Source organism: Alteromonas sp. ABD4_190, assembly GCF_056160105.1.
The window spans coordinates 2822855-3284227 of sequence record NZ_JBSWWN010000001.1 but is presented as its reverse complement, the minus strand read 5'-3'; the positions used below and the strand labels follow the sequence as shown (position 1 = coordinate 3284227).

Annotated in this window: 376 protein-coding genes, 4 tRNA genes and 3 rRNA genes (2 of these 383 only partly in view); 186 read left to right on the top strand and 197 right to left on the bottom strand. The window is 44.3% G+C overall.

Translation table 11 applies throughout. From position 1 onward, the window contains the following. From ACXAFM_RS14325 to ACXAFM_RS14220, 22 genes are all read right to left on the bottom strand, one after another. Positions 1 to 391, bottom strand: partial view of a MinD/ParA family protein gene (locus ACXAFM_RS14325; protein WP_118489983.1) — the start only. 476 nt of this gene lie to the left of the window's left edge; the window shows 391 of its 867 coding nt (coding positions 1-391); it begins with the start codon at positions 389 to 391; its stop codon lies beyond the left edge, outside the window. 5 nt (positions 392 to 396) lie between these two features. Continuing rightward, a complete protein-coding gene (gene flhF, locus ACXAFM_RS14320) occupies positions 397 to 1806 on the bottom strand; it encodes a flagellar biosynthesis protein FlhF (RefSeq protein WP_474831502.1) in 1410 nt (469 codons plus the stop codon). A 29-nt stretch (positions 1807 to 1835) separates the two neighbouring features. After that, positions 1836 to 3935 (bottom strand): flagellar biosynthesis protein FlhA, encoded by a 2100-nt coding sequence (flhA, locus tag ACXAFM_RS14315; protein WP_474831504.1) that lies wholly within the window; start codon positions 3933 to 3935, stop codon positions 1836 to 1838. A gap of 165 nt (positions 3936 to 4100) precedes the next feature. Continuing rightward, entirely contained in the window at positions 4101 to 5225 is a 1125-nt protein-coding gene (gene flhB / locus ACXAFM_RS14310) for a flagellar biosynthesis protein FlhB (protein ID WP_474831506.1), read from the bottom strand. A gap of 84 nt (positions 5226 to 5309) precedes the next feature. Next, a complete protein-coding gene (gene fliR / locus ACXAFM_RS14305; RefSeq protein WP_474835018.1) occupies positions 5310 to 6089 on the bottom strand; it encodes a flagellar biosynthetic protein FliR in 780 nt (259 codons plus the stop codon). Positions 6090 to 6101: 12 nt separating this feature from the next. After that, the gene (gene fliQ / locus ACXAFM_RS14300) at positions 6102 to 6371 is read right to left on the bottom strand and encodes a flagellar biosynthesis protein FliQ (protein ID WP_012517675.1); all 270 of its coding nucleotides are present in this window, start codon (positions 6369 to 6371) and stop codon (positions 6102 to 6104) included. Between the two features lie 8 nt (positions 6372 to 6379). Next, positions 6380 to 7135 carry a flagellar type III secretion system pore protein FliP gene (gene fliP, locus ACXAFM_RS14295; RefSeq protein WP_474835016.1) on the bottom strand — a complete coding sequence of 252 codons (756 nt, stop codon included), beginning with the start codon at positions 7133 to 7135 and terminating at the stop codon, positions 6380 to 6382. Beyond that, on the bottom strand, positions 7128 to 7580 hold the full coding sequence (gene fliO, locus ACXAFM_RS14290; RefSeq protein ID WP_474835014.1) for a flagellar biosynthetic protein FliO: 453 nt from the start codon (positions 7578 to 7580) through the stop codon (positions 7128 to 7130). The genes fliP and fliO overlap by 8 nt, the downstream gene beginning before the upstream one ends. 28 nt (positions 7581 to 7608) lie before the next feature. Then, the gene (fliN, locus tag ACXAFM_RS14285) at positions 7609 to 8016 is read right to left on the bottom strand and encodes a flagellar motor switch protein FliN (protein WP_474831515.1); all 408 of its coding nucleotides are present in this window, start codon (positions 8014 to 8016) and stop codon (positions 7609 to 7611) included. Positions 8017 to 8033: 17 nt separating this feature from the next. Next, the gene (fliM, locus tag ACXAFM_RS14280; RefSeq protein WP_118489991.1) at positions 8034 to 9092 is read right to left on the bottom strand and encodes a flagellar motor switch protein FliM; all 1059 of its coding nucleotides are present in this window, start codon (positions 9090 to 9092) and stop codon (positions 8034 to 8036) included. Between the two features lie 27 nt (positions 9093 to 9119). Next, a complete protein-coding gene (gene fliL / locus ACXAFM_RS14275; protein ID WP_474835012.1) occupies positions 9120 to 9656 on the bottom strand; it encodes a flagellar basal body-associated protein FliL in 537 nt (178 codons plus the stop codon). A 226-nt stretch (positions 9657 to 9882) separates the two neighbouring features. Next, the gene (locus ACXAFM_RS14270; RefSeq protein WP_474835010.1) at positions 9883 to 12159 is read right to left on the bottom strand and encodes a flagellar hook-length control protein FliK; all 2277 of its coding nucleotides are present in this window, start codon (positions 12157 to 12159) and stop codon (positions 9883 to 9885) included. Between the two features lie 349 nt (positions 12160 to 12508). Further along, the gene (gene fliJ / locus ACXAFM_RS14265; RefSeq protein WP_474835008.1) at positions 12509 to 12955 is read right to left on the bottom strand and encodes a flagellar export protein FliJ; all 447 of its coding nucleotides are present in this window, start codon (positions 12953 to 12955) and stop codon (positions 12509 to 12511) included. Positions 12956 to 13027: 72 nt separating this feature from the next. Further along, positions 13028 to 14362, bottom strand: a complete 1335-nt coding sequence (gene fliI, locus ACXAFM_RS14260) for a flagellar protein export ATPase FliI (RefSeq protein WP_474835006.1) — start codon at positions 14360 to 14362, stop codon at positions 13028 to 13030. Next, positions 14355 to 15137 (bottom strand): flagellar assembly protein FliH, encoded by a 783-nt coding sequence (gene fliH / locus ACXAFM_RS14255; RefSeq protein WP_474835004.1) that lies wholly within the window; start codon positions 15135 to 15137, stop codon positions 14355 to 14357. Before fliH ends, fliI begins: the two co-directional genes overlap by 8 nt. 87 nt (positions 15138 to 15224) lie before the next feature. Next, positions 15225 to 16265, bottom strand: coding sequence for a flagellar motor switch protein FliG (gene fliG / locus ACXAFM_RS14250; protein ID WP_025254367.1), 1041 nt, complete (start codon positions 16263 to 16265; stop codon positions 15225 to 15227). A 12-nt stretch (positions 16266 to 16277) separates the two neighbouring features. Continuing rightward, positions 16278 to 17972: a flagellar basal-body MS-ring/collar protein FliF gene (fliF, locus tag ACXAFM_RS14245; protein ID WP_474835002.1), complete on the bottom strand. Its 1695-nt coding sequence runs from the start codon at positions 17970 to 17972 to the stop codon at positions 16278 to 16280. Between the two features lie 12 nt (positions 17973 to 17984). After that, the gene (gene fliE / locus ACXAFM_RS14240) at positions 17985 to 18320 is read right to left on the bottom strand and encodes a flagellar hook-basal body complex protein FliE (RefSeq protein WP_014997639.1); all 336 of its coding nucleotides are present in this window, start codon (positions 18318 to 18320) and stop codon (positions 17985 to 17987) included. Positions 18321 to 18583: 263 nt separating this feature from the next. Beyond that, entirely contained in the window at positions 18584 to 19921 is a 1338-nt protein-coding gene (locus tag ACXAFM_RS14235; protein ID WP_474835000.1) for a sigma-54-dependent transcriptional regulator, read from the bottom strand. A gap of 16 nt (positions 19922 to 19937) precedes the next feature. Beyond that, the gene (locus ACXAFM_RS14230) at positions 19938 to 21080 is read right to left on the bottom strand and encodes a sensor histidine kinase (protein ID WP_474834998.1); all 1143 of its coding nucleotides are present in this window, start codon (positions 21078 to 21080) and stop codon (positions 19938 to 19940) included. 136 nt (positions 21081 to 21216) lie between these two features. Further along, a complete protein-coding gene (locus ACXAFM_RS14225) occupies positions 21217 to 22680 on the bottom strand; it encodes a sigma-54 dependent transcriptional regulator (RefSeq protein WP_474834996.1) in 1464 nt (487 codons plus the stop codon). A 163-nt stretch (positions 22681 to 22843) separates the two neighbouring features. Beyond that, the gene (locus ACXAFM_RS14220) at positions 22844 to 23638 is read right to left on the bottom strand and encodes a flagellin (RefSeq protein ID WP_474834994.1); all 795 of its coding nucleotides are present in this window, start codon (positions 23636 to 23638) and stop codon (positions 22844 to 22846) included. A 174-nt stretch (positions 23639 to 23812) separates the two neighbouring features. Here ACXAFM_RS14220 and ACXAFM_RS14215 point away from each other — a divergent pair, with 174 nt between their 5' ends. The 11 genes from ACXAFM_RS14215 (at position 23813) to ACXAFM_RS14165 (ending at position 34016) form a co-directional block, all read left to right on the top strand. Further along, the gene (locus ACXAFM_RS14215; RefSeq protein WP_474831543.1) at positions 23813 to 24268 is read left to right on the top strand and encodes an adenylyltransferase/cytidyltransferase family protein; all 456 of its coding nucleotides are present in this window, start codon (positions 23813 to 23815) and stop codon (positions 24266 to 24268) included. A 130-nt stretch (positions 24269 to 24398) separates the two neighbouring features. Then, entirely contained in the window at positions 24399 to 25400 is a 1002-nt protein-coding gene (gene pseB, locus ACXAFM_RS14210) for a UDP-N-acetylglucosamine 4,6-dehydratase (inverting) (protein WP_474834992.1), read from the top strand. Further along, a complete protein-coding gene (gene pseC, locus ACXAFM_RS14205; protein ID WP_474834990.1) occupies positions 25397 to 26575 on the top strand; it encodes a UDP-4-amino-4,6-dideoxy-N-acetyl-beta-L-altrosamine transaminase in 1179 nt (392 codons plus the stop codon). The genes pseB and pseC overlap by 4 nt, the downstream gene beginning before the upstream one ends. A gap of 52 nt (positions 26576 to 26627) precedes the next feature. After that, complete coding sequence (gene pseF, locus ACXAFM_RS14200) at positions 26628 to 27329, top strand: pseudaminic acid cytidylyltransferase (RefSeq protein ID WP_474834988.1); 702 nt, start codon at positions 26628 to 26630, stop codon at positions 27327 to 27329. Position 27330: 1 nt separating this feature from the next. Then, entirely contained in the window at positions 27331 to 28392 is a 1062-nt protein-coding gene (gene pseG, locus ACXAFM_RS14195) for a UDP-2,4-diacetamido-2,4,6-trideoxy-beta-L-altropyranose hydrolase (protein ID WP_474834986.1), read from the top strand. Next, positions 28379 to 29428 carry a pseudaminic acid synthase gene (pseI, locus tag ACXAFM_RS14190; protein WP_474834984.1) on the top strand — a complete coding sequence of 350 codons (1050 nt, stop codon included), beginning with the start codon at positions 28379 to 28381 and terminating at the stop codon, positions 29426 to 29428. Before pseG ends, pseI begins: the two co-directional genes overlap by 14 nt. Before the next feature lie 2 nt (positions 29429 to 29430). Beyond that, complete coding sequence (gene pseH, locus ACXAFM_RS14185) at positions 29431 to 30018, top strand: UDP-4-amino-4,6-dideoxy-N-acetyl-beta-L-altrosamine N-acetyltransferase (protein ID WP_474834982.1); 588 nt, start codon at positions 29431 to 29433, stop codon at positions 30016 to 30018. Between the two features lie 33 nt (positions 30019 to 30051). Continuing rightward, positions 30052 to 30303 (top strand): acyl carrier protein, encoded by a 252-nt coding sequence (locus ACXAFM_RS14180; protein ID WP_474834980.1) that lies wholly within the window; start codon positions 30052 to 30054, stop codon positions 30301 to 30303. A gap of 14 nt (positions 30304 to 30317) precedes the next feature. Continuing rightward, on the top strand, positions 30318 to 31679 hold the full coding sequence (locus ACXAFM_RS14175; RefSeq protein WP_474834978.1) for an AMP-binding protein: 1362 nt from the start codon (positions 30318 to 30320) through the stop codon (positions 31677 to 31679). Positions 31680 to 31708: 29 nt separating this feature from the next. Next, entirely contained in the window at positions 31709 to 32455 is a 747-nt protein-coding gene (locus ACXAFM_RS14170; protein ID WP_474834976.1) for an SDR family NAD(P)-dependent oxidoreductase, read from the top strand. 40 nt (positions 32456 to 32495) lie between these two features. Next, positions 32496 to 34016, top strand: coding sequence for a CDP-glycerol glycerophosphotransferase family protein (locus tag ACXAFM_RS14165; RefSeq protein WP_474834974.1), 1521 nt, complete (start codon positions 32496 to 32498; stop codon positions 34014 to 34016). Positions 34017 to 34058: 42 nt separating this feature from the next. Here ACXAFM_RS14165 and ACXAFM_RS14160 read toward each other — a convergent pair whose 3' ends face one another. Then, positions 34059 to 34937, bottom strand: coding sequence for a GSCFA domain-containing protein (locus tag ACXAFM_RS14160; protein WP_474831573.1), 879 nt, complete (start codon positions 34935 to 34937; stop codon positions 34059 to 34061). 155 nt (positions 34938 to 35092) lie between these two features. On the opposite strand from ACXAFM_RS14160, the gene ACXAFM_RS14155 reads away from it, so the two are divergent. After that, positions 35093 to 36373, top strand: coding sequence for a class I SAM-dependent methyltransferase (locus ACXAFM_RS14155; RefSeq protein ID WP_474834972.1), 1281 nt, complete (start codon positions 35093 to 35095; stop codon positions 36371 to 36373). 13 nt (positions 36374 to 36386) lie between these two features. On the opposite strand, the gene ACXAFM_RS14150 is transcribed toward ACXAFM_RS14155, so the two are convergent. The 16 genes from ACXAFM_RS14150 to ACXAFM_RS14075 all read right to left on the bottom strand — a co-directional run bounded on the left by ACXAFM_RS14150 (position 36387) and on the right by ACXAFM_RS14075 (position 54336). After that, entirely contained in the window at positions 36387 to 37085 is a 699-nt protein-coding gene (locus ACXAFM_RS14150) for an acylneuraminate cytidylyltransferase family protein (RefSeq protein WP_474834970.1), read from the bottom strand. An 18-nt stretch (positions 37086 to 37103) separates the two neighbouring features. Beyond that, positions 37104 to 37958: a sugar phosphate isomerase/epimerase family protein gene (locus tag ACXAFM_RS14145; protein WP_474834968.1), complete on the bottom strand. Its 855-nt coding sequence runs from the start codon at positions 37956 to 37958 to the stop codon at positions 37104 to 37106. Continuing rightward, positions 37955 to 38593, bottom strand: coding sequence for a NeuD/PglB/VioB family sugar acetyltransferase (locus ACXAFM_RS14140; RefSeq protein ID WP_474834966.1), 639 nt, complete (start codon positions 38591 to 38593; stop codon positions 37955 to 37957). Before ACXAFM_RS14140 ends, ACXAFM_RS14145 begins: the two co-directional genes overlap by 4 nt. Further along, entirely contained in the window at positions 38574 to 39623 is a 1050-nt protein-coding gene (locus ACXAFM_RS14135; protein WP_474834964.1) for an N-acetylneuraminate synthase family protein, read from the bottom strand. The genes ACXAFM_RS14140 and ACXAFM_RS14135 overlap by 20 nt, the downstream gene beginning before the upstream one ends. 2 nt (positions 39624 to 39625) lie before the next feature. Then, positions 39626 to 40747, bottom strand: coding sequence for a DegT/DnrJ/EryC1/StrS family aminotransferase (locus ACXAFM_RS14130; protein WP_474834962.1), 1122 nt, complete (start codon positions 40745 to 40747; stop codon positions 39626 to 39628). Next, complete coding sequence (gmd, locus tag ACXAFM_RS14125; protein WP_474834960.1) at positions 40740 to 41867, bottom strand: GDP-mannose 4,6-dehydratase; 1128 nt, start codon at positions 41865 to 41867, stop codon at positions 40740 to 40742. Before gmd ends, ACXAFM_RS14130 begins: the two co-directional genes overlap by 8 nt. Before the next feature lie 11 nt (positions 41868 to 41878). Beyond that, positions 41879 to 42952, bottom strand: coding sequence for a hypothetical protein (locus ACXAFM_RS14120; RefSeq protein WP_474834958.1), 1074 nt, complete (start codon positions 42950 to 42952; stop codon positions 41879 to 41881). 160 nt (positions 42953 to 43112) lie between these two features. After that, positions 43113 to 44066, bottom strand: coding sequence for a stealth family protein (locus tag ACXAFM_RS14115; protein WP_474834956.1), 954 nt, complete (start codon positions 44064 to 44066; stop codon positions 43113 to 43115). A 45-nt stretch (positions 44067 to 44111) separates the two neighbouring features. Next, a complete protein-coding gene (locus tag ACXAFM_RS14110) occupies positions 44112 to 47486 on the bottom strand; it encodes a motility associated factor glycosyltransferase family protein (protein WP_474834954.1) in 3375 nt (1124 codons plus the stop codon). Positions 47487 to 47488: 2 nt separating this feature from the next. After that, a complete protein-coding gene (locus ACXAFM_RS14105; protein ID WP_474831599.1) occupies positions 47489 to 47728 on the bottom strand; it encodes a hypothetical protein in 240 nt (79 codons plus the stop codon). Between the two features lie 71 nt (positions 47729 to 47799). Further along, on the bottom strand, positions 47800 to 48228 hold the full coding sequence (gene fliS / locus ACXAFM_RS14100; RefSeq protein WP_474831601.1) for a flagellar export chaperone FliS: 429 nt from the start codon (positions 48226 to 48228) through the stop codon (positions 47800 to 47802). Between the two features lie 22 nt (positions 48229 to 48250). Then, complete coding sequence (fliD, locus tag ACXAFM_RS14095) at positions 48251 to 49681, bottom strand: flagellar filament capping protein FliD (RefSeq protein WP_474834952.1); 1431 nt, start codon at positions 49679 to 49681, stop codon at positions 48251 to 48253. 13 nt (positions 49682 to 49694) lie between these two features. Next, on the bottom strand, positions 49695 to 50183 hold the full coding sequence (locus ACXAFM_RS14090) for a flagellar protein FlaG (RefSeq protein WP_474834950.1): 489 nt from the start codon (positions 50181 to 50183) through the stop codon (positions 49695 to 49697). 93 nt (positions 50184 to 50276) lie between these two features. After that, a complete protein-coding gene (locus ACXAFM_RS14085) occupies positions 50277 to 51116 on the bottom strand; it encodes a flagellin N-terminal helical domain-containing protein (protein WP_474834948.1) in 840 nt (279 codons plus the stop codon). Positions 51117 to 51858: 742 nt separating this feature from the next. After that, entirely contained in the window at positions 51859 to 52704 is an 846-nt protein-coding gene (locus ACXAFM_RS14080; protein WP_474834946.1) for a flagellin N-terminal helical domain-containing protein, read from the bottom strand. Positions 52705 to 53484: 780 nt separating this feature from the next. After that, positions 53485 to 54336, bottom strand: coding sequence for a flagellin N-terminal helical domain-containing protein (locus tag ACXAFM_RS14075; protein ID WP_474834944.1), 852 nt, complete (start codon positions 54334 to 54336; stop codon positions 53485 to 53487). A gap of 239 nt (positions 54337 to 54575) precedes the next feature. Between ACXAFM_RS14075 and ACXAFM_RS14070 the strand changes: the two genes are divergently transcribed. Continuing rightward, a complete protein-coding gene (locus ACXAFM_RS14070; protein ID WP_474834942.1) occupies positions 54576 to 55562 on the top strand; it encodes a hypothetical protein in 987 nt (328 codons plus the stop codon). On the opposite strand, the gene flgL is transcribed toward ACXAFM_RS14070, so the two are convergent. The 13 genes from flgL to ACXAFM_RS14005 form a co-directional block, all read right to left on the bottom strand. Beyond that, entirely contained in the window at positions 55559 to 56782 is a 1224-nt protein-coding gene (gene flgL / locus ACXAFM_RS14065; RefSeq protein ID WP_474834940.1) for a flagellar hook-associated protein FlgL, read from the bottom strand. The two genes, ACXAFM_RS14070 and flgL, sit on opposite strands and share 4 nt — an antisense overlap. A 7-nt stretch (positions 56783 to 56789) precedes the next feature. Beyond that, positions 56790 to 58832, bottom strand: coding sequence for a flagellar hook-associated protein FlgK (gene flgK, locus ACXAFM_RS14060; RefSeq protein ID WP_474834938.1), 2043 nt, complete (start codon positions 58830 to 58832; stop codon positions 56790 to 56792). Between the two features lie 28 nt (positions 58833 to 58860). Then, complete coding sequence (gene flgJ, locus ACXAFM_RS14055) at positions 58861 to 59811, bottom strand: flagellar assembly peptidoglycan hydrolase FlgJ (RefSeq protein WP_474831621.1); 951 nt, start codon at positions 59809 to 59811, stop codon at positions 58861 to 58863. 61 nt (positions 59812 to 59872) lie between these two features. Next, positions 59873 to 60985, bottom strand: coding sequence for a flagellar basal body P-ring protein FlgI (locus tag ACXAFM_RS14050; protein WP_474831623.1), 1113 nt, complete (start codon positions 60983 to 60985; stop codon positions 59873 to 59875). Between the two features lie 21 nt (positions 60986 to 61006). Beyond that, a complete protein-coding gene (gene flgH / locus ACXAFM_RS14045; protein ID WP_474831626.1) occupies positions 61007 to 61687 on the bottom strand; it encodes a flagellar basal body L-ring protein FlgH in 681 nt (226 codons plus the stop codon). An 11-nt stretch (positions 61688 to 61698) separates the two neighbouring features. Next, a complete protein-coding gene (gene flgG, locus ACXAFM_RS14040) occupies positions 61699 to 62487 on the bottom strand; it encodes a flagellar basal-body rod protein FlgG (protein WP_014948598.1) in 789 nt (262 codons plus the stop codon). Between the two features lie 46 nt (positions 62488 to 62533). After that, positions 62534 to 63277 (bottom strand): flagellar basal body rod protein FlgF, encoded by a 744-nt coding sequence (locus tag ACXAFM_RS14035; protein WP_474831628.1) that lies wholly within the window; start codon positions 63275 to 63277, stop codon positions 62534 to 62536. Between the two features lie 225 nt (positions 63278 to 63502). Next, positions 63503 to 64888, bottom strand: coding sequence for a flagellar hook protein FlgE (gene flgE / locus ACXAFM_RS14030; RefSeq protein ID WP_474831630.1), 1386 nt, complete (start codon positions 64886 to 64888; stop codon positions 63503 to 63505). Positions 64889 to 64902: 14 nt separating this feature from the next. After that, positions 64903 to 65589: a flagellar hook assembly protein FlgD gene (flgD, locus tag ACXAFM_RS14025; protein ID WP_474831633.1), complete on the bottom strand. Its 687-nt coding sequence runs from the start codon at positions 65587 to 65589 to the stop codon at positions 64903 to 64905. Positions 65590 to 65620: 31 nt separating this feature from the next. Continuing rightward, positions 65621 to 66043, bottom strand: coding sequence for a flagellar basal body rod protein FlgC (gene flgC, locus ACXAFM_RS14020; protein WP_118490030.1), 423 nt, complete (start codon positions 66041 to 66043; stop codon positions 65621 to 65623). Between the two features lie 2 nt (positions 66044 to 66045). Continuing rightward, complete coding sequence (flgB, locus tag ACXAFM_RS14015) at positions 66046 to 66480, bottom strand: flagellar basal body rod protein FlgB (RefSeq protein ID WP_474808281.1); 435 nt, start codon at positions 66478 to 66480, stop codon at positions 66046 to 66048. A 203-nt stretch (positions 66481 to 66683) separates the two neighbouring features. Further along, a complete protein-coding gene (locus ACXAFM_RS14010) occupies positions 66684 to 67514 on the bottom strand; it encodes a CheR family methyltransferase (RefSeq protein ID WP_474831637.1) in 831 nt (276 codons plus the stop codon). A 15-nt stretch (positions 67515 to 67529) separates the two neighbouring features. Further along, positions 67530 to 68459, bottom strand: coding sequence for a chemotaxis protein CheV (locus tag ACXAFM_RS14005; protein ID WP_474831640.1), 930 nt, complete (start codon positions 68457 to 68459; stop codon positions 67530 to 67532). 293 nt (positions 68460 to 68752) lie between these two features. Here ACXAFM_RS14005 and flgA point away from each other — a divergent pair, with 293 nt between their 5' ends. From flgA to flgN, 3 genes are all read left to right on the top strand, one after another. Continuing rightward, a complete protein-coding gene (flgA, locus tag ACXAFM_RS14000) occupies positions 68753 to 69448 on the top strand; it encodes a flagellar basal body P-ring formation chaperone FlgA (RefSeq protein WP_474831642.1) in 696 nt (231 codons plus the stop codon). 103 nt (positions 69449 to 69551) lie between these two features. Continuing rightward, positions 69552 to 69881 carry a flagellar biosynthesis anti-sigma factor FlgM gene (flgM, locus tag ACXAFM_RS13995; protein WP_474831645.1) on the top strand — a complete coding sequence of 110 codons (330 nt, stop codon included), beginning with the start codon at positions 69552 to 69554 and terminating at the stop codon, positions 69879 to 69881. Between the two features lie 71 nt (positions 69882 to 69952). Further along, positions 69953 to 70384 carry a flagellar export chaperone FlgN gene (gene flgN / locus ACXAFM_RS13990; protein WP_474831648.1) on the top strand — a complete coding sequence of 144 codons (432 nt, stop codon included), beginning with the start codon at positions 69953 to 69955 and terminating at the stop codon, positions 70382 to 70384. 126 nt (positions 70385 to 70510) lie between these two features. On the opposite strand, the gene ACXAFM_RS13985 is transcribed toward flgN, so the two are convergent. Then, positions 70511 to 70996, bottom strand: coding sequence for an LPP20 family lipoprotein (locus ACXAFM_RS13985; RefSeq protein ID WP_474831650.1), 486 nt, complete (start codon positions 70994 to 70996; stop codon positions 70511 to 70513). 295 nt (positions 70997 to 71291) lie between these two features. Here ACXAFM_RS13985 and ACXAFM_RS13980 point away from each other — a divergent pair, with 295 nt between their 5' ends. From ACXAFM_RS13980 to ACXAFM_RS13970, 3 genes are all read left to right on the top strand, one after another. Continuing rightward, complete coding sequence (locus ACXAFM_RS13980) at positions 71292 to 72473, top strand: flagellar assembly protein T N-terminal domain-containing protein (protein WP_474831654.1); 1182 nt, start codon at positions 71292 to 71294, stop codon at positions 72471 to 72473. Between the two features lie 167 nt (positions 72474 to 72640). Next, positions 72641 to 73321, top strand: a complete 681-nt coding sequence (locus ACXAFM_RS13975; protein ID WP_179982619.1) for a transglutaminase-like cysteine peptidase — start codon at positions 72641 to 72643, stop codon at positions 73319 to 73321. 6 nt (positions 73322 to 73327) lie between these two features. Then, on the top strand, positions 73328 to 75262 hold the full coding sequence (locus ACXAFM_RS13970) for a bifunctional diguanylate cyclase/phosphodiesterase (protein ID WP_474831658.1): 1935 nt from the start codon (positions 73328 to 73330) through the stop codon (positions 75260 to 75262). Here the strand turns inward: ACXAFM_RS13970 and ACXAFM_RS13965 are convergent. The 4 genes from ACXAFM_RS13965 to ACXAFM_RS13950 all read right to left on the bottom strand — a co-directional run bounded on the left by ACXAFM_RS13965 (position 75237) and on the right by ACXAFM_RS13950 (position 81319). Beyond that, positions 75237 to 75833 carry a response regulator transcription factor gene (locus ACXAFM_RS13965; RefSeq protein ID WP_474831660.1) on the bottom strand — a complete coding sequence of 199 codons (597 nt, stop codon included), beginning with the start codon at positions 75831 to 75833 and terminating at the stop codon, positions 75237 to 75239. The two genes, ACXAFM_RS13970 and ACXAFM_RS13965, sit on opposite strands and share 26 nt — an antisense overlap. Then, positions 75833 to 77200 carry an HlyD family type I secretion periplasmic adaptor subunit gene (locus tag ACXAFM_RS13960; protein WP_474831663.1) on the bottom strand — a complete coding sequence of 456 codons (1368 nt, stop codon included), beginning with the start codon at positions 77198 to 77200 and terminating at the stop codon, positions 75833 to 75835. Before ACXAFM_RS13960 ends, ACXAFM_RS13965 begins: the two co-directional genes overlap by 1 nt. Continuing rightward, positions 77197 to 79296 (bottom strand): type I secretion system permease/ATPase, encoded by a 2100-nt coding sequence (locus ACXAFM_RS13955; protein WP_474831665.1) that lies wholly within the window; start codon positions 79294 to 79296, stop codon positions 77197 to 77199. Before ACXAFM_RS13955 ends, ACXAFM_RS13960 begins: the two co-directional genes overlap by 4 nt. 76 nt (positions 79297 to 79372) lie before the next feature. Beyond that, positions 79373 to 81319, bottom strand: coding sequence for a TolC family outer membrane protein (locus ACXAFM_RS13950; RefSeq protein ID WP_474831667.1), 1947 nt, complete (start codon positions 81317 to 81319; stop codon positions 79373 to 79375). A gap of 248 nt (positions 81320 to 81567) precedes the next feature. Here ACXAFM_RS13950 and ACXAFM_RS13945 point away from each other — a divergent pair, with 248 nt between their 5' ends. From ACXAFM_RS13945 to smrA, 4 genes are all read left to right on the top strand, one after another. Beyond that, positions 81568 to 99672, top strand: coding sequence for a BapA/Bap/LapF family large adhesin (locus ACXAFM_RS13945; protein WP_474834936.1), 18105 nt, complete (start codon positions 81568 to 81570; stop codon positions 99670 to 99672). A 192-nt stretch (positions 99673 to 99864) separates the two neighbouring features. Further along, positions 99865 to 99939, top strand: a tRNA-Arg gene (locus ACXAFM_RS13940). A 132-nt stretch (positions 99940 to 100071) separates the two neighbouring features. Continuing rightward, positions 100072 to 100197 carry a hypothetical protein gene (locus ACXAFM_RS13935; RefSeq protein WP_461851407.1) on the top strand — a complete coding sequence of 42 codons (126 nt, stop codon included), beginning with the start codon at positions 100072 to 100074 and terminating at the stop codon, positions 100195 to 100197. A gap of 159 nt (positions 100198 to 100356) precedes the next feature. Next, on the top strand, positions 100357 to 100944 hold the full coding sequence (gene smrA / locus ACXAFM_RS13930; protein WP_474830456.1) for a DNA endonuclease SmrA: 588 nt from the start codon (positions 100357 to 100359) through the stop codon (positions 100942 to 100944). Between the two features lie 127 nt (positions 100945 to 101071). Here the strand turns inward: smrA and ACXAFM_RS13925 are convergent, their stop codons facing one another. Next, positions 101072 to 101212, bottom strand: a complete 141-nt coding sequence (locus tag ACXAFM_RS13925) for a hypothetical protein (protein WP_012517588.1) — start codon at positions 101210 to 101212, stop codon at positions 101072 to 101074. 257 nt (positions 101213 to 101469) lie between these two features. After that, the gene (purL, locus tag ACXAFM_RS13920; protein ID WP_474830454.1) at positions 101470 to 105357 is read right to left on the bottom strand and encodes a phosphoribosylformylglycinamidine synthase; all 3888 of its coding nucleotides are present in this window, start codon (positions 105355 to 105357) and stop codon (positions 101470 to 101472) included. 176 nt (positions 105358 to 105533) lie between these two features. Between purL and mltF the strand changes: the two genes are divergently transcribed. Both mltF and ACXAFM_RS13910 read left to right on the top strand, forming a co-directional pair. Beyond that, the gene (mltF, locus tag ACXAFM_RS13915; RefSeq protein WP_474830451.1) at positions 105534 to 106937 is read left to right on the top strand and encodes a membrane-bound lytic murein transglycosylase MltF; all 1404 of its coding nucleotides are present in this window, start codon (positions 105534 to 105536) and stop codon (positions 106935 to 106937) included. 250 nt (positions 106938 to 107187) lie between these two features. Then, positions 107188 to 107343 carry a hypothetical protein gene (locus ACXAFM_RS13910; RefSeq protein WP_474830449.1) on the top strand — a complete coding sequence of 52 codons (156 nt, stop codon included), beginning with the start codon at positions 107188 to 107190 and terminating at the stop codon, positions 107341 to 107343. A 117-nt stretch (positions 107344 to 107460) separates the two neighbouring features. Here the strand turns inward: ACXAFM_RS13910 and tadA are convergent, their stop codons facing one another. Next, on the bottom strand, positions 107461 to 108000 hold the full coding sequence (tadA, locus tag ACXAFM_RS13905) for a tRNA adenosine(34) deaminase TadA (RefSeq protein WP_474830597.1): 540 nt from the start codon (positions 107998 to 108000) through the stop codon (positions 107461 to 107463). Positions 108001 to 108565: 565 nt separating this feature from the next. Here tadA and ACXAFM_RS13900 point away from each other — a divergent pair. After that, a complete protein-coding gene (locus tag ACXAFM_RS13900; RefSeq protein ID WP_474830446.1) occupies positions 108566 to 108793 on the top strand; it encodes a hypothetical protein in 228 nt (75 codons plus the stop codon). A gap of 70 nt (positions 108794 to 108863) precedes the next feature. Here ACXAFM_RS13900 and ACXAFM_RS13895 read toward each other — a convergent pair whose 3' ends face one another. Further along, positions 108864 to 110831: a monovalent cation:proton antiporter family protein gene (locus ACXAFM_RS13895; RefSeq protein WP_474830444.1), complete on the bottom strand. Its 1968-nt coding sequence runs from the start codon at positions 110829 to 110831 to the stop codon at positions 108864 to 108866. A 267-nt stretch (positions 110832 to 111098) separates the two neighbouring features. On the opposite strand from ACXAFM_RS13895, the gene ACXAFM_RS13890 reads away from it, so the two are divergent. Then, positions 111099 to 111998, top strand: coding sequence for a GGDEF domain-containing protein (locus ACXAFM_RS13890; protein ID WP_474830442.1), 900 nt, complete (start codon positions 111099 to 111101; stop codon positions 111996 to 111998). A gap of 121 nt (positions 111999 to 112119) precedes the next feature. Here ACXAFM_RS13890 and tilS read toward each other — a convergent pair whose 3' ends face one another. The 17 genes from tilS to rpsB all read right to left on the bottom strand — a co-directional run bounded on the left by tilS (position 112120) and on the right by rpsB (position 131983). Further along, positions 112120 to 113445: a tRNA lysidine(34) synthetase TilS gene (gene tilS / locus ACXAFM_RS13885; protein ID WP_474830439.1), complete on the bottom strand. Its 1326-nt coding sequence runs from the start codon at positions 113443 to 113445 to the stop codon at positions 112120 to 112122. A gap of 273 nt (positions 113446 to 113718) precedes the next feature. Continuing rightward, the gene (accA, locus tag ACXAFM_RS13880; RefSeq protein WP_012517579.1) at positions 113719 to 114675 is read right to left on the bottom strand and encodes an acetyl-CoA carboxylase carboxyl transferase subunit alpha; all 957 of its coding nucleotides are present in this window, start codon (positions 114673 to 114675) and stop codon (positions 113719 to 113721) included. Between the two features lie 68 nt (positions 114676 to 114743). Beyond that, a complete protein-coding gene (gene dnaE / locus ACXAFM_RS13875) occupies positions 114744 to 118208 on the bottom strand; it encodes a DNA polymerase III subunit alpha (RefSeq protein ID WP_474830436.1) in 3465 nt (1154 codons plus the stop codon). 4 nt (positions 118209 to 118212) lie between these two features. Next, positions 118213 to 118785, bottom strand: coding sequence for a ribonuclease HII (gene rnhB / locus ACXAFM_RS13870; RefSeq protein WP_474830434.1), 573 nt, complete (start codon positions 118783 to 118785; stop codon positions 118213 to 118215). Further along, complete coding sequence (gene lpxB, locus ACXAFM_RS13865) at positions 118778 to 119926, bottom strand: lipid-A-disaccharide synthase (protein WP_474830432.1); 1149 nt, start codon at positions 119924 to 119926, stop codon at positions 118778 to 118780. Before lpxB ends, rnhB begins: the two co-directional genes overlap by 8 nt. Before the next feature lie 2 nt (positions 119927 to 119928). Beyond that, positions 119929 to 120699, bottom strand: coding sequence for an acyl-ACP--UDP-N-acetylglucosamine O-acyltransferase (lpxA, locus tag ACXAFM_RS13860; RefSeq protein ID WP_474830430.1), 771 nt, complete (start codon positions 120697 to 120699; stop codon positions 119929 to 119931). 1 nt (position 120700) lies between these two features. Beyond that, positions 120701 to 121150: a 3-hydroxyacyl-ACP dehydratase FabZ gene (gene fabZ / locus ACXAFM_RS13855; protein ID WP_118490056.1), complete on the bottom strand. Its 450-nt coding sequence runs from the start codon at positions 121148 to 121150 to the stop codon at positions 120701 to 120703. A 195-nt stretch (positions 121151 to 121345) separates the two neighbouring features. Continuing rightward, the gene (locus ACXAFM_RS13850) at positions 121346 to 121861 is read right to left on the bottom strand and encodes an OmpH family outer membrane protein (protein ID WP_012517573.1); all 516 of its coding nucleotides are present in this window, start codon (positions 121859 to 121861) and stop codon (positions 121346 to 121348) included. 60 nt (positions 121862 to 121921) lie between these two features. After that, on the bottom strand, positions 121922 to 124399 hold the full coding sequence (gene bamA, locus ACXAFM_RS13845; RefSeq protein WP_474830427.1) for an outer membrane protein assembly factor BamA: 2478 nt from the start codon (positions 124397 to 124399) through the stop codon (positions 121922 to 121924). Between the two features lie 58 nt (positions 124400 to 124457). Continuing rightward, positions 124458 to 125810 carry a sigma E protease regulator RseP gene (gene rseP / locus ACXAFM_RS13840; protein ID WP_474830425.1) on the bottom strand — a complete coding sequence of 451 codons (1353 nt, stop codon included), beginning with the start codon at positions 125808 to 125810 and terminating at the stop codon, positions 124458 to 124460. Then, positions 125804 to 126991, bottom strand: a complete 1188-nt coding sequence (ispC, locus tag ACXAFM_RS13835) for a 1-deoxy-D-xylulose-5-phosphate reductoisomerase (protein WP_474830424.1) — start codon at positions 126989 to 126991, stop codon at positions 125804 to 125806. The genes rseP and ispC overlap by 7 nt, the downstream gene beginning before the upstream one ends. Then, positions 126991 to 127854 (bottom strand): phosphatidate cytidylyltransferase, encoded by an 864-nt coding sequence (locus ACXAFM_RS13830; RefSeq protein ID WP_474830421.1) that lies wholly within the window; start codon positions 127852 to 127854, stop codon positions 126991 to 126993. The genes ispC and ACXAFM_RS13830 overlap by 1 nt, the downstream gene beginning before the upstream one ends. A 54-nt stretch (positions 127855 to 127908) precedes the next feature. After that, on the bottom strand, positions 127909 to 128691 hold the full coding sequence (uppS, locus tag ACXAFM_RS13825; protein WP_474830419.1) for a polyprenyl diphosphate synthase: 783 nt from the start codon (positions 128689 to 128691) through the stop codon (positions 127909 to 127911). A 9-nt stretch (positions 128692 to 128700) separates the two neighbouring features. Further along, positions 128701 to 129258, bottom strand: a complete 558-nt coding sequence (gene frr, locus ACXAFM_RS13820; protein WP_014948555.1) for a ribosome recycling factor — start codon at positions 129256 to 129258, stop codon at positions 128701 to 128703. Between the two features lie 23 nt (positions 129259 to 129281). Continuing rightward, positions 129282 to 130019, bottom strand: coding sequence for a UMP kinase (gene pyrH, locus ACXAFM_RS13815; protein WP_069943865.1), 738 nt, complete (start codon positions 130017 to 130019; stop codon positions 129282 to 129284). A 238-nt stretch (positions 130020 to 130257) separates the two neighbouring features. Next, positions 130258 to 131130 carry a translation elongation factor Ts gene (tsf, locus tag ACXAFM_RS13810; protein WP_012517564.1) on the bottom strand — a complete coding sequence of 291 codons (873 nt, stop codon included), beginning with the start codon at positions 131128 to 131130 and terminating at the stop codon, positions 130258 to 130260. A 121-nt stretch (positions 131131 to 131251) separates the two neighbouring features. Then, positions 131252 to 131983 (bottom strand): 30S ribosomal protein S2, encoded by a 732-nt coding sequence (rpsB, locus tag ACXAFM_RS13805; RefSeq protein WP_015066407.1) that lies wholly within the window; start codon positions 131981 to 131983, stop codon positions 131252 to 131254. Between the two features lie 411 nt (positions 131984 to 132394). Between rpsB and map the strand changes: the two genes are divergently transcribed. From map to dapD, 3 genes are all read left to right on the top strand, one after another. Further along, positions 132395 to 133189, top strand: a complete 795-nt coding sequence (gene map, locus ACXAFM_RS13800) for a type I methionyl aminopeptidase (protein WP_179982597.1) — start codon at positions 132395 to 132397, stop codon at positions 133187 to 133189. A gap of 249 nt (positions 133190 to 133438) precedes the next feature. Continuing rightward, positions 133439 to 136090, top strand: coding sequence for a [protein-PII] uridylyltransferase (gene glnD, locus ACXAFM_RS13795; RefSeq protein ID WP_474830416.1), 2652 nt, complete (start codon positions 133439 to 133441; stop codon positions 136088 to 136090). Next, positions 136087 to 136911, top strand: a complete 825-nt coding sequence (dapD, locus tag ACXAFM_RS13790; RefSeq protein ID WP_118490066.1) for a 2,3,4,5-tetrahydropyridine-2,6-dicarboxylate N-succinyltransferase — start codon at positions 136087 to 136089, stop codon at positions 136909 to 136911. Before glnD ends, dapD begins: the two co-directional genes overlap by 4 nt. Positions 136912 to 137007: 96 nt before the next feature. Here the strand turns inward: dapD and ACXAFM_RS13785 are convergent, their stop codons facing one another. The 3 genes from ACXAFM_RS13785 to ACXAFM_RS13775 are packed head-to-tail and all read right to left on the bottom strand — an operon-like array spanning position 137008 to position 138703. Beyond that, the gene (locus ACXAFM_RS13785) at positions 137008 to 137457 is read right to left on the bottom strand and encodes a flavodoxin domain-containing protein (protein ID WP_474830414.1); all 450 of its coding nucleotides are present in this window, start codon (positions 137455 to 137457) and stop codon (positions 137008 to 137010) included. Positions 137458 to 137510: 53 nt separating this feature from the next. Continuing rightward, on the bottom strand, positions 137511 to 138362 hold the full coding sequence (gene truC, locus ACXAFM_RS13780; protein WP_474830412.1) for a tRNA pseudouridine(65) synthase TruC: 852 nt from the start codon (positions 138360 to 138362) through the stop codon (positions 137511 to 137513). After that, the gene (locus ACXAFM_RS13775) at positions 138359 to 138703 is read right to left on the bottom strand and encodes a YqcC family protein (RefSeq protein ID WP_474834934.1); all 345 of its coding nucleotides are present in this window, start codon (positions 138701 to 138703) and stop codon (positions 138359 to 138361) included. Before ACXAFM_RS13775 ends, truC begins: the two co-directional genes overlap by 4 nt. 236 nt (positions 138704 to 138939) lie before the next feature. On the opposite strand from ACXAFM_RS13775, the gene ACXAFM_RS13770 reads away from it, so the two are divergent. Both ACXAFM_RS13770 and ACXAFM_RS13765 read left to right on the top strand, forming a co-directional pair. Then, complete coding sequence (locus tag ACXAFM_RS13770; RefSeq protein ID WP_474830408.1) at positions 138940 to 139989, top strand: DUF3549 family protein; 1050 nt, start codon at positions 138940 to 138942, stop codon at positions 139987 to 139989. Beyond that, positions 139990 to 140292, top strand: coding sequence for a DUF3301 domain-containing protein (locus ACXAFM_RS13765; protein ID WP_474830406.1), 303 nt, complete (start codon positions 139990 to 139992; stop codon positions 140290 to 140292). 4 nt (positions 140293 to 140296) lie between these two features. Here ACXAFM_RS13765 and ACXAFM_RS13760 read toward each other — a convergent pair whose 3' ends face one another. After that, positions 140297 to 140695: a response regulator gene (locus tag ACXAFM_RS13760; RefSeq protein WP_025256222.1), complete on the bottom strand. Its 399-nt coding sequence runs from the start codon at positions 140693 to 140695 to the stop codon at positions 140297 to 140299. Positions 140696 to 140874: 179 nt separating this feature from the next. Here ACXAFM_RS13760 and aceK point away from each other — a divergent pair, with 179 nt between their 5' ends. The 3 genes from aceK (at position 140875) to ACXAFM_RS13745 (ending at position 144949) form a co-directional block, all read left to right on the top strand. After that, positions 140875 to 142608 carry a bifunctional isocitrate dehydrogenase kinase/phosphatase gene (gene aceK, locus ACXAFM_RS13755; RefSeq protein ID WP_474830404.1) on the top strand — a complete coding sequence of 578 codons (1734 nt, stop codon included), beginning with the start codon at positions 140875 to 140877 and terminating at the stop codon, positions 142606 to 142608. A 263-nt stretch (positions 142609 to 142871) separates the two neighbouring features. Next, entirely contained in the window at positions 142872 to 143552 is a 681-nt protein-coding gene (locus ACXAFM_RS13750) for a response regulator transcription factor (RefSeq protein WP_474805288.1), read from the top strand. Beyond that, complete coding sequence (locus ACXAFM_RS13745) at positions 143549 to 144949, top strand: HAMP domain-containing sensor histidine kinase (protein WP_474830401.1); 1401 nt, start codon at positions 143549 to 143551, stop codon at positions 144947 to 144949. Before ACXAFM_RS13750 ends, ACXAFM_RS13745 begins: the two co-directional genes overlap by 4 nt. A gap of 158 nt (positions 144950 to 145107) precedes the next feature. Here ACXAFM_RS13745 and ACXAFM_RS13740 read toward each other — a convergent pair whose 3' ends face one another. Together ACXAFM_RS13740 and ACXAFM_RS13735 are read right to left on the bottom strand one after the other, a co-directional pair. Further along, positions 145108 to 145668 (bottom strand): DUF3833 domain-containing protein, encoded by a 561-nt coding sequence (locus ACXAFM_RS13740; protein ID WP_474830399.1) that lies wholly within the window; start codon positions 145666 to 145668, stop codon positions 145108 to 145110. Positions 145669 to 145725: 57 nt separating this feature from the next. Further along, positions 145726 to 146214 (bottom strand): chalcone isomerase family protein, encoded by a 489-nt coding sequence (locus tag ACXAFM_RS13735; RefSeq protein WP_474830397.1) that lies wholly within the window; start codon positions 146212 to 146214, stop codon positions 145726 to 145728. A 276-nt stretch (positions 146215 to 146490) separates the two neighbouring features. Between ACXAFM_RS13735 and ACXAFM_RS13730 the strand changes: the two genes are divergently transcribed. Beyond that, complete coding sequence (locus tag ACXAFM_RS13730; RefSeq protein WP_474830395.1) at positions 146491 to 147411, top strand: 1-aminocyclopropane-1-carboxylate deaminase/D-cysteine desulfhydrase; 921 nt, start codon at positions 146491 to 146493, stop codon at positions 147409 to 147411. A gap of 5 nt (positions 147412 to 147416) precedes the next feature. On the opposite strand, the gene ACXAFM_RS13725 is transcribed toward ACXAFM_RS13730, so the two are convergent. Continuing rightward, positions 147417 to 148229 carry a sterol desaturase family protein gene (locus ACXAFM_RS13725; protein WP_474830393.1) on the bottom strand — a complete coding sequence of 271 codons (813 nt, stop codon included), beginning with the start codon at positions 148227 to 148229 and terminating at the stop codon, positions 147417 to 147419. Further along, complete coding sequence (locus ACXAFM_RS13720; protein WP_474830391.1) at positions 148216 to 148644, bottom strand: SRPBCC family protein; 429 nt, start codon at positions 148642 to 148644, stop codon at positions 148216 to 148218. Before ACXAFM_RS13720 ends, ACXAFM_RS13725 begins: the two co-directional genes overlap by 14 nt. Before the next feature lie 99 nt (positions 148645 to 148743). On the opposite strand from ACXAFM_RS13720, the gene ACXAFM_RS13715 reads away from it, so the two are divergent. The 5 genes from ACXAFM_RS13715 to ACXAFM_RS13695 all read left to right on the top strand — a co-directional run bounded on the left by ACXAFM_RS13715 (position 148744) and on the right by ACXAFM_RS13695 (position 154731). Beyond that, the gene (locus tag ACXAFM_RS13715) at positions 148744 to 149781 is read left to right on the top strand and encodes an AraC family transcriptional regulator (RefSeq protein WP_474830389.1); all 1038 of its coding nucleotides are present in this window, start codon (positions 148744 to 148746) and stop codon (positions 149779 to 149781) included. A gap of 183 nt (positions 149782 to 149964) precedes the next feature. Beyond that, positions 149965 to 150375, top strand: coding sequence for a hypothetical protein (locus ACXAFM_RS13710; protein WP_474830387.1), 411 nt, complete (start codon positions 149965 to 149967; stop codon positions 150373 to 150375). A gap of 228 nt (positions 150376 to 150603) precedes the next feature. Next, positions 150604 to 151806: a saccharopine dehydrogenase family protein gene (locus ACXAFM_RS13705; protein ID WP_269916754.1), complete on the top strand. Its 1203-nt coding sequence runs from the start codon at positions 150604 to 150606 to the stop codon at positions 151804 to 151806. 187 nt (positions 151807 to 151993) lie between these two features. Then, positions 151994 to 153124, top strand: a complete 1131-nt coding sequence (nspC, locus tag ACXAFM_RS13700) for a carboxynorspermidine decarboxylase (protein WP_474830385.1) — start codon at positions 151994 to 151996, stop codon at positions 153122 to 153124. A gap of 251 nt (positions 153125 to 153375) precedes the next feature. Beyond that, positions 153376 to 154731, top strand: coding sequence for a CsgG/HfaB family protein (locus ACXAFM_RS13695; RefSeq protein ID WP_474805278.1), 1356 nt, complete (start codon positions 153376 to 153378; stop codon positions 154729 to 154731). A gap of 77 nt (positions 154732 to 154808) precedes the next feature. Here the strand turns inward: ACXAFM_RS13695 and ACXAFM_RS13690 are convergent, their stop codons facing one another. Both ACXAFM_RS13690 and rsmI read right to left on the bottom strand, forming a co-directional pair. Beyond that, complete coding sequence (locus tag ACXAFM_RS13690; protein ID WP_474834931.1) at positions 154809 to 154952, bottom strand: hypothetical protein; 144 nt, start codon at positions 154950 to 154952, stop codon at positions 154809 to 154811. A gap of 224 nt (positions 154953 to 155176) precedes the next feature. Then, on the bottom strand, positions 155177 to 156013 hold the full coding sequence (gene rsmI, locus ACXAFM_RS13685; protein WP_474830382.1) for a 16S rRNA (cytidine(1402)-2'-O)-methyltransferase: 837 nt from the start codon (positions 156011 to 156013) through the stop codon (positions 155177 to 155179). Between the two features lie 141 nt (positions 156014 to 156154). On the opposite strand from rsmI, the gene ACXAFM_RS13680 reads away from it, so the two are divergent. From ACXAFM_RS13680 to ACXAFM_RS13635, 10 genes are all read left to right on the top strand, one after another. Further along, positions 156155 to 158170: a penicillin-binding protein activator gene (locus ACXAFM_RS13680; RefSeq protein ID WP_474830380.1), complete on the top strand. Its 2016-nt coding sequence runs from the start codon at positions 156155 to 156157 to the stop codon at positions 158168 to 158170. A gap of 3 nt (positions 158171 to 158173) precedes the next feature. Further along, a complete protein-coding gene (locus ACXAFM_RS13675) occupies positions 158174 to 158515 on the top strand; it encodes a YraN family protein (protein ID WP_474830378.1) in 342 nt (113 codons plus the stop codon). 181 nt (positions 158516 to 158696) lie between these two features. After that, positions 158697 to 159785, top strand: a complete 1089-nt coding sequence (locus ACXAFM_RS13670) for a glycosyltransferase family 4 protein (protein WP_474830376.1) — start codon at positions 158697 to 158699, stop codon at positions 159783 to 159785. A gap of 173 nt (positions 159786 to 159958) precedes the next feature. After that, positions 159959 to 160555, top strand: a complete 597-nt coding sequence (locus tag ACXAFM_RS13665; protein WP_118492632.1) for a phosphoheptose isomerase — start codon at positions 159959 to 159961, stop codon at positions 160553 to 160555. Between the two features lie 23 nt (positions 160556 to 160578). After that, a complete protein-coding gene (locus tag ACXAFM_RS13660; RefSeq protein WP_474809221.1) occupies positions 160579 to 161154 on the top strand; it encodes a BON domain-containing protein in 576 nt (191 codons plus the stop codon). A gap of 19 nt (positions 161155 to 161173) precedes the next feature. Then, positions 161174 to 162556 (top strand): MFS transporter, encoded by a 1383-nt coding sequence (locus ACXAFM_RS13655; RefSeq protein ID WP_474830595.1) that lies wholly within the window; start codon positions 161174 to 161176, stop codon positions 162554 to 162556. A gap of 124 nt (positions 162557 to 162680) precedes the next feature. Continuing rightward, on the top strand, positions 162681 to 163277 hold the full coding sequence (locus ACXAFM_RS13650; RefSeq protein ID WP_474830373.1) for a DUF7010 family protein: 597 nt from the start codon (positions 162681 to 162683) through the stop codon (positions 163275 to 163277). Between the two features lie 27 nt (positions 163278 to 163304). Next, the gene (locus tag ACXAFM_RS13645) at positions 163305 to 163634 is read left to right on the top strand and encodes a DMT family transporter (protein ID WP_071815800.1); all 330 of its coding nucleotides are present in this window, start codon (positions 163305 to 163307) and stop codon (positions 163632 to 163634) included. 34 nt (positions 163635 to 163668) lie between these two features. Beyond that, entirely contained in the window at positions 163669 to 164886 is a 1218-nt protein-coding gene (locus ACXAFM_RS13640) for a sensor histidine kinase (protein ID WP_474834929.1), read from the top strand. Then, positions 164886 to 165506: a response regulator transcription factor gene (locus ACXAFM_RS13635; protein WP_474830369.1), complete on the top strand. Its 621-nt coding sequence runs from the start codon at positions 164886 to 164888 to the stop codon at positions 165504 to 165506. The genes ACXAFM_RS13640 and ACXAFM_RS13635 overlap by 1 nt, the downstream gene beginning before the upstream one ends. A 7-nt stretch (positions 165507 to 165513) precedes the next feature. On the opposite strand, the gene ACXAFM_RS13630 is transcribed toward ACXAFM_RS13635, so the two are convergent. From ACXAFM_RS13630 to ACXAFM_RS13620, 3 genes are all read right to left on the bottom strand, one after another. After that, positions 165514 to 165846: a hypothetical protein gene (locus ACXAFM_RS13630; RefSeq protein WP_474830367.1), complete on the bottom strand. Its 333-nt coding sequence runs from the start codon at positions 165844 to 165846 to the stop codon at positions 165514 to 165516. A gap of 48 nt (positions 165847 to 165894) precedes the next feature. After that, the gene (locus ACXAFM_RS13625; RefSeq protein ID WP_474830366.1) at positions 165895 to 166170 is read right to left on the bottom strand and encodes a hypothetical protein; all 276 of its coding nucleotides are present in this window, start codon (positions 166168 to 166170) and stop codon (positions 165895 to 165897) included. A gap of 126 nt (positions 166171 to 166296) precedes the next feature. Next, on the bottom strand, positions 166297 to 168561 hold the full coding sequence (locus ACXAFM_RS13620) for a TonB-dependent receptor (RefSeq protein WP_474834927.1): 2265 nt from the start codon (positions 168559 to 168561) through the stop codon (positions 166297 to 166299). A 788-nt stretch (positions 168562 to 169349) separates the two neighbouring features. Between ACXAFM_RS13620 and ACXAFM_RS13615 the strand changes: the two genes are divergently transcribed. The 6 genes from ACXAFM_RS13615 to ACXAFM_RS13590 all read left to right on the top strand — a co-directional run bounded on the left by ACXAFM_RS13615 (position 169350) and on the right by ACXAFM_RS13590 (position 177502). Next, a complete protein-coding gene (locus ACXAFM_RS13615) occupies positions 169350 to 170012 on the top strand; it encodes a GntR family transcriptional regulator (protein ID WP_474830362.1) in 663 nt (220 codons plus the stop codon). A 65-nt stretch (positions 170013 to 170077) separates the two neighbouring features. Next, entirely contained in the window at positions 170078 to 170953 is an 876-nt protein-coding gene (gene prpB, locus ACXAFM_RS13610; protein ID WP_474830360.1) for a methylisocitrate lyase, read from the top strand. Positions 170954 to 171190: 237 nt separating this feature from the next. Further along, the gene (gene prpC / locus ACXAFM_RS13605; RefSeq protein ID WP_474830358.1) at positions 171191 to 172315 is read left to right on the top strand and encodes a bifunctional 2-methylcitrate synthase/citrate synthase; all 1125 of its coding nucleotides are present in this window, start codon (positions 171191 to 171193) and stop codon (positions 172313 to 172315) included. A 17-nt stretch (positions 172316 to 172332) separates the two neighbouring features. Continuing rightward, positions 172333 to 174924 (top strand): Fe/S-dependent 2-methylisocitrate dehydratase AcnD, encoded by a 2592-nt coding sequence (gene acnD / locus ACXAFM_RS13600; protein WP_474830356.1) that lies wholly within the window; start codon positions 172333 to 172335, stop codon positions 174922 to 174924. 10 nt (positions 174925 to 174934) lie between these two features. Further along, entirely contained in the window at positions 174935 to 176116 is a 1182-nt protein-coding gene (prpF, locus tag ACXAFM_RS13595) for a 2-methylaconitate cis-trans isomerase PrpF (protein WP_474830354.1), read from the top strand. A gap of 129 nt (positions 176117 to 176245) precedes the next feature. Beyond that, a complete protein-coding gene (locus ACXAFM_RS13590) occupies positions 176246 to 177502 on the top strand; it encodes a response regulator (protein WP_474830352.1) in 1257 nt (418 codons plus the stop codon). A 10-nt stretch (positions 177503 to 177512) separates the two neighbouring features. Here the strand turns inward: ACXAFM_RS13590 and ACXAFM_RS13585 are convergent, their stop codons facing one another. The 5 genes from ACXAFM_RS13585 to ACXAFM_RS13565 all read right to left on the bottom strand — a co-directional run bounded on the left by ACXAFM_RS13585 (position 177513) and on the right by ACXAFM_RS13565 (position 185051). Continuing rightward, on the bottom strand, positions 177513 to 179090 hold the full coding sequence (locus ACXAFM_RS13585; RefSeq protein ID WP_474834925.1) for a sodium:solute symporter family transporter: 1578 nt from the start codon (positions 179088 to 179090) through the stop codon (positions 177513 to 177515). A gap of 128 nt (positions 179091 to 179218) precedes the next feature. Next, entirely contained in the window at positions 179219 to 180937 is a 1719-nt protein-coding gene (locus ACXAFM_RS13580) for a PH domain-containing protein (RefSeq protein WP_474834923.1), read from the bottom strand. Then, a complete protein-coding gene (locus tag ACXAFM_RS13575; RefSeq protein ID WP_474835560.1) occupies positions 180937 to 181491 on the bottom strand; it encodes a PH domain-containing protein in 555 nt (184 codons plus the stop codon). Before ACXAFM_RS13575 ends, ACXAFM_RS13580 begins: the two co-directional genes overlap by 1 nt. A 171-nt stretch (positions 181492 to 181662) precedes the next feature. Further along, entirely contained in the window at positions 181663 to 184017 is a 2355-nt protein-coding gene (gene arcB / locus ACXAFM_RS13570) for an aerobic respiration two-component sensor histidine kinase ArcB (protein ID WP_474830346.1), read from the bottom strand. Positions 184018 to 184115: 98 nt separating this feature from the next. Beyond that, positions 184116 to 185051, bottom strand: a complete 936-nt coding sequence (locus ACXAFM_RS13565) for an N-acetylmuramoyl-L-alanine amidase (protein ID WP_474830344.1) — start codon at positions 185049 to 185051, stop codon at positions 184116 to 184118. A 657-nt stretch (positions 185052 to 185708) separates the two neighbouring features. Between ACXAFM_RS13565 and gltB the strand changes: the two genes are divergently transcribed. From gltB to ACXAFM_RS13505, 12 genes are all read left to right on the top strand, one after another. Then, positions 185709 to 190175: a glutamate synthase large subunit gene (gene gltB, locus ACXAFM_RS13560; protein WP_474834921.1), complete on the top strand. Its 4467-nt coding sequence runs from the start codon at positions 185709 to 185711 to the stop codon at positions 190173 to 190175. 13 nt (positions 190176 to 190188) lie between these two features. Further along, positions 190189 to 191604 (top strand): FAD-dependent oxidoreductase, encoded by a 1416-nt coding sequence (locus tag ACXAFM_RS13555; RefSeq protein WP_474805255.1) that lies wholly within the window; start codon positions 190189 to 190191, stop codon positions 191602 to 191604. A 198-nt stretch (positions 191605 to 191802) separates the two neighbouring features. Continuing rightward, positions 191803 to 192198: a hypothetical protein gene (locus ACXAFM_RS13550; protein WP_474830340.1), complete on the top strand. Its 396-nt coding sequence runs from the start codon at positions 191803 to 191805 to the stop codon at positions 192196 to 192198. A gap of 208 nt (positions 192199 to 192406) precedes the next feature. Then, a complete protein-coding gene (locus tag ACXAFM_RS13545; RefSeq protein WP_474830338.1) occupies positions 192407 to 192994 on the top strand; it encodes a DUF2726 domain-containing protein in 588 nt (195 codons plus the stop codon). Positions 192995 to 193161: 167 nt separating this feature from the next. After that, positions 193162 to 193863, top strand: coding sequence for a 5'-methylthioadenosine/adenosylhomocysteine nucleosidase (locus tag ACXAFM_RS13540; protein ID WP_474830336.1), 702 nt, complete (start codon positions 193162 to 193164; stop codon positions 193861 to 193863). Position 193864: 1 nt separating this feature from the next. Continuing rightward, a complete protein-coding gene (locus tag ACXAFM_RS13535; RefSeq protein ID WP_474834919.1) occupies positions 193865 to 194812 on the top strand; it encodes a cobalamin biosynthesis protein CobD/CbiB in 948 nt (315 codons plus the stop codon). After that, positions 194809 to 195717 (top strand): cobalamin-binding protein, encoded by a 909-nt coding sequence (locus ACXAFM_RS13530; RefSeq protein ID WP_474834917.1) that lies wholly within the window; start codon positions 194809 to 194811, stop codon positions 195715 to 195717. The genes ACXAFM_RS13535 and ACXAFM_RS13530 overlap by 4 nt, the downstream gene beginning before the upstream one ends. Before the next feature lie 59 nt (positions 195718 to 195776). Beyond that, the gene (locus tag ACXAFM_RS13525) at positions 195777 to 196181 is read left to right on the top strand and encodes a rhodanese-like domain-containing protein (protein ID WP_474830330.1); all 405 of its coding nucleotides are present in this window, start codon (positions 195777 to 195779) and stop codon (positions 196179 to 196181) included. Positions 196182 to 196301: 120 nt separating this feature from the next. Further along, positions 196302 to 196703 carry a DUF2721 domain-containing protein gene (locus tag ACXAFM_RS13520; RefSeq protein ID WP_474830328.1) on the top strand — a complete coding sequence of 134 codons (402 nt, stop codon included), beginning with the start codon at positions 196302 to 196304 and terminating at the stop codon, positions 196701 to 196703. After that, the gene (locus ACXAFM_RS13515) at positions 196700 to 197296 is read left to right on the top strand and encodes a GNAT family N-acetyltransferase (protein WP_474834915.1); all 597 of its coding nucleotides are present in this window, start codon (positions 196700 to 196702) and stop codon (positions 197294 to 197296) included. Before ACXAFM_RS13520 ends, ACXAFM_RS13515 begins: the two co-directional genes overlap by 4 nt. Positions 197297 to 197335: 39 nt before the next feature. After that, positions 197336 to 198694: an NAD(P)/FAD-dependent oxidoreductase gene (locus ACXAFM_RS13510; protein ID WP_474834913.1), complete on the top strand. Its 1359-nt coding sequence runs from the start codon at positions 197336 to 197338 to the stop codon at positions 198692 to 198694. A 96-nt stretch (positions 198695 to 198790) separates the two neighbouring features. After that, positions 198791 to 199144, top strand: coding sequence for a DUF1428 domain-containing protein (locus ACXAFM_RS13505; RefSeq protein WP_474830322.1), 354 nt, complete (start codon positions 198791 to 198793; stop codon positions 199142 to 199144). Between the two features lie 15 nt (positions 199145 to 199159). Here ACXAFM_RS13505 and ACXAFM_RS13500 read toward each other — a convergent pair whose 3' ends face one another. The 4 genes from ACXAFM_RS13500 to tyrS form a co-directional block, all read right to left on the bottom strand. Further along, positions 199160 to 199786, bottom strand: a complete 627-nt coding sequence (locus ACXAFM_RS13500) for a hypothetical protein (RefSeq protein WP_474830320.1) — start codon at positions 199784 to 199786, stop codon at positions 199160 to 199162. Between the two features lie 76 nt (positions 199787 to 199862). Further along, positions 199863 to 200390 (bottom strand): RNA polymerase sigma factor, encoded by a 528-nt coding sequence (locus tag ACXAFM_RS13495; protein WP_474830318.1) that lies wholly within the window; start codon positions 200388 to 200390, stop codon positions 199863 to 199865. 69 nt (positions 200391 to 200459) lie between these two features. Then, positions 200460 to 201167 (bottom strand): hypothetical protein, encoded by a 708-nt coding sequence (locus ACXAFM_RS13490; RefSeq protein WP_474834911.1) that lies wholly within the window; start codon positions 201165 to 201167, stop codon positions 200460 to 200462. Between the two features lie 374 nt (positions 201168 to 201541). Beyond that, positions 201542 to 202741, bottom strand: a complete 1200-nt coding sequence (tyrS, locus tag ACXAFM_RS13485; RefSeq protein ID WP_458732009.1) for a tyrosine--tRNA ligase — start codon at positions 202739 to 202741, stop codon at positions 201542 to 201544. Between the two features lie 427 nt (positions 202742 to 203168). Between tyrS and ACXAFM_RS13480 the strand changes: the two genes are divergently transcribed. Together ACXAFM_RS13480 and ACXAFM_RS13475 are read left to right on the top strand one after the other, a co-directional pair. Further along, entirely contained in the window at positions 203169 to 204494 is a 1326-nt protein-coding gene (locus ACXAFM_RS13480; RefSeq protein ID WP_474834909.1) for an OapA family protein, read from the top strand. Between the two features lie 10 nt (positions 204495 to 204504). After that, the gene (locus ACXAFM_RS13475) at positions 204505 to 205707 is read left to right on the top strand and encodes an anhydro-N-acetylmuramic acid kinase (protein WP_474834907.1); all 1203 of its coding nucleotides are present in this window, start codon (positions 204505 to 204507) and stop codon (positions 205705 to 205707) included. A 51-nt stretch (positions 205708 to 205758) separates the two neighbouring features. On the opposite strand, the gene fucP is transcribed toward ACXAFM_RS13475, so the two are convergent. Continuing rightward, positions 205759 to 207096: an L-fucose:H+ symporter permease gene (gene fucP / locus ACXAFM_RS13470; RefSeq protein ID WP_474834905.1), complete on the bottom strand. Its 1338-nt coding sequence runs from the start codon at positions 207094 to 207096 to the stop codon at positions 205759 to 205761. 502 nt (positions 207097 to 207598) lie between these two features. On the opposite strand from fucP, the gene ACXAFM_RS13465 reads away from it, so the two are divergent. Beyond that, positions 207599 to 208912, top strand: a complete 1314-nt coding sequence (locus ACXAFM_RS13465; RefSeq protein ID WP_474834903.1) for a carbohydrate porin — start codon at positions 207599 to 207601, stop codon at positions 208910 to 208912. A 160-nt stretch (positions 208913 to 209072) separates the two neighbouring features. Continuing rightward, complete coding sequence (locus tag ACXAFM_RS13460; protein WP_474834901.1) at positions 209073 to 210194, top strand: alkene reductase; 1122 nt, start codon at positions 209073 to 209075, stop codon at positions 210192 to 210194. A 185-nt stretch (positions 210195 to 210379) separates the two neighbouring features. Here the strand turns inward: ACXAFM_RS13460 and ACXAFM_RS13455 are convergent, their stop codons facing one another. Beyond that, on the bottom strand, positions 210380 to 210826 hold the full coding sequence (locus ACXAFM_RS13455) for an SRPBCC family protein (RefSeq protein ID WP_474834899.1): 447 nt from the start codon (positions 210824 to 210826) through the stop codon (positions 210380 to 210382). A 201-nt stretch (positions 210827 to 211027) separates the two neighbouring features. Next, positions 211028 to 212839 (bottom strand): trans-sulfuration enzyme family protein, encoded by a 1812-nt coding sequence (locus ACXAFM_RS13450; protein WP_474834897.1) that lies wholly within the window; start codon positions 212837 to 212839, stop codon positions 211028 to 211030. A gap of 155 nt (positions 212840 to 212994) precedes the next feature. On the opposite strand from ACXAFM_RS13450, the gene ACXAFM_RS13445 reads away from it, so the two are divergent. Then, complete coding sequence (locus tag ACXAFM_RS13445) at positions 212995 to 213987, top strand: D-2-hydroxyacid dehydrogenase (RefSeq protein ID WP_474834895.1); 993 nt, start codon at positions 212995 to 212997, stop codon at positions 213985 to 213987. 153 nt (positions 213988 to 214140) lie between these two features. Here the strand turns inward: ACXAFM_RS13445 and ACXAFM_RS13440 are convergent, their stop codons facing one another. Together ACXAFM_RS13440 and erpA are read right to left on the bottom strand one after the other, a co-directional pair. Continuing rightward, on the bottom strand, positions 214141 to 214713 hold the full coding sequence (locus tag ACXAFM_RS13440; protein ID WP_474834894.1) for a glutathione S-transferase family protein: 573 nt from the start codon (positions 214711 to 214713) through the stop codon (positions 214141 to 214143). A 198-nt stretch (positions 214714 to 214911) separates the two neighbouring features. Then, the gene (gene erpA / locus ACXAFM_RS13435; protein ID WP_025256292.1) at positions 214912 to 215256 is read right to left on the bottom strand and encodes an iron-sulfur cluster insertion protein ErpA; all 345 of its coding nucleotides are present in this window, start codon (positions 215254 to 215256) and stop codon (positions 214912 to 214914) included. 323 nt (positions 215257 to 215579) lie between these two features. On the opposite strand from erpA, the gene ACXAFM_RS13430 reads away from it, so the two are divergent. After that, entirely contained in the window at positions 215580 to 216413 is an 834-nt protein-coding gene (locus ACXAFM_RS13430) for a polyphosphate kinase 2 family protein (RefSeq protein ID WP_474834891.1), read from the top strand. Between the two features lie 31 nt (positions 216414 to 216444). Here the strand turns inward: ACXAFM_RS13430 and minE are convergent, their stop codons facing one another. From minE to ACXAFM_RS13405, 5 genes are all read right to left on the bottom strand, one after another. Then, positions 216445 to 216699 (bottom strand): cell division topological specificity factor MinE, encoded by a 255-nt coding sequence (gene minE, locus ACXAFM_RS13425; protein ID WP_474834889.1) that lies wholly within the window; start codon positions 216697 to 216699, stop codon positions 216445 to 216447. Next, positions 216699 to 217508, bottom strand: a complete 810-nt coding sequence (minD, locus tag ACXAFM_RS13420; protein WP_269916709.1) for a septum site-determining protein MinD — start codon at positions 217506 to 217508, stop codon at positions 216699 to 216701. The genes minE and minD overlap by 1 nt, the downstream gene beginning before the upstream one ends. Positions 217509 to 217538: 30 nt before the next feature. Beyond that, positions 217539 to 218333: a septum site-determining protein MinC gene (gene minC / locus ACXAFM_RS13415; protein ID WP_474834887.1), complete on the bottom strand. Its 795-nt coding sequence runs from the start codon at positions 218331 to 218333 to the stop codon at positions 217539 to 217541. 352 nt (positions 218334 to 218685) lie between these two features. After that, on the bottom strand, positions 218686 to 220059 hold the full coding sequence (locus ACXAFM_RS13410; protein WP_474830287.1) for a class II fumarate hydratase: 1374 nt from the start codon (positions 220057 to 220059) through the stop codon (positions 218686 to 218688). Between the two features lie 124 nt (positions 220060 to 220183). Beyond that, positions 220184 to 220516 (bottom strand): hypothetical protein, encoded by a 333-nt coding sequence (locus ACXAFM_RS13405; protein ID WP_474830285.1) that lies wholly within the window; start codon positions 220514 to 220516, stop codon positions 220184 to 220186. A gap of 201 nt (positions 220517 to 220717) precedes the next feature. Here ACXAFM_RS13405 and azu point away from each other — a divergent pair, with 201 nt between their 5' ends. Then, positions 220718 to 221167, top strand: a complete 450-nt coding sequence (gene azu, locus ACXAFM_RS13400; RefSeq protein WP_474830283.1) for an azurin — start codon at positions 220718 to 220720, stop codon at positions 221165 to 221167. A 91-nt stretch (positions 221168 to 221258) separates the two neighbouring features. After that, positions 221259 to 222509, top strand: coding sequence for a putative manganese transporter (locus tag ACXAFM_RS13395; protein ID WP_474830281.1), 1251 nt, complete (start codon positions 221259 to 221261; stop codon positions 222507 to 222509). Between the two features lie 125 nt (positions 222510 to 222634). On the opposite strand, the gene ACXAFM_RS13390 is transcribed toward ACXAFM_RS13395, so the two are convergent. Further along, on the bottom strand, positions 222635 to 223342 hold the full coding sequence (locus tag ACXAFM_RS13390; protein ID WP_474830279.1) for a DUF6776 family protein: 708 nt from the start codon (positions 223340 to 223342) through the stop codon (positions 222635 to 222637). Between the two features lie 105 nt (positions 223343 to 223447). Between ACXAFM_RS13390 and ACXAFM_RS13385 the strand changes: the two genes are divergently transcribed. From ACXAFM_RS13385 to ACXAFM_RS13375, 3 genes are all read left to right on the top strand, one after another. Next, entirely contained in the window at positions 223448 to 225124 is a 1677-nt protein-coding gene (locus ACXAFM_RS13385) for a chloride channel protein (protein WP_474830277.1), read from the top strand. Position 225125: 1 nt separating this feature from the next. Next, complete coding sequence (locus ACXAFM_RS13380) at positions 225126 to 225554, top strand: CopD family protein (protein WP_474830275.1); 429 nt, start codon at positions 225126 to 225128, stop codon at positions 225552 to 225554. A 183-nt stretch (positions 225555 to 225737) separates the two neighbouring features. Then, positions 225738 to 225929 carry a hypothetical protein gene (locus ACXAFM_RS13375; protein ID WP_474830274.1) on the top strand — a complete coding sequence of 64 codons (192 nt, stop codon included), beginning with the start codon at positions 225738 to 225740 and terminating at the stop codon, positions 225927 to 225929. A 31-nt stretch (positions 225930 to 225960) separates the two neighbouring features. On the opposite strand, the gene ACXAFM_RS13370 is transcribed toward ACXAFM_RS13375, so the two are convergent. Further along, the gene (locus ACXAFM_RS13370; protein ID WP_474830591.1) at positions 225961 to 226659 is read right to left on the bottom strand and encodes a UPF0149 family protein; all 699 of its coding nucleotides are present in this window, start codon (positions 226657 to 226659) and stop codon (positions 225961 to 225963) included. A gap of 251 nt (positions 226660 to 226910) precedes the next feature. Here ACXAFM_RS13370 and ACXAFM_RS13365 point away from each other — a divergent pair, with 251 nt between their 5' ends. Continuing rightward, positions 226911 to 228107, top strand: coding sequence for an Nramp family divalent metal transporter (locus ACXAFM_RS13365; RefSeq protein ID WP_474830272.1), 1197 nt, complete (start codon positions 226911 to 226913; stop codon positions 228105 to 228107). Positions 228108 to 228279: 172 nt separating this feature from the next. On the opposite strand, the gene ACXAFM_RS13360 is transcribed toward ACXAFM_RS13365, so the two are convergent. From ACXAFM_RS13360 to typA, 3 genes are all read right to left on the bottom strand, one after another. Then, positions 228280 to 229455, bottom strand: coding sequence for a MalY/PatB family protein (locus tag ACXAFM_RS13360; RefSeq protein WP_474830270.1), 1176 nt, complete (start codon positions 229453 to 229455; stop codon positions 228280 to 228282). Positions 229456 to 229721: 266 nt separating this feature from the next. Next, entirely contained in the window at positions 229722 to 230099 is a 378-nt protein-coding gene (locus ACXAFM_RS13355; RefSeq protein WP_474805186.1) for a response regulator, read from the bottom strand. Positions 230100 to 230395: 296 nt separating this feature from the next. Next, the gene (gene typA, locus ACXAFM_RS13350; RefSeq protein WP_474830268.1) at positions 230396 to 232228 is read right to left on the bottom strand and encodes a translational GTPase TypA; all 1833 of its coding nucleotides are present in this window, start codon (positions 232226 to 232228) and stop codon (positions 230396 to 230398) included. 458 nt (positions 232229 to 232686) lie between these two features. Here typA and glnA point away from each other — a divergent pair, with 458 nt between their 5' ends. From glnA to glnG, 4 genes are all read left to right on the top strand, one after another. Then, positions 232687 to 234096, top strand: a complete 1410-nt coding sequence (gene glnA, locus ACXAFM_RS13345) for a glutamate--ammonia ligase (protein ID WP_474830266.1) — start codon at positions 232687 to 232689, stop codon at positions 234094 to 234096. 222 nt (positions 234097 to 234318) lie between these two features. Continuing rightward, a complete protein-coding gene (locus ACXAFM_RS13340) occupies positions 234319 to 234948 on the top strand; it encodes a DUF4124 domain-containing protein (RefSeq protein ID WP_474830589.1) in 630 nt (209 codons plus the stop codon). Positions 234949 to 235078: 130 nt separating this feature from the next. Further along, positions 235079 to 236164, top strand: coding sequence for a nitrogen regulation protein NR(II) (gene glnL, locus ACXAFM_RS13335; protein ID WP_474830264.1), 1086 nt, complete (start codon positions 235079 to 235081; stop codon positions 236162 to 236164). Next, the gene (gene glnG / locus ACXAFM_RS13330) at positions 236154 to 237563 is read left to right on the top strand and encodes a nitrogen regulation protein NR(I) (RefSeq protein WP_474830263.1); all 1410 of its coding nucleotides are present in this window, start codon (positions 236154 to 236156) and stop codon (positions 237561 to 237563) included. Before glnL ends, glnG begins: the two co-directional genes overlap by 11 nt. Before the next feature lie 99 nt (positions 237564 to 237662). Here the strand turns inward: glnG and ACXAFM_RS13325 are convergent, their stop codons facing one another. Then, entirely contained in the window at positions 237663 to 238802 is a 1140-nt protein-coding gene (locus ACXAFM_RS13325) for an HD-GYP domain-containing protein (RefSeq protein WP_474830261.1), read from the bottom strand. 203 nt (positions 238803 to 239005) lie between these two features. Here ACXAFM_RS13325 and ACXAFM_RS13320 point away from each other — a divergent pair, with 203 nt between their 5' ends. From ACXAFM_RS13320 to ACXAFM_RS13305, 4 genes are all read left to right on the top strand, one after another. Then, entirely contained in the window at positions 239006 to 239731 is a 726-nt protein-coding gene (locus ACXAFM_RS13320; protein WP_474830202.1) for a 1-acylglycerol-3-phosphate O-acyltransferase, read from the top strand. 32 nt (positions 239732 to 239763) lie between these two features. Then, a complete protein-coding gene (gene rraB / locus ACXAFM_RS13315; protein WP_474830200.1) occupies positions 239764 to 240162 on the top strand; it encodes a ribonuclease E inhibitor RraB in 399 nt (132 codons plus the stop codon). Positions 240163 to 240274: 112 nt separating this feature from the next. Then, positions 240275 to 241090, top strand: a complete 816-nt coding sequence (locus ACXAFM_RS13310) for a choice-of-anchor H family protein (RefSeq protein WP_474830198.1) — start codon at positions 240275 to 240277, stop codon at positions 241088 to 241090. Positions 241091 to 241258: 168 nt separating this feature from the next. After that, positions 241259 to 242695, top strand: a complete 1437-nt coding sequence (locus ACXAFM_RS13305; RefSeq protein ID WP_474830196.1) for a sensor domain-containing diguanylate cyclase — start codon at positions 241259 to 241261, stop codon at positions 242693 to 242695. Positions 242696 to 242788: 93 nt separating this feature from the next. Here the strand turns inward: ACXAFM_RS13305 and ACXAFM_RS13300 are convergent, their stop codons facing one another. Then, complete coding sequence (locus tag ACXAFM_RS13300) at positions 242789 to 242998, bottom strand: type II toxin-antitoxin system antitoxin (RefSeq protein WP_474830194.1); 210 nt, start codon at positions 242996 to 242998, stop codon at positions 242789 to 242791. A 63-nt stretch (positions 242999 to 243061) separates the two neighbouring features. Beyond that, a complete protein-coding gene (locus ACXAFM_RS13295; RefSeq protein WP_039219019.1) occupies positions 243062 to 243910 on the bottom strand; it encodes an SPFH domain-containing protein in 849 nt (282 codons plus the stop codon). Positions 243911 to 244097: 187 nt separating this feature from the next. Between ACXAFM_RS13295 and ACXAFM_RS13290 the strand changes: the two genes are divergently transcribed. The 3 genes from ACXAFM_RS13290 (at position 244098) to ACXAFM_RS13280 (ending at position 249469) form a co-directional block, all read left to right on the top strand. Continuing rightward, positions 244098 to 245381 (top strand): ABC transporter substrate-binding protein, encoded by a 1284-nt coding sequence (locus ACXAFM_RS13290; protein WP_474834884.1) that lies wholly within the window; start codon positions 244098 to 244100, stop codon positions 245379 to 245381. A gap of 48 nt (positions 245382 to 245429) precedes the next feature. Continuing rightward, entirely contained in the window at positions 245430 to 248096 is a 2667-nt protein-coding gene (locus ACXAFM_RS13285) for an ATP-binding protein (protein WP_474830189.1), read from the top strand. Positions 248097 to 248296: 200 nt separating this feature from the next. Further along, complete coding sequence (locus tag ACXAFM_RS13280; RefSeq protein WP_474830187.1) at positions 248297 to 249469, top strand: GGDEF domain-containing protein; 1173 nt, start codon at positions 248297 to 248299, stop codon at positions 249467 to 249469. A 77-nt stretch (positions 249470 to 249546) separates the two neighbouring features. Here the strand turns inward: ACXAFM_RS13280 and ACXAFM_RS13275 are convergent, their stop codons facing one another. From ACXAFM_RS13275 to pepA, 3 genes are read right to left on the bottom strand one after another with little or no spacing between them, the layout of a single operon-like run. Continuing rightward, positions 249547 to 252321 (bottom strand): valine--tRNA ligase, encoded by a 2775-nt coding sequence (locus ACXAFM_RS13275; RefSeq protein ID WP_474830185.1) that lies wholly within the window; start codon positions 252319 to 252321, stop codon positions 249547 to 249549. 35 nt (positions 252322 to 252356) lie between these two features. After that, a complete protein-coding gene (locus ACXAFM_RS13270; protein WP_474830183.1) occupies positions 252357 to 252779 on the bottom strand; it encodes a DNA polymerase III subunit chi in 423 nt (140 codons plus the stop codon). A 6-nt stretch (positions 252780 to 252785) separates the two neighbouring features. Next, entirely contained in the window at positions 252786 to 254291 is a 1506-nt protein-coding gene (gene pepA, locus ACXAFM_RS13265; RefSeq protein ID WP_474830181.1) for a leucyl aminopeptidase, read from the bottom strand. A gap of 263 nt (positions 254292 to 254554) precedes the next feature. Here pepA and lptF point away from each other — a divergent pair, with 263 nt between their 5' ends. Continuing rightward, positions 254555 to 255655 carry an LPS export ABC transporter permease LptF gene (lptF, locus tag ACXAFM_RS13260; protein ID WP_474830179.1) on the top strand — a complete coding sequence of 367 codons (1101 nt, stop codon included), beginning with the start codon at positions 254555 to 254557 and terminating at the stop codon, positions 255653 to 255655. Next, positions 255656 to 256717, top strand: coding sequence for an LPS export ABC transporter permease LptG (lptG, locus tag ACXAFM_RS13255; protein ID WP_474830177.1), 1062 nt, complete (start codon positions 255656 to 255658; stop codon positions 256715 to 256717). Between the two features lie 104 nt (positions 256718 to 256821). Here lptG and ACXAFM_RS13250 read toward each other — a convergent pair whose 3' ends face one another. Beyond that, positions 256822 to 257265 carry an RDD family protein gene (locus tag ACXAFM_RS13250; RefSeq protein ID WP_474830587.1) on the bottom strand — a complete coding sequence of 148 codons (444 nt, stop codon included), beginning with the start codon at positions 257263 to 257265 and terminating at the stop codon, positions 256822 to 256824. A 555-nt stretch (positions 257266 to 257820) separates the two neighbouring features. Between ACXAFM_RS13250 and ACXAFM_RS13245 the strand changes: the two genes are divergently transcribed. The 8 genes from ACXAFM_RS13245 to ACXAFM_RS13210 all read left to right on the top strand — a co-directional run bounded on the left by ACXAFM_RS13245 (position 257821) and on the right by ACXAFM_RS13210 (position 266208). Continuing rightward, complete coding sequence (locus ACXAFM_RS13245) at positions 257821 to 259863, top strand: TonB-dependent receptor (RefSeq protein ID WP_474830585.1); 2043 nt, start codon at positions 257821 to 257823, stop codon at positions 259861 to 259863. Between the two features lie 167 nt (positions 259864 to 260030). Continuing rightward, entirely contained in the window at positions 260031 to 260564 is a 534-nt protein-coding gene (locus ACXAFM_RS13240; protein WP_014980195.1) for a sigma-70 family RNA polymerase sigma factor, read from the top strand. Further along, positions 260561 to 261295: an anti-sigma factor gene (locus ACXAFM_RS13235; RefSeq protein WP_474830174.1), complete on the top strand. Its 735-nt coding sequence runs from the start codon at positions 260561 to 260563 to the stop codon at positions 261293 to 261295. Before ACXAFM_RS13240 ends, ACXAFM_RS13235 begins: the two co-directional genes overlap by 4 nt. Before the next feature lie 164 nt (positions 261296 to 261459). Then, complete coding sequence (locus tag ACXAFM_RS13230) at positions 261460 to 263052, top strand: DUF4331 domain-containing protein (protein WP_474830172.1); 1593 nt, start codon at positions 261460 to 261462, stop codon at positions 263050 to 263052. An 11-nt stretch (positions 263053 to 263063) separates the two neighbouring features. After that, the gene (locus tag ACXAFM_RS13225; protein WP_474830170.1) at positions 263064 to 263642 is read left to right on the top strand and encodes an Ig-like domain-containing protein; all 579 of its coding nucleotides are present in this window, start codon (positions 263064 to 263066) and stop codon (positions 263640 to 263642) included. A gap of 83 nt (positions 263643 to 263725) precedes the next feature. Next, entirely contained in the window at positions 263726 to 264796 is a 1071-nt protein-coding gene (locus ACXAFM_RS13220; protein ID WP_474834882.1) for a hypothetical protein, read from the top strand. A 28-nt stretch (positions 264797 to 264824) separates the two neighbouring features. Then, positions 264825 to 265922 (top strand): HupE/UreJ family protein, encoded by a 1098-nt coding sequence (locus tag ACXAFM_RS13215; protein ID WP_474830166.1) that lies wholly within the window; start codon positions 264825 to 264827, stop codon positions 265920 to 265922. 199 nt (positions 265923 to 266121) lie between these two features. Then, positions 266122 to 266208: transfer RNA gene (locus tag ACXAFM_RS13210), tRNA-Leu, on the top strand. A gap of 149 nt (positions 266209 to 266357) precedes the next feature. Here ACXAFM_RS13210 and ACXAFM_RS13205 read toward each other — a convergent pair. Then, positions 266358 to 267653 (bottom strand): PDDEXK-like family protein, encoded by a 1296-nt coding sequence (locus ACXAFM_RS13205; protein WP_197040348.1) that lies wholly within the window; start codon positions 267651 to 267653, stop codon positions 266358 to 266360. Positions 267654 to 267961: 308 nt separating this feature from the next. Between ACXAFM_RS13205 and ACXAFM_RS13200 the strand changes: the two genes are divergently transcribed. The 10 genes from ACXAFM_RS13200 (at position 267962) to ACXAFM_RS13155 (ending at position 277109) form a co-directional block, all read left to right on the top strand. Then, positions 267962 to 268330: a hypothetical protein gene (locus tag ACXAFM_RS13200; RefSeq protein ID WP_156078784.1), complete on the top strand. Its 369-nt coding sequence runs from the start codon at positions 267962 to 267964 to the stop codon at positions 268328 to 268330. A 374-nt stretch (positions 268331 to 268704) separates the two neighbouring features. Beyond that, positions 268705 to 270057, top strand: a complete 1353-nt coding sequence (gene drt3a / locus ACXAFM_RS13195) for an antiviral reverse transcriptase Drt3a (RefSeq protein WP_474830163.1) — start codon at positions 268705 to 268707, stop codon at positions 270055 to 270057. Continuing rightward, positions 270054 to 272114: an antiviral reverse transcriptase Drt3b gene (gene drt3b / locus ACXAFM_RS13190; RefSeq protein WP_474830161.1), complete on the top strand. Its 2061-nt coding sequence runs from the start codon at positions 270054 to 270056 to the stop codon at positions 272112 to 272114. Before drt3a ends, drt3b begins: the two co-directional genes overlap by 4 nt. 153 nt (positions 272115 to 272267) lie before the next feature. Further along, positions 272268 to 272441: a hypothetical protein gene (locus ACXAFM_RS13185; RefSeq protein WP_474830159.1), complete on the top strand. Its 174-nt coding sequence runs from the start codon at positions 272268 to 272270 to the stop codon at positions 272439 to 272441. Between the two features lie 313 nt (positions 272442 to 272754). Further along, positions 272755 to 273351, top strand: coding sequence for an NAD(P)H-dependent oxidoreductase (locus ACXAFM_RS13180; RefSeq protein WP_474834880.1), 597 nt, complete (start codon positions 272755 to 272757; stop codon positions 273349 to 273351). Positions 273352 to 273360: 9 nt separating this feature from the next. Next, positions 273361 to 273903: a redoxin domain-containing protein gene (locus ACXAFM_RS13175; protein WP_474834878.1), complete on the top strand. Its 543-nt coding sequence runs from the start codon at positions 273361 to 273363 to the stop codon at positions 273901 to 273903. Positions 273904 to 273911: 8 nt separating this feature from the next. Further along, positions 273912 to 274286, top strand: coding sequence for a cupin domain-containing protein (locus ACXAFM_RS13170; RefSeq protein ID WP_474834876.1), 375 nt, complete (start codon positions 273912 to 273914; stop codon positions 274284 to 274286). A gap of 327 nt (positions 274287 to 274613) precedes the next feature. Beyond that, positions 274614 to 274970: a RidA family protein gene (locus ACXAFM_RS13165; RefSeq protein ID WP_474830150.1), complete on the top strand. Its 357-nt coding sequence runs from the start codon at positions 274614 to 274616 to the stop codon at positions 274968 to 274970. 184 nt (positions 274971 to 275154) lie between these two features. Beyond that, a complete protein-coding gene (locus ACXAFM_RS13160) occupies positions 275155 to 275943 on the top strand; it encodes a lipase family protein (RefSeq protein ID WP_474830148.1) in 789 nt (262 codons plus the stop codon). Between the two features lie 92 nt (positions 275944 to 276035). After that, positions 276036 to 277109: an ADP-ribosylglycohydrolase family protein gene (locus ACXAFM_RS13155; protein ID WP_474830146.1), complete on the top strand. Its 1074-nt coding sequence runs from the start codon at positions 276036 to 276038 to the stop codon at positions 277107 to 277109. 127 nt (positions 277110 to 277236) lie between these two features. Here ACXAFM_RS13155 and ACXAFM_RS13150 read toward each other — a convergent pair whose 3' ends face one another. After that, on the bottom strand, positions 277237 to 278325 hold the full coding sequence (locus tag ACXAFM_RS13150) for a Gfo/Idh/MocA family protein (RefSeq protein ID WP_474830144.1): 1089 nt from the start codon (positions 278323 to 278325) through the stop codon (positions 277237 to 277239). 175 nt (positions 278326 to 278500) lie between these two features. On the opposite strand from ACXAFM_RS13150, the gene ACXAFM_RS13145 reads away from it, so the two are divergent. Beyond that, entirely contained in the window at positions 278501 to 279664 is a 1164-nt protein-coding gene (locus ACXAFM_RS13145) for an AI-2E family transporter (RefSeq protein WP_474834874.1), read from the top strand. A gap of 61 nt (positions 279665 to 279725) precedes the next feature. Here ACXAFM_RS13145 and ACXAFM_RS13140 read toward each other — a convergent pair whose 3' ends face one another. After that, a complete protein-coding gene (locus ACXAFM_RS13140) occupies positions 279726 to 280472 on the bottom strand; it encodes a hypothetical protein (RefSeq protein WP_474834872.1) in 747 nt (248 codons plus the stop codon). Positions 280473 to 280580: 108 nt separating this feature from the next. Between ACXAFM_RS13140 and ACXAFM_RS13135 the strand changes: the two genes are divergently transcribed. From ACXAFM_RS13135 to ACXAFM_RS13125, 3 genes are all read left to right on the top strand, one after another. Beyond that, positions 280581 to 281444, top strand: a complete 864-nt coding sequence (locus tag ACXAFM_RS13135) for a LysR family transcriptional regulator (protein ID WP_474834870.1) — start codon at positions 280581 to 280583, stop codon at positions 281442 to 281444. Positions 281445 to 281613: 169 nt separating this feature from the next. Next, on the top strand, positions 281614 to 281817 hold the full coding sequence (locus tag ACXAFM_RS13130) for a hypothetical protein (RefSeq protein WP_474805073.1): 204 nt from the start codon (positions 281614 to 281616) through the stop codon (positions 281815 to 281817). Between the two features lie 93 nt (positions 281818 to 281910). Continuing rightward, entirely contained in the window at positions 281911 to 282774 is an 864-nt protein-coding gene (locus ACXAFM_RS13125; RefSeq protein WP_474834868.1) for a DMT family transporter, read from the top strand. A gap of 18 nt (positions 282775 to 282792) precedes the next feature. Here ACXAFM_RS13125 and ACXAFM_RS13120 read toward each other — a convergent pair whose 3' ends face one another. Together ACXAFM_RS13120 and ACXAFM_RS13115 are read right to left on the bottom strand one after the other, a co-directional pair. Beyond that, positions 282793 to 283332: a DUF6314 family protein gene (locus tag ACXAFM_RS13120; RefSeq protein ID WP_474834866.1), complete on the bottom strand. Its 540-nt coding sequence runs from the start codon at positions 283330 to 283332 to the stop codon at positions 282793 to 282795. Positions 283333 to 283341: 9 nt separating this feature from the next. After that, complete coding sequence (locus tag ACXAFM_RS13115; protein ID WP_474834864.1) at positions 283342 to 285228, bottom strand: TonB-dependent receptor plug domain-containing protein; 1887 nt, start codon at positions 285226 to 285228, stop codon at positions 283342 to 283344. 310 nt (positions 285229 to 285538) lie between these two features. Between ACXAFM_RS13115 and ACXAFM_RS13110 the strand changes: the two genes are divergently transcribed. Continuing rightward, positions 285539 to 287662 (top strand): TonB-dependent siderophore receptor, encoded by a 2124-nt coding sequence (locus ACXAFM_RS13110; RefSeq protein WP_474834862.1) that lies wholly within the window; start codon positions 285539 to 285541, stop codon positions 287660 to 287662. A gap of 148 nt (positions 287663 to 287810) precedes the next feature. Here the strand turns inward: ACXAFM_RS13110 and ACXAFM_RS13105 are convergent, their stop codons facing one another. Further along, the gene (locus ACXAFM_RS13105) at positions 287811 to 290966 is read right to left on the bottom strand and encodes a WD40/YVTN/BNR-like repeat-containing protein (RefSeq protein WP_474830128.1); all 3156 of its coding nucleotides are present in this window, start codon (positions 290964 to 290966) and stop codon (positions 287811 to 287813) included. A gap of 242 nt (positions 290967 to 291208) precedes the next feature. Between ACXAFM_RS13105 and ACXAFM_RS13100 the strand changes: the two genes are divergently transcribed. After that, positions 291209 to 291766, top strand: a complete 558-nt coding sequence (locus ACXAFM_RS13100) for a YceB family lipoprotein (RefSeq protein WP_474830126.1) — start codon at positions 291209 to 291211, stop codon at positions 291764 to 291766. A gap of 113 nt (positions 291767 to 291879) precedes the next feature. After that, a complete protein-coding gene (locus ACXAFM_RS13095; protein ID WP_474834860.1) occupies positions 291880 to 293583 on the top strand; it encodes a protein adenylyltransferase SelO family protein in 1704 nt (567 codons plus the stop codon). 21 nt (positions 293584 to 293604) lie between these two features. On the opposite strand, the gene ACXAFM_RS13090 is transcribed toward ACXAFM_RS13095, so the two are convergent. Both ACXAFM_RS13090 and ACXAFM_RS13085 read right to left on the bottom strand, forming a co-directional pair. Next, positions 293605 to 294723 (bottom strand): adenosylhomocysteinase, encoded by a 1119-nt coding sequence (locus ACXAFM_RS13090; protein ID WP_474834858.1) that lies wholly within the window; start codon positions 294721 to 294723, stop codon positions 293605 to 293607. 60 nt (positions 294724 to 294783) lie between these two features. Next, on the bottom strand, positions 294784 to 296538 hold the full coding sequence (locus ACXAFM_RS13085) for a sensor domain-containing diguanylate cyclase (protein WP_474834856.1): 1755 nt from the start codon (positions 296536 to 296538) through the stop codon (positions 294784 to 294786). A 288-nt stretch (positions 296539 to 296826) separates the two neighbouring features. Here ACXAFM_RS13085 and ACXAFM_RS13080 point away from each other — a divergent pair, with 288 nt between their 5' ends. Both ACXAFM_RS13080 and ACXAFM_RS13075 read left to right on the top strand, forming a co-directional pair. Further along, positions 296827 to 297759, top strand: coding sequence for an AEC family transporter (locus tag ACXAFM_RS13080; protein ID WP_474834854.1), 933 nt, complete (start codon positions 296827 to 296829; stop codon positions 297757 to 297759). 287 nt (positions 297760 to 298046) lie between these two features. Continuing rightward, complete coding sequence (locus ACXAFM_RS13075) at positions 298047 to 300287, top strand: alginate lyase family protein (protein WP_474834852.1); 2241 nt, start codon at positions 298047 to 298049, stop codon at positions 300285 to 300287. A gap of 275 nt (positions 300288 to 300562) precedes the next feature. Here the strand turns inward: ACXAFM_RS13075 and ACXAFM_RS13070 are convergent, their stop codons facing one another. The 6 genes from ACXAFM_RS13070 to ACXAFM_RS13045 all read right to left on the bottom strand — a co-directional run bounded on the left by ACXAFM_RS13070 (position 300563) and on the right by ACXAFM_RS13045 (position 307057). Next, a complete protein-coding gene (locus tag ACXAFM_RS13070; RefSeq protein ID WP_474830113.1) occupies positions 300563 to 301258 on the bottom strand; it encodes an HAD family hydrolase in 696 nt (231 codons plus the stop codon). A gap of 227 nt (positions 301259 to 301485) precedes the next feature. Further along, positions 301486 to 302526, bottom strand: coding sequence for an ABC transporter ATP-binding protein (locus ACXAFM_RS13065; protein WP_474830111.1), 1041 nt, complete (start codon positions 302524 to 302526; stop codon positions 301486 to 301488). 12 nt (positions 302527 to 302538) lie between these two features. Further along, complete coding sequence (locus ACXAFM_RS13060) at positions 302539 to 303369, bottom strand: carbohydrate ABC transporter permease (RefSeq protein WP_474834850.1); 831 nt, start codon at positions 303367 to 303369, stop codon at positions 302539 to 302541. 3 nt (positions 303370 to 303372) lie between these two features. Further along, complete coding sequence (locus ACXAFM_RS13055) at positions 303373 to 304245, bottom strand: carbohydrate ABC transporter permease (RefSeq protein WP_071952603.1); 873 nt, start codon at positions 304243 to 304245, stop codon at positions 303373 to 303375. 67 nt (positions 304246 to 304312) lie between these two features. Next, the gene (locus tag ACXAFM_RS13050; RefSeq protein WP_474834848.1) at positions 304313 to 305620 is read right to left on the bottom strand and encodes an ABC transporter substrate-binding protein; all 1308 of its coding nucleotides are present in this window, start codon (positions 305618 to 305620) and stop codon (positions 304313 to 304315) included. A 162-nt stretch (positions 305621 to 305782) separates the two neighbouring features. Next, positions 305783 to 307057, bottom strand: a complete 1275-nt coding sequence (locus ACXAFM_RS13045; RefSeq protein ID WP_474835559.1) for a hypothetical protein — start codon at positions 307055 to 307057, stop codon at positions 305783 to 305785. Between the two features lie 667 nt (positions 307058 to 307724). Between ACXAFM_RS13045 and ACXAFM_RS13040 the strand changes: the two genes are divergently transcribed. After that, positions 307725 to 308753 (top strand): alpha/beta fold hydrolase, encoded by a 1029-nt coding sequence (locus tag ACXAFM_RS13040; RefSeq protein ID WP_474834846.1) that lies wholly within the window; start codon positions 307725 to 307727, stop codon positions 308751 to 308753. A gap of 119 nt (positions 308754 to 308872) precedes the next feature. On the opposite strand, the gene ACXAFM_RS13035 is transcribed toward ACXAFM_RS13040, so the two are convergent. The 4 genes from ACXAFM_RS13035 to ACXAFM_RS13020 all read right to left on the bottom strand — a co-directional run bounded on the left by ACXAFM_RS13035 (position 308873) and on the right by ACXAFM_RS13020 (position 314119). Next, positions 308873 to 310144, bottom strand: a complete 1272-nt coding sequence (locus ACXAFM_RS13035) for a beta-propeller fold lactonase family protein (RefSeq protein WP_474834845.1) — start codon at positions 310142 to 310144, stop codon at positions 308873 to 308875. A 167-nt stretch (positions 310145 to 310311) separates the two neighbouring features. Continuing rightward, positions 310312 to 310809, bottom strand: a complete 498-nt coding sequence (pedF, locus tag ACXAFM_RS13030) for a cytochrome c-550 PedF (RefSeq protein WP_014950662.1) — start codon at positions 310807 to 310809, stop codon at positions 310312 to 310314. 313 nt (positions 310810 to 311122) lie between these two features. After that, positions 311123 to 312910 (bottom strand): PQQ-dependent methanol/ethanol family dehydrogenase, encoded by a 1788-nt coding sequence (locus ACXAFM_RS13025; RefSeq protein WP_014977357.1) that lies wholly within the window; start codon positions 312908 to 312910, stop codon positions 311123 to 311125. Between the two features lie 300 nt (positions 312911 to 313210). Further along, positions 313211 to 314119: a substrate-binding periplasmic protein gene (locus ACXAFM_RS13020; RefSeq protein WP_474834843.1), complete on the bottom strand. Its 909-nt coding sequence runs from the start codon at positions 314117 to 314119 to the stop codon at positions 313211 to 313213. 184 nt (positions 314120 to 314303) lie between these two features. Between ACXAFM_RS13020 and ACXAFM_RS13015 the strand changes: the two genes are divergently transcribed. The 15 genes from ACXAFM_RS13015 (at position 314304) to ACXAFM_RS12945 (ending at position 331452) form a co-directional block, all read left to right on the top strand. Next, positions 314304 to 315653, top strand: coding sequence for a type 1 periplasmic-binding domain-containing protein (locus ACXAFM_RS13015; RefSeq protein WP_474834841.1), 1350 nt, complete (start codon positions 314304 to 314306; stop codon positions 315651 to 315653). Then, on the top strand, positions 315650 to 316633 hold the full coding sequence (locus ACXAFM_RS13010; RefSeq protein WP_474834839.1) for a PQQ-dependent catabolism-associated beta-propeller protein: 984 nt from the start codon (positions 315650 to 315652) through the stop codon (positions 316631 to 316633). The genes ACXAFM_RS13015 and ACXAFM_RS13010 overlap by 4 nt, the downstream gene beginning before the upstream one ends. Then, positions 316624 to 317346 (top strand): ATP-binding cassette domain-containing protein, encoded by a 723-nt coding sequence (locus ACXAFM_RS13005; protein ID WP_474834837.1) that lies wholly within the window; start codon positions 316624 to 316626, stop codon positions 317344 to 317346. Before ACXAFM_RS13010 ends, ACXAFM_RS13005 begins: the two co-directional genes overlap by 10 nt. Beyond that, entirely contained in the window at positions 317346 to 318128 is a 783-nt protein-coding gene (locus ACXAFM_RS13000) for an ABC transporter permease (protein WP_474834835.1), read from the top strand. The genes ACXAFM_RS13005 and ACXAFM_RS13000 overlap by 1 nt, the downstream gene beginning before the upstream one ends. Continuing rightward, positions 318125 to 319960 (top strand): leucyl aminopeptidase, encoded by a 1836-nt coding sequence (locus ACXAFM_RS12995; RefSeq protein ID WP_474834833.1) that lies wholly within the window; start codon positions 318125 to 318127, stop codon positions 319958 to 319960. The genes ACXAFM_RS13000 and ACXAFM_RS12995 overlap by 4 nt, the downstream gene beginning before the upstream one ends. Positions 319961 to 320064: 104 nt before the next feature. Continuing rightward, a complete protein-coding gene (pqqA, locus tag ACXAFM_RS12990) occupies positions 320065 to 320136 on the top strand; it encodes a pyrroloquinoline quinone precursor peptide PqqA (RefSeq protein WP_071953288.1) in 72 nt (23 codons plus the stop codon). A 72-nt stretch (positions 320137 to 320208) separates the two neighbouring features. Beyond that, positions 320209 to 321129, top strand: a complete 921-nt coding sequence (gene pqqB / locus ACXAFM_RS12985; RefSeq protein WP_474834831.1) for a pyrroloquinoline quinone biosynthesis protein PqqB — start codon at positions 320209 to 320211, stop codon at positions 321127 to 321129. Positions 321130 to 321131: 2 nt separating this feature from the next. Then, positions 321132 to 321887: a pyrroloquinoline-quinone synthase PqqC gene (gene pqqC, locus ACXAFM_RS12980; RefSeq protein WP_014950673.1), complete on the top strand. Its 756-nt coding sequence runs from the start codon at positions 321132 to 321134 to the stop codon at positions 321885 to 321887. After that, positions 321887 to 322276, top strand: a complete 390-nt coding sequence (gene pqqD / locus ACXAFM_RS12975; protein WP_014999502.1) for a pyrroloquinoline quinone biosynthesis peptide chaperone PqqD — start codon at positions 321887 to 321889, stop codon at positions 322274 to 322276. The genes pqqC and pqqD overlap by 1 nt, the downstream gene beginning before the upstream one ends. After that, positions 322266 to 323426, top strand: coding sequence for a pyrroloquinoline quinone biosynthesis protein PqqE (gene pqqE / locus ACXAFM_RS12970; protein WP_474834828.1), 1161 nt, complete (start codon positions 322266 to 322268; stop codon positions 323424 to 323426). Before pqqD ends, pqqE begins: the two co-directional genes overlap by 11 nt. Before the next feature lie 88 nt (positions 323427 to 323514). Further along, positions 323515 to 325335 carry an insulinase family protein gene (locus ACXAFM_RS12965; protein WP_474834826.1) on the top strand — a complete coding sequence of 607 codons (1821 nt, stop codon included), beginning with the start codon at positions 323515 to 323517 and terminating at the stop codon, positions 325333 to 325335. Between the two features lie 120 nt (positions 325336 to 325455). Beyond that, on the top strand, positions 325456 to 327948 hold the full coding sequence (locus ACXAFM_RS12960) for a TonB-dependent receptor (protein WP_474834824.1): 2493 nt from the start codon (positions 325456 to 325458) through the stop codon (positions 327946 to 327948). Positions 327949 to 328229: 281 nt separating this feature from the next. Next, on the top strand, positions 328230 to 329459 hold the full coding sequence (locus tag ACXAFM_RS12955) for a porin family protein (RefSeq protein WP_474834822.1): 1230 nt from the start codon (positions 328230 to 328232) through the stop codon (positions 329457 to 329459). A 200-nt stretch (positions 329460 to 329659) separates the two neighbouring features. Then, complete coding sequence (locus ACXAFM_RS12950) at positions 329660 to 330520, top strand: hypothetical protein (RefSeq protein WP_474834820.1); 861 nt, start codon at positions 329660 to 329662, stop codon at positions 330518 to 330520. 272 nt (positions 330521 to 330792) lie between these two features. Next, positions 330793 to 331452 carry a response regulator gene (locus ACXAFM_RS12945; RefSeq protein ID WP_474834818.1) on the top strand — a complete coding sequence of 220 codons (660 nt, stop codon included), beginning with the start codon at positions 330793 to 330795 and terminating at the stop codon, positions 331450 to 331452. Between the two features lie 56 nt (positions 331453 to 331508). Here the strand turns inward: ACXAFM_RS12945 and ACXAFM_RS12940 are convergent, their stop codons facing one another. From ACXAFM_RS12940 to ACXAFM_RS12905, 8 genes are all read right to left on the bottom strand, one after another. Then, positions 331509 to 334022, bottom strand: a complete 2514-nt coding sequence (locus ACXAFM_RS12940) for a hybrid sensor histidine kinase/response regulator (RefSeq protein WP_156086929.1) — start codon at positions 334020 to 334022, stop codon at positions 331509 to 331511. Then, complete coding sequence (gene nosP, locus ACXAFM_RS12935; protein WP_474834815.1) at positions 334009 to 335199, bottom strand: nitric oxide-sensing protein NosP; 1191 nt, start codon at positions 335197 to 335199, stop codon at positions 334009 to 334011. The genes ACXAFM_RS12940 and nosP overlap by 14 nt, the downstream gene beginning before the upstream one ends. Further along, positions 335168 to 337264: a 4Fe-4S binding protein gene (locus tag ACXAFM_RS12930; protein ID WP_474834813.1), complete on the bottom strand. Its 2097-nt coding sequence runs from the start codon at positions 337262 to 337264 to the stop codon at positions 335168 to 335170. The genes nosP and ACXAFM_RS12930 overlap by 32 nt, the downstream gene beginning before the upstream one ends. Before the next feature lie 40 nt (positions 337265 to 337304). Next, a complete protein-coding gene (gene exaC, locus ACXAFM_RS12925) occupies positions 337305 to 338822 on the bottom strand; it encodes an acetaldehyde dehydrogenase ExaC (RefSeq protein ID WP_474834811.1) in 1518 nt (505 codons plus the stop codon). Between the two features lie 142 nt (positions 338823 to 338964). Next, a complete protein-coding gene (locus ACXAFM_RS12920; protein ID WP_474834809.1) occupies positions 338965 to 339642 on the bottom strand; it encodes a response regulator in 678 nt (225 codons plus the stop codon). Next, a complete protein-coding gene (locus ACXAFM_RS12915) occupies positions 339639 to 340898 on the bottom strand; it encodes a sensor histidine kinase (RefSeq protein WP_474834807.1) in 1260 nt (419 codons plus the stop codon). Before ACXAFM_RS12915 ends, ACXAFM_RS12920 begins: the two co-directional genes overlap by 4 nt. Positions 340899 to 341094: 196 nt before the next feature. Then, entirely contained in the window at positions 341095 to 342411 is a 1317-nt protein-coding gene (locus tag ACXAFM_RS12910; RefSeq protein ID WP_474834805.1) for a methyl-accepting chemotaxis protein, read from the bottom strand. Between the two features lie 273 nt (positions 342412 to 342684). Next, complete coding sequence (locus ACXAFM_RS12905) at positions 342685 to 343572, bottom strand: LysR family transcriptional regulator (RefSeq protein ID WP_474834803.1); 888 nt, start codon at positions 343570 to 343572, stop codon at positions 342685 to 342687. A 98-nt stretch (positions 343573 to 343670) separates the two neighbouring features. Between ACXAFM_RS12905 and ACXAFM_RS12900 the strand changes: the two genes are divergently transcribed. From ACXAFM_RS12900 to ACXAFM_RS12885, 4 genes are all read left to right on the top strand, one after another. Continuing rightward, entirely contained in the window at positions 343671 to 345170 is a 1500-nt protein-coding gene (locus ACXAFM_RS12900) for a CoA-acylating methylmalonate-semialdehyde dehydrogenase (RefSeq protein ID WP_474834801.1), read from the top strand. A 14-nt stretch (positions 345171 to 345184) separates the two neighbouring features. Next, positions 345185 to 346060, top strand: coding sequence for a 3-hydroxyisobutyrate dehydrogenase (gene mmsB / locus ACXAFM_RS12895; RefSeq protein ID WP_474834799.1), 876 nt, complete (start codon positions 345185 to 345187; stop codon positions 346058 to 346060). 531 nt (positions 346061 to 346591) lie between these two features. Continuing rightward, on the top strand, positions 346592 to 347308 hold the full coding sequence (locus ACXAFM_RS12890) for a lipocalin/fatty-acid binding family protein (protein WP_474834797.1): 717 nt from the start codon (positions 346592 to 346594) through the stop codon (positions 347306 to 347308). A 70-nt stretch (positions 347309 to 347378) separates the two neighbouring features. Beyond that, positions 347379 to 348143: a M12 family metallo-peptidase gene (locus ACXAFM_RS12885; RefSeq protein WP_474834795.1), complete on the top strand. Its 765-nt coding sequence runs from the start codon at positions 347379 to 347381 to the stop codon at positions 348141 to 348143. Positions 348144 to 348217: 74 nt separating this feature from the next. On the opposite strand, the gene ACXAFM_RS12880 is transcribed toward ACXAFM_RS12885, so the two are convergent. After that, the gene (locus tag ACXAFM_RS12880; protein WP_474834793.1) at positions 348218 to 350248 is read right to left on the bottom strand and encodes a BCCT family transporter; all 2031 of its coding nucleotides are present in this window, start codon (positions 350246 to 350248) and stop codon (positions 348218 to 348220) included. A 243-nt stretch (positions 350249 to 350491) separates the two neighbouring features. Continuing rightward, positions 350492 to 352225 (bottom strand): D-lactate dehydrogenase, encoded by a 1734-nt coding sequence (dld, locus tag ACXAFM_RS12875; RefSeq protein WP_474830056.1) that lies wholly within the window; start codon positions 352223 to 352225, stop codon positions 350492 to 350494. Between the two features lie 272 nt (positions 352226 to 352497). Between dld and ACXAFM_RS12870 the strand changes: the two genes are divergently transcribed. Continuing rightward, the gene (locus ACXAFM_RS12870) at positions 352498 to 353175 is read left to right on the top strand and encodes a helix-turn-helix transcriptional regulator (protein ID WP_474834791.1); all 678 of its coding nucleotides are present in this window, start codon (positions 352498 to 352500) and stop codon (positions 353173 to 353175) included. A 37-nt stretch (positions 353176 to 353212) separates the two neighbouring features. On the opposite strand, the gene ACXAFM_RS12865 is transcribed toward ACXAFM_RS12870, so the two are convergent. The 5 genes from ACXAFM_RS12865 to ACXAFM_RS12845 all read right to left on the bottom strand — a co-directional run bounded on the left by ACXAFM_RS12865 (position 353213) and on the right by ACXAFM_RS12845 (position 356868). Continuing rightward, positions 353213 to 353974 carry a CsgG/HfaB family protein gene (locus ACXAFM_RS12865; protein WP_474830052.1) on the bottom strand — a complete coding sequence of 254 codons (762 nt, stop codon included), beginning with the start codon at positions 353972 to 353974 and terminating at the stop codon, positions 353213 to 353215. 8 nt (positions 353975 to 353982) lie between these two features. Further along, a complete protein-coding gene (locus tag ACXAFM_RS12860) occupies positions 353983 to 354432 on the bottom strand; it encodes a curli assembly protein CsgF (RefSeq protein WP_474830050.1) in 450 nt (149 codons plus the stop codon). Beyond that, positions 354432 to 354779 (bottom strand): CsgE family curli-type amyloid fiber assembly protein, encoded by a 348-nt coding sequence (locus tag ACXAFM_RS12855; RefSeq protein WP_474804935.1) that lies wholly within the window; start codon positions 354777 to 354779, stop codon positions 354432 to 354434. Before ACXAFM_RS12855 ends, ACXAFM_RS12860 begins: the two co-directional genes overlap by 1 nt. A 100-nt stretch (positions 354780 to 354879) precedes the next feature. Next, the gene (locus ACXAFM_RS12850) at positions 354880 to 356325 is read right to left on the bottom strand and encodes an autotransporter outer membrane beta-barrel domain-containing protein (RefSeq protein WP_474830047.1); all 1446 of its coding nucleotides are present in this window, start codon (positions 356323 to 356325) and stop codon (positions 354880 to 354882) included. Positions 356326 to 356355: 30 nt separating this feature from the next. Further along, the gene (locus ACXAFM_RS12845) at positions 356356 to 356868 is read right to left on the bottom strand and encodes a curlin subunit CsgB (RefSeq protein WP_474830045.1); all 513 of its coding nucleotides are present in this window, start codon (positions 356866 to 356868) and stop codon (positions 356356 to 356358) included. A gap of 439 nt (positions 356869 to 357307) precedes the next feature. Here ACXAFM_RS12845 and ACXAFM_RS12840 point away from each other — a divergent pair, with 439 nt between their 5' ends. The 4 genes from ACXAFM_RS12840 to ACXAFM_RS12825 all read left to right on the top strand — a co-directional run bounded on the left by ACXAFM_RS12840 (position 357308) and on the right by ACXAFM_RS12825 (position 363145). Continuing rightward, positions 357308 to 359830: a S8 family serine peptidase gene (locus tag ACXAFM_RS12840; protein WP_474834789.1), complete on the top strand. Its 2523-nt coding sequence runs from the start codon at positions 357308 to 357310 to the stop codon at positions 359828 to 359830. A gap of 205 nt (positions 359831 to 360035) precedes the next feature. Further along, positions 360036 to 360692, top strand: coding sequence for a response regulator (locus ACXAFM_RS12835; RefSeq protein ID WP_474804927.1), 657 nt, complete (start codon positions 360036 to 360038; stop codon positions 360690 to 360692). Then, positions 360692 to 362263, top strand: coding sequence for a sensor histidine kinase (locus tag ACXAFM_RS12830; RefSeq protein ID WP_474830041.1), 1572 nt, complete (start codon positions 360692 to 360694; stop codon positions 362261 to 362263). The genes ACXAFM_RS12835 and ACXAFM_RS12830 overlap by 1 nt, the downstream gene beginning before the upstream one ends. Before the next feature lie 63 nt (positions 362264 to 362326). Continuing rightward, positions 362327 to 363145: a thioredoxin family protein gene (locus tag ACXAFM_RS12825; protein ID WP_474834787.1), complete on the top strand. Its 819-nt coding sequence runs from the start codon at positions 362327 to 362329 to the stop codon at positions 363143 to 363145. Positions 363146 to 363323: 178 nt separating this feature from the next. Here ACXAFM_RS12825 and ACXAFM_RS12820 read toward each other — a convergent pair whose 3' ends face one another. Further along, entirely contained in the window at positions 363324 to 364757 is a 1434-nt protein-coding gene (locus tag ACXAFM_RS12820) for a DEAD/DEAH box helicase (protein ID WP_474830037.1), read from the bottom strand. A gap of 341 nt (positions 364758 to 365098) precedes the next feature. Between ACXAFM_RS12820 and ACXAFM_RS12815 the strand changes: the two genes are divergently transcribed. Beyond that, complete coding sequence (locus ACXAFM_RS12815) at positions 365099 to 367243, top strand: EAL domain-containing protein (protein WP_474834785.1); 2145 nt, start codon at positions 365099 to 365101, stop codon at positions 367241 to 367243. A 34-nt stretch (positions 367244 to 367277) separates the two neighbouring features. Here the strand turns inward: ACXAFM_RS12815 and ACXAFM_RS12810 are convergent, their stop codons facing one another. Together ACXAFM_RS12810 and ACXAFM_RS12805 are read right to left on the bottom strand one after the other, a co-directional pair. Next, positions 367278 to 367694, bottom strand: a complete 417-nt coding sequence (locus ACXAFM_RS12810) for a hypothetical protein (protein ID WP_474830033.1) — start codon at positions 367692 to 367694, stop codon at positions 367278 to 367280. Further along, positions 367694 to 368884 carry a hypothetical protein gene (locus ACXAFM_RS12805; RefSeq protein ID WP_474834783.1) on the bottom strand — a complete coding sequence of 397 codons (1191 nt, stop codon included), beginning with the start codon at positions 368882 to 368884 and terminating at the stop codon, positions 367694 to 367696. Before ACXAFM_RS12805 ends, ACXAFM_RS12810 begins: the two co-directional genes overlap by 1 nt. A gap of 748 nt (positions 368885 to 369632) precedes the next feature. On the opposite strand from ACXAFM_RS12805, the gene ACXAFM_RS12800 reads away from it, so the two are divergent. After that, the gene (locus ACXAFM_RS12800) at positions 369633 to 370958 is read left to right on the top strand and encodes a mechanosensitive ion channel family protein (RefSeq protein WP_474834781.1); all 1326 of its coding nucleotides are present in this window, start codon (positions 369633 to 369635) and stop codon (positions 370956 to 370958) included. 48 nt (positions 370959 to 371006) lie between these two features. Here the strand turns inward: ACXAFM_RS12800 and ACXAFM_RS12795 are convergent, their stop codons facing one another. Further along, the gene (locus tag ACXAFM_RS12795) at positions 371007 to 371492 is read right to left on the bottom strand and encodes a hypothetical protein (RefSeq protein ID WP_474834779.1); all 486 of its coding nucleotides are present in this window, start codon (positions 371490 to 371492) and stop codon (positions 371007 to 371009) included. Positions 371493 to 371704: 212 nt separating this feature from the next. Continuing rightward, a complete protein-coding gene (katG, locus tag ACXAFM_RS12790) occupies positions 371705 to 374005 on the bottom strand; it encodes a catalase/peroxidase HPI (protein ID WP_474835558.1) in 2301 nt (766 codons plus the stop codon). Positions 374006 to 374514: 509 nt separating this feature from the next. Between katG and ACXAFM_RS12785 the strand changes: the two genes are divergently transcribed. Continuing rightward, positions 374515 to 375111: a porin family protein gene (locus ACXAFM_RS12785; protein ID WP_474830025.1), complete on the top strand. Its 597-nt coding sequence runs from the start codon at positions 374515 to 374517 to the stop codon at positions 375109 to 375111. A gap of 79 nt (positions 375112 to 375190) precedes the next feature. On the opposite strand, the gene ACXAFM_RS12780 is transcribed toward ACXAFM_RS12785, so the two are convergent. Beyond that, positions 375191 to 376933, bottom strand: a complete 1743-nt coding sequence (locus ACXAFM_RS12780) for a PAS domain S-box protein (RefSeq protein WP_474830023.1) — start codon at positions 376931 to 376933, stop codon at positions 375191 to 375193. 261 nt (positions 376934 to 377194) lie between these two features. On the opposite strand from ACXAFM_RS12780, the gene ACXAFM_RS12775 reads away from it, so the two are divergent. Then, positions 377195 to 379420, top strand: a complete 2226-nt coding sequence (locus ACXAFM_RS12775; RefSeq protein WP_474834777.1) for a VTT domain-containing protein — start codon at positions 377195 to 377197, stop codon at positions 379418 to 379420. After that, positions 379408 to 380115 carry an endonuclease/exonuclease/phosphatase family protein gene (locus ACXAFM_RS12770; protein WP_474834775.1) on the top strand — a complete coding sequence of 236 codons (708 nt, stop codon included), beginning with the start codon at positions 379408 to 379410 and terminating at the stop codon, positions 380113 to 380115. The genes ACXAFM_RS12775 and ACXAFM_RS12770 overlap by 13 nt, the downstream gene beginning before the upstream one ends. A 44-nt stretch (positions 380116 to 380159) precedes the next feature. Here the strand turns inward: ACXAFM_RS12770 and ACXAFM_RS12765 are convergent, their stop codons facing one another. Next, entirely contained in the window at positions 380160 to 381140 is a 981-nt protein-coding gene (locus tag ACXAFM_RS12765; RefSeq protein WP_474834773.1) for a LysR family transcriptional regulator, read from the bottom strand. Positions 381141 to 381538: 398 nt separating this feature from the next. On the opposite strand from ACXAFM_RS12765, the gene ACXAFM_RS12760 reads away from it, so the two are divergent. From ACXAFM_RS12760 to ACXAFM_RS12735, 6 genes are all read left to right on the top strand, one after another. Continuing rightward, positions 381539 to 384133, top strand: coding sequence for a TonB-dependent receptor plug domain-containing protein (locus tag ACXAFM_RS12760; protein ID WP_474834771.1), 2595 nt, complete (start codon positions 381539 to 381541; stop codon positions 384131 to 384133). 115 nt (positions 384134 to 384248) lie between these two features. Next, positions 384249 to 385070: a sulfite exporter TauE/SafE family protein gene (locus ACXAFM_RS12755; protein WP_179984541.1), complete on the top strand. Its 822-nt coding sequence runs from the start codon at positions 384249 to 384251 to the stop codon at positions 385068 to 385070. Between the two features lie 19 nt (positions 385071 to 385089). Further along, positions 385090 to 386268, top strand: a complete 1179-nt coding sequence (locus ACXAFM_RS12750) for a pyridoxal phosphate-dependent aminotransferase (RefSeq protein ID WP_474834769.1) — start codon at positions 385090 to 385092, stop codon at positions 386266 to 386268. Positions 386269 to 386521: 253 nt separating this feature from the next. Next, positions 386522 to 386887, top strand: a complete 366-nt coding sequence (locus ACXAFM_RS12745; RefSeq protein ID WP_474804881.1) for a response regulator — start codon at positions 386522 to 386524, stop codon at positions 386885 to 386887. Next, entirely contained in the window at positions 386884 to 387468 is a 585-nt protein-coding gene (locus ACXAFM_RS12740; protein WP_014999547.1) for a chemotaxis protein CheX, read from the top strand. Before ACXAFM_RS12745 ends, ACXAFM_RS12740 begins: the two co-directional genes overlap by 4 nt. Continuing rightward, positions 387468 to 388778, top strand: coding sequence for a sensor histidine kinase (locus ACXAFM_RS12735; RefSeq protein ID WP_474834767.1), 1311 nt, complete (start codon positions 387468 to 387470; stop codon positions 388776 to 388778). The genes ACXAFM_RS12740 and ACXAFM_RS12735 overlap by 1 nt, the downstream gene beginning before the upstream one ends. 67 nt (positions 388779 to 388845) lie before the next feature. On the opposite strand, the gene ACXAFM_RS12730 is transcribed toward ACXAFM_RS12735, so the two are convergent. Beyond that, complete coding sequence (locus tag ACXAFM_RS12730) at positions 388846 to 389877, bottom strand: MBL fold metallo-hydrolase (RefSeq protein ID WP_474834765.1); 1032 nt, start codon at positions 389875 to 389877, stop codon at positions 388846 to 388848. Positions 389878 to 390313: 436 nt separating this feature from the next. On the opposite strand from ACXAFM_RS12730, the gene ACXAFM_RS12725 reads away from it, so the two are divergent. From ACXAFM_RS12725 to ACXAFM_RS12715, 3 genes are all read left to right on the top strand, one after another. Further along, positions 390314 to 392683, top strand: coding sequence for a DNA polymerase II (locus tag ACXAFM_RS12725; protein WP_474830005.1), 2370 nt, complete (start codon positions 390314 to 390316; stop codon positions 392681 to 392683). 256 nt (positions 392684 to 392939) lie between these two features. Continuing rightward, positions 392940 to 393518, top strand: a complete 579-nt coding sequence (locus ACXAFM_RS12720) for an EF-hand domain-containing protein (RefSeq protein ID WP_474830003.1) — start codon at positions 392940 to 392942, stop codon at positions 393516 to 393518. Between the two features lie 358 nt (positions 393519 to 393876). Beyond that, positions 393877 to 395613 carry an AMP-binding protein gene (locus ACXAFM_RS12715; protein WP_474830001.1) on the top strand — a complete coding sequence of 579 codons (1737 nt, stop codon included), beginning with the start codon at positions 393877 to 393879 and terminating at the stop codon, positions 395611 to 395613. Between the two features lie 402 nt (positions 395614 to 396015). On the opposite strand, the gene rrf is transcribed toward ACXAFM_RS12715, so the two are convergent. From rrf to ACXAFM_RS12690, 5 genes are all read right to left on the bottom strand, one after another. Continuing rightward, a 5S ribosomal RNA gene (gene rrf / locus ACXAFM_RS12710) occupies positions 396016 to 396131 on the bottom strand. A 215-nt stretch (positions 396132 to 396346) separates the two neighbouring features. Then, positions 396347 to 399222: ribosomal RNA gene (locus ACXAFM_RS12705) — 23S ribosomal RNA — on the bottom strand. 349 nt (positions 399223 to 399571) lie between these two features. Continuing rightward, positions 399572 to 399648 (bottom strand) — tRNA-Ile (locus ACXAFM_RS12700). 43 nt (positions 399649 to 399691) lie between these two features. Continuing rightward, a tRNA-Ala gene (locus ACXAFM_RS12695) sits at positions 399692 to 399767 on the bottom strand. A 77-nt stretch (positions 399768 to 399844) separates the two neighbouring features. Next, a 16S ribosomal RNA gene (locus tag ACXAFM_RS12690) occupies positions 399845 to 401377 on the bottom strand. Together the 16S, 23S and 5S rRNA genes with 2 tRNA genes alongside form the textbook arrangement of a ribosomal RNA operon. A gap of 472 nt (positions 401378 to 401849) precedes the next feature. On the opposite strand from ACXAFM_RS12690, the gene ACXAFM_RS12685 reads away from it, so the two are divergent. Then, positions 401850 to 402314, top strand: coding sequence for an RNA recognition motif domain-containing protein (locus ACXAFM_RS12685; RefSeq protein ID WP_474834763.1), 465 nt, complete (start codon positions 401850 to 401852; stop codon positions 402312 to 402314). A gap of 75 nt (positions 402315 to 402389) precedes the next feature. Here ACXAFM_RS12685 and ACXAFM_RS12680 read toward each other — a convergent pair whose 3' ends face one another. Continuing rightward, entirely contained in the window at positions 402390 to 403706 is a 1317-nt protein-coding gene (locus ACXAFM_RS12680) for a DUF5610 domain-containing protein (RefSeq protein ID WP_474834761.1), read from the bottom strand. 190 nt (positions 403707 to 403896) lie between these two features. Here ACXAFM_RS12680 and trmA point away from each other — a divergent pair, with 190 nt between their 5' ends. Next, entirely contained in the window at positions 403897 to 404994 is a 1098-nt protein-coding gene (gene trmA / locus ACXAFM_RS12675) for a tRNA (uridine(54)-C5)-methyltransferase TrmA (protein ID WP_474834759.1), read from the top strand. A gap of 78 nt (positions 404995 to 405072) precedes the next feature. Here the strand turns inward: trmA and fabR are convergent, their stop codons facing one another. After that, positions 405073 to 405666: an HTH-type transcriptional repressor FabR gene (gene fabR / locus ACXAFM_RS12670; protein WP_423078933.1), complete on the bottom strand. Its 594-nt coding sequence runs from the start codon at positions 405664 to 405666 to the stop codon at positions 405073 to 405075. Between the two features lie 340 nt (positions 405667 to 406006). Between fabR and ACXAFM_RS12665 the strand changes: the two genes are divergently transcribed. Beyond that, positions 406007 to 407134 (top strand): acyl-CoA desaturase, encoded by a 1128-nt coding sequence (locus ACXAFM_RS12665; RefSeq protein WP_474834757.1) that lies wholly within the window; start codon positions 406007 to 406009, stop codon positions 407132 to 407134. Between the two features lie 239 nt (positions 407135 to 407373). Then, positions 407374 to 408795, top strand: coding sequence for a Si-specific NAD(P)(+) transhydrogenase (gene sthA, locus ACXAFM_RS12660; RefSeq protein ID WP_474834756.1), 1422 nt, complete (start codon positions 407374 to 407376; stop codon positions 408793 to 408795). Positions 408796 to 408849: 54 nt separating this feature from the next. Here sthA and ACXAFM_RS12655 read toward each other — a convergent pair whose 3' ends face one another. Further along, positions 408850 to 409155: a hypothetical protein gene (locus ACXAFM_RS12655; protein ID WP_025254039.1), complete on the bottom strand. Its 306-nt coding sequence runs from the start codon at positions 409153 to 409155 to the stop codon at positions 408850 to 408852. A 114-nt stretch (positions 409156 to 409269) separates the two neighbouring features. Here ACXAFM_RS12655 and ACXAFM_RS12650 point away from each other — a divergent pair, with 114 nt between their 5' ends. Further along, positions 409270 to 409848 carry a uracil-DNA glycosylase family protein gene (locus tag ACXAFM_RS12650; RefSeq protein WP_474834754.1) on the top strand — a complete coding sequence of 193 codons (579 nt, stop codon included), beginning with the start codon at positions 409270 to 409272 and terminating at the stop codon, positions 409846 to 409848. Here the strand turns inward: ACXAFM_RS12650 and ACXAFM_RS12645 are convergent. Then, positions 409845 to 412070 carry a bifunctional diguanylate cyclase/phosphodiesterase gene (locus ACXAFM_RS12645; RefSeq protein ID WP_474829987.1) on the bottom strand — a complete coding sequence of 742 codons (2226 nt, stop codon included), beginning with the start codon at positions 412068 to 412070 and terminating at the stop codon, positions 409845 to 409847. The genes ACXAFM_RS12650 and ACXAFM_RS12645 overlap by 4 nt on opposite strands. Before the next feature lie 244 nt (positions 412071 to 412314). On the opposite strand from ACXAFM_RS12645, the gene ACXAFM_RS12640 reads away from it, so the two are divergent. Next, positions 412315 to 413118, top strand: coding sequence for a TIGR03899 family protein (locus ACXAFM_RS12640; protein WP_474834752.1), 804 nt, complete (start codon positions 412315 to 412317; stop codon positions 413116 to 413118). Here the strand turns inward: ACXAFM_RS12640 and ACXAFM_RS12635 are convergent. The 10 genes from ACXAFM_RS12635 to dusA all read right to left on the bottom strand — a co-directional run bounded on the left by ACXAFM_RS12635 (position 413115) and on the right by dusA (position 422592). Then, complete coding sequence (locus tag ACXAFM_RS12635; RefSeq protein ID WP_474834750.1) at positions 413115 to 413861, bottom strand: phosphoadenylyl-sulfate reductase; 747 nt, start codon at positions 413859 to 413861, stop codon at positions 413115 to 413117. The two genes, ACXAFM_RS12640 and ACXAFM_RS12635, sit on opposite strands and share 4 nt — an antisense overlap. Next, positions 413851 to 415572, bottom strand: coding sequence for an assimilatory sulfite reductase (NADPH) hemoprotein subunit (gene cysI / locus ACXAFM_RS12630; protein ID WP_474829981.1), 1722 nt, complete (start codon positions 415570 to 415572; stop codon positions 413851 to 413853). The genes ACXAFM_RS12635 and cysI overlap by 11 nt, the downstream gene beginning before the upstream one ends. Next, a complete protein-coding gene (locus ACXAFM_RS12625) occupies positions 415572 to 417395 on the bottom strand; it encodes an assimilatory sulfite reductase (NADPH) flavoprotein subunit (RefSeq protein ID WP_474834749.1) in 1824 nt (607 codons plus the stop codon). The genes cysI and ACXAFM_RS12625 overlap by 1 nt, the downstream gene beginning before the upstream one ends. 199 nt (positions 417396 to 417594) lie before the next feature. Next, the gene (locus tag ACXAFM_RS12620) at positions 417595 to 418350 is read right to left on the bottom strand and encodes a TIGR04219 family outer membrane beta-barrel protein (RefSeq protein WP_474834747.1); all 756 of its coding nucleotides are present in this window, start codon (positions 418348 to 418350) and stop codon (positions 417595 to 417597) included. A gap of 3 nt (positions 418351 to 418353) precedes the next feature. Continuing rightward, a complete protein-coding gene (locus tag ACXAFM_RS12615; RefSeq protein WP_474834745.1) occupies positions 418354 to 419346 on the bottom strand; it encodes a DUF2333 family protein in 993 nt (330 codons plus the stop codon). Between the two features lie 156 nt (positions 419347 to 419502). Continuing rightward, complete coding sequence (locus tag ACXAFM_RS12610) at positions 419503 to 419865, bottom strand: hypothetical protein (protein WP_474804843.1); 363 nt, start codon at positions 419863 to 419865, stop codon at positions 419503 to 419505. Next, the gene (locus ACXAFM_RS12605) at positions 419865 to 420065 is read right to left on the bottom strand and encodes a PspC domain-containing protein (protein WP_025254029.1); all 201 of its coding nucleotides are present in this window, start codon (positions 420063 to 420065) and stop codon (positions 419865 to 419867) included. The genes ACXAFM_RS12610 and ACXAFM_RS12605 overlap by 1 nt, the downstream gene beginning before the upstream one ends. A gap of 62 nt (positions 420066 to 420127) precedes the next feature. Continuing rightward, positions 420128 to 420796 (bottom strand): phage shock protein PspA, encoded by a 669-nt coding sequence (gene pspA, locus ACXAFM_RS12600; protein ID WP_474834743.1) that lies wholly within the window; start codon positions 420794 to 420796, stop codon positions 420128 to 420130. A 344-nt stretch (positions 420797 to 421140) separates the two neighbouring features. Next, entirely contained in the window at positions 421141 to 421425 is a 285-nt protein-coding gene (locus ACXAFM_RS12595; RefSeq protein WP_474834741.1) for a hypothetical protein, read from the bottom strand. Between the two features lie 192 nt (positions 421426 to 421617). Continuing rightward, positions 421618 to 422592, bottom strand: a complete 975-nt coding sequence (dusA, locus tag ACXAFM_RS12590) for a tRNA dihydrouridine(20/20a) synthase DusA (RefSeq protein ID WP_474835557.1) — start codon at positions 422590 to 422592, stop codon at positions 421618 to 421620. Between the two features lie 415 nt (positions 422593 to 423007). Here dusA and ACXAFM_RS12585 point away from each other — a divergent pair, with 415 nt between their 5' ends. Genes ACXAFM_RS12585 through ACXAFM_RS12570 form a run of 4 tightly spaced genes read left to right on the top strand, consistent with a single transcriptional unit; the run spans position 423008 to position 427957 of the window. Then, positions 423008 to 423559, top strand: coding sequence for a hypothetical protein (locus ACXAFM_RS12585; RefSeq protein WP_474829918.1), 552 nt, complete (start codon positions 423008 to 423010; stop codon positions 423557 to 423559). A gap of 3 nt (positions 423560 to 423562) precedes the next feature. Beyond that, positions 423563 to 425326: an OmpA family protein gene (locus ACXAFM_RS12580; protein ID WP_474834739.1), complete on the top strand. Its 1764-nt coding sequence runs from the start codon at positions 423563 to 423565 to the stop codon at positions 425324 to 425326. Between the two features lie 15 nt (positions 425327 to 425341). Next, a complete protein-coding gene (locus ACXAFM_RS12575; protein WP_474829914.1) occupies positions 425342 to 425827 on the top strand; it encodes a Rab family GTPase in 486 nt (161 codons plus the stop codon). A 9-nt stretch (positions 425828 to 425836) separates the two neighbouring features. Continuing rightward, positions 425837 to 427957, top strand: coding sequence for a putative bifunctional diguanylate cyclase/phosphodiesterase (locus ACXAFM_RS12570; RefSeq protein ID WP_474834737.1), 2121 nt, complete (start codon positions 425837 to 425839; stop codon positions 427955 to 427957). An 84-nt stretch (positions 427958 to 428041) separates the two neighbouring features. On the opposite strand, the gene fghA is transcribed toward ACXAFM_RS12570, so the two are convergent. Beyond that, the gene (fghA, locus tag ACXAFM_RS12565) at positions 428042 to 428884 is read right to left on the bottom strand and encodes an S-formylglutathione hydrolase (RefSeq protein WP_474834735.1); all 843 of its coding nucleotides are present in this window, start codon (positions 428882 to 428884) and stop codon (positions 428042 to 428044) included. Between the two features lie 113 nt (positions 428885 to 428997). On the opposite strand from fghA, the gene ACXAFM_RS12560 reads away from it, so the two are divergent. From ACXAFM_RS12560 to ACXAFM_RS12550, 3 genes are read left to right on the top strand one after another with little or no spacing between them, the layout of a single operon-like run. Further along, positions 428998 to 429912, top strand: a complete 915-nt coding sequence (locus ACXAFM_RS12560) for an acyltransferase (RefSeq protein WP_474834733.1) — start codon at positions 428998 to 429000, stop codon at positions 429910 to 429912. Continuing rightward, positions 429909 to 430802: an acyltransferase gene (locus tag ACXAFM_RS12555; protein WP_474834731.1), complete on the top strand. Its 894-nt coding sequence runs from the start codon at positions 429909 to 429911 to the stop codon at positions 430800 to 430802. Before ACXAFM_RS12560 ends, ACXAFM_RS12555 begins: the two co-directional genes overlap by 4 nt. A 3-nt stretch (positions 430803 to 430805) precedes the next feature. After that, positions 430806 to 432137 (top strand): mechanosensitive ion channel family protein, encoded by a 1332-nt coding sequence (locus ACXAFM_RS12550; RefSeq protein WP_474834729.1) that lies wholly within the window; start codon positions 430806 to 430808, stop codon positions 432135 to 432137. Positions 432138 to 432284: 147 nt separating this feature from the next. On the opposite strand, the gene ACXAFM_RS12545 is transcribed toward ACXAFM_RS12550, so the two are convergent. Then, the gene (locus ACXAFM_RS12545) at positions 432285 to 432476 is read right to left on the bottom strand and encodes a hypothetical protein (RefSeq protein ID WP_014950735.1); all 192 of its coding nucleotides are present in this window, start codon (positions 432474 to 432476) and stop codon (positions 432285 to 432287) included. Between the two features lie 341 nt (positions 432477 to 432817). Here ACXAFM_RS12545 and ACXAFM_RS12540 point away from each other — a divergent pair, with 341 nt between their 5' ends. Further along, positions 432818 to 433657, top strand: coding sequence for a DUF2884 family protein (locus ACXAFM_RS12540; protein ID WP_474834727.1), 840 nt, complete (start codon positions 432818 to 432820; stop codon positions 433655 to 433657). 230 nt (positions 433658 to 433887) lie between these two features. Beyond that, entirely contained in the window at positions 433888 to 434700 is an 813-nt protein-coding gene (locus ACXAFM_RS12535) for an NAD-dependent epimerase/dehydratase family protein (protein ID WP_474834725.1), read from the top strand. Positions 434701 to 434901: 201 nt separating this feature from the next. Here the strand turns inward: ACXAFM_RS12535 and ACXAFM_RS12530 are convergent, their stop codons facing one another. From ACXAFM_RS12530 to ACXAFM_RS12520, 3 genes are all read right to left on the bottom strand, one after another. After that, entirely contained in the window at positions 434902 to 436323 is a 1422-nt protein-coding gene (locus ACXAFM_RS12530) for a sodium-dependent transporter (RefSeq protein WP_474834723.1), read from the bottom strand. A 329-nt stretch (positions 436324 to 436652) separates the two neighbouring features. Next, positions 436653 to 437378, bottom strand: a complete 726-nt coding sequence (locus ACXAFM_RS12525; RefSeq protein WP_474834721.1) for an SDR family NAD(P)-dependent oxidoreductase — start codon at positions 437376 to 437378, stop codon at positions 436653 to 436655. Further along, positions 437368 to 437763: a thiol-disulfide oxidoreductase DCC family protein gene (locus tag ACXAFM_RS12520; RefSeq protein WP_474829894.1), complete on the bottom strand. Its 396-nt coding sequence runs from the start codon at positions 437761 to 437763 to the stop codon at positions 437368 to 437370. Before ACXAFM_RS12520 ends, ACXAFM_RS12525 begins: the two co-directional genes overlap by 11 nt. Before the next feature lie 258 nt (positions 437764 to 438021). Between ACXAFM_RS12520 and msrA the strand changes: the two genes are divergently transcribed. Then, the gene (gene msrA, locus ACXAFM_RS12515; protein WP_474829892.1) at positions 438022 to 438567 is read left to right on the top strand and encodes a peptide-methionine (S)-S-oxide reductase MsrA; all 546 of its coding nucleotides are present in this window, start codon (positions 438022 to 438024) and stop codon (positions 438565 to 438567) included. Positions 438568 to 438671: 104 nt separating this feature from the next. On the opposite strand, the gene ACXAFM_RS12510 is transcribed toward msrA, so the two are convergent. Then, on the bottom strand, positions 438672 to 439793 hold the full coding sequence (locus tag ACXAFM_RS12510; protein WP_474829890.1) for a hypothetical protein: 1122 nt from the start codon (positions 439791 to 439793) through the stop codon (positions 438672 to 438674). 248 nt (positions 439794 to 440041) lie between these two features. Here ACXAFM_RS12510 and ACXAFM_RS12505 point away from each other — a divergent pair, with 248 nt between their 5' ends. The 4 genes from ACXAFM_RS12505 (at position 440042) to ACXAFM_RS12490 (ending at position 443829) form a co-directional block, all read left to right on the top strand. After that, on the top strand, positions 440042 to 441907 hold the full coding sequence (locus ACXAFM_RS12505) for a metallophosphoesterase family protein (RefSeq protein ID WP_474829888.1): 1866 nt from the start codon (positions 440042 to 440044) through the stop codon (positions 441905 to 441907). Between the two features lie 17 nt (positions 441908 to 441924). Next, a complete protein-coding gene (gene fldB, locus ACXAFM_RS12500) occupies positions 441925 to 442461 on the top strand; it encodes a flavodoxin FldB (RefSeq protein WP_474829886.1) in 537 nt (178 codons plus the stop codon). A 26-nt stretch (positions 442462 to 442487) separates the two neighbouring features. After that, positions 442488 to 443276, top strand: coding sequence for a CLCA_X family protein (locus tag ACXAFM_RS12495; RefSeq protein ID WP_474829883.1), 789 nt, complete (start codon positions 442488 to 442490; stop codon positions 443274 to 443276). A gap of 142 nt (positions 443277 to 443418) precedes the next feature. Further along, positions 443419 to 443829 (top strand): ExbD/TolR family protein, encoded by a 411-nt coding sequence (locus ACXAFM_RS12490; RefSeq protein WP_014950746.1) that lies wholly within the window; start codon positions 443419 to 443421, stop codon positions 443827 to 443829. Between the two features lie 128 nt (positions 443830 to 443957). On the opposite strand, the gene ACXAFM_RS12485 is transcribed toward ACXAFM_RS12490, so the two are convergent. The 4 genes from ACXAFM_RS12485 to ACXAFM_RS12470 all read right to left on the bottom strand — a co-directional run bounded on the left by ACXAFM_RS12485 (position 443958) and on the right by ACXAFM_RS12470 (position 446478). After that, complete coding sequence (locus tag ACXAFM_RS12485; protein WP_474829880.1) at positions 443958 to 444134, bottom strand: hypothetical protein; 177 nt, start codon at positions 444132 to 444134, stop codon at positions 443958 to 443960. Positions 444135 to 444284: 150 nt separating this feature from the next. Then, positions 444285 to 444791: a YgjV family protein gene (locus tag ACXAFM_RS12480; RefSeq protein WP_474829878.1), complete on the bottom strand. Its 507-nt coding sequence runs from the start codon at positions 444789 to 444791 to the stop codon at positions 444285 to 444287. A gap of 13 nt (positions 444792 to 444804) precedes the next feature. Beyond that, positions 444805 to 445701, bottom strand: coding sequence for a tRNA1(Val) (adenine(37)-N6)-methyltransferase (locus tag ACXAFM_RS12475; RefSeq protein WP_474830577.1), 897 nt, complete (start codon positions 445699 to 445701; stop codon positions 444805 to 444807). Between the two features lie 153 nt (positions 445702 to 445854). Further along, positions 445855 to 446478 (bottom strand): NAD(P)H-binding protein, encoded by a 624-nt coding sequence (locus ACXAFM_RS12470; protein WP_474829876.1) that lies wholly within the window; start codon positions 446476 to 446478, stop codon positions 445855 to 445857. A 70-nt stretch (positions 446479 to 446548) separates the two neighbouring features. Here ACXAFM_RS12470 and ACXAFM_RS12465 point away from each other — a divergent pair, with 70 nt between their 5' ends. After that, a complete protein-coding gene (locus tag ACXAFM_RS12465; RefSeq protein WP_474829874.1) occupies positions 446549 to 448762 on the top strand; it encodes a S9 family peptidase in 2214 nt (737 codons plus the stop codon). An 86-nt stretch (positions 448763 to 448848) separates the two neighbouring features. On the opposite strand, the gene ACXAFM_RS12460 is transcribed toward ACXAFM_RS12465, so the two are convergent. Further along, entirely contained in the window at positions 448849 to 449223 is a 375-nt protein-coding gene (locus ACXAFM_RS12460) for a PH domain-containing protein (protein WP_474829872.1), read from the bottom strand. Positions 449224 to 449234: 11 nt separating this feature from the next. Beyond that, positions 449235 to 452213, bottom strand: coding sequence for a putative bifunctional diguanylate cyclase/phosphodiesterase (locus tag ACXAFM_RS12455; RefSeq protein ID WP_474829870.1), 2979 nt, complete (start codon positions 452211 to 452213; stop codon positions 449235 to 449237). Positions 452214 to 452408: 195 nt separating this feature from the next. On the opposite strand from ACXAFM_RS12455, the gene ACXAFM_RS12450 reads away from it, so the two are divergent. The 4 genes from ACXAFM_RS12450 to ACXAFM_RS12435 all read left to right on the top strand — a co-directional run bounded on the left by ACXAFM_RS12450 (position 452409) and on the right by ACXAFM_RS12435 (position 457223). Next, positions 452409 to 453449 (top strand): serine/threonine dehydratase, encoded by a 1041-nt coding sequence (locus tag ACXAFM_RS12450; protein ID WP_474829868.1) that lies wholly within the window; start codon positions 452409 to 452411, stop codon positions 453447 to 453449. A gap of 97 nt (positions 453450 to 453546) precedes the next feature. Then, positions 453547 to 455247 carry an amidohydrolase gene (locus tag ACXAFM_RS12445; RefSeq protein WP_474829866.1) on the top strand — a complete coding sequence of 567 codons (1701 nt, stop codon included), beginning with the start codon at positions 453547 to 453549 and terminating at the stop codon, positions 455245 to 455247. Continuing rightward, the gene (locus ACXAFM_RS12440) at positions 455244 to 456578 is read left to right on the top strand and encodes an APC family permease (RefSeq protein WP_474834719.1); all 1335 of its coding nucleotides are present in this window, start codon (positions 455244 to 455246) and stop codon (positions 456576 to 456578) included. Before ACXAFM_RS12445 ends, ACXAFM_RS12440 begins: the two co-directional genes overlap by 4 nt. A gap of 3 nt (positions 456579 to 456581) precedes the next feature. Further along, positions 456582 to 457223, top strand: coding sequence for an MBL fold metallo-hydrolase (locus ACXAFM_RS12435; protein ID WP_474829862.1), 642 nt, complete (start codon positions 456582 to 456584; stop codon positions 457221 to 457223). A gap of 147 nt (positions 457224 to 457370) precedes the next feature. Here ACXAFM_RS12435 and ACXAFM_RS12430 read toward each other — a convergent pair whose 3' ends face one another. Further along, positions 457371 to 457886, bottom strand: a complete 516-nt coding sequence (locus ACXAFM_RS12430; protein ID WP_474804738.1) for a lactoylglutathione lyase family protein — start codon at positions 457884 to 457886, stop codon at positions 457371 to 457373. A 227-nt stretch (positions 457887 to 458113) separates the two neighbouring features. Between ACXAFM_RS12430 and ACXAFM_RS12425 the strand changes: the two genes are divergently transcribed. Then, positions 458114 to 459136: a LysR family transcriptional regulator gene (locus ACXAFM_RS12425; protein ID WP_474829860.1), complete on the top strand. Its 1023-nt coding sequence runs from the start codon at positions 458114 to 458116 to the stop codon at positions 459134 to 459136. Positions 459137 to 459308: 172 nt separating this feature from the next. Here the strand turns inward: ACXAFM_RS12425 and ACXAFM_RS12420 are convergent, their stop codons facing one another. Both ACXAFM_RS12420 and ACXAFM_RS12415 read right to left on the bottom strand, forming a co-directional pair. Beyond that, positions 459309 to 460142 carry a class II glutamine amidotransferase gene (locus tag ACXAFM_RS12420; RefSeq protein ID WP_474829858.1) on the bottom strand — a complete coding sequence of 278 codons (834 nt, stop codon included), beginning with the start codon at positions 460140 to 460142 and terminating at the stop codon, positions 459309 to 459311. A 332-nt stretch (positions 460143 to 460474) separates the two neighbouring features. Continuing rightward, positions 460475 to 461373 carry the 3' portion of a hypothetical protein gene (locus tag ACXAFM_RS12415; protein WP_474829856.1) on the bottom strand. 154 nt of this gene lie beyond the right edge of the window, so 899 of the gene's 1053 nt are visible here — the last part of the coding sequence; its start codon lies off the right edge, out of view; the stop codon is at positions 460475 to 460477.

Genomic DNA, 461373 nt, shown 5'->3' with positions numbered 1-461373 from the left:
CGTCTATTTGAGAACGCAGCTCGCTAAACGCTCTTATCAAGCCAGCGTGCTGTGTGGGTGAGAGTTCCGCCATTGACTGGGTTCCAGATGTGGCGGGAGCAATCTTAATACCGTGGGGGCCGGTTACTAAAACCTCGTCTAACGTGCACTCGCCAGAGAGTACGTGAGATAGGTTTTTCTCAACTCGCAGGCCTAACATCACATCTACGTTTGCAAGACCAAGGTCCGCGTCAAGAACCATTACACGCTTGCCCTGCTTCGCCATGGCGATAGCAGTGTTAAGCGTAATATTTGTTTTACCGACGCCACCTTTACCACCGGTGACGGCGATTACTTTGATTAACCGTGATTGCTTCATTTTTCTTAAGCTACTCGCTTGATCGTCAATCATACTGCTTATGCTGTTTTAATTGCGTTGTTACCACTAGTATGATTCAAACCGTACTTTTTATAAAGCTTTGCAGCAGCGGAAACTAAAGATTTCGCTTCTGCAATCTTAATGTCTTCAGGCACTTTTTGACCATCGGTGACATAACTAACCGGTAGTTGGTATTCAACCGCTGCACTAAGTACCTCTCCTAAAGAGTAGCACTCATCTAACTTTGTGAAAATACAGCCACTTAGTTCAATATCGTCATACGCTTGAATGATTCTCTGCAAAGCCGGATATTGCGTATTGGCTTGCGCTACCAAATATTTTTTAACTTTTGGCATTTGGCCATTATCGAACTGCTTAATTTGCTTAATTAATCGACTATCACGCTGACTAAAACCTGCTGTATCAATCAATACTAGTCGCTTATGACGAAGTTGGAACAATAAATCTGCAAGTTCTTCACTAGTTTGCGCTTTTCGCACAGTACAGCCAATAATTTTTCCGTATGTCGCTAGTTGCTCATAGGCTGCAATTCTATACGTATCAATAGTAATCATAGCCACCGATTCTGCACCATATTTCTGTGCGTAGCGGGCGGCTAACTTTGCAACCGTGGTTGTTTTACCTGTACCAGTAGGCCCGACTAATGCAACCGCACCCTGTGAGCTAAGTATATCGTTTCCGGTAACATTTATGCGATTAGCCAATAGGTTAAGAAGATATACCCACGCGTCACGTTCGTTGTAATGAGCCGGTGTATAGCTAATCAACTGAGTTGCAAGTGCACTACTCAAACCCATATCGGTTAATCGCGTGACCAAGTATTGATGAACAGGTTTTTGACGCTTGTTCTTCGCTTCCATTAGGTCAGCAACTTGATACTGCAATACGTCGCGAAGTGAAGCTAACTCTTCTTTGATTTGAGCTAGTTCAGCAGACTGGGATACAGAAGTTTCACCCATACTTGACGCTTGATGCTCAGGAAAAGTCTGTTGCTCGATAGCATCTTGTACTGGTGACTGTGTTTCAAGGTCGTCGATAAACGCTTCTGAAAAATCTAAGTGAGATGCAATTTCGTTGGCGTGCTTAGCGTTCGTTGACATTGGCTGTGCTGGTTGTGCAGAACTGCCTGCAACTGTGTTTCCACCATGCTGCTTTTCCAACAAGGCTTTTAAGCTATCAGGACCATCGTCGCCAATAATTTCACTTAAGCTAGGCACAGCCTTTTGGCCAGGCGTTTTAGCAGCGGTCTGTGGTGCCGCCTTAGGCGTGAAAAGCTTAGCTTCAGGCTCTTTGTCGTAGGCTGCAACAAGCTCAATACCGTCGGCAACTTTGCGATTTGACATGATCACGGCGTCACTGCCCAACTCAGCTTTAACCTGGCTTAACGCCTCACGCATATCTTTGCCGAAGAAACGTCTAATTTTCATTGCAACCTCTCCAATCACCCAGTGTCAGATTATTGACCGACCGAACTGACTATTTTTATTTGTTTGTCATCAGGCACTTCCTGGTAAGAAAGAACATGAAGCCCAACAACCGAATACTTTAAGAAGCGAGACAGTACGGGTCGTAGCATTCCAGAGGTAAGGAGTACCGCAGGCTCTCCCTCTAACTCTTGCTGCTGACTGGCTTGCTGCAATGATTTCTGCAGCTTGTCTGCCAGACCTGGCTCTATGCCAGCACCGTCTTCGCCACCTGCTTGAAGTGACTGGTGCAACATCTGTTCCAACTCTGGCGCCAAGGTTATGACAGGTATCTCTTTTGCCCCCTGAGTAATTTCCTGAACGATTAAACGCTTAAGGGCAATACGCACTGCAGACACCAGTACATCTGGGTCTTGGCTACGTGTACCGTACTCACTAAGCGTTTGTACAATGGTACGCATATCGCGAATAGGCACGCCCTCAAACAATAAGGTTTGCAGTACTTTCACTACCGTACTTAACGGGAGAATATCTGGTACTAGTCCTTCCACCAATTTAGGGTGCTGTTTGGCCAGCATATCTAGAAGCTGTTGCGCTTCTTCATGCCCAAGTAACTGATAGGCGTTATTTGAAAGTAACTGACTTAGATGAGTCGCCACAACCGTAGCGGCATCAACAACCGTGTATCCAAGCGTTTGCGCGTGCTCGCGCTTATTAGGCTTAATCCACACCGCATCTAGCCCGAAAGCAGGGTCTTTAGTAGCGCGTCCTTCTAATTTTCCGAACACTTGCCCTGGGTTAATGGCAAGCTCTTCGTCATGACTTATAACGGAATCGCCAATAGTGACGCCGAGCATAGCGATGGTATAAGTGTTAGGCTCTAAGTCTAAGTTGTCGCGTATATGAACAGGTGGAATAAGGAAGCCCAACTCTTGCGATAGTTTCTTACGTACGCCTTTAATTCGTGTCAACAACTCACCACCTTGAGATTTATCAACAAGCGGAATTAAGCGATAGCCCACTTCTAAACCAATGGTATCCACCTGCTGAACGTCGTCCCATCCCAGCTCTTTAACTTCAGGTGCAACAGTTTCATCTTTTGATATATTCTCTGGCAATTGAGGTTCTTCAGCTTTCTTCTTAGCTTGAACTGTCTGCCAATATGCGAAGCCCGCAATCAAAAATGAAAAACCCAAGAATGCGATATGAGGCATACCCGGAATGATACCCATGACGAAAAGCACGCCTGATGCTATATAGAGCGCTTGATTATTTCCTAGCTGACCACGGATCTCTTTACCCATTTCTTGGGTTTCGTTTTCTCGAGTAACGATAATCGCTGTTGCTACCGAAAGTAGCAATGAAGGTATCTGCGCCACCAAACCATCACCAATGGTCAAAATGGTGTAGATCTCTATGGCATTTCCAAATGAAAGACCGTGCTGAATCATGCCTATGAATAAGCCGCCAACAATATTGATAAGCATGATAAAAAGGCCGGCAACCGCATCGCCTTTTACAAACTTTGATGCACCGTCCATCGACCCGTAAAAGTCAGCCTCTGCGGTTATTTCTTCGCGACGCTGACGCGCCTGGTCTTGGTCGATATAGCCTGCATTAAGGTCGGCATCGATTGCCATCTGCTTACCTGGCATAGCATCCAAGGTAAAGCGAGCACTCACTTCTGAAATACGTCCCGCACCAGCAGTTACTACCTTGAAGTTGATAATAAGAAGGATAGCGAAGACAACAATACCTACAGCATAGTTACCACCGATAACCACAGCACCGAAGGCTTCAATCACTTTACCTGCCGCATCTCCCCCTTCGTGGCCGTACAGTAATACAACCCGCGTAGACGCAACGTTAAGCGCCAAACGCAGAACTGTCGCTATTAGGAGTACAAGTGGGAAAATACCAAAATCCACAGGGCGTTGGGTGAGTACCGCTACCAAAATAATGACGAGAGAGAGCGCAATATTAAAGCTAAACAATACGTCGAGTAAAAACGGCGGCATGGGTAGTATTACCATTCCCATGATTGCCAAAAGGACAATAGGCGCGCCTAAACCACTGGTAAAATTTTGCAGCTGATTTTTATCGAATCGCTGAAGATAACCGGATAACTGCATGGCTGGGTGTCTCTCTATCAGAAAATTGACGCTTTATGTAAATCTTCAATAGAGTTTTCAACTAACGTGCCAGCTTTATACAAAGCGGCATATACATACACCAATAGAGCCCAAAAGTATGCGACAAGTATAAAAAGGCAAAAAAAACCGCAGTAAAATAGTCACTTAGCGACGGTATTCTGGAGGGATAGGCAAATCTCGTTTAAGTGGTTTAGGACGCTTACCCTTTCCTGCCCTATGTGCTTTAAGCTGATAGACGTGTGCTAGCACCTGCGCTACCGCCATAAATAAGGCGTTCGGAATTTCATCGTCGACTTCTGTCGAATAAAAGATGGCACGAGCGAGCATAGGAGAAGGTATTAAAGGTACGTCATTGGCGGTAGCAATTTTTCTGATATGCATAGCCAATTCATCAGCCCCTTTTGCTACCACAACTGGGGCTCTGATTCCCTGTTCGTCGTACTTAATGGCTACAGAAAAGTGGGTGGGGTTAGTCACAACAACGTCTGCCTGTGGGACTTCCTGCATCATGCGTTTAGTTGCCGCCTGATATTGCAAGCGACGAATACGCCCTTTTACCATAGGGTCGCCTTCTGCATTTTTTCGCTCGTCTTTAACCTCTTGCTTGGTCATTTTCATTTCTTTATTGTGCTTATACATTTGATAAGGCACATCGATGAGTGCAATGGGGATCATGCCGCACACCAGGATAAGAAACGCCCACTTGAGCATGTCGAGTGCGTGAAAGATGTTTCCCGGATAAAGCTCCATATCAAGGTGGAGCGCTTCATCTTCAAAGAACAGTAACGCCCCAATAGCCATGCCAATTATGACCACCACTTTTGCTATGGATTTTAGCAACTCAACCAAGCCGTTCGTGCCGAACATTCGCTTGAACCCTTGAATTGGGCTCATCTTAGAGCCTTTGGGCTTCGCGCCTTCCCAAGTAAAGTTGAAACCACCAAGGGCGATAGAGCCATAAATGCCCGCTATCATAGCAACCACCATATAAAGCAATACCGCTGGACCTACCGCAGAAAAAGCTTCACCCCACGCGCCAAACATGTGGGTGATATCATAGGTTTCGTCACGAGAAAGGATGAACATTCGCTGAGTAAGTTTAAAAACAGATTCAGCAATCCAGCCGCCTACAAATAAAAACATAAAGGCACTGACGATAAGCACCAACGTAGTGGATAGTTCACGGGAACGGGCTAGCTGCCCTTTTTTTCGGGCATCTTCGAGTTTTTTCCCCGTGGGGTCTTCTGTTTTTTCGCTTGAATCTGCCATGCTCGATTATGCTCTCTCGCCTAGTTTATCCAACCAATCTGTTCACAGTCTCGCCATACTCTGCAAACGACTAGCATTGCTTGTCTAACGACAAATATTCAATAATTCACACATAAACTGTTCGGCTCTAAACCATTGGGTTTCAAAGTGCGCAGTAAAGTTATCTAGCGTTATCCAGATAATCAGTAATCCCATTACCTGAGCAATGGAAAAACCAATACTAAAAATATTCAGCTGTGGCGCAGCTTTTGTCATTACACCAAACGCCAAGTTTACGATAAGCAGCGATACGATTGGCGCAAGAGACAGGGTCACTGCCGATATAAACATCCAGCCTCCCCAGTGGGCAATGTCGCGGAACTGTTCACCGGTCCACCATGCTTCACCTATAGGAAACGCCTCAAAGCTCATGACTATCATTTGGATCATGGACAAATGCCCATCTAATGTCCAAAACAATAAGGTGGCTAGTATCAAATAAAACTGGCCTACTGCAGGCACGTTAATACCGTTTACGGGGTCAACGATTGACGCAAACCCCAAGCCGGTTTGCATTGCTATAATTTGGCCTGCAAGCACGAAGGTATTGAGCACCATCATTGATATAAAACCAATAGCAATGCCTATTAGCAATTGCTGAATAACAATTAAAAATGTGCCCACATCCACTAAATTTTCTATGGGTGACGGAGGCACTACCGGCATGATAATGAGAGTAAGCATTATACCCAACAAGGCTCTTACCTGCGGGGGAATTGATTTAGCACTCAAGCCAATCATGGCCACGAATAAGCCGCTAATGCGCATAAATGGTAGCAGCATGTCCGCAAGAAATTGATTGATGGTGGCGAGTTCGACTTCCAAAGTATCAGCCTTCTATCCCACAACCTGCGGGATCATATCAACCATTCTGAATGTAAAGTCCATAAGCTGCTGCACTAACCAGTTTCCTCCCCAACTCAGCGCAAGAAGCGTAACAAGTAAGCGCGGTAAGAAGCTCATGGTCTGTTCGTTAATACTGGTAGCAGCCTGAAATACTGCCACTACTAAGCCCACGATGAGGCTTGGGACAATCACCGCAGATACCAATACGATAACCATAAACATGGCTTCTCGCAGTATTTCTACAAAGACTTCTGGTGACATAAGCCCTCCTAGACGCCCATACCGAAGCTGGTCGCCAACGTACCGAAAATCAGGTTCCAACCATCAACCAACACGAACAACATGAGTTTAAACGGCAAAGATACAATCATAGGTGAAAGCATCATCATACCCATGGCCATCAATATAGATGCGACCACTAAGTCAATTATGAGAAAAGGAATAAACAGCATAAAACCAATTTGAAACGCGGTTTTAAGCTCACTGGTTACAAATGCTGGAATGAGGATAGTTAGCGGTACTTCATTGGTATCGGCGTATTTTCCTTCATCTCCGGCTATTCGTACAAATGTTTCTAGGTCTTTTACCCGTGTTTGGGAAAGCATAAATGCGCGCATAGGACCTTTGGCTTGCTCTAACGCATCTAAGCTGGTGAGTTGCTCGTTAAGGTATGGCTGCAAGGCTCGCTCATTCACCTCTTCAAACACTGGCGCCATAATAAACATGGATAGAAACAAACTTACGCCAATTAAAATCTGGTTTGATGGTGATTGCTGAAGGCCAATAGCCTGGCGCAAAATAGAAAGCACCACGATGATACGCGTGAACGAGGTCATCATCATGATAAACGCAGGAATAAGGCTTAGCGCTGTCATGATAAACAGCGCTTGAAGCGTCATACTGTAATCTTGAGAACCATCTTGATTAGTCGTTACCGTTACTGCTGAAATCCCCTGCTGAGCATAAGCAGGCTCCACAACAAGCAATAGCGGTAGGGTTAAAAGTAGCCAGGCAAACTTACGCATCTCTCGACTCTTCCTGTGTTTGATTTTTTTCTATGTTGGGGTTGAGCTTTCCTGCCATGGCTGCAACAAGCTTTTGTTTAAACGCCTCAGCCCCATTTTGCTGCTCTCCTGTGGCTTTATTTAGTCCTTTCACCGGCACATCGAGGTTTTTATCTAACTTACTTAGATGTGAGATATTGTGACTAGTAACACCAATAAGGTGCTGTTCGTCGCCCACTTGGATCACCATGATTTTCTCTTTTGTGCCAACAACCATGCTGGCTGCCACTTTCATTTGGTTTGTGCCCATCGCAGTGACATTAAATCGACGCATTACATACGCTAAGGCGAAAATAACGCCTACGACCACCAGTAAGGAAAGGAAAATTGACAGTATCGATGTGGGATTGGTGATTGATTGAGTCGACTGTGCAAACGCAAGCTGACTAAATAAAAGGGGCAGCATTGCGCAACCCCTTAGTTTATAAGAAGTTTTATCTGAGCTTCTTGATTCTCTCAATTTGACTAATAACATCCGTTAATCGAATACCGAATTTGTCGTTGACCACTACTACTTCTCCATGAGCAATCAACGTGCCATTAACTAATACATCTAGTGGCTCACCGGCAACACGATCCAGCTCCACCACAGACCCCTGGTTCAACTGTAGCAGATTTCGGATACTAATTTGACTACGACCGACTTCCATCGAAATAGTCACTGGAATATCTAGAATGGTATCTAGCTTTTTCTTCTCTTCTTGCGTAATTGGCGCATCATCTGTTAATTCGTCAAGTTCGGCAACTTGCACGTCTTCGTTATCGCCATTTTCTTGTTCCGCCTCAGATTCGGCTTGCTCGGCCATTGCCGCTGCCCAATCGTCCATACCGTCTTCACTCATGGGAACTCCCCTCTACCTTACAGGTCTTCTTCGAGTACTTGCAGCTCTGCGTCATTATCAATAATGCGCCCACCGCGGGTTAATAACTGTAGCTCAGACTTCACTGAAGTCGGTCTTGCAATTTTCTCTACTATTTTCAGCGCCAAATTATCGCGACTACGACCTAGTTTGGCTCTAAACGTAGGTAAATCCTCAATTAATACTGTGATGGTTTCCGGCATTTCCACAGGTATGATATCCCCGGGCTTAAACTCCATCACATCGCGAAGCGGTACATCCACATCTAGCATGTGCGTGGTTAAACCTACTTTCACATCCATAATTTCATCGCGAAGCGCCTTACTCCAACGTAAATCTGTATCTTCTTTATCGCTTTGAACACCCGCATCGAGCAATTCGCGAATAGGCTCTAGCATTGAGTATGGCAAGGACACGTGGAAGTCGCCACCGCCACCATCAAGCTCTATATGGAACGAACTAATGACCACCACTTCAGTCGGACTCACAATGTTCGCCATGGCTGGGTTTACTTCTGAGTCTAAATATTCAAAAGACACGTCCATGACAGGCGCCCAGGCTTCTTTATAATCTTCAAAGATTATTTTAAGCAGCATCTGGATAATGCGGCGTTCTGTTGGCGTGAACTCCCGGCCTTCAATTTTCGCATGGTATCGGCCATCGCCGCCGAAAAAGTTATCTACCAAAATGAATACTAAGCGGGCTTCCATGGTAATAAGCCCCGTGCCTTTGAGTGGACGGAAACGCACCATGTTCAAACTCGTTGGAACGAATAACGTATGAATGTACTCGCCAAACTTGATCATCTGAATACCGTTAATCGATACCTCAGCTGAACGTCGCATCATGTTGAACAAACTTACACGCATGTGACGGGCAAAACGTTCATTCACAATTTCGAGCGTAGGCATACGCCCACGCACAATTCTATCTTGCGAGGAGAAGTCGTACTCGAGCGTAGAAGCATCAGAGTCGCTACTGCCGACCTCTTCCTCTTCTACATCATCTACCCCGTGTAATAGGGCATCGATTTCATCTTGAGATAATAAATCACTCACCGTCTTCTACCTTACTTAGCCAATGCATTACTGCATGACAAAACCAGTGAACAATACGCGCTCTACAACGTCGCTGCCCGTAATGTCCTTCAATGCTTTTTGCACTTCAGTTACCGCTTGTTCACGAAGCTCAATTTTACCCGCTTCTGTAACCAAGTCGTCTGCATTTGACGTACTGAAAGCTTGCAACAGCGTACCCTCAATAAGCGGTATATGCGTTTTTGCTAACTCTTCGTTGTCAGAGCCACGTACTAATAGCTGTACTTTAATTTGAACAAGCCTGTCTCGGCCCGACCCCGGCACGTTGAAAACGAAAGGTCTTGGCATAGCAACGTAGAGCGCCGTGCCTATCTCAGCATTACCTGAAGCCGCCGGTGCACTCTCAGCTGCGGCCGCAGCATCAGCTTCAGCCAATTCTTCGGCTGCAGGCTCATCGCCACCCGCGAAAAGCAAGAAATAAGCGGCAGCACCCCCACCGACCAGAACCACGGCAATAATGATAATCAACATCATTTTGCCTTTCTTTTTACCGCCTTCTTCTACCTGTAACTCTTCATCAGCCATGTGTAACTCATCAGTAATATTAAAAAAAACGTATTATCAATTTTCCACTGCAAATGGCAATGCCATAATTAGTATCTACAGCTTGTTGATACTGTAGCAGTAACCATTCACTCGCATTAAGCAGCGTTTCATTGAACCGTTCCCTCGGAATTAAACGAATACTCCAAACATAGCAGTCTTAAAATAATCTCACCATGCTACCTATTGATAATAGTTTTGCTTAATTTTAAGCATAGAAATCAATTCCACCCTTGGCTGCCCGCGTCACTGATTGCTCAATAATCCGCGTTTCACCCATGTCGTCTAAACCGTCATTTTCTCCACGGTTTCCGGTGCCATTTCCTCTGCTATTATCGTTTGCAAGTTGCTGGCCATTTTCGTTACCTGACGAATTATCTTTTCTTACTTCAGCATCACCTAACTCAATGCCTTGCTCAGAAAGCATATCTCGTAATTTAGGCATGGCATCGGCTAGCGCTTCCTTTGCTTGTTGAGATTGCACAACAAAGCTTACGCTTGCTGCGTCACCTGCAACGTTCACCCGAACCTGCATACTGCCCATTTCCGGCGGATCAAGTCGAATTTCAGCCATGGTATTGCGCGCGTTAACCATCCAGCGAATTTTTTCATTTAGCTGCTGCTGGCCTTCTGGCTTATGAATGTTGACCGCTTTATCAAAGCCTTCAAACTGCTGCTGAGATTTTGACGCTTCAGCGCGAAGCTGTGAGTTTTCCTGTATTACCGTATCGGTTTGTCCTACCATACTTGCGAAAGCTTGTTGGGCGCTGGCCTGTGTTTGCGTCATCAAGTTAAGAAACTGACTCGCCTGGCTATCGACCCTAGCAGTCATCGATGCAATAACGTCAGTATTCACTGCCGCTTCTTTGGCGGCATCAGTCACAATAGCCGACAAATCAATGCCAGGCTCTCTACCTTGCTGAACTTGTTGCTGAAATTCATTAATACCGGCAATGATATTTGCCTTCACAGCTTGTTGTTGTGCACCACTTGGCATTACTGTAACTACACGTTCAGCAAATGCCTCGGTAGCTTTTTGTGCAGTTTGTGGGGAAAGTTCACTTAATGCAGTTAATAAGTCGCTTTGTGGATCACCGGTCATTTCAAAGCCATTGTTTGGAGGTATAGCACTTTGGTTATTCATCACTGACGCTGTGTCAGTTACCGCTACCTTACTTTTGTCTGCCACGCTACTATTTACAGCACCACTTTCTAGAACAGCTCCGTCAGTGATTGCGTCAGAATACAAGGCTTCTAATTGAGAGCTGGCTTCATCTGAAGATGATTGCTGCATCGTTTTAAGCTCATCAGATAACAGACTTAATACAAGCGATTCTTCTGCAGCATTTTTACTATTTGCCTGCGCTTCCTCAGTCCCATTGCTTACACTTTGTTCTGCACTGCTATCGCTTTCTTTTTGCTGTAAGAGTTGCGCTATTAGCGTTGAAAGTTCATTGGCATTTGAATCTAACTTATCGTTGACAAGAATTTCTGGTTGTTCAGCGTTCGCTTCGCCGTTAGCACTATTTTGTTCGCTGCCGGCGCTATCTTGTTCGCTTTTGCCGCCAACTAATAGTTCGGTTAAAGCACTCAGCGTTTGTTGTGCGTCATTCGAAAGAGATTCGAAAGCGATTTGCCCCTCACTTCTGCCACTATTTAACTGAGAAAGTAAATGTGCCATTACCGAGGGAACGTCGCTTGCATCTACACCGTCAGGGATCTTCCAAAGCTTTCCGTTTTCTTCAACAGAAAGAACATTAACCGTCTCGTCTGAAGCTTCAGAAATACCATTGGTTGTTCTGTTTCCAGATGGCACTTGAGCTTGTTCTGTTTCATCAGCTTTAGCAAAGCGATCCGCTAGGCTTGCAACATAGGCAACCCAGTCTGGTTCTTCATCAACCTTATCCGGCTTTCCATCAGGCGTACCTGGCGTGGTAATGATGCCTGCCTCAGCATCTTTTTTGCCGCCTTTTCCAATAACAAAATCGACTTCGGTTACGCCTTTTTGTTCAACCCCACCTTCAGTGTCATCTACCGTCAAACTGGCCTTTTCTTTATCGCCCGAGTTGAGCTGTGCTTCTGTCTTTTCTTCTATCTCTTTTCGAGCAAAGGCAGCATTTTCCTCTTTTGTAACTGGCGCTGACTCTGCAGGATTGTCTGTTACTTTCTCGTCACTAGGAAGATTGGTATGGCCCGCATCCCGGTCTTTTCCCTTTTTTACCGTTTCATTAGAAACTGAAGTATTAGCAGATGAGCTGGTCGAACGGCTTCTATCCCGAGACTGAGAGTTAAATGTCTCTTTGTCATTTAAAACAAAATCTGATTTGCTTGACTTTGCTTCCTGATAAAGTCGATTAAATGCTTGGTTGTTTTCGCTATTCGCTTGCTGTTGCGTACCAATACCTGTTTCAACCGCTTTAGCTGTGCTAGAAGCAGAAAAAGGTAATGCGGCAATGTCTGTTTTATGTGCGGCAACTTGTTGCATATTGTCCTACCGTCCTACATTTATCTCGTCTTTCACCAAAAAGACGTTATGTGATGCGAATCAATCACTGGGCGTTATTTTTATACAGACCGAGAGAAGTAAATCGCAAACCCACCAACGCTTATCTAAATTTCAATCACTTAGCTCTACGCAGATAACCTTTATGGCTATCGTTTGGCATTAGGTTTTATGCTCGCTTTCGTTGAATTTCATACTTTGTAATAAGTGTAGAACTTCAAAAAACACTGTTAGAGCGTAATAACCATTGCATTAAAACTAAGGCGCGCTGTTACATTTCATATTGATTTAGCAAGGGTTGAGCCAAAGTGGCTTGAGAACATACTATTTATTAGAAAGGAGAGCGCTTAGCTCTGAAAAATCGTTGTGTGGCAAATTCATCCATCATGGCCTGCTCGGCTTTGGCTTCTTTTTTCTGTTCAGCCAATTTTTTCTTATCAAGCAACAAGGTAACGGTTTTGACTTTCTGCTGCTGCTTTAGCCATATTTGCTTGCGCTGGTCCGCTGCCATTTGTGCGCGAGCAATCACTTGCATTTGCTGTTCACACGCTTTATCTAATTTTCCAACAAAGGATAAGTGTTGTTGATAATAGGTAGCCGTAACGCCGGCTTGACCGGTTTGTTGAATACCTTTGATATAATCAATGCGATACTGCTCAAGGCTAGTTAGTTTTTGCTTTTGCTGATTAACGTTCTGCTGAGCCTGCTGGTAATACTGGGCTTCTCGCTGCTCTTTTTCTCGCTCAAACTCGGCTAGACGCTCTAGTTGTTTAGACATTTTTAGCGCCCTTACTCAAAAATTCTGACTTCTTCTTCAAGAGCGTTCTATTACTTTTTGCTAAAAAAGCCATCATCCCTGCCCTAACCCTTTGGCGAGGGCTGCCATACCTTCTAGGCATTCGTCATAAGGAATGACTTGCTTCATTCCTTGCTGCAACAAAGCATTGATAGCGGGCTCTGCACGAATGGCTAAATCTATACGTGGGTCTGACCCTTTAGCATAAGCGCCAATAGAAATAAGATCTTGGTTTTGTTTGTAGTTTGAGTAAACCTGGCGAATACGACGAGCCATAAGTTGATGCTCTTCACTAACAACCATAGGCATTACACGGCTTATCGACGCTTCAATATCAATTGCGGGGTAATGACCGCTATCAGCAAGAGTTCGAGATAAGACCACGTGACCGTCTAAAATGGCACGAGCAGCATCTGCTATGGGGTCTTGCAAATCGTCGCCTTCAGTTAATACCGTATAAAAAGCCGTAATAGAGCCCTGTCGCTCGCTACCGTTGCCAGCACGCTCTACCAATGCAGGAAGCCGAGCAAAAACCGAAGGCGGATAGCCTTTGGTTGCTGGAGGCTCACCCACAGCCAGCGCAATCTCGCGCTGAGCCATGGCATAACGGGTTAAAGAATCTATGAGCAACAGCACTTTCATGCCTTTGTCACGAAAATATTCAGCAATGGTGACCGCTGTTTCACAGCCCTTTAAACGCATAAGCGGTGAAGTATCAGCAGGTGCAGCCACTACAACTGCACGTTTGCGCTCTTCTTCTGTTAGGATTTCATGAATAAATTCTTTTACTTCTCGGCCACGCTCTCCGACAAGCCCTACAACAACCACATCGGCTTCACAGCCCCGGGTCATCATGCCCAATAACACACTTTTACCTACCCCACTTCCTGCGAAAAGCCCCATACGCTGACCTACACCAACCGTATTGAGTGCGTTAATGGCGCGTACGCCGACATCCATAGGTGCGTTTATTGGCCGGCGAATAAGCGGGTTCATTGGCGGTCTAGTTGTTGGCGCCCGGGCTTCGGCATTTATCTCACCTAAACCGTCAAGGGGCTGACCATTGCCATCTACCACACGCCCTAAAAGCCCCATACCTACTGGCAAACCACTTTGTCGGTTTAACGGCATCACGCGGCTTCCAGGCACAATACCGCGCACCGCTTCGGTGGGCATTAAATAGGTTATATCATCGCCAAAACCAACCACTTCAGCTTCTATTTCACCTTCTATAGTTTGCACTAAACACTGACTACCAACGGGTAGCTGACACCCCACCGCTTCGAGAGTTAAACCGATACCACGAACTAACTTGCCGGCAGCAACAACCGGCGGAGAAGAAACCTGTTTTGTGAGGGATTCAAAATGCGAATGCCAAGGGCTAGTCATCTGACAAACCTTGGTTTAGTAAAAATTTATCTATAACGTTACGACACCGGCGCTCAACAGACACATCTACAGCATTTTGTGCAGTGGTAATATCGCAACCGCCACGTTCCATTGCTGGGGCTTCAACCAAACTCCACCCTTTTTTGGCAATTTCTTCATCGCCGAAATGCGCTTTTACCAATTCAATATCGTCTGGGTTCATGTGAATTTGATAGTCTGCTTGATTAATGGGTAACGCCTTAATGCCTTCGCTTAACGCTTGAAGTATCACCTGTTGGTTAGTGCTAACTTCTGTTTTAATCACAGCTTTTGCGAGTGTTACGGCAAGTTTAACCAACTGGTCACGGGTTTCATCGTTAGCTTGCGAAAGTGGGTCGTGGAATTTTTCAGCAAGCATTTGCCACACTTCGGCTTGGGTTGCCATTTGCTGGCGACCTTCTTCTAAACCTTGTTCCAAACCTTCGTTATGACCTTGCTCTTTACCTTCGGCCAAGCCTGTTTCAAGACCTTCAGCTTTACCTTCTTCAAAACCTTTTTCTTTGCCTTCCTGAAAACCTTCATCATAGGCAGCCTGGCGAATAGCTTCTATCTCTTCAGCAGTAGGAGGCTTGATTTCTTCTTCAACTTCAGGGGGCTCATACTTCCAATCTGACCGTTTGTTCAGTGCATTGGTTGTCTCGTCTTTTTTAGATGCCCTTGGATCATCAACAAATGGCAGATCCCACGCTTTAGCTTCGTTTATCTCGTTTTCACTGAAATTTTTATTACCAGACATGTTTTTTACCAGAGACATTTTATTTCGAGGCTATTTATTACAAGGCCTAGTTCTACTTCGGCTGCAGCCGTAAGGGCATAAGAGCGCTTACAAGAACTCTTCACCGCCACCGCCGCCAAGCATAATTTCACCTGAGTCAGAAAGTCGACGGGCAACAGATAGAATTTCTTTTTGTGCAGTTTCGACTTCACTGATACGAACAGGACCAAGCGCTTCCAAGTCATCGCCAAGCATTTCAGCAGCACGCTTGGACATGTTGCGCATAATTTTATCTTTAAGCTCTTCGTCAGCGCCTTTAATGGCTTTAAGCAGCGCGTCTTGCTGTACTTCGCGCAGTATTGCCTGAATGCCCTTGTCGTCTACATCGACTAAGTTGTCGAATACAAACATCAGGTCCTGAATTTGCTGGCTCATCTCTTCGTCTTGCTCGCGGATAGCGTCCATTAGCTGACCTTCTATCGCGGTATCCAAGTAGTTCATGATGTTCGCTGCAGACTTCAAGCCGCCCATTTTCGCCGCTTGCGTTCCCGCTTGACCTGCGAACTGTTTCTCCATGATTTCGTTTAGTTCTTGCAGTGCTGCTGGCTGAACTTCTTCTAGATTCGCAATACGCATCAACAAATCAAGACGTACTTTTTCTGGGAATTGCGCCAAAATTTCAGCGCTTTGCTCAGGCTCTAGATAAGACAGTACAATGGTTTGGATCTGCGGGTGTTCGTTACGAATAATGCTCGCCACCTGCTTAGAGTCCATCCATTTCAGTGAATCTAGACCTTTTGCGCCACTGCCCATTAGGATCTGATCGATAAGGTTTGCCGCCTTGTCTTCACCTAAGGCCGCAGTTAGCGCTCGTTTAACAAAGTCTTGGCTCTGGAAGCCAATAGTGCTGTAGTTCTGAATCTCTTCAATGAAGTGTTTGTGAACTGACGTAATTTTGGTTTGCGTCATATCGTCCACTTTCGCCATTTCAGAACCCAGCTTCTGCACTTGTTTTGGTTCAAGATGCTTTAATATCTGCGCCGCATCCTCCTCAGATAAGCTAAGTAGTAAGATGGCCGCTTTTTCTACGCCTTCTAATTTACTGACGTCGTATGACGGTTCTTCAACATTGGCAAGTTCTTCAGCCATAATCTTATCTCACTACTCGTCTTGCATTAACCAGCCCTTCACTACCTGGGCTGATAATTCTGGTTCATTGGCCACTAGGGCACGTACGGCTTTAAGTACATCTTCGTCTTTGTGTAGATCAGGTAGCATCAGTGAGCCATCTGGCGCAAAGCCTACCTGCCCTTCGTCAAAGTCAGACGTTAACATGCTAATGGTGTCATCGCCTAAGTCTAAGCCTTCATCAGCGTCAAATTCATCTGCTTCGTTAGACTCATCAGGGTTGATAAGACGACGCAGCATAGGTCGAATTACAAAGATGATAAGTACTATTATAACCAAGCCACCAACAACTAGCTTAAGAATTGGCAGAAATCCTGGCTGTTCCCACAAAGGCGCATCTTCAATTTCACCTGCATCCATACGAGTAAAGGGTACGCTAACCACTTCTAGCGAGTCGCCGCGGGTTACATCAAAGCCGATTCCGCCCTGTAAAAGCCTACGAATGTTAAGAATTTCTTCTTGTTTGCGTGGGGTTGGCGTTATAGCGCCGTCTTCGCCTGAAACCTGGGCATAGTCCACTGCCACCGACACACTTAGTCTGCGGATCACACCTGTCTGCTTTTTGGTATGACTAATGGTGGTATCAAGCTCGTAGTTACGAGTCGATTCTTTCGCTGTGCGCCCTGGCATAGTTTGCTGATTACCGCCCACAGCATTTTCTGGAATATTAGAATCTAACGGAGGCTGATTTGACAATGCACCAGGAATACCACCAACACCGCCACCCACGCTGTTCTCTTCCATGATCATTTCACTGCGAATCGCAGGTAAATCAGGATTGTAGCTGCGCTGGGTTTGCTCCATAGCAGTAAAGTCCATCGTAACGTCAGCTTGCGCCGTGTAGTTACCTATGCCCAAAACTGGAATGAGTATGGCGTCGATTTTTTCTAAGTACTCTTGCTCGCGCTGACGTTCAATTTCGTATTCTTTTCTGGCACGGGCACTCATTGAATCTTGTGAACCCGAATTAAGCAGGCGGCCATTGCTGTCTGTTACTGTTACTTTAGACGGCTCCATGTTTTGAACTGCAGATGCCACGATATCGACAACCGCATCAACCTCTTCACCGGCAATAACGGCACCGCGCTTAGCCGTTAGCACAACGGTTGCAGACGCTTTCTTCTCTCTACGTGCAAACACGTTCTCTTTTGGCATAGCTAAAAGAACACGGGCTTTTTGAATACTGGCGATATCTTCAATGGTTGCAGCAATTTGTTGCTCGCGGGCGTGTTTTAAACGTTCCATTTCAACACGCTGGCTAACACCAAACCCCATATCCTGCATAATGATATCGGTACCAGCATCAGAGGCCTTGGTTAACCCTTGGCGGGTCATGCCCAAACGGATATTTTGAAATTCGTCACTTCTTACATAAACAATATTGCCCTCAAGCTTATAGTCGATTTGGTTTGCGTCCATATAATCGAGAGTTTCAATAAGCTCTTGGGTTTCCATTTTCGCAAGGGGGCGATAATCAGGTTCTTGCGACCAGATAAGAATAAAGATTGCGATGGCAACGCAGATGACCAAAACAACCACAAGAGCCATTTGGCGCATCATATCTGCACTGCCTAACGTATCCATAAAACCAGATTTGTTTTCTGGCTCATTGTCCACTGCTTGATTTTGATCAGGAACCGTAAGGTTTGTACCTGTAGCTTCAGCCATAACCTACTCCACCTACACCGGCATATTCATTATTGTTTTATAGGCTTCAAGTACTTTGTTACGTACTTGAACAGTGGCTTCAAAAGCAATACCCGCCTTTTCTTTCGTCAGCATAACTTGCGCTAAACTTAAACTTGGGTCGCCCATTTCAAACCGTTGCTGTGCATCTTTTGATTCGAGCTGCATGCCATTTACACCATCAACCGCATTCTTAAGCATGGTCGAGAAATCACTTGCCGAGCTATTAACTTCACTAAGCGGCTGCTGTTGAGGCTCATTAACTTGAAGACGAGTTTGCCCAATCATGTTCTGCATTTCTTGATACAAACTATTGGCTTTAACGTCCATAACCACTCCTAGCGTTTCTTTAAAAACCGTCTGAATATCGGCGTATAACTTATGTATAGAAGGGATTTAGCAAAGGGCTTGCCAACTTTAAAAACCATTTAATATCAGACAGATACAGGGAAAATGAGAGGGTAAGCCAAATTTATGGCGTTTGCTTTAATGTGAGTAACAAAAAACCGCCGCCTTTTTCACTACAGAGGCGACGGATAATGAGGATACACTTTATTAAGGTTTAGGTAGATAATATTGAGGTCATCGATACCTTAGGCTGGCACTTCAATACCATCTTCACGCATACGCGCTAGTTTATAACGTAGGGTACGAGGGCTTATACCTAGCTTTTCTGCTACGTCTTTGCGCTTACCATTACAAGATACCAAGGTATCAAGAATAATTTGGTGCTCTTGATAACGAAGCTCCGAGCCCAATTTGTTGTCTTCAACCTGCTCTTGTGCAACTTCAAGCGGGGCCGACATGTCTTCGTCAATCATTAGATCGCTAGCATCTATTTCATTGTTTTCACAAAGAATAAGCGCGCGTTGAACCACGTTCTCCAATTCTCGAACGTTTCCTGGCCAGCTATATTGCGACAATTTATTGCGTGCAGCAGCACTTAATCTGATGGTACCCAAACCCTGTGAACTGGCGTGACGCTGCACGAGATGCTCTGCGAGAGGTACAATGTCGCCTGGACGTTGAGCTAGGGGCCGCCACTCGATTGGGAAAACATTTAAGCGGTAGTATAAGTCTTCTCTGAATTCGCCTGCATCTACCGCTTTTCTTAAATCTCGGTTACTCGTAGCAATAACTCGCACATTAAGTTTAACGTTTTTTCGGCCGCCAAGGCGTTCTACTTCACGCTCTTGTAACACGCGCAGTAATTTAGCCTGCAGTGCCAAATCCATCTCAGTTATTTCATCAAGTAGCAGGGTGCCGTCTTGAGCTTGTTCGAACTTACCCGGACAAGCCTGAATAGCGCCGGTAAAGGCCCCTTTTTCGTAACCAAACAAAGTGGCTTCCAACATATTTTCTGGAATAGCAGCACAATTGATGGCGACAAAAGGCGCATCGCTTCGCGGTGACTGATCATGAATATATCGAGACAGTACCTCTTTACCCGATCCACTTGGGCCCATAACCATAACGGTAGCTTCAGACTTCGCAACTTTCCGCGAAAGCTCAAGTAGCTTCAAACTTGAAGGGTCAGCTACGATTGGAGTACGTGATTCAATTTTTTGTGCAGGCGCGTAGCGCCCCACTAAGTTAAGTAATACTTCTGGCGCAAAAGGCTTTGAAAGGTAGTCAGTTGCACCATCTCGCATTGCCTGAACCGCATCATCAATAGTGGCGTAGGCCGTCATTAACAGCACAGGCATATTAGGGTATTTAGCTTTAATGCTTTTTAGCAGCGTTAAGCCACTCATTTCTCCCATTTGAATATCACTAACCACCAGATCCACATTCTGTGACGATAGCATCATCAATGCTTGTTCCGCGCAATCGGCAGCAACCACGTTATAGTTACCTAGCAAAAGGGTGTCTAGGAGCGCTTCGCGTAAACCTGCGTCATCTTCAACAATTAAAATGGTAGTTTTAGACATTATTCTCTCCTATGACTTACGCAACATGAGTCAATGTTTGTGAGGATTTAGCATTTGCCGAGCAAGGTAGCGACACGCTAAAGCAAGCGCCACCATCTGGAACGTCAGTGATGTTAAGTGAACCGCTGTGCGCATTTACCACTGACTTCACTACGGCAAGGCCTAAACCTGTGCCGTGAGTTTTGGTTGTAAAAAACGGTTCAAATATTTTATTTTTAAGACTATCTGGAACCCCTGGTCCTTTATCGACCACAGATACATGTAAACGCTGATCACTTACTGTTGCCTGAACGTGCACACATTCGCCTTTGGATGTAACTTGGCTTGCATTGTGGATAAGGTTTAACACCGCACCTTGAAGCGCTGTAAGATTGCCCGTGATAGAAACATCTTGCTCAAACCCTGAAAACGTTAACGTCTGCTGCGCTTGAGTTGTCATGCTATGGGCACTCCCCTCTATCGATGTGAACAACTCTCCCAAACTGATTTGGCTGACCACCTGTTCTTCTCCAGATTTAGCGAAAAGCAGCATGTCGTTAACTTGGCTTTCCAATTCTTTAAGTCTGTCAGTTAGTTTGTTGGCAAACTGGGTTTGCGCTTCTTCGCCTAAACCTTTGCGCGTTAAATTCGACGCATAAAGCATAGCGGCTGAAAGTGGGGTACGAATTTGGTGAGCAAGTGATGCCACCATTTTTCCAAGGGAAGATAAACGCTGCATGTGGCTTACTCGAGCCTGCAGCTGACGAGTTTCAGTCAAATCAGTAATAACAATTAGCTGACCTGGCTCGTTTTCCAGTGGTGTAATAGAAAGTTTTACTCTTCTACCATCAACCAGCGAGACTTCATGGCCGTCATCAGCGCGAGGCTTGAACGAGCGTGTAATAATGCTTCGCCACACTTCTTCTTCAAGCGGTTCGCCTAATAGCGCTTTCGCCTGTTCGTTGGCTTGGCGAACGATGCCTTTTCCGTCGATAACAATGACGCCTGCTGGCATCACTTGAAGTAAATGTTCTAATCGACTTGCTTGCAGTCTCAGCGACTCGACATCTTCACTAGGCGAGGTTTTATAATCACTATGAGGAATTGCCGAGCCGCCACCATTAATTGCATAGGCAGATGCGAAATACTCTGGAGATTGTGGTGTGCTGTCAAAAGCCATATTGCCCTCGTCAAATTGCAGACGCTGTTTAACTATGGCTTAGATAAAGCAGAAGATATGCCAACTTGATATTAGCTTATTTATCAGTAGGATAGATGGTATTTTTAAGGAAAAGCGCAACGTCAATTAGCTGACATTACGCTTCTTCAGTACGCTGGATATCGTATTTCCGCATTTTTTCAACGAGCGTGGTTCTGCGCATTCCAAGCTTGTCGGCGGCACGTGCTACTACCCAATCTTGGTTTTCCAGGGCTTGCTTGATGAGATTCACTTCGAGCTCAGAAAGGTACTCTTTAAGGTTAACACCTTCTGCAGGTAACGAAGACGACACCATACCGTTTAGGCCGTCGTGACTCTGCTGGCTAACGTCTTCTTCTGGCTCTTGCGCTGCAGCCTCAGCAAATAGTTCATTAAAGGCTTCACGCTCAAGCATTTCTTCGGGGTAGTCTGGCTCGTAAGCCTGAACATCACCGTACTGATACTTTTCCGGTAAATCAGCAATATCAACAATCTGTCCTGGATAAAGGATTGTTAATCGCTCAACTAAATTTGAGAGTTCACGAACGTTCCCCGCCCACTCATGCTCCATAAGCGACGCAATAGCTTGCTCGGTAAAGCGTACGCTTTCAACGCCATCTCCTTGAATTCGACTATTCAATTCCTGAAGTAGTAAGGGGATATCATCTTTTCTTTGTCGAAGCGCAGGGCTGTCGATTGGGAAAACGTTGAGTCGGTAGTACAAGTCTTCTCGAAACTTATCTTCGCTGATCATAGTTTCCAAGTTGCGGTGCGTTGCAGCAATAATGCGTACGTTGCACTGGAGTGGCTTATTACCACCTACGCGCTCATAAGTTCGTTCCTGAAGAACACGGAGCAATTTAACCTGCATTTGCAATGGCATGTCGCCGATTTCGTCAAGAAAAAGTGTACCGCCTTCGGCTAGTTCGAAGCGTCCTTTACGTGCACTGATAGCCCCGGTAAACGCGCCTTTCTCATGGCCAAACAGTTCGCTTTCTAGCAGCTCGCCAGGAATAGCACCGCAGTTTACGGGAATAAAGGGCCCGTCTTTACGTTCAGATAAGAAGTGAACATTGCGCGCAACCACTTCTTTACCCGTACCAGACTCACCTAAAATCAACACGGTAGCATCAGTAGGTGCAACTTGCTCTACTAAACGCCTAACAATTTGAATTTGTTCACTTTTACCAATTAGGCTTCTGAATAAACGCGTTTTGGTCCCCGAAGCACGAGATAATCCGGGTTTACGTCTCGAATATTCTTGGCAACGGTGTATCGCCTGCGTTAATACAGGATAGGTTAAAGGTGTTGCAATAACACTAACCAGGTTGCAACTCGCCGTCGCTTGTGTATTACTTTCAACCAATGCGACAAACGGTATGTGCGGAAACTTTTCTACCAGATTACTTACCACTGTGGGCGAGCGGTACTCGATAAGCACGGCATCAGCACCACTTTCATGGAGGTATCGCTCGCATCCACCGAAGCCTCGTGACTGACACGACTCTCCCATGAAGGTAACGATAGTTTCCAAGTTTTGAATAAGTTCCTGATTATCACTAATCAGCAAAATGTTCTTCATCAATTCCCCGAGAACGCTTTGTTATTATTTACAGTTTAGCGCATTTCTAAATTGTAACGACAAAAGATCGGAGCGCAACCGCTGTTTTGGGAAATATATCAATAAAAAAAGCAGGTTACCCTGCTTTTTTCGATTAAATTTAGCCTACCCGACACCATGTAGCCTAGCTTAATAACGATAATACTTGACTTTGCTGCTGATTCGCTTGCGCTTGAACGGTAAGGGCCGCTTGGCCTAATACGTCGTTTGAAGCTTGTTGCGAAGCAGCTTGCGCAAAATCTAAATCTTGAATACGACTGCGTGCTTCCGCAGTATTTACATTAGCTTGAGTGAGTGAGCGCGCAGCACTTTCGAAACGATTTTGTGTGGCGCCCAAATCGCCCCGTGCACTGCCGAGAGTTTCTATCGCCGCATCTGCTGCGCCCAATGCATCATCAATACTGGTGCCTGACGTAATATCGATAGACAGCACATCGTTTAATTGAGCAGCAACATCTTGTGTGTTGACGCTGATGGACTGGCCCGCACTTGAACCTGATTGGAATTCAAGTGAACCATTTTCAGACAATAATGGCTTTCCAGCAAAATTCGTCTGCTCTATGGTAAACGAGATATTTTCTTGTAGCTGGGTTATTTCAGATTGGATAGCACGGCGATCGCCACTGCTCAAAACACCACTACCAGACTGTAAGGTAAGCTCACGAATGCGGTTTACATCGTCATTGATACTACCTAAACCACCTTCAGCTACTTGTGCGAGTGAAATACCATCATATACATTGTTTAATGATTGACGGTTTCCCTCAACTTCGGAAGTCAGCCTATCGATAATTTGTTGGGCTGCTGCGCCGTCAGATGCATTGTTAATTTTCTTACCGCTGGCAAGCTTCTCCATTAAGGATTCTTGCTTCTCTTGTACTTGACTGAGAAGTGAGGACGTTGAACTATTAACTTGCATGATGCTTTCCTAAAGTCTGTAACACTTTAAGTTTAGCAGAAATCTAAGCAATATGTAGCCAACCATTGGTATAATAGTCGATACTTTTACTAACAAATCTATACACTCATGGAATAGTTTGACTTGCCGATAAATAGTGAGTGTGCAGTTTGTTTATTTTCAGAGATTAATGCTATGACTACTGTGGTGACGTACGGCACCTTCGACTTATTCCATATAGGGCATGTAAGGCTTTTAAAGCGATTACACAGCTTAGGCGATAGGCTAGTGGTTGGCTTGTCCTCTGATGAATTCAATACAGTGAAAGGTAAAAACGTTGTCATACCTTATGAAGATAGAAAGGAAATTTTGCTCTCCTGCCGTTATGTCGACAGCGTCTTTCAAGAAAATTGTTGGGAACAAAAGCGAGAAGACCTTAAGCGAGAAGGCGCTGACATATTCGCGATGGGTGATGACTGGATTGGAAAGTTCGATGATCTGCAAGATATCGTTAAAGTAGTGTACCTACCACGCACACAAGATGTCTCTACTACTGAGCTCAAAACCGTTATCAGCGAAATTCAAAATGAGAAAATTCGCCAATTGCAAAGTCTAACTGAGCATTTAAATGCGTTGGTACAGCGGCTGTAATTCCGCAGACGGGCGATGCGCCCTTTTCTAACAGTATTTGACGAAATAATCGTTATGGCCTAATGGTTTATGGCAATACTGCCGACACATGGTATATTTAAATTTAAATCATAAAAATAGCGGGCAAAATATGTTCGACGGTAAGTCAATATTGATAACAGGTGGAACAGGTTCATTTGGTCACAAATATACTGAAACACTATTATCACGCTATAAGCCAAAGCGTTTGATTATCTACTCTCGCGACGAATTAAAGCAATTCGAAATGCAACAAATATTTAATGCTCCTTGCATGCGATATTTCATTGGTGATGTTAGGGATCAAGACAGGCTAACCCGTGCGATGCAGGGGGTTGACTATGTTATCCATGCTGCAGCAATGAAGCAGGTTCCCGCTGCTGAGTACAATCCCACAGAGTGTATTAGAACCAACATTGATGGCGCGGAAAATGTCATTAATGCTGCTATCGATAACGGTGTAAGTAAAGTGATTGCACTTAGCACTGACAAAGCCGCGAACCCAGTTAACCTATACGGTGCAACAAAACTTGCGTCTGACAAACTGTTTGTAGCAGCTAACAATATGGTAGGGGCTAGAAAACCGCGTTTTTCAGTTGTTAGATACGGTAATGTGGTGGGCTCTCGCGGCTCAGTGGTTCCGTTTTTTAATAAATTGATTCAAGAAGGTACTGACCATATCCCTGTTACGCACCAAGACATGACAAGGTTTTGGATAACGCTACAGCAGGGCGTAGACTTTGTACTTAAAAATTTCGAGCGCATGCTAGGAGGGGAGATTTTTGTTCCCAAAATACCCTCTATACGAATTACTGATTTAGCTAAAGCTATGGCGCCTGACTTACCAATAAAAATTGTTGGCGTTAGGCCTGGTGAAAAACTGCACGAAATGATGTGTCCTGGCGACATGGCGTTTCACACCTTTGAGTTCGACGATCACTTTGTTATTGCTCCTGCTATTAAATTCTTCCACCGCAGCAATAATTTCACAAGCAATGCATTAGAAGAGAAAGGTAAGCCAGTAGATGAAGCATTTGAGTATGTTTCAGATACTAACCCTCACTTTCTTTCTATTGATGAAATTGCGGAATTTAATGAGGAAGCGAAAAAGTGATCCCCTATGGTCGTCAGGACATAGACGATGTGGATGTTGACGCTGTTGTTAAAACACTCACATCAGATTGGCTTACTCAGGGACCGCGCGTTCCGGCATTCGAAAGCTCGTTGGCATCTTACTGTGATGCCCAATTCGGCATCGCTGTGAACAGCGCAACATCGGCGCTACATATTGCGTGTTTAGCGCTAGATGTCGGTGCAGGCGATAGAGTTTGGACATCACCAAACTCTTTCGTTGCCTCCGCTAATTGCGCTCTCTACTGTGGTGCGTCTGTAGATTTTGTCGATATAAACATCAATACGGGAAATATGTGTATTGATGCATTGACCGATAAATTAGTAGAAGCGGAAAAAAAGAACTGTCTACCCAAGGTCATTATTCCTGTGCACTTCGCAGGCCAACCGTGCGATATGGCACAAATTGCTAATCTTGCTGAGCAGTACCAGTTCAAAGTCATTGAAGATGCTTCTCACGCCGTGGGTGCAAAGTATGCTGGTAGCACCGTCGGCAGCTGCAAATACTCTGATATATGTGTATTTAGTTTTCACCCCGTGAAAATTATAACCACTATGGAAGGTGGAATGGCAATGACAAATCAACAGGATTTAGCAGACAAGATGCGTCTATTGAGGAGTCATGGCGTATCAAACGACCCAAGTGTAATGCGAAGTAAGGCTCACGGGCCTTGGTACTATGAACAGGTTGGATTGGGCTTTAACTACAGAATGAACGATATTGAAGCCGCACTTGGCACAAGCCAATTAACTAAATTAGACGACTTTATTGCTAAACGGAATTCTGTAGCAGCGCGGTACAGCGAGAGGTTTGCAGAGAATGAGGACATCACACCGTTAGTTGTCAATGAAGCGGCTTACAGCAGCTTTCACTTGTATATCGTTCGCATACCAGAGCTAACTCAACAACAGCAAAGTAAGCTTGTTGAAACACTCAGAGAAAAAGGCATATTTGCGCACCTTCACTACATTCCCATTCATACTCAACCCTACTATACCGACTTAGGTTTTAAGGTGGGAGACTTCCCTAATGCTGAGCGCTATTACAGCCAAGCGATAACTCTTCCCATCTTTCCCAAGCTAACGACTTCACAAATAGATTTTATTGCCGATACCTTTATATCGTCGGTCAATTCTTTAAAAAGGTTAAAAGCTTAATGTAAGTCAACACGCGAATGCGTTTCCCACTTACACGACAGCCATGAGTGTTATGAATATAGCCATCATACCCGCGAGGGGCGGAAGTAAGCGCATTCCTCGAAAAAACATTAGATCATTTTGTGGTAAACCAGTTATTGCTTATTCGATAGAAGCGGTGAAAGAAAGCCGACATATTGATCGCGTTTTCGTATCCACCGATGATCGTGAAATAGCTGAAATAGCACAAACATATGGTGCGGAAGTGCCGTTTTTGAGAGAAGCATCTCTTGCAGATGACAAAACAGGCACCACACCGGTAATAAGACAAACTTTAAAACAGTTAATTGACCAAGGTCTTTCGATTGACATTTGTGCTTGTGTTTATGCCACTGCTCCCTTTCTAACAAGTCAGATAATTGATAAGGCGGTTGAAAAGCTTCAAAAAGAAAATGCTGGCTTTGTATTCACCGCTAATCAATTTTCGTTTCCTATTCAGCGAGCGCTGCTAGAGGGTCCGCACGGTGAAGTGACAGCTTTCTCAAAAGAAAACATTGGTAAACGTTCGCAAGATTTAGTCGACACATTTCACGATGCAGGCCAGCTGTATATTGCACAGAATAAGACTTGGATGAATCCTACTGCTCGTGTTTTTTCAAAGAGTTCGCGCATGATAAAGTTACCCAGTCATTTGGTGCAGGACATAGACACGGAACAAGACTGGAAACGCGCCGAAGTTATGTTCAAAGTACTTAAAGAAATGGGAGAATATTAGTGTGCGCTTGGCTATACGCGTAGACGCATCAACGAAAATAGGTGGCGGCCACGCAATGCGTTGCATTACCTTGGCAAAAGCGCTTAGACATGCCTTCAAGGTCGACAATATTCAGCTGGACGTCATCGCTGTTAGTACACAAGGCGCTAACATGCTTGAAGCCACTTTTGAGGCTGCCGGCATTAGTATTACGTACGTTCCTAAAGTAGAGAGCGACGTTGGTCACATCAATGCAGAAATTTGGGTTGTCGATCACTATAAACTCGACGCTAAATTTGAAAGTGAATTGGTTGATGATGGCGCTATCGTTGTCGTGATTGACGACCTTGCTAACAGAAAACACAACTGCCACTTACTTATCGATGTAAACTTGTCAGAGAATTCCGAACAGCGTTATACCTCGCTGATACCAAAGGATTGTTCGCAGCTAATTGGGCCTAAATATGCGCTGTTAAGGGAAGAGTTTTATCAGGTACGTCAAAAGAACATCATAAGAAAACCCAAGCATGTACTTATTTGTTTCGGGGGTAGCGACCCAACGAATACGACCTCTACTGCTTTACAGGCACTGGCAAAAGTTAAAGAATTAAGTTTAACCGCCGATGTGGTGATAGGTGCAGGTAACATGTATAAACAAGCTGTGATCGAACAAGCTCGATTAATTGATGGGATAACAATTCACATTAATAGCGACAACATGGCTGAATTAATGTGTAAAGCTAGTTTGATGATTAGCGCCGGTGGCAGTATGCATTGGGAACGCTGTGCCTGTGACTTGCCCGGCGTCATTATTACCATTGCAGATAACCAACGCGAGGCAACCGAATATTTAGCCTCACTAGGTGGCTGTGATTATTTAGGTCATGTTAACTCTGTTTCAAGTGACGATATAGCTACTTCGCTAAGAAATCACTTTTCAACCACTGCTAAAGAGCTTGATGCTCAAACAGATTTAAACAAAATTGTACCACTGGGTGGCGGAGCGTCTTTGATAAGCAAAGAGATGATATCGTTAATGAGAAATAGAGATAGTCAACGGGGTTTAAGCATTGAAGAACATTAAAATTGACAGTTTCAATGTGGGAGAAGGGCTCCCCCCTTTTATTATTGCCGAACTTTCTGGCAACCATAATCACGACCTGAATCTTGCACTTCAGATGGTGGATGCTGCCGCTGACGCGGGCGTTCATGCTTTAAAACTGCAAACATACACTGCAGATACAATGACTATCGATGTAGCAAAAGGTGAGTTTTTTATTGATGATGAAAGCAGCCTTTGGCACGGTAGTTCTTTATATGAGCTTTACAAAAAAGCATATACCCCATGGGAATGGCACCGCACTATTTTCGAGCGAGCTAAGGCCCGTGGCATGACTGCTTTCAGTACGCCATTCGACTCAACAGCGGTTGACTTCTTAGAATCCTTAGACGTCCCATGTTATAAAATTGCATCCTTTGAGAACACTGACCATAGCCTACTCGCCAAAGTTGCTAAAACAGGTAAGCCTGTCATCGTTTCTACCGGGATGGCAAGTCTTGTTGAGATTGCCGAGACTGTGGAAGTACTAGAGAACAATGGATGCTCAGAGTATATATTACTAAAGTGTACTAGTCAGTATCCCGCCGACCCAGTTAATGCAAACCTTGCAACCATTGAACACATGAAGCAAATGTTTAACTGTCAGGTTGGACTATCAGACCATACGACAGGCATTGGCGTTGCTGTAGCAGCAACGGCATTAGGCGCTACAGTTATAGAAAAGCATTTCGTCATTGACCGAAAAGCGGGAGGAGTCGACGCAGCATTTTCGCTTGAACCAGCTGAGTTTACAGCGCTGGTTGACGAAACTAAGCGCGCTGCTATCGCGGTTGGCAAGGTAAATTACGGTTGCACGCCCTCTGAATTAAACTCGCGCACTCATCGACGTTCACTTTACGTTTGCGAAGACTTAGTTGCAGGAGACGTGTTAACCGAATCAAATTTACGGGCTATTCGCCCTGGCCTTGGTTTGGCAGTGAAGCATTTGCCCACGCTTCTGGGTAAGCCAGTTACAAAGGCGGTGAACAAAGGCACACCTATGTCATGGGACTTAGTGTAAACATGGCTACACGTTCGCCCAGCAGCCGTTTTTCGCCTCTCACTTCAAATGAACTTGAACTTGTATTGCAATGGCGCAACCAGCCCCACATACGCCAAAACATGCACAACCAAGATGAAATTACTTGGTCACAGCATGAAGCGTGGTTTGACGCGTTAAAAAATGACGAAAGCCGCTGTTTTTTCGTCTTCTATCAAAATGATAGACCTATTGGTGTGTTAAATTTCTCAGAACATCAATCTACACCTTACACGCTTGAATGGGGGTGTTATATCGGTGAAGGTGATGTATGGCCTGGTTCTGGACTTCTATTAGAAATCGCCGCCCTACAATATGCACTTGAATTGAAAGATGCGGCGGTACTCTACGCAGAAGTTCTATCGTTCAATAAAAGCGTCATTAAACTTCATACCCTTTTTCAATACACGGCCTTAGAGGATGGGCGTACTTTCACGCAAAATGAAGAGAGACATTCGGTGAAGCGTTTTGAATACAAACGGGAACAATGGCAACGCAATAAAACCAAAATATTGAGTCGGTTGCCTAAACAAGTTAGTGCGGCAGCGAACTTTATTCAATTTGATTTATAATCCTTCCACAACAATTTAAGAGAAAAAACAAACATGTCTGAATTAAAACAGACCATATTAACGAGTATGGAACAAGTTGCACTGATAGCAGATTGCACCCTGATTGAAAATATTTCAGACGACACCGTTTTATTGCAAAGTGGTTTAGATTCTTTGGGCTTTGCTATGCTGGTTGCGCAACTTGAAGAGGAATTAGGCGTAGATCCCTTTAGCGAAATGGAGTTAGCCGTCTATCCAAGAACGTTGGGCGAATTTGTTAATGTTTATAGCAACACATTGAAATAGAAAAATACATTTCCGTGAAACCCTTAATCGAGCAACTCAAGGCATTTACTGGCACCGCAATCATCACATCTAGTGGCGAAAAAATCTCGTTCACTTCTCTTATTTCTAATGCTGAGGCCCTCCGAGAGGAGTTAAAAGCCTTTAGCGCAAAAGAGAGTATGCTTAGCGAAGAAAAGAGCCTCAGTAGCACAGGCCTGAATATTCAAGACCCAGATCCATCCGATATCAAGGTTGGTCAACAGCGCGCGGCCGACCCAAAGGTTCAAGAGCGTGAGCTTTTCTACTCATCAGTATCAGAGTTCATCGCTATATTACTCGCTCTTGAGGGGCTTAAAGAGCAATTCTCTATTCTATCAGATCGATTTTGTTATTCGCCCATTTCCACCAAGGAAAACAAAGGAGCTATTCACTCAACGTGGCTGCTTTACACGTCAGGCACCACAGGAAGACCCAAGAAGATAGCGCATAATACTGAAAGCCTATGTGCCTCTATTAGGCTTAGCGAAACAACATCTCATTGTTGGGGACTCACCTATAAGCCTAATAAGTTTGCAGGCCTTCAGGTTCTACTTCAAAGTCTGTTAAACGGCGACTGTCTAGTTGACTGCACCTTGGGCACGTTAGATGAGAAAGTAGCGTTAATGGTTGAGAGCAAAGTTGGCGCAATATCAGCCACACCGTCTTGGTGGCGACAACTCTTAATGACACAAAGTTTAGAAGCGCTTTCACTATCTCGCATTACGCTTGGGGGAGAAATAGCGGATCAGCAATTGCTCAATGCCCTTTCATCTCATTATCCCTCAGCCAAAATTTTTCATATTTATGCGTCTACTGAAGCCGGTGTGGGTTTTGCTGTTAGTGACAAAAAAGCAGGTTTTCCCCTTTCATGGGTAAAAGACGGTGTAAACGAAACTCAATTAAAGATAAAAAACAATCTATTATGGGTGAAACCTATTTGTGACAATATCCGACTCAATACGACAGTGAACACCATAGAAATAGACGAATTGGGGTATATCAATACGCAAGATGTTGTATTTATCGAAGACGAGAGGGTTTACTTCAAAGGGCGTGTGAATGGGGCCATTAATGTGGGTGGTCACAAAGTTTTTCCTGAGACGGTGGAAAACGTGCTATTAACCTCGCCTCTCGTCGCACAAGCTAGAGTATATGGTAAAGAAAATAAGATTTTAGGTAGTATTGTCGTGGCCGATATAGTGTTGAAAACGACACCTGAGAGCGTTAAGCACAAAGACATACAGCTCGCTTTATTGCTCCATTGTAAAGCGCACTTGGGCAGAAATGATATGCCCACGAAAATCAATGTCGTCGATGAACTAGCCCTATCCGATACTGGTAAGCTAGTTAGACAATGAACTAATCAGTACTGCAAGGAATAACTCCGTTGAACTCGTCTTTGAAAAGCCAAAAGAATACTGTTGTTGTTACCGGAGCGAGTCGTGGGCTCGGGCTTGCCATATGCACGCTGTTACTTCAAGAAAACTACTTTGTCGTGGCTATTTCACGCAGCCTGAGTGAAAATTTATCGCGCCTTTGTGAGGCTCATAAACAGTCAATTGCTCACATCCCATATGACTTGGCAGATCTTAATGGCATCCACGCACTGTGTAAATCAATCACAGAATTATACGGCCGCCCTTACGGATTGGTGAACAACGCTGCAGTTGGGTTGGACGGTGTGTTGGCCACCATGCACAACAGTGAGATCAGCACATTACTCGATATCAATGTACAAGCTCCTATTTTGTTAAGTAAGTATCTATCCCGTAGCATGATGCTAAATCGCACCGGTCGCATTATTAACATATCTTCGATTATAGCCAGTACAGGATTTAACGGCTTAAGCGTGTATGCAGCGAGTAAAGCCGCATTAGAAGGGTTTACCCGCTCGCTTTCTCGTGAAGTGGGTAAAGCGGGCATAACGGTAAACTGTGTTGCACCAGGCTATATGCAAACTGAAATGACGTCCTCACTGCAAGGTGACAAATTGGAAAGCGTGAAACGTCGCAGTCCTTTAGGCAGATTAGCTTCGCCTGCCGACGCGGCCTCTGCCGTGCTTTATTTAATGGGTGAAACGGCCAAATCTATGACCGGCACAATTATAACGGTTGACGCTGGCTCAACCGCTTAATACTTTCATTGATTAGAGCACGAAGCCTGACGGGAACAACATGCGCACCGGTATTAACAAAAACACCCCGCTTTATATTGCACCTGCCAACCCCGCTGGCAGAAAGTTAGCTAAACGCCTTAAAAGCGCAGGCTATTGTGTAAATGGCTTTGTAGATAACCTCAAACAGGGTGATGATATCGTTAACGATATTGCTCATTTCCCTGCCGCCGCACAGGTTGTGTTGCACAAGAGTACTTATACTGACGATGTTGCGGCTGGTTTGGTAAAGCGACATTTCCCACGAAAGTCTTTGTGGTTATGCAATGAAATGGATATTTTTCCTAAGTCAGAAAACAACGTATTGCCATCTGAAACACAGCAGACCACGCTATCTTTTTCTCGCTATCGTGCCCCAGTAAGTTATTGTATAAGCCGATTTTGGTTCACTATGTGTGCACTTGTCTTAAAAACAGTGCGAATGGCTGCACCGAAGCGCTCTTATCTCTACTACGCTGAAGGGTTCTTCGATACCAATGTACTGCTTGCGTATCGTGAGCATAAGCAACAACACCATAAAGAATCTTTTTTGCTAGGCCTAAACTTAAAACAACATATTTCTGAACTGGATAATGACGAAACAAAGTTTGAAAAATTATCTTTCAAAGTATTGTGGAAAATCTGTTGTGCCAAGCGAATTATTGTCGACCATGAGTATACTGGAAACACATTCACAATATTGCGCAAGTTTATTCCAGTCGTTCAGTTGTGGCATGGCTTGCCCTATAAAGCTTTAAGTGGCAACAAACACTATCCAGATATTTGCGACGACATTTTTATTTCGAGTTCGGCGTGGTTCAACCAAGAAATTTTCCCGAAGATTTTCAGAGCGAATACTTACTTGGCGTTGGGCTACCCAAGAAATGATGCATTTTTTCAAAGTCCTTCTGAACGTGACTGGATCAATGCAGAGCCTTTTGAGCTTATTGAGAAAGTAAAGCAAGAATCAGGCGACTTTATTGTTTATGCTCCAACATACCGAGACTGGGGTAATAATGAGTACCCTCTTGATTTAGATACACTCAATGCCTGGTGCTGTGAAAATAAACGGGCGTTCGTTCTTAAGTTTCATCCTTTTATCTCACGTTTGTTTGGCGAAGCCATGGGTCTTGAAGAAAGTGATAGATTACAACGACTTCCTAATCACCCGGCTATTTACCTCTATCCGAGCGGTAAAAATGTCTACCCTTGGCTTGCAGAGGCATCGGTCCTTGTTACTGATTATTCTTCAATCGCGTATGATTTCTTACTTGCCAATAAACCGATCATCTACTTTCAATACGATAAAGAAGAGTACTTGAAACTGCGAGGTGAGACATTGGTCAGCGACGACGACTTTATTGCCGGTGACGTGGTTTCTAGTATTGAGGAAATGCTCAACTGCTTATCAGTTAAGTCAGAACTCGATGCTCCGATAGTGAATTTCGCTGTGAATAAAAGGCAACCAGAACTGCTAGATAAATTTCAAATGAACAATCGTCCATCATCTCGCTTGATAGTCGCCCGTTTACGTCAAGACTAAACTTTTGATGTAAAAACCAAACAACGCGTTGGTAGTGCGAATTTACTCTAAATAGTACTGCCCGAAGATTGACATTATTGTCTCAACAGACTCGGGCGTTATATGTCTGTAATCATCTTTCCAAGGCGAATCTACATAATTATTCACAAGCTCATATGAAGGGAAGTAAAACAGATTCTCATCGTTTTTGCTGGATATAAATTCATGAATTACCGCGCGCAAAGTCGCCTTTGAAGCAGTATTAGCACAAACAACAGATTTTCCGTGATATGACCCTAGAAGAGGTATGGGTGAAAGCGTAAACAGAATTTTGGAATCAGGTTTATTGTGTTTTATAAGCGTGTAAATTTTTTCAAGGTTATTTAAATTTTCACTAAAAGAAACAAAACGGCTTTCAAAACGCTCAGGATCAAGTTTTCTATTGGGCACGAACTTCCACAGATATTGCTCATTCTCTTTGTCATACCATGCTTCGGTGAGACCCAATGTGATAATAAAGAAGTCTGTATTTTTGATGATCGACTTACATGCATCCATGCTGTGATAAGTCTGAGCTTTCTCTTCCGCACTCCCTATAAAAACTGAGCCAAGAGGCTTGTCGCTGAAGGCCCATTCAAATTGGGCTAACAATGCTGGAGTGTGAACCATTATCTCATCAATTCTAATTACGTCTGAAAGATTGTGATCCCAACTGTGGGCATTCACTTTGTATCCTTTCTTAAGTAAAAAGCGAGATACGTTACCTGCGAAGCAAGACCCGAATGCCGTAATATTCGTTTCTTTGGATATGATAGGTGCGCTGGGCGAGTAGCCGTGCATAAAGTAATCAGCTACTGCGTCTGCACTAGCAAGCTGCTCATTCCCCGGCCATCGATTGAGCCCGGCAAAGCCATGTTTTTCAAGTACGCTCATCTTTTTCATGAAAATCCCCACTGTTCCAAAGCGCTTTCTTAAGTATCGGCCACAATGCCACTCGCTTTAGATTTTTAGCGTATCGTACTTTTAATAACGATTTTAGTTAAGTAAATCTAAGTGTTGCCGCTACTATATAAACCCGTCTAAGGAGAGAATTAGCAATGCTGTCAAAGCGATTTAGAAGTGATGATATTTCGTTAATGCCCTTAAATAAGGCGCAGACTGAAGCGCTTAATACATTTCGTCAGAAGCTAGCAAACAACAGCTTACGATACGAAGCCGTGCAGTGCTTGTGTGGTGAAGATGATTCCTACACACTTGCTCAGAAAGATAGATACGGGATACCGCTTAACACAGTAATTTGTAAAAAGTGCGGACAAGTTTACTCTAAAGAACGGCTAGACCCTGAAAGCTCCGAATTATTTTATGCCTCACTTTATCGAGAGTTATACGTTGGCAAAGAAGTAGCTGATGAACGATTCTTCAATAAACAGCATAGGAGAGGCAATAGAATTTTTTCGTTTCTTGAACCTTACAGAGAGAAAAAGCATCAACACGTTTTAGAAATAGGATGTGGAGCTGGCGGTATCCTCTACCCTTTCCTTCGTAACGGTGATTCTGTATTGGGGATTGATCTAGGGGAGCGATACCTTGAGTTTGGCAGGTCCTTAGGTCTTGAGCTAGCTTGCATTTCATCTCATACGTTAAAAGAAGAACGGCCGAAACACTTCGACGTAGTTATCTTGAGTCACGTGCTAGAACATTTTTCTAGCATAGAAAGCGAGCTTGCTAGCATAAAAACGCTTCTTAAAGATGATGGTTTACTTTATATCGAGGTGCCTGGTCTTTTTAATCTGAAAGAGTCTTACGACTGCGATTTTTTAAAATATCTTCAAAATGCACACAACTATCACTTTAATCTTGCAACATTGAAGAACACACTAAAACGCGCTGGCTTTTCTTTGATAAGTGGCGATGAGTCAATCAGGGCCGTTTTTAAGCAAAGTGATCATGCTACAAAAAGTGTCGCAAACGAATATGGGTCTATTAATACTTTTCTAACTCATTTAGAACGTGAACGAGACTCTTTAGCTAAGACGTTACATCATAAAAAATTAGAAAAATGGTCAAAGCTGATATTAACTTTAGAAGAATATATTAGCCGAAAAAGCACTGAAGTTATCGCGCTTTATGGTACAGGGCAACATACATCAACGCTTCTAAGTAGCTTAAATGAAAACATCAAAGCATTCATTGATTGCGTATTAACCCCTGACTCATCTTTTCAAGACAAAACCATAGAAGGGATAAAGGTCACAACACTAGAACGCGTACAACCAGACGTCATTATAATTAGTTCCGACAGCTTTCAAGAATCGATTGCTAGACGATTAGAGTACTTAGAAAAGCGAGGTACTGAAATCCTCTCTCTTTATAAGTAGTGTTAGCTTTGCATTACTTAACACTGAGCGAGAGTGCTTTGTCGAAATCTTCTTGAGTGTCAACATCTATAGAGCTCTCATTAGACATAAGGTACGGTAATGTAGTTTGTTGATACTGGCTACCTAGGTGCTGACTTTCATAAATAAAAATCGCACCATTGGGCATGAAAACATCTGCATTTTCTTGTCTAGCAAAACCAACGCCTCGGTTGAGTTTATCATCGAGGAAACGTAGACATCCCCTTTCATCTTTGTGAAGCAGCCAACGGTATTTCGACTCCACTTGATAAACCGATGCCATTGATTTAGGAGAATAATCTAAAGATAAAAACGTCTTTAGCGCTTCAGAGATATGCGAGGTCGTTCTTAACGGAGAAGTAGGCTGTAATACAACAACAATATCGTAGCTTTCCCCTCTTTTTTTTAGTTCGTCTACTGTACTTTCAACTACTGACATCAGTGAAGCGTTATCATTTGACAGTTCAGGGCTTCTAAGGAACGGAACTGACGCCCCATAACTTTTACCTATTTTAGCGTATTGCTCACTGTCAGTAGACAAAAGCACTTCATCAATCTCATCTACTTTCCGTGCAGCTTCGATAGTCCATGCTAATAGAGGCTTGCCGTTAAAAACGAGAATATTTTTATTTTTAAGCCCTTTAGAACCAGAACGAGCCGGTACTATTGCTAAAACGCGTTTTTTCGCTATCACCTATCGACTCCTGGACGATTAGAATGTCTTAACTGCATCAAAGGTTTGTTTTAACTTATCATCATAGACTTCAAGCGTGATAGTTTTTTCCGAGTAATCATACTTTTTCAGTAAGTGGTAGATTTCTGATGAATTAGTGAAACCTTGATTAGTATCAGCTAGTCCATTGTTGTCACTAAAGTGAAGGTAGTCAGTTTTTGGCATGAGATGTTTTAACTCATCTTCAAACGACTTAGATAAGCTTTCACAACTCACTTTTAGATGAGCAATATCCAGTAATAGGTTAATCTCGCAGGCATCATTTAACTTAGCTATTGAATGGGCGTCTGTTGCTAGAAACGGATTTATATTGCCAAATGCTCTTTTATTGGCACTAGAAAATACGTTATTTTCCACATAGAGCTTTACCCCTTTTTCCTCGGCAACAAGCTTAAGCTCTTTCCATGCAACGGCAAACCTTTCTATTGCTTCATTTTCTTCCTGCAAATCAACAGCATCGAACTGCTGCCCTAGCTTTTTGTAATCCGGCTGGAAGCGAAAACCTGCATGAATTCCATATTCCTTTGCTCCCAACTCCTGTGACAATGATATTGCCTCTAGAACATGGGAGATAGATCGCTCTCTAACTTCGTCATCGCTTGCAGACAAATTTAAAACAAAGTGGTTCTCTGGGGGGGGGAAATAATTGTGACATCTATAAGTAAGTCTATATTGCCCCTTCAGCTGAATTAGCTCATCTTTCCAATTAGGGTAAAGATTGGTTCCTCCAGATAACTCAATATGCGAAAAACCTGCTTTCGCTAACTCCTCGACGCTTTCAGAAATTTTTCGGTTATTTACGCAACTGCTTGAAACAAAAATATTACTATTCATTTTAACCTCTTCACTGGCGTGCCAACATAGATACCTGGTTCATGAATCGATTTGTTTACAAAGCTATTAGCACCTACAGTTACATCGTCACAGACTGAAACATTATCTTTTATCACTGCTCCGGCACCAATAAAGCAGCCTTTCCCCACCCGTGCCCGCCCCAATATTTTTGCTCCGACCGCTATATGGGAGTCATTACCCACCTTAGCTTCGTGCTCAACTATAGAGTAAGTGTTTAAAATGACATTCTCGCCTACTTGAGCTAACGGGCCGACATAGGAACCTGCAAAAACTTGGCTGTATCTGCCAATTTTTGAAGAGGGTTCTATCAAAGCAGACGGATGTAGTAATGGTAAAGGGTATATTCCCTCACCAATCTCTAATAGAACTTTGCGTCTTGCTGTGTTGTCTCCGATGGCGACTACACTGCTATGTTCGGAGAGGTTGAGATCTTCACTGTAAATGTCACTCACTGGGATACCGAGTATTTGCTCTCCCGGTACCACCCTTCGGTCAACCACTCTTTCTACAGAAATATTACACGCCGACAAAAGTGCTAGCAGGGAACGAGAGTGCCCCCCCGCTCCAACTACATTGACTTTTATAACTCGATTCTCAGTGCTCAATGATGTCACCCGGCGCGTAATCTAGCGTAGCAAGTTCTCCCACTAACTCACTAAGAAAGTTAGCAGGAACGCCTTTTCCACCAGTCCTTCTCGCTATCATGTTTTCTGAGGTTAACGCTTCACCTGCAGAAATATATGTCGCGGCCACTAAGCATTTTTGAAGCGCAAGCCTATTTTCTTTTTCACATAACTCTACACGCTTAATTTCTCTGCCCATCATAGTTTCAACTTTACGTATTTCATCAATAAATAAAGAAAGCTCTGAAGGTGATAAAGATGCTTGATGATCAGGCCCAGGCAATGATTTATCTATAGTAAAATGTTTTTCAATAATTGAGGCGCCTGCTGCAACTGCATAGGGAGAAGCACCAATACCGCTTGTATGATCAGAATATCCAACAACCACTTGGTAATCTTCCGCATATTTTTTCATTACCCTGAGGTTTAGTTGAGATAGCGGCGCAGGATAACTCGACGTACATTGCAATAAGACCAGATCTTTACAATTGCCTTTAAGTGCTTCTATCGCTTCGTCTACTTCAGACTGCTCACTCATTCCAGTGGAAAGAATGAGTGGGATATTTGCGTGCGAGGCTCGCTCTATAAATGCTAGATTAGTAAGGTCTGTTGAGGATATTTTTAATGCAGCAATCGGTAAAGTTAGTAAGAAAGTGAGGCTGGGTTCATCAAAAGGCGTAACAATAAAATCTATTCCGTGCTCCGCTGCATATTTAGCTAGATTTTCACAGTCACTCGGCGAAATCTCCAGTGCTTTTAACATCTCATATTGGCTTTGGCTCTCGCTGTCAGTCTCAATTTGATAAGTCGCTTTTTTCACATTAGTTTTGATAAGTGACTCAGTATTAAACAGTTGGAACTTTACTGCATCTGCACCTGATTTGATCGCTATATCTATCAACTGATAAGCAAGTCGAATATCGCCATTGTGATTGACCCCTGCCTCAGCAATTACATACACAGGTTTTTGGGCGCCAATAACATGATTAGCAATTTTTATTTCTTTAGAGAAACTCGGCATGATTAACCTCTGATATTCATAAACTGAGTAATTAGCTTGCAGATATGCGTAATTTGGTCATCTTTTAGTCCAATAAAAGTAGGCAAAGACAAACCTGACTGTGACAGAGCGCTCGTTGATTCCAACGCCTCTCTCTCATCACGGTATGGTGGTTGTTGATGAAGAGGAAAAAAGAAGGGCCTAGAGTCAACAAAATTGTCGTGTAACCACTTATGCAGCGCAGAAGCGTTTTGCTTTTTATCAACGGAGGTAACTCGTATCGACATAAGCCAGTTTACCGGAGTCGCATCATCAATTACTTTCTTAAATGTAATTGCAGGCACATGTGACAACATTTCTTTGTAGATACTTTCTTGCTTCGTTCTTGAAGCGGTGAATTCGTCTAATAAAGCAAGTTGCGCCACGCCTATGGCAGCTTGAATATTAGTCATTCGATAATTAAGGCCAGCAACGTCATGCCAGTAACGCCTTTCTGGAGACATTCCATGATCACGCAAAACGCGTATTTTGCTGGCTAACTCTGGGTTGTTTGTTGTTAGCATACCTCCCTCACCTGTAGAGAGCAGCTTATTGGCAAAAAAGCTATAGCAGCCTATCGTTCCAATTGTTCCTGTATACTTTTGATGTATGCTTGCTCCCAATGATTCTGCACAATCTTCTATCACTTCGATATTGTGTATTCTCGCCAACGAAAGTAGGGCGGTCATATCCGCTGGGTTACCATACAAATGAACAGGAATGATCGCCTTAGTGTTTGGGCTGATGAGGGTTTTGCAATCATCAATGTCTATCGTCCACGTCGCCTGATTTACACAGCACAAAATTGGCTTCGCGCCGCAAAGTAAAACAGCATTGGCGGTCGCTGCGAACGTCAAATCGGGCACAATAACTTCATCACCCGGACCAATATTTAGGGCCATCAACGCAAGGTGGAGCGCTGCCGTGCCGCTTGTTACACTTATCGCGAATTTCGCCCCGACGTAGCTAGCAAATTCGTGCTCAAAGCGCCCAACATACTCTCCTTGAGACGAAATCCAACCTGTATCTAGGCAATCTAAGACAAGCTCTTTCGCTTTGTCATCGACGAAGGGCTGAGATACCGGAATAAATGTTGACTTAGTCATTTCTGTACTTATTCAAAATTGCCTCATCCCTGGCTAGTGTGAGGTCATGCAATACCATTTCTTCAACCATTTCTTTTAGGCTAATAGACGGTTCCCATCCAAGCTTATCTTTTGCTTTGCTCGCATCGCCCCAGAGCACATCTACTTCGTTTGGACGAAAATAATAAGGGTCTATTCGAACAACCACATCACCAGTTTTCAGTGACGACGAGAAACCTTGTGTTCTTTCACCAAGTTTTTCCAAGTTAATACTTTCTACAATACCAACTTCATCGACCCCTTTCCCCTGCCACCTTAGGGTTACTCCCAGCAGATTAAAGCTCATTTCGACGAATTCTCTGACGGATGTTTTTCTGCCTGACGCAATAACAAAATCTTCGGGTACTTCTTGCTGCAACATTAACCATTGCGCTTCAACGTAATCCTTTGCATGCCCCCAATCTCTTTGTGCATCAATATTTCCAAGAAACAAACAGTCTTGAAGGGCAAAGGCAATTCGAGCTATCGTCGATGTGATTTTTCTCGTGACAAACGTTTTACCTCGATATTTTGATTCATGATTAAACAAAATACCGTTGCAGGCATACATTCCATAAGATTCTCGATAATTAACCACTGACCAATACGCATAAAGTTTTGCTGTTGCGTAAGGAGAACGGGGGTAAAAAGGGGTACTTTCACTCTGGCGAGGTGCCTGAATTTTACCGTATAGTTCACTAGTTGAAGCTTGATAAAACCTAACTGATGATTCCAATTTCAAAGTTCTAATAGCATCAAGTAAGCGAAGTGTCCCCATTGCATTAACATCAGCAGTATTCTCTGGCGTGTTGAAAGATACATGGACGTGGCTTTGAGCAGCAAGATTATAAATTTCGGTTGGGCGCACTTCATTAAGTAACCTGACTAAAGATAGTGAGTCACTCATATCGCCATAGTGCAGATAAAAATTGTTTTTAACTTGCTGAGGAGGGTCGACTAAATCGTGGACCCTGTCTAAATTAGGTAACGACGCTCTGCGCCGGACTCCATGAACTTCGTAGCCCTTGTCTAAAAGCAAGCGAGATAAATAAGCTCCGTCTTGCCCCGTCACCCCAGTTATAAATGCTACTTTTCTTGCCATGTTATCCTCACTTAACTTGGGTAGCGTACTGCAATATTGAACTCATCAAGTCGATTGTAAATAGACTCTATATGATCTTTTAAGGAGAATTTATCACTTCCCCAATTAATGTTGTCCAAATTTTGCAATTTGGTTTCTTTGATTTTATAGCAAATCGCATCTATCTCTGCGTCAAACAATACCTTCATATTGAATAAGCTAGTTGAGTGCATACCGATGATTTGCATAGGTATTCTATTTTGTTTAGCGCACACTAACTCGTAGGGTTCATCATGCACTTCTATGCTAAAACCAAGGCTTTCTAACAATGGTCTTTTTACAGCTATATTTTCTGCCCGGTGCGCAAAATAGATTAACGACTTAGTCGGATCAGCTAACATTGCTGCATCTCGAAGGATTTCCTCGTAATCTTTCTCGTCAACTATTTTCTTTTCGGATACTGGAGAACCGATAAAGTGGTTTTCTACTTTGCGTTCTGCCGTGTTGTTTTGAAAGATTGTTTTCAATGAAGACAAACGATTCAGCTGGGCGTCCTTATGCTGAGAAAAAGAAAAGACAGAATACAGAACGAAGCGCTTTTTCTCTATTTTTAGTCCTAACTCCTGCTTTATAGACGAAGCTTGCTCTTTTCTAGCCGAACTTTGTTCGTGCATAGATATAGGCAATAAAAATCTAGCAGGCGCCATTAATTTCTCGACGAAAACATTGGTAGCAGCCCCATCATCGACTAAAACAACTTGTTTACACTTAAGGCTACACGCAATATCTTGCATCCAAATCTGTCTAAGGTCACCTAAGAGAATGATATCAAATAGATTTTTTGAAAGTAAACAGGCTAAGTCAGCATAGGGCAATATGCGACTCTTTAATTCACCTTGTTTAGGAATAGTCAACGTGTGCTCTACAATGTTATTCAGATTTCCATGCAGTTTCTCAATTTGTTCCATTGAATTTGCACAAAAAGTGGCGGCATTTACAACTGTTATCGATTCATTAACTAAACCAAATTGAAAAAGATATTCCTGCGCGCACCAATATTGAAATGGTGACGAAACCAGTATAAGGATCGATTTATTCTGTCGCATAATTGTTTTTTTAATTAGATCTAGTGTAAGTGATCGCAGTAATATTAGTTGCTATACAGTATATCGGCCGAACCTTTGAAAGCATAAACGTTAGAACTCGAAATCCTAACTAAGCCAATTCAAACCGCAGTGTTGAAGCAAAAATTGTCACAATAACGATTCAGACTTCGCTAATCAGTTTCGGGCCGCAAAGACTATCAAGGTAGGTTTCTACAAGCGGTATGCGAGAAACCAATGAGTGGTATTCATTAAGACAAAACATTGTTCTTTCAGCATTTTTTAGTAATTCAAATAAAAACGCTATTTTATTTCTATCTCCGTACCTACAAAGCTCGAAACTAAAATGTACCATCGGTAACGTACCTAATACGTTCGCTTTCATCACATAATGACAATAATGGTTTACGAGCGACTCTATTATAAACTGCGATCTATGACGAAAACGGTAGGTTAAATTATTTTCAAACTCTGTTGAAAAATGAGACTTTAACGTTCCAACAATGCTTTTTGTCATAGGCTGAAAACCGTGACTCACATGAATATAGTGGCCATCGTCCTGCCCAAATAGCTTCCATGCGTTTATCATGCCTTGCTGAAAAAGCGTACTGGCACCATTTATGCCTTCACTCGTCCAATCTCCCCATATTTTAGGGATATGGCCGTCAAAAAAGAAAGAAGCAGATGTATCGGCACCTAATATAAAGTCATCATTCCCATAGACAAACTTTTCACTCAGGCCCGGGATCCTATCGATTTGACTAGCAATGGCTCGCGTATTGAATGTGGGAAGGTATTTCTCTTTCCCAACGAAAATATCCTTGTGATCAACAATATATATTCTATCTTGCTCGAGTAATGTTTCAGTGAGAAAAGATGGGGTTTGCCCGTCTGTTACCAACCAAATTTTGCGAAACCAAGGCGCATATCGCTTAATTGATCTAAGGCAGAAACGAAGTTCATCGTGCTGAAGAAACCTATTATCTCCAGTGGATTGTTCAGCATCACTTGCACTGCGCGTTATCTCATTAGACAGATATTTTTTCCTACGCCGTTTGTGTGTTTCATCGTTACCATCAACCCAGAGTATGACGAAATCAATATCATCTTTACACATACACGACGATGTCACTTTGAGGCGAGAAAAGTAAAATATTGTTCATTAGCTTGTTCCGCGAGAGACAAGTTCTTGCTTAGATCGAAGGTACGCTGAAGCATTAAGTTTTCTACCGAGTAAATCTAATTTTTTTAATTGCGGTATAAAGGTCAATCGATCACCGGTGCCAAGGTGCAATTCGTTCGAGGTTAACTTACGCTCACTTATCACTATGAAGTCCACCGCACCATAGCAAAAATATCCCTTGAAGCTGGCAAGAATAGTTTCTAATCCAAATGGCTCACTATCTTCAAGATATATTTGCTTAGGTACAATAACAACAGACTTTAGACCGCTTATAATTGAAAGCACTAAGAAATTAACTCGAGTTTCATCATTACAAGATAATGAATATTTATCGTCCGAAAGGCTCCCAGGTAAATAAACAGTATTACCACTTGTGTGAAATAAGGATGAAACTGACGTAACGTAGTTGCGTTGGAGCCTGCAACCAAATGCGCTGTTTAAAACCACTTCGCGATCGCTATCAACGTAAACATCAATCTGTAACGCCTTTTCAGACTCATATTCACGTAACATTTCTAGATATGAGCTTGATGCCGCTCGCAGTGACTGACCTGCGAAGTGTAGTCTAAATGGTTTGCTCTCTAGATAATGTCGGATGAGTAATTCACGTCTTTTCCCCATAAAGCTAGTTATATTGTCGAACTCAAATTTCTGAAACTCAAAACTTTTGAGCATATATAAGGTATATCTGGACCAAATATTTGCTAGCTCTTGACTTAGTTCAATCACACGTTGTTTGTTTTGCAGATTCGTTATTTTAGTAAAAGAGCTATTAATATAATTAAGCGTTCCATTAAGGTAGAAAAAAAGTATCGATTTCTTTTTAAGCAGTGAATTAACAAGAATACTTCGCTGTTTTTCTATAAGTTCAACCACTTGGCTTTCATTTTCAAACGAGAGGGGAATGATTTCATGAAGCTGCCGCAACTCGCTCAGCAACTCATCGTGATGAAACCGCCTTTCAAATCGCTCAATAAAATCCTTCTTGCCCAATGTCTCGAACCCTATTCTTCTAACGTTCTCGAGCGCAGTTTGTTTATTATCTTCTTTACTGATAATAATTGCGTTATCAATATTTAGAGGCCTTGCACCTAGAATCCTAGCCCCGTCATTCAAGTTGTACACATCTACCTGTTTACTTAACAACGTGTTTTCTAATACAGATTTAGAAACCTTGAACTCGTACTTTGTGTTTACGTAAGGCCGGAAATTACCGGGAACAATCAGCGATGTGTTGTTCTCAGCGTTATAATCGTAAAGATCTTGGCCTGTTTCACTGTAGTAGCCTGACGCTTTACTGTGGTGATGTTTTGCATCTACAAAACCAAGGTCTGTTCCAAGCATGTAAAATTGCTGAAATCCTATCTCTGTAAAAAAGTTAACCGCGAAATTTGTCACTGTTGGATAAGCATTATTGAGTGCTGCAAACCCATTTTTGTCATACAGCTCAAAGATTGAGACGGTAGAAGCCTCACCTTGTTTAAAAGCAAGCAGTACGTCTTTATATAATTCGCACGTATCTGGATGTACACCATTACAGCTTATTAAGGTTATCTTTTTTAAATATTCAGAATCGTTTATTCGTACAGCCCAGTCGAATGTTGAACGGTTTGCCTCAATTTCTGCATGAAAATCGGGAACGATTCCGTTGGCGTGAAGCGTTTGAAGAACTGTTCCACAAGAAACGATGATTCCTCTTTGCCCTTCTTCCTTTAACAAAGGGATTAAATTATCCAGAGAGGGACCATTTCCGACAATGAAAACTGGCACATCTTTGTCTTCGACTGACAGTTGGGACGATACGTTTTTCTTCAAAAAAGGTATCTTATTTTGAATAGCCCAAAGTGTGTGAGCCGTTCCATATCTTGCGTTATCAAAATAATCTCCCATTGCAATCATAACTTGTAATTGCTCTCTTAATTGAGAAATTGCTTTAACAAGGTGTTCATTGTAATAGGATTGGTAAAAATAGGTATTCGCTAGTACGTAAGGGCCAATAGACTGAAATTGTACAAGGAGATCGTTGGTTAAATTGGTTCCATCATCTCCGATGTTTAGGTAAAGTCTGCGCTCTTTTTTAGAGAAGTAGTCTAAGATTGTGACCCAGTCTAAAGCGTGCAATGATGCATAAAAGAAGTCTTTGTTCGGCTCACAAATAAATAATTTTTCAACATCATGATGCTCTATAAGATGAGATAAATCATAACCTGCTGCCAGTCCAAAAAAAATGACTGACTTTACGGCTTGGGGTAATGAACCGGTTTCGTCTTTCACACCTTTTAGGACTGACTCGCATTCTATTACCATCTGATAATGCAGATAGTTTCTTAATTTTTTGCCTTTATAACCAAGAATAATTCCATCTTTATGAGGACGCTGGGCAAAACAATGAAAACTATCTTCGCATGCTTTAACTGCATCATACTGATAAAACAACGAGCGGGTATTTTTATGCAATATATTGATATGAGATGAGTCTTCGCGATAGGGAACCCAGACAGACGGTGAGTAGTTTTTAAACTCTTCATAAACTGACGGAAAAAAAGACATAAATGCTTTCAGATTATCTCTGAACCTTTGGCTCTCCAACCGGTTGCTTGCATCTCTTGAGAATACTCTTTTCGTCCATGGTGGCAAATAATTAACTATAGAATTGCTTTTATTATCTCCCCCCTTCCAATTGCGCAACTCAGTCCAAGACACCGTTCTCAGTTTTAATTCTAAGTCGTCAAAAACATCGTTATTAAGATGTTTATAGTAGTAAAAACCACTACTACCGAGATGCTGCTGCAACTCAGTCATATTTTCAAAAATTTGCTTTCCACTGTCTCCAATCTGAAGAAATAGCCCAACGCCATTCTGCTTCGCGGATTCGAGTATATGCCTCCAGTTGATAACGGAGAGAGAACAGATAAACAACTCTTCATCTGGTTCATAAATAACAATATTTCGAAATTTACTGTGCTCTAGGAGCATAGGAATGTGATAGCCAAGTCCTAGCCCAAATATAACTAGCACATTAGGTTCTTGCTTGATATCCAAATCGAAGTAGACAGGGGACATATCTTGCAGAGCTTGAGTTACTTCTTCTGAAACATCTTGTGATGGATACAGACCATACAATACTTGCCCCGTGGTGACGTTAACTACATTTAGCTCACCGTATTTATTACACAACAATGTAGAGTTACTGGTCTTGTCAGTTTTTACGAGAGAAACTAAAGAAGGAATATGTCGACGAAACGCCTCTACATTTTCGTGATAACGCAACCTCAAAGAATGGGCAGCCTGCTTCTCTACCTCAAGTTGCTTTTCTTCATCGTCATGAATATGTAGCTGAATTTGATTTAGCATAATTATTTATATTTCTTAACGGCTGCGCGGCCTCTTGAAAATTTAACCGCTTCCTTTTTTGCGTTATCTAGCAAGCCTTGCGCCAGCTCTTCAAGCTTTTGATTTATTTCAATTTCTTTTTTTGCAAACGATTTTTTTTCATCGTGTTCAAGACGTGATAGCGCTCGAACAACAACTTTATGGCGTATTTGGGAAAGGTACCGAAATCGTTCGGTAGAAAAAGTGTCACTGGACGAAGACAAACAAGCAGCTAACTCTGCGTTAACTGCTTGAAGAAATAATGGAGTGCTGCTGTGATTTAATATCGAGTTTTTCAAATAGCTTGTCGGTTCTGACGCTGGGCCTCATAGGCTTCCTGTTTAGCCTCTTCAGGAATCTGTACCCAAGCATCTCGAATTGGTGTTAATAGGCTAGACACTTCATCTAACATATTCAAGTCGTTATTAAAATGTGCATCATTTAAGCGTTCAATCATATAATTATATAGCGCGAACATATTTTCGGCGACTTCACCGCCTACCTCAAGGTCAAGGGTGTCCCGCAGATGCATAATTATCGCATTCGCTTTTGAGATATAATCAGCTTTGATTACCAATTCTTTACGCTCCATCGCACCTTTTGCGTATGCGATTCGATCAAGTGCTCCTTGCAACAGCATCAGCGTAAGCTTATGCGGATCTGCATTTGCCACATCTTGTTTCAGATTACCTTTACGGTAGGCATTTATACCTTTGAGTGACATAAAAACTCCAACTCTAAATTAATTACAACGACGCTAGCAGCGCTGATCCAGTCTGGTTCAACTGTGCAACGGTTTGGTCGAGGTTCAAATATTTGTCTCGAAGAATCTCTTCGTAATTCAGCATGCGTAGCTCTAAGGTCTCCCGCTCGTCGAACAAATCTTCGCGGTCGTCTTTCGCTGCACGTTCTCTTAAGCTAATCAATCCACTGAAAGAAGTGTATTCTTTTGAAAATTCATAAAGCCGTGTAGCAATACCCTCGTCTGGGTCGGTAAACAACTTGGCGATTTCATCAAAGCTATCTTCAAGTGCATCTTCTAATCTATCTTCCCCAGAACCAAGCCCAAAATCTGTCGTGCCAATTTCCAGCTTACCGTCGTCATCAAATTCAATACCAATCTGGAACAACCCGCCTAAGGCAGAGGAACTTACACTATCGCCAACAATGGACGCTAACCCACTTTGGATACCGCGCAATAAAGAATCTCCGGCTAATGCGCCGTCTTCTTCTAATTCAGACTCTCCATAACGAGTGAGCGTTTTAATTTCATCAACCAGTGCATTGTAGTTATCGACAAAGTCTCTGATTTTTTTATCTAAACCTTCTTTGTCATAACCGATACTTAGTTTGGTTGCTAAAAAGTCCCCTGCGGCATCTTTGGGAGAAACTTCGTTTACTTCAAACGATACGTTCTGAATAGTATTTTCAAACTCATTGGAACTACTTTGAACTTCGATACCATCAATATATGCGATAGCGTTGCGCGCGCTTTCAATGTTCGCGGCACTAATGTTGTTGGTACCGCCAGTCGTTGATAAACGATCTAACTCAGCAGCCCCGGTGTCATTAGTGATTACCAAGTCATTGCCATCGCCTGTTTCGCTGGACGAGAAAACTAAACGTGGTCCTGCACCGGTTCCTGTATCAATTATATTTGCGGTTACCCCGAAGTTATCATCAGCGCTGTTTATTTTTTCACGTAACGCGGTTAGTGACATGCCAGCAGTAACATCTACGGTAAAGCTCTCGCTTCCACCCACGTCAAATGTCAATGAACCTGTACCTGATGAAAGCACAGGGTCGCTACTTGATGTAAACGCACCGGCGTCTGTAGTTATACGGCTTCCAGCAGCAAGTTGTTCGACAACAACTTCGTAACTGCCTCGCAATGCTGAATTTGATGCTTCTGCGGACAGTACATCATTGTCTTCTGAAGGATTTGTGATGGTAGGCTCTCGCCCATTGATACCATTGTCGCTTCGCAACTCGTCGACGGCATCTTTGAAGTCAGAGAGCTTCGATTTTATTTGACCAAGGCCAGAAATTTCAGCCTCAATACGCTCTTCTTTCGCATTCAAACGCTCCTCTTTAGGTTGGCGCTCTGCGGTCAGAAGTTGTTGTACAAGATCATCAAGGGCTAAACCCGATCCTACACCTAGAGACTGAATTGTCATAATTTACCTCATGTTAAACTTGGTTGTTGATAAACACTCCTACGCTGTTACCAACATCCTGCTGTAACTCTTGGATGCGATCAGCAAGCTTTAAAACCTCTTCTGAAGGTATTTGCCTTATCACATCACCAGACGTTGAATCTTTAACCGTCACTACTGAGCGATTCGTCTTTTCATCGATAGTGAAAGCTAAGTCTCGATTCTGAACTTTTAAAAATGACTCAACTTTGGCAATAGCATCGTCTAACTCAACACCGTTACTCTCTTCTTCTCTTATATCGGCCTGCGACGGAGAAGCTTGAGAAAGAATTTGCTGACTTCCTGTTTTGTCTAACACATCCTGCGCTGCACTGACGTTAGCATTCTGCCCGTTATTAAGAAAAGACCGCTCTTTAGTCTCAGAGCCTTCTATTTCACGTTTAACGTCACTTTCAACTACACCAGCATTCTTAGGCCCTGGTGATGCAAACGACTGGCCAACTTGGGTATTTTGAATTTCCACCTAATACCTCCCTACTGAAACCACAAAACGGGCCCTTGCTTAAAAAGCAAGCACCCGTTACATCTCAACTAAGGTAACTATTTTAAGTATAGCTTATCCAAGCAATGACAGCGCTGTTTGAGGACGCTGATTTGCCTGACTTAGTACAGAAACAGATGCCTGCTGGATAATCTGGTTTCTCGTTAGCTCAGCAGTTTCAGCTGCAAAATCAGTGTCACGAATCTGAGAACGCGCCGATGATAAGTTTTCGCTGATGTTGCTTAGATTACGAATGGTTGACTGAAAACGGTTTTGAAGCGCACCTAAGTCTGCACGAACCGCCCCGATACCAGAGATAGCAGCATCAACATCGCCAAGTAAAGCAGACGCCCCATCAGCTGTAGCAACACTGTTTGTAGTGATACCAAGACCAGTTGCACTGAATCCACTAATTGATCCAAGGTTTGTAGACGACAGATTTACTGAAATTGTTTGGCCAGCATTTGCACCTACAAGGAATTTTGCAGAAAAGTTACCGTCTAATATGTTCACGTTACCAAACTGTGTATCGGTAGCGATACGCGATATTTCAGTACGTAAAGCAGACACTTCTTTTTGTAGTGCCAAACGATCAGCAGAGCTGTTGATACCGTTCTGTGATTGTACAGCAAGAGTACGAATACGCTGTAGGCTTGTGGTAACTTCGCTAAGTGCACCTTCTGCTGTTTGCGACAAAGATATAGCGTCGTTAGCATTTCGTACTGCTTGGTTAAGGCCCTGTACTTGTGAAGTAAGACGGTCAGAAATTTGAAGACCTGCAGCGTCATCCGATGCACTATTAATGCGGAATCCCGATGAAAGTCTTTCAAACGACGTATTCAAACGATCATTAACGTCAAAAAGCTGACGTTGAGCATTGATCGATGAAACATTGGTATTTACAAATAAAGACATTAGATTACCTCCTAGGGATTCGACGGCAAATCTGCTATCATCAAATCCTTCCAGTTCATATCAGCTGGGTCACTACTCCCGCCAACACCTCAATATAAAAGTAAATTAAATTACCCCTCAACAATAGGTATCGGCCAATGCTTTAGGTTCTTTAGCCTTTTTTGTTATTTTTTTAAAAAAACTTACCAGAAAATAAATAAGCCACTGATTATAAAGACTATTAATCAATTTATTTTTTAAAATTCATTGTAATTCTTTGGAATCTAAGTGGGTAATGAGTTATACGGATTGGTATAAGACACACTGATTCTAGAAATAATCGTTGCCTTGATGCTCTATTAATTGCTTACAATAAATCCAAACTTATTGGAACCTAATACGTTGAAGAATATTAAGATGATAGAGTTACAGAAATTGGCACTTAATATGCATTGTGTTGGGTGAGCTACGGCGTTGCTCTACCGTAGTTTGATATTGGTGAGATGTTTCGGTAAAAAATAAAAAAAAGGCCGAGACAACGATATCTCGGCCAATTTGCTCACGTTAGGAGATAGAGCAAATTCAGTTTCTGTCGGCTGGCAGGGTTTAGTAGGATAAACTGGCCTCTCAACCAACACTTCTACACTCTCAGTCCTGTTAGTCGGCGCTTTCTCAAAGGGGCGGCCTTAATGGCCGCATTCCTTTCTTCAGGGGATGGCCTCTCAACTCCTTCCCAAATAGCGCTTAATACTAACTAAAACTATTAGCCTAGCAGTGATAATGCAGCCTGAGGGCGCTGGTTCGCCTGGGCTAAAATAGTGGTACTTGCCTGCTGTAATATCTGGTTACGGCTTAATTCTGCCGTTTCAGTGGCAAAGTCAGCGTCTTTGATACGCGATCTTGCCGCAGACACGTTTTCAGAAATGTTACTCAAGTTACGGATTGTCGACTGGAATCGATTTTGCAGTGCACCTAAATCAGCGCGAAGGCCACCGATTGCCGATACCGCTTTATCTACCGCGGTTAACAAACGTGATGCTCCTGCTTCGGTTAACACATCATCAGAAATAATGCCTAAACCGGTTGCACTGAACCCATTAACACCTGCACGACCCAGTGCCTGTGCGGACAAGTTTACAGAAATTGTCTGACCTGCATTTGCACCAACAAGGAACTTGGCAGAAAAATCACCTGTTAATATGTCTACACCTGCGAATTGCGTTGTAGTTGAAATACGTGATATTTCTGTACGAAGTGCAGATACTTCTTTTTGTAGCGCAACACGGTCAGCTGAGCTGTTGATGCCATTTTGCGACTGAATGGCTAGTGTACGAATACGTTGAAGGGCGGTTGTCGTTTCAGCCATAGCGCCTTCAGCAGTTTGCGCAAGTGATATACCATCGTTCGCATTTCGTACCGCTTGGTTCAGACCTTGAATCTGAGATGTCATTCGGTCGGTAATTTGAAGGCCAGCAGCATCATCAGCAGCACTATTGATGCGGAAGCCAGATGATAGACGCTCAAAGGCGGTACTTAAGTTATTGCCAGTTGTGAATAGTTGGCGTTGTGCATTTAACGATGACACATTGGTATTTACAAATAGACTCATGGGTCTCTCCTAACAGTTTCGAGTGTTGCGCTATTGGTTTTATTATGTGCGCAGTGGTTAAAAATTTTGGCATAGCCTGTGCTTTGTTAAGGTGTCAGTCTAATCTGACATTTTATCGGCACACTAACCGGTAAAATTGCTACATAGAGAAGTTACTTCTCTTTGCTGACTGGTGGGTTTGATGTTCCAGACCTCAAACCTCTCACTACCTCCTGGCTTCATTCTCGCCGGTCAGCAGCTCCACTCTTAGCAAACCTTTCTATTTATCGTCACTCAAACAAATTTTCTTTAGAACTTTTTAAAAATTTATTTCAGACTATATAAAGCATTGTTTTTACAAAATTTTAAGAAAAATAAAATAAAACAAAGTACATATCAGGATTCAATAAACCTTGATATAAACCATCCTTTTCTGGACTTAGGAAACATAAAACGAGTTATATCGCCCTTTGTAATAGTTATCGTCACTTTGGGAAAATTTCTTTAGTCTTTTTTACAATTATTTTGTGGTAAGTGAAAAATAATTAAAAATCTCGGCATTGGCACTCTCGTGCTTTTCAGTATGCGATGAAGTGGTAGATTTAGTTGGGGAGAAATAAAGTGATTAATACCAATCCGTACAGTTAATTGCTCACTCAAAAGGCGCTGTATCATGTTTAGCGTGAACGACGGTTTTACATGACGTTGAAATAAAAAAGCCGATACTCCAAAGAGTATCGGCTTTTTTCCATCGACTCGTGGACTAGAGCACTACCTCCTGACTCCACTCTCGCTAAACAATTAACCCAATAGAGACAATGCAGCCTGAGGGCGCTGATTTGCCTGCGACAACACAGTTGTGCTTGCCTGCTGGATAATCTGGTTACGTGTTAGGTTAGCTGTCTCAGTGGCAAAGTCAGTATCTTTAATTTGAGAACGTGCAGCTGATACGTTTTCTGAAATATTGCTTAAGTTACGAATTGTAGACTGAAAGCGGTTTTGAAGCGCACCTAAGTCAGCACGTAGACCACCGATTGCAGAAATCGCGCTATCTATTTTACCTAGTAGACCAGAAGCGTTTTCGCTAGAAAGTACGTCTACGTTGGTACCTGTAATATTTAATCCAGTCGCACTGAAGCCATTAACACCTGCACGTGTCAGTGTTGGGCTTGAAAGGTTTACAGAAATTGTCTGACCTGCGTTTGCACCTACAAGGAATTTCGCAGAGAAATCACCTGATAGGATATTTACGCCCGCAAACTGAGTAGTCGTAGAGATACGCGAAATCTCAGTACGCAAAGCAGATACTTCTTTTTGAAGTGCTACACGGTCAGCAGAGCTGTTGATACCGTTTTGCGATTGGATGGCTAGCGTACGAATACGCTGTAGTGCCGTCGTGGTTTCAGAAAGCGCACCTTCAGCAGTTTGCGACAGTGAAATCGCATCGTTTGCATTACGTACTGCTTGGTTAAGGCCTTGAATTTGTGATGTCATTCGATCGGTAATCTGTAGACCTGCAGCATCATCAGCAGCGCTGTTGATACGGAAGCCTGAAGAAAGGCGCTCAAAAGACGTACTCAAAGAATTACTAACATCAAAAAGCTGACGCTGGGCATTCAATGAGGATACATTGGTATTAACGAACATAGACATAAAGTCTCTCCTACACTCTCAGTCCAGCGTGCGCTGGCTGTCGACATTGTCGACGTTTTGTTTTAGTAGTCATCAAGACCTGAGGGGTAATTGATGAACTGGCTCTCTCAGAAACTGTATCGACATCATTTAGAATCCCTTTAGAAAAAATTACGATTTTTGCCGATAGGCGGTAAGATATTGCCGTAGATTGACGATAAGACACGACATAACTGATGGATTTTTAAGGGAGATTTGGCGTGAAAAATAGTTTGATGCTGTTCGACATAAAGCGCATATCCAAGCCTGCAGCCCATTGCGCTTTCACTGATTTAATTGAAAATCCGTTCGACAAAAATCGTAAAACCTTGATGTGCTGTTACCGACAAGCTACTAACCATGTCAGCACTGACGGAGTGGTTATTGTATTAACTCTTGATAAAGCTTCGTTTCAAGTTCGAAACAGAGTAATTATTAAAGAGGATAATGCCGATTTACGAGACCCGAAGTTCTCATACAATGGCTCTCGTCTCATGCTTACTACCTATGCAAAATCCTTCCTTGATAATAGAAAAGTGGTCACAAAAATGGTGACTTATTTCTCAACCACCGGCTATTCTTGGTCTGCAGGGAATAATCACGGTAGAAGCGGTTGGTGGCTGTGGAACAATACTTTCTATAACTCAGAAGCTTATGGCTTTGCGTACAATCGACGAGCGAACTCAGTTTCACTCTATAAAGGCGATCCGACGCGTTCAATGCACGTCCATAAGGAAAAGGCTTTTTGTTTGGACAAACAAGGTAAAGGTTACCCCAATGAAAGCACAATCTTGTTTGATAATGACGGAAATGCCTCGGTATTTTTAAGAAGAGATGCCGATACTTTCAGTGCACAATTTGGCACTTCGAAACCGCCTTATACCAAATGGAGCTGGCATGATTTAGAGATCTATATTGGTGGTCCCGCAGCTGTGGCGTTAAGTGAAAGCTTATATATCGTTGCAGGAAGACATGTTGATTGGGGCTCACATCAATTTACAACCAGGGTATGGTTATTTGATAGCGTAACTAAAATACTTACTGAGCTAAAAACGCTGCCAAGCGGAGGAGATACAAGTTATCCTGGCTTGGTGATTGAAGGCGACAACCTTTACATCTCTTACTACTCTTGCCATATAGACAATCAAGCCAGAGTTTACTTGGCGCACTTGAGCGGCATTAATGACTTGATAAATTATGACCGCTAGACAAAATCAAATAGCGACAAGTTAGCTACTTTAGGAAAAGTGGCTAATGCAGCACTCAACGCTGTCTCTTGCTTCGCAAATTCAGTAGATGCTTCGGCATAATCCACATCCTGAATAGACGAGCGCTGTGCTTTCGCGGCAATTTCCATATCTAGGTTACTTTCGTAAGTACTCTCGGCTATATTTAACCGGCTACCAATCGAGGCACGCTCTAAAGAAAGCTTTTCAAGCCCGTTATCTAAACCTACTAATGCGTCTGCTATCGATTCCTGAAGCGCTGAGTTATCAATAGTAGAGTCCATCAAAATGGTTTGAATTTCGTGAATAGACTGGGCCATGCTTTTTTTCTCAGGCGCATCAAACGATAAATCGATACTATCACCAGGAGCCGCTGTGGCGTCGAATTCCATCCCTTTAATGGTAAAAGGCTGACCAGAGGTATAGGAAACAGAATCAACTACGACACCGGTTCCTTGGTTAACTAATTCAGCTTGCCCGGTAGCCAGAAAATTAATGCGGTAATCGTTGTTCGCCGCATTGACTGGGTCGTAGTTTTTATCAAAAAAGGTATCAAATGTGCCTTGCTGTTTGACCACAGCTGTATTAACCGTTGCCCCAGTAGTGCCATCAACTGAAAATTTAAAACGCGAAAGTACGTTTTCGAAGACTTCATACCCGTTACTGGTTGATTGTATCTTAGAGCTATTTGATAGCTGAACAAAACTCACACCTGGGTCGCCTGCAAACGTAATGGCATTGCCACCCGCTGCTGGGTTGTATTCAAACGCTTGGTTGCCCGACTGGAAGCCCGCATACAAATAATTGCCATCTGCATCTTGGGTGTTCATCAGGTCAAATACTTCTAGTTTGATTTGCTCTAATTCAGCGCCAACTGCGCGCTTATCGGGGTCAGACAATATGCCATTGCCAGACTGAACGATAAGCGTTCGCGCACGATTAATTGACTCGGTAATGTTGGTAAGCACAGCCTCTTGCTGTTCAAGGGACCCCGTTACCAAATCATTATTGCGTTGAAACTGGTTAAGCTCATCAATTTCTTCGGTTAAACGAAGTACTTTCGCCGCGCCAACAGGGTCGTCACTGGGCGTGATAATGCGCTTTCCAGAAGCCAACTGCTCTTGGGTTTTCGCCAAGTCGCCCTGATTTTGCATAATCGAGCGCATGTTTTGATCATATATTTGATTCGTTGATATACGCATAAATCACCTACCTTGCTGACTGCAAAATGGTATTAAACAATTCTTGAGCCGTAGATAAGATACGCGCTGCTGCTGCATAACTTTGCTGATACTTTATCAAGTTCGCAGCTTCTTCATCTAAACTTACGCCCGACACAGACTCAAACCAATTCTGCGACTGCACTTTCATTGCTTCAGCCGATGCCAATGAGACACTAGCCATTGATGCATCTTCACCTATACGCCCTACCATAGACGCGTATGCATCTTGGAAGGTTCTTGGCGTATTGGTTGCCTCACTACTCACTTGAACTTTGTTTTCATTTTGAAGAGCAGCTAAATTAAGCGCATTGCTGTTATCATTAAAGCCATCTGTATTATAGCTAATCGAAAAGCTATCCCCAGCTTTTGGTACACCGTCTAAGCTTAGGTCAAATCCAGGATCTGGGCTTATTCCAGCCTGACTGATAAGGTTATTTAAATTTGTTGTTCCTGTAACGGTAGCTAATACTGTACCGCTTCCATCTAACACCTCATAGGTATCTGCAGCGGTAAAGCTAATTTGAGCCGGTGCTGAATTTAAAAGGCCACCCGCCCCGTCAAAGGCAGAAGTACCCAATTCCGTATTTGACACAGTTACATCTACTACGTTGGCACTGCCTAAATTGGTACTATCAGCCCCGGCTCTTACTGGATTAGCAAAGGCCAGATCTTCGGGACGGTTAGAGGCTAAACTTATATTTGAAGCCACGTCTTTAGTGGGTTGAATTAGAAACTCATTGCCAACGGTGTAAGGATCGCTGCCTGAAAAGTCTATTTCAATGCCACCAGGTAGTTCGTTAAAGCCAGGGGTTACGGCAAAGTTTGAAAAAATGATGTCATTACCTGAACCATCTTTTTTCGGTGTGCCATCTGGATTTAAAAACGTAATTTCAATTTCACTGGGTACACCAGCGGCAACGGCGGTGACTTCAATTTTATAATCGGCGTCAGTTAATTCAGCGCCTTTGCCTTCAGTTACCTGCGCTGTAACTACGTAGTCACCACTGGTATCCTCGTAGGCTAAGCCTCTGAACGAAGGAATATCAAAAATGTTACCGCCAATTTGACCGTCTAAATCCATACCCAATTTATTTTGCGTATTCATCGCATCGGCGAACGCAACCGACAGTTGACCGACGTCACGCATTGTCGGCCCAAGCACTTCGTTGCGATATTCGAACAATCCACCCAGTGCGCCGCCAAGGTCACTTTCCAAAATTCGTAACGATGCATTGTTCTTTGTTTGTGAACCAAAGTCAGTTTCTAACTTTATTTCTTTTGTCGTTAAATCGGCACTAGAGCTTAACTCAAAGAGATTAAAGGCACCGTTCTCTAGTACGAGAGACTCGCCCGATGTGAGATTAATAGTAACTGCGCCGTTTTGGGTGGTGCTTTCTTTTACCGTGATCCCCATTATTGAGGCAAGCTCGTCTATGGCCTGATCTCGCTCGTTTAGCAACGCACTGGGTTGGTCGCTCGTATTGTTGCCGTTGGCAATCACAATATTGCGGTTTAAATCACCAATGTTGCCTATTAAGGTATTCGCTCTGTTAACCATTGAAGTGAACTCCAAATTGAGTTCCTCTTCTTTTTCTAACATATAGTCAGAAAGCGTTCTCATACGGTTGTAAAGTGATTCAGATTTACTTAGTACCTGTTCGCGAGATGCAAGATTTGTTGGGTCATCAGCGGCAGTTTGTAACGCAGAAAAATATTCGCTTAGTCCCTTTGAAATCGAGTTAGCTTCACTGGCTAGAAGATTGTCTATTGCCGTAGTTTTACTAGAAAACGCTTCGAGCTCACCCACTGCAGTAATATCGCGACGTAACTGGTTCTGTGCAAATACGTTGATTACCCGCTCAGTGTTGCCAATCTCAACACCAAATACTTGGCTGTTTTGAAGCTCGGTGCGCTCGCGAACATAGCCAGGCGTATTCACATTAGCAATATTGTTACTTGTAGTTTGAAGTAACTTGTTGCTAGCGTTTACGCCACTTGTGGCTAATGAATATAAATCAACAGAACTCACTGTATTCTCCTCACCTATAGCACTTAAACTATGGCATCAGCGCACTGAGACGTTCGCTGTTGTAAACAGCCATTATCTTGCTGGCATATTCAGGATCAGTAGCGTAACCGGCGTCTTGGAGCGCACTTGTATAACGCGCAGCATCTGAAGCATTTTCCACAGCTTGGCTGTAGCGAGGCTGCGAGGTAATAAAACGGCCATAGTCATCCATTGCTTCTTCAACCGAACCGTAAGACCTAAAGGTAGCCTTTTGTTTCTGTGGCAGCCCATTGTTGAATTCCAATGTATCCACCACCGCCTGTTCTCCTTGCCAGCCTTTATTCGCCTTTATGCCAAACAGATTATGCGAACTAGTGCCATCAGATTTGTGAATGACAAATTTTCCCCAGCCTGTTTCAACCGCAGCCTGAGAAATGATTGCTCTTGGATCCATGCCGTATTTCTCCGCCACTTTCTCGGCGATAGGCATAAGGCTCTCAACAAATTGTTCTGGGCTCTCGAACATGGCGTCTTTTTGTGCCGCCTGGCTTTTTATCGAATTAGAGGAAAGCGCTATGCCTTGTGCCTCAGCGACCTTGTATTCACGACTTCTATTTAGCGATGAAATATCACCGTCACTTCTTATAACGCTAGCAGGCGTATAACTATTTTCGGTTTGGCCTAACTGTTTCACAATAACATCAGCTAACCCCAAGCCACCGCCTGATGTTAAATCTGTAGCCAGCTGCTGGTCGTGCATATCGCGGTAAAACTTCACTTGTTGAGAATTGAACGGGCTATTCTCATCGGCAAGCGCATCTTGCGCTTTACGCATAGATTTCAACATCATCTGCACAAATATCGCTTCAAACTGCTGGGCAGCTTCTTGCAATACTGTTTCATCACCCGACGCAATGGCTTCGCGCATTTTGTTAATGCTACCCATATCATGGACATTACGAGCCATATCAAGCTGATTTTTTGTGCTTAGTGATTCCATCGTATTTATTCCGCTGTAACCCTTTATTATTCCTATCGGATGCTTGTATAGACTGTTTGATTTAGATGATCACAAGCTCGCCGCGTAGAGCGCCCGCTTGGCGTAAAGCTTCTAAAATTGCCATTAAATCCCCCGGTGCCGCGCCCACTTCATTAACTGCGCGAACTAGTTGGTCAAGAGTGACGCCTGGCTCGAACTTGAACATTCTGCTATCAGCTAAATCGACATCTACAATTGACTGTGTGGTCACCACTGTCTCACCGTCAGCAAATGCATTGGGTTGAGCAACCTGCTGATTTTCAGAAATCGTTACTGTTAAACCGCCATGTGTAATGGCCGCAGGCAATAAGCGTACGTCGCTGCCTATTACGATTGTGCCGGTACGGCTGTTTATCACAACGCGTGCTGGTGCATCTGCCGGCGTAAATTCAAAGTTTTCCAGAGTAGCCAAGAAGCCAACTCGCTGGCCAACATCCCGGGGAGCAGTTACTCGGACAGATGCGGCGTCGATGGGTTTTGCAATTATGTAGCCATTTTCAGGTTGTGCGCCTAAGCGCTCGTTAATAGTGTCTGCAAGTGCTTTTGCCGTTGAAAAGTCTGGGTAATGAAGATTAAGGGTCAGCGTATCGCCATTCGCAAAACCGCTAGGAACCGATTGTTCAACCATAGCTCCATTTGGAATTCTGCCTACGGTAGGCGTATTGACGACAATACGCGACCCATCGCCTCCCTGCGCACCAAACCCACTAACCACTAAGCTACCTTGTGCTACCGCATAGACTTTGCCATCAACACCACGAAGAAACGTTTGAAGAAGTGTTCCGCCTTGAAGGCTTGATGCTTCACCAACGGAAGAAACCGTGATATCAATGGTTTGACCCGGTTTTGCGAAAGCAGGCAATTCGGCATGAACAGCAACCGCCGCCACATTTTTAATTTTTGGTTTGGTATTAGCATCAAGGCTGATACCAAAATTGCTTAGCATGGTTCTAAAACTTTGCTCGGTGAATGGGCTTTGCTCGCCGGTACCAGGTAAACCAACGACAAGACCATACCCTACTAATTGGTTGCTACGCACGCCCTGTATGCTTGCTAAATCTTTAATACGCTGCGCCGCTGCTTGTGAAGATAAAAGCAGTGTTAATACGGCTAATACGACTGAAAATAAACGCATGTCCACTCTCCTACCAAAAACCTAAAGAGGCCACCAAGTTGAATCGAAAAACTTAGTTAACCAACCCTTTTCTTGCGCTCTCGCAAATGTACCCGTACCCGAATATTGAATGCGAGCATTGGCTACCTTCGTGGACACTATCTCATTCTCAGGGCTAATATCTGCAGGGCGAATAATGCCTGTTAAACGGATGTACTCATCACCATGGTTCAGCGTTAACCACTTCTCGCCGCGAATAACCAAATTATTGTTTGGCAATACATCTACAACCGTTACAGAAATGGCACCATCTAAACTGTTGCTTTGGTTAGCTGCAGCATCACCGCTAAAGTCGCGAGAAGATCCGATCCCTAATTGAATAGATTGGCCACCAATATTTACCGCCTGACCACCTAGGCCGGTTATCGTATCTAGGTTTACATTAGTATCTTTAGCTGTAGTGGTGTCAGCAGACTTACTGGCTGACGTACTTTCGTTCAAAGTAACCGTAATAATGTCGCCCACTCGTCTGGCGGTAACATCAGAGTACAAACTGTTTGCCATGTACGAACGAAATAGCGAACCGTCTTCAACCACCGTTTCACGCGGGTAATCTGGCACTACTGGCGCAAACGAGGGATCATTTGCCTGAACAGGAGGTTCGTTTGTACTGGCGCAACCGCCAAGTAAAAATAGTGCAACAGATAAACCTAAAATACGCATGACGCTACCTACTAAAGTTGCTGAATAACCTGACCAAGCATTTGGTCAACTGACGAGATAACTTTTGAGTTCATCTCATACAAACGCTGGCTTTCGATCAGGTTTACCAACTCTTCGGTCACGTTTACATTTGACGTTTCAAGGGTTCCTTGAGAGATATAACCTAAACCTTGAAGCCCAGGGATACCTTGAATAGGTGCACCGCTCGATGCCGTCTCTACATAAAGGTTTTGTCCGGTAGGCTGAAGCCCCGTCGGATTCACAAAATCAGAAATATTTAACTGCCCCAATACCTGAGGTTCAGCTTGACCGCGGATGCTCACGCTGATTTCACCATCTTGCGAGATAGTGATTTGCTGCGCATCTTCAGGAATAGCTACTTCAGGCTGAAGTAAGAAACCAGCGCCAGAGGTAACAATTTGCCCTTGGTCGTTTAAGGAAAATTGACCATTTCTTGAGTAAGCAATCGTGCCGTCGGGCTGCAAAATTTCAAAATAACCACGACCTTGAATTGACATATCCAACGCATTTTCAGTGGTGAGCAAGTTGCCCTGCGTATGTGCTTTTTGCGTAGCGACCACTTTTGAACCTGAACCAAGCATTAGTCCAGATGGTAGTTCGGTGTCAGCAGAAGAACGACCGCCTGGCTGATTGATATTCTGATAAAGCAAATCTTCAAATACTGCGCGGTCTTTTTTAAAGCCTACAGTTGATGCGTTTGCTAAGTTGTTAGACACCACTGCCACATCGGTTTGTGCGGCGTCTAGTCCGGTTTTACTAATCCATAGTGCTGGATGCATGTTAACCTCCGACGTTGCTCAAAGGGCAACGGTGTTTAAAATTCATTTACAGTATGCGCAGCAACTGGTTACCGCGAGTATCAAGCTCTTCTGCCTGCTTCATCATTTTGACTTGTAACTCGTAGTGACGTTGAAGACTTATCATGTCTACCATCTCTTCAACAGCATTAACGTTTGAGCCTTCAAGCATGCCAGACATTACTTTGACGTTGGCATTGGCCGGCGCAATGGAGCCATCTTCCATTCTAAATAAGCCGTCGGTGCCGCGCTCCATATCCGCGTAATTAGGCGAGACTAACTTAAGGCGACCCACTTCTTCGATAACATTTGCCGGGGCGCCTAACTGTCTCATTGACAAGGTGCCGTCAGCAGCAATGTTTAGGTTATCAAGAGGCACAGGTAAAAAAATCGGCCCGTTGTCACCTAGCACCACACGGTCGTGAATGTCTGTCAAAATTCCGTCATCGCCTAGTTTGAAGTTGCCATCACGGGAATAAGCTTCTTGACCATTTTGATCTTGTACCGCAAACCAACCATCCCCTTGAATGGCCACATCTAAATCTCGGTCCGTTTTAATCATAGGGCCCGACTCATAATTGTTAGACGGGCTTTCAGTCATAGAAAATACGCGGGTTGGCAAACCTTCACCGTAAGCCGGCATCGATCTCGCTTGCTCTAATTGAGCTCTAAACCCGGTTGTCTGCGCGTTGGCTAAGTTATTGGCTCTAATCCCCGTACCTAATAGGTCTTGAGATGCGCCACTCGCTGAAATATAGAGAAGTTTGTCCATGACTGACTTTTGACTCTGATTAAACCTTAAACAAGATTTTGCAAAGGCGATGCCAATCTGTGGGTTTTTAACTCAGATAGAAAATATGAAAGGTATTAAATTGATATTTAAAGGAAAATAAAAGAGCCGCGGTTGTGCGGCTCTTGTAAATATCGGCAATAATGGAGGGCTTATACGCCAATGTATTGCCGCTTTTATATTCAAATAAACGGCGCTTTACCTTAACTATCGGATGTTCAGGATAGTCTGGTTCAGTGAATTATTTACCTCAAGCGCTCGTGAGTTAGCCTGGAAGTTACGCTGAGCGATAATCATATCGATAAGCTCGGTTGTCAGGTTAACGTTAGCTTGTTCAAGGGCTGATGAATTAATCTCACCGAAGGTACCGGTTGTTGCTTCACCCGCGAGTGCCTCACCTGAAAGAATACTCTCTTTCCACTGAGTACTGCTTTCTTGCGTTAGGCCTTGCTCGTTAGAGAAGCGAACAAGCGCCACACGAACAATCGGCTCAGAGGTTCCGTTAGAGAAAGTGGCACGTACCAAGCCGTCTGGGCCAATATCAATACCCGTGAGTCGTCCTACTGGCAGACCATCTTGTTCTAATGACGTTACTTCAAAAGCAGATGCAAACTGCGTTGGCTCATTAGGCGTGGCGTTATTTACATCGAGGTTGAAGTCAATGCTAATCTGCTGCGTAGGGTCTGAGCCATTTGCAAGAATACCAGCGCCCAATGCTTCAGTTTGCATCTTGAAATCTAACGTTGGTAAGCCATCTGGCGTTTCCATACCAGAAAAATCACCGCCTTGAGAGAAGATAAGTTTAGATGCAGTTACTGCATTACCTGTATTACCGCCAACCGAGTTAACTGCTGTGGCTGGGTCAGTATCGGCACCCGTAGAGTCTGTCATATCAACGAGGGTATCGTCGACTGCTGTGGCCACATACCATTCATTATCAACGCCAGGTGAACCGTCTTTGATAAAATAATAGGTCATAACATGACTATCACCCAAAGAATCATAAACGGTAACCGATGTTGCTGCGTTATACGTCAACGGATCTTCAGGGTTGAAGTCTTGAGGGTCTAGTCCAAGATCACCGGCAGGAAGATTCATACGAATATCAACTTCAGAGGTTTGCTGCGGTGAGCCTGAAGAATCCGGAATACGAACAGGTTCTGTAGTACTCAGCGCAACTGATGCACTGGTTCCATCAGCGTTTACTGGGAAACCCAGAAGATTATCGCCATTACTATTCACCACGAAATTGTCACTATCGAGCTTGAATTGACCAGCACGAGTAAACGAAAAGTCACGAGACGTAATTTCAGGTACCGTTGCAAAGAAACCATTACCTGTAATCGCGAGATCAAGCGACGTGTTAGTAAACTGCAGGCTACCTTGAGAAAATTGCTGCGCAACCTCTTGGGTAAGTACACCATCACCCACTTTTGTTTTGCCACCTGCCAACAATGATGCAGCATAAACATCACCAAATTCAGCACGAGATTCTTTAAAGCCAACTGTATTTACGTTTGCGATGTTGTTGGCGGTTACATCCAAATCTTTTTGTGCGGCCGATACGCCACTCAGTGCAATATTAAAAGACATTATTGATTCTCCTACTAACTGCCGATTTGAATGACGTCATCAAGATTGATACTGACATCACCATCCAAATTCAAAATTACGCCCTGACCACTACCGGCCAAGCTGACACTTCCAACATGACGATTAACGGCAGTGTTAAGCTGAACGCCTTCGCCGTTTAGTTCGCCAGTGGCACTGATAACATATTCACCGGGTGCCATCTGGTTTCCATGTTTATCTTTGCCATCCCACTCAAACTCAATGTTGCCGGCACTTTGTGTTCCTGCATCAATGGTTTTAATAACCTCACCGAACTGGTTCTCAATGCTAATCGTCATGTTTTGAACAGTTTTCTCGTTTACGATGACGCCAGAGAGCCCTTCACCTTCGTTCGCCATATAACCGACATTACCTTGAACTAGCACGTTCTGTCCGATGAGACTCGATGCCTGCAGTGCTTGATTAGATGTCATTGAAGCCGCAAACGATTCGAATTTCTCGTTAAGCTGGGAGATGCCGTCAGCCATCGTAAATGACGTCATCTGGGCCACCATCTGATCGTTATCAACCGGTGCCGTAGGATCCTGATTGGCAAGCTGTTCCGTCAACATCGAAAAGAAATCTTCTTGGGTTAGCTGCTGCTCGGTACCATCGGCAACTTTTACAGTTTCTTCCTGCCAGTACAGGTCCGTATTTAAGCCGGTGTTATTTATGGTGTTCACTGATTAATCCTCACATTATTCAAGCGGCAAATTACTGCCCTTGACCTAACTGAAGTACGCGGCGGAAGATTCGTTTGGTGGTATCCGCTACCTGTACGTTTGTTTCATACGCTTTAGACGCAGACATCATATTCGCCATTTCTTCTACAATATTGACGTTAGGTTTGTAGATATAGCCCTCTTCGTCTGCCATTGGGTTATTAGGCGCATATTCCACCTGAAGTGGAGCATCACTTTCCACTATGCCCTTAACCTGAACACCTGCGCCCTTCGACTGATCTCGCATAGCGTCTTGTAATGCCGTGGCAAAAACAGGGTGGCGAGCTCGGTAGGTTTCGTCATAGCTGCTGCTTACCGAGTTTGCATTAGCAATATTACTCGCCGTGGTATTAAGGCGAACATTTTCCGCCTCCATACCCGTACTCGAAATTTGCATTACGTTAAATAAACTCATGACTATTGACCTCCTGAGCTAAGTGCTTTTTTCATGCCTTTAATTTTTCCATTTAAAAATTCAAGGCTTGCTTGGTAGCGCAATCCATTGTCTAAAAACCGGTTTCTTTCCGCTTGGACTTCTACCGTATTACCGTCGCCGGTATCCGGTTGGGTGGGTACGCGGTACTGCATGTCAAAATTTGCCGCAACAGACGAAGAGTTGCCGCCTAGGTGGCGTTCATTTGTCCTTACCAATCCGGAAGAAGCATGTTGTTTGGTTCCACTAGATGCTTCGCTCATTGCCGACTGCATGGCTTTGTTAAAATCAATATCTCTGGCTTTGTAACCAGGGGTATTTGCGTTAGCTAGATTCCCCGAAATAACCTCCATACGCTCTGTGCGTATCTTCAGTGCTGACTCGTGAAAGCCCACCAGCTTATCTAGGTTAATAGCCATAACATGACCTCTGACATACTTTAAAAACGTTTCGTGTTGACAAGCTAAACGGAACTATAAGGGTTTAACTTTTGCCGTTTTACTGTCGTTTGTTTGAATAGTTAGCAAGGCAGATGCCACAATGGGTTTTTGACGGAAGGTATAAAGGTCAGTAAGTCGGCTTGAGTTACAAAAAAGTTTATTTATCAAGCCGATAAGTTAGATCATTTTTTTTGGTAGTAAAGGCCAGGGTGGCACTTCACCATGCTATAGATATCACTGGCAGCACTTATAGACTCTGATGCGCCAAGAAATAGAACGCCGTTAGGCTGCAGTTGTCCGGCAATTTGTTGCAGGATCCGTTGCTTTACTTCTGCTGAAAAGTAAATCAACACGTTGCGGCAAAACACAATATCAAACCGACCGAGCGCGGCATAACTTGTAAGCAGGTTTAAACTCCTAAAGCTTACCATACGGCGAACCTCAGGCTTCACCTGCATAAGTCCCTTTTCGTTTTGTTGGAAAAAAGCTTGTCTTCGCTGTGGAGATAACCCTCTGGCAAGAGACAACTCGTCGTAAATGCCAGCTTCGCACTTTTGCAACATCTCAGATGACAAATCAGTAGCGACAATTTCAACGCCCGCTCTAAGAGCCCCCGGGCGTTGACGCTGAAATTCAAGCACGGACATAGCAATGGAATAAGGTTCCTGTCCAGATGAACACGCAGCACTCCAAATACGGATCTTCTGATGTTTCGTTGATAGGGACGGCAATAATTCTTTTATTAGAAGATCAAAGGGATAATTATCGCGAAACCATAATGTTTCGTTAGTTGTCATCGCGTCTATAACGCTTTGTAACAAAGCTCTATCAAAACCGCGTACAACAACATCAATGAGTTCGTCTGCAGACTCGTATTTATGCTTAAAAAGCAACGAAGCCAAACGACTACGGACGAGATATTGTTTATTCTCTCCCAACACTATGCCGCATTGCTTTTCTAGAAACTCTCTGAACTTGAAGTAGCTCGCAGGCGAAACGTCTTTATTAGCCAATCCTTTTTTGCTCCGTTACTCGCACTCAGCCATGAGCCATTTTTGTACAGCAACAGCAAGCTCATCGGGGTGAAACTTAGCTATAAAATCATCCGCCCCAACTTTCTGTACCATAGCTTGGTTGAATACACCACTTAACGAAGTATGCAACACAACATGTAACTTTTGTAACTCAGGCGTATTTCTTATCTCCGCAGTGAGGGTATAACCGTCCATTTCCGGCATTTCAATATCCGAGACTAATACACCAACGCGGTTGGTCACATCACCGTACTCTTCGGCAATTTCTTTAAGTCGGTTGAGTGCTTCAAGGCCATTTTTAGCCAGTTCAATTTCAAGACCAAGCGATGTAAGCGCTTTTTTAACCTGATTTCTCGCTACTGCCGAGTCATCAGCAATAAAGATGATTTTGTTCTCTTGCCCTTCAGTAGTTAGTCCTTCAGCGACATCCGAGCTGACCTCAGCATTTAGCGGAGAAATCTCGTTTAGAATTTTCTCTACGTCGAGTATTTCAATGAGTTCGTTTTCTACCTCAGTGACTGCAGTCAAATAACTGGCCCGCCCTGTACCCTGCGGCGGCGGCATGATGGCATCCCAGTTAGTGTTAATGATGCGTTCAACAGCGCCTACCAAAAAGCCTTGGACAGAACGGTTGTACTCAGCAATTACGATAAACGCGTTAGAGAGGTCTTCAATTTTACGACCACGTGTAGCCATGCTCAGGTCGATAACCGAAATCGTCTGGCCTCGAATGTGTGCTACACCGCGAACCAACGGGTTTAATTTTGGCATTGCAGTAAGCGGCGGACATTGAAGCACCTCACGTACTTTAAACACGTTAATACCAAACCGTTGACGACCGTTCAGTCTAAACAGCAACAACTCTAAGCGATTCTGCCCAACAAGCTGTGTTCGCTGGTTTACCGAATCTAAAATCCCCGACATAGGTCACCTCTAAGTAATACTGGGCATGATCATTGCCTCTCATAGTAAAGATAGACAATATCATTAAATTTTTGCAGGTCAAACGACAGAAAAATGACGCCTATGGTTAATTTAAGCTTCACACGCATTTCAGCGTAACCCGCTAGATGAGCCGCTGTTGAAGCTTTCTAAGCAAACCTTTGAAGTTTATTTTGCCGCCAAACCTGATATTCACAAACATGTATTTTATTAAGCATAGTCAATAACTCGCAAACTGAACACGAAAAGTCATGATGGAAAAGATAAACAACAAAATGCGGATTACATTCTATCGCTCGTTCACCAGCTTAGTGCTCGGTTTACTTAGCGCACAATGTTATGGGGCAACGACTAACCATCAGCGAGTTGAAGAAGGTGCCAAGCAGTATTTGATAAATCAACTCACTGATACTTCGCAGGATACTAACATTGATGTCGACATTGTGAAGATAGACGATAGGATAAATATTCCTGACTGCCCAACGGGCTTTCAATACAACGCATCGCAGGAAGCACTTAGCCAATCTTACATATCAGTGAGAGTAAGCTGTAAGAACAATGAATGGTATTTGTTTACTAGCGGACAGGTAACGCGCACCAAGGAAATTGTAGTCACTCAAGGCGCAATAAGTCCGGGAACTGTTTTAACGTCATCTAATTTAACCCTGGCAAAAGTTGACGTACGACGGTTACGGCATACTGCATTTACCGATGTAGCTTCATTGATTGGAGCTAGAATGAAGCGTCGTATTACCGGTGGTCAAGCTATACAGTCAAATATGCTATGCTTTGTATGTAAAGGCGATAGAATAACGATTACCGCAGAGGTTGCAGGAATGGAAGTTAAGACGGCAGGAATAGCGCAGCAAGATGGCGTAGTTGGCGATAACATAAAGGTGATTAATGCCAGTAGCCAGAAGGCCGTAATTGCCAGAGTCGCAAGCCCTGAAGAAGTCGTGATACACTTATAAAAGTGAGCGTAAAATATCTACTGTTTTGTTTCCAATTTAGCTAAAGATATTAGCCTAGAGGCCGATATATATCACAGAGGCAAAATAGTAGTGAGGACTAAATATGGCAATTAACAATATAAACAATGGGTTACCTAAAACACCCGTTGATAACGGGAAAGTTGCGCAGCAAAATCAGACGCAACAATCTCAACAACAAGCTTCAGCGCAGTCGGCACAAACAGCTCCAGCTCCAAGACAGGACTCGGTTTCATTGACGCAATCTGCTCAGCAGTTGAATCAAGTTCAAAAGAAAGGGTCTGAAGCACCTGTGAACCAAGAGAAAGTGGACCGTCTTAAAAAAGCGATTCAAAGTGGTGAGTACAAGGTTAATCCTGAAGTGCTTGCTAATAAAATCTCGAAGCTAGAATCCGAGATTTTTGGTACTAAATAATTCGGCACTAAATAATCTGGTGTCAAATAACTAGTTAGAATTTATCAGACACGTTCAATGAGACAAGTATAGTGACAGAACAAGTAAGCCAGTTAACACAAGCATTATCACGTCAAGTGGAACAAATGACTTCACTTGCGTCGCTGCTTGAAAAAGAACTGCAGCTTATTAGCTCGCGTGACGCTGAATCTTTGATGAACTTGTTAGACGAAAAAACAGCCCTTCTGGGTTCTATTCAATCGCTGGATGCAACGATTGAAGACGCTATCGACAACGAAAATGCGATGTCGGAAGACGATGAAGCATTAATGGTTGAGGCAAAGAAGCTTCTTGAAGATTGCAAATATCGAACACAGGTTAATCAAAAAGCCGTAGAGCAAGGACAGCTACGCCTCACACACTTGCGGAATTTGATGATGGAAGTTCGAGCAAAAGAATCACTTACTTACGACAAAAAAGGGAAGCCAAAAGGCGGAACTTTAGGTGCCGGAGTGAGTGCTTAAGCGTTTACGCCGCATTTTAACGTCGCGGAGTACTAATCGCTTCGGCAGGCAATCTCACTTCCTTATTACGCACCTTTATATACTTTCTTTCGATGTTGTTGGTGCGACCCTCCTTTGGGTTTTCTTCTAGTAATACTTTACATCTTTCACTCGGCGCGGCTTAGCAGTCGACAAATAAATATCGTAGACTTGCTGCATATCTAAAGAAAGCTCAGTTACGTAAGTATCTTTCCCAACGGGATAGGTTTTAACGACCTCGGCGCCTCTTATTACTCCTTCCACAGACGCGCGTAACGTTTCACTGTCAACAACAAGGCGTGATACAGACTGACTACCTTCTATTTTTTGACCGTATACCTGCTCGGTCAACTCTCGGTATGCATCTAATTTTGACGCTTTCATCGCCATTATTAGCTTCATACTGTCAGACTCGCCTTTTTGCGATGAAATCGGTGCGTAACCAACCGCCTTTAAAACAGGGTAAGTTTCAGGCTCAACGGTTTCCCATTCGACGTGCTTATCGATAATGCCACATCCACTCAAAGAAACTGCCAGGCCAAACATAGAAGACCGCAAAAGTAGCTTTGAATTTTTTAGTCTATTCAACCACATAATTTAAAACCTCTGTGTGCATTAATAACGACTTAGTGACGTCTGATTGTTTACTTTCATTACCTATGTAGGCTAATAACCTTTGAGCAAAGCGTTATGAGGCGACTAAACTTTCATAACACATTTTGCAGTTTTAGACCTTGGTTAGAAGGAAATAAGCAATATATGCGCCCGTTTGCTTTTAAAGATAGCTTCCCACTTTAATTGGCACTTTTTTCGCATAGAACTCGCGTAGGTCTCGCATTGATTACGACATTATTTAATCGCAATAACTAAACAACCACAGAGGTGTCACGTGCGACAAGCAAGCAAAACAACGCTAATGGCATGTTTAAGCAGAGCAATGGCCGCTGTTTGCCTACTTAGCCTAATCGCTGGGCAAGCCCATGCCGTTTGGTATGAAGCCACTGGACAGGCTGTGGTAATGAACGGTAACAAGGAAGCAGCAAAACGCGCAGCAACACAGGATGCGCTCAAACAAGCTATGTTATTTGCTGGGGCGTCAGTGCAAAGTGTAGCCAAACTAACTAATGGGCTTCTGAAAAACGAAGAGATGACAATTAGTTCAACGGGCGAAGTCGAACAGTTAGAGCTCGTCAGCGAAACTTATAACGGTGATGTAGTCACAGTTAGTGTACGTGCAGACATCTTTCCTAGAGGGGAAGTATGCTCAGCACAGCAGGACCAAAAGCACTTTGCCACTACTCACTTTAGAATAAGAAACAGAACACAACTGACTGAAGGAAATATTCCACACTTTGATAAGGCGTTTACGCAGCGTTTAGCTAAGGCAATGCAAGAACAGACAGACAATCTCAGTATTACTTACGTTGCTCCCCATACTGCAAAGTTTGATAGCCGTTATACCGACAAAAACGTACGTACACTATCAGATCAAAGTAACACGCAATTCGTTATTGTCGGGGTTATTGATGATTTAAGCGTTACACAAAAAGAAGCATCCATGTTTACACCATGGCGAAGCAACACTTCACACCGTGCTTTTGCAATGTCTGTACAAGTTTATGACGGAATAAACGGCGGCCTATTGTTCAGTTCCTCTTACAATGCTAATGAAGAGTGGACGTTTGACAGATTTGAAGACATTGATGAATTTTCGTCATCCTTTTGGCAATCACGCTACGGTCGGGCGATTGATGGCTCAATCAGCCAATTAATAGAGGATATTAAAGAAGCGACAGCCTGCCAACCTGTTACGGGTCGCGTTATCAACATTGCGAACAACAAAATTTCGATATCTCTTGGGCGAGATAATGGCATATCTGAAAAAGATGAACTATACCTTTATCAGGCCAAAGAGGTGGTCGATAATCGCGGTAGAAAATATCTTCAATATACACTCTACCCCGGTACATTTATTGTTGATAGTGCATATGGCAATTCGTCTGTGGTAGTCAACGCTACATCGGGAATTACTGCGAATATTCAGGAAAACGATTTTGTAGTTAAGAAGTAAATTAGCTTTCACTTTATCAAATGTAAGTCACTGGCGTTGGGGAAACAGGGTTGGAATATCAACAAACCCGTGTTATACCTATAACTACGTATAGTATCTAATACTTAAACTTCAGATAGAGATAAGTACTCTCTCTTATACTTTAGTATGACCTACATAATAAAAATATGACCCTTTCTCTGTTTGCGTCGCACTGCTTAGCATTAGTAGCCTTGCTACTGGCTGGACAACAACTGAGGGATCACTATGTCATCGAGTTTCCAAAGCTCGAACAGGAAGTTAAAAATAATTTTGGAGCTGACAAAGCCTTACATGTCAGTGCGCTAGAAACTAAACTTCACGACCTTGAAAATAAGGCTGTTAAAGAGCAGCTAATCGGTGTAAACGCTTTCTTTGACGAGCATATCCAGTACGCTACCGACGATATCGTATTCAAACAAAAAGACTATTGGGCCACGCCTTCGGAACTTTTTGGTCATTCTCGCGGAGATTGTGAGGATTATGCCATTGCAAAATACGTAGCTCTGCTACACTTAGGTATCGATAGTTCTAAACTTCGCCTAATTTATGTAAAAGCGAAAATTGGTAGAAGCCGAGTAACGCAAGCACATATGGTACTAGGATACTATGATTCCCCTTCATCGGATCCTTTGGTGCTAGATAGCTTAGTGTCTAATGTGTTGCCAGGTTCTCAACGGACGGACTTAATTCCTGTATTCAGTTTTAATGATTCGGGTATTTGGCAGCCGGGTAAAACTGCACAAGTTTCTTCGTCTACCAGCAGACTATCAAGGTGGCGTGATGTTATTGAGCGCATGAAGCAGGAGGGGATTAGCAGAAGGTCTTAGGAGTTTATGTCAATAACAAGAGAATTATGGCTAGCCATTGTAGTCGTCGTCCTTGTTGCAATTGTAGGTAGTGTCACAATTCATGGAATAACTACCAAGCAATACGTAGAAGAACAGCTATATTCAAAAAACTTAGACAACGCGAGTATGCTTGCTCTTACCCTAAGTGGGCTTGATAAAGACCCTGTTTCGCTCGATCTCTTCATAATGTCACAATTTGACATTGGTCACTACGCTTCCATTGTACTTCAAAAATCTGACGGTGAAATCGTTTCTGAATACACTCATGAAGTGCAGTTGGACGAAAATACGCCAAAGTGGTTTTCAGATAACTTTTCTCCCATAGTCAAACCCGGTATCGCCCAAGTAAGCGAAGGTTGGGGTCAATACGGTACGGTTTATGTCGAAACAGATACCAGCTTTGCCGTTGCATCAATGTGGCGCGCCACTAAACGACTTATTTTTGGTTTATCACTGGTCGGCATATTTTCAGGCTTTTTAGGGGGCTGGGCACTGCGCTATATTATCAGGCCTTTAGACGGTGTTGTGCGCCAAGCTGAATCATTTCAGCAAATGCAATTTATCCAGCTAAAAGAGCCTCGTACATTAGAACTTAAGCGTGTAGTGCGCGCTATGAACTTTCTTGCTACTAACTCTAGAAAGATCATGGATGAAGAGAATACGCGCCTTGATCTTATGCGCTACAAAACACAATTTGATGACGAATCTGGTGTAGCAAATAGGGATTATTTCATCTCAATTCTAAAAGGGCAGCTAGCTTTTAGAGACACTGAAGGTGTGAACTGCCTTTTCTTCGTCAGATTTACCGAAGGCAAAGGCTTTTTGCGCTCACCGGCAAATATCAGAAAAAAGCGTATTCAAGATTTTGTTGAAGAAATTAACGATTGCCTTGCGTTACATCATCATCAATTTACTGACAGCCGAATTGCTAGAATGCAAAAAAACGAGTTTGCTATTTTGCTTACTGAAACCCATGATGCCGTAGCTATATCTGAAGCGGTTCATGGCGCCTGCCTAAGTGCATTCAGCGAAGTTGGCGATCCCAAGGTATTTCAGTCTGTTGTTAAACTTCGCCCAGATGATAGTTTCTCTGCTTTACTAATGCGTGCAGATGCGATGATTGATGAAGCAGAACTACTAGATATGGATGAACCCTTTATCGAGTCGACCCTTAAAGAATTTATTAGCTTGGTAGAGCAAAAACGCTGGGAAAAAGAGTTACAAAATACTATTGACGAATGTGGTGTAGAAACCTTTAACTTCCCGGTTTTAGATATTGACCGCAATTTGGTTCACTATCAGAGTTGGGCGGGCGTTACAATAGATGGTGAACTAAGAAAAAGTGGTTATTATACCCATTGGGCTCGCTATCTCGGGCTTCTACCCCAATTAGAGCTAACAACGATTACTAGCCTGATCAACTATATTAATAACACTAAAACAAACTCAAAATTTGCGTTTCTCTGTTCTGAGCAGTTCATGCTCAACCCAGAGGTTCTTGCTCAACTTTATTATCAAATCGGTACCAACGAAAAGGCAGCGAAACAGTTGTGTTTTGAGGTGCGAGAATCTACCGCGACTCGCTTCCCTGATGAGTTTAGAGATTTTTGTACAACCCTAAAAGCCAAAGGTTGCGAAGTGGGCTTGAAGCGAGTTGGAGAATCTTTCTCGCAACTGTTGAACGTGCAGGAAATGGGTTTAGATTATGTAAAAATCGATTCAGCGTTTATGGCAGATATCGATTTCAACCCTGCCAATCACGCCTTCATACGTGGCTTCTGCTCCCTTGCACATACTTTTGGCATAAAGGTCTATGCAGACGGCGTAAAGCGTTCAGATTACCAAGAACTGTTTATTGAATTAGGGATAGACGGTGTGGTCTCGCATATTGAAGTTATAGAGCATCTTTTAGATGACTAAACTCACCTATACGAAGCAATAAACTTATCCGGTCTTTCGCTTCAAACTTGTGAAGGAGCGTACCCACATATTCTTTAACGGTACGCTCAGTAATACCATGCTCTCTTGCTATCTCTTTGTTACTTAACCCTTCCAAAATACCATTCAATACATCTTTTTCTCGGTTTGTGAGCCCTTGCAATGAGGGTAGAACCCGCTTCGTTTGCATATTAGCGGCTATATTTGATGTGGTCTGTGTTAATAATTCATTGGGCAACCACATTCCTCCCGCTTCTATAACACGGGCTACAGAAGATAGTAGAGATTGGGTTCCTAATGCATGACAATATGCTCTAGCGCCTAACATCAACGCCGTTTGCATTTCTGTCCGGTCATATTTGTAAGTTAGCAGTACAAGGTTGTTAACTTTTTGTTTGGCCTCTATTAGCTGTTGACGCCAGCTATCATCAGTTGTCAAAACCCAAACGCAATCGCTCTCATCACACTCCAACTGAGTGACACTACTATAACTGGACCAAGTGTAGTGAGTCAGTGCACCTTGTAGGTCTTTTTCAGCAATGAAATGTCTCATTAACGCTCCCTCAGCGCAGAGGCTGTCACATTAAACAAGGGCGATAAAATATAGTTAAGTACAGTTTTCTTACCTGTCAAAATGTCGACTTGCACAATCATACCTGGCAAAATATCTAGAGACTCATCGGCAATACTGCGCTTTGTTTCTAGCCTTACAAGGTAGTAGGTTTCATCTTTTTCATTGGTGATAGCATCTGCGCTAATGTGCTGAACTTCAGCCGTCATTCCGCCATAAATGGTAAAGTCGTATGCACTAAATTTCAGAATGGCCGGCTGCCCTTCTCTTATAAATGCGATATCCTTTGGTGAAACTTTTGCCTCGACAATGAGCTGATCATCTTGAGGTACTAGCTCGACTACGGCGCTACCAGGTGTAATAACGCCGCCAACCGTGTTGATGAGTAGCCGTTGAACCGTTCCATTGATAGGCGAACGCAAATCTGCTTGCGATACTACATCTTCCAGACTGGTTTGAGACTGCTGTAGCATAGCCATTTCACCAGTCGCATCGGTCAATTCTTGATTCCATCGATTAACTAGCTTGAGGCGAGCTTCTTCCTTCTTAATAATTTCTTCTTCAATAGCATTTAACCCACGCTCTATTGCCACTTTAGATTTGCTAATGTTGCCTTCAAGCTCAACAATTTGTCTTTCTAATCGAAGAATTTCGATTTCAGACACTGCCCCTGATGCTAACAATGGCTTAGTCACCGCCAGCTCTTTTTTAGAAAGCGTCAGCACATTTTGATATTGGGATAGATTAGCTCGCTCTTCTTCAACATCTTGTCGGCGTTGTAAAATGCGAGAGTCAGAACCTGCCGCGATTTCATCAAGCTCAGCTAAATTCGAGTTATAGAGTTTTCTCTCATTATCAACGATGGTAGGCGCTTCTTCTTGAAGCTCTCGGTTAAACCGCAACACCTCGCCCTGGGTGAGCGCAGATAAGCGCTGCACCTTTGCCGCAAGAGCTGCAAATTGCGTGGTATTTTCTTCTAAACTGGATAGGAAACGCGTGGGGTCAACTTTCAACAGCACCTGCCCCGCTTCAACGGTTTGTCCTTCACGTACTAAGATTTCCTGTACTATCCCGCCATCGTATGACTGAAGCACCTGCAGCTGCTGTGACGGAATCACCTTCCCATCACCTTTAGCCACTTCGTCAATCTCAGCGAAATAAGACCACACCACTAACAAAAACAGTACTATTAGCACGACATAGAGCAGGCCACGGGCTTTTACCGGCGTTTGCATAATGCGCGACCATTCCGCTTCTAACACCCAATCTTGACCTGGGGGCGGCGCGAGCCAGCCTCGCATTAGCCGCTGTAACCAGTCCTTTTTTTCACCATCACTTTTCAAAATCATGGTGCCCTCTTCAATACTTGACTGGGTTGTCTAAACTGCACTAGTACCTCTTCCTTTTTACCATCGGCAATCACTTTTCCGTTTTCTACAACAATGACCCGTTCTACCAAATCGAGTAATGTGGTTCTGTGTGTATTAATAATAAGAGTTTTACTAGCCGTCGCCGCCTTAATCGTTTCCTTCATCTGTGCTTCATTAGTTGAGTCCATGGCTGAAGTTGGTTCATCCATAATATAGATTGCTGGGTCTCGCACTATGGCCCTTGCCATCGCCACAGCCTGACGCTGCCCACCCGACAGCAAGCAGCCACGCTCCCCCACATTTTGCTCTATGCCACTCGCACTTCCATTAACTAGCTTTGCCAAGCCGCATTGGGTAATGACTTCCCAAAACTCAGCCTCGTCAATATGTGTATCCTCTGGCAAAATATTGTCTTTTAATGAGCCGTGAAAAAGGCTCACATCTTGCGGTACATAGCCTATTTGTTTACGTAACAGCGTTGGGTCATACTGCTGAAGGTCTATCCCATCCAACAAAAGTTGTCCCGATTCGGGGCGATAAAAAGCCATAAGAAGCTTGTTTAACGTTGACTTTCCGCACCCGTTTTTACCCAAAATAGCAACGTGTTCCCCTTGTTTAATAGAGAAGTTAATGTCTTTTAACGCGAGTACGGTTTCATCTGGGTACTTGAAGCAAAGCTGGCTAGCGTCAATATTCCCTTTTAGCACGACATTGTTTTTAATCTGTTTATTGCTACCTGTTTCACTTGGTAAAGACATAATGTCATCAAGGGCATTCTTTGCGGTTTCAGCGTGATGGAATTGCGCAAGCAATGCGGCAGCCTGAGAAACCGGCCCCATAGCTCGGCTTGATAATAAATAAGCGGCTATTAGCCCACCTTGTGTTATCACGCCCTCAATAATGAGGTAAACACCAGTGAGGATAATAACCACACCCACAGATTGCTGGATCCAGAGCGCAGCGTTATTAACCGACATTGATACTAAACGTAGTTTGGCGTTGACTTTGGCAAGAAATATCGTCTGCTTTTCCCACGCACTTTGATTTCTACTTTGATAACCAAACGCTTTAACGTCCTCTAATGACGTTACGCTTTCAGTCACAAGCGAGCTTTTACGAGAGCTGATTTCCATCGATTCTTCAGAAAGAGAACGCATTACCCGCTGCGCCTTCATCGCATAAAGAAAAAGCGCAGTAGCACCAATGAGTATTGGAATGATCAGATAAAAATCAATCATGGCGATAATGACTACGAAAAGTAGCCCAAAGGGTAAATCAACCAGCGCCACTAAAGTGACTGAACCGAAGAACTGCCGAATACTTTCAAAAGACTGTAGGCTATTTATAAATGAACCACTTTTAGCAGGCTTGCTCGCTAAATTTATAGACAGCACTTTTTCCATTATTTTCGCCGATAGCGTGACATCTAATCGACTCGCCGCCAACTCTACAAAATACTGTCTAAGCATGCGCAATAAAAAATCTGCGGCTAGCACAAGTAAAACGCCAATAGCGAGTGCCCACATGGTTTCTAGCGCAGCATTTGGCACTACCCTATCGTAAACATTCATTACGAACAGGGGTAATGCGATAGAAAGCAAACTGATAAAAACGGACGCTAAAAGAACGTCGCGATACAAACCTTTTGCCGTTCTCATGGATGACCATAACCAATGCCCTACTGATGACTTATCAATTTGAGCATTGGTTTCTTGTGCATTCATCTCGGGGCGAGCAAAAATAACATACCCTGTATAGCTAGCACTTAGCTCATCTCTTGGTACTTCGACTACAGCATCATCGAGTTCCGGGTATGAAACTCTGGCATGGGTTTTATCAAGCCCATGTAGAACGCAGGCTTGCTTATCACTTAGCACTAAAACGGCGGGTAAAATTGCAGTGTTGATATGGTCTAGCTCGCGTTTTACTGTTCTACTGGCGAGCCCCGCTCGTTTTGCTGCGCGCTCAAATCCGGTAGGCGATAGTTCACCGCGGTCTAAAGGCAGTCCGCTAAGCAAGCTAACTCGAGATACATCTAAATGATGGGCGTGACAGATTGTTATTAAACAATCCATCAACACTCCCCCTTGTCTCTCCAAATAAGATATGTCGTCTACGACCTTCTTTTCCTTCATATAGGCCTACACATCACTATTCGTTAGTAGGAAGCTGGATAATAGCCGCTTCAATTCTGCGATTTCGAGCATTCGCTTCATCTGATTCTTCATCAATCAGTGGACGACTCTCTCCATAACCAACCGCAGTAATTCTTCTTGCTTCTATATTGGCTTTGGCCATCAGCAACGACGCAACTGCCTTTGCTCTGCGTTCAGACAAGCGCTGGTTGTATGCCGCATCGCCATCTAAAGAAGCATGGCCGTGAATGATGACACCAGAATTAGCGTCACTATTAAGCGCATCGATAACCTCTTGAAGGGAGTTCTCATATTCAGGTAAAACCTCGGTAGAATTAGAGGCAAACTCAATGTTTACATTAAACGACTCTATTATATTTGCGTTGTCCAAAGTGAAGTCTGCAGCACTTGGTTCTGGTGCCAATTCAGGCTCTTTCGCTTCACAGCCAAAGTCATCGACCATAGCGCCAGGTGTTGAATCTATGCAGTCATCCCATAAATCAACAATGCCGTCTCCATCAGAATCGCGCTTTAATATATTCAGTTCATCTTCAAAGTTCGTGCGAATTACAGGGCATACATAATTAGGGTCGTAGCTAATTTTTTCTTCAGCTTTACTTAGTACATCAGGCACGCCCTCTTTAGTAATGCCTAGTGTTTGCGCTAAGCTTCCCGATGCTGCAAGCAGTCTTACACGCGCTTTTTCTAGCGTATACTGGGCTTCTAAGTACGCACGACTCGATTCGTAGTACTCATTTTCTGAATCGAGTAAATCCAGTAGTGATCGTTCTCCTATAGTAAATTGGTCCATATAGGCAGATTTCACACGGTCTGAAGATAAGCGGTGAGCATTCAGTGAAGGTAGCTGCTCGGATATATTGATAATGTCGTTGTAAGCAATTTGTACCGTTTGTCTCATATCGATACAGGCTTTATCCCGTAAATCTTTTGCTAAGTCTACTTGCGACAATGCTTGTCGAATCGCCGCGCTATCCGACCCACCGTTATACAAGTTATAAGAAAAATTTACGCCGACACTCGCCTCGGTAATGGTGTTATTCAATGCAGCTTGGTCTCGTGTTTGCGCACCATAACTTGCGGTCAAATTAACCTGAGGATGGTAGAGACTCTTTGCACTATCGACCGCATAACGCTGCGCATCTATGTTATAAATAGCAGCATTAAATTGTGGATTAGTACCATACGCGCTAGTAAGTAAAGATTGTATATCTGTGACGTTTGCATCAACGAAAGCAGAGTTTATTGATACTGACTGTAGGTTTTGAGCAGGCTTTTCACCCACCAACCGCAAAAAGCGTGCGGTAACATCGTGCAAATTCGATAGCTCAGTAAGCACGTTAGACTCGGCAAGGGAAAGACGACCGCTAATTTGCTCTAAGTCAGCTCTACGACCTACTCCAGCCTCAACGCTTTCTTCAATTTGTTTGAACACATCAACATGAGTAATCAGGTTTTCTTCAGCAAGCTTCAAAAGCTCTCGAAACAACTGAACATCCATATAAGCAAGGGCGGTATCTAATGACTTCTGCTCAATTTCGCCCATTAGTTCAAAAAACCGTACAACTTGTGCTTGCTTAAAACGCTTCACCTCACTGCTTGTTAAAAAACCGTCATATAACATCTGGGTGAGGGTGATTTGAGCAGTATGGCCCATGTATTCTCGTTCTAAGCCATAATTTCTATCGGTGTACGCGCTCGACGCCAATACATCGACCTGTGGGCGAAAACCGCCTCTCGCGATGTCGACATCTGACATAGCCACTTGAAGTTGACGCCAACTGGCTTGTACTTCCGGATTTTCGTTTACTACCTTGCGTACATAGTCTTCCAAATTAACCGACAAATCGTTACTTCCATTGCTCTGCGCTGCGGCAATATCAGCAAGCAAAGCGACCGACAACCCAAGCATAGCCTTGGACAGCACTGTTTTCATCGACATCATATTTACATCTCATAATTTTAAGAATCTAAACGACATTTGTTTCGTCTCTTATCCCTAAAACATAGTCGCCATATGTATTTCTGCAAATCTAGCAACTTACAAATAGACTAATTATTAATAAATTAGGGGTAACTACCTAGTCTTATACCAAAGAACAAAGACTCTCCGTACCACGGTCCGGTAACCGAATGTAAATCCTCTGCTACGCTTTTTGTATAGCGTGAAAATTTATTGATTGAGAGGGAAACATGGCTGAAGTAATCATTGCGGGAGTAAACGGCGAGGCTTCTTTGATTCGCGGAGAAACCGGTGAGCAGGTCAATGTTACTGTCGGTATGACGGTGGCAGAGGGCGACGTATTGAACATATCACCTGATGGATTTGTTACCGTAAGTGTAGATGGAGAACTTCGCACACTTCCAGCCGGACAAAGTGTTACTTTCCCGCTGCAATTAGACTTTACCGAAAACAATTCTGACGATGAATTTGCTGTTTTTGATGAAAGTGTCGATGAGCTAACAGCATTACTTGACGGTGTTGACGGCGTTGATGGCAACAACCAAGAAGGTGACGCTGACTTTCTTGATGTGCTTGCTGGTGACGGAGACATTTTAGAATCGTTAGAAGCAACCGCAGCGGGCCTAGATGGCGGTGCTGGTACTGACGGCGGTAGTAATTTTGTGCGCGTTGATCGCATAAATGAAGAAGTCGATCCAGTGGGTTTCCAGTTCGATCAAAGTGCAAATGGCAACGACGATGTTACGCCAGTTGAGTTTTCTGGAACAGGCGAGCAAGCACAAGACATTTCACTTACCCTAGATGCGATTGGCTTAACAAGCGACACCACGCCAACACTATCAGGCATTACTTCAGCAATTCCAGGCAGTACAGTTACACTAACCGTTACCGATAGTGAGGGAAACACTCAGGTTGTTACCGCCATAGTACAAGACGACGGTACGTTCAGTGTAGACGTACCAAATGCACTGGCTGATGGTGAGTTCACGGTAGATGCTACCGTGTTAGAACCAACAGGTAATACTGCTGATAGTTCTACCACCGGTGAAATTGACGCTACCGCTCCAACCATTACCATTAATGCGCCGGGTTCTGATAACGACACCACGCCTACCCTTTCAGGTACAACCGATGCCACTCCTGGCAGCACAGTTACGCTAACCATTACCGACAGTGCAGGCAATACTCAAACCGTGACTGCCATTGTGCAAGCCGATGGCACCTACAGCGTTGATGTACCTGCTGAATTAGCTGAAGGTGAATTTACCGTTAACGCCAGCGTGACCGATGAAGCAGGCAATACAGCAACCGCTGATACTACAGGGGAAATTGATACTACCGCCCCAACCATTACCATTAATGCGCCAGGTTCTGATAACGACACCACACCCACCCTGTCAGGTACCACTGATGCCACTCCTGGCAGCACAGTTACGCTGACCATTACCGATAGCGCTGGCGTTACTCAAACTGTGACAACCATTGTGCAAGCAGACGGCACTTATAGCGTTGATGTACCTGCTGAATTAGCTGAAGGTGAATTTACCGTTAACGCCAGCGTGACCGATGAAGCAGGCAATACAGCAACCGCTGATACTACAGGGGAAATTGATACTACCGCCCCAACCATTACCATTAATGCGCCAGGTTCTGATAACGACACCACACCCACCCTGTCAGGTACCACTGATGCCACTCCTGGCAGCACAGTTACGCTGACCATTACCGATAGCGCAGGCGTTACTCAAACTGTGACAACCATTGTGCAAGCAGACGGCACTTATAGCGTTGATGTGCCTGCCGAATTGGCGGAAGGCGAGTTTACCGTTAACGCCAGCGTGACCGATGAAGCAGGCAATACAGCAACCGCTGATACTACAGGGGAAATTGATACTACCGCCCCAACCATTACCATTAATGCGCCAGGTTCTGATAACGACACCACACCCACCCTGTCAGGTACCACTGATGCCACTCCTGGCAGCACAGTTACGCTGACCATTACCGATAGCGCAGGCGTTACTCAAACTGTGACAACCATTGTGCAAGCAGACGGCACTTATAGCGTTGATGTGCCTGCCGAATTGGCGGAAGGCGAGTTTACCGTTAACGCCAGCGTTACTGATGAAGCTGGCAATACAGCAACCGCTGATACCACAGGTGAAATTGATACCACCGCCCCAACAATCACCATTAATGCGCCAGGTTCTGATAACGACACCACGCCTACTCTTTCAGGTACCACTGATGCCGCACCGGGCAGTACAGTTACGTTAACCGTTACCGATAGCGCGGGCAACACGCAAACAGTAACTGCCATTGTGCAGGCTGACGGCACCTATAGCGTTGATGTGCCCGCTGAATTGGCCGAAGGTGAATTTACCGTTAACGCCAGCGTGACTGATGAGGCTGGCAATACAGCAACCGCTGATACCACAGGGGAAATTGATACTACAGCGCCATCAATTACAATCGACGCTATAGCTACTGACAATGACACCACACCTACCCTTACAGGTACCACTGATGCCGCCCCTGGCAGCACAGTAACATTAACCATCACCGACAGCGCGGGCGTTACGCAAACCGTGACTGCCATTGTGCAGGCTGACGGCACTTACAGCGCTGACGTACCGGCTGAATTGGCGGAAGGTGAATTTACGGTCAATGCTAGCGTGACTGATGAGGCTGGCAATACAGCAACCGCTGATACCACAGGGGAAATTGATACTACTGCGCCATCAATTACTATTGACGCGATAGCGACTGACAACGACACCACGCCTACCCTTACAGGTACCACTGATGCCGCTCCTGGCAGCACGGTTACGTTAACCATTACCGATAGCGCAGGTAACACACAAACTGTAACCGCCATTGTGCAGGCTGACGGCACATACACTGCAGACGTACTGGCTGAACTAGCTGAAGGTGAATTTACGGTTAACGCAAGCGTTACCGACGAAGCGGGCAATACGGCAAGTGCTGACGCTCAGGGTGCTATCGACGTGACGGCCCCAACCATCGCATTAAACGACCCAGGAATAAATGGCGATGCTACACCCACACTTTCGGGATTAACAGATGCCGTGCCCGGAAGCACGATAACCCTTACCGTTACCGATAGTGCTGGCGTTACTCAAACCTTTACCACTACTGTGCTTGCCGATGGTACCTTTACCGTTGAAGTTCCAAATGCGGTGGCTGAGGGTACATACAGCGTAACTGCCGAGGTGACAGATGGTGCGGGCAACACCGCACAAGCAACAGCAAGCGGCGATTACGATTCTACGAGTCCTTCGACGACCGTAAATCAACCTGCGCCAACGAACGATACTACGCCAAACGTTTCTGGTGAAACCGATGCCCCTCCAGGCAGTGAAGTCGTCATTGTTGTTACAGATAGCGAGGGTAACGAGCAAACAATCGTTACTACAGTGGGCGCTGACGGCACATTCAACGAAGATGTGCCAGCGGAGCTTAGCGAAGGTGAGTACACGGTAGATGTTACTGTAACAACACCAGCAGGCAACAGTTCTACCACAACAGTGACTGGCGAAATTGACACCACGGCGCCGATAATCAATCTTGATCCTCTTGGCTCAACCAATGATGACACGCCGGTGATAAATGGCGACACCGACGCAGAACCGGGTGCGATAGTCACGTTAGAAATTGTGCATTCAGACGGCACTACGCAAACCATAACTGCAACAGTGCAAGAAGACGGTAGCTTCAGCGCTGAAGTCCCGCAAGCGCTCGCAAATGGCGACTTCACGGTAACCGCTACTGTGTCTGATGTGGCGGGCAATACCGCTTCAACCTCCATCGATGCGGTTATTAATACCCAAGGCCCTAATGTTGTTATTGAAACCGGCTCTCCTACCAACGGTAGTGAAGGCATAGGGGGTTCATCAGACGCCCCTAATTCAGAGGTTGTGGTTGTTATCACCGATAGCGACGGCAACAGCCAGACAATAACGGGGACAACCGATGAGAATGGCAACTTCAATGTAGCATTCCCTCCTGGCTCTGAAGAGGGCGAATACGAGATTGAAGTGACGGTGACAGACGAAAATGGCAATAGCTCTACCGCCACGGCCACTACTGTACTTGATACCACCCCACCAATTGTGAATATCGACCCGCAAACGGATACTAACGACACAACACCGACTATCTCAGGTAATACAGATTTACCCGCAGGTAGCGAGGTCGTTATTACTGTCACTGATAGTCAGGGTAATACGCAGACCTTTACCGCCGTTGTTGATGAAAATGGTAATTTCAGCGCCGATGTCGAAGACGCGCTAGCAGAGGGCAACTATGAGGTTTCTGTCGAAGCAACTGATGCAGCGGGTAATACAACTACAGCTGTCGACAACAGTGGCAACATAGACACTACCGCACCAGCGCTTTCTTTAGACCCACAAACTGACGGCAGCGACACCACGCCAACAATTTCTGGCTCTACCGATTTACCACCTGGTTCAACAGTAACCATTGCGGTGACCGACAGCGCGGGCAACACACAAACTATCGATGCCATCGTTGATGAGAACGGTGATTTTAGCGTCGACGTGCAAACGCCGCTGACTGAGGGTGAATATACTGTAGAGGCCAGTGCTACAGACGAGGCAGGCAACACAACGACAGTCATTGAAAATGGCGGTAACATTGATACGCAAGCCCCCACCATTTCACTAGAGCCACTTGGCACAGGTAACGACACGACACCGTCAATTAGCGGTTCTACAAACTTGGAAGCGGGCAGCACGGTCACACTTACCGTTACCGATAGTGCTGGAAACAGCCAAACCTTTACTGCCACAGTAGACGCGAACGGCGAATTTAACGCAGACGTGCCTGCTGAACTCGCTGACGGCAACTACACTGTTGAAGCAACAGCCACCGATGCTGCGGGAAATAGTGCTTCAACGTCACAGACTGGCACAGTGGACAGCAATGCGCCAAGCTTAACCCTTGACCCACTGGGTGATGACAACGACACCACGCCTACTATCTCAGGTACTACCGATTTACCCGCTGGCAGCACTGTTACACTCTCTGTTACCGATGCGCTTGGCAATACGCAAACATTTACGGCAACGGTAGATGGTTCTGGTAATTTCAGTGCCGATGTGCCCAATCCATTAGCTGAAGGTGAATATAGCGTAACGGCTACAGCGACCGACGCCAACGGCAATACTGCAACGGCAACGGAAACTGGCGGTAATATCGATATTACATCGCCGCTGGTTAATCTAGATGCTCAAGGCAGTACTAATGATAATACGCCAACCATCTCAGGTAACACAGACCAGGCACCGGGTAGCAGTGTATCAATCACGGTTACAGACAGTGCAGGCAATACGCAAACCTTTGATGCTATCGTCGAAAATGACGGTACTTTCTCTGTTGACGTGCCGGCAGAGCTTGCCGACGGCAACTTTACCGTTACCGCGACGGTCACTGACGATGCGGGCAACCAAGACTCTGCATCGACACAGGGCAATATTGATACCGCGGCACCAACGCTATCGCTTGACCCACAAGACATTGGCAACGACACCACGCCACTTATTAGTGGCACGACAGATTTGCCACAAGGTAGCACGGTAACACTCGTCGTCACTGATAGCCTAGGTAATCAGCAAACCATTGAAGCCGTTGTAGATGAAAACGGAAACTTTAGCGCTGAAGTACCTAGCGCATTAGCAGAAGGTAACTACTCCGTTACAGCAACCGCTGTCGATGAAAATGGTAATACCGCTAGCGTGACAGAAAACGGCGGTATTGTAGATACAACCGCACCATCGCTTTCCCTCGACGCTGTGGGTTCTGGCAACGATTCCACACCCACTTTATCGGGCAGTACTGATCTGCCTGAAGGAAGTGTTGTTTCGCTAACAGTCGTAGATAGCGCAGGTAACACGCAAACCATCAACACCTTAGTCGATGCTAACGGTAATTTCTCTGTTGACGTACCTCAAGAACTGGCTGATGGAGACTATACGGTTACTGCCACGGCAGAAGACGAAGCAGGCAATGACGTTACAGACAACGCAACGGGTAACATTAATACTAATGCACCCACGTTAGTGCTAGATGGGCAAGGCGAGACGAATGACAGCACGCCCGTTATTTCAGGTACCACCAGCTTACCTGAAGGAAGTACGGTTACCTTAACCGTAACGGATAGCGCAGGGATCACGCAAACGATTACCGCGACAGTAGGCACTGACGGAACATTTAGTGCAGAAGTAACCACTCCACTCGCTGATGGCGCTTACACCGTTACCGCCAGCGCAACTGACGGCGATGGCAATACGACAACAGTAACCGACAATGGCGGCGTTGTAGATACCACCGCGCCTACGCTTACCCTAGAAAATCCTGGCAGCACGGGTGACACCACACCTACACTTTCAGGCACCACTGACCTTCCTGAAGGAAGCACGGTTACGCTTGTCATTACAGATAGCGCTGGAAACACGCAAACTATCAATGCCTTGGTCGATGCAAATGGTAGCTTCAGTGTAGATGTGCCAAACGCACTAGCTGACGGCGACTTTACTGTGACTGCGACTGCAACCGACAGTGCAGGCAATACCGCGAATGCCAATACAACAGGTAGTGTAGATAGCGAAGCGCCGCTGTTAACCCTTGATACACAAGTCGCTACCAGCGATGTTACCCCAACTATCACAGGTACTACCGACGTGGCACCTGGCACACTGGTTACCATTACTGTGGTAGATGCCAATGGTAACTCGCAAAGTTTCCAAGCAGCCGTGCAAGCAGACGGCACATTCAGTGCCGATGTGCCTAGCGCCTTGGCTGAAGGCGACTTTACCGTTACGGCAACAGTAAGCGATGCACAAGGCAACACCGCGACGGCAAACGAAACAAACGGAAGTATTGATACACAAGCGCCTATTGTTACCGTTAACCCGTTAGATTCAGGTAATGACACTACGCCGGTTATTTCAGGTAATACAGATTTACCTGAAGGTGCTGTCGTTGTGATCAACGTAACTGACAGCAATGGCGACACGCAAACCATTAACGCATTGGTTGATGCTGACGGCAACTTTGCAACAGAGGTATTGTCTCCACTACCTGAAGGAGACTACAGCGTCGAAGTTACTGCAACAGATGATGCAGGTAATTCAACAACCGCAACTGAGGACGGTGGCAATATTGACACCACCGCCCCTGTACTTACGCTAAATCCGCAGGGCACAGGCAACGATGAAACGCCTAACATATCGGGCAGCACTGATTTAGCGCCGGGAAGCACAGTCACGTTAACCGTCACAGATAGCGCGGGCAATACACAAACCTTTGACGCCATTGTGGACGCGAATGGTGACTTCAGCGCGGATGTTCCAAACGCTATACCGGATGGTAGCTACACGGTAACAGCAAGTGCCTCAGACGATGCAGGTAATACAACCACCACTTCTGATACCGGTACGTTAGATACCAGCGCCCCTGCGTTGACATTAGATGCGCAAGTTACGGTTAGCGATACTACACCAACCATTTCAGGTACGACTGACCTACCCGCGGGTTCAACCGTGACACTTTCCGTCACTGACAGTGCAGGCAACACCCAAACCTTTACTGCACTTGTTGATGCAAGCGGTAACTTTAGTGCTGATGTCCCCGCGCCTCTTGCCGAAGGTGATTACTCAGTAACCGCTACCGCTACAGACAGCAACGGAAATAGTGCCTCTGTCACCGACAATAACGGTATCGTCGATACCGTCCCCCCCGTTATTTCACTAGATGCGCTGGGTTCAAATAACGATACTACGCCTACCATTTCAGGCTCTACGGACTTAGCAGCAGGTGAGAGCGTAACGCTGTCGATCACCGACAGCGCTGGCAATACACAAACTGTGACCGCAACGGTTGATGCAAACGGCAACTTTACTGTGGATGTACCAGCTGCACTGGCCGAAGGTGACTATACGGTTACTGCAACGGCCACCGACGATGCTGGTAACAGTGCGTCAGCCAATGCAACAGGCACCATAGACACCACTGCGCCTACCCTAACCTTAGACGCCCAAGGTTTAGGCAATGATACAACGCCAACCATTTCGGGAAGTACAGATCTAGCAGAAGGTAGCGTGGTCTCCTTAGTTATCACAGATAGCGCGGGCAACATTCAAACAATTACAGCAACAGTTGATGCTGCAGGAAACTTTACGGTTGATGTGCCCGAGGACCTTGCTGAAGGCTCATACAGTGTTGAAGCTACCGCCACTGATGACGCAGGCAACAGCACGTCGGTTCTTGATAATTCAGGTGTTATCGACATCACGCCACCTGAGCTAACCCTTGACGAATTAACGCCAGAGAATAACCTTACGCCAACTATTTCCGGCACCACAAACCTTCCAGCTGGCGCCATTGTCACACTAACGGTGGTCGACAGTGCGGGTAACACGCAAACCTTTGCCGCAACGGTACAAACCGACGGCAGTTTTGCCGCCAACGTACCTTCACCACTAGCTGAAGGTGACTATACGGTTACCGCAACCGCTCAAGACGCGGCAGGTAACCAAGGTTCTGATTCTGAAACGGGTGGCAGCGTAGATACCACAGCGCCTATTATCACTCTGGATCCGCTTGGCACAGGAAACGATAACACACCAACTATTAGCGGTAGCACAGATTTGGATGCAGGCAGCACGGTGACTATTACAGTGACTGATAGCGCTGGCACTGTGCAGACGTTTACTGCAACGGTTGATGGTAACGGCGACTTCAGTGCAGATGTGCCTAATCCTATGGCAGACGGAAACTTCGACGTTACTGCAACGGCGACTGATGCTGCAGGCAATACTGCTACAGATACAGTGAGCGGCGACATAAACTCTGCCGCGCCTACCCTATCCCTTGATCCTCTTGGTTCGGGCAACGACACGACGCCGACCATTTCAGGTAATACCGACTTAGCGCCAGGTAGCACTGTAACGCTAACTGTGACTGACAGTGCTGGAAACACACAAACATTCAGTGCCGTAGTGCAAGGTGATGGAAGCTTTACGGCTGATGTTCCTGCAAGCTTACCTGAAGGTGACTATTCGGTTACTGCCACCGCCACAGACGGCGCTGGCAACAGTGCATCGGTAACCGAAAATGGCGGTAACATCGATACAACAGCCCCATCGATAACCATCGATACACAAGGGCTTGGCAATGATGCAACGCCGTCTATCTCTGGCACCACAGACCTCAATGCTGGCGACACAGTTAGCATAAGCGTGACAGACAACGCTGGAAATACCCAAACATTCACTGCAACCGTTCAAAACGATGGTACTTACAGTGCTGATGTTCCTGCCGATTTAGCTGAAGGCAGTTTCAGTGTGACTGTCACTGCGACTGACGATGCGGGTAATTCAGCAACGGCAATAGATAACAACGGAGTCATAGATACAGCAGCCCCCACCATAACGTTAGACGCACAAGGCCTAACCAACGACGCTACACCGACTATATCGGGAACCACCGACTTGGCTGCGGGCAACACTGTAAGCATTAGCGTGACTGACAGCCAAGGCAATACGCAAACTTTCGCTGCCACCGTTCAAGCGAACGGCAGCTTTAGCGCTGATGTGCCCCTTGACCTTGCAGAAGGCGATTACACCGTAGAAGTGACGGCGACTGATGATGCAGGTAATCAAAACACAGCGGTTGATAACAACGGTACAGTTGACACCACTCCACCTGTTATCAACATAGATCCAGTGGCCAGCGGCAATGACGCAACGCCAATTTTGAGCGGTACTACCGACTTGCCAGAGGGAGCAACAATTACACTGGTTGTCACCGATGCAGGCGGTAATGTACAGAACCTTACCGCTACGGTAAACGCGGATGGCACTTTCTCAGTTGAAGTACCCAGCGCGCTTGTTGATGGCGATTACGATGTAACAGCCAGTGCGAGCGACGCTGCGGGCAATAGCACGACTGTGTCGGATAGCGGCAATATTAATGCCAGCGCTCCGGAAATTACCCTAGATGCCCTTGGCCAGACAAACGACGCTACGCCTCTTATTTCAGGTACAACTAACGCGCCAGTTGGTGCCACCGTCACTTTAACAGTGACAGATAGTGCTGGAGCAGTTCAAACCTTTACCGCACCAGTACAAGGAGATGGCACCTTCAGCGCAAGCGTACCGTCAGACCTGGCCGAAGGTAGCTACACAGTTGTCGCAGAAGTGACTGACGGAGCCGGAAATACAGGCTCTGACTCTGAAACTGGCGGTGTGGTAGATACCACATCACCGGCTATTGATGTGGCAGATCCGGGTGTAGGCAATGATGCAACACCGACCATTAGCGGAACGACAGACCAGCCAGCCGGAAGCACGGTTTCAATTACCGTCACCGATAACGCTGGCAATATACAAACCTTATCAGCAACCGTGCAAAGCGACGGCTCTTTTAGCGTAGACGTTCCCACCACTTTGGCTGAGGGTAACTACACAGTTCAGGCTACCGTTGTTGATGAAGCTGGCAATACAGCGTCCGACGCTGAAACCGGCTTAATCGACACAATTTCACCTGTTATTACGCTGGACGAGCCAGGCACAGTTAGTGACTCAACCCCAACCATAAGCGGTACTGTAGATTTACCGCAAGGTTCTACAGTGCAAATAACTGTTGTTGATAGTGCGGGTAATACACAGGTGTTCTCTGCATTGGTTGGCGCGGGCGGCGTATTCTCTGCCGATGTACCAGCGGCGATGGCTGAAGGAAACTTCACTGTTTCAGCAACCGCCACCGATGAAGCAAACAACAGTACAACCGATAACGAAGCAGGCGTAGTTGATACTCTAGTACCTACACTTACTATAGATGTTGCCGATACCACTAACGACGCGACGCCACTCATTACCGGTACAACCGATGAACCTGCGGGCGCTGTGGTCACTATTTTGGTAACGGATAGCGCTGGTGCGACCCAGACCTTAAGCGCAGTGGTACAGGCTGATGGTTCTTTCTCTATCTCCCCAGGTACGGATTTAGCTGAAGGCGACTTCACGGTAAGCGCTACCATCAGTGATGAGGCAGGTAATACAGCAACAGCGAGTGATGCTGGAAACATAGACATTACAGCACCATCACTAACATTAACGCCACTTGAGGAAGGCAATGACACAACGCCTACCCTATCTGGTAGCACAAACCTTGCGCAGGGTAGTGAAGTTACGCTTGTGGTAACTGACAGCGCAGGAAATGTTCAAACCCTCACAGCTACAGTTGATGTAAATGGAAACTTTACAGTGGATGTGCCTGCGCCTTTAGCGGAAGGTGCATACAGTGTTGAAGCCACGGCGAGTGATGATGCGGGTAATAGCACTACCGTCGTAGACAACACAGGTGTTATTGATACGACAGCCCCTACTCTATCGTTAGATACACTAGCCCCAGACAGTGACACAACACCTACAATATCAGGGAATACTGACCTGCCTGCAGGCGCGACAGTAACGATTACTGTGACGGATAACTCAGGTGTAAGCCAAACCTTCGATGCAACCGTTCAGGGAGACGGCAGTTTCTCGGCCGATGTGCCAAGCCCCATGGCTGAAGGAGGGTATACCGTTACCGCCGTTGCCCAAGACCCAGCAGGCAATGAGACTACCGCCACTGAAACAAACGGTAGCGTAGACACTACCGCGCCGACGATCAACTTAGATGCACAAGGCACAGGTAATGATACTACGCCAACGATCACCGGTAGCACCGATTTAAGCCCAGGTAGTTCAGTGACCATAACCGTCACCGACAGCACAGGAGCAGAACAGACATTTACGGCTATTGTCGATAGCCTTGGTAATTTCAGCGCCGACGTGCCCAATGCAATGGCAGACGGAAACTTCGATGTTACTGCTACCGCCACTGATGCTGCTGGAAACTCGGCGTCTGATACTACCAGCGGCAATATCAATACAGCCGTGCCAAACCTAACCTTGGACTCGCTTGGTACAGGAAACGACACAACACCGACCATTTCCGGTACTACAGATATTGCACCAGGCAGCACCGTATCCATCAGCGTTACCGATAGTGCAGGAAACACCCAAACATTTGACGCCATTGTTCAAGCTAATGGCACCTTCTCTGTAGATGTGCCAGCAGCCTTATCTGAAGGTAATTATTCAGTCACCGCAAGTGCAACAGATGGCGCGGGTAATACGGCAACCGCAAACGAAAATGGCGGTGTTATCGATACTACTGCGCCAGCTGCGCCTTCTGTTGATGCAGGCAATGGTACCGAAATTACCGGCACAGCCGAAGCAGGCGCTGTCGTAAACGTAGACGTTGACGGTGATGGCACACCTGATTTCACAGTGATTGCTGATGGCGATGGTAACTGGTCAGTAACACCCACTACACCGCTAGCGGATGGCGTGGTTGTCACGGCAACAGCAACCGATGAAGCTGGCAATACGAGTAGTCCAGCGTCTGATACGGTAGACGCTGTTGCGCCAATCGTTGCCTTTAACGACCTAACGACTAACGATACCACGCCTGCACTTACCGGTTCGGTGGACGACCCAACCGCCATCGTGGTCGTTACCATTAACGGTACAGACTATACCGCGACAAACAATGGTGATGGCAGCTGGATACTGGCTAACGATATCGTTGCCGTGCTGGCTGAAGGTAGCTATACCGCTACGGTTACTGCTACTGATGCCGATGGTAACACCGGAACTAACTCTGGTACTGTGGTGATTGATACCACTGCTCCAGCAGCGCCTACCGTCGATGCAGGTAACGGCACTGAAATTACGGGTACTGCGGAAGCAGGGGCAACTATAAATGTGGACGTGGATGGCGACGGCACGCCAGACTTTACCGTCATCGCAGATGGCGATGGAAATTGGTCAGTAACACCCACTACACCACTGGCCGATGGCGTGGTTGTTACGGCAACGGCGGTTGATGAAGCTGGCAATGGCAGCGCACCAGCGTCAGATACAGTAGATGCTGTTGCGCCAGTCGTTGCAATCAATGACTTAACCACTAATGACGCTACACCAGAGCTAACCGGTACGGTTGACGATCCAAACGCTATCGTAGTAGTGACCATTGATGGTGTGGACTACACCGCAACTAACAATGGTGATGGAAGCTGGACCCTGGCTGACGATGCAGTGGCTGCACTTGCAGATGGTAGCTATACCGCTACCGTTACTGCCACGGATGCCGACGGCAATGTGGGCTCAAATTCAGGAACGGTAGTGATTGATACTACACCACCTGCCATACCTACTGTGGATGCGGGCAACGGCACAGAAATTACCGGTACCGCTGAAGCAGGCGCAACCGTAAATGTGGACGTGGATGGCGACGGCACGCCTGATTTCACCGTCATCGCTGATGGCGACGGTAATTGGAGCATTACGCCTGATACACCGCTTGCCGATGGCGTAATTGTGACCGTAACGGCAACTGACGCAGCGGGTAACATTAGCAACCCAGCCTCAGACACGGTTGACGCGGCTGCGCCAGTGGTTGCCTTTAACGATTTAACAACGAACGATACAACGCCGGCACTTACTGGTTCGGTTGACGACCCAACAGCCACGGTGGTTGTTACCATCAATGGAGCCGACTATACCGCCACCAATAACGGTGATGGCACGTGGACACTGGCTGACGATGCGGTGGCGGCACTTGCTGAAGGTAGCTATACCGCAACGGTTACTGCAACCGACCCAGAAGGTAATGTGGGTACGAATACTGGTACAGTGGTTATTGATACCACAGCACCAGCTGCGCCTACCGTTGAAGCGGGCAACGGCACTGAAATTACCGGCACAGCCGAAGCGGGCGCAACGGTAAATGTGGATGTAGACGGAGACGGCACGCCAGATTTCACCGTGATCGCTGATGGCGACGGCAATTGGAGCGTAACGCCAGATACACCATTAGCAGATGGAGTTGTAGTAACGGCAACGGCTACTGATGAAGCGGGCAACACCAGTGGGCCGGCATCTGACACGGTAGACGCCGTGGCACCTGTCGTAACCATCAATGATGTAACGACCAACGACACTACGCCTGCACTAACGGGTACGGTTGATGACCCAACGGCTACTGTAGTAGTCACCATTGACGGCAATGATTACACCGCTACCAACAATGGTGACGGCACATGGACGCTGGCCGATAATATCGTTGCCCTGCTTGCTGAAGGCAATTACACGGCTGTGGTTACCGCCACAGATGCGGTAAGCAATGTTGCAACTGACACTGGTACAGTCGTTATCGATACCACTATTGATGAAAACAATAATGGTCAAACAGTAACGTTCGACAGTATCTCAAACGACTCTGGCGTGTCTGACGACTTTATTACTAGCGATAGCACACTTATCTTTAATGGTACGGTGGATCTTGGTGATAATACTACCCTAACCGTTACCGTTGACGGTACGTCCTATGCTTTTGGCACCGATCCTGAACTTACCATTGATGGCAGCGGCAACTGGAGCCTGGATTTAACAGGCACACCGCTACCAGCAGGTACCTACGCGGTGGTGGCAACAGTCACCGACGACGCCGGCAACTCGGCAAGCACAGCAAGTCAGAATGTTATCGTACAGGCTCTCGATGCTATAAACGACGGTAACACCGTTGATATGGGCGAACCTGTGGTTACTGTAAATCCACCGGAAACCACCAGCGACGTGCAGGTGATAGGCTTAGCAGAGTCTACAGGAGGCGTTGATGCAAGCGCTTCCTTTACTGTTTCCCCTAACCATGTAGGTGAAGTGCTAGTAGAGGTTGACCAAATAGCACTGGTGGCTGTTGCCGATGCCTACATAGTCGAGGTGTATGACGAGAGCGGTCAGCTTGTTTACCAAGGAGTAAGCGCAGATTCACAACTTGCCGATGTCGGTGGATTAGACATTTTTGATGTTACCGGAGACGAGACCATTTCGTTCACGTTAGCAGGCCTTGATGCTGGCAACTACAGTGTGGTGGTCCGCAATGATGAGAACTTACTTGAAGACTTGTTAGACAACGACAACAGTAACGATGTTGACCTTGATGAGCTTGGTACAGCTGGCGTTGTACTTGGGCCAGACAATCAGGCGGTAGTTCTTGATACTATTGAAGCAACGTTAAATACCGGCGTTTTAGGTATTCCACTTGGTACGGTTGGCACCCAGGTAAGGGGAGTACTAGAGACACTTCTGGATACGACTACAGTCATCGGCGCAGGACAGCTTGTTAATTTACTTACCGCGCCTCTTGATTCAATTGGTTTAACTGGCTTCCTTGATGACATTCTAAGTGTCATTGCCGATGCATTGCTCAGCAATACATTAACCCTATTGCAAGACACCGATATCACCACCACATTAACCGAATACACCTATACAGGTGATTTGGTAGCCCAAGGCAACCTAATCGACGGTGATATTAGCGGCGTGGGTGCTGACACCATTTTAGACGGTGCGCAAGTGACGCTTGTTACCAACGCCTCTGGTGATAGCGTTGCTGTGCCTGCTACCGGTACCGTTACTATTCAAGGTAATTATGGCGTACTAGAAATTGCTGCAGACGGTACGTACACCTATACCGCCGATGTCGACCGCAGCGCAATTGGGCAAGATGAAGTGTTTAACTATACCTTATCAGATGGCGAAACCTCTGATATTGCGGCGCTTACCATCACTATATCTGGCAGCGACTTCCCGCCAGTAGTAGCCCAAACCGATAACAATGACATGGAGTTGGGCGCACAAACGGCCATTGTGAATGCGCCCGTTAGCGACAGTGACTTCCAAGTGCTTGGCTTAACCGAAGGCTCACCAGCAGCAGGCTCGCCAGAGGCTAGCACAACACTTACCGTTGGTGCTGGTTTCTTCGGCGAAGTGGTTGTAGAAGTTAGCCAAACCGCCTTAGTCGCCGTCGCTGATGCGTATCGTGTTGATATTATAGATGCCGATGGCAACGTGGTCGCCTCAGCTATGACGCCGGACAATCCGTTAATAGGTGATGTAGCTGGCGTAAACCTGATTGGAGTAACCGGTGACGATACACTAGTTGCGAAATTCTCTGGGCTACCTGCCGGAGATTACACCGTGGTTGTGCGCAATGATGAAAGTGCACTTGAGACACTATTCGATCAGAATAGCGATGGCTCGATTACGCTAACGGAGTTAGGTGATGGCGGAGTAGTTCTGGGTGAAGAGAACCAAGAGGTGGTGCTAACTGCTGTTGAGGACACACTAAATGGCACTAACGCGAGTATATTAAACGGGCTAGGTTTAGGTACGGTTGTGCGAAACCTTGTGCTTGAGCCAGCCTTAAGCACCGCAGACGCTATTGGCGCCGGCGATTTAGTGAGTACCATTACCACGGGACTTAATCTATTAGGGTTAGGTGCACTGGTAGATACCGTATTAGATGCTGTTGCAGCGGCACTGCTAAGCAATACACTTACCTTGCTTCAGTCTACCGATATAACTTCAACACTAACGGAGTATCAGTTTGAAGGTAGCACGACAACATCAGGTAATGTTATTGATGCCGCTAATACAGGCGATGTAGCCGATAGCATTGCCGAGGGCGGGGTAGTGACGCAAGTTAGCCATACCAATGGTGAGTCGGTGACTGTATTGGGCACTGGGCTATCGGGCATTACTATTGAAGGTGACTATGGCGACCTCACCATATTTGAAGACGGTAGCTACACCTATGTAGCCAACGGCGTGCGCGACGGCTTAGGCAGTACGGATAGTTTCAGCTATACCATTTCAGATGGCACCAATACGTCTACTGCAAACTTGAACTTCAATCTATCAGGGCAAGGCGTATCCGCAGACTCGGCACGTGCTGAATTGACCTATGATTTTGTTACAGACGCTGGTCTTGATGAACCTGGGGCACTATCTCACACTTATTTAGCAAGTATTTTTGGTGGCAGCTTTAGTGATACCAGCAGTACATTTGCTGTCGCTACAAATACAACTCAAGATATTACGTTAAACGTTGATAATGGCAGTTTGCTGTCACTGGTTTCAAGCCTTACTGTTACCGTAGAGAAGTTTGAAAACGGTGCATGGGAAGCGTACAGAGTGTTCCCTAATGGCGAGCTAGTTAGCTTATTAGGCATTGATGGCGATACCGTGCTTACCGTCAACGGATTAACTGAAGGTTTGTACCGTCTGTCGATGAGCGGTACAACTGGCGTTGGCGTAGCCGGAAGTATTAGTGTAGACCTGTCTTCTACCATCAACTATCTTGACCAGTTTGAAGTTAGCGGCGTACAAACCGCCACGGGCAACCTATTCGAAAACGATGTACTGTTTGGCCCAACATACGACGTAACGGTATCTACCGATGGAACTAACTTCCAAGACGCTTCAGGCGGCATTACGTTAGTGGGAGATTTCGGCACGCTACAAATTGACGAAACTGGCGCATACACTTATACCCCGGATAACACGCAAGCCGTGTTTGGTGGGACCTTAACGGATACCTTTACTTATCGTATCGAATATCCAGACGGTACTGTCGAACAGGCAGAGTTCAACGTGTTTGTAACAGCATCGGGTGAAGGTGTGCCTGAAGTCGTGACGACCACTTCATCTGAGTCTGTAAGTGCGTCAGATAGCAGCGGCACCGTTGTTACTGACGAGCCTACAGCACCTGATGTCATTGATCTAACAGGGCAAACGCTTCAAACAGTCGACCTGAATGCTGAAACTCGATTGGTAACGCCAGAAAACGAGGCGACTGCGCCGCTTATGAGCTCTGAGCCTGTCGAGAACATTGAACCTATAGAGACTACGCCAGACGTCATAACGCTTCCTGAAGAAGAGGTGAGCTCACTTGGAACAAATGTAGGCGATAGCTTTGGTGGAGGAGACACTATTGACTTGTCTGGCACTAAGATTGATACGGTTGATATTGGCGGCCCTATACCCACCGCGCCGGACCAGGGTACAAGCCCGCTTTCACCTGAGGCTTCGACGCCTGAAAGCACTCTGCCTGTCGACACCATCGCGCTACCAGAAGAAGGCGATATAGTCTCTGGGGGTCCGGTGACAGAGGTAACTGTTGACGTCGTCGATATTGATCTTCCGCCAGAAGAGTTGATTCTACCGTCAACAGAGCCTACTTCAGTCGATTCAAATAGTGAGGGCGCATCTCCTGATGCTAGTGGCGAACTCGTAGGCGATACGTCTAAAGAAGGTAGCGCTGATGTGACAACAGCTTCTCCGACAGAGTCTGAAGTACTGAAGACAGCGATAGATAAACTTCCACCAACGGATATCTAGTTAACTCATGAAGTCAGTCTTAAGCCCTCGTATTTAACGGGGGCTTTTTTATTGTGTGCCTAGTATCACAAGATATTTAACAAGACATTTTAGCCGCATAAGCGCAGCGTGATAAAACACTACACCTTGTTGATTAATCAAAGGGTTTCGTATTTTCTGGAACTACGTATAATAAAGTTTCCTATGCATTAGGTCCCCATAGTTTAATGGATAAAACAAGGCCCTCCTAAGGCTTAGATGTTGGTTCGATTCCAGCTGGGGACGCCATTTTAGCTGGCTTAAGCCCAAAATAGAGTAAACCTTCCTATACATTTCACTCCCCTATCATTATGTTTATTTCTTCTACTTTGGTTGTAATTTAATCGAATTGCGCAATACTCTTCTAAACAGGAGAGCACAATGACTTTCGATTCATCCCCCCAAGAAGAAACTGGCGATGATGTTGAAACACCGAGTGATTCAACATTTACCGAAGAGGAATGGTTTGCCATAGAGGCATTATCTGAGCCCGGTGCCATCTACTAACCGATGAAATTTCAAAATTAATCCCCACTTTTGTAGCCGTTGCCTGTTTTAAGCGTCGTCTTCCTGCGCGTTTAGCTTTCCAATAAGTACACTTCGCATAGACCATCAGGCAAAAAATAACGTATAAATAATGATGTAGTAGTTAATACGGGGAATAGTATGAGCCATTTTGAAAACGACGATATCGATTCGTTTTTTGCTGAAATGCAAGATGTAAAACCAATCGCTTCAGATGATAAGGCTGTATTACACGACCCTGAAAAGGCACTCGCCGAAAAGCAAAAAAGAGCAGCTTTGAAGGTAAGTGTTCGCGACAAGCTTGCTAACCCGTTAAGCATGGAAGGTGTGAAGCCGGTACCGCCTGATGATTTTATACATTTCCAGCAGCCAGGCATACAAGACGGTGTGTTTAAAAAACTGCGTCTTGGCAAATATCCGTTGGAAACCAATGTCACATTATCAGGAAAAAGCTTAGAACAAAGCCGCGACCTAATTTATAGCACCATTAAATCAAGCCACGAACGTGGGGTTCGCGCCCTGCTCATAAAACACGGAACGGGTGAAAAAAGTAAGCCATTTCCTGCGCTGAAAAAAAGCTACGTAAATCATTGGCTACGTGAACTTGATGAGGTGATTGCCTATCATACAGCACAGCCTATGCATGGCGGGTTTGGCGCCACCTATGTGTTGCTGAAAAAGCACCCTCAGCAAAAACTAATAAACAGAGAAAAAAATAAGAAAGGATAAAGTGAGAGACAAGTTTTGCGGACCACGGTAGAGCATTGGGTTCGTCTCGTTTTAAGCATTTTAATAGCCCCAATGATTAACGCCCGTAGCAGATACCTGCTACGGGCGTTAGAATTTTTCTTTCAGACTACTTAACTGAAGACAGCACACTTAGCGTTGTTGGAGCTTCGGCAGACTTCGCAGATGTGCTAAAAACAGCAGTTACGAACATCAGCACTACAGCTACAGCCACTCCGGTTAAGCCAAACCCTTTTGAAGAACGATTCATTGGTCGTCTCTTATTATTAAAACCAGTAAGCAATTGCTAAACACTGGTACAACCCTAACTCAACTCCTGTAACCTAATAGCATTCCTTGCTTGCACTACAATAGATCAGTGACAAACTGATGACAAGAGCAAAAACCAGATTTTTGACACTTTGACAAAGGTTTGACACCTATTTAAGGTATGCGCATTTATTAAACAGTATTTTTATAGAAAATAAACAGGGGTTTCCCCCTGTTTATCAAGGTCACACTGTAATATTAACCAACATACTTACGGGCGTTTCTAAAGATACGCATCCACGCACCGTCTTCTTGCCAATCGTCTGGGCACCATGAGTTTGCAACGGCTCTAAATACACGCTCAGGGTGAGGCATCATAATAGTGCTGCGCCCATCTACAGACGTTAAACCAGTAATACCTTGCGGTGAACCGTTCGGGTTTGCCGGGTACTGCATAGTTGGCTTGCCATAGTTGTCTACATAACGCATGGCGACCTGACCGCTAACCTGCGATAGCGCGTTTTCATTTGCGAACTCAGCCTGACCTTCCCCGTGCGACACAGCAATCGGCATACGCGAGCCTGCCATACCATCTAGCAGCACAGATTTAGATTCCATCACTTCAACCATTGCGACGCGAGCTTCAAAACGCGCTGACTGGTTAGAAACAAAGTGCGGCCAGTGTTCAGTGCCAGGAATTAATGATTTTAGGTTCGATAGCATCTGACAACCGTTACATACACCTAAACTGAAGGTGTCGTTGCGGTTAAAGAAGCCTTCGAACTGATCCCGCGCCATGCTATTAAACAATATAGATTTCGCCCAACCTTCACCTGCGCCTAATACGTCGCCGTAAGAGAAACCGCCACAAGCAGCAAGACCCGCAAACTGTTCAAGGGTAATGCGCCCCGCTAGAACGTCGCTCATGTGTACGTCGATAGCATCAAATCCTGCACGGGTAAATGCTGCCGCCATTTCTAGATGTGAATTAACGCCCTGCTCTCTTAATATCGCTACCTTTGGCTTAACGCCTTTGGCAATATATGGCGCTGCAACGTCTTCGTTTACATCATATGACAACGCAACGTGCAAACCAGGATCGGCAGCATCTTGCTTCGCAGCGTGTTCTTGTTCAGCACACTCTGGGTTATCACGAAGCTTTTGCATTTCAAACGTAGTTTGCGCCCAAGTCGTACGCATTGATACACGGCTATCCGCAAGTACAGCTACACCGTCTCGGTTAAACTCAATCATATCTGTGCTATTTAATGTACCGATATCGTGAGTCAACTCAGTTAAATCGAACTTAGCCAGTACAGCGTTAACTGCGTCTAGGTCGCTTTCAAGCACTTGAATAACACCGCCCAATTCTTCATTGAACAAGACAGCGATATCGTTGCCTTTAAGGCTATCAAGGTTAATGCTTACACCTGTTTTACCGGCAAAGGCCATTTCTGCCACTGTCGTAAATAGGCCGCCGTCTGAACGGTCATGGTAAGCGTGCACCAAACCTTTTTCGATAAGCGTTTGCATAGCGTCAAAAAAGCCTTTAAGGCGGGTAGCAGAAACCACATCTGCTGGGCTATCACCAAGCTGTGTATAAACTTGCGCTAAACAGCTAGCGCCCAAGCGATTTTTACCTTCACCCAAATCGAGTAGCAACAAGCGACTTGCACCTTTATCAGTGCGTAGCTGAGGCGTTAGGGTTTTGCGAATATCTTTTACTGCACCAAAAGCAGAAATAACCAGTGATAGCGGAGAAGTCACCGCTTTATCTTCACCGTTTTCATTCCATGCGGTTTTCATCGACATAGAGTCTTTACCTACAGGAATGGTTAAACCTAGCTCTGGGCACAGCTCCTCACCCACGGCTTTCACAGCTTCATAAAGGCCTGCGTCTTCACCTGGGTGTCCAGCAGCTGCCATCCAGTTCGCAGACAGTTTAATACGTTTAATATCACCAATGTTTGCTGCGGCAATGTTGGTTAGTGCTTCCCCCACTGCAAGACGGGCAGACGCACCGTGTGATAACAATGCAACTGGTGTACGCTCACCCATTGTCATTGCTTCACCATGGTAGGTATCAAACGCTGTTGCGGTTACTGCTACGTCGGCCACTGGTACTTGCCATGGGCCTACCATTTGATCGCGACTTACAAGGCCGGTAACCGAGCGATCGCCTATAGTGATAAGAAATGTTTTCTCTGCCACAGTAGGTAATGACAGAATACGCGTCGCTGCATCACTTAGAGTAATGCCTGCGTCGTTTAATGCTGGTGAGCTTACCTTGGTTGAGCTCACGTCGCGATGCATTTTAGGCGGCTTGCCTAAAAGTACATCTAGCGGCATATCAATAGGTTTGTTCTCAAACTGACTGTCATTTAGATTTAGATGCTGCTCAGCAGTCGCTTCACCCACTACCGCAAATGGCGCGCGTTCGCGGGCGCAAATCGCTTCGAATACCGGCATATTTTCCGGTGCCACAGACATAACATAACGTTCTTGCGATTCGTTACACCAAAGCTCCAGCGGTGTCATACCAGGCTCATCAGACAGCACTTTTCTAAGCTCAAAGTTACCACCACGACCACCGTCGTTAACTAGCTCAGGCAACGCGTTTGAGAGACCACCAGCGCCCACGTCGTGGATAAACTGAATAGGGTTGTCGTCCCCTAACTGCCAACATGCATCAATCACTTCCTGACAGCGACGCTCCATTTCAGGGTTGTCACGCTGCACTGAAGCAAAATCTAAATCTTCGTTTGACTGACCAGATGCCATTGACGATGCGGCACCGCCGCCAAGACCAATATTCATTGCTGGGCCACCAAGAACAATAAGCTTAGCGCCTACCGTGATTTCGCCTTTTTCAATATGGTCACGGCGGATATTGCCTAAACCACCGGCTAGCATGATAGGTTTGTGATAGCCTCTCACCTCTACGCCGTTAAAACTATTAACTTCTTGCTCGTACGTACGGAAGTAACCAAGTAGCGCTGGACGACCAAATTCGTTGTTAAACGCAGCACCACCTAGTGGGCCTTCAAGCATAATATCGAGAGCGCTCACGATGCGCTGTGGCTTGCCGTATTCGGCTTCCCATGGCTGCTCGGCACCAGGAATACGTAAATTAGATACGGTAAAACCAACCAAACCCGCTTTAGGTTTTGAGCCACGACCTGTAGCACCTTCATCACGAATTTCACCGCCAGAGCCTGTTGCAGCTCCTGGGAACGGTGAAATTGCCGTTGGGTGGTTATGGGTTTCTACCTTCATCAAAATATCGATGTTCTCATGATGGTATTCGTATTGATGTGACTGAGGGTTCGGGAAGAAACGGCCAGCTTGCCATCCTTCCATTACCGCTGCGTTGTCTTTGTAAGCTGAGTAAACGTGATCAGGTAATAACTCGTAAGTGTTTTTGATCATTTTGAACAGAGACTTTTCTTGTTCTTCGCCGTCAATGGTCCAGCTTGCGTTAAAAATCTTATGGCGACAGTGTTCAGAGTTTGCTTGCGCAAACATATAAAGTTCAACGTCAGTCGGGTTTCTGCCTAGCTTGGTAAAGCTATCAAACAGGTAATCAATCTCATCATCAGCTAATGCCAGGCCTAACGACACATTTGCATTAACTAGCGCGTCTTTGCCTTCGCCTAATACATCTACACTGGTAAAAGTATTGGCTTCGGTCTGTGCAAACAGTACCGCCGCGTCGTCAGTGTTAGTGAAAACCGATTCGGTCATTCTGTCGTGTAAGAAGCTAGCAATAAGCGCAAAATCATCATCGCTCAACGCATTTTCTATTTCTATATAAAACGCACAACCACGTTCTATGCGGTTGATATTTTTTAGACTACAGTTGTGAGCGATGTCGGTGGCTTTAGAAGACCAAGGAGAGATAGTGCCAGGGCGAGGAGTAATAAGGAAGAGGGTTCCAGAAGGTGTTTGTGCTTGCCTCGCGGGGCCGTAAGTGAGCAGCTTCTCGAGTATTTCTATTTGCTGCTTAGACAAGTCACCTTGGGAATCGACTAGGTGAACATATTCGCTATATAGGTTTTTAACCCTAACGCCGGATTGACCCAGCTTTGCAATCAGTTTAGTTTGGTTAAACTCTGATAGTGCAGGAGCGCCTCGAAGGACCAACATATTGATTTACCTGGTTTGTTAGAAACAACGACCACCAATGCGACGCGTTGCCTCTTGGATTGATGAGTATTTCGGCGCGGATTATAGAGCAATTATGCACAGTAAGTAACCTCATAACGCGCTTACATGAACTTTTTTTTAAACTTAGACGGTTTAATAACAACAAGTAAAGGTCTATGCAGTCACAAGGCTATAAAAAACGATTAAAACTCCAGCTAATAATCATTTTATCTATTGCTGTCATGAGCTGTGGCGTTCCTTCCGTTCCCACTGCCCTTTCCTCATTATTAGAACGGGAAACCATCCGCGTAGGAACCGTGTACGGTGCAGGAACTTTTTATAATGGCGCTGAAGGACCCCAAGGGTTTGAGTATGAGCTGCTGGCAGGGTTCGCTGATTACCTTGGCGTGACCCTCGATTTGTACCCTTTTTACAGCTATGAAGTCATGCTCGAACAATTAGAAGAAGGTAACCTAGACATTGTCGCCACGGGCGATGCGGTGACACCTTCACTAAAAAACCGCTTTACGTATGGCCCTGCTTATCAACATGTCAAACAGCAGCTTGTATTTCAAGCAGGCACATCTAGACCTAGAGACCTTTTAGACCTCGATTCCCCTATAATTGCAGTAGCAGAAAGCAGCCAAGCTCACTTACTTTCTGATCTTTTAAACGATTTAGGTGACGCAGCAACTGATACTGAAAAAGTAGCGATAAAAACCGAGTTAGTTACCACCGAAGATTCAGATTCTGAAGAACTGTTGCAACAGGTTGCTAATGGTGACATTGCTTATACGGTGGCCGACAGCAATCGCCTAGCGTTACAACGTAGACGCTACCCTAACCTCGCCGTAGCCAAAACGCTTAACGAAGATATGCCGATGGCATGGGCCCTTCCTTTAGATCAAGACGATTCAGTCAAAGCAGCGCTCATTGAGTATTTTGGTACAGTGCATCAGTCAGGCTGGTTTACGGTGTTAGAAGACAAGTACTTTGGACATATTCGCCAGTTCGATTACGTAGACAGTCGCGCATTTAACTACGCAGCTGAAAGTGCATTAGCTCAATATAAACCGTTATTCCAACAATATGCCGGTGATTTAGACTGGCGACTACTTGCCGCAATGAGCTACCAAGAAAGCCACTGGGACAGTAATGCTATTTCAAGAACCGGGGTTCGCGGCCTAATGATGTTGACACTTGATACAGCAAGTGATTGGGATGTGGATGACAGAACCAATCCAGAGCAAAGTATTCGCGGGGGCTCACGTTATTTTGCCAGTTTGCTAAGCCGCATACCTGCACGAATCAGCGAGCCAGATAGAACCTGGATGGCTATGGCATCGTATAATATTGGTATGGGGCACTTGGAAGATGCAAGGGTGCTTACCGAGCAACAAGGGGGGAACCCTGATTTGTGGGTAGATGTTAAACGACGCTTGCCACAGCTTAGGCAAAAAAAGTATTACCGTACCACCCGCTATGGCTACGCGAGAGGTGATGAGGCTTTGCAATACGTAGAAAATATTCGCCGCTACTACGACAGCCTAGTCTGGTTAGATGAACAAGGAAAAATTTAATCTCGTTCGTTTTGCTTCTCTCTTGAAAACTGTCATTTCGGTGTCATCTTTACTCTGTACTCTTTCGACGAGTTAGTGATTAACTAACTCGCTTTCTCAGAACCTTAATTTTTCTAAAAGATTATTAACTCTAAAAGAACAGTGACTCTCGGAAAATGAGCGCTTAGTTCAAACAACAGAGCATTTTTCTTAATGGGAAGAATGGTCATAACGAGGGGAAAAATAGCCTCGCTGTGAGAAAGGAGAATAAATGAAAAAAAATCGCTTTATTAAAAAAGGAATAAAATTGAAAAACAACAACAGACGCAGACTTATGCTTAAACGTTGTCACCAGAAAGTACTTCAACGTCGTAAGCTATTTGTAACGAGCGACATGTTTACTCAGTTGACTCGCAAGCCTAGCTAGAATACTTCTAAGCTGGTCGCTTTTATTGATAGGCATCAATATATTGAGAACTCTCTTTGCAACCCAGCAAACCAAATAGGCGAATAAACCCCCCCCTTCAAGCCAGCAAAATAAACACTAGCTTGAAGCATCCCCCTCTAGATGTTTTTTCGCCTTTTTGGCTGCCTTAATCTCTTTTCTACGCTTGCGAAAAAAATCTGACAATTTGTTAGCACACTCGTCTGCTAGCACATTAGAAACAATCTCAACCTGATGATTTAGCGCAGGATGTTGTAATAGATTCATAACCGAACCCGCAGCACCTGTTTTCGCATCTTTAGCACCAAACACCACCCGCTTTACTCGTGCATGCACAAGCATACCTGCACACATAGAGCAGGGCTCTAAAGTAACATACAAGGTAGCGTCAATAAGCCGGTAGTTTCGCACTTTAGAAGCGGCATCTTTAACGGCGCGCAACTCTGCATGGGCAGACGGGTCGTTATCCGATATTGGCGTATTGTAGCCTTCTCCGATAAGCTCACCGTTTAATACTACGCAGGCACCTACCGGCACTTCCCCTATGGATTCTGCTTTGTCCGCCAGGGTTAATGCATGCTTCATCCACTTCACGTCTTCTTGAGTAACTGTTTCATTAATAAGACTTTGCTGGCTAATGCTCTCTTTAAGTGGGTCCTCTTTGCCTCGGTTCTCTTTAATTGCGTTCTCGTTGGGGATGCTTTCTTTTGAAAGGCGTACTTTCGCAAGCTCGTCTGCAGCGGTTAGCACTTTAGGCTCTAACGTTTGTGCTGCGACATGTTCGGTGTTTTGCTCCAGAGCCTGTGTTTTTTCAGTGTCGATCTTTGATGCCGGATGGTCGCTATTTTGGTCACTCATTAGTCAATTTAGCTACTTTATTTAGTGAAATTAGTTAACAACAATTCTGCATAAACCTAGGTAAACATTCTAACTTACTAGAAAGTAATGACTTTTGTCACTTGGCAACCTACTTGCAATATTTCATTATAACACTGCTGGTGTGAAGAACTTAACTGGTTACACTTTTTGAAGAAAACTTAGTGTAATAACCGTTACAGTACTCCAAGCGCAGCAGTAATTTTACTAAAAAGTATTTAGCCTCTGTTTATTAAAGATGAAAACTAAATACTGGGTGAATTAGGCAACTGACCACATTTTCACCTAAACTCTTTTAAAGCCATTTGTGAGGGATACCACCGTGAACATGACAGCGATTGCAATAGTAGCCATTTGTGCTTGGGCGTTAGTTACCATTGTCGAAAGTGCGAAAGACAAAAGCAAAAAGAAACTTAGTAACAAAGAAACTGAAGCGTATAAACAAGAAATTGCAGATTTGAAAGAGCGCGTATCTGTACTCGAAAAAATTGTTACTGATGAGCGCTACGACCTAAAAAAGCAGTTTGCCGATTTAGAGAAAGACTGCGTCGCTTAAGTTTAGTGAAATAATATTCTCTGCCAGTGCAACCTATGTCAATAGCGTATCCTGCGCTGGCAGTAAAACATCAACTCCCTTCTAAGAGTTTGCGTTCAGCTCGCTCTACTCGTCGGGGTTTACCTGCGATGACTAGTACATCATGGGCCTGTAAAATAGCGTCTTGGTCTGGATCTTTAACTTCATTACCGTTACGTCTTAAGCCTTTAATGGCCACACGCATTCGTGTGAAGTCGATATCTTTTATTGCTTTTCCAATGCAAGAGGCATGTTCAGACAATACTACTGCATGAATAAACTCTAGTTTATCTTCCGTCCCGTAAGTGATTTCTGTAGTTTCTCCAGGATAAAAGCCGTGCATATGATCATAGCGACCTTTTCGCTCGGCCCGCACCCGCTTTAAGATACGTGACATAGGTACGCCAGCATAATGCAACACCTGCGACACTAGCATTAGGCTGCCTTCTTGTAACTCAGGCACCACTTGGTTGGCTCCTGCACTGTACAAACTCTCTAGTTGGTAGTCTCGTTTAGTACGAACCATAACATCTGTAGTGCTTGTTATGCTTCGGGTCTGCGTAATCACCTGTTTCGCCTTATCGACCTGATCAAACGTCACAAGCACAAGCTTTGCATTTTCTACATTAGCATTGCTTAAAATATCTTTTTGACTGGCATCGCCGAAAATCACCGGTTCACCCGCATTTCGGCTTTCGTGCACTCTGACAGGGTCCATATCTATAGCGACAAAATGAATGCCTTCCATTTTTAACATGCGCGCTACCGACTGTCCCACCCGTCCAAACCCACAAATAATGACATGATTTGTCAGCGGGCCGGCATTACCAAAGCTAGCGTTATCATCAAAGGAGATATCATTATTAACAATGCGTTTAGCGATAGTCACACTGTTGTTCATAAGCCATGGCGTTAACGCCATACTTATCACCCCCATACATACTATTAGCGATGATTGCTCGGTGGTTAATACGCCATGCGTTGTGGCAAGCGCTGCGATAACGAAACTAAACTCCCCTATTTGGCAAAGTTTTACGCCTGCGGACCAGCCGTCAATGGCGTCAGTTTTGACCAACATGGATGCGGCTCTTACCAAGATAACTTTAACTATCATTAACGCAAAAACGCCAAATACGATTTCAAACAAGCTGTTCCAGAGCACGGTAAGTTCTAACTGCATACCTACGGTTACAAAGAACAAGCCCATTAAAATATCGCGAAACGGGCGGATGTCAGCTTCAAGTTGATATTTGTATTGGCTTTCTCCTAACATCATCCCAGCTAAGAAGGCACCTAGCGCCATGGACAGCCCGAAGTAATAAGTTAACCCTCCGGCCAATAGGGCTATTAAAATAGTGGTCAGAACGAACAGCTCATCAGTTCTAGTTCTCGCAACTTCTCGAAATACCCATGGAAGTAACCACTTACCTACTGACATTAGAAAAGCAATAACGAACACGCCTTTAAGAAGCGCTTTCCCTAGAGCAAGGGCAATACTCACCTCGCCTGTTTGGGCTAAAAGAGGGATAGCGATAAGAAACGGGACCACGGCTAAGTCTTGAAAGAGCAAAATGCTGACGGCGAGTTGTGTTCGCCTGTTATTGAGAATACCCATTTCGGTTGCTTGCTTTATAACAATAGCGGTAGAGCTTAGCGCCAGCGTACCACCAATAATGATTGATGCACTAATCGGGACCCCCAAAAAAAGCGGTACGCAGGTAAATATCGCTGTAGTAAACAACATTTGCCCCAATCCCACACCAAACACCAAAGAGCGCATAGCCAACAATTTAGGAAGGGAGAATTCTAAACCGAGTGAAAAGAGTAGAAAAACAATACCTACTTCCGCCAATAAATGCATTTCTTCGGGGTGAGCAAATACAGATAGCAGCTGTGGGCCAGCGAGTACACCGGCAAAGAGATAAGCAAGGATAGGTGGGAGATGAATCCGTTTAAATAATGCGACCGCGCAAACCGATATAAACATCAGTATTACTATATTTAAAAAACTCGTCCCCACTTTACCTCCTCGAGTAACACCAACTTTCTTTATTAAATAAGCGCAATAATTAACTCGATTTTACGCATAAAACTAAAGATTAGCGCAACAACCATGTTGTTGGCATCTAGTTTGCAACTCCCCTTTATAAATGCAGATCCGGCAAGTTTTGCCGCTGTGATCGTCATAAATTTAGCGAAAATGCGATTATGACCACAGAAAAGTCAGAGCTTTGACACTGGTTTCATTTCTGCGGCATATCAACGCATTTTGTATAGGGGCACTACTGTGGATTTTTCAACGTCAGTCTACGATAGCACACAACACAACAATTTTTATCCTGCTGAGAGCACAGGTAAATCACTTTCTTTTAGTGAATTATCGGGCTTTGTAACACAGCTCCTGACTACGCTTGAACTTCAAGAGTTAGGAGGCGTGTATTTCCAGCAGCTTAATATGCTATTGCCTGTTGTCGGATTCAGTTTATCTGACTTCGACTCTCGTTGGGTCTACGGTAACGCAAAGGTATCGTCAACGCTGATTGATTTACCACTACAAGGGGCGCGCTCTGTTAATGGCGAGCAAGCCCATGTCTATTATTACATTAGTTCACCCTTGTCGTTATCGCAAAGAGAAAGCTTATTCCAACTACATGATTTATTTGGAAAACAGGTAAAGCATGCTCTATCGTTAATGCGTGTTCAGCAAATGGCAACTAAAGACGTGTTGACGAGTTTAGGCAATCGTGCGGGATTTGAGCAATCTATGACCAGACAGCTAGGGTGGGCGCAACGCCACGATGAGCCATTTGCACTTCTAGTTATCGACCTAGATAACTTCAAATATGTAAACGACAACTTTGGACATGGCGAAGGCGACAAGGTGCTCGCGCATGTGGCAACACATTTAGAAAATGTGCTACGCGATGAAGATGAAGCCTTTCGCTATGGCGGCGATGAATTCTGCTGTTTACTTGACTGTCAAACACAGCAGCAATTGGCATGTGCCGCCCAGCGAATTCAGATGAGTATAAATAGTTCGAGCTACTTATCTCGCTTGGGTGTATCAACTAGTCTTGGTGGCGCAATTTACCGAGATGGCGACTCAATGAACAGCCTTTTCGACCGTGCTGACAATGCGCTCTATCGCGTAAAAAACTCTGGTAAGAATAGCTATCACGCGGCATAACCTAATAATTTATTATTCAATAGATGCGGCAAAAGCATGCCGCATCTGCGCTTTGTTGCCGTCATCACATCACAAACAGATTTGCTAATCATTTTCTAGAAAAGCGGCAGCAGATAAAGGCCTAATCAGGCTTAAAATCTATTGCTATACCAGGCGCTTTCGGCTGCAGGTAAACACAACGCCCTTCAACAATAAGTGCGACAGGCTGCTTGTTTAGAAAAATGATCGGCACACTATTTCGCTCCCATCGCGGTACACGCCAAACTTTAAACCACTCTTTCAACAGCTTAGACACGCTCGCATTTTCGGGCTTTACTTTTAGGTTGCGAGCATTGGTTTGCAAAGAAACCTTATCGCCATTTTTCTGGTCTGATAATGTGACCCTAATGTTACCGTGTAACCAAGAAAGAGGGATATCTTGACCTAACGCCAATTCAAAGTTTTGCGGGATCTCGTGGTTATCGTTTACCACCCAATAAAGATCTTGGTCAAACCGCATCACCCGGCCCCACTTAAAGTTTACTTCAGGGGTAGCATCATGTTTCGCCCCCAGCATAGCAAGTACTTGGTCTGTCTGCGCTTTTGAAGGTGCAAGCTGCCCCTGCGTTTTAAACCAAGCACGAATTACCATAGCCTGCCAAGGGATAGATAATGCAGCAAGCTTTTGTCCATCCAGCCTAAAATCAGTAAGCTTACAGTTTTTAAAGTGTTGCTGTGCTGATTCGTTGACTAGCCCACTTTGCTCCGCACAAAGTTCTGCGCTTCGCCCCACTGTCTTAGTTAACTGGGGCCACCGCTCAAGCAAATGAGGTATTATCTCGTTTCTTAAGAAATTCCTGTCAAAGCTGTTTTGCTGATTAGATTCATCCTCAATCCACTGCAACATTTCCTCTTCGGCATAAGCGATGATGTCGCTTTTCTCAAGAGCTAGCATAGGTCGCATTATTAGCGTATCACCCCGGTACTGCACTTCGCCCATTCCTGCTAAGCCCTGTGGGCCAGCACCACGTTTAAGCTGAAGCAATACGGTTTCAAGCTGATCTTCGGCATGTTGCCCCAAAAGCAGTACACCGCCAATTTGTTCACATACTTCTAATAGTGCGTTGTATCGAACTTTACGCGCCTCAGCTTCTAAGCTCTTTCTAGAGCTGGTATCAACGGCAACACGATATTGATGAAACTCAATATCTTCAAGACGGCACTGCAGTTCACAGTGGCGGGCCCAGTCATCCGCATTTTCGCTTAAACCGTGATGTACATGTACAGCATGTATCGGGCTATCAAACTGCTCCCTATACGCGACGACGGCTTGAAGCAGTACGGTGGAGTCCACACCACCGCTGTAGGCAACGACGAGTGGCGTTTGAAGTGGTCGCTTTACATTAGTCAGTGACGTGGCTATGCGGTTGACGATATGTTCAATAGTGGGGGATTGTAGAGGGGTCACAGACCAGTAATACCTTATTGTTTCAACTTTATGTTTTATTAGGGTTCAGCTTTGTATCTGCTGATTACTCGTTTTCTAATAACGCAAAAGGGTTGGTTACCAATGGTAAACAACCCTCTCGAACTAATCTCAATCGACATGAACTAAGCAAAGGCTTAATAGACGTTTACAACAAGCATTTTTGCTAATCGTACACCGCTTCGCCTAATCGTAAACCGCTTCGCATCAAAACGTGACTATTCGCAGTTTTCGAACTCGTAGCCCTAACAAGAATTAGCAATACCCGAACGACATTAAACGCTCGTAGCGTTCTTCCATTAGCTTTGTTTTATCAAGCTCTTTAAGTTGATTAAGCTGCTGCTTAATCACGGCTTTCAAATTAGCCGCCATGCCGTTGTGATCGCGATGCGCACCGCCTAATGGCTCTTCAACAATGCTGTTAATTAGACCCAGTTCTTTAATTTGTGGCGCACTTACCCCCATGGCTTCAGCAGCGAGTGGTGCTTTTTCTGCACTTTTCCACAAAATAGACGCACAACCTTCCGGTGAAATAACAGAGTAGGTAGAATATTGAAGCATATTAACGCGGTCGCCAACACCAATAGCTAATGCACCACCTGAACCACCTTCACCAATTACGGTACACACGATTGGAACAGTAAGCTCAGCCATCTCGAATAAATTTTTCGCGATTGCTTCACTTTGGCCGCGCTCTTCAGCGCCCACACCTGGGTATGCCCCTGGCGTGTCGATGAAGGTAATAATAGGCATGTTAAAGCGCTCAGCCATCTTCATAAGACGTAATGCTTTACGATAACCTTCTGGTTTAGGCATACCGAAGTTACGCTTAATTTTTTCGTTGGTGTCACGCCCTTTCTGATGACCAATAATCATCACCGGCTGATCATCTAGCATTGCTGGGCCACCAACAATCGCTTTATCGTCAGCAAACGCGCGGTCGCCAGCAAGCTCGTCGAATTCTGTAAAAATACGAGGAATGTAATCTAGCGTGTATGGACGCATTGGGTGACGTGCAAGTTGAGAAACTTGCCATGCGCCAAGATCAGAAAAGATCTTTTTAGTCAGCTCTGCGCTTTTACCGCGAAGCTTATTGATTTCTTCTTCAATACCAACGTCAAACTCGCCACCTTGATTCACCAACCTAAGCTCTTCAATTTTTGCTTCTAGTTCGGCTATTGGCTGTTCAAAGTCCAAAAACTGTATACTCATTTCATGTCCTATTCGTACTACGCTCGTCTATGCAAACGCGAGATGTCCAATCTATCGAACTCTAGCCCTTAATGGTAGAGAATTGAAACGGCTTTGTCTCCCAAACATTGTTTGAGATCGTGCAAAAGTTGGTCTTCAGGGGTAACGTACCATCTTGCCCCACACGCCAAGGTTACTTCAGCGTCTGGATGGGTTACCGCTAACTGAACAGGACAACTTCCACCGTTAAATGCCTGCAGGATAGATTGCATCTGACTCATTTTCTTCGGTTCAAGCAACTGGGTATCAATATTAAGTGCCAGCGCTCTCGCGTTTTTCTCTCGTGCCTGAACAATGTCCATTACATCACGGGCGGTGATTGTATTGCCCCCAGAGAAATCATCAAAGCTGACCTGTCCCTTTATAAGCAATATTCTGTCAGTTTCTAACACACTTTCGAACTGTTCGTACATATCGGGGAAAAAACGTACGTCTATTCTGGCACTCTTATCATCCAGTGTCACTATAGCCCAGCGGCGCCCACGTTTATTCGTCATAACACGCACGCCAAGCACCAATCCTACTGCACTGGCCATTTGATCTTTGTTCGTTGGTTTTAAATCAACTAAACGCCCGTCAGTATAGTAACGTAGTTCTTCAGCGTACTGATTGATGGGGTGACCTGTTAAATACAAGCCTAGGGTATCTTTTTCACCTTCTAGCCACACTTTCTCAGGCCATTCAGGCACGTCAGCAAATGCTTGCTTCACGTCTTCTGGCTCGGTAGTCAGTAGGCCAAACATATCTGACTGACCAAATGACTCAGCTTTTGCGTGCTGCCCAGCGGCGGCAAGGGCTTCGGGTAAGCTCGCCATAAGACTAGCGCGATGCGGACCTAAGTTATCCATTGCACCCGCTAACACTAGCTTTTCAAGTACCCGTTTGTTTACGCGCTTAATATCTATCTTGGCGCAGAAATCAAAAAGATCTTTAAATGCCCCTTGGGTTTCCCGCGCTTCAATAATCGCTTCAATTGGGCCTTCACCTACCCCTTTAATCGCACCGATACCGTAAACAATGCGACCTTCGCTATCCACGGTAAATTTGTATTTGCCCGCGTTTAAATCTGGCGGCAGTATTTCGATACCCATGCGCTCACATTCATCGACAAGCGTCACGATTTTATCGGTGTTATCCATATCCGCCGACATTACCGCAGCCATGAATTCCGCTGGATAATGTACTTTCAGCCAAAGGGTTTGGTAAGACACCAAGGCATAGGCTGCCGAGTGAGATTTGTTAAAGCCGTAGCCTGCGAACTTTTCCACCAAGTCGAAGATTTTCATTGCTAGGTCTGGGTCAATATTATTGCCCTTCGCACCCTCAGCAAAGGTACCGCGCTGCTTCGCCATTTCTTCAGGCTTTTTCTTACCCATCGCACGACGTAGTAAGTCAGCGCCGCCCAGCGAGTAGCCCGCCATTTCCTGAGCTATCTGCATTACCTGTTCCTGATACAAGATAATGCCATAGGTGGGCTCTAATATTTCTTGCAAACACTCATGCTGGTATTCAGCGTCTGGGTAGGAAATTTCTTCACGTCCGTGCTTACGGTCGATAAAGTTATCTACCATGCCTGACTGCAATGGACCTGGGCGGAATAGGGCCACAAGTGCGATGATATCTTCAAAACAGTCTGGTTTAAGGCGTTTAATCAGCTCTTTCATGCCGCGAGATTCCAGCTGGAATACGGCTGTGGTCTCTGCGTTTTGTAACGTTCTAAAGCTCTTTGGATCTTCAAGCGGAATAGCGCTGATATCAACGTCAACGTTCTTCCCTTCCTTGATCATATCTATCGCCCACTGAATGATCGTCAGCGTACGAAGACCTAGGAAGTCAAATTTTACAAGCCCAGCGGTTTCAACGTCGTTTTTGTCAAACTGTGTTACCGGGTTATTACCTTCGTCATCACAATACAGCGGCGAGAAATCAGTAATAGTGGTTGGCGCAATAACAACACCACCGGCGTGTTTACCCGCGTTTCGGGTGACCCCTTCAAGAATACGCGCCATATCGATAAGGTCTTTCACTTCCTCATCGCTTTCATAAACTTCTGGCAGCTGAGGTTCGGCTTTAAACGCCTTTTCTAACGTCATGCCAGGGTCAGGTGGTATTAGCTTTGAAATTCTGTCTACAAAACCGTAGGGGTGACCAAGTACTCGACCCACGTCACGTACTACCGCTTTTGCCGCCATAGTTCCGAAGGTAATGATCTGAGATACCGCTTGTCGCCCGTAGAGCTCTGCAACGTGATCAATTACCTCATCTCGCCTATCCATACAGAAGTCGACGTCGAAATCAGGCATTGATACACGTTCTGGGTTCAGGAAACGTTCGAATAGCAAGTCGAATTCAAGCGGATCTAGGTCGGTAATTTTTAAGGCATAGGCCACGAGCGAGCCCGCACCTGAACCACGCCCTGGCCCTACCGGAATTCCGTTATCTTTACTCCACTGGATAAACTCCATAACGATAAGGAAATAGCCCGGGAACCCCATTTGGTTGATAACTTCAAGCTCAATGCGAAGTCGGTCATCGTACTCTGGGCGTTTTGCCTTGCGCACTTCTTCATCGGGGAATAGAAATTCTAGACGTTCTTCTAAGCCTTCCTCAGACACCTTAACCAAGAAGTCTTCGGTGGTCATACCGCCGGTTGGAAACTGTGGCAAGAAATATTCATTTAGCCGGACAGTAACGTTACAGCGCTTGGCAATTTCAACCGTATTTTCTATGGCTTCTGGAATATCGCTAAATAGCTCAACCATTTCCTCGGCAGTGCGCAAATATTGCTGGTCGCTGTAGCGCTTAGGGCGACGGTTATCATCTAACGTATAGCCATCGTGAATACACACACGAATTTCGTGCGCGTCGAAACCCTCTTGGTCAATAAAGCATACTTCATTAGTGGCAACCACGGGTAAACCGCGCTGCTCAGCAAGCTCTACGGCATGGTGTAAATAATCTTCTTCGCCTTGTCTACCGGTTCTAATCAGCTCTAAATAAAAACGGTCGGGAAAATGGGTTTGATAAAACTCAAGCGCATCTTCAAGAAGCTTGGCGTTATTTTTCATTAAACCTACGCCGATATCGCCGTGCTGTGCGCCCGATAAAACAATAACGCCTTCGCTATGCTCTGCTAACCATGCTTGATCAATGACTGCGCGGTGCGCCAAGTGTCCGCGAAGGTAAGCCTTGGAGATAAGAATAGTAATATTCTTATACCCTTCGTTGTTCATCGCAATGAGGGTAAGTCTGAACGGTTCATCGCCAAAAGCTTCATTAGTCACCCAAAAATCGGTGCCAATTATGGGCTTGATACCTAAATTATGTGCCTCCGAATAGAATTTTACCAAGCCACACATATTCATTTGGTCTGTGATTGCCACGGCAGGCATGCCAAGCGCGGCCACTTTCCCTAAAATAGGCTTAACCTTATTCAGGCCGTCCATCATCGAAAAGTCGCTGTGAACACGTAAATGAATAAATGGCGATGACATGATGTTATTTCTCTTCGAGTAGCGCTTTTACGGGTTTAAAACTTTTGCGATAGCAATCTAAGATGCCATATTCAGCGATGGCTTCAAAATGTGCTTTTGTGGGGTAACCTTTGTGCCCTGCAAAGTTATATTGTGGGTAGGCCTCATGCAACGAAATCATATCGTTATCTCGCTCTACTTTGGCAATGATTGATGCTGCTGAAATTTCAGCGTGTAGGCTGTCACCTTTCACTACCGCTTCAGAGTCAAAGTTCCAAGCTGGGACGCGGTTGCCGTCTACACGCACAAAGTCAGGTTTTACAGGCAAACCTTCCACTGCGCGGATCATAGCGAGCATGGTAGCGTGCAGTATATTTAGCTTGTCTATTTCTTCAGGGCTTGCTCTACCGATATTCCAGTAAAGCGCCTTCTCACGAATCTCTTGAGCAAGGGCTACACGTTTCTTTTCACTCAACTTTTTAGAGTCGGTTAGCCCTTCAATGGGGTTTTCTGGGTCTAGTATAACCGCAGCAGTGACCACATCACCTACCAATGGGCCACGCCCTACTTCATCAACACCGGCAATTAACTTATGCAAACAATTCCTCCACGACAGCTTTTGCTGCTGTTTTATCAGCATTGCATTTTAGCGTATGGTGGAGATCGGTGAAACGGGAAATAAGCGCAGAATTATCACTTTCGAAGAAGTTAAGTAACTGATTGCTCATATTCTCTGCGTTTACCTCGTCTTGAAGTAATTCAGGAATAATTGCCTCGTCAGCTAAGAGGTTTGGCAACGTAAAGTACGGCGCTTTGTACAAGCGCTGCATGATTTTGTAGGTAAGCGGCGCGAGTAAATAAGCGGCTACCATTGGGCGCTTACACAACATGGCTTCTAACGTCGCTGTACCTGATGCGAGCAAGATAACATCGCTTGCTATCATAGCATCACGAGAAGTGCCTTGGGTTACCTGAATGGGTAAGCGTGCTTCAGCATTATCAGCTTCAAGCAAGAGTGCTTTAATTTGCGAAAGACGATGCTCATTTGCCGCAGGGATAAGAAATTGAATGTCGCTGCGTTTAGCATGAATAGCTACGATAGTTTTCAGAAACACGGGAAGTAATGTATCCACTTCGCCTCTTCGTGAGCCGGGTAGTACAGCCAATACATGAGCTTGACTATCTACACCTAAAGCCTGCCTTGCCGCATTTTGGTCGGGCTCAATTGCTATAGCGTCAGCCATGGTATGCCCCACAAAGGTGTAGGGAACGTTATATTTATCGTAAACCTGCTGTTCGAAAGGAAATAAACCCAATACGCGATTAGCCGCTTTCGCTATTTTGTGAATACGTTTCTCACGCCATGCCCACACCGTAGGGCTTACATAGTGCATGGTTTTGATGCCGCGGGCTTTGAGGGCTTTCTCTACTCTCAAATTAAAATCAGGCGCGTCAATACCTACGAAAATATCTGGCGGATTTTGCTCAAAATGAGCAAGAAGCTGCTTTTTAACTTTTAAGATGGCTGGAAGGTGGGATAGGACTTCCACAAGCCCCATAACCGACAAGGTTTCCATATCAAAGAGACTGTGGAAACCTGCGTTTATCATGTTTGGACCGCCAATACCTTCGATAATTGCATCAGGATATTGGCGCTTTAACTCTGCGACCATTCCGGCGGCAAGGATGTCACCAGAGGGCTCTCCGGCAACCATGCCGATACGAATTGGTTTAGACATAATTAGCGAATAATGCCTCGCTTGGAGTTCTGTAGGAACTTCACCATAAGTGCTACACCATTGAATTCATCCGCTGGTTTCACTAACTTTTCTAACGCTTCATCGATGGTATTGCCTTCGCGATAAATTGCTTTATATGCACGTTTTATCTCTAGCACTTCCTCTTTTGAGAAACCACGGCGCTTTAAGCCTTCAGAGTTTATTCCCTGAGGAATATTCTTCTGGCCACTTACCATAACAAATGGAGGCACATCTCTTAGAATAATACCACCAGCGCCTAAAAAGGCATGCGCCCCAATTTTGCAAAACTGATGAATACCTGTAGCGCCACCAACAATAACGAAATCGTCAATATGAACGTGACCTGCAACCGCAACGTTATTTGCAATAATTATATCGTCACCGAGTACACAGTCATGGGCAATGTGTGCATTAGCCATAAATAAACCACGAGAGCCAATAATCGTGATGCTGTTGTCTTGGATAGTGCCTCGGTGGACGGTTACCCCTTCTCTGAATTCGTTGTCATCGCCGATAACAAGTTCAGTAGGTTCGCCAGCATATTTTTTATCTTGGCAGTCTTCACCGATAGAAGAAAACTGATAAAACTTATTGTTTTTACCGATACGCGTTGGGCCGCGTACCACCACATGTGATTTCAGAATACAGCCATCGCCGATGGTGACGTTGTCGTCTACCACACAAAATGGACCTATAGTGACATTTTCACCAATTTTTGCACTTTCTGAAATTACCGCAGTAGGATGGATCACGTTACGCTATCTCTCTCATCGCACACATAAACTCTGCACTACAAGCAATATCGCCATCGACACTTGCAGTACCTTTAAATTTCCAAATCCCTCTGCGCTCTTTTACCAGAGCAACATCAAACTCAAGCTTATCACCCGGAACAACTGGACGTTTAAAGCGTGCGTTATCAATTCCTGCATACAAGTATAACTTATCATTGTTGCCCATGGTCTTAAAACCTAGAACACCGGCAGCTTGCGCCATAGCTTCTAGAATTAAAACACCCGGAAAAATTGGCTGTCCAGGGAAATGCCCCATGAAACATGGCTCATTGATCGTAATATTTTTGTAAGCCTTTACAGACTCACCCAGAACATAATCAGTAACACGATCAACAAGTAGGAAAGGATATCTGTGTGGTAGCAGTTCCAATATTTCCTGGATTTCGATGGTATTAAGTGAATTGGCCAAAAACTTTCTCCTGTATACAAGCATGACCTTATACTATTTCATACCAATACAGATGATACATTGGTACTTGGGTCAAACTCGCCGTAAAAACTAAAAAACGGCGGCAACCATACGCTGTTAAGTGCGAAAAACAAATCAGACCAACACCTTTGACGGGGTTGGTCTGACAAATTTTATAACTGACGAGGTCAGTTATTAGTTAGTTTTACTTACTTGCTGAAGTACTTGTTCAGACAAGTCGTGCTCTTCTTTAGCAAATGCTACTGCACCAGCATTGAGCACTAGGTCGTAACCTTGCTTCGCTGCAACAGAATCGATAGCTTGCTTGATAAGGCCAAGCAACTTGTTACGCTCTTCATTGCTGCGACGTTGAATGTTCTGTTGTAAAGGCTGACCTTTCTTAGATAGCTCTTCACGTACTGACAAGATCTTTTGTTCTAGTTCTTTCTTCTCTGTGTCGCTCATTGTTGCTGCGTCACGCTGAAGACGCTCTGCGTAGAACTGACCGTCGCGCTGTAGTTGATTCACTTCTTCTAGCTGGTCTTTAAACTCAGCTTGAATAGCATTTTGAATCTCAGCCGCTTGAGGCATCGCTTGAAAAATACCTTGCACATCAACAACAGCCACTTTCTGTTCTGCCATTACAGATGTACTTACTAAAGCGCTACCCAACATTGCTCCTGCAACGATATGTTTAACCAACTGTTTCAAAGGGAACTCCTTTTTGAATCTTATTATAGAGCGCGGTTCAAACGCGCTCGCTTTAATGTCTTAGAAAGTTTGACCAATATTGAAAGTGAAGAATCTCGCATCGTCACCATCACGCTGCTGTATCGCTTTCGAGAAGCTGAATACCATCGGGCCCATCGGTGATATCCACTGAACCGATATACCCGCCGAGCTACGATACAGACTCCAGTCAGAATAGTCCAATAGCTCACCACGTTGAGTAGTCGCTATGTCAAACTGACGGTAATAGTCATAATCGAACTCAGTATCCCACACGTTACCCACATCCACAAACAAACTTGTGCGAACAGAGTTATCCATATCTTCTTCAACAAATGGCGTAGGAACAATTAGCTCAACGCCACCCAGAGCCATAGCGTTACCACCTAGGCTTCGCGTCGACCATGAAAGTGCTGCATCAGCTGGGTCTGCTGGGAATACTTCACCATCTGGGCCTGTTATGGTGCCAGTGTTACCAAGGAAGATACCACGAGGACCAACCGTATTATTCTCAAACCCGCGCAGTGAGTCTGCACCACCTGCGGTGAAGTTTTCAGTAAACGGTAGAATTTGTTCATTGCCGTTTATATCGCCATAACCATTACCATAGCCAAGACGAATACGGGTTAAGAATGACCAGCGTTGATCACGTGATAACGGGAAATACCATTTACCATCGAATACAGTTTTAAAGTAGTTAACGTCTGAGTTTGGCGTAGTAATACTAACTGACGCACGTTGAGAAGAACCTGCTGTTGGGAATAGACCACGGTTAAGCGTGCTTCTGCTCCAGCTTACACTGGCTAGGTAGCTATCGTACTTAATTGCAGCATCAGGGTCTTCACCGTTTGTAAACTGGTTGTAGAATTGCTCAGTTTGCTCGTAATAGCCACGGTTAAATAGCTCGACGTTACTGTAGGTCAAACCAAAATTAATACGGTTAAACTCGTTAATTGGATAACCAATATTAGCACCGATTGACCAACGCTTAGAGTTGTACTGAATTACATTAAAGTCAGAGCCGTCGAACTCGCTATAACCAATGCTTCCACCCAAGCTGATACCATCAATAGTAAAGTAAGGGTCGTTATAGGTGATTTGCGCACTGCGCTGATACGAAACCGTACTTAGGTTAAGACCAACGCGTTTACCTGTACCCAAGAAATTATCTTGTTGGATACCCGCCTGTAAGCTTAACTTGGTTCTGTCACCGTAACCGATACCTGCGTTAAACGAGCCCGAAGGCTGCTCTTTAACATTATAGTTAACATCAACCTTATCTTCAGAGCCTGGAATACGTACAGTTTCAAACTCTACTTCTTCCATGTAGGTAAGACGAGAAAGTTGGTTCTTAGAAGACTCCAGTAAGTTATTCGAAAGCCAGGTGCCTTCCATTTGACTCACGTTTTGACGCAGAACGCTATCGGCGGTTACCACGTTACCGTTAAACTTAATACGGTTAACGTAAATGCGCTTACCTGGGTCTACAGATAGTGTCAACTTAACCGTTTTATCTTCGTCATTAATTTCAGGTACGGTGGTTACCGTTGGATAAGCATAACCAAAGCGCCCAAGATATTTACTGATAAACTCTTCTGTATAGGTAACTTCCGCTTGGTTGTATAGCTCACCTACTGTCAGCGGCAGTACGCGCTCGATGTATTCTTCATGGCCAAGTACATCACCCACCAGCTCCACTTCAGAAATGGTGTATTGCTCACCTTCTGATACGTTCATAGCAATGTAGATACCCGACTTTTCAGGGGTCATCGACACTTGTGTAGAGTCAACGTTAAATCGTAGGTAACCACGGTTTAAGTAATGGTTACGCAGCGTTTCCATGTCCCCTTGCAACGTTTGCTGCTGGTAGCGAGTTTCCGACAGGAAATCCCACCAAGGCGTGTCGTATTGTAGCTCAAAAGCATCCATCAGCTCTTCGTCTGAGAAGATTTCGTTACCTACAATATTGATTTGTTCAATTTCAGCCGCGTCGCCTTCTTCGAAAAGTAATTTCAAGTCAACACGGTTACGCGGTAACGGCGTTATAATAGCCGTCACGTCAGCATTATATTTACCTATGCTGTAAAAGAAGTCTTTCAGGCCATTCTCGATAGAGGTTAGTACGGTCTTATCGAGCGGCTCACCAATACGAACGCCGTTTCCGTCTAAGCTTTCCTGAAGTTGCTCATCTTTAATATCATCGTTGCCTTCAAAGATGATATTACTAATGGTAGGACGCTCAGCGACACGCACGACAAGCGTATTGCCATCACGAAGAATTTCAACATTTTCAAAGTGTGTTGAAGAGTACAACGAGCGAATAAGCTGCGTTACCCTGAATGTATTAAGCTCGTCGCCAACTTGAACGGGCAAGTAGGTTAAAGCTGCACCAAGTGCAACTCGTTGCAAACCTTCTACGCGAATGTCTTCAACGACAAATTCACTGTCTTGCGCCGCAGCATTGGCAAAGCTAGCACTGGAAAGAATGGCTCCGGCTGCTACTAACTGTTTTAACTTCATCTATTTTTCTTTTCCTGGCCGCGTTTTGTATTAGCTGTTTTGTACTTCCTGATTTGTATCAGGTTATGCGAGCGATATCGTTAAAAATTGCGATACCCATGATCATAAACAGAAGCACGCCACCTATTCTGTAACCCCATTCCTGTACCGCTTCAGGCACAGGTTTGCCTGTGATCCACTCCACGATAAAAAACATGAGGTGACCACCGTCAAGCATGGGCAAGGGTAATAAATTTATTATGCCTAAATTTACGCTTATTAAGGCAAGAAAACTCAAAAAGTACGCAAGTCCATACCCAGCACTTGTTCCCGCACCTTGAGCAATTGAGATAGGACCACTCAAATTCTTCACCGACACGTCGCCTGTGATGAGCTTTCCTATCATTTCGACACTGAGTGTCATCAGGCGCCACGTTTTATCAAGCGCCTTCCCAATGGCCTCTATAATGCCATATTGATGAGTAAACACATACCCTTCAGGCCAAGGCTCGAATGTCGGGCTCACACCTAAATACCCACTTTGCCCTTGTGGTGTATCACGGCGCGCTATCGTGGCATCTAATGTAAGAGGCTGTCCATCCCTTTCTATATCGAGCGAGATTCGCTCACCAGGACTTTCAACAATAACGTCAACTAGACGTTCCCACGATGACAACTTAGTGCCATTTAACGCAATTAGTTTATCACCGGGTTTTAACCCCGCTTCCTGCGCTGCACTTTCCTCTCCAACAAATCCAACGGTTAGCGTTGCATCTGGTCGATAAGGGGTTAACCCTAAGCTGCTTAAAGGAGACTCGCTATCTGGGTCAAAGTTCCAAGAACCTAATGTAAAAGTCAGTTCTTTTTCGACATTTGATGAATTTTTAACCGTAACAGCCGCTTTTTCAGCACCAATATTAGAGACGATTTCTAAATTAACGGCTTCCCAATCAGGCGTAACCCTGTTGCCTACTTTAATGATTTCATCACCCGCTTGCACGCCAGCAAGTGCAGCGATGCTCTCTGGTTCAACGCTTTTCACCACAGGTTTCACAGTTTCTAAGCCGACCAAGTACATCAACCACAATGCGAAAAACGCAAAAATAAAGTTAACGCCAGGACCTGCCGCAATAACCGCCATGCGCTGCAATACGGGTTTATTGTTGAAGGCTTTATCTTCTAACTCCGGCGGTACGTCATCAATACGTCCATCGAGCATGCGCACGTAGCCACCGAGCGGAATCATAGCGATAACATATTCGGTGCCAGACTTGCTTAGCTTGCGCCAAATCGGTTTGCCAAATCCAATTGAGAAACGCTCTACCTGTACACCGCATTTGCGAGCAACGTAAAAGTGCCCCCATTCGTGTACGGCAACTAAAATACCTAAAGCAACAATGAATGCACCAAGGCTCCATAAAAATGCTAGCACTGGAATTTACCTCGAATAATCTCGTTAGCTTTTGCTCTAGCTAAGCTGTCTTGCTCTAGTATTTGCTGAATAGAATTCACCGACACATAGGGCATAGCATTAAGCGTGGCGTCATTCACTTTGGCAATATCGCAAAACTGAATTTTGCCCTCTAAAAAAGCATCTACAGCCACTTCATTTGACGCATTGACTCTTGTCGTTGCACATTGCCCTTCCTTACATGCATCAATAGCCAATTTCAAATTAGGGTAACGCTCAAAACAAGGGGTCTGAAAACTGAAATTGGCAATGTCAGAAAAATCGAGGGGCGTCACACCCGCTTCAATGCGCTCAGGATGCGCCAAACCATAAGCAATAGGGGTACGCATGTCAGGATTGCCCATTTGTGCGATCACCGAGCCATCAACATATTGCACCATAGAATGAATAATACTTTGCGGGTGAATAACCACATCAATATCATCTGCACCAGCACCGAACAACCAACAAGCTTCAATGAACTCCAGCCCCTTGTTCATCATAGTTGCAGAGTCGATTGTAATTTTTCTGCCCATCGACCAGTTAGGGTGTGTACTGGCTTCATCGATTGTAATTGACGAGAAGCTATCAAGCGGCCTTTCTCTAAACGGACCACCTGAACCCGTTAACAGAATTTTACGAATGCCAGATGCTGCAAAGTTACCATATTCATAATCGTGCGGGAGACACTGGAATATGGCGTTGTGTTCGCTGTCGATAGGAAGGATTTCAGCACCGCTTTGGTTCGCCGCCTCAATAAATAAGGCACCAGACATGACTAACGCTTCTTTATTGGCAAGCAAAACCCGTTTACCCGCTTTTACTGCTGCCAGTGTGGGCAAAAGCCCTGCTGCACCAACGATGGCTGCCATTACAGCATCAACTTCAGGCGCGCTTGACACTTCTTCCAGCGCATTTGCACCAGCAAGAATTTCTGCATCCACACCATATTGGGACGCCAACTCGCAGGCTAGTTTGTAATTAGCTTCATCAGCAATTACCACGTAGCGCGGCGCGCATTTCTGGGCCTGCTCCATAAGCAATTCAAGCTGCGAGTTGCCGGTGATAGCAAATACGCGGTATTTATCTGGGTGGCGATTTATTACGTCGAGTGTATTACAACCAATGGAGCCTGTGGCCCCTAACACTGTTACTGTTTGCATTACGCCATCCAAGTTACATAGCAGAACGCAAAAACAGGGAATGCCGCAGTTAAACTGTCGATTCTATCGAGCACACCACCGTGTCCAGGAAGGATTTTGCCGCTATCTTTAATTCCGGCACAACGCTTCAGCATGCTTTCGTTCAAATCACCAAGAGCAGAAACAGCCACAGTTATGCCGCCAATAGCAAGGTGAAGCCAAATACGTGAAGGTTCTACCTGATAGTGAAGAGCCGCAAAAGCGATAATAGCAAACGAGGCTGCAATACCACCTAATAAGCCTTCTAAACTTTTACCTGGCGATACGTTAGGCCGCAGCTTGTGGCGTCCGAATTTCACGCCCACGAAAAATGCGCCTATATCTGCAGCCCAAACGATCCCCAGCACATAGAATATGAGTGAAGCACCGTAAAACGAGTCAACATCGTGCAAGCTCGTACGAAGTGCAACAACTGCTACCCATGTTGGAATAAGCGTAAGTGCTCCAAATAGGGTTCTAACGCTGCGACTGTCTTTCCAAAACTTAGAATATTTAGGATAAGCAAGCACCATAAATAAAGAGGCTATCCACCATAGAACAGCAACCGTTAGTATAGCGCGGTATAAACCGTGTAATTGCCCTTGATACCAAATGGTACTGGCATCGACGGTAAATGATAAGGCGATACATATGGCAAATGCTCCCGCCATATAGATAAGCTTTTTAGGGCGTTCACACACGCCTGACATATTCGCCCACTCGTAGGCACCAATGCCGACAACACCGGCTATGGCAATTTCAAACCAGAAAATAGGAAGAAAAAGAATGGCGTAGAGCGCCAGCGGCGCGAGAATTAATGCAGTTATTATTCGTTGTTTTAGCATAATTTGCCCTTGGCGTTGGTTACCAGGGCTAGCCTGATAATTGCCTGTATGGTATTAACCATCGGCCGTGACTACCTGTTCACCGGTTAAACCGAATCTACGTTGACGAACATTGAAATCGTCTACGGCCAATTGAAACACGTCTTCATTGAAGTCGGGCCATAGTACATCGGTGAAATACAATTCGGCATAAGCACACTGCCATAGTAAGAAATTACTAATTCGGTGCTCGCCACCAGTGCGAATAAGAAGATCTAACTCTGGAAGGTTAGCTGTAGAAATGTGCGAACCAAGAGCTTCTTCACTGATGTTATCTACATCAAGCTCGCCGCTTTTCACCTGCGATGCGAGTTGCTTGGCCGCATTTACGATGTCCCATCTACCGCCATAGTTTGCTGCGATATTTAAGACCAAATCTTTGTTGTCTTTAGTCATGTCTTCGGCTTTGCGAATTTTTTCGACTAGCTTGGCGTCGAAAGCCTCAACATCACCAATAACCTGCAAGCGTACACCATTTTTGTGTAAGCGTTTTGCTTCACTATTGAGGACGAGATTAAACAACTCCATAAGGACGCTGACTTCTTCCTCAGGACGTTTCCAGTTTTCACTTGAAAACGCGAATAGCGTTAGTGATTCGATACCGTTTTGACGTGCAAAGCGCACAACAGAACGTACAGACTCTACCCCGGCTTTGTGACCGAAGGTACGAATTTTCCCTTTCTTTTGCGCCCATCGACCATTGCCATCCATAATGATTGCAACATGCTTCGGGCCAGCAGACTCTGCTGGCACCTCGGCTTTTTTCGATTTGGCTGCGCTTAAACGCTTTCCAATCATAATACTTACTTATACTTCCATTAGTTCTTTTTCTTTGTCAGCAAGCATGCTGTCAACTTTCTTAATGAAATCGTTAGTAATAGATTGAATGTTCTCTTCCGCTGCACGGCTCTCATCTTCACTGATTTCTTTTTCTTTTAGAAGATCTTTGATGTCACCGTTAGCGTCGCGACGAATATTGCGGATAGCAACACGACCACCTTCCGCTTCGTTGCGTACAACGCGGATAAGGTCTTTACGACGCTCTTCTGTAAGCGGCGGAAGAGGAATGCGAATTGAACCGCCCGCACTCATTGGGTTCAACCCTAGGTCAGACTGCATAATCGCTTTTTCAACTGCTTGGATAGCGCTTTTATCAAATACAGTTAACGCTAGAGTACGGCTGTCTTCCGCAACGACGTTAGCGACTTGCTTTAGCGGCGTGTCTACACCGTAATAAGGTACCATGATGCCATCTAGAAGGCTTGGATGCGCACGACCAGTGCGGATTTTGCTGAATTGGCCTTTTAGAGAAACTAGGCTTTTTTCCATGCGCTCTTGCGCATCTAATTCAATTTCATCAATCACGTTTTGTATCCTATTGTTCTTAATTAATCGTTGTCAGCGTGGCAAATGACGGTACCTTCTTTTTCACCCATCACAACACGCTTAAGGCAACCCGGCTTATTCATGTTGAATACGCGAATTGGTAAGCTGTGATCTCGTGCTAGAGTGAAAGCTGACAAGTCCATTACTTTTAATTCTTTTTCTAGTACTTCCTGGTAAGACAATTGATCATACAATGTCGCTTCAGGATTTTTTACTGGGTCATCACTGTATACGCCGTCTACTTTAGTGGCTTTAAGCACAGCATCGGCTTCAATTTCGATACCGCGTAAGCACGCCGCAGAGTCGGTAGTGAAGAAAGGGTTGCCAGTACCGGCAGAAAAGATAACAACGCGGCCCGACTTAAGAAGGCTAATAGCTTCTGCCCAGTTGTAAGCATCGCACACGCCGTTTAGTGGGATAGCAGACATCATACGCGCGTTTACAAATGCACGATGAAGCGCGTCGCGCATAGCTAGGCCGTTCATTACCGTAGCCAGCATGCCCATGTGGTCGCCAACAACACGGTTCATTCCCGCTTTTGCTAGGCCTTCGCCACGGAACAAGTTACCACCACCGATAACAAGTCCAACTTGAACACCAAGTTCAACCAGCTCTTTAATTTCTTGTGCCATTCTATCTAACACTTTAGGGTCTATGCCAAAGCCTTCTTCGCCCATTAGGGCTTCACCACTAAGCTTTAACAGAATGCGTCGATATGCTGATTTTGGTGTGATACTCATAGTTTGAATTGTCCTCGTAAACCCGTTTTGTCCTATGTCTTTCAATAAAGCATTACCGTAAAAAACATAGGACAAAGCGCTTTCGTTTGTTTGGCAGGCGCACGCTTGTTACTCGCCTAGCTTCACACTTGCGCACTGCATTAGCAATACTAAAGATATGCAGCTATAAAAAAGCACCTCCTAAGAGGTGCTTTGTAGTTTATCTAACTATTGCGTAATGCAAAAGATAAACGCTCAATTATTTCTTAGCAGCTTCCATTTGAGCAGCTACTTCAGCAGCGAAGTCTTCAGTCTTCTTCTCGATACCTTCACCAACTTCGAAACGTACGAAGTTGATTACGTCTGCGCTGTTGTTCTTAAGAAGCTCAGCAACAGAAATTGAAGGATCTTTAACGAAAGGCTGACCAGTCAAGCTCACTTCGCCAGTGAACTTCTTCATGCGGCCTGCAACCATTTTCTCAGCAATTTCAGCTGGCTTACCAGACTGAATAGCGATTTCGATTTGGATTTCTTTCTCTTTCTCTACAACTTCAGCCGGAACATTCTCTGGCTTAACAAACTGCGGGCTAGCAGCTGCAACGTGCATTGCTACGTCTTTTGCTAGCTCTTCGTCGCCGCCAGTAAGGATAGAGATAACACCAATACGGCCGCCGTGTACGTATGCACCTAGCGTGTCGCCTTCAACGTTGATAACGCGACGAGGAGAGATGTTTTCACCGATTTTAGCAACAAGTGCGTCACGAACTTCGCTTACTTTAGAACCATTAAGTTCTGCATCGTTAAGTGCGTCGATGTCGTTGATGTTGTTAGCCGCTGCTACTTCTAGAAGCTCGTTACCGAACTTAAGGAATCCTTCGTCACGTGCTACGAAGTCAGTTTCACAGTTTAGTTCAAGCATGGTCGCGCGACCACCTTCAACTTTAGTAAGGATAACACCTTCAGCTGCGATACGACCTGCTTTTTTAGCCGCTTTCGCTTGGCCTGATTTACGCATATTTTCAATGGCTAACTCAATGTCACCATCCGTTTCAACCAGGGCTTTTTTACAATCCAGCATACCTGCGCCAGTACGTTCGCGCAGTTCTTTAACTAGTGCTGCAGTCACTGCCATTTTTCAATTCCTCAGCATTAAATATAAATTCGTTAGGTAAAAGGGGCGATATCGCCCCTCTCAATACATTTCGTATTGTAGTACCGCCATATTATCTAGATATGACAGTAAGCAATCAGAATTACTCTGCCGCTTCTACGAAGTCGTCTTGCTCAGCTTGTACTTCAAGGTTGCTTTCGCGACCTGAGTTGATAGCGTTTGCAGCAGCATCCAAGTAAAGTTGGATAGCGCGGATAGCATCGTCGTTACCAGGGATGATGTAATCAACACCGTCTGGGTTAGAGTTAGTATCGACAACACCAACAACAGGAATACCTAGGTTACGAGCTTCTGTTACAGCAATGTGCTCGTGATCTGCGTCGATAACAAAGATTGCGTCTGGAAGACCGCCCATGTCTTTGATACCGCCAAGGCTGTTTTCAAGCTTGTCCATTTCGCGCTGAAGCATAAGTGCTTCTTTCTTAGTTAGCTTCTCAAACGTACCGTCTTGAGCTTGTTGCTCTAGATCTTTAAGACGCTTGATTGACTGACGTACTGTTTTCCAGTTAGTCAGCATACCACCTAACCAACGCTTGTTTACGTAGTACTGGTCGCACTTAAGAGCAGCATCTTTTACTGCTTCGCCAGCGGCGCGCTTAGTACCAACGAAAAGGATTTTACCTTTCTTAGACGCAACACCTGAAAGGTAGTTAAGTGCGTTGTTGAAAAGTGGAACCGTTTTTTCAAGGTTGATGATATGAACTTTATTACGAGCACCGAAGATGAAAGGCTTCATCTTTGGGTTCCAGTAACGAGTTTGGTGACCGAAATGCACACCTGCTTTCAGCATGTCACGCATAGAAACATTAGCCATTTTATTTTCCTCTTGGGGTTAGGCCTCCATATACCCCTTGTATCGATTCAGGCCAACCTACGTTGAACTGAACACCCCGATACGAAGTGTCGGTATATGTGTGTTTTAATAAAATAAATTTACCCTCTAAAACGGTGCTTGTTGCACATAGCAAAATGAGCTTTCCGTCAGGGCGCGCGCTTTATATCACAATACCACCACAGCCTCAAGTTTTAGCGTTAAAAAGCCAGGCTTTTAAGTATTTTTGCCAACCTTTATTAAAACGACCCACCCCATTGCTATCAGCCTTGGAAATCACCATTTAAAAACCATGAATATCAGCACCTTACTAAGAATGACCTGAATAGTGTTATACTGCGTAAGTAATTTAAATTCTTCACCAAACTAGTTTCAAACGATTTGAGAGGCGCTGTGACAGCTATTATCAAAACCCCAGAAGAAATCGAAAAAATGCGCGTAGCCGGTAAACTGGCTGCTGAAGTACTTACTATGATCGGGCCTTATGTGAAAAAAGGCGTAACTACCGATGAACTTAATACCATTTGTCACGACTATATAGTAAACGAGCAAAAGGCAGTGCCCGCCCCGCTAAACTATGGTCACCCACCATTTCCAAAGTCTATTTGTACGTCGGTGAACCATTGTATATGTCACGGCATTCCTTCTGACAAGAAGCTAAAAGACGGTGACATCATCAACATTGATGTAACTGTTATAAAAGACGGTTATCACGGTGATACTTCGAAGATGTTCGTTGTAGGTAAGCCATCTATTCTTGCCGAGCGCCTTATTCGCGTTACTCAAGAGTGCCTATATAAAGCGATTGAACAAGTGAAGCCGGGCATGCGTCTTGGCGATATTGGCCATATTTGTCAAACCCATGCTGAAGCGCATAACTATTCAATAGTGCGTGAATACTGCGGTCACGGTATTGGTGCAAGCTTCCACGAAGAACCGCAAATTGTTCACTATGGAAAGCCTGGTACAGGTGACGTTTTAGAGCCTGGGATGTGCTTTACCATCGAACCTATGGTTAACGCAGGCAAACGTTACTCAAAAGTTTTGCCAGATCAATGGACTGTTGTGACCAAAGACAGAAGTTTAAGTGCCCAATGGGAGCACACTCTTTTAGTTACAGAGACCGGTGTTGAAATTCTTACGCTTCGTGAGGAAGAAAGCTTAGAGCGTGTTATTTCACACGGATAATTTTCATATTGCGGCTGTTAAGCTTACAGCCGCTTTGATTGCCCCTTTGCCTCATTCAAAACGGCATACTAAATCTTTATTTTTAATTCTCATACGATGCGCCTATTAAACGGGCTACACACCTATAACAAAAAACCATAAATATTCACAATTCAACCTAACTTATGCATAAATTTGCTACTGCGAACTACTATCAATTCATGCTATTGTTCTTAGCGTTTTAATAGAAGTCTATTTCAAAGGTGCATTTTGACGCTGCAATCACTGATAAAGAATATCGACACAATTAACTCTGTTGATGAAATTCCCGTCATTAAATCGTGCGTGGAAGCCAGTTATACTTGGATAACAGAGTCTTTCGACGCTACGCCAGTTAATCAGCTCGTTACCGGTCGTGCGCAGTTTGTCGACGCATTGCTTTGTCACCTTTGGCAACTTTACGGCTTAGATACCGTGGACGAGCTTTCCCTTTGCGCGGTGGGTGGATACGGTCGCGGCCATTTACAACCCCACTCAGACATCGATTTACTCATTGTCAGCAAGAAGAAGCTAAAGCCTGAAGTGCAAGAAAAAATTGGCATGTTCATCACCCTTTTATGGGATATCAAGCTAGATGTTGGACAGTCGGTACGCACCATTAAAGAAACGGTTAAACTGGCGAAAGACGATATTACTATTGCGACGAATCTCGTTGAAAGCCGTCTGCTTTGTGGAAGTGAAACTACATTCGACAAACTGTGGGATGAGGTAAACGGTCGCAATTCATGGTCGAGTAAATCTTTCTTCTCGGCTAAATATGACGAGCAAAAGAGGCGCCACGCCAAGTTCAACGGCACCGCTTACAACCTTGAACCAAACATTAAAGAAAACCCGGGATGTTTGCGAGACATTCAATCTATCGGTTGGGTAGCGAAAAAGCACTTTAAAGAGTATGACGGATGGAACTTGGTGGGTCACGGTTACTTCACCGAACAAGAACACAGTGAGTTAATCGCCTGTCGTATGCACCTGTGGAAAATGCGTTGTGCGCTGCACTTAGTTGCTGGCAGAAGCGAAAACCGACTGCTTTTCGACTATCAACCCGATGTCGCACAAATGATGGGATACGGTGAAGAAGGTAAGGCATCTGTGGAAAAAATGATGCGTGACTTTTTCCGCACCGTAGCGCGCGTGTCTGAACTGAACCAAATGCTGCTTCAGCGCTTCAAGTACGACATGCTTAACCAAAGCGTGCAAAAAAGCGTAATCATAAACGAAGATTTTGAACTGCTCGACAATATGATTTCGCCGCGTCACGAAACCGTATTTTCATCACCTGAGGCAATTTTAGACTTCTTACATTTGGTGGCAAACACGCCAGAAGTAAAAGGCTTAAGTACCATTTGTATTCGACAATTGCGTAACGCTCACCGGGCCTTCGAAGCAGAATATTACGTTGAACGCCCTCTGTGCCGCGATAAATTTATGCGATTAATGAAGCAACCCGAATTTTTTGATTTCGGTTGGGACATTATGCACCAGTACGGTATTTTACAAGCCTACCTTCCAGAGTGGGATACCATTGTGGGTATGATGCAGTTTGACTTGTTTCACGCCTACACGGTGGACGAACACACTCACCGATTAGTAAAGCATGTAAACTATTTTTTCTCGAAAGAGAACAAAGATTTTCCACGCTGCGGCAGAATTTGTCGAAACCTAGACAAACCTGAAATACTTTACATTGCTGCAATTTTCCATGACATCGCAAAAGGTCGTAATGGCGACCACTCAACCCTAGGCGCGCAAGATGTCGCTAAGTTCTGTGCACAGCACGATGTACCCAGTAAAGATGCAGAATTGATTGCATGGCTTGTAGAAAACCATCTGCTTATGTCAGTGGTTGCCCAACGCCGCGACATATACGATCCTGATGTCATTAGTGAGTTTGCTGGTGCGGTAAGAAGCCATAACCACCTTAATTTACTTTATACACTGACCCTTGCCGATATTCGCGCTACCAACGATAACCTTTGGAATGACTGGAAAGCGTCTTTGCTTCGTGAGCTGTATCTAATGACACAAAAAGCGTTAGACAATGGGCTACAGTGTCAGGTTACACTCAACGAGCGAGTAACCACTCACAAACATCAGGCAAGACAGATTCTGCAAGAGCGTGCTATAGACCCTATTGCCATAGATGCGCTGTGGGCAAGGCTTGATGATGACTACTTTGTTCGCTTTAAGCCTACGCAAATTGCATGGCATACCGATGAAATTATTAAAGCTCAGAATGAATGGCTTACACCAGAACACGATGGTCTATTAGTAAAGGCTAACGACAACAGCGCTAAAGGCGGCACTGAAGTATTTGTTTATGGGAAAGATAGAAAAGCCCTGTTTGCTCAAGTCGCATCTGTACTAGATAGCCGTAATTGTTCAATTCACGACGCCCACGTTACTGTCACTAAAGATAGTTATGTGTTTGACAGTATGCTTATTCTTGAAAATGACGGCAGTCGTATTAGCTCAGAGTCGCGCATTGCTTCTATTGAGAATGCCATTTCTGCCCAATTAGAAAAGCCGGGACGCTCTCACGAAAACAAACGAAAGTTACCGCGCCAAATGAAACAGTTAGACGTGCCCACCAAGGTTCGTTTTTTCAATATCAACGATGAAGCCACGCTTATCGAGTTAGAAGCCCTAGACGCACCGGGCATTTTAGCTAAAATTGGTCATGCATTCGTTGATACTAATATGACACTAAAGCTTGCAAAAATTGCCACCATTGGCGAGCGAGCCGAAGATATTTTTATCGTCAGCAATGAGGCTGGCATCGCATTAACCCAAGAACAACAGGTAAACCTTAAAAAGCGTATCCTGTTTAAACTCGACCAACTTGAAGATATCACAATACCATGAATGAATTGAAAGCCATTATTGAAGACGCCTTCGAAAATCGCGACAGCATTAGCCCGTCATCAGCACCTGATGAAGTAAGAGATGCGGTAGCGCAAGCTATCGACCTACTTAATAGCGGAAAAGGCCGCGTTGCAGAAAAAATTGCTGGCGAATGGGTAGTACACCAGTGGCTGAAAAAAGCTGTTCTACTTTTCTTCCGTCTTCACAACAACGATGTGATTGAAGGCGCTGAAAGCAAGTTTTATGACAAAGTACCACTTAAGTACACTAACTACACAGCTGAACAATTTGCGGCTGACGGCGCACGTATTGTTCCGCCAGCGGCAGTACGTACAGGTACTTTCGTAGGTAAGAACGCGGTTGTTATGCCCTCTTACGTAAACATTGGTGCATTTGTTGATGAAGGCACAATGGTTGATACGTGGGCTACGGTAGGCTCGTGTGCACAGATTGGTAAGAATGTTCACCTTTCTGGTGGCGTTGGCATCGGCGGCGTATTAGAGCCACTTCAGGCAAACCCTACCATTATCGAAGATAACTGTTTTATCGGTGCGCGTTCTGAAATTGTAGAAGGTGTTATCGTTGAAGAAGGGTCAGTAATTTCAATGGGCGTTTACATCGGTCAGAGCACGCGTATCTATGACCGTGAGACCGGCGAAGTTCACTACGGCCGTGTTCCAGCGGGCTCTGTAGTTGTTGCGGGTAACCTGCCTAGCGCAGATGGTAAGTACAGCCTATACGCAGCAATCATCGTGAAAAAAGTTGATGCAAAAACCCGCGCTAAAGTAGGTATTAACGCTCTACTTCGCGGCGTTGAGTAATAACTTATGCGTCGTTAAGTAATTAACGACGTTCGCATATAAAAAAAGAGGCGCCTTAGCGCCTCTTTTCATTTTTAACCCATAAGCCATCAACGCTTAAGACAAAAGCTTGTCCTTGATGGTGTTAACCCACTCCACCACGTCTTTTTCGGGCTCTAGGGTTTCAATAGCATCAACTTCTAACATATCAGCAACCGCGTTACCTTGCAGTTCAGCAAGTAATTCTTGGAATTGTTTACCTGCTCCACAAAAGCTTTCGCCATAGCTGCTGTCACCCAGCGCTGCAACAGCGAACGGCTTGCCCGTTAGTATAGGTGATTCGTCTTTTAAATCTGAAAACACAAACTCTAGGTTAGGTGGAACATCGCCCTGACCTGTCGTTGAGGTAATAATTAACAGTGCGTCAGCATCAGTAAAATCGGCTACTGAAGGGTCGCTTTCCAGTGAGCAATCAACTCCCTGCTCAGCTAAATTTTCTTCCACCTGCTCAGCTACGTGTTGTGCGTTACCGTATACTGTACCCGCAATAATTTTCAATGTTGCCATTTTTACCTCTTAAACCAATGATCGTCGCCCATGTCGACAGGCGGAAAGTATTTCTATCTTATCAAGCTAAACGGTTTTAACCTGTTTACGAATTGTTGCATTTCATTGTGCATCTCACCATTAATCGTTATCCATTTACCGCTAACAGGATGAGAAAAGCCCATATGAGTACAACTTAAGGCCAAATTATTAAAATTAAAGTGCTGTTTAGCGAATTTGTTTTGCTTCCCATCGCCGTGAGTTGTATCGCCAATAATGGGGTGACGAATGTGTACCATGTGTCTTCGAAGCTGGTGCTTACGCCCAGTGCTCGGAGAAAGTTTTACTAACGAATATCTAGCACTTTGGTACCTACCTACAGGCTCGGGCACTTCAAACTTTTCGAGTGACTCATACATGGTGGACGCTGGCTGAGGTGCTTGCTGTGGCCTTTTGTGTTTATCTGCAATTTTGTCATAACGATACTTAAGAGCATAATCAATAAAGCCCGTGTGGTTGACGAAGCCTCTAACCACAGCGTGATAACCCTTTACCACCTGCTTGTCCATCATTTGCTGGCCTAGCTTTGCCGCAATTTCTGAGTTAAAACTAAACACCAACACGCCTGATGTAGGCCTATCTAAGCGGTGAGCTGGAAACACGTGCTTGCCGATTTGATCTCTAAGCGTCTGCACCGCAAATACGGTTTCATGCCTATCTATAGGACTTCTGTGGACTAGCAGACCTGGGGGCTTATTTATCGCAATGATATGCTCATCCAGGTATAAAACAGGCAAGTGTAGAGAGTTCGCACTACCTTGTTCTTCAACACTGTTTTTTTCGCCAGTCTGCTTTTCCGTCAGCTCGACTTCATCATTTAGTGACACTTTCTCAACGGCTCTTGGCGATTGCTCTAGCTTACTCATCCAATGTCTCCACTGGCAATATCGTCAATATACTTTAGCGCAGACAGGGTACTTTGATTCTCGGGTGATAAGCACACTTCTGCTGCGGGTGTAATTTGCATCGCCGGTATAGGGTGCGATTGCGCCAACAAAATGCGCATTTTGGGAATAAAAATAAAAGCCAGCCAAGCTTCAAAAGAAAAACAGTCTGCTGCGAAAGGTACTTCACTTCCTATAGCATTTTTAAGCGCTTGGTCATTGGGTACTTCATCTGGCCAAACACCATCTTGCTGCATTACCGTTTCTAATTGCTCCAGTGCGTTGATGAAAGCTAAATGACTGCTACTATTCGCTTGATTCACTACTCCTCCCCTATCCTAATACGCTTCAATTTATAGCGCGCAGTATATCAGGGGCTTAAGGTCAACATAAGTCAGTGTGTTGTATCGTTGAAATTCTTCTGCTGTGATACCATTAATGAGGTTTGCTGATGGCCCTAGCGAATATAAGCATGTCCTAGAGGCGGTTGTTCTTTGCTGAACATCAAAGGGTTACGGGCCTAGCAACATTTATTTAAAGCAGTATTTTGGAACGAGTTATGAGCGCTAACAGTATCAATTCTATCAGTGAGTTTTTGTTACACGCAGGCACTGAATATCATGTTTTTGATTTAGGTCGACGTATTGAACCCACAGATAATCAAACGTTTCTAGAAATAGAAAATGGCAGTGCTTACGCGCCCTACCCTCGTCAACAACATGCGTGGTTCGGTATTGTTTTTTGGAACAAAAATGCATCTTCGCAACACTATATTTGGTTTATAAAGCTGCCACTTGATGAGCAAGGCTTGGTCGTTGCCGCTGCTAGAAATCATTTTCTAGAGATTATTGTGGATGCTCTAGGGAAGTCGATTGCAGAAGATACCGAAAATGCAAAGCAATTGCCCGACAACCCTTATTCCTTCGTTCCGAACCAATCGCAACTTGCTCAGTTTAATGCTCTAGTCAAAAGCACGTTAAACCATCCCCTAAGTGAAGAGGCGCAGAAAGTTGAAGCTTATATTCAAGCCCCGCAGCTTGTGGATTGGCAAAAAATATCAATGCAAAGCGTGGCAGATTTTGTACATGGTTTCAGCATGCACGCAAAGCGAGATGTGTTAGAAGAGGCAATTAAAGCCAATGTAGCAATTTACTCAGATGTGTTTGTTAATACGCTTATGGAGACAAGCGAGAGCGTTTCTTTGTCAGATAACTTATTGGCTATGTATTTGAGCAAAATTGATGATGGCGACGACATCAATCTAGCGGCTTTGAGGGGCACCTCTGAAGGAAACTTCAACCCAACGATAAATAGTAAGCTTCTAGACTTATTGAACGATGAAAAAACGCAGCGCCTCGATATTTTAAGTGTTATTGCGGCACGGCATTTTGAGCAAATGGAACCGCTCCTACTTAGTACCTTTTTAGAACAAGCTGCAAAAGTTGACGAAAAAGAAGGTCACCAAGGTGCCTTATTTGCTGGTTTCTTTTCTGATTTAGTCCAAATTCCGAAATTACGCAGACAAGTACTTACGCTGCTACACTCAGACGCCAACTCGGATATTCTAAGCAAAGCATTTGAGCGATTGTTTGCACAGGCGAGAAAATAAATGACGTTACTTGAATTGGTCATATGGTTAGTAATTGTATTTACCGGCTATCAGTTTTGGCGCATTCGGGCCATTTCTGAGCAAACAAACGCTTATCTAAAACAATACTGTGATAAACATGGTTTGCAGCTGTTAAGTGTGGCCAGGGCCAAAACTCGGTTCTCATTTAAGTTTGGTAAACCGGACTGGCACAGCTTATTCAATTTTGAGTTTTCAAGCAATGGCGAGGATAGATATACAGGAGAAGTTGAATTAATAGGTACGAGGGTTGCGAGAACCGAAGTGCCACCGCATAGGGTGTAAGTGGTCAAACCGCAATCGGCGCTTTATAAGTATCGGGAAGAATGAAACCAAAGCGTTGTAAAACCGACGTAAGTTCATCGCGCTTAATCGGCTTTTCAATAAAACCTAATGCGCCTAGTGACATCACTTTCTCTTGCATCAATGGCTGTATATCGCCTGAAATAACAATAACAAAAGTCTCAAGTTTACGGCGTTTAATTTCACTTAATACACTAAGACCGCCCAGCACAGGCATTGTTAAATCTAGTAATACAAGGTCAATAGTATGATGTGCTAATACTTCTAGAGCGTCCATACCATTTGACACTTCATAAATAGCTTCAGCGAACCCACTAGGCAAGTTACTTCTAGCCATTTTCCGTGCAAGTGCTGAATCGTCACAAATTAGAATATTAAAACCCATCAACTACAATCTTATAATTGGTTACTAATCCATCTTTAGAATACATTAAACGAAAGTATAAGAAAATAACAAAAACATTGAATTATTGGCTACTTACTTGATAACGACACCAAACTCCCCTCTCCTATTAGCATGTTTTGTGGTAGATATAAGGCGTAACAAAAAAGGAAAACATCCCTATGCAAGAGTTAGCTGCAAGCCAAGACAAAAACTTGGTGAGAAAAGTTGCCTATCAGATTCTGTCTCATTTCGATAAGAGTTACCGGTGGTTCACCCGAATTACACGGGGCGCTCAAGAAAGATTTGAAAAGGGTAATTGGAAAGAAACCCAGCTAGCCTCTAAAGAGCGTATTACCATTTATGAACAAAGCCTGTCAGATGCGGTTGCCGAGATTTATCAGCTTACTCAGGTCCACCAAAAAGACGATGCTTTTTGGCAAGAGCTTAAAAAGGTGTTTGCGCTACAGCTTGAAGGCCACCCGCAGTTTGAGTTAGCTGAAACCTTTTACAATTCAGTGATTGGCCGCTTGTTTAAGCACAGAAAAATAGACAACGACATGATGTTTGTGTTGCCTAGCCGCTGTTTTTTGCCTGGGCAAGACAGAGACAAAGTAGTCAACAGCTTTGACACCACCACTACCGTACGTGAGATGTACGAGTCGATATTTAAAATTTATCGATACAATATTCCGTTTGAAAACTTTGAACGGGACTTACAGAACCTTGAGAAGGCCTTACGCTCACGTTTAAATAAAGAACAGCTAGCTAGCGTACAGGCCGTTGAGATCCTAAAGCCTACTTTTTTTCGAGGTAAAGCGGCTTATTTGATTGGTCGCATCTGTATGCCCGGCGAAACCCTGCCGTTTGTCATCGCCATGCGAAGATACAATGAGCCACATATGTTCGTCGATGCCCTACTGACCGACCGTAAAGATCTGAGCGTAATTTTTGGCTTTGCCCGCAGCTATTTTATGGCCGACACCCAAAATCCGGCCGAGGTTGCCGCTTTCCTACAAGAATTATTGCCAAATAAAAAACACTTTGAATTGTATATGTCGATGGGGCACTACAAACACGGCAAAACGGTATTTTATCGTAACTTCTTAGCACACATGGACGAGTCTGATGACAAATTCGAGGCTGCGCCGGGAATTCGAGGGTTAGTGATGATGGTTTTCCATCTGCCCTCATATGGCGTTGTTTTCAAAATTATTAAAGATGAATTTGCAGAAAGTAAGAAAATCACCCGTGAACACGTAAAAGAGTGCTACAAGTTAGTCAAAATGTCAGATCGTGTTGGCCGAATGGCTGACACTCACGAATACGTTAATTTTAGGTTCCCTTTAGAGAGAATTGAGCCTGAGCTTATTGAAGAACTAAAAGAAACTTGCGCATCGAGTTTAGAATTCACCGAGACAGAACTTATCATCAAACACATGTATATTGAGCGGAAAATGACGCCGCTAAATATTTATCTTCAAGAAGAAACCGACGAGAAAAAGATAAAGCGTGCGCTCGATGAGCTTGGCCTTTGCATTAAGCAAATCGCCATGGCAAATATCTTTCCCGGAGATATGCTGCACAAAAACTTTGGTATAACCCGTCACGGTCGCGTGATCTTCTATGATTATGATGAAATTTGTTTAATGAACGAGCGTAACTTCAGAGAGTTGCCAAAATCTGATGACCCCTATGCTATTGATACACTTTCAGTAGCGCCTAACGACGTATTTCCTGAACAGTTCGAGCACTTTATTGTAGGTAAGCGAAAGTTCAAAGACATACTTAAGTCGTTGCACGGCGACTTGATGACACCTGAATATTGGCATGAAGTTCAGAAGAAGTGCGCACGTGGGGACGTACAACATTTTACCCCCTATAACCCGAGCATGCGCTTTGACAAAGGTGGATAGGCTGAGTGCGAGAATAATAGCATCACCCCTATCACCTTAACCCAACGTTTAAAGTGAGCAAGAGCTCTACATATGAGGTCAAATTTTAGCTACATGCGAAAAAGCTTAAAAGTGATCGTTTTAAGTCGTATAGCTCGTAAAAGAGGCAAAGCGATATTGCTTTTCGACTGCTTGTTCTCGCTTGCTGCTTGTTAAATACCGCAAACCGGTACCAGCAATGCCAAACAAGTGCGTGAATGTAGATAAACAAAAGAGTCGTAATAATGAAAGTGCTACTTGTAGAAGATGATCCAAAGGTTGCCTCGCACATTGCAAATGGACTATTGGGTGAAGGGCATGAATGTATTACGGTAGGCGATGGAACATCAGGCTACCAACAAGCCGCTAGTAACGAACTAGACGCGGTAATTTTAGACGTAATGTTACCCGAACTCGACGGTTTCACTGTGCTTGAGAAGCTTCGCGAAGAAGGTAACACGACCCCTGTTCTATTACTTAGCGCCAAGAGCCAAGTTGAAGATAAGGTTAAAGGCCTTCGTACCGGCGCTAACGACTATCTAACTAAACCCTTCGCCTTTGAAGAGCTGCTTGCTCGCGTTGAAGGTTTGGCTGGTCGCAATAAAGACGGCGATGACAAGACCTTGATAAAAGTTGGAGACCTCACGCTAGACTTAGTTAACCGTAAAGTATTGCGTGGCGATCAAGAAATTGACCTTCAATCAAAAGAATTTCAACTACTTGAATGCCTACTTCGTCACAAAGGTAAAGTTGTGACGCGAAGTATGTTGCTTGAACAGGTTTGGAATTATCATTTTGACCCCCAGACTAACGTGATTGATGTTCACATTAGCCGTCTACGTCAGAAAGTGGATAAAGCGTTTAATGTTCCGCTTATTGAAACCGTAAGAGGCACTGGCTACCGCATAGCGGACGAGCTTGCATGATAGCAATACGCGACTTTACGCGTAGTTCTAGTTTTCGCGTAGGCGTATTGCTCACCACCCTAGCTTGTATTGCCATTGTTTTAATTGTTTACTTTTGGCGATTAACGAGCAGTGACTTGTTCATTTCCGAGTCTAATGCTGCCGTTAACGCCAAAGCGAATGCGCTCGTAACGCTTTATGAAAATCTTGGTATTGATGCGGTTAAGTCGGCCATTATAAGCGACAATAACCAACTTTCTTCTAGCACGAAAACACCCTCTCATTCATTCGAACATTTGCGATCATTTGTCGTTCTGAGCAAAGATGAGCAAGTAGTTGCGGGGAACTTAGCATCTATCCCTCTGGTATTAGAGCGGCACAAAGGGGCCAACTTTGATACTGCAGAAATTGTCATTACCCGGCCTAACAGCTCATCAAGGAAAACCTTACGCCAAGCATTGATGAGGGAAGATGTACTAGGGGACTATACCCTCTATGTCGGGCGTGGTATCGATGACTTATATAGCGCACAGTGGTTTGGCAAAACCTTTAGCTGGATTATCGTTGTGTTGCTTTGTGCCTTAAGTATTCTAAGCTTCGCCATTGCCGTTTATGTGGTCAATCGAATTAACCGCATGTCTCAAACCGCTGATAAGATTATAAAGACTGGTAACCTTGAAGAGCGGCTAGAGATTGATAGCAATTGGGACGATCTCAGCAGTCTTTCCTTCGTTTTTAATCAAATGCTGGATACCATTGAAAGCTCGGTTAATAACATCAAGTCAGTCACAGACAGTATTGCTCATGACCTACGCACACCGCTTTCCAGACTTCGTAATACCTTAGAAAGAATTGAAGACGACCAGCTACGAGAAGACACGACTCAAGAAGCAGATAACCTACTGAATATGTTCAACAGTTTATTGCGCATAAGCGGACTTGAAACCACAAACAAGAAAGAAGGCTTTTGCAATACAGACGCGCGGGCAATTGTAGAAGACGTGGTCGACCTTTATCACCCCCTCGCCGAGGAGCGCAACATTCAGCTGTCCAGTCAGCTTGAAAGCGTGACTATGCTTGCTGACCCTAACTTACTTTTCCAAGCCGTAGCCAACGTATTAGACAATGCTATCAAGTACTCGAATGAGAATAGTATGGTTACGGTGCAACTGACGACTACACCTTGCCATATTGTTATTGCCGTCAATGATGCAGGGATAGGTGTTGGCGAGCATGAGATTATAAATTTAGAGCGTCGTTTTTATCGCGCTGATGGCAGCAGAACGAGCAAAGGGAACGGATTAGGCTTATCTCTCGTTTCAGCAATAGTTAAGCTGCACGATGGTCAAACTTGGTTTGTGCACGACCCGTTAATGCAAGGACATGGGCTGGGCGTTGTTTTTTGTTTTCCTCGTTAGTGTGAGTCAAAGTCAGCTAATCAGAATCAGCAAATAATAGACACTATCTATAGGTAAGCTACTTTAAATTGTACTAGCTAAATCTACTCACTTTTTTCGAATGCTGACCTATAGATGATATAGGTCAGTGGACTTTCCAAGTCTATATCTGCAAATTATTAATCTGTTTGCTTCTGCATAAAAATAGTGACTTCTGCCATCACAATGCCGAACTTGCGAATGTAAGAACGGTTCATCATAGTGCTGTCGTCAAATGCCCAGAACCAGTCATCAAAGGTTACTGAATAGGTCGTATTGTCTACCGGTAAATCCATCTCGTAGTGAAAATTGAATGCATTGCCATAGCTGGTGCCCTTAGCAGGGCCTTCAATGTCACTCGCTCGTCCTACAAAGCTATTATCGCTCTGTTTTACAATAGTCCAAGTGCGTGAGGTTGGGCCTTCGCCCACGCCATACTCAAAAGTTTCATCAAGGGTTAATGTATCATTATCTATTGACCCATCGATGTTCACCACAAACCTTTGTACCACCTCGCCCGAGCGGTTTTGAACAATGCCCCAGGCTTTAACGTTACCATCAAAAAATTGCTCAATATCGAAAGTTGGAGACACCGTCTGATAGTCTTCACCATCGACCGACACAGAACATCCTGACAGTCCTGCCATGGTCAATGCTGCAAACCCTACCCCTAAACATAACTTCATCATATTTTTTATCATTTTACTTATCCTGCTCAACTAACCCTACTTGGGCTTTATATCTATAAAATCACTAAACTAATCTTTTCCGAGTAGCTTTCTTCTAAACTTAGGTTCCGATGTTTCATCACTTAACCAGATATCAAAAAAACGCTGCGTAAACGTTCTGTCGCTTATCACATCCGCTTTTTCGCCATTTACGTAAAACACGCTTGTGCCTTCTTTCGTCGCAATCCCTGTAATTACATCGCCTTCGCTAACGTCAGGAAAGATAAGCTCCATTAGCGACAGCCATTTTTCTGCATCATCGGCAGCGATATCTCCCTGTTTTTTCATTTCATCAATAGAGCGCTCGGCAATCTTTTTCCCTTCAAGATCCCGTTGGTAGGTCAAACGAAGGGCAAAAGGAGGCTGCTTTGCGTACTTGCCTTCAGAAGCAAAAAGTTCACCGGTATATACGTCCCAAAAGTAGTAAGAAAACATGCCTTTCCCCACCAGTTTCGCATTGGGAACATACTCATTGATGTGTTCTAAATCAGACTCTTGCGCATAGGCGTTGTTTGACATGGTTAGTCCGCTCACAGATATGGAAAAAAATATAATTAAGGCAGATGCAGCGGCTATTTTATTGGCGCAAGACATACAAATAGCCCAAGCGTTTTTTACATAATGAAAAAACCATAATGGGGTATAAATCACAGGTTTTCGTAAAATACAGTTTTTATTAGTAACCATAAAAATGCTCTTATAAAGCGTAATAAAAATTACAGGTCTTTTATTGAATTTCTATCTGGTTATACTCTTGCCAATGTCCAATTGATCAACTGTCCCTAGGCTCTCATCGTGCTTTCCCTTGATGAATTTAAAACGTCACTCACTCTTCCTTCGCCTCTTATCCCTTTCAAACCGAACTGGGAGGGTGCAAGCAAGGTATCGCTTTATGTTAAGCGTGACGATGCAATTCACCCTGTGATGTCAGGAAACAAATGGCGAAAGCTAAGCCATGCACTAACGGGCCCTTTACCAAAAGCTATAATCAGTTTCGGTGGCGGCTTTTCTAATCACCTCCATGCATTGGGGTTTGCTTGTTATAAACTTGGAGTTCCTTTTACTGCCATTATTCGGGGCGACTACAGTGCTGCACCATCGCCAATGATTAAGGATTTGATGCGGTGGGATGTTCGCATTGAATATGTAAATAGAGTTACCTACAAAAAGCGTAACGATAGCGCCTATTTAGATGAACTAAAGCTGCAGTTCCCCAATGCGATCATCATTCCTGAAGGTGGAAGCCAGGCCCTGGCGCTTCAGGGGATAAAAGATATGGTCGATGAAATCGAGGTAGACTTTGATTTTATCGTTACGCCCGTCGCAAGCGGCGCGACATTGGCGGGAATTGTAAATGCATTAAATAAACGTAATAGTACAACGGCTACTGACTTTCGTTCTCGCAACAAAGCCATTGGCATAGGTGTACTAAAAGGTGAAGGCTATCTAGAGGGGTTGGTTGAGCCATTTCTTCCAACAGCTAACCAGACACATTGGCATATTGATCATAGCTACCATTTTGGTGGCTACGCCAAAGCGCCAAGTGAACTTCAAACCTTTTGCAACGAATTCAATAACACCATGGAATTTGAAATAGAGCCAGTTTACTCAGGCAAAGCCTTCTGGGCCGTTAAAGATATGCTGGCTAAAGGCAAGTTTGAGGAAGGTTCACGCATTGTTGTATTGCATACAGGAGGTTTGCAAGGTGCTAGATGATTTCATCAATCTGCAACAGGATAGCCAACCAGTCTCTTTAACTTTGCCCTTATTCCTTTTGCCTGCTGAAGCTGTTCACGCAGCACACCTATTTGACTGAAGTTGGCGCTTAGAGGATTATCCTCAGGCATCTTTCCAACGATGCCGTACTTTATACTGATTGTTTTATCTTCTTCAGCGAAAGTGCCGAATAACTTATCCCATATAATAAGTACGCCACCATAGTTCTTATCAATATAAGGCTTATTGGTTGCGTGGTGAATGCGGTGATGAGTAGGGGTGTTGAAGATACGCTCTGCCCAGCCTAAATGACCAATCGTTTGCGTATGTACAAAAAACTGATAAGCCAGATTTATCGCGACTATGGCAAATACCAAACTGGGTGAAAAACCAATGAGTATCATTGGCACCCAAAAAAGCCACATGCCCACAAATGGGTACAAAATACTTTGTCTAAACGCTGTGGTGAAATTCATTTTTGTTGAGCTGTGATGCACCACATGGGCCAACCAAAACCAGTGTATGTTGTGTGAAGCTCGGTGAAACCAGTAGTACAAAAAGTCTTGCAGGATAAAACCTGCAAAGAGCGACAATGCCGTTAGCTCTATATTAAATAACGAAAACTGGTGTAACCAATGAAAAAAAGGCATCAACAGTAGCAACACCAAAGCATCAGAGCCCTGGTGAAGCAGTGCAAGCAATGCATTGTTCACACTGTCTTTTACATTATAAAACTGCCGTGCCTTCTTGAACTCCACAAAAACACACAGTAAAAAAACCGGGCTTAAGCCAAGTAAAATAAGTTCAACGGGGATCAAAACGCGCTCCTAACTTATTCAAACATTGCTCGATGTCGTTTTGTAAAAGGCGCGTTAGTAACCAACTCGGCATATACCAAGGCGCCCGACAGGTTATACGATAGGAAACGTTTGTTGCGTTTTCTTGTCGCGTGAACGCGATAACGCCCCTATGCGCCTTCACTGGGAAGTCATCAACGACTCTGTACTCAATGCCGTTCGTATCTGCGTGAACGATCTCTTCTTTAAAGCGAACACCTAAAATATTAACCTCTCTAACGCAGCCCACTCCGCCGCTTACTTCACCATCATTTTCTACTTTTAATACCTTAAATGTTGCATTAAAGAAGTCACTTAAACTCTGGTGGTTAAGCAGCGTATCGCGAAGCACCTGTGGCTTTGCATTGATATTTTTTTGGTAATGAACGTTAACCATTTACGACATGTCCTTTTCTTATGGTTATTAGCATAAATTGACATTCGTATTTGATCTTGCGTTAATACGTCAGAATTTTTGTTATATTACGACATGCACATGCCATCGGTTTCTTTTGCCTATATTCAAAGTATCGAAAGCTATTTAACTAGCTTAGAGGTTAGTACAGATAAACTGTTGCGAATCACGCAAAAGCATAGCTCACTTTCAGGCTCTTCCCGTGTTTCCATGGAAGACTATGTCGAGCTGTTAAACCAAGGCGTATCGCTTACTAATAATTCATTATTTGGGTTTGAGTTAGGCAAACATATTCAGGCAAAAGATTACGGGGTGTTGGGTTACCTCGTTGAAAGTTGCGAAAATTTAGCTCAAGCCATAGGGGCGCTCACCCGGTTTGATGCGTTAGTCGCTGATATCGGTACAACAAGCGTATTTGTTGAGTCTGATAAGGCCCGAGTTGAGTGGGTACCTAAAAGCCCAGATAACAAACAAATGGTGTTGCGCAATACCACTGCTTGGGTAGCAACCGTTTATAAAATATTGGGTTCAGCCTGCCAATTAAACGCTATTTCTTTTACGTTTCCCTTGAGCACGCTGGAAAAAGATACGTTAGCCCAGTGGTTTAACTGCAAGGTAGTTGATTGTGCACGCGCCAACGCAATTACCTTCCCCTTACACTTACTGCATGTGCCGTTTACAAGTGAAAATAAGGCTATGTTCAGCGCGCTTATAGAAGTGACAGAAAGAGAGATGAACGAATGCAAAGAGGAACGGCTTGCTCAAACAAACAAGCGCCTTTTTTACCCTAATCCACACGAAGATATTGCCCACAAAGTCGTTTCGCTTTTAAACGCTAACCCTACGCTAAAGGGCTGTAATCAAAAGCGTGTGGCCGAAGCGCTATTCATAAGCCCGCGCACACTGCAGCGAAAGTTGAAGCAAAGTAAAACCAGCTTTCAGCAAATTCTTGATAGTGAGCGCAAATCTCGTTTAGACGACCTTCTTAAACAATACTCTATTGCCGACACCGCAGATTTATTAGGGTTTCAAGAACAATCTTCATTTACCCATGCGTTTAAAAAGTGGTTTTCCACCACACCGCTTAAATATCAAAAACAGCTACTATCAAAAGAGTAGCCATGTCTCGTTATTAACCTTGCCGCATGCGCTATTGCGGTTCGAGAAAGGTGATGTGACTTATAATCTTTAGTCTGAATAGGCAATTTTTTACTATCTAAATTATGATTATTAAACTAATGTGACCAGGAACACGTAGGTATTATCAGGTGTACAGCAACGCTAACTCACAGGAGATACGCTATGATCGACCGTCCAGTTACATTGCCAACGCAGTTAAATGCACTCGTGTCAAAGTCACTAAATCTATGTGAGCTTATGTTACCCGTGTGTGATGTGTTTTATCCTTTTGCCGCTATATACGAAAATGGTCGCATCGGTTGTATTTTTGCTGACGAGACTGGAACTAAAAAACACGAGTCACAGCTTATTGAACAGCTTCAGTGGCGAATAATCGATACCACTACAGATACAAACAGTTACAGTGTTTTAGTGTATGCAGCTGCAGTTAACACTCAAGACAGTAAAACGGTTGATGCTATTGCCATTGCGACTGCAACACCGAATCATGAAGAACGACTTATTCTTTACCCTTACTATAAAGTAGGTAACAAAGTAGTAATTTCCCCCCCTATTGATACGGTAACCCGCTAGTGCAACAGCGATAGGGAAATGTTGTTTTTCAAATGAGCTAGTAGAGACCTATATCAGTTATTACAGTAGTCTTTTGAGGTAGTGCCGCCCAATGTGTGCACTACCTTTTACATGAGTTGTTACGATTAAAATTTTTTGTCCTTTCATAGGCTGTCTTTGCTTGCCAAATCCCATTGGTCTGCTAGCATTCAGCCCAAAATTCATTAGCAAAATTAGGGATTAGTTATTATGTCTCGCGTTTTAATTATTGGTGCTGGCGGTGTTGCGTCGGTAACTGTGAAAAAATGTGCACGTTTACCGCAACATTTCGACGAAATTTACTTAGCAAGCCGCACGGTTTCTAAATGTGAAGCACTACAACAAGAAGTAGGTGCAGATCGCGTTAAGGGTGTTTTCGCTGTTGATGCCGACAATGCAAAAGAAGTTGAAGCACTTATTAATGAAGTAAAACCAGACCTAGTAATCAACCTAGCGTTGCCATACCAAGACCTGCCTATTATGGATGCGTGTCTTGCCACTAACACGGATTACCTAGACACCGCCAACTATGAGCCTAAAGACGAAGCGAAATTCGAATACTCTTGGCAGTGGGCTTACCAAGACAAGTTTAAAGACGCGGGCATTATGGCGCTTCTTGGCAGTGGGTTCGATCCAGGTGTAACAAACGTTTACACGGCTTACGCGGCAAAGCATTATTTCGACGAAATTCACTATCTTGATATCGTGGATTGTAACGGCGGCGATCACGGTCAAGCTTTCGCCACTAACTTCAACCCTGAAATCAATATACGTGAAATTACTCAACGCGGTCGTTTTTGGGAAAACGGCGAGTGGAAAGAAACCGATCCGCTAAGCGTACGTGAAGACCTAGATTACCAAAACATTGGGGTTCGTGCGTCTTATCTGATGTTCCACGAAGAGCTAGAGTCTATTGTTAAGCACTTCCCTACTCTGAAGCGTGCACGCTTCTGGATGACCTTTGGTGATGCTTACCTTAACCACCTGCGCGTACTTGAAGGCATTGGTATGACTAGCATTGAGCCAGTTGAGTTCCAAGGCCAAAAGATTGTGCCTTTGGAGTTCTTAAAAGCAGTTCTGCCTAACCCAGGTTCACTTGCTGAAGGCTACAGCGGCATGACCTGTATTGGCACCTACATCACAGGTATTAAAGATGGTAAAGAAAAGACTATCTTTATCTACAATAACTGTGACCATGCAAAATGTAATGAAGAAGTAGGCGCGCAAGCCGTATCTTACACCACAGGTGTTCCGGCGATGATTGGCGCGGCACTTATGCTTAATGGTACATGGAAAGAGTCGGGCGTTTGGAACATGGAACAATTCGACCCAGACCCATTCATGGATATGCTTAACGAGCACGGCCTACCATGGCACGTTCTTGAATGTGAAAGCAGCCCTTTCACCAAATAGTAGATACCCGGGCGCTTAATTCAAGCGCCCTTTTTTGTTACCGCAATAACTGCAATTGAAATAATTCAAACCATCCCAGGTTGTTAAACTGTACCAGTCAGCCGTTTTTTGAGCTAAGACTGGTTATGTAATACATTAGACACCTCATTAATGCTGTAAGCAGTTTTATTTTTTGGAGCTTTACCCATTGACCGATTTAACTCAACGCACTGATATTCCTTCTCCTTGCTATGTGCTGGAAGAAGAAAAGTTAATTAAAAACCTTGAGCTCATGAAACGGGTTCAAGACGAATCAGGTGCCCGCATCATTTTGGCGCTGAAAGGCTTTTCAATGTGGTCATGCTTCGACATTATTAAACAGTATTTACACGGCGCAACAGCAAGCTCGGTTTGGGAAGCTAAACTCGCGGCAGAGATGGGTAAAGAAGTACATGCTTATTCTCCAGCGTACAAAGTTAATGACGCTAAGGAACTAGCGAGCCTTGTTAACCATCTGTCTTTCAATAGTTTGTCTCAGTGGAATACGCATAAAGAAACCTTATCGAACGTTTCGTTAGGCCTTCGCATAAACCCTGAGCATCAAGAGGCGGATACGCCACTGTACGATCCAGCAGCACCGGGTTCGCGCTTAGGCATACGCGCCAGTGAACTAGAAGGCGTGGATCTGGCGGGTATCGAGGGTTTTCACTGCCACAACCTTTGTGAGTGTGATTCTTTTGCTACTGCACGCACCCTTGAAGCTATCGAAAAGCGCTTTGGTAAATGGCTTGGTCAATTGAAATGGTTGAACCTAGGCGGCGGTCATCTTATGACTCGAGACGGTTATGATGTAGAGCACCTAATAAAAACACTAAAAGACTTTAAAGCGCGTTACCCGCACTTAGACGTTATCTTAGAGCCAGGCTCTGCGGTTGCGTGGCAAACAGGCCCACTAATTTGTGAAGTGGTTGATATGGTGGAAAATGACGGGGATATCGCTATTTTAGATATTTCAGCCACTGCTCACATGCCGGACGTTTTGGAAATGCCTTACCGCCCTGCCATTTTAGGTGCAGGTATGCCAGATGAAAAAGCATATAACGTGAAGCTAGGCGGAAATTCATGTCTTGCTGGCGATGTTATTGATGTCTATTCATTTGACGCACCATTAAAAGCTGGCGATCGTTTACAGTTCGAAGATATGATGCATTACACCATGGTAAAAACCACATTCTTTAACGGTGTAGAGCACCCTGCTATTGGTATTTTACGAACTAATGGCGACTTCGAATTAGTTCGTGAGTTCAGTTACGAAGACTTTAAAGGCCGTTTGTCTTAAACTTAACCCTTCATTAAAAAGTATACCAAATGCTAATTGATCATTATTTGATCAACTAGCTTGTTCCCAATCTGCTCTAGTGCTATTTTGTGGGTGTTGAGTCGTCAAAAGGGAATTTCGACCTACCGCCCTATTCAAGGTGAGTCTCTAATCTCCGTCGTCTTTTGTTCAACACCGAATTCAGGTGTTGTATCAAACCATCAATAATTGCCTGTCTCGGTTATATCTTATCTTTATCAGAGGAATTGATCGTGAGAAGGAATAATCTAGGCTCAAACTGTGCAACTCAAGTACACACATTTGCCAAACCTATTGTATCTGCGCTTAGTGCGCTACTTTTAACTACGGCCTGTATGTCGACAACTCCTTCTATGGGAGGTGGAAGTTCAGGCGCAGTAAGTGGTGGCGCCGGCGGCGCTACGGCTTCAAACAATAATGCGCAATTAGAGAATTGTGACGAAACACTCGGTACATTAAGTGTTTTTGAAGATACAAGTTTGCCCTGGTGGTCAGAGTACCGCAGAACTTACCCAAAACTCGGCAGCACCATTCCTGTTATCAGGTTAATGATTCAACAGTCTAACTGTTTTGTCATTGTTGAGCGTGGCCGCGCTATGAATGCAATGAACACCGAGCGTCAGCTAATGCAGTCTGGGCAACTTCGCTCTGGTTCAAATATTGGGGGCGGCCAAATGGTAGCAGCTGATTACACGCTCAGCCCATCTGTACTTTTTGCCGAAAAAACCCAGGGTGGTAAAGCCATAGCCGGTGCACTGTTTGGCACATTAGGCTCTATCGTTGGCGGAGGTTTTAGCAAGAATGAAGCGGCTACCTCGTTACTGCTTATAGATAACCGCTCCGGTGTTCAGGTTTCTGCTGCAACAGGTAGTGCTGCGAATCACGACTTTAGCTTGTTTGGCGGCATGTTTGCTGGCGCAGCAGCAGGTGGCGCTGGCGGCTTCTCAAAAACACCTGAAGGTAAAATGCTGGTCACTGCTTTTGCCGATTCTTTTAACCAGATGGTGGTCGCACTTCGCTCTTACAAAGCGCAAGAAGTTGAAGGGGGGCTAGGAAAAGGAGGAAGGTTAACAGTGGGGGGCGCTGATGATGCCATGCCAGATGCTACCGATGCGCCAGCGATAACTACCTCAACAACAACCACTGCCGTCTATGTCGACAACACGCCTTCTAGGGTCACCGTTTCAGACCGCAGGTCTTACAATTTTGACGTCGATGAATACGATGAAAAAGCCTTTAATAGGTACTATGACTGGCTGAAAAACTATGGCCCATTAATGACTGCGTTCGTCTCCTTCGACCCCGAAAATAACAATCCTAACTGGCCAGGCGGAATGTCTATGGCGGCAGCCGCGACCATGCTTCTAACTCAGTTAGATTCTCACCGTATTGAACTTGAAGCATGGCCATATGAAGCTAGGGTGCAAGCATGGAGAAAAATGGGAAGAAGGTTGGAAAGCCACACCGAACTGTTTGAGCGAAACCGGACATTAGCGCTTCGAAATGAAAAACTCGACGACGAAGTGCGTCAAGTTATTGAAAGCATACAGGTAGTAACAAAAGAAAGCTTGTTCCCAGAGGGTATTTAGCTATTAGAACATTGAACCCGAAGCCGCAAATTGCGGCTTCGGCTCTCAATACTTTTGATAGTAGTAACACGTTATAGCTATACCACACCACTACCCGAAGCAGCTTCAGATTTGTCAATCTCTCCTTCAGCAAGGACATCATTACCTAATTCTATTTTAAAGGTTGTGCCAGGCTTCCCCTGCAAACTGTAGCGAAAGCCGTACATCTCACCTTCGTTCAATGAGACTTCTGTCACATCATTTGGATGTGATTAAATCGTAAACGCCAGAGTCATTCGTTTGAGAGAATATATCTACCAGCCATTTGCCATCAGACATGGTGATTTTAAGAGTCTTTGTCATCTGCGCCTCCTTTAATAATCAGCCCATTCATCTTGGACTGTCATACAATGTACTACTTTGTATTTCGCCTATGACGCTTAAGATCAATCTTTCTTAGAGCAAATTACGCTTTTGCATCTAGCCCTGCTTGATACAGCGCATTCTTTTTCAAGTCATAATGACTTGCTACCACAGCCGCTGCTTTTTTCAAGGGCATGTGCTCGCACAAGGTATTTAGGAGTGACATTGCTTCACTGGGTATTGCTTGGTCACTTACCTTAGCGGGACCAATCATCACAACGAACTCACCTTTTTGGTGTGAAGCATCGGCATTAAGATAATCAATCACATCTTGTGCGTTACCACTTACATAGGTTTCAAAGGTTTTAGTCAACTCTTTAGCCACAACAATGTGGCGTTCGCCTAATACACGCTGAATGTCGGTAACCGTATCTAGAATTCGACGAGGCGCTTCATAGTAAACCGTGGTGAAAGTTCGATCTAATAGCGCTGATAATACACCTTCACGCGCTTGGGTTTTAACTGGCAAAAAGCCTTCAAATGTAAATTTATCTGTAGGCAGTCCTGACGCGCTTAATGCAGTAATTGCGGCGCATGGTCCGGGCAAAGCACTAACTGGAATGCCTTGCTCACGGCATTTACGCACTAAAACAAAACCAGGGTCGCTGATAAGTGGCGTGCCCGCATCACTTATCAAAGCAACAGATTCACCACCTTTCAAACGTTCACAAAGCATAGCTGTACGCTTATCTTCATTATGCTCGTGAAGTGAAAGGGTCTTAGTTCCAATACTAAAGTGCTGTAGAAGTCGCGCGCTATGACGGGTGTCCTCGGCAGCAATCCAGTTAACTTCACTTAATACGCGAATTGCTCTAGCACTGATGTCATCTAAGTTGCCAATAGGCGTAGGAACAATATAAAGAGTGGCGGTGTCTGTCATAACAGTGGTTAAGTCTTACGTTAAATTGAAAGGTTATGCGATAAGTGTATCACGCCATTAGTCCAGATTATGCTGGCAAGCGTAGATTTTCACACTGGTTAAGATAAACTTGACCTATAACGATGTAAAAGGAATGAAACTGTGCGTCATATCGGACAATCTGGAAAAATTTTTACGCTGTCAGCCATTGCTACGGTATTGGTACTATCGGGTTGTGGGAGTACTCCACAAACTCAGTCGAAACCTGTGGTAGTGGAACCGACTCCAATTGAAACCACCCAGGTTGAAGAGAACGTCACACCTTCGCACAAACTCCTAGAAGCTAAGAAGGTATGGGAACGTACCCGCGATAAAGAACGGCGCGATGCACTTTTGCTGCAAGCCGCTGATTTATACCTTCAAAACCAACAACCTGTATTGGCGCAGCAGGTGTTGTATGAAGTTAAAGAAGATGGTGTGTCAGAACGTAACTACTCGTACTATTCTCTTTTAGTTACCAAAGCCTATGCGGGAATGCCTGATGCGTCAGCAGACGAATTGCTGGCAATGCTCGATGGTGTAATGGGTACAGGTGAAACTGCATTTCAAAAAGCAGAACTTCAAACTCAGTTGTACTCACAGCAAGGTAATTTTGCAGCAGCAGCCAATAGCGTGCTAAACACCAACTTGCCAGACGAAGATAAAGTAAAGCAGGTATGGCAGTGGCTCACTTCCATACCGACAGAAACGCTTTCAAAAGTAGGAAAGGCGTATCCCGCTCTATCACCTTTCATCACGCTTCGCGAGTTGACTGAAGCCAATGCTTCATCGCCCGCAACATTGGCAAGAGAGCTTCAAAATTTTCAGCAAGTTTATCGCGGCCATATTTTAGAAACGACTTTGCCTGACAATATACTTAAAGCAACGCAACTTACCGACGCTGGCGCCAATGATATTGTAGTACTACTTCCACTTTCCGGCCGTTTTGCACGTACGGGGCAAACAGTAAAAAATGGTATAATGTCGGCCTATTACACCGATGTTGAAAAACGCCAAGATGAGCACCTTCTGCCACGCCTACGTTTTATTGATACAAACGGCGTTGATGCGCAGCACCTACTTAATGAAATCGGCGACACTAAATTTATTGTCGGACCGCTACTTAAAGATACTGTAGAAAATTTAATCCCCAATTTGCCTGTTGGGGTGAACGTACTGGCATTGAATCGTCCAGAAGAACTAATAAACCAAGCAAATGCAAACGGAACGCCGGCCAAGAGTAGATTAACGACATCATCAAATTCTGCGTTAAATAATGTCACTGATTCGGCAGGAAGCATGCTGACAGATACAGAAACCCAAGGAGAGCTAGATAAACTGGATTTAGCAACCTCTTTGAATTTTTTCGGCCTTGCCCCGGAAGATGAAGCCAAGCAACTTGCCGAATTTATTTTTAATAAAGGCTATCGTGCACCTATCGTTATTGCGGCTCAAAGCAGTCTGTATCAGCGAATGGACACCACATTTAAAGTGCATTGGAAGGCACTTAATAATAAAGAGAACAAACGCCGCACTAACATAACCTCGGTTACGTTTAACGACAGCAACTCGCTTCGCGAGGGTATAACTCAAGCGCTCGACGTTGCCCAAAGCAATGATCGCATTAATCAAATTGAGTACATGACCAATAATGAAGTGTACAACATGCCTCGCAGCAGACGCGATATTGACGCTATAGTTGCGTTTGCGTCTCCGCAAGACACAGAGCTGCTAAACCCAATAATTGAAGCAAGCTTAAACCCTTACGACGGAAAGCAAGTTCCTGTATATGCCACATCTCGTTCAATGGATTACGATAGCGGAAAAAACCAATGGCGTGATTTACAAAATGTGCACTTTATCGATATGCCTTGGTTAATGCCTTCACACAGTTGGCAACCTCTTCAGCAAGAGGTCGAGCAGGCTTGGCAAAATCAAAATACCATGCAAAAACGTTTGTTTGCGTTTGGCTTCGATGCCTACCAGCTGCTTCCCCAGCTAGGCATGCTAAACACGCTTAAATACCTTTCACATGAAGGCTTGACCGGAACCCTTTCGCTTAATGAGAAAGGCGAAGTCATTCGCCAGCAGCCTCAAGCTATGATCCGTAACGAAAAAGTACAGATGCTGTCGGAGTAAAATATGTCAAAACTGCAAGGGAATGCAGCAGAAGACAAAGCCTGTCATTATCTTGAGGAACAAGGGCTTACCCTTCTGTGTCGAAACTACCGTACGCGACGTGGTGAGTTAGATATTGTAATGCAAGACGGCAATACTATTGTGTGTATTGAAGTCAAATATCGGAAACGGAATCATTTTGGCAGTGCAATAGAATTTGTAACGGCTAAAAAGCTAAATCGAATTCATGCTGCGTTTGGTTTCTATTTGTTAGATAATAACCTGAATCCAACATCTACGCCCTTACGGATAGACGTTATTGCCATAGACGGAAGCAACCTTCAGTGGCTGAAGAACGTCGGATAGAGGCTCACAACATATAGCTATATGGTTTATGCTCCCTGAAAAAGGAAGAATATAAGTGTTGGATGTAAACGCGTTTAAGAATAAATGGCAAGGTCTTAAAGTAAAAGGTATTCCATTTGTTTTATCTTAGTTTTACAAGCTTTCTTCCATTTGACGAAAGTGCCTTAGGTTCCTACAAATAATGAGTCCCCCCAACAACAAGATGTCGAACTGTAACCTTGAGAACCAAGAAATAGAATTAATAGTTGGTAACTCTAGTGCCAGCTTTTCTGGCGTAACGTCTACTATGCTGCAAGTGACATCGATACAACAGCGCATGATCAACTTGCGGATAATGGGTAAACATTTTGTCCCGGATCCCTCGATGACGATAACATTCTGGGAAGTCGTTAAAATGTGTCGAAGACCGCTTAGCAATGGTAAGTGGCGTATTTTTCACGCACGTCGCGTTGATGAAATGATTCAGGGAATAATCCTCAAATACGTGTTTCGCGGAAAAATAAAACTTGTATTTAGCTCGGCCGCCCAGCGAAAGCGTTCAGCATCAACGGTGTGGTTAAGCGATAAGATGGATGCGGTTATTGCGATGAGTAACCGTTCCGCAAAGCACTTAGACAAACCACCTGCCAAAATCAATCTACACGGTGTGCAGATTGACAAGTATACGCCAGCAGAAAACAAACAAGAAGCTTGGCAGTCACTAGGTTACGGTGGAAAATACGGTATAGGTATTTTAGGTAGAGTAAGAGAGCAAAAAGGCGTTCATCTTTTTGTGGAGGCTTGCATCAAAGTATTTCCCAAATACCCTGATGTGAATGCTGTGGTGGTGGGCGCTATTTCCTCAAGCAACCAAACGTTTGTGAATCAGCTTAAAGATAAAGTGACCGAAGCAGGTCTAGCTGATCGCATTATTTTCACAGGTGAGTTGCCGTTTGAACAGATTCCAAAAATCTTCAGTGCATTGTCTCTAGTAAGTGCACTGAGCGACAACGAAGGCTTTGGTTTAACGGTACCTGAAGCGATGAGTGCTGGCGCTGCTGTACTAGCAACACAGGCGGGTGCATGGGAAGATATCGTGAGGCCAGGAGTTGACGGGTATATAGTACCTACTAAAGACCAGCAATCTGTAACTGAACATATGGATTTACTTCTTTCGGATATGAATAAACTTGCAGAAATGGGCAAAGCCGGTCGTGAGCACGTTGTAAAAAACTTTAAGGTTGAAGATGAAGCAAAGAACTTAGTTGAGTTTTTTCGCTCACTTCAGTAAACAACGCCTTGGCAATGAAATAAAAGCCATGCCGCGTGTTATTTGATATTAATAATGCAAAGCATAAGCAAATTTTTTTCAGATACTGATCATTATGTTTAGCCGTGCGTTGTAACTTAGTGCTACAACCACTTAAAAAGATCAGTAGGCTGTTGAGAACAAAGAGATAACAGATGATTGAACAAATAAAAGCGAACTTTACCGAGAGCATTCAGACAAAAATTGCAGCATCGGAAATATTGCCAGAATATATTGAAAAAGCGGCGTACATGATGGTTGAAGCCTTGATAAGAGGCAATAAAGTACTGAGCTGTGGTAATGGTGGTTCTGCTGGCGACGCACAGCACTTTTCATCAGAAATGTTAAACCGCTATGAACGTGACCGTCCTAGCCTACCTGCTATTGCGTTAAGCACAGACACCTCGACCATCACGTCTATCGCTAATGACTACAGTTACGACGAAATATTTGCCAAGCAGGTACGTGCGTTAGGCCAGCCTGGAGATATTCTTTTGGCTATCTCCACTAGCGGTAATTCTCGTAATGTTATCGCAGCAATGGAAGCGGCATTGTCTCGCGATATGACTATTGTGGCCCTTACCGGCAAAGACGGCGGCGAAATGGCTGGTTTTTTGAGTGAGCATGACGTAGAAATTCGCGTTCCTTCTAACCGTACCGCACGTATTCAAGAAGTGCACCTTCTAGTTATTCACAACCTATGTGAATGCATTGACGACAGCTTATTTCCTGCTGATCATGGCGACGACTGATCAAACTAACTATGAGTAGACAAATAAAAAACTTAAGCCTGCTTGGCACTGTATTAGCCCTAATTTTAACATTACAAGGTTGCGTGGTGGCAGTCGGTGCTGCCGGCGCCATGGCAGCAAAAGTGGCTAACGATAGACGTACGGTAGGTACACAACTTGACGATCAAAATGCCGATGCGGCGGTGTCTTACCAATGGTCGAAAAGTGACGCGCTTAAAGAGCAGACTAACCTTCAGGTTGATGTTTATAACGGTGTTGCCTTACTTACCGGTCAAGCCCCTAATCAAGGGCTTATAGACGAGGCAGTTAGCCGTGCTCAGGAAGTCAGCTACATTAAGAAAATTCACAACCAAATACGCATTGGCGAACCAATAGGTGCAGGTACACAAGCCAACGACCTGTGGCTCGCGTCAAAAGTACGCACCAAGATAGTCGCAGATGAGCGCGTACCGGCTCTTCAGATTAAAGTGGTAGTGCAAGACTCAGAGGTATTTTTAATGGGTCGATTAACTAACCTTGAAGCTACAGCTGCGGTCGATATTGCGCGTAATATTACGGGTGTAGCTCGCGTCGTTAGAGCCTTTGAAATTGTTCAATAGAGAGTTCGCCACTGCCCTTTTGGTAGCAGGGGCACTCTTTATGGAAATTTTGGACGCCACGGTAATTACCACGGCGCTCCCTGTTATTGCTGCCGACTTCAATGTGCCGGCAGCCCACCTTTCTATCGGCGTGTCGGCTTATTTGGTAGCCGTTACGCTCTTTATCCCTTTAAGCGGCTACGCTGCTGACAAATTTGGGGCTCGCACAATATTTATAGCGGCGATTGCCGTTTTTACTTTTGCTTCGGTTCTTTGTGGCTTAAGTACCAGCCTATTTGAATTTACGTTATCTCGCATTCTTCAAGGGTTAGGCGGTGCTATGATGGTGCCGGTTGGAAGATTAGTAGTATTGCGGGATTTGCCCAAAGAAAAACTAGTAAAAACCGTAGCTATTATTACATGGCCCGCTTTGAGTGCACCGCTGTTAGGCCCAGTGCTTGGCGGCTACATAGCTACACATTTTAGCTGGCAGTGGATATTTTATATGAATATCCCGCTGGGTATCATCGCAATAGTCGCCTCTCTTTACCTTTTGCGAAACACCAAAGGTGATGTAGGAAAATTTGATATTAAAGGCTTTTTGCTTACCGGCGTAGGCTTTGCGCTTTTTATGGCTGGTATCGAGTTTCTTGCCAGTACCAGCGACAAACTTCTTCAGTCTCTTGGCGTCATTGCCGTTGGTTTAACACTCATGATTCTCGCAATAAGGCATGTTAAAAACGCCAAGAATCCCCTATTTTCATTTGATGCCATGCAGCATAAAACCTTCAGACTTTCTGTTTACGGTGGTTCTGTGGTACGAGTTGCGCTTGGTAGTGCACCGTTTCTTGTACCGCTTATGCTGCAGCTTGGTCTAGGCTATTCTCCTGTCGAGGCTGGTTCACTATTGCTGTGGCTTTTTGTAGGAAACTTGGCGATAAAGCCCGCAACAACGTGGATCATGAACACGTTTGGTTTCAAACGTGTGCTTGTAGTGAACGGAGTGCTAATCGCTCTTGGTTTTGTCGCGCTAGCTATGATAAATCACGCTACGTCGTCCTTTACCATTGCCGCTATCTTGTTTGCTAACGGCGTGACTCGCTCAATGCACTTAACGTTAATAAATACTATTGCTTTTGCCGACGTACCACCCAATAAAATGCGAGATGCGAATACCTTAGGCGCTATTCTAATGCAAATGAATCGCGGCCTTGGAATTACCTTATCAGCGCTTGCAATCGCTGCTGCAGCCTTCATTCTTGGACAAAGCCCCGACACGCCAAACCTACAGACCTTCACCCTATCTATGATGTTTATGGGCGCTGTGGCGCTAGTGAGTATTTACGACAGCTTAATGCTTTCGAAAGAAGATGGTGACTCTGTGTTAAACAAGCGCAAGGCAAAAAGAGCGCGACAAAGCTAGACCAAGCCCATGCTTGTAAATCTTGTGACAAATGTCACATGCGATTGGTGACGTTTGTGACTAACGCTATCTAAGACACTTTTGCATACTTTACCTATCGACATTACAACACTAGGTAAAGCAAATGGAAGATATATTAGACCACGCTTCTACAACCAGTATTCAGAACTCCCCTCTTTCATTGGAAGAACAGCGTGAAGACTTCAAAAACAATAGATTCATTGCTATGCCGCTTGCTGGCACAATTGTTTGGGCGTTCCTTGGTATAAGTGCTCCCTTTGTATCTGAGTTCACCATAACCTGGATGCTTTATATCGGCACAGGGGCAATTTTCTATCTAGGCGCAGGCTTGTCTTACCTTACCGGTGAAAGATTCTTTGCGAAAAGCGCAGTAAAGAACAGCTTCGACCGCCTTTTCTTTGTTGGTATGCTTATGAGCCTACTGGTTTTTGCCATCGCCCTTCCGGTTGCCGCTATTGACCACACAACCGTGCCGCTGAGTATCGGTATTCTCGCAGGACTAATGTGGATGCCTTTATCCTGGGCGATAGAGCATTGGGTTGGCTATTTTCACACTATCGCAAGAACCTTCGGCATTGTTGTAGCTTGGTACCTGTTTCCGGAAGCACGAGTAGAAGTAATTTCGGCGGTAATTGTCGCTGTCTACATTGTGTCGCTCATCACTCTTGAACGCCGTTTTCAAGCAATCAAATCTAACTAATTTCACTTTAACAAGAAGGAATATACGATGACTTACTTACTTTTAGCGGTTGCAATTATCACTGAGGTTACGGCTACCATGTTGCTTAAAATGTCGAACGGATGGGAGAAATGGGCCTTTGGCTACGGCGCTATATTTTTCTATACCGTGTCAGGTATGTTGTTTGCCATGGTCTTAAAAAACATGGGAATTGGCGTCGCCTATGCCATTTGGTCAGGCATGGGTATTGCGCTTATCACCGCTGCTTCGGTGGTATTTTGGAAACAAACTTTCGACATTTATGCCGTGCTGGGTATTATGTTAATTATCTCTGGCACTTTGCTTATCACCAGCAAGTCAGCCGTTGTATTTCAATAGGGACGAAGTACTCACAATGCGCAGCCATAACAGCATGCAAAATAACGACGACGCAGTGCCTACAGCTCATTTAAATGAAGGCACTGCGACAATAGGTGGCTCAATAAATCATGTAGACAAAAGCGACGTGGCGCCTGAACTACCGCTTTTGGGAAGTGGACGGAAGAGGCGCTGGTCTCACGGAAGCTTGTTTTTTTCGCTGTTCTTCTTTGTCCCCCTCATTATTTCCCGGCCTCTTCCCATGGAAATGTGGGCGTTCCAAACCCTCGGATACCTTAGCTTTGTCATTCTTTACATCAAATCCATAAAACAGCCTATCAGCACACTGCCCACTTATCTGCTACTCATGTTTATGCTTTCAGTAGCATGTAGTTTTCAAAATCCTGGTGGCGCAACCATTATCGGTTTTATCGCTTTTATCATCGGTTATTACAACTCGTTGAAAACAGGGTTAATGAGCATAAGCGTAATGATGACCGTGCTTATCACGCTTCACATTTCCATGTTTGAAGATGCCCATTTTCTTTTAGTCGCATCTTTAATCAACAGCTTAGTGCTGTTCGGTTTTGGTGTTATGGAGCGCAAGGAAACCCTTCATGGCCTAAAAGAAAGCCAGCAAGCTGAAGCATTACGCGTATTGTCTGCGATTGCTGAACGTGAACGAATTGGCAGGGATTTACACGATGTTGCAGGTCACGCGCTAAGCTCTATTTCATTAAAAGCACAGCTGGCCGATAAACTTTTAAGTAAAGACAAGGTTGCAGATGCGCATCGAGAGGTAAAAGCGCTGGCGCAGCTTTCGCAAGCGCTGCTAAGCGATATTCGCCAGGCGGTGTCTGATATTAAGCAGCTCTCACTTAGCGATGAAATAGCAAAAGACAAATCACTGTTAGAAGAAAACGGTTTTAACGTTGCAACCACTATTGATGACAGCGCTTTGATGCAGCTGACTTCAAAACAAGAAAGCCAGCTTGCGCTCATAGTGAAAGAACTAACCACTAATACATTGCGCTATTCAAAAGGAAACGCAGTATCGCTTGGCCTTGAAGTTATCGGACATGTGATAAAAATGACCTATAAGGACAACGGCGTTATTGAGAACTCTGCACCATTAAGAGAAGGAAACGGGTTAATGGGAATTAGAGAGCGTGCCGCGTCATTACGTGCAGACGTGGACATCTCCTTCAGCCCCACCCCTGTTTTTACTGTACAGCTTAATATTGAGCATACGTCGTCGATAGGAACTGATTAATGAATCTAGAATCTACCACTACCATTTTAATTGTAGAAGATCAGTCTTTGGTCCGCGATGCCATCGCCATGCTGCTGTCGTTGGAAGACGACCTAACTATTGTCGCCAAATGCAACAACGGACAGGAAGCAATTAATTATTTGAATGATAACCCTACGCCACACATTATTCTTAGTGATATAGAAATGCCTCTGGTTTCAGGGCTAGATTTAGCTGCTTACGCAACCAATCAAAGCCTCAGTACCAAGGTGATATTGATGACTACGTTTTCAAAACCAGGCTATATTAAGCGCGCTTTGAGTGTCGGGGTCACAGGATTTATTTTAAAAGAGTCTGACAGTGATTATTTAATTGATGCTATTCACAAAGTTTCTGCAGGAGACAAGGTAATTTCACCTGAACTAGCGATTATGGCACTTGATGATAATAATCCATTGTCGCAGAAAGAAATGTCGGCACTGAAGCTTGCCTCTGACGGCCTAAAAACACAGGCTATTGCACAGCAGCTATTTCTTTCAGAAGGAACGGTACGGAATTATTTATCGGAAGCTATTTCAAAACTAGACGCGACCAACCGCGTAGATGCTGCACGTATTGCAAAGCAAAAGGGGTGGCTTTGATAGAGGCTTAAAACCACGTGGTAGCGATTGTTGTAGACATGGGTATTGTCAACTTTTCAGACAAACCAGTCAGCACGCGTTCTGGCCCGTAAATAATACCCTGATGTTTTTCAGTCCATACACAAGTTACTATACTTGTACCTTTGCGCAATTCACACTGCCACTTCGCGGTTGTTTCCGCTAACCGTTCGTAATCCTCTTCAATTTCCCAACCTGCTTCAACATGCTCTACGATGACTTGTTCGAATTGAGCAAACGGAACAGGCTGAATGATTACCCATTCGTTTTTCTTAAACTTTTTTTCTAACCGCGATTTTTTAAAATTAGTAAACAATCCCACGTTCCATCTCCGTATGATTGAAAAGCTTTGCGTTCAGCGAAAGCGTTTCTAATATTTCGACACCGTTCCCATAACTTGCCCCGAAGGGGTTGGGCAAGAACAAGACGTCCCAACCATTTCACCGTTTGACGTGGGGCATATGCCATACTCGCCATTACCGCCGTAGCGGCACAGATTACCGAACTCAGGTTTATTAACAGCAACTTTACCGTTTTGATTTTGGTTACCGCCTTCTTCATCGGGTAAATAGACGGTATAAGTACACCCTAATAGTAGCGTGGAAACTAAAAGCAGACTGATACCACAGAGTGTTTTTACTTTCATAAAGAATTACTGCGCATGTTTAGAGTAACTCTAAAGCTATGCCAATAATGAACATAAAACAAGAAGAAATGAGCAAAAAAAAGCCAGTCTGAAGACTGGCTTTTCAATTATAACTTGTTGTAGCTATTAGAATTCAGTCGAGAATCTAACGCCAAACTCGCTTGCATCGTTGCTTAGAATTTGAAGGATGTAGTCACCCGTGTTCAGGCGCGCATTGTCGTAACGCTCATCGAAAATATTGCGACCATAAAGGGCTACGGTGTACGCATCATTCGCTGGCGTGTAAGCAATGTCGAAGTTTACTAGCTCACGGCTATCTAGCTCAGTCATACGCTCAGGTGCAGACGTCGGCTCGCCATACATTTCAGCGCGGTATGAGTAATCAGCACGCACGCGAATTGAATCGCCACCATCAAGCTCGAAGGTATATTGCGGGCCAATTGCTAACGTTAGGTCAGGCGTAAGCGGTGCAACAGGGTTGAAACCGTCTTGCTCTTCAACATCAACGTCCATATAACCAATGCTGGTCATCATGCTAAAGTTGCCGTAACTAAATGTTGCGTCTGCTTCAACGCCACGAGAAGTTTGTTCAACAACAAGGTTTGCTGTATCAAAACCACCTTCGCTTACACGGCTAACTTGGTAAGGAAGATCTTCAAACTCGGTGTTAAATACGGCAACACTGATATCGAAGTAGTCATTCACACGACCTTTGATACCCACTTCGTAGTTAGTAGCGGTAATATTGTCTGAAGCTGTGAAACAGTTGTTTGCACGAACTGCTGCTTGTGCACCTTCGATATCATCGAAGCCACCAGCACCGAAGAACTGGCCGATTAGGCAGTAAGGGCGCGCTGGGAATTGACCAGACTGATAACCAGACTGAATAGTCGCATAACCTGTCATGCCATTTTCAAACGTATAGTTTGTAGCAAGTTCCCAGGTTACTTCGTCCCAATCATTTGAATCATAAATAGTACCAAGTGCAGAGAATACGTTCGCAGACGCTTCTTTTTCGTCTTTGGTGTAACGAAGACCACCAGACACATTCAGCTCGTCTGTTAAGTCATGACGCACGTTTACGTAAGCGGCTTTTGATGTTGTTTCTTGGTCAAGCGCGAGTAGGTTTGGACCACCATCGAAGTTAGAGTCGTCACCTTGGCGGTTGCTACCTTCTTCGTTGAAGTAGTAAAGACCGGCTACGAAGTCAGTATATTCGTTGATATAGCCGTTAAGCTGAAGTTCAATCGATGTTTGATCTGCTTCACCGCGCTCAGGGAATTGGTCTAGCGAGAAAACAGTACCATCGTCGTCAAGACCAGCCTTGTACTTTGATGTACGTTGGCTTGCTACCACTTTAGCTGTGTAGTCGTCGTTGATGTCCCATTCTGTAGTCAATGAAATACCGCGCGCTTCGTTCGATACGCCAGTTACCGCTTCAGTACCCGTTGCGTTGTCGTAGATATCAGCACCTTCAGGCGTAACATCTGTATTACGAAGCTCTACACCAAGGCCATTACCGCCACCGAAGTAACGTGCAGAGCCCACTTCATCAATTAAAACAGTGTAAGGACGAAGGCCGCCGTCGCCGTTGTTCGCGTCTGCGGTTAACACCATACGGAAGTCATTTGAAGGCTCCCACTTAAGTGAAACACGACCTGAAATATCTTCAGTTTCACCTACGTCGTATTCAGCATTTGGCACGTTGATGAATTCGCCAAGCCCGTCGCGTTTGTTGAAAGCTAAATTCATATTGAACGCAACAGTTTCTGATAGAGCGTGGTTAACAAAAAGGTCTGCTTTTACGCGACCGCGAGTACCAAACTCAGTATTGATTTTAGTCACATCGCCTTGGTCTGGCTCTTTAGTGATGATGTTAATCGCACCACCAATAGAGTTACGACCATATAGAGTACCTTGAGGGCCGCGAAGTACCTCGATACGCTCAATGTTGTTAAGGCTCCAGTTTTGACCAACTTGGCGGCCTAGGTAAACACCATCAACATAAACACTAACACCTGGGTCGGTGGTGATAAGGTGATCTTGAAGACCAATACCGCGAATAAACGGGTTCACTGAAGACGTGTGACCAGCAGAAAAACCAGTAACATTTAGGTTTGGTACAAACTTACCAACGTCGGTCAGGTCAGTAATACCTTGAGAAGCTAACTTATCGCCGTCAAAAGCACTAATAGCAATTGGCACTTCGTAAATAACTTGAGGGCGTTTTGTCGCGGTAACGGTAATGGCTTCAAACTGTTGTTCTTCGGTTGCTTCAGCCTCTTGAGCAACGGCAATGTTTGAAAGAGCTGGAACGGTCATCGCTACTGCTAGTGCGACAGGTGAAAGCTTACTGGCGAGTGTCTTAGACACGTCAGTATTGGTTTTCATGGTGTAACCCCTTTTTGCGTGAGTGTTAGGTATAATTTTGTTGTTATAGGCTGCTTCAAGTTCTTCTTTGGAACTTTGAAAGGCTAAACTCACTGAATTAAGAGGCGCACATAACCTTGTGCTAATACTGGATTACAGGCATTAAAAAAGTAAGTCGTAATAAAACATTACAAACTTACTTTCAATAAAACTCTGCTTTAAAAGTAGTGAATACTTTCCCAGTCCCCTAAAACTCAGTAGAAGAATTTAGGCTTGAAGACTGGAACGATATGTTACCGTTAGATTGTGATCTTGCAAAGTAAAATATTACACTTTTACTAAAATAAAACTTTAAAATTAGACTAATTGGTTAGGTTAAACAGCAAGCTTACAACTTCTTAAAAATTTACAAAAAAGCTTAAATATCAAAAAAATAAATAAACTCATGGCCTGATAAAGCCCGTTTAAAATGAGCAATCAACGCCTAGACCAAACGGACAAATTTTAATCAACTTACTCACTGTAGATATTTCTGTTGTGACGCTGGTTACCATACATAATTCCAATCAAAACCCGCCCCCAACTTTCAACCCTGCTCCGATAGCGTGCAAATGCGAGTTTTGACAACTAGTTTGTCGTTTATATTCGGATAGAATCCAAACTTACTACACCTGTTTAAGCAATATTTTTAAACACCGCTATAAGACCAACAGCTTACGCTTGTTGTCGACAATTTAGGCTCATAAAGGTTGAAAACCCCCTCTAAAATACATATATTGTCGACATTGGTTAATTAAAGACGATGTAAAGTGTTAGTAAAAAGCGAACAAGCCATCACCAATGCCGACCGCACTTTCTTTCAATTGAGGAAAGATATTGTTGAGGGCATCATTCCAGCAGGCAGTAAGCTGAGTGAAATGGAATTGTCGACAAAGTATGAAGTCAGTCGAGCCGTTATTCGTGAAGCCATAAACCGCCTTTCCACATGTCATTTGGTGGAACGTAAAGCTAACGTAGGTGCCCGCGTGGTTGCATTGTCACCCGAAGGCCTTATTCAGCTATACCAAGTACGCGAAGCGCTAGAGGGTATGGCAGCACGCTTGGCCGCACGCTATATGAGCGATGAAGAGATTGCTGATATGCAGGCATTGCTAGATAGCCACTTTGATAAAGTAAAAGGCGGTCAAAGCTATTATCAAGAAGCGGGTGATGTAGACTTTCACTACCGAATTGTAACTGGCAGTAAAAATGATCATTTAATCAGTGTGCTTGTAGACGGGCTTTACCATCTTGTTCGTATGTATCGCGTACAGCTCGGTATGGCTGGCCCTCGCGTAAGCACTGCGTTTGATGAACACAGACACATCGTTAACGCTATTGCCAATCGCGACGAGGAACTGGCTGAAATGCTAATGCGTCGCCATATTCTTTATTCAAAAAATAATATTGAGAAGAAGCTTAATCATGGTTAACACCACTCAGTCTTCTTCATACCTAATTCACCTCTACCCTACTTTCAAATAAGCGAGTGATTATCATGAGTGCAGGAAAGAAATTCAGAACCGCATTAGAGAACAACAAACCGCTACAAATTGTCGGCACTATTAACGCCTATACTGCCATGATGGCAAAGGCCATTGGGCACCAAGCAATTTATCTTTCAGGTGGCGGCGTAGCGAATGCGTCTTACGGCCTACCGGACTTAGGCATGACGTCACTTAATGATGTGATTGCAGACGTTCAGCGCATTACCAGCGCGTGCGATCTTCCGCTAATGGTAGACATCGACACCGGTTGGGGTGGAGCATTTAACATTGCCAAAACTATTCGCGACATGGAAAAAGCAGGCGCGGCGGCAGTTCATATGGAAGACCAGGTTGCGCAAAAGCGCTGTGGTCACCGCCCTAACAAAGAAATTGTTAGCACAGAAGAAATGGTAGACCGCATAAAAGCTGCAGCTGACGCCAGAACTGACCCAGACTTTTTTATTATGGCGCGCACCGACGCGTTCGCACAAGAAGGTTTAGACAAAGCCATTGAACGTGCAAAAGCCTATGTTGCAGCGGGTGCTGACGGCATATTCGCCGAAGCAGTGCAAACCGAAGAACATTACCGTGCATTTGCTGAAGCGCTAGACGTTCCGATCCTTGCCAATATCACTGAGTTCGGCAAAACCGAACTATGGAATAAAGAAGAGCTTGGCGAATGGGGAGCAGCAATGGTGCTTTACCCATTAAGTGCATTCCGTGCCATGAATAAAGCAGCAGAAATGGTGTACAAATCTATACTTGAAAACGGCGACCAAAAAGCCGTTGTCGACAGTATGCAGACACGCATGGAACTGTACGATTATCTTGGCTACCACGAGTACGAGCAAAAACTAGATGCGCTATTCGCAGAAGGCAAAAATTAGTAAATAGATAAATTCAGATTGAAGTTGGCGGGCGCGAAGATGTAGGGGGGAAGTACAGTTCCCTGCCCCTCCGAGGCATGGATGCCGAGGCGGAGCCCCCATGGATGGGTTCACGGCGTGGCAGGGGGCTGTGCTTTGCCCCTGCAGCCAATGTGCCCGCCAACTTCAAGCGTCCAAATTACTTACTATTTTCAATTAAAAGTACCTTACAAATAATACAAGACCGGAGACAACAAGATGGCTAAACAGTTAAGTGGCGCGGGTTTACGCGGCCAAGTTGCAGGCAAAACAGCATTATCAACCGTAGGTAAATCAGGTTCTGGTTTAACGTATCGTGGTTACGACGTAAAAGACTTAGCGCAAAACTGTCAATTTGAAGAAGTAGCGTACCTTATTCTCAAGGGCAAGCTACCTAACCAGTCTGAGCTAGACGCTTATAAAACTAAGCTTCGCGGCATGCGCGGCCTTCCAACAGCAATTAAAGAAGTGCTAGAGCGCATCCCCAAAAATGCTCACCCAATGGATGTACTTCGCACGGGTTGTTCAATGCTAGGTAACCTTGAAATGGAAACGAGCTTTGACCAGCAGCAAGACGTGACAGACCGTATGTTGGCATGTTTCCCAAGTATTATCTGCTACTGGTACCGCTTCTCGCACGATGGTGTGCGCGTAGATGTTGAAACCGATGACGATTCAATTGGTGGGCACTTCCTTCACATGCTTCACGGTGAAAAGCCACGTGAACTTCATGAACAAGTCATGCATGTATCACTCATTCTTTATGCAGAGCATGAATTTAACGCGTCTACCTTCACTGCACGTGTTTGTGCTTCAACCTTATCTGATATGCATTCTTGTGTAACGGGTGCTATCGGTTCTCTGCGTGGTCCACTTCACGGTGGTGCTAACGAAGCCGCTATGGAAATGATTGAAGGCTTTACGTCTGCCGATGATGCTGAAGAAAAAATGATGGGCATGCTTGAGCGCAAAGAGAAGATCATGGGCTTTGGTCACGCGATTTACTCAGAGTCTGACCCTCGTAACGAAATTATCAAGCAATGGTCTGAAAAGCTAGCTGCCGATGTGGGCGACGACGTGCTTTATCCTGTGTCAGTTCGCTGTGAAGAAGTGATGTGGCGCGAGAAGAAGCTTTTCTGTAACGCTGATTTCTTCCATGCCTCTGCGTACAACTTCATGGGTATTCCTACGCCGCTATTTACGCCAATCTTTGTAATGTCTCGCCTAACAGGCTGGGCAGCACATGTTATGGAACAGCGCGCTGACAACCGCATTATCCGTCCGTCAGCAGAATACACAGGCGAAGAACTTCGCCCAGTGCCAGCTATTAGCGAACGTGCGTAACGCTGAGGTTTAGTTTTATGAATATTGATTACCGTAAACCGCTTCCAAACGCGGGTATCGATTTTTTCGATACCCGTGAAGCGGTAGATGCCATTGAACCAGGCGCCTATGCCAAGCTGCCTTATACGTCGCGTGTACTGGCTGAAAACTTAGTGCGCAAATGCGCACCTGAGATGCTAACCGACTCACTCAAACAGCTTATTTATCGCAAGCGCGACTTGGACTTTCCGTGGTTTCCTGCTCGCGTAGTGTGCCACGATATCTTGGGCCAAACGGCACTGGTAGACTTAGCTGGGCTTCGTGATGCTATTGCAGCAAAAGGCGGCGATCCGGCTAAAGTAAACCCAGTTGTGCCAACGCAGCTGATAGTTGATCACTCACTAGCTGTAGAGCACGCTGGTTTTGAAAAAGACGCGTTTGAGAAAAACCGTGCTATCGAAGACAGACGCAACGACGACCGTTTCCACTTTATTAACTGGACAAAAACCGCATTTAAAAACGTGGATGTTATCCCTCCGGGTAACGGCATTATGCACCAAATCAACTTGGAGCGTATGTCACCCGTTATACAGGCTCGCGATGGTGTGGCCTTCCCTGACACGCTAGTAGGTACCGACAGCCACACGCCGCACGTTGATGCACTTGGCGTTATCGCAGTTGGCGTTGGCGGCCTTGAAGCGGAAAGCGTAATGCTAGGCCGTGCGTCTTACATGCGTTTGCCTGACATTGTAGGTGTTGAACTTACCGGCAAACCACAGCCTGGCATTACAGCAACCGACATTGTATTAGCGTTAACTGAATTCTTGCGCAAAGAGCGCGTGGTATCTGCGTATTTGGAATTTTACGGCGAAGGTGCATCGCATCTTACGCTGGGCGACCGTGCTACCATTTCGAACATGACACCGGAATACGGCGCCACAGCCGCCATGTTCTATATTGACCAGCAAACTATTGATTACTTGCGCCTAACAGGACGTGAGGAAAAGCAAATTGCATTGGTTGAGCAGTACGCTAAACACACAGGTTTATGGGCAGATGACTTAGAAACTGCGGAATATGAGCGGGTACTTACGTTCGACCTTTCTTCAGTAGGCCGCAATATGGCTGGCCCATCTAATCCTCACGCACGCTTACCTACTAGCGACTTAGAAAGTCGTGGTATCGCGGCTAAATGGACTGAAGAAGAAGGCAAAATGCCTGATGGCGCAGTTATTATCGCAGCTATCACCAGCTGTACTAATACCTCAAACCCGCGCAATGTTATTGCCGCAGGTCTACTGGCAAGAAATGCTAACCAGCGCGGTTTAACCCGTAAGCCGTGGGTAAAAAGCTCACTAGCACCCGGCTCTAAAGCCGTTAAGCTTTACCTTGAAGAAGCTAACTTAATGAGCGAGTTGGAAGATTTAGGCTTTGGCGTTGTAGCATTTGCCTGTACTACCTGTAACGGTATGAGCGGCGCGCTAGACCCAAAAATTCAGCAAGAGATCATCGACCGTGATCTTTACTCAACAGCAGTATTGTCGGGTAACCGTAACTTCGACGGCCGTATTCACCCTTACGCAAAGCAAGCGTTCTTGGCATCACCGCCATTAGTTGTGGCCTACGCCATTGCCGGTACAATTCGCTTTGATATTGAAAAAGACGTATTGGGCACCGACAAAGAAGGCAACCCAGTAACGCTTAAAGACATTTGGCCAAGCGACGAAGAAATTGACGCTATTGTAGCGAAATCGGTGAAGCCAGAGCACTTCAGAAAAGTGTACGAGCCAATGTTCGACCTTAGCGTTGACTACGGAAAAGACATTAACCCGCTTTATGACTGGCGTGAAATGAGCACCTACATTCGTCGCCCGCCTTACTGGGAAGGCGCGATGGATGCTGAGCGCACCATGAAAGGTATGCGTCCACTGGCTATTTTGGGAGATAACATCACCACCGATCACTTGTCGCCTTCAAACGCTATTTTAGCCAGCAGCGCGGCAGGTGAATACCTCCACAAAATGGGCTTACCGGAAGAAGACTTTAACTCGTACGCCACGCACCGTGGTGACCACTTAACCGCACAGCGCGCTACCCTAGCGAACCCCAAAGTGTTCAACGAGATGGTGCTGGAAAATGGTGAAGTGAAGCAAGGTTCACTGGCGCGCGTTGAGCCAGAAGGACAAGTTATGCGCATGTGGGAAGCTATTGAAACCTACATGAACCGCAGGCAGCCACTGATCATTGTTGCAGGTGCTGATTATGGTCAGGGTTCATCGCGTGACTGGGCAGCTAAAGGTGTACGTCTAGCAGGCGTTGAAGTAATTGTGGCAGAAGGCTTTGAGCGTATTCACCGTACCAACCTAATTGGAATGGGCGTGTTACCGCTTGAGTTTAAACCGGGCACAACCCGTAAAACGTTAGAACTAGATGGTACAGAAACTTACGATGTAAGCGGCGAACCGTCACCAGGTGCAACGCTAACACTGGTAGTGAACCGTCAAAACGGCGAGCAGCTAGAAGTGCCCGTAACCTGTCGCTTAGATACAGGTGAAGAAGTCTCTATTTACAGCGCAGGCGGTGTATTGCAGCGCTTCGCAAAAGACTTCTTGGAAGCTGAAGCTAGCTGAGGGAAAAAACATGACAAAGTATGCGCCACAACTTCGAGTACCGGCTACCTATATGCGTGGCGGTACCAGTAAAGGTGTGTTTTTTAATTTATCTGACTTGCCAGAGGCAGCACAAAAGCCGGGTCCGGCGCGCGATGCCCTGCTTCTTCGTATCATCGGAAGCCCAGATCCATACGGTAAACAAACCGATGGTATGGGCGGTGCTACTTCAAGCACCAGTAAAACCGTGATTTTGAGTAAAAGTGAGCGTGAAGGTTACGATGTCGACTACCTGTTTGGACAAGTGGCTATCGACAAACCTTTTGTAGACTGGAGCGGAAACTGCGGAAATCTTACCGCAGCGGTTGGTGCTTTTGCTATTAGCAATGGTTTAGTTGATGAAAGTAAGATTCCGGAAAACGGCATTGCCACCGTCAACATTTGGCAGGCGAATATCAACAAAGCCATTATTGCAAAAGTACCAATGACTAATGGTGAAGTACAAGAAACCGGTGATTTTGAGCTAGACGGCGTTACTTTCCCAGCCGCAGAAGTAGAAGTGGCCTTTGTTGACCCAGCCGACGGTGAAGGCGCTATTTTCCCTACTGGACGCTTAGTCGACACACTGGAAGTCCCAGGCGTAGGTTCACTTCAGGCGACTATGATAAACGCGGGTATTCCGACTATTTTTATTAATGCGGAAGATCTTGGCTACACAGGCACTGAGCTGCAAGACGACATTAACAGTGATGCAGAGGCGCTTTCGAAGTTCGAAGCCATTCGTGCATACGGCGCGGTTCAAATGGGGCTAATCAAAGATGTCGGTGAAGCTGCAAACAGGCAGCATACACCTAAGGTTGCGTTTGTCGCCTCTCCGAGAGGTTATAAAGCGTCAAGCGGCAAAGATATATTAGGTTCCGACATAGACGCACTAGTACGCGCGCTTTCTATGGGGAAACTTCACCACGCCATGATGGGCACAGCAGCAGTAGCTATTGCCGCCGCTGCTGCCATTCCAGGAACCTTGGTGAATATTGCCGCAGGTGGCGAAGACAGAGAATCGGTGACTTTTGGGCATCCATCAGGAACACTTCGAGTAGGCGCGAAAGCCACTTTTGAAAATGACAAATGGCAAATTGAGCAAGCTGTAATGAGCAGAAGCGCCCGTGTTTTGATGGAAGGTGCAGTGCGCGTGCCCGTCGAGCAAAGTTAGTAGCGCCTGTCTAAACAATAAAACATTAGATAATCCTTATTTAGACATAAGTATGAAACGCCCTCTCATTGAGGGCTTTTTTACGTTTTATTGGTTATTATCAAGAGTCAAATGCCTTGAGTAAATCACATGTATAAAGTTCTTGTAGTAGAAGACAGCTTAACTGTCCGTAAGATCGTTAATAAGCTTATTGAGGATAACCCTCATTTTACTTGTGATCTATGTGAAGACCTCGCTGAGGCCAAAAGCGCACTTGAAAGCGAAACAGAATACCTTGCTGCCATTGTCGATCTAAATCTTCCTGACGCCCCCAATGGTGAAAGTGTTGAGCTTGCGCTCTCCCATAACGTTCCAACCATAGTGCTAACCGGCAATTTTGACGAATTCACTCGTGCCCAATTACTCGACCAAGGTGTACTCGATTACATTACGAAAGAGTCTCGTTACTCCTACCTACAAGTTTCTAAATTAGTCGACCGCTTAAGAAAAAACCTAACCACAAAAGTACTTGTTGTAGAAGACTCTAAAACCAGTCGAAATCATATTTGCTCGTTACTTCGCAAGTTTCAGTTTCAAGTACATGAGGCCACCGACGGTTTAGAAGCACTTGATTTACTTGAAAAGCATCGCGATATAAAAATGGTGATAGCAGATCATAGAATGCCCAATATGGATGGCTATGAGCTCGTTAAAACGATTCGCCACGAAAGGCGGATGCAAGATTTAGTCTTTATTGGGCTTTCTGCCACTGGTGACAGCGTGCTTACCTCTAAATTTATTAAAAGCGGCGCTAATGACTTTTTGTCTAAGCCGTTTTATCACGAGGAATTTTACTGCCGCGTAATGCAAAACCTTGAGTCACAGGAAATGATTCAAACCATTCGAGATTCGGCGAACTTAGACGCGTTGACGAAAGTGTATAATCGACGTTTTCTACATGAAAAAGCCGAAGAGTTATTTGCCAACAGTACGTCTAGAAAAGACGTGATTGTATCTATGATTGATGCTGACAACTTCAAAAGCGTGAACGATACGTATGGCCACAAAACCGGTGACATGTTATTGCAGGAGTTCGCCGCGTTACTGAAAGATTACTTTCCTGACGACCTAATTGTGCGCTACGGCGGCGAAGAATTTACCGTAGTATCGGTAAGGCCGCCCAAAGTGTATCTATCAGCGCTTTCTGCATTTATGGATGCAGTTCGCACTACGCTGTTTACCGGCCACAAATTTAACATTACGTGCAGTATCGGCGTAAGTACCGAAGAGCACAAATGTTTAGAGTCGCAGCTAGAAAAAGCCGACGCGCGCTTATATGAAGCTAAACATGCTGGCAAAGATCAGATTATTCTGAGGGACTCAGTTTTACGCAAGGGAGAAGCTTAAAACTCTGATGCTATTGCAGCCAACCAGGTAACAAATAGCAAAATACCACTAACATGCAAAAGTAACTTACCAACAGCACGGCAATAGTCCTGCCTGTAAGTACACTAACAGCACCTTCTCGGTTGGAGGCAATAGTATTTGCCTCGCCGCTTGGAACAAGTATCGAAAGAATAATCGCAGGTAACACTGTTCCAATAAAACCTGTTACGTTCCACCAAAACCAAAATACGTCATCGACAAAAAATGCGAAGGTTAGGTTGGTTGAAACGCCACACAAAAGGCCAAGGTTGACGTGCTTAGCGCCTACATTTTTCGTTAAAATTCCAAGTAAAAAAACAGCTAAAACAGGGCCAAAAAAGACAGAGCCCACCTTGTTCACCGCTTCTATTACGGTAGGCGCAATATCGCCAGCATTGAGTGAAAGCAGCAAAATAATCACCCCCCATATCAGCCCCGCTAGTTTGGCGTTGCGAAGATAGCGTTCAGATTTGGCTTGTTTTCCCTTCAACTTGAAATAATCTTCCAGTGACACAGCTGCAAGGGAGTTGATAGCAGAACTCAGTGATGACATAGCTGCAGCAAGAATAGCGACCACAAGCAAGCCGATAAGCCCATGAGGTAAATAGTTAAGAATAAATACCGGCATAAGCCAGTCTGGATTATCTTTAGGAATTTGAGATAGCAAGTTAGCGTCGTTGAACGCTAACGTGCCTATCACCAAGCCCGCTAAACAATATAGAAGTGTTATTGGAAACCTGAAAATGCCGTTGGCTAGCATTATCTTTTTTAGATCGCTTTCTGATCTAGCTGACAGTGCTCGTTGCGCTTCAGATTGATCGCACCCATAGTAAGAGGCATAAAGGATAACGCCTCCTAATACCATAGGTAAAAAGCCGAAGCCGTCTCCATTAAAACCTAGAGAAGAGAGATTAAGGGTAGAAACTCGTTCGCTAGGAAGTAATTGTAGAAAGGATGCCCAACCGCCCAATGCGTTAAGACCAAACGCAATACAAATTGCAGTGCCCATTACAATAATCACCATTTGAACAGCGTCACCGTATACAACGGCTCTCATGCCGCCCTGCAAGGAATACAAAATGGTAATAACACCAATGAGTAAGATTGCCTGCGTGGATGAAACCTGCATGGTTCCTTGCAATATAATGGATAGCGCGTAAACCATTATGCCGGTAGCAAAGGCTCTACTGAATTGAAATACAACACTGATACAAATACGGGTAGAGATAGAGAAACGACGTTCAAGGTAGTCGTATATACTCACTACACCACTTCGGTACAGGGTTGGTAATACAAGGGTAGCGAGTAACAACATGGCCAAAGGCACAGCAAGTTCGTAAGAAAGCCAAATTAGCCCGCCACCCTCGCGAAACCCAACAAACGCCGGAGCCGAAATAAAACTAACCGCCGAAAGTTGAGTCGCCATGATGGATAGCAATAGCGGCTTCCAACTTAAGCTTCTGCCAGCTAAAAAGTAGTCTTTCTTCGACTGCTGTCCTCGCAGACTAAAACCAATGATAAGTAAAGTAATGAGGTAGATCGCAATAACACTGTAATCAAGAATATCCATATAAACGCAGGGTTGTGTAACTTAATACCTACCTTTACACAAACTCGCGCTGTTTGCATAAAAAAACAGTGTATAAAAACAGTACTTAAAACAGTGAATAGAAAATAGCGCTATAAAAGTGCCTTACATTACATCCAAGACTTTCTCGTCGACTCCACCTCAAATAACACGCTGTCTGCTAGTTTATCGACGTATTCCTCTGGTAAAAACGGTACTGTCACCGCGCCTGAGGCCAGCACAAATTTTATCGTGGCAAGCTGATTACGCTTCATAAACACGCTTTGCTTAATAATTACTTGCTGTACTTTATAAGGTTCGAAACACTGATAGTCGACGCCTATTCGACCTTTTCTTATGTAAACGTACTTATTATCGTAGGCTATCCCCCATCGCCACCACCTGAGTGTAAGTATAAGTGCTATTGCACTAAAAGCGGCGAATGCACCAACCATAATGTCTAGGTGGGACGAGACGGCGCCAATGGTGAATAAGATGGCAAATGGCACTGCCCATGCTGCAAGCAACCAAAAGCTTATAAAGCGTTTGCTGATAACCTGATAAGGCTGACCACGCAAATCGCAACCAGGCATAACCTCTTGGCTAAGTTCAAAGGCTTCGTTTTCGGTTACCGATGGCACAATAAGCTTATTTGGCGACATCAGTTCTTGCATTTGCTGCCCAGCCGTAGAGTTTTGCTCAAAATACAAATTGACCCGCTTTAGTATTTTATCGAGCCAATCTTGCTTCGCCGTAATCATTTGGATTCGTGAAGCACGCATGCTTACTTCCAGCTTATTGAGCAAGCCGCTGCGACGGATATATCTGTCTCCCGATCGTGAAAGCGTATAGCCATAGAACGTGAAAAGAGCGCCGCCTACGCTAAGTAGCGCCACTAACGCCATAAGCATCATTAGGATAACGAAGGCATACAGTCCAAATTGCCACCAAGCTACCGTTTGTTCACCGACCAGCTGATTAAGCTGCAAGCCCTTGTCGGCTAACCACTCTGACACTACCCCAAACACATCGTCATAAAAAGGCGCGGCGGCCCCTAATATGATCCACACGCGATTATTGGTGATACCATGAATAATGATGTCTTTCACAGATCGGCGATTTAATACTTCTTCATTTGAATGGGAGGAATCTACCGCTTTATCGCGCGTTCGTGGCGTGGAAAAAGACGAACTCTGCTCGTCGGATAAATCTTCGTCTGGCAAACAATCCAGGTCACCTTCATCGTGATGCGCTTTTTCATACAACACCTGCTTTTTCAGCGCTTCAGCATAGTCTTCTGGCACCGCCACTATTTTCGCTTCTTCTTTACCGCTGCCCGCGGTATCAAGCACCACTAACGCGTACCCAAAAGGACGATAATAAAAAGGGCGCTCTATCTTAACGTTTTGAATACGCCACAGAGGCAAGTTGGTATAGCGGCGCTGAAACACACCATGGTGAATCTCAACGTGCTGGTTGTGCACGCGAAACTTGTACATTAAAAAGCTTATTACGCCGCTACTACTGGTAGTTAAAAATAAGATCCCGGCACCGATTAACACTTCAGGCGACAGCAGATTATCCCAAATATTAAACGATATGGCTAAGGCGGGAATGGTGTAGATAAGTACTTGTGCCGAGGCGGAAAAGTTGCGAATGGTAAAGTACAAAATAGAAATAAGAGAGAGACGCTGCCACGCATCACCCGTTTCTACTTTAAGCTGTGGTTCTGCAATCCCCGTGCCCTGAGTTTGAGGGTGAGGCGACACATCGACATCTTCATTGACCTCGAAGTCACCTGCCCTGGCGACTTCAGGCGTCTGATTTGAAAACGATTCAGGCGCAGTCATTAGCGAGCACCAATATCTTTGTGAGCAAGAATAAACTCACGTAACTGCTCAGCTCTTTCAATACTTAGCCCAGGTATTTCAAAGGTATGCATTTCACCACCAGCCGAAAATACTTGAAGGGAAGCAAGACCCGCCCATCTATCGAACGGCCCGCGGTTAACTTCAACGTGCTGAACACGCAAAATAGGTTGGCACGAAAGTTTTCTAAAAATTAGCCCAGACTGCTTACTAATGTCTTGCTCTCGTATTGCATAGAATATACGGACATCAGCAAAGAAGTGGTACATCGCCCATACGGAGCCTAAAGCGACGATACCTGCAACCACATACGGGTAAGCTTGCAGCAGTCCTTCAGGCAGTGACCAGAAACTTTGTAATCGTAATGCGGTGGCAATACCTATTAGTACTAAAGCTATCAATCCAATTGAGAAAATATTTAGCGCTCGGTACTTTTTAGAAATAGGCAGTAATGTAAGTGTTTGAAGTGAGGGAATTTCCTGAATACTAAGTTGGTTATTTGAAAATACGGTCTCTTGTTGTGCGCTTTTTGTCATCACATTAATTCCTTTTACCACTGTAAAAATAAGATAAGCCTGCCGCTTTTTAAGCGCAATTTGACTACTTGGCAATACCGCACCTAATGTTTACTCTACCGCAGTTTTTATAACAAAAAAGAGGGCAAGCCCTCTTTTTAACACTACAAATCAAAGAGCGCGTTGGCCTGACTAGTCGTCAACCTGTTGTTCGTTTAACCAATCATGCAGTGCCTTCATGTCGTGTTGAACCGCCATTTGAAGCTCTTCAACCCAATCGTGCACGTTCTCCCACCATGTAGGATGATCACCTTGTTGGATTTGATTAGCGATACGTTGTACGCGAGCTAAACCAACAGAGCCAGCTGCACCTTTAATTTTGTGAGCCTGTGAACACACTTCGGACTTTTCATCAGCACTTAAGCTAAGCTGCAGTATTTCCATGTATTCAGGCATTTTTTCTTGGAATACTTTAACGCTAGCACGTACCATTTCATCCCCTATGGTATCTACCAACATCTGCAATAAGTCCATATCTAAAATGTTACTTAATGTTTTAGTTGGTTCAGGGCGCTCTACTTCACCGTCTACTTCTAGCGGAGCTGGAGGTGCGTGGAACAGCTCGTTGAACACTTCAATAACCCGAGACTTCTTGATTGGCTTTGCAATCACATCGTCCATACCGTTTTCTAAGTATTCATCGCGCTTTTTAATGACGTTTGCCGTTAGCGCTACAATGGGCGTTTGCATGACTAGGTCTTCTTCGATAATCGTGCTTGCTACATCGAATCCGGTCATATCAGGCAACTGAATATCTAACAAAATTAGGTCGTATTGGTTTTCCCTAACTTTATCTATGGCTTCTTGCCCTGTCATCGCCACATCGACTTTCTGTCCAAGCTTTTCAAGCAAGGCTTTGGCAACCATAACGTTTAGCTCAATATCTTCTACTAACAAAATATTAAGCCCCGTCACTTGAAGCTGTGCGACCTTCATTGGGCTGTTAGAGATTTGCACTGGCAGTACAATCTCAAAACGGGTGCCTTTACCCACGCTACTAGAAACGTGAATTTCACCTTTCATTAAATCGACCATTTGCTTACAAATAGCCAGACCGATACCTGTGCCTGTTGCCGACTGGTGATCGGGATGATCGACCTGGTAATACATAGCAAAAATTTTATCGATTTCGCTTTCAGGAATACCCACACCGGTGTCTTCAATAATAAAGGTGACGTAAGCTTTATCACCATCAGGTTTAGTTGATGACACTGATAAACTCACGTGCCCCTTTTGTGTGAACTTCACTGCGTTAAACAAAATATTCCACAAAATTTGGCGAAGACGAGTACCGTCAATTTCCACTAAACGCGGTAATGGCTCGTTAATCGTCGTTTTTAGTTCAAGCTGTTTATCTGCTGCAAGCAGTCGGATAATACTGCTTAATTCTTCTGTGAAATCTTTTAACGAGATCGTTTTAAGACTTAGCTCAAGCTTGTCTCTATCCAATTTATCTAGGTCAATAATGTCGTTAAAGATATTACCTAGCGTAATGGCACTTGCGTAAATTGTACTAACCCAGCTAAATTGCTCGTCGCTTAACTCGGTATCGCGCAACATGCGGCTTAAGCCTACAATGCCGTTTAATGGTGTACGAAGCTCATGACTGATGGTCGCGATAAATCGCGTCTTATCGGTACTTGCTTTCGCCGCAGCATTTTCCGCTTGTTTACGCTCTGTCATATCACGACCGAATGACAACAGACCTAAACGATTACCTTCTTTGTCGAAGAAAGGTACGCGCTTCATTTCAAAGTAGCGACGTCGGCCGTCAGCAAAGCGAAGCCACAGTTCCTCTGTAATACTTGCGTTGGTTTCCAATACTTCGTGGTCGCTTGCCACGATTTGGCGGGCTAGTTCTTCTTCGTATACATCTTCTGGCGTTAACCCTAGCAACTCTTGCTCGGTTTTTCCGGTCATTAACTCCGCAATGCGGTTACAGCCTGCAAATCTGCCTTCTTCATTACGGTAATAAATCAAGTCTGGGGAGGCATCGATAATGGAGCGCAAGAGTGTGGACAGACGTCGCGCTTGGGCTTCTTGCTCAGATTTATCCTGAATTTCCTTCTCTAAATCTTTAAACAGCGCTTCTCGCTCTTCTTGCGCTTGCTTACGCTGCTCTATTTCATGGTTTAGCTGCCTTATGTTGCTTTGAAGCTCTCGATTAAGAAAAACATCTTCTTCTCTTAAGCTTTCAAGTTGGCTAACTACCTCTTTCAAGTTGGTACGTGAATTCTCTAGCTGCTTTATTAGTTCACTGAAAAAGTAGAGTACCCAAGGCGCAGATAGCATAGTGAGAATGACTGCACTAATGAAATCGTCGGGTTGGACTTGGCTTCCCATACTTACGCGTATCACGTAGGAACCGCCTAGCGTGAACACCAGCGAAAGAACAACAAACAAAATGCTGAGCTTTAGAGTGCCAAAACGCTGAACAAATTGAGCAAAGCGGATTGCCCAAGAATCGTTTGGTGAATCTGAATGCATGTACGTCTTATTTAATCTTATCTTGCCTGTATCCTATCAGGCTTTAACCACTTCGTGAATGCGGTTTGTGGGAGCGAGGCGATGACACAACTACACGGTTACGATTTAAACGGTAACTTTTCCGTAATTTCGTGGATATGAGCGGTATTAACCCATCCAACTTTTGTAAACGATACTTTCGCCCACTCCCCCTCTTTCTCTAGTACTTTTAATATTTCTCCTTTATTTAAACCATTGTCGATAGTGGCAAATGAAGTACCAGGCCCTTTTCTAACATTAAGTACATTAGCACTTACATTAGCCACTCTCTTTGCGGGTCTAGCCAAATTATGCTGAACCCCATCGTATACATCTCGCTGTAGACCTGTTCCTTTCGATTCGGTTAGCCCCGCCCTACTTTCGAGATGCAATGGGAGTTCTTTAAACTTTTGTAATGGAAAGGCAGGACCAGGATCTACTTTGCGCGAGGGCGCGATCTCCTCATGTCCAACAACCGTAGAGATCTGGTAGCGCTCGCATAGTGTTATACATAGGTCGAGAGTTCGTGAGATTTGAATGTCCGTGTACTTGTGCCAATAGCCAACGGCACGCTGGCTACTGTTCCTAGCCTCGAATACTTCGCTCTGTTCATACACTTTGCCGAACCAACTCTCATAGGTGCCATCACTTTTTTCCTTTAGCTGGCCTGCATTATCTAGTTCAATGCCTATAGAGTATTTGTTTAAACCACTGCGCCCCTCAAAGTGACTTGCGCCTGCATGCCATGCAATCTTATTCGTTGGCAGCATTTGTACGATGTTACCGTTACGTCCCACGACGAAGTGAGCGGACACACCGCTATTTGGGTTGGTCAACACGTTTACTGATGACGCTAGGCTACTACCAGCGGTGAAATGGATAACGATAGTATCAGGACAACCCTCTTCAAAGAGCCCTGAGGTATTGGGAGATGGCTTAAAACTTACGTCTTCACCTGTTACTAAATGCTCTTTAATAACAAAGGTGCCGTTGGGGCTAGCCTGTAATGCTGACATTCGATAATCCTCTCCGGCTTGGCAACATGTGCTTTCCGTGAATTTTTATTCTCATACATGTGCATACGCACTCGTGAAAATTACATGAATGTACTATCAAGTATCACAGCTTTAAGCTCCAACCTTACATCCGGGTGATTTTTAACCAATATAGCAAACTACTTATATGAGTGGAACCGTAGCTTTACATTTTCATAAAAATACAAACAAACAGCCATTGACAACATAAATCCGCAAACTTAAAGCATAATTATTCACCTTTGAAATATAAATGAGAACCAATATCATTTAATGATAGAAAATTATTCATTTTTATTAACTGATAACATTTTTGTTACAAACTTAAAATACGCCATTCAAATCAATGATTTTAAAAGATTTAATTAATATTATACTAATTCTCTATAAACCTGACATTTTTAGCGTTTGATTTTATTTTTCAATGTGGGTATTTTGTACGGCCCGCACAGCAATAATGCATAAAAATGCGGAAACGACTGGAATCCTCTAATAATAAATAACGACAAGAAAGGCGCATACCGCAAGCAATACCGCTTGCAGGTTAAAAGACGTCTAATAATGTTGTGATACGCAAACCTAGGCGCATCTACACGCAACGCATACCTTGCCCAGTCAAAAGGTTGAAGGAGTTAAGAGATGAGTTTATATAATCCCAATGATTCCCGGGACAACTGTGGGTTTGGCTTAATTGCTCACACTCATGGGGAAGCCAGTCACGAATTGGTAACTACTGCTATACACGGTCTTGACCGTATGCAGCATCGTGGCGGTATCGCCGCCGACGGGAAAACCGGTGACGGCTGTGGTTTATTACTGCAAAAACCGGATGCGTTCTTCCATGCAATCGCCGAAGAAAATGGCTGGAAACTCAGCAAAAAATACGGCGTGGGCATGATTTTCTTAAGTCAGGACCCGGTACTTGCGCAAGCCGCGCGTGAAGTACTAAATGAAGAACTAGAAAAAGAAACACTTTCAGTAGTGGGTTGGCGCGAAGTGCCTGTCGACCACTCAGTACTGGGTGAATTAGCGCTAACGGGTGTTCCGCAAATTGAACAGGTATTTGTGAACGCGCCAGCAGGTTGGAGAAAACGCGACCTTGAACGTCGTTTGTATATGATCCGCCGCCGCGCTGAAAAACGTCTTGAAAAAGATCCCGATTTTTACGTTGCTTGTTTGTCCGGCTTAGTAACGATTTATAAAGGCTTGGTAATGCCAAAAGATTTACCCGCCTTTTATCACGATCTTGCCGATGAGCGTATGCAAAGCGCGATCTGCGTTTTCCACCAACGCTTTTCAACGAATACACTACCACGCTGGCCGCTAGCCCAACCTTTCCGTTTCCTTGCGCATAATGGTGAAATTAACACTATTAAAGGTAACCGCGACTGGGCGATGGCTCGTGCTGCTAAGTTTTCAACGCCGCTTATCCCCGACCTTAAAGATGCCGCACCTTTTGTAAATACTGAAGGTTCAGACTCATCGTCACTGGATAACATGCTGGAGCTATTCTTAGCCGGCGGTATGGATTTATTCCGTGCTATGCGGTTACTTGTTCCACCCGCCTATCAAAACAACAAGACCATGGACGATGATCTTCGTGCATTTTACGAGTTCAACTCTATGCACATGGAACCATGGGACGGCCCAGCGGGTATCGTTTTAACAAATGGTCGCCACGTAGCCTGTAACCTTGATAGAAACGGTCTACGTCCTGCTCGCTATGTCATCACCAAAAACGGGTTTATTACTCTTGCCTCAGAAGTGGGTATTTGGGACTACGAGCAGGCTGACGTTATTGAAAAAGGCCGTGTAGGCCCAGGTGAAATGCTTGCTGTAGACACATACACAGGCAAAATCTGGCGCTCTACTGAAATTGATGAAGACTTAAAAGCACGTCACCCTTATAAAGAGTGGCTAGAGAAGCATATTCGTCGACTTACACCAATTGAAAAGCTTGATGCGTCATTAATTGGTAAACGCGTGTTTGACGACGATGCCATGGCGGTGTACCACAAGCTACACGCCTACAGCTATGAAGAAATTCAACAAGTTGTAAAAGTACTCGCGAAAGACGGTCAAGAAGCCGTTGGTTCAATGGGTGATGACACGCCAATGGCGGTTATGTCCTCGCGTCAACGTACGGTTTACGACTATTTCCGTCAGCAATTCGCACAGGTTACTAACCCGCCTATCGACCCGCTACGTGAAAACCACGTTATGTCGTTGGCAACCTGTATTGGCCGCGAGCAAAACGTATTTAGCGAAACCTCAGGTTACGCTGACCGCGTATTGTTTGACTCGCCAGTGCTAATGTATACCGACCTTAAGCAACTACGCGAATTTAACCCTGACAACTACTATTCAGAGGTTGTAGAGCTTCAATACGCACCGCAAGAAGGTTTAAAGAAAGCTATCGAGCGCGTGTGTAACGAAGTAGAAATGCTGGTTAAGAATAAACGAGCTGCGTTTGTTATTCTGTCTGACAGAAACATTAAGCAAAACCGTTTGGTTATTCCAGCAGCAATGGCGGTAGGTGCGGTACAGCGCCGACTCGTTGAAAAGTCATTGCGCTGTGACGCGAACGTTGTTGTTGAAACAGCAAGTGCCCGCGACCCGCATCACTTTGCCGTGTTGATTGGTTTAGGTGCTACTGCGGTTTATCCATTCCTAGCATACGAAACCATTGAGCAGCTTTGTGAAAAAGGTGAGCTGGATATTTCTCCTATGCAGGCCACGTTGAACTACCGCAAGGGTATCAACAAAGGCTTGTACAAGATTATGTCCAAGATGGGTATTAGCACCGTTGCTAGCTACCGTAGCTCTAAGCTATTTGAAGCGGTGGGTGTAAACAACGAAGTAATGAACCTTTGTTTTAAAGGGGTAACTTCACGCATTCAAGGTGCGGGCTTTGATGATTTCCATCAAGACCTTGTTAACCTTAACCGTATTGCATGGCTTAAGCGTAAGTCTGTCGATCACGGCGGACTGCTTAAATACGTTCACGGTGGCGAATATCACGCTTATAACCCAGACGTAGTTAGTACGCTTCAAAAGGCTGTGGTGTCGGGTAACTACGACGACTATCAGCAGTATGCCAAGCTTGTTAACGAACGTGCTCCAGCACACATTCGCGACTTGCTAGCTATTAACCCTGATTGCGACCCTATTGATGTTAGCGAAGTAGAAGCAGCAGAGAACTTATTCCCGCGCTTTGATACCGCTGCCATGTCAATTGGTGCACTAAGCCCTGAAGCGCACGAAGCGCTAGCGATTGCCATGAACCGCTTGGGCGGTCAGTCTAACTCAGGTGAAGGTGGCGAACACCCTTCTCGTTTTGGTACTGAAAAGAACTCCAAAATTAAGCAGGTTGCGTCTGGTCGCTTCGGTGTAACACCTCACTACTTGGTAAACGCTAACGTTATTCAAATTAAAGTGGCGCAGGGTGCAAAACCGGGTGAAGGTGGTCAGCTTCCAGGCGATAAAGTAAATAAATACATCGCACAGCTACGTTTCTCTGTGCCGGGTGTAACCCTTATTTCACCACCTCCGCACCACGATATTTACTCAATTGAAGATTTGGCTCAGCTAATTTTCGATTTGAAACAGGTTAATCCAACGGCGCTTATCTCGGTTAAGCTAGTATCTGAGCCGGGTGTTGGCACCATTGCAACGGGTGTGGCGAAAGCCTATGCCGACCTTATCACTGTTTCAGGTTACGACGGTGGCACAGGGGCAAGCCCATTAACGTCTGTTAAGTACGCCGGTAGTCCGTTCGAACTAGGCTTATCTGAAACGCAACAAGCCCTAATTGAAAACGGCTTGCGTCATAAAGTACGGGTTCAAACCGACGGTGGTTTGAAGACCGGTCTTGACGTAGTTAAGGCAGGTATTTTAGGTGCTGAGAGCTTTGGTTTCGGTACAGGCCCGATGGTAGCGCTTGGTTGTAAATACCTGCGTATTTGCCACTTGAACAACTGTGCAACCGGCGTTGCTACGCAGGATCAAAAACTGCGTGACGACCACTTCATTGGCTTACCTGATATGGTAATGAACTACTTTAAGTTTATTGCCCAAGAAGTGCGTGAAATCATGGCATCTATGGGTATTGCTAAGTTCGACGACCTTGTTGGTCGCACAGAGCTACTAAAAGTGTTAGATGGCATTACCGCTAAGCAAAACCGCTTAGATTTGTCTCCGTTACTAGCACAGCCTAAAGCTGGCGACCATACGCGCTTATTCTGCTCACAAACGACCAACGCGCCTATCGATAAAGGCGAGTTGAACGCGCAGATGCTTAAAGACGGCCAGCAAGCGGTTGTTGAAGGTAAATCTATTCCCCTTAAGTACCCTATTCGCAATACGGACCGTTCTGTCGGTGCATTGCTATCAGGTGAAATTGCCAAGCATCACGGTAATCACGACTTTGAAGATACACCAATTAAAGTAGAGCTTACCGGTACTGCAGGTCAGAGCTTCGGCGTGTGGAACGCTGGCGGTCTGCATATGCACCTTGAAGGCGATGCAAACGATTACGTGGGTAAAGGTATGACTGGCGGTAAGCTTGTTATTCACCCGCCGCGTGATATTTCGTATGACGCCCACGACAGCGCCATTATGGGCAACACCTGCCTTTACGGTGCGACAGGCGGTAAGCTGTTTGCAGCTGGTCGTGCTGGTGAGCGCTTTGGCGTACGTAATTCAGGTGCTATTGCAGTAGTGGAAGGTATTGGCGATAACGGCTGTGAATATATGACAGGCGGTATCGTGGCAGTTCTTGGTCCGGTAGGTGTGAATTTCGGTGCCGGTATGACAGGTGGTTTCGCTTATCTTATGGATGATGGCGACGACCTTGATAACCGTGTTAATGCCGAGCTTGTTGATGTTATGCCTATTGAAGACAAAGCGATTCTTGCTGAGCACTTACGTGGCTTAATCAATCAGCATTACGAAGAAACAGGAAGTGAGCACTCGTTGTCGCTGCTTACTGATTTCGCCGCAACGCTGAAACGCTTTAAGCTTATTAAGCCAAAAACCAGTGATGTGAAAAACTTGCTTGGTCACATCAGTCGTTCAAGTGCTGAATTACGCATTCAGGCTCAGTAGGAGGATTTAGTTTATGGCAAAGAACGTATATCAATTTGTCGATGTTGAACGTATCGATCCGCCTAAAAAGCCGATCATGGTACGTAAACAAGAGTTTGCGGAAATTTATCAGCCGCTAAGCCAATCTCAAACCGAAGGCCAAGCAGATCGCTGCTTGGACTGCGGTAACCCGTATTGTGAATGGAAGTGCCCCGTGCACAACTACATTCCTCAGTGGTTAAGCTTGGCAAATGAGGGCCGTATTCTAGAAGCAGCGGAACTTTCTCATAAAACCAACAGCTTGCCGGAGGTATGTGGTCGCGTATGTCCACAGGACAGACTGTGTGAAGGTGCGTGTACACTGAATGACGATTTTGGCGCTGTTACTATTGGTAGTATTGAAAAATACATTACAGATACCGCATTCAAAATGGGCTGGCGCCCAGATATGTCTGACGTGGTATGGACCGACAAGAAAGTGGCAATCGTAGGTGCAGGCCCTGCTGGTCTTGCATGTGCTGATATTCTGGTTCGTAACGGCGTCAAACCTGTTGTTTACGACAAATACGAAGAAATTGGTGGCCTACTTACATTCGGTATTCCGTCTTTTAAATTAGAGAAAGATGTAATCAAGCTACGCCGCCAAATCTTTACCGAGATGGGTGTTGAGTTCGTACTTAACACTGAAATTGGTAAAGACATCCAGTTCCAGGATTTGCTTGATAAATACGATGCAGTATTTCTGGGCATGGGTACGTACAAGTCGATGCAAGGTGGTTTCGATAACGAACACGTTGAAGGCGTATATGATGCACTTCCTTTCCTTATAGCCAACACCAACCGCGTAATGGGCCTTGAAAAAGATCCTGCTGATTTTGTTGATATGAAAGGCAAGCGTGTGGTTGTGCTAGGTGGTGGTGATACCACCATGGACTGTGTACGCACCTCAATTCGTCAAGACGCTGCGCAAGTAACCTGTGCATATCGTCGTGACGAAGAAAGTATGCCTGGTTCACGCCGCGAAGTTGTTAATGCGAAAGAAGAAGGCGTTGAGTTTAAATTCAACCTACAGCCTCTTGATATAGCCGTTGATGAAAACGGAAAAGCCTGTGGCGTTAAGTTCGTGAAAACTGAAATGGGGCCGCCAGATGTAAATGGTCGTCGCCGCCCTGTTGAAGTAGAGGGTTCAGAGCACGTACTAGAAGCTGACGCGGTAATTATCGCTTTCGGCTTCCAGCCAAGCCCTGCGCCATGGTTCGCTGACTTCGGCATTATGCTTGATGAAAAAGGTCGCGTACGCGCACCTTCTGCAGGTAAGTTTGCTTTCCAGACCTCTCACCCGCAAGTATTTGCCGGTGGTGATATGGTACGTGGTAGTGACTTGGTAGTTACTGCTATCGACGAAGGCCGCAAAGCCGCCGAAGGTATCATGGATTATATTGGCGTTTAACCTTAGCTAACTAAGGCCTGTTGTCCTTTTAAGAAAAGCTCGATGGTACTGCTATCGAGCTTTTTTTGATTGTTAACGCCAAGAAATTAGCGAAGACACCGCTAATACCCCAAGGTTTAGTTGAAGCTAAAAGATTACGCCTATATGATTATCAAAATAATTTAAAATAAGATCGCACATCGGATAAAGGATCTACCTATGAAGCAATTAAACACCAAAAAACTTGTATTTTGTTTAGCGTTAGCCTCGGCGGCAAGCAATACTTGCTTTGCCGACACCATTGCAGTAGATACTTCGAGCAAACAGCGTATTGTGTCTTGCCCTGCAGAGTTTCAACAGGTAAAAATTTCCGATGATGCAAGGCAATGCCAAGCCTTTGAGAAAAATGTTACATCGGTAATGGTCTATCACTCTCCAAGTGCCCCCAGTGAAATGCTTACCGTATATCAAACTGCACACCCATCGTTAAAGACTCATTCTCCTATCAAAGGTCGCACACTTCTCTCTTCTGAAGATAAGGCAGTTAGGGTTGTTATAAGTCCTGATAATTCTGGCTCTCAGGTTGATATTCTGGTCACCTCAAAAAACCAATAAATACTTCGTAAAAATTTGCCAGCAATATCCATTGTTGGCACCCGCTTTGCAATTTCATCAATAACTACTTCATGACAGCAATAAGCGTCATTTTTATGACGCCTATGCCGTAAACAAAGGTCACGCTGCTAAGTCATATTTATTAGACGCAGCTGGCTTTGGGCTACTTCTGTTATGACTTTTTCTATTGATATTTGTGAGGGTTACGATGGAATTGGCAATTATTTTAATGATGTTACTTATTGTCGTTGCACTAGGTGCCATAAAGTTGTCAGACGGTGGAGTCGCTTTTCCATTTAGGCGGAAAGCACAATTATTCACTCCGGTAGAGCATACTTTTTTAAACCTTATTGAACAGGCCATGGGTCGAGAGTTTAGGATAGTGTGCCGCGTACGTCTTAATGATCTGGTTTCAGTACGTCAAACAGCCAACAAGAAGACAGCAAGCCAAGCGCTTAGCAGAGCATCCAGCAGACAACTCGACTTTGTACTGGTCGACAAACAAGATATGAGCCCTGTAATGGCTATCGATTTGGTTCATAGCCAAGGGAAAGAAGGTTACAAAGCGCAAAAGGATTGGTTTGTAACCGGTGCATTAGATGCAGCCGGCGTTCCTCACGCGCGAATTAAAGTAAAATCTGGCTACACCGTCGATGACATTAGGGAATGTTTGGAAAACAAACTTATTCCGTATCGCCGCTTACAGAACAAGATGGCTCAATTGCCAACGCATAACCCGGAGCCACCTAAGCGTCCTACTCGCCCGGTTCGCTCAAGCAGACCAGCGGCTGCCTAATACGATTAATTCGAACTTCCCCTAGCCTTTGTTACTTTCCTGTTTTCTTACTCTCAAATAGCGGTAACAAAGGCATTTTTCTGTCAGTTTCTCTATTTTCCTTATACAATTAGTGCATTCAATAGCGTGTTCACGCTTTTAACTCTCTTAACACCCTCGGTAATGTTATGAAAAAAATTGGTATTTTAGGTGCAATGGATGAAGAAGTTGCGCTACTTAAAGCATCGCTTTGGAACGTAAAAGAAACACAGTGGAAACACCTTACATTCTATGAAGGCACACTCAACGACATTGAAGTGGTGTTGGTTAAATGCGGCATTGGTAAAGTAGCAGCGGCTATCGCTACCACTGTATTGATTGAGCAGTACGCTCCTGATGCAGTGGTTAATACAGGTTCTGCCGGTGGTTTCGATAAAGACCTGAATATTGGTGATTTAGTGATAGCAAGTCACGTTATTCACCACGACGCCGATTTAACTCATTTTGGTTACAAGCTTGGCCAATGTGCGGGGATGCCTGAAGATTTTCGCTGTGATACCGCATTGATGGAAACAGCACGTAGCGCAGCTGCAGAGATTACCTCATTGCAATCGACGACAGGCTTGATTTGCACCGGTGACGCATTTATCGGTAGCGATGAAGCGGTAGCAGAGTTGCGTGAAAACTTCCCTGATATGAAGGCAGTAGAAATGGAAGGTGCGGCTATTGGTCAAACCTGCCATATGCTCGACACACCGTTTCTTGTGATTCGCTCATTATCAGATATAGCTGGTAAAACATCATCAGTGAGCTTTAAAGAATATTTAGATACTGCTGCTAAGCATTCTGCACAGCTCGTTATGGCAATGATCCAGGCCCTCGCAAAATAAGATGTTAGAGGTAATTAGCGACCCGCAATATCAGTCGCTATTAGTACTTTGGCTGGCTATTGCCGTAGATGCCTTGTGGTGCTGGCCCCAAAGTACTCACCCCCTAACACTTATGCGCTACCTTGTTTTGCAAATGGGGCGTAAAGTAGTGCCATCTCGCGATTTCGGTCCATCACAGCACTACATTTCGGGTTCGTTAGCTGCGTTGGTCCTACTTGCGCCTTTGGTAATTTGTGTCGCTATCTTCGTTTATATGGCGCAATACCCCGTTTTCTTTGAAGCAATTGTTCTTGTCGCACTGCTCGATTTTGGCTATCAGCGTCAGCAGTATAAAAAAGTGCTAGCAAGTGTAGGTAGAAACAAAAAATCGCTTGCCCGAGAAATGGTCCAAACCATTACCGCAAGACAATGTAACTCTTTAACAGATATCGGTATTGCTAAAGCAGCGATTGAGTCGCTTTGGCTTAAATTTCTTTACCTGTATTGCGGCGTTATTTTTTACTTTGTGGTTGCAGGGCCAATAGGCGCATTGATCTATAGATTACTTCTGCTTACGTCGTGGCAATGGCACTACCGCACGCCTGGTATGGAACTCTTTGCCAAACCAGTGCGCAAACTGGTTTATTTACTTACCCTTCCACCCGCTGCTGTTGGCGGCCTCATAACTTTGCTAATTAGCCATCCTATAAAAGCGCTTCGTGCAATGAAACGTTCACCTGAAAAAGATAAAACGTCTCTACTTTTGGCGCTTATAGGTGGTGTGTTAGATGTAAAATTGGGTGGCCCAGCAATTTATGCCAATAAGAAAATCCGATATGCCCGCGTAGGAGGCACAAATGACGTTAAGTATTCTCACATGTTAAAAGCTAAAAACATGGTTACTTTGGCAATGATAGTAATTAGTGCATTTGCTTCTTTAACCCTGTTCGCCATGACCGTTGCGCTATGAAAATGTTGCGTGCACTAGGTGCTTTTTCTTTTTTTCTGCTGTGCTCAATGCCTATTTGCGCGCATGCTAACAAAGCAACAGAGCCTACCGTTGGGACAAGAAAAATTACCAACGAAGAGCAGCTTCCTTTCGGCGGTTTGACTAAACAATTGGATGCGGAACCTTCCGACTTAAAAATAATTAGCCTTGCACCACATCTTACAGAATGGGTATTTAGTTTAGGTTTAGGTTCAAACCTTGTAGGTGTAAGCGACTACAGTGACTATCCAGAAGCAGCAAAAAAAATTCAACGGGTAGCCGATTTTCAAGGCGCTGATATTGCCGCCATAGTGGCATTAGAACCGGATTTAATACTGGCTTGGGATGGAGGAAACAAGCCTCAAGATATCCATAAACTCTCTTCAATGGGGCTTGATGTATTTACCAGCAAGGTTGGAAAAATCACAGATATTGCTGGTGAAATAAAAAGGCTTGGCGCACTTACTAACACGCAAAAAAAAGCCACCCAGCTCACCAATGACTTTCTCAGCGAGTTAAAAAACCTACGACAAAAATACGATATCGAGCCACGTACACCGGTGTTTTACTATTCGTGGACAGCGCCACTTATGACTATTGGCCCCAATGCATGGGGAAATAAACTATTAAATGTTTGTGGGGCGCAAACGCTATTTCACGATAGCCCGATAGATTACCCTCAAGTAGCGGTTAAAGACGTGCTAGTTCGCCAACCCCATGCACTCATTGCCGCCTCAAAGAGTTCACACGAAGACCTAGAAGTATTCTGGCGCGCTCATCGCGGGTTTCTTGATGCACCGCTTATTGTGGTCGACCCGGATGTCACTAGCCGCTTTTCACTACGATTAATAAGTGAACTAAAATCATTATGCGAAGGTATTAAATAAAACGCATAAGCGTTATACTTAAGTCTAAAATATCAGTAAGAAGGTAAGAGCATCATTTCATGCGGATTGTCGTTGCGGGTTTTCTAGTTGTTGTTTGCGTTTCATTATTTGTGTCGCTTCAGTGCACCGCGAAAGCGACGGCACAAGCTTCTGTTGCCGCTTCTCCTTATCTTATTGAACGGGTCGCTAACAACGACTGGCTGCTTATTGATGTTCGCTCACCTAAAGAGTTTGCCGATGGTCACATTCCTGGCGCGGTAAATATGCCCCACGAGAATATCAATGAATATCTTAGTGAGTTGGAAGACCACAAAAACAAACCTATCATTATCTATTGCCGTTCTGGCAGAAGAGCTAAACTCGCCATGAAAGTGCTGGAAGAACTCGATTTTTCTGAAGTTATGCATTTAGAAGGCGACATGTTAGGCTGGAGCGCGGCAGGCATGACAGTGGACAGGATGTAGTCTAGTTGCTTTTCCCTGAAAACCACGCAATGCTCTATAAACCAAGCTCTTAGCTGATGACTGTGTGTAACGCATCCCCTGTGATACACTCGTTTTATTCGACGATTGCATGAAACACCTATGAAAATAGATATTGCTACTCCGGCTATGTTATTTCCGGCGATTTCTTTATTGCTTCTAGCCTATACCAATCGCTTTTTAACCCTCGCGACCATCATCCGAAACTTTTCAAAAGAAGAGAAAGATGACAACACTCAAGCGCAAATAAAAAACCTTCGGTTGCGCATTCAACTTATTAAGCGTATGCAAATAGCGGGGGTGGGCAGCTTTTTTCTTTGTGTGGTCTCAATGTTGGCCATTTATCTCACCTATCAACAAGTGGGAAACTGGGTTTTCGCGGCAAGTTTAGTGTCACTACTATATTCATTGTGGATGTCGGTAAGAGAAATTTTGATTTCTGTAGAAGCGTTAGATGTTCACCTTGATGGGATGAAAAACGCCCCTTATAAAGAAAAAACATGACGCCAGCCACTCAAACGGATCATTTAGTTCAAAGCGATATAACTTACGAGCAGTTAGCGCCTGAGTTTTTTGCAGGCGTGATTTCTCTTGGTAATTACGTACATGGTGACAACTACCTCACTAGCGAGTTACTAGCTGACTACTATGCTAAAAGCTTTGTTGGCGACATTAATGCTAGTTGGGTAGCGCTATACAAAAATAAGGTAGTGGGTTTCAGACTGACCTTCGCACATACTCAATGGAAAATAGATGAATGGTGCAGCTCTTCCCTTTGGCCGGTAGATTCAAATACGGTGTGCTATTTCAAATGCAATACTGTAGACCCCGCTATGCAGGGCTGTGGAATTGGCAGTATGCTATTAAGCAAGTCTATAGAATGTGCGAAAGCGCAAGGTGCAGAAGCGGGTTTAGCGCATATTTGGTTGGCAAGCCCGGGCAATAGTGCATTTAAATACTTCACCAAAAATGGCGGCCAATTGATAAAAAAACACGCCAACAAATGGCGCTACGCATCTATTCACGAGGGCTATGATTGCCCAGTCTGTGAGGGCTACTGTGAATGTGAAGGTGCGGAAATGCTACTACAATTCTAATGCCCAACATGACGTAAACGCTCACAGCCATCTTATTTTATGACCTACGACCCTCTTATTTCCCGCGGCGTTTCATCAATGCTTCCCGCGCCCAAAAGCTACTGGCATGCCACGCATAAGGTGCCAGCACTGCCGCCTTTAAACAAGAAGGTAAATACAGAATACCTTGTTATTGGAGGTGGCTATACCGGCTTGTCTGCTGCAATTACGCTTGCTCAAGCTAAGCAGGACGTTACGCTACTTGATGCAAACTCACTTGGATTTGGCTGTGCAGGCCGCAATGGCGGTTTTATCCTTTCTGGAAGCGGTAGACTGTCATTAAGCGCTATAGAAGATAAATGGGATCATACAGTCGCCATGGGCATGAAGGACGAGTTTAACGGTGCCGTAGATTTGCTTAAAAAGCGTATTGCAGACTTTGATATGCAGGTCAATTTAGTAGAAGGGCCTTATTTAAAATTGGCCCATAACGTTAAGCAAGCAGAGCAACTATGCGCCAGTGCTAATCATCTTGCATCTAACTTCAATGTACCAAGCACTACCCTCTCTTCAAAAGACCTTACAGCCCGTTTTGGTATAGAAGGGGCTTACAGTGGCGTCGAACTTGAAGGCGCGTGTTTACACCCTTTAAAACTAGCAAGTGAATATGCAAGAGTCGCTAAAGAACTTGGTGCCACGCTTTTCTACGACTCACCTGCCATTCGTATTGAAAAGCAAAAAACAGGGTTCCTTGCCACTACGCCAAGCGGCTCAGTATCAGCTAAGCATATACTCATTGCTACTAACGCCTATACTCCAAAACGCTTTCACGAGAGCGTAGACAATAAGCAATTCCCCGTACAGTCGAGTATCTTTGTTACCGCTCCTTTGAGCAATGAGCAACGTGCTTCGACAGGGTTGACCACCCCCATGAGTTTTATGGATACGCGGATGATGAAATACTACTATCGCGTATTACCAGATGGTCGATTGTTATTTGGCGGTCGTGGTGCCGTAAAAGGTAAAGATGCGAATAACGCTAGAGAGAAGCAGCGACTCTATAACGCCATGGTAAAAAGCTTTCCAGCACTTAAAGGTATCGCCATGGACTATTTTTGGAGTGGTTGGGTGAGCGTGTCAATAGATAGCATGCCACGTATTTTCGTAGACAGTGAAGCGAGCAGTAATAACGCAAACCGTTCTGCTTATTCTATCGGTTATGCTATGGGATATTGTGGTTCAGGGGTTTCCTTTGCCGCTTTTGCCGGACAGCGCCTCGCTCAACGAATGATGGGCACAAGCGACGTCGATTTATCTCTTCCTATTTATCAATCGCCGCTTAAAACATACCCGTTTCCCAAGGCAAGAAGACTAGCGCTGCACGGTTTATATCAGTGGGCTAAAATTGCAGAGCGTTAGTCTTAGAGAGTTTTACGGAAGTCTGCCGTTTTGACCATTGCACACTGTTTATTATTTAGGCTATGTTAGTATTCTAATCACTGACGGAGCCACCTCATGTCATACATCGATGCCTTTGCTGTAGCCGTTCCCACTGAAAATAGAGCGTTATACATTGAACACGCCAAACTCGCTGGTGATATTTTTAAAGAGTATGGTGCCATTAAAATTCTTGAAGCTTGGGGTGACGATGTACCCGATGGTGAAATAACGTCTTTTCCTTTAGCGGTAAAAGCCAAAGAAAATGAAACCGTGGTGTTTTCCATTGCGTTTTGGCCATCAAAAGAAGTGCGTGACACCGCATGGCAAAAAGTGATGGAAGATCCCAGAATGCAGGAAACCGAAAACCCCATGCCTTTTGACGGTAAACGCCTTATTTATGGGGGCTTCGCTCCTATTCTTGAATTATAAAGGTACAGCTCTTAGCTATTTCATATCGTCTATTTTCGCCAACGCCGACGGCAAATCGGCGTTTAACTTTTTGTACCTGCGGTATACGATAAAAACGACCACGCTGTTTATCAAAAGCTGTGTTCCCCACAGCGTGAAGGCATTAAACATCAGTACATTAAAGACGGCGAGTGCCAGCAATCCACACCAGAGTATCGTGCATCCATACAAACTGACTTTCCAATAGTGTAATTGCTGTTTCAATTGAGTTTGTTTAAAAGACAGCATCGACTGCACATCTAATGTTTCGGTTTTCCACTGCTTTTGTCTTACCCAATATCCCCATATTCCAAAAGCAGCAGGAATAGGAGTAAGTACTGAAAAAAGTACAAATTGATAGGTAGTCAATGGCTCAAACAGCACTAATGTTAAGCACCACACTGACACCGCTAGTCCGAGAACTAGGTCGAGAATCCCTTTGGCTTTAAGTTTAAACCTAGCCTTCTTGGTTTCTTTTATCAGTGCATTTGTATCCACTGATGGCGTTGCCTCTTTATACGCACTTTGCCACTGTGCGAGCTGCTTATCTAATTCACTCATGCTCGAACGGTTAATACTCACATTTGATCCTTCTTCACTCATAGCTTTTGCATGATCGCTCATGGCTTTTTATCCTCGCTCATGGCTTTTTATCCTCGCTCATGGCTTTTTATCCTCGCTCATGGCTTTTTATCCTCGCTCATGGCTGTTGTCCCATAATCTGTGTTAACTGTTGACGGGCGCGACTGACACGTTTAGCGACGGCACTCTCTTTAATACCTAACATATTGGCTATTTCCAGCTGACTGAAACCTTCTAAAAGCAAAGCCAATACCTGTCTGTATTTAATTTCTAGCTGACGTAAGCTTGTCATGAGGTCCATCGCATTTTCTTGTAACGTCGCATCACGAGATGAAATAGCGCTGGTTGTGTAAGAAGAATCAAATTCTCCCTCGTGAGTGAATTCTTGACGCCGCTGCTCTTTAATCACGTGGTCAACTGCCTTGTTATGCGCTACTTTGGCCACAAACGTTTTCACACTTGCCTCTCCACGAAAGCCACTAGCCTCCTCTTTTGAAGTTCCTTCAAAAGCACGCCAAACCGCCAGTGACATTTCTTGTATCAGTTCGTCTTGAAGGGATTTATTGGCTTCAAACGTTGCTGCAATACGCGCCATGAGCGGCGCATATTCACTAAGCAGTTTTTCTATTTGAATGGTTTCTTTCACTGCATTTCCATTTTTATTATTTTTAATTCCGCGCTTTAAGTGAGCAGTTGAATTACTCTTCGTAGCTGATTAGCGAAATAAGCGCTGGTAAGCAACAAAGCACATACATGAAACAATAGGGCCAAACACTAATCCCGACAATGCGAAAGTATAGGGCGCAAGTGCTACTGTTAAGAAAATCATGACACCTATTATCAACATCGGCTTATAAGCGCCTACTACTGCAACAATACTATTTGTAAAAGATGCTGGGATTGAGCGATGTTTTAAAATAAGCAACATAGGTACAAATAAAAGCAATACATTTATTGGAGTTGCCGAACCCATCATTAGCCCAACTTTCCAAGCGGGTACATCTACTACCACACCATTTGCTAACGCCTCCACGGAATCTGCACCCATTAACATAGCGCCAATTTGAAATTGGATCCACGCGATCAATGGCCCAGTCAAACTCCACAAAGCGACATTTTTCCATGAACGCAGGGTACCTCCCGACAATCTCAGCTTGTTATTTTCTGCTAAGTTGGCAATGGCCAGCCACATCAAGGTAGCCAGAAGCGGACCTACCCATTTAGATATGACTAAGCCAATTGGCCCTGCTAGTGCTTGAATGAGCCCCGCGGCAAATAAGGTAACAAAAGAAAGCCCCAATAATTTAAAAGGCGCTTTTACAAAAAGCTGCCACCCCTCTTTCAGCCATGTGAACGCTTCCTTCGCAGGAAGACTCTTGTTAGCTTGGTGGTATGTTGCACGAGTCGAAGTTACCGTTGTCATGTTTTTGTCCTTTGCATTGCGTAAGCGTTAGTATTTAGTTTCACTGTTGTTTCATCCCAGCCTGCTACGCGTTAACTGCTTATCGTACAGTTGGGTTCATTGATTGATTTTTCCCCTATAGACGATAGCGATTGCAAAAACCTGACAAACTTTTTCAAAAAAAAGTAAGAAAAATAAAAAAACTCAAAGCGACAATGACTTATAAACGTTAAAGCCAATATCCCCACTTTTAAATTTGGCTTGCAGCTTAACTTTGTATGAGTATTTAGGGCCTTCTAAAAAAATAACCGCTCTACTTTCCTCTAGTACTTATATTTCAAGCAAAAAAAAGCCCGCTTAACTAAGCGGGCTTTCAAAAACATTTCAAAAAAACATTAGGCTAATGTAATGCGCGCAAACTTGCGTTTACCTACCTGATAAACGTTTTCACCTTTTTCAGTAATTACTAAACGGGTGTCTTCTACTTTGTCGCCGTTAATTTTAACTGCGCCCTGCTTAATCATGCGCATAGCGTCTGACGTTGACCCAACAAGCTTCGCTTCTTTTAGCAAATTACCAATGGCAATGCCTTCATCGCTTAGCGCTATTTCAAGCTCTGGCATGTCATCAGGAATAGCATTTTTCTGAAAGCGTTGAATAAAGTCTTGATGCGCGCCTTCTGCCGCTGCGTCGTCATGGAAGCGTGCAATAATTTCTTTCGCTAGCATGATTTTGATATCACGTGGGTTTTCGCCGTTAGCAACACGAGATTTAAGCTCGGCTATCTCTTCTAACGGACGGAAGCTGATAAGATCATAGTAACGCCACATCAAATCGTCAGAAATAGACATCACTTTACCAAACATGTCGTTTGGCGCGTCTGTGATACCAATGTAGTTGTTCAATGACTTCGACATCTTTTGAACACCGTCTAGACCTTCAAGTAGCGGAACCATCACAATTGACTGCTGCTTTTGGCCTTGCTCTTTTTGAAGCTCACGACCCATCAGCAAGTTGAAACGCTGGTCAGTACCGCCCAATTCAACGTCTGATTCAAGGGCTACCGAGTCCCAACCTTGCACCAATGGGTATAAGAATTCGTGGATAGCAATAGGCTGGCCGTTGTTGTAGCGCTTCTTAAAATCATCGCGCTCTAGCATACGCGCCACGGTTTGGCTTGCCGCAAGTTTGATCATACCTGCCGCACCAAGACCGTCCATCCATTCTGAGTTAAAACGAATTTCTGTTTTATCTTCATCTAGGATCTTGAACACTTGTTCTTGATACGTTTTAGCGTTTTCTAATACCTGTTCTTTACTTAAAGGCTTGCGTGTGACATTTTTACCTGTAGGATCGCCAATTAGGCCAGTAAAATCACCAATAAGAAAAACAACTTTATGGCCTAGTTGCTGGAATGTACGCAACTTGTTGATCAACACAGTATGACCAAGATGTAGATCAGGCGCAGTTGGATCAAAACCCGCTTTAATGGTTAGGGTTTTGCCGGATTTTAGTTTTTCAATTAAATCCTCTTCGGGGAGTATTTCATCGACGCCCCGTTTAATCTCAGCTAGCGCTGTTTGCCAATCTTTCATTTGTTAATCACACTCTACATAACTGTACATTCAATATTGGCGGGCATTTTACGCGTACAACGGAACCATTAAAAGCTTTGCGCGTCAAAAAACGGATTACAAACAGTCATGTTGTTAAACCCAACAGCTTTGAACGCGAAATTAGTGTATTGAATAAAGCTGAACTGAATGTGAGGGGAGAGGGCTTTCGCAAACACGCGGTAAACCCATCCATGAGCGCTCCGCCACCGCTTCCCTGCGGTGGAGGGTTTGCTCCAGCCCTCCTCCTCACATTCAGAGATATTTAGATAGCGCATTATGTAATTGCGAGTTTAAGAGCTATTGGGTGTAACAATTTGCGCTAACAAAAAAATGAGAAAAGTTGCATTTTTAAGCAACGTATGTGAAATAGTGTTGTGCACATAACATTTCTCAGGTGGGCTGTAGTATGAGAAAGAAATTAGACGCTTCTAAAGCGCTACATTTATATAAAAATTTACCTAAGCAACATAGAACCGGCATTGCTATTGCAAGCTTATTTCTTGGCGGGCTTATCCTTTTGCCGTCGGAGTCTGTAGAGGCTAGCCGTCATCAAGAGGCACATATTTTAGACGCAGGTGTCCGCTACCCTGTAGATCTTAACATTACACCGTCAACCGACGTTTTTTCGAATGAAGAAGAGTCTACTTGGCAAACGTATAAAGTGCGAAGTGGCGATACCCTAGCAAAGCTGTTTAAGCGTGCAGGGTTCACATCCCGCGATGTTTACAATGTGACTCAGGCTGGTGAACTAACAAAAACACTTGTTACTTTATTGCCTGGTGACGAATTATCGTTTAAAGCGAACAAAGACGGTAGCTTTGGCGAGTTAAAGTACAAGCTATCTTCAACGGAAACTCTTTTCGTTCGTCCGGATTCGACTGACGAGAACAGCAGTCTTGTCGCTGAATTAGAAAAACGCGATGTAGATATTCGCTATAACTTTGCGCAAGGTGAAATTCACTCAAGCTTTTGGAATGCCGCGAGAGATGCTGGGCTTACCAGCAACCAAATTATGAATTTGGCAGGTATTTTCGGCTGGGACATAGATTTCGCAATGGAAATACGCTCTGGCGATACGTTCAACGTTGTTTTTGAAGAGCAATACATTGATGGGGAGTTCGTGGGCTACGGCGATATAGTAGCAGCGGAGTTTACTAACCAAGGCGAACAGTTTAGTGCGATCCTTCACGAGGACGGTACTTACTACACCCCGGAAGGGCGTAGCATGCGTAAAAGCTTTTTACGTGCGCCAGTTAATTTCAGATACGTCAGCTCTAATTTTACTAAAGCACGCTTTCACCCCGTACAAAAACGCTGGAAAGCGCACCGAGGTACCGACTACGTAGCAGCCGTTGGTACACCGATTATGGCCGCCGGCGATGGAAAAGTTATCAAAGCAGGCTATGATAAATATAACGGTCATCATGTATTCATTCAGCATGGCGAGAAATACACAACCAAATATCTTCACTTTAAAAAGCGTGCAGTGAAGGTAGGAGATACGGTTAAGCAAGGCCAAACCGTGGGCTATTTAGGTAGCTCGGGTATGGTAACCGGCGCCCATCTACACTATGAATTCTTAGTGGATGGCGTTCACCGAAACCCTCGTACTGTAGAGCTGCCAAAGGCGCTTCCTATTGCTAAGGAAGAGAAAGAAAGGTTTATGGAAATTGCCGCAATACGCCAAGAGCAGCTAGATAATAACAAGCGCATTATGCTTGCCATGAAATAGCGACAATTAGATGGCAAAATATATTGGCCTGATGTCAGGTACTAGCATGGACGGCGTTGACGCCGTCCTATGCGACATTTCGCAAACGTCTTGCACCACCCTCGCCGCCCATTCAATCCCTTATTCTGCCGAATTACTTACTGCACTCAATGCACTTTGTAGTGAAGGTCCTGATGAACTTAATAGTTTGGCCATCGCTGATAGACTGGTTGCTGAAACCTTTGCAAAGGTCACCTTAGCGCTGCTTGAGAAAAACAACCTACATCCTTCGGATATCACGGCTATTGGCTCCCACGGCCAAACCATACGTCACCACCCAAATTCCGATGTATTGTCAGCACACTTTGCAGAATCATCCATACGCGGCTTCACCTGTCAGATAGGCGATCCTAATACCATCGCTGTTCTTACCGGCATTGATGTTATTGCCGACTTTAGGCGCAAAGATATAGCCCTTGGTGGTCAGGGAGCTCCCTTAGTGCCCGCTTTTCACAATGCAGTATTTGCCAGTGATGATAAACACCGAGCACTCGTTAACATTGGCGGCATAGCAAACGTTTCACTGCTTGCGCCAATACAAGATGCTTCGCCACCTAAAGGGTTTGATACCGGACCCGGTAACACCTTGATGGATCAGTGGATAAGCCTTCATTTAAATAAAAGCTTTGATGAAGACGGAGCATGGGCTGCGTCAGGGCATTGTCACTCAGGCCTGTTAAACAGGCTCTTATTGGATGATTACTTCGCTTTGCCTGCGCCTAAAAGTACTGGCAGAGAGTATTTCAATATTAATTGGTTAAGCAATGCGCTTGCCGATTACTTCCCTTCTAGTGCAGAGCTACAAAGCGAAGAAAAGAACAATAATTTAGCCCCTAAAGACGTGCAAGCAACCCTACTTTCGCTAACAGGTACTACTATCGCTCAGGAAATTGTAAAGCATTTACCTAAAACCAATCATGAAGGTGCAAAAAGCGAAGTTGTAGTAAGCGGCGGTGGCGCATTTAATAAGACGCTCATGGACTATCTAAGCGATGCGTTATGCGATTATGTAGTAACAGACAGTCATGCTCTGGGCATTCATCCACAGCACGTTGAAGGTGCGGCTTTTGCCTGGTTTGCATATGCATATATGAATGATATTCCAGGAAACGTACCTGCAGTTACGGGGGCTTCTAAAGCCACGGTACTTGGAGCCTTGTATAAAAAAGCGTAAAAAAGGGCCAGCGATAAAATCACTAGCCCCGAATACGTTACTTCAAAAATACTATTTAGCTATTCCCATTTTCATCTTTTTAAGGGCATCTGCGTCTATATCGGACTGAGGCTTAGCGCAGCTCTTTTTAGCGCGCATATCGAAGTAGCCATAGCCACCTACAAGCAAAAAGCATATAGCTGGAACAATATATGACACAACAACACCCGCGCTATCAATAATGGCGGCTTGGAAGAGCGGCATGATAGCGCCGCCGAGAATTGCCATTACAAGGCCAGCTGCGCCTAGTTTGGTGTCTTCACCAAGACCTTCAAGTGCAATCCCGTAAATCGTTGGAAACATGAGTGACAAACAGGCAGAGATAGATACCAATGCAATTACTCCAGCTAAATTGGGAGACTGTGTCATGAAGATACATAGCGCCATGGCAATCAGTGACATGATCATTAATAGTCTAGCTGGGTAGAGGTACTGCATAACCCACGTCATAACGAAGCGAGAAATTAGAAATACAATCATGCTGTACTGTAAAATTTCACCACCGCTCACTTCGTTGCCACCCGTCGCTTTCATTGCATACTGGATAGTGAAGGTCCACACGCAAGTTTGCGCTCCGACATTGAAAAACTGAGCCAATACACCAAAACGGTAATGCCTGTTGGCTACTAACCGCTTGAGCGAGGCGCCCAACTTAACGTCTTCCACACTAGACTCAACCGACTCTTGAATTGGCGCTTTAATTAGGAAGATAGCAACCCAAACTAAAACTAGCACACATGCCATACCTACGTATGGAAGCATTACTGCATCAAGCTCCGCCCCTATCACGTTTTTAAGCTCGCTTGCCGACATGGCGGCACGCTCTTGTGCAGATGCCTGATTCAGGTTTGGCAATATAAGCGTTGCAGCCAAAAACACACCTAAATTAGTGCCAACGGGATTAAACGCTTGAGCTAAATTTAAACGGCGTGTCGCGCTTTTTTGATTTCCCATCGCCATAACGTAAGGGTTGGCTGACGTTTCAAGAATAGATAAACCACCAGCCAATACAAAAAGCGCAGCAAGGAAAAAGCCGTAAGTCATAGTTTGACTGGCTGGATAGAACAGAAATGCCCCCGCGGCCGCGCAGCCCAGCCCGGTCAATACACCTGTTTTATAAGAAAAGCGCTTGTTGATAAAAGCAGCAGGAATGGCTAAACAAAAATACGCGCCATAATAAGCAAATTGAACCAATGCCGATTGCAAAGACGACATGGTAAATATTTTACTAAATACCTTTACCAAAGGGTCTGTCATGTTCGCAGCCACACCCCATGCAGCAAAGCAAATCGTTAACAATACAAAGGGAATCAATGTGTCTTTGGAAACCAAAGGGGCGTTGTTCTTCATAATAACGGCCTTTCGCTTGTAAAAAATTAGTTAATCAATTTAAGCATCACCCTTTACCTCTGTCAATAAATCAATTTAATTTATTTATATCAAATTTCGTCAAAAATTAGACTTTATATGTAGAAGATCATTAACAACCACTGCAAGACTTTTTTTAAACCGATCAAACAAAAGATAAAAAACAACTAAAAATCATAAACTTAATGATATAGAAATGCCATAAAGAAATATTTATGCACACTATAAAATACTGCAATTCTCCTCCCCCCTCATTTACAAAAAACACACAAATTTTGAAAAACCCATAAATAAACATGGTTGATTTAATTGAGTAAGTTAGTTAAATTTCGTTCAAAAGAAATATATGTTAACGCGGTGTAACGCCAATCACGTCCGATTTATCTAACGTCAACAAAGAGTTAGCAAAGAATGTGTAGATGCCATCAGTCACACGCTCGCAACAAGCTACGGCTGATAAACATTTTTAATTGAGAGAATAACGATGAAAACAACTATAGCTACACGTCGCCTTTCTAGATATAAGAGAGGGTCATACACCACAATACTCGCTGCTACCGTTCTTTTTGCTGCCACCGCGTCAGCATCACAAAGTAAGTTTCAAGAAGCGTTTGACTTTCAAGCAAGTTACACAGGCGAGTCAGCAACCAACATTGACGGTGGTGAGCGCAGAGGTAGTGCCTATGCTGGTCAGCTTTTTGTAGGTGGAGAACTCGACTTAAATACGTTAGCAGGTTGGGATGACACTAAAATTCATATTGCCATGACAAATCGACACGGTAAAAACTTAGCCGAGCACTACATCGGAAACAGCACATCTGTACAAGAGATCTTTGGCGGTCAAAATACCCGTCTTGCACGGTTTACGATTTCTTCCACATTTCTAGATGGCGATTTAGAACTAGAAGGTGGCCGTACTGTAGCGAATATCAGCTTTTTAGGCTCTGAACTTTGCCAGTACTTTCAAACCAATGCTGCCTGTGGGAACCCAACTTTTGTATTTAGAACCAGTAATTTTACTTGGTGGCCGGTTTCGAGTTGGGGTGGCCATGCTAAATACTGGCTTTCACCAAAAACATACTTTCATACCGGCGTGTACGAAGATAATACCAGTCATCAGGACTTAGGCGATCACGGCTTCGATTGGGCGACTAATGAAGCTACTGGCGTTGTTGTTCCGTTCACTCTAGGGTATCAAACTACTTGGGATAATGACGAACTACCAAGAAGATATGAAATTGGCGGTTGGTATGATGGCGCAGACTACACCGATCCTGTCTTTGATGATGAAGGCAACTATGCGGCGCAAACAGGTAATGATTACGCTGTTAGAAACGGTCGCTCGGGTATATTTGCTCGATTTGAACAAACTGTTACTCGCCCTAACCCACTCACGAAAGAAGGGTTAACGCTTTTCGGCGCCGTGCTAACCGGTACATCTGGCGAATTGATTGAAGACTATTATGTCAAAGCAGGCTTTGTACTAAGAGGTACCATGGCGTCACGTCCTGACGATACTCTGGGCTTCGTGTTTACCCGTCAGCAATACAGTGATGAAGCGCTAGAGGATCAGCGTATATTAAGAGCCATAAACGGCGGGGTTGGTACTCCAGCAAGTAGCCAAACCATGTTAGAACTGAGTTATGGCTATCAACTCAACGACCACGTAAGAATTCAACCAAACGTTCACTACATCATCAATCCCGACCAATTCGCAGAGCGCGACAGAGTAATGGCACTTGATGATGCTATTGTTCTAGGCCTAAGGTTCGACGTCAACCTAGCAGCTTTACTGTAAAGTTTTCTTCCTGCAATACACTCAATAGCGCCTTCGGGCGCTTTTTTACAAATCCAACTCCCCGCTATTCCTGTATTCAATACTTATCTTACGGCGTTTATAGCGCTAACAAGCGTAACGCTTCATCAACAAACTCTTCTTCGTTGAATAAGGAATACGAATGACAGACTCAGTACTTTTCAGCTCGTTCGATTGGGCAGGTAACACATTGCAAAACCGCATGGTATTGGCACCAATGACAAGAGGTAGAGCTGGCGCCGACCGCATACCCAATAAAATTATGGGCGACCACTATGTAGAGCGTGCAGATGCGGGGCTTATTATCACTGAAGCGACGACCATATCAGAAGAAGGCATTGGTTGGGTTGATACCCCTGGAATTTATACTGACGAGATGGTTGAAGGCTGGCGTTCTATTGTAAACCGCGTTCATGAAGCGGGTGGAAAAATCGTACTTCAACTCTGGCACACCGGACGCGCATCTCACAGCGACTTTCACAACGGTAATTTACCTCTTTCAGCATCTGCTATCAAAATTGAAGGCGATGAGATTCACACGCCTAAAGGCAAAAAACCCTACGAAGTGCCTAAAGCCATGACGTTTGATGATATAAAGCGCACTGTAGGAGACTTCAAGAAAGCAGCTATTAACGCTAAAGCTGCAGGGTTTGATGGCGTGGAAGTCCATGCGGCAAATGGCTACCTTATAAACCAATTCTTAGATAGCCGTAGCAACCAACGTAACGATAATTACGGTGGTGGTGTAGACAACCGATATCGATTCTTAAGCGAGGTGATGGACGCAGTATTGAGCGTATGGGAAAAAGAGCATGTCGGTGTAAGGTTGTCGCCAAACGGCGCGTTTAACGATATGGGTGCCGATGATTTTCGTGAAACTTTTACTTATGTAGCCCAACAGCTAAATAAATTAAAAATAGGCTATTTACATGTAATGGATGGCTTAGCATTCGGGTTTCATGAGCGTGGTGAAGCCATGACGTTAGCAGAATTCAGGGCCCTTTTTGACGGTATGTTGATGGGGAATTGTGGCTATACAAAAGAAGAAGCGGAAAAGCGATTATCTGACGGTGATGGAGACATGATTGCTTTTGGAAGACCTTGGATCACAAACCCGGATCTACCTACTCGCTTTAAACACGGCTACCCGTTAGCGTCGTTTGACGATCCGTCTGCATGGTACGGGGGAGGTGAAGAAGGCTATAACGACTTTGACACTTACCGAGAAAAAAGCGGAAAAGACGCAATGACGTCGCTAACCTAAATTAGCTAAGGGCAGAGCAAGCCGCTCTGCCCTTGTCTCGCGCCCACTGAATTTTAATCAAACATTGTGTATCAAACACTGTGCCCCATGTATACGCGTCGCTCTTAATACTATACCTGATCTATGCCTAAACTAGGCTTAAACTATGCCTAACTTGCAGAAAGCTGGTGACTGCAGAAGAATGGTTAATTAAACGATTTTTTCCTAGCTGCTAACACAGCAAGTTTTTCCAAGCACGACATCCACGCGAAGTTGTGCTGATCGCACTCTTGCTTGTTTAAAAAGCCCTGTTGAATAAGAACTAGCCTTACGTTGTCTTCTTCGGTGTTTTCGAAGTGAATGTCCACCGATGTCATTACCGACTCTTCCATGTCATCTTCCCACGCCCAAGAGAACGATAACTGTTCGTTGGCTAAAATTTTCACGTATTCACCGGTCAATGACATTTCTATACCGCTGGGATCAATCATTTTGATGCGATAACGTCCGCCCTCTTTGAAGTCACTCATAATTTGTGTAACTGAACAATCGCCTGGTGCAAACCACTCTGAAAGATACTCAGGTTCGTGAAATGCTGCAAAAATAAAGGGCAATGATGCATCTAGCGTTACATCAATTTTAAACTCGTGCATATAGCCGCCTTAGTTATTTTGTGAAGGTAAGGGCTTTAGTGTATTTTTACTTTATAGCAAAGAGAATCACTCATCATCACTAATAAGCTTTGCCAAAAATAAAAAATCCCGAGCCCGCGTAAGGAAAGGCCCGGGAGAAGGAGAACATCCTCAATTTGTTTTATCGACAGTTCAAGACAATTTCTTGAACTAAAAGTGCACCTAAGCCCCTTTCATCAGTGAATCCATACTGGCCTTGCTGCCAAAATGCTGTGAGCTTACTCTCTCACTTATTGATAAATACAAGTTATCAATGTCGGCGTTTGCCATAAACTTCTCACAAAAACCAGGCGCATGAGGTTCGATAAAATGCTTGGCGGCCAGCATGAAATGAGCAATAAGCTGCTTAACATTGTCTGTACCCATTGCAATACGCATAGTCGTCAATTCTATTCCGGCTTTTTTCTGTTCGTCGCCACTGAGTTCTGAATGAGACGTTAACGCGGGGCACAAAACAATCGTATTGTTTTGACCTATGCTTACTTGGTGGCTAAAGGCCGGCTCTAGGGCATCGAAAAAGCGTACAAACACGTCGCGAGGTAAATTCGCGGGCGCCAGGTCTACGGTGAATAAGGTACAAGGCCAGCCGTGGGTATGCTGTTTCTCGCGCAAACCTGCATTGCTGTGTTCAGGCAACGCATGACAGTTAACGCGAATTTGGTCGTGGGCATTTAGGAATGAGGTAAAGACTTGAGTATTGATAACCTTAGTCATCATGCGCTGTTCCAAGGTCTTCATACCGTTTAATACATCAAACGCCTTTTCAGAATCTAGGAATGCACCTTTGATGTAGTACACATCCCAGAACATGGTTTCGGACCAGTCTACCCCGTTTACTGAGCTGCCTTTTGGCTGGAACATGCGATGTCCCTCGCCTATCACAACGCCCGCTGTGGTTGCGCCACTACCACACAAGTCTTTGGTGTAGCTGTGGATGACATAATCGGGACGTGAGGCTTTGTTTTTATGCTGTAGCGGTTGGTGCAACACAGGCGTAGCAAGCGTAGAGTCCAACATAACTAACGCATTTTGTGCGTGTGCTAACTCACATATTCCGGGTACGTCCAGTACGTAACCATGTGGGTTGCATGGCGACTCTAGATACACATGCATTTTTGCGCCATTGTCTAAACGTGAGGCATGCTCGGCCTTTGTTTGCTGCATAAATGACGCAAAGCTTTGTGCGTCATAGCCATCAAACCATGCAATTTGAATATCCATACGGTTGCTGCGAGCGAAGTAATCATGAAGCAGCTGATACACCCCACCATATACGTTTCTAGAAACAATGAGCACATCGCCATGACTCAGCACGTTCGATAAACAAGCGTCAATTGCCGCCATGCCCGAATTGAAATTCCACGCCAAGTATTCAGCGGCGTAAGGGCCCGCTTCCATATCTACAATTGCGTTAGCAAGGGAGATGTTGGTAGGGTTTAATAATCGCGAATAAATTTGATGGGTGAACTCTTTTCCTTGAAACGCATCGTCTACCCATTCAGTACAGGCATATACATAGGTTGCAGTTCTTACGACCACGGGCGTTGCTGAAAAAAGTGCAGTGACATTGTCGAATAGCGGATAGTGCCCTTGTGAGCCGTTGCCGCTCGACAAGCTTTGGTATGTGGCTCGAAACGGGTTTTGCAGCGTATCTAATATTTTAGCTATTTGAAAAGACAAAAACTTTTTAGCATTGAAATAGGCAAGCCTGTCTTCTTTATCAAGTTCTTGCAACGTGTTGCTGGTAATATCCCAAAGCTGCATAACGCTGGCCTGAGCACCGTACAAGTGATGAGCTGTATTGGCGAGTGCCTTGCCATAGTCGCTTTCGGCGCTTATGCCGAAATGTGAAAGTTGCTCCTCAACTAAAGCCTGCGATGTAGAGGCTTGGGTCGTGTTACGCTTAGGTGATAGCACTTTCGCGTGCGTTACATCAACATCTATTGAATTTTGGAATTTGTTTTCTGACTGCATAGCGATTCCGTTGCAATTTAACTTCAGGTGCAAACACATAACACCAATACTGTTTACAAAAATGTAAAACTTAAATCACATTTTTAGAACAACAAGCTTGACGATAATGCATTCAGGCAGAGGAAAGAAAAGTTTACTTTAGGAGTGTTAGGCCAATGACAGCAAGGAGTTCGAAGGTGATTGAACTTACTATTTTAAGCAATGAAGCTAACGATATTGCAGATGCACTTCGAGAAAAAATAGCAGATAACGATAGCTTCATCGGAGCCGATGGCTGCCCACTTATAACGCTTAAACAAATCACTACGCGTTCAGAAGATGTAGATACCAAAGACGTCAGAGTGATGCTCGCAGACCCTGATCTCGCTTCTAGTATCATCAATAACTGTGCTGCGATTACTTGGTGTCAATCAACGTGGGCGGGCAATGCCCCACTGTTAAACGCTAATAAATCAGACTACATACTTACCGGCTTAAAAGGAATTTTCGGTAAGTTAATGCGGGAATACGTTTTTGCCTACTTACTTGCGCATGCTAGAAATACTAAAACATTCGAGCAAAATCAGCGTGCCGCCCAGCCGAAGTGGGAGGCATCAAAACGGGTAGCGTTAAATGGCCAAACGCTGGGTATAGTTGGACTTGGCAGTATAGGGCAAGCACTTATTCCGGTTGCTCACGCCTTCGGTATGCAAGTTGTAGGTCTAACGAGAAGTGGGAAAGAAGTGGAAGGCGCTAATGCTGTTTACACTCCTGACGACATCGAAGGGTTTGCCAGTGCGTGTGACCACGTAGTAAATTTAATGCCAGACACCCCCACAACACAAAACTTGCTATCTCACGGCTTTTTTAATGCACTTAAACCTCATAGTGTCTTCATTAACGCGGGTAGAGGCAGTGCAGTTGACGACGATGCGCTTTTGCAAGCTTTAGACAAAGGCGCTTTGGCGCATGCAGTATTGGACGTATTTCGCAGCGAGCCCCTCGACCCCGTTCACCCGTTTTGGCAGCACCCTAATATTTCAGTGACTGCTCACACGGCCGCAGAATCTCAACCTAGCGATGTGGCAGATGTGTTTTTAGACAATGCGCTGCGCTATATCAAAGGCGAACCGCTTAAATACCAGTTTGATTTTGATAAGGGCTATTAATTGTTTAGTAGCCCTTATTTTAGCCCCCCTTTCTAAAGCACATTCGAAAACTTGGTTAAGCGTAACTATAGAGTGGTGATTGTAAGTTAGGACAACCTTACCTATTTATACCTAATTTACCTACATTTACCTGGCCATGATATCTGACTAAATTTAACTACGCGGGTCAGTTGCGGTTACTTCAATTCTGTCATGGTGCTTTTCGTGAAACGCTAACAATTGTGGGTAGTCTTTCATGCTGTGTAATTCGCGGAAAAGCACCCAGTCGATCATGCTATACAAACAGATTTCTGGGTAAGTCCATCCACTAAAGCCACCCGCATCAAGCTGCTCTGACAACGTCCCCAATACAGCTTCAATCCGCTCATTTTGAAGTCGGTAATACATTTTATCTTCGCTGATATCAAAATCTGAACGCTTTAGAAGCATAAGCTGAACAAATGAATCATTGGCTGCGTCAATTAACGTTAGCTGGTTCTCTTCTTCCCAGCTTAAGCCATCGTGATCAAGCTTGTCGGCAAGGTAGTTATAGATAATGCGAGAATCGAAAACCATTTGTCCCTCGTCTTCAAGGCAAGGTACTTTTAATGTTGGGTTACGAGAAGCAAGCAGTTCGCGATCTTCACCTGAAAAGATCTGAAGATTTAAAAACTCGTGTTCTGTAGACGCTAATACGATGCGAATACGGCGTACATAGGGTGAAGTGGTTGAGCCATATAATTTCATAAACGCTGTCCTTAACTATGGTCGTTTAGTGAAATCAGTGTAGCCAGAATTTGAAACGAAAAGGAGGTGTTGTGAAAAAACAACCGACAGGCATACAAAAGAATGCGATGTATGCCTATCGCTTTAACTATAAATAATTACAGATGAAGGGTTTCGCGTTTAAAGCGCACAGCGTGTGCTGCCCCTAAAAGAATTCACTTAAACGCTAAAGCTTGCGCCACAGCCACAGGTAGTAGTGGCATTTGGGTTTTGAACTAAAAAGCGTGACCCTTCAAGGCCATCCACGTAATCAACAATACCACCTACTAGATATTGTAGGCTCATTGGGTCGACAACCATAGTTACTGTGTCTTTCTCAATAGTCATATCGCCTTCGTTCACCTTCTCATCGAATGTGAAGCCATATTGAAAGCCCGAACAACCACCACCTGTTACGTATACACGTAATTTCAAATCAGGATTTTCTTCTTCTGAAACAAGGGCTTTCACTTTCGCTGCTGCAGCGTCTGAAAACTCAATTGGCAACGCCGTTTCTACAGACATACCCACCTCTACAATAATCTCGTGCTAGCGCACTTTCTGCTTGAACGCAATTATCTAATACTTGCGGATAGTTAGCAATTATTGGGGCAAAACTTAACGAATCAACCACAAATGTGAAGACCGTTTTCACTCCACGTTACACAACGGGTATTAAAAGGAAGGTTGCCCTCATGGCCACGAATGAATAAACGTTGAACTGCAAGCTCATATCCTGTTAGCGTAATTCGATAGTTAAGTGTTGACGCTTTTTAATGCTGCATGTGATTTATTTAAAATTCATAATTTTAGATAACACTCTGATATATGAAATATAGGTTATTTTTATGAGCTCTTCGCATCAAAGAACTAACGTTGCCTTGTTTGACGATTTCGGTCTTTCTCGATTTGACAACAAGGAGGAATACAAAAAGCAGATGAGCGCATGCCAAGAATCTCTTTTTCATGTTCAGCAGTCCTACTATCACCAAAAAAGACGCGCGCTTATCGTTTTTGAAGGTTGGGACGCATCAGGCAAAGGTGGAGCCATACGACGTATCACAGAGAAGTTAGATCCCCGCTCTGTGAACGTGTTTCCGGTAGCTGCGCCGACAAAAGAAGAACGTGAAAAACACTTTCTTTATCGCTTTTGGAAACAGATCCCTTCACCTGGTAAGCTCACAATTTTTGACCGTTCCCACTATGGACGAGTGCTGGTTGAGCGGGTTGACGGGCTAACCCCGGCCACAGACTGGCAGCGTAGTTATAAAGAGATAAACGAATTTGAAAAAACGCTTAGCGATAATGGCGTTCGCATCATAAAGTTGTTTATGCATATCTCTGCCGACGAGCAGCGCGAAAGGTTTGAAGAGCGCTTACACAACCCTTTTAAGCGTTGGAAGCTCACTGAAGAGGACTTACACAATCGTCGCATGCGCGAACATTACGTTGAAGCTATCAACGATATGTTCGAGAAGACTCATACCGATTATGCCCCATGGCATATTATAAATGGAGAGTACAAGTGGCAGGCGAGAGTTGACGTACTTGAGACCCTCGTTCAAGCATTAAGTGAAGGGGTAGATATTGCCCCTCCCCCTTTAGATGAGAAGCTTATTGCTATGGCTTCAAAACAACTAGACGTTAATGAGGAAAAGCTAAGAAGCACCGATAAAAAATAATCTATCACTATTTTCTATCGGTTATTACCAACTAGTTTTCCGGAAGCGTTACATTTAGTTCTAACACGCTGCAGTCGTCATTGTTATCAAGCTGAACTGACACCTGATCATCCGCGATAGCAACGTATTTTCTAATCACTTGAATGATTTCCTGCTGCATCATGGGCAAGTAATCAGGTTCGGTACGCTTTTTACGTTCATGTGCGACGATAATTTGTAACCGCTCTTTAGCTACAGCGGCAGTGCTCGGCTTTTGCTTCTTTTTGAGCAGGTCGAAAATTCCCATTACTTCCCTCCTAGAAGACGCTTAAAGAACCCTTTCTTTTCTGCTTCAAGGAAACGATGTGGAACAGTTTCGCCTAGCAGACGTTTGACAGCATCAGCATAAGCTTGTCCTGCATTCGCCTCTTCGTCAAGAATAACCGGCTGCCCTTGGTTTGACGCTTTAAGCACTGATTCTGATTCTGGAATTACACCTAAAAGTGGAATCGCCAAAATTTCTTCCACATCGGCAACGCTTAACATTTCCGCACTTTCTACACGCATTGGGTTGTAGCGAGTAAGAAGCAGATGCTCTTTAACCGGTTCGCCCTTTTCTGCGCGCATCGATTTGCTTTGTAAAATACCTAAAATACGATCTGAGTCACGTACCGACGACACTTCCGGATTGGTTACTACAATGGCTTCATCAGCAAAATAAAGCGCCATTTGAGCACCTTGTTCGATACCTGCTGGCGAATCACAAATGATGTACTCGAAGTCTTTCTTAAGCTCATCCAATACTGCTTGCACGCCCTCTACAGTGAGTGCATCTTTATCGCGGGTTTGAGAAGCTGGAAGAATGAAAAGATTCTCCGTTCTCTTATCTTTAATTAGCGCTTGTTTTAGTGACGCTTCCTTGTTGATAACGTTAACAAAATCGTAAACAACGCGGCGCTCACAACCCATGATAAGGTCAAGGTTTCGCAAGCCAACATCGAAATCTATTACTACCGTTTTATGGCCTGCTAACGCAAGCCCCGTACTTATTGCTGCACTCGATGTAGTTTTACCTACACCACCTTTTCCTGAGGTTACTACGATAATCTTTGCCATCTGTTCTTTCCTATTAGTGCGTACAAAGCATTAAGCTAACGGCTCTATACGTAATGTTTCTTCTTCTAAATACACTTGTGCAGGCTTCTTCCAGCACTCGCCTTTTACGGTGTCATGCATAATGAATTGCCCAGCAATTGAAATGAGTTCTGCGTCTAATGACTGACAAAATACACGGGCCCCCGTGTTGCCTTTAACGCCAGCTAACGCGCGTCCGCGCAACGTACCGTAAACATGAATGTTGCCATCAGCCAAAAGCTCAGCACCTTCACTCACTGACGCAGTTACTACTAAGTCACAGCCTTCAGCGTAAACTTGCTGGCCAGAACGTACAGGACGATTGACAACTTTAGCTGGCTTAAGTGCGGGGGCTGCTGTAGGCGCAGGCTCGCTTTTGGAAGGCTCTGCAGACGCTTGCTGTTGTGCTTGCGGAGCGCGCTCGTTGCTATGAGTTTTGTTGCTGCCGCTTTCAGTGCCGTTATTAGCGCTCTCTTTTTGTGAACGAAGCGCACTGTCTGTAAATTTACTTTGGCTTACATCAGCTAATCCCAAATCATTAATGGTCGGTTTCAGCTCTGCCACTTCACCTTTCACCGCCATAGGCTGCAATTGCAAACGACGGCAAATGGCCACCAGCAGTTCAAACTCGGTAGCAGACAAAGGCTTTATCAAATGCAAAATCAATGAGGAACGGGTAAAGAACTGCGGCGCGCTCGCGACCTTTTGAGATAACTGAGCTTCGAAGTTATCTGGCTCAAAATCTATTACTTCTAACACAATACTGGTGAGCGTAGTGCCCTTCATGCGAAAGCAAGTTTCTGTCATTTTTTCTTCCCGAAAAGGCGTCACTTTCCCCACAGCAATTAACTATGGAAATAAGCAAAACCTATTAGCGCTAGTGTTTGTTGCTGTCTTACGCAGCTATACAAATTATTTATAGTGTTACTGTATCAAAAATCCCGTTCGCATACAGCAACTGTATACCGTTTAAAACACGTTTTAAACCTGATAACGTCCTTTGAATAAGCCAAGAACGTGCCAATCACTGAGCAGTTTTTGATCAAGCGTAACTTATGCAAGTTGTTAGTACGCCCTGTTTGTATACAAACGCCTCTTTCACCACAAAAAAATGCGATCGTAGATCGCACTTTCTATCGTCTTCGTTTTCTCACAGCGCTCAAGGTGTGGTAAGTTTTTTCGGGTCTAGTAGTGATTCCAGCTCGTCTCTGGGGATATCTGTCATTGCTTCAGCTACATCAATAACAGGCTTGTTTTCTTTATAGGCTGTTTTTGCTATTTCCGCAGCTTTAGCATAGCCAATCACTGGATTGAGCGCCGTGACGAGCACAGGGTTTCTGTAAAGCGCAGCTTCAATGTTCTCTTGATTTACAGTAAAGCCCTCGATCGCTTGCTCGCCGATTAGCTTTGCACTGTTGGTCATTAGCGACAGACTTGAAAGCAAGTTGCAGGCAATCATGGGTAGCATTACATTTAACTCAAAATTCCCAGACTGCCCGCCTACAGTAATTGCAGCGTCGTTGCCTATTACCTGTGCTGAAGCCATTGCCACGGCTTCTGGAATAACCGGGTTTACCTTGCCTGGCATTATCGATGAGCCTGGCTGCAATGCAGGCAATGCTATTTCGCCCAAACCAGCTAGCGGGCCGGAATTCATCCAACGTAGGTCGTTAGCAATTTTCATAAGGGTGACAGCCAAACTTTTTGTCGCACCAGAAAGCGTCACTGCCGTGTCTTGAGAGCCAATAAGCGCAAAGAAATTATCTGCTGGTTTAAACGCGATATCGGTCAGTTCCCCTAGCGCATCTGAAAATGTCGTAGCAAAATCCGCATGGGCGTTTACACCTGTTCCCACGGCAGTGCCTCCTTGGGCAAGGGTTTGAATAGCTGGCTGCACAGCGCGCAGAGTTTTCACCTGCTGCTTAAGCTGAGATGCCCAAGCCAGTAAGCTTTGGTCCATGCCCACAGGCATCGCATCCATGAGGTGTGTGCGTCCGGTCTTGCAGTATTGCGCTACCGACTTTGCTTTGACTTCGATAGTACGAACTAAACTTTCAACGGCCGGTATAAGCTCGTTTGACAAGGCAATAGACGCGCTTACGTGAATGGTTGTTGGTATCACATCATTTGAACTTTGACCGAAATTTACATGGTCGTTCGGGTGAACCTCTTCACTTGAATAACCAGATGCCAAACGGGCTACTACTTCGTTGGCATTCATGTTAGTGCTGGTACCGGATCCCGTCTGAAAGACGTCTACCGGAAAGTGTTGCATAACATCGTCAAGGGCTAGCAGTTCATCGCAGGCTTTAACTATCGCCAAACCGCGATCGCTATCGAGTGCTTTGAGCTTCATATTTGCTTGTGCTGCGGCTTTTTTCACAGTGAGCAACGCCCGTATAAAAGCTTCAGGCATGCGTTGTCCACTGACCGGAAAGTTTTGAATAGCACGTTGAGTTTGTGCGCCGTAAAGTGCATCTTCAGGCACTTGTAGCTCGCCCATGCTGTCGCGTTCTGTGCGTGTTGCTGTCATAACTCGTATCCTTGTGTTGATGTAACTGAATTTTTGGCGTGTTTATCACGCTGTCATCAAAGGTCTACTCGGGCTACTAAGTGCAAACTAAGAGTACTCAGTAGGTATCTCCCTCGTTAGCCGCTCATAAAAAATGTGGGACTAGCACATGCATATCTATTTTTAATCTTGCAAGCGTAATTCGATCACTCTCGGTACAGGCGTAACGCTCAGCGTTAAGTAAAGGCCTGTATAAGTTGTCTAAACAGGCATAGCGCCATTGTTTACAAACTAGCGGGTCACAAATGACTTCATACAGCAATTCGACTGCATTTTTATAAATCGTAAATTTGTCGCTTTTCTGTGGTAATAAATTTGCGATGCAGGCCACACTGTCTAGATAGTTAACCAATACATTCAGTTCACCACCGTTGTGTCCAAAACGAATTTGTTTACGTGCATTTCGTATCGATGACATTAGCTTTATCGTTTATCAAGAGTGCATCAAAAAATAACGCGATGAATAGGCAAGAACTATTGATAGCAAACTCACCACAAAAACTCAAATGATAATTATTAGCATTTAACATGATCCAGTGCTATGCTTTTTCGTATTGAAAATGGAATCTTCTAATTCCACCGAAAGGTGCGGTTAATCTATATTCAAAGGATATTATTCATGATGAAGAAACTACTTGGCGGCACAGCCCTTTTCCTTTTAGCTTCCAGTGCATTTGCTAACGAATGTGAGACTACTGTGGAATCAAATGACGCGATGCAGTTCAATACAAAAAACGTAACGATCCCTGCAAGCTGCAGCGAATTTACCGTAACGCTTAAGCATACTGGTCAACTCCCGAAGCAATCTATGGGTCATAACTGGGTAATGACCACCAAGGCCAATGGGCAAGCGGTAGCAACAGATGGCATGAGTGCTGGACTCGATAATGACTACATTAAGCCTGGTGACGAACGTGTAATTGGCGCTACAGAGATTATTGGTGGTGGTGAACAAACTTCTACTACGTTTTCTGTTGAAGGTCTAAGTAAAGACGAAGAATACATGTTCTTCTGCTCATTCCCCGGTCATATCGGAATTATGCAAGGCACGGTTACCCTTTCTAGCTAAGCGTATGCGATTTGTCGATAGGCAAACGGAAGGCGCACTTTCAATTGTGCGCCTTCAAAATAGTGTTCAGTAATTTAAGAGTGAAGTGGTAATGGATACAGCGCCCCAAACATCGAAAAGTTCAAGAGCGTTGGAGCGCGATAAGTCTCGACCACATCTTCTAAGTGTCTTTACTCAAGCTTTCATTAAAAGCACTCTTTACCCGCTGTTATCTAATAAGCGACTGTTGATGCCGCTTTTAGTTTTAATCCTACTTACTCAAAGCAGTACCCATTCTGTAACGCTTTCAGTTTTATCAGACGCATACTTCCAAGTAGCAGCATTTGTTTATGCATCGCTTGCACTTTATTACTTGGCCACATTGCGGATCTCAGCTGACGCTATTGGCAATTACATGAAAACCCACCCAGTCCACGAGGTAGGCCTTTCGGCACTGCTTGGTGCATTACCCGGCTGCGGTGGTGCAATTATTGTGGTGACTCAGTACACACGAGGTGTTACCAGCTTTGGCGCGGTGGTAGCGGTATTAACCAGCACCATGGGAGATGCGGCGTTTTTGTTACTCGCTCAAGCACCATTAGATGCGTTAACGGTAATGGCAGTAAGTGTCACCGTAGGCGCTGCAACGGGATTAGTGGTTAATAAATTCCATAATTATCGAGCACCTGAAACTGTTGATTCCAACCAAGAGCCCCTGAACACAGATAAACCGAAAGCACTAAGCCATAAAGCCGCTTCACTATCTACAGCATTCTGGATGATTGTGAGCTTACCGTCGCTAGTAGTCGCCTTGGCTCTGGCGTTTCAACTCCCCGTTCACAGTTACTTGGCTATCAGTGAGAATACGCTAACACTAATTGGCGCTTCTTTATGTATAGCAAGTTTGGTGCTTTGGTCATTATGTGGTTCTGGAAGCGGATACGCCTCTATTGCCAAAGAAGACGTCATTCCGCCCCCTCCTAAGTGGCAGGAAAAAGCCGCGTTAGATACGCAATTTGTATTGGCATGGGTGATACTCGCATTTTTGATTTTCGAGCTTTCTGTTGTCTGGTTTGGACTAGACATAGCGGGAATGCTTGAAACTATGGGATCTGGCTTGGTCGGCTTGGCTATTGTTATCGGTTTTCTACCCGGCTGCGGCCCTCAAATATTGGTCACCAGTTTGTATTTAAATGGTGCAGTCCCTTTTTCAGCTCAGTTAGGCAACGCGATTAGTAACGATGGCGATGCCTTGTTTCCCGCTATCGCACTTTCACCAAAAGCAGCCCTTATCGCTACTGTGTATTCTGCCATTCCAGCTTTTCTTGTGGGCTATGGCTATTGGTATCTCTTTGAATATTAACAAGATCATGCCCTAGAAATTACTAAGCTTTTACTTACCAAAACCATGAGCGTGAATAAATCATATGTGTGGAAAACCTAAGTATACCTAGCTATGTGCTTAGCTAAACTATGGTTGTTAGAGACTTACTCTAGGTCAACTGAAAGTGCTTCGCTCCACGGCACACTTACCTCATAGTTGCCTTTGCGAGTTTTATACTGATAAACCCGAGTAGTGAAAACAATAGATTCTACGTTTATAGCTTCTTCGATATTAAGCGTTACGTTAACCGCTTGGAAAAAACGAAAACGATACTTAACGTCTTCAGCAAGTAGGCTTGAACTGCCAGATTCTAGCCTAACAGGCTTTCCATCTCTTTTGCCCACAATAGCAATGTCTAAGTTGCCATTTATCACTGCCTTTCTTTGTTTAGATTGCAGTAAAACTAACCTGAGTTGATATGATGTATCACTTAATTTAAAGACCTCTACCCCTTCAATAGCAAAGCCGTCATCGGTTTTCTCGGGCGCCATAACACGCTCGTAGAAGCTTAACAGCTCTTGTTGTGCTTCTAGCTCTTTCTTCTGTTCACTTAACGTTTTTGCGATATTTTCTGACTCGAGTGAGGCAAGTTCCACGGCTACTTCAAGCTGGTTTACTTTCGTCGTTAGCGCATTATTCTCTTCAGACAAAATAGCAATAGTTTCCTTTTGAGCCTGCACTTTCTTGCTGTCGCCTTCGTCAATAATTCGCGCCAGCTTGTAACCGAATCCAATCATGACGAACATGATAAGCGCGACCATCAAGGTCCATTTATAGTTGCCTAATAATTCTTTTAGTTGGTCTGTCGTCATAATTTCTTCAATAAAAAACTACAAAAACGCTAACGCGTTCTAAATATTATGAATTTTAAGTGTTTATGGTAAGCTGCTAGCTACGTTAATCTACTGTACCACAACATGCGCTTGCAGGCTTTAAGAGAGGAGTTAGCTCATCCACGCACTACTATTCAGTTGTGCATGCTGGGCATTGTAGGGGGAACCTGCGCGGCGCTTATTATCATACTGTTTCGACTATGCGTTGAATGGCTTCAAGAAACAGGGGTATCGTCGCTTAAGTCAGTTCTTGCTTACGACTGGTTAGTTTGGCTTATCATGCCGCTTATTAGTGTTGGCTTAATACTATTCATTGCTTTTCTCACTGGCTTCAAACACTACCGCTTGGGGATTCCTTTCGTTATTCACCGGGTAAAATACTATTACGGTCATATTCCGTTTCGAACGACCATCAATCAGTTCTTTGGCGGTATGCTAGCGCTTGCTGGAGGCTTCGTCGTAGGAAGAGAAGGTCCTTCTGTTCATATGGGAGCATCGGGCAGTAGTTTTCTTGGGCAATGGCTTCGTCTGCCCTATAACAGTATTAGAATTCTTGCAGGCTGTGGCATTGCTGCGGGCATTTCTGCATCGTTTAATACCCCTTTCGCTGCCGTTATCTTTGTAATGGAAGTCGTGCTTCGAGAATACAAAATCCACATATTTGTACCTATCATGCTGGCCGCAGCCTGTGGCTCTGTGCTTACCCGTATTGTATTTGGAGAGGTCAACGAACTTTCGTTCTTATCTTTCAATGCCTTTAGCCAGTGGATGTATTTCTATTTAGTACTGTTAGGCATTTTACTGGGTATGTTGGCTGTGCTTTTTAATAGCCAACTTATGCGTGTTATGACCTGGTTCCGACCGGTTTCTATGGTGTGGCGTTTAATACTTGCAGCGCTAATTACCGGTACTATAGGTATGTTTATACCTGAGGCACTTGGGGCGAATTTTATTGACGTTGAGCACTTATTCGATAGCTCCCCTGGTGCGCTATTGTTGGTATCTACCCTTGTATTTAAGGTAATCTTAGCGGTATTTGCTATCGGCCTTGGTATCCCTGGGGGGATCATAGGCCCGGTAATGGTTATCGGTATGCTTGCCGGTGCTGTGCTTTTATTGCCGCTATCCTACTTTGTCAACGTGCCTGAATTCACTAACAGCTTTGCATTGCTGGGTATTGCGGGTATGCTGACGGCGGTATTACACGCGCCTCTTGCTGCACTTTCTGCGGTTATGGAGCTTTCCTATAGCCCTCAAATAATTCTGCCAGCCATGCTGGTGATAGTACCTGCTTACGTAACTTCAACGCAGTTTTTCGGCAACCGCTCTATTTTTATACGTCAGCTTGACTATCAGAATCTACCATACGCCATTTCATCTATCCGAGAGGCCCTTGAAAAGACGGGGGTACTAGCGGCAATGAATAGAGATTATAAGCTTTTTCACGATGCCCCAGAACAAGCGCTAATTAACTATTTAGAAGGCGATCCGACAAAAATTGTCATTCAGAAATCAAAATTTGAAATAGATGTGCAGTATAAACTGGTCCAATACAATGTAAGTTTGGAACACGATGCAGCAGCATTAAACTATTACGAAATGGAAGGCATCAGCGCGCAGTCTACGCTGCACGAAGTATACGAACATCTTAAAAATTCGCGCTCTGGCGCAGTTTATATTTACGATCAGGAGCTTAACGATATCATTGGCGTAGTAACCTGGAATATCTTGCAAAGCTTCTTACAAAAGGCACATTACTAATATGTACATTTTATGGTTTAAGGCACTGCACATCTTTTTCATGCTGGCGTGGATGGCAGGGCTTTTCTATTTACCACGACTTTTCGTTTATCACGCCACGACTAAGTCTCAAATAGTTAAAGATGAATTTAAAGTCATGGAGCGCCGATTGTGGTTGTTCGTTACTCCATTCGCCTTATTAACTCTGGCATTCGGCGTTGCGCTTATTGTCAGCTATGGTGGCACCTGGTTTAAAATGTCCGGGTGGCTCCATATAAAATTATTGTTGCTGCTTGCTATTTATGGCTATCACTTCTATTTGTTTAAGTTGATGAAGCAGTTCGCACGCGATGAAAATAGACACTCCCCCCGCTTCTATCGCTTTTTGAATGAAGCGCCTGTGTTAATTATTCTCGCAATTGTTTGCTTAGCTGTAGTTAAACCCTTTTAGGTTTAACTACACGCGTAGGCCTTTATAGACAGTAAGGAAGTCAGTACTCAAGGAACCAGTACTACAGTGTGATGTAAGAAGTTTTTTAAACTTAAAGTAGAGCGTGTTGTAGACATCACACATAGCCGCCCGACACTCACCATGTATCGGGTTTATTGAATTGTTTTTATCGGAATGTTTACCATGGATGACAGTAATCAACACCTCAAATACCTACTAAAGCAGACGGATATTGCGTTTAAGGCGCTGATGAGGGAACCTGCTTCAAGGCTTCTAAATGAGCAGTATGAGAAAGCGAAGCTCGAGTTAGATAGCTACACAGCTTCGCTTAAACACACGTTAAACCAACGTCACCAACAGCAGCGGCAGCGTTAACCAAATACAGTGAAGTCAATTAAATAAACCCCTAAGTAACTTTGTTAAAGGTTTCGAATTGATTGGGTAATGCTTGCGCCAGCTCTCCGGATAACTTTGTGTAATCTGCAAGTACCGATGGCAACTGCTTAACAAGCATGTGTATATTACTTTCCAGCTGGGCAACTTGCGTTTCGTTTCTGTAGGACAAAGCCAATTCTATGTTGGCAAGCGTTGAAAAAAGTTTTAAACAACGGGACAACCTCGCCTCCGCAGGTTCAGCTATTTTATCCTCCGCTAGTTTATCCTTGTCGTCACTTGTATCCTCTGTAGAGTGCTTATCAAGATTATTCCAAGCATTTTGCCACACTGGCTCTAATTGCTTATGTACTTGCAAAAGCCCGTTCAGCCAGCTTTCTAATTCCTTTGAAGGCCTCATCACTCCTTTCACTTCTATCGCTTCGGTGAGTTCACTAGATAAAGGTGATTTACTCTGGCGCATTAAATCTAAATGGGCGCGCAAGCCGTTCATCAAGGTATCTGCAAGCTTATCGACATCTTTATCTACTAGCTTGCTATCACTAGATTGAATGAGCCAAGGCATCCATTGCTCGGGCATGGGGATTTCTGGTGCGGCGGCAACCGCAAAGATCATCCCATCAACCTGATAAGCATTCGGAAGTACATTTTTGAAATTGGGATGCGAAACAATTTCGCTGATGATGTGTACTGGAAACCCGCCTTTCATCATTACCTTCCTTTTTAATTTGCGTTCTCTTTCTCGAAACGGTAGTCTGCGCGGCCACTTTGCAGAGGGCATGTTTTCTGACCTTATACTTCTCCCACATAGTTGGGGTTAGGCACGCAGAAAAAATAAGTCCTTTGCACTGGGTACGCGACAATAGGTTTAAAACCAATCTGTTACTGTATTGGTTTAGCGGTACTGTTGCGTGCTCGCCCACCTATTGTCATGATAGCAAAACTTAACTAAGAGTCGTTGCAATGGCAAAAGATAAATCAGGATATATCATCGCGGCCGCCTTCATTGGCCCGGGAACAGTAACTACAGCAAGCTTGGCGGGTGCAAACTTTGGTTTTCACTTGGTATGGGCGCTACTTTTTTCCGTATTTGCAACCATAGTATTGCAAGACATGGCGGCACGTCTTGGTGTAGCAAGTGGCCAAGGCCTGGCAAGCGCAATGAAAAATATGGCTTATAAGCCATGGCTTAAAAACGCATTTATTGTACTCATTGTTAGCGCTATAGGGATTGGTAACGCAGCCTATGAATCGGGCAACTTAACCGGTGCTGCGATTGGCCTAGACGCGTTCATCAATATAGGCATTGGCCCGTGGGCCAGCATACTAGGCACTATCGCAATTGTGTTGCTATGGTCAGGGAGCTACAAGTGGATAGAGACAGTATTGGTTTACCTTGTCTTTATCATGGCCGGGGTATTTTTAGTGACGCTGCTTGTAGCCAAGCCTGATATTGCTGCTATGTTTAGCCAGCTTACTTCACCGCGACTAGACGCAGATGCTATTACCACCGTGCTAGCCCTTATAGGTACAACCATTGTGCCATACAATTTATTCCTTCACGCAAGCCTAGTTGCCAAATCGTCAAAAGGACAGGATAAACATAACGCTGTAATAGCCTGTCGAAACCAGTCGGCTAAAGCAATCAGTATGGGGGGGCTTATTACGCTAATTGTTATGGCTACAGCTATGATGGCGTTTTTCAACCAAGCAGCCACCATGGACGCGTCTAATATGGGCGAGCAGCTTAAACCGGTGTTAGGTGATAAGGCGCAGTGGTTCTTTGCATTAGGGTTGTTCGCAGCCGGTTTGACCAGTGCCATTACCGCCCCGCTAGCCGCTGCTTATGCTGTAACCGGCGCCCTTGGACTATCTGATGAGATGCAAAGTAAAAGCTTTAAAGCTGTTTGGTTCATTATCATTGTTGTAGGTGTAAGTGTTGCAGCACTTGGCTTTAAGCCCCTACCTGCTATTTTGTTTGCCCAGGCAACAAATGCCTTGCTGCTACCTATTATCGCAATATTTTTGCTGGTCGTTATGAATAAAAGCACAGCGCTGGGTGAGTTTAGAAATACGTGGAAAAGTAACCTGGCAGGCTTTCTAGTAGTAGGTACTGTAATTGGACTGGGTTTGTATAAACTAATCGGCGTATTTAGCTAACTGCAAAAACAGAGGCAGAGTAAATTGTTCTTTTTGTATGCCGTTGTAGGTGTACTCGCAGATAGCAAAGAAATTACGTAACCAAAAAACTATATGATAAGGGCCAAAGTAATACTTTGGCCCTTTTTTATAGAGAGCGTAGTTACAAAAAGTACTCTGACCCCACAGTTTTTTAGCTGGCGAGGCGTTGTAGAATGTCTTGGAGCATTGCTTTGCTGCAGCCAAAGTTGATTCTGAAATGATCCGCTTTATGGAAATCAATACCCGGAGATGGGCCAACGCCCTTCTCTTCCGCCCACTGTTGAACGTTTTCTACGCCTAGCCCACTGGCATCTACCCACGCAAGAAACGTCGCATCGGCTTTTAGCATTTTAAGCCCGTCAATACTGTTGATGGTGTTAAACACCATGTCTCTGTTTTCACGTAAGTAGCTAAGCTGCTGCTGGTGCCAATCGTCACACTGAGTAAATGCCGCTTCTGTTGCCGCTAAGCCTAATACGGTTACCCACGGCACTATGCCTGCTGCGGCATTAGTAAACGCCTGACGCAGTTGGCGATTGGGAATAATGGCAAAAGACGTACCTAAACCCGCAATATTAAATGTTTTGCTGGCAGCCATAAGCGTTACGCTATTTTCAGCAAGATTAGCCTCGCGGCCTGCCGGGATATGCTGCTTCCCGTCTTCTAAAATAAGGTCACAGTGTATTTCATCAGAGCAAAGCTTAACATTGTTCGCACTACAGATTTCGGCAATGCGGTCTAGCTCCGCTTTTGAAAGTACCGAACCTACAGGGTTCATTGGGTTACAAAGAATAAACAGCTTGCACTTAGGATCCGCAGCTTCTTTTTCTAACGCGTCAAAATCAAGTGTATAGCGCGCTCCTTCGACTTCACTGATACTATCTAAACGTTCACCGTTAACGCTTTCTACAACCGTACCTATATCTACTCGCTCTAGGCCGTTTAGCTTTGGCGCTGCCAGTAATGGCGGGTAATTAGGCGTTTGAATAAGCACTTTATCGCCGGGTTCACAATACGCTTTGCACGCTACGTTGAACGCAGGTACAACACCTGGTGTCCACACCAGCCACTCGGGCTGGATTTCCCAATTGTGCTTATCTTTAAGCCATCTCACTACAGCCTGAATGGCGCCTTCGTGATGTGCTGGCAGTATGTAACCCATGTTGCCATGCTCAACTTGACCAGAGATGGCATCTAAGATTGGCTGAGCACAACGAAACTCGGTATCAGCCACCCAGGCAGGAATGATGTCTTTTCCTTTGTACTTTTGCCATTTGAACGAAAACGTATCTTTTCTAGAAGGGGTATTATCGAATAAAGCGCTCACATTACATCCTGTTGCTCAAAAACTTATAGCATCAGTGTAGAATTTTAGCGCCTCATAAACTAGGGGCTTAAGATGAATTAACTCAGTTTTGCTATATCGAAATATACTTTTATAGAGGTAAAGTTAAGGCGTTAAACAAACATGGCAAAGTGAACTTTTCCATTTTGTACCTTAGTGCGGTGAAAGCCTGCTTACTTTCGTTATTAGGTTTTCATTTTTAAGTGACGGCGTCAGAGAAATCGTAACATGTAAGACAAGCTTTAAGGCTAACTTGCTTGTGTGACTGCTTCTTTCGACTTTTGAACCAGCTCTTCCATATTCAGGGGTTTAGCTAAAAAGCCTGATACTTGAAGCTTACGCGCTTCAATAACGAGCTCTTTGTTAGGGTCGGCAGTAATAAGTAAAAAAGGGACGTCTAAACCAGATGACTGACAAGTTTTTAAAAGGCTAAGCCCGTCATAATCCGGCATTACTTGGTCACTTATGATCAAGCTTATGGTGTCGGAAGTTTGTTGTAGCAAGAAATCTCTCGCAAATTTACTACGCGTAAACGGAAAAACAGTAGCGTCTAACTGCGTTTCTAACGCGTCAGTAATTAGGTCTAACGTGATGGGATCATCTTCAACTACGGCTACAGAAAACACTACCCTTCCCCTTTCATAAGTTCATTAGCCGCTGTTATTACAACGACTTAGCTTACGAATTAAAGCGTAAGCCCACTTGTCTACAAGCATAGAATCTCAAAACCCATTTGACCACTAACCTTTGGTCGATATTTACGCTTTTTTCAACATAATACTGTTTGTATGAAACAACTAATTTTTCACACAAGAACGTAAGTGTGAGTTGGTGAAAAAAGGAGGCTTGAAAATATCAATTGAGAAAATAAAAAATGCCAGCAAAAGCTGGCATTTTTAAACTGATGTAGTCTTAGAAGCTATTAAGACTTAGGTGCGCGAGATGCGCGCTTACGTTCGTTTTCTGTAAGAAGCTTCTTACGAATACGGATAGATTCAGGTGTTACTTCTACTAGTTCGTCGTCATCGATGAACTCAAGCGCTTGCTCTAGTGACATCTTGATTGGTGGAACTAGCGTTTGCGCTTCGTCGGTACCAGAGGCACGAACGTTAGTAAGCTGCTTACCTTTAAGTGCGTTTACAGTTAGGTCATTGTCACGGCTGTGAATACCAATAACCATACCTTCGTACACTTCAACACCGTGACCGATAAATAGGCGACCACGCTCTTGCAAGTTAAACAGGGCGTTAGTTAATGCTTTACCGTTAGCGTTAGCGATCAGCACACCGTTTTTACGCTTACCGATAATGCCGCCCTTATATGGACCGTAGTGATCGAACGTGTGGTAAAGCAAACCCGAACCAGATGTCATTGTCATAAAGTCTGTTTGGAAACCAATTAGGCCACGACTTGGAATAATAAAGTCGATACGAACACGGCCTTTGCCATCTGGAGACATATCGGTCATTTCGGCTTTACGAAGACCAAGCTGTTCCATGATTGAGCCTTGGTGCTCTTCTTGACAGTCAATCGTTAGTGTTTCGTAAGGTTCTTGTGTTTCGCCGTCAACTTCTTTAAGAATTACTTCTGGACGAGATACAGCAAGCTCGTAACCTTCACGACGCATGTTTTCAATAAGAATACCCAAGTGAAGTTCACCACGACCTGATACGCGGAACTTATCAGGGTCTTGAGTTTCTTCAACGCGAAGCGCAACGTTGTGTACTAGTTCGTCGTTAAGACGCTCAAGAATGTTGCGTGACGTTACATATTTACCTTCTTTACCCGCAAACGGAGACGTGTTTACCTGGAAGGTCATGGTTACAGTAGGCTCATCAACCGTAAGCGGAGGAAGCGCTTCAACTGTATTTTGGTCACAAATTGTGTCAGAGATCTTAAGTTCGCCAAGACCTGTGATAGCAATGATGTCGCCAGCATGCGCTGATTCAACTTCGTGACGTGCAAGACCAAGATAGCCGTAAACTAAGCCAACTTTACCGTTGCGCTTTTCGCCATCAGCTGTAACAACAGTTACTTGTTGATTTGGCTTAACTGAACCGCGCTTAACGCGACCTACACCGATTACACCCACGTATGAGTTGTAATCAAGCTGAGAAATCTGCATTTGGAAAGGACCGTCGATGTCAGCATCTGGCGCAGATACTTGCTCAACGATAGTTTCAAATAGCGCAGTCATGTCTTCTTGAGGCGCGTCTGCATCGTGTGATGCCCAGCCATTTAGTGCAGAAGCGTAAACTACTTGGAAGTCAAGCTGCTCGTCAGTTGCGCCTAAGTTATCGAAAAGGTCGAATACTTGATCCATTACCCAATCAGGGCGTGCGCCAGGCTTGTCGATTTTATTGATAACAACAATTGGCTTAAGGCCTTGGGCAAATGCTTTTTGCGTAACGAAACGCGTTTGTGGCATTGGGCCTTCTTGTGCATCTACAAGTAGAAGTACAGAGTCAGCCATTGACATTACACGTTCTACTTCACCACCGAAGTCAGCGTGTCCAGGAGTATCTACGATGTTGATTCGGTAGTCGTTCCAGTTAATCGCTGTGTTCTTAGCTAGGATGGTAATGCCACGTTCTTTCTCGATGTCGTTCGAGTCCATTACGCGCTCTTCTTGCTCGCCTCGAGATTCAAGGGTGCCAGACTGCTGTAACAGTTTGTCTACCAGGGTGGTTTTACCGTGGTCAACGTGGGCGATGATTGCGATGTTACGCAATTTACTAATATCAGTGGTATTCATGCTTATATAGAGCCTGTGTAAATCGATGCCAACTTAATTCGGGAATCGAATAAGTCTGCATTAGATTTGTTGCAAAAAAATGCAGATAGAGAAATTTGCGCGGATTGTACAGAAAAACCTCGACGTTTGCGCACCTTTTTTTGATCCTATGTCACTTTTATTGGAATTAACTCTTCAGTTTAAAAAATAAACATATTAATTGCACCGAATTGAGCAGAGACGGTGGTGGTGTGATAGAAAGTGATCTAGGCTAAATGACATAAAAGTAACAATTAAGCACCACTATGGAGCGCCAGTGCACTTTATTAGTGCAATGCTATTCAAATGGAAGTGATAGATGCCTGTCCATGCCGCAAAATTCGGCTTGCTTGTAAATGGCATGATAATCGCTTTCACTTTTGCCACTGTTGGAGTGAAGCTGATCATTCCGCATTTTTACATTAAACCTGGAGGACACGATGTCAGTAGATAAGGCATTAGAACTGATTAAAGAAAGTGAAGCGAAGTTTGTAGATTTACGTTTTACCGACACTAAAGGTAAAGAACAACACGTATCAATTCCTGCAAGTGTTGTTGATGAAGAATTCTTCGAAGAAGGTAAAATGTTCGACGGTTCTTCAATTGCTGGTTGGAAAGGCATCAACGAATCAGATATGGTTCTTCTTCCAGACGCAGACAGCTGCGTTGTAGACCCTTTCGCAGAAGAAACACAAGTAAACATCCGCTGTGACATTGTTGAGCCTTCAACAATGGAAGGTTACGAGCGTGACCCACGTTCTGTTGCACGTCGCGCAGAAGAGTACTTGAAATCTACAGGTATCGGCGACACATGCTTCTTCGGTCCAGAACCAGAGTTCTTCCTTTTTGACGATGTGCGTTTCCACACAGATATGGCAGGCTCGTTCTACAAGATCGACTCTTCAGAAGCAAAGTGGAACTCAGGTGAAGAATTTGAAGGTGGCAACATGGGTCACCGCCCAGGCGTTAAAGGCGGCTACTTCCCAGTACCTCCGGTAGATTCTGCTCACGACATTCGTGCTGCTATGTGTATGGTTATGGAAGAAATGGGTCTTGTCATTGAGGCTCACCACCACGAAGTAGCGACAGCGGGTCAAAACGAGATCGCTTGTGAATTCAACACATTAGTTAAGAAAGCTGACGAAATTCAAGTTTACAAGTATGTGGTACACAACGTTGCACACGCATACGGCCAAACTGCTACCTTTATGCCTAAGCCACTTGTTGGCGATAACGGTTCTGGTATGCATTGTCACCAGTCTATCTCTAAAGACGGCGTGAACATCTTCGCAGGTGACAAATACGCTGGTCTTTCTGAAGAAGCACTTTACTACATCGGTGGTATCATTAAGCACGCGCGTGCAATCAACGCCTTCGCCAACGCTTCTACAAACTCTTACAAGCGTCTAGTTCCTGGCTTCGAAGCGCCGGTAATGCTTGCATACTCTGCGCGTAACCGTTCTGCATCAATTCGTATTCCACACGTAACTAGCGATAAAGCGCGTCGTATTGAAGTACGTTTCCCTGACCCAACAGCTAACCCTTACCTTGCATTCTCTGCAATGCTAATGGCTGGCCTTGACGGTATCAAAAACAAGATCCACCCTGGCGATGCTATGGATAAAGACTTGTACGATCTACCTGCAGAAGAAGCGGCTGAAATTCCAACTGTTGCAAGCTCGCTTGAAATGGCACTTGAAGCACTTGATAACGACCGTGATTTCCTTAAAGCCGGTGGCGTAATGACTGACGACATGATTGATGCTTACATCGACCTTAAGTCTGAAGAAGTGACTAAGCTTAACATGACAACTCACCCAGTTGAGTTCGACATGTACTACAGCGTGTAATAACACACTGTATAGCAATTTTCACAAAAGCCCGCTATGCGGGCTTTTTTTATGCGTATAAATTATCTACTATGTTCTTGTAAATAGAGTGATAAAGAATACGTTCTCGGAGCAATTTGCTCTTTACTCTGTGTATAAGCTGCCAATTGAATTTAGTACTAGATCGATCTTAATAATTAGCAATCAAATAATACATTGATTAGGTGACAACACGTGCAAAACATGACGCGAAACATCTGCTTAATTTCACTGCTGTCTATAGGTAGCTATGGAATTCTACCTTTAGAAGCCGCTGCGCTTAGTCAAGATAATGAGCCACAAAATACGCAGCAGAAAACACAGGTGAATGAAGCAGCACAAGACTCCAGCACACCTAACGCGGCCAATTCTTCCCCAATGACAATCTATAAAGTAATTGGAAAGGATGGTGCTGTTACTTACACTGATAAGCCTCAGCAAAATGCAGAACCACTAGCGTTCGATGGTAAAACCCAAAACGTAGTTACTGCAGCTAAGGTAACACCTCCTTCACCGCCTAAACCTAAGGCTTCAAAACCTAATTATCGCGTAGTAATTAAATCTCCAGCTCCAGAAGCGACAATTCGTAATAACTTGGGTGAGTTTACTATTGCAGCGTCACAAACTGGTGCGCCTAAAGCGCCAATGTATCGATTAATATTTGATGACGCCCCACTAGCTAGCAATACTTCAGGCGTTTTTAAGCTATCAGGCATTCATCGTGGAGCCCATACTTATAAAGTTGAACTAACTAACAATACGGGCAAGACTCTTGCATCCTCTCCAGTACAAACCCTTTACCTTCATCAGGCATCGGCGTTAATTAATAACTAATAGCGTGCAACTATTGTTAAGTAAGCGCACCAGAGAGGTTCAGTAGACATTTTATCCTGAGCCCTTTATTCGCGCATCGCATCATTGCAAGCTACAATGCACAATAATAGTGCAAAGGAGACGGGCTCGGATGCATTCCACCGAGTTAGAGACACTACAGCTTATCAATAGCCTCAATACTGCATTGGTGATGGTAGACAATAAACTTTCTATTGTTTATGCCAACCATGCAGGCGAGGCTTTATTTGAAACCGGATTAAAACAACTTGTCGGACACTCACTTCAAGACTTTTTCTTGCCAGGCACAATAGAAACCACCCGCCTAAAAGCCGCCATTAGAAAAGGGGAGGATTTTACCGAAAACGAAATTAAGTTAGCATTTAGAGATAACCGCTATGTATCAGCCGACTTAACCGTTACAAATTTGCATTTTGAAGATGGCCCACGGCTATTGTTCGAAGTTAAAAAAATTGACCAGCAAAAGCGTATTTCCCGAGAGAATTTACAAAACGCTCAGCACTATGCGGCACGAGAGTTAGTAAGAGGTCTAGCTCACGAGATAAAAAACCCGCTAGGCGGTATTAGGGGCGCAGCACAGCTATTGGAAAAAGAGCTGACGGAAGAGCATAAAGAGTTTACACGCATGATCATTGAGCAATCTGATCGCCTGCGAAACCTAGTTGACCGCTTGCTAGGTCCAAATTCACTGCCTAGATTCGAAGAAAGTAACGTGCATCAGGCACTTGAAAAGATACGCAGTTTAATGCGCTTTGATTCGGATAACCCCATAACTATTATTCGCGACTATGACCCCAGTATTCCTCCGCTTATGTTGGATCCTGACATGATCCAGCAAGCGGTACTCAATATTGTGCGCAATAGCGTTCAGGCACTAACCGAAAGTCAGACACCTAACCCCGAAATTAGGCTGGTAACGCGAATTGAGCGTCAAATGACAATTCAGACAAAGCGTCATGCCCTGGTAGCAAAAATTAAAATTATCGATAACGGCCCAGGCATTCCACCTGAGATTAAAGACACACTTTTCTATCCCATGGTCACGAGTAAGCAAAATGGCTCTGGGCTGGGTTTGTCTATATCACAAACCCTAATAAACCACCACGGCGGCAAAATAGATGTAGACAGCTACCCTGGTCACACTGAGTTCGTAATTTACATACCAATAGATCGTAAGGAGACAGACGATGACGAATGAGTCTGTGTGGATTGTCGATGATGACAGTTCTATTCGTTGGGTGCTGCAAAAGGCCTTACAAGCAGCCGATATCAGCTGTTTGAGTTTTGAAAACCCTGAAGATTTATTGCTTCAACTTCAAAGCGGTCAAGCCCCTGAAGTCATCATTTCAGATATCAGAATGCCACAAATGGACGGCATGACATTACTGAACGAAGTACATGCATCGCACCCACTGCTTCCCGTCATAATTATGACAGCGCATTCGGATTTGGACAGTGCAGTTAATGCTTATCAAAAAGGGGCATTTGAATACTTGCCAAAACCTTTTGATATTGACGAAGCGGTTACCTTAACCCAGCGTGCGCTTGCTCACGCCAGGGAGCAATCAACCGTGTCAAAATCGCAGGTTGAAGACGTAGTAACAGAAATTATTGGTGAAGCGCCTGCTATGCAGGAAGTTTTCCGTGCCATAGGTAGACTTTCACGTTCTTCAATTAGCGTGCTTATTAACGGGCAATCGGGTACGGGTAAAGAACTGGTGGCGCACGCGCTTCACAGACACAGCCCCAGAGCGAGCAAACCTTTCATCGCGCTTAACATGGCGGCTATCCCGGCGGATCTTGTAGAATCTGAACTGTTTGGTCATGAAAAAGGCGCCTTTACCGGTGCACAAGCAGCACGCCAAGGGCGTTTTGAACAAGCTGACGGCGGTACACTTTTCTTAGATGAAATAGGCGATATGCCGTTAGATGTGCAAACCCGCCTTCTACGCGTGCTGGCCGATGGCCAGTTTTATCGAGTAGGTGGACATCAGTCGGTAAGCGTTGATGTACGCATTATTGCAGCAACCCACCAAAACCTAGAACAGCGCGTTGCTGAAGGTAAATTTAGGGAAGATTTATTTCATCGACTGAACGTTATTCGCGTGCATCTTCCATCGCTGAACGAGCGTCGTGAAGATATTCCATTGTTAACGCGTCACTTCCTTCGCCGAGCTGCCAAAGAGCTTGATGTAGAAGCTAAAAGCATTTCTAAAGAAGCTGAGCGCGTTATGTCTCAACTGTCCTGGCCTGGTAACGTTAGACAACTTGAAAACGTATGCAGATGGTTAACCGTTATGGCAAGTGGGCAAGAAGTCTTACCCAGCGATCTGCCACCGGAAATTCATAGCGATAGTAGTATTGAAAAACCCAGTGCCGAATCGGGTGATTGGCCAGATCTACTCGCGAGCTGGACTGACAAACAACTACGCGATGGCCATCATAATATACTCAACGACGCTATGCTGACTTTCGAACGTGTTATGCTCGAGCGTGCGCTTCAACACACGCATGGTCATAAGCAAGATGCGGCTAAGCGTTTAGGCTGGGGGCGAAATACGCTTACTCGCAAGCTGAAAGAACTAGGGGTTAACTAGACCTTAACGCTTTTCAGATAGCAGAGGGAACCTTCTGCTATCTCATAGCCCCCTGTAATTTCAAGCCCGCAGCCATGATGTGATAGTTCCAGTGATTAATTACTGCCCTTTAGTTAAAAGCGCTGTCATAGCCTGATTAAACAGTCGTACCCATTTCATACTGAACTGCCCTTTGGCACTGCGATTAATCTCAATTACTGCTTCTTTTTTGGAAAGCACATTATCTTCATTGTGCGCTCTAGGATGCGTCATCGCATCGTATGTATCGACTATGGCTAAAAGCTTTGCCCCTTCACAAATATCCTCTTCTTTAATCCCTAAAGGATATCCAGTTCCATCGGTGCGTTCGTGATGCTGCATCACTATTTTACGGGCCATATCCCATTGGTCCAGGTGCTCTAACAAACGAGCACTTTTATAAACATGAGAACGCATTAGGTTGAACTCAATATCACTTAATTCATCGCCTTTATGCAGCAGCTTTAACGGCATAAACGCCATGCCAAAATCATGAACGTAACTGGCTACCGCCAGCTGGTCTTCGTCAATTGGATTTTCAGCAACATCGTTAATATACATAGCCAATTTAGCAATGCGATCACCTCTTCCAACCCAATAGTTAGAACGCCGCTCAATGGTTTGCATAAGATCGCGGAAAAACAAAATGTCTTGTTTCTTCTCACTGCTAATGTCTTTAGGTATACCTGTCGCGGCTAATGTGGGCGGCTTTATTTGCACGTTTTCGGGGTCGTCGCCGTCAGCGACAATGTCTAACGCAGGATTAAGTAACAACACCGCTTCGGTAAGACGCTTTTCATGTTCAGCAGAATTGTCAGGCGTAACACGACCAATAGCCAATACTAGCTGGTTGTGAAGGTTGTCATCGTACTCGGCCTTACCGTCAGCCATAACAGCTTCGACAAAGGCTTTTACCCTGTCCATGGTAAGAAGCACCAAATCACTCATAGTGCTGGTATATGCCACCTGCCCTTTGCGCAAATAATCGAGTAAATCTTCAACATGCTGCAAAAGGGGGATCATAGGAGAGAAATTAACTAAACCTAAATCGCCCTTAATGGTGTGGATTGAACGAAACAGGGCCCGTTGCAACTCGTTATCTTCCGGCCGAAGCTCTAATTCAATCAAAGTTTGCTCACTTGATTCATAGAGTTCGTTAATTTCCTCCATAAGGTCAGCAAGAATATCTTCTTCTAGGTCGTCTGGAGTAAATGTCTGCATGTAATGAATACCGAGTTAGGTTCTATTAAGCTTTCTATTATTGTAATTCGGTATCGGCAAAATTTCCTCATACTAAAGGTGATAAAAGAGGAACTTTCACGAGTAATGCACTGTGTAAGTCTTAGTGCTGTAAAAACTCATCGGACAAGTGTACGCTGAAACTTCATCTATACTGCGCGCGTCAATTGTTTCTAGGAGTTGTTTTGATCGCTTTATTTCGCATACCGGCACTGTTTATCGCCTTTTTATTAATCAATATTATTTTGCTGATCATTTGTATCGTGCGCCCTTTTCACAAGGATAACGTGCATGCTGCCGGTAGTTTGTATTCTCTTATGGCTAAAATAGTGGGCCTCAAAATTGTCATACAAAGAGACCCCGCTGTAAAAACGAACGAGCCCTATGTTTTCATTGCAAATCACCAAAACAGCTTTGACGTCATTACAATTTGTAAAGCTGCCCTTCCTGGCGTGGTTACTATTGGTAAAAAGAGTTTGAAGTGGATCCCTATTTTTGGCCAAATTTATTGGCTATCTGGGAATATCATGATTGATAGAAAAAATTCAGGAAAAGCGCGAAACACCTTGGATATCGCCGCCAACCGTATCGCTAAGAAAAAAACATCTGTTTGGCTATTTCCTGAAGGCACCAGAAGTTACGGCAGAGGAATACTACCTTTTAAGCAAGGCGCATTTCGGTTAGCCAAAACCACCAATGAGCCGATTGTTATGGTAACGGCCAGTAACCTACACAACAAAGTAAAGTGGAATCGTTGGGACAACGGGATTGTGCTTATTGATATTTCTGCGCCTGAGCCGTTAACAGAGGAGCAGTCAATCAAAGAGTGGATGGCGCATTTTAACGATGAAATGAAACAAAAGTTTGATGCGCTTAATACACAGGTCGATGAACTGGAAAAAAGCAGGTAAACTTGCGCCTAAATTGCTAATGAGTGTTTATTATGACCCAGTTCGATGAAAGAGAAGAGTGGTACGAGTTTAACCAAGAAACTATTGATGCCCTTCTAGAAGATGGCAGTCAAGCCGATGCCGACTACACCATTGAGCACCACTTCGCCAGCACTGACTTCGACGTGCTAGAAAAGGCGGCTGTTGATGCATTTAAAGCTGGTTTTGAAGTGACTGACGCCGAAGAGTTAATCCTTGACGACGGCGAAACCATTTTTTGCTTCGACGCCGTGGTAGAAAGAAAGTTAGATATTGAAAAGCTTAATGCTGATTCAGACACTTTGCTGAAAATTGCCGACAAACACGATGTAACCTACGATGGATGGGGTACGTACTTCGAACCGCGCGAGGAAGGTGAATACGAAGAAGAGGACTATCACTTCGACGACTAAGCCTTATTGTCTATTTCACAAGCTGAGGAGCCATTAAGTTACTCTTCAGCTTTTGTTCATCTTTTTTGATTAACAATGACCCTGTCATTATCGATTGGAAAAGGATGGACAGATGAAAAACTTAGTACTAGCACTTACTGCATACTCTGCTATCGCCACATTACAGCTTGCTCTTTTATCACCTGCACATGCAAATTCTGATAGTAAATCAGAAGATAAACAGGTTACCTCAAACGAATTCCGTTACGACAAACCCTTCGTAGCTTCTGAATCACTTTTATCTAAAACAACAGGCGAGTTGCCAAGTGACAGCCTGGTTGAACAGTCTGCCGATAGCACTGTCGCACAACAAAATACAGTTAGTGAAACGAACAAACATCAGCAACATCTTGGTGTAAACAAATCATCAAGCGATATTGTGGTAAGCAGCGTTAACGAATTTTGGATTTATGAAAGTTGGGTAACGCTTGAGCAAGATATCGACTACGACGGTTATCACTCTACATTTTCAATCGAGTTTGACGCCGACACAATTTTTACTCGGGCACCGGTATACGCTGTTTTGTATTTAGGTAAAGAGGGTGTTTACGATGCCATTCACGTATCGTCTGAATTTTATATTTATTCAGAAGATTCAACAGATACCTTTACCATCGAAAGTTCATTGGTATCGGGTTTTCCCCCTGGCGAATACGACATTTTGTTGGAGCTTTACGATGCCGACACTGAAGAACTAGTGGCTTTTACCGATGCTTATGACGACAGCGCACTTGCCTATCTTCCTCTTGAAAGTGAAAACAACGAGTACGTTGTGGAAGATACGGTGGTAATAGTAGAAGAACACGGCGGAGCCTGGTCGCTACTTCCATTGTTTTTACTAGGTGGCATTGTAATTACAAGACGCCTCAACAGTAGCTCTCGCCTTTAATTTCCCCAGCCACATTTTTTCTTGCCAAAAGCTGTTTTAAACACAGCTTTTGGCTATTTTTTAAACTAAAGTCTAATATATAGGTTAACTCTTCTTTCTAATTAACGTTGATTCGCCAATGTACAAGGAAAAACAGTACATACTGACGCTTTCAAGTGGTGTAGTGCAATGAGCTTCAACAATGTTAACTTGTTCAATCTATTAGAAAACACGCAAATTGGTGTCGTCATTCACAACGCGTCTGGCGCTGTGGAGTATGCCAACCCTGCTGCGTCGATAATGCTTAACTTAAGTCTTGAGGCGCTAAAAAACAAAAGTATGGATGCTGAGACGTGGGAGTTCATTGATAGGCAAAACCGAAGGATTTCCTATGATGAATTACCTGTCGTTCGTGTACTATCGACGGGCAAACCTGTAGACAATCAAATATTAGGCATTATTGACAAAACAACAGAAAAAAACGCTTGGTTTAGTGTCAATGCCTACCCAGAGAAACATAGCGGGAATGGAATTACACCGCCCTTTGTAGTCGTTTACTTTACGAACATCACCAAGAAAATAAATGACTTTTCCTATAAAGATATTGTGCAAAATTCGCAAGACATGATCTTGGTGACAGAAGCGAAAATCATCAATGCCCCACTCTCACCTAAAATAATTTACGCCAACGAAGCCCTCTGTAAACATACTGAGTATGACCTCGAAGAGCTAATTGGCGAAACACCCAGAATTTTTCAAGGAACCCTAACAGACAAAGCCTCCACTGATCGCATTCGCCAAGCCCTTGTTAAACAAATTCCCTGTACTGAGACACTGCTGAACTATACGAAAACCGGTAAACCGTTCTGGGTACAAATGAATATATTCCCTCTAACCAACGATTTTGGTGAAGTTACGCATTTTGCTGCGGTGCAGCGCAATGTAAGCGAGATGAAGTTTCAGTCTGAACAGCTGGATAAAAGAAATTCAGAGCTAAAAAGAATAAAACAAGATTTAGAAAACTTGGTTCACGAACGAACAAGTGAGCTGCGAGATGCAAACCTGAAATTAGAAAAGCTGGCATATTTTGACGCCTTAACCAATATTCCCAACAGGCGAGCCTTTATGGATGCGTTCTCTAAATCTTTAATGTTTGCCAAGCGCAACAATCATGAAGTACTGGTAGGAATTGCAGATGTTGATCACTTTAAATCAATAAACGACAACCTTGGCCATGGGTTTGGTGATGAAGTCCTAACTATCGTTGCCCAAACAATGCAGAGATTCTTTCGCGCCGAAGACGCAATAGGCAGAATTGGAGGTGAAGAATTTGCATTTTGTATTGTGCTTCTAAGCCAAGTTTCACCCCACCAAATATTAGATAGACTAAGACAGAAAATAAGTAAATTACACGAAACACAGCCGCTTTTAAAAGGCCATAAAATCACGGTGAGCATTGGTGCAGTGCAAACAAGAGAACTCCAGCACAAAAGCCCCAAACAACTTCTCGCCTATGCCGATAAGGCGCTCTATAAAGCCAAAAACAATGGCCGAAATACGGTGGAGTGCATTCAGGAGGGAGCGAAAATTTCACCAATTTCAGCGCCAGAGCCTTTAGACGATTAGTCACGGTAGGCGCTTTAAACTACATCAAAAAAAGCGCATTCCGCTCACTTTAAAAATGCTCGCGCTGCTAAATACTAGGCGTTTTAGTGCCCCTTATAAACCACCACCCTTCGACGGCTGAATTTCTTCAACTTCCACCACTACCTTTTCTACAAGCTTGACTCTGCCTTGCTTCACAAGCGCTTGTCTTAATACATACTCAATTTGTGCATTAACACTACGCAAATCATCAGCGGCCCACCTTTCCATAGCGGCAAGTACATTTTCATTAATCCGAAGTGGATACGCTTTTTTCTTTGCCAAAATATAAACCTTATGTGCCACAGAGCGCCTCTGCGGCACCAAAATTAGAAACTCAAAACTTTACTAATAAATTGTACCTGTATTAATAACAGGCTGCGTTGATTTATCACCGCACAGCACGACTAGTAGGTTACTGATCATGGTCGCTTTGCGCTCTTCATCTAGCTCAACAACCCCTTTTTCGTTTAGTCGTTGAAGGGCCATTTCAACGGTTCCTACAGCACCATCAACAATTTGCTTACGCGCCGCAACAATAGCTGAGGCTTGTTGACGCTGTAGCATCGCACTGGCAATTTCTTGGGCGTAAGCAAGGTGGCTAATACGAGACTCTAATATGGTGATCCCTGCTTTTGCTAAACGGGCTTGTATTTCTTCTTGTAACCGCTCTGATATCTCTATTGGGTGGCTACGAAGGGCCACTTCAGCTTGTTCGTCATCGCGAGGGTCGTAAGGAAAACTACTTGCCATATTACGAATAGCAGATTCACTTTGAATGCGAACAAAGCTTTCATAATCGTCTACGTCAAATACGGCTTCTGCAGTATCTGTGACTTTCCACACCACAATTGACGCAATTTCAATCGGGTTCCCTTGGTTGTCATTCACTTTAATTTTGGCGCTTTCAAAATTTCTTATGCGAAGTGATATATTGGTTCGGCGAAACAATGGAATGGTCCAGCGCAAACCTACATTAGAAACGGTACCAACATAGCTACCAAAAAAAGTCATCACCTTAGCTTGATTCGGCTGCACCATAAAATATCCCATCCAGAGTGCACCAACCAGAAGACTTAAAATGATTCCGCCTTCGGGGCTCCCCCCAACGGCATAGAAGAATGCCGCAGCCTGTGCAACCAATAAAACACAGATCATCAAATATCCGTTGACTGAGAAACCCTTCTTTTCTTGCATTTCGATCACCTTTGATATCATTTTGATATCTTAATAATAAAAGCAAAGCCATTTTTTGCCACCGATGAAGTGTTACCAGATATGTCAAAACCACTGTTGCATTAAACAATTTTAAAACATTTCTTGGTAAGTCTATGAAATAGGTGCCAGAATGTTATCAAGGAAATTTCTTATACGGACTTTCATAATGCCTACTAAACCTTGTAAGACCAAAAATTCTTCTGAGGCACGTCGCACCTTACTCAAAGGCGGGCTAGCATTTGGGTTGACAGCAGGCATTACTCCTTTCGCTATCGGTAAAGCAAAGCCCACGCTGCGTGTTATGGGTACTCACGTAACATTGCAGGAAGCTATCCGACAGCGCGCTATCGAAGACTTAGGTATCAACATAGCGTTTGAACCTGGCGGCAGTGCCACTGTGCTGCAAAAAGCATCCATGAACCCTCAGTCGTTCGATTTATACGAGCAGTGGTCAAACAGCATAAACGTACTGTGGCGCGCAAAGGCTATTCAGCCTATACAGAAAAAGCGTCTTCACTATTGGGAAGAGATAAATAACTTAAGCAAAACCGGTAAGCTTACTGAAAGTGCGCGTATGGGTGCCGGCGACGCGCCACACAAAATTCTTAATGTGCAAGAAGACGCCTCTTTAGGTGAAAAGCACACTGATGCCATCAGCTTTTTACCCTACGTACATAACGTGGATTCATTTGGTTATGACAGGTCTAAGCTACCGACTGAACTGCAGGGACAAGAAGAAAGTTGGGGCTGGCTGCTAGATCGTCACTTTTCTGGAAAAGTCGGCATCGTAAATGACCCTACCATCGGATTATTCGATTTAGCGTTAGCCGCGCAAGCGAAAGGTTTCATCACTTTCAAAGATATTGGTGCTATCACCGAATACGAGCTAGACGACCTGTTTAACCTGCTTATAGAGTTAAATCAGTTGAATCACTTTAGCGGTTTTTGGACATCGGTTCCTGAATCCGTTGAATTTATGAAAAGTGGTCGTGTGGCTGTTGAAAGCATGTTCTCGCCAGCGGTCTCCGCACTCAATGGTCAAAATATACCCGTCACTTTCGCTGCTCCAAAAGAAGGATACCGAGGATGGCACGGGGTAATGTGCCTTTCTTCTGCTACCCAAGGCAGAATGAAAGATGTAGCCTATGAATATATGAACTGGTGGCTGTCGGGTTGGCCGGGTGCATTCATAGCAAGACAGGGGTATTACATTTCGACCCCCCAACGTTCTGCCGAATATTTATCGAAGGCTGAATGGGACTACTGGTATAAGGGTAAAGTTGCTTCTGAACCACTAAAAGGCACTGATGGCAAAGTGAGTGTACAAAAAGGCGCACAACGGACTGGTGGCAGTTACGAAGAACGATTTAGTAATGTTGCAGTTTGGAACACAGTTATGCCAAGCTATGAATATAGCTTACAAAAATGGTACGAATTTATCACTGCATGACACAGTGTAGTACCGCTTCTTAAATGGAATAAGGTTCCTTCAGCTTATATGTTATCGTCAATCCGAGTACAGCTTATAACAGTTTTAGTTGCGTTAATTGCACTAATACTTGCTCAAGGCTTTGTGGCGCGAAAAAACCAAGAGGTTTTAAATAAAGGCGTGGCATCTGCTGCTAAAGCCGTCATTGATGTAGGCATTGTAAAAGAGCTTGAACGGGACGTTGTCGACCTTCAGCGCAATGTTTTAATTTTTAAAGAAAATGCAAGTAAGTCGGCCATTACGCGTTTTAGCCGCCTGATGGTTACCATTAACAGTAAGCTCGATAAACTTGCAGAGGTTAACGAGCATTCCAGTCAAAAAGGCGACAGCAATCAAATTCTCAGTAGAATGAGAGAGCACCTAAACGCTTATCAAGAGAACTTCTCTCAGGTTGTTGAAGCACGCTCAGAAAGAGACAACCTCGTCGATCAAGGGACTATGTCTGATATCACCTTACTTGAAAGTGAACTCGACAAGGCACTAGCGAAAGGAGATGTTTCAGCGACTTTTGTAGAAGACGCGAAGGTCATTCTAATTCAAACAGAAAATGCGATGTTAAAATACTTGATGAAGCCTGATATGAAATTCATCAAGACATTCAATGACTCTGTTGACACTTTAACGCGCATGCCCTTCTCAGCCAATCCTGAGTTGCAGCAGCGTGTGAAACGAATTATAGACAGAATAAAAAACGACTTTTTTAAGCTTACTCAAATAACGCAAGGCAATCTTTTTCTGGTTAATGTAGTAATGGCAGGCTCTGCTAATGAGTTTCTCTATTTAAGTGGTGAATTAGCAAAAAAAGTTAGTACTCACTCAGAGGTTATTACACAGCGCACTTACCAAATAGCTGAGAATACACAGCGTAATGGAGAGCTTTTTTCTTTATTTGCGATTTTGCTTGCTTTAGCAGCTGCGCTGTTTTCAATATTTCGTATCCTTGGCCCAATCCGCTCTATTACCGAAGTTTTCAATAAGCTCGCTGAAGGCGTACAAATCTCCAATATTCCGGGCAGCAGTCGAAAAGACGAAATTGGAAAGCTAGCAAGAGCCGCTCTTGTATTTAGTGATAAAAACCGTGAAACGGAAAAGCTATTAAATGAAGCAAGATCGATGAACTCTCAGCTAGAAAGCTTGAACAAGGTCATCACCGAATCTAAAGTAAAAGCCGAGCAGGCTACCGCATCTAAAAGCATGTTTTTAGCGAACATGAGCCATGAAATTCGTACCCCCATGAATGGTATCATTGGCCTGATAGAACTAGCACAACAGCAAGAACTATCACCAATAGTACGAGGCTATCTTGATAAAGCTTCATACTCTGGGCAAATATTACTGAGCGTAATTAACGACATTCTGGACTTTTCCAAGATTGAAGCAGGTGAATTAAAGATAGAAGAGGTTAGCTTTTCACTGCACTCGCTATTTGACAACCTCATCGCCGTAATAGCGCTGCGAGCAAAAGAGAAGAATCTATCTGTTCATTTTACGGTTAACCCTAGAATACCACCTCAGGTTATAGGCGACCCGTTGCGTATTGCTCAAATTATTATGAACATTGGCAACAACGCCGTGAAATTTACCGAACAAGGGCGTATAGATATAGAGTTTGACGGTAACTTGAATGAAAAAGGTAACCTACTAAACCTCATCATGCGAATTGCCGACTCAGGTATAGGCATGAGCCCAGCACAGCTCGATAAAATATTTAAGCCTTTTACACAGGCTGATGGCTCAACTAACCGCAAATACGGCGGTACTGGACTGGGCCTTGCCATTGTCAGCCAGCTTACTGAACTTATGAATGGACGCCTTGATGCAACCTCGACTATGGGGAAAGGCAGTAGATTCGAGGTTGAACTTCCTCTTAAAGCATTTAAGAATCAGCCAGGGGTATTACAAAACTCTCCACAGTTGCCTACTAATAGCCTTTACGTAACTGAATCGCCGTTACTCCCAAAAGCCTATTGCTCTCAAATTCAGCTGTCGACAGCATCAAGCATGTCAATTGAAAATGCTAAAAATGCTGCTACTCTCCCTGATCATATTGTTGTCGACGTTCATGAATTTAGCTCGTTTAGGAAAAATATTAGCTGGCTGAACAGTCTTTTAGAAAGCGGAAAGTCTGTAGGCTTAGTGATGGAGAGCGCTGGTAGTGCCCTGCAGTCTAAATATGATTCGCTGTGGAAAGGCCCTTTAATTATGCATCCTTTCACCCCCGCCCAATTTGAACGTTTTGTACACCAAATAATCTCAAAAGATGCTAATTATCAAAGTAAAGAATATAACGAGGAACCCGATAGCTTAAAACTTGAAGGGCACATATTGCTTGTAGAGGACAATAATATAAACCAACTCGTTACCGGTGAAATTCTAACAAACCTGGGACTTACGTTTGATATCGCTGAAGATGGTAAGCAAGCAGTACAAAAAGTAGAAAACGCCCCTCAATACGACCTTATCTTAATGGACGTACAAATGCCCGTTATGGATGGATATGAAGCCACTAAACTGCTTCGCGAAAAAGGCTTTACAGCCGTACCTATCATTGGCCTGTCAGCCAATGCGATGAAAGAAGATAAACAAAACGCGCTTCAATCGGGAATGAATGATTATTTAACCAAGCCTATAAAGCAGAAGTCGCTTATTGCAGTGGTAAAAAACTTTTTAAGTTGACGTTCACAAACAGCGAGCCCTAAATAAATTAACAAATTCTTATATTGCATAAGCTTAGCACCTCTTTTTCAAAAAGACTTTTGCCTCAAAGGTATATAAAAAAATACTTATTTATCCACCACCATACCTTTACCGTTACGTAAATTTTTAATTCAACGCCATTATTAATAATACTTTTGTCTAATTTTGTCGGCGAAAAAATGACAAGTTCCGTTTTAATTGTGTTGCTCCTGTCGCTCGCTATAAATGCTGCGGTAGGTGGATATTTTCGCATCTTGGCGAAAAACCAATACGAACCTGTCGCATTCAACTTTTGGGCCGCATCGTGCTTGGTGTATTGCTTAGGGCTAGTCGGCAGCGCGCTCACTATGTTCGCGCCAAGTATAAACGTGCTCAGCACACTCACTGGGCTTCTTTATTTAACGGCCAGCTATTTGCTACTTCATGGCTTTTTAAGTTTCAACATTCAATGTGTGCACTCTACCGTCAAACGCACAGGTAACCGTGTTTTTGTAATAGCTATTCTCTCTTTGATTGGAGCGTCTTGGTACCCTGAATTAGTCGAGCCAACAACGTCCTTTTTTATTGCTTTAATGTTTCTATTTTGTTTTCAGAGCTTTCAATCACAGCAATGGAAAACCATTGAAGGTATTTCTGTTCTGATACGAAGCATACTGTTCATTCACTTTATCATAATGGTGATACGGGCGGGGCTTACCACTGGTGTTACCTATTATGGCTTAGTATCTAACTTGCAAGTTTTTATAACGGTTACTGTAGGGCTCCACGTACTACTTTGCCTTGCCACCTCAGCACTTCTCCCATTTATTATTCTGTCAAAAGAAAAAGGCGAATGGGAAGCAATGGCAAACTTCGACGAGTTAACCGGCGTGTTAGGACGTCGCGCGTTTATTCGCACGGTATTGAAAAAGTTGAAGTCCAAAAGCAAAAGGCCTTTCACTTTACTAGTAATTGACATCGATTTTTTTAAAACCATTAACGACAGCTATGGTCATCCTGAAGGCGATAGAGTGCTAAAAAATGTGGCACAGTGTCTACAAGCACAGTTACGCAAAGGTGACATAGTGGGTCGCTTAGGCGGAGAAGAGTTCGGCGTTATTATCTCTCATCGACATTCTGAGCCCCCTTTTACCGTTGCCGATAGATTGAGAGAATCGGTGTCTTCGCTTGTTATATTCAGTGGCTCTGAAGAAATTAAAGTAACCATTAGCGTAGGTATGTCTTCTTCAAGCAACGTCGAAGATACGTGGAATACACTGTTTAATCGGGCAGATAAAGAACTGTATAACGCAAAAAAAACAGGGCGAAACAGGGTGTCGCCAGAGGTCATAGCAGAAACAACGTTGGTATAGCGACTAAAATATTCATAAAAAAACGCTGCCAAATGGCAGCGTTTTAGTTTTTAGTCATTATGATGAAGCCTATCTAGCTATAGTGCTTTGATAGTCTCGAACTGCTCTTTAAGTTTGGCTAGGGCTTTTTCACCCTCTTCCAACTTAGCACGTTCTTTTTCAATTACCGCTTCTGGCGCATTGCTTACGAACTTCTCATTACCCAACTTGCCACGTGTACGAGATACATCTTTCTCGATTTTCTCCATGGCTTTAGTAATACGCGCAAGCTCTGCATCTTTGTCGATAAGCCCTGCCATTGGGATAAGAATTTCCATCTCGCCCACAAGCGCTGTGGCGCTGGCTGGTGCTTCTTCACCGTCTTTTAATATAGTTACGGTTTCAAGCTTAGAAAGCTTATCTAGGAATGCCTTAGCCGCATCAAGACGACGCGCGTCTTCATCGCTTACGTTTTTAAGTAGCGCATTAAGCGGTTTGTTTGGCGAGATATCCATTTCACCACGGATATTACGAATACCCACGATAAACTTCTTCACCCACTCGATATCAGCAAGTACTTTGTCGTCTTGTTTCGCCGCATCAACTTCAGGGAATGCCTGAACCATAATGCTAGCGCCCTCTTCCACCTTAAGCGCACTTAGTGGCACCACACGCTGCCAAATAGTGTCGGTGATAAATGGCATTAGCGGGTGCAATAAGCGCAGCAGGCTTTCAAGTACATTGATAAGCGTGTGACGCGTACCGCGCTTTTCAGCTTCGGTGCTGGCGTCATTGTTAAGCACTGGCTTAGTAAGCTCTAGATACCAGTCACAGAACTGGTTCCAGGTAAACTCGTAAACGGTTTGCGCTGCAATGTCGAAACGGTAGTCTTCAAGCGCTTTTTCAAACTCAACTAGCGTTTGTTGGAACTTAGCCCAAATCCAGCGATCGGCCATACTAAGCACCATTTCGCCACCGTCACGACCTGTATCGTGCTCTTCTGTGTTCATCAATACGAAACGCGATGCATTCCAAATTTTATTACAGAAGTTGCGGTAGCCTTCAACACGGGCCATATCAAAGTTGATATCGCGGCTGGTTGACGCCATAGCTGCAAACGTAAAGCGTAGTGCATCTGTACCATAGGCCTGAATACCATCAGGGAATTGCTTGCGGGTACGCTTAGCAATCTTCTCAGCCAGCTGAGGTTGCATCATGCCCGCGGTACGTTTAGTGACTAGCGACTCAATATCAATACCGTCAATCAAATCAATAGGGTCAAGCACGTTGCCCTTCGACTTTGACATTTTATCGCCGTTCTCATCGCGGATAAGGCCGGTAATATAAATATCTTTAAACGGAATCTTGCCAGTGAACTTCTTGGTCATCATGATCATTCTGGCAACCCAGAAGAAGATGATATCAAAGCCGGTGACTAGCACTGAAGACGGTACAAAGGTTTCTAGATCTGGCGTTTCTTCTGGCCAGCCCATGGTCGCGAACGGCCATAGCGCACTTGAGAACCAGGTATCAAGAACATCGTCATCTTGTGAAAGGGTTACGTCACTGCCAAGGCCATGTTTCTCACGCACTTCTTCTTCGGTGCGGCCAACAAAAACGTTGCCGTTTTCGTCGTACCACGCCGGAATGCGGTGTCCCCACCACAGCTGACGTGAAATACACCAGTCTTGAATGTTGTGCATCCACTGGTAATAAGTTTTGTTCCAGTTCTCTGGCACAAAACGAATTTCACCGCTTTCCACTGCTTCAATAGCTGGCTTAGCAAGAGACTCAACCGCTACATACCACTGGTCAGTTAGGTATGGTTCGATAACTGCGCCCGTTCTGTCGCCACGTGGCACTTTAAGCTTGTGCGGCTCAATCTTAACCAAAGAGCCTTGGGCTTCTAGGTCAGCAACAATTTGCTTACGCGCATCGAAGCGATCTAAACCGCGGTACGCTTCTGGCGCATCGTCGTTAATTTTCGCATCGTCGGTAAGAATGTTGATCATAGGTAGATTGTGACGCTTACCCATGTCGTAGTCGTTAAAATCGTGAGCAGGCGTAATTTTAACGCAGCCTGTACCGAATTCTTGATCTACATAGTCATCGGCAATAACTGGAATTAAACGACCCGTAATAGGCAGCTTAATTTCTTTGCCGATAAAATCTTGATAACGCTCGTCATCTGGGTGTACTGCAACCGCTGTGTCACCGAGCATGGTTTCAGGGCGCGTTGTTGCAACCACTAGCTCACCGCTGCCATCCGCTAGCGGATAGAGCATGTGCCACATGTGGCCGTCTTCTTCTTCGTTCAGTACTTCTAGGTCCGACACTGCCGTGTGAAGCACTGGATCCCAGTTAACCAAACGCTTACCACGGTAGATAAGACCTTCTTCGTGTAGTTTCACGAATACTTCAGTTACGGCTTTAGACAGGTCTTCGTCCATGGTGAATACTTCACGAGACCAGTCAGGTGACGTACCTAGACGGCGCATTTGGCCAGTAATAGTACCGCCGCTGTGCTCTTTCCATTCCCACACTTTTTTAATGAAGTCTTCGCGACCTAAATCGTGGCGCGTCTTACCTTCAGCGTTAAGTTGGCGCTCTACCACCATTTGGGTAGCAATACCTGCGTGGTCAGTACCCACTTGCCATAGCGTATTGTCGCCCTTCATGCGGTGATAACGGGTTAAGGCGTCCATGATGGTCTGCTGGAAACCATGGCCCATGTGAAGGCTACCGGTAACGTTTGGTGGCGGAAGCAAAATACAATAAGGGTCGCCGCTACCTGAAGCTTTAAATAAACCCGCCTCTTCCCATGACTTGTAGCATTGCTGCTCGATGGACTGCGGTTCGAAGGTTTTATCCATTACACACTCTCAAATTGAAGCTAAACGCGAATGACTTATGCAGATTTGAACTGCATGTTGCATCCAGCTTGCTGATAGTTTTTGTATCTTACCCGCGCGGCCTGTTTGGCATTCTCGTCCACGGGTACAAAATCGATGATTTGACGATGCTGGTTGGGTGAAGGCACCATACCGGAACCCACGTTCACCACCATTTGTCGTCTGGCTACCTGCTCTGGCCGCCAACAAATTTCCACCGGCGTTCCCGACTGCGGCCCTTCACCAAAAAGGTTATGGGGCACAAAGCGGTCTGCCGGCAGTTGCCATAACAATTCATCAACTTCTTCAGCTTGCGCCTGTGTATCACACAGCACGCTAATTTTTTGCTTATTAGCAAACGCTGAGGCAATGACTTCACTGGCGCGGCCTGCCACACCATTGTCACCGCTGGTAAGTTGATAAAAAATCACTTGTGGCATAAATGATTAGTCCTCTAACTTGATATCAGCGCGGTTCATTAAGAACTGAGACAGCATAGGCACTGGACGGCCTGTTGCGCCTTTGTTCTTACCACTGCGCCATGCCGTACCGGCGATATCAAGGTGAGCCCAGTTGTACTTCTTAGTGAAGCGCGACAAGAAACAACCCGCCGTAATTGACCCTGCTGGGCGACCACCAAGGTTCGTCATATCTGCAAACGGGCTTTCAAGCTGCTCTTGGTAATCGTCCCATAGCGGTAAGCGCCATGCGCGATCTGAACTTTGCTCTGACGCATTAAGTAGTTCGTGAGCAAGCGGGTTGTGCGTGCTCATTACTGCTGTTGCGTGATGGCCTAGCGCGATAATAGCGGCACCTGTCAGCGTAGCAACGTCGATAACGAGTTCTGGCTCGTAACGCTCAACGTAGGTTAGCGCGTCGCACAATACCAAACGGCCTTCCGCATCAGTATTTAGTACTTCAACAGTTTGACCCGACATAGTCGTTAGAATGTCACCTGGACGGTACGCTTTGCCATCTGGCATATTTTCACAGCCAGCTAGTATGCCGATTACGTTAATCGGAAGATTTAGCGCCGCGATAGTGTGCATTGTACCCAGTACGCCTGCAGCACCACCCATGTCGTACTTCATTTCATCCATGGCTTCGCCTGGCTTAATTGAAATACCGCCTGAATCGAAAGTAAGGCCTTTACCTACAAGCACAATTGGCGCTTGATCAGCTGGGCCACCGCGGTGATGCATAATACTCATCATGCTTTCATTTGCAGAACCACGACCAACGGCAAGGTAAGACTGCATACCCAGCTCTGCCATTTGTGTTTCATCTACCACTTCTGCGGTAACGCTGTCGTACTGACTCGCCAATTCTTGCGCCTGCTGCCAAAGATACGCTGGGTTACAGATGTTTGGCGGCATGTTAGCTACGTCTTTGGTTACTTTTGAACCACGAGCTACGGCTAAACCGTGCTCAACTGCACGTTCGCCAACCGTTAATTCACGGCGTGTAGGTACGTTGAATACAATTTTACGCAGCGGACGACGTGGCTCGCCTTTTTTGGTTTTAAGCTGCATAAAGGTGTAAAGCGTATCTTCAGTTGCTTCTACCGCTTGGCGCACTTTCCAGTAAGTATCGCGACCTTTAACGTGAAGTTCTGTAAGGAAACATACCGCTTCCATTGAGCCTGTTTCATTCAATGTTTGAATGGTTTTGGCGATTATGTTTTTGTACTGGCGCTCGTCTAATTCGCGCTCTTTACCACAACCGACAAGAAGCACGCGCTCACTTAGTACGTTTGGCACGTTGTGTAGCAACAACATTTGCCCCGCTTTACCTTCAAGGTCGCCACGGCGTAACAAGTTGCTGATATAACCTTCACTGATTTCGTCTAGTTGTTCAGCCACTGCCGTTAGGCGGCGCGGCTCGAAGACACCCACAACAATACATGCGCTGCGTTGTTTTTCAGGACTGCCACTTTTTACACTAAACTCCACGATATCACCTCGCTTTTCGTCGTTTATGGTTTGCACGATGACTAAAATCACGTAACGTTTCGCGCTGCTTTATGTTTTAATACGCAGCATAACTTTTTAGTTCGCTGCAATTCACGCTTACAGACCTATTGAATATAGGTTAAATTTGCGTCAAAACACCATGCAAACGGTTTATGATTGCAGGCAAAACTTGTAAAAACGGTAAGTTTAAACAAAATTGTGCTTTCTTTCACTAAAATTCCTAATTTTCCGGAAGGGCTGAGATGCTGATATTCCGCTATTTACTTAAGGAAACGCTGAAATCTCAGTTAGCGATTTTCTTTATCCTAATGGCAATTTTTGTCACCCTAAGATTTGTGCGCGTATTGGGCGACGCATCAGACGGTGATATCCCTGCTGGGCTTGTGCTTGGCTTCTTAGGTTTATATGCCCCTATCCTCTCTTCATTGGTGCTGCCCATCAGTGCTTATCTGGGTATTATGCTAGCCCACGGCAGGCTGTATGTAGACAGTGAAATGACCGTTATGCGGGCTTGTGGTATCAGTGAATGGTATGTCACTAGGGTAATGCTATTTTTATCAGTACTTATCATGATAGTCACAGGCGCAATTACCCTTTATTTCGCGCCATTAGCAGCTGAAAACGAATATCAACTGCGGGAAAAAGCCAGAAACGAGGCCGGTATCTCGGCACTAATGCCAGGTAGATTCCAGCAAACGGGTAACGAAAAAGCGGTTATTTTTGTGCACGACGTGGATAAAAATGACAAGCTACAACGCGTGTTTTTATCGCAAAATCAAACAGATGATAGCGAAGGTGATGTACGCGTTGTATATGCGCAAACCGGTGAAGTCGCAAACAACCCCGACGGTACACGAAACCTCGTATTAAAAGAAGGTGTGCAGTACGAAGGCAAACAATCTGAAAAGGCTTACCGCAAAGTAGAATTTGACGAATACCAAATTCAGATTGCCGATAAACCCGCCGACGAAACCCGTCGTAAGGTGAGCGTATTGCCCACCAGCGAGCTTTGGGAAGACGACAGTATCGAGGCCAGAGCCGAGCTTCAGTGGCGTATTGCCATACCGCTTTCTATTCCATTTTTAGTGTTGATTGCTGTACCGCTGAGCGCTGTAGACCCGCGTCAGGGCCGCTTCGGTAAAATGTTCCCGGCCATTTTGCTTTACCTAGGCTACTTCTTGCTGCTGCTTGCAAGTAGACGCGTACTAGAAGATGGAAAAATGCCGCCACAGCTTGGCTTATGGTGGGTACATACCATCATGTTGATCATTGGTGTCATGTTAATCGTGCGGGACAGAAAAACTGGCACAGAGCTTCGCGCTTGGATATTGGGGAAAAAGTAGATGTTTAAGATCCTCGATTTATATATTGCCCGTACGCTGTTAGGTACTATCACCGTTACGCTTAGCGTACTTATCGGCTTAAGCGCGCTCATTAAATTTGTAGAACAACTACGTAAAATTGGCGAAGGCGACTATGACATGCTGGTCGCTTTTATCTACGTTTTACTGAGCTTACCTCGCGACCTAGAGCAATTCTTCCCTATGGCCACGTTACTTGGCGGTCTTATCGGTATGGGCGTGTTGGCCAGCAACAGCGAACTGGTAGTAATGCAGGCCGCGGGTATGAGCCGCTGGAACATCATAAACTCGGCCATGAAATCTACCCTTGTTATGATTTTACTGGTGATGGCCGTTGGTGAATGGGTTACTCCATACAGCGAAACCAAGGCAAAACAGATAAGAACCGAAGCCATTTCAGGCGGTAGTCTATTTTCTTCCGATAAGCTGGTGTGGGCAAAAGATGGCGACCGATTTGTGAGTATTGGCCAAGTACTTAGCCAAGACTCACTCAAAGACGTAAGCATTTTTAGCTTTAATCCTGACTTGTCTCTTGAAAGTATTACCTACGCGAAAAATAGCGCTTTCGATGGCGACGGCTGGTGGTTAAGCGATGTTGAAGTAACCCAGTTTACAGAAACCAATGTCACGTTAGATGAAAGCGATCGCGTGCGCTGGAACTCGACCCTTACTCCCGATAAATTGGGGATTGTGGCGGTTAAGCCCGAAGCATTGTCTATTACTGGTCTGCTTGATTACGTGAACTATCTAGATAATAACGATCAAGATCCATCACGCTATGAGTTAGCGCTATGGCGGAAAATCTTTCAGCCTATATCGGTAGGTGTGATGCTATTGATGGCACTGTCGTTCATCTTCGGTCCGTTACGTAGCGTGACTATGGGCGCAAGAGTGATTATGGGCGTACTAACAGGCTTCGGTTTCTTTATTCTTAATGAAGTGTTTGGGCCAGTCAGTTTGGTATATCAGCTGCCGCCGTTTTTGGGCGCTTTACTGCCCAGTTTACTGTTTGCTGCTATCGCAGGTGTTATGCTAAAACGTTGATAAAGCTATCAACGATAGGCAAATTAAACGCTCAACGCATACAAAAAAGAGGCTCGTTGCAGCCTCTTTTTTTGATACTTTTTTAGCGCCCTACAAGCTGTGTACTACCAACTTTTGTGGTCGTTCGCTTCTTTGGTCAGCTTCAACACTTCGGTCTTTGCCAGTCGGTCTTGCAGAGATTGTTTATTTTTAAAATCAAACAAAACAAGTAATGTCCCTAAACCACCCAATGATGCGACAAGGCGAATTAACAAACGCGGCCATGTCATAGGCTCTTCAACTGTGCTGTAGATTCGTAACCGCCAAGCACGCATGCCAAGCGTTTGCCCGCCTCTACGCCAAAACCACAAAAAGAAGCCCGCAATCCATAAGCCTACCCAGGTTTGAATAAGCAGTTTATAGCCAAAAGATGCCTGGATAAGGTCGGCAGGTTCAGCATAGCCTTGCAGGTCAAGGGCACCGTTTTTCAGCATAACCACCAGCGTTACTATCATCACCATGGCCGCACACATACCTACAGCAGTGGCTACTAATGTATCGTAAATCATGGCCAATAAACGTCTAACGAAGCCTGCTCTTTGCACTGGGTTGTTTTCGGCATCGTTTTTTTTAGCACTATCTCTGCCGATATTTTTAGAGTGATAAGTAGATTCAGCTCTTCGTTTCGCTTTTGTGTCGTGTTTTGCCACGCGTTTCTCTTCAATATTTTCTAGACAGTCTATATTTTGGCATATGTGCGTGATTGCTTAAACAGGCGCAGGTATCCTTAACGCCATTTTAAAGTTTTGCAGTTGCGGTTAAAAGTGATCGAATTTAAGTGTTCGAACATACAAAAAACCAAATCGACTTTAAGAGGAATAGTACATGTCTGTTTCGAATAAAAAGTCAGCGAAAGAGAAGTGTCGTCCCAAAGTCTCCTCAGAGCGCCTACGTCACCAAGCATGGATAGCTACGTCATTCTTGCTGCATTTTGAACAGGGTTCTAATAAATATTCATTGAAGTGAAACTTTGGTTTCACTTTTTTTGCATCCAATTCACTCGATGAATCGTTATATGGTTAAACACCACATAATGGACATCGAGTGTGACCAATACAAAATTAATAACGTTTTCTACTCTTAGTACACTTTGCTTTATACATCCACTAGCGTGGTCTTACGACGACCCCGAAGGCGATATCGAGCATATTCGAGTACGCGGTGACTCATCAGTAAAAGACGGGGAGTTTATTTCTGCTTCTCAGGGCTGGGTGTCGGGTGACACTATGATTGACCGCCCCATGTTACGCGCTGGTGAAATATTGGAGTTTATTCCGGGTATGATGGTGACGCAACATAGCGGTTCAGGAAAAGCCAACCAGTACTTTTTGCGCGGATTTAACCTCGACCATGGCACCGATTTCACGGTGAGTGTAGACAGTATGCCAGTGAATATGCGAAGCCATGGACACGGTCAAGGCTACAGTGACCTGAACTTCATCATTCCTGAATTTATCGACAACCTTAGCTACTTCAAAGGTACCTACTATGCCAACATTGGCGATTTTTCTAGTGCAGGCGGCGCGATTTTTAATTTGAGAGATTCTCTTGAAAACAACCAGGTATTCTTAGGTTTGGGCGAATATGGTTTTAAGCGCGCCGTTTCACTAAACCAGTTTGAAGCCGGAGAAAGCCGCGTTGTTACGGCTTTAGAATACCAAACCTATGACGGCCCATGGACTGATGTTGACGAAGACGTAAAAAAGAAAAACGCTCATATTCGATATATTACGCCAATGTTAGATGGCCAACTTACCATAACAGGCATGGCTTATGACAATAGCTGGAACGGCGCTGATCAGGTGCCAGAGCGTGCTATTCAAAGCGGCTTAATAGACCGCCTAGGCTCTATCGATACTCAAGTTGGGGGGGAGTCTTCTCGCTATAGCCTATCTGCAAACTACGCTAGCGACACATGGAACGCCTCTGTTTATGCCATAGACACTGAGCTAAGTTTATTTTCTAACTTTACTTACTTCCTCGATAACCCTGAGCGAGGCGATCAGTTCGAACAAGCTGATGATAGAAAAATCTATGGCGGTGAAATATTCACTACCCTCCCCCTTGCTATTACAGAAGGGAGCAGTGTTACCTTGGGCGGCCAGTGGCGCTTTGACGATATTGACAATGTGGGCTTGTATCGCACTCAGAATTTAACCCGGTTTGGCACCGTTAGAGAAGATGCGATAGAAAGTAACAGCTATGCACTTTTTGCTCAGTCCAATATTTTTCTAAACGATAGATTAAGCCTGTCGTTAGGCGGTCGTTATGATTATTTAGATGTTGACGTAGATAGCGATTTAGACGCCAACAGCGGTAGTGCTGACGATGGTATTTTTACGTTAAAAGCAGGCCTTAAATATTTGCTGTCTGAACAGCTCACCGCATTTGCCAATATCGGTCAAGGGTATCACTCAAACGACGCACGGGGTGCAACTATTACTGTAGATCCGGTAAGTGGGGATACAACCGAAACTTCACCGCTCTTAGTGAAGTCTCTTGGTTATGAAGCCGGGGTTAATTTTACCGATAACAGAACCTATAATGTTTCAGCTGCATTATGGCGACTAGAACTAGACAGTGAACTGGTTTATGTCGGCGACGCAGGCTTCACCGAAGCGAGCCGACCATCAGAAAGACACGGTATAGAAGTAAGCGCCTACTACTGGGTTAATCATCATGTAACAACTGACATTGAAGCTGCTTGGACAAAAGCAAGATTTAGCGACAGTGTAGAAGGCGAAGGCCGCCATATTGACGGTACAGTTCCGGGCATTGTGAGCGCGGGACTGACGTATTTTCAAAACAGCAACCAGCTTGGATTTAGTTATACGCTGCGAGGTCGTTATTTAAGTTCTCGCACGGTAGAAAGCTTCGATGAAGTTTCTCCGCCATCAACGTTTTTAATGAATGCACAGGTCGCTTATCGTCAGCCAATGTGGGACGTTACTTTAGAAGTGTTGAACGCACTTGATAGTGATGATCATGATATCGACTATTTTTATGCGTCGAGCCTTCCTGGCGAGCCTGAAGAGGGCATAGAGGATTTGCACTATCACCCGGTTGAACCAAGAAACGTTCGTCTTACTGTTTCCTTGAAATATTAACCGCGCAGAAGCTTTTAATGGTAATAGCGGCGCTGGCCCTTTTGGCGCCGCAATATTTTATGTGAATGTTTAAAAAGCGTGCTAGTTTAAATACTTAGAAGCAGCATTTTTCAATAGTAAGTCTCATTGTGAAAATGGTGCCATAACAATAAAAGGTAGGAGCAACGATGGAACATGAAACTTTGTTCCCTTTGCTGTGTAAAACAGCAGACGGTGACAAAAAAGCCTTCGCAGAGCTTTATAAAATAACCAGCCCACAGCTTTATGCAGTTGCGTTAAAGCTACTAAAGCGGCCAGAACTTGCCGATGAAGCCACACAAGATGCTTACATTAAAATATGGCATAACGCAGGCAATTACCAGCGGGGCAAAGGCACGGTGTTGACTTGGATGGTAAGCATTGCGCGCTATCGGGCACTGGACTTAATTCGCTATCACAATGTAAGAAACGAAGTTGAGCTAAACGATGATGCACCATCGGGAGTAGAAAGCTCGCAAAATATTAAATTGGGTGCAGAGCAAGCTAGACTAGCCGCGTGCTTGGATGAATTAGACGGCCCTCAGCGCCAAGCCATTCACTTAGCTTACGTTAACGGCATGTCTCACCAGGAAGTGGTGAGTCACTTGGCCTCGCCCCTTGGTACAATTAAAAGCTGGATAAGACGAGGCTTGCAGAGCTTGCAGAGGTGCCTGTCACTATGAATTATTTGAAAGAAGAACGACTTAATGCACTGGCAGCGGAATACGTTGTTGGTACCCTCAGAGGTAAAGCGCGCACACGCTATCAAAAGTTAATGATGCAATATCAAGCGGTGAGCGATGCAACGGCCCAATGGGAACAATATCTAACCGGCTTTGCGGAGACGCTCCCGCCTGTGACGCCGCCAGACAACGTGTGGGAAAACATCCAAGTAAAACTTGGACATAAAGCCGCTAACGACGCAAACATGGCTAGCGATACACAATCTTCCAGCAAGTCTGGCGAGGTTATCGACTTTGAGAAAGAAAAGCAGAAACGCTGGAAAAATTTATCGTTCATATCTACGGCTGCTGCAATGGTGTTAGCCGTACTGCTTTTTGTTATGAAACCTGTGCCTGCACCAGAGGTTTCCCATATCGCCGTAGTCAACAACGCTGATAACACGCCACTGTGGGTGATAGAGGTATCTGACACGACCATGAATGTTAAGGTTACCGATGCTTTCGTGGCTCTAGCAGACAAAGACTACGAGCTGTGGATGGTACCGGCAAACGGTGAAGCGCCAATTTCCCTTGGTCTAATGCCTGAAGCAAATGGAGATACAAGAGCAACACCAGATATACTGCTAGATCAAAGCATCGCAGCCCTGGCTGTTAGTTTAGAAGCGCCAGGCGGCTCGGTGACGGGTGCACCAACCGAAGTACTTTACATAGCGCCTATAGTGTCAGTTTAAATTTTCTAGCAAAAAACGACACATCTCAAGGCCACTATTCATGTGGCCTTCTTTACATTTAAACTTTCTATAAAAACTTTTTTTCAATTTTTTAAATTATTTTGCATCTAAAGCGAAGGCTCAGTCGTTTAACTTTTGAACTCATAAAAACAGAGAGACTCGACATGATCCAATTTAAACGCAAAACCTTGTCTTTGGCCGTTGCCGTAACGTGTACAGCCATAACAGCGGGCGCAGTCGCGTCAAGCCACCGAGAAGCACCGAACATTACCCGTCACCCAGCGCTTGATAGCACAGATTTTTACGCCTTCAACAGCTATGAACAAGGCCGTGAAGACTATGTGACTTTCATCGCCAACTATATTCCACTACAAGATGCCTACGGCGGCCCTAATTATTTTGCGATGGATCCGAACGCGCACTATGCCATCCATATTGATAGCGACGGAGACGCAGTCGAAGATTTAAGCTTTGTTTTCCAATTTAACAATATGCTCGCTGCAGACAACGAAGGTATTGCCCTGCCAATAGGCCCTGAAGGCGATCAAAAGATGGTGAAAGTGCCGCTTAAAAATGTAGGTGGGATAAGCGCAGATGATTCAAGCGCAGCGAATTTCTCAGAAATGTATAGCCTTACGATGGTAAGCGGTGACATGCAAACAGGTACGCGCACAACGCTAACACCAGCCATGGGTGATATGTTTAAAAAGCCCCTTGATTACATCGGTAATAAAACCTTTACCAGCGAAGCAGAATACGCGCGCTATGCTGAAAGCTTCATCTACTCATTCAACATTCCTGGCTGTGACGACATGGCCAAAGTATTTGTTGGCCAGCGCAAAGACCCCTTCGTTGTTAACCTAGGCAAAACATTTGACCTAGTAAACTATGTACCTGTTGAAGGCGACAGTGCACCGGGTGCAGGGGATGGCGAGGGCTTCCCTGGCGGCATTACGCAAAGCGCGATGAATGATGACTTAGTAGACAAAAACGTAACAGCCCTATCTATTGAAGTGCCAAAGGCTTGCGTTACGGGTGAAGGCAATGGCGTAATTGGTAGCTGGACGACGGCAAGTTTGCCGCAAGCGCGTATTTTGAACCCAGATGCCACCTTTGCTAAACCTGAAACTAATGGTGGTGCGATGACTCAAGTGTCTCGTTTAGGTAGCCCGCTAGTCAACGAGCTTGTTATTGGTATTGGCGATAAAGACAAATTTTCTAGCTCTCATCCAAGTGCAGATGGTCAGTTTGCAGATTATGTCACTCACCCATCGCTGCCAGAGTTGCTCAACATTCTGTTTAAAGATGCAGTGAATACTACACTGGGTACGGATATTGAGACCCTTGCACCTACTAACTTCCCGCGTATGGACTTGGTGACAGCCTTCCTTACTGGCTTCCCAGGTGTTAACCAGCAAGCAACGGTTACAGCGTCTGAAATGCTGCGCCTAAATACAGGGATCCCAGCAACTCCAGCGGAATCACAGTCTACCTTCGGTGTAGCAGGCGATGACTTAGCAGGCTTCCCGAACGGCCGCCGCCCAGGTGATGATGTGGTTGATATTGCCCTTCGCGTTGTAATGGGTCGTTTATGCTACCCCATTCCAGTTGCAGGCGAAGACACAGACCTTGGTCTTTGTGCACCTGAAGACGCGAGTGTAGGTAATGTACCATTCACTGATGGCGCGCCTGTAGATGCAAGTATGATTGATACGTCATTTCCATACCTAAAAACACCACTTGCTGGCTCTGAATAAGGAGATCCATCATGTCTACGAAGATTAGGTTATTTAATGAGCGCAGTGGTGCAACTGCGCCTAAAAAGCAAACGTCAGGTAAACGTCAACAACACCGTATGTGGATTGCTTCAGGGTTGGTATTAGCACTTTCAGGTTGTTTCGATAGTGACGACGATAACGACTATCAAGCCCCAGAAGAAAATGCTGCGCCGGTAGCCGTTGATGAAATGTTGACGACACAAGCGGATATTGCGATTGATGGCACCTTGTCAGCTACCGATGCCGATGGTGATGCGCTTACGTTCGGGCTTGGTGAAAACGGTACGTTAGGTAATGCAGAAGTTAATGCTGATGGCAGCTTTACCTACACACCTAACGCTCAGGTAACAGGAAGCGATAGCTTTACATTTACTGTTTCTGACGGTGTTAACCCAGAGGTTACGGCCACCATTAGCGTTACGATTGAGGCACAGCAGGTATCGCTTTCTAGCTATACCCGCGACGCCTTCAATCAAGCGCCAACGGATGATCCATTACCAATAAATGGAAGGGAGTTCATCCAAGATGCTGACGACTCTACATTTGATGACTTGTTGATAGACCAATAACACGCATCAAATAACAGGAGTTTGTTAGCACATAACCAGTGTCAACCGTAAAGCCAAGGACGGCTTTTTTTAAGGAAGTAGCAATGACGTTTATAAAGTACTCTGCTCTGAAGTTCATTTTGGCGAGTACATCACTAACCCTTTCGACTTTTTCAATATACGCTCAACAACAAATCCCTGATATCAATGCTGTCATAGCAAGCTGGGAGCCTGAACAGTTATCAGTAACAAGCTTGAATGAAGCAGAAAAAGTGCTGTCATCAAGTCGTTATATTTCCGCAAAAGGAAACGAAAGAGAACGGGTGGCTCGCTTCGCCAACTCTATGCGAGCAAACTTCACATCGTTAAATGCTGGGCAACAAGAACGCCTAGTAATCTTAGAGGCTCGCTTGTTACAAGGCACTCATAGGTTCGAAGAAGCCAAGCAACATTTAAAACAAATTGCCTACTTTCGCTCGCCGGCCGCTTACTTACTTATGGCTGATATTGCCACGCAACAAGGTGATGTTAAAAAAGCAAAAGAAAACTGTGAAAGACTGGTAGGGAAGACGAGTTTTCTCATTGCATTTACTTACATGGTAAACGCAGAGTTTTCCCAGAACGCTCAAGCGAGGCTGCTTCAAAAACTGAAGGCCTTTGAAACTTATACCAGTAATGCTCGGCCTTCTGAACGCCAGTGGTTTTATGAAGTACTTGCGGATATGTCACTGCAGCTTGGTTACCCTGAAGCAGCGCTTGAGTATCTATCACAAACAGAGTTTGAAAAGCTTCCTATAAGTGCCCTGTTAGTATGGGCAGACGCTAGTTTTCAATTAAGAAATTATGAGGCTGTTACCTCCACGCTCGCCCGCAATGTACCCGATATCAAAAAAGCAGATGACGGCTTGCTTTTGAAATGGGCTATCGCAGAACGTGCCCAGGGTATCACGTCCTCAACGGTGCAATCTCAACTGTCAAAAAATATGGAAATTAGAGTGTGGAGAGAGGATAGCTCGCACGCGGCACAAGTTGCCACCTACTTTTTAGAGATAGAGAAAAATTACCCGCAGGCCCTCAAGTTTGCTGAAATCAATTGGCAGTACGCCCAAGCATTAAGTGACAAAAAGCTTTTAGAGCGTGCCCGCAAAGCTAATGGTGAATCAACCAATGCTTAGGTCTTCCAACCATTTCAGCGAACGAACCATGATGAGACTTGTTGTATTTTTTTTAGTAGCAACTTTTAGTTTTCCAGCCCTTTCTCACGAGCTAAGCAACGGTTATTTAACCCTTAAAAATGATTCTGGCGAGACACTTTCAGGCGAGCTTTTGCTAAAACCCAAAGACATAGGGCAAGCTGCCGGACTCGATACCAATAATGACGGCAATCTGACATGGGGTGAAGTTAAAAGAAACCACAATCTAGCGAATGATTACATTCAAAATCACCTAATAATTCGTGGTAGCGAGACACGGTGTACAGTAAGTCTTGCATCACCTTCCGTACGTGACATATCTGCGGAGTCATTATTGGTATATCCACTTTCGGTGAATTGCGCTTTTTTAAACGAAGTGTCTGTACGTTACACAGGTATAGTGAGCGATTTTCCTACACATAAACTGCTTACTTCCATCACCCTTAATGAACAAACAAGTGTGCATGTACTAGATAGTGAGCAAACTTTCGTATCTGTATCCCCTAAAAGTAGTCATTGGATTTCGCAGTTTAGCGAAATGGTTTATCAGGGTATTTGGCACATTTTTATTGGGTTAGATCACATACTATTTTTAGTCGCCACATTGCTGACCGTTAACTTACTTAGAAAAAGTAAACGTTGGGTAAAAGAAAAAAGTATCAAACGGATCGTAAAAAGCACTGTGATTTTGGTAAGCACTTTTACTTTAGCGCACTCAATTACGTTGACCCTTACAGCTCTTGATTTAATAACGCTTAATAGTCGTATTGTTGAACTAGGCATTGCGATTTCGGTGGCCATTACTGCACTAAATAACGTGTACCCCGTTATCATGCGCTTGGGATTTGTTACTTTTGGATTCGGCCTACTTCACGGGATGGGATTCGCGAGTGTGTTTGGCGACCTGAATGCCCAATCTGGCAGCTTAGTGATGAACGTGCTTGCATTTAATTTAGGTGTAGAAATAGGTCAACTTGCCATAGTTGCACTGCTACTTCCCATACTTATCCTACTTAGAAACGTCAGGTTATATTCGAAAGCCATTATGCCAATTGCATCATCAATTATTGCGGTTATAGCGATTAACTGGACGTTGCAGAGATGGTAGCAGCGGCACACCTAGTTATTAATTGAGAGATAAGAGTAAGCTTATACTGAGTGACAAAAAATAAGAAATGACTAAAGCGGCGCGCGCCTTTGGACAATCTTTCGGCACTTAGCCATAAAAAGCACAAAAAGTTGTTGTATAGGCGCGCCGCATCGCTATAATGCCAAGCATCAACACCACGTTGATATCTATACACAATGCCAGTGTGATGGAATTGGTAGACATGGCGGATTCAAAATCCGCTGCTAGCGATAGCGTGGCGGTTCAAGTCCGCCCACTGGTACCATCTCTTCTTTTTGAAGTAGATACTAAAACCGACCTTTAAGTCGGTTTTTTTGTTTCTTGAATTAATTCAATAATTAAATCACAAATTTTTCACGGTTGTAGCAGGACAGACTAAAGTGACTGTCAGATTTACCAAGCTACCAAAGCCACTCAGCTACCTTCATCAACTGAACTCCAGTAGCCGTGACTAGCATCGCATACCTCAGAAAAATCATTTACCAACTTCATGAATTTATTGGTAAAAGTATCCAGCATAACTGTCTCACCTCTATTAACAATCTCTGTCCATAAATCGAACTTTAGATATTCATAGGTAAGCCACCATTTGCTTTGTGGAAAACGGCTGTATCCACCTGACACTCCAAGTTGCCGTAACTTTTGCTGAATCTGGGCTTCAGCTACCACTTGACCAAGATTTACGCTTTCATTCCTACGAACAACACCTATTGTTACTGGTGGGTTAAAATCTGAGGCATTAAATTCAAGAGCAATAGATAATGCGTTTGACTTATTATAAATTCTGAATGGATACCCCCACTTTTTACTCAACTTACCAAAATCGTAGCTAACCTCCCATCCATCAGGTAAAAATATTGAAACTCTTTTTTGAAGCTGATCAAAAAAAGACTCCATTTGTTGACTTTTTAAATCTGGAAGTTCTCTAGACACTTTTAATGCCGTAGTTAAAAAGCGTTGTTTTTCTTCAACAGAGACGCTGTCTAAGTATTCCTTTAACGTCATCACTTTACTCCGATAAGTACCTGTTAGCTTATGAACCACTTCCATGTATTGTTTAATTGGAAAGGATAAATTTTGGAGATTCCCAACCTCATTGAGGCTTTTCTCCAGCCATTGTATTATTGAGGGATGTTGAACACTTGAGTAATACAAATTTGAGTAAAAGACTGTGTCAGCACTATTTGTCAATTCTGTCTTTTCGGCATTTAGACGATAATTGCCCAAGCTATATTCGCTTGGTTCAGGGCGATCTATCGTCAAATAAATCACCCAGATATTTATTTCTTCAACATCGCTATTTTGCTCATTCACATAACTAATGTATCGAGCAATCTGATTGGGCTGATCACCAGCATAAATCTTATTTTCTACAATGATATGATTCGCCCCATCTGTGAGGTATATATCAATGTTTTCATGTTCTCTGTGGACACTTGCTGAGGCCAAATCAAAACTAAAACGACTTGGCTTGTAGAGTGATAAAAATATTTCCAAAAATAAGGAGTCTTGGTAATGCAAGCCTTTGGGATTTAACAACGACGCAATAAACCTTGAATGAAGGCGGACTTCATCCCCTTTGTTCAAGAGCGTCGTGAAAAGATTAAAATCATTCAATCCTCTACGCTTCTGTTTCGCCCGGTAATCTTGATACTCCTGAAAAAGAAAAGCCATATCTGAATATGCCTTATCATTAATACTTTTCTGCACAAATTCCCCAAAGTACATCGAAATTAGCGCCTAAACACAACGCGAATCAGGTTAGTACTGTTAATTTCATCACTACTTCATACATTTAAACAATCTCAATTTCCGAGCTTAGAAGCGCTCATATGCCTTTTTTTGAAAGACATCTACTGTTTTACCTTCTTCTACTTGAGATTAAAACCCCATACATTCGAAACTATGCACTTAATCTAGACAGGCATGTGTAAAGGTTTAAGCAAATAAATTGTAAGTAGAAGGGTTCTAAAAGAAAAAAACGTTAGTGAGGTAAAAACTGTATAAAGACGATTTAAATGGCCTCATCTTATCCTCGTATTGGTATCTTTTGGGTTTACCAACATAAACTCATATCAAAATCTATACTATTATCTCAAGCCTCATATAGCAGTGTAGGAATTGCCGACAGCAACTTCAGCCACATTGATGTTTGGGAATCAGAAAAAGTTTACCTTCCTGAATGTCCAACGCTTTTTGACTCTGAATATCAAGCGCTACCTCGCGGGAGAATTTTATTTGATAAGAAAAATAACACTTTTAGCATGTTCGCCGATAGAAAAATTGTAAGAAGTAAGCACTACAGACAAATGATCATAAACGCCTTTTCTCTACAGGCGCAAAAATGCATATGGAGAACAGACTCTCACTATGTTGTTTTCAGTTAAGGGATTAAAATAAAGCTTTATCCCAGCAAAAGTAGATAGACTAAAGTGACTGTCAGATTTACCACTCGCTAAGCAGTGCGGTATATCAATATCAATGATTGAACAGCATTACAGTCACGTGCTCCCAAAGATATTTGGCAATCAGCTTTTAGGTATTGAAATGGATGAGATCAAACAGGACAAAGACAGAATCGTACTGTCACTGAAAGAGCCGTTGCGTCTTACACTAAGAGAGCTAAAGAATGGGAAGCTAATTATCAACTTCGGGGGTGCATATAATGGCCAACCATTCCCCACTACGTCTTAAAAAAAGAGCCAAAATGATACATCTTGGATGAGCTTCTAAAAATGGAGAAGTAACTTAAAGGACTAATATGTTTGACCAGTCGTTCTCACATCAAAACTTATTCAAAATATACGTTCATGAGAACAAGAAAGGAAATAATCTTGCTGAACGCTTCTTCGAAGATGTAAGCGAAGAGTACACGAAGGTCAAACGTGCAAGAAAGTTAATCAGTAAGATTTATTCTCGACGTCGTTACTATTCGCCAGCCGTATTTGAGAAACGAGTTCTTCTCCTGTATAGATTGCTTCGCGAAGTAAAAAACAAAAAAAATGAAGTAGTCAGAAGTCACCTAAAAATCATCTCAAATAAAATTTCCGAGAGGAAATTTAAATTCTCACTAACCAAGCTAGACGAAAAAGTAAACGACAAAGATGTTTTTATTACTGGCAGTTCGGTCGACTCTTTCTTTGCCGAAAAACAAATACAAAAAAATATAAAATATACCTATGGTGTGAAACAAGCTGATAGAGACCTAATCGTTCCACAACTTCGCTCCGTTTTGGCTAACAAGTTTCCCAAGATTATTATCAAAACTGACATAAAGTCTTTCTACGAGACTATCGATAGAGAACTTTTACTGAAGAAGCTAAATAGGAGTCCAATCCTCAGCCTCACCACTCGAAAAATCATTGCAAGACTACTTGAATCATACGAAGAACAGTCTGGCGCGAGCTTGGGCATTCCCAGAGGTGTCGGTGTCAGTGCCTACTTAGCAGAGCTTTATATGAAGGATTTCGATGCGGAAGTAGAAAAGTTACCAAGTCTTATATATTACGCACGTTATGTTGACGATATCGTCATAGTACTTTCACACACACCGGGGAAAGACTCCCAACACCACCTTGATTTTATCGAGTCAAGGCTTCGCGAAGAGCAGTTAAGCTTAAACCTTACCGGCGACAAAACAAAAACTATTGATTTCAGCACAGCAAATTGTAACTTTCAGTTTGATTATCTTGGTTATAAATTTAAATGCGCCAGTGGTAGCGTAAAACTTGAGTTGGCAGATAAGAAGAAATCCAAGTATCACAAACGAATAAGTGACGCTATTAACGCCTACAACAAACACTCAAAGCGACAACCCCAAAAAGCAAGACGAGAACTTTTATTGCGACTTAAATTTCTGACCTACAACACAAAACTTTCCAATAATAAAGGAAACGCGGTCGTAGGGATTTACAACTCAAACCGATGGATAACAAGCTCTGATTGCCTCCAGAATCTTGATCATAAACTCCAAGGTTTAGCTAACGCGATAAATAACGCAGGGTTAAGAAATCGAATATCAAAATACTCATTCAAAGAAGGCTTTGATAGAAGACTATTTGCAAATTTCACTGCTCAAGAGTTCTCAATAATAACTAGGGCATGGTCAAAGTGAAAAAAACCATAAGAATAAAACTAAAAAAAGAACGAGCTATCCTGTCTGATACTCTTCCATATGAAACCCCGATTACTTTTTCCAATAGGTTTTTCTACGAATTCATTATTGAGAACTCTCTTGAAGTTGAAGGTGACAAGATTATATGGAACAGCTTAAATGAAGCCAATGATGCTGTGATGAGGTTGCTTTTTGGCATAAGTGAAAATGAAGTAGAAAAAAATGGTGCCAAGAGAACCATCGTCATTAAAAATGGCACCTTTATTACTGTGCCTTTTCAATATGGGGTTAGCCACAAAGAGGATAGTTATAGAAAGCTCTCCGTACCTCATCCTAGAAATCAACTTCAGATAGCCAACTTCTATGAGAAGTACAAAGAATTGATTCTCTATTATTCTAAGAGGTCAAAATTCAGCCTTCGCCACCCGCATAAAATTGCCGACACTAGACTCTTTGACGATGAAAGAAAAAGTGCTTCAGTAGTACTTACCAACCAGTTTGATAAAAATCTTTCCTACCGCAATAAGCATCTAAAATCCTTTTTTGGATACCAAAAAATTAGAAATATACATGAGTTCTTTGAGTCAAAGGCATACCATCAATGCGAGAAGAAATACAACGTAATGGCTCAGCTCGATATCTCAAAGTGCTTCGATTCAATTTACACTCATTCCATTGCGTGGGCACTACTAGGTAAAGGCCCCGTTAAGACAGAGCTTGCTAATGTAGGCAACAAAACATTAGCTGGCTCATTCGCAGATGACTTTGACTCATTGATGCAAAAGCAAAACTACAATGAAACAAACGGTATTCTGATCGGGCCTGAGTTATCTCGAATATTTGCCGAATTAATCCTACAAAAAGTTGACTTCAACCTTGAGTCGAGGCTTGCTAAATCATCAATTTATCGTGATAAAGATTATTCTATTTTTAGATACGTAGATGATTATTTCGTCTTCTTTAATGAAGAAAAAATATACAAAGTGATAGTTGATACGCTTCTCGAGCACTTATCAGAATATAAACTCGGCTTAAACACAGAAAAAGAAATCGTTTATAAAAAACCTATAATCACTGAAATAACCATAGCAAAGAGAAAAATATCTGAGCTACTGAACGATAAGATAAAAATAGATATTGATGAGGACGAAGAAAAAGTAGATGAAGAAGGAGAACCATTAAAGTACGGAAACATTTTTATTCACGCCAAAACATTGATCACAACATATAAATCAATACTTTCTGAGAGTGGGGCAGAATACAAAAGCGTGATTAACTACACGCTCACAATAGTAGAATCAAAACTCAAATCTATTTTTAAGAAATATTCGCAAGTTCAGTACGACTACAAAACTCACAGAGACCTATTGGATTCTATAGACGCTTGTATTGAGTTCGCGTTCTTTATTTACAACGTCGCTCCGAGAGCCAATACAACTATAAAGCTAAGTCGAGTCTTAAAAGAAATAATCGAATTCTGTAAGAAAAAACCCATCGAAATCGATGAAATGCACCACATCTTCAAGTGTATCTCAGACAATATTTCGTTTGTAATAGAGAAGTATGAGACAAAAAACTATACACAGGTTGAGACGCTTTATTTGCTGACAGTTTTGTCAGAACTAGGTAAAGATTACTGGTTGCCTGAGCCATCTTTAGTTAAGTACTTCGGAGGAACATATAATAGAGGTAAGAAAACCGTTTCTTTTGATAGCAGTTTGAACTACTTTTCGATAACAGTAATTCTTTTTTATATGCGTGATAAGTTACGTTATGGCAGGGCGAGAAAGGCCATCAAGAAAACTATAAAAGAAAAGCTAAAATCCCCTGAAGCTTCGCTGAAGAAAGACTCAGAGTTATTCTTCCTTTTAATAGATTGTATCAGCTGCCCCTACTTAGAGAATGGATTCAAGCAAGACCTGCTTAAACACTTTGGCATATCTAAAAAGAAGCTTCGAGACGAGATTATTAATCTGAGACAAAATTGGTTTACCAAATGGGTCAATTTCAGCTTTGCAGATGAACTTGACTCCAAACAAAGTGACGAAGTATATTAATCGCACTTCGCATCGCGCCAACCGCTAATGACTGTAGGCAGTCCCACACACCCGCGAAGCGCATTATTCGGTCCTATGCATGGACGATTTTGCTTAAGCAGTCCGGTGTCGAGCTGCTTCCAAATTTATTTTTATCAATAAAGAAAAAACGCGATGCTTTGCAAAGTTTTTGCAAAGCGTGAGGCGCTGACGGCTAGCCACCGCCATGACTGGGTCAAAATAGCCACAATCTTTTCAAAATCCGTTGCTAGCGATAGCGTGGCGGTTCAAGTCCGCCCACTGGTACCATCTTCTTCTAAAGAAGAAGATACTGAAACCGACCTTTGAGTCTGTTTTTTTGTGTCTGAAATTCAGCAAATCGCCACGCAAGCGTGTCGGTCCAAGACATAGCCATATATTGAAGCTCCTCAAAACTCTCGATCTCCCTAAACGAACGACCTTTTACGATTTAAAGCAGTACTACTAATACGGCAACCCATTTTTAACTCACTTAACCAATTGATTCTAATTATATTTACATAATACTCTGCCAGTCGCTTACATAGTTACCAAAACACCACTAGTTGAAAACAGTTAAAAGGTTACTAAAATAAACCACCTAGAGACAACGAGATTTATTTCAATTTTTGGGAGTTTTGAGATGACCACTACAAAAACAGGCAATGTACTAATTATTAATGCACACCAGTATTACCCTTTCTCGGAAGGCAAGCTAAACGCATCTTTCGTCGATAAAGCAGTAACGCTGCTTGAAGCTAAAGGCTACAACACTCGCGTAGTGACAATGGCCGAAGAACACAACGTTGAAGAACAGTTGGCCCATCATCAGTGGGCTGACATCGTTCTTCTACAGGCACCAATCAACTGGATGGGTGTGCCATGGTCATTCAAAAAGTACATGGATGAAATATACACTGCAGGTATGGGCGGCGCCCTATGTGCCGGCGATGGTCGAGTTGCCGAATCACCGAAGAAAAACTACGGCACAGGCGGTACCCTTACCGACGTTAAATATATGATGTCTTTAACCTTCAATGCTCCAGAAGAGTCATTTAACGACAGCGAAGAGTTTTTCGAAGGTAAATCTGTAGACGATTTACTATTTCCAATGCATATGAACTTTAAGTTCTTTGGCATGAAGCCAATGGAAACTTTCGCTAGCTTTGACGTAATGAAAAACGCCGATGTAGAAAACGACTTTAAACGTTTTGAAGCTCATATAAACAAGCATTTTTAAGGAATTATCATGAGTACTGAATACACCAATAAGTTACATGCAGGTTCTGCCTTTCCAGATATTTCAGCAAAGCTGTTAAATGGCGACACTATAAAGTTAGCGACACCTGAGAACGGTCTTGATTGGAAAATGATAGTGGTTTACCGAGGGCAACATTGCCCACTTTGCACTCGATACCTCATTCAACTTGAGAGTGTTAGGGGTTATCTTGCCGAAACTGGCGTAGACCTTATTGCAGTATCTGGCGACAGTAAAGCGCAGCTTGAAAGTCACCTTCCTAGGTTGGACATTAACTTTCCAATTGCGTACGGCTTAACGGTGGAGCAAATGGAAGAATTAGGCGTTTATATCTCTGATCCAAGGTCGCCTCAGGAAACTGATCACCCGTTTTCTGAGCCAGCGCTGTTTGTTGTGAACAATGAAGGTAATGTGCACGTCGCTGATATTTCTAACAACCCATTTGTTAGACCTGAGTTAGAGACATTAGTAAGTGGTTTGGGCTGGATTCGTAACCCTGATAACAACTACCCTATTCGCGGTATGCACAAATAGGAGCTTCTATGAAAAAAGTGGATAATTTCGTAGCAGCCCTTTTGGCAACGGGTACTATGTTATCTGGGTGTGCTATGGCGAACGATGACAATACAGGACACGCTCATATTGTATCGCCAAAGCACTACACTCTTCTTTTAGAAAACGAAAACGTGCTCGTTTTAAAGATGACGCTTCAGCCCGGCGAGGAAGACACTTGGCACAAACACAATGCTGAAACCGTTTATTTTGAAGATGGCGGAAAAGCCATCATCAAAACAGCTGACAAAGCAATGACCTTAGAAATCCCTGATGGTTATGTCATGTGGCATGACGAATGGGAGCACCAAGTTAAAAATATTGGTGACTCAACGATTACTGCAATAATTGTGGAAGCTAAATAACCAAGCCTTCGATTATAGTAAGTGATAGGAACGCGTTTAAAGTTAGTGTCAGGGCTACTTGGCACTAACTTAAACACCTATGCGCATACTCATTGTTATACCTGCCTTTCCCGATAGCAGCCCATGCTGGAAACAATAGTCTTGTGACTCTTTCCTTGAAGCCAATATGGTTTTAAAGTTATCGCGTTATATATTGACTTGCGGTACCTAGGAGCCAAGTGCCCTAGGATAACGTTGTCTAGTATGGAGTAACAATTGAAGTCCCCCAACAAACCAATTAAAGTCGCTCAGCACAAACTTTTATCACTTTCTGAAAGGCTTTAATTAATGAACATTGAACGAATGGAAACCAAGCAGCGCATGAGTCGTATTGTGAAACACAATGGCGTTATCTACTTATGCGGGCAAGTATGCGCAGATGCCACGCAAGATATCACCCACCAAACTCAAACCATGTTAGATAAAGTCGACAGTCTACTTATACAGGCAGGCAGCGATAGAAAGCATATGCTTTCAGCGACCATTTACCTTAAATCCATGGATGATTTTGCGAAAATGAATGAGGTATGGGATAACTGGGTTCCAGATGGTTACGCGCCAGCAAGGGCATGCGTTACTGCCGATATGGCCCGCGAAGCACTGCTCGTGGAAATCTCGGTAGTAGCAGCTGAAATTATTAATTGATCAAGCAACATTACTAATTAACATATCGGCTCTGCACCTTCTTTTCAGAGCCTTATGGCCTCTTTGTAAAATAAGGCTTCCCCGTCACATCACTGAAATAAAATACCTGTAACGTAAAATATTCGCCAATGGAGCCTGCGAAGGCTTACCCTCAAACACGCAAATTGCTCCGATATGAGTTTTCATGAAAAAATTGAAACGCTATCAATACGAACGATATGCCATCCTCTGTCAACTCGCCTACCCCGACGCCGACGCGCAATACGAAAAAATACTAGATCCTTTTCATGAACGTCATCTTGTCGATAAATACGGTAGAATGAGCGTAAGGATATTGTGGGTTGAGAACAAAAAAGAAGTCATCATCGTTTTTCGCGGTTCGTTAGGCTTTAAAGACTGGTTCGCAAACTTGTTTTTCATACCCTATCGATTGCGTCAGCTGAATCGAAGTTTCTTTGTCCACTGGGGCTTTGCGAGATTACTTGCGCAGCCAATGTACTCAAGTACAAAAACGTCCGATGACGCATTACCGCTACGAGAATTACTCGTAAAAGTGCTAGAGCCACTTCGCGCACAAGGTAAGCGGTTTTCATTTATCGGTCATTCATCTGGTGGTGCGGTCGCTGTGTTAATGGCCGATTATTTTGAAAGGCGCTTCCCAAAGTCGGTAAAAAGAGTCGTTACTTTTGGGCAGCCTGCAGTGGGCACCCGCTCTTGGTACAAGCATTACACGCTACACCACAGAACCTACCGTATTTGCTGCGACCTAGACGTAATCACCTTTATGCCTCCCTTCCCTTTTTACTTCTGGCATGTGGGTAAAATGCTTTGGCTGCATGATGATAAAATTTATGAAAACACGCCTACTCACAGGCGATTTTTAATGTCTCTTAAAAGCTGGTTGTTGCGCCCTATTACCTACCACTACATGCGGAAATATATTCGCAATAAGTCGCTTTTTGACGAGCATTGAAAGCGATCATTTTTAGCCATTTGTGCGTAATTTAAAACAGTTTACTACACACATACCCACCTATACTGCTTTGTTGGCAGGAGAAAGAATATATGGCTTCAATAAAGATCGAGCGAGCGAAAGCGGCACTCAAAAACGCATTCATCGGCGACGCACTCGCAATGCCGGTACACTGGTTTTACAACCCTGCTGATATCTATAAAGCCTTTCCACTAGGTATCGAACAATTTGAAGAAGCTCCTACGTTCCACCCTTCTTCTATAATGTCGCTGCATTCCACACAACAAGGTGGTCGTGCAAACAAAGCATCAGCTAGCCAAAAAGAGATAGTGGGTGAGGTTATTCTAAAAGGAAAAAGGCAGTACTGGGGTAAAGATAACGTTCATTATCACCAGGGAATGAAAGCTGGTGAAAACACCCTGAATGCCCACTGCGCCCGTATTGTTTTGACCTGCGCACTTAAAGGTTATGATGAAAATGAGTTTTTAAACCAGTACATTAGCTTTATGCGCGCTGATGTGCCTAAACACCCTGACACATATGCCGAGTCTTATCACAGAGGTTTTTTCGCAAATCTCGTACAAGGCATTCCGGCAGAAAAATGTGGGGCAGTTACCCACGATACGGCTTCGATAGGCGCTTTCGTATCGGTGACACCTTTAGCACTAGTAGAAGCTGCTAAAAATACTGCACTTAACGACATCAAATACCTGTGTCGTAAGCACTTGTATTTAACTCATCCCGATGAGTCGTTAGCCTCAGTCTGTGATTACTATGTTGAGCTGATATACAAATTGGTTCACCGCCATGATGAATCACCCAAAGACATTTTAGATGAAGTTGCGCGTAACTCAGCAGGGTTGAACTTGCCGTCCCTTACGGCAAAGAACAAAAGTGATATTGAAGTTGTAGGGCGCATGTATTCGCCAGCGTGTTATATCTCAGACGCATGGCCCGCTGTTTTATACTTCGCTTATCGCTATGCTGATAATCCGAAAAAAGCACTGATGGCAAACACTAACGTGGGCGGTGACAACGTGCATCGCGGTTTTGTTTTAGGGGCAATACTAGGTTTAACGCACGGAGCAGAGATAACCCCATGGTTTAGTGAATTAACTGATGCGAAAAAGCTAAACTCGCTAATCGATTCTCTAGCCGAGGAATAATTAGAATACGGAAGTATTGTAGTTTAAAGCTGTGCCCTTTCAAGGCGAAGCAAATGCCTAACTTAACGCTTTGTAAGCTACTAATTAACGATATTCGCTTCACCCTAGTTAACGTTGTGACAAAACCTTACAGCCTAACTGTTTGACCCGTTTTCGCCGCTTCAGATATGGCGTTAACAATCTTAATATCAGCAAGCCCTTCACTACCAGGTACCATTGGCTGGCGCCCAGTTAATATGGCTAAAGCGTCATTATCCATTTGAAGCGTTTGCTGCATCCCGTTAATAGGTGGCAGCGTTTTCCCGTCAGACGTTGTACCCGTTACACCGTTATAGCTCTGCATTGGTTTTAGCTGATACCAACCGTCTTCACAGTCAGCTTTAAAATGATTAAACCCTTCAACTACGCTAGTGCCGCAATCTGCCACCAGCCCGTCACCAAAGTCCATGGTGAATAAGGTAGTTTCATCAACTTCAGTGAATTTTTCTGGGAAACGTTGTGGAGGGTGGCTGCCAGTTACAGACAAAGGCTCTCGCCCCGTTAAAAAGCGCGCGCTGTTTATTGCATAAACGCCCATGTCATAAAGGGCACCGCCTCCCATATGCTTTTTCATGCGCCAGTTGTCTGCCGCCCTACCTTGCCCCGCATAACCGGCGAAGCTCGATACTGCGGATATATATCCATAGGGTTTCGTTTCAAGATATTGATAAAAAGTGCGTGTATTAGGTTCGTGCTGCATGCGATAGCCAATGGATAGAGTGACGTTATTTCGATGGCAAGCATCAATGATTGCCTGGCACTCCTCACTATCCATGGCCATTGGTTTTTCACACCACACGTGCTTTCCTGTATTGGCAGCCTTTACTGCAAAGTCTTTGTGCGTACCTGTGGGGGTAACGACATAGATAACGTCGATATCTTTGTTATTGGCTATTTTTGCCATAGAACCGTATGTATATACGTTGGCGTCTTTAATACCGTACTTTCTTTGCCACTTGGGAATTTTTTCTTCGCTACCTGTGATGATGCCTCGCAGCTCACAGTGCTGGGTGTGCTGTAGCGCAGGTGCTAATAAATTTGTGCTGTAGTTGCCTAAGCCAAGCAAAGCTACGCCTAATTTCTTTTTAGGTGGCTGAGCTAACAAACAAGGGCTGTGGGCAAGGAGTAGACCTGAACCCGCTATTTGAAGGAAGTGACGACGAGTAATACGAGGCATTAGCCCTCTCCATAAGACAATAATCCATGTATGCTTTTAGTAGTGTCTTTGACGTACTCATAGATCACTTGTATTTAAGTATTGAACTTTCAACATGAATTTTTCGTAATATTTAAATCCGAGTGACACTTGTACATAACTCGCGCAAAACTCGCTTCTTATCAAAGGCTAAGACATGGATAACGCTGGCTCTCTTAACGACAAACAAAAAAAGCATTTAACTGGTGCGTACCCGAAGATTGCCAAGCAAACAAAGCTGCTTAATACCTTAGTAATCTTTGCCTTTATTTACACGTTGTATTTGGCGAAGTCACTTCTCATCCCGCTGTTTTTCTCTGCGTTTATAGCCTTACTGTTAAGCCCACTTGTCGCCATTGCTAGGAAAGTATATGTACCACGGACAATGTCAGCAGGTGTATTGATTGCTCTATTGATAGCCCCTTTCACGTTGCTTATTTTAGAGCTTGCTGAACCCGCCGAACGCTGGATGCATTCACTGCCTAAAATAGCTGCCGAGATAACAGAAGAGATAGAAGAAATTAGCAGTAGCATTGATGCCTATACGTCACCGCCTGAGGCCGCTCCCGTGGAAAAGGGGCCTTCTATTTTTGACTGGTTTGGCGACGATGACTCTAATAAACAGGTACTTACTCCGCCAGATACTTCAAATTCAGTGACCGACAAGATCAAGCAAAGTGGTATTGATCTGGGTTTGAACCTCTTCAGCAGTGCGCCTTTCTTACTAGCGCAAGTGCTTGGCTGCGTAGTATTGATCTTTTTCTTATTAGTCTTCGGTCCAAACCTCTTCCACGTTTTCATTAGAGATTTTCCAGTCGTCACGGATAAAAGACGAGCATTAGTGTTGGTCGATCAAATTCAACGAGAGCTTTCTTCATACATAGTAACGATAAGTATCATAAACACCTGTTTAGGGCTGGCTACGGCTGGCGCCTTTCATTTCTTCGGAATTGAAGATGCATTATTGTGGGGAGCGCTGGTTGCTTTGATGAACTTTGTACCCTATTTAGGCGGTATCGCTAGTTGTCTCGTGTTGCTCGTTGTGGGTCTAGTTCAATTTGGGCTTACCGGCAGCGCATTTTTACCCGCCGGTGTATTTTTAACATTAAACATTGTCGAGTCTCAGTTGATTACACCCGCTATACTGGGGCGCAGTATGCAGCTCAATCCGCTGATAATCATAATTTGGATAGCCATCACAGGCTGGCTATGGGGCGTGATAGGAGTCCTATTAGCAGTACCAATTCTGATGTGTGTGAAAATCATCTTGGAAAACGTAGGCGTTTTTAATCATTGGATTCGGCTTATCGAGTCAAAATAGCTAGCTAATTAATGCTTGTTTACACAAGCAACGCTTTAACAATACGCTTACGCCTTTACCCCTAAATCCTTGGGCGCACCGCATGCAGTTCAAAATTTACTGTGCCGTTTTTAAGCTTTTCGAGCTGCGCTGCATATTCTGATGAAGCAAGAACCGCCTCAATATCATTCACGCTATTCCACTCTAGAATCACAATCTGCTGTGGCGCTACAGCATAGGGGTTATGATCACTTAGTGATATATCCTGAGTTATGGATATCACTTTACCGCCCAACGCTTGCGCTTTTTTCGCAAAGCTGTCGATAAAAGCATAATAGTTGTTAGGTGCTTTGGGGTTCACCCAGGCCAATGAAACTGAATATATCTTGTTAGTTGAAAATGAAAGTGTGGTGGGTTTACTTACCTCATAGTCATAAAGCTTTAATGCCTCCCATGCCTCTTTTCTTAATGCCTTTATATCGCTAAACAGTGGTAGCGATTGAAATGATTTTTGTGCAGTAAGTGAAGGCCACTGGCTTACCACAAAAACATTAGGACTAAAGGTTCCTATTAGCGTTTTTTCAACGACAAGCACCCCATTTTGGGTATACCCGTATTCGCGTGCTGTTGATGCTCCCAATTCAAAATACTTGTCTCGCAGCGGACGCTTTTCCGCTTCAGTTACAGGTGCAATAAGCTGCATCACCGCTCCTGGATTAAAATGCACCGACAACACTTCACCTTTTTCATTAGCTATTACGGGCGACGCAAATAAAACACCCACCCCAAAAAACCTTAAGCCAATGAATTTAATTAACTTACCCAGCATTTCAACATTCCCTTTAATTATTAACTTTGTGGTTATGCGAATACATTAACAAGTGAATCAACCCAAAACACGGTTTGTTTTTTGTTCACAATGGTGCATTATCGTTCCATGAAAGATTGGAATGATTACGCATTAATTCTAGCCCTGCACAGGTCAATAACCCTTAGGGCGGCTGCCGTTACCTTAGGGACTACTCATACTACGGTGGCAAGGCGTTTGTCTTTGTTAGAAAAGCAATATAACGCCAGTATCTTCGAGCGCATTCCCGGCGGGTACCGCGCGACTCCGTTTGGCGAGCAGCTTGTCGCCACCGCTATGCAGGTTGAAAGTGTTATTCGCGATTCAGAACGGCTTTACTGCGCAAGTAATGAAAAACTCGCAGGCCCAATAACGCTCTCACTGGGCGAGCCCATGTCGCAGTTTTTGTTGGTCAAAGAACTCGGTGAGTTCGCTCGGCTTTATCCGTCTATTCAATTAAAAGTGAAAAGCTCAACAACCTTCGCCGACTTGGACAAAGGCGAAGCGGATGTCGTTATACGCGGGGCACCTAAATTACCCGAACATTTAATTGGAAGGCGACTTTACAAGCTAGGCTTGTGCTTTTATGCACACAAAGATTACTGTGAAAATACACCCCGTAAAGACTGGCGATGGATTGCGCCGTTAGAGAATGAAGTTTGGCCGCAATGGCTAGCACAATCGCCTTACCCAGAGGTGCCTATTGGAATAACAATAGACGACATCATCTCTCGATATCACGCTATTTTAAACGGCGTGGGTATGGGAAGAGCTGCATGCTTCATGGGCGACGTCCACCCTGACTTGGTTCGACTACCAGGGAGCGCGCCCGTTTTGAAATACGATATTTGGCTGCTCACCCACCCTGATCTGTATGAAAAGCCTAAAGTGAAATTGCTGATGCAGTTTTTAACCGATGCATTAATGGCTAAAAAATCGCTCGTTGAAGGGTAAGTTATTTAAGAATGTCGAACAATCTTACTATCGCTATATAACCAATAATGAAGCTCAATTTGTCCAAGCATGTCTATAGAAAGAATAAAAATCAATTGTCCGTTAAACTTGGCAAGATAATTGATTCACAAGGTAGAAATTAAGGTTTTAACAACGAGATTTTGACACTATGCGCCTACCTACTAAACAACTTATCAATAAAATCGAAAATTTGTCTAATGGCCTAACGCCAGAGCAGTTATCAAGCTTTTTAGATATTATTGACGCTATGACGGCGCTGGTTGAGGAAGCTGGCGAATTTAAGGAAAGTAATAAGGGCAACAAAAAAGTTGAGTCAGCGCCAGTGCCTGTACTTTCTAGCGTTGTTCACTAAATGTTATCAGCAATGTCCAAACAAGCTATTAGTTGATAAATACTGCCCATTGCAATACTTTAGCGCGCGTCCTACTTAGAAAAAGAGAAACGCGTGCTATACCTTGTTGCAGTTACAGTCCTATGGGCATTTTCCTTTTCGCTTATCGGTGAATTCTTGGCCGGCTCAGTAGATAGCTACTTTGCCGTATTAACCCGCATAATTCTTGCTGCAGCGGTGTTCCTTCCGTTTCTCAAAGTATCACTGCTAAGCGCCAAGCAAAAAGCGGTGTTGTCGGCTTTAGGTGCAGTGCAGTTAGGATTAATGTACATTTTCTTCTACCACGCGTTTTTGTATTTAACCGTGCCTGAAGTGCTGCTATTCACCATTTTCACACCGCTTTATGTCGTTATGTTAAACGATGCTCTGTTTAAGCGGTTTACTCCGTTTTATTTGTTGTGTGCACTTATCGCCACCGCTGGGGCAGCAATAATTCGTTTTGATGGCGTGACTGATAATTACTGGTTTGGTTTTGCTATTGTTCAGGGTGCTAATCTTTCCTTTGCGCTAGGACAAGTGGGTTATAAAAAGCTGACTTCGACTTTTACGGCCCAAGTGCCTTATCACAACGTATTCGCATGGTTTTATTTAGGCGCGTTAGTTATAGCTTTGCCCGCGTTTTTCCTTTTCGGCAACCCAAGTCAACTACCGCAGAACACCGAGCAATGGGGAGTGCTATTGTGGTTGGGGATTGTAGCATCGGGGCTTGGGTATTACTTTTGGAACCAAGGGGCGCTAGCCGTTTCTGGTGGTACCTTAGCCATAATGAATAACGCGCTTATTCCCGCAGGGCTGGTAGTTAATTTACTGCTTTGGCAAAAAGACACCGACTTTACACGTCTGTTTCTTGGCGGTGCCATCATTGCTATTGCGCTTTGGATGTCTCATCAATACAACAAAAAACAGAAGCAGATCTAAGCCTTACCAAAGCCAACTCTACATAGGGCTATACTCACTTACCATAGTGTAGTCTTTGCGCGGGCCTTTGACCTGCCATGTTGAGCACCACACTGGCCACGCTGTGAAGTCATAGCGCACCACGTAATTATCATCGCCACATAAGTGTTCGGCGTTCGGGTTGCTCACACTAAATGTATGGAAATGGCGCTTATCGTCGAACAACACTTCAAACAAACCCGTTTGAGGCTGCTGCCAGAAATACCGACGTTCTGCAGGCATTACGCTTTTGTTGGGCGCAGTTACCTCGCCTTTTTCGTAATACCCTAAGGTGCAACTCTCTTTATGTGCGCTGCCATTATTTTGGTCTTCTTTGCCTTTGTGTTTTTTGACTATGTCGTCTTTGCCGATGTGGCCGTTATCGACATAGCTTTCACCTACGTAGCTTTTGCCTTCAAGCCAGCTAAATTCAGCTTGGCCAGAAAAGGTAAATACATCGCCATTTCGCTGGATGATTTTGCGCGTTAGCGTCCATTGTCCAGCAAAATCGTCTAAGGTATGAGGATGATTCTCTATCATTGCTCTCCCTTACCAAAAATAGGTTACAGTGGCTGAATATTGGTCGCCGCGCCCCGGCGTTCCTGGGATTTCTTCAAAACGCTCGTCCCACAAGTTATCTACGGCCAATACTAGGTTTAACCCTTCAATTTGAGCCGGTGAATACGTAAGGGCAACATGCGAGAAGAATGCTGAGTCGCTGCCGTTTCTAAGCGCGTTGGTTTCTTGTTTTCGCCACTCGTTGTCAACGCGAACTTCAACTGTATCGGTTGCAAACCACACCAACCCAAGGGTTGCGCGATGCGGCGGATAGTTAAGCGCGTAAAAGCTCGCGTCTACCTCATCAATTCGATAGTCTTCAGACTTGTCTAAGTAGGTATAGCTTGCCACCACATCTGCACTATCAAAGCGCTTAACTGCAATCAACTCAATACCCAGGGTTTCAATATCAACCGGGTTTGCACTGCGTGCTGAAGTAGCGTCGAAGCTATACGTCCAATCTGTCAGCTCGTTATCCCAGCGATAGAATACGGCGGTATCAACTTTGAAAGAGGAATGATCAAACGATGCCCCAAACTCTAGGTTTTTGCTGACTTCCCGCTGTAACTGGTTGTTACTTCTAAACAGACCGCTTGTGATGCTGCCGCCTACAGCAGTGTAGCCAGCCACCTGCGTCGCCTCTGCATACGAAAGATAGAGTGTACGCGAGGCATTACTCCCTGTTTGGGTAAGCCAACTAATATCGCCCACAAAAGACAGTCGGTCGTCGTCGCGATTTGTATCGTCAAACGCCCCACCTAAACGAACAGTAAGTGATTCATTGCTGTTCAGCTGAGTTCGATACTCGGGTACTAGGCTTATTTTGTAGTAGTCGCGAGAGGTGAAGTTGTTCTCTAGCGTGGTTGATGTGATGTCGTCTGCAGTAAGCTGTGCTGCATATTTGATACCAAATTCTTGCGATACATTATGAGTACCCGAAAACGCGAATGACTTCACTTGGGTTTCGTGAAATGCCTGAAACGATTCAGGATTTTCACGTGAGAACACGTAATGGTCGTCATTCTCTCTGTAGTAAGCAGAAACTTCAAAGTTATTTTCTATACCCTTTTCGCCGTAGCGCTGTTTGTGATTTAGCATAACCAAACGAGTTTGAATGTCTTCTGTCTCGTTTACATTAAAAGGCGTGTACAAGTTAGGCCAGCCAAAAAACTTTTGCTGAAAGCCATAAAACAAATCAGTTTGTGAATCGTCACTTGTTAGCTGAATACGCCCTGACGCACGTTCGAAATTATGATCACCATTAGCGATAGAGCCATCACTTTCAGAGCGAGAATACTCCCCTTCAACCCCAACAGACCAACCGGGTGAATCACTAAACGCGTGCTTTACTGCACCGTGTACACGCTGCAAATTGAAGTTGTTATTACCTACTCCCACTGACACACTGCCTGCTGTTTGGATGGGACGCCAGCCGTAAGACACCGTACCTACTGAGCTGTTGACGCCGTAAAGCGCATTATCGACGCCTGTGAAAATACTCGGTTTCGTCAACATTTCTGGCGCGATGGGAATTTCAGCGAAATAATGACCCGTTTGCGGGTCAATAAGCGTTGCGCTTCCTATGCGAAACCCCGTGTTTTCGAAGATACCGCCGCGAATAGTGACGTCAGCCTGCGCTTCTGCCATGTTCCTCGACTGCAAATCGACACGCGGGTCGTACTCTAAATTTGAAATAGGTGAATTAAACGTGCCTACCGGCTTGTTATTCGCGGTCGCCGCCCCTTCAATCGTAATTTTCTCCACGCCTTTTTCGTTACTGTTCACGCCAGCGTTGGCGCTTGAAGTATCAACACTTTCAGCGGCCATGGCGGCAAAAGGTACAGTACAGAAGAGTAAAGAGAGTGTTGTATGACGCATTTAGTGTCCTAGTTCAAATTTACGGGTAGCCAGCAATAAGGCGTGACAAAAACGCGAAGTGTATAGCATTGGCAGGCAGAGGAAAACGCCAGAAAGTTGAGTTTGGACCAGTATATTCACTTTGCAACAACGCTTTGTAATAACGCTTTGCGCGTTTTCACCTTCCGAATGAAGCGCCCGATATGCAATTAGTCTTCAAGAATCATTAATCTCACCTTTTGGTTCCTAAGCCCTCTTGCGGAAAGAAACGAGATAACATAACATCTACCGCCTTTTTTATAACCTGCTGAAGACACGTAAAACCTTGCTTATGCTTAACATTAAATTACCGTTTTTATTTTCGCTAGCTGCACTATCGGTAAATGCCGCTGCGCAAAGTGATGAAAGCTCCCTTCAAGCTGCTCATGATGAACTTGAACACATTGAGGTAAAAAGACACTTTCAGCCATACCGTGGTAATGTACCGCTAATCGACACCCCACAAGCAATCGACCGAATTACTGCTGATACCTTAGCGAATGAAGGGATCACGCGCTTCATCGATGCGCTAGATTTTGCGCCCACCATTGTTAGACAAAACAACTCTGGCGGCATGTTCGATAGCTTTGCGATCCGAGGTTTTTCTGGCGATGAAAATAACCCATCGGGTTATTTAATAAACGGCTTCAACGTGCGTGGCTATAGCGGTAATAGAAGCACGGTTAACGTTCAAACCATAGAAGTAATGAAGGGTCCGGGCTCAGCCTTATATGGTCAAGGTGAACCTGGCGGCACCATTAACGTTATTACCAAAAAACCTCAGTTCGAAGAGCAAGGCTACATCCAGGGTACCGTAGGTAATTTTGATAAAAAACAAGTAGAGTTCGATTACACGAACGGCATTAATTCAGACATGGCGTATCGCGTTAACGGTTCATACGAAGACTCTGATACTTATCGCGATAACGTGTTTTTCAAGAATTTGAACCTTAACCCTTCATTTATTTGGAACATTTCTGATCACACCAGCTTAAGCTATCAGATGGAAATATTGGATCAGGAAAAGCCGCTTGACCGCGGTGTGTTCATATTGAATAACGACTTTGACGCTGTAGATGCCGAAGACTTCTATGGTGATGTAAGAGACGGTGCCCATGAAGTTAAAGCCTTTGGACATCAGCTAGTGTTAAATCACGAGTTGAATCACAACTGGCATTTACTCAGTGGCTTTGCATATAGAGACTCGTCGTTTGAAGGGCAGTCTTCAGATACTGAACTGTCAGAAGGCCGTCAGCTTTTGTATACCGACCCATCTATACTTTCAAGGCAACGTAGAACCCGTGACTATCAAGCGCAAGACTTATCACTACGCTTTGAATTAAGTGGCGTGGTAGACGTGGCAGGCTTCGTAAATAACGTCTTGTTTGGTTTGGACTATTACAACTACCACATCGACACAGACTATCGTCGTTGGCGCACTGCGTGGGGTGCTGGTGATACCACTTACAGCATCAACCCTGAAAATCCAGACTACACTATTTTCAGACCTGACGTTACGCCCACTACACTCACGGCTGAAAAGCAAAAAGGGTTAGGTTTCTACGCACAAGATGTTATAGAACTTAGCGAAGCAACCAAGCTTTTAGTTGGCTTTCGCGTGGACAAATTCGAGCAAGACATTCTTAATAAGTTAAGCAATGAAGGGCAAGAACAAGACCAAACGGAAGTGACACCGCGCTTTGGCTTCGTGTATGAAATCAATGATTCTGTTAGCCTTTACACTAGCTATGCAGAAGGTTTCAGACCTAATCCCGGACTTGACTCTGACCGCAATGCGTTTGACCCTGAAGAGACCACCTCTTTTGAGGTAGGAGCTAAGTGGGAAAACATTGCTGATATGTTTTCTGGTAGCGTCGCTATTTTTGATGCGGAAAAGACCAACATGCTTACCGCTGAACCTAACACTGGCTTTTCAGCTACACTCGGTGAAGTTGAAAGCCAAGGGGTAGAATTTCAGTTAACGACTGACCTTACTTCAGACATTCGCCTTGATATGGCCTACGCGTACATAGATGCTAAAACCGCAAACGAAGTCAATAACTTGGATTGGGGCGTGCCTATTCCTAAAGGGTCGCGCTTAATCAATATTGCCAAGCATTCGGGGTATATCTCGCTTAACCATTTCACCAGCGTATTTGAAAAAGAAGCGTTCTTTGGTGTGACCATGCGTTACGTGGGCGATCGCTTAGGGCAAACCACCGATCCAACATTCATTTTGCCGTCTTATACCCTTGTGAACTTAGCAGGGTCAGTGAATATCAGCGATGCACTTTCTATGAGGTTTGACGTAAATAATCTGTTCGATAGAGATTATTTTGAGAACTCATACCATCAGCTTTGGACCATGCCGGGTTCACCAACTAACTATACGGTGAGCCTTAAGTACCAGTTCTAGTAATAAGTTTCGAAAGCCTGTGTTTCAGTAAGTTCTTTTAAACTGCGCAAGAGGCACGTTTAAAACTGAAAATAAAAGCCGGAAGCGTTTTCACGCTTCCGGCTTTTCAATTTTATAATTCCAACAAATGTAAGGCTTGTTTTCCTTACTACAAACTCTCTAAATCAAACGCGCCTTGCTTTGAGAGCTTTTCGTTCAATGGCTTCACTTCTTCACCAAACAAGGTTTCTAGCTGCACTTTGTACTGCTGCCACTTTGACTCTAAGTCTTTCAACCGTTTTAGTGCACCAGCTTGTGCAGGCGCGCCGGTTCTGTCGAAGTTGTCCATTAAGAAGCGGACTTGTCTGTCGAGCATATTGGGCCAGTTAATGTCGTCTTCAAAGGTTTGGTGTTTTGGCTGAATAACCAACGCTTCCCAATCGTCAATTGCACTAACAATGCGCTCGATTGAAGCCGACACATCGCTTGCCAGCATTACGTTATCTTCAGACACACCGTTTAATTGTGCTCGCACATCACGGGCTTTTTGCAGGTGAGCAAACAAATCATTTAGTAAGGTTTCTGTAGCCTGAATGCTCTTTTCAACCACTTGCAGTTGCGCTTTATCTGCTTCTTCTCTTGGGTCTGGAAGTACTTTAAACGCGCGAGTTTGTGCCTGTTCACCGACAGTGATTTTCGCTTTGTAGTCTCCAGGCATAACACGGGCGCCTTTCCAACCACCAAACAGCTTTACATTCTCGATGCAGTTCAACGGCTCACGTCGAAGATCCCATACAAATTCGTTGTAACCCGCTTTTGCTGCTGGGTGTTTAAATTTGATGGGGCTACGAACGTCTTCATTACCCTTTGCGCATTTTTCAAATGCACTAGGTGCCGATGACAGTGTGCGAACCAGCTCGTTATCGGCATTAAATATATCGATACGCAGCGTTTGCTCTTCTTCTAATACGTCTTTCAGGTAATAACGGAAGGTAGCACCACGTGACGGGTTTTTCGCTTGAGGCTGGTCAGTCATGCCACCGCCAGATAGCAAGCGAATGCCATCTACGGGTTCAAACTGAAATAGCGCTTCGCCATCTAGCGACTTGTGCACTTCACGTAGCGGGCTCATGTCGTCTAATATCCAAAAGCCTCGCCCTTGGGTTGCAATGACCAAATCATCACCTTTAACCTGCATATCGGTAATCGCCACAGGCGGAAGGTTTAAGTCTAATTCTTGCCAGTGTTTACCGTCGTCGAAACTAATAAACATACCGCTTTCTGTACCCGCGAACAGCATACCTTCGCGCTCTGTATCTTCACGCACTACGCGAACAAAGGCGTCCTCTGGTAGGCCTTCGTCAATACGCTTCCAGCGCTTGCCGTAGTTGTCGGTTTTATAAATGTAAGGCGTGTAATCATTTAATTTATAGCCTGCTACCGCAACGTAAGCTCTGCCTTGTGCGTGAGGGCTAAGTTCTATGGCATTGACCTGCGCTTCTTTTTTGTGAGGGGTGATATCTTTCCAGTTTTTGCCCTCATCACGGGTTATATGCAGCTTACCGTCATCGGCTCCCACCCAAAGTTCGCCTTTGTTAACTGCTGATTCGGCAATATAGAAAACCGTATTGTAGTATTCAGCCCCAGCTTGCTCATTGGTAATGGGTCCACCGTTCAAGCCTTGCTTTTCAGGCTCGTTACGGGTCAAGTCTGGGCTAATTTCTTGCCAGTTCACACCTCGGTCGGTCGTTTTTAAGATCATCTGCGTGCCATAGTATACGGTGTCAGGATCGTGTTTTGACACTATTACTGGGGCATTCCAGTTGGTGCGGTACTTTTGATCCCGTGCGTTTCTGCCAAACACATATTCAGGGTAAGGCATAATGGGCCGCGTTAGCCCAGTATCGCGGTTGTATTCGGTTAACGTTCCATTGATGGTAGTGGCGTAAATCAGTGTTGGATCGTCAGGGTTAAAGGCAATATGCGCACTTTCACCACCGCCCACGGCAAATTGATCTTCAATTCCTACACCGTCACCCCAGGTTTCAGACGGGGTTGCCATGGTAGTGTTATCTTGCTGCCCGCCATAAACGTAGTAAGGATTTAAGTTGTCAGTAATAACGCGGTAAAACTGCGCCGTTGGCTGATTGTAAATGCTTGACCAAGATTCACCGCCGTCGAAGGTAACGGTTGCACCACCGTCGTTAGCGTTAATCATATTTAAGCTGTTTTCCGGGTTTATCCACATATCGTGGGTATCACCGTGGGGCAAAGATTTAATTTCGAAGGTTTTACCGCCATCAATGGATTTATGCAGCTGCACATTCATCACATAAAGGGTATTTTCGTCGTTAGGGTCTACCTTGATGTGGTTGTAGTACCACGCGCGGGCTTTAAGAATATTATCGCCGTTCATTAACGACCAAGACTTACCCGCATCGTCACTGCGATAAAGGCCGCCTTCATCAGCCTCGATAATGGCATAAAGGCGCTTCGGGTTAGATGCGGCAATATCCACACCTACTTTACCGATAAGCTTAGGCAGGCCTTTTTCTAGCTTGTCCCAGCTTTCGCCGCCATCTGTTGACTTATAAAGGCCACCGCCCTCACCGCCCGATTTAATAAACCAAGGCGTTCTGCCGTGATGCCACATGCTGGCATAGAGAATTCTCGGGTTAGTAGGGTCGATAGCTAAGTCGGCAGCGCCCGTATCAGCATTAACTTTCAATACATGCTGCCATGTTTCGCCGCCGTCTATCGTTTTGAATATACCGCGTTCTTCATTAGACCCCCAAATATTACCTTGTACCGCTGCCCAAGCTATATCAGGGTTAGTGGGGTGTATGCGAATTTTGGGGATTTGACCGCGTTTATCTAAACCCACCAGCTTCCAGGTTTCACCGCCGTCTGTAGATTTATAAACACCTTTTCCGTGACTGGTAGTTACCCCTCGAATAGGGCCTTCACCCGTACCTACATAAATAACGTTTGGATCTGAAGGCGCAACGGCGATAGAACCTATGCTGCCTACCTTAAATGTTTTATCGGATATGGCTTTCCAGGATAAACCCGCGTTTTCGGTTTTCCAAACACCGCCACCTGCGGTGCCCATAAAATAAAGATTGGTATTACCTTCAACCCCAGTAACCGCCACAGAGCGCCCACCGCGATAAGGCCCAATAAAGCGATACTCCATTTTATCGAAAAGTTCGGGGTTAACCGTATCTTCAAGTGCGAATGCAGAATGCGAGAAACTAGAAAGTGCGCTTACGCAAATAGCAAAAGCGGCCACCATTTTCCGAGAAACCAGTCTCTGTGAAACCATAGATAGTGCCTTGTCGTGTTTTTATTTTTAAAAAGAAGAACTTCTTATACTGCTTTGTTGAAGGCGTTATGGCAAAAGTTTTTGTTAATGATGCTCGTATGCATTTCGCAGTAGTACTTTAACGATTTCGTTGTTCATCTGTTGCCTCAGCCCTTACAATGAATGCATTCTGTTGTTACAGCGATAGCATTAGTAGCTCACGCTGTGTAATTCGACACCTAATTACTAAAGAGACTTTTTTTATGAGATTTCTACTTTCTATAGCTTTCGCTATTACGCTTGCTGGCTGTGCATCCCTTTCTCAGTTAGCGGTTTACACGGTTTCTAACGCCGAATTAGAGCAAGTACTCGATAGCCAAGTGAGTAAGCTACAAAAGAAGACCTCACTTGCTGGCATTCCGCTTTATCTAGATGTGGAAGATATGACAGCAACCATAGGCCCAGATGGCAGAGACGTGGTTCAGCTAGGCGCTATTGCCACGGCGCGTATTAGTGCATTTGGATTGAACTACCCTGCAAAAGTGAGTCTTGCTTTAGAAGGCACGCCTTATTACGACAGTGAAGAAAAAGCGATTTTTGTGCGCTCATTATCTCTACTTGATAGCACAATTGATGCTGGCGGCTTTAAGGGTAATTTAGCCCCTGTAAGTGGCGAATTTATGCAGCTTATCAACGGTTATTTAGCATCGAACCCGGTTTATCGCTTAGACCCGACGAACAAAGCAGTAAGCATGCTTTCAACGGTACCTTTACAGCTAACTGTAGAGCAAGGGCAGCTTGCACTTCGACCTAAACAATAATCATTGAAAAAACGTAAGCAGTGTCGAGATTATTTGTGGTTAAAGGTACTAAAGTAACCTGAGCCTCGATGCTCGCAAACAGATTTTCCCATTCAGTGAAATAGGCAGGCATAGTGACAGAACGTATCAAAACACTAGATGAATTCGCAAAGCACGTAGATTACTCTTTGCTGAATACCCTTACCCCAGACCCGCAGTCGACGTGCGATGGTGACGACCATGATCCGCGCCAAGTCTTCTCAGGTCACTATGTGCCGGTTACTCCGACCCCATTGCGTTCACCCAAATACATTGCTCACAGCGAAACGCTATTTGCTGAAATGGGCTTAGACGACAGTCTGGCAACATCTAAAGATTTCACCCAGCTGTTTTCGGGCGACATGTCATCAGTGCCCGAACCTATGCAGCCTTTCGGCTGGGCAACCGGCTATGCGCTTTCAATTTATGGTACTGAATACACGCAGCAATGCCCGTTTAGAACGGGCAACGGCTACGGTGACGGCAGAGCAATCTCTATCGTTGAAGCAGTATTAAACGGCAAGCGTTGGGAAATGCAGTTAAAAGGCGCGGGGCGCACGCCTTATTGTCGCGGCGCAGATGGTCGAGCGGTATTGCGCTCTAGCGTGCGCGAATTTTTAGTGCAAGAGCACATGCATGCGCTTGGCATCCCAACATCACGCTCACTTAGCTTGTTTATGTCTGAATCTGACACCGTAGACAGGCCTTGGTATCGCGAAGGCTCTCATTCCTATGAGCCTGAAGTGATGGTAGAAAATATAACGGCGATATCCACCCGCGTCGCCCCATCGTTTTTGCGCGTAGGACAAATAGAGCTTTTCGCTAGGCGCGCACGCTGTAACGAACACAGCGAAGCATTAAACGAGCTAGAAGCCATTGTTAAACACCTTATTGAGCGAGAGTACGCAAGTGAAATAGACGCAGCAGCACCATTTGAAGAGCAAGTGGTAACATTAGCTAAGTTTTTTAGAGGCCGGTTAACTCGTCTCGTTTCTAATTGGGTTCGCGTAGGTTATTGCCAAGGCAATTTTAATAGCGATAACTGCGCCGCCGGCGGCTTTACGCTGGATTACGGGCCATTCGGCTTTTGTGAGTTTTTTGAAGCAGACTACCAACCTTGGACAGGTGGCGGTCGTCACTTCTCGTTTTTAAACCAGCCCATTGCTGCACAGAAAAACTTTGATATGTTCTGTCGCTCACTGAAGACGTTACTTGAAGGCAACAGTGAACAACTCGCTAAGCTTAACGATATTAACGACAGTTTTTCTGACGTTATGGAACGCGCCATGGAGGGCATGTGGGCGACAAAGATGGGCACTGCCAGCTACGACCACGACTTGCTTATCAAGCTGCTGAAATTAATGCTTCGCACTGGCGTTGACTACAATATGTTTTTCAGAGAGCTATCATCGATACCTGAAGATATGGCGAGTTTGACGAAGAGCTTTTACTACCCGCCTAAAGCAGAGGTGATGACAGAATGGGAAGCGTGGCTACAAACCTGGCGTGAGCGTATTGAAAAGGACGCTGAAGCACAAGTTGATGCAGCAAACGCTATTGCTGCTACCGCAGAGAACATGCGCCAAGCTAACCCTAAATTCACATGGCGTGAATGGCTTATTGTGCCTGCCTACAAAGCCGCAGAGAAAGGTGACTTTACCCAAATTCACGAACTAAAGAATATACTTACCGCGCCTTATGATGAGCAGACAGAAGAGGTAGAGAATAAGTACTACCAGCTGCGCCCACTTGAATTTTTCAGTGCTGGCGGTGTTGCACACTACAGCTGCTCTTCGTAATAAAGAGCAGCTTCAGTTTATCTACAGTGCACTTTTCCACGCAGCTTCTGGAAGTAAGTACAAACCTTTCTCGCTTGTTGCACCTTCATTCACAATATAGCCAATGCCCGCAGCCATAACCGCTAACGTCACGTCAAACGCATTAATGCTGTCTCCATAGCCCGCGGTTAAATTAAACATAGAGCCATCAGCCAAAAGATACAGTGTTTTATCGCTCAGTTTATAAGCATTTACATAAGGCATTGGCTCACTGTGTGTAGAGTTATTTTTAAGATACGGTACATCAATTTCTTGGGCTACATGACCTACGTTTAGAATAAATGCCCCGTCTTTCATGCTGTCTAAATGTTTTGAGTTCACTACGCCATAGGCACCAGTTGCAGTGGCAATAACGTCAGCTTGGCTAGCGGCTTCGTTTAAATCAACCACTGGCCAGCCGTCGTATTTCGCCTGAAGTGCTCTTGCTGGGTCAAGTTCTGCAACTTGAACCTGTGCGCCAAACGCTTTTGCCGACGCGGCCACGCCCTGCCCCACTAAACCATAACCAATAACAACCACAACTTTTTCGTGCAGGGTTAAATGGGTGGTTTGGAAGAAGGTTTGCCATGCACTTAAACCCACCATGTGCCTGTTGTGAAGCCCTTCTTTTACTGGCAAATCATCCCAGTTAAAAATAGGATAGTTTGGCGCCATTCCGTTTAAGCGATTAATACCAGAGCCCGTTGCCTCCAAGCCCGAAACGATGCCTGGTACTGGTTTATTGGCTTTGATATTTTCATGCAGTCGAGTTGTGAGGTCCGCGCCCATTTCACACAAATGGGTAGGCTGCCACGCCAGCGCTTTGTCGAATGACTCAGACCAGTCAGCATCGCTCATATCACGCCATGCATGGGCTGTTGCGCCTTTATCAACAAGGTAAGACACCACGTCATCTTGCACTGTAGTAGGATTGCACGTGGTAAGAAAAATGTCGCAACCACGAGAAAGCAGCCCCTCTACCAACGGTGCCATTTTTAAATCTAAATGCATGTTGCAGGCAAGCTTAACATTAGACAGGTCAGGAAGTGATGCAATGGCTTTGCGAGTGCGTGGCATATGCAGGCTGGCCCACGCCAACTCTGCTTGAAAATCTTGGTACATGAAAAGCATACTCTGAAGAAACGAAAACAGAATAATACGTGAGAAACGTGGATTTACAAATTAGCGTTCGATTTCAGCCTCATTCCACAACACCACCCTATTTCTTCCCCTAGATTTGGCTAAGTAGAGCGCTTGGTCGGCCTCTTTAATGAGCATCATAACGTCTGCATCTCCTGGAGAAGAGCCAGCTACGCCAATACTCACCGTGATTCGAACCAGTTTATTGATATCATGCATTGATAAGTGAACGCGTAAGTTTTCGGCAATTTGTTTGGCGTATTCGGTACGAGTGTAGGGCAAAAACACCAAAAACTCTTCGCCTCCCCAGCGAAAGGTAATATCTGAGCCACGCACTTGCCCCTTAATCTCTTCTGCTACCTTTTGAAGCACCTTGTCTCCCACGTCGTGCCCGAAGGTATCGTTAATTTTCTTGAACCAGTCTAGGTCGATAAGCATTACCGACATAAACTTATTGCTGCGCTTTCCCAGTTCCCAAATTGGATAAACGAGGTCTTCAAATGCACGGCGATTATAGAGTAACGTCAACGGGTCCAGTCGCGCATCCCGCTCTGCATTTTTTCGAGCTTCTTGCACTTGCTTGTAATTGAATGCTAACGAAATAGATAACAGTGACATTTCCAGCACCATGCCTATCTCAATGCCTCTAAACGCCCATTTGGAGTAGGGAATAAGCCCCCATGTCGCTAGGCTTGAAACGGTCGCCCCCCCCGTTCCACACAAAATAGCGGGCAAGAAAAACTTGGCTAACGCATCACCATTCCTATAGGCAAAAATGCCGATGCACAGCATCCAAAACGCTATCGTTGTCAATACAACAAGCTGCGACATCACGGCAAATGAGCGACTGCCAACGGCGATAATTATCACGGCTAACATAAGCAGAACGCCGTAGATATACTTTCTAAAACGATAGAGCTTCGGTAAGTAAAGCTGGGTATCTAAAAATTCGATGGTGAACCTTACCGCACTAAATAGATAGAAAAACATCAGTGTGGGCATTAGCCATTGCTGAAGGAACACAGATTCTGACCATAACAACCAAAAGCCATGCCCTGTATATGTGAAATTAAATACCAAAAACGACAGTAGATATAATGAATAAAGCAGGTATCTGCGTTCTTTTAGATAGGAATATAGAACCAGGTTATAAACGAGTAAAATAATAAGTGAACCGTATAACGCGCCATAAAAATAGGCATTTTCGGTAGATTGGCTTTGTGCATCCCTTGGCGTACCCAGGTAAATAGGAATTGTCATGGGGTCTTCAGACGCAAACCGGAACACAACTAAAGTTTCGGGCGTTGTGAGACGGTAAAACGTAGAGGGCATTCTGGTGTTTTCAGCTCGACTGCTATGGACGTTGTCATCACCAAGACTTATGTGAAGCTTTCTTTGACCACCTTCGAAAAAGAACACGTCAATCTGATCAAGCCATGCATTATCAATTTTGATTTTTAGGGGGATAAATGCACTATCTGGTGCATTTTCTACTTCATTATTTGAAATGTTAAGTTCATAGGCATAGGGCTCGGTAGGGAGTACAGCCCATATTGTTTTATCAGTAAAACCCCAGCTTACTTTGCCGCTACCGTTAGCGCTCAGTGTGTTTTGTTGATATTTATCGACGACATCCTCTGCAGTAAGGATACTCCCGTCTTCCTCAAAAATTTGTAAATGTTTGTTAACCAGTAACATTGTTGGTGCAGGCGCTGTATTTTTAGAGACACCAAAAGCGGGCCCTATCGACAAGCTAACGATGAGAATTAAACTGACGAAGAAAAGAAAACCATTCATATTTCTATTCTTTATTCTCTTTTATTTGTTCTAAAAATTTAAATGCAGGCCGTACCTCAATCTCAATAACAACCAACGCCAGCCAGTAAGATATTAAGTTACGCTTATTCGAATGGTTTGTGAATAGATTTAAGTCACTAATAGCCGCATCTAATCTTTTGTCTTATAGCAGATTTGAAATTTGTCTTATGCGCACATGAAAAACCTTGGCATACTATGCCTTGAGCACTTGCAATCAGCTCAGCTTCGCTCGCTCTTCTTAATAGATATAAAGGTCTCTTTCTTTTTATGCTTAGCTTTATTACCAGCACGCTCATTCCCGTTCTTATTCTTTTATTAATGGGGTGGCTATTTTTCCGAATTAAATGGCTAAATGAGGGATTTATTGAAGCAGGCTCAAAACTGGTGTTTAACGTGGCACTCCCTGCCTTGTTATTTTTATCGATAGCGCGAGCAGACTTTTCTAAAGCCGCTAACCCCACCCTTGTCATGGTAGGAATTACAGGAACCTTTGCGGTATTCCTCGCCTTAATGATTTGCGCTCACTTTACCGTTCAGCCATATAAAGCTAGAGGAGTGGTAGTTCAAGGCGGCTTTAGAGCCAACATGGGCATTATCGGCTTAGCTTACTGTGCCAATACCTATGGGCAAGAAGGGCTTGCTGTAGCCTCGGTCTATATGGGCTGTATCACCATATTGTTTAACGTGCTGTCTGTATTTGTTCTTAACTTTTACCAAGGTACGTCACGCTCATTAATGGGCCAAGTTACCGGCATGGCGAAAAACCCGTTGATCTTATCGATTGCCGCAGCCCTGCCTTTTTCATACTTCGAATGGCAGCTTCCAGATACCGTGGTGAAAACAGGGGAGTATTTCGCTCAACTTACCTTGCCACTTGCACTTATATGCACCGGAGCGTCCTTACAGTTCCGCTCTTTCTCCAGTGACTGGTTTAATATCGTGCTTAGCACAACCAGCAAATGTGTGGTTTACCCCTTTGTATTGGTTGCCCTTGCCTATGCTTTTGGTTTTAAAGGGATGGAGCTGGGTATTGTTCTTTTATTAGCCATCTCACCAACCGCTGCAGCAAGCTATGTCATGGTGAGAAATTTAGGAGGTGACTATCGCTTAGCAGCAAGTATTATCGCAGTCAGCACATTAGCGTCTTTACCTATTACTGCTCTGGCTTTTGGAATACTAAGCAAATTGCACCTTGTGTAAGGCATCAAGGTTACTCCTATTTGCATAGAGCTATTTCGCAATTTTCTCGTTCACAGCGTTCCACTTGATTAAAAAAAGCTCTCACAGCATAGTAATACCCAGCCAACTGGCATTACCAATTTAAACTTTATTTTTTACCAAAGGTTAAAATTGGCCTATCCATCACATCTTCTATTCTGTTATTGTGTTTATTACAAATTGTCATTTTTAAATAACAACATTTTTACCCTACATCCGTTGTTGCCTGTTTTCACCAATGGCTATTTGACAACAAGGAAATAAATACAATGAACATCAAGAAATTTAGCCTTACCATGCTAGCTGTTGGTATCAGCCTGTCGTCTTTTACTAGCGAAGCAAAAGCTCATCCTAACCTTATTCTTACCGAGCCTGGCGTAGAAAGAATGAGAGACAACTTGGGTGAAGCTCCTCTGTTTGATAAAAGCTTGGCAACCGTTAAGCAAGAAGTAGATGCCGAAATTGCTATGGGTATCGATACGCCTATTCCAAAGGATTTCTCAGGTGGCTACACCCACCAGCGCCATAAACAAAACTTCTTTATTGCGCAAAAAGCTGGCGTTCTTTATCAAGTGTTAGAAGATGAAAAGTACGCCAAATACATTCGTGACATGTTGTTTCAGTATGAAGCCATGTACAAAGACTTACCTCTGCACCCGCAAGAGCGCTCATATTCGCGGGGTAAATTATTCTGGCAATGCCTAAACGACAGCAATTGGCTGGTTTACATGAGCCAAGCTTATGATGCTATTTACGACTACTTATCTGTAGATGAACGCAAAACACTGGAGGACAATTTATTCCGTCCGTTTGCCGATTTCATTTCATTAGAAAACCCTCAATTTTTTAACCGCGTACATAACCACAGTACCTGGGGCATTGCTGCCGTTGGCATGATTGGCCTTGTTATGAACGATGAAGAGCTTATTCAAAGGGCGCTTTATGGTATCGAAGACGATGGCTTAGAAGTGGGCGGTAAAGACAACGATGGCGGTACAATTAAAGTAGAAGGTCAACGCAAGGGCTTTTTCGCTAACTTAGAAGAGCCTTTTTCTCCTGATGGCTACTATACCGAAGGCCCTTACTATCAGCGCTATGCAATGTATCCTTTCCTTATACTTGCACTGGCTATGGAAAACAATCGTCCAGACTTAAAAGTGCTACAGCACAAAGACAATGTGTTGTTAAAAGGTATCGATGCGCTTCTTAATTTGTCTGACGCAGATGGCGAATTCTTCCCACTAAACGATGCCCAAAAGGGCATGTCTTACAAGAAAGCCTCTTTGGTAACCGCAGTGGATCTCGCGTATTTTTATGGAGAGAAAGATCCTCGCTTGCTGAGCGTGGTAGAGAAGCAAGGACAAGTACTTCTACAAGAGTCGGGGCTTGAAGCTGCTATTGATATTCGAGATGGCAAAGCGGTACCTTTTGTAAAGTCCTCCGTGAATTTAAGTGATGGCCCTAACGGTGACCAAGGGGGTGTAGGCATTTTGCGTTATGGTAATGAAGACCTAACCCTGGTTTTTAAATATGCCGCTCAGGGTTTAAGTCACGGTCACTACGATAAGTTGTCTTTCTCTTTATATGAAAAAGGTGAGGAAGTCCTGCAAGATTATGGGCTAGCTCGCTTTGTGAATATAGGTCAAAAAGGCGGTGGTAACTATCTAAAAGAAAACACCACATGGGCTAAAACAACTATTGCGCATAATACCCTATCAATAAATGGCAAAAAGCATTTTGATGGGAAGTACGAGATTGCCAGCCAACATCACTCAGAACTTTTCACTTTTAACGCAGAAGATGACAATGTAAAAGTGGTTAGTGCAACAGAAGAAAATGCCTACCCGGGTACGTTAATGCACCGCACAATGGCCGTTATCAAAGACAAAAACTTTGAAAAGCCGTTTGTACTAGACATTTTACGCGTTGATTCTGACAAGAAAAATCAATACGACCTCCCCTTCTATTACATGGGTCAGATAATTGATAAGAGCTTTACTCACGAGTCACCTACCACGTTATCACCATTTGGTGATGAAAATGGCTATCAACATTTATTTGTAGAGGGCAAAGGTAACGCAAGTGACGGCAACACCAAGTTCCAATGGCTCCAGCATGGCAAGTATTACACGCTGACTACGGTTACCAACGCTAAAGACGAGGTGTATTTGACTCGCATTGGCGCAAACGATCCAGACTTCAACTTGCGCCGTGATGCAGCTTTTACGCTTAGACGAAATGACACCCAAGACACTTTGTTTGTTTCTGTGGTAGAACCCCATGGTTCATACAGCCCAGTAAGTGAATCGTCGATTAACTCAAGAAGTAGTATCAAAAACCTTGAGGTGGTTTTAGAAAACGACGCGTACACAGGCGTGCGTATTACCGACGTAAAAGGCGGTACACAGCTATTAATCATTGCTAACAGCGATAATAATAAAAGCGCAAAACACAAAGTTGAGATAAACGGTGAAAGCTACAGTTGGGTTGGCCCTTATTTTTATATGTAAAAGCTTAGAGGTGAAAAGCACGTCACTCTTATAGCGTTGTTACGCAAAGCAAAGCCTCACCAGAGGCTTTGTTCGTTTTAGCACTTAATTTTCTGTCATTGGCGAAGGTATTAAATACATTGCTAGTAAAAGTTGTGAACTCGCGCAGGGTTTCGGCATAGCACGCCCTATGCCCCCCCAAGCCCTACCTGCTTGGGTGGAGCAATGGGAGACAAGGGAAGAGTGGGAATAAGCTTAAGAAGTATCTTCAATATTGTGAGGTATTAATATTGAGCTTAGTTAGATGATTCAAACAGCGTTGGATAAAGATCAGGGAGCTCGTGCCAGTGCTCTATTACCGGAACGCCTTCAAATGCACTTTTTTCCCCTCTTTCTAAGTGACTTGCGCCCGTGTATTTAACTACTGACATTCCAGCACTTAACGCACCCTTAATGCCTGCATCAGAGTCTTCTATAACTAGGCATTTTTCAGGTAATACGCCCATCTTTTCTGCCGCCAACAGAAAAATATCAGGCGCAGGTTTCCCTCTTGTAACTTCAGTACTTGTGGTTACATCGCCATTAAAAATACTGTCTAATGCCGTTGTTTTTAAAGAAAAGGTGACTCGTTCAGGATGACTACTCGTCGCAATACATTTTCTAACCAAAAGACGCTGTAAAATAGCCTCTAAGCCAGGTGTTGGGGTAAGCTCTTCCGCGAACACAGCCAGAAGCGCTGTTAAATAATCATCCCTAAACGCCACGGGTAGGTTGATGTTAAAGTCTTCGGCTATCTGCGCTTTTGCAGACTCATAACTCTTGCCTAAAAAGTGCCTATCAAAGTAATCACCATCTATTCTAACGCCAAGGTCGTAAAGCATAGAAATAAGCACGCGTTTACACAAAATTTCACTGTCAATAAGTACGCCATCACAGTCGAAAATAACCAACTCGATATCGGTGTTAAGTGCTGTTGGCTTTTTCTGCTCCATAATAATTCCTTGCTTATTTTGCCCGTTGTTTGCCAGATATGCCTTCCATACCTTGCTACGGTTACTGACAAAATCTTGGTTTAAAACATGCTATCTATGTTCTGTCTTTCCGGTGAGCGCTAATGTCCTAACGGCAAAGAAGTACACTATTAACTAATGTTGAGAACCTAATAGTGTACTTGCTATGCGCTCATTGATACCTTGTGTTCAACGCGTCAACAATGCAACTAAGCCGCAGAAGACGACGTTTTTTCTCCCCAAGACAACTCGGGGATGGTTACGCCATCTTTGTCGAAGTGCATGATTTTCTCTTGCGCTGCCGTTAAGTTAATTATGTCGCCATAGGCCACTTTACAATCACCATCGGCTTTCACTGTTAATGTACCGACACCGTCAACATGAACATGCAAAAAGGTTTCAGACCCTAAGTGCTCAATCACGCCAACTCTACCAGTCCACAGCCCTTTTTCTTCAGTAATTCTAAAATGCTCTGGGCGCACGCCCAAGCTGCACGTTGGGTCGCCCGCTTTTGCATCAACGCTTATAAAGTTCATTTTTGGCGAACCGATAAAGCCTGCCACGAATTGATTTACTGGCTTTTGGTAAAGCTCCAAAGGTGTGCCTACCTGTTCGATAATACCGCCATTAAATACCGCAATACGGTCGGCCATTGTCATGGCTTCAACTTGGTCGTGGGTAACATAAATCATGGTGGTATCTAAACTCTTATGTAGCTCAGATATTTCAAGGCGCATGTTCACACGAAGTGATGCATCTAAGTTCGACAGTGGTTCATCAAACAAAAATGCTGAAGGCTGGCGTACTATAGCACGTCCGATAGCAACGCGCTGACGCTGACCGCCCGAAAGCTGACCTGGTTTTCGGTCAAGGTAATCAGTAAGGTTTAGCATTTTCGCCGCTTTTTCAATTTTCTGTTCAATAATTGCAGGCTCTACTTTCGCTTGTTTTAGCGGAAACGCTATGTTGTTTCTTACCGACATATGAGGGTAAAGGGCGTAAGACTGAAACACCATTGCTAAACCACGCTGGGCGGGTGGCATGTCTGTCGCGTCTTGATTATCGATTTCGATAGTACCACTTGTGGTATCTTCAAGGCCGGCAATCATACGCAGTAACGTTGACTTGCCGCAACCCGACGGCCCAACAAACACGATGAATTCACCATCTCGAATTTCTAAATCCAGCGGCTTAATCACGTTAACGTCGCCGAAGGTCTTTGTTACTTGTTTTAAGGTAATACTTCCCATTTTGAAGCTCTCCTATTTAACTGCGCCGAAGCTTAAGCCGCGCACTAACTGTTTCTGACTAAACCAACCAAGAATAAGAATGGGCACTACGGCCATGACTGAGGCGGCTGATAATTTTGCGTAAAATAATCCCTCTGGGCTTGAGTAACTGGCAATAAATGCGGTTAAAGGCGCAGCGTTAGCAGCGGTAAGAATGAGTGTCCAAAATGCCTCATTCCACGCCAAAATAACGTTTAGTAGTAATGTTGAGGCAATGCCTGGCAGCGCTATCGGCAGCAGCACCTGAAAGATCTCTTGCTTTATTCCTGCGCCATCCATACGTGCCGCTTCCAATATTTCGTTCGGGATTTCTCTAAAGTAGGTATAAAGCATCCACACCATAATAGGCAGGTTGATAAGCGTCATTACAATGACCAAACCAATACGCGTATCTAATAATCCAAAATCGCGAAATAGCAGGTAAATAGGAATTAACACGCCTACCGGTGGAAGCATCTTGGTAGAGAGCATCCACATAAGTAGGTTCTTTGTGCGCTTAGTTTGGACAAACGCCATCGACCAAGCTGCTGGAATAGCAATAAGCAACCCAAGAAGACTAGCCCCAAGCGAAATCACTACCGAATTCATGAAATGGTCGAAATAAGGAGAGCGAGAAAGCACTTCGGCGTAGTTCTCGAGTGTCCAATCGAACATAAACAAACTCGGTGAAGCGGAAATGGCCTCTGACTCTGTTTTGAAGCTTGTAATAATCGTCCAAAGAATGGGGAAGAAAATCATCCCGCTTACTGTCCACGCCGTAAGGGTGTAGATAAGTTTTGATTTATTCGTATCTTTAATCGCCATTACTTATCCCTCTAAGTTCTTGCCAATAAGGCGCATTAGGAAAATAGCGACTATGTTGGCAATAACCACTGCCACGATGCCGCCTGCCGAACCACCGCCCACATCAAACTGCAAAAGCGATTGGGTATAAATAAGGTAAGTAATGTTGGTCGATGAATATCCAGGGCCACCGCTGGTCGTTACTAGGATTTCAGCGAAAATCGATAGTAAGAAAATCGTTTCAATTAGAATTACTGCCGTGACCGCACGAGAAAGGTGAGGCAACACAATATAAACGAACTTGCTCCATGGACCTGCACCATCAAGATCTGCCGCTTCTAACTGCTCACGGTCAAGCGATTGAATAGCTGTGAGCAAAATCAGTGCTGCAAACGGTAGCCACTGCCACGACACAATGATGATGATTGACAGTAAAGGCAGTTCCGCAAAAAAGTCGATAGGCGTTACGCCAATAAACTCAGCAAAGTGGGCAAACAGACCATTCACTGGGTTCATAAACATGTTTTTCCATACCAGCGCCGATACCGTAGGCATAACGAAAAATGGCGCAAGTACCATAATGCGTACGTAGTTTCGCCCCCATATTGCCTGGTCTAATAGAACCGCTAAGCCAATTCCTCCACAAATGGTGATAAACAAGACACCGCCTACTAGCAGCAAGGTGTTAAAAAATGACTCGATGAATGCGGGGTCAGTTAAAAAGAACTCGTAGTTGAGAAAGCCGATGAATTCGTTATCGCCCGGCATCAGCAAGTTATAGTCTAATACCGAGAAATAAAGGGTCATGCATAAAGGCACGATCATCCATGCTAAAAGCAAAGAAACCGAAGGAAAAAGCATGATTTTGGCTAAAGTACGAGATTGTGTGGTCGCCATGACTAGCCCTCTTATAATTATTAAATGGGAAAGTGCAATAAAGCACTTTCCCTGTGGTTAACCCTGTTTATTTTGGGTAGCGCGCTTTGCGCATAGCGCGTTCAACTAAACGCTGTGAGCTTTGCAATGCTTGGTCTACCGTCATTCGGCCGGTTAGTGCTGCACTAAACTGCTGACCTACTGCGGTACCAATACCTTGGAACTCAGGAATTGCCACAAACTGAATACCTACGTAGGGCACAGGCTCTACTGTTGGGTTTTTCGGGTCTGCAGAATTAATCGAATCTAGGGTAATTTGTGCAAACGGCGCGGCTTCTAAATAAGCGTCGTTCTCATACAATGAGGTACGTGTGCCCGGAGGGACATTCGCCCAACCTTTTTTATCTGCAACTAAGTTTGAATAGCCCTTTGATGTTGCCCAGCTGATGAACTTCATCGCCGCATCGGTTTTCTTACTGCTTGATGGAATAGCTAAAGTCCAAGCCCAAAGCCAATTACCACGTTTACCTAGACCGTTATCAGGAGCAAGCGCGAAACCTACTTTGTCGGCAACTTCAGAGTCTTTTTCATTAGTAACAAAGCCACCCGCTACTGTAGCGTCAATCCACATGCCGCATTTACCGGTTTGGAACAGTGCTAAGTTTTCGTTAAAACCATTGGCTGAAGAACCTGGAGGACCGTATTTTTCCATCACATCTACGTAGTACTCTAAAGTGTCTTTCCACGCTTTAGAGTCGAACTGCGGCTTCCAATTTTCGTCGAACCAGCGAGCACCAAAAGAGTTAGACATCGACGTTAATAGCGCAATATTTTCGCCCCACCCAGCTTTACCGCGAAGACAAATGCCGTATACCCCGGCGTCTTTATCGGTCATTGCTGCAGCAGCTTCTTTGATAAAGCTCCATGTAGGTGCTTTCGGCATTTCTAAGCCCGCTTTTTCCATTAGGTCAGTGCGGTACATCACCATTGAACTTTCACCATAAAACGGTGCAGCATAAAGCTTGTCGTTTACGGAAAGGCCACTGCGAATTGCAGGTAACAAGTCGTCAATATCGTAATCGTCACCTAGCCCGTTAAGTTCGGTAAGCCAGCCTTGCTTGCCCCAAATTGGTACTTCATAAGTGCCAATTGTCATTACATCGTACTGACCACCGCTAGTAGCAACGTCGGTAGTAACGCGCTGACGAAGAATGTTCTCTTCTAGCGTTACCCATTTAAGGTCGATATCAGGGTGCTGCTTTTCAAACTCGCTGCTAAGCGACTTCATGGTGATCATATCGCCATTATTTACGGTAGCGATGGTGATAGTTTCTGCTTGTGCCGCCGCACTAAAAGTGAGGGCACTGGCTATGATTAAAGATATCTTTTTTAACATCGGGTCTCTCCCCTTTGTACTCTTATCAGATATGACTTTCGCCTCCCCGCCCAAATTTGGTTAAAGCGGGGATAAAAAAATCAGAGGTATTAAAGTAAGTTAGGTGGTTAGGCAGCGAAGCAACTCAGTGCCTAACCTTTTGTGTTAAAACTTGGTTAGCGATTAAAACTTAACTGAAATTTCAGACGTTAGGCCGTCGAAACCAGCACCAATTTGACCGCCAGAATTAACGCCCTCGTCTTGGTCTACGTATTCAACTTTCCAAAGGGTACGGTCGTTGATCCAATAACCCGCTGATACCTGTAGACGAGTAACTTCATTATCGGTTTGCTCAATAAGGTCTGACGTATTTTCAGATTCTGCATAACGTGCAGCAACATAGAGCTTCTCTGGAATAATGTACTGCTGCGCTTCTACTACCCAGTATTCAACTGACGAATCAGCCTCAATGACTTGGTTAGAATCGAACGTAGTACCTGTTGGGTCTAACACGCCTTCATTACCGAAGTAAGTGATACCTGCAACAGCATTACCGTCAACATCTGCAAAGGTATAATCATCAGTTGCTTTACCTAGCATTAAGATAACGCTGGTTTGGTCACTTGGCTGATACGCCAAGTTAAGCTGCATAATTGATTGATTAAGCCCTGGTAGTGCACCTACGTGAGTATCACGTTCACTAGAGGCAGACGCAGAAAAGTTATAGTTTTCACCGTCACCAAAACGATAGTTGGTAGTGGTAACGCCATCTAAGCTGGCAAGACCGTTTTCGAATACAAGTTGCTCGCCTTGATTAGCATTGAAGAAGTTAAGTCCGGCTTTAAAGCCACCTTCAAATTCCAAGGTACCTTGCAAACGGTAGTTGTAGCCGCGATCTTCCTGAAAAGCTTCACCAAAGCTTGACGTAGTCATGTGACCCGCCACATTGTATGAGCGAAGAATGCCGCTATCGAAGGTTTCGGTGTAGCTTAGCTGAATACCGTTTTCGGCAGTGGCGTAGTCGTTAATGCCGTTACCGATAAGTGCGTTACCTTGGTTGTCCGCACCGTCTTGAAAACCTTTAAACTGGAAAGGAGAGGCACCTATGTTGCCCACACGCAGAATAAGGCTAGCGTTCTCTTTTTCATAGCCAGTCAGTCCAAACATATCAAACTCAACGCCGGCAAAATCTTGGTGGAATGAGAAGTCTCTGTCGCCATTATTACCGAAGTCATTAGGCTCTTCAGCGATATCAATATCGGCAGTTATGTTTTCAGTAATTTTGAACTTGAACATTAAGTTAACGCGAAGACGCCCAAAGCCATCTGACTGAGTTTCATCTTCTGGGCGGAACGCACCATCTTTGGCTTGGATAGCTTGGTAGTTCTGCATAGCTAAGAAGTTAACTTGCACTCGACCATCAAGAAATTCATTGGGTTCACTGGGTGGTACGTACATTGGCTTTTCTTGGCTAAGTTCTTGCGCCATACCTAACGTTGGCACGGTGGCCGCCATTATAGCGGCAGCGATCAAACTTAAAGATGCGCGTTTAGCGGGCTTAGTTGATTGCGTCACGTGTTTAGTTGTATCTAGTCCCATTGTGAACCCTCTATTATTCTTTCGTAATTGTGTGGAGTGTAATTTTTGAAGAGTCTTCGTATCTTGGAGAAATCGGGAAAAACATCACTAAAACCCAAATGCTCACATAAAGATCAAATGCCCAACATGTGAGAATATGACCACTGTTTGTTGTCCTCGTCAACCAAAAAATTAACAATTTTTTATCAACATATAGCAATACATCCATAAATACATGATATAAAAGCATTTTTAATTGTTAACTTTAATTGTAAATTTTAAAAATTTAATAAAAAGTAAAATCACCTTTTACATAGCCTTACCTTTAAAGGCTATTAAAACGGTAACCTTTGATTATAAATAATGAACAAATAAAGAGGATTGAATCAAAAGAACACAACAAGAGCATTTGCGCACGAGTGAAATAGGCGAGAAGCATCGCTAAATTTTGTACTGTTGTCGTATCTAGGCGAGGATGAGTGGGTAGATAAAAGCGGGTATGCCATACTGGGCTCGTTCCACTTTTGATCCGGCCAGAAGGTGATTTATGCTCAAAAATGTAAAGGTATTGCTAATTCATGGCATGCTGTCATTGCTACTCTTTTCACACGTCTCTCTTGCACTGGGAACCGACGCCAATTCGCTAGCCCGCCCCGCATTTGATAAACGCTTAAGCACGGTGGAATATCCATTCGATGTAAAAATGTTTAGCTTCTCTTCACAGGGGATCGATCTTGAAATGGCTTATATGTTTTTGCCCCCTAAAAAAGAAAAGCCGGTTGTAACACTTTTTCACGGCAAAAATTTCAACGGCTCTTATTGGGAAAGTACAGCTCGCCTTCTGCAAAGCCAGGGCTATGGTGTACTTATACCCGACCAAATAGGCTTTGGAAAATCGTCTAAACCCACACAATATCAATACAGCTTTGCCACGCTTGCGAACAATACGCGACAATTGATGCAGTCTTTAAACATCGAAGGAAGTATTGTTGTAGGGCACTCCATGGGCGGCATGTTAGCTACGCGATTTGCATTGCTTTCCCCCGACAAAAGCGAAGAGCTGATATTAATAAACCCAATTGGTCTAGAAAATTATCTTCTATATGAAAGTTACACCGATATAGAAAAGGTGTATCAAAACGAACTTAAGAAAACGCCGGAAATGATCGTTAATTATCAAACAAAAAACTATTACGACGGTACGTGGAACAACACATATGCCGAGCATGCCGAGTTTTTACAAGGGTGGATAAACGGCCCAGACTGGGAAACACTAGCACGGGTTAATGCACTGACCTACGATATGATATTTACACAACCGGTTATTGAAGAGTTTGATGATTTAGCCCTGCCAACCACACTAATATTAGGTACCCGTGATCGCACTGCGCCTGGACGTGCAAACAAACATGACAAGGTAAGTAGAGAATTAGGTCGCTACGACAAATTAGGCAATGAAGTAAAAGCACGTAATTCAAACATCCATGTTGTTAAATTAGAAGGGCTCGGGCACCTGCCCCACATTGAAGCTTTTGAGCGATTTAAGGTGCCATTTTTAGACGCATTACATGACTAATTTCCGCATGGTCATTTGTTTCTAAAAAACCGATGGTAAATTTCTGGGGCGCGTTTAGGTATTTTTCTTTGCCTTTGCGCCCAAATCCGAAAACGGTTCATTACTGTTATAAAAAGGCGTTATTTAACGCCCTGAAATACCAGCTTTTGAACTCGACGACCCGTATTAACTTCGGTGGTGTACAGGTTTCCTTCGCTATCGGTATCTATACTGTGTAGCCAAATAAATTGACCTGGATAGCGGCCGTTTTTACCTATCGAACCTAGCTTTTCATGAGATTTTCTATCGTAAATCCAAATACGCCCGTTCATCATGTCGGCAACGTACAAGTATTTTCCATCGGGTGAAAATGCTACATCAGTTGCTGTACCTAGCCCCCCGGTTTCTGGCCGTACGGCAAAGTTTTTTACAAAGCGGATATCTCCGCTTTTTTCCCGTTTAAATATTTGAAGGCGGTTGTTTCGACGGTCACATACATAAATAAATCCGTCGCGGTCTTGATTTATACAATGCACGATATTCCCAAACAAAGGATTTTCCGGGTCTATTCCCTGCTTTTGCGGCTGAGTAGCTTGGGACTGATCGAAATCTCCTTCGCGAGTGGGCCCTAATGGCTTTTCTCCATAAGCACCAAGCACGTGAGTGGCCTTCTCTTTCTCAACATCAAAACTTGCAATGCGCGCATTGATATAGCCATCTGCAATCACTAACTCGTTGTGTGTAATGTCCATAAACATATCTGCGGGATTACCCAGTGTATGCAAGTCCATATTGCCGTTGGTCTGCCCTCGCCTACCTATGCCTTTCACAAACTCGCCATCAAAAGTAAAACCCACAGACACATGGTCATCTTTACCATTGCCAGCTAACCAAACCGTGTCATTTTCATCAACAAATAGACCGTGTACGTTTACCGGCCATTGGTTTACGCCATCTATCGTTGGCGCATTGTTTTCACCGCCCCATGCTGTAGCTACCCCGCCATCGGGCGTAAAACGGATACCATGGGGCGCAGGTTCACAACACACCGCAGTGGGTGGCGTTGCAACAAGCCCTGTATCGGTTTTGTCTAAAGAGTTGGGACGCTGCAATATCCACACGTGGTCATATTTATCGATAGAAAGGCCCGACACCTGCCCTAGCATCCAAGTTTCTGGCAACGATGGCCAACTTGCATCAACGCTAAATCGAGGCAGAGGCTTGTTATCTATCGGATAGGTGGCCATAGGGATAAGCGGCGCTTTATTTTCTAATAACGAAGCGCTTTTTACTGTTTCGATCCCATCTGATGGAGACGCGACTTGTGTCGCTTTGGCATAGGACGAACTCCACAACATAGGAGAAGTGATTAACGTGATGACACAAAAAGAGCGAGCAATTGACGTGGTCATTAGGTTTCCAATTGAAGAGAGCATTTTAAACGGTAAACACAAACACCATGCTGCTAAGTTACCGACACTATTGCAATAGAAACAGCCAAGCTGTACAAAAATCACGCTAAAACGAAAAGCGCCGGGCAACTCGACGTTAGCCCGGCGAAAAAGGTGTAGCAGTCACCTTAATCTGCTTCTATCTCACCCTCTTCAATAGCGACAACGCGACGTGCTTCAACGTAGGTTTTAATAGCCCAAAGTGTTTCTTGATCTAGGATAGGATCGGTTTGACCTTCAGGAATACCGCCAAGTGCGGGCATGCCTTTAGCCGAGCCAAAACGCAAGCGCTCAACGAACCATTCGTCGTCTTCAAAGCTTTCTGGGTCGAGTTCACGAAGGTCTGGGTTTATTCCGCCAGACTGCGCGTGCAGGCCGTGACAACCCGCACAGTTATTTGCATAAGCTGACTCACCAAACTTTATGACCTTCGTTTTGGTTTCTTCATCAAGGCTTCGATATGGGTTTTCAAACACCCAGCCATTTTCAGACTCATCGCCATCAGTGATGGGCGGCATAGCTGAGCTATCTGCTCCTTGAGGGATAACATTTCCATGTGCAAGCACGTGGCCAGACAAGCCAGTTACCACTAGTGCAGCAAACAACATCGATATTTTTGTTTTCATAATTCATACATCCTCGAAAGACTATGAATTAAGTATACGTACGAGGAAATAAGGGGTAACTCTACTTTGGTTTTGAAAGGCTCCTCCTTTGGTAGGAGGCCACAATGATAGCCACTGAGAAGCGTTTGGCTTACATTTGTTGCTTCAAATGGTAACGGTATATTCAGCATCGAATTGACGCTGGTGAGAGTGGTGTAAAACTCGTCTTCTTTATGCTACTAAGTGAGAAAATAGCGGAAAAGGCGATGACTAAAATGGCCAGCGCACGTTAGCGCTGGCCAAGCATTTATCACCGTTTTACGCTTGGGGAATGTTAGTTTTTTGCCACCTGCTGGTAGCGCTTAGGCAATTTAAACGTCCACACGGTGCCGCCTTGGTTGAAGTGCTTCACACGTTTAGCAACTTCACCGCCCCATAATGGCACTGCGCCACCCCATCCAGATAGTACAGAAATGTACTGCTCACCATCCATTTCCCATGTCACTGGAGAGCCAACAATACCTGAGCCAGTTTGGAACTTGTAAACCATTTCGCCAGTTTTGTCGTCAAAGGCCATCAGATAACCTTCAGGGTTACCGGTCCAAACCAAACCACCACCTGTAGTTAACACGCCGCCCCAAAGTGGAGAAAAGTTGTTATAGCGCCAAACGGTTTTACCTGTTTTGGGGTCAATCGCTTTAAGTACGCCGATAAAGTCCTCATTCACTGATTTAATGGTGAAACCCGCACCTAGGTACGCTGCACCTTTCTTGTAAGAGGTAGGCTCGTTCCAGATATCCATTTCCCATTCGTTTGAAGGCACATAGAAGAGTTCAGTATCCTTTGAATAGGCCATTGGCATCCAGTTTTTACCGCCTAAGAACGCAGGGCGAGCAACAACCTGTGCACCTTGTTTACCATCAGCTGATTGCGCTGGGCTTCCTGGGCGATTTTCTTCAATGTAGATAGGTCGACCTTTTTCATCCAGCCCCTTTGCCCAGTTCAATTTGTCAACGAACGGGAAGCCGCGAATGAAGTCACCGTTTTCGCGGTTAAGGACGTAGAAAAAGCCGTTTCTGTCGGCGGTTGCCGCCGCTTTCACTGTCTTGCCGTTTTCCTGGTAGTCAAACGAGATAAGCTCGTTTACGCCATCGAAGTCCCAGCCATCGTGTGGTGTGGTTTGGAAGTGCCACACAATTTTTCCTGTATTAGGGTCGATAGCTAAGCGCGACGACGAGAAGTAGTTATCGCCCGGACGTAGGTGAGAGTTCCACGGTGCAGGGTTACCCGTACCGAAGAATAGTAAACCTGTATCTGAGTCGTAAGTGCCGCCTAGCCAGGTTGCTGCACCACCGGTTTTCCATAAATCAGCAGGCCATGTTTTGCCTGGCGCTCCGCCTGAAATTCCATTTTCGGTTTTCTTACCGTCTTTCCATAAGTACCCCATGTGCCCTTCAACGGTAGGTCTAACCCATAGCTGTTTGCCAGACTTCGCGTCGTAAGCATACACTTTACCGACGATCCCGAACTCACCACCGGAGATGCCTGTAATGACTTTTCCGTCAACAACAATAGGCGCTGCAGTAATGGCGTAGCCCGCTCGGTAGTCTTCAACTTTTTTCTTCCAAACGGTTTTGCCCGTGTCTTTATCCAGTGCTACTAGCTTGGCGTCCAAGGTGCCAAATATGACCAGGTTATCGTAAAGCGCAACGCCACGGTTTATAACGTCACAGCAAGGCATAATGCCGTCGGGCAAACGCGCCTCATATTGCCATAATTCTTCACCCGTTCTCGCATCGATGGCCCACACACGAGAGTAAGATCCGGTTACATACATCACACCATCTTTTACCAGAGGCTGCGATTCTTGACCCCGCTGCTTTTCACCACCTAATGAGAACGCCCACACGGGACGCACTTCTTCTACTGTATCGCGGTTGATAGCGGTTAGCGGACTATAGCGCTGAGCTTTCAAGCCCATTCCATACGTCACTACGTCGTCAGTGGTAACGTGGTCATTTTGAATATCTTTGTCGGTGACAACAGCATGGACAGGAGTTAACGCACTTGCACAAACCAGCATAGATAGGGCAAGTTTTTTAATTGGCATATTATTATTCATAACGGTTCCTAGTTGCATGTAGGCCATAAATGGTCTGTTTCAGACTATTCGTTAGGATTAGCATAGCTAGGGGGGATGTCGATGCCTATGCAACAGCGGAGTGATTTGACTCCTCCTTTAGGAGGAGGAATGAAGGGCTATTTTCCCTTTTGTTTAACACCTTTACGCTTTCACGTCTTTTTGAAGTAATGCGTGACTGATAACGGCGCTAGAGGTAAGAAGGCAATTGGCCATAGAGTTATTGCCTAAAGTACTATCGCGCTGAACGCTATTGGTCACATGCTTTTATACTGAATTTTCTTATTCTGAACTTTCATTCCCTGAAAAATAGGGCGGCATCTCATAAATGGTTTTGTATTTCTCAAATAACCGTTGCATATCGCCCTCGACCACCATTCGCGTAATTACATCACCAATTTCATAGCCAAGCGCGCGATAATTAGTATGAACAGCAAGTCCTATGTCCCACTTTTGCTTTCCAATAAGCGGAAACGCGTTGCTTGCAAGGCGATATTGCTCATTATCAACAAACTGACTGAGGTAGGATATTTGCGAGCGCAATCCCATTACCGCTTCGACGGTTCCCGCTTTCATCGCGTCAAACGCTTCTGCGTTTGAGCCATAGTGCGATGTTTTTTCTCGCAATCGGCCGCCAAACGCTGACGTTAAGTAAAAGTGGGGAATGCTGTCTATTTCCGCCCCAATCGTGTGATACTGAAACATGCCCATGGTTTCCACTTCGGGCAAGGTGTGCGTGTTGTGAATGATTTGCCAGCTTTCACGCTGATAAGGGGCAAACATATGAACGAGCTCATTAACCAACAAGCCCACATCGTCACGTTTTTGAGAAAAGCTTGGGTCGTAAGGCGCGCGCATCATCACATCAGCCTTAATGCGATGAATTATATGGCCCTTCCATAGGTAATTTCTGAAATCGTCCTCTGTCGTTTCACCTGGTGTCATCCATATCAGTTCTAGCTCAACACCAAGGGCGCTCGCGATTTCACGGGCGATATCAATATCAATACCTGTGGGGCTGTCGTTTTCAATAAATGAAAATGGAGGATAGTCGGTGTACACCGCAATTCTAATTAAACCGCTGTCTTTAATATCGTCTAGCGATCTCGCTTCCCCGAACGCAGAAAGCGCAGAACCCGTTATCAGGCAGAGTAAAATGAAAATAACTCGAAAAGGTTTAACTAACTGCACAGCTTACCCACTTATTCAATCGAACTTCTTAAGCATACTAAGGGTTTAGCGTGATTTTACTAATGCTACTTTAGCGCCATAGCATTCCTCCTTTAGGAGGATGTTCTTCGGGAAAATTGCCATATACCCTTATGTCAGACAAACAGATATCAGCAAAAGCATGCAGCTGAGCTCGGGGTGATATATGGCAAAGGGTGTAAAAAGCACGGTTAAAAGACGATTAACCGGTAGGCGCTATCAAAAATGTATAACGTCACTTTTTTGCTGCGTTCTGTTGCCGTTTTTAAACAGCGCGCTCGCGTTTAATGAAGCGCATCCTTCACAGGCTCAACAAGCTGCACCACAGGCCTCTTTTGCCACTATTCCGGTCATTTACATAAAAGTTGCGGGCACATCTCCACCAGGCACACCAGACTATTTAAAGTCCCCCAGCAATGAGGGGACAGCTGGCGCAAGTGTGGCGATAAAGGATGCCAATATCACGGGAAAATTTCTTGGTTATCAGTTTGAGTTAACTGAAATCATTGTGCCTTCTATCGGCGAACTGCAAGCTTCTTTAGCTAAAACACGCCAGCACTCTGGTTCAAGTGCTAACACAAATTACATAGAAATAAGCAGCAATCAGCAAGGCAACATTGCACCTGTTGTACTACTGGACATGCGAAGCAGTGATAAGGTAAAGGCTGCCTCAATTGAGTCGCTGATTGCCACTATTCAAAGCACGCTTCCTAATGCCGTATTTTTTAACGTAGCTAATAGCGATGATTTGCTGAGACAAAATTCATGTCGCCTGCCCTTGTTTCATACGATCCCCAGTTATCAGATGAAAGCCGACGCGCTAGCTCAGTGGTTTCGCACTAAGCGTATTGACGAGATATTTGCAGTTTACGGAAAAACCGCTGACGATGATGCATACCTAGCCGCGTTCAAACGCAGCGCTAAAAAATTCAAGCTTTCACTTGTTGAAACTAAACAGTGGCAAGACAGTTTTGATTTACGCAGGGCTGCCTTTGCTGAAATTCCTCAATTTACGCGAACAAGAGAAACCTATCAGGCTGTTTTTACCGCCGATAGCGCGGCGCAATTCGCGTATAGCCTACCCTTTAACACCTATTATCCCGTACCTGTGGTAGGCGCTGCCGGCCTAAAAGCGCTAGGTTGGCACTTTACCCACGAACAATGGGGCGCCCGTCAGCTTCAAAGCCGTTTTAACGACGGGTTTAACAGACACATGAATGAAGTCGACTTCGCCGCGTACCTTGCGGTAACGGCGGTGGCGAATGCTGCGCAGCAAGGAAGCGATTTAACGCAGCAGGGAATACTTAAAACCTTGCTTAGCGACCACTACACACTGGGTGCCTATAAAGGCCGCCCTCTTTCTATTCGCCCCTACACCCACCAATTTCGTCAGCCTATTGCGTTGGCCCACGAAGACGCATTGGTGACTCATGCACCCCTTGAAGGCTTTCTGCACCAAACCAACGAACTGGACACATTAGGCGCAACACACACTACCTGTAAGGACAAGTTATGAGCTATCGCTTTGCACTCATGCTTGGCAGTTTAATGGCAAGCTTTGCCTTTGCACTTCCCCAAGCCTTTGCACTTCCTCAAGCGTATGTCACTAACGAAAAAGACAACACGCTATCTGTCATTGATATGACGACATTTGATGTGGTTGAAACTATCGAGGTTGGAGAGCGACCCCGAGGGTTTATTTTAAGTGCAGACCAGTCCCACGCGTATATCTGTGCCTCTGATGCTGATCGCATTCAAATTATGGATTTGTCTACCCATTCCATAGTGGGCGATCTTCCCTCAGGTGCAGATCCTGAAACCATAGCACTACATCCTAACGGCACCACTATTTACACAGCTAATGAAGACGATGCCCTTCTTACTGTTATCGACATTCCAACGGCTCAGGTCATTTCTCAGATAGATGTGGGCGTAGAGCCTGAGGGGCTTGCTGTGAGCCACGACGGCAGCATGATGGTCGTTACATCAGAAACCACCAACATGGTGCACTGGATAGATACAAAAACTCACGAAAATATTGCAAATAGCTTGGTTGATGCAAGACCCAGAGATGCTCACTTTACCAGAGATGACAAGTACCTTTGGGTAAGCTCGGAAATAGGTGGCACCGTTAGTATTTTCGATACTGCTACTAAGCAAAAAGTGAAGACCCTTTCCTTTGCCATTAAAGGCGTTTATCGCGACAAGGTTCAGCCAGTGGGTATTGTGCTTATGAAAGATAAGCCCTACGCCTTCGTGGCGCTTGGCCCAGCAAATCGCATAGCGGTCATCAATACCGATACCTTCGAGGTGGAAGACTACATTTTGGTTGGGCGACGAGTGTGGCAGTTGGCGTTTAATCAAGATCAGTCTTTATTGCTGACCACTAACGGTGTGAGCGGTGATGTTTCTGTCATCAATACCCACTCGTTAAACGTAGAGCAAACGATAAAAGTGGGGCGTTACCCTTGGGGCGTGGCGGTTAAATGGAAATAGCGGTTCAAGCGGTTTCACATCAGTACGGCAGCCACAACGCGCTAGACAATATAAGCCTTTGCCTAAAACCAGGCTTAACCATGCTGCTTGGGCCAAATGGCGCAGGTAAAAGTACCTTATTTGCGCTTATTACTGGCCTGCAAAAACTCACGCAAGGCAGTATTACCTTTGATGGTGCTACTCTGTCTCAATCTCGCACAAGTATTATGGCGAAAATGGGCGTGGTATTTCAGCAAAGTACTTTAGATATCGACTTATCGGTAAAACAAAATTTGTCCTATTTTGCTTCGCTCCACGACATAAGTACCACTAGCGCGCTGTCTCATATTCAAGGCCTGCTCGACGAGCTCGACCTTACGACCAAGCTCAACACAAAAATTCGAAATTTAAATGGCGGGCACAGACGTCGGGTCGAGTTAGCTCGCTGCCTTATTCACAAGCCATCCTTGCTGCTATTAGACGAGCCTACCGTTGGCTTAGATATAGAATCCCGTCATCTTATTTTGCGGGTAGTACAAGCGCTCGCTCATTCCCAAAACGTAAGTGTACTGTGGGCCACGCATTTGTTTGAAGAAGTGAAGCACAACAACAACTTGATAGTCTTATCAAAAGGACGAGTGTTAGCCCACGATAAATGTGAAGCCTTGTTAGCCAAGTATCATCAACAGGATATTGAGCACCTTTGGCAGCATTTGATGCAGGAAGGCTCCTGATGTATTGGCGCTGTTTTGTGGGCGTACTTACCCGAGAGATGCTGAAGTTCTGGCAGCAACGTACACGCTTGTTAAGTGCGTTGGTGCGCCCGCTGCTTTGGCTATTTGTTTTTGCCGCAGGGTTTCGTTCGGCCTTGGGTCTTTCAATGACCGAGCCTTACGAGAGTTATATTTTGTACGAAGAGTACATTGTACCTGGGCTTGCCGCCATGATTGTGCTTTTTAATAGTATGCAAAGTTCATTGTCCATGGTGTACGACAGAGAAATGGGCAGCATGAAAGTACTGCTGTTAAGCCCGGTTCCCCGCCCTTTTCTGCTAGGCAGCAAGCTTATAACCAACACCTTGGTAAGCGCTATTCAGGTGTACATCTTCTTTGCCTTTGCGCTTTTACTGGATGTACGCCTATCTGCGTTGGGATACGTTTATGCGTTGCCTGTTATTGCGCTACTGTCATTGTTTTTAGGTTCGTTAGGATTATTACTGGCAAACTATATTAAGCAGCTAGAGAACTTTGCTGGTGTCATGAATTTTGTCATTTTCCCATTGTTCTTTCTATCAAGCGCCCTATACCCTCTTTGGAAAATGCGTGAGGCCAGCGAATGGCTGTATCAGATTTGTGCCTTTAACCCCTTTAGTAGCGGCGTAGAATTACTGCGATTTGCGCTTTATGAAAAACTCGAACACAAAGCGCTTGCCGTTGTACTTTGCCTTACGGCTATCACTTTTATTTTCGCTGTGAGAAGCTTTCGCCCCAAAGCCTCAAAAGGGCGCTTCTCGTGATAAAAGCAAACCTAACCTGGGCTAATGAAAGCAAGAAAGTTCAAACGTTAGACGATAGTGACTGCTTACTTATTTTAACTACGCCCGAGTTATTAGCGAGCCAACTATTTCACTTTTCAAAACCCGTTAAGACATACATTGAGCAAGTTTTTGACGATGTAGGTTTTGCAGGAAATAAAGGCGAATGTGTATTAGTACAAGGCCTTAAGGCGTTTAAAACAAGTTACATCCCAGACACTGAAAACAGCGGACAAAACAAAATTAGCCAACAATTAGCTGATGTAAAACGGGTGCTGTTTTATGGTGTCGATTTTGCGCTTTTTGAAGCGTCAGATGCACCCAACGCCTCTAGCCGTGCCTCGACTTTATCTAAAACTAATTACTCCTCCATGGTGAATCGTTCAAGCTACGCTAGCGATTCAAATTCTGCGTTTAATTCAAAAAGCAGCAGTGACTTGAACCAAAATGACGCGCCAGCATTTCGCTACTTAGAACAGCAGTTCGATGCATTGTTTAAAAAGCTTAAAAGCGTGTCGGTAACCTTGGAAAAGCTGTCGTTAATGGCGCTTTCTACCACTGAAACAGCAAGCTGCGACCCTGTTAACACCATTGCGAGCCACTCACAGTTTCTAAGTGCGCTACTTAGAAGCTATTTTGAGCACGGCTATCACTTTAAAGGCTATAAAACGAATAATCGATCGGTTTCCAACAGTCAGCCTCTCAATGACAACAACAACGCAAATAATGGAGCAATTAACCAAGCACTTGATATTAGGGTCACGCTGTCTCTTGCATTAGATGCCAAGTATTTTACTAACGCGCAAAAGCGTCTCGTTTCACACACTATAAGCTATGAAACGGCCCTTAATGACGCGATGACCTGGGCTAAAGATCTCGCCCACATGCCAGCCAACCTATGTACGCCAGATTATCTGGCCGAACAAGCTCAGCAACTGGCGCAAACCTTTAGCACGGTTTCTTGCGATATCCTCAATGAAAGCACGCTGAAGCAGCTAGGCATGAATGGCTATTTAGCGGTAAACGCGGGTTCACAGTTTGCTGCCACAATGCCTATTCTTCGCTACACAGCCAAAGGTTTAGAGAATTCTCCGCCGGTAGTGTTAATTGGCAAAGGCGTAACGTTTGACAGTGGCGGCATAACGTTAAAGCGCAGCCCTGATATGCGCCATATGATTTACGACATGGCGGGCGCCGGCTGTGTATTGGGCGTCATTCAGGCGGTTGCCACGCTGGGGTTAAATATAAATATTATTGGTATTGTGGCGAGCGCCGATAATGCGGTTGATGGCAAAGCCTATCGCCCGGGTGACATTATTACTATGCACGCTGGGAAAACCGTGGAAGTAATGAGTACCGATGCAGAGGGGCGTATGCTTATGGCCGATGCAATCAGCTACGCGAGACAGTTCTCCCCTTCGGTTATTATTGATATAGCAACGCTAACCGGCGCGGCTATTAGCGCACTGGGGCACAAAGCCACTGCGCTTTTTAGCAACACTTCAGCGCTTGAAAGTGCGTTAGTTGAAGCGGGGGAACAGGCTAACGACAGGTGCTGGCCTTTCCCACTGTGGCCAGAATATCAAGACGCCATTACCTCTCAACATGCGGATATGATGAATACGGGGATAAACTCTCCCGGTGCTATTTCGGCAGGCTGCTTTCTCTCTCGCTTTGCTGACGGCATCCCGTGGGCTCATCTCGATGTAGCAGGAACCGCTTTTACCTACACCAAATCGTTATCGGCAACCGGCCGCCCTATTCCTTTGCTGTTATCTTACTTAAGCAGCTGCGCTATCAAAAATAATCAATAAATCATCAAAATTCATGACAGTTCTCCTCCCTTAGGAGGATATCTGTTAACACATATTCAACATATACTCAGTCATGCGTTTAATCATAAAGAAGAGGAACAATTATGTGGACTAAACCCCAATACACAGAAATGCGCCTTGGTTTTGAAGTAACTCTTTACATCAATAACCGCTAGGCAACGCCCTCTGGGATGATGAACAAAAAGGCTGCCGATGCAGCCTTTTTTTACTTGTAGTATGGAGTTGTTATGCACGTATTGATTCTTGGTGCTGCCGCCGGGGGGGGATTTCCACAATGGAACTGCCACTGCCCAAATTGTAAGGGTTTACGCGAAGGTAAAATAAAGGCGAAAGGCAGAACACAGTCGAGCATTGCTGTCAGTAGTGATGGTAAAAATTGGGTGCTCATTAATGCCTCTCCCGATTTGCGGGAGCAGATAAATAGCCACCCGCAGCTGTGGCCCGACGCCCATGTGTCTCGCGGCACACGCATAAGCGCAATTGTGCTTACCGACAGTCAAATAGACCATACGACAGGCCTGCTAACATTGCGCGAAGGCTTACCCCTTCCCGTTTATTGTACCGATGTTGTGGCCGAAGACCTAACCACCAGCTTCCCGCTTTTTACCGTATTAAAACACTGGCACGGCGGACTACAGCAGCATTCAATTAATACCGATTATCATCAACGCTTTGTACCAAAAGGGGCAGAAGGCCTGACTTTCCAACCCGTGGTATTAGAGTCTAATGCGCCCCCTTACTCGACGTATCGCGACAACATTGTGCCGGGCAACAATATCGGCCTGAAGATAACTGACGACACCACGGGCAACGTGCTTTTTTACGCGCCGGGATGTATGCAGGCAAACGACACAGTAAAACAGGTGATGCGCGAATCTCACTGCGTGCTATTTGACGGTACGCTGTGGGCCAATGAAGAAATGATAGATCACGGCTTTAGCAACAAGCTGGGCACTGATATGGGACACATGCCGGTTAATGGAAAGGGCGGAGCCATTGCGCTGCTAAAGGAATTTAACGTTGAGCGTAAAGTGCTTATTCATATCAACAACACAAATCGCGTGCTTGACGAAGACTCCAGTGCCTATCACAGCCTGTGTGAGCAAGGTATTGAATTGGCTTACGACGGTATGGAAATTGAGGTGTAGTAATGACAGAACACGCATGGTCTAGACAAGAATTCGAACAAAAACTGAGAGAAAAAGGCGCTTACTACCATATTCATCACCCCTTTCATAAACGCATGAATGAAGGACACTGCAGCGTTGATGAAATTCAGGGCTGGGTGGCCAACCGACTATATTATCAAATGGCGATACCGGTTAAAGACGCGGCAATTTTAGCGAATTGCGAAGATCAATCGGTACGCAGAACTTGGATCCAACGAATTATCGATCACGATGGACGGGAAGGTGAAGACGGACTGGGCGGCATAGAAGCCTGGTTGCGGTTAGGCGAAGCGGTAGGCTTGAACCGCAGTGAATTGCTTGATGAAACCCACCTGTTGCCAGCGGTTAAGTTTGCAGTAAATGCCTATGTGAATTTTGCCCGCCGTGCGTCGTGGGAAGAGGCTGCCTGCTCATCGTTAACTGAAATGTTCGCCCCTGAAATACATCAAAGCCGATTAGATACCTGGCCTGGGCACTATACATGGATTGATAGTGAAGGCTTTACCTACTTTCAAATGCGGTTAAGTCAGGCGCGCCGTGATGTAGAGCATGGCCTGCAGATTACCCTTGACCACTTTGTTACCCGACAACAGCAAGAACATGCGCTCAATATACTGCAGTTCAAAATTGATATTTTGTGGAGCATTGCTGATGCCATTTGCTTTGCCTATGAATATAAGAGAAAGCCGTTTGATGGTATTGCCGACCAGCGGGTGTGCCATATAGGGAGGTTTTAATGATGTCGAATTTACAATCACAAACCGAGCACCACTTAGATGCTGATAGCGTCGGTGCTGATAACGTGGAAGATAACATTGAAAATAGCAGCAGTCACAACAACGAGGGCGGCCGCACAAGAGACAAAACAGCTTCTTTAAATCCGCTTTTTCGCATGCAGTACGAGAAAGCTCAGGGTTGTTATGTTTTGTTGTTCCCCGAAGGAATGATCAAACTTAACCCTTCTGCGGCAGAAATTCTTAAGCGAGTAGATGGCAGCAATACGGAAAATGCCATTTGTGCTGAGCTTCGCCAGGCGTTCCCTGATGCACCTGAAGATTTAGAAGAAGATGTTCATGCATTTCTGGTCCATGCCGAGCAAAAGAAGTGGATCCGCTATGACGAATAATACAGACGTTGATTTACAAACCGACGTACCAAATACCATAACGCCACCGCTATGGCTCCTAGCCGAAATTACTTATCAGTGCCCATTGCATTGCCCCTATTGCTCAAACCCAGTAAACATGGAAGAAACATTTAATGAGCTCTCTACTGAGCATTGGGAGCGTGTGCTGCGTGAAGCGCGGGAAATGGGCGCCGTGCAATTGGGCTTTTCTGGCGGAGAGCCATTGCTTCGAAAAGACTTAGAGCATTTAGTTGCTTATGCGCGGGCTTTGGGTTTTTACACCAACTTGATCACCTCTGGCATTGGCATGACAGAAAAACGTATTGCCAAACTCAAAGAGGCCGGCCTTGACCACATTCAGCTGAGCTTTCAGGCAGCCAATGCTGAAGTCAACGACTTAATAGGCAACAAGCGTCACTCATTTGAACAAAAACTTAAAATTGCGAAGCTGGTAAAACAATACAACTACCCTATGGTGCTTAACTTCTGTATTACCGCGCAGAACATTCACGAAATAGAAGACGTGATGGCGCTCAGCGAGCAGCTGAACGCTGATTTTGTCGAGCTAGCTACCGTACAGTATTACGGCTGGGCCTATGAAAATAGAGACCATTTGCTGCCCACGTCACAGCAGCTACAGGAAGCTGAGGCCGCAGTGAACCGCTACCGCGCGCAGCAAAACGGTAAAGGACCAACCTTCATATTTGTGTCGCCCGACTACTATGAATCTCGCCCTAAGGCGTGTATGAATGGCTGGGGCACAACGTTTTTAACCGTAACGCCAGATGGCAGTGCCCTTCCGTGTCACAGTGCAAAGATATTACCCCTTCGTTTTCCTAATGTGAAAGAACGCTCGTTGCACGATATTTGGCACCAAGACTTTAGCTTTAATCATTTCCGTGGCGATAGTTGGATGCCTTCGCCCTGTAGGGACTGCGATGAAAAAGATAAAGACTTTGGCGGCTGCCGATGTCAGGCCTACCTGCTAACAGGTGATATGTATAAGACGGATCCGGTTTGCAGCAAGTCGCCCGATCACCATTTGATGAAAGGCATTACCGATAAAGCAGGTACTGAACCATCGAAGGCACTACAGTATCGGAAGGTGGAAAAGCCGATTCCCATTCTAGAAGTAAGTGCTACGAGGTAAGCGCTACGAGACAAGTAATACGAAATAAGTGCGCTGCGATAAGTACTAAACCAAAAGAGATACCGTTAAACCGCAATGATAAAAGTGTATGTCTGAATTTCATTTCATTGATGCCGGCTCTGGGTCAAAAGTGCATAGCGTTGTTTTTGCGCTAAAAACCCCTGCAGCAGGCCACACTGGGTTGTCTCATTTAGCTGAGCATATGAGCTTTCGACGCTCTCACCACTACCCCGCTGCCCACGAGCTTTTTACGGCCAATACACTTCTGCCTGTCAATATTAACGCTACCACACTCGCCGAGTACACCTTCTTTTTCGCTTCGTCTGAAAAAGCGAACGTTCTGCTTGATGCTGTGAATTACCTGTACTGTGGCCTGCTTAACCGGGATTACGGTACCGATGAGATTATCTTAGAGCGTGACGGGGTTATTTTTAACGAGCTCGCCATGCTAGAGGCAAACAGCGACTATGCATTAAACGCCGCTATTCGATTAGCCGATACCAATAAAAATGCCTATCAACACGCGGGTGGTTTTACACAAACCATAGGCAGCAATAGCATTCAAGCGCTTCAATACTACAAACGCCAGTGGTATCAGCCAAGCAATATCACCACGCTGGTTTACAGTGATTCAGCCCAATTTTTTGAGCAGTGCAAGGAGGTTGTTACAGCCTTGAGCGAAGAAATAGCACTGAGCGCAATGAAAGCGCAGAGCGTGGAAACAGCCTTGAGCGCTGAAAAAACCTTGAGCGAGAAAGCTGCTTTGAGCGAAGAATCAACCCTAAACAGGAACGCTGCACTGAGTCAGCACGCATCTCAACGCGAACACTCACATTTAGACAAAGAAGCCTCTCTTGATGCACAAACAATAAATAACAAAAACGAATCAATAAGACATGTATTAACTTGGTGGTTTCCTCAGTGCTTTTTGAATGGTTTACTACAGCAAGAAGCAACACTTAGCACCGTAGCAGGCCTTGAAAACACTTTATTTATCGACCCCGAAATCAATCAACAAGGCAATTTTGCAATTCGCCTCGTCACAAACGAAGCGATGAAGGTAGTAGCAAGCGAGCTTTCGATAGAAGCACTTCCAAAGCTTTCACAAAATCTGACACACAAGCTCGTGAGCGATGATTATGATAAAAGGCTGCGACAACTAAAACATGTGATATCCGAGTGTCTTGCCTCACTTGATATTAAGCCTTCAAAGCCAATGCCAGACACTGATAAACATGCAGAGGGTGTGGGGGCGGCTATTCGCTATTTTGCGCAACTAACAGATGCGTTGGGTTCTAACAAGTGTGCCGCCAAAGATTGTGCCACCAAAAGCGTTTATTTGGCGAGTGCTAATAAGGTATCGCACTCCTATTTGCGGGCTCTACCTTCACCAGAAAAGTCAGTCGCTCTCGAGCGGATTAGAAAGGCACGCAAAGACTTTTCCGCGCAAGCCAGCGCTTACAATAGCGACCAGTCACTTTTAATACCGCGTCTTAACTCTAAATACCGACATTTTATTGCGTTAGAGCACTTGCCTGCACTTCCACGTTTATTGCGGCCACTCGCCAACAATACCACCAATTTGAAACGCTTTAACGCTGAACACATTGCTTCGCACTTAACGCCGTTTTCCATTCCATCGCCCTCAATAACTCTAGAGTCGGCTTCTCTAAATTCTGCTTCTGGTTATGTGGCCTCGCACTGGGTGTATCGCATCGCGTTCTATCAACAGTCAAGACTACAAGCGGTACTGGCACACCACCTTTTCTGGCAACCAAGAACCTCGGGGGAATGCTACGCACTGGGCGCTGCAACCTATAAAAATAACCTTTTTCTATTCGGTGCCAGCGATACAAATATCACAGAGCGTGAAAACTGGTGTCATAAGGTTTTATCGATTCTCTCGTAGGGAATTCGGGAAAAAACACTGCTACCAATTTATGATACTTCCTCCCACTTAAGGAGGATATTTTTAGGGAATGGTTAAGGCAATACTGAAAGTATAAATAATAACGAAGCAGTCAAGACCATGCCTACGCGAATTTCTACTAAAAGCTCTAGCCAAAACGTTGCACAATTCCCAACACATCAACTTACCCGTTCACCTTTTGCTCTTGCGATTATTGCAAGCGCTGTAACCTATGCGTTTAGCTCTGCAGCAGAAGCTAACGATGCAATGGACCACTACGAGGTTATAGAGGTACAGGGAGCGACACCGCTTAGCGCCAACAGCAATAACTCTGCCGTATTTGGCAACGTTCAAACACTCACTCAAGATGACATTGAAGGGAGCGTTAACCGTTCACTACCGGAGCTACTCAAAACTCAGCTGGCAAGCGTGAACCTAAACGATGTTCAAAACAATCCATTCCAACCCGACCTGCAATACCGCGGGTTTACTGCCTCTCCGCTGCTTGGTCTACCTCAGGGCATTTCGGTGTACTTGAACGGCGGTCGGGTTAATGAAGCGTTTGGCGATACTGTGCATTGGGACCTAATGCCTCTAGATGCTATAGATACCGTTTCTTTGTACTCTGGTTCAAACCCTATGTTTGGCCAAAACACGCTAGGCGGCGCCCTTGCTCTAAGAACGAAAACAGGGTTTAGCTTCAACGCCAACGAAATAGATTTACAGGCTGGACAATTCGGCCAGAAAGCCGCGTCTGTGGAATCAGGTGGTCATAACGATCACTGGGCGTATTATGTGAACCTGAATCACTATGAAGAAGATGGCTGGCGCGACTATTCGCCATCTGAAGTGCAGCAAGTATTTACGTCCCTTGCCTATAAAAGTGACAAAATGCATCTCGACATGAACCTGTTTATGGCCGATAACGAGTTACTCGGAAATGGTGCGTCACCTATTGAACTACTGGATATTGAAGGAAGAGAAGCGGTCTACACCCACCCCGATCAGACCAACAACGAACTTACGCACGTCAATATAACCGGTGATTTCGTTTTAACTGACACCTTATCTTTAACCGCCAATATGTTTTATCGCGACACACAAACTCAATCAATCAACGGCGATGACAGTGATTTTGGTGCCTGCCAGTTCGCTGATGGACGCGTAACACTGTGTGAATTTGAAGATGATGACGACGATGACGATGATAATCCGCTTGATAGTGATGATGATGGCGACGACGATGACGATGATTTGCCTGTTGTAGGAGAAGGTGACGATATAGAAGCGGTTGAATTTATTGGCTTTGATGACGACACCGCGCTTGCCGAAATATCAGATGTGGACGCAGATGAACTTGATGGAACATACAATACGGGCCGCACAGACGCCAAAGCGACTGGGTTATCTTTTCAGCTAGCAAAACAATATGCCTTAAGCGGCTTCAGTTCAGAGTTAATTGTTGGTGCCAGCTACACCAAAGGAGATGTTAACTACGCCGCTGATACTACATTTGGTATTTTGGAAAACGAATCTGCACAAGACTCACGCACCGTTTTACCCATCGACGGGCTCATGGCACAAGAAGCCAGGGTTAGATTAGATGTAGACACCACCGCATGGTCGCTATTTTTCATGAATAGTACACAGCTCTCTTCAGCCGTATCACTCAATCTTGGTGGACGTTTTAACCGAGACCATATTGTTATGGAAGACCTGATTGATGACGGTGAAGGTTCATTGGACGGTAATCACCGTTTTACCCAATTTAACCCAGCGGTAGGTGTAGACATTACTATTGATGAGCAAAGCCAGTTGAATCTTGCAATCAGCCAGTCTTCAAGAACGCCAAGCCCAGCAGAGTTAAGCTGTGCAGATGAAGACGACCCGTGCCGCTTACCGAATGGATTTGTGGCCGATCCTCCTCTTGATCAGGTGGTCACCCAAACTATTGAAGCGAACTACACCACACGCATTGATAACATCGACCTTATGCTAAATGTTTTTCACAGTAGAAGTAAGGACGACATTATCTTCCAACAAGCAGGCTCTGTTGCCTCTCGCGGGTACTTTATTAACGTTGATGAAACCCAGCGTCAGGGCGTTGAATTCAGCGTAGGCTCAACGTGGGAAAAACTCACCTACCGATTAAACTACAACTATCTTAACGCAACCTATGAATCGACATTCACGTCGTTTAGCCCCTTTAACCCTCAGGGCCCGGATCGGGTCGTAACGCCAGGTGACAAAATTCCAGGCCAGCCAGAGCATTTAGTCAAGCTCTATGCAGATTACGCCTTAACGGATAAAGCGCGTTTAGGCGCAGAAGTTATTTCAGCATCTAGTCAGTACTTTAGGGGCGATGAGGCTAACGAAAATGAAAAGATTGACGGATACGTTATTGCAAACATTTATGCATCGTACCGGTTCAACGGCACATTTACCGCATCGCTACGTGTGAACAATGTGTTCGACAAAGACTATGAAACCTTTGGCACTTATGGCGAGGCTGATGAGGTATTAGAAGACATTTATCCCGACGTAGAAGGTGCAGAGTTCGTGGGCCCCGCACAACCGCGAATGGTTAGTGTAAATCTAAAAGCGAGATTCTAATCAGATAGCAGTTGTTACCACACGCGCTTTTGTCCACACAAAAGCTGCAAAAAAAATCAAAAAAACGCGACTTACTTTTTCACAGTAGTCGCGTTTTTTATCATTTATACATTTAATTTTCCCGCTACTAAAGAAGGAGATTAACACGCCTTACGGCCGATGGTTCAAAATTCAATAGAACCTATTATCAATTTACTGGACACCGAAAGCATTAAACCAGTCAAAAATAAAAATAAAAAGCCACTGTAATTAATCAACACTACCAATATTGGGACAGTAAAATGAAAAAGAATACATTTACAAAAACCTGTTTATCTATTGCCATTTTAAGCACAGTCAGTAGTCATAGTTTTGCCCAGGACGAGCCCTATTCATGGAATATCTCTGGATGGATAAATGAAGGCGTAACCTACTACGACGACGGTGTGGGTAGTGATGTGGCACAACTATCAGACAACGGTACAACGCTAGGCAGTCGTATTACGCTTTCAGGGAATTATAAACTGGAAGAACAAGGCATGGACGTGGGCTTTGAGGTCATTATTGAACCTCTTTCAGGCGCACCGAACTACGCCGGTGGTGGCCATCAAACCCCGCTTTTGTTTGCAAATCAGGATAACTTAGACACCTTCAATGGCGGCGACATAGGCCTGTTGGGCAGTAACCTCTACTTTGGTAGCGACTGGGGTAAAATCACCATTGGTTTACAAAGCCTTCCCACCGATAACATTGCCGTTCTAGCCGATCCCTCTGGCACAATCTGGTCGGGAATTTCTCCATTATTTAGAGCAAATGGCTTCTTTATTCGAGGCGTAGAAGAAGGTTCAACCAATGTCGCGTGGGGTCAGTTTGCTCAGTGTCTGGCTACGCCTGGCTTGGGTATTGGTATTGACTGTAACGGCATATATCGCAACGGCGTGCGCTACGATCTCCCTCAAATGGGCAACGTTAGTATTGCAGTAGGTTATGCAAACGACGAAATTTACGATATTGCGGTTAAGTATGCGGCTGAGCACGAAGGCTTCAAAACTAACCTTCACGCAGGTTACTCAGTGAATAAAGATGGCGGTAGCAATGTTGGGGGCAACAGTTCAACTACGCTACAACTGCAAGCTGGCGTCATGCATCTTGAATCAGGAGTATTTGGGGTAGCCACTTATCAGATGGAAGAAGCTGACGACGCGATTGTTGGGTCGGGTGACGATACGGATGCCTATTACTTTAAAGCAGGTATTAGAAAACAGTTTAATCGCTTTGGTGATTCTGCCTTCTACGCTGAATATGCCAGTTATAACGACCAATACGGCATGGCTCATTTAGATGGCGTTACCGGCTCAGAGCTTAGTCAGTGGGGTGTTGCAGCGGAACAGTATTTTGGCTCGCGCTTCTTGGTGTACGCGAAATACGAAAATCTAAGTTTAGATATTGATGGTTCAGAATCTGCGCAAGGAATTTATAACAGCGCAGAAGACTTAACCCTAATTCAACTAGGTGGCACTGTGTTCTTTTAATTGAGAATTAAAAATCAGTCATATTTTAACATTGAACTTATATCTAATTACTCTGAAATTTAAAAATTACTCGATTCATTTAATTAATGATAAAAAACTGAACAATTTTAAACTTAAATCAGAAATTAAAATTAAGCTAAAAGATATGACATAAAAAAGCGAGATTCACTCTCGCTTTTCCTATTGAAAAAGGAAAGATCATGAAAAATATATCTCTATTTTCATTACGTTCAGCTCAACCCATTATGTTAGCCCTACTCTTCATAACGACAGTACATATCGCAGACGCACAGGTCATATTTCAGGAGGACAAAAACAATTTTATTCGCCTTGTTGAAAAGCAAAACGAAACAGACAGTGACGTGCGTGCCAACCAGCACCCCTTTACGCTGCACGAGCAGGATGTATCCGCCATACTTAGCGCTATTCAGGTGGTTAAGAACAAAAATACATCAACACCGCTTTTTTCCAACGAACAGGTTGCGTTACTTGCCGCCTATCTGCCTGAGGCGCTGCGAACAGCGACTGCTCAGCAAGACGTAATTTTTGCCCTTAGTAAAGAGAAGCGTTATTTGGCAGGCCTTAAAACCCAAACGTATTACGTTGCAGGCAGTATTTTCATCACAGACGACCAGCTCAACATTCTTATTGGCGAGTTCGATAAAGTAGCCAATAAAGCCTACGAAATGGCTTATGATCCTACTTCTCAGGGCTTGGTAAAATACGACTTTGATTTTGGTAATCGGAAACAAGCAAAGTTCTCATTCGATTCCCCACTCTCTTTTTCCGCACCTGGTATAGAACTAAAAACGAAAAATCGCTTCGATTGGGTGGTCGCACCGACTCAGCTGGCATTTGAAGCACCTGTAGAAAAGGAAACACTTTCCCCAGCGAATAGGGAAAACACACCCAGTAAGAAAGACGTAGCTGGCTTGGCCCCCTTACCAGCAGAAAACGATATCGTTGCTCGTTTTAAACGGTTAGACGCACTAAAAAAGGCAAACCTAATTAGCGAAACAGAATACGCCGAAAAAAGAAGGCAGTTACTTGACGAGTTATAGAACGAAAGCCCCGTCAGTACTGGTCTTACGTGCTTTTTTATTATAAGCCATTGGTCTTATTAGGCCTGATTTAATGTTATATTAATGTTAACATTGTAAACAAGTGAAGTGACTGTTTAGCTTTCAATATTTCGGAGAATTTGGTCACTTTGAAGCGTTTCATTTACGCCATAATTTTGTCTTACTAAAAGGCTTATGTGTGAATAAAACGCCAGCCCAAATAAGTCACAAGGCCTGCGGCAAATGTCGCTTTTTTAGCTGAGGGAAAGACCATGCACCGTATCCTGATAATTGACGACCACCCTATTTTTCGTCACGCAATGATTACTATTTTAGGGAAAAAGTTTCCCGACTCAGAAACCCTCGAAGCCAATTCAATTTCTGAAGCGTTAACGTTACTAGAGCAAGACGCGAAGTTCGACTTAATCATGCTTGATTTAAATATGCCGGAAACCTGTGGCCTAAACGGACTTTTAGAAATTCGAAACCAACACCCTAACGTACCTGTAGTGATTATTTCCGCTGAAACGGAAAAGCAAAATATACTGCAAACCATTTCTTATGGTGCCGTTGGCTTTATTTCAAAAAGCAGCAAGATTGAAGAAATAGCCACATCTATCGAGAGTATTTTTGAAGGGAACGTGTGTTTACCATCAGAGATATTGAGAACGCCGTCTACCAGAACACGCATTACCAATGACAACGGTATTTCGCCGGAGCAAATTCGTTCATTAACGCGAAAAGAGCTGACTGTACTGAAATATCTAACTCAAGGGTTAGCCAATAAAGTGATTGCTTACGAGCTTAATATTTCTGAAACCACGGTTAAGTCTCACGTATCATCTATTCTCAAAAAATTAGGCGCCAGCAACCGAGTAAAGGTTGTGGCCAGTGCCGCGAATATCGACTTTAACCAATACGTATTTAATTAAGACCTGTTGATCTTTGCTGTGCGCCGAAGATTAATAGGTCTTAGACACGTTTACTTTTAGCCATTCAAACTTGAGACTAGCGCCGCCTTAAGCACCGCGGAGTTAACAGGTTTGTGCAGCAGCTGAATGTCGGTGCCTTCAAGTTCATTCGCTAACGCTTTTGAGTGATTAGCGGTGCAAATCATAATGGGCATTGAAGGCGCGATTTTTCTTACGCGTTTCGCAATGTCTAAACCGGTTTCTTCTTCATCTAGGTGGTAATCGACAATAAGCATGTCGCACTCGTCAAAACTGCCATTATTTACAGCACTGCATTGTTCAAAACCTGAGAAAGTGTCTACTTCCATGTCCCAGTTTGCGAACAACGTTTGCATAGCAATGCGCATATTCGCATCGTTATCAATGTGCCATATATGCTTATCCAAAACGTAATCTGGTAACGATGGCTCCAAAGTATAAAGATAGTCTTGCTCCTGGCTCGTATCACAGACTTCGGTAATAGGAATGGTCACCGTGAAGCACGCGCCTACGCCCTCTTTCGAGCGCACTCGAATATCGTGCTCTAGCAACTTACTCATTTTATCTACAATGTATAGTCCCAGACCCAAACTGTAAGAGTAGTTAAAATCGTTTTCTAATCTGGAAAACTCTTTAAAAATAACTTTCTGATCGTCTTCGCTTATACCCACACCTTGATCATAGATGCTAATTTCTAGGTTCTCATTCACCTTTCGTGCTGCCAGTAACACCTTGCCGTTAGCACCGTATTTCATTGCATTTATTAATAAATTTCGCAATATTCGAGAAAGTAAGTTCACGTCTGTCACCACGAAGGCTTCTTTCAAGCGATAGCGAAAATCTACACTGTAGTCTTTACTGATATGCGTAAACTCTTCGGCTAGCTGCATAAGTAACGGCAATACATTTTCTTGCTGCTTATCGGGCTGTAACACCCCAGCGTCCAGTTTGGATGTTTCAATAAGCGTGCGAATAAGGCCATGTAAATCAGACAGTGAATTATCGAGGGCGGCAACAATGGGGCTGGATGAACTATCCACTTGATCTTTCAATGTTTCGTTGAACAAGATGGCAGCGCTAAGGGGCTGCATAAGATCGTGGCTAATAGCAGCCAAAAATTTGCTCTTTGAATCAATGGCTTCTTGAAGGGCGATATTGGCGTGATTGAGTTCACGAGTACGCTTTTCTACATTCGATTCTAATTGGTCTTTAGCCGCTTTGAGCTGGAGTTGGCTTTCTACCTGCTGCGACACGTCTGTTGCCAAGACAAAGTGCCCGGTGATATCGCCAGATTCATTGAAATGAGGTAAATAAACTTTCTGTAAAAAGCCAACGTCGCCATGTGCATTTTTTTCTTTGCTTTGAAAGCTCACCACTTCGCCTTGGTTAACACGGCGCAAGTACTGAATAAGATTGGGGTAAACCTCTTTCAGATGGCTTCGATCCATAGGCATATCATTAATGTCTTGCTCACTAACGCCATACCAATCGCGATAACCTTTATTGGTGTATTGAAACTTTTTATCGGTACCAATGTATGCAATAAGCGCCGGTACATTATCGGTTATCATGCGGATCCAGCTTTCGTTTTGCTTCAGCGTTTCCGCATAGTGATGCTGCGATGTAACATTGGTGAACGTGCACAGCGTATTGCCGTCGGGAAGTGTAGTGATGTTGCGTTCAACCACCAATTGCTCGTGTATAATCTGGGTACTTGGCCCCACCGGGTTTAAGTTGAGCCCGCTCCAGTGACGGTTATTTTGAAGGGCATAAATATTCTTACTGTTTACCAGTACGTGCTGGGGCACGTTTGACTGGGTCAAAAACGTGTTATTCCAAAACGCAATGCCACCTTCTTTATCAATGAGCAATATTCCCACATCAATATTATCGATAAGGCTTTGCAGCAACTTGTTTTTCTCTTTAATGACTTGCTCGTAACGATTCGATTCAAGCAGTTTTACTTCAGTGATGTCGTTAAACAGAATAACGTTCCCGCCTTCTTGCGTGGGTCGATTGGTCAGCTGATACCATCGCCGGTTCGACAACTGATAGATCATCCTGCCTTCGACATCAGCAGGCAGGGCGCGGCGAATAACCCCGGAATGCTTGGCAGCTTGGGTGATATCGTAATAGTTATCGCCAATTTTAGGGGTAATGGAAAGGTCATCCCAAACAGTTTCAAAGTGCCGATTAAAGAAGATGATCCCGCCCAGTCTATCTAGCAACACCATTGCCTGATTGGTGCTTTCAATGGCGTCGTGTAAACGCTGTTTAACCTGATGGGTTTCTTCGTGAGCCCGCACTAGCTCGGCATTTGACTGCTCCAGCTTTTGCAGTACTGACTGCAGCTCCTCTGTTTTCTGACTCACTTTTTCAGAAAGTTGAACCGAATGTTCGAAGGCGCGGTAACTGTGATGATTAAAACCGCCCTCTTCCATGCGATACATCAGCGCTGCGTTTATTTTCTCAAGCTTTTCGTTTTCACGCCGTTGCTCGTAAAGCGCCTTTTGGAGCGCTTCCACGTCGGTAAATTGATTATTGGGCTGCAAAATACACCCCCGTAAACGTTTGGTTCAAGTGAACCGAGTGAATATGCTCGCCATAGGCATTGAAGCCCGCAACCTTGAATTTTTGCTGTAAGCGTTTTATCTCGTGGTCATTTTTACCTTGCTGAATTTCGAGCCTTCGTAAGAAACAGTCACAGGCATAAACAAACTCGGGCTCGCCAAGCTCGGTTTGCAATTTATCCAACTTGTCTTCTAGTGCTTCAATACAATCGCCTAGCTGAACAAACGTAAGAATAATGCCAATATCTACCGCGCAGTAGAAGGTAATGGCGTTGGTGGCCAAATCTACTTTCTGGATTGAGCGAATAAAGTATTTGCCACCCACCATCACTGCAAGGGGAAACATGGAGAACACATCCGGCGTTAAGTCTTCAGCTTTCATTCCCAATAAACTGGCATAATACTGCGCAGCAGGTTCACCGTTTATTTCATACACGGTTCGCGACTCAGGGTCGGCGTGGGTGACCACCAGCTTCGAAACAGGAGAGTTAATGTGATCAATGGAGAACACGGTGAAGGGCTTTCCCGTGCCAACAAGCAGCAGTACTGCTGCGTCTCGATGAAATTCACCGTTGTAAAACACATAGGTGGCTTCAAGCTTTAAATCGTCGCCAGCGCTACCGCCTAAGTGTGGAATATTGCCAAATGCAGTCGCAAAGGTTTCTAGAAAATGTTCCTCATGGCGGGTAAGTCCATCGAGCACAGAAATAACGAAGTGCTGCTCTGTATCGTAACGACGCTCCCTCCCCTGTAAGGCTCGGCGCAAACCACTGGCAATATCGTGGGCTTCATCAAAGTTTACTTCGCCTAAATTAGGCACCAATGCTGTGGCAATAGAAAATTCGTTTTTCAAAAACGCGACGGCCAAAAGTTTTTCTGTTCCGTAGCCGTTTTTATTAAATTCTCCAGCACTGGTGCAGCCAACAATGTTCACGTGCGGAAAACGTGCGGTGATTTCCTTTGCTACGGTATCTAAGTCAAACAGCGTGCTGGTATGAAAAAGTAATAGCTCTATTTCATCGCCCTTAACGTTGGCTAAAATCTCATTGGCCACATCACGGCAGGCTTCTTTAGCACCGTATAAACTAGAATGGTTGTCATCGTTAACCTTGCTATTAGCAGGTTGACTAAGTGCGGACAGGATTGAGGTTTTTGACACGCGTTGGCACCTTTTTCTTTTTATATTTATCGATTTTGCACAAGTCAGGGTTATCTAACGTAACCACACACTCAAGGCACTGAATACATTCAGCATAGTCAATGCTGCCGTCTTGTTCTATAGCATCAATACCACATTTCTTTTGTTTGCACAGCTGACACGGATTACCGCAAGCATCTTTACGTGTAAGCAATTTAACTAAAGGGAAACGCCCTAGAATGGCAAGCCCCGCTCCCAATGGACATAAATAGCGGCAGTACACTTTATGAATTTTCAAGCTAAGTAGCAGCAATAAAACCGAATACAGCACAAAGGGCCAATATCGAACAAAGTGTAGGGTTATGGACGTTTTAAACGGCTCTATCTCAGCGAGCTTCTCTGCAAGGTTTAGCGAATAGAATGAGCACGCAACAAGCCCTATAAGCAACCCATATTTAATTTTTTGTGCCCGTTTGTGGTGCTGTGGCTTAATTCTAATTTGTTTTATCCTGAGCTTTTCAGCCAGAATTCCCATCATTTCCTGAAGTGCTCCGAAGGGGCAAAGCCAGCCGCAAAATAGTCCCCGCCCAACGATAAACAGCGAGACAAATACAAAGCTCCACAAAATAAAAATGACCGGGTCGAGAAGATATACCTCTAAGGAAAATCCATCGACAATATCCAGTAGCAGCGTGTATATGTTGACAACAGACAGTTGCCCTTGAGCGTAAAAGCCAATAAAAAACAGCACGAACACAAGGGAAAATGCCCGCACTGTATGCACAAACTTGGTGTAAGGCGTTAGCCTTTGCTGGAATGTAAAAAACAACGACAGCGCTACAAGATAAACAACGGTGATGCTTATCGTTAAGGTTCTGTCCCTCCAAATTTTCTGCCACAACGGAATGGGCTTCGCTAACTGAGCCTCAGGATTTTCCATAAATAGTTCACTAGGCAGTGTCACTTTCAAAGGGAACAGATGCTCATCTTGCTCGAAGAAACTTGGCTTAAACGGCACACTAATCGCTATTTCCATTTCTTGGTCAAGTGACAGCCCACCTTTCGATTTTACGCGAAGTACTTTGACCTCGTTGTAGTCGGGCAATACTTGTGAAAATGCGGGGTCATAGAAGCTATAAAAATCGATATCGCGGATAGCCGTGGGAAAACCGCCTTGAGATACCCGTAAGTGCTCAGGAGTGGTTTGGGGAATAAACTCATCGCTGATAAAACTGAACCCTTTCGTACTCAGTACCATCAGTGCCATTTCTCCTGGATTTAGATTTTCCTGTAACCGAGCAAACTCCTCTTCATCTAGCAGGTTTTTCCCCACAATAGGAAGACTTAAAAACGCATAGTAGTGTTCGGCAATGATGTCACCATCAAGGGCAAACTCACTTTGAATATCGCCAACCGCCCGAACCACTTCTCTCGAGAGGCCTTCTGTATTCCGTCGAGTAATCTGGTGCTTTTGGATGTAGCCCTTGTCCACCAACTCGCTAAAAGTAAGAGGTTCGTAAAAGTCTGGATTGATAATATTATTGCTAGGCGCAACAAAGCCATCGAGCTTAGCTCTGGCAACAGCTAATGCAGATGTCACGATGGTATCGTTGATAACCAGCACCGATACGGTGGCTTTCGTAACCCCATCAAAGTAGGTAGCGTCTTTGCCTACATTGCTTTTTCCGCCAATGATAAAACGCTCTTTGACACTGTGCCCTTGATATTGAGCAACGAAATCAAACATGGATTTCTCGCCAAGCCCATGCAAAAAAATCGGCTCGCTATGCTGCTTGACGAAAAGGTCAACCACATTGCCTTGAGTATCTAGCCCAATCACTACATTAACCGGTTTGCCTGAAAAGCCTATGAAGTCGACAAAGTCATTCGACTCAAAAACATATCCGAGTAGTTGCTGAAGCTGATAGACCGGGGTTACCTTGATGTCAGTGTGCATCTCCCCCACGCGAGTAGCGTTGGGAAATATTTTGTAAATGTCTTGTGGAATGTCTGTCGCGTCAGACTGCGCCAACACCGTAGTGCTGAGCAACAGCAAGAAAATGATTGAGGAAAATGCGATGCGCATAAAAGTAGCGGGCGGCGGTAGTCGCCGCCCTCAGGTTTACTTAGAAGAAACCAAGTGGGTTGATGTCGTAGCTTACCAATAGATTTTTTGTCTGCTGGTAGTGATCTAGCATCATCTTGTGGGTTTCGCGGCCAATGCCCGATTTCTTGTAGCCGCCAAACGCCGCGTGAGCTGGATACAAGTGATAACAGTTCGTCCATACGCGACCGGCTTCAATCGCTCGACCTACGCGGAATGCTACATTCGCATCGCGACTCCACACACCTGCGCCAAGTCCGAAGCTTGTATTATTGGCAATCTCAATCGCCTCTTCTTCAGTTTTGAAGGTTTGAACAGCGATTACCGGACCAAAAATCTCTTCTTGGAACACACGCATGTGGTTTTCACCCTTCAAGATAGTCGGCTGAATGTAGTAACCTTCATCAAAACCTGGTAGCTGCTCTTTCTCACCACCAGTGACGACCTGAGCCCCTTCTGACTTACCGATATCGATGTATTTAAGGATTTTTTCGAACTGCTCGCTAGATGCCTGCGCACCTACCATGGTGTCTGTGTCTAGTGGGTTACCGCGTTTGATCTTCTGAATTTTTTCCAAGACCTTTTCCATGAAGGCATCGTAAATGTCTTCTTGGATGATCGCACGTGAGGGACATGTACATACTTCACCTTGATTGAAGTAACCAAGCACTAAACCTTCGGCACACTTATCAATAAACTCTGGTTCGTGATCCATAATGTCTGCGAAGAATAAGTTTGGCGACTTGCCGCCAAGCTCAACGGTAGATGGAATAAGGTTTTCAGCAGCACAGCGAAGGATATGTCCGCCAACAGGTGTAGAGCCAGTAAACGCAATTTTTGCGATTCTTGTGCTAGTTGCAAGGGCCTGTCCAGCCTCTGCACCGAACCCGTTAACAATGTTTAGTACACCCGGGGGTAGTAGGTCTTGGATTAGTTCGGCGAACAATAAGATAGATACTGGCGTTTGTTCTGCTGGCTTTAACACCACTACGTTACCGGTAACAAGTGCTGGCGCAAGTTTCCATGCCGCCATAAGTAGCGGGAAGTTCCATGGAATGATTTGTCCAACTACACCATAAGGTTCATGGAAGTGATACGCCACCGTGTTTTTATCAATTTCACCGATGGTGCCTTCTTGGCTTCGAATACAGCCTGCGTAATAACGGTAATGGTCTGCGCAAAGCGGGATGTCGGCATTCAGTGTTTCACGAACGGCTTTACCGTTATCCCAAGTTTCTGCAACGGCGAGTAGCTCTAGGTTTTCTTCGATGCGATCGGCTATTTTCAGAAGAATGTTAGAACGCTCAGCTACTGATGTATCTGCCCAACCTTTTTTCGCAGCGTGAGCTGCATCTAACGCAAGCTCAATATCTTCAGACGTTGAGCGAGGGATTTGTGCGATGTCACTGCCATCTACTGGTGATGTTGCGGTGAAGTACTCACCTTTAACCGGTGCAACCCATTCGCCATTGATAAAATTACCGTAGCTTTCTTTGAAGCTTACGACCGAACCTTCACTACCTGGCTTTGCATAAATCATAAGAATTACCTTTTGATAACGTTGCGCGTACCACGCGCAGCAATTTGGTTTGTTGTGTAGTTTGATAATGGTACTTTTACGCTGTACCTACCATGATGCGATAGACCGATTTGACTCCTACTTTAGGAGGGGAAACCTATGGCTACTTCTCACTCTTCTCCGCAGAAGAGACGGATTGAGCCGCTGAAAGCTCTGCATCGCCGATGTAACCGTGCTTGGCCGCAATGGCTGTAAACTGGGAAGGTACCGCATCAAGCTTTCGTTTAATGACGGTTAGTGCGTTGGAGACGGTCTTAGCCGATAGGCCCAACTCATCAGCAATATCAAAGCGGGATTTATTCATCGCTATAGCAATAAATATCTCGAACTCACGTTTTGTTAATTTGGCAGCAATATCCACATTAGTATCAAGAAGCTGATTGGCTAAATTTACCGCCAAACCACGCTCAATATACTTTTGCCCTTTTGCGACGACCTTAATTGCCGAGATCAATATTTCAGGCGAACTACTTTTACTGATGTACCCCATAGCACCGGTCTGCATGGCGCGGTGCAATATCACGCTGTCTTCGAACATACTGAAAAAAATAATTTTTAAATCTGGATGTCGCTTCAAAAAAATCTTGGCTAAAACAAGGCCACTTTCATTTGAAAGGTTTATGTCGAGGATTAAGATCTCAATGTCACTACTGGCTAATAAACGATGGGTTTGTGCACCGTTTTCAGCATCAAAAATACGGCAATCGGGCATCATCGCATTGAGTAAAGCTTTGTATCCTTCACGCACCACAGCGTGGTCGTCGACAATTAGAATATTCATGCGACATTAGCGCCCATAAGAGGAGGCATTTTTTTAAGGGTAAGGGACAGCGATACAGCAACGCCGCCATCATCGGGTGACGTCACACTGCAATTTGCTCCTATACAACGTGCTCGGCTGCGCATTGAAGACATGCCAATATTTTCTACAATGTGGTTCCCTAATCCCCGACCGTTGTCTTTGACCATCACAGAAACACGGTGAGTATCGCCATAAATTTGAATGCTAACCTTGGTGGCCTTCGCATGCTTAATCACGTTATTAATGGCTTCTTGAGCAAATCGGTAAAGATGAATATCTCGCTCATTATCTTCTTGATAGCGCTTTAGATTAATTGACACGTTCCACTGCGTATCGGGCTGTGCCACTTCTTGTTCGTAAACCAGACGTTCTAGCGACGACTGAAGAGAGACTCTATCCAAAACAAGCGGGTGAAGGTGAGCAGTGAGCTTTCTAATTGCATCGCTTATTTGATGTGACATCACCTGAACTTTCTGAGCAGAGAATTCAACAACAGAGCGCTCTTTTGCGTTAACCAGAATATAGGCGTGGGCTTTTATCGTTGTCAGCAACTGCCCCACGTTATCGTGAAGTTCTCTGGCAAGGTAATTTCGCTCTTGCTCTTGAAGAAGAGCTAACTGCTTATCTATTTTGATGAGCTGCTTTTCTTTTGTTTTAAGCGCATTTTGCAGGTGCTTAAATTGATTTAACACCCTGTTCATTTCGGTAATATCTGAATGTGGTAGAGGCTGTGATTCCTTGCCTTCTCGTAGCTTAGATAACGCGTCAGCGAGCTGATTTAGCGGCACTAACCTTTGTTTAACCGCTACATTTAATGTAAATAGAAGCAGAACAAAAGTCGCAAAAAACAGCCCCGCTACCAAGGCAAAAAACGTAAGATTCTGAGTGAGCTCAGTAGTATCGGAAGGCGTAACGATAAGATACTGATTTTCCCGAATTGGGATGATAACGGGTGTCAGTGCATTGCGTTCAGATGTAGACATTGCTGAGGGCTGCTCTGCCCGAAGACGGCCCGTGAAATAATGGGCAGATAAGTGAGGACTAGGCTCTACAATTGCTTCGATATCAGCGACAGGGATATTGAGGTTTACCATTTCTCGCACTTGATTAAGCGCGCCGGTCATTTCTTCCTCTATATTATCCTGTATGTGGAAGTAGACCAGACAGGTAAAAACCAAAAAGCAGCCAATGAATACGGCCACTACAGCTGTAGATATTTTCGTAAAACCTGACATAAGCGCCCCTGCAAGCCTTTTATTACAGGGTTATGCTATACAGCATGCGCTCAAAAGCACATCCTGCAATAGGGGCGAATTCATCCTACCAAGGTAGGATGAACTCACTTTTTCAAGCATAGGTGTTACAAGTGAGGCAATAGGTACGCTTATTGATTACGTTCTACACGTTCATGTCAACGCTACTTATTAATGTTTAATTTACGAGCTGACTGCTAAACTGCCCGACTGCATCCACAACTTCCTTCGCGCCGTTTTGGATTTGCTCAATAACCTCACCCGCTTCGTTGGCGTAATTAAGCCCAGACTGTGCTTTTGCATCACCCTCATTCACAAGGTTTACGGCATCGGTTGCCAACGTTTGGTTGTGCTTAACCACATTAATAATTTCTTCCGTAGCCTCGGTAGTGCGCGACGCTAACTGGCGTACTTCGTCTGCCACTACGGCGAAACCTCGTCCCTGATCGCCAGCGCGCGCGGCTTCAATGGCCGCATTTAAAGCTAGTAGGTTAGTTTGCTCGGCGATGGCACTGATACTACCTATGATAGTGGCTATCTGCTGAGACTGGCTATCTAGCGCGTTTATTCCTTCCTTAGCTCTGTCCATTTGATCCGACAGCGAAGACATTTCAGAAAGCAATTCACTTACTACTTCCTTCCCTCGAGATGCAATTTGATCAGTAGTATTAGAAGAACGATAGGCAATATCAGCAGCATTAGAGATTGCATTTTCTCTAGCAACTTGCTCAGTAATATCGGTAGCTAGTTTAACCACTTTGTACATGCGCCCGTGAGAGTCACAAATAGGGTTGTACGTAGCCTCTAACCAAAAGCTATTACCATGGGCATCGAAACGTTCAAAACGTCCAGCAACAAACTCACCGCGGGCTAAGCGATCCCAAAAGTTTTTGTACTCAATGGAATTGGCGTATTCGCTATCACAAAAAATTCTGTGGTGCTGGCCCTTTATGTCGTTCAAACTGTATTTAACGGTTTTCAAAAAGGCTTCATTAGCATCTTGAATTACGCCGTTAAGATCGAATTCAATCGCCGCATTAGATTTGTGTAAAGCAGCTACTAAGTCTTCGTGTTCTTTTGACTTAGCAATGGTGCGCGTAAGATCATTAAGGTTTACCGAGAACTTATGAATTTTGCCTTTGATGTCAAAAATGGGCTCAACCACTCCCCTCAGCCAAGCTTCATCTCCGTTTTCACGGGCGAACTCTATAGCGCCCCAGTAGTGAACGCGTTGCTCAATAGCATCCTTAAGCTTTTTAAAATGGGGAGTATTTCTTGCGATTTCAGGCACGAAATCAAAAAAGCGATGACCTTTAACCTGAGAGAGAGAATAACCTAGCTCTTTTTCAAACATCTGGTTGACATCGTCAATTTCTCCGCGCTCATTGAGACGAAGAAAAATCATGTCTTCTCGCAAGCCATCTCGCACTTGCTTGAGTATATGTAGTTCCTCTTTAAGTGCTTCGTTTTCTTTAACTAGGTGTTTGTTAAACATGAACGCTTCCCTGACAAAAAATTTTCGGTAATGAGATGTTTATCGGCTAACTTGGAGTTTCACTTAATAAATTTACAATTCAGTTTTATAACTTACTTGAGAGTGAGTCTAGGCTTTGTGTCCCATGTTGGCTTTCGCCATTTCGTTGCCAAGTATGTTAAGAGTAAACACTTTTTTAATAAATTAAACTTAGGTCTGTACTATTTTGAATGCGCAGAAAATCTTAAAGATTATTGCTCTCAAAAAGCGCGGTTTCGGTTAATGCCGCTATCATCACTTATCAATAAAGCTTGCCTGATTACGCGCTACGTTTTCAATTAGCCAATGTGTAAACGCTTGGAAACGGGCTTGAGAGTGGGTTTCTTTATGCGTCGCCAACCAAAACGTGCGTTTAATGTGGATCTCATTTTCAATAAGGCGAACTAAGCCAGGTTGTTTTTCAGCCATAAATTTAGGCAAGATACCTACCCCAGCGCCATTGATAAGCATTTGATACTGCGCATTAATACTGGTGCTGCGAAGAGCACTCAACTGCGATAGTGCTGTTTCTTCAATGAACTTCAATTGAGGCGCATACACCAAATCGGGAACATAACTTACTAAATTAAACGTGGTAAGGTCTTTTAATGCTCGTGGCTTATTATCGCTGATAAGGGACTGGTGGGTATAAAGATAAAGGTTATAGTCCGTCAATTTTTGTGTAACCAGTAAGCCTTTACTGGGCTTTTCTAGCAAGATAGCCATATCGGCTTCCCGTTTATTCAGGTTTAGAAAACCGCTTGTTGCCACAAGCTCAATACTAATTCCTGGGTACTGCTTTTTAAAATCGGGGAGTAATGGCGCTAAAAACCAGCTACCGAAACCTTCGGAAACGCTTACTCGAATCGTGCCCGCTAAGTGGGAACGTTCATCACCTAATTCGTTTTGTGCCTCTAAAAAGTAATGCTCTGCTTTTTCAATATACGTAACCAACTCACTACCATGTGTGGTTAGCACATATCCCTTTTTAGTTAGCTCGAACAACTTGCAATTTAATGAGTCCTCCAGTTTTTTTACACGACGAATTAATGTTGTAGGGTCTACCTTCAAGCCTTTAGCTGCAATAGCTACACGACCATTTCTTGCCAAGCCAAGAAACAAACGCATGTCGTCCCAATTCATTTAAGCACCTGCATTTTTACAGCATTATACTGCAAGTATATGTATTGTCTTTGCAAACACAAGGTTTCAATATTGTTAAAAATCATTGGAGCTATGTCATGAGAAAGATTGTTCACTTTATTGCAGGTAAAGATTTTGAGGATAGCAGCGAAAATACCGCGTCGGTATTTGCGCCTAACACAGGTGAAGTACAGGCTGAAGTAAGCTTGGCTAACACTTCAACGTTGGCCTATGCAATTGAAATAGCCCAAGCTGCACAGGTTGAGTGGGCAGCGACAAACCCTCAGCGACGCGCTCGTGTCATGTTCAAGTTTAAAGAGCTAGTTGAAGCAAACCGCGATCGCCTAGCCGCGTTACTATCTAGCGAGCACGGTAAAGTGTTGGTTGATGCGCAAGGTGATATTCAGCGTGGCCTTGAAGTTATCGAGTTTGCCTGTGGAATCCCTCATGCACAAAAAGGTGAATATACCGAAGGCGCAGGCCCAGGAATCGATGTGTACTCCATGCGCCAAGCACTTGGTGTAGTGGCAGGTATTACGCCATTTAACTTCCCGGCCATGATCCCAATGTGGATGTTCGGTGTGGCAATAGCCTGCGGTAACGCGTTCATTTTAAAGCCATCAGAGCGCGATCCGTCAGTACCTATTGAACTGGCAAAACTTATGATTGAAGCAGGCCTTCCTGCAGGTGTACTTAACGTTGTACACGGTAATAAAGAAGTGGTTGATGGTATTTTAGATCATCAAACTATCAAGGCGGTGAGCTTTGTAGGCTCTTCTGATATAGCCAACTATGTATATGAGCGTGGCGCTCGTGCTGGTAAGCGTGTTCAAGCTATGGGAGGCGCGAAAAACCACGGCATCGTAATGCCTGATGCCGATCTGGATCAGGTAGTAACTGACTTAGTTGGTGCTGCATACGGCAGTGCTGGCGAACGCTGTATGGCGCTACCGGTAGTCGTTCCGGTGGGCGATGAAACCGCTGAAAAACTGAAAGACAAGCTTATTCCGGCTATTAAGGACATTATGGTAAGTCATAGTGAAGATCCTAACGCTCATTATGGCCCTGTGGTTACTGCTGCTCACAAAGAGCGCGTTGAAGGCTATATCGACCTTTGCATAGAAGAAGGTGCTGAACTTGTTTACGACGGCAGAACCAGTCAGATCCCAGACGACAGTCAGGGCTACTTCATCGGCCCCACATTCTTCGATCACGTAACCAAGGACATGCGCTCATACCAAGAAGAGATTTTTGGTCCAGTGCTTCAAATGGTGCGCGCGAAAGATTTTAACGAAGCGGTTAACTTAGCAAGCGACCATCAATACGGTAATGGTGTTGCTATGTACACCCGTAACGGCCATGCGGCGCGTGAATTTGCGCAACGTGTAAACGTAGGCATGGTTGGGATTAATGTGCCTATTCCTGTGCCAGTTGCTTACCACACCTTTGGGGGCTGGAAGCGCTCTGCATTTGGTGATACCAACCAGCACGGTATGGAAGGGGTGAAATTCTGGACCAAGGTTAAGACCATTACGCAGCGCTGGCCTGATGGCTCAGATACCAACGACAACGCCTTTGTTATTCCAACCATGGGCTAAGCGAGGGGACTATTATGACCACAGTTGCATTTATTGGCCTAGGTAATATGGGCTCAGGGATGGCAGATAATCTGGTTAAGAACGATTACAACGTATTGGCTTTTGACTTAAGCGAAGCGGCGCTAGCTAAAGCCAAAGAAGCTGGCTGCACTATTGCGCAAAGTACCGAGCAAGCTGCTGCTGAGGCCGACATCGTTATCACTATGTTACCAGCAGGCAAGCACGTAAAAGATATCTATTCAAATCAGATCTTGGCTTCTGTCCGCGAAGGCACCTTGCTTATTGATTGCTCCACCATTGACGTGGAAACGGCGAAAAGTGTGTCAGAATTGGCTGAGGGAAGAGGCCTTAAAATGCTCGATGCCCCTGTCTCGGGCGGCGTTGCAGCCGCAGCTGGCGGCACACTCACGTTTATGGTGGGCGGCGATGCTGACGCATTCGATAAAGCGCAAGGCGTTCTTGGTGCGATGGGTAAAAAAATTGTTCATGCAGGCGGCCGTGGCGCGGGGCAAGCTGCGAAGATTTGCAACAACATGTTACTTGGCGCGACCATGATTGCGACGTGTGAGAGCTTCCAGCTGGCACAAAAACTAGGCTTAGATGCGCAAGTGTTCTTCGATATTGCGTCAAATGCCTCGGGACAGACATGGTCAATGACCACCTACTGCCCTGTAAAAGGTGTAGGGCCACAAAGCCCTGCTGATAACGATTTTGCTGGCGGTTTCGCTTCTGCGCTTATGCTCAAAGACTTGGGGCTGGCCATGCAGGGCGCGAAGGGTGTAAATGCGCAAGTACCTATGGGTGAGCTTGCTGCAAAGTGGTTTGAAATGCATTGTGAAGAAGGCAATGCAGGAATGGATTTCTCCTCAATAATCAACCGATTAGCATAAGAGAAAACCAACATTTCTCCGACGGCTACTTTCCCTCAGAAGAGGTGGCCTTCTTTTTAAGCGAGTAAAGGATTTTACTCGCTCTTTTTTATCTTTTACCTACTTATCCCACATTTTTTTGCGCTGTTAATACCTTCACTAATTTTCTTGCCAAGCGGGATTATTCCTTTGATATTTGGTGTTCCCTTTTCGTCATCCAGAAGCCATTTTTAGGTGGCTCATTCGTTCTCACTCACATGGTTAAAACGAGGCAGTTCTGAGTTCGGTCTACATCTTGCAGTTCCGTCTATAGCCTAAGAAATTTACACTGCATTAAAGGGCTAAATTTTATACCCCCTTATGCAAAGCGATACTTTTATAACCGTGAAAATATTATACTTTTTAATGACTTACTTAATTCACTAAGCAATTTCACTAAACACATTGGTTCTCTATATCGCTCACTTAGAGCGCGCTTTGAGAATCAGAGTGTCGCTAATTTCTAACGTTCAATTTCCTAAATTCAGTAAGTAAAAATAAAAGGAACACACTATGAAAAAGCGTATTTTTGCCGCTTCGACGGCAATTGTAGCTATTGGTTGTATTTTCGCCTTTGTCGATAATTCTCCCTCGGACAAAAAAGAGGTAGCAGCAGCCCAAAATGAAACAAAATCTGTTGGTAATGAAAGCGCTGTTACTAAGCAAAGAAACGGCAAAGTGTTATCTACAGGTGTCGATAACTTCAAACCCAAAAATGAAGCCGAGCTAAAAGCTCAGGCTAAAACTAACGGTAAATCAGAGAAAGACACCATTGTCTGGACAACGTCAGAAGATGGCAAAAAGGTACTTGAAGCAGAAGGCCATATTCCCGCGGACGTAACCGATGAATCTTACATTGAGCTTGATCGCGAAGAATTAATGACGGTAGAAGTTGGCGAGTATCTCGATTTATATATCCCACAGTTCGGTGGCAGTTACACCGGTGAAGTTGACCACGTTGTTACCCATCCAAACGGCGATCGTACCGTAGAGGCCCACATCCCAGGTGCGGGCTCTCTCTACGCCGCTGTTATAACACTTGGCGAAAACGCCACCTACGGAAACTTAGCCACGCCTCGCGACGTGTTTGTGCTTGAAGGCAATGATAAATACGCGTGGATCGCACCAAAGTCTTCAATGATGCAAAACCACATCGAACGTGAACCCGACAGCGAACGCCCGCTTAGCGACGACAACGCTGAAGAAGTCTTCGATCTCGGCCAAAACTAATCCCCTAGTGCCTGTTGAGCTTCACAGGAAATTCAACAAGCTCAAATAAAACAACAAGAAGGAAATAAAAATGAAACACACATTTAAGTGTTTAACGGCAATGGCAGTTTCACTGCTTTGTGCAACATCAGTAACAGCAGCCACCATCGATGTAATGGTGCTTTACACCCAACCTGCTGCAAACAATGTGTCTAATATCGACACTAAAATTAACCAATACATTTCACACGCCAACCGTGTTTATCAAAATAATGCTATAGATTTACAGTTGCGTTTAGTGGGCGCTCAGTCTTCTGCTGCTACATCTAGCGACCTTCAACCTACAGAAAGTGCGCTAGACTTGTTAACTGATAGCAGTGGTGTGCAAAACGCACGATCTTCAAACGGCGCAGACATGGTTGTGCTTTTAGGTAATCGTGAAAACATTTATGAAGGCGGCCAATTGGCAGGCTATGTGTGCGGTATTGGCTGGGTAGGCCAAGGCAACAACGGTACATTGTACTCTAGTTCGCAAAGCCGCATGTACAGCGTCAGCGCCGTTGACTGCGGCCTGTCTACATTTGTTCATGAACTCGGTCACAACATGGGCTTAGGCCACTCTGTTCGCCAAGGTTCAGTAGGCGGTGTATATAATGATGGTATCGGTCACGGTGTTGATAATAACTTCTCAACTATCATGGCCTATCCTCAGGCATTCGGTAGTGCCACCCAGCTAGACTATTTCTCTGACCCTTATTGGTCAGGCTGTAATGGCCAAGCCTGTGGCGTTGAAAACGAATCTAATGCCTACCGCGCAGTAAATGCGGTTATTAACCAAATTGCTAACTACTTTTAAGTAAGTAATTAATTAGGGGATAAATAAGGGAAAGCAGCCTTGCTTTCCCTTCAACCTAAACCCCTTCGGATTGTTTACTCTTTAGGCTGCGTTAGCATATCGTCATAAGCATCCATTTCCCAAGGAAGTTCACCTGGACTGGTATCAAGGAAATGCAAGTAGCTTTCAAACTGGTCTAAGATATCCTTAGCTATACTCTCCTTGTCATAGCCATAAACATCATAGGCTTGACCGCCGCGTCGAAGGAACACTTCAGCGCGAAAGTACTTTTCCGACTCGTCATTTTCTGAGCGCAGCTCTGCGTAGCTAAAGCCTGGTACTAAATATTCGGTCATGCGAATATCGTAGATAAAGTCCATATGATCGTGACGCTCAACAGTGAAGGTGGCTCTTCCCGTTTCCTCATCAAGTTTAACGAACGCCTCCCACTCTCGCACTTTCAAAGCAGCCTGAACGTCTTTCATCGCCGCTATTACCGTTTTATCAATAAATTCACGCACCTCGCTTCGGCTCGGATAATCGACCATTGCGGCAAACCGACCTTTGAGGCTAGTTGTTCGGCTATGATTTCTATTTAATGTATTCGCCGTCAAACTATTGTTTCGATAGCCCTCGATGACAAGTGCACGCCAAAGTCCTGCTGCAGACGCTAACATTATGAAGGCAAAAGGTAAGGCGCTTGCTATGGTCATCGTTTGCAAGGCGTTCAATCCTCCCGCCAACAGCAGTACCGCTGCAACGGTTCCTTCCAAACAGGCCCAAAATATGCGCTGCCAAACCGGGCTTTCCTCTTTCCCCCCAGAAGCAAGTGAATCAATAACCAGCGACCCTGAATCTGATGAGGTCACAAAAAACGTAATGATTAATAACACGGTCAAACCTGACATGATTGACGCGCCGGGCAACAAGTCGTAAAGCTTGAACAAAGCTACGGCTTCATTTTCCTGTACATCACTAATAAGCGTTGTCACCCCTTGGTTCATAATGGCATTTAGTGCTGTGTCACCAAACACGGAAAACCAAAGGAAAGTAAACATGGTAGGCACTAGCATTACACCAAACACAAACTGCCTAATGGTCCTACCTCGACTTATTTTGGCGATAAACATACCTACAAACGGTGCCCAAGCGATGGTCCAGCCAAAAATAAACAGGGTCCAGTTCCCTATCCAGTCACTACGACTGTAGGCTTGAAGGTTAAAAGTACGCTCGATAATACCGTTGACATAACTCCCTGTGTTTTGCAGAAAGGTCTCTAAAATATGAACGGTTTCCCCCATGACAAAAACTGTACCCATAAGAGATACAGCCAAAAGCATGTTCAGAATAGAAAGTCGCTTGATGCCTTTATCCATTCCCGCAATAACCGATATTGTTGCGGCTATCGTCACTATAGCGATAGTACCTACCTGTACCATGATGTCGATGGGGATATCACCGGACAGATAGTTAAGCCCCGCATTGATTTGCGTAACAGATAGTCCAAGGGTAGTGGCGATACCAAACAGTGTTCCTAGAATGGCAAATACATCTACTGCATGACCTATTGGGCCATAAATTTTATCTCCAATCAGCGGATATAAAGCAGAGCGAATAGATAGGGGCAAACCATGACGAAAAGCGAAATAGGCAAGGACCAAACCGACTAGCCCGTAGATCGCCCAGATGTGAAAACCCCAATGAAAAAATGCGATTTGCATGGCTTGTTTCGCCGCATCAACAGTTTCAGCTGCTCCTGCAGGCGGCGATGAATAGTGGAGAACGGGTTCAGCCACACCGAAATAGAGCAGTGCCACACCGTATCCTGCCGAAAATAACATGGAAAACCACTCGGGAAAGGCGTATTGAGGCTCAGCATGGTCTGGCCCTAACCTTATATTTCCCCAACTTGAAGACGCCACCGACACGATGAACACCAAGAAGATGGCTACCGATAGCATATAGAACCAGCCAAACGTTTGGGTTATCCATGCCAACGTACTGTCGAAGGCCTTTCCGGCAAGTTCGGGGTTACTAATTGTTCCGATAACCAATAGCAAAATAATAGCAACGGCGGGGAGAAATACAGGAAGAAGAATGGTGGAGTTGTTTACTTGGCCTTTCATAGCAAATCCCTTTTCACTTACAGGTAAGCTAATAACCTGTGAAAGTTTAAACACTTCCTTTTGTTACTAGCGGGGATCGAGTTTGGTTCAGGTCAGGCCAGATTAGACAAGGTGGTGGTGATCTCAGGACTTGTTTGAAAACCTAACTGCAAAAGGTAAGTTGGAAAGAATAAGGGTTCTGCATGGCTTCAGTTTAGAAAACGACAAGCAGAACCTTATGAGGTGTTTTAATTCACCAGGCTATTAATGATGCCCACCACAACATCCGCCTTCATGCTCAGCCCAGTTTTTAAGCTTGGTGGTTTTGCCTATACCTGGATTAAAGCTGTTAGTTGGGTCGAGTTCGCGGTAGAAATTTTTAAGTGCATCTTTAGCAAAATATTCATGACCCACATTATGCTCTGCGGGGTATTCAGCACTTCTTGCATCAAAGGTTTCTAGAATTTTGCCTTTCAACACTTTCGCGTCGGCGCCTTTCTTCAATACATAGTTTTGGTGCATAACGTGACAAAACAAATGACCATAATAGAGTTTGGTATCTATCTGGTCGTCTATTTCTTTAGGCAATACTTCAAACCAATCAGGGTCGTTACGGCGAAGTGCAACGTCTATGGTCATCATAGCGCCCACGTCTTTACTGTGCATTACGTGGTAGCGACCTATTGCTCCACCGGCAACAAAGCGGTGTAAAATCGCTTTATCAGCTTCTTCTTCCGTACACTCGAAGTAGCCACCTTCATTGGTTTTAAAGAACTCATTTAGATAGGCTTTAGCTTCATCTACCCCGTCGTTGCTCATTTCCAAAATCCAGTGATGCTGATATTTATCCCTAAACGCTTCCATGCGCTTGGGTAAGTGATTAGGAAAAATATAGCTCATGTACTGCATGACGCGGTCTGACATTTTGTTGGGTAAAAAACCTAACTTGTCGGTAAATGCGTCAAATTTGCGCTTAAATGCAAACAGCTTAGGAATGAATTTGGCGCCAAGCTTGCTGATAACGATAAACATATCTTTACCGTATTTCTTTGATACGTCGTAGCAGTCACGGTGAAGGTACTCACCCGAGTCTGGCAAGTTCTTGAAAGTAGAAAGTATGTCGCGGCGCACTTTGGTAAACACTGTGGCGTCGTTAGACCCCACATAAAATACCTGCTTTTTCTCAGGAATAGGAAACGTGTCTAGCCTTACTGCAAACACAGCTAGTTTGCCTGCACAGCCTGAAGCGTCGTGAAGTCGCCTGCCGTCGTTATTGAAACGCGATGGTGTGTCAGAGTCTACATCTCGTACACGCTCATCATATTCGTTATCTGAGGCGCGAGCGTCGGGGTGCTGAACATCAGTCTCTTTATAACGCTTGTTTTCAAGGTTATTTAAAATCTCTTCTGGTTCGCTCCCCAGGTTAATGCCAAGGTTGTTTACCAAAGATAACTTGCCGCTGGCATCAATTTGCGCAAAAAGAGCAAGCTCGGTATAGGCAGGACCTCGTTTAACCAAAGCGCCACCTGAATTGTTGCAGATTCCACCCACGATGGATGCGCCAATACATGAAGACCCAATCACTGAGTGAGGTTCACGGCCGTAAGGCGCAAGCTTCTCTTCCAATCCAAATAGGGTACTGCCGGCTAAACCTACAATTTGTTTACCATTATCTACCAGCTGAATTTCATCAATTCGCATAGTGCTTATAATAACAAGAGCTCTATCGTAATCTTTCCCGTCTGGCGTAGACCCCCCCGTTAACCCTGTATTTGCCGCCTGCATAATGACCGCAACATCGGCATCAACACACAGCTTCAACACACGCCAAATTTCCACCAATGTTCCCGGTCTTACTACCGCGAGCGCCTCACCTGCGCCAAAGCGAAATCCTTTTGTATATGGCTGCTTTTTCGCTTTATCTGTTAACAAATAGGCTTGCCCTACTACATCGCGCATAGATGCAATCAAAGACTGAGTGTCAACGTTTACGGTCATGATTCTCTCTGTGTTGAAGTGTTGGAAGGATGAACTTGGTGATGAACTATACACTAACGCCATTTTTAACAAAGGGGGAAGACGTTTTTTATAGATATAATTTACTTATATTTAATTCACCCACCACTAAAAAACGGCTATTTTTTCAGCGAAATTAAAATGACTTTTCACTGTTACATTTTGTTACGCTTTGGCGCTGCAAGTAAGACCACAAGAGTATTGTAAAGCTATTGTATAGTTCGTAAGGTTGATATACACGAAAAGGAGCTTTCATGTCACACCAAGCGTTCGTTTTAACAAAAAGTAGTTTCTCGGAGAATACTAAAAAGGATGGGGCTTACGAACGATTCCTTAGTATTTTGCCCTCGTGTGGATTTAACGTTACGACTGGCGCTATCCATCCGCCTAGAAGCGTACTTAATAACACTTATACCTTCTTCATTGATGCTCAGTATTGTGACCTTGCCGCTATGTTCAGCTTGCCGGTCGTTAACGATTACCCTGAATTAAACAAGGTGATTTTCAACGTGCCAGAAAGTAACATAGACTTTCATTACGCGGCACTTCAACACGGTATCAATGGGGTGTTTCATATCGAAGATAGTTTGGAGTTGTTAGTTAGAGGTGTTCAGCAAGTTCAGGCAGGCAACAAATGGTTTAGTCGCGAAATTATGAGCCGTTATATTGATGCCAACCTAGTGCCAAAAACTAAGCCCTTTGCTGCGCTTCAGTCGTCAACCACAGTGTTAACTAAACGGGAACTTGCCATCACACGTAAAATTGCCGATGGTGCGCAGAACCAAGAAATTGCAGACTGCTTGCATATCAGTGTGAATACAGTGAAAACACACGTATACAGCATATTTAGGAAAACAGAATGCAGAAATAGGGTTGAACTCATCAAATGGTTCGATCATCAGTTTAGTCAGCCCCAACAGGTGAGTTACTAAACCGACAATCAATTGAAGTATGAATGATGTATGGCGCTTATGCTTTAGCGCGCCATACCCCTTTCTCCATACCTTGTAATACTAATTCACTTACCGCTTTCTCTATGCTTTGCTTAACGCATTCAAACATGGGTTCGTTGGTGGTGTAACCCGTTTCGGCTTCAAGCAAACGCTTTAGCGAGACATACCGAAACAATCCCGCTCTCACCTCTTGGCTTAGCACTTTCTTAGATGTTGAAACCGATACCAATACCTGACCCGTTCTCACATCAACCGCGCGCATATAGATAGAAATTTGATCTTCTCTGAACAACTCACTTGCGCCTACACCGAAGTATTCAACGCCAGCTCCGCCAGTACGAATGTTTGTGTCGTAGCTGATTATGCCGCCTTCTATAATAATTCTAGCTGTAGTGAGTGGCGGCAACTCACCACCATTGCTTTCGTCAGCTCGAATAATTTTTCGCTCGGTAAGAATGTTTTGCAGTCCTTCGCGCTCAACGGGCAAAAACCACGATGTTTCACTTAAAGTCTGAACAAGAATAGAGGTTGCGCCCTGAGTCACCGCAGTAGAAAACGAACTTGCCCCAGAGCTCGGCTTGTATTGCCCGGTCTGATCTCTAAACGCATACACGGAAACGGGAATTTGCCCCATAGGCGCGGGCAAGCTTTTTACTTCAGATAATGTGGCACTGTCTTTAACTACATCAGCGACCGTTGTATCAGGCGGTAGTGTATTGGTGATAGACTGACATCCTGTAAGCGCCATTGCCATTATTAAAAAAACGGTACTTCTCATGTGTTTCCTTACCCAAACCGTGGAATTTCAACGACAGTAACCTCACCTGTCAGTAAGTTAGTAATGTTCACAACAATGCTGTCAGGATTGCTTGTTATAAGCTCTACCTGAAAGTCACCACTAACAAAAATACTATCCTGATTGAATATGCTGTCTATCGGGTTGCCGTCTTCATCATATTCTTGTTCACCAAATGCAATATCCGTAATTTCTCGAACGATACGGTTAATGTAGGCACGTTCTAGTGAGTCTTGAAGTCGCTCATCGTATGAGCGTTCGCTTAGTGGAGCGCTGTGCGCATTTTGCGAATTTGCTTTACTTAATAAAAATGAGCCGTTAAGTGGGTTGCCACCAAAAGACGGGTTTATTGGCTCATAAACTAATTCAGTTGCCTGCGTTATTGCAGGCGCTACTACCGTCGCCACTGCAAGCGCTGCAATTACAATTTTTTTCTTCATTACCATTCGTCCCCTGCTAAATCTGGGCTTCTACTGTCTATACTCGCATTTGCTACTGCGTCTAATACCAACATGATTGCTTGCTGCACTTTCTCATCTATCGGAACTTGCCTACGCCCCATATAAGTTTGGTAAACCACTTTGTTGTCGTAGATTACTGATAGCAAGGTACCTGCTTGAGGCACTATGATTTCTTTGACTACCAGGTTTTTACCTGAGCTGTCGGGAACCTCCCGCCAATATTGACTAATTCGAGAAGCGAATTCGTGCCCTTGGCGACTTATACTGTTATCGAGCAGTAACCCGCCTAAGCGAATTTCTTCCGCGTGAATCGGAGAAAAGAGCACACCTAAAACTAGTGTGAGAAAGGAGAATCGATACAGATACTTCATTTTATTGAACTGAGCCGGGCACTCGCCCGGCTATTCACTTTGTACGTTAGTACATTTACATCTGAACAACGGTAGCTACGTTGTAGTCACCAACTTGTGTAACACTTACCGTGCCGCCATTGCCAGTGATGCTACCTGTAACTAAGTTGTCGTTACCCATTTGCGTAACTTCAAACGTATTCATATCACCAGAAATAACAAACTGCCCCCCCGCATCAGCGGTTACCCAGTTGCCTGCGCCTTCTTGCATAACGCTTACTATGTTGTCGTTACCGTTAACAAGCAGATCTAGCAGGTTGAGTTCCCCGGTTTGAGCAACCATAATTTCGTTGCCGTTCGATGAAATATCACGTGCCAATTCCACCGATGCTGTATTCTCATTACCTTCTTGAGACATTTCGATTAGGTTTGCATCTGCGATATATGTCGAATCACCGATACCCGCTTGAGCTAGCGCGAGGTTAAAGTCACCATCTTGTTCTATTTCAACTGTGTTGAACCAACCGTCGAAGTTCACTGTGCTAATTTCATTAGCATCACCTACTTGAGTTAAATCGAACTCGTTGAAAAGACCGATTACCCCTGCATAAGCGGTGTTTCCCTCACCCACTTGGTTTATTTCAAAGGTATTGGCTCCACCGCCGATTGTTTCAACCGTCGCTAAGTTTACATCCCCAATTTGATCGATGTTCACTTCGTTATCCGAACCTTCGAACGCACCCGTAGCAATTTCATTGCCATCGCCGTCTTGTTCGAACTCAAGCACATTACCGTCGCCAATCATGGTCCAACCGATAACGTTCTGGTCGCCATCTTGGTCAATTTCAACTTCATTGTCAGACCCGATTACGGTTAAATCTGAAATGTTGTAGTAACCATCTTGAATAACGTCAATTACGTTAGCATCGCCGCTAAGTTCACGAACATAGGATTCGTGCCAATCGCCACTTTGGTCAACAAAGACCGTATTGTCGTTACCAGAAATCGCGTTATTAGCCCAATTGCCACCATCGCCCTGATAAACTGACAAGGTATTTCCACTGCCCGAAATGCTATTTATTGAACGGCTGAAAATAAAACCAAACGGACCGCCGTCACCTAACTGAACCAGTGAGACCATGTTGTCGTCGCCTTCAACTACAAAATCTGCGGTACTGTTTAAACTGTCTTGCTCAGATTCCAAGAAGTTGCCATTTCCAGTAACGCTCGCGTAGAAGGTGTTGCCTGATTGCATTTGCGAAGCAAGAACTTCGTTTGCGTCACCCGTTACCTCAACAAATATGGCGTTTAGGTCGCCCTCCTGGCTTAAAACTGATTCATTACCTACTTCGTTTCCCTCTGGTGCCGTTTGGGTTAGCGTAATTTCATTGCCTTCTGCCGCAGCTACAAAATCTGCTGTGGCGTTAAAGTCGACAGTTTTAGTCGCAGGAACTTCCTGAGCTGACGCCCATCCTGACGCTGCTACTAAAAGCAATGCACTCGCTATTTTTGTTTTTTTCATTTTCACATTTGTCTCCCTATGGCAATCACATCATTCTTGATATTGTGTGATGTTAATCACCATTTCGTTCCCTATCTGATAAACAGTGAAAGACTGTTCACCCAATTGATTAACATTGGCAACATTGTCGAACCCATCTTGAATAATTTCGAAATAATTGTTGTTGTTTTGCTGCAGCAAGTTAACAACGTTACCTTCACCTAGTTGAGTGATGATAGCTTCGTTATTACTGCCGTTTTGAACAACGTTAGATAGGTTGGCGCCGTTGCCGCTTTGGATAATGTTAGTTATGTTATTTAGCCCAAACTGACTGACAGCAATGAAGACCGTTTCATCGTCTATCGTAATAGCTTGAGCATTCAGACTCATTGAAAGAGAAGATTCCACCATGTCGGAACTTGTTGACAAATCGGACTGTTGGGCATGGACAGGGGAATTGACGGTTAAAAGACTACATACCGTTAAAGCTGAAAACACAGTAGCTTTTATTGCACCTAGGTGTTTAGTGCATTGGTATTTTTTAACCTTTAGTTTCTTGTCCATGAGAACGACTACTTCCTTAATTAACAACAAAGGTGACCCTTTTATAAAACGCTTTAAAAGCACAAGAAACCATCACTATTAAGTTGTATTTATAACGGCAAAATAACGTCTGCTGCCCTGAAACCTGCGGGCTAGCGAAAAACACTCATACTTTAGTGCTAGATTTGACTAAAAATGAACAGGAAAAATACATTGGTTAGACCACATATTTGCTTTGCGGTCCAACGCTTTGCATTCACTCTAATTTCTAATAAATAAGTACCACTTCACGTCATACCTCGACGTATTCCCTAATGGTTAAGTATTATTTTTGAACAAAATTTAAGGTTAGGGGTGGCAGGTTTTTAAATTTGCGTTATAAGTTTTAACCGTTAGTTATATCAGACCGAACGAGAAGGTTCTGTGATTAAAGCATTCTTGCTAATTATGGAATCTAACTATGAAAACAACGCCTTTTAAAACAGGCCTTTCAGCACTGTCATTAGCCCTACTTCCGCTAATGGCTTCTAGCCACGCACATGCCGCGAAAGCCGAAATTTTCGATGACAGCGTTATTGTTGTATACAAAGAAAATGTGAGCAAAGCGGAAAAAATGCGCGCTCGTTCATCAGTGGGCGCAAGAATTAGCGACGCTAATCGAGATGAGGTTGATGATCGCTTCGCCAACCTTCTAAATGGCCGCATTGCCAAACTTCAACTTCGTGGAAAATCGGTTAAAGACGCCATTGAAACGTTGAAGAAAAACCCGGCGGTTAAAATTGCCGAGCCAAACTTTTTATATCGCAAAGCATTGATTCCTGACGACCCGTCTTACGGTGATCTTTGGGGCTTGGATAATACCGGGCAAGCAGGAGGCACTGCAGATGTAGATATCGATGCACCAGAAGCATGGGATATTACAACAGGTGATAGCGATGTAGTGATAGGTGTTATCGATACCGGCGTTGACTACAACCATGAAGACCTTGCAGATAATGCATGGGTAAACCCAGGTGAAATCGCCGGCAACGGTATTGATGATGATGGCAACGGCTACATTGATGACGTTTACGGAATTGATACAGCAAACGGTGATACCGACCCTATGGACGATGATTCTCATGGTACGCACGTAGCTGGGACTATTGGCGCTGTGGGCGGAAACGGTGTAGGTGTAGTGGGCGTAAACCACGATGTGTCTATCGCTGCCTGTAAATTCCTCGGTGCAGATGGAACGGGGTCAACCGCTGGCGCTATCGAATGTATTGATTACTTCACCGACCTGAAAGAAAACCGTGGCGTCAACGTAAAAGCTACGAACAACAGCTGGGGCGGTGGCGGCTACAGTGAAGCGCTAGAGACCGCTATTGAAGTGGCAGGCCAAGCTGGAATTTTGTTTGTTGCTGCAGCAGGTAACTCTGGTTCAGACAATGACAACGTCGACAACTATCCGTCTAACTATGTCACTACAACAAACAGTTTATTGGCAGTTGCAAGCCACACTAGAACTGACGGCGATAGCGGCTATTCATACGGTCTGGAAACGGTGGATATTGCAGCGCCAGGTACAGCTATTTTATCTACTATACCGGGCGACGGCTACGCCGCATACTCTGGTACATCAATGGCTACGCCACATGTTGCCGGTGCAGCAGCCCTTGTATGGTCGTTAAACCCAGAGCTTACGCCGTCAGAAATGAAAGAGCTGTTAATGACTACCGGTGAAACGAGCCTTTGGGCTGACGGTCGCACAGTTTCAGGCAACCGTCTTAATGTGCTGAATGCATTAGAAGAAGCCGACCCAACACCTGGCTTTAAACTAGGCATCACACCAGGCTCAGCGGAAATTGAGGCGGGTGAAGCTTATACCTTCACTATTGAAGTAGGCTCTATCGCGGGCTACGATGAAGAAGTGCAGCTTTCTCTTGCCGAAGAAAGTGACATTGCCTATTTAAGTGCTAGCACCGCAATGCCTGGCGACACTGTTTCGCTAACAGTAGAAACCTCTGAAGATACCCCTTGGGGCGCTTATAGCTTTACTGTTAATGGTGTAAGCGGTGATATTGAGAAGTCTAAATCTGCCAACCTTTACGTTTACCCGCAAGGGCTAAACGAATTCCCTTACGCATATTCAGGCGATGCTGTACCTACGTTACCGAATGAAGAAGATCCAGATGATGTAGGCGTTGACCTAGTGATAAACGTACCGGATGACTTAACGGTATTTGGTATGCAAGCGTCGGTAGACATCACGCATACATATAGTGGTGACCTAGTACTATCACTTACCTCCCCTCAAGGGACAACTACCGTTCTGCGTCAAAACCAAGGTGGCGGTACAGATGATATCGTTGAGAGCTATAACACTGATGCCTTTAACGGCGAAGTGGCAACAGGCGATTGGACCTTGAACGTGCTTGATACCTTCAACGGTGATAACGGTACCGTTAACACATGGAGCCTAGTCGTTACCGGTATTGGTGAAGTAGGACCAACACCGCCAAACTCCGCGTTTACGTACGACGCTTCAGGTCTATCAGTAAGCTTTACTAACAATAGCAACGACGTTAATGATGACATTGTTAGCTACAGCTGGGACTTCGGTGATGGTGCGACTTCAACAGAAGAGACCCCAACTCATGTTTACGCAAGTACAGGTGCCTATGATGTAACCCTTACGGTTACTGACTCTGAAGGCCAAACTGGCGTTTCGACAGAGACAGTGTCGGTTTCAGACAGCAATATTGTTGCCGAGATTGACCGCGCTATGCTTTCTCGCTTCGGTTCACTACGTGTAGATTTATCTTATAGCGGCTCAATGGCTGATACTGTGATGATTTATCGTAATGGTGAACTACTTGAAGAAGTAAGCAATACTGGTCGTTATCGCGATAGAAGTCGTGGCGTTCAGCCTGGTGAATATACCTATATGGTGTGTGATGAAACGTCTGCTTGTTCAGCGCCAGTGACGGTAAACCTTTAATACCGCGTATGGTATTGCTATTACACGCAAAGTGATTATTAGCACTTACACTGCTAACACTAAAGCTAAAGTAACTGCCGGCCATGGATAGGCCGGCTTTTTTATGCGAGAAATAGAATACATCATCAATCTAAGCCATCGGCCTATTCCCTATAAGAAAAATACAACGTACACTTGATGCATTAAAAAATAGATTGATTTTTTCATGCACATACTCCTCATTGATGATCATGAAATTGTAAGGGACGGCATTAAGACTCTCATCGAGCAAGAGTATGGCTGGCACGTCGCTTACGCTGTAAGTTCATTGAGCGCACTCCCCGCCTTCGCATCTCTAGATGACATAGATGTAGCAGTTTTGGACATTTCCTTAGCTCAAGAAAATGGTTTTGACACGCTTATCAAAATTAAGAAAGAGGCACCTTTTGTTAAATGCTTGATGCTAAGCATGTACGATCACGTGGGTTATATTAGTAAAGCGCTTGAGCTTGGCGCCGATGGCTACGTTACAAAAAGTGCCGCTACAAAAGAGTTGATGGACGCACTTGAGTCACTAGAAAAAGATGAAAACTACCTAAGTTCAGATATCAGTAAGAAATTAGCGTTTGGCGATAAGCGTCTGACTTCCATTCTTACAGAAAGAGAAAAGGAAGTTTTTTTACTACTAGCTAAAGGTTTCCAACCCAAGCAAATTGCCTATCACATAGATACAGCGCCAAAAACAGTGATGGTTCACAGAACTAACATTTACAAAAAACTGAATGTTACGTCTCAATTTGGCTTGCTTCGTATAGCATTAGAAACCGGATACTTAGATGTATCTGACGTCATCTATGACGACACCTTAGTCAAAGCGGATTAATGAATATCAGGCGGTATATCAACACTACCTATTTGATGATGGGTTTGATATATACCGGTCTATTTCATAGCGTATGGCTATTTAGCACCCAGTTTGAAATTATATCAGGGACTGTGAGTTGGTATTTACCTGCTGGCGTTCGCTTAGCCGCCTTTTTGTTATTGCCGTTAGCAAGCTGGCCGTTGTTACTTTTTTCAGAAAAATTAACCCACTTCATTTTATTCCATCCAGGGGGCGTTCTTGATAACACCGCCTTTTTAAGCGGAAGTGTCGGCTGGTATGTAGTGCACTTGTTCATATCACCCGCGGTAGTTTGCGGATGTGTTTATGTCTTTAGACGCCGTTTTGCAGCACCTTATTTCGATAATGTCCGCAGTACCCTTGCCACCTTGGCATTCGGCGTGCTGATAAGCGTAGCGCTAGGGGCAGTGTTTCTAGGCAGAAGGGCTATTGAAGTACAAACTGACGTAGCGGTTTTTCTTTCAATTTTGTTCGATTTTTCTCTTGGTGACTTTGTAGGAATTATTGTTCTTTGCCCCCTTCTATTTGCGCTTTACACTCGCCAGTATATTAATAAAAGTGAATCAACACTGTTTATAACCGCGGGGACATGGTTACTTACTTTAGTTTTCAGTAGTTATCTTTACTCTAAAAATATTAATATCAGCTATCAAATTAAATACCTGGCGGTATTTCCTGCCCTCTTCTTATCGTATCGCTATGCTGTGTTTGGTAGTGCGCTATCTTGTTTTTTTATTGGTATTACAGCGTTTGTGGTAGCCAGTCAGAGCGCATTACCTCCCATAGAGCATCAATTTTATATTTTAGCGCTATGCGTAAGTTGTCTCATCCTAGGGTCTTCTATCAACCAGTCGAGTAAATTGAATAACAAACTGGCCCAAAACAACGAGGACCTTGAAATTGCAGTGCAAAACGCACAAGCCCTCGCTGCCAAGCTAGTAGCAGTACAAGAGGATGAAAGAAAGCGTTTATCTCGCGATCTGCACGACGATTTTGGTCACCGCATCGTCGATTTAAAACTTCAGTTATCATTGATTGACACAACCAAAGACCACGAGATATTAATCAGCAAAATAGATGCTTTGTACCAGGCAATGAAAAAGAGCCTAGGCGGTTTACGTCCCTCTGGTATCGACACTCTTCCCATCGAGAGCGTGATCGAACGCTCTGACATCATAACTACGCTTAAGCGCGCAAAAATAGATTTTTCTTTCAATCTTAGCGGCGCGCCTATTAATTTTAAGCCCGAGCAGAAAATACACATCTATCGGATAGTTCAGGAAGCGGTAACAAATAGCATCAAATATGCTGAAGCGAAGACACTTTCTATTGATATTTCCTATGAGTCGCAAAGTGTTATCTTCACTGTAGCAGATGATGGTGCGGGTATACCCGACACCATTGAAGGTTCAGTTAACGCTAAGCCCACACTCGGCCTGCTTTCCATGAAAGAGCGCGCTAAGTTGATAGATGGAACCCTCAATATAAGCCGCGATTACCCGCTGGGAACTGTAGTACGCCTTTCTATTCCCACTAACAATATCCAATAACAGCTTTTCATTTTGCTTTTTGTGCTACATTGATGTTGATTTAACTACTATTTTGATAACCGTATGCAAAAAAACTTCACTACTCGCCGAGCCCGCTTTTTTAGACAGTGCCTGAACATTGCTGTCCTAATTGCCACTTTGACCACGTTAAATGGCTGTGTAAGTACTCAAAGTGAAAGTCCTTACACTTACGCTCCGTCTGCATCACCCTATCAAGATGTGGTTAGTGCACAGCAGCGAGCTGTGGAACAAAGCAAATTACTTTTGGTTGTACTGGGTGCTCAGTGGTGCCACGACAGTACTGGCTTAGCTGAGCGTTTTGCGACAAAGGAAATGGACCTTATTCTACGCGCTCATTATGAAACCGTATTTGTTGATGTGGGAACACTTGAAGACAGAAGAAATATAACCGAACGATTTGACTACCCGATTTACTATGCAACGCCAACTGTGATGGTTGTTGAGCCTAAAACCAGTGCTTTGCTAAACAGAACGACCATGGATATCTGGGGGCGCGCCGATAGCATTCCTTTGTCGGAGTACATTCAATATTTCTCTCGCTTTCCTGCAATGACAGCTGCCCAAAAAGCCCCGTTTATTAATTGGCAAGCGACTGACGAAGAAAAAGCCTACAACAAAGAGCAAGCACTGAGATTACAAAGCGCTTACGACAAACTTAGTCCTCTGCTTGCTCAAGATTTACAAGGTGATACCCCAGAAGAACTTAACCAGCTATGGAGAGAGACCAAAGGGTTTCGCACTGAACTGCAAAAAACGCTGATAAAGCGCGCCGAACTTACGTTAGATTCTGAGAATGGCAACGGAGTCAACACCACGCCAGCATTGCGACACTACAATCCGTTTTCTTGGGAACAGAATTAATACCAGTCCGCGTAGATCATTAGCCACTCAGCGAGAGTTAAAATGTTCGTAATCGCCGCGTGTTACCGCAGATATGTTGGTTCCACATCAAGGTAAAACGACAAAAAAGGGCCCTTCACACGTAGTGAAGCGCCCTTTTTTAGTTTATCCGCATTTTATCAGGGGGATATTCAGCTATTTATGCTTTTGCGCTGTTCGACCCATTTGATGCATGACTTCTACGCTTAGCTGGTCGTTTAGCGGCACTTCCTTCACTTCCTGAGCGTCTTCGACCTGCAGGCTTTCCACCGCTATTGTTGCGCGAATCCGGTTTACCTGCGCGCGGATTACCATTTCCGCTACGGTTGCCTTGGCGTTGACCCGTCTTTTTATTCTCGCCACTTCGTTTACCTTCGCTGCCGCTTTCACCTTGTGGTGCTTTCGGCTTTTTCGGCTTCTTGGGCTTTTTAGGCTTAGACAGCGTGGTAACAGGCACGGCTTGCTGAGGCTCGAAACCTTCCAATGTTTCACGAGGAAGCAGCTTTTGAATCAGCGTCTCAATATCTTTCAGGTTTTGCAGTTCTTCGGCACATACAAATGACCACGCCTGACCACTAGCGCCTGCGCGCCCTGTACGACCAATTCGGTGAACATAATCAGCTGCCGTATTGGGTAAGTCTAGGTTTACAACGATAGGCAATTCACTAATGTCGATGCCGCGTGCTGCGATATCGGTGGCTACCAGCACTTTAATTGCGCCATTTTTAAAGTCAGCAAGCGCTTTAGTTCGTGCGCCTTGGCTTTTATTACCGTGAATAGCGGCACTTGGAATTTTTGACCGAGTTAGCTTTTCTGCAATACGGTTAGCACCGTGTTTTGTGCGGCTAAATACTAACACCTGCTCCCACTTCTGCTGTTTGATCAGACAAATAAGCGCGGTCGTCTTTTTGGATTTATCAATGGTCACTAAGTGCTGCTGAACCGCTTCTACCGTGGTATTGGCTGGTGCGGTTGAAATACTCACAGGGTTGCGTGTTATTGTTTTCGCCAGCGCAGTGATTTCATCAGAAAACGTGGCTGAAAACAGTAAGCTTTGACGCTCTTGTGGCAATAGCTTCAGTACTCTCTTAATGTCGTGAATAAAGCCCATATCAAGCATTCTGTCGGCTTCATCTAACACCAACACTTCAAGCTGAGAAAACTTAACAGCGTTTTGCTGGTAGAGGTCAAGCAGTCGCCCAGGCGTAGCAATTAACACATCCACACCTTTACGCAGCTTCATCATTTGAGGATTAATACCTACACCACCAAATACCACGGCAGTTTTTAATGGCAAAAACTCACTGAACGCTCTGATACTCTCTTCTACCTGAGCAGCAAGTTCACGCGTGGGTGTTAAGATAAGTGCTCGAACATTGTTGCCAGATACAGGTTGTCCTTCCATCAATCTCTGTAAAATAGGAAGTCCAAATCCTGCAGTTTTCCCTGTTCCCGTTTGCGCAGCTGCCAACACATCCTTTCCTTGCAATACTTCTGGTATTGCCTTTTCCTGGATTGGTGATGGTGTACTAAATCCTCGTTTTTCAATAGCTTTTAACAAGGGTTCAGCGAGCCCTAATTGGGTAAATGACATTAATAAACTCCTGTCATAGGTATTTATAATAAAATTGCATACCGCAAAGGTATAAGCGCTAGTGCTTTATTGCTAACCGTGGGGGGTTATAGATTACTGGGAAAACCTAAAGAGACACGCCATTGCCAACTTAGCTTATTGGTGTTTGACATCAAGAAAAAAACGTAGGTGTTTACTCTTACAAATTGCGCGCGGAGTCTACCACTAAACACTAAAGTCCACCAGCGCATTTTTTGTTCAAAAGACATCTAAATAAAGCATGGCACTACCCATTCGTACAATTTCAATCTAATTACTAATTAAGAAATGACGCAAACCGTCTATACTGTCAAGGTGAATGAGTGACGACCCCTCCCTGCACATTGTTCAAAGTCGTTATTGCCAGTCCATACAACTTAAAAGAGCGTTTTTTGAAAAGTCTCAGGTCAGAAATTTCTTTCAATACACTTGCGTCTGTCTCTATAGTCAGTGCCCTTATTATCGGCCTGTCTATTTATGTTTATGAAAAGCTTTATATTGAATTTGTCTCAAAAGAGGTCGACGCATTAAGCGTAAACATGGCTGTCGACCTAATTGACTACATAGAAGAACCCGCCGGCAGTTTCAATCAAACGGAAATTTTGCTTCGCTTAGACGAATATGAATATGCTGAAGCAGCTTATATTTTCAATAATAACGGTACTCTGTTGAATTCTTATGTGGGTCCTGCCGGCTTAAAAGGGAGGCTCACTAAAACGCAAGAACAAATGTCTCCACAGCACAGTGGAACAAACATTGAGCGTAATATCGCGACGCTCCCCATTGGCTTACATCGCACCTCTAGTAAAGTAATAGCAGTAAAAACAGTGGGCGAAGACGTTTTTCCTTTAGGGAAACTTGCGCTGATTTTCAATCTTGAAGAAGCACTAAAAGCGAGCCGGCACAGGTACATTATTTTGGTCACGCCTTCCGTTGCGTTTCTCATTATCATCTCGTTGTTCATATCATCACGAGCACAGCGCAGAGCAATGCGTCCGCTAAACACCTTAATTAAAACAATGGACAGTGTTGTGGATGACAACGCTTACAATGTCAAGGTTGAGGAAGTAGACAAAGAGGAAATGCTTGCTTTGTCTCGAGCATTCAACAATATGATGGAGAACATAAAAAAACAGTCTGAAGCGAATCGGCATAAAACTAAAATGCTACAAAAGCAACAGTCCCAGATGGAGCGACTTGCTAATTTCGACGCCTTAACAGGACTGCCTAATCGTCAGTGCTTAATGAAGCTTTTATCAAATGAGCTTATCAAAGCGCAGAAAAATAATTGTGAACTTGGTTTACTGTTCATTGATTTAGATGGTTTTAAATCTATTAACGATTCTTTTGGTCACGATACAGGGGATAGGTTTCTTCTACATATTAGTTCACTAATGGAAAACGCACTCAGTGAAAGCTCCACTCTTGGGCGTTTAGGTGGCGATGAGTTTGTCGTTATCGTTCCCGACCTTGCTTCACATACATACCTTGAAGATACGGCCCGAAAAATTGTGAATACGGTATCAAAGTCCCACACTGTCAACCAACTAAGGCTAGATTCAAGTGTGAGTATAGGGCTAGCGCTAGCGCGTGATTGTAATTACTCTGCGACCAACCTAATTACTAACGCAGATGTTGCAATGTACAAGGCTAAATACAGCGGTAAAGCAAGGTATTTGTGGTTTACTAATGAAATGTTAGCGCATACTAAACGCAAAGTGCTCATTTCCTCCCGGATTACTGATGCACTTGAAAACGATGCTTTCTATTTGTGCTATCAAGCTAAGGTAGATACAGACAAAAATATCATTGGCTTCGAGGCTCTACTTCGCTGGCAAGATGAGGTGTTAGGTCAAGTATCACCCGCTGAGTTCATCCCTATTGCCGAACAAACAGATAAGATATCAATAATAACCCTTTGGGTATTAAAGCAGCTTAGTCATGAATCTTCCATGCTTCTTAGAGCCTTTGGCAGCAATATAACGCTATCAGTTAACTTAAGCACACACGATTTGAATAATCACAATGTTATCGACTTTCTACTTAATGAGTTAAATACCGGACAGCTGCCTGCATCAAACTTAGAGTTTGAAATTACTGAATCGGCTTACATGAAAAATTTCAATGTGGTCAACCCGTTTTTTGCGTCGCTTAAAAAGCTTGGCTGCAAGCTTGCGCTTGATGACTTTGGTACAGGTTACTCATCACTAAGCTATTTAACACAGTTTGATATAGACACCCTAAAAATAGATAAAAGTTTTGTAAGTAAAATAGGTGATTCTAAGCAATCAGAAATGATTACCAAAACCATTATTGAAATGGCGAAGAGCTTGAACTTTGCTGTTTGCGCCGAAGGTGTAGAAACTGATGAACAGGCGCATTTTTTAATTAATCATGGATGCAGTATGCAACAAGGATTTCTTTATTATAAGCCACTTCCACTAAAAGAATTAGTAGACAGCATTTAGGTGCATTCTTAACAAACCCAAGCTTACTGACTGCTTAGAAGCTTCGATAAACCACACTTACGTTTTCGGGTAATACTGTGTTTGCTGGGACATAACCAACTGCACCTTCATGGTTATTTATGTAATTTATCACTTCCTCTAGACTATCGTATTCAACTGGCGGAGCTTGACGCCCACTGAAGCGCATTTGCGCCCAATAAGATTGAATGCGAGATTCGGGTAAAGCGATAATCTTTGCGTTGAAAATAGAACGTACTATGTTGCCTGGGCTCATAGCAACAGGCTCTAACTCATAAGTAGTTGTTCCACTTTTCATGTAGAGATTGCGTATTTCAGCTTTTGTGAGCGAAAAGGCTTGGTTTTCAACGTTAGCAACGATCCACACACCTTCGGTTGCAGCGGCTATTCGAATGCTTAGGAAAAAGAGAAAAAAGACCGTATATCTTCGCATTAAAATACCCACTCTACTGCCACTTGATACAAGGTCGCATTTCTATCGAAACTATTCTCTTTAATGTCGTAAAACGATGATTTTCCCTCTTTACCGTCAAGAATTGATATTTCAGTTTTAAGTGCAATGTTAGTTTTCACATCCCACCTAGCGCCTAGTGTCCAGGTATCAAGGTCATCTGTAGGAAAGAAGCTATTTAGTTGCTCAACAGCGAAATAAAGTTGATCTAACTCGGGTGACGCACCCAATGGAATAGTGTTGTCGATGGTATTGAGTGATTGCCTAGATGAAGCACAGGTCAGGTGTAAAAGGACTTCATCAAGATAATAGCCATACGAGACATAAAAACTTTCTAGGTTGGCGAGCACATCGATATCAGACGAAACTTTCATCCATTCGCCGCTAACATACCAGTTAAGCGCGTCATAGCTGGCACCCAGTAAAAAAGCACCTGCACGATCGTTGATAGCAAACTGTTCCGCTATGTTGTCAAACCCAGCAGCTCTAAGTCCCTGAATAAGAGGCGCTATTTCATCGATAGTTGTTTCAACTTTAGGCGCATTAACAGTGGCTGCTCTTAACTGCAAACCACCATAGTTGACTTCAATAACGCCGCCGAACAAGTTATCCACTTCAACATCTACGTTGATACCGCTTGAGACCAGCTCATCCTCATACTTTCCATAGTAAGCCTCAATATCAACTACAACATCGCCAAAAGACCTTCTCAACCTAGCATTACCACCTTCATACTGAGAGAATAAGTAGCTGCTATAGAGTTGCTGCGGTGCATTTATCCACGGGTAAGCAAACCCAACATCAATAACATCAGAGTACTTCAAAAAAGGGGTACGAAGCCGGCCAGCGTTAATTTGAAAACTTTCACTAGGAGCATAGGTTAGATACAGCCACTCTACCCCTGACTCTCTATCGTCGTCGGTGTGAAGAAGAAATTGACTTGATACGGAGAATGAGGACGAAAAATTATAGTCAGCTTGAAGTGCTATGAGCGACTTTTCAGAAAAGCTTATGCTGTTGTCATAACCTTCATAGGTAGCTTTTTCAGTATCTATTTTGCCAGCAACCGCCCTTGCAAAACCGGAAAACTCGAGGCCTTCCGAGCGCCCTACGGGAGCAAAAAAAAGTATGCCGATAGCGATAATAACAGGCAGCAACATCAATTTGGTCATAGTCAATTTACATTTAAAAGTGTTTAAGGCTTAGTACTGTTTATATCGCCTCTACTGAGCAACTACATTAATGATAGCTTGGTAGGAAGATAACTCCAATCAAAACAACGAAGAATCAAAACGCTAACTCGACCACCAGCGTTTTAAATTAGTTAAGTGTCGAGTTGCGCCTCCCCATAAATTTCAAATGAAATCTGGACACTAAATGCCAATCCTCTTTTGAAAAATAACAACTAATCGCACCACTAATTAGGAAAGAAAGCATCGTTTTTAAAGACCCCAAAGTACTTTATTGACGCCTTTGCTAACAAAGCCCCTGCAGGAGCTAGACGCGCGATGCATCAAACCTTTTGTAATCGCAGTGTGTTACTTATTCCAGTATCATTTTGAAAAGCGCAGCATTTTTTCTATCTAAACGACAAATATTTTTATGAATGAAGAAAAGAGATTATTGTGAAGCCCCTCTAACCTTTAAATAAAAAAATAAATTAAGAAACAAATAGATACGAGCATCAAACGCTTAATTCAAATAACATACAAAACTCGATAACATCAGTATTTTGCATCTATTTCGCTAGGAATTAACACTAAAAATGGTATATCCAGCTTTCAATTATTGGTCAATTTTTATTGGATGGATAAAAAAAGCTTTACCATATTTGTTATAACAGATAAAAAGCGCGCAGTTATTCCACGCTCAAATTACATCCACGCTGCCACAGTGTGGTAAACAAGTGAAGTAGAAAACATGAATGTTGATAGTTTAGTCCAGCACTTTGAGGAAAAGTTGGCTTTAGTTAAAGCATCAGTGATGTCTGATAGCTTTATTATCCAGCTTACAATAATTGCAATTATTTATTGCGTAGCGTTTGTGCTTGCACGACAAGTAAAAAAGCCATTTAAGTTTACCCGAGAAAAGCCAAAGCAAGGCGCACATACTATGCACGGCTTTTTTTACAACCTCGGTGAGGCACTATTTCCGCTAATCACCATAAGCATGCTAAAGCTCACTACCGTTTTGGGTATGCAATTTCAGTTTGATGCATGGTTATTGGAAATAGCCGTTGTTGTAGCCCTCATGCTATTTGTTAATTCCTTGATTACTGGTTTTGTCGAAAACAACACCGTTGCAGCGTTTATGCGATGGGCGGGTTTACCTATCCTATTCTTACACTTAGTTGGCGTGCTTCCATTGATAACTTCAGCATTGGAGTCAATGGCAATATCAGTCGGCAATGTTGAAATTTCAGCGTATGGCGTAACAAGAGTGCTATTGTTTGGTGGCTTGCTGTTCTGGCTAGGCCGCAGCTCGAACGCCATCGGTCAAGATATTATTCGAAACCATAAGTCGCTCGACGTTTCTACCAAAGAAGTGTTCGCAAAGCTGTTTGAAGTTGCCCTGTTCTGTGTGGTGTTTCTTTTATTGCTTAACGTCATGGGAATTAACCTTACCGCACTAGCCGTGTTTGGTGGTGCAGTAGGTGTGGGTTTAGGCTTAGGTCTGCAGTCCATCGCATCAAACTTCATTTCGGGCATCATTATTCTATTGGATAAATCGTTGACCGTAGGCGATTACGTTGAATTAGAAGACGGGCAGAAAGGTATCGTCAGAGAATTTAAAATGCGCTATGCCGTGTTAGAAACTTATGACGGTAAAGATGTACTGGTGCCTAACGAAAAATTCATCAGCTCCTTGCTAATAAACTGGACACACAAAAACCAAAAACAACGTTACCGCATCGACTTTTCTGTCGCCTATAAAACTGATATCCGCGCGATGGTAGAGATTATTAAAGAGGCGGTATCGGAACACCCGCAGGTGATCAGTGGCGATGATGTTCCATTTGAAGAGCTGCCTGACTGTGAAATAGATAGCTTTGGCGACTCTGGCGTTAACATGTTCGTCGAGTTTTGGATGGAAGGGGTGGACGATGGTAAAAACCGCGTGGGTGGCGATCTGCTGCTTACTGTGTTTGAAACATTACGCGAGCACAACATTGAAATACCTTTCCCTCAACGTGAAGTAAGAGTTATCAACGAACAGGGAATTGGTATTCGAAATACTACGCCATAGCTTTACTCGCTCATGACATGAGCGCTTTCAGTTATACCTTCGCGCTGGCTAAAACCTAGCGCGAAGTGTATCCCATTGCCACTCTTGGGCAGACAGACCTAACGTCTGGACAAACTTTGCATAGCCTTCTTTGCCCATCGCTGACGCTACGGTTTTTAATTGAGACTTGGCTTTTATTGCTTTTACCTGCAGTAACTCCAATCGCTTATCTGCACTTGAATCGAAGTTTTCACTGATGATTGCATTAGCTTTATTGGTCGCTTCCCACGCTGTAATAACATAGCCCACCAGCTTTATGTAAACACCCACCATGCGCTTTCGCTCAAATATGCTCTCAAACAGTGAACCGGATAATGACTTTTGGAAACTGGCCTCTGTTTCTAAGGCAACAAATTGCTCGGCGCTCTTTAGCTCATTCAACACATTGTGTAAAAGCTTAATGTGGGCGTGCGTATTAAGTGCGTCGACGTGAAGTGCATTAATATCGTCGCTTAGCATTTCTAAATTGACCAACGTTCGTTGAAGACTAGCCATTGTGGTAATTGTCTGTAGAAGCGAAAAATAAAGATTCAGTGTATCGAAATAAAGGCGGGGTTGCGATGGTCTCGCGGCCGTTTTAATCACATTAAGAATTCATAGCACAACTTATAGAAATTAATTAAAAAGGGCGCCGGAGCGCCCTTTACTCTTTATGTCACATTGAGAATTAGTTGTTAAGCTAATTCACGATAGCAGTTCTACCGCATCTATTTACCCAAGCTGGCGTTTAAATCATGACGTAGATCGAAACGGTCTAGCGTCATCACTTTGGTCCATGCGTCGACAAAGTCTTCAACGAAACGTTTTTTGGCGTTGTCGTAGGCATAAACTTCAGCCACAGCACGTAGCTCACTGTTTGAACCAAAAACTAGATCAACAGGAGTACCTGTGTACATTACTTCACCCGTGCTTCTGTTTACCCCTTCGTATACAGATGGGTTATCGGTTTTTCTCCACTTAACGCCCATATCAAGTAGGGTTACGAAGAAATCGTTGTTAAGCGTGCCAACCTTGTCGGTAAATACGCCGTGGCTAGTGCCACCTGTGTTAGCTCCTAACGAACGTAAACCACCAAGTAGAACCGTCATCTCTGGAACCGTTAGGTTAAGCTGGTCAGCCTTATCTACCAACATATCTGTTGGTGAACGATAACTGGCTTCTGCATTATAGTAATTTCTAAATGCGTCAGCTGTTGGCTCTAGCAGTGAGAAAGAGTTCACGTCAGTCTGTTCTTGAGTTGCATCTGTACGACCTGGTACTACAGGTACGGTCACTTCAACACCAGCATCTGCCGCTGCTTTTTCAATGGCTGCCGCGCCGCCAATCACAATGAGGTCAGCAAGAGATACTTTCTTCTTAGAGAACATGCGCGAGTTATAGTCTTCCTGCAACTCTTTAAGTTTTGAAACAACAGCTTTTATCGTTTCAGGTTCGTTAGCTTCCCAGCTCATTTGTGGCTCTAGCGCGATACGTGCACCATTCGCACCACCGCGTAAATCAGATGCTCGGAAACTTGCTGCCGCTGCCCAGGCCGTTTTCACAAGCTGCTGAACAGTTAAGCCACTGTCTAAGATGTCAGCTTTAAGTTTCTTAACATCTTTATCAGAGATCGTTTTGTAATCAGCTTTAGGCACAGGATCTTGCCAGATGAAGTTTTCCTCTGGAATATCATTGCCCAAGTAGCGTGCTTTTGGCCCCATATCACGGTGAGTCAGCTTGAACCACGCTTTAGCAAACGCTGTTTGGTACTCTTTAGGATCTGCCAAGAAGCGCTCGGCAATTTTACGATACTCTGGGTCGTACTTAAGCGCCAAGTCAGCTGTGGTCATCACAGGAGGATTTTTCTTACCTTCTACGTGCGCATCTGGTACTGATTTATGAAGCGATTCATCGGTAGGTATCCACTGGATAGCGCCAGCAGGACTGCGAGTTTGCTTCCATTCAAAGCCTAGTAGGTTTTGAAGGTATAAACTTGTCCATTTAGTCGGTAGTTGTGTCCACGCACCTTCCAAACCGCTCGTTACTGTGTCTTCTGCATTGCCTTTACCACAGTTGTTTTTCCAACCAAGCCCCTGCTCTTCTAAGCCTGCGCCGCCAGGCTCAGCTTCTAAACAATCAGCAGGTTTGTGCGCACCATGCATTTTTCCGAATGTATGACCACCAGCAATTAGCGCTACGGTTTCCTCGTCATTCATCGCCATGCGGCCAAACGCCGTGCGAATATTTTTAGCTGAACCCATCGGATCGGGAACACCTTTCGGTCCTTCAGGATTAACGTATATCAAGCCCATGTGCGTAGCACCCAATGGACGCTGAAGTTTGCCACCGCGCTCCTCACGGTCACTAGCAAGCATTTCTACTTCAGGACCCCAATACACCATATCAGGTTCCCAATCGTCGGTACGACCACCTGCAAAACCATAGGTGTCAAAGCCCATATTTTCCATGCCTACGGTACCGGCGAGGATCATCAAGTCGCCCCAAGATAAACTTTCACCGTACTTTTGCTTAATTGGCCAAAGTAGGCGACGGGCTTTGTCTAGGTTGCCATTGTCCGGCCAGCTGTTTAATGGGTCAAAACGCATTTGGCCGCCATCACCGCCACCGCGACCATCTAATGTACGGTAGGTACCGGCGCTGTGCCATGAAAGACGAATAAAGAAAGGACCGTAGTTACCAAAGTCAGCAGGCCACCAGTCTTGAGATGTTGTAAGCAGTTCGTTTACGTCTTTTTTCACTTCATCGAGATCAAGTTTTGCAAACGCTTTGGCGTAACTAAAATTTTCACCAAGTGGATTTGAACGGTTGTCATGATCTCGAAGCGGTGACAGATCAAGTTGATCGGGCCACCAAAACTGGTTTGTTTTCGCTTGGAACGCTTTAGACATGCCCGTGCCTTTAGCACCAGCGGGTTTACTGATTTGGTCGTTGGCTATGGCACCTGTCGCTCCCAACGAAAGCGCAACTAGCGCTGACAGCGTGGTCTTTCTGAACCTATTTAATGTCATGGTCTTTTCCCATCTGAGTTTGTTGTCGTTAATCATTGAGGGTTACCTGTAAACCACTCACTCATTAACATTTTGTTTACCTCATAAGCATTAAAAAGATAGACATACTTACTCTACATTTACAGTTGATAAAATGAATTCAACTGATTAGAAAATCCAATCAAATAAAAAGCATCATAAATTCAGACAGTTATATTAAAACAACAATATAAAAAAATGGTTGAACCAAGAAAAGCTTGTGATCCTTGCCAACCTATTAAACACCTGTGAATCTCTTTCAATGGTTATGAAAATTTTTCGCTTTTAATTTTTAAAAAATAGGTTCCCCTTCCAAAAGCGATTAATAAACAAACAGATACGTAGTGCATTATGTAAAGTTTGCTCTCAATTGAAACTAAATTTGAAATTTCTACCATGGCACAGCAATTGATACTCAAAGTGTGTAATCAAGACGCATTAGCTTCATAAAAGAAGTCGATGGAATGTTAAGAAGTAATGAGGATGAACTTATGAAAAACACACTTAAAACACTTACTGGAATTGCCGCGGTTGCCTCTTTAAGCGCCATGACATCTTTCGGTGCCCATGCTCAATCAAATCAAATTGAAGCAAAAGACAGTGGTTTCTATGTAGGTGGTAATTACGGTTATCTACGTGTTGAAGGTGAAGATGACTTTGACGACGACAAAGACGTTTGGCAAGGTCTCGTGGGCTATAAGTTTAACGAGTGGATTGCGATTGAAGGCGGGTACATCGATTTTGGTGACTACGGCAACGACATCGCAGGGGCTGAAACCGACGGCTACACTGCAGCCATTAAAGGCATTCTACCACTAACCGAGCGTTTCTCGCTGTACGCGAAAGCAGGCCAACTTTGGTCAGAGACAGAATACAACTTTGCAGGTATTTCACGTGATAACGACGACGAGAGCCTTTTCGTAGGTGCAGGTCTGAGCTATGCCGTTACCAGCAACTTCCTAGTAAACGCTGAATACACGGTATATGACACGGAGCTAGATGCAGATGAAGCATTTGATGATATCGACGACACTGACTTTGAAACTGATCTTAAACAAGCAAGCATCGGTGTAGAGTACCGCTTTTAATTGAACACGATGCAACCGTTTTGAATTTTAAACGGATAATTTATGAAAGCCTTCGTAGCTTAACGAAGGCTTTTTTGTGTTAACCATCTATACGCTGAATAAGTTGGGCTAACTCTTCTATTTTTGATACCGTTGTTTTAACAAGGTTATCAATTTCATTTGACGATGATTGTGAGTTACCTGCTAGTGTCCTTACTTCATCAGCAACGACAGCGAACCCTCGCCCCATTTCTCCCGCTCTGGCCGCTTCAATGGCAGCGTTCAGCGCTAATAAATTAGTCTGTTCTGAAATTGAGTTAATTGTGCCAACAATGTTACTAATAGTTTGACTGGTCACTAAGAGTTCTTTCATGGCATCTTGTGTATCATTCACCGCTTGCTTTCTCGACGTAACGTTGACAGCAAAGAATACATACCGCGTTACTTGCCCATTGAAGTTTTTGAGTGCACTTATTCGAGCGTCAAACGCCAAGTAATTATCCCCAATATCAAACTCAGCAATTTTTGAAACGAACCCAGATTTCTCTAATGTTGATTTATCCTCTGTAGTGAGACTTCCCATAACTTCGCTAGCAAATGTTTCCGTACTCATCACGCCATTTAACGTTTCACGAAGTAGTTTGTTAGCCTCAATGATTTTTCCATTAGGCTCCATTTCAAGCAGCACTAGTGCACTGCCGATGGCCTTCAACTTGTTAGTAAAATCGAGTGCCATTTGCTTAACACGGGTAATATCAGCCTGAACTGCGATAAAGTTAACTAAGTTGCCATCTTTGAAAACAGGGTTTATTGAAAGTGAAGTCCAATAGGGAGAACCATCTTTGCGGTAGTTGAGGATTTCGTCATAAAACGCTTCGCAGTTTTTGATTTTCTGTCGGATAACACTAACGGTCCGCTGATCCGTCTCTTCGCCTTGTAAGAATGAGCCCGGCTTTTTACCTTTAACTTCTTCAAGCTGCCAGCCCGTTAGCCGGTAAAATCCATTATTCACATATTCTATTAATCCGTTGGCGTCGGAGATAATCACCGCGTTATCCGTTTCGTTAGCAACAAGAGAAAGCATTCTCTGCATCTCTCGCTGTTCGACCTCTTCGGTAACATCTTTTATAAAGGCCGTATAAAGCGTTCTATCTGCGAGTCTTACTTTCGATAGCGAGAGCCTTCCCCACAAGCTTTTTCCGTCTTTTCTCTCGACTTTTACTTCGCGGCTCGTGCCGACAATCTTATCTTGACCCGTTTCTCTATTGGCGTTCACATAATTATCGTGGTTTGCCTGAATCTCTTGGGGAACAAGCATCTTCACATTTTGTCCGATAACTTCGTCTCGCGCGTACCCCCACAATTTTTCAGCAGATGCATTGAACAAGGTGATATTGTTGTTCTCATCTATACACACCACCGCATCAAGTGCTTGCTCTAGGGTTTGCTCAACAATTTCTCTAGATTCACGCTCTTCTGTAACATCACGAACAAACGCCGTGTAATGCTTTTTGCCTTGTACAATAACTTGTGACAAGGCCAGCTGCACCCAGATACGCTCACCGTTTTTTGTTTCTAGTTCAACCTCGCGAGAGCTTCCAACAATCTTATTAATATTAGTTTGTCTGTGTGAATTAACATAGCTATCGTGATTGGCTTTATGCTCTTGAGGCACCAATATTTTTATATTTTTTCCCAATACCTCGCTAGGCGTGTAACCCCATAACTTTTGAGCAGCGCTGTTATAAAACGTGATGTTATTTTTCTCATCAATTGTCACGACAGCAAGTATCGACTGCTCTAGTGCCTGCTTCGATGCATCTTCTTTGGAAAAAAACCTCATTAATCCTATCCTTTTGTATAGCCCTAAAGCTATATAGAAGATATTCAAACCTTTTTCCAGTTCTGAGCATTAATCTCGCCTTGATGTGAAAAAATTACACAGAATTAACTGAAACTCGCCTTCAAAAGAATTGATAAAAGCCAAATAAACAAATCAAATCAGATACTTAACACTCCAGCACCCACGGGTTAATAAGGTATGAATTCTGCAGTAACTCATAGATAAATAGATATGTAGATCGATAAAAATAGGTAATGAACCATGCAATCAGGTAAGAGTGTTTTTCAACCAGGTCAAAACTGTTGGGTAGAGAGCAAAGCGCGGTTTTCCACGCCTCTAGTAGATTGCGGGAACTATTACAAAGCCCTACACAGCTCGATAGTCAAAGCGAAGCACAGTATTTTTATTGTGGGTTGGGATATTGATAGTCGAATCCGCTTGTTACGAGGTGACGATGAAGCCTCTAGCGAAGCGCCTAGTGTTATTAGCGACTTGCTTAAATGGAAAGCTGAGCAAAACCCCAATATTAAAATTTACCTATTGCGATGGGACTCGTCGTTAGCCTTTTTTGCGCAACGTGAGATGTGGGCTAAAGAAGTATGGGAAGAGAAAACGCCAGATAATGTTCAAACAGAGCTCGACGATACTATTCCCATGGGCGGAAGCCAGCATCAAAAAATCGTGGTTGTTGACGACGAACTTGTTTTTTCAGGCGGCATGGATGTGTCGACCAATCGTTGGGATACCCGAGACCACCCCGTGGTTTCTGAAGAAAGAGATGGTCCTGACGGTGAGTATGGCCCGTTACACGATGTACAAATGGTTTCGAGCGGTCCCGTCGTTGCCGATTTTGCGCAGCTTGTTAGATGGAGGTGGCAGCGCGTGGCTGATGAATCTCCTATCGACATGCGTGAAGAGGCACGTATTGACGAAGATGCACCGCTGCCGGACGCATGGCCTGAAGACTTCCCCCCTCTTTTTGAAAACGTAGAGTGCGCCCTTGCCCGCACCATCCCGTTTATGGATGAAGTAGAGCCGGCGCAAGAAGTTCGCCATATGCTGCTTGACCTTATAGGTGAGGCTGAATCGGTCATTTATATCGAAAACCAATTCACGACCCGTCAAGAAATCGCTGAAGCGCTTAATAAGCAACTTAAATTAAAGCCAAATCTTTCCGTTGTTATTGTTAGTTCTTACGAACCCAAAGGTAAGTTTGAATGTGAGGCTTTTTGGGCTAGCCGTATTGAGTTCAAAGCGATTTTGGAAAAAGGCATAGACCCCAAACGAGTAAAACTGACCTACTCTTCAATAGAAGACATGCAGGGGCGAAAAGCGTACAAACGCATTCACTCTAAGGTTATGACCATTGATAACAAGTACCTTGTTATTGGGTCTTCAAACTTAAGTAACCGTTCAATGACCCTCGACACTGAAATTGATACGGTTTTGTTCGGCAATAGCAAAGACAACCAAGCATGTATAGAGCAAGTGAGAAACGACCTACTTGCTGAGCATACAGGTCGTGATATAGATGTAATGCCGGAGATATTTAACAGCCAATATCCTGTTGAAGCATTGATGCAGGGTCAGATCGCACACGGCTATGTGCTTACCGAAGTTCGTGATGAGGTATTCACAGAACATTCGGTGAAAAATGTATTTCGCGCTTTATCAGACCCGGAAGAACCACTTATTTCAGTACCCACACTTGACGGTGACGCGCTACCCGCGCGTAACCCTAAGCGCCGCAGCATAATGATTTTAATTGGAGTTGCTATCATTGCGGTACTTGGCGGGTTGATGTTTTGGGCTAGCCAATCAATCCCATGGTTAAGCTCAGACAGTATCAATGCCTTTTTGGAGAAAAGCAGGGGCACTTATTTTGCTCTTCCCACAGTTTTGCTCGTCTATGTAGTTGGCGGCGTCCTATTCTTCCCGGTTACTGTACTTTCTCTGGCTGTAGCCGCTATTTTCGGTCCTATATGGGGGCCTATTTACGGCATGATGGGCGCACTAATGAGCTCAGCGATTATGTTTGGTGTTGGAAAGCTATCGGGTAATGCCGGCCTTCGAAAAATAGGTGGACCAAAGGTTGCAGCCGTTGATGAAAAATTGAAACGCAGTGGCATAGTTGGCGTAGCGGCAATTCGCATGTTGCCTATTGCCCCCTTCAGTCTGGTGAATTTAGTTGCGGGCATTTCATCTATTGGCATTTTACAGTTTTTAGTCGGTACATTTTTGGGCATGTTTCCGCCTATGATTGCTAAAGGCCTTGTTGGCGACTCGATTGCTCAAATTTGGCAGAATCCATCTGTTAAAACTATTAGCTACCTAGTGGGAGGCATTATTTTATGGGGCTTAATGATTTGGGGGTCGCAAAAATTTGCGCGCTATTACCAAGCACGAAAAGAGGCCAAAGAGGCCAATACTGATACGGAAGAAGACAGTAACAGTAGTAAGGATGAGGCTGAAAAATGTGCCGCATAATAACCTATAATATCCATAGTGGAGTTGGCAGGGATAAGAAGCATGACTACAAACGTATTGGACAGTTTCTTGCAAACAGCGGTGCTGACGTAGTTTTGCTTCAAGAGATGGATACGCGCCCGCCTGAACGAGATACAGCGCAGGATGTAAAAGACATCTGCGCTGGTAATACGTTTAAATTGATTCCCTCCCCTGCAATTAGAGAATCTGATGGGTGGTATGGTAATGCAATTTTAACCCGTTTTAATGTATTGGAACACGACACCATAGACGTGAGTCAAATAGGTCGACAGCCAAGAAACGTTCAGATTGTTGAATTAAAGACTGAGAAAACGCCTCTGACGGTGGTGAATACTCACAAAGGGCTCAAGAAGTTTGAGCGTCGTTCGCAGTTTTCTCTGCTCCACGAACATTTGTCGCGGCGTTTAAAAGAAAAACAAACCCCGCTATTTCTAGCGGGTGATTTTAATGAATGGCAGTTTTTTTCAAAGGCCTTTAAGGCATTAAATGATTTGCTATTGCAACAGAAAATTGGCGCCACGTTTCCTAGCAACTTTCCCATATTCTCCCTCGATCGCGTTTGGGTGACTGAAGATATTAAAGTAAGGTCGTGCAGGAAAATTAAGAACGAAAAAACTAAGGTGTTATCCGATCATTTACCCGTATTGGTAGATATCGTTCTACCTGAAGCGTAAGCGAAAATGCTATTTTCAATAAATGAAAACTCTGATTTGCTCGATTACGCTGATTTCGCTACAAAGGATGATGCTGCAAATTCTAAGGTACCGCACCAATGTTTGAGTGCATTCTCCTTAGCTACCACTTTTCGAATAATATCGATAATTTGCTGAAATTCGTGCGTAGCTTTTCTCTGTTTGTTTGTAGCAGCTAGCACAGTGCGATGCATTTCAGGGTGGGTAATTTTTAGCGTAGAAACCAGCCCTGATTCTCTTAAGTGAAAAATAGCCGAAGTGGGCAATATCATTACCCCTTCCCCTTGCATTACTTGCCTTAGCCCTGTCATCAACTGCCCAGAATATGCAAGATCATGTTTAAGGCTCACTCCGGTAGCTTTCTCGTAATCAGCAATAAGCTGACCAAGCGCATCTTTATTTCCGGGCGATAATAGAGGTAGTTCACTTATTTCCCAGAATTTTATCATTGATTTATCTTTAAGCTTGGCGTACTCGGGATAAGCTGAGGAACCAGTAAAAACGAGATGTAGCTCTTCTTGAATAAGAGGGGTCACGCTCATAAATTTAGGTTCTATCGCCTGCTGGTAAGTTAAAGCAATATCTACCTGTTTTGATTCGAGCCAATCGTTGATGGTGTATGAAGGCCCAGTGCTGATCTCTACTTTCAACGCTTTATGGTTACTCGTTATTTCAGTTAATAACGGCAGGGAAAGTACGTTGCCAATTGACGGAAGCATTCCTATTTTTATTACTTTTTGCTGTTCTCCCTGAAATGCTTGCAACGCTGATTTCACGTTGTCAATCTCCCCCATTATTTTCTCTGCGTGTTTGTAAAATACTTCTCCAGCGGGCGTTAAGCTTATACCCGAAAAACTTCGTTCTAGCAGCGTTGCTTTGACTTCTCGCTCCAAGCTTGCAAGTTGCTGACTAATAGCAGGCTGAGCAATATCTAAGGCTCTTGCCGCTGCAGCAATACTGCCTCGCTGTACTGTGGTTATAAAGTAATGTAGCTGTTTAGAGTGCACTTAACCCCCTTTTGGAAGGCAATAGAGAATAGCCTGGCGTAACTGCATTTGAAGTCAGCAAGGTATATGCCATTCCAATAGGTTATATGAAGCGAAAATGTAAATAAAAGCGCTCACTGATGGGTTAAAAAAATCTCACATTAGATGCTACTTAAGTCTAATATCAAGAAAACCGTAAGTTTCCAGAGGGGTCAATGTTTTTCTTATACCCCTGAATATTCTTCTTTCTTCCACCAGCGGCAAAGAGTTTTTAGCCTAGTCCCTGTACACGAGTTACACAATAACAATTACAAGATGTATATGCATCAATGTGGTGCTCGTGCGTGCCTAGAAAGAGTGCAGATCCAATTAATCCGCATTCATAAATTAAGTAGCAATAAGCACGATTGGGAACACTAATGAATCAAAAGAAACTCCACACTGCAGTACGTTACGCACTTACCGGATTAACCCTTTTCACAACCTCAATGCTCGTACAGGCGCAAGAAGCCAGCGAGGAAACTACAGAAGCTAAAGATTTAGAGCGTATAGCCGTTGTAGGCGCTCGTGGTGCGCCGCGCTCAATTACAAGTTCGCCCGTTCCCGTTGATGTGTTAACCGCAGAAGACGTTGAAGCCGTTGCGTTTACCGACATGAACAACGTTCTGATGACCCTTGTACCTTCCTACTCTGTTGGCAGACAGCCTATTTCAGACGGCGGCACCTTTATTCGTCCAGCTACGCTTCGAGGCATGCCCACAGACAAAACCTTGGTTTTGGTGAACTCTAAACGCCGTCACAGAGCTGCTCTTGTTTCAATCGGTGGCTCTGGTACCCAAGGCCCAGATATCGCAACCATTCCTACAGCAGCAATACAAAGTGTTGAGGTATTGCGAGACGGTGCGGCAGCCCAGTATGGCTCGGATGCCATCGCGGGGGTAATTAACTTCCAACTTAAAAACAATACTGAGGGCGGCTCTTTCACCATCGATTACGGTAGCTACTATGAAGGTGATGGCGACCAGATTACCGTTACAGGAAACAAAGGTTTCGCCCTTGGTGACGATGGCTTTTTCAGCATTTCAGCTGAATATTCAGATAGTGAAGCGACCTATAGAGGCGAACAATATTGTGAACCATGGTTTTGCGTAGACGAGCAATCTGCCGAGTATATCGCTGATGCTACCGCTATGGCCAACAGTGTGCATGGTTCTGACGTAGTACAACCTTGGGGGCAACCTAATACCAGCGGTAAACGCGTCTTTTTCAACGCGGGGTACGCACTAAGCGCTGAAGCTGAGCTTTACGCTTTTGGTAACTATTCTGAAAGTGAAGGCGACGGGTCTTTTTACTATCGCTATCCAGGCAACGGGACTATTGAAGATATCCGCCTTGAAGACGGTTCTATTTGGAACCCTACAGAGTTTTTCCCTGGAGGTTTCACACCGCGTTTCTTTGGTGATGTCACTGATTATTCAATGGTGGGTGGCATAAAAGGCATGTCTGGCGACCTTACCTACGATATCAGTGGACGTTATGGTAACAACGAAATTTCTTACACGCTAGCAAATACCATTAACCCTTCTCTGGGCAATGAGTCGCCTACGTCATTTGAGCCAGGCGACCTAACTAACGAAGAAACTCAAATCCAAGCTGACTTTACCTACGACCTAAGTGAGTACGTACTCGCTTTTGGCGCTAGCTACCTAGATGAGTCTTATGAAATATCTGAAGGAGAGGAAAGCTCTTATTTTGCAGGCCCTTACGCTACCTCTGACCCGTATGGTTTCTGTGACGGAGCTACCGCTACCGCCGAAGGGCTAGCTGTTATCGCAAACGGCTCGACATTAAATTGTGCTGACCCAGATGATGCTGTTTATACAGTCGTTGGCGTTGGCTCTAACGGATTCCCAGGTTACTCACCTGACTATTCAGGTTCATACGAACGCGACTCTTATGCAGTTTACACAGATATTTCGGGAGACATTACTGACGAGCTATTTGCCCAAGCAGCATTGCGCTATGAGGACTATTCAGACTTTGGCTCTGAGGTAGTTTACAAAGTCGCGGCGTTCTATCAATTAAATGATGATGTAGGCTTTAGATCTTCATTTGGTACAGGCTTCAGAGCGCCAACCCCAGGTCAGCAGGGTACAACTAACGTATCGACTCGCTTACCTGATGGTTTCCCTGTAGCTACGGGCTTATTCCCTGCTGGCGGCGAAGTTGCGCAGGCACTTGGTGCAGAAGAGCTTTCACCTGAAAAGTCGACCAACTTTACATTAGGTATGACGGCTAACTATGGTGATTTAACCCTTACCGTAGATTACTACAATATCAAATTAGAGGACCGCCTTTACTCTGTATCCACACGTGATGTCTCAACAACGGTGGTCACCGACCCAGATGCTGATGGTTATGATGCTTACCAGAATTACTTAGCCCTTGCTGGAGCAAACGTGTCGGGCGCTGAGTCAATCGGTGGTGTTTTCTTCTTCCAAAACGCATTCGATACAGTAACAGAAGGCTTGGATGTTGTAGCTACCTACAAAATGGAATCCAAGTATGGCTCAACCGTTTTAACCGGCTCGGTTAACTATAATAAAACTGAATTTGACTCTGACCCCAGCGAATATCTGGATGCAGAAGATCAGTTCGATTTTGAAAATAGCCGACCTGAAATGCGCGGTGTGTTCTCAGTCACACATAGTTATGACGTATGGTCTGCGGTAGCTCGACTTAGCTATTTCGGCGAATACGAAAACGCGGGTAGCGATGATGGTGTGGACCCAACAAGTATTCAAACCTTCGGTGACGAATTTATGTTTGATATCGAAGGCTCTTACCTAATTAGCGAAAACCTTACTCTTTCAGTAGGTGTTAGAAATCTATTTGATAACTACCCAGACCTGAGCACTAACGGTGACGCTTGTTGTGGCGAGCTGTATGACTCTGGATCGATAGTCGACTGGCAGGGTGGATACTATTACACACGCCTAGCTGCTCGTTTCTAACCGGGTGAAAAAACACCGGCGCAAGCCGGTGTTTACGTATTTAAATAACTGTATATAAGTAAAACTTAAAAGGTCATTCAATGTTTAAAGCTGTATTGTGTGGGGTGGAAAGCTGATGGAAATAGAACTACTGTGGTTTGTAGTTACCTTGTGTATAACCGGTGCCATTGCTGGTATTACCGCAGGTCTATTCGGCAATGGTGGAGGCTTTGTTGTTGTTCCTGCCCTACTCGCTGTTTTTCCTTTCTTTACTCCCCCTTCTGAATCACTAGTGAAAGTTGCAATAGGCACATCATTGGCATCAATTGTCGTATCTAGCGCGCGTTCTGTTATGGCGCATCGAGCCAAAGGTGCCGTAGATTTTGACATCCTTAAGTCTTGGAGTATTTGGCTTATCCTTGGTGTTGGCGGAGGCTTATTAATAGCGAATAACTCTAGTGCGAATGGCTTAACAGTAGTATTCGCTGCAGGTGTACTGCTTTACTCTGTATATTTTCTTTTCCCTGAATTTGTCGTACGTCCCGGCCTTGTTTTCGATATGCCTAAGGGCATAGGCAAAGCAGTATTAGCATTTGTATTGGGCGGCTTCTCTGCGTTACTTGGTATAGGAGGCGGCACGCCAACCGTCATAACAATGGTGATGTGCCAACGTACTATTCAGCAAGCTGTTGCTACCGCTGCCGGCGTAGGCTTCCTGATAGGTCTTCCTGGCGCCATCGGCTTTCTATTTATGAAGCATCCAGACACGGCATCTCTTCCTGTTGGCACTATTGGCTACATCAACATTCCAGCGCTCATCGCTATCAGCATAGGCGCAATTTTTACTGCACCTATCGGAGCGAAGATGGCGCATAACTTTAGTGAAAAAAAGCTAAAGCGATTGTTTGGCATTTATCTCGTCATTGTTTCAAGCGCAATGTTCTATAAAGCCATTTAAAATAAAAAGGAGAATATCTGTGAGTTATAACCGTTCAAGACGTTTGTTTTTAGGTGGCTCGGTAGCAGCATCAGCCGTAGGTGCAACAGGTTTTAGTAACTTAGTTAGCGCTCAATCTACAAGTGCTGCAATGACTGAAGCTGCATCAGTCATTTATGGCCCGAAACCTGGTGTAGCGAAACTAAACGCTAACGAAAACCCATTTGGCCCTAGCCCCAAAGCGTTGGACGCCATTGCTCAAGCCTCTGCTCAAGGCGGTGCATATTACGCTTATCCCGCAGCTATGACCCTGTTAGATATGATTGCCGAGCGTCACGGCATAACGCGTAAGAATATTTCCCTAAGCGCAGGGTCTAGCCCTATCCTTTCCTACGCTGCCGTGGCTGCCAGTAAGAATGGGAAAATTCTTGGACCGGATCTTTTTTGGGACACCACGTCAAAAGCACCAGAGAAACAAGGTGCGCCTGAAATAGTAAGAATTGCTAATACAGCAGATCTCGACATTGACCTTGACGCCATGTATGCCGCTATTGATGACTCTATCGGTATGGTACATATCTGTAACCCTAATAATCCCACGGGCAAAGTGCTTGACCCAGATAAGCTTCGCGAGTTTTGTATCAAAGCCTCTAAAAAGACACTTGTTTTAGTGGATGAGGCCTATAACGAACTTATCGATGAGCCACCAAAACACTCAATGATTCCACTTGTGAAAGCAGGCCACAATGTCATCGTAGCAAGAACCTTTTCAAAGATTTATGGCTTAGCAGGTATGCGCGTAGGTTATCTGATAGCTTCTGAGGAAAACACCGAGTGGATTAACCGCTACGGTATGGGCGGCTACACATTGAACCAAGCAGGCCTTGCCGCTGCTATCGCCAGCTACAATGACGATGCCTTTTTAACGTTTTCTAAAGAAAAAATTTATGAAGGTAAATCTATGGTTATGGACGCCGTTAAGGCTAACGGTTTGACAGCCCTCCCCTCTAGTACTAATTTTATTTTTGTTAATCTTGGTGATGGCAATGCCGAGTATTTTAGACAAGCTATGGCTGAAAAAGACGTACTTATCCGAGGCATTTATCGTACTTATAATAATTGGTCTCGAGTGAGCATGGGTAAAATAGCTGACGTCAAACGTTATGTTGATGCCATGCCAGCCGCGTTAGAAAAAATGCAAGCAATACAAAAAGGCTAAATACATAGGGCATGTATTTGTATCAGTACATGCCCCCTTTCGTTTCTTACCTTATTCGTTTCCCGCACATTATCAATTCAACTAAAAGTCTAATACGCACAAAAGTCACCTTTGTCATATACTCTAAACTATTAATAAGCAGGCAGAGCATGACTACAACAATAATTTTTAAAGGTATTGTTGCAGTAACGCAAAAGTTGCACATACTTTACTAAAAAGGCATCACTTCACATGCCGCTCAAGGAGGCTGTAAATGTCACTTTCTGTACTAGTTGCTGATGACTCCAAGTTGTCGAGGCGCAGTGTTATACGCTCCCTCCCCCAAGACTTGGAGTACGACATAACCGAGGCAACAAACGGGCAAGAGGCGATTAATGCACTTTCTGAGAGCGATTTTGCACTCGTTCTCTTAGACCTTACCATGCCAGAAGTGGATGGCGTCGGCGTGCTGGAGTTTTTACATGCAAGATCCAATATGCCAAACGTAATTGTGATAAGCGCTGATTTTCAGCCTGAAAAACAAAAAATTGTGATGTCTTTAGGCGCAAAGCGTTTTCTTCGCAAACCTTTAGATAAAGAAGAATTGGCCATGGCACTGTTTGAGCTGGGGTATCTATGAGTATCGTACTACCACTGGATGAAGAGCAAAGAGATGCCCTTCAAGAACTGCTAAATATTTCGATGGGGCAAGCCGCGAACTCGCTCGCTCAACTTATTGAAACGAAAATCGACATTTCTATACCTAAAATTTCAGCCGTTACGCCCACTCAGCTCTACAGCCTCTTATTTGAAACCGAAGATGCCTTTTATACCCGTCAGTCTTTCTTAGGCGATGTGCACGGTGAAGTCATGTCCGTGCTGTCACAAGCAGGTTTGAGTGAAGTTGCTACTTTGATGGATTACGACGAACCGTTAAGTAAGGAAGATATTCAAGAAATCATTTTGGAGCTTTGCAATATCTTAGCTGGCGCATGTTTAGCGGGTCTTTCCGATCAATTAGAACTCACTACCAACTTAAATATGCCAACATTGTTTTTACCCGACAAAGCAAACTTCGATGAGCTCCAGTGGCAGCATAGCTTGGTAATGGAAGTTCAGTTTGTTATTGCAATTTCCTCTTTTAGCATGCGTGTTGTATTTTGTTTAGACGATGAGTCTCTTGCTCGCATGAAAGACACATTGGATGAGTTACTCGCATAATGTTTGAACAACTGGTAGGTAAGTTACCTGTCGGAATTGGTGTGGTCGATGAAAGCTTTAACGTAGTTTATCTGAACGACTTTTTTTTAGACAGACTCCCCCACAAAATGCGCGAGTGTTATAAAGACACGCCCGTGGTTGAATTGTTTCAAGGGCAAGGTAAGTTCCTCAAGCGAAGACTAAAATCAGTATTTGTATTGCAGCATCCAAGCTTTAGCTATTGGGAGCAAAGGCCTCATATATTTCCATTTAAAAGCTCTCGGCCTATAACGGGCGAAGAAACGCAGATGTACCAAAATATGGAAATTTTGCCCATTAAAGATAAAAAAACCGGGCAACGTTTGGCCTGCATATTTCTGCAAGATGTAACCGCCCAAGCAAGTTATTTCAGAGCCCAACAAAAACTTTCCGAAGCTCTAAAAAAAGAACACGAGGCGCAGCGAAAGCTCATTCGCAAACTCGATACTGCCCAAAGCCAGCTAATCCAAGCCGAAAAGATGGCCTCTACGGGGCAACTTGCAGCAGGTATAGCTCATGAAATTAACAATCCAATTGGCTTTGTAAATGCTAACCTCAATACACTAGGCCAATACGCTTCTCACCTTCTTGCAATATGCGACGGTATTAAAGGCCAACTTGAACACTTCACCGACGAGCTAAGAGAACAAATCGATGCCTTGTATGAATCGAATCACTATGACCTACTGAAAGACGATATCACCGAGCTAATTGCAGAGTCTACTGAAGGGCTTACACGGGTAAAAGACATTGTTGAGAACCTTAAAAACTTCTCATTAGAAACTGCCGAAGGGATGCAAACAGTAGATATATGCGCCATATGTAATCAGCTCATCACGCTCATTTCCGCTCAATACAGCGCCCCCCAATATAAAATTGAATGTGAGCAAGAAAAGGTGGAGGTTATGGGAAATCCAGGGCCCTTGAAACAAGCCCTGATGAACATAGTGATAAACGCTGCGCAAGCGATAGATGATAAAGGCTTCATAAAACTCACCGTCATTGATGCCCCTGATTCAGTAACAATTAAAATACTGGACTCAGGCTGTGGCATTCCAACAAAACACTTAAAACGCGTGTTCGAACCTTTTTTTACCACCAAACCTGAAGGTCAAGGTCAAGGGTTGGGCCTTTCTGTGGCTTACACCGCCATAGAACAACACCAGGGTAAAATATCCATTAGCAGTAAAGAAGCAAAAGGAACTGTTGTAGAAATTACTATACCTAAAGCCCCAGCAGCGCCACCGCCGTCAAGCGAGGAAAGTGAAACGGAAGACTCTCAGACAGTTTAGATACTCATTGTTATGCAATGATAAAAATACCTATCAACACCTTGAGTCATTAAGTTATTAATCCTCTTTAGCCTGCAAGTTTACTCGCTTCGCACACCTTAAATATATACACACCGTCCTCATTTAGTGTACGGGAAATATCCCCTTCATTTATTAAGTAATTAAGGTGAGACAAGCACTCTGCCACAGCGAACACCATGTTACGGCTTGAAAGCTTGCGCTTAAACATAACGGGTAACAGCTCGACTACCGTTTGAGGTTTCTCACAAGCGTTTAACAAGGCTTTAAGGTGCTCGTGGTGATGTGCAATGAGCGAGCCTACACGCTCGTGAAGACCAATAAAGGGAAGTTTGTGTGCGGGTAACACGGTTGTATTTTTCGGCAAGCTTTTAAACTGGGGCAAGGTGTTCAGGTAGTCAGCTAATGTGTTGGCGTCAGGCTCTGTTGAATAGGCGCCGATATTGGGTGTGATAACAGGTAGAATGTGATCGCCAGAGATAAGAATATTTTTCTTTTCATTGTAAAGGCAAGCGTGTTCAGGAGAATGGCCGCGCCCAATCATAATCACCCATTCATTATCGCCAAGCGATAATGTCATGCCATGCTTTAAACGGGTATAGCTTATGGGAAGTGGCGACACAACACTGCTGTAACCGTTACCACCACCAGAGGTCAGCTTTGTAATCATTGTTTCATCAAGCCCTGCCCGTTGGTAATACTGTACATCTCTTGCGTTAGTGGCCCCGTTTCTGCCTGCTGCGAAGGCTCGCGCAGTGAAATACTCGGTTTGGGTCATATAAAAAGGTACGTTATATGTATCAGCTATCCAACCTGCTAAGCCCACGTGATCAGGATGTAAATGCGTAACAATGACACCTACAATTGGTGCATCTAATTGTTCAAATATACGCTTCCAGAGCGATTTTGTAGTAGATGTTCCAATGCCAGTATCAATCACAACCCAGCCGCCTTCACCGCGGATCAAATACAAATTTATGTGGTCAAGTTCAAACGGAAGGGGCATAGTCAACCAAAGTACGTCATCGGTCACTTCTATTAGCTCGCCCGGCTCTACCTGCTTGTCAAATAGATACTCCATATCGCCCTCACCTTTTCTAGCCTGCATCTTTTAAAATTCACTGAGTCGTTCCACTGTTTCCAATGGCTGCTAAAGTAGCGTAGGTACGACCGCCTTTTTTGATAAAACCGTAAGTCGATAATGCTAGTGTGTAAACGCAGCATAATCTTATTGGTCTGATACCTTCGTTTTCATGCAAGATAATTAGTACAAGTCTCGTTCTAACTCGCTCTGCTAATAAAAACAAACATATCTGTCGAATAGAGATCTATAGGAGTCGATGATAACAAACGGTATACTGTGGTTGTTGATGTTGATAGCCCACGTCTTTTGTACCTTTTGCGCTTTGTACTGAATGCGTAAAATAATGGTTATAAGAATTCAAGGCGCGTCCACGCACTTAGGGCTTTCCTAATAAATTGGCACCTTTAAAGAAGCGGTTAATAAAAACAAATTCATGCCAGCCTCAGTAATACAGCAAGGGTTTATACTCAACAAAAGTACGTTTACTCAGCGAGGTAAAGTATATGTTGAACTGTGGGTTAAAACCGCCAATAACACCGCTAGATTAATATCGTCACCTCAAAAGCCCACTTGCTTTGTGTCACTTGAACAATGTGCTGCATTGCGCGACATTGCTGCTCGTATGCCAGTTAAGATTATAATTTCAGAAGATGGTTTTCACACGCTGGAACAAGTTCCTGTGGCTACGGTCAAGACCGCCACCGAATCGCATATGCACCAGCTTCGTCAACGCGCGCAAGAGCAAAGTATTGTATTATATGAAGCCGATATTCGCGTGGCCGATCGCTATCTAATGGAGCGCTTTGTATATGGCGCAGTGGAATTCGTTACCCCACAAGTTGTCGATGATACGTCACAACTTGTTATAGAAAATGCGCAGATCAGGCCCTGCCATTTCAGAACTACTTTTACGTCATTAAGTATAGATATTGAGTGTAATGAACACGAAGAGCTGTTCAGCATTGCACTGGCAGGCGAAGGAAAAAGTGTAGTGCTGCTTGTTTGTCCACCGAGTTTTATTGGTCAGACATTACAGGAGCAAGAAGACAGTCCATACACACTTGTTACGGTCGAGTCTGAAAAAGAACTGCTAGAAGCTTTTTTTTCACACCTTACCTCCCACGACCCAGACATTATTTTGGGTTGGAACGTTAAGCAGTTTGATATGGCTGTGCTGGGCCGCCGTGCTAAGGCAAATTCGCTCAAGTATGCTATTGGCCGTCATGGCCGAGAGGCTTCAATAAGACAGTGGGAAGACCAAACACTTGTTGATGTACCTGGCCGATGCGTGATTGATGGTATTGAAGCACTTAAAACCATGACCTATCAGTTTGAGTCCTTCTCTCTTGACCATGTTTCCGAAGAACTGCTTGGTGAAAATAAGCTTATTCAAGCTGCCGACAAACTTGAAGCGATAAAACATCTTTATCATAGCGACCCTGTTGCACTCGCTAACTATAACTTTAAAGACACGGAACTGGTCAACCGCATTCAGGATAAAACTCAATTTATCGACTTTCTGGCGCTGCGCAGTATTCTTACCGGCTTAGATATGAGCCGCCCGGGAGGCTCGGTAGCGGCGTTTTTAAACGTTTATTTACCTAAGCTACATCGCAAGTCTTATGTCGCCGGAGTAAGACCTGAAAATGGCGGTTTAGCTAGTCCTGGCGGTTATGTCATGCGCTCCCAACCTGGCCTGTACAAAGATGTTTTAGTACTCGACTTTAAAAGCCTATACCCTTCTATAATTCGAACGTTCAAAATAGACCCGTTAGGGCTTGCAGAAGGACTTAAGTCTCCTAATACGGCGATAGAGGGGTTTAAAGGCGCAGTATTTAGCCGTAACTCACATTTTCTACCTTCAATTATCGAAAACCTATGGCTGCAGCGCGACGAAGCCAAAAAACAAAAAGACGCACCACGTTCGCAAGCGATTAAGATATTAATGAACTCCTTTTACGGAGTACTTGGTAGCGGAGGCTGCCCTTTCTACGATCCTCGTCTTGCAAGTTCAATTACATTGCGGGGGCATGAGATTATGCAAACCACCGCGAGTTGGATTGAAGAACTGGGCTATACGGTTATTTACGGTGATACCGATTCAACCTTTGTGCATGTTGAAGGAATTACTGCACTGGGTACACCTTCTGAAACAGGTCGTGAGCTTGCCAAAATTGTTAACCAGAAGTGGACTGAGTTACTTAAGCGTCAGTTCGACATTGATTGCCATTTAGAGATTGAGTTCGAATCTCACTTTTCTACCTTCTTTATGCCAACAATTCGTGGCTCTTCTGAAGGGAGTAAAAAGCGCTACGCAGGGATGAAAGACGGTGAGCTTATCTTTAAAGGCCTAGAGAACGTGCGTTCGGATTGGACAGTGCTTGCTAAAGTGTTTCAATACGAGCTATACAAAAGAGTCTTTAACAATGAACCTGTAAAACAGTACATCAATAAAACGCTAAACGCAGTAAAGGCGGGAAAAATGGATGACGAGTTGGTGTATAAAAAGCGACTCAGAAAACCACTTTCTTCGTATGTTAAATCTCTTCCCCCACACGTAAAAGCGGCAAGAAGGGCCGACAAGTTATTTGAAGAACAGGGCCTACCACTTCGCTACCAATCTAATACATCCATAGCCTATGTCATTACCGTTCAAGGGCCGCAAACAGTAGAAACAATCTCTGCGCCGCTTGACTATGACCACTATATAGAGAAACAGATAAAGCCTATTGCAGATAGTATATTGCCAATGATATCCCTTAGTTTTGAGCGCATAGCTAACGCTCAGCTTTCCCTATTTTAATTATGTTTATCTGTATGAAGATCTTTCAGGCTTCGTGACAAGTTAACAAAAGCATTACACTTTGAATCTGTTTTTATCTTTAGCTATTATCTTCATTTTCAATAACTTAGCTCGTTGGCACGACAAGTGAATAAGATATTTGTGAGTAGCTAAATAGGTTTGTTTGAGGAATTAACTTCAATCAACATGCGTTCAATTTAGTGATTAGGGCAATTGATAGCCCGTGTTCGCAAAGAGAAACAGAAGGAATTTGATTATGAAGATCACAAAGTTAAGTACGATTACTAGTGCTGTTGTTGCAGCTACACTATCTGCGTCAGCATTCGCAGGCCATCATGAAGAAAAGATTTCTAAGAGCTTTAACGCGCTCGATCAAGACGGTAATGGCTACATAGTCGGTTCAGAATCGTCAGGTACAATCGACAGCAAATTAGTATCTAAAATGGATACGGACGGCGACAGTATGGTTAGCCGCGCAGAATTTAATTCATTTGTTGATGAAAAACCATCTATGTTCAGTGACGAGGTTATCACGCAGGTTAAAGCTGAAGGTACAACAGATGCTGTACTCACTGAAGAAGGTAATCCGGCACTTTTTTCTAAAGCTGATAACGAAATGATTTCAGAAAAGAATAAAGAGTTGCGCACTGAGATGTCTGCTACAGCCAATACTAAGTTCACTAAAATCGATATGGATAGCGATGGTAAAATCAGTGAGAAGGAGCTAGAAATGGCCGACGTTGAAGGCGACTTTGACTCAATGGATGAAGATGGTGATTCGTACATAACTCGTATGGAATACCGGACCTATTTTGAAGAGATTGAATCAGAATAGTTAAACTAAACAATTCATAGTATTCCCAACTATGTAGCCCCGCTTAAAGTGCGGGGCTTTTTTATTTTACCTCAGACAATCCAACCCCACGACACTCATAAGTTCGCCCTCCTAATAAATGATCTGCGACGAAATACTAATATTTTTCGTTAAACAGCACCGTATACGACCAACATCTTGTCGACAAAACGCATTTGCAACCATATTGTTAATAAAGGTTAAATATTTTGTTTACTCAATTGTGCATTCTGTAACTAGCGCAAAGATCGCAATTGTGTACTTCGATTTCAAAATCATGATGGTGATTATCTAAAATTACATTTAAATCAGATGCGTACGCGCATGGAGGCAAGGAATAATGGAATCAAACACACAGTCAAACACTGTATTTCCACTTCAAAAAAGTCAGTTTAGCGGTCCTAGTGATGCTGATCTGACATCACTCACAATAGGTCAATACTTCAAAAAGGTTGTCGACAATTATGGCGATAACCCAGCGATCATCGTAAAACATCAAAGTATTCACTGGACCTATCAGCAATACTGGCGTGAAGTAGAACGTGTGGCCTGTGGTTTACTAGCCAATGGCGTAGAGCCAGGTGATCGAGTTGGGATATGGTCCCCCAATAACATCGAGTGGTCACTTGTACAAATGGCCACGGCCCGCATTGGCGCGATCATGGTATGTCTTAACCCCGCTTACCGCCCAGCTGAATTAGCCTTTGCTATTAACAATGTCGGGGTGAAGCACTTGGTGATGGCACAGTCTTTTAAACAGTCGAACTACATCGCCATTTTAAAAGAATTAGCCCCGGAACTAGATTCCGACGATCAGAGTCGAACTGACGCGGCGCTATCGCTCTCGAAGATCCCTTCTCTTAAACACGTATATACTATCGGTGAAACGTCTGTAGACGGCTTACAGGCATTTTCAAAACTCCAAGTAGAGCCTACTAAGGCTTTAAAATCGCGGTTAATAGACATCGAAAGAACGCTAAATGCTGATGATAACATCAACATTCAATTCACCTCAGGTACGACTGGCAACCCGAAAGGCGCAACACTCACTCATCGTAATATATTAAATAATGGTTTATTAGTATCAGAAGCAATGAGATTTACGCACCAAGATAAACTTTGTATTCCCGTACCGCTCTATCATTGTTTTGGTATGGTGTTGGGGAACTTAGTCTGTTTAGCGTCCGGCGCATGCGCAGTATTTCCTGGGGAGTCTTTCGACCCCGAACAAACGCTTCGCACAGTAGAAGAAGAAAAATGTACAGGTTTACACGGCGTGCCTACCATGTTCATCGCCGAGCTAGAGCTTCCTAACTTTAGAAGCTTCGATTTATCGAGCTTGAGAACTGGCGTTATGGCGGGAAGTACATGTCCTGAGGAACTCATGCGTAAAGTCCATAGTGAATTTCATATGACCGAAGTCGTTATAGGTTACGGTCAAACAGAATGTAGTCCTATCAATCATATTACCGATAATGATTCCCCATTTGAGAAACAGGTTAAAACAGTCGGCCGAGCTATGCCTCATACCGAAGTAAAAATTATCGACGCACAAGGCAGTACTGTTCCAATCGGAGAGCCGGGTGAGATTTGTGCAAGAGGCTATTGCGTAATGAAAGGTTACTGGGGAGATGAAGCTAAAACTAGAGCTACCATAGACGACGAAGGTTGGCTTCATTCTGGCGATCTTGGCGAAATGGACGAACAAGGCTATGTCACTATTGTAGGCAGAATAAAGGACATGATCATACGTGGGGGCGAGAATATTTATCCACGAGAAATCGAAGAGGTGCTGTACCAACATGACGACGTATCCGACGCAGCTGTGTTCGGCATACCCGATAACAAGTATGGTGAGCAAGTGTGCCTTTGGATAAAAGCAAAAGACAATAGGCATGTAGATAAAGCTCAAATACGAGACTACTTAACGTCAAAACTTGCTTATTTTAAAGTGCCTAAATACATCAGTGTAGTAAAAGAGTACCCAATGACAGTAACAGGCAAGCTACAGAAGTTTAAAATGCGCGAATACATGATAGAAACACTGAAGAAGCAAGCCCAACAAACCGAAGCATAATCCCAGCAAATAGTGGGGTCAGAGTACATTTCTTTTTTTAACGAGAGTGAGAGCCAAAAAGTACTCTGACCCCTTTACTCCTGAGTGAAAAGACTGAAGGTCTGTATCGGAGTTTGTGCGCCTTAAACTATTCGATAAATAAAACTTTCACAGTAACTAGAAGTAGGTAAAAAGAGCAGTCGCAGAAAAACACATTTTAATAATGGGGTCAGAGTACATTTCTCTGATTTAACGGCATTGGGGGATAAGGGAATAATTATGTCCTGATGTTTAAAGTAATAAAGTACTCTGACCCCAATTTGAGGTTTTGCTGGGGGGAGTGGGGATTAATGTACTCTGACCCCATTTTTTCTTTCTTCCAAACGCAAAAAACCCGCCATTAGGCGGGTTTTTCTTAATGGGACCTGGCAGTGTCCTACTCTCACATGGGGAAACCCCACACTACCATCGGCGCTAATACGTTTCACTTCTGAGTTCGGAATGGAGTCAGGTGGTACCGTATCGCTATGGCTGCCAGGAAAAACTTTTAGTGCAGAATCATGACGTTTTTTTTGTCATGACTTCTGCGCAAGGAGGACTAACAGTACTCTCAGGAGTATGTTTAATCATCGTTGCTTAATAACTAACAAATCGGAAAGTTTGATATTAATTCAATCAGTGAGTAACTACTTTTCACTCTACTTACTTTAGCTTGTCTACAACACTCAAAAGCCTAAAGCTTCTTGGGCGTTGTATGGTTAAGCCTCTCGGGCAATTAGTACAGGTTAGCTTAACGCCTTACAACGCTTCCACACCCTGCCTATCAACGTCATCGTCTATAACAACCCTTCCAGAACTTAAAGTTCAGGGATGACTCATCTTTGGGCCGGCTTCCCGCTTAGATGCTTTCAGCGGTTATCCGTTCCGAACATAGCTACCGGGCAATGCGATTGGCATCACAACCCGAACACCAGCGGTTCGTCCACTCCGGTCCTCTCGTACTAGGAGCAGCTCCCATCAATCATCCAACGCCCACACCAGATAGGGACCGAACTGTCTCACGACGTTCTAAACCCAGCTCGCGTACCACTTTAAATGGCGAACAGCCATACCCTTGGGACCGACTTCAGCCCCAGGATGTGATGAGCCGACATCGAGGTGCCAAACACCGCCGTCGATATGAACTCTTGGGCGGTATCAGCCTGTTATCCCCGGAGTACCTTTTATCCGTTGAGCGATGGCCCTTCCATACAGAACCACCGGATCACTATGACCTACTTTCGTACCTGCTCGACGTGTCTGTCTCGCAGTTAAGCTAGCTTATGCCATTGCACTAACCTCACGATGTCCGACCGTGATTAGCTAACCTTCGTGCTCCTCCGTTACTATTTGGGAGGAGACCGCCCCAGTCAAACTACCCACCAGACACTGTCCACAACCCCGATAAGGGGCCAATGTTAGAACATCAAACATACAAGGGTGGTATTTCAAGGACGGCTCCACACAATCTAGCGACTGTGCTTCAAAGCCTCCCACCTATCCTACACATGTAGGTTCAATGTTCAGTGCCAAGCTGTAGTAAAGGTTCACGGGGTCTTTCCGTCTAGGTGCGGGTACACAGCATCTTCACTGCGATTTCAATTTCACTGAGTCTCGGGTGGAGACAGCGTGGCCATGGTTACACCATTCGTGCAGGTCGGAACTTACCCGACAAGGAATTTCGCTACCTTAGGACCGTTATAGTTACGGCCGCCGTTTACCGGGGCTTCGATCAAGAGCTTCGTCCGAAAACTAACCCCATCAATTAACCTTCCGGCACCGGGCAGGTGTCACACCCTATACGTCCTCTTACGAGTTTGCAGAGTGCTGTGTTTTTAATAAACAGTCCCAGCCACCTGGTCACTGCGGCCTCCATTTGCTTACCACGCGAAGTGTTCACAAACAGAGGCGTACCTTCTCCCGAAGTTACGGTACAATTTTGCCGAGTTCCTTCACCCGAGTTCTCTCAAGCGCCTTAGTATTCTCTACCTGACCACCTGTGTCGGTTTGGGGTACGGTTCATATAATCATAAGTTTAGAAGCTTTTCCTGGAAGCAGGGCATCAACAACTTCACTCCCTTGGGAGCTCGTCTCGTGTCTCGGCCTTGAAAACCCGGATTTACCTAAGTTTTCAGCCTACGCACTTTCACTTGGACAACCAACGCCAAGCTTGCCTAGCCTTCTCCGTCCCTCCATCACTGATTATATAAGTACGGGAATATTAACCCGTTTCCCATCGACTACGCATTTCTGCCTCGCCTTAGGGGCCGACTTACCCTGCCCTGATTAGCATGGGACAGGAAACCTTGGTCTTCCGGCGTGGGAGTTTTTCACTCCCATTATCGTTACTCATGTCAGCATTCGCACTTGTGATATGTCCAGCAAGCTTTACAACTCACCTTCATCCACTTACACAACGCTCCCCTACCCAGCATGTAAACATGCTGCCGCAGCTTCGGTATATTGCTTAGCCCCGTTACATCTTCCGCGCAGGCCGACTCGACTAGTGAGCTATTACGCTTTCTTTAAAGGGTGGCTGCTTCTAAGCCAACCTCCTAGCTGTCTATGCCTTCCCACATCGTTTCCCACTTAGCAATATTTTGGGACCTTAGCTGGCGGTCTGGGTTGTTTCCCTCTCCACGACGGACGTTAGCACCCGCCGTGTGTCTCCCGGATAGTTCTCATTGGTATTCGGAGTTTGCAAAGGGTTGGTAAGTCGGGATGACCCCCTAGCCTTAACAGTGCTCTACCCCCAATGGAATTCGTCCGAGGCTCTACCTAAATAGATTTCGGGGAGAACCAGCTATCTCCCGGTTTGATTGGCCTTTCACCCCCAGCCACAAGTCATCCCCTAACTTTTCAACGTTAGTGGGTTCGGTCCTCCAGTTGATGTTACTCAACCTTCAACCTGCTCATGGCTAGATCACCGGGTTTCGGGTCTATACCTAGCAACTAAACGCGCAGTTAACACTCGCTTTCGCTACGGCTCCGCTATTCGCTTAACCTTGCTACTAAATATAAGTCGCTGACCCATTATACAAAAGGTACGCAGTCACCCCGAAGGGCTCCCACTGCTTGTACGTATACGGTTTCAGGTTCTATTTCACTCCCCTCACAGGGGTTCTTTTCGCCTTTCCCTCACGGTACTGGTTCACTATCGGTCAGTTAGGAGTATTTAGCCTTGGAGGATGGTCCCCCCATATTCAGTCAAGATAACACGTGTCCCGACCTACTCGATTTCACTGTAAAGATTGCGTCGTGTACAGGGCTATCACCTTGTATCGCTCCTCTTCCCAAAGGATTCCACTACATTCAATACAGCTTAAGGGCTGTTCCCCGTTCGCTCGCCGCTACTAGGGGAATCTCAATTGATTTCTTTTCCTAAGGGTACTTAGATGTTTCAGTTCCCCTCGTTCGCCTCGTTACACTATGTATTCATGTAACGATACCTGTAAACAGGTGGGTTTCCCCATTCGGACATCTGTGGCTCAAATGCATTTTGTCGGCTCACCACAGCTTTTCGCAGACTTACACGTCCTTCATCGCCTCTAACTGCCAAGGCATCCACCGTATACGCTTCGTCACTTAACCATACAACCCCAAACAGCCTTTTGACTTCTGTCTAAGTTATGTCGTATGCATGACAAGCTAATCGGAAGAATTGCCTTGCTATCAATAAATTGATAACAAGCAATTCAGTCAAGTAGAGTAAAAAGTTCATCTTTCGATTTCTCAGTTACTCAATTTTGATTGATTACTATTAATATCAGCTTTCCAAATTGTTAAAGAACATTCGATGTTTCCTGCAAAAGCAGTACTTTCATCTTTAGAGTAAAAAACCCTAATCAATGCTTACTGAAACAGTAAATATTCATTAGGATTTCGGGTCCAACGTGACACGTTTCTACCTTTGTTACCTTCCTTTCTTAAAGTAAGGAAATGGTAGGCTTGGGCAGACTTGAACTGCCGACCTCACCCTTATCAGGGGTGCGCTCTAACCAGCTGAGCTACAAGCCTTCAGTTTCTAAGTTTGTTAGCAACAAACCCAGTTTCAAGTAGATGGTGGAGCTAAGCAGGATCGAACTGCTGACCTCCTGAATGCAAATCAGGCGCTCTCCCAGCTGAGCTATAGCCCCATAAACTTGTGTCGTTCTTCATTTTAAACAAGACTATCTGTGTAGGCACTGCATCAAGGCGTCTTTCGACGTAATGGTAAGGAGGTGATCCAACCCCAGGTTCCCCTAGGGTTACCTTGTTACGACTTCACCCCAGTCATGAAACACAAAGTGGTAATCGTCCTCCCGAAGGTTAGACTAACTACTTCTTTTGCATCCCACTCCCATGGTGTGACGGGCGGTGTGTACAAGGCCCGGGAACGTATTCACCGCAGTATTCTGACCTGCGATTACTAGCGATTCCGACTTCATGGAGTCGAGTTGCAGACTCCAATCCGGACTACGACATTCTTTAAGGGGTCCGCTCCACATCACTGTCTCGCTTCCCTCTGTAAATGCCATTGTAGCACGTGTGTAGCCCTACACGTAAGGGCCATGATGACTTGACGTCGTCCCCACCTTCCTCCGGTTTGTCACCGGCAGTCTCCTTAGAGTGCCCAACTTAATGCTGGCAACTAAGGACAAGGGTTGCGCTCGTTGCGGGACTTAACCCAACATCTCACGACACGAGCTGACGACAGCCATGCAGCACCTGTGTCAGAGTTCCCGAAGGCACCAATCTATCTCTAGAAAGTTCTCTGCATGTCAAGTGTAGGTAAGGTTCTTCGCGTTGCATCGAATTAAACCACATGCTCCACCGCTTGTGCGGGCCCCCGTCAATTCATTTGAGTTTTAACCTTGCGGCCGTACTCCCCAGGCGGTCTACTTAGCGCGTTAGCTTCGCTACTCACGACTTAAAGTCACAAACAGCTAGTAGACAGCGTTTACGGTGTGGACTACCAGGGTATCTAATCCTGTTCGCTACCCACACTTTCGCACATGAGCGTCAGTCTTTGGCCAGGGAGTCGCCTTCGCCACTGATGTTCCTCCAGATATCTACGCATTTCACCGCTACACCTGGAATTCCACTCCCCTCTCCAAGACTCTAGTCTGCCAGTTCTAAATGACCATCCCAGGTTGAGCCCGGGGCTTTCACATCTAGCTTAACAAACCGCCTGCGTGCGCTTTACGCCCAGTAATTCCGATTAACGCTCGCACCCTCCGTATTACCGCGGCTGCTGGCACGGAGTTAGCCGGTGCTTCTTCTGTTGTTAACGTCACGGCTAGCAGGTATTAACTACTAACTTTTCCTCACAACTGAAAGTGCTTTACAACCCGAAGGCCTTCTTCACACACGCGGCATGGCTGCATCAGGGTTTCCCCCATTGTGCAATATTCCCCACTGCTGCCTCCCGTAGGAGTCTGGGCCGTGTCTCAGTCCCAGTGTGGCTGATCTTCCTCTCAGAACAGCTAGAGATCGTCGCCTTGGTAAGCCTTTACCTTACCAACTAGCTAATCTCACTTGGGCCTCTCTTTGCGCCGGAGCCGAAGCCCCGTTTGGTCCGTAGACATTATGCGGTATTAGCAGTCGTTTCCAACTGTTATCCCCCTCGCAAAGGCAAGTTCCCAAGCATTACTCACCCGTCCGCCACTCGTCAGCGAAGTGCAAGCACTTCCTGTTACCGTTCGACTTGCATGTGTTAGGCCTGCCGCCAGCGTTCAATCTGAGCCATGATCAAACTCTTCAATTAAATATATCGAAATATGAATCGTCGTTGTGACACTCTTAACGAGTGCCCACACAGATTGTCTTGTCTAAATTTTTAAAGAACATTCACTAGAAGCTTTGCTTCTTAGTGACTCACCCTGTTCGAGTGAGGTGCGCATTTTACATCGTTTATTTTCAATGTCAACCATGTTTTTAAACTTTTTATTTGCTTGAAAACTTGGTTTCGCACTTGTTGCTAAGTTGGCTTTGTTTTCCTCGAAGCCCCCTCAAAACGTGGAGCGCATTATAGATACCTATTGAGAAAGATCAACACTTAAATTGGATTTTTTTGCATTTTAAGGCACTTTTGGTGTTAACCGTTCATTTCTGCATCATTTCCATTGGCTCAATGCATCTTTCGACTAGTTTTTTCACATTTTATTGTTCAAATTGTTACAAATGAGTAAACTATATACAGCCTCCAACACCATAATAAACAATAGAAAGGTAGGTATATGAAAGTAGGCTTTATTCAATGCGCTGTAATTAGCGCTATTTTTGCAATTGCAGGGTATTTGTTATTTTCTTCTGCTAGTTTAAACGTCCATGTTCCACTTACCGTATCGGCAGCTCTGCTGATAAGTGGTATCGTTACTCCTTGGCTAGCGTCTCTTATTCAAAGTCCATCTTCCTCAGATGCCAGAGCACACACCAATAACGGATCAGTCGAAACTTTATATGTGGGTAATTTACCCTATAGAGCAAACGAGAATGCAGTAAAGGAGTACTTCAGTAACTTTATTGAAGTACAGTCAGTTCGTTTAATGAAGGATCGCAAAACTGGAAAAAGAAAAGGTTACGGTTTTATCGAGGTTGTTACTGACGACCTTAGTAGTGTTATTGATAAAACTAACGACTCAATCTTCCAGGAACGAACGTTGAAAGTTCGACCTGCAAAAGACAAAGTCGAACACGCGTAACTCTTATTCGTAGTTTTTAGTTATGTAAAAAAGCCCGGTAAGCTCTCGCTTCCGGGCTTTTTATTGCCATAAGCTTTAGCTCTCGCTGGTTTCAGCAGATTGAGGAAGGCCATCTAATAAAGTTTGGTTAAAAGAACGAAATCTATTTATAGCGGATATAAGGTCAGGAACCTGTACATCTTCCATCTCGTTAATAATACCAGCTATTAACGCATTATAGTCTTCACTACTTTCTAACTTACTTTCTGCATTAGTAAAGGTATCCATCATCTTCTCTAGATATTGAGCGATTGGACTAACTACATTACCGTATTTCGCGTTGTCGCTTTTATCTTCGTTATAGTGCTGAATATTTTCGTATGTCTTTAGCACTTCGGTTTGCGTAGTCCTATTTAACTGTAGTGCGTAACCAACCAACTCTTTATCATCAAAGCCCAAACTCAGTGCTTCTTCAAATGCCTTGTCGATATCACCACTATAGAAGGTATCAGCTAGATCCTGCACCTGCCCAACTAAATCAGCTATCGATTCCAACTCATCTTCATCAAGTTCTCCTTTCAATGAAAAACTAATGCCGCTTCGCTCGAAATATTGATAAGAAGTTTGCTCAGTGTAAGACGCTGAAAAATTGCTTTCACTTTGCTCACCACTACCGTCAGATTGCTCTTGAGATGCCTGAGCTTGAAAATTAAGTTGCTGAGAAGCCTGGAAAGAACGCAGGCTTTCAAAACTAAAGCTCACTTCATCACCATCTTTAGTTCGAATCATCAAACTACCGCTTTTTTCGTCCGATGCTGCAACAGCTTCTAACGAAGACAACTGGACAGCATTAGGCTGCTGGCGTCCAAAGATATCGGTTTCTAGATCATTAATACCCGTATCAATAAGATCCCGGCTTTTCGTTATACCTTGCTCAATCTCTTCATTCATAAACCCAGCGAGATCTTTTTCAGCCATTGCGAAACCACGGCTTACTCCTTCTCTTGCTTGGCTAAATAGCCCGGTCAGCTTTTCGTCGCTGGCACCTCCATCGGCTGCGCCGCGAATAACGCTACCCACGAACTTAAGTACGTTTCGGGCTACTTTTTCAAAATCGAATAAATCGTTCGACTTTTCTTCAAGATTTTTCTCTTTCGTTTCTTGTGGTTTTTGCCCATCTATTTCCAACGCTTGATTAATATTGCTACTTACCACGCGCAAGCCGATACTCGTCTGGCTACTTGAAACAGATACTGAAGCCGCTTGTTGCTTCGAGAACTCAGCGGCTTGCTGCAATCCGTCTTGCTGTAGCTGCTTTTTCAGCGCTTCATTCGGGTGAACCGTTGCCTTTTGATCCGCTTTCTGATCAACCTTTTGGTCTCCCATAAAAGCTTTAATTTGACCCACGTTCATAATTTGATCCTCACTATCCTCATTCTTATTATCGGCAAAGAATCAATATTGTTTAATATTAATACAGCATTTTTTTCTAAAGGCTACTTAGGCAATCACGCGTATTAATAATGAAGAAGTCGGGAGCGCTTGTTGCAGTTATTTTTTAAGGGACTACAATTCGCGACCTCAACAATGAATGGAGAATTTTATGACCACCACTGAACAACAACGCTATCAAGATCAGTTAGACGAAAAAGTAAATCGTCTCACCGCGTTGCTTTCTCCATTCAATGCCCCTGAGCTTTCTGTATTCCCATCTCAGCCAACACACTACCGCATGCGCGCAGAGTTTAGAGTGTGGCACGAGGGCGATGACTTATTTCACATCATGTTTAATCAGGAAACGAAAGAAAAATATCGTGTCGATAGCTTTCCCCCTGCATGTAAAGCAATAAACGATGCGATGACACTTTTGCTTGAAGAAGTAAGACCAAACGAAACTCTAAGAAAAAAGTTATTTCAAATCGATTACCTTTCTGCGTTGTCTGGTGAACTTGTTATAAGCCTTCTATACCATCGTCAACTAGATGAAGAATGGCAAGTGGCAGCAAGAGAATTAAAAGCGACACTTGAAACTCACTTTCCTAAAGTAAACATCATTGGTCGCGCTAGAAAGCAAAAGATTATTATCGACAACGATTTTGTAATTGAGCGTTTACCAGTAAACGGAAGAGAATTCGTATTCAAGCATATAGAAAATAGCTTCACTCAGCCAAATGCCGAAGTGAACTGTAGCATGATTGAATGGGCTTTAGATTGTGTTAAGCCACTCTCTGGAGACTTACTAGAAATGTATTGCGGTGCCGGTAACTTTTCACTTCCGCTAGCACTTCACTTTGATAATGTGGTGGGTACCGAAATAGCTAAACCTTCAGTGCAAGCAGCTCAGTTTAATATTGAGCAAAACGAGCTGAGCAATGTAAAAATTGTAAGGTTAGCCGCCGAAGAATTCACACAGGCTATGAAGGGCGAGCGTACGTTTAGTCGCTTAGAAGGCATTGATTTAAGCACTTATAATTTCACCACTGTATTGGTTGACCCTCCAAGAGCTGGATTAGATGAAGACTCGCTAAGAATGATTCAGGATTACGATAATATTGTGTATATCTCGTGTAATCCTGAAACTTTGGCGCAGAACCTTGAGCTTTTGAGTGAAACTCACGACGTTTCTCAATCGGCGCTATTCGACCAATTTCCTTTCACTCATCATATTGAGGCAGGCGTTCTACTTACACGCAAAAGCTAGTTTGCGTGTAAGTAAGAAAAAAGCTCACACTGAAATATAATTTGGAAGAACATTTGATACTATATATTTTCCTCCTTGCTAGGCTTTCTGCGTAGCGCCTACTTGAACAAAGCGAAGCTGCGCTTTCACCCTTTCACCAATTTCGCGGCGAAGTTTATCGTCTGCTTCTAATGCTTCAGCTCCGGCACTGAACACCAGTCTTACCATGGCATCGGCTTGTAACTGGGCACAGGCGTACTCCACGCCTTGCTGTTCGATGATGTAATCAGTAAGTTCATCGATGAAATGTTGAATTTCTCTAAATACTGCTAATCGGTAAGCAGATGATGTACCGGTATGCTCGCGTAATAATAAACGGAATACGTTTGTGTTGGCCGCGATGAACTCCATGAAGGTTTCCACAGAGGTATGAATGACGCCGCCACCTGAAGCAATGCGCCTTCTAGCTTGACGCATAAGCTGACGAAGCGCTAAACCCGCTTCATCCACCAGCGTTAAACCCAACTCGTCCATATCTTTAAAGTGTCGATAAAACGACGTGGGAGCAATCCCAGCCTCTCGGGCGACTTCACGCAAGCTGATTGCCGATAAACTGCGGTTTTCATCTAGCAGTGAAAACGCGGCATGGATGATATTTTGACGGGTTTTTAATTTCTGTTCTTGTCGGCTCACGTTCGCCCCCTGTGTTCATTAACATTTAATGGTCTGATGATTTTTTAACTTTAGAGTCTACTGTCAACGTCATCTGAATAACCATTAACGCAATCGAACCTCGTACATCAAAGACTAACATTCCTAGTTTATCGCAACACGCCCTGATGGGGAAAGGAAAACAAAATCATCTCTTTTATAAACAAGGGTTAAGCGTTAATTCTTACGTTTTAGCTACGTTTTTGCCACCCTAGGCTATAATTAAACTTCACACATGTAAGCAGAACTTATCTTGGTTTTGCTTGCCTGAAGCCTCGTAAAAAGATAAATTAGCGAACAGTTGTAAGCCAAGTTGTATAAAATGAAAAAACCTCCTCTTATCCTAACGAATATGCTGGTATTTATAATATCGGGCGCAATTGCATTTATAGGTGTGCCGCTATGGGTGGCATATCAGGGTATCGATTGGGCAGAAATCGGTACCGCTATATTCCTATTCTATTTCACCGGCATGTCGATAACTGCTGGATATCATCGCTTGTGGTCACATAAAACCTACGATGCCAACATTGTAGTTCGTGTTGTATTAGCTATTGGTGGTGCCATGGCCCTGCAAAATAGTATTTTGCACTGGTCGTCAGATCATCGCGTTCACCATCGCCATGTAGATGACAACGACAAAGACCCCTACTCTGCAAAGAAAGGGCTTTGGTTTGCGCACATCGGCTGGATGTTACGCGAGTATCAAGCTAAGCGTTACGATGATTACAGCAACTGTAAAGATCTACAAAAAGATAGCGTTGTAATGTGGCAGCACAAATACTACTTGCCTATCGTACTCGCTGCTAACTTTGGTATCACTGGTCTGCTGGGTTATCTGAACGGCGACGTCATGGGCATGATATTAGTAGCTGGTGTATTGCGCTTGGTGCTAGTTCACCATGTTACCTTCTTCATTAACTCACTTGCTCACTTCTGGGGTAGTCAGCCTTACACTGATAAGAATACGGCACGTGATAATGGCGTTTTAGCATTCTTCACTTTTGGTGAGGGTTATCACAACTATCATCACATATTTGAGTACGACTACCGCAATGGCATTCGTTGGTATCAGTTTGATCCTACCAAGTGGCTAATCAGAGGCCTGTCTTTTGTAGGTTTAACGTCGAACCTTCGCAAGGTACCTGAAGAGCGTATCGAAAAAGCGCTTGCGGCGATGCAGCTTCAAAGAGCAAGTGAAAAAGTATCACTTCTGCCGAACGCGGAAGAAATGATGCATACTATTCAAGAAGAGTACGACTTGTTGATGCAGCGTATGAGTGAATACTATGCCACGAAAAAACGCGTAATGCGCGTTAAGCAACGCACCTTAAAGCGGAGTATTGAAGGGCTTGAGCTTGCATATAAATACAAAGAGCTGAAACACGCCTTTGCTGTTCAGAAAGAAAAATGGACACAATTGCAGAGTTTGTCGCTTCAAATGGCGTAACTATTTTCTTTACTCTTGTATTCGTAGAAAACCACATAAGTCTATGCTTATGTGGTTTTTTTTGATCTATAGTTTGAATGACACTTCAAGTAAGGTAGTTATACTAGAGTTTGTAAGGTTGGCATAAACAGCTTAGCTTTAGACTAAGTTCGATGTTCAAACTACATCATAAACTGAATTATGGCGGTTATTGTGATTTCAGACGCCACATCATAGAAGTAATAATACGGGAAGATAACATGGCAACGAAGCAAAAAACTAAAGCTCCGTCGTATCATTACGATGCGATAGTTATAGGCACTGGCCCCGGTGGAGAGGGTGTTGCAATGCAGCTTGCCAAGGCCGGTAAAAAAGTGGCAGTGGTAGAACGCTACGAAGCTGTTGGCGGTGGCTGTACTCATTGGGGAACCATTCCGTCTAAAGCGCTTCGTCACTCTGTCAGTCGTCTTATTGAATACAATACGTCTCCCCTGTTTGCCGACAACCACTTAAGTAAGAGCCTTACATTTTCAGACATCATGCGCCATGCTAGTGGTGTAGTGAAAAGTCAAACTCGCCTGCGTTCTTCTTTTTATGATAGGAACCGCGTTACCTTGTTTCATGGCGAAGCCAGCTTTGTCGATGCCCACACCTTGGAAATAACTCGAGAAGATGGATCGAAGGACACGGTCACAGCAGCACAAATAGCGATAGCCACAGGTTCGCGCCCCTATTGTCCGAAAGATATCGATTTTAATCACCCCCGTATTTATAACTCTGACACCATCTTATCTTTAGATCACGATCCAAAGTCCATCATAATTTATGGTGCAGGTGTAATTGGGTCGGAATATGCCAGTATCTTTAGAGGCTTGGGAGTAAAAGTCGATCTGGTTAATATGCGCGATCGCCTACTTTCATTTCTTGACGACGAAATATCTGATGCGCTTAGCTACCATTTATGGAATAACGGCGTGCTTATTCGCCACAACGAAACTTATTCTTCGGTTGAGGCCACCGATGACTCGGTAATTTTGAACCTAGAGTCAGGCAAGCGCATGCGGGCCGATTGCTTATTATTTGCCAACGGGCGTACGGGCAACACAGATACCCTGAAACTTGAGAATATTGGTTTAAAAGCTGATGGTAGAGGCCAGCTTAGAGTAAACGAGAATTATCAGACTGACGTAGACAATATCTTTGCAGTTGGCGATGTGATTGGTTATCCAAGCTTAGCATCAGCAGCTTATAATCAAGGACGCTTTGCTGCAGAAGCCATGCTTGGCATTAAAACACACTCTGCATTGGTAGAGGATATTCCGTCTGGTATATACACCATTCCGGAAATTAGTTCGGTAGGTAAGACAGAACAAGAACTTACTGCAGCCAAGGTACCTTATGAGGTGGGTAGAGCCCAGTTCAAGCACTTGGCCAGAGCGCAAATTGCGTCAACGCAGACAGGGAGTTTGAAAATCTTGTTTCATCGTGAATCAAAACAGATCTTGGGAATTCACTGCTTTGGCGAACGTGCCTCAGAGATTGTTCATATCGGCCAAGCCATTATGCAGCAAAAAGGTGAAGGCAACACCATAGACTACTTCGTTAACACTACATTTAACTATCCAACCATGGCGGAAGCATATCGTGTTGCTGCCATCAATGGGCTAAATAGGATTTTTTAACAGATACAAAAAAGCCGGCGAAATTGTCGCCGGCTTATATGCGTTAACTAAAAATTAGTTACGGTTCGCAGCAAGCGCGTTAAGCGAGTCTTTATGTGCTACGATGTCGATGTGCATATTTTCTTGATCGAATGTCATTGTTGCAATAGCGTAGTCACCCTGACTTTCGCTTGCAATGTCGATCAGCTTTGCTTGTGCATCACGGAAACGAATGTTATTGCCGATTTGATCAGACATACATTGGTTATTCATTTCGAATGTTTTCGCATCCATGCAATCGAAAAGCTGGTTCTCACCAGATTCCGCATGCGCAATACCAAAGGCTGCTGATAGAGCTAATGTTAGTACTACTTTACGCATGTTTCTTCTCCTGTGCTACAGTCTACTACTGTCACTATTAAACATACTGTATATACATTAGATAGTCAAATTTAGATCACACTAATATGACAGAAGTATGACAAGAAGAAATAATTGGAGAAAATTTTGAAAGGGCACGATGCATTGGTTGCCAAAGCTAAGAATTGCACGCTATGCGCCCCTTATCTACCGCACACACCCAACCCTATTTTTAGCACTGCTGCACCAACCAAGATACTTATTATTGGACAAGCACCGGGGATGAAAGCGCATGAAAATGATAAGGCTTTTGCGGATCCGAGCGGAGATCGGTTACGCGATTGGCTATCGGTTTCTAAAGAGACCTTTTACAACCCGCGGCTAGTTTCTATTATGCCAATGGGCTTTTGCTTTCCAGGTTTTAGAAACGGCGCTGATGCTCTTCCCAGAAAAGAATGTGCACCTACGTGGCACAATCAATTTCTTTCTTATTTAGAACCTAAAATAACGCTTTACCTAGGTAGATACTCGCAACAGTATTACTTACCACAATACAAAACATTAACTGAAGCTGTACGCAGTCCGACTGAAACACACTTTGTCCTACCCCACCCATCTGGTAGAAACAACAGGTGGCTCGCAAAAAATCCTTGGTTTGATTTAGATATCCTCCCTAGGTTGCGACACACGATCGAGTCTGTATTGAAAGTTTAGTCGTGCTCTTCAAGAAACGCTAAGAGCGCGTCGAACGGCATGGGCTTCGCATATAGATACCCCTGAGCTTCGTCACAGCCGAGCTTTATCATGTAACTCGCCTGCTCTCTTTTTTCCACGCCTTCAGCAATAGTCAGTAAGCCTAGCTTGTTCCCCAGCGTTACTATGGTTTCAGCTAACACTGCACTTGCGCCTGGCTTAATATCTTTAACGAATGAACGATCAACCTTTAGCCGGTCTAGCGGTAGCTGCTGTAGATAACTCATGGAGGAAAAGCCTGTTCCAAAGTCATCAATAGCTATTTTAACGCCGAATTCTTTTAGCGAGCGCAAAGCATCAATAACAATTTGTGGTTCATCCATCACCACACTCTCTGTTATTTCGAGTTCTAATAAGTTCGGGTCGCAGTTGGCTTTGGAAAGTGCTTGTTTTACTTTCTCCACAAATAACCTGTCGCGAAATTGTGGAATAGAGATGTTAACAGCAACTCTAAGATGCCCGTAGCCCTTGTCTTTTAACGCTTGAAGGCGTCGGCATGACTCTTCCAAAACCCATTCACCAATATCAACAATAAGCCCAGAATACTCGGCCAACGGAACAAAGACAGCAGGAGAGATATAACCGCCCTCGCCATCGGGCCAGCGAAGTAGGCCTTCCATACCCACCACTTTTTCATTCAGTAAATCCACCTGCGGTTGAAACCACAGTTCCAACTTACGTGCCGCAAAATCACTGCGAAGTTGGCGAATCATATCAAGGCGCCAAGTTGTCTGATCTTCGATATCTTTGGCATAATATTCAAAGTTATCAGTCAGGTTTTTCTTGGCGCGATTTAGCGCGATGTTAGTACGCTTTAAAATTTCGATACCAATGTGACGTTTATTATCCAGCTTACATAGTCCAAGAGTAACGTTTACAGGTAGGGTGTGATCACCGACCAGAAATGAAGACTGAAAAATATTGTTGATTGATTTAGGACAAACTAGTTCATCCGGGCCAATAAGACCAAACACGTCGGCACCTATGCGGCCCTTTTGAACAGAAACATCTAGCGAAGAATGAAAGCGCTCGCTAATTGCTCGTAAAAGCTCATTACCAACCTCTTGGCCAAGACCATCATTGATATCAGAAAAATGATTTACATCAATAAGTGCAACAGTATAATTTTCTCCCGCAAACAGATGAGGTTTATCAAGCATGTTGATAAATTCGTTACGGTTAGGCAAACGCGTTAACCAATCTCTAAAGGCAGCGTTTCTCAACTCATGAAACAAATTGACGTTTTCATAACCTACCGAAATGCTAGATAAGAATACTTCTAGAAGGTTTTTATCCAATTCACTGATTTCGTGAGTTTGCCTGACGTATACGGCGGCTTCGAACCCTGCGCGACTTATATAAAGCACAGAGCAGGTTGCCTCAAATATGTGCTGTTTAAGCCGTAAACAACGACTTATATTTTCTTCAATTTCAATGTTGTTAACGTCTACGACCGGGTGATTGATAAATTTCGCATATTCACCCGCGGCACCAAGGACATACACTTGTTCGTCGTCTTGGTCTAAAAGGGAGCCGGCTCGGGCACATAGCAGCCCTTCAGAGTCGAGGCCTATAAGAGAACTAATTTGCGTAACAACCCCTTCACAAAACTCCTTAACCGAATGTTCTTCAAACAAATTCGCGGACGAGGTAATTATCTTTTCTAAGCCAGCGCGACTTTGACTAATGGTTACAATTTGCTGGTAAGAGCGCAGCGAAGAAATAATGGTTGTAAGGAGCTTGGAGCGCGTAAGTTCCGTTTTCGTTTTGTAGTCGTTAATATCGTAAATTTTTATGACTTGCTCTTCAGGTGCATAACCTGGCTGTCCTGTACGCAAAATAATACGAGGCTCGTACAATTTCATGTCTTCACGAATATATTTAACGACATCAAAGCCTGCATCGTCGGTTTCCATCACAACATCTAGCAAAATGATAGCGATACTGTTACCGAATTCGTGAAGTTTTTCTTTTGCCTGTTTTGCAGAATAGGCGTGAATGAAGTTTAATTTGCGATCGTTTACGGTGAGATCAGATAGCGCAAGACGTGTTACCGTATGAATTTCCTCATCATCATCGACAATAAGAATATTCCAGTCTTTGCCCAATAATACAGGCTCTGTAACTGAATCATCGTCATCTAAAAAAATTAACTCGTCGTTATCGTAATCCATTGCCGACATTACCGCTCATTTCCCCGATACATACAAAACAAGAATGCACGACTTACTGTATTAAGGAGACAATCGCATTGATAAATGGGTTACGCAATGCAATAGTGCTCTCATGTTACATGCTAATTTACATTCAATTATTTAAATCAATATGAAGATTACACCTCAGCATTTGCCCCCTGAGATTAAAAAAACTCAGAACACGGAAGTCAGTAACGCGAAAGCGCCTAGTGACAACCCCGCTGCTGATAAAATGGCGAGCTCTATCAAAGCGGATGCGAGCCGCCAACGCATGTTGTCATGGTTTGCTAGAGTGGGTATTAGCCCTTCTATGATGTCTCCTGATCCTAAAAAGCAAAAACATGCGCTGGAACGAAGGAAACAAATTCTAGAAACCCAAAAAGCGAGCAATCTTCAGTCTGTTTTAAATATAGCACTAAATGTTTCAATCAACGAACAAACTAGCGATAATCTTGATGCAGATTGGTTTTTTGCCTTTAGTACCATGGCCGAGGAAATTTACAGCCAACCAATGCAAGAATTGTGGGGCAAGATTTTTGCCGTTGAGGTCGCTCATCCCGGTAGTTTTTCACTTCGCACTCTGCAATTGCTCAAAACGCTCACGCACAGAGATGCCAAAGTATTTAATAAGGCAGTTAACGTAGCGAGTCGAAAAAGTAATGATTCCGTACCGCGCATATTGGTGGGGTATCATAAACGTAAAGGTCTGCTCTCGTTTCTCAAAAAAACCATTCCAGAACAATTAAATTTAGCCTCTGTTGGACTTAGTTACCCAGACCTATTGTCGCTGCAGGAAATGAAGTTAATTTATGCCAGTGAAATCGAGAGTGGAGAATATGTAGAGGGGCAACAGGTCACATGGCGATGTGTTAATGAGAATATAACGCTTACATGTAAAACTTCTGGGGCTGCTTTGGTTTATTACAAGTTTACTTCTGTAGGCAGTGAGCTTTACAAACTGGTTACTAAATCCTCTAACGAAAGGTATTTACAAGAATTGAAAAAAGTATTGGGCGAGGTATTCAACATAAGTTAAATACCGTCACCAAATTCGTGTAATCCACATTCGCGCTTTAACCCGAAGAAGCGGGTATCCTGCTCACTCATACCTTCTTGCAGCGACTGCGTTGTATGCCAATCACCAATAGACACATAACCTTGTTCCCAAAGCGGGTGATAAGATAAATCATTGTCTTTTAGGTAATAATGAAGGTCTTTATTGCTCCAATCGATAATTGGATAAAGCTTGAACTGCTGTCCTACTTTTTGAAGCACTGGCAGCTTGCCACGGGTATCAGATTGACTTCTGCGCAACCCTGCGAACCAGGTACCCGCATTCAGTTCACCCAAAGCACGCTGCATTGGTTCAACTTTGTTCATCTTGTTGTATTTTTCAATACCATCGATGCCTTGCTCCCAAAGCCTACCAAATCGAGCTTCTTGCCACGCAGATGACATTTTTGCGCTGTAAACGTGCAAGTTTAAATTAAGCTTTTCAACCAGCTCATCAATAAATTTGTACGTTTCTGGAAACAAATACCCGGTATCAGTGAGCACAACGGGGATATCCGGTTGTGCTTGAGTCAGCATGTGCAGCATAACTGCCGACTGCGCTCCGAAACTCGAAGACACAATATGAGTATCGGGCAAGTTGTCCAGCGCCCAAGCTACTCGCTCTTGCGCTGTCATTTTTTCCAACATATCGTTGATATCAGCAAGGTCTTCCTTGCTGATATCAAGCGTAAGTGGTTGCTGCTTTTCTGCTGTATTATTCGTCATAGAAATCCCGTGCGGAGTCTACTACTGGTTTTACAACACCAGCGCGAACAACATAATCACCAAAGGCCTCGCCACTCTCACGCTCTTTAGCCCATTGACCAAGCAGCGTATCTAACTCTGCCATGATTTCTTGTTCACTAATGTTTTCTCGGTACATACGTGGGATACGCGTACCTTCTCGATTGCCCCCTAGGTGCAAGTTGTACTTGCCTGGACCTTTACCTACCAAGCCAACTTCAGACAACATCGCGCGACCACAGCCATTAGGACAGCCAGTTACGCGGAAGATAACGCTGTCTTCTTCTAAACCGTGTTTGGCAAGCAAGCCTTCTAGCTCGGTAACAGCATCTGGCAGGTAACGCTCAGCTTCAGCCATCGCTAGCGGACAAGTTGGCAATGCAACACAGGCCATTGAATCAAGGCGCTGATTAGAAACACTTGGCGCAATGAGGCCATGCTCACGAGCTAAGGCTTCTACTTTGTCTTTGTCCTGGGGTGGAACACCAGCAATAATCAAGTTCTGGTTTGCGGTTAAACGGAAATCGCCTTTATGTATTTTGGCAATTTCTGCGCAACCTGTTTTTAGCGTTTTACCTGGGTAATCCAAAATACGACCATTTTCGATAAACACAGTCAGGTGGTATTTGCCGTCAATGCCTTCAACCCAGCCAAAACGGTCACCACGGTCGGTAAATTCGTAAGGTCGGCTATCTTGGAAAGTCACGCCTGCGCGCTTCTCAACTTCAGCTTTGAAGTTGTCTACGCCAACACGCTCTAAGGTGTATTTGGTTTTCGCGTTCTTACGATTAACACGATTACCCCAATCACGCTGCGTGGTAACAACCGCAGCGGCAACGTCTAGCGTGTTTTCCAGCGGTATAAAACCAAAGTCAGAGGCTTTACGCGGATACGTACTCTTATCACCGTGGGTCATTGCTAGACCACCACCAACAAGCACGTTAAAGCCAATTAGCTGACCATTTTCTGCAATCGCAACAAAGTTAAGGTCGTTTGCGTGAACATCAACATCGTTTTGCGGAGGAATAACCACGGTAGTTTTAAACTTACGCGGCAGATAGTTATCACCCAAAATAGGCTCAACAGGCTTTTCAGTGGTCTCAACTTTTTCACCATCTAACCAAATTTCAGCATACGCGCGAGTTTTGGGAAGTAAGTGTTCACTTATTTTTTTAGCCCATTCAAATGCCTGAAGGTGAAGCTCAGATTCAACTGGATTAGACGTACATAGTACGTTTCGGTTTACATCACCTGCCGTCGCAATCGAGTCAATGCCAGCTTTGTTTAGCATTTGATGCATAGACTTGATCTTAGGCTTTAACACACCGTGAAACTGGAAAGTTTGACGAGTGGTTAAACGAATACTGCCATACATGGTGTGGTCAGCTGCAAACTTATCAATCGCTAGCCATTGGTCAGGCGTGATAACACCACCCGGTAAACGCGCGCGAAGCATCACATTATGAAGCGGCTCAAGTTTTTGCTTTGCACGTTCTGCTCGAATGTCACGGTCGTCTTGCTGGTACATACCGTGGAAGCGAATAAGCTGGAAGTTATCAGCTGTGAAACCACCGGTAAGATCATCTTTAAGATCGGTAGTGATGGTACCGCGCAAATTATTACTCTCGCGCTTTAGACGCTCGTTGTCAGCCAGTTTGCCCTCAACGATAAATGGTGATTTTTCGTTACTCATTAATAGACATCCTTCTGATAACGTTTCGCTTTTCGTAACTCTACAATATAGGCTTTAGCATCGGCCTCAGATTTTCCGCCGTGCTCCTGCACAATATTGATTAAGGCGTTTTCTACATCTTTCGCCATGTGCATTGCATCACCACACACATAAAAGTGTGCGCCCTGCTCTAGCCATTCGTACACTCCTTTACCGTTTTCTAATAAGCGGTGCTGAACATATACTTTTTCTTCTTGGTCACGAGAGAATGCAAGCGTAATTTTATCTAGCAGACCTTCTTTAACGTAACCTTGCCACTCTACCTGGTATAGGAAATCTTGCGTAAAATTAGGGTTGCCGAAGAACAACCAATTTTTGCCCTCAGCGCCTTGCACATCACGCTCTTGCATGAAAGATCTAAACGGCGCAATACCTGTACCCGGTCCTACCATGATCACTGGCGTATTAGGATCTTCCGGCAAACGGAAGTTATCGTTGTTTTCAACGAAAACTTCTACCTCACCATTTTCTTCTAAATATTCGCACAAGAAGCCAGACGCACCACCTTGATGACGGTGGCCAAACGCTTCATAGTCGACGTGAGCTACCGTTAAGTGTACTTCATCTTCAACGTCAGCTTGGCTCGATGCTATTGAGTACAAGCGTGGTGTTAATGGGCGCAATGCATCAACAAGCTGCTGTTCAGACAGCTTACCTGGGTGGTCACGCACGATATCAATGATTTGACGCTCAGCCATGTAAGTACGCAGCTGCGCTTTATCTTCCATCAAGGTCGCTAACGATTCAGAGCCGGTCGCTTCTTGATAAGACTTAATGAAATTAGGGTAGCTTAAGGTTAATTCAAGCTTGGACGTTAATGCATCAGTTAACGACATTGTCGCATCACCTACAGATACTTCAGCATTGCCATCTAACGACAAAATACTAATAAGCTCTGATACCAAAGAAGCAGCGTTCTTGAACCAAACGCCTAGCGCGTCACCTGGTTTGTAGGTAATTCCACTATCTTCAAGGCTTATTTCAATGTGACGGATATCTTTAACTGAATCGCGACCCGTAATCTTCTGGGCATCAATCAACGTTGCCTTGAACGGTGCCTTTTTGGTGTAAGTCTGTGCTGCTACACCCTGCACTGCTGCGCCAGTTTGCGCCGCTACCGCTGCCTGTGGTGCCGCACTAAAATCATCTTTTAATGATTCAATAAGCTTGTTTAACCATGCTTCGGCTTCCGCTTCATAGTCAACATCACAATCAAGGCGCTCAACAATAGGCTTACCACCTAACTTTCCTAAGCGCTCATCGAAGTCTTTACCTGTTTGGCAGAAAAACTCGTAACTGCTATCACCTAACCCCACAACGGCGTATTTAGTGTTCGCAAGCTTCGGGGCTTTTTTACCCGCTAAGAATTCGTGCAGTTCGATGGCATCATCGGGTGCATCACCTTCACCGTGGGTACTTACAAATACCGCTACGTGGGTTTCTGCTTTTAAGTTGCGAGGCTTGTAATCAGCCATGCTAACAAGCTTGCTGTTAAAGCCTGCTTCCTCTGCTTTGGCTTGACACTGCGCAGCCACACCTTTCGCATTACCTGTTTGTGAGCCATACAGTATAGTTAGCGTTGGCGCATCACCGGCTACCGCAGGGGCGCTTTGTAAAGCAGGGGCAACCGAGCCGCCTTGCGCAGCCGCCATGCCTGCTGCATAGCCACTTACCCAAGTAAGTTGATCACGATTTAAGCCTGCAATGGCTTGCGTAATGGCATTCCACTGCTGTTCGTTTAATACCGCGCCTGGCGCTGAGTTCGAATTAGAATCTTGTGACATAGTCTTTTAGCCTTTTATCAATGGCGCTAAGGCTAACGGCTTTCTTCAAGAAGAGAAAAGAATAAATGAAACTTTTTTATTACTGAAAGTGCTAATGACTAAGTGAATAAGTAATAACGCACCTAAACGTTACCCTCGGAAAACAAAAAAGGCGTGAACTGCACAGGCAGTCACGCCTTTAAAAACAATTACTTAAAGCTTAAAAGTGGAGTTCTAAGCCTGCAAATACACCGTCAAATTCCATGTCGGCGTAAACATCATCAAGGTCTTCAATATCAACTGTTACGTTTCTGTATCCAACTTGAAGGGTCATATCGACTGCTAAACTTTCAATAAATGAATATTGAACTGCCGCTTGATAATCACTTAGCTCGTGGTCATCGAATGACAAATAGCTACCTTCAAAATATGCAGATAGCCCAGTGAACGGAAGCCCTACCTGAACTTTCGAATATGCCATTGGTACTATGCCCGAAAATTCAGCCGAGCCACTGGTATCACTTGCTGTATCGACAACAAACAACGCACCGTCGATGTACTTAGCATTTACACCAAGATCAAAGCTAACCAAGTCGTTATCGAATAACTCGTAGTACAAGATGAAATCCGTTGCATCAAGCTCGATGTCAGTATTGACCACAGTACTTTCGGTAAACAATTGATCATCAAAAGTAAAGTTGGCATCAAGCGCAGTAGTGCCTGAATTATCTAGCGTAGTGTGATTTACCTTCACATTCGGTAAAAAAGGCACTGGGTGTTCAAAGGCAATATATAACGCCGTATTGGTTTCATCGTCAAAGTTGAAATCAGCAGTGTTGTTGCTATCTGCAAAACCGCCTTGCGTGTCGGTTTGCCAAACTTGAGCTCCAACATAAACGCCTGCGATAGTGTCTGCTTGAGATGAAACTGAAAATAATGCGCATCCCAATGCGGCAGCTATAAGACCTTTTTTCATTAATTATCCTTGATTAAGAAGTTCTGATATTTCAATTAAAGCAGCGTTTGCGCGAGAAATATAGTTAGCCATAACTAAAGAGTGATTAGCTAACATACCAAAGCCACTGCCATTTAAAATCATCGGACTGTAAACAGACTGTTGTGTTGCTTCCAGTTCGCGAATGATTTGCTGAAGACTTACTAAAGCATTTTTATCTTCTAGCACATCAATAAATTCAATTTCTACGGCTTTAAGAAAGTGTAGTAAAGCCCATGTTGCGCCACGCGCTTCATAAAAATTATCGTCTAACTTCCACCAGCTTGTCTGTACAACGCGTTGACTGGTACTAGGTGTAGATTGCTTCGCGTTAGCGTCACCAGCTAAATCTGTATTAACTCTAGCAGATCCTACGCTGGCGCTTAATCTTTGTGAATAGCTACCCAACCGTTTTTCAACCTGCTTCAACCATTCTCGCAGGTTATCTGCTCGGGTATAGAACTGACTGTCTGAATTACGTGTGTTTGCCAACTCGTCTCGGTACTTTTTAAGAAGTTCGATACCCTCAGCATAGCTAGATTCAGACGAAGGTAATGCCCAGCTTTTATGGTCCATATTGAATTTAGGGTGAGCTTTTGTCAGGTATGGGTTTTCAATTGATTGAGATTGAGAACGGCTAAAATCCTTACGCATTGATAGCGCGAGGTCTCGTACCATTTCTAATGCTCCAAACTCCCAAGCCGGCATATTATCTAAAAAAACACCGGGTGGAATGACATCATTTGAAAGATACCCACCAGGCTTATCTAGCAAGGTTTCCGACACATCAATCATGGTGGTAGTTAGTGTGTAACCCGCTATATTTGTAGGGTTCTCAACGGGTGAGTTCTGTTCCAAGCGCTTTCTGACGTCAAATGTGTCTGGAGATAAACTCCAATACCAACCGATTAACCAGAAAAGTAAAAAGATTACCACAGCGACAATCGCTATTCGTTTTGAGTTAATAGATTGTCTCATATAAACACCAACCTTCCTTTTAAATAACAAATAGCCGACGATGGTCAGCTATTTGAAACAACTAATATTATGTGAAAAATGCGAAACCTTTATGACGGTTATCGACATAACACCATCTTTTACTACGTTAACACAATATAAATTTATTTATGTTAATTATAAAGTATGATGCATGTTTGTATCATTTTGCTGCTTATAAGCAGCAGAGTTGCGATTTTTCAGCGCATATAGTGCAATACCGATAAGAATAATTGGCCAGAAAGCGCTAACGCCCATAACAAGTAGCGCTAGGAAGCCGGCGCCAAGCGCTAACAGAATCGTTCCAACAACACTTATTGCGACAACAAAGCCAACAACAGCAAGGGCAACCCCAATTAGCGAAAGCACGGCCACGTTTTCCCAAGGGCTAAGCAGTTCGTCAGACATGACAAGATGCATACCTAGCCAGCTATCTACAAGGCTACCCAAACAGTTAACCAGTACAATGGCAATAACCAGTGCAATTAGAAAGTTTTTCATTACACTAATCTCGGTAGTAGGATAACGGCAGCCACGTAAGCCACTAGCGTGATGGGGGTTGCGATAAATAAACCTGCTACCGCCGCCGCTCTTACCCATACTGCATCGATATCAAAATAACGTGCAACACCTGCACACACACCTGAAATAATGCCAGAATCAAGGTCTCTATAAATTCGCTTCTGTGATGGTACTTTCATCATCTTCTCCAAAAATGTTTCTTTCGATATCTACAATATAAGTTGGCGGCACCAAAGGTCGCTTAGGCGACCTTTTTCTTCTTAAGCTCTGCCAGTTCCTTTTCTATCGCTTCGTCTGCTTCCATTGCATCGAACTCAGCTTGTAGTGATGTTGCCTCACTCGACTTCGCTAAGTCATATGCATCTACTTGCGCTTCAAGATGGTCAATGCGCTGTTCGTAGCTTTCAAAACGCATCATTGCATCGTCTATTTTTCCTTCGTGATCAGCTTGCTTCACTTTCAAGCGTGTTTGCGCTGAATTTTTGCGCTGAACTAAGGTTTTTTGCTTAGCTTTGGCTTCTGCCAATTTACTGTTCAGTCTTGCAGTATCACCTTGAATCTTTTCGATGCTTTCAGCTAGTTGCGCTTCTTGCTCTTTAAGAGAGTCAAGTTTGGAAACATACTTCTGCTTCTCTATAAGTGCCGCTTTTGCCAAAGACTCTTTGTCATTGTTCATTGCGATTTGCGCTTTATGTTGCCAACTATCAACTTGTTTGTTTGCTGCTTCCATATGACGCGCTAGCGTTTTTTGCTGAGCAATAAAGCGCGCCGCGTCGGTGCGAACTTCAACCAGGGTTTCTTCCATTTCTTGAATAATCAAACGAATGATTTTTTCTGGATCTTCAGCTTTATCTAACATCGCGTTGATGTTTGCTTGAACAATATCGTTAATGCGTGAAAACATACCCATGATTCTTTCTCCGTTAAAAGTAGTGTTGTGGCTTCCAGCATTTATTCTCTTGTACTCACTGCTAGTTGCCGCTGACTGAGTTCTCCTCAACACTTTTAGTATTACAATGACTATGCCATTTATTTAAATTATTGATATATATGTTTTTTATTAAATTTTGAGCTTAAAACTGCTTTTTAACTTTACGTTTAGATACGATAAATTAGTGTATTTAACCAATCCTATTGTTAAATTGACCACTTCCGGTTTGACGGCATTTTCACTGTGCCCTTATAAACTTATTTCATTACTAAACATGCATAAAAAAAGCGCCCGTAGGCGCTTTTATCGATGCTGATTGACGGTTAATCAGCGTCTTTATCTGTATCTCGGTTGTCAGCTTCCGTTACCGCTAAGTCGGTAACACTTACTTTCCCGTTTCCACGTACCTCTTGAGGGCTCAACTCAAAATGATAGGTAGCATTAGCCACTGCTTGGTACACATCAGACTTTATTTCTTGTGTAGTTGTAGTTACTGCATTTGAAACTACATGCGTCAAAAATGTTTGAAGCACTGACTCTTCTGCATTTGCTACACCGCTTGCCATGCTTGCTGTCAGTAAAGTTGCTGCGATTAGTGAAGTTTTCATGTTATCCCTCTAAATTTAGTCAGTGCAACAACACGTTGTCGTTGCGATACTTAGAGGATTGCGAGAGATGTGCCAACTCCTTAAAAGTAACTTAAGTAGCTGATTTATATAAATTTAAAGAAAAGCCCGCAAAAATGCGAGCTTTGGTGACTATTGAACAAATATTAAACTTTAGTCAAAAGCGCTAAGTTATTAGCCTTTTTGACTATTGTATTCAGCAACTTCTTTTTGCGCGTTCTCTACGGCATCTAAGGCATTTAGAAGTAAATTAGGATCTGGATTTTTGCCTGTACCATTTTGGCTTAAGTATCTTCGCCAAATTCGTCCACCCGCTTGCCCTTGATAAAGGCCCAGAATGTGGCGAGCTGCATGCCATGGCTTAAAATACGGGTCCTCTTGGCGCTCAATGTACTCCTGCATTTGAAGTACTATTTCACGACGTGACAGACTCTGTGCATTAGCATCGCCAAATATGTCTTTATCAACGGTAGACATGATATAGGGGTTTGCGTAAACCTCGCGGCCAACCATAACACCGTCAACGGTCTCTAGCTGTTGCTGGGTTTCGGCGAGTGTTTTAATACCACCGTTAATGCTAATTGATAATTCAGGGCGCGCCTGTTTTAGTCTGTGAACCCTAGGGTAATTTAAAGGCGGAATTTCTCGATTTTCTTTTGGGCTTAAACCTTGTAGCCACGCTTTTCTTGCATGAACAATAAAGGTGTCACAGCCTGCGTCTGCCACTATATCGATAAAACGAGCAAAGTCTTCATCTTCGTCCATGTCGTCAATACCAATACGGCATTTTACAGTTACGGGAATATCTACCACAGCTTGCATAGCCTTAACGCAGCTAGCTACCACTTCAGGTTGCGCCATCAAACAGGCACCGAAGCTACCGTTTTTTACTCTATCGCTTGGGCAGCCTACGTTTATGTTTACTTCATCGTAGCCGCGCTCTTGAGACAACTCGGCACACTTGGCCATATCAGACGGCTCACTTCCGCCTAGCTGAACAGCCACTGGATGCTCCTCTTGGTTGTAACCAAGGTAATCGCCTTTACCGTAAATAATCGCGCCTGTAGTGACCATTTCAGTGTAAAGCAGCGTGTGCTTAGACATTAATCGTAAAAAGTAGCGACAATGGCGGTCCGTCCAATCCAGCATTGGAGCGACAGAGAATTTACGATTTAATGGGGTGATAGACACGACAATAACCTCAGAAACAATTGGTACCTTTAGACCTCGCTTGCACGAGAGCGGCGTATAGTACCTATGTTCAATAAAAATACAATGTCGCTTTCTATTATTTAAGAGACTTAATCGCCCCTTATAAAAAACAGCCTGATTTGCCATATCTTTAATTGATAATCATGAATAGGTTAACTTACTGAAAAGAAGTTGTTTTTGATTGAGGAGTTTTTATAGGTATTCGCCACTATTATGCTTTTTGCGTATTTCAAAGTTAGCGATTAGCCGCTATTGTATAAAGTAATAGTCAAAATTATTAGCACAAACAAAAATGTGATAGCAGTATATAGGTATATAAAACCCTAAACACTGCGCCTCCCGGAGACATTTTATGGCGGACATGAAGCCGAAGGATCAGCACGCGCAAGACGTTTCTAAAACAGAAAGCGCTCCTCAACCCGCTGATGAGCTTGCTCAACTTAGAGAAATATTATTTGGCCAAACGAACCGTGCTTTTCGCGCAGATCTTTCTGCTCTAGAGTCGCGTGTAAATGACAGCTTCGCTAAATTGAACACACACCTTGATAGTCAGTTTAACGACATACGCAAACTTATTGATGACCAGATCACGGAATTATCTAATCAGCTAGCCAGCGCTAATGACAATAACAGTAACGTGCAAGAACAGCTTCAGCACACGACTGACAAACTGCAAAGCGAGTTAGAGATTGCTGAAACAGCTGCTAAAAACGATAACGACGCGCTAGAAGCTCATGTTGTGAAAGAACTAGAATCACTAGACAACCTATTTAGCAAACGTCATCAAGAGTTGTTAGAAAAGCTACAGCAGGTTACTAGCGAACTTTCAGAAAGTAAAACTGACAGAAAAACACTGGCAAACTTACTTTCAACCATGGCAACCAACCTCGCTACCGACCATTAATTAATGAGTGACAAGGTGCCGCCGTCTGAATTGCAGGACAACTCTCTTGAGAAAGTCAGAGAGCTGCTTATTGGACGGGATGACAAGTTCACTCAGGAAAAATTGCAGCGCGATGCCAAAGGCATCGTGACTAATGTTGTCTCCGAAGCGCTGCTTGATCGAGAAACAAAAGATGGCTCGGTAAATAAGGTATTAGTTCCCCTTGTTGAAAAGTCGCTGCACCGTTCTATAGAAGCCAATAGCGAAAAGATCGTCGGCACACTTTACCCATTAGTCGGTACGCTGGTAAGAAAGGCAGTGTCTTCATTTCTTGTAGAATTTGTCGAGCGCACAAACGCACTAATCGAAAACAGCTTCAGCCCTAAAAGTGTATCCTGGCGTTTTAAAGCGTGGCAATCAGGAATTAAATATTCCGAATACGTTGCATCGCAAATTTATCAGTACCAAGTTCAGCAACTTCTTGTCATACATCGAGAAACCGGCACCCTACTCCATAGTATTTCATCAGACCCTGAAAAAGAGAAAGATGCCGACCTGATTTCATCGATGTTAGTGGCTATCAATGACTTCGTAGCTGATGCGTTTGGCGTCACCGCCACCGAATCAGACAACGAGCTGGGTGAGATAAAAACAGAAGATTTTACGCTACTGATAAAAATTGGTCCGCAAGCACTGCTGGTTGCTGCAGTTACTGGAAGTATTCCTCCTGAAGTACGGGGTAAGCTTCAGCAAGCTTTGGAGGAATTTCATCAGTTTTACCAACAACCTTTAATTAATTATGAAGGCGACAATGCCCCGTTTGAAGGTTGTGAGACTATTCTTGCAGATTGCTTAGTCAGTGAGAGAAAGGAAGGCGAAGGTAAAAAGTCAAAACGTATGATAGGCGCTGCAGTGCTAGTTGTAATTTTTACTGCGCTTGCAGTACTGTCGTTTATGCGCTTGTCACTCAGTATTTTAAAAAGTGATTTGCACGAGCTTACTCCTCCGCCGGGTATCATAGTGACAGACACATATGTTTCTAATGGGAACGTGTACGCTAAAGTACTCCGAGATCCCGTAGCTACCAACATCGAACAATGGCTTAATGACAGTGACATTGATGCTGACAAGATCACCATTATTGAAGAGCCATTTGTGTCTTTAAAACCCGGTGTGGTCGAACGCAAACTTGAAAGTCTTGTTAGGGATTATCCACTGAGCGAATCAGAAAGCATTTCAATTGAAAAAGATGATAATCATCGCTTTGTGATATCGGGCACAGTGTTTACTCCCACGGCAATCAACCTAACTAAGCAAATAGGTGCGATCCCGGGTATTTCAGCGATTGCGGTTGATACAGATACACTTAATGTACAAGCAGCTTATGAAGTTGATAATGCAGCACTTCAAAAAGCCGCGTTAAATCGACTAGTGAACAAGGTTTCTTCACAAAGTGTACTTTTTGCTACTAACCAAGAAGCGCTTTCTGAAGTACAGTTAGCAAAACTAGAGGCGCTGGCAAACGACATAAAACAATTATTAACCCTTGCAGACAAGGCAAGCACTGTTGTTAGTATTGTTGTGATGGGCGCCAGTGACAATTCAGGGTCAAGCGCTCGCAACCGCGCCTTGAGCCAAAAAAGAGCAGAGAATGTTGTGAATTCATTAATTTCACTTGGCATTGAAAGTGATATCCTTATACCTGTAAGTTTAGGTGAGCTTCCGTTGCAGAAAGCATCAATGGGGCGTTCAGTTATGTTAAATGTTTTAATATCCAGTGAGCAATAGTAAGGAAACTTTGCGGTGATACAGAAAAAAGTTTGTATTTTAGGCCCCACTGGTGTTGGCAAGACAAGCCTAGTAAAACAATTCGTTGAAGGTATTTTTTCTGAAAAGTACAAGACAACCATTGGCGTAAAAATCGACAAAAAGCAAGTCAATAAAGAAGGACGAGGTGTTCAGCTTCTACTTTGGGACTTAGAGGGTATCGACAGATACTGTGGGTTTAATCCCCGCTACCTTCGCGGCGCCAGTGCTTATATTATCGTGGTTGACCAAACTCGCTCTCAATCCTTACTTGAGGGCATAGAAATTCTTGAGCTCGCCCGAGAGCACTACCCTGACATTCCCGCCTTTTTCGTGGTGAATAAAACTGACCTACCTACCAGTTGGCATTGGAGTGAGGAGGAGTTGGATAATTACGCACAGAGGTTTGCATCACTTACCAAAACAAGTGCGAAAACTGGTGAAAATGTAGAAAACTTATTTAATACAATTGCATTTTGGTAGGAGAAAGACATGGATATCCATTTACTGAATGCGTTGGGCATTACTAACTGCGCGTTGTTTAAGTGCAATTCTGAAACCGAGATTGACTGTTTAACACCGGAAATTCCATGGTTAGCTGACGTTGTTTCGCTTGACGAAAACAACAAACTGCAAAAGAAGTATATCTCCTCTCTCTTTTTAGATGACTTTTTTATTGACGCCGATGAGGTTTGGAAAGGGAATACCTCGCTTACGCTATCTTCGGGCTTTTGGACAGAGCAAAGCGATCATCAGGTTTTGCGCCTTGAAGCATTGGCTATAAATAGTGGCTCAGGCTCTCGGTATCTCGTTCTTAAAAATGTTGAAGAGCAATTTGACGAAAAGCAACAAACGCTGCAAGCAGCCCGTGAACTATTGTTAAGCCACCATGAAATTGTAGGGCAGCACGAGTACATTAGGCACAAATTGAACAATGTATTGCGCAAAAATACCCGATTACAACAGCTAGTCCCCCCAATACAACAAGCTATACATAATCTAGAAACGGGCGTTGTTATTCTAGACAATGCAGGCGCCTTAGTTCTTGATAATAACGCTTCACACAGACTTCTACTTTGTAATAGCACCACACCGAGTTCTATCCGTATCAGCGAGCTGATAAAAGACATCGATGCGCCATCTACTTTTCTACCGGCATTAGTAAAGCGCAAAGCGCCATGGCAAGGTGAAGTATATTGGCAGCCGGTTGACGATTATAAAGTCTGGCTTCAGGTTACCATTCATCCAGTGTTGCAAGACGATGAGCTCACGCACTGGGTATACCTATTTACCGACATCACGCACATACACAACAAAGAAAAAAATATACTTACTGCTAGCGGCATGGATTCGTTAACTAAAGTTGCCAACCGCAATTCGTTTACCAGCACGGTAAGGCGGCTGGTACAGGAAGATACCCCTTTTAAGTTATTTATCATTGATATTTGCGGTTTCAAAAAGATTAATGAGATGCTGAGCTACCAATCTGGGGATGAGATTTTAAAGTCATTTGCTTTACGGCTACAAACCTTCGTTGGTAACAGCGGATTCACTGCAAGAATCGGCAGTAACGAGTTTGCCCTCGTAAAACGAATAGATACTTTTAAAGATGTAAGCACTACCGAGTATGCTAGACAGCTTGTAACTAAGCTCACTCAGCCCTACACCGTAATTAACGGCAACGAGCCCAACCTAGGTGTTAATATTGGTGAGGCGAGTTTTCCACAGGACAGCTTTTCATCAGAAACGCTGTTGCAATGTTCAGATATTGCACTTCAAGCCGCTAAATATCAGGGAAGGAACATCGCCCTCGCTTACAGCGAGGAACTTCACGAGCAGCATCGTGCCATTAATGAGCTTGAAACGAAGCTTCGCGGTGCCATAAAAAATAGCGAGCTAAAACTCTTCTTACAGCCCATCGTCGCTCTCTCTTCTGGTAAAGTCGTAAAGTGTGAAGCGCTCGCTAGGTGGATAACGCCTGAAGGTAAGTTTATCTCGCCAGAAGTATTTATTCCGTTGGCAGAAAAAAGTGAACTCATTTTCCCCTTTGGCGAATGGCTAATTAATGAAGCCTGTAATGCTATTGAAGCGTTACAGGCAGCTAATCTAAACATTAGATTAGCCATTAATATATCAGGTCGCCAAGTATCAGATTTAACTCTGCTAAATCAAATTAAAAGCGCACTGGAAGACCACCAACTAAAAGGTTCGAACTTGTCTATCGAATTAACTGAGAGCGTATTCGTTGATAGCCTAGACACAGTATCTGTTTTGCTTAACGAGCTTAGAGCGATGGGAATTACTGTATCGATTGACGATTTCGGCACCGGTTTTAGCTCACTCGTATATCTGAAAAAACTGCCCATTGATGAGCTTAAGATTGACCGTTCTTTTGTGAGTGAACTAGAGAAAAACACCGACGATCAAGCTATCGTTCAGGCTATCCTTGGGCTTGCAAATAATCTGAATATCAAAATCATTGCAGAAGGCATTGAAACGCCACAGCAACAGCTGTTTCTGAAAAATCATCAATGCGCATACGGCCAAGGGTATTTATATCAGCGACCCGTTGCGATTGATGAATTCATCTCGCTTGCACGAAAACTAAGGTAATCTGCAGTCTTTTATGCAAAATGATACAAGAAGCCGGAACCTGTTCCGGCTTTTTAGTGCACATCTTAGCTTAAATTTACACGCTTAAATTAAGCCCATATGTCCCGCATGGAACTCTAAATGCTCTTCAATAAACGATGCGATGAAGAAGTAACTGTGATCGTAACCTTCGTGCATATTCAGCGTAAGTTGCGTATCGGATTGTTGAGCAGCATGTACCAGAGACTGAGGCTTTAGCTGTTCGTGCAGGAACTCATCTTTTGTGCCCTGCTCAACAAGTAAAGGTACGCTATGGGTTTTGCTTGCTAACAGCAAAGATGCATCGTAGTCCTTCCACGTTGTCTTGTCTTCGCCTAGGTATCTGCCTAATGCTTTTTCTCCCCATGCGCAATCTGAGGGGTTCGAAATAGGGCTAAATGCTGATACTGAAACGAATTTGTTTGGGTTACGCATGCCGATAACAAGCGCACCGTGTCCGCCCATAGAATGTCCGCTAATCGCCCGCTCTTTAGTCACAGGGAATTCGCTTTCGATAAGCGCCGGCAGTTCATCAACAATGTAGCTATACATATTGTAGTGTTTATCCCACGGTGCTTGTGTTGCGTCCACATAAAAGCCTGCTCCTAAACCGAAATCATAAGACCCTTCTTCATCGTCTGGCACCCCTTCACCACGAGGCGATGTATCAGGCGCAACAATAGCCATGCCGAGTTCCGCTGCCAGTTTCATTGCACCGGCTTTCTGCATAAAATTTTGGTCGGTACAAGTTAGGCCCGACAACCAATATAGAACCGGAACCGGTTTCTCTTTCGAGGCAAATGGGGGAAGAAAGATTGCGAAAGTCATGTCGCATTGTGTGGTTTCAGCTTTGTGGGTATAGCGCAAATGCTGTCCCCCAAATGCTTTATTTTCGCCAATAAGCTCCATTTCAGCTCCTTAAATTCATAAATTTGCACCTTTATTGTGGAATCAGTAAAGGCTCTATCGGATTTTAGATCAAGTTCGTTTACACTAAGCGCCTAATTTTTGAGGTAAGTACAATGGTAAAAGCCCTGTTGCACCATATTGTTGGCACTATTTCGGTTATCTGCTATTTCCTGAACACAGTTTTGTGGTCAACGCCTATATTCATACTCGCGATTTTTAAGTTAATCCCTTTTGCCCCATGGCGTCGCTTCATCTCCTATTTGCTTGACGCATGTGCCACTGCGTGGATTGGTGTCAATAACCTCAATCAGCGCATTAGTGGGCGTACCAAGTGGCAAGTAAACGGACTTGAAAAACTTACTCGAGACGATTGGTATCTCGTTATTGCTAATCATCAATCTTGGGTCGATATCTTAGTTCTTCAACGTGTATTCAACCGAAAGATCCCTTTTCTAAAGTTTTTCCTTAAAAAGGAATTGATCTATGTGCCGATACTAGGCCTTGCTTGGTGGGCGCTAGACTTTCCATTTATGCGCCGATATTCAAAATCTTTCTTGGCTAAAAACCCACATCTTAAGGGTAAAGATATGGAAACCACGCGCAAAGCGTGTGAGAAGTTTCGCAATAAACCAGTAAGCATAATGAATTTTGTTGAAGGCACGCGCTACACGCAAGCAAAGCACGACAAGCAAGCATCGCCTTTCAATCACTTACTAAAACCAAAGGCCGGCGGCGTCGCTTTTGTTCTATCGGCTATGGGAGAGCATTTGCATAAGCTTATTGATGTAACCATAGACTACCCGAACGGTGTTCCATCTTACTGGGACTTTGTGAGCGGCAAGGTACGGAACATTCGCGTAAATATTAAGGTTATGCCTATTAAAGACATTATGGAAAATGGCGTATTCAACGATAGTTACTTTGACGACCCACAAGTTCGCGCCCGTTTTCAAACATGGCTAAATGAACAATGGCACGCCAAAGATCAGCTTTTAAATTCACTTAACGCAACTCAGAAACCATTATGATCCGTGTAGTACTAGCGCCTTTTATTTTTGTTTTGCACACCACGCTGCAAATTCTCAACCTCGCTCTATGGGGCGGACTAATTATTCTACTTGGCTTGGTAAAACTGCTGTTACCAAATGGAAGAATTAGAACTGCCTGGAACAAGGTTATGCATGCCCTAATGTTTAGTTTTGGGCGTATTAGTGTGCTGTTAATCAAGCTATTTAATAAGGTTGATATTGAGTGTTCGGTTCATGGTGAGCTTTCAAAAAACAGTTGGTATTTGATTATCGCTAACCACCTGAGTTATTTGGATATTATCCTGCTCATTGAGTTCGCCACACACCGCATTCCCGCGCCAAAGTTCTTTCTCAAGAAAGAGCTCATCTGGTTACCCTTTGTTGGATTAGGCGCTTGGGCGCTTGATATGCCCTTTATGCATAGATACACCCGCGCATATTTGGAAAAAAATCCGGACAAGAAAGGCAAGGACTTAGAAACCACTAAAGCGTATTGTGAAAAGTTTAGAACGGTTCCGACTACCGTCATCAACTTTGTGGAAGGAACGCGTTTTACAACCCAAAAGCACTTGTCTAAGCAAAGCCCTTACGAAAACCTACTGCCACCAAAAGCGGGCGGGGTTTCTTTCACGCTTTCAGCTATGGGTGAGCTATTCACTAACGTGCTAGATATCTCGTTACTTTACCCAGAAAATAAACGTCACCCCATGATGGCAATGCTAAGCGGACAGATGACAAAAATCGTTATCGACGTAAACGTGACTCCTGTACCAGAGCTACAACAAGAATCAGAACGCACTGAGTCTGAGTTTCGTCTTTATTTCCAAAACTGGTTAAATGGTCTGTGGGAAAATAAAGACAACCGTATTAAGAAACTGTTGGAGTCGTAAATAATGGAAGTCAGTGCTTCAGTACGCGATCATTTCATTCATTTGGTCAAAGACGTTTTTCCTAATTTAACCACTGAAGATCCGCTTTACAATTTGCTTGCTCTAGGCTCTATACTATTCGTAGCAATCCTAATCTACGTGGTTGCGCGTCTGCTAGTGCGCCCCCAAATTGCCAACTGGGTATATAAGTCGAATAATAAGTGGGATAACGCGCTACAAGAACACGGCTTCTTTAGGCGTTTGATGCACCTTTTCCCGGCGCTCTTTATTTACGTTACCACCCCGGTACTTATCGATAACGAAGCAGTAATGCACGCAATGGTGATTAAAAGTGCTCAACTGTACATGCTGTATAGCGGGTTGTTGGCCCTGTACGCCATGCTGAGCACGGTAGAGGACGTATACAATGCATCTGCGCTTTCACGGCGCGCACCAATAACAGGCTTCATTCAGGTTACTAAGTTAGCGTTTGCTATTGTCACCATATTGTTAAGTATTTCATTGATTGTAGATAGAAGCCCGCTGCTTATTGTTTCTGGCTTAACCGCCATTGCAGCTGTGCTGCTATTAATATTCAGAGACACCATTTTAGGCTTTGTTGCCGGTATTCAAATTGCCGCCAACCGCATGTTTAATACAGGCGACTGGATTGCCATGCCTAAGTATGAAGTAGATGGTGAAATACTCGAGATAGGTCTAACCAACGTTAAAGTTCAAAACTGGGATAAGACTATTTCAACGTTGCCGACCTATAGCCTTACCACTGAAGCGGTAAAAAATTGGCGGGGCATGCAGGAGTCTGGTGGTCGTAGAATTAAGCGTGCTATTTATATTGATGTGCACTCGATCAAGCTTTGCGACAACGACATGCTAGAGCGCTTTTCCAAAATTCGTTATATCAATGAGTATGTCGAGAAAAAGAAGAACGAGCTTCGTGCCTACCACAGAGATTATTCTATTGATGAATCGGATCTGTTAAACAACCGTCGCCTTACTAACATTGGTACTTTCAGGGCGTATTTAGAGGCTTACTTACGTAAACACCCAGACATTAACCAAGAACTGACCTTAATGGTTAGGCAGCTACCGCCTAATGAGCTTGGTTTACCTTTAGAAATTTACTGCTTCAGTGCACAAAAAGAGTGGGTGAGATACGAGAAAGTGCAGGCAGATATTTTTGACCATGTTATGGCCATGCTTGACCTGTTCGACTTACGCGCTTATCAGCGTGACGGGCATTTATCTTTGCTAGCCCATGGTGAACATAGCGTGTTTAACAGCACTGATGGAAAAGATGCCCGACAGGAACCTGAGCAACACCTTATTGATGACTAATACGCCAAGATAAGTTATTGCGCCAAAAGAAGCTTAGGGCAAAAGCGAAGATGGCCGCAAAGACAACAGCCACTAGAAGTAATATCAGTTTTTTAAAGGCAAAAAAAACCGGCTGTAATAGCCGGTTTTTTCGTAATACTTATCGCTTTAAGCCAGTGCGTAGGCCATCAGTAAACAAAGTACTAAACCAGTAACGCCAAAAAAACCATACTCGATTTTTTCCTGCATACCTTCAGCACCTGCTTTTGCAGTCATAAAGCCCATAACGATGCTGCTTAGCCCTAGCGTAAAGGCAATTAGCGCAACACCAAACATAATTGCATTAATCCAATCAGCCATTGTGATAACCCCTTAAAAATATTGGCGGTATTATGCACCAATAAATAAGATTTAACCATGCTTGGATTGGCTTAAATGTATCGCTATTGGTATTAATTGATCTTAGTCAAAACTACTAATTAATTAGCAATTTCACTAAATAGTGAATTGGAAATTGCTCTAAAAAAACGCACACATAACCTAACTAACTGAAAAATATAAACTTTAAATTTTGGCAAGGCCATTGCTCTACTAAAGATATACCAGCAAATAACGCTAGTGTTTATTTGATAGTGACTCTACAACCCGTCGCAGCTCTTAGAACAAGGTTGATGTGTTACACCTAAATTAAGGAATGAACAATGTCTAACAAACTATTACTTTCAGTTGCTGTTACCAGTGCTTTGATAAGCGGCCACGCATTCGCGCATGACACAAGTTTTCAGAACAACAGCTGCGACATGGAGCTTGATGGCCATATTCAGTATTACCAAGGCGACCTTACGGTTCAGATGGACAACGGTTCGGTAATGACAATTGATGCTCAACACAATATGACCATCAACGGTGAGTCAATTTCGCTAAATAGCGAACAACAGCGTTGGGTAAGTGAATACTACAACAACATTGATATTGCTATTCCTATGACCCTTACTATTGCCAGTGAAGGCCTACAAATTGCCAGTGTAGCAGTAACTGAAGTGTTTACTGAACTGTTGGGCGGCGATCAAATGGGTGATGATTTCAATGAATTGTTCAACTCACTAGAGACCAAACTAAACACCTCATTTTATGATGACGCGGGTAATATCCGCGTAGATTCTACGAAATTTGACGAGCCAGGTTGGTTTGACGAAAGCTGGGAGCAAGAGTTTGAAACACAAATTGAATCTTTGATCAGTGAATCTATGGGCAGAATTCTTATCGCGGTTGGAACGCAAATGCTGTGGGAAGGTGGTGATATGTCTGAATTCGAGCAAAAGATGGAGCGCTGGGGTGAAGATTTAGAATACCGTTTGGAAAGCCAAGCCGCTTCGCTGGAAGAAAAAGGTGATGCCTTGTGTAAAGTACTGAAGAAAGCCGACTATGCCGAAGGTAAAATGCAGGCATCTATATCAGGGCTTGATGACTTGAACCTGCTGGATATTGACCCCAACGACCATCATGGTCACAACGGGCACAATGACGAAATGAAAATGTAGTCGAATAATTTAGCGAACTATCCCCGCTACAACAAACTGCTTACCTTTCTGTATCACTTACTTTGAAAACCGACTGAAAAAACAGTCGGTTTTTATAGCGCTCGCTATCTAACTTTTTAATATTTCTCCTCACTCAGATTTCTGCTTTTTCAGTTAATGGTAGGCGTATTAACGACATCCGCCCCCCGATTGATGTACTCTTAAGCCCTAAACAAAGGGGAATTTAATCGATGACTCAGAATGTAGTAATTAGTGGCTATGGCTGGTTAGCCGGCTATGTAGGCAACGCACTGTCGGGCAAGGTCAATATTATTGGCACTACTCGAAGCCAACAGAAACGCCTGGCGTTAAAAGAACAAGGTATCACCGCAATTGAATATGCACTGGGCGATGATACATCGGCGCTATGCAACCACCTACCAAACGCGACCCTATTGCTAAATATTCCCCCGGGTAGAAGAAACACCAACCTCGAATCATTTACTGACAATATGGTGCGACTTATTGATGCTGCACTAAGCGCAGGCGTCGCGCACATTGTTTTTATCAGTACTACATCAGTTTATGGCGATGCCACTAACGAAGTATTTACCGAAGTTAGCACTACACAGCCGCAAACAGCTTCGGCCAAGGCACACGTTACTATTGAAGACTATTTGTTGTCTAAACGAGGTCAGGTTGATATCAGTATTATTCGTCTAGCCGGTTTAGTAGGTCCAGACCGTCATCCTGCCCGTTCGCTAAGTGGAAGACAGTTGGATGCAGGAAATAAACGAATAAACCTTGTCCATGTGCACGACATTGTATCTGCGTTAACCTCAATTATTTGCGACAAGCCACTAAACGACGTTATACACCTTTGTAGCTTATCTCACCCTAAACGCGGTATTTATTATGTAGATGCAGCTAACGCTCTGGGTATAGACGCACCACACTTTTCTGATACAGAAGCTCAGCCTAGCGGCAAGGTTATCGACGCTACACAAAGTTGGGAAAGGCTTAACATTACGCCAGAGTATGGCGACCCTTACCGCATGTTTTAAGTCTTATATTGACTCATTTTCTAACACAGTTCTCTTGGGTTGAAGTGCGTTTAACCTAATGTGTTAACCGAGTAACTTTTCAAGAACAGTGAGTGAAAAAAATTCGTTGAAAACAAAAACGGCAAGCTTCACGCTTGCCGTTTTTCATCTTAATTTACTACTATTGTGCGATAAATTTAGTAATTTTTGTCGTGAACCTTATTAACCAAAAAGGCTCAACCCGAAGTATTTTACCGCCACCGTGTTTACAAAAATCACAAGTAGAATAAGCGGAATAAACGTCTTCAACGAAACATCCACATACTTTTCGAACCAGCTGCCTTTATAGCCGCTGCTGCCTTCTTCCAAAGAAGCATTAAAATTAGCACTCTTCCAGCGATAAATAACGAACAAGCAGATTAGCAGGCCGTTTAACGGCAAAATAGTTTCGTAGAATACATCGTAAATTACGTCAAACAGCGATTTATCGGCGCCTGCATAGTGCATAAATGACGTCAGCATATCAACTTTACCAAACGACAATGCACTTAAGATAGCCAATAAAATCATAATGCTACCCAAAGAACCTAGCGCCCATTTACGGCTCACGCCTTTTTCGTCCATTAGTGCTGCTACGGGTACTTCAAAAATAGACACTAGAGACGTAATTGCCGCAAAGAACACGAGTAGGAAAAACAGGCTCGCGACAATCGAAGCCCCCATATAGCCTATGGAGTCTTGCAGTGCTAAGAAGATACTAGGCAGATAAGTAAAAATCATACCTACAGACGATTCACTTAACTCATCAGGATTAATGTCTGGGTTGAAAGAGAATATGGCAGGAAGAATCATTAAACCTGCGGTAAACGCCACTGCAGTATCAGTTAATGCAACAAGCTTTGCAGCGCTTGGTACATCCGCACGTTTATCGATGTAACTACCGTAAGTAATAAGAATACCCATACCTAACGACAATGAGAAAAAGGCTTGTGATAGTGCGCCGTTCACTACTTCTGCTGTAATTTTTGAAAATTCAGGAACAATATAAAACTCTACGCCTGCCATTGCGTTTTCGCGAGTTAGTACAAAGATAACAAGGCCGATGAGCATTACAAAAAGTGCGGGCATCAGCAGCTTCGCCGCTTTTTCTATCCCCTCTTTTACACCACCTTGAAGGATAAGATAAACCACACCAACAACAACAGCCATGTAGACGAAAATAGACTCTGAATTAATAAACACCCCAAAGGTTGAGGGGTCTGCTAGTCTGTCTAAATTCCCACTTACTGCTTCAAATAAATAACCAAATAGCCACACGGTAATAACCATGTAAAAAACGGCAATCATAAACGGCGTGGCAATCGCGAGCCACCCCGCGACTTTCCATTTCTTTTCATTACCGCTTATATCACTGTATGCACCAAGCGGGTCTTTTTTAGCATGGCGACCCACTGACATTTCTGCCAGCATCACCGGTAAACAAATGGCAAAAACGAAAATAGCGTACATTAAAAGAAATGCACCACCGCCGTTTTTAGCTGCACCGACTGGAAAACCTACCAAATTACCAATGCCCACTGCAGAGCCTGCAGCAGCCAATATAAAACCTATGCGCGATCCGAACTGTTCTCTGGCCCCGCTCATATCCCTTCCTCTTGTTGAGTTATTGTTATAACAGTTCGCTTATCACCCATCGTGAAATACAAAAAAGCCTTGTATAGAGAAAATACTTTTTGCACTCATAATGTGTACTTTTTGTTTGCGCTTAATACTCATCGATATCAAGCTGCGCGAACTGATATTATTTATTATCAGGATGGCGTTTATTGTTATGACTCACGTGTGGCGTCAACGCGTTGTATTGCTGCCTCTATGGGCGTATCAATACGCTGCACCATTCCCAAAATAGCATGGTAACAGCAGTGAAATAAAAAGTCTTGATGTTGAACTTACTGAAACGATGTTAGGCCGTATCACCAAGTTACCACTTCGCCATTCCAGTCGATAAAATGGCAAGTCTGGTCCCGATTAAGCGCTGAAAGGTGGTGAATAAGTTGTTTTGCAGTGAATTCCGGGGTAAAGAGTTTTTTAGCCGCTACATTTTTTTGAAATGGCTTCGACAGCCCGGTATCAACGGTACCTGGGTGGTAACATACCAGCATGACATCTTTCAATCTGCGCTTGTACTCTACCGACGCTGTTTTGATAAACATATTGAGCGCGGCTTTCGAGGCACGGTAGCCATACCATCCGCCAAGCCCGTTGTCTGATATGCTCCCTACTCTCGCACTTAGGCAAACAAGGGTGGCCCCTTCTTTACTCATAACATTGACCAAATGCTTAAGCCATATAGCGGGAATAATGCTGTTTGTCGCGAAGTACGCGGTCAGGGCTTCCTCGCTGACATCTTCTAAGCGCTTTTCGGGGTGAATACCGTCGCTTTCGTTATGCAAAAAACCGGTGGTTATAACTACTGTACCCAACACAACCTCTTGCTTAACAAGTTGCTTAACGAATTCGCTGATGTGCTTATCATCCTGTTCAGCAATTTGATGGTAGGAGACGTTCTCTGAATTGTTGCTTTCAGTTGCAGCTGAACGACTTACAGCAAACACTTTTGCGCCCGCACTGCGATATTGCTCTATAAGCGCAGACGCTATCCCACCAGATGCGCCCACTATAAGTACGTTATTTTCCATTCGGCTCTCCCGGTACACAGCGGTCGCACTGGCGTTTTTTTCCTGTTAAAAGGTAAGAAATGGTATATCTATGTTTTGCGAATACATTGTAGAAAGCATCAGCCACATAACGGATAACAGGCCAACGAAGCGGAGCATAAACCCAGCCCATACCTACTGCTTTCCACGCTTCATGGGTAACATCAAGCCCAGTAATTAAAGTGCCATCATCGCGAAGCCCGTGAATTCTGGCATTAAGCGCATGCCAATCCATGGTTGGATAGCGAGTTGCAAAATCAGGGGCCTGAATGTCGACCAGGGTGAGTTTGTTATCCTTGTCTCTTTTGCGTAAATGACGCATTTCGGCTATGCACAAAGGGCAATAACCATCGTAAAAAATAATCACTTCTACCTACCTCTGCTACATAAGACGCTTATCGCTTAAAAGACGATCTCGCCCATGCAAACATGGAAAAACAAAAAATACATCGCGTTTGCCGTGCACTATCAGCACTCTTGTAGCGGCCAGTTTAAAACCGTTTTAAGCCGTCGCACGTTATTCTTATTTAATATTCGTTTATACGATAAAAAAACACGCTTGGATGACTTGTGTTGTGCCCTACCCGCACCCACACTACAAGCAAAGATTATGAGAGGTTTTATTATGGCAAATTTACAAGTAGCCACGTTGGCAGGCGGATGCTTTTGGTGTATCGAATCAGCGTTTAATAGCGTTGAAGGTGTAGAAAAAGCAATTTCTGGCTATGCTGGAGGTGAAAAAGCCGATCCTACCTATGAAGAGGTATGTACGGGAAACACTGGTCATGCAGAAGTGGTACAAGTAACCTTTGATGCCGACAACATCAGCTACCGTGAAATATTAGAAATTTTCTTCGCGCTACATAACCCTACTCAGCTAAATAGACAGGGTAATGATGTGGGTACACAGTATCGCAGCGCCGTCTTCTATCATGACGACGCACAAAAAGCGGAAGCTGAAAAAATTATTGCACAAATCACAGAAGAAGAAATTTGGCCTGACCCGGTAGTCACTGAAGTAGTAGCCTTGAATAACTACTATGACGCCGAAGACTATCATCAGGATTATTTCAAAAATAATCCGCAGAACCAGTATTGTTCTATGGTAGTTGCACCTAAACTTGCAAAATTTAAAAAGACTTTTGCTTCTCGCCTTCGCAGCGATGCATAGGTAAAGACAGCTTTTTTAGCGACGTTTACAGGTTGGCTTAAAACGAAAGGGTTGCTTGGTAGCAACCCTTTTTCGGTTTTAAGAACATTGTAAGTAGATAGACGCTAATCAAACCAAGCGTCATTGATTTTAAGCGAAAACAACAATGGCGCTAAATCTTCATAACGCATTTCATGCGCCTCACAAGTCGCATTTTTCATGTAATTCTTTTCCCACGGATCGTTAATGATCCATAGCGTACTATCAATAGTGACTAGCCCTTCCATTGAAGAATTATCCATTGTGTACTGTTTACAATTCTGGTCACTGGCAACATCAAAAATAATGGGAATGCGCTTTGTTGGCTTGCTACCAGTGGTATCAATTACCCACAATTCATTGTCGTTTCTTGCGGCGCCAAATAAATACGATGCGCCTGTTGAGTGCGTATATAAAGCCAAGCCATTTAAGGGGTGATTACCCGAGGTAAACGAAGGGAGCTGAAGGTCTGGTTCGCTCACAGTTGCAAAATCGCTCGATGAGAAAAAGTCTTCATCAACTGCCAATGTAAAAATTCTTGGCTGTCCAGCTTTATCTTTCTCAAGCGCCAAATACAAAGTGCCGTCTTCCGCCATAGTCAGGCCTTCAATACCATCATTAGGGAAGTTTCCTACTTCGAACCCTTTCGGAAACTGAAGTGGACGCACATCTGACATTTCAACATCACCATTGTCCTTTTGCGTTAGTTTGACCAATAGGGTTGGGTAGTCTGTAGAGCCTGTATCTTCGTACTTGGTTTCACAACGAGGGCTTAAGGCACCAGTACGGGTTGCATCTTCTGTGACGGTGTAAATGACATTAGCATCTCTAGGGTCTACCGCTAACGCTTCTAAATCTGGTTGTTCGCTTAAGTAACTATAGAAGCAGCTTCGGCGCACTTCCCTTGAGAATGAAAAGCGCTCACTAGAGGCAACGAGCGTTGCTGTTTCAGGCGAAATAGTATGCAACTTCAACTGCTGCGTAACATCCGCACTTGCATCAGCAATGGTTACTAGCTGTCCGTCTAGCACCACTAGCCCTGATGTTTGGGGGTCAAACATAACTTTTCCAGATTCATCAAGGATCCACTTTCCTACTGTTGTTTCTGTCAAATCGGTAGGTTCTGAACTGATAATGACATCTTTGGGCTCGCTGCATGCGGTGACCAGCATGGCGGTTAAAACGGTGGCGGATAAATATTTAAGCATAAAATGAAGTCCTCTCTCGACTCGGCATATCGAGAGCAAAAGATAAAACTGAAAAAATTGTAAGGGAGTATATCGAGCATACCGTTTACGCACAAAAAAGAGTAAGGTTATAACGGTTATTTACATAGCGACTGCGTTTGTGGCTTGTAAAAGACACGATAAAGATTGTAAAGCTTCTTAGTATTGAGGCAGAAAAGTTTTAGCTATCAAATCAAGTATTGAAGGAGAAAGTCATTCCTACGCAGCAATTGCCCCAAGTCATAGCAGGGCCAATAGTTAGAAAAGTGACGCCTACTGAAAGCCATATATGGGTAGTCACCAGTGACGCCGAAGCACCACAACTGAAACTGTCGGTCTGTGACCAGACCATAGCGGGTGAATGTCAGAGTGAAACTGTACGCGTAGGCTCTCATGCTTTCATCCATCTTATCTCTTTTTACGCCGCTGATACTTTTAAAGACAGAGCACGAATTAGCTATAAACTGTTATTTGACGATTCGTCTTCCCAAACCAGATGGGAAAAAGAACAGCGCGCAATACTCTACGATGGTCAAACTTCGCCAAGCTTTCACTACACAGAAACGCCTGAAACTATTTTGCACGGCTCTTGCCGCAAACCCCACTTTCACGACGATGATGCGCTCGCGCAGGTTGACGTTCTTCATGAGAATGCGTTTAAAGAGGGTGAGAACTTTCCTGATCTTTTGTTGATGACAGGGGATCAAATTTACGCAGATGATGTCGCTGGCCCTATGCTTAAAGCCATTCACTGTGTGATAGAGCGTTTAGGTCTTTATCACGAAGCGCTTGAGGGCGCAGTGGTGAGCAACACGAGTGAACTTGCAACCCATGAATTTGGGTTTTATGAACGTGAACAGCTTCTTCCACAAATAGCGACCAACACAGTACTATCTTCAATATTCTTTGGCGCTAAGAAAAAACCAGTATTCACATCGGTAAATGCACAAAACCATTTAATTGGCAGTGCAGAGATCATCGCAATGTATTTGCTGGTGTGGTCGGACACGCTTTGGGCTGATATCAATATAGATAAAGAGGGGCTCCCCCCAAAATACCTCGCTATTTTCGATAAAGAATACGAGGCGCTTAATGGCTTTGTAAAACAGCTACCGCAGGTACGTAGAGCCCTGGCACACATTCCTACCTATATGATCTTTGACGATCACGATGTTACCGACGACTGGAACTTAACCCGGGGCTGGGAGCAAGAAGTCTATGGCAACCCTTTATCAAAACGCATGATCGGCAATGCGCTCATTGGCTATTTGCTTTGCCAAGGCTGGGGAAATGCACCTAAAAAAGTAGCGCCATTAATTGCTAAAGTACAAGAATCGATGGGAGAAAGTGGTTTAAACTCGCACGATGAAATCATTGATGATCTGTTGGATTTTGATCAGTGGCATTACCGTTTAGATACCACACCACCTATTGAGGTTTTAGACACCCGCACACAGCGCTGGCGCTCCGAATCTAATATGAATAAGCCCTCGGGGCTAATGGACTGGGAAGCACTGTGTGATTTTCAGCATTCTATAATCGGCAAAGAGTCTGTCATCGTTGTCTCTGCCGCTCCCATTTATGGTGTAAAGGTTATCGAAGCCATTCAAAAGGTGTTTACGTTTTTTGGCAAGGCGCTTACTGTTGACGCTGAGAACTGGATGGCCCACAAAGGCACAGCGAATGTTATATTAAATATATTCAGGCATTACAAAACGCCCCCCGATTTCATCATTCTATCTGGCGATGTGCACTATTCCTTTGTATACGATGTACGCCTGCGCTTTAGGCGTAACAGCCCTCACATCACCCAGTTCACCTGCAGCGGATTAAAAAACGCCTTTCCGGATGGATTAATCAAATGGCTAGATAGATTAAACCGTGTGCTTTATCGCTCCAAATCGCCGCTGAACCTTTTCACGAGACGCCGAAATATGTCGGTAAAAGCGAGAGAGCCAAGTTTGGGTTATGGCGAATTATTCAACGGTTGTGCCATTGGTGTATTAAAAATTTCACAGAAAAACACCGATGTTCAGTGCAAAGCTTTGTTGAGCAACGGTAAAGAGGTAGAATTCCCAGCTTCCAAAGACGATTAGTTCAAAAGAGGTATCTAATGAGTGATAGCGCACTGTCCATCGGATTATTTTACGGCTCAACAACCTGCTATACCGAAATGGCAGCAGAAAAAATCCAAGCGCAGCTCAATAGCCTTTTTGACGAAGATATTGTTGACCTTCACAACATTAAAGACGTTAACCTAACGCGCACGGCCGAATACGACATTATTATATTTGGTATCTCCACTTGGGATTTCGGCGAGCTGCAAGAAGATTGGGAGTCTCACTGGGAAGAGGTTCACGGCTTAGATTTAGCAGGTAAAACCATTGCACTATTCGGCCTTGGCGATCAACTTGGTTACGGTGAATGGTTCCAAGATGCGTTGGGCATGCTTCACGATGCAATAATGCCTTCAGGTTGTAATATTGTGGGGTACTGGCCCAACGAAGGCTACGACTTTACCGCCTCTAAAGCATTGACCGAAGATAAAACCAAGTTCGTAGGTTTATCTCTTGATGATGAAAACCAATACGACAAAACCGATGCTCGAATTGAAGCTTGGTGTGAACAGCTACTGGTCTCAATGGCATAAATATTTAATCCACTTGGATATCAACGTTGGAAAATAAAGGTCGTATTCATCAGCAGTTCTATCGCAACGGCCCAAGCCACAGGGACGGCGCTGATGTTTCATTTCAAGATATTCGCAAACTGTTTAATTTCGCTACGATCACTGTGGGTAGATGGGTAACAGCAGAAGAACAACAGATCGCTGCCAACCTCTTTTTCGATGCACTTTACGATCTGGTGGCGATCTTAAATATCAATGAACAGGTGTTATCGTTAAACGGCTCCCTGTCACTGGCATTTGGCAGTGGCGGTCAAAAACACAGCAGTGCCCACTACAACAGTGCGAAAAGACAGCTTGCGCTAGCAAAAAATGCAGGAGCCGGGGCGTTAGCTCACGAGTGGTTTCACGCCTTCGATCATTATATAGCGCCGCGCATGTTCGACGGTATTGCCGCCGGTAGCTTTGCCACACAGGCCTGGCTTGACAACGCGCCTATGAACAACCACCCATTGAATCAAAAATTGAGCGATTGTTTTTCGTTATTGTTTTTAAATGATCAAAAAAGGCCAAATGAGTACTTTGTGCGATCCGTAGAGGCTGATCGCGCGCTAAAAATGTATTATTATGCGATGCCTCAGGAGATGGCTGCCCGTGCATTTGAGGCCTGCATTCAAGATCACGAGATCAAAAATGCGTTTTTGGTGCAAGGCACAAAAAAATCAACGGAAGCTAGACTTGGCATTTATCCTCATGGTAACTTGCGTACATCACTCAATCAGGCATTGATGTTGTATTTTTACCAATTAGGTGTCGCTATTTCACGCAAACAAACCTAGTTTGTTGTTTTATTACTGTGAAACTGAGTATTTTTTCAACAACAAGTGTTAATGAGCACACTGTTTTTATACAAAAGTCTGTATATTTTTGTAACAAGCAGTATACTAAATGGCTCGAACGTAACAGAAGAAAGAAGACGAGATGAAAAGAAAGAAGCATACCTCGGCTGAAGACGAGGCTCAGATTGATATGACCCCCATGTTGGACATCGTGTTCATCATGTTGATTTTCTTCATCGTAACGACCTCGTTCGTGAAAGAGAAAGGTTTAGACGTAAACCGTCCAGAGGATAATCAAGCGAAAAACGACAAGCCTTCTAAAGCGCTATCAATTCGTATTGATGCCGATGGCACTATCATGATGGGTGGCCGTGAGGTTGATATTCGTCGTGTAGTTGCAAACACGCAAACATACCTTGCAGAAAACAACACGGATTCAGCTGCAATCCAAGCTCACGAAGACAGCGAGCATGGAACGGTTGTTGAAGTAATGAACCAAGTTAAAATTGCTGGTATCGACAAAGTATCTGTTTTGGTTAAAAAGAGCAGTTAAACGTTCTATTAATCAAAAATAAAGCATAAAAAAAGCCACCTTCGGGTGGCTTTTTTGTTTTTGTGTAACATGACCTGAACAGCGTTGACACTTAATTTAAGGCTACTCGTCTAATCCATATTGCATCATTATTGAACGTCAACGTTCTCAATTAACTTTAACGAAACGTTTGTAGATTTTTTTTGACGAAATAGCTTTGCTTGCTGAAGTACGTTCAGAGGCGCACCTGCATCTATCGCGTTTTGAAAAATTTTCTCTAGATCTGAAAAGCACTCTGACTGAGGTGAATTTTTGACTAACTTCATTGCTAACACTCCTTATCACTGCGCAATAATTGTATTACCACCGATGGCCAATAAAAGTTGCCAAAGTTATACTTAGTTTTGGAATATAATACTTTAACGGATAATTTTTTCTATTCAACTTTAGTTTTTCGCCAAAGTGTCTAAAGTTTTTTATTCTACGCTGCTATTCTTTACCGCGCGAATTTTACTGAATATGCTAAACAAATTACTCACGTTAAATACGGTACCAAATAGGCTTCCCACTAGAATAGCATAAACAAGCCCCAGCCCCTCTGCGACGATAAATACTTTGCGAATGGTTCTCACATCTCGAATAACCAGCGACCCCACTGTGAAAATAAGTGACGACGCATAGGCGATGAAAATTATCCAGCTGTGATCTAATACAAACCACTCATAAGCGAGAAAGCCTACATTCACCGCAACAAAGAAAAATAAAATGGTATTGCTTCTATGTTTAATAGCAATAAAGTTACGAACGCTGGCTAGCAGTGTTCCAATGCCAGCTGCCATGGCATCCAACATAAAAAAGTGAACGCTGAGTGCACTCAAGGCAAATGCAGAAATAAGCAAATACCTGTCTACGTTGGTTTGGCGATACCCAATAAAATTTAAAACAACGGCTATGGCGCCAAAGCCTTCTGCAACTATATTCATTTATATTAGCTCATTAAAATTTAAGGTAATAAGGCTGACAGAGGGCTTTGTATTCATTTGTGTAATTACCCTCGCGGTCTCTAATAATCAGCGCATTTTCACTTGCGACTTTTGTAATGAAAAGCTGGCGCTCTGCATACGCAATGCAATCTGCATGTTCACCGCTAGCATTCTCAATTACTTTGTTAAAGCGAAATCCACAAAGGTATGGGTCTTTGTCCGATGTATGCTTTACATAAAGCATCGCTTCCAACAATAAGCCATAACCAGCAGCGGTTTTGATAATGTCAGCTGCCATCGACGTAGGGTACACACAGTACATTTGTCCACTTTCCATCAATAATGCACTGCTAGCGTTAAAAAGCTCATCAGGGCTTAATGTAGATGTTTGTCTTGCTACTGAACGATTGTGGCTTTGCTTACTGTAGGCATTAGAAAGTTTCGCTGGCGATTCGAAATACGGCGGGTTGGAAATAATGGTGTCATACAAATAGGCTGGTTCAAACCCCGCCAAGTCGCAGTTTCGGATACGTAGCTGCCCTGCCCACTTTGAATTTTCAAAGTTAATTGCTGCCTGCGCCGCTGCATCCTTATCAATTTCGATAGCATCGATTCGAGCTGCATCATAGTTATGACTTAACAGGCTTTTCCCTGATGAAACAAAGCTACTTGTACTTTCTTTCTTTGCTTTCTCTTTCTCTGTGCTGTCCGCACTTAAACTATCAGCGCCGCAGCTATCTAACTCACGTTCACTGCAACTTAGCGGATAAAAGCTTTCGGCTTTTTGGGCCATCATCAGTGCTAAAATGCCACTGCCGGTTCCAATATCCAAAATACGTGGAGCATGGCCAAGGTTTGCGCGAAGCTGCGCCCAACTGCCTAAAATTAGGCTGTCGGTGTTCACTTTCATGGCGCATTTATCTTGCGCTACGGTGAATTGTTTACAGCGGAACATGGGGAAGTCATATTACCTGGTGCATTAAAAGGCGCGCATTCTATACCAAGTTCGGTTGCGCTTCACGTTAAGCTGGTGACATATATTGTACACGCTCATCCCCCGGGTCTATTTCCAGCGCTGAAGCGACATCATATTTCTGGCCACATCCACGGCATGAACAGGTCGGTACTTTTTTAACGGGCCTTTCATTATGCTTTGCCAGATGGGCGCGGTTTTCTGCGCTATATCTTCTAATGTCCGTGATTCATCCCTATCGCCAAGTAACAATGAAGGGCGAACTGCCGAGGCGTGGGGTAATTGCGGCATGCGCATAATGGCGTTCTCTAATTCTCCTTTCACCCGCAAATAAAAGTTACTGCTTTTAGCATCAGCGCCAACCGAAGATATCCACACAAAGCTGTCAGCTCGTTGAGCACGAGTAAGCTGGGCAGCGACGTGCACAAACTCAAAATCCACACGGCGAAAGGCTTGTTTAGACCCCGCTTTTTTAAGCGTGGTCCCTAGGCAGCAGTAAACATGGTTTACGCTGAAGTAACCTTGGTAGTCTTGCAGGTTGTCAAAGTCGATAACCACAGGCTTAAGCCTATTGTGTGGGTCGTTAAACATGCTAGAGGAAAGCGGTTTTCTGACTAAGCAGGTTACTTCATTGTACCGTCTGTCCTGTAACAGCATATTTACAAGCGTTCGTCCTACTAAACCTGTCGCTCCTAGCACCATTGCGGATTTCATACGTCGCACCTTGTATCATAAATTGATATAACTACAATCAAACCTTCGACAGTCAAATATGCAGATAAAAATGAAAAAAGCCCTTTTAATTGGAGCCGCTATGCTCTCTACTGCTTTAAACGCTGAAACGCTCACTATTGAGCGCATTTTCTCTTCTCCTTCACTTGATGGCAATGCACCCCGTTCATTGAAAGTATCCCCAGACGGTCAACGCGTTACATTTCTTAAAGGCAAACAAACTGACTACGAACGCCTAGATCTATGGGAATACCATATTGAAAGCGGTCAAACTCGCATGCTGTTCGACTCAAACGACCTACAAAGCGGCGAAGAAGTGCTTTCTGATGAAGAAAAAGCGCGACGAGAGCGTATGCGTTTATCTGGTAGCGGCATCGTTAGCTACCAATGGTCAGACGATGGTAAAGCATTATTATTCCCGCTAGGAGGAGACGTTTTCTATCACAAGCTGGGTGAAAAAGGCGCAAAACAGTTACTTGATACTGACGCTTTTGAAACTGACATTAAATTATCACCAAAAGGTAACTACATCTCGTTTATTCGCGACCAGAACCTATATGTGAAACACATTGAATCAGGTAAAGAAACCGCCATTACCAAAGAAGGCGGCGGCAACATAAAGTTTGGTATGGCGGAGTTTGTGGCGCAAGAAGAAATGGGCCGCATGACTGGATATTGGTGGTCGCCTGATGAAACTAAGATTGCGTTTACCAAGGTGGATGAAAGCCCAGTAGACGTGATCACCCGCTCTGAAATTTATGCTGACGATATCAAACTTATCGAACAAAAGTATCCTAAGGCAGGCACGCCGAACGTGTTGGTGGAACTTGCTATTCAAGACATCAGTTCTGGCGACCGTACCTGGGTTGACTTAGGTGAAGATAAAGACATTTATTTTGCTCGCGGTAAGTGGATGCCAAACAGCACTACCTTTACTTACCAATGGCAAACACGGGATCAGCAAACCTTAGAGCTTCGCGCGTTCGACCTTAACAGTAAAAAAGAAAACGTACTGCTTACAGAAACAAGTAATACCTGGGTAAATCTGCACGACGACCTTTATTTCTTGAAAGAAAAAGGCAAGTTTATCTGGGCGTCTGAGCGCGATGGATATAAACACCTTTACCTTTTCGACAACAACGGCAAGTTAGTTAAGCAATTAACCAAAGGTGATTGGGTTGTTGACAGTGTTGAAGCTATTGATACCGCAAACAACCGTTTGTACTTCTCTGGCCGCAAAGATACGCCACTTGAAAGCCATGTTTACAGCGTACCTTTAGATGGCGGCGAGATTTCACGCGTAACTGAGTTAGGCGCGTATCATAGTGCTGCGTTTAGCAAAGATGCTTCAATTTTTATTGACCGTTTTTCAACTATCAATTCCCCTGCACAGGTAAGCTTAAACAGTGCAAACGGCGAGCGAATTACTTGGCTTGAAGAAAACAAAGTTGAAGAAGGTCATCCTCTGCACGCTTACATGGATAGCTGGACGGCACCTGAGTTTGGTGACATTACCACTAAGGATGGCGCAACGCTTAAGTATCGCATCTACACGCCAGACAGCGCTAAGCAAAACCCTAAACAGAAGCACCCTGTTATTGTTTACCTTTACGGCGGTCCACACGCACAAGTGGTAACAAACAGCTGGGCGGGTAACCGTGGTTTGCTGTTCCAACACTGGGTTGACCAAGGTTACGTAGTATTCACGTTAGATAACCGTGGCTCTAATTATCGTGGTAAAAGCTTTGAAGATCCTATTTATAAAAAAATGGGCTTTATTGAAGTGGACGATCAGGTTGCAGGTGTAGAGTTCTTACGTACACTTCCTTTCGTTGATGCTGAGCGTATTGGTGTTCATGGCCACAGCTATGGCGGCTACATGACGCTAATGACCATGTTCAAAGCAGGCGATTATTTTGCAGCGGGTGTGTCAGGTGCGCCGGTAACCGACTGGCGTTTGTACGATACCCATTACACCGAGCGCTATATGGGTAACCCTAATACAGATGATGATGCCTACACAGCATCTTCAGTATTCCCTTACGCAAAAGACTTGAAAGGCGACCTTTTGATTTACCACGGCATGGCAGATGACAACGTATTGTTTACGCACTCGACCATGCTATACAAGCACCTTCAAGATTTGGCGATTCCATTTGAAACCATGGATTACCCAGGTAAGAAGCACAGTATTCGTGGTAAGCAAACGGGCATTCACTTATACAAAACGATTACTAACTTCTTTAACCGTAACTTGAAAGACTAATCGGGTTAGGGCCTAGGCAAGTTGTAATAAACAAAAAGCGATGCTTGTGAAAGCATCGCTTTTTTATTTGGTCTTTTTGATTGTTACTAGCTAAACATCTGGGTTGCTAGGTTTTGCTGTACCGCCTGAGCAGACGATGCACTCAACTCAATTTCAACAGGGTCGGCTTTACCCGACAACCAAATTTTAAGCTCTGCATCAGTATCAAAATGCCCTGCTGTCTCAACGATAAACTGGGTAATAGATTTGTAAGGTATTGAGTGATAGTTCACTTTGCGCCCGGTAAGGCCTTGCTTATCAATTAGAATTAGGCGCTTGTTCGTGAATACACTTAGGTCGCGCACTAATTTAAACGCAGAGGTAACGGTCTCATTAGTAGCGAGTATAGGCGTAAGCTCTTCTTGAACATCTGAAGCGCTCGTCTCGCTTGCATTACCCATAATGGTATCAAATAAACCCATAATCATTTCCTTTAGGCAGAGGCAAGTTTAACTCGCCATTGAACTCTATGCGCCAGTGGCTTGGGTTTATCTAAAGCAAAGCCTTGACCATAGTCGACTTTAAGCTCTCGTAAGACCTCTGCGGTCGCGTTATCGACCACAAACTCAGCTACCGTTTGTTTACCCATACTGTGCGCAATATTATTAATTGCAGTAACTGTAGCATGATCAATTGGATCGTGAACAATGTTTCGCACAAAGGAGCCATCAATCTTCACGTAATCTACGTCAAGGTGCTTAAGGTAAGTAAACGACGACATACCTGCACCAAAATCATCTAAGGCAAAGCTACAACCTAAATCGCGCAGCGTGGATATAAAGTGTTTAGCGGCACTTAAATTAGTTACCGCCGTTGTTTCTGTAATCTCAAAACAAATTTTCTCTGCAGGTACAGAGGTACTTTGCATGCGCTTGGTAATATTATGAAGCGCCATTTCATCGCCCAATGTAATACCCGATAAATTAATCGCAACTTTGCCAACGTTATCAATATGAGCTGGATTACTCTCAAGAGTTTTAAGGGTGTTATCTACCACCCACATATCCACTTTGTTCATTAATCCGTGGCGCTCAGCTAACGGGATAAATAATCCCGGACTGATAAGGCCGCTGTCTTTGGCGTTTAGACGCAGCAGAATTTCGTAATGCTGTAATTGGGCGGCCTGTTCTTGGCTAGGCACGTTAAGTGGCATAATAGCTTGGCTATACAACTCAAAACCATCGTTTTGTAACGCGTAGTGCAAAGCATGTAGAACCTGATTTTCGCTGTCGTCAATGGCCATTTGCGAGTCGTTATCATGGAATACAAAGTAACGGTTTCGGCCTAGGTGCTTGGCTTTGTAACACGCATTGTCAGCAGCTTTAATTAACGCTTCCGCGCTTTGTGTGCTCTCGTTTATTTCGATAACGCCAATGCTTGCCCCCACAAAAAACAACTTGTCGTCATATACAAAACGGTAATTGGAAATCGCTACCAATAGCTTGTCTAGGCGGTTTGTTACCTCATCCAAACTTTGATTGCGAAATATAATGCAGAACTCGTCGCCACCTATTCGGGCGAGCAGGTCGTGTCCATTAACGTACTGCCTAAATATGGTCGAAATCTCCTTAAGCAGCTTGTCGCCGGCTGGGTGACCACAGCTGTCGTTTACTAATTTGAACCTATCCATATCGATAAAGCACATCACGCTTTGTTTGTGGTAAGCGCGGGGCAAATGAATGTCAGCCACGTTTTCAAAACCATCTTGGTTTAACGCCTCTCGACTACTGTGCTGAACAGCTTCTTTGTGCGTTTCATCAAGGATCTCTCGCAATTTTTCATCAAATGCGTAGCGATTAAACAACCCGGTTAACTGGTCATGATTGGCTTGAAAATACACTTCTTCCTGTAGCGCTAGCTCTTTCGTCACATCGCGTGCTATGCCTTCAACCGCAATCAACAATCCTTGTTCGTCAACGATGGGGGTATCTGAAAATTCAATCGCTAACGGCTCCCCTACTTTGCCTTGATAATGCACAACATAAGGCTCGGGCTTTTCGCCACGGGCAATGGTTTGGCGTATTTCAAAGGTCTCGTCAGGTACTTGGCGTACGTATTTCGACTCGTTCGCACAGAAGTCTTCGGCGCTAAACCCTAAAATTTTTTCAATACCCGCGCTCACATACATAAAGTTATGCTCGACAGTTTTGGTGTAAACAAAGTGACGGTGCATGCCATCAACTAAGCGACGATACTTTTCTTCGCTACGCTTTAAATCGTGCTGGGCGCGAAAACGTTCGGTCACATCTCTTACGGTGACTGCTATATTATCACCTGCTTTTACCACCTGAACTTTTATCCATTGTGGCGCAATCTTATCGCTGTGAATGGCAAGGTGGGCTTCATAAGGTACACCGTGTTCAGACACGTTTTTAGCATTCTTAAATTCATCACTTAAGCCTAAATAGCGTGTTTGCTCGGCTAAGCTCATAGACCGTAATACATCACAAGCACCGCGAAATAGATAGCGGCTATATGAGTTTGCTTCAACTAAAGAAAAGTCATCATCTATTGGTTGATAGATAAGTAGCGCGTCAAGAGATGCTTCGCTAGCGGTAAGATAACGTTGATGGCTAACGGATAGATTAACCGCTCCTTTAAGCTGCTTGTGCAGTACATAGCTAACCAGCGCTGACATTAATAAGCCCGTTAGCATAATCAAAAGCCCTGCGTTGTAAGGGCTAAGCTGGGACTGCATGGTAAGAAGGAAGTCCCGCTCTAGAAATGTAAACGGTGCAAGCGGCACAATAGTGCCATCTTGCACTAATTTTCCGCTTTGAAATAAGGTTTGATTGTCGGCTTTGAGCTGAAAATTAAACTGCGGCCCCACTAACTCGCCTAACATCACGCCTAGAATAGTTTGTATATCAAAACTCGCCACTAGAAAGCCATGCTCAGGCTCCTGAGGGCTTATCGATCTCCCCATAATGATAAAGTGGTGTTTAGCAGTATCTGAATACATAAGCGTGCTTTCCAAGTCCTCAGAAAAACGCGATATGTTCAAGCCTAACGCTTCCATAGGCTTACCAACTAAGCTGTTGTCTATGCGGGTTTTAATGCCGGAAGATGGCGTTGCCACCCACGCTATCTTCCCATCAGCATCAACAAACACTAGCGATGAAAAACCACGCTGCATACCCATCAATGACAGGGCCTGCGCGTTAAACCAGTCTACTTGGTTTGGCTCGAAGGTGGGCCAGTTTTGCATAAGGTTGTGCAGCGCTTGAATACGTTCGCTTGAGAAAACTTCAAGACTAATTTTTACCTGCTCGGCAACCGACTGCGCTTTAGAAATACGTGCTGCGCGTTCATCGTTTTGAATAAAAACACCAGCAGAAACAAATAAAAAGGTGAGAAAAAGAAACAAAACCGTAGGTAAGGCGTAAATACGATGGTTGTGTTTGCTTAACATGTGCCTGTCTCCGGTAACTAGCGCCGGTATACTAAAGTAGAATTATTAAATAAATATGAATTGTCTTATGTGGTATAGGCTCTGGCGTTATCTAATAGTATGTGGCACTGTAAGGCTTCCGATTTCCTTTTAGTGCGTAAAGGCCCTTGTCGGCGCTACCCCACAAAAAAACCAAAATGAAAAGAGCGTTACTTAATGAGTATTTCTCCAAATTTCGAAGACATTAAACAAGCCTATGAACGTATAAAAGGCGACGTAAAGAAAACGCCGATAGTTGAATCTTCGTTGCTCAACAAATGGATGGGCAACCGCATTCTGTTTAAAGCGGAGTGCTTACAGACCATCGGGGCATTCAAAATTCGCGGCGCTATGAATTTTTTAGCCCGGTTGAAAGAGGAGGGTCGTTTACCGAAGCATGTGGTCGCCAATAGTTCTGGAAATCATGCTCAGGCAGTAGCCTATGCAGCGTCTCACTTTGGTATCAAAGCCACTATTTTCGCGAGCGAGACCATTTCGCCGATTAAAGCTGCTGCTACGCAAAGCTATGGTGCTGAATTAAAACTATTTCCTACCCGTCCAGAAGCAGATGAGGCTGTCGAGCAAGCATCAAAAGCACCAGACACAGTATGGATACCGCCGTTCAATCATGAGGATATCGTGGCGGGGCAAGGCACGGCAACGTTAGAAGCGCTTAACGAAATTGGTGAGGTGGATGCTGTCTTTGCGCCGTGTGGTGGCGGAGGGTTATTGTCGGGCTCATTACTGGCAACTCGCGCACTACAGCCAAATGCATTGGTCATTGGCGCTGAGCCCGCCGAAGCGAATGATGCCTCTATGTCGTTGCAAGCTGGTGAGATCATTGCTTTAGACTATGCTCCAAATACCCTAGCAGACGGTGCAGCCACGCCCTCTGTTGGCGATGTAACGTTTCCTATAATGCAAGAAATAGATGATTTCTACGAAGTGGATGAGCTACAAATTGCTTATTGGACCCAATGGCTACATCATTTACTAAAGCTTCATATTGAGCCCACGTGCGCGATGACCATGGCTGCAGTAGCGGCTTGGGCTGCCAACACTCCACCTGGGCAAACCGCTCTTGTTATATTGAGTGGTGGCAACATTAGCCAGTCGAGTATGGCTAAGATTTGGGAGAGAGATTTTTTGCTGCAGCCTCCCATTCTTGACCTTGATGACGAAGACGAATTTGAAGACACCGAGCGTGTCGAGGCATAGCGTTGCGTTAGTGCGTAGCTATTGAAACTCGAGCAGCTCGGTATAAAAACTGTAAAAACAAAGAATAAAACAGAAATAAAAAAGGCAGAAACTCACTATGAACTCTACATTGTCGGCACTGACATTTAAAAAGCACTCGCTTTCAAAATTGCTAACCACAACGTTTGCAACAGCGGCAACGTTAGGCGCTATGACCACCACGCTTACAGTGGATGCTGCAACGCTTGTTGAGAACGTAAAAGGCTATACGTTAAATGAAAGTGGCAAACTCATTACGTTTAAAAACCTTGTCATTGATGAAGGCAAAGTGGTTGCATTAAATATCGACAAAGGCAACACGCCTGTCGACAGCACCATAGACGGCGAAGGTAAAGTCATGCTGCCTGGTCTTATCGACGCTCATGGCCACCTTCTCGGCTTAGGAGCAAACTTACTAGAAGTAGACTTACGAGAAAGTAAAAGTGCCCAAGACGCAGCTAAAATGGTTGCCGAATACGCTTTCGCAAACGGACAACAAGCTTGGATTACCGGGCGCGGCTGGAACCAAGAATTATGGTCCGACAGAGCGTTTCCAACAGCTGCTGATTTGGACAAAGTTGTTTCTGATAAACCTGTAATGCTTACTCGAGTGGACGGTCATGCGGCGTGGGTTAACACAAAAGCCATGGAGCTAGCTGGCATCACAAAAGACACTCAGTCCCCTGTTGGTGGTGAAATTATTAAGGATGCTAACGGCCAACCTACTGGTGTATTCATCGATAACGCATCACTGTTAATTGAAGAACACTTACCGAAAGCCAGTAACGCGATATACGAGCAGCAATTGAATGCCGCAGGTGAGCACTTACTAGCAAATGGCATTACGTCAATGCACGATGCTGGTGTGGGCAGAGACGTTTACGACTTCTATTTAAAAGAAGCCGTAGAGGGTGACTTACCTGTACGTATTTATGCAATGGTGAGCGCGACTGACCCTGAACTTTCAACAATGTTAAGCAACGGTACAATTCGTGATGAAGACGACTTTTTGTATATTCGTTCAGTGAAAGCCTATGGCGATGGTGCGCTAGGTAGTCGAGGGGCAGCATTACTCGAACCGTATTCCGATGCGCCCCATCAACATGGATTGCTGTTAACTCAACCAGAAGATATGACCCAACTTTTCACCACGGTTATTGGTGCGGGCTTCCAGCTTAACTATCACGCTATTGGCGATAAGGCGAATCATGTTGCGCTAAACGAGTTTGAAACCACGTTTAAAAATATTGGCGGCAGCGAGTTGCGCAACCGCATAGAACACGCGCAAGTTATAGCGCCTGACGACCTAGCCCGCTTTGCGTCGCTAAAAGTGCTTCCTTCCATGCAGCCAACACATGCCACCAGCGATAAGAACATGGCGGAAGACCGCCTTGGTAAAGACCGTATGGAAGGCGCTTATGCATGGAAAACGCTACTCGATTCGGGCATTGCCCTACCCTTAGGTTCAGATTTTCCTGTAGAGCTTGCTAACCCGTTTTATGGTCTTCACGCTGCGGTTACGCGTCAAGACAGAAACAACCAACCGGTAAAAGGCTGGTATGCCCACGAAGCATTAACTATCGAGCAAGCCTTCAAAGGGTTTACTTTAGATGCAGCCTACGCAGGGCATATGGAAGATACGTTAGGTACGTTAACCCCAGGAAAGTGGGCTGATTTCATTTTGGTAGACCAAGATATTTTCAGCATAGACGCCAAAGACATTTGGAAAACCGAAGTTCACGCCACCTATGTGGCTGGAGAAGAAGTTTTCTCTAAATGAATAGCGAAAACAAAAGCCTTTTAACCAAAGGGATTGGCGGCATTGGCGCCGCCCTTTTAGTATTAAACGGTCTTATTGGGGCAGGCATTTTTGCACTGCCCGCAAAAATGGCCGCTGAGCTTGGTGCTTTCAGCCCCTACATCTTTTTAATCTTTGGCGCACTTATGCTGGCCATCGTCTGGTGTTTTGGACAGTTAGCGGTACGCTATCAAGAAACTGGCGGGCCAGTAATTTACGCTCAAAAAGGCTTTGGCAATGCAGCCGCGTTTCAAACGGGGTTTGTGTATTACTTGGCTCGAGCCACGGCAATTGCCGCAAATATGCACGTTCTGTTGCTATACGCTGGCTATATGTGGCCAGAGCTCAACACAGGCGCTGGCAAATCATTTGCTGTTATAGGGCTGACAACAGCATTAATTGTAGTAAATATTGTTGGTCTTAAGGCCGCTATGCGTTCGCTAGATACTATATCGGTGCTAAAACTCGTGCCTTTTGTGGCGCTTATTGCTGTGGGTTATTGGCAGCTGGATTTTTCTACTGCGCTGACAAGCGCTTCGGCTACCGTTGTACCTGCATTCGACACTATATCTGCAGGTGCTTTACTTACACTTTACGCCTTTATTGGTTTTGAGACGGTAGTGGTAACCAGCGGCGAGACTAATTCACCGAAAAAGACCATCCCTCGGGCGTTGATGCTTACGGTTTCAGGCATTGCCATATTCTACTTTTGCGTGCAGTGGCTTTATTGGCATACCGTAGGGCCTGCAAAGCCTGATAGCGCTCCTCTTATTGCTCTTGCTAATGTGATATTTGGCGAAACCGGGGCGCTTGTTATGACATTTACTGCCGTGGTGTCGGTTGCCGGTAATTTGTTGGCGAATATGATATCTACCTCTCGGCTTACGTTTTCTATGGCGCGGCAGTCGCTTATTCCAGGTAGACTAGGGCATAAGCTAGGAGAGATTCACTCGACCTTTGCTACTCCAGCCGTTTCCATAACTATATTGGGGATTTTTGCCGGTACCATGGCACTTACCGGCAGTTTTGTATGGCTAGCAATTTCAAGCGTGCTTGCCCGGCTTGTAGTGTATGCCGTGTGTGTAGTGGTGCTAATGAAAGCGCAGAGGGCTTATTTACAAGGGAGTTCTACAGGCTCATCCGCTAACGCTATAACCCCTTTAAAACGTTTGATACCCTTTGCTGCATTAGCGGTTTGCGCATGGTCTATTGCACAATCGTCTACTAACGCATGGCTATTTTTATTAGGTGAATTAGCGATTGGCGCGCTGCTTTATTTCGCGCTTTTTAGAAATAAAACATTAAAAGGTTAAACAGTGGAAATTCAAGTTATACCGGTTACGCCCTTTGCCCAAAACTGCTCGTTAATTTGGGATCCAACAACTAACAAAGGCGCGTTTGTCGACCCTGGTGGCGACGTTGAAACGTTAATTGAAGCTGCTACAAATAAAGGCGTGAGTATAGAAAAAATCATACTGACTCACGGTCACCTCGACCACGTTGGCGGTACTGTCGCCATCGCTGAACATTACGGTGTGCCCGTTGTTGGCCCCCACATCGGAGATAAATTTTGGTTAGATGCGCTTATGCAGCAAAGCCAGATGTTTGGCTTTCCACCCGCGCAGCCTTTTGCCCCCAATGAGTGGTTAAATGACAACGACACCATTTCAGTAGGCAATTTAACGTTGGAAGTATTGCATTGCCCCGGTCATACACCCGGACATGTGGTGTTGGTAGAGCGTTCGAGCAATCGAGTTATTGTGGGGGATGTCATATTTGCAGGCTCTATTGGCAGAACTGACTTTCCGCAAGGAAATCATCAGCAGCTTATCGACTCTATTAAGCAAAAAATTATGGTGTTACCTGATGATATGACGATTTACCCTGGACATGGCCCTACGACAACGGTAGCCACAGAAAAGGCAACTAACCCTTATGTTTCGGGTCAGTTTGGTTAAAGTTTATTTTTTTCAATAAATGTCTAAGCACAAAAAGGCGAGGTGCGTTGAACAAGCTTTTGCTTGTTTCGCCCTCGCCTTTCGCTTATTTAAAGCTTGCTATGCATTTACTTAGCGCAATGCCTAAAAAGCGTTATCAACTAACGCTTACTCGTAAGCGCCGCTTGCATAGTGCAACTCATAGCTGTGGCTATAAATTTCAAGGATGTTGCCAAACGGGTCTTCCATATAAATCATGCGATATGGCTTTTCACCCGGGTAGTAGTAGCGCGGCGCCTTCATACGTTTTTTACCGCCAGCGGCAACAATCTTCTCAGCTAAACCTTCTACGTCTGGGTCTTGAACACAGAAGTGGAAGATACCGGTTTTCCAGTACTCGAAGTTGTTCTCAGGATTTTCTTGGTTGCTGAACTCAAAGATTTCAACGCCTACGCGATCACCCGTTGAGAGGTGCGCAATGCGGAATTTCCCCCAACCTGCACCGAATACGTCGGTACACATTTCGCCAATGGCCGAATCGTCTTCAATAATTTCGGTTGGCTTCATGATGAGGTACCAGCCAAGTACTTCGGTGTAAAACTTCACGGCGGCTTCTAAATCGGGTACCGAAATACCGATATGGGAAAACGTACGTGGATACGGTGTTTTTACTGCTTCAGTCATTACTTACTCCTAGGTAGTGCAAGTTATCAAAATGGCTTAAGCGGCTAATTCATTGCTTAAATCAGTGTTTAGTTAGATAGCGTTCTCTTGTACCAGTTATCCAAAACATCAATCATACAGCTAATCGAAAATAGCGCTTAAGTGAATATGGATACATAGTAGCTAGACAATGAGAAAACATGAAATTATGATATCTTTTCAATTTTATAAATTTAATTTATAGCAAGATGATTAACCCTATTTGGCTAGACACCTTTATTACGTTAGTAGAAACAGGTAACTTCACTCGCACCGCTGAGCAACGTTTTATGACGCAGCCAGGAGTAAGTCAGCATCTGAAAAAGCTAGAGGAAGTATGTCAGTGCGAATTGGTGGTTCGTTTAGGCAAAGGTATTCAGCTTACAGAGCAGGGTCAGCGGGTGTATCACTACGCTAAAAATCAGCAGGCTAAGGAGCAAGATTTTATTGCCAGCTTGAAGTTTGACGCGCCATTTGAAGGAAAATGTGTAGTGGCCTGTTCAGGCGCTATCGCGCAGCGTATTTACCCTGCCCTGTTGGCACTACAAAAGCAGCATAACGCGCTAAAAATTCATGTTGAAGTCGCGCCTCGACGCACAATTTTATCAGGCATAGCAAACAATACCCTTGAGCTTGGTATTGTGACTAACCAGCCAGAGAGTGAAGATATACATAGCGAGTACTTAGGCGAGGAAGCGTTGGGGCTTATCCTACCGCGTAGCCTGCCTGATACGCTTGTGACACAGCTTTCTGGTTTTCCTGAAAATACACAGAATTTTATGCCTGATTCGGGTACGGGTACGGGTACGGGTACGGGTACAAAAATAACAAGCGTATCTGAAAGAGCAAAGAGTAAAACTGATGACGCTATTACGCTAAAAGCCGTAATCAACCATTTAGGGCTTATAAATCACCCTGACGCCATGCACTACTTACAGCGCTACTTTAACGATTGCGGAGAGCCTGAAGTAGCCAAGATTAATCCAAATAAGCTGCCACACGCCGGCTATATCAATCAACTTTCGCAAATTCTACTGCCGGTAAGCGAAGGGCTAGGTTACACCGTGCTGCCAACCAGCACGTTAGACTTTGTATCATTTGCCGACAAACTTACCGTCTACGAAGCCAAAAATGAGGTGACAGAGCCCTTATACAGTGTTCAAACACCCCACAGCGCACTCCCCGCTCGCTACCAAGCAGTAAAACAAACCATCACCCAAGTATTGAGATAAATAATGGGGTAACCCGAGTTTTGGGGTCAGAGTACATTATCAAGCTAGCTAACCTGAATATTGGGGTCAGAGTACATTTTTACCTTGGGTTACCAACTAAGCGCTAAGACTTTAGAGAGCGGACTATTAAAGTGCGGGGCCGGTGAAGTTACTCTGCCCCCACAATCCGTATTTAGTCGTGAAGCGAAGGGTCAGGCGCTACCATTTCGGATTCTTTTTTGTGTTCAGGTACATCCACTTTGCCCGAGGCAATGACTTCACCCTCTTGCCAAAGCTTCCACTCGCCCCGTTCGTAAATATCCCACTGTTCATCATTGGTTAGCGGTTCGGTAGCGATAATACTTACCACATCCTTTGGCGTGGTTTCAGCTGCAAAATCAATCTCTACTTCAACATCACTTAAACAAGCCGGGCCAAAAGGCGCTCTTCGGGTAATGCTAGCTAACTTTGTACTACAGAACGTAAACAGCCAGTCGCCATTACTCAATAAACAGTTGAATACACCTTGCTGTGCATACTCTTGTGCCAATTCGACAAGCGTTTCAGCTAGCTGCTCTGGCATAGCGTCTCGGGGGAGGTTTTGCCTAACATTGTTCATGATGTCGCAGAAAAGCTCTTCGCTGTCCGTATCCCCTACCGCTTCATAAATACCTGCTCGACGTGAGAAGTTGGGTAATTGCCCATTATGTGCAAACACCCAATAGCGCCCCCAAAGCTCGCGGGTAAAGGGATGCGTGTTCGCCAAGTTGATGTTACCAACGTTAGCTTGCCGAATATGACAAATGGCGTTTTTACTTTTTATAGGAAGTTTGGAAACAAAATCGGCGATAGGTGACGTGGCGCAAGGCTCAGGATCGTGAAACATACGCACGCCCTTACCTTCGTAAAAGGCAACGCCCCAGCCGTCTTTATGCGGCCCGGTTTCACCACCACGACGTGTTAACCCGGTAAAGCTAAAACATAGGTCAGTAGGAGTGTTCGCACTCATGCCCAAAAGTTCACACACAGCGTTTATTACCTATTGCAGTCATTAAATGAAGTACGTCGAAGAATACGCAAGCTTTTGGATTGAATCAATTCGACATAAGATAGGAGTATCACTTTCTGCCTGAGGTTCAATATTTGCCTTACAACTCTACGGTGATTGGGGTCAGAGTACTTTTTGAGGAAATGTACTCTGACCCCAATATTTTTTGTTGCTGACCAGATAAACGTAGGTATTTTAATACTTACAGTTTTTATTCAGCAGTTAAGAAGTAAAACTTTTGCAAGCCACCACCGCCCGCGACGTATTGCGCGCGGTGGTTTAGGCTTTACCGCCTACTGCGCAGTGAAAAGCTAATCGATGACTTCAAGCTCCCTGTGTAGCATCGAAGGGTTATCTACGCTTAAATATAGGGTCGAAATACTTTCATTTAATAAAGCCATACCAGAATAATATGCTTGGGATTTATTGAAGGTAAGTTTGACGTTAGCGACGCCCCTTCCAAAGTGAAAATCCTCTTTGGTTAAACTTCTACTCCACTCGCCAACTTCAATACTTTCTATATTTGCTTTTGGAATTACTACCATCCCCCACCACGAGTTATTCACCACAACCTTGTCCTGCCAAATAAAGCAACTATAGTTTTTGCTTACCCGGTAGTTGGCGACGAACATGATCACTAGGTAGAACACTAATGTGGCCACCACCATGGCAATCGTTTCACCAAATTGCGATAGCAATACATATGAGGCATAGGTTGTGACACTCAAAGCAATGAGTACGCCTAGCAGATGCCACCACTTGCCAGAGAGTAACTTAAGGTTCACTGCACTTTTCACATGTTTTTTACTGAATCTAGGTATAGCGTAATACCAACTTGCCGGTTCATGGGCCAACATTAACGCAAGCTCTAGTTGCTTAGCCTCTTTGCTACCTTTTTCCGGCGCTTCAGCTTTTTCATATTTTTCGAGCATGTGTATACGTGGGTCGCCGCTAAGTTTACGTGCGCCCCAAAGCGCTTTCACGATAGTTACCAAAAGCACTACTTCAATAATCATTAGTACGGCAATGATGGGGTATTTAAGGTAGCTGATAAACGCAAAATAGTGCGCTAGCTGTTCCGGGTAGTTGTAGCGGGCTATTAAACTACTTAAAGAAAATATTAGCAGTAACTTCCAAAGAGCTTGTTCGCCAATACGAATTACCCAGAAGTAATACAATAGCGGCAGTACAAGGAAATAAACCAACGAAA

What these genes read in the sequence shown, in the direction of transcription:
- ACXAFM_RS12425 (WP_474829860.1), top strand. Translation starts at nt 458,114, where the DNA reads ATGATTAACCCTATTTGGCTAGACACCTTTATTACGTTAGTAGAAACA.
- ACXAFM_RS13305 (WP_474830196.1), top strand. Translation starts at nt 241,259, where the DNA reads ATGAGCTTCAACAATGTTAACTTGTTCAATCTATTAGAAAACACGCAA.
- ACXAFM_RS13740 (WP_474830399.1), bottom strand. Translation starts at nt 145,668, where the DNA reads ATGATAAAAAATATGATGAAGTTATGTTTAGGGGTAGGGTTTGCAGCA.
- ACXAFM_RS13230 (WP_474830172.1), top strand. Translation starts at nt 261,460, where the DNA reads ATGATCCAATTTAAACGCAAAACCTTGTCTTTGGCCGTTGCCGTAACG.
- ACXAFM_RS13670 (WP_474830376.1), top strand. Translation starts at nt 158,697, where the DNA reads ATGAGTCCCCCCAACAACAAGATGTCGAACTGTAACCTTGAGAACCAA.
- ACXAFM_RS12870 (WP_474834791.1), top strand. Translation starts at nt 352,498, where the DNA reads ATGTCACACCAAGCGTTCGTTTTAACAAAAAGTAGTTTCTCGGAGAAT.
- ACXAFM_RS13150 (WP_474830144.1), bottom strand. Translation starts at nt 278,325, where the DNA reads ATGCCTCGTATTACTCGTCGTCACTTCCTTCAAATAGCGGGTTCAGGT.
- ACXAFM_RS14180 (WP_474834980.1), top strand. Translation starts at nt 30,052, where the DNA reads ATGTCTGAATTAAAACAGACCATATTAACGAGTATGGAACAAGTTGCA.
- ACXAFM_RS13035 (WP_474834845.1), bottom strand. Translation starts at nt 310,144, where the DNA reads ATGACCACGTCAATTGCTCGCTCTTTTTGTGTCATCACGTTAATCACT.
- ACXAFM_RS13055 (WP_071952603.1), bottom strand. Translation starts at nt 304,245, where the DNA reads ATGGCGACCACACAATCTCGTACTTTAGCCAAAATCATGCTTTTTCCT.
- ACXAFM_RS14155 (WP_474834972.1), top strand. Translation starts at nt 35,093, where the DNA reads ATGCTGTCAAAGCGATTTAGAAGTGATGATATTTCGTTAATGCCCTTA.
- ACXAFM_RS13530 (WP_474834917.1), top strand. Translation starts at nt 194,809, where the DNA reads ATGAAAATGTTGCGTGCACTAGGTGCTTTTTCTTTTTTTCTGCTGTGC.
- ACXAFM_RS14130 (WP_474834962.1), bottom strand. Translation starts at nt 40,747, where the DNA reads ATGACTAAGTCAACATTTATTCCGGTATCTCAGCCCTTCGTCGATGAC.
- ACXAFM_RS13445 (WP_474834895.1), top strand. Translation starts at nt 212,995, where the DNA reads ATGACAGCAAGGAGTTCGAAGGTGATTGAACTTACTATTTTAAGCAAT.
- typA (WP_474830268.1), bottom strand. Translation starts at nt 232,228, where the DNA reads ATGAATACCACTGATATTAGTAAATTGCGTAACATCGCAATCATCGCC.
- ACXAFM_RS13620 (WP_474834927.1), bottom strand. Translation starts at nt 168,561, where the DNA reads ATGAAAACCAATACTGACGTGTCTAAGACACTCGCCAGTAAGCTTTCA.
- ACXAFM_RS12480 (WP_474829878.1), bottom strand. Translation starts at nt 444,791, where the DNA reads ATGAATATAGTTGCAGAAGGCTTTGGCGCCATAGCCGTTGTTTTAAAT.
- ACXAFM_RS12455 (WP_474829870.1), bottom strand. Translation starts at nt 452,213, where the DNA reads ATGTTAAGCAAACACAACCATCGTATTTACGCCTTACCTACGGTTTTG.
- ACXAFM_RS13475 (WP_474834907.1), top strand. Translation starts at nt 204,505, where the DNA reads ATGGCAAAATATATTGGCCTGATGTCAGGTACTAGCATGGACGGCGTT.
- ACXAFM_RS13520 (WP_474830328.1), top strand. Translation starts at nt 196,302, where the DNA reads ATGAAAATAGATATTGCTACTCCGGCTATGTTATTTCCGGCGATTTCT.
- ACXAFM_RS14135 (WP_474834964.1), bottom strand. Translation starts at nt 39,623, where the DNA reads ATGCCGAGTTTCTCTAAAGAAATAAAAATTGCTAATCATGTTATTGGC.
- ACXAFM_RS13745 (WP_474830401.1), top strand. Translation starts at nt 143,549, where the DNA reads ATGATAGCAATACGCGACTTTACGCGTAGTTCTAGTTTTCGCGTAGGC.
- ACXAFM_RS13085 (WP_474834856.1), bottom strand. Translation starts at nt 296,538, where the DNA reads ATGAATGGTTTTCTTTTCTTCGTCAGTTTAATTCTCATCGTTAGCTTG.
- fliI (WP_474835006.1), bottom strand. Translation starts at nt 14,362, where the DNA reads ATGACTAGCCCTTGGCATTCGCATTTTGAATCCCTCACAAAACAGGTT.
- smrA (WP_474830456.1), top strand. Translation starts at nt 100,357, where the DNA reads ATGAGCCATTTTGAAAACGACGATATCGATTCGTTTTTTGCTGAAATG.
- ACXAFM_RS14115 (WP_474834956.1), bottom strand. Translation starts at nt 44,066, where the DNA reads ATGTGTAAAGATGATATTGATTTCGTCATACTCTGGGTTGATGGTAAC.
- ACXAFM_RS13500 (WP_474830320.1), bottom strand. Translation starts at nt 199,786, where the DNA reads ATGAGCGATCATGCAAAAGCTATGAGTGAAGAAGGATCAAATGTGAGT.
- ACXAFM_RS13105 (WP_474830128.1), bottom strand. Translation starts at nt 290,966, where the DNA reads ATGGTTTCACAGAGACTGGTTTCTCGGAAAATGGTGGCCGCTTTTGCT.
- pspA (WP_474834743.1), bottom strand. Translation starts at nt 420,796, where the DNA reads ATGGGTATGTTTTCACGCATTAACGATATTGTTCAAGCAAACATCAAC.
- ACXAFM_RS12605 (WP_025254029.1), bottom strand. Translation starts at nt 420,065, where the DNA reads ATGAAAGTACCATCACAGAAGCGAATTTATAGAGACCTTGATTCTGGC.
- ACXAFM_RS14230 (WP_474834998.1), bottom strand. Translation starts at nt 21,080, where the DNA reads ATGGCTTTTGACAGCACACCACAATCTCCAGAGTATTTCGCATCTGCC.
- tsf (WP_012517564.1), bottom strand. Translation starts at nt 131,130, where the DNA reads ATGGCAGTGACTGCAGCACTAGTTAAAGAACTGCGCGAACGTACTGGC.
- ACXAFM_RS13380 (WP_474830275.1), top strand. Translation starts at nt 225,126, where the DNA reads ATGTACATTTTATGGTTTAAGGCACTGCACATCTTTTTCATGCTGGCG.
- ACXAFM_RS13490 (WP_474834911.1), bottom strand. Translation starts at nt 201,167, where the DNA reads ATGACAACGGTAACTTCGACTCGTGCAACATACCACCAAGCTAACAAG.
- fliN (WP_474831515.1), bottom strand. Translation starts at nt 8,016, where the DNA reads ATGAGTGAAGACGGTATGGACGATTGGGCAGCGGCAATGGCCGAGCAA.
- flgH (WP_474831626.1), bottom strand. Translation starts at nt 61,687, where the DNA reads ATGCGTATTTTAGGTTTATCTGTTGCACTATTTTTACTTGGCGGTTGC.
- pyrH (WP_069943865.1), bottom strand. Translation starts at nt 130,019, where the DNA reads ATGAGTATCACACCAAAATCAGCATATCGACGCATTCTGTTAAAGCTT.
- ACXAFM_RS12530 (WP_474834723.1), bottom strand. Translation starts at nt 436,323, where the DNA reads ATGAGCGGGGCCAGAGAACAGTTCGGATCGCGCATAGGTTTTATATTG.
- ACXAFM_RS13705 (WP_269916754.1), top strand. Translation starts at nt 150,604, where the DNA reads ATGTCTCGCGTTTTAATTATTGGTGCTGGCGGTGTTGCGTCGGTAACT.
- ACXAFM_RS13270 (WP_474830183.1), bottom strand. Translation starts at nt 252,779, where the DNA reads ATGCCACAAGTGATTTTTTATCAACTTACCAGCGGTGACAATGGTGTG.
- ACXAFM_RS12560 (WP_474834733.1), top strand. Translation starts at nt 428,998, where the DNA reads ATGGTAAAAGCCCTGTTGCACCATATTGTTGGCACTATTTCGGTTATC.
- ACXAFM_RS13675 (WP_474830378.1), top strand. Translation starts at nt 158,174, where the DNA reads ATGTCAAAACTGCAAGGGAATGCAGCAGAAGACAAAGCCTGTCATTAT.
- ACXAFM_RS13955 (WP_474831665.1), bottom strand. Translation starts at nt 79,296, where the DNA reads ATGGATTGTTTAATAACAATCTGTCACGCCCATCATTTAGATGTATCT.
- ACXAFM_RS13515 (WP_474834915.1), top strand. Translation starts at nt 196,700, where the DNA reads ATGACGCCAGCCACTCAAACGGATCATTTAGTTCAAAGCGATATAACT.
- lpxB (WP_474830432.1), bottom strand. Translation starts at nt 119,926, where the DNA reads ATGTCTAAACCAATTCGTATCGGCATGGTTGCCGGAGAGCCCTCTGGT.
- ACXAFM_RS13065 (WP_474830111.1), bottom strand. Translation starts at nt 302,526, where the DNA reads ATGGGAAGTATTACCTTAAAACAAGTAACAAAGACCTTCGGCGACGTT.
- ACXAFM_RS12715 (WP_474830001.1), top strand. Translation starts at nt 393,877, where the DNA reads ATGGAATCAAACACACAGTCAAACACTGTATTTCCACTTCAAAAAAGT.
- acnD (WP_474830356.1), top strand. Translation starts at nt 172,333, where the DNA reads ATGAATATTGATTACCGTAAACCGCTTCCAAACGCGGGTATCGATTTT.
- flgM (WP_474831645.1), top strand. Translation starts at nt 69,552, where the DNA reads ATGGCAATTAACAATATAAACAATGGGTTACCTAAAACACCCGTTGAT.
- ACXAFM_RS14235 (WP_474835000.1), bottom strand. Translation starts at nt 19,921, where the DNA reads ATGTCTAAAACTACCATTTTAATTGTTGAAGATGACGCAGGTTTACGC.
- ACXAFM_RS12915 (WP_474834807.1), bottom strand. Translation starts at nt 340,898, where the DNA reads ATGTCAGGTTTTACGAAAATATCTACAGCTGTAGTGGCCGTATTCATT.
- fliF (WP_474835002.1), bottom strand. Translation starts at nt 17,972, where the DNA reads ATGGCTGAAGCTACAGGTACAAACCTTACGGTTCCTGATCAAAATCAA.
- ACXAFM_RS12825 (WP_474834787.1), top strand. Translation starts at nt 362,327, where the DNA reads ATGCAAAAAAACTTCACTACTCGCCGAGCCCGCTTTTTTAGACAGTGC.
- ACXAFM_RS12580 (WP_474834739.1), top strand. Translation starts at nt 423,563, where the DNA reads ATGAGTGACAAGGTGCCGCCGTCTGAATTGCAGGACAACTCTCTTGAG.
- fliQ (WP_012517675.1), bottom strand. Translation starts at nt 6,371, where the DNA reads ATGTCACCAGAAGTCTTTGTAGAAATACTGCGAGAAGCCATGTTTATG.
- ACXAFM_RS13770 (WP_474830408.1), top strand. Translation starts at nt 138,940, where the DNA reads ATGAGCGCTAACAGTATCAATTCTATCAGTGAGTTTTTGTTACACGCA.
- fliG (WP_025254367.1), bottom strand. Translation starts at nt 16,265, where the DNA reads ATGGCTGAAGAACTTGCCAATGTTGAAGAACCGTCATACGACGTCAGT.
- pedF (WP_014950662.1), bottom strand. Translation starts at nt 310,809, where the DNA reads ATGAAAACAAAAATATCGATGTTGTTTGCTGCACTAGTGGTAACTGGC.
- ACXAFM_RS13385 (WP_474830277.1), top strand. Translation starts at nt 223,448, where the DNA reads ATGCGCTTGCAGGCTTTAAGAGAGGAGTTAGCTCATCCACGCACTACT.
- fghA (WP_474834735.1), bottom strand. Translation starts at nt 428,884, where the DNA reads ATGGAGCTTATTGGCGAAAATAAAGCATTTGGGGGACAGCATTTGCGC.
- ACXAFM_RS12930 (WP_474834813.1), bottom strand. Translation starts at nt 337,264, where the DNA reads ATGCGCATCGCATTTTCCTCAATCATTTTCTTGCTGTTGCTCAGCACT.
- flhB (WP_474831506.1), bottom strand. Translation starts at nt 5,225, where the DNA reads ATGGCAGATTCAAGCGAAAAAACAGAAGACCCCACGGGGAAAAAACTC.
- pqqB (WP_474834831.1), top strand. Translation starts at nt 320,209, where the DNA reads ATGCACGTATTGATTCTTGGTGCTGCCGCCGGGGGGGGATTTCCACAA.
- ACXAFM_RS13165 (WP_474830150.1), top strand. Translation starts at nt 274,614, where the DNA reads ATGAACATTGAACGAATGGAAACCAAGCAGCGCATGAGTCGTATTGTG.
- rraB (WP_474830200.1), top strand. Translation starts at nt 239,764, where the DNA reads ATGACCCAGTTCGATGAAAGAGAAGAGTGGTACGAGTTTAACCAAGAA.
- ACXAFM_RS13640 (WP_474834929.1), top strand. Translation starts at nt 163,669, where the DNA reads ATGCAAAATAACGACGACGCAGTGCCTACAGCTCATTTAAATGAAGGC.
- ACXAFM_RS12785 (WP_474830025.1), top strand. Translation starts at nt 374,515, where the DNA reads ATGAAAAACACACTTAAAACACTTACTGGAATTGCCGCGGTTGCCTCT.
- ACXAFM_RS12595 (WP_474834741.1), bottom strand. Translation starts at nt 421,425, where the DNA reads ATGAAAACTTCACTAATCGCAGCAACTTTACTGACAGCAAGCATGGCA.
- ACXAFM_RS12625 (WP_474834749.1), bottom strand. Translation starts at nt 417,395, where the DNA reads ATGTCACAAGATTCTAATTCGAACTCAGCGCCAGGCGCGGTATTAAAC.
- glnG (WP_474830263.1), top strand. Translation starts at nt 236,154, where the DNA reads ATGACGAATGAGTCTGTGTGGATTGTCGATGATGACAGTTCTATTCGT.
- ACXAFM_RS13910 (WP_474830449.1), top strand. Translation starts at nt 107,188, where the DNA reads ATGAAAAAAAATCGCTTTATTAAAAAAGGAATAAAATTGAAAAACAAC.
- ACXAFM_RS14085 (WP_474834948.1), bottom strand. Translation starts at nt 51,116, where the DNA reads ATGTCTTTATTTGTAAATACCAATGTTTCATCGATCAATGCTCAACGT.
- ACXAFM_RS12890 (WP_474834797.1), top strand. Translation starts at nt 346,592, where the DNA reads ATGAAAAAGCGTATTTTTGCCGCTTCGACGGCAATTGTAGCTATTGGT.
- flgE (WP_474831630.1), bottom strand. Translation starts at nt 64,888, where the DNA reads ATGTCTTTTAATATTGCACTGAGTGGCGTATCGGCCGCACAAAAAGAT.
- erpA (WP_025256292.1), bottom strand. Translation starts at nt 215,256, where the DNA reads ATGTCTGTAGAAACGGCGTTGCCAATTGAGTTTTCAGACGCTGCAGCA.
- ACXAFM_RS13455 (WP_474834899.1), bottom strand. Translation starts at nt 210,826, where the DNA reads ATGCACGAGTTTAAAATTGATGTAACGCTAGATGCATCATTGCCCTTT.
- ACXAFM_RS12770 (WP_474834775.1), top strand. Translation starts at nt 379,408, where the DNA reads ATGTGCCGCATAATAACCTATAATATCCATAGTGGAGTTGGCAGGGAT.
- dld (WP_474830056.1), bottom strand. Translation starts at nt 352,225, where the DNA reads ATGACCGTAAACGTTGACACTCAGTCTTTGATTGCATCTATGCGCGAT.
- rpsB (WP_015066407.1), bottom strand. Translation starts at nt 131,983, where the DNA reads ATGGCTAATGTTTCTATGCGTGACATGCTGAAAGCAGGTGTGCATTTC.
- ACXAFM_RS13160 (WP_474830148.1), top strand. Translation starts at nt 275,155, where the DNA reads ATGAAAAAATTGAAACGCTATCAATACGAACGATATGCCATCCTCTGT.
- ACXAFM_RS12655 (WP_025254039.1), bottom strand. Translation starts at nt 409,155, where the DNA reads ATGCGTAAAGTAGTACTAACATTAGCTCTATCAGCAGCCTTTGGTATT.
- ACXAFM_RS13960 (WP_474831663.1), bottom strand. Translation starts at nt 77,200, where the DNA reads ATGATTTTGAAAAGTGATGGTGAAAAAAAGGACTGGTTACAGCGGCTA.
- ACXAFM_RS12485 (WP_474829880.1), bottom strand. Translation starts at nt 444,134, where the DNA reads ATGAAGTTAGTCAAAAATTCACCTCAGTCAGAGTGCTTTTCAGATCTA.
- fldB (WP_474829886.1), top strand. Translation starts at nt 441,925, where the DNA reads ATGAGTGATAGCGCACTGTCCATCGGATTATTTTACGGCTCAACAACC.
- ACXAFM_RS12610 (WP_474804843.1), bottom strand. Translation starts at nt 419,865, where the DNA reads ATGAAAAACTTTCTAATTGCACTGGTTATTGCCATTGTACTGGTTAAC.
- ACXAFM_RS12795 (WP_474834779.1), bottom strand. Translation starts at nt 371,492, where the DNA reads ATGGCTAGTCTTCAACGAACGTTGGTCAATTTAGAAATGCTAAGCGAC.
- pseB (WP_474834992.1), top strand. Translation starts at nt 24,399, where the DNA reads ATGTTCGACGGTAAGTCAATATTGATAACAGGTGGAACAGGTTCATTT.
- ACXAFM_RS12945 (WP_474834818.1), top strand. Translation starts at nt 330,793, where the DNA reads ATGCACCGTATCCTGATAATTGACGACCACCCTATTTTTCGTCACGCA.
- ACXAFM_RS13925 (WP_012517588.1), bottom strand. Translation starts at nt 101,212, where the DNA reads ATGAATCGTTCTTCAAAAGGGTTTGGCTTAACCGGAGTGGCTGTAGCT.
- pqqC (WP_014950673.1), top strand. Translation starts at nt 321,132, where the DNA reads ATGACAGAACACGCATGGTCTAGACAAGAATTCGAACAAAAACTGAGA.
- ACXAFM_RS12845 (WP_474830045.1), bottom strand. Translation starts at nt 356,868, where the DNA reads ATGGACAAGAAACTAAAGGTTAAAAAATACCAATGCACTAAACACCTA.
- ACXAFM_RS13970 (WP_474831658.1), top strand. Translation starts at nt 73,328, where the DNA reads ATGTCAATAACAAGAGAATTATGGCTAGCCATTGTAGTCGTCGTCCTT.
- ACXAFM_RS13080 (WP_474834854.1), top strand. Translation starts at nt 296,827, where the DNA reads ATGCTTAGCTTTATTACCAGCACGCTCATTCCCGTTCTTATTCTTTTA.
- ACXAFM_RS13135 (WP_474834870.1), top strand. Translation starts at nt 280,581, where the DNA reads ATGAAAGATTGGAATGATTACGCATTAATTCTAGCCCTGCACAGGTCA.
- ACXAFM_RS13375 (WP_474830274.1), top strand. Translation starts at nt 225,738, where the DNA reads ATGGATGACAGTAATCAACACCTCAAATACCTACTAAAGCAGACGGAT.
- ACXAFM_RS13975 (WP_179982619.1), top strand. Translation starts at nt 72,641, where the DNA reads ATGACCCTTTCTCTGTTTGCGTCGCACTGCTTAGCATTAGTAGCCTTG.
- ACXAFM_RS12460 (WP_474829872.1), bottom strand. Translation starts at nt 449,223, where the DNA reads ATGGGTTTATTTGATACCATTATGGGTAATGCAAGCGAGACGAGCGCT.
- ACXAFM_RS13540 (WP_474830336.1), top strand. Translation starts at nt 193,162, where the DNA reads ATGAAAAAAATTGGTATTTTAGGTGCAATGGATGAAGAAGTTGCGCTA.
- mmsB (WP_474834799.1), top strand. Translation starts at nt 345,185, where the DNA reads ATGACCACAGTTGCATTTATTGGCCTAGGTAATATGGGCTCAGGGATG.
- ACXAFM_RS13580 (WP_474834923.1), bottom strand. Translation starts at nt 180,937, where the DNA reads ATGACTGCGCCTGAATCGTTTTCAAATCAGACGCCTGAAGTCGCCAGG.
- ACXAFM_RS12900 (WP_474834801.1), top strand. Translation starts at nt 343,671, where the DNA reads ATGAGAAAGATTGTTCACTTTATTGCAGGTAAAGATTTTGAGGATAGC.
- arcB (WP_474830346.1), bottom strand. Translation starts at nt 184,017, where the DNA reads ATGCATTCAGATTCACCAAACGATTCTTGGGCAATCCGCTTTGCTCAA.
- ACXAFM_RS13510 (WP_474834913.1), top strand. Translation starts at nt 197,336, where the DNA reads ATGACCTACGACCCTCTTATTTCCCGCGGCGTTTCATCAATGCTTCCC.
- ACXAFM_RS13180 (WP_474834880.1), top strand. Translation starts at nt 272,755, where the DNA reads ATGACCACTACAAAAACAGGCAATGTACTAATTATTAATGCACACCAG.
- ACXAFM_RS12860 (WP_474830050.1), bottom strand. Translation starts at nt 354,432, where the DNA reads ATGAAGAAAAAAATTGTAATTGCAGCGCTTGCAGTGGCGACGGTAGTA.
- ACXAFM_RS13555 (WP_474805255.1), top strand. Translation starts at nt 190,189, where the DNA reads ATGGCAAAGAACGTATATCAATTTGTCGATGTTGAACGTATCGATCCG.
- minC (WP_474834887.1), bottom strand. Translation starts at nt 218,333, where the DNA reads ATGACAGAAACTTGCTTTCGCATGAAGGGCACTACGCTCACCAGTATT.
- ACXAFM_RS12745 (WP_474804881.1), top strand. Translation starts at nt 386,522, where the DNA reads ATGTCACTTTCTGTACTAGTTGCTGATGACTCCAAGTTGTCGAGGCGC.
- ACXAFM_RS12840 (WP_474834789.1), top strand. Translation starts at nt 357,308, where the DNA reads ATGAAAACAACGCCTTTTAAAACAGGCCTTTCAGCACTGTCATTAGCC.
- glnA (WP_474830266.1), top strand. Translation starts at nt 232,687, where the DNA reads ATGTCAGTAGATAAGGCATTAGAACTGATTAAAGAAAGTGAAGCGAAG.
- ACXAFM_RS12805 (WP_474834783.1), bottom strand. Translation starts at nt 368,884, where the DNA reads ATGACCAAATTGATGTTGCTGCCTGTTATTATCGCTATCGGCATACTT.
- ACXAFM_RS13590 (WP_474830352.1), top strand. Translation starts at nt 176,246, where the DNA reads ATGTATAAAGTTCTTGTAGTAGAAGACAGCTTAACTGTCCGTAAGATC.
- ACXAFM_RS12640 (WP_474834752.1), top strand. Translation starts at nt 412,315, where the DNA reads ATGGCGAGCTCTATCAAAGCGGATGCGAGCCGCCAACGCATGTTGTCA.
- ACXAFM_RS13785 (WP_474830414.1), bottom strand. Translation starts at nt 137,457, where the DNA reads ATGGCAACATTGAAAATTATTGCGGGTACAGTATACGGTAACGCACAA.
- ACXAFM_RS13395 (WP_474830281.1), top strand. Translation starts at nt 221,259, where the DNA reads ATGGATACAGCGCCCCAAACATCGAAAAGTTCAAGAGCGTTGGAGCGC.
- flgJ (WP_474831621.1), bottom strand. Translation starts at nt 59,811, where the DNA reads ATGGAATCACTAAGCACAAAAAATCAGCTTGATATGGCTCGTAATGTC.
- ACXAFM_RS13250 (WP_474830587.1), bottom strand. Translation starts at nt 257,265, where the DNA reads ATGATTTACGATACATTAGTAGCCACTGCTGTAGGTATGTGTGCGGCC.
- truC (WP_474830412.1), bottom strand. Translation starts at nt 138,362, where the DNA reads ATGAGTAAGCTAGAGCAATCGCCAAGAGCCGTTGAGAAAGTGTCACTA.
- ACXAFM_RS12465 (WP_474829874.1), top strand. Translation starts at nt 446,549, where the DNA reads ATGAAAAAAGCCCTTTTAATTGGAGCCGCTATGCTCTCTACTGCTTTA.
- flgB (WP_474808281.1), bottom strand. Translation starts at nt 66,480, where the DNA reads ATGGCTATTAACCTAGATAAGCTGGTGGGCTTTCACGAGTCAGCACTG.
- ACXAFM_RS12490 (WP_014950746.1), top strand. Translation starts at nt 443,419, where the DNA reads ATGAAAAGAAAGAAGCATACCTCGGCTGAAGACGAGGCTCAGATTGAT.
- ACXAFM_RS12905 (WP_474834803.1), bottom strand. Translation starts at nt 343,572, where the DNA reads ATGAATTGGGACGACATGCGTTTGTTTCTTGGCTTGGCAAGAAATGGT.
- ACXAFM_RS12720 (WP_474830003.1), top strand. Translation starts at nt 392,940, where the DNA reads ATGAAGATCACAAAGTTAAGTACGATTACTAGTGCTGTTGTTGCAGCT.
- ACXAFM_RS14005 (WP_474831640.1), bottom strand. Translation starts at nt 68,459, where the DNA reads ATGTCGGGGATTTTAGATTCGGTAAACCAGCGAACACAGCTTGTTGGG.
- ACXAFM_RS13120 (WP_474834866.1), bottom strand. Translation starts at nt 283,332, where the DNA reads ATGATAGAGAATCATCCTCATACCTTAGACGATTTTGCTGGACAATGG.
- ACXAFM_RS13545 (WP_474830338.1), top strand. Translation starts at nt 192,407, where the DNA reads ATGGAATTGGCAATTATTTTAATGATGTTACTTATTGTCGTTGCACTA.
- fliD (WP_474834952.1), bottom strand. Translation starts at nt 49,681, where the DNA reads ATGACAATTCAGTCTCTAGGTGTAGGATCGGGTTTAGCCCTTGATGAT.
- flgL (WP_474834940.1), bottom strand. Translation starts at nt 56,782, where the DNA reads ATGCGTATATCAACGAATCAAATATATGATCAAAACATGCGCTCGATT.
- ACXAFM_RS13750 (WP_474805288.1), top strand. Translation starts at nt 142,872, where the DNA reads ATGAAAGTGCTACTTGTAGAAGATGATCCAAAGGTTGCCTCGCACATT.
- ACXAFM_RS12730 (WP_474834765.1), bottom strand. Translation starts at nt 389,877, where the DNA reads ATGGAGTATCTATTTGACAAGCAGGTAGAGCCGGGCGAGCTAATAGAA.
- ACXAFM_RS12620 (WP_474834747.1), bottom strand. Translation starts at nt 418,350, where the DNA reads ATGAAAAAAGGTCTTATAGCTGCCGCATTGGGATGCGCATTATTTTCA.
- ACXAFM_RS13460 (WP_474834901.1), top strand. Translation starts at nt 209,073, where the DNA reads ATGACAGACTCAGTACTTTTCAGCTCGTTCGATTGGGCAGGTAACACA.
- ACXAFM_RS13310 (WP_474830198.1), top strand. Translation starts at nt 240,275, where the DNA reads ATGAAAAACTTAGTACTAGCACTTACTGCATACTCTGCTATCGCCACA.
- fliO (WP_474835014.1), bottom strand. Translation starts at nt 7,580, where the DNA reads ATGCTGCCCCTTTTATTTAGTCAGCTTGCGTTTGCACAGTCGACTCAA.
- ACXAFM_RS13155 (WP_474830146.1), top strand. Translation starts at nt 276,036, where the DNA reads ATGGCTTCAATAAAGATCGAGCGAGCGAAAGCGGCACTCAAAAACGCA.
- ACXAFM_RS13200 (WP_156078784.1), top strand. Translation starts at nt 267,962, where the DNA reads ATGGCCTCATCTTATCCTCGTATTGGTATCTTTTGGGTTTACCAACAT.
- ACXAFM_RS13715 (WP_474830389.1), top strand. Translation starts at nt 148,744, where the DNA reads ATGCCATCGGTTTCTTTTGCCTATATTCAAAGTATCGAAAGCTATTTA.
- ACXAFM_RS13900 (WP_474830446.1), top strand. Translation starts at nt 108,566, where the DNA reads ATGACAGCGATTGCAATAGTAGCCATTTGTGCTTGGGCGTTAGTTACC.
- flgA (WP_474831642.1), top strand. Translation starts at nt 68,753, where the DNA reads ATGCGGATTACATTCTATCGCTCGTTCACCAGCTTAGTGCTCGGTTTA.
- ACXAFM_RS12965 (WP_474834826.1), top strand. Translation starts at nt 323,515, where the DNA reads ATGTCTGAATTTCATTTCATTGATGCCGGCTCTGGGTCAAAAGTGCAT.
- ACXAFM_RS13410 (WP_474830287.1), bottom strand. Translation starts at nt 220,059, where the DNA reads ATGACAGCAACACGCACAGAACGCGACAGCATGGGCGAGCTACAAGTG.
- fliP (WP_474835016.1), bottom strand. Translation starts at nt 7,135, where the DNA reads ATGCGTAAGTTTGCCTGGCTACTTTTAACCCTACCGCTATTGCTTGTT.
- ACXAFM_RS12780 (WP_474830023.1), bottom strand. Translation starts at nt 376,933, where the DNA reads ATGAGGTTTTTTTCCAAAGAAGATGCATCGAAGCAGGCACTAGAGCAG.
- ACXAFM_RS12585 (WP_474829918.1), top strand. Translation starts at nt 423,008, where the DNA reads ATGGCGGACATGAAGCCGAAGGATCAGCACGCGCAAGACGTTTCTAAA.
- ACXAFM_RS12865 (WP_474830052.1), bottom strand. Translation starts at nt 353,974, where the DNA reads ATGAGAAGTACCGTTTTTTTAATAATGGCAATGGCGCTTACAGGATGT.
- ACXAFM_RS13140 (WP_474834872.1), bottom strand. Translation starts at nt 280,472, where the DNA reads ATGCTGGGTAAGTTAATTAAATTCATTGGCTTAAGGTTTTTTGGGGTG.
- ACXAFM_RS13050 (WP_474834848.1), bottom strand. Translation starts at nt 305,620, where the DNA reads ATGTTAAAAAAGATATCTTTAATCATAGCCAGTGCCCTCACTTTTAGT.
- ACXAFM_RS14165 (WP_474834974.1), top strand. Translation starts at nt 32,496, where the DNA reads ATGCGCACCGGTATTAACAAAAACACCCCGCTTTATATTGCACCTGCC.
- ACXAFM_RS13010 (WP_474834839.1), top strand. Translation starts at nt 315,650, where the DNA reads ATGAGCTATCGCTTTGCACTCATGCTTGGCAGTTTAATGGCAAGCTTT.
- ACXAFM_RS12540 (WP_474834727.1), top strand. Translation starts at nt 432,818, where the DNA reads ATGTCTAACAAACTATTACTTTCAGTTGCTGTTACCAGTGCTTTGATA.
- ACXAFM_RS12685 (WP_474834763.1), top strand. Translation starts at nt 401,850, where the DNA reads ATGAAAGTAGGCTTTATTCAATGCGCTGTAATTAGCGCTATTTTTGCA.
- msrA (WP_474829892.1), top strand. Translation starts at nt 438,022, where the DNA reads ATGGCAAATTTACAAGTAGCCACGTTGGCAGGCGGATGCTTTTGGTGT.
- ACXAFM_RS14110 (WP_474834954.1), bottom strand. Translation starts at nt 47,486, where the DNA reads ATGCTAAATCAAATTCAGCTACATATTCATGACGATGAAGAAAAGCAA.
- ACXAFM_RS12545 (WP_014950735.1), bottom strand. Translation starts at nt 432,476, where the DNA reads ATGGCTGATTGGATTAATGCAATTATGTTTGGTGTTGCGCTAATTGCC.
- ACXAFM_RS13465 (WP_474834903.1), top strand. Translation starts at nt 207,599, where the DNA reads ATGAAAACAACTATAGCTACACGTCGCCTTTCTAGATATAAGAGAGGG.
- ACXAFM_RS14270 (WP_474835010.1), bottom strand. Translation starts at nt 12,159, where the DNA reads ATGCAACAAGTTGCCGCACATAAAACAGACATTGCCGCATTACCTTTT.
- ACXAFM_RS13585 (WP_474834925.1), bottom strand. Translation starts at nt 179,090, where the DNA reads ATGGATATTCTTGATTACAGTGTTATTGCGATCTACCTCATTACTTTA.
- ACXAFM_RS13225 (WP_474830170.1), top strand. Translation starts at nt 263,064, where the DNA reads ATGTCTACGAAGATTAGGTTATTTAATGAGCGCAGTGGTGCAACTGCG.
- ACXAFM_RS13025 (WP_014977357.1), bottom strand. Translation starts at nt 312,910, where the DNA reads ATGAATAATAATATGCCAATTAAAAAACTTGCCCTATCTATGCTGGTT.
- ACXAFM_RS13075 (WP_474834852.1), top strand. Translation starts at nt 298,047, where the DNA reads ATGAACATCAAGAAATTTAGCCTTACCATGCTAGCTGTTGGTATCAGC.
- ACXAFM_RS13220 (WP_474834882.1), top strand. Translation starts at nt 263,726, where the DNA reads ATGACGTTTATAAAGTACTCTGCTCTGAAGTTCATTTTGGCGAGTACA.
- ACXAFM_RS13145 (WP_474834874.1), top strand. Translation starts at nt 278,501, where the DNA reads ATGGATAACGCTGGCTCTCTTAACGACAAACAAAAAAAGCATTTAACT.
- ACXAFM_RS12830 (WP_474830041.1), top strand. Translation starts at nt 360,692, where the DNA reads ATGAATATCAGGCGGTATATCAACACTACCTATTTGATGATGGGTTTG.
- purL (WP_474830454.1), bottom strand. Translation starts at nt 105,357, where the DNA reads ATGTTGGTCCTTCGAGGCGCTCCTGCACTATCAGAGTTTAACCAAACT.
- ACXAFM_RS13215 (WP_474830166.1), top strand. Translation starts at nt 264,825, where the DNA reads ATGATGAGACTTGTTGTATTTTTTTTAGTAGCAACTTTTAGTTTTCCA.
- ACXAFM_RS13115 (WP_474834864.1), bottom strand. Translation starts at nt 285,228, where the DNA reads ATGCGTCATACAACACTCTCTTTACTCTTCTGTACTGTACCTTTTGCC.
- ACXAFM_RS13285 (WP_474830189.1), top strand. Translation starts at nt 245,430, where the DNA reads ATGTTATCGTCAATCCGAGTACAGCTTATAACAGTTTTAGTTGCGTTA.
- ACXAFM_RS13450 (WP_474834897.1), bottom strand. Translation starts at nt 212,839, where the DNA reads ATGCAGTCAGAAAACAAATTCCAAAATTCAATAGATGTTGATGTAACG.
- ACXAFM_RS13240 (WP_014980195.1), top strand. Translation starts at nt 260,031, where the DNA reads ATGGAACATGAAACTTTGTTCCCTTTGCTGTGTAAAACAGCAGACGGT.
- prpF (WP_474830354.1), top strand. Translation starts at nt 174,935, where the DNA reads ATGACAAAGTATGCGCCACAACTTCGAGTACCGGCTACCTATATGCGT.
- ACXAFM_RS13370 (WP_474830591.1), bottom strand. Translation starts at nt 226,659, where the DNA reads ATGATGAAAGGCGGGTTTCCAGTACACATCATCAGCGAAATTGTTTCG.
- ACXAFM_RS14225 (WP_474834996.1), bottom strand. Translation starts at nt 22,680, where the DNA reads ATGAAGAACATTTTGCTGATTAGTGATAATCAGGAACTTATTCAAAAC.
- dapD (WP_118490066.1), top strand. Translation starts at nt 136,087, where the DNA reads ATGAATGAATTGAAAGCCATTATTGAAGACGCCTTCGAAAATCGCGAC.
- minD (WP_269916709.1), bottom strand. Translation starts at nt 217,508, where the DNA reads ATGGCAAAGATTATCGTAGTAACCTCAGGAAAAGGTGGTGTAGGTAAA.
- ACXAFM_RS13235 (WP_474830174.1), top strand. Translation starts at nt 260,561, where the DNA reads ATGAATTATTTGAAAGAAGAACGACTTAATGCACTGGCAGCGGAATAC.
- lptG (WP_474830177.1), top strand. Translation starts at nt 255,656, where the DNA reads ATGTTTAAGATCCTCGATTTATATATTGCCCGTACGCTGTTAGGTACT.
- ACXAFM_RS12725 (WP_474830005.1), top strand. Translation starts at nt 390,314, where the DNA reads ATGCCAGCCTCAGTAATACAGCAAGGGTTTATACTCAACAAAAGTACG.
- ACXAFM_RS13405 (WP_474830285.1), bottom strand. Translation starts at nt 220,516, where the DNA reads ATGTCATCGATACGAAATGCACGTAAACAAATTCGTTTTGGACACAAC.
- ACXAFM_RS13935 (WP_461851407.1), top strand. Translation starts at nt 100,072, where the DNA reads ATGACTTTCGATTCATCCCCCCAAGAAGAAACTGGCGATGATGTTGAA.
- dusA (WP_474835557.1), bottom strand. Translation starts at nt 422,592, where the DNA reads ATGCTGGATTGGACGGACCGCCATTGTCGCTACTTTTTACGATTAATG.
- ACXAFM_RS13765 (WP_474830406.1), top strand. Translation starts at nt 139,990, where the DNA reads ATGACGTTACTTGAATTGGTCATATGGTTAGTAATTGTATTTACCGGC.
- ACXAFM_RS13625 (WP_474830366.1), bottom strand. Translation starts at nt 166,170, where the DNA reads ATGAAAGTAAAAACACTCTGTGGTATCAGTCTGCTTTTAGTTTCCACG.
- ACXAFM_RS12445 (WP_474829866.1), top strand. Translation starts at nt 453,547, where the DNA reads ATGAACTCTACATTGTCGGCACTGACATTTAAAAAGCACTCGCTTTCA.
- ACXAFM_RS14220 (WP_474834994.1), bottom strand. Translation starts at nt 23,638, where the DNA reads ATGCAAGTTAATAGTTCAACGTCCTCACTTCTCAGTCAAGTACAAGAG.
- ACXAFM_RS12950 (WP_474834820.1), top strand. Translation starts at nt 329,660, where the DNA reads ATGAAAAATATATCTCTATTTTCATTACGTTCAGCTCAACCCATTATG.
- ACXAFM_RS12555 (WP_474834731.1), top strand. Translation starts at nt 429,909, where the DNA reads ATGATCCGTGTAGTACTAGCGCCTTTTATTTTTGTTTTGCACACCACG.
- ACXAFM_RS14160 (WP_474831573.1), bottom strand. Translation starts at nt 34,937, where the DNA reads ATGAAAAAGATGAGCGTACTTGAAAAACATGGCTTTGCCGGGCTCAAT.
- trmA (WP_474834759.1), top strand. Translation starts at nt 403,897, where the DNA reads ATGACCACCACTGAACAACAACGCTATCAAGATCAGTTAGACGAAAAA.
- ACXAFM_RS12550 (WP_474834729.1), top strand. Translation starts at nt 430,806, where the DNA reads ATGGAAGTCAGTGCTTCAGTACGCGATCATTTCATTCATTTGGTCAAA.
- uppS (WP_474830419.1), bottom strand. Translation starts at nt 128,691, where the DNA reads ATGATTGGAAAGCGTTTAAGCGCAGCCAAATCGAAAAAAGCCGAGGTG.
- ACXAFM_RS13710 (WP_474830387.1), top strand. Translation starts at nt 149,965, where the DNA reads ATGATCGACCGTCCAGTTACATTGCCAACGCAGTTAAATGCACTCGTG.
- ACXAFM_RS12910 (WP_474834805.1), bottom strand. Translation starts at nt 342,411, where the DNA reads ATGTTTAACAAACACCTAGTTAAAGAAAACGAAGCACTTAAAGAGGAA.
- ACXAFM_RS13130 (WP_474805073.1), top strand. Translation starts at nt 281,614, where the DNA reads ATGCGCCTACCTACTAAACAACTTATCAATAAAATCGAAAATTTGTCT.
- ACXAFM_RS12885 (WP_474834795.1), top strand. Translation starts at nt 347,379, where the DNA reads ATGAAACACACATTTAAGTGTTTAACGGCAATGGCAGTTTCACTGCTT.
- ACXAFM_RS14075 (WP_474834944.1), bottom strand. Translation starts at nt 54,336, where the DNA reads ATGTCTATGTTCGTTAATACCAATGTATCCTCATTGAATGCCCAGCGT.
- ACXAFM_RS13735 (WP_474830397.1), bottom strand. Translation starts at nt 146,214, where the DNA reads ATGTCAAACAACGCCTATGCGCAAGAGTCTGATTTAGAACACATCAAT.
- katG (WP_474835558.1), bottom strand. Translation starts at nt 374,005, where the DNA reads ATGACATTAAATAGGTTCAGAAAGACCACGCTGTCAGCGCTAGTTGCG.
- ACXAFM_RS12570 (WP_474834737.1), top strand. Translation starts at nt 425,837, where the DNA reads ATGGATATCCATTTACTGAATGCGTTGGGCATTACTAACTGCGCGTTG.
- gmd (WP_474834960.1), bottom strand. Translation starts at nt 41,867, where the DNA reads ATGGCAAGAAAAGTAGCATTTATAACTGGGGTGACGGGGCAAGACGGA.
- ACXAFM_RS12755 (WP_179984541.1), top strand. Translation starts at nt 384,249, where the DNA reads ATGGAAATAGAACTACTGTGGTTTGTAGTTACCTTGTGTATAACCGGT.
- prpB (WP_474830360.1), top strand. Translation starts at nt 170,078, where the DNA reads ATGAGTGCAGGAAAGAAATTCAGAACCGCATTAGAGAACAACAAACCG.
- ACXAFM_RS12510 (WP_474829890.1), bottom strand. Translation starts at nt 439,793, where the DNA reads ATGCTTAAATATTTATCCGCCACCGTTTTAACCGCCATGCTGGTCACC.
- ACXAFM_RS13645 (WP_071815800.1), top strand. Translation starts at nt 163,305, where the DNA reads ATGACTTACTTACTTTTAGCGGTTGCAATTATCACTGAGGTTACGGCT.
- exaC (WP_474834811.1), bottom strand. Translation starts at nt 338,822, where the DNA reads ATGATTTATGCAAAGCCAGGTAGTGAAGGTTCGGTCGTAAGCTTCAAA.
- flhA (WP_474831504.1), bottom strand. Translation starts at nt 3,935, where the DNA reads ATGCAGTTATCCGGTTATCTTCAGCGATTCGATAAAAATCAGCTGCAA.
- ACXAFM_RS12635 (WP_474834750.1), bottom strand. Translation starts at nt 413,861, where the DNA reads ATGACGAATAATACAGCAGAAAAGCAGCAACCACTTACGCTTGATATC.
- ACXAFM_RS12955 (WP_474834822.1), top strand. Translation starts at nt 328,230, where the DNA reads ATGAAAAAGAATACATTTACAAAAACCTGTTTATCTATTGCCATTTTA.
- aceK (WP_474830404.1), top strand. Translation starts at nt 140,875, where the DNA reads ATGCAAGAGTTAGCTGCAAGCCAAGACAAAAACTTGGTGAGAAAAGTT.
- cysI (WP_474829981.1), bottom strand. Translation starts at nt 415,572, where the DNA reads ATGAGTAACGAAAAATCACCATTTATCGTTGAGGGCAAACTGGCTGAC.
- ACXAFM_RS13535 (WP_474834919.1), top strand. Translation starts at nt 193,865, where the DNA reads ATGTTAGAGGTAATTAGCGACCCGCAATATCAGTCGCTATTAGTACTT.
- pseF (WP_474834988.1), top strand. Translation starts at nt 26,628, where the DNA reads ATGAATATAGCCATCATACCCGCGAGGGGCGGAAGTAAGCGCATTCCT.
- ACXAFM_RS12450 (WP_474829868.1), top strand. Translation starts at nt 452,409, where the DNA reads ATGAGTATTTCTCCAAATTTCGAAGACATTAAACAAGCCTATGAACGT.
- pqqD (WP_014999502.1), top strand. Translation starts at nt 321,887, where the DNA reads ATGATGTCGAATTTACAATCACAAACCGAGCACCACTTAGATGCTGAT.
- flhF (WP_474831502.1), bottom strand. Translation starts at nt 1,806, where the DNA reads ATGAAAATTAGACGTTTCTTCGGCAAAGATATGCGTGAGGCGTTAAGC.
- fliL (WP_474835012.1), bottom strand. Translation starts at nt 9,656, where the DNA reads ATGGCTGATGAAGAGTTACAGGTAGAAGAAGGCGGTAAAAAGAAAGGC.
- ACXAFM_RS12800 (WP_474834781.1), top strand. Translation starts at nt 369,633, where the DNA reads ATGAATGTTGATAGTTTAGTCCAGCACTTTGAGGAAAAGTTGGCTTTA.
- ACXAFM_RS13440 (WP_474834894.1), bottom strand. Translation starts at nt 214,713, where the DNA reads ATGAAATTATATGGCTCAACCACTTCACCCTATGTACGCCGTATTCGC.
- ACXAFM_RS12440 (WP_474834719.1), top strand. Translation starts at nt 455,244, where the DNA reads ATGAATAGCGAAAACAAAAGCCTTTTAACCAAAGGGATTGGCGGCATT.
- ACXAFM_RS13170 (WP_474834876.1), top strand. Translation starts at nt 273,912, where the DNA reads ATGAAAAAAGTGGATAATTTCGTAGCAGCCCTTTTGGCAACGGGTACT.
- pqqE (WP_474834828.1), top strand. Translation starts at nt 322,266, where the DNA reads ATGACGAATAATACAGACGTTGATTTACAAACCGACGTACCAAATACC.
- ACXAFM_RS13340 (WP_474830589.1), top strand. Translation starts at nt 234,319, where the DNA reads ATGACGCGAAACATCTGCTTAATTTCACTGCTGTCTATAGGTAGCTAT.
- ACXAFM_RS13830 (WP_474830421.1), bottom strand. Translation starts at nt 127,854, where the DNA reads ATGCTAAAACAACGAATAATAACTGCATTAATTCTCGCGCCGCTGGCG.
- ACXAFM_RS14145 (WP_474834968.1), bottom strand. Translation starts at nt 37,958, where the DNA reads ATGAATAGTAATATTTTTGTTTCAAGCAGTTGCGTAAATAACCGAAAA.
- ACXAFM_RS14035 (WP_474831628.1), bottom strand. Translation starts at nt 63,277, where the DNA reads ATGGACAAACTTCTCTATATTTCAGCGAGTGGCGCATCTCAAGACCTA.
- ACXAFM_RS13015 (WP_474834841.1), top strand. Translation starts at nt 314,304, where the DNA reads ATGGCAAAGGGTGTAAAAAGCACGGTTAAAAGACGATTAACCGGTAGG.
- ACXAFM_RS13965 (WP_474831660.1), bottom strand. Translation starts at nt 75,833, where the DNA reads ATGAGACATTTCATTGCTGAAAAAGACCTACAAGGTGCACTGACTCAC.
- sthA (WP_474834756.1), top strand. Translation starts at nt 407,374, where the DNA reads ATGGCAACGAAGCAAAAAACTAAAGCTCCGTCGTATCATTACGATGCG.
- ACXAFM_RS13290 (WP_474834884.1), top strand. Translation starts at nt 244,098, where the DNA reads ATGCCTACTAAACCTTGTAAGACCAAAAATTCTTCTGAGGCACGTCGC.
- ACXAFM_RS12760 (WP_474834771.1), top strand. Translation starts at nt 381,539, where the DNA reads ATGAATCAAAAGAAACTCCACACTGCAGTACGTTACGCACTTACCGGA.
- ACXAFM_RS13325 (WP_474830261.1), bottom strand. Translation starts at nt 238,802, where the DNA reads ATGCAGACATTTACTCCAGACGACCTAGAAGAAGATATTCTTGCTGAC.
- ACXAFM_RS14120 (WP_474834958.1), bottom strand. Translation starts at nt 42,952, where the DNA reads ATGCGACAGAATAAATCGATCCTTATACTGGTTTCGTCACCATTTCAA.
- ACXAFM_RS13365 (WP_474830272.1), top strand. Translation starts at nt 226,911, where the DNA reads ATGGCAAAAGATAAATCAGGATATATCATCGCGGCCGCCTTCATTGGC.
- ACXAFM_RS12835 (WP_474804927.1), top strand. Translation starts at nt 360,036, where the DNA reads ATGCACATACTCCTCATTGATGATCATGAAATTGTAAGGGACGGCATT.
- fliH (WP_474835004.1), bottom strand. Translation starts at nt 15,137, where the DNA reads ATGTCTGGTAATAAAAATTTCAGTGAAAACGAGATAAACGAAGCTAAA.
- ACXAFM_RS13430 (WP_474834891.1), top strand. Translation starts at nt 215,580, where the DNA reads ATGAGCTCTTCGCATCAAAGAACTAACGTTGCCTTGTTTGACGATTTC.
- ACXAFM_RS13000 (WP_474834835.1), top strand. Translation starts at nt 317,346, where the DNA reads ATGTATTGGCGCTGTTTTGTGGGCGTACTTACCCGAGAGATGCTGAAG.
- ACXAFM_RS12535 (WP_474834725.1), top strand. Translation starts at nt 433,888, where the DNA reads ATGACTCAGAATGTAGTAATTAGTGGCTATGGCTGGTTAGCCGGCTAT.
- ACXAFM_RS12470 (WP_474829876.1), bottom strand. Translation starts at nt 446,478, where the DNA reads ATGAAATCCGCAATGGTGCTAGGAGCGACAGGTTTAGTAGGACGAACG.
- ACXAFM_RS13100 (WP_474830126.1), top strand. Translation starts at nt 291,209, where the DNA reads ATGAGATTTCTACTTTCTATAGCTTTCGCTATTACGCTTGCTGGCTGT.
- ACXAFM_RS13525 (WP_474830330.1), top strand. Translation starts at nt 195,777, where the DNA reads ATGCGGATTGTCGTTGCGGGTTTTCTAGTTGTTGTTTGCGTTTCATTA.
- ACXAFM_RS13720 (WP_474830391.1), bottom strand. Translation starts at nt 148,644, where the DNA reads ATGGTTAACGTTCATTACCAAAAAAATATCAATGCAAAGCCACAGGTG.
- ACXAFM_RS12775 (WP_474834777.1), top strand. Translation starts at nt 377,195, where the DNA reads ATGCAATCAGGTAAGAGTGTTTTTCAACCAGGTCAAAACTGTTGGGTA.
- ACXAFM_RS13550 (WP_474830340.1), top strand. Translation starts at nt 191,803, where the DNA reads ATGAAGCAATTAAACACCAAAAAACTTGTATTTTGTTTAGCGTTAGCC.
- ACXAFM_RS12820 (WP_474830037.1), bottom strand. Translation starts at nt 364,757, where the DNA reads ATGTCATTTACCCAATTAGGGCTCGCTGAACCCTTGTTAAAAGCTATT.
- prpC (WP_474830358.1), top strand. Translation starts at nt 171,191, where the DNA reads ATGGCTAAACAGTTAAGTGGCGCGGGTTTACGCGGCCAAGTTGCAGGC.
- azu (WP_474830283.1), top strand. Translation starts at nt 220,718, where the DNA reads ATGATGAAGAAACTACTTGGCGGCACAGCCCTTTTCCTTTTAGCTTCC.
- pseH (WP_474834982.1), top strand. Translation starts at nt 29,431, where the DNA reads ATGGCTACACGTTCGCCCAGCAGCCGTTTTTCGCCTCTCACTTCAAAT.
- ACXAFM_RS13090 (WP_474834858.1), bottom strand. Translation starts at nt 294,723, where the DNA reads ATGTACCAAGATTTTCAAGCAGAGTTGGCGTGGGCCAGCCTGCATATG.
- flgC (WP_118490030.1), bottom strand. Translation starts at nt 66,043, where the DNA reads ATGAGTTTATTTAACGTAATGCAAATTTCGAGTACGGGTATGGAGGCG.
- ACXAFM_RS13185 (WP_474830159.1), top strand. Translation starts at nt 272,268, where the DNA reads ATGCTTTGCAAAGTTTTTGCAAAGCGTGAGGCGCTGACGGCTAGCCAC.
- ACXAFM_RS12810 (WP_474830033.1), bottom strand. Translation starts at nt 367,694, where the DNA reads ATGCGAAGATATACGGTCTTTTTTCTCTTTTTCCTAAGCATTCGAATA.
- ACXAFM_RS12430 (WP_474804738.1), bottom strand. Translation starts at nt 457,886, where the DNA reads ATGACTGAAGCAGTAAAAACACCGTATCCACGTACGTTTTCCCATATC.
- ACXAFM_RS12475 (WP_474830577.1), bottom strand. Translation starts at nt 445,701, where the DNA reads ATGAAAGTGAACACCGACAGCCTAATTTTAGGCAGTTGGGCGCAGCTT.
- ACXAFM_RS13565 (WP_474830344.1), bottom strand. Translation starts at nt 185,051, where the DNA reads ATGTCAGCATTACAGGCTAGCCCCAACGGCACCTTTGTTATTAAAGAG.
- flgG (WP_014948598.1), bottom strand. Translation starts at nt 62,487, where the DNA reads ATGCATCCAGCACTATGGATTAGTAAAACCGGACTAGACGCCGCACAA.
- ACXAFM_RS13295 (WP_039219019.1), bottom strand. Translation starts at nt 243,910, where the DNA reads ATGCAAGAAAAGAAGGGTTTCTCAGTCAACGGATATTTGATGATCTGT.
- ACXAFM_RS14080 (WP_474834946.1), bottom strand. Translation starts at nt 52,704, where the DNA reads ATGAGTCTATTTGTAAATACCAATGTGTCATCGTTAAATGCACAACGC.
- fliJ (WP_474835008.1), bottom strand. Translation starts at nt 12,955, where the DNA reads ATGTCTAAACAACTAGAGCGTCTAGCCGAGTTTGAGCGAGAAAAAGAG.
- ACXAFM_RS13760 (WP_025256222.1), bottom strand. Translation starts at nt 140,695, where the DNA reads ATGGGTTTTAATATTCTAATTTGTGACGATTCAGCACTTGCACGGAAA.
- ACXAFM_RS14215 (WP_474831543.1), top strand. Translation starts at nt 23,813, where the DNA reads ATGACTACTGTGGTGACGTACGGCACCTTCGACTTATTCCATATAGGG.
- ACXAFM_RS13045 (WP_474835559.1), bottom strand. Translation starts at nt 307,057, where the DNA reads ATGTACGTACCACCCAGTGAACCCAATGAATTTCTTGATGGTCGAGTG.
- accA (WP_012517579.1), bottom strand. Translation starts at nt 114,675, where the DNA reads ATGAGTATACAGTTTTTGGACTTTGAACAGCCAATAGCCGAACTAGAA.
- ACXAFM_RS13070 (WP_474830113.1), bottom strand. Translation starts at nt 301,258, where the DNA reads ATGGAGCAGAAAAAGCCAACAGCACTTAACACCGATATCGAGTTGGTT.
- ACXAFM_RS12740 (WP_014999547.1), top strand. Translation starts at nt 386,884, where the DNA reads ATGAGTATCGTACTACCACTGGATGAAGAGCAAAGAGATGCCCTTCAA.
- ACXAFM_RS12920 (WP_474834809.1), bottom strand. Translation starts at nt 339,642, where the DNA reads ATGAATATTCTAATTGTCGACGACCACGCTGTGGTGCGTGAAGGATAC.
- ACXAFM_RS13635 (WP_474830369.1), top strand. Translation starts at nt 164,886, where the DNA reads ATGAATCTAGAATCTACCACTACCATTTTAATTGTAGAAGATCAGTCT.
- fliE (WP_014997639.1), bottom strand. Translation starts at nt 18,320, where the DNA reads ATGGACGTTAAAGCCAATAGTTTGTATCAAGAAATGCAGAACATGATT.
- ACXAFM_RS13040 (WP_474834846.1), top strand. Translation starts at nt 307,725, where the DNA reads ATGCTCAAAAATGTAAAGGTATTGCTAATTCATGGCATGCTGTCATTG.
- ACXAFM_RS13985 (WP_474831650.1), bottom strand. Translation starts at nt 70,996, where the DNA reads ATGTGGTTGAATAGACTAAAAAATTCAAAGCTACTTTTGCGGTCTTCT.
- minE (WP_474834889.1), bottom strand. Translation starts at nt 216,699, where the DNA reads ATGGGAATTTTCGACCTGCTCAAAAAGAAGCAAAAGCCGAGCACTGCC.
- ACXAFM_RS13505 (WP_474830322.1), top strand. Translation starts at nt 198,791, where the DNA reads ATGTCATACATCGATGCCTTTGCTGTAGCCGTTCCCACTGAAAATAGA.
- ACXAFM_RS12850 (WP_474830047.1), bottom strand. Translation starts at nt 356,325, where the DNA reads ATGAAAAAAACAAAAATAGCGAGTGCATTGCTTTTAGTAGCAGCGTCA.
- ACXAFM_RS13275 (WP_474830185.1), bottom strand. Translation starts at nt 252,321, where the DNA reads ATGGATAAAACCTTCGAACCGCAGTCCATCGAGCAGCAATGCTACAAG.
- ACXAFM_RS13005 (WP_474834837.1), top strand. Translation starts at nt 316,624, where the DNA reads ATGGAAATAGCGGTTCAAGCGGTTTCACATCAGTACGGCAGCCACAAC.
- ACXAFM_RS13650 (WP_474830373.1), top strand. Translation starts at nt 162,681, where the DNA reads ATGGAAGATATATTAGACCACGCTTCTACAACCAGTATTCAGAACTCC.
- mltF (WP_474830451.1), top strand. Translation starts at nt 105,534, where the DNA reads ATGCAGTCACAAGGCTATAAAAAACGATTAAAACTCCAGCTAATAATC.
- ACXAFM_RS13280 (WP_474830187.1), top strand. Translation starts at nt 248,297, where the DNA reads ATGACAAGTTCCGTTTTAATTGTGTTGCTCCTGTCGCTCGCTATAAAT.
- ACXAFM_RS12680 (WP_474834761.1), bottom strand. Translation starts at nt 403,706, where the DNA reads ATGAACGTGGGTCAAATTAAAGCTTTTATGGGAGACCAAAAGGTTGAT.
- ACXAFM_RS13665 (WP_118492632.1), top strand. Translation starts at nt 159,959, where the DNA reads ATGATTGAACAAATAAAAGCGAACTTTACCGAGAGCATTCAGACAAAA.
- ACXAFM_RS12665 (WP_474834757.1), top strand. Translation starts at nt 406,007, where the DNA reads ATGAAAAAACCTCCTCTTATCCTAACGAATATGCTGGTATTTATAATA.
- ACXAFM_RS12960 (WP_474834824.1), top strand. Translation starts at nt 325,456, where the DNA reads ATGCCTACGCGAATTTCTACTAAAAGCTCTAGCCAAAACGTTGCACAA.
- ACXAFM_RS13575 (WP_474835560.1), bottom strand. Translation starts at nt 181,491, where the DNA reads ATGACAAAAAGCGCACAACAAGAGACCGTATTTTCAAATAACCAACTT.
- ACXAFM_RS13945 (WP_474834936.1), top strand. Translation starts at nt 81,568, where the DNA reads ATGGCTGAAGTAATCATTGCGGGAGTAAACGGCGAGGCTTCTTTGATT.
- lptF (WP_474830179.1), top strand. Translation starts at nt 254,555, where the DNA reads ATGCTGATATTCCGCTATTTACTTAAGGAAACGCTGAAATCTCAGTTA.
- ACXAFM_RS12615 (WP_474834745.1), bottom strand. Translation starts at nt 419,346, where the DNA reads ATGAGACAATCTATTAACTCAAAACGAATAGCGATTGTCGCTGTGGTA.
- ACXAFM_RS13390 (WP_474830279.1), bottom strand. Translation starts at nt 223,342, where the DNA reads ATGACGACAGACCAACTAAAAGAATTATTAGGCAACTATAAATGGACC.
- fucP (WP_474834905.1), bottom strand. Translation starts at nt 207,096, where the DNA reads ATGAAGAACAACGCCCCTTTGGTTTCCAAAGACACATTGATTCCCTTT.
- bamA (WP_474830427.1), bottom strand. Translation starts at nt 124,399, where the DNA reads ATGAAGTTAAAACAGTTAGTAGCAGCCGGAGCCATTCTTTCCAGTGCT.
- ACXAFM_RS12645 (WP_474829987.1), bottom strand. Translation starts at nt 412,070, where the DNA reads ATGTCGGCAATGGATTACGATAACGACGAGTTAATTTTTTTAGATGAC.
- ACXAFM_RS12735 (WP_474834767.1), top strand. Translation starts at nt 387,468, where the DNA reads ATGTTTGAACAACTGGTAGGTAAGTTACCTGTCGGAATTGGTGTGGTC.
- glnL (WP_474830264.1), top strand. Translation starts at nt 235,079, where the DNA reads ATGCATTCCACCGAGTTAGAGACACTACAGCTTATCAATAGCCTCAAT.
- gltB (WP_474834921.1), top strand. Translation starts at nt 185,709, where the DNA reads ATGAGTTTATATAATCCCAATGATTCCCGGGACAACTGTGGGTTTGGC.
- fliS (WP_474831601.1), bottom strand. Translation starts at nt 48,228, where the DNA reads ATGTCACTCAAAGGTATAAATGCCTACCGTAAAGGTAATCTGAAACAA.
- ACXAFM_RS13950 (WP_474831667.1), bottom strand. Translation starts at nt 81,319, where the DNA reads ATGATGTCGATGAAAACAGTGCTGTCCAAGGCTATGCTTGGGTTGTCG.
- rsmI (WP_474830382.1), bottom strand. Translation starts at nt 156,013, where the DNA reads ATGACAGACACCGCCACTCTTTATATTGTTCCTACGCCTATTGGCAAC.
- ACXAFM_RS12525 (WP_474834721.1), bottom strand. Translation starts at nt 437,378, where the DNA reads ATGGAAAATAACGTACTTATAGTGGGCGCATCTGGTGGGATAGCGTCT.
- ispC (WP_474830424.1), bottom strand. Translation starts at nt 126,991, where the DNA reads ATGCAAACAGTAACAGTGTTAGGGGCCACAGGCTCCATTGGTTGTAAT.
- ACXAFM_RS13480 (WP_474834909.1), top strand. Translation starts at nt 203,169, where the DNA reads ATGAGAAAGAAATTAGACGCTTCTAAAGCGCTACATTTATATAAAAAT.
- ACXAFM_RS14050 (WP_474831623.1), bottom strand. Translation starts at nt 60,985, where the DNA reads ATGCGTTTATTTTCAGTCGTATTAGCCGTATTAACACTGCTTTTATCT.
- tyrS (WP_458732009.1), bottom strand. Translation starts at nt 202,741, where the DNA reads ATGAAAGATTGGCAAACAGCGCTAGCTGAGATTAAACGGGGCGTCGAT.
- ACXAFM_RS13060 (WP_474834850.1), bottom strand. Translation starts at nt 303,369, where the DNA reads ATGGCGATTAAAGATACGAATAAATCAAAACTTATCTACACCCTTACG.
- ACXAFM_RS13110 (WP_474834862.1), top strand. Translation starts at nt 285,539, where the DNA reads ATGCTTAACATTAAATTACCGTTTTTATTTTCGCTAGCTGCACTATCG.
- ACXAFM_RS13175 (WP_474834878.1), top strand. Translation starts at nt 273,361, where the DNA reads ATGAGTACTGAATACACCAATAAGTTACATGCAGGTTCTGCCTTTCCA.
- drt3a (WP_474830163.1), top strand. Translation starts at nt 268,705, where the DNA reads ATGTTTGACCAGTCGTTCTCACATCAAAACTTATTCAAAATATACGTT.
- ACXAFM_RS12880 (WP_474834793.1), bottom strand. Translation starts at nt 350,248, where the DNA reads ATGAAAGGCCAAGTAAACAACTCCACCATTCTTCTTCCTGTATTTCTC.
- dnaE (WP_474830436.1), bottom strand. Translation starts at nt 118,208, where the DNA reads ATGTCATCGCCATTTATTCATTTACGTGTTCACAGCGACTTTTCGATG.